Annotated in this window: 413 protein-coding genes, 2 tRNA genes and 2 riboswitches (2 of these 417 running past the window's edge); of the genes, 203 read left to right on the top strand and 212 right to left on the bottom strand. The window is 61.6% G+C overall.

The genetic code is table 11. From position 1 onward, the window contains the following. Positions 1–651, top strand: the 3' portion of a protein-coding gene (hemW, locus tag AC0J1C_RS02275; protein ID WP_473046490.1) for a radical SAM family heme chaperone HemW. 489 nt of this gene lie to the left of the window's left edge; only the last 651 of its 1140 coding nucleotides appear in the window; its start codon lies beyond the left edge, outside the window; its stop codon occupies positions 649–651. Beyond that, positions 651–1184, top strand: coding sequence for a hypothetical protein (locus tag AC0J1C_RS02270; RefSeq protein WP_473045451.1), 534 nt, complete (start codon positions 651–653; stop codon positions 1182–1184). The genes hemW and AC0J1C_RS02270 overlap by 1 nt, the downstream gene beginning before the upstream one ends. Positions 1185–1236: 52 nt before the next feature. On the opposite strand, the gene trmB is transcribed toward AC0J1C_RS02270, so the two are convergent. The 3 genes from trmB to AC0J1C_RS02255 all read right to left on the bottom strand — a co-directional run bounded on the left by trmB (position 1237) and on the right by AC0J1C_RS02255 (position 3885). Next, positions 1237–1971: a tRNA (guanosine(46)-N7)-methyltransferase TrmB gene (gene trmB / locus AC0J1C_RS02265; RefSeq protein ID WP_091990413.1), complete on the bottom strand. Its 735-nt coding sequence runs from the start codon at positions 1969–1971 to the stop codon at positions 1237–1239. A gap of 72 nt (positions 1972–2043) precedes the next feature. Further along, complete coding sequence (locus AC0J1C_RS02260; RefSeq protein ID WP_473045450.1) at positions 2044–3570, bottom strand: YifB family Mg chelatase-like AAA ATPase; 1527 nt, start codon at positions 3568–3570, stop codon at positions 2044–2046. A gap of 60 nt (positions 3571–3630) precedes the next feature. Beyond that, positions 3631–3885: an accessory factor UbiK family protein gene (locus AC0J1C_RS02255; protein ID WP_473045449.1), complete on the bottom strand. Its 255-nt coding sequence runs from the start codon at positions 3883–3885 to the stop codon at positions 3631–3633. A 395-nt stretch (positions 3886–4280) separates the two neighbouring features. On the opposite strand from AC0J1C_RS02255, the gene glnK reads away from it, so the two are divergent. Together glnK and AC0J1C_RS02245 are read left to right on the top strand one after the other, a co-directional pair. Beyond that, a complete protein-coding gene (gene glnK / locus AC0J1C_RS02250; protein ID WP_004578958.1) occupies positions 4281–4619 on the top strand; it encodes a P-II family nitrogen regulator in 339 nt (112 codons plus the stop codon). Positions 4620–4689: 70 nt separating this feature from the next. Next, positions 4690–5961 (top strand): ammonium transporter, encoded by a 1272-nt coding sequence (locus AC0J1C_RS02245; protein WP_091990403.1) that lies wholly within the window; start codon positions 4690–4692, stop codon positions 5959–5961. A 102-nt stretch (positions 5962–6063) separates the two neighbouring features. On the opposite strand, the gene speE is transcribed toward AC0J1C_RS02245, so the two are convergent. Then, on the bottom strand, positions 6064–6945 hold the full coding sequence (gene speE, locus AC0J1C_RS02240; protein ID WP_473045448.1) for a polyamine aminopropyltransferase: 882 nt from the start codon (positions 6943–6945) through the stop codon (positions 6064–6066). Between the two features lie 208 nt (positions 6946–7153). Between speE and speA the strand changes: the two genes are divergently transcribed. Beyond that, positions 7154–9064 (top strand): biosynthetic arginine decarboxylase, encoded by a 1911-nt coding sequence (speA, locus tag AC0J1C_RS02235; RefSeq protein ID WP_473045447.1) that lies wholly within the window; start codon positions 7154–7156, stop codon positions 9062–9064. Between the two features lie 6 nt (positions 9065–9070). Here speA and AC0J1C_RS02230 read toward each other — a convergent pair whose 3' ends face one another. Beyond that, a complete protein-coding gene (locus AC0J1C_RS02230; RefSeq protein WP_473045446.1) occupies positions 9071–10108 on the bottom strand; it encodes an AraC family transcriptional regulator in 1038 nt (345 codons plus the stop codon). A 253-nt stretch (positions 10109–10361) separates the two neighbouring features. On the opposite strand from AC0J1C_RS02230, the gene AC0J1C_RS02225 reads away from it, so the two are divergent. The 3 genes from AC0J1C_RS02225 (at position 10362) to AC0J1C_RS02215 (ending at position 12726) form a co-directional block, all read left to right on the top strand. Next, entirely contained in the window at positions 10362–10961 is a 600-nt protein-coding gene (locus tag AC0J1C_RS02225; RefSeq protein ID WP_473045445.1) for a sigma-70 family RNA polymerase sigma factor, read from the top strand. Beyond that, entirely contained in the window at positions 10958–11605 is a 648-nt protein-coding gene (locus AC0J1C_RS02220; protein WP_473045444.1) for a ChrR family anti-sigma-E factor, read from the top strand. The genes AC0J1C_RS02225 and AC0J1C_RS02220 overlap by 4 nt, the downstream gene beginning before the upstream one ends. 176 nt (positions 11606–11781) lie before the next feature. Next, positions 11782–12726, top strand: coding sequence for a sodium-dependent bicarbonate transport family permease (locus tag AC0J1C_RS02215; protein ID WP_473045443.1), 945 nt, complete (start codon positions 11782–11784; stop codon positions 12724–12726). A 6-nt stretch (positions 12727–12732) separates the two neighbouring features. Here AC0J1C_RS02215 and AC0J1C_RS02210 read toward each other — a convergent pair whose 3' ends face one another. After that, positions 12733–13476 (bottom strand): SDR family oxidoreductase, encoded by a 744-nt coding sequence (locus AC0J1C_RS02210; RefSeq protein ID WP_473045442.1) that lies wholly within the window; start codon positions 13474–13476, stop codon positions 12733–12735. A gap of 180 nt (positions 13477–13656) precedes the next feature. Between AC0J1C_RS02210 and AC0J1C_RS02205 the strand changes: the two genes are divergently transcribed. The 3 genes from AC0J1C_RS02205 (at position 13657) to AC0J1C_RS02195 (ending at position 18444) form a co-directional block, all read left to right on the top strand. After that, a complete protein-coding gene (locus tag AC0J1C_RS02205; RefSeq protein ID WP_473045441.1) occupies positions 13657–15432 on the top strand; it encodes an acyl-CoA dehydrogenase C-terminal domain-containing protein in 1776 nt (591 codons plus the stop codon). Positions 15433–15702: 270 nt separating this feature from the next. Beyond that, a complete protein-coding gene (tcdA, locus tag AC0J1C_RS02200; protein WP_375194004.1) occupies positions 15703–16494 on the top strand; it encodes a tRNA cyclic N6-threonylcarbamoyladenosine(37) synthase TcdA in 792 nt (263 codons plus the stop codon). A gap of 36 nt (positions 16495–16530) precedes the next feature. After that, positions 16531–18444 (top strand): cation:proton antiporter, encoded by a 1914-nt coding sequence (locus AC0J1C_RS02195; protein ID WP_473045440.1) that lies wholly within the window; start codon positions 16531–16533, stop codon positions 18442–18444. Positions 18445–18450: 6 nt separating this feature from the next. Here AC0J1C_RS02195 and AC0J1C_RS02190 read toward each other — a convergent pair whose 3' ends face one another. The 4 genes from AC0J1C_RS02190 to AC0J1C_RS02175 all read right to left on the bottom strand — a co-directional run bounded on the left by AC0J1C_RS02190 (position 18451) and on the right by AC0J1C_RS02175 (position 21944). Further along, positions 18451–19434 (bottom strand): NADP-dependent oxidoreductase, encoded by a 984-nt coding sequence (locus tag AC0J1C_RS02190; protein ID WP_473045439.1) that lies wholly within the window; start codon positions 19432–19434, stop codon positions 18451–18453. 78 nt (positions 19435–19512) lie between these two features. Next, on the bottom strand, positions 19513–19974 hold the full coding sequence (locus AC0J1C_RS02185) for an acyl-CoA thioesterase (protein ID WP_473045438.1): 462 nt from the start codon (positions 19972–19974) through the stop codon (positions 19513–19515). Then, on the bottom strand, positions 19974–21059 hold the full coding sequence (locus AC0J1C_RS02180) for an SMP-30/gluconolactonase/LRE family protein (protein ID WP_473045437.1): 1086 nt from the start codon (positions 21057–21059) through the stop codon (positions 19974–19976). The genes AC0J1C_RS02185 and AC0J1C_RS02180 overlap by 1 nt, the downstream gene beginning before the upstream one ends. Before the next feature lie 87 nt (positions 21060–21146). Then, positions 21147–21944 (bottom strand): alpha/beta fold hydrolase, encoded by a 798-nt coding sequence (locus AC0J1C_RS02175; protein ID WP_473045436.1) that lies wholly within the window; start codon positions 21942–21944, stop codon positions 21147–21149. A 410-nt stretch (positions 21945–22354) separates the two neighbouring features. On the opposite strand from AC0J1C_RS02175, the gene AC0J1C_RS02170 reads away from it, so the two are divergent. The 3 genes from AC0J1C_RS02170 to AC0J1C_RS02160 all read left to right on the top strand — a co-directional run bounded on the left by AC0J1C_RS02170 (position 22355) and on the right by AC0J1C_RS02160 (position 25600). Then, positions 22355–23428, top strand: a complete 1074-nt coding sequence (locus AC0J1C_RS02170; protein WP_473045435.1) for an AraC family transcriptional regulator — start codon at positions 22355–22357, stop codon at positions 23426–23428. Beyond that, complete coding sequence (gene cls, locus AC0J1C_RS02165) at positions 23428–24858, top strand: cardiolipin synthase (RefSeq protein ID WP_375193440.1); 1431 nt, start codon at positions 23428–23430, stop codon at positions 24856–24858. Before AC0J1C_RS02170 ends, cls begins: the two co-directional genes overlap by 1 nt. A 73-nt stretch (positions 24859–24931) precedes the next feature. After that, positions 24932–25600 (top strand): GntR family transcriptional regulator, encoded by a 669-nt coding sequence (locus tag AC0J1C_RS02160; RefSeq protein ID WP_473045434.1) that lies wholly within the window; start codon positions 24932–24934, stop codon positions 25598–25600. On the opposite strand, the gene AC0J1C_RS02155 is transcribed toward AC0J1C_RS02160, so the two are convergent. Both AC0J1C_RS02155 and AC0J1C_RS02150 read right to left on the bottom strand, forming a co-directional pair. Then, positions 25581–27776 carry a patatin-like phospholipase family protein gene (locus tag AC0J1C_RS02155; RefSeq protein ID WP_473046489.1) on the bottom strand — a complete coding sequence of 732 codons (2196 nt, stop codon included), beginning with the start codon at positions 27774–27776 and terminating at the stop codon, positions 25581–25583. The genes AC0J1C_RS02160 and AC0J1C_RS02155 overlap by 20 nt on opposite strands. Before the next feature lie 46 nt (positions 27777–27822). After that, positions 27823–28419, bottom strand: a complete 597-nt coding sequence (locus AC0J1C_RS02150; protein ID WP_473045433.1) for a hypothetical protein — start codon at positions 28417–28419, stop codon at positions 27823–27825. A gap of 250 nt (positions 28420–28669) precedes the next feature. Here AC0J1C_RS02150 and AC0J1C_RS02145 point away from each other — a divergent pair, with 250 nt between their 5' ends. Continuing rightward, positions 28670–29035, top strand: a complete 366-nt coding sequence (locus AC0J1C_RS02145; RefSeq protein WP_473045432.1) for a hypothetical protein — start codon at positions 28670–28672, stop codon at positions 29033–29035. A 37-nt stretch (positions 29036–29072) separates the two neighbouring features. On the opposite strand, the gene AC0J1C_RS02140 is transcribed toward AC0J1C_RS02145, so the two are convergent. Beyond that, entirely contained in the window at positions 29073–31862 is a 2790-nt protein-coding gene (locus tag AC0J1C_RS02140) for an ATP-binding protein (protein ID WP_473045431.1), read from the bottom strand. A 96-nt stretch (positions 31863–31958) separates the two neighbouring features. On the opposite strand from AC0J1C_RS02140, the gene AC0J1C_RS02135 reads away from it, so the two are divergent. Beyond that, positions 31959–32192: a DUF2789 domain-containing protein gene (locus AC0J1C_RS02135; protein ID WP_375193434.1), complete on the top strand. Its 234-nt coding sequence runs from the start codon at positions 31959–31961 to the stop codon at positions 32190–32192. On the opposite strand, the gene AC0J1C_RS02130 is transcribed toward AC0J1C_RS02135, so the two are convergent. The 7 genes from AC0J1C_RS02130 to AC0J1C_RS02100 all read right to left on the bottom strand — a co-directional run bounded on the left by AC0J1C_RS02130 (position 32189) and on the right by AC0J1C_RS02100 (position 40758). Beyond that, entirely contained in the window at positions 32189–33658 is a 1470-nt protein-coding gene (locus AC0J1C_RS02130; protein WP_473045430.1) for a GGDEF domain-containing protein, read from the bottom strand. The genes AC0J1C_RS02135 and AC0J1C_RS02130 overlap by 4 nt on opposite strands. 60 nt (positions 33659–33718) lie before the next feature. Next, complete coding sequence (xerC, locus tag AC0J1C_RS02125) at positions 33719–34684, bottom strand: tyrosine recombinase XerC (RefSeq protein WP_473045429.1); 966 nt, start codon at positions 34682–34684, stop codon at positions 33719–33721. Between the two features lies 1 nt (position 34685). Further along, on the bottom strand, positions 34686–35432 hold the full coding sequence (locus tag AC0J1C_RS02120) for a DUF484 family protein (RefSeq protein WP_473045428.1): 747 nt from the start codon (positions 35430–35432) through the stop codon (positions 34686–34688). A 16-nt stretch (positions 35433–35448) separates the two neighbouring features. Beyond that, positions 35449–36363 carry a diaminopimelate epimerase gene (gene dapF, locus AC0J1C_RS02115; protein WP_473045427.1) on the bottom strand — a complete coding sequence of 305 codons (915 nt, stop codon included), beginning with the start codon at positions 36361–36363 and terminating at the stop codon, positions 35449–35451. A gap of 14 nt (positions 36364–36377) precedes the next feature. Then, on the bottom strand, positions 36378–37628 hold the full coding sequence (gene lysA / locus AC0J1C_RS02110) for a diaminopimelate decarboxylase (protein WP_473045426.1): 1251 nt from the start codon (positions 37626–37628) through the stop codon (positions 36378–36380). A gap of 41 nt (positions 37629–37669) precedes the next feature. Then, positions 37670–37840: an LPS translocon maturation chaperone LptM gene (gene lptM / locus AC0J1C_RS02105; protein ID WP_473045424.1), complete on the bottom strand. Its 171-nt coding sequence runs from the start codon at positions 37838–37840 to the stop codon at positions 37670–37672. A gap of 62 nt (positions 37841–37902) precedes the next feature. Continuing rightward, positions 37903–40758 (bottom strand): class I adenylate cyclase, encoded by a 2856-nt coding sequence (locus AC0J1C_RS02100; RefSeq protein ID WP_375193427.1) that lies wholly within the window; start codon positions 40756–40758, stop codon positions 37903–37905. A 109-nt stretch (positions 40759–40867) separates the two neighbouring features. Between AC0J1C_RS02100 and AC0J1C_RS02095 the strand changes: the two genes are divergently transcribed. Next, positions 40868–43312 (top strand): EAL domain-containing protein, encoded by a 2445-nt coding sequence (locus AC0J1C_RS02095; RefSeq protein WP_473045423.1) that lies wholly within the window; start codon positions 40868–40870, stop codon positions 43310–43312. A gap of 12 nt (positions 43313–43324) precedes the next feature. On the opposite strand, the gene argH is transcribed toward AC0J1C_RS02095, so the two are convergent. Next, complete coding sequence (gene argH / locus AC0J1C_RS02090) at positions 43325–44734, bottom strand: argininosuccinate lyase (protein WP_473045422.1); 1410 nt, start codon at positions 44732–44734, stop codon at positions 43325–43327. A gap of 119 nt (positions 44735–44853) precedes the next feature. Here argH and AC0J1C_RS02085 point away from each other — a divergent pair, with 119 nt between their 5' ends. The 6 genes from AC0J1C_RS02085 to AC0J1C_RS02060 all read left to right on the top strand — a co-directional run bounded on the left by AC0J1C_RS02085 (position 44854) and on the right by AC0J1C_RS02060 (position 50893). Continuing rightward, positions 44854–45948 carry a sensor histidine kinase gene (locus AC0J1C_RS02085; RefSeq protein WP_473045421.1) on the top strand — a complete coding sequence of 365 codons (1095 nt, stop codon included), beginning with the start codon at positions 44854–44856 and terminating at the stop codon, positions 45946–45948. Next, on the top strand, positions 45941–46690 hold the full coding sequence (locus tag AC0J1C_RS02080) for a LytR/AlgR family response regulator transcription factor (protein WP_473045419.1): 750 nt from the start codon (positions 45941–45943) through the stop codon (positions 46688–46690). The genes AC0J1C_RS02085 and AC0J1C_RS02080 overlap by 8 nt, the downstream gene beginning before the upstream one ends. Before the next feature lie 106 nt (positions 46691–46796). After that, a complete protein-coding gene (gene hemC, locus AC0J1C_RS02075; RefSeq protein ID WP_473045418.1) occupies positions 46797–47738 on the top strand; it encodes a hydroxymethylbilane synthase in 942 nt (313 codons plus the stop codon). After that, a complete protein-coding gene (locus AC0J1C_RS02070) occupies positions 47719–48528 on the top strand; it encodes a uroporphyrinogen-III synthase (RefSeq protein ID WP_473045417.1) in 810 nt (269 codons plus the stop codon). The genes hemC and AC0J1C_RS02070 overlap by 20 nt, the downstream gene beginning before the upstream one ends. Positions 48529–48536: 8 nt before the next feature. Beyond that, positions 48537–49655: a uroporphyrinogen-III C-methyltransferase gene (locus AC0J1C_RS02065; protein WP_473045416.1), complete on the top strand. Its 1119-nt coding sequence runs from the start codon at positions 48537–48539 to the stop codon at positions 49653–49655. Next, a complete protein-coding gene (locus tag AC0J1C_RS02060; protein WP_375193420.1) occupies positions 49652–50893 on the top strand; it encodes a heme biosynthesis HemY N-terminal domain-containing protein in 1242 nt (413 codons plus the stop codon). Before AC0J1C_RS02065 ends, AC0J1C_RS02060 begins: the two co-directional genes overlap by 4 nt. Positions 50894–50921: 28 nt before the next feature. On the opposite strand, the gene AC0J1C_RS02055 is transcribed toward AC0J1C_RS02060, so the two are convergent. The 3 genes from AC0J1C_RS02055 to rho form a co-directional block, all read right to left on the bottom strand. Further along, entirely contained in the window at positions 50922–51926 is a 1005-nt protein-coding gene (locus AC0J1C_RS02055) for a 2Fe-2S iron-sulfur cluster-binding protein (protein WP_473045415.1), read from the bottom strand. Position 51927: 1 nt separating this feature from the next. After that, positions 51928–53415: a 4-hydroxy-3-polyprenylbenzoate decarboxylase gene (gene ubiD, locus AC0J1C_RS02050; RefSeq protein ID WP_473045414.1), complete on the bottom strand. Its 1488-nt coding sequence runs from the start codon at positions 53413–53415 to the stop codon at positions 51928–51930. Positions 53416–53656: 241 nt separating this feature from the next. Next, positions 53657–54919 carry a transcription termination factor Rho gene (gene rho, locus AC0J1C_RS02045; protein ID WP_375193417.1) on the bottom strand — a complete coding sequence of 421 codons (1263 nt, stop codon included), beginning with the start codon at positions 54917–54919 and terminating at the stop codon, positions 53657–53659. Positions 54920–55322: 403 nt separating this feature from the next. Between rho and moaB the strand changes: the two genes are divergently transcribed. Genes moaB through AC0J1C_RS02025 form a run of 4 tightly spaced genes read left to right on the top strand, consistent with a single transcriptional unit; the run spans position 55323 to position 57868 of the window. After that, positions 55323–55895, top strand: coding sequence for a molybdenum cofactor biosynthesis protein B (gene moaB / locus AC0J1C_RS02040; protein WP_473045413.1), 573 nt, complete (start codon positions 55323–55325; stop codon positions 55893–55895). Between the two features lie 31 nt (positions 55896–55926). After that, positions 55927–57141 carry a molybdopterin molybdotransferase MoeA gene (locus AC0J1C_RS02035; protein ID WP_473045412.1) on the top strand — a complete coding sequence of 405 codons (1215 nt, stop codon included), beginning with the start codon at positions 55927–55929 and terminating at the stop codon, positions 57139–57141. An 18-nt stretch (positions 57142–57159) separates the two neighbouring features. Then, on the top strand, positions 57160–57420 hold the full coding sequence (gene moaD, locus AC0J1C_RS02030) for a molybdopterin converting factor subunit 1 (protein WP_375193414.1): 261 nt from the start codon (positions 57160–57162) through the stop codon (positions 57418–57420). Between the two features lies 1 nt (position 57421). Next, complete coding sequence (locus tag AC0J1C_RS02025; protein ID WP_473045411.1) at positions 57422–57868, top strand: molybdenum cofactor biosynthesis protein MoaE; 447 nt, start codon at positions 57422–57424, stop codon at positions 57866–57868. Positions 57869–57964: 96 nt separating this feature from the next. On the opposite strand, the gene trxA is transcribed toward AC0J1C_RS02025, so the two are convergent. Then, positions 57965–58291 carry a thioredoxin TrxA gene (trxA, locus tag AC0J1C_RS02020; RefSeq protein WP_008169901.1) on the bottom strand — a complete coding sequence of 109 codons (327 nt, stop codon included), beginning with the start codon at positions 58289–58291 and terminating at the stop codon, positions 57965–57967. Between the two features lie 363 nt (positions 58292–58654). Here trxA and ppx point away from each other — a divergent pair, with 363 nt between their 5' ends. Next, positions 58655–60118, top strand: coding sequence for an exopolyphosphatase (ppx, locus tag AC0J1C_RS02015; RefSeq protein ID WP_473046488.1), 1464 nt, complete (start codon positions 58655–58657; stop codon positions 60116–60118). A gap of 26 nt (positions 60119–60144) precedes the next feature. On the opposite strand, the gene abc-f is transcribed toward ppx, so the two are convergent. Beyond that, on the bottom strand, positions 60145–62097 hold the full coding sequence (gene abc-f, locus AC0J1C_RS02010; protein ID WP_473045409.1) for a ribosomal protection-like ABC-F family protein: 1953 nt from the start codon (positions 62095–62097) through the stop codon (positions 60145–60147). A gap of 45 nt (positions 62098–62142) precedes the next feature. Between abc-f and AC0J1C_RS02005 the strand changes: the two genes are divergently transcribed. The 3 genes from AC0J1C_RS02005 to AC0J1C_RS01995 all read left to right on the top strand — a co-directional run bounded on the left by AC0J1C_RS02005 (position 62143) and on the right by AC0J1C_RS01995 (position 63927). Next, positions 62143–62700 (top strand): TIGR02444 family protein, encoded by a 558-nt coding sequence (locus tag AC0J1C_RS02005; protein ID WP_473045408.1) that lies wholly within the window; start codon positions 62143–62145, stop codon positions 62698–62700. Further along, complete coding sequence (locus tag AC0J1C_RS02000; protein WP_375193409.1) at positions 62697–63083, top strand: DUF4124 domain-containing protein; 387 nt, start codon at positions 62697–62699, stop codon at positions 63081–63083. The genes AC0J1C_RS02005 and AC0J1C_RS02000 overlap by 4 nt, the downstream gene beginning before the upstream one ends. A 127-nt stretch (positions 63084–63210) precedes the next feature. Continuing rightward, positions 63211–63927, top strand: a complete 717-nt coding sequence (locus AC0J1C_RS01995; RefSeq protein ID WP_375193408.1) for an FKBP-type peptidyl-prolyl cis-trans isomerase — start codon at positions 63211–63213, stop codon at positions 63925–63927. Positions 63928–64016: 89 nt separating this feature from the next. Here the strand turns inward: AC0J1C_RS01995 and rsd are convergent, their stop codons facing one another. Continuing rightward, positions 64017–64496 carry a sigma D regulator gene (rsd, locus tag AC0J1C_RS01990; RefSeq protein ID WP_091990262.1) on the bottom strand — a complete coding sequence of 160 codons (480 nt, stop codon included), beginning with the start codon at positions 64494–64496 and terminating at the stop codon, positions 64017–64019. 100 nt (positions 64497–64596) lie between these two features. Beyond that, entirely contained in the window at positions 64597–65103 is a 507-nt protein-coding gene (locus tag AC0J1C_RS01985) for a disulfide bond formation protein B (protein ID WP_375193407.1), read from the bottom strand. Positions 65104–65226: 123 nt separating this feature from the next. Here AC0J1C_RS01985 and AC0J1C_RS01980 point away from each other — a divergent pair, with 123 nt between their 5' ends. Next, positions 65227–65673 carry a flagellar basal body-associated FliL family protein gene (locus AC0J1C_RS01980; RefSeq protein WP_375193406.1) on the top strand — a complete coding sequence of 149 codons (447 nt, stop codon included), beginning with the start codon at positions 65227–65229 and terminating at the stop codon, positions 65671–65673. 19 nt (positions 65674–65692) lie between these two features. On the opposite strand, the gene rmf is transcribed toward AC0J1C_RS01980, so the two are convergent. The 4 genes from rmf to AC0J1C_RS01960 all read right to left on the bottom strand — a co-directional run bounded on the left by rmf (position 65693) and on the right by AC0J1C_RS01960 (position 71781). Beyond that, complete coding sequence (gene rmf, locus AC0J1C_RS01975) at positions 65693–65908, bottom strand: ribosome modulation factor (RefSeq protein WP_375193405.1); 216 nt, start codon at positions 65906–65908, stop codon at positions 65693–65695. A gap of 121 nt (positions 65909–66029) precedes the next feature. After that, the gene (gene gshA / locus AC0J1C_RS01970) at positions 66030–67583 is read right to left on the bottom strand and encodes a glutamate--cysteine ligase (RefSeq protein ID WP_473045406.1); all 1554 of its coding nucleotides are present in this window, start codon (positions 67581–67583) and stop codon (positions 66030–66032) included. A 67-nt stretch (positions 67584–67650) separates the two neighbouring features. Further along, positions 67651–69993: a Tex family protein gene (locus tag AC0J1C_RS01965; RefSeq protein WP_375193403.1), complete on the bottom strand. Its 2343-nt coding sequence runs from the start codon at positions 69991–69993 to the stop codon at positions 67651–67653. A 51-nt stretch (positions 69994–70044) separates the two neighbouring features. Continuing rightward, complete coding sequence (locus AC0J1C_RS01960) at positions 70045–71781, bottom strand: putative bifunctional diguanylate cyclase/phosphodiesterase (RefSeq protein WP_473045405.1); 1737 nt, start codon at positions 71779–71781, stop codon at positions 70045–70047. 143 nt (positions 71782–71924) lie between these two features. Between AC0J1C_RS01960 and rep the strand changes: the two genes are divergently transcribed. The 3 genes from rep (at position 71925) to AC0J1C_RS01945 (ending at position 76867) form a co-directional block, all read left to right on the top strand. Next, on the top strand, positions 71925–73943 hold the full coding sequence (gene rep, locus AC0J1C_RS01955; RefSeq protein ID WP_473045404.1) for a DNA helicase Rep: 2019 nt from the start codon (positions 71925–71927) through the stop codon (positions 73941–73943). Between the two features lie 104 nt (positions 73944–74047). After that, positions 74048–76300 (top strand): galactose oxidase-like domain-containing protein, encoded by a 2253-nt coding sequence (locus AC0J1C_RS01950; RefSeq protein ID WP_473045403.1) that lies wholly within the window; start codon positions 74048–74050, stop codon positions 76298–76300. Between the two features lie 15 nt (positions 76301–76315). Continuing rightward, positions 76316–76867, top strand: a complete 552-nt coding sequence (locus AC0J1C_RS01945) for a hypothetical protein (RefSeq protein WP_473045402.1) — start codon at positions 76316–76318, stop codon at positions 76865–76867. A 96-nt stretch (positions 76868–76963) separates the two neighbouring features. Here AC0J1C_RS01945 and AC0J1C_RS01940 read toward each other — a convergent pair whose 3' ends face one another. Further along, on the bottom strand, positions 76964–77377 hold the full coding sequence (locus AC0J1C_RS01940) for a c-type cytochrome (RefSeq protein ID WP_091991089.1): 414 nt from the start codon (positions 77375–77377) through the stop codon (positions 76964–76966). Positions 77378–77579: 202 nt separating this feature from the next. Here AC0J1C_RS01940 and AC0J1C_RS01935 point away from each other — a divergent pair, with 202 nt between their 5' ends. Both AC0J1C_RS01935 and AC0J1C_RS01930 read left to right on the top strand, forming a co-directional pair. Beyond that, positions 77580–77918, top strand: a complete 339-nt coding sequence (locus tag AC0J1C_RS01935) for a hypothetical protein (protein ID WP_473045401.1) — start codon at positions 77580–77582, stop codon at positions 77916–77918. A gap of 12 nt (positions 77919–77930) precedes the next feature. Then, entirely contained in the window at positions 77931–79058 is a 1128-nt protein-coding gene (locus AC0J1C_RS01930) for a phospholipase A (protein ID WP_473045400.1), read from the top strand. 48 nt (positions 79059–79106) lie between these two features. Here AC0J1C_RS01930 and AC0J1C_RS01925 read toward each other — a convergent pair whose 3' ends face one another. The 12 genes from AC0J1C_RS01925 to AC0J1C_RS01870 all read right to left on the bottom strand — a co-directional run bounded on the left by AC0J1C_RS01925 (position 79107) and on the right by AC0J1C_RS01870 (position 90499). Then, positions 79107–80465, bottom strand: coding sequence for a phosphohexomutase domain-containing protein (locus AC0J1C_RS01925; protein ID WP_473045399.1), 1359 nt, complete (start codon positions 80463–80465; stop codon positions 79107–79109). A 9-nt stretch (positions 80466–80474) separates the two neighbouring features. After that, on the bottom strand, positions 80475–80948 hold the full coding sequence (gene bfr / locus AC0J1C_RS01920) for a bacterioferritin (protein WP_091990226.1): 474 nt from the start codon (positions 80946–80948) through the stop codon (positions 80475–80477). A gap of 108 nt (positions 80949–81056) precedes the next feature. Beyond that, complete coding sequence (locus AC0J1C_RS01915) at positions 81057–81263, bottom strand: bacterioferritin-associated ferredoxin (protein WP_091990224.1); 207 nt, start codon at positions 81261–81263, stop codon at positions 81057–81059. A 98-nt stretch (positions 81264–81361) separates the two neighbouring features. Continuing rightward, positions 81362–82657 (bottom strand): Xaa-Pro dipeptidase, encoded by a 1296-nt coding sequence (gene pepQ / locus AC0J1C_RS01910; RefSeq protein ID WP_473045398.1) that lies wholly within the window; start codon positions 82655–82657, stop codon positions 81362–81364. Further along, a complete protein-coding gene (locus AC0J1C_RS01905; protein WP_473045397.1) occupies positions 82647–83564 on the bottom strand; it encodes a LysR family transcriptional regulator in 918 nt (305 codons plus the stop codon). The genes pepQ and AC0J1C_RS01905 overlap by 11 nt, the downstream gene beginning before the upstream one ends. A gap of 75 nt (positions 83565–83639) precedes the next feature. Beyond that, positions 83640–84650, bottom strand: a complete 1011-nt coding sequence (locus tag AC0J1C_RS01900) for an ABC transporter ATP-binding protein (protein WP_473045396.1) — start codon at positions 84648–84650, stop codon at positions 83640–83642. Beyond that, positions 84647–85645, bottom strand: coding sequence for an ABC transporter ATP-binding protein (locus tag AC0J1C_RS01895; protein ID WP_473045395.1), 999 nt, complete (start codon positions 85643–85645; stop codon positions 84647–84649). Before AC0J1C_RS01895 ends, AC0J1C_RS01900 begins: the two co-directional genes overlap by 4 nt. 4 nt (positions 85646–85649) lie before the next feature. Continuing rightward, positions 85650–86582 (bottom strand): ABC transporter permease, encoded by a 933-nt coding sequence (locus tag AC0J1C_RS01890; RefSeq protein WP_473045394.1) that lies wholly within the window; start codon positions 86580–86582, stop codon positions 85650–85652. After that, positions 86579–87628, bottom strand: a complete 1050-nt coding sequence (locus AC0J1C_RS01885; protein ID WP_091990207.1) for an ABC transporter permease — start codon at positions 87626–87628, stop codon at positions 86579–86581. The genes AC0J1C_RS01890 and AC0J1C_RS01885 overlap by 4 nt, the downstream gene beginning before the upstream one ends. A 77-nt stretch (positions 87629–87705) precedes the next feature. Further along, positions 87706–89268 (bottom strand): ABC transporter substrate-binding protein, encoded by a 1563-nt coding sequence (locus tag AC0J1C_RS01880; RefSeq protein ID WP_473045393.1) that lies wholly within the window; start codon positions 89266–89268, stop codon positions 87706–87708. A gap of 156 nt (positions 89269–89424) precedes the next feature. Beyond that, positions 89425–90147, bottom strand: coding sequence for an LrgB family protein (locus AC0J1C_RS01875; protein WP_473045392.1), 723 nt, complete (start codon positions 90145–90147; stop codon positions 89425–89427). Further along, the gene (locus AC0J1C_RS01870) at positions 90140–90499 is read right to left on the bottom strand and encodes a CidA/LrgA family protein (protein ID WP_473045391.1); all 360 of its coding nucleotides are present in this window, start codon (positions 90497–90499) and stop codon (positions 90140–90142) included. Before AC0J1C_RS01870 ends, AC0J1C_RS01875 begins: the two co-directional genes overlap by 8 nt. A gap of 72 nt (positions 90500–90571) precedes the next feature. Between AC0J1C_RS01870 and AC0J1C_RS01865 the strand changes: the two genes are divergently transcribed. Both AC0J1C_RS01865 and AC0J1C_RS01860 read left to right on the top strand, forming a co-directional pair. Continuing rightward, the gene (locus AC0J1C_RS01865) at positions 90572–91117 is read left to right on the top strand and encodes a YaeQ family protein (RefSeq protein ID WP_473045390.1); all 546 of its coding nucleotides are present in this window, start codon (positions 90572–90574) and stop codon (positions 91115–91117) included. Positions 91118–91207: 90 nt separating this feature from the next. After that, positions 91208–91284, top strand: a tRNA-Arg gene (locus AC0J1C_RS01860). A 36-nt stretch (positions 91285–91320) separates the two neighbouring features. Here AC0J1C_RS01860 and AC0J1C_RS01855 read toward each other — a convergent pair. The 4 genes from AC0J1C_RS01855 to AC0J1C_RS01840 form a co-directional block, all read right to left on the bottom strand. After that, on the bottom strand, positions 91321–93870 hold the full coding sequence (locus AC0J1C_RS01855; protein ID WP_473045389.1) for a bifunctional diguanylate cyclase/phosphodiesterase: 2550 nt from the start codon (positions 93868–93870) through the stop codon (positions 91321–91323). An 11-nt stretch (positions 93871–93881) separates the two neighbouring features. Continuing rightward, positions 93882–97451 (bottom strand): sensor domain-containing protein, encoded by a 3570-nt coding sequence (locus tag AC0J1C_RS01850; protein WP_473045388.1) that lies wholly within the window; start codon positions 97449–97451, stop codon positions 93882–93884. Between the two features lie 112 nt (positions 97452–97563). Then, a complete protein-coding gene (locus AC0J1C_RS01845) occupies positions 97564–98715 on the bottom strand; it encodes a putative sulfate/molybdate transporter (RefSeq protein WP_473045386.1) in 1152 nt (383 codons plus the stop codon). Between the two features lie 40 nt (positions 98716–98755). After that, positions 98756–99640: a substrate-binding domain-containing protein gene (locus tag AC0J1C_RS01840; RefSeq protein WP_473045385.1), complete on the bottom strand. Its 885-nt coding sequence runs from the start codon at positions 99638–99640 to the stop codon at positions 98756–98758. A gap of 117 nt (positions 99641–99757) precedes the next feature. On the opposite strand from AC0J1C_RS01840, the gene AC0J1C_RS01835 reads away from it, so the two are divergent. From AC0J1C_RS01835 to AC0J1C_RS01805, 7 genes are all read left to right on the top strand, one after another. Further along, positions 99758–100459, top strand: coding sequence for an ABC transporter permease (locus tag AC0J1C_RS01835; protein ID WP_091990166.1), 702 nt, complete (start codon positions 99758–99760; stop codon positions 100457–100459). Further along, positions 100456–101199, top strand: coding sequence for an ATP-binding cassette domain-containing protein (locus AC0J1C_RS01830; RefSeq protein ID WP_473045382.1), 744 nt, complete (start codon positions 100456–100458; stop codon positions 101197–101199). Before AC0J1C_RS01835 ends, AC0J1C_RS01830 begins: the two co-directional genes overlap by 4 nt. A gap of 31 nt (positions 101200–101230) precedes the next feature. After that, positions 101231–102037: an ABC transporter substrate-binding protein gene (locus AC0J1C_RS01825; RefSeq protein WP_473045380.1), complete on the top strand. Its 807-nt coding sequence runs from the start codon at positions 101231–101233 to the stop codon at positions 102035–102037. A gap of 150 nt (positions 102038–102187) precedes the next feature. Beyond that, positions 102188–103060, top strand: coding sequence for a formate dehydrogenase accessory sulfurtransferase FdhD (locus tag AC0J1C_RS01820; RefSeq protein ID WP_473045379.1), 873 nt, complete (start codon positions 102188–102190; stop codon positions 103058–103060). A gap of 12 nt (positions 103061–103072) precedes the next feature. Beyond that, positions 103073–103660 (top strand): molybdenum cofactor guanylyltransferase MobA, encoded by a 588-nt coding sequence (mobA, locus tag AC0J1C_RS01815; protein ID WP_473045378.1) that lies wholly within the window; start codon positions 103073–103075, stop codon positions 103658–103660. Then, positions 103657–104163: a molybdopterin-guanine dinucleotide biosynthesis protein B gene (gene mobB / locus AC0J1C_RS01810; protein ID WP_473045377.1), complete on the top strand. Its 507-nt coding sequence runs from the start codon at positions 103657–103659 to the stop codon at positions 104161–104163. The genes mobA and mobB overlap by 4 nt, the downstream gene beginning before the upstream one ends. Further along, positions 104160–105407, top strand: a complete 1248-nt coding sequence (locus AC0J1C_RS01805) for a molybdopterin-binding protein (protein ID WP_473045376.1) — start codon at positions 104160–104162, stop codon at positions 105405–105407. Before mobB ends, AC0J1C_RS01805 begins: the two co-directional genes overlap by 4 nt. Here the strand turns inward: AC0J1C_RS01805 and AC0J1C_RS01800 are convergent, their stop codons facing one another. From AC0J1C_RS01800 to AC0J1C_RS01785, 4 genes are read right to left on the bottom strand one after another with little or no spacing between them, the layout of a single operon-like run. Next, positions 105408–105884: a DUF6505 family protein gene (locus tag AC0J1C_RS01800; protein WP_375183278.1), complete on the bottom strand. Its 477-nt coding sequence runs from the start codon at positions 105882–105884 to the stop codon at positions 105408–105410. 41 nt (positions 105885–105925) lie between these two features. Then, the gene (locus tag AC0J1C_RS01795) at positions 105926–106630 is read right to left on the bottom strand and encodes a biotin/lipoate--protein ligase family protein (RefSeq protein ID WP_473045375.1); all 705 of its coding nucleotides are present in this window, start codon (positions 106628–106630) and stop codon (positions 105926–105928) included. Continuing rightward, a complete protein-coding gene (locus AC0J1C_RS01790; protein WP_473045373.1) occupies positions 106627–107472 on the bottom strand; it encodes an Mrp/NBP35 family ATP-binding protein in 846 nt (281 codons plus the stop codon). The genes AC0J1C_RS01795 and AC0J1C_RS01790 overlap by 4 nt, the downstream gene beginning before the upstream one ends. 19 nt (positions 107473–107491) lie before the next feature. After that, positions 107492–109471, bottom strand: a complete 1980-nt coding sequence (locus tag AC0J1C_RS01785) for a 4Fe-4S binding protein (RefSeq protein ID WP_473045372.1) — start codon at positions 109469–109471, stop codon at positions 107492–107494. A 142-nt stretch (positions 109472–109613) separates the two neighbouring features. Here AC0J1C_RS01785 and AC0J1C_RS01780 point away from each other — a divergent pair, with 142 nt between their 5' ends. The 11 genes from AC0J1C_RS01780 to AC0J1C_RS01730 all read left to right on the top strand — a co-directional run bounded on the left by AC0J1C_RS01780 (position 109614) and on the right by AC0J1C_RS01730 (position 119470). Further along, the gene (locus AC0J1C_RS01780; RefSeq protein ID WP_375183512.1) at positions 109614–110192 is read left to right on the top strand and encodes a DUF3305 domain-containing protein; all 579 of its coding nucleotides are present in this window, start codon (positions 109614–109616) and stop codon (positions 110190–110192) included. A 13-nt stretch (positions 110193–110205) separates the two neighbouring features. Next, complete coding sequence (locus AC0J1C_RS01775) at positions 110206–110847, top strand: DUF3306 domain-containing protein (RefSeq protein WP_473045371.1); 642 nt, start codon at positions 110206–110208, stop codon at positions 110845–110847. Between the two features lie 109 nt (positions 110848–110956). After that, positions 110957–111568, top strand: coding sequence for a TorD/DmsD family molecular chaperone (locus tag AC0J1C_RS01770; protein ID WP_091990131.1), 612 nt, complete (start codon positions 110957–110959; stop codon positions 111566–111568). Between the two features lie 39 nt (positions 111569–111607). Next, positions 111608–111799 carry a twin-arginine translocation signal domain-containing protein gene (locus AC0J1C_RS01765; RefSeq protein WP_375191489.1) on the top strand — a complete coding sequence of 64 codons (192 nt, stop codon included), beginning with the start codon at positions 111608–111610 and terminating at the stop codon, positions 111797–111799. A gap of 91 nt (positions 111800–111890) precedes the next feature. Then, positions 111891–114776: a formate dehydrogenase subunit alpha gene (locus AC0J1C_RS01760; RefSeq protein ID WP_473045370.1), complete on the top strand. Its 2886-nt coding sequence runs from the start codon at positions 111891–111893 to the stop codon at positions 114774–114776. 15 nt (positions 114777–114791) lie between these two features. Then, positions 114792–115400 (top strand): formate dehydrogenase FDH3 subunit beta, encoded by a 609-nt coding sequence (gene fdh3B, locus AC0J1C_RS01755; protein WP_091990122.1) that lies wholly within the window; start codon positions 114792–114794, stop codon positions 115398–115400. Between the two features lie 88 nt (positions 115401–115488). After that, on the top strand, positions 115489–116664 hold the full coding sequence (locus AC0J1C_RS01750; protein ID WP_473045368.1) for a formate dehydrogenase subunit gamma: 1176 nt from the start codon (positions 115489–115491) through the stop codon (positions 116662–116664). Then, positions 116661–116786: a hypothetical protein gene (locus AC0J1C_RS01745; RefSeq protein ID WP_375191485.1), complete on the top strand. Its 126-nt coding sequence runs from the start codon at positions 116661–116663 to the stop codon at positions 116784–116786. Before AC0J1C_RS01750 ends, AC0J1C_RS01745 begins: the two co-directional genes overlap by 4 nt. Next, positions 116779–117018 carry a sulfurtransferase TusA family protein gene (locus AC0J1C_RS01740; protein WP_473045367.1) on the top strand — a complete coding sequence of 80 codons (240 nt, stop codon included), beginning with the start codon at positions 116779–116781 and terminating at the stop codon, positions 117016–117018. Before AC0J1C_RS01745 ends, AC0J1C_RS01740 begins: the two co-directional genes overlap by 8 nt. Positions 117019–117112: 94 nt before the next feature. Next, complete coding sequence (locus AC0J1C_RS01735; protein WP_473045366.1) at positions 117113–117358, top strand: hypothetical protein; 246 nt, start codon at positions 117113–117115, stop codon at positions 117356–117358. 186 nt (positions 117359–117544) lie between these two features. Further along, a complete protein-coding gene (locus AC0J1C_RS01730; protein WP_473045365.1) occupies positions 117545–119470 on the top strand; it encodes a methyl-accepting chemotaxis protein in 1926 nt (641 codons plus the stop codon). Here the strand turns inward: AC0J1C_RS01730 and AC0J1C_RS01725 are convergent. Beyond that, positions 119458–120147, bottom strand: coding sequence for a hypothetical protein (locus AC0J1C_RS01725; protein WP_473045364.1), 690 nt, complete (start codon positions 120145–120147; stop codon positions 119458–119460). The genes AC0J1C_RS01730 and AC0J1C_RS01725 overlap by 13 nt on opposite strands. A gap of 276 nt (positions 120148–120423) precedes the next feature. Between AC0J1C_RS01725 and AC0J1C_RS01720 the strand changes: the two genes are divergently transcribed. Genes AC0J1C_RS01720 through AC0J1C_RS01710 form a run of 3 tightly spaced genes read left to right on the top strand, consistent with a single transcriptional unit; the run spans position 120424 to position 125331 of the window. Continuing rightward, complete coding sequence (locus AC0J1C_RS01720; protein WP_473045363.1) at positions 120424–121998, top strand: NADH-quinone oxidoreductase subunit L; 1575 nt, start codon at positions 120424–120426, stop codon at positions 121996–121998. Continuing rightward, on the top strand, positions 121998–124349 hold the full coding sequence (locus tag AC0J1C_RS01715) for a YbcC family protein (protein ID WP_473045362.1): 2352 nt from the start codon (positions 121998–122000) through the stop codon (positions 124347–124349). Before AC0J1C_RS01720 ends, AC0J1C_RS01715 begins: the two co-directional genes overlap by 1 nt. Then, positions 124342–125331: an L-threonylcarbamoyladenylate synthase gene (locus AC0J1C_RS01710; protein ID WP_473045361.1), complete on the top strand. Its 990-nt coding sequence runs from the start codon at positions 124342–124344 to the stop codon at positions 125329–125331. Before AC0J1C_RS01715 ends, AC0J1C_RS01710 begins: the two co-directional genes overlap by 8 nt. Here AC0J1C_RS01710 and nei read toward each other — a convergent pair. From nei to AC0J1C_RS01695, 3 genes are all read right to left on the bottom strand, one after another. Next, complete coding sequence (nei, locus tag AC0J1C_RS01705; RefSeq protein ID WP_473045360.1) at positions 125328–126170, bottom strand: endonuclease VIII; 843 nt, start codon at positions 126168–126170, stop codon at positions 125328–125330. The two genes, AC0J1C_RS01710 and nei, sit on opposite strands and share 4 nt — an antisense overlap. Before the next feature lie 108 nt (positions 126171–126278). Continuing rightward, complete coding sequence (locus AC0J1C_RS01700) at positions 126279–126566, bottom strand: hypothetical protein (protein WP_375191476.1); 288 nt, start codon at positions 126564–126566, stop codon at positions 126279–126281. Positions 126567–126689: 123 nt separating this feature from the next. After that, positions 126690–127328 (bottom strand): hypothetical protein, encoded by a 639-nt coding sequence (locus AC0J1C_RS01695; RefSeq protein WP_473045358.1) that lies wholly within the window; start codon positions 127326–127328, stop codon positions 126690–126692. Between the two features lie 158 nt (positions 127329–127486). Between AC0J1C_RS01695 and AC0J1C_RS01690 the strand changes: the two genes are divergently transcribed. Beyond that, a complete protein-coding gene (locus AC0J1C_RS01690) occupies positions 127487–127807 on the top strand; it encodes a hypothetical protein (RefSeq protein WP_473045357.1) in 321 nt (106 codons plus the stop codon). 34 nt (positions 127808–127841) lie between these two features. On the opposite strand, the gene AC0J1C_RS01685 is transcribed toward AC0J1C_RS01690, so the two are convergent. Continuing rightward, a complete protein-coding gene (locus tag AC0J1C_RS01685) occupies positions 127842–129050 on the bottom strand; it encodes a GGDEF domain-containing protein (protein ID WP_473045356.1) in 1209 nt (402 codons plus the stop codon). Between the two features lie 123 nt (positions 129051–129173). Here AC0J1C_RS01685 and nfsA point away from each other — a divergent pair, with 123 nt between their 5' ends. Next, complete coding sequence (gene nfsA, locus AC0J1C_RS01680) at positions 129174–129911, top strand: oxygen-insensitive NADPH nitroreductase (protein WP_473045354.1); 738 nt, start codon at positions 129174–129176, stop codon at positions 129909–129911. 13 nt (positions 129912–129924) lie between these two features. Here nfsA and AC0J1C_RS01675 read toward each other — a convergent pair whose 3' ends face one another. Continuing rightward, positions 129925–130686 (bottom strand): putative 4-mercaptohistidine N1-methyltransferase, encoded by a 762-nt coding sequence (locus tag AC0J1C_RS01675; RefSeq protein ID WP_473045353.1) that lies wholly within the window; start codon positions 130684–130686, stop codon positions 129925–129927. Between the two features lie 122 nt (positions 130687–130808). Next, complete coding sequence (locus AC0J1C_RS01670) at positions 130809–131681, bottom strand: Nmad3 family putative nucleotide modification protein (protein ID WP_473045352.1); 873 nt, start codon at positions 131679–131681, stop codon at positions 130809–130811. 107 nt (positions 131682–131788) lie between these two features. Between AC0J1C_RS01670 and AC0J1C_RS01665 the strand changes: the two genes are divergently transcribed. Next, positions 131789–132418: a metallophosphatase domain-containing protein gene (locus tag AC0J1C_RS01665; protein ID WP_473045351.1), complete on the top strand. Its 630-nt coding sequence runs from the start codon at positions 131789–131791 to the stop codon at positions 132416–132418. Between the two features lie 93 nt (positions 132419–132511). Next, positions 132512–133522 carry an LLM class flavin-dependent oxidoreductase gene (locus AC0J1C_RS01660; RefSeq protein ID WP_473045349.1) on the top strand — a complete coding sequence of 337 codons (1011 nt, stop codon included), beginning with the start codon at positions 132512–132514 and terminating at the stop codon, positions 133520–133522. Between the two features lie 28 nt (positions 133523–133550). Here the strand turns inward: AC0J1C_RS01660 and AC0J1C_RS01655 are convergent, their stop codons facing one another. Continuing rightward, complete coding sequence (locus AC0J1C_RS01655) at positions 133551–134102, bottom strand: glutathione peroxidase (protein ID WP_473045347.1); 552 nt, start codon at positions 134100–134102, stop codon at positions 133551–133553. A gap of 146 nt (positions 134103–134248) precedes the next feature. Here AC0J1C_RS01655 and AC0J1C_RS01650 point away from each other — a divergent pair, with 146 nt between their 5' ends. From AC0J1C_RS01650 to AC0J1C_RS01630, 5 genes are all read left to right on the top strand, one after another. Continuing rightward, positions 134249–134788 (top strand): YqiA/YcfP family alpha/beta fold hydrolase, encoded by a 540-nt coding sequence (locus AC0J1C_RS01650; protein WP_473045345.1) that lies wholly within the window; start codon positions 134249–134251, stop codon positions 134786–134788. A gap of 141 nt (positions 134789–134929) precedes the next feature. After that, positions 134930–135958 (top strand): TRAP transporter substrate-binding protein, encoded by a 1029-nt coding sequence (locus AC0J1C_RS01645; protein WP_473045343.1) that lies wholly within the window; start codon positions 134930–134932, stop codon positions 135956–135958. A gap of 108 nt (positions 135959–136066) precedes the next feature. Continuing rightward, positions 136067–136660, top strand: coding sequence for a TRAP transporter small permease (locus AC0J1C_RS01640; protein ID WP_375191466.1), 594 nt, complete (start codon positions 136067–136069; stop codon positions 136658–136660). Between the two features lie 35 nt (positions 136661–136695). Then, positions 136696–137982, top strand: coding sequence for a TRAP transporter large permease (locus AC0J1C_RS01635; RefSeq protein WP_473045341.1), 1287 nt, complete (start codon positions 136696–136698; stop codon positions 137980–137982). A 31-nt stretch (positions 137983–138013) separates the two neighbouring features. After that, positions 138014–138454, top strand: a complete 441-nt coding sequence (locus tag AC0J1C_RS01630) for a universal stress protein (protein ID WP_375191464.1) — start codon at positions 138014–138016, stop codon at positions 138452–138454. Positions 138455–138457: 3 nt separating this feature from the next. On the opposite strand, the gene AC0J1C_RS01625 is transcribed toward AC0J1C_RS01630, so the two are convergent. From AC0J1C_RS01625 to AC0J1C_RS01585, 9 genes are all read right to left on the bottom strand, one after another. Continuing rightward, a complete protein-coding gene (locus AC0J1C_RS01625; protein ID WP_473045339.1) occupies positions 138458–140719 on the bottom strand; it encodes a GGDEF domain-containing protein in 2262 nt (753 codons plus the stop codon). Positions 140720–140794: 75 nt separating this feature from the next. After that, a complete protein-coding gene (locus AC0J1C_RS01620; RefSeq protein ID WP_091990050.1) occupies positions 140795–141169 on the bottom strand; it encodes a thiol-disulfide oxidoreductase DCC family protein in 375 nt (124 codons plus the stop codon). After that, positions 141166–141474, bottom strand: a complete 309-nt coding sequence (locus AC0J1C_RS01615; RefSeq protein ID WP_091990047.1) for an antibiotic biosynthesis monooxygenase family protein — start codon at positions 141472–141474, stop codon at positions 141166–141168. Before AC0J1C_RS01615 ends, AC0J1C_RS01620 begins: the two co-directional genes overlap by 4 nt. A gap of 138 nt (positions 141475–141612) precedes the next feature. Beyond that, positions 141613–142653 carry an extracellular solute-binding protein gene (locus tag AC0J1C_RS01610; protein ID WP_473045337.1) on the bottom strand — a complete coding sequence of 347 codons (1041 nt, stop codon included), beginning with the start codon at positions 142651–142653 and terminating at the stop codon, positions 141613–141615. Further along, positions 142650–143420 (bottom strand): spermidine/putrescine ABC transporter permease PotC, encoded by a 771-nt coding sequence (gene potC / locus AC0J1C_RS01605; protein ID WP_473045336.1) that lies wholly within the window; start codon positions 143418–143420, stop codon positions 142650–142652. The genes AC0J1C_RS01610 and potC overlap by 4 nt, the downstream gene beginning before the upstream one ends. Continuing rightward, positions 143417–144277 carry a spermidine/putrescine ABC transporter permease PotB gene (potB, locus tag AC0J1C_RS01600; RefSeq protein ID WP_473045335.1) on the bottom strand — a complete coding sequence of 287 codons (861 nt, stop codon included), beginning with the start codon at positions 144275–144277 and terminating at the stop codon, positions 143417–143419. Before potB ends, potC begins: the two co-directional genes overlap by 4 nt. Continuing rightward, on the bottom strand, positions 144270–145394 hold the full coding sequence (potA, locus tag AC0J1C_RS01595; protein WP_473045333.1) for a spermidine/putrescine ABC transporter ATP-binding protein PotA: 1125 nt from the start codon (positions 145392–145394) through the stop codon (positions 144270–144272). Before potA ends, potB begins: the two co-directional genes overlap by 8 nt. Positions 145395–145513: 119 nt before the next feature. Next, entirely contained in the window at positions 145514–146584 is a 1071-nt protein-coding gene (locus tag AC0J1C_RS01590) for a TRAP transporter substrate-binding protein (RefSeq protein ID WP_473045332.1), read from the bottom strand. 127 nt (positions 146585–146711) lie between these two features. Then, complete coding sequence (locus AC0J1C_RS01585) at positions 146712–148388, bottom strand: methyl-accepting chemotaxis protein (protein WP_473045331.1); 1677 nt, start codon at positions 148386–148388, stop codon at positions 146712–146714. Positions 148389–148507: 119 nt separating this feature from the next. Here AC0J1C_RS01585 and AC0J1C_RS01580 point away from each other — a divergent pair, with 119 nt between their 5' ends. Further along, positions 148508–148879, top strand: coding sequence for a thiol-disulfide oxidoreductase DCC family protein (locus tag AC0J1C_RS01580; RefSeq protein ID WP_473045330.1), 372 nt, complete (start codon positions 148508–148510; stop codon positions 148877–148879). Here the strand turns inward: AC0J1C_RS01580 and AC0J1C_RS01575 are convergent. Both AC0J1C_RS01575 and AC0J1C_RS01570 read right to left on the bottom strand, forming a co-directional pair. Further along, positions 148876–149097, bottom strand: coding sequence for a DUF3565 domain-containing protein (locus tag AC0J1C_RS01575; protein WP_473045329.1), 222 nt, complete (start codon positions 149095–149097; stop codon positions 148876–148878). The genes AC0J1C_RS01580 and AC0J1C_RS01575 overlap by 4 nt on opposite strands. Positions 149098–149132: 35 nt before the next feature. Beyond that, positions 149133–149591, bottom strand: coding sequence for a YchJ family protein (locus AC0J1C_RS01570; RefSeq protein WP_473045328.1), 459 nt, complete (start codon positions 149589–149591; stop codon positions 149133–149135). A gap of 98 nt (positions 149592–149689) precedes the next feature. On the opposite strand from AC0J1C_RS01570, the gene AC0J1C_RS01565 reads away from it, so the two are divergent. Then, positions 149690–150421 carry a sulfite exporter TauE/SafE family protein gene (locus AC0J1C_RS01565; RefSeq protein WP_473045327.1) on the top strand — a complete coding sequence of 244 codons (732 nt, stop codon included), beginning with the start codon at positions 149690–149692 and terminating at the stop codon, positions 150419–150421. Positions 150422–150429: 8 nt separating this feature from the next. On the opposite strand, the gene AC0J1C_RS01560 is transcribed toward AC0J1C_RS01565, so the two are convergent. Next, positions 150430–151104, bottom strand: a complete 675-nt coding sequence (locus AC0J1C_RS01560) for a hypothetical protein (RefSeq protein ID WP_473045326.1) — start codon at positions 151102–151104, stop codon at positions 150430–150432. A 152-nt stretch (positions 151105–151256) separates the two neighbouring features. On the opposite strand from AC0J1C_RS01560, the gene AC0J1C_RS01555 reads away from it, so the two are divergent. The 8 genes from AC0J1C_RS01555 (at position 151257) to pelG (ending at position 164457) form a co-directional block, all read left to right on the top strand. Continuing rightward, the gene (locus tag AC0J1C_RS01555) at positions 151257–152621 is read left to right on the top strand and encodes an HD-GYP domain-containing protein (protein ID WP_473045325.1); all 1365 of its coding nucleotides are present in this window, start codon (positions 151257–151259) and stop codon (positions 152619–152621) included. Positions 152622–152720: 99 nt separating this feature from the next. Continuing rightward, the gene (locus AC0J1C_RS01550) at positions 152721–155480 is read left to right on the top strand and encodes a bifunctional glycoside hydrolase/polysaccharide deacetylase family protein (protein WP_473045324.1); all 2760 of its coding nucleotides are present in this window, start codon (positions 152721–152723) and stop codon (positions 155478–155480) included. Positions 155481–155483: 3 nt separating this feature from the next. Continuing rightward, a complete protein-coding gene (locus AC0J1C_RS01545) occupies positions 155484–158657 on the top strand; it encodes a tetratricopeptide repeat protein (RefSeq protein ID WP_473045323.1) in 3174 nt (1057 codons plus the stop codon). A 12-nt stretch (positions 158658–158669) separates the two neighbouring features. Next, entirely contained in the window at positions 158670–159245 is a 576-nt protein-coding gene (locus tag AC0J1C_RS01540; RefSeq protein WP_473045322.1) for a hypothetical protein, read from the top strand. 4 nt (positions 159246–159249) lie between these two features. Then, positions 159250–160593, top strand: coding sequence for a PelD GGDEF domain-containing protein (locus AC0J1C_RS01535; RefSeq protein ID WP_473045321.1), 1344 nt, complete (start codon positions 159250–159252; stop codon positions 160591–160593). After that, positions 160590–161576 (top strand): HEAT repeat domain-containing protein, encoded by a 987-nt coding sequence (locus AC0J1C_RS01530; protein WP_473045320.1) that lies wholly within the window; start codon positions 160590–160592, stop codon positions 161574–161576. The genes AC0J1C_RS01535 and AC0J1C_RS01530 overlap by 4 nt, the downstream gene beginning before the upstream one ends. Then, entirely contained in the window at positions 161573–163081 is a 1509-nt protein-coding gene (pelF, locus tag AC0J1C_RS01525) for a GT4 family glycosyltransferase PelF (RefSeq protein ID WP_473045318.1), read from the top strand. The genes AC0J1C_RS01530 and pelF overlap by 4 nt, the downstream gene beginning before the upstream one ends. Beyond that, positions 163081–164457: an exopolysaccharide Pel transporter PelG gene (gene pelG, locus AC0J1C_RS01520; RefSeq protein ID WP_473045316.1), complete on the top strand. Its 1377-nt coding sequence runs from the start codon at positions 163081–163083 to the stop codon at positions 164455–164457. Before pelF ends, pelG begins: the two co-directional genes overlap by 1 nt. Positions 164458–164467: 10 nt before the next feature. Here pelG and AC0J1C_RS01515 read toward each other — a convergent pair whose 3' ends face one another. The 4 genes from AC0J1C_RS01515 to AC0J1C_RS01500 all read right to left on the bottom strand — a co-directional run bounded on the left by AC0J1C_RS01515 (position 164468) and on the right by AC0J1C_RS01500 (position 169406). Continuing rightward, entirely contained in the window at positions 164468–164893 is a 426-nt protein-coding gene (locus AC0J1C_RS01515) for a hotdog fold thioesterase (protein WP_473045315.1), read from the bottom strand. Positions 164894–164963: 70 nt separating this feature from the next. Next, positions 164964–167180: a putative bifunctional diguanylate cyclase/phosphodiesterase gene (locus AC0J1C_RS01510; RefSeq protein ID WP_473045313.1), complete on the bottom strand. Its 2217-nt coding sequence runs from the start codon at positions 167178–167180 to the stop codon at positions 164964–164966. 94 nt (positions 167181–167274) lie between these two features. Then, positions 167275–168657 carry a ribonuclease J gene (locus AC0J1C_RS01505; protein WP_473045312.1) on the bottom strand — a complete coding sequence of 461 codons (1383 nt, stop codon included), beginning with the start codon at positions 168655–168657 and terminating at the stop codon, positions 167275–167277. Next, a complete protein-coding gene (locus AC0J1C_RS01500; RefSeq protein ID WP_473045310.1) occupies positions 168654–169406 on the bottom strand; it encodes a substrate-binding periplasmic protein in 753 nt (250 codons plus the stop codon). The genes AC0J1C_RS01505 and AC0J1C_RS01500 overlap by 4 nt, the downstream gene beginning before the upstream one ends. A gap of 191 nt (positions 169407–169597) precedes the next feature. On the opposite strand from AC0J1C_RS01500, the gene AC0J1C_RS01495 reads away from it, so the two are divergent. The 3 genes from AC0J1C_RS01495 to AC0J1C_RS01485 all read left to right on the top strand — a co-directional run bounded on the left by AC0J1C_RS01495 (position 169598) and on the right by AC0J1C_RS01485 (position 172213). Further along, entirely contained in the window at positions 169598–170281 is a 684-nt protein-coding gene (locus tag AC0J1C_RS01495; protein ID WP_473045309.1) for a type 1 glutamine amidotransferase domain-containing protein, read from the top strand. Between the two features lie 181 nt (positions 170282–170462). Beyond that, entirely contained in the window at positions 170463–171191 is a 729-nt protein-coding gene (locus AC0J1C_RS01490) for a MotA/TolQ/ExbB proton channel family protein (protein WP_375191445.1), read from the top strand. Continuing rightward, complete coding sequence (locus tag AC0J1C_RS01485; protein WP_473045308.1) at positions 171188–172213, top strand: peptidoglycan -binding protein; 1026 nt, start codon at positions 171188–171190, stop codon at positions 172211–172213. The genes AC0J1C_RS01490 and AC0J1C_RS01485 overlap by 4 nt, the downstream gene beginning before the upstream one ends. A gap of 28 nt (positions 172214–172241) precedes the next feature. Here the strand turns inward: AC0J1C_RS01485 and AC0J1C_RS01480 are convergent, their stop codons facing one another. Beyond that, the gene (locus AC0J1C_RS01480) at positions 172242–173354 is read right to left on the bottom strand and encodes an S-(hydroxymethyl)glutathione dehydrogenase/class III alcohol dehydrogenase (RefSeq protein WP_473045307.1); all 1113 of its coding nucleotides are present in this window, start codon (positions 173352–173354) and stop codon (positions 172242–172244) included. A gap of 164 nt (positions 173355–173518) precedes the next feature. Between AC0J1C_RS01480 and AC0J1C_RS01475 the strand changes: the two genes are divergently transcribed. The 9 genes from AC0J1C_RS01475 (at position 173519) to AC0J1C_RS01435 (ending at position 181651) form a co-directional block, all read left to right on the top strand. Beyond that, positions 173519–174841 (top strand): DASH family cryptochrome, encoded by a 1323-nt coding sequence (locus tag AC0J1C_RS01475; protein WP_473045305.1) that lies wholly within the window; start codon positions 173519–173521, stop codon positions 174839–174841. 27 nt (positions 174842–174868) lie between these two features. Beyond that, positions 174869–175366 (top strand): DUF6231 family protein, encoded by a 498-nt coding sequence (locus AC0J1C_RS01470; protein WP_473045304.1) that lies wholly within the window; start codon positions 174869–174871, stop codon positions 175364–175366. Continuing rightward, positions 175366–177027, top strand: a complete 1662-nt coding sequence (locus AC0J1C_RS01465; protein WP_473045303.1) for a phytoene desaturase family protein — start codon at positions 175366–175368, stop codon at positions 177025–177027. Before AC0J1C_RS01470 ends, AC0J1C_RS01465 begins: the two co-directional genes overlap by 1 nt. 6 nt (positions 177028–177033) lie before the next feature. Continuing rightward, the gene (locus AC0J1C_RS01460) at positions 177034–177627 is read left to right on the top strand and encodes a tRNA-uridine aminocarboxypropyltransferase (protein ID WP_473045301.1); all 594 of its coding nucleotides are present in this window, start codon (positions 177034–177036) and stop codon (positions 177625–177627) included. Between the two features lie 69 nt (positions 177628–177696). Then, positions 177697–177954, top strand: coding sequence for a TIGR03643 family protein (locus AC0J1C_RS01455; protein ID WP_473045300.1), 258 nt, complete (start codon positions 177697–177699; stop codon positions 177952–177954). An 87-nt stretch (positions 177955–178041) separates the two neighbouring features. After that, complete coding sequence (locus tag AC0J1C_RS01450) at positions 178042–178461, top strand: YkvA family protein (RefSeq protein WP_473045299.1); 420 nt, start codon at positions 178042–178044, stop codon at positions 178459–178461. 67 nt (positions 178462–178528) lie between these two features. Further along, entirely contained in the window at positions 178529–179305 is a 777-nt protein-coding gene (pomA, locus tag AC0J1C_RS01445) for a flagellar motor protein PomA (RefSeq protein WP_091989967.1), read from the top strand. 2 nt (positions 179306–179307) lie between these two features. Next, positions 179308–180222 (top strand): flagellar motor protein MotB, encoded by a 915-nt coding sequence (locus tag AC0J1C_RS01440; RefSeq protein WP_473045298.1) that lies wholly within the window; start codon positions 179308–179310, stop codon positions 180220–180222. A 220-nt stretch (positions 180223–180442) separates the two neighbouring features. Then, positions 180443–181651 (top strand): ammonium transporter, encoded by a 1209-nt coding sequence (locus AC0J1C_RS01435; protein ID WP_473045297.1) that lies wholly within the window; start codon positions 180443–180445, stop codon positions 181649–181651. A 12-nt stretch (positions 181652–181663) separates the two neighbouring features. Here the strand turns inward: AC0J1C_RS01435 and AC0J1C_RS01430 are convergent, their stop codons facing one another. Genes AC0J1C_RS01430 through AC0J1C_RS01410 form a run of 5 tightly spaced genes read right to left on the bottom strand, consistent with a single transcriptional unit; the run spans position 181664 to position 190097 of the window. Further along, entirely contained in the window at positions 181664–182755 is a 1092-nt protein-coding gene (locus AC0J1C_RS01430; RefSeq protein WP_473045296.1) for a lipocalin-like domain-containing protein, read from the bottom strand. Beyond that, positions 182752–185016 (bottom strand): FtsX-like permease family protein, encoded by a 2265-nt coding sequence (locus tag AC0J1C_RS01425; RefSeq protein ID WP_473045295.1) that lies wholly within the window; start codon positions 185014–185016, stop codon positions 182752–182754. The genes AC0J1C_RS01430 and AC0J1C_RS01425 overlap by 4 nt, the downstream gene beginning before the upstream one ends. Before the next feature lie 7 nt (positions 185017–185023). Next, positions 185024–185704: an ABC transporter ATP-binding protein gene (locus tag AC0J1C_RS01420; RefSeq protein WP_473045294.1), complete on the bottom strand. Its 681-nt coding sequence runs from the start codon at positions 185702–185704 to the stop codon at positions 185024–185026. Then, positions 185701–188862, bottom strand: a complete 3162-nt coding sequence (locus AC0J1C_RS01415; protein ID WP_473045293.1) for an efflux RND transporter permease subunit — start codon at positions 188860–188862, stop codon at positions 185701–185703. Before AC0J1C_RS01415 ends, AC0J1C_RS01420 begins: the two co-directional genes overlap by 4 nt. Then, positions 188859–190097, bottom strand: a complete 1239-nt coding sequence (locus tag AC0J1C_RS01410) for an efflux RND transporter periplasmic adaptor subunit (RefSeq protein WP_473045292.1) — start codon at positions 190095–190097, stop codon at positions 188859–188861. Before AC0J1C_RS01410 ends, AC0J1C_RS01415 begins: the two co-directional genes overlap by 4 nt. 176 nt (positions 190098–190273) lie before the next feature. Here AC0J1C_RS01410 and AC0J1C_RS01405 point away from each other — a divergent pair, with 176 nt between their 5' ends. Further along, positions 190274–190699, top strand: a complete 426-nt coding sequence (locus tag AC0J1C_RS01405) for a potassium channel family protein (protein WP_473046487.1) — start codon at positions 190274–190276, stop codon at positions 190697–190699. A gap of 272 nt (positions 190700–190971) precedes the next feature. On the opposite strand, the gene AC0J1C_RS01400 is transcribed toward AC0J1C_RS01405, so the two are convergent. From AC0J1C_RS01400 to AC0J1C_RS01365, 8 genes are all read right to left on the bottom strand, one after another. After that, positions 190972–191631, bottom strand: coding sequence for an energy-coupling factor ABC transporter permease (locus tag AC0J1C_RS01400; RefSeq protein ID WP_091989949.1), 660 nt, complete (start codon positions 191629–191631; stop codon positions 190972–190974). An 81-nt stretch (positions 191632–191712) separates the two neighbouring features. Then, the gene (locus AC0J1C_RS01395; protein ID WP_473045291.1) at positions 191713–193446 is read right to left on the bottom strand and encodes a SulP family inorganic anion transporter; all 1734 of its coding nucleotides are present in this window, start codon (positions 193444–193446) and stop codon (positions 191713–191715) included. Positions 193447–193454: 8 nt separating this feature from the next. Then, a complete protein-coding gene (locus AC0J1C_RS01390) occupies positions 193455–194321 on the bottom strand; it encodes an MBL fold metallo-hydrolase (RefSeq protein ID WP_473045290.1) in 867 nt (288 codons plus the stop codon). Between the two features lie 91 nt (positions 194322–194412). Continuing rightward, positions 194413–195891 (bottom strand): sensor domain-containing diguanylate cyclase, encoded by a 1479-nt coding sequence (locus tag AC0J1C_RS01385; RefSeq protein WP_473045288.1) that lies wholly within the window; start codon positions 195889–195891, stop codon positions 194413–194415. Positions 195892–196021: 130 nt separating this feature from the next. Continuing rightward, positions 196022–196513, bottom strand: a complete 492-nt coding sequence (locus AC0J1C_RS01380; protein WP_473045287.1) for a tetratricopeptide repeat protein — start codon at positions 196511–196513, stop codon at positions 196022–196024. Further along, positions 196510–197292, bottom strand: a complete 783-nt coding sequence (locus AC0J1C_RS01375; protein WP_473045286.1) for an SDR family oxidoreductase — start codon at positions 197290–197292, stop codon at positions 196510–196512. The genes AC0J1C_RS01380 and AC0J1C_RS01375 overlap by 4 nt, the downstream gene beginning before the upstream one ends. Then, on the bottom strand, positions 197279–199453 hold the full coding sequence (locus tag AC0J1C_RS01370) for an AMP-binding protein (protein WP_473045285.1): 2175 nt from the start codon (positions 199451–199453) through the stop codon (positions 197279–197281). Before AC0J1C_RS01370 ends, AC0J1C_RS01375 begins: the two co-directional genes overlap by 14 nt. Next, positions 199437–200144 (bottom strand): thermostable hemolysin, encoded by a 708-nt coding sequence (locus AC0J1C_RS01365; protein ID WP_473045284.1) that lies wholly within the window; start codon positions 200142–200144, stop codon positions 199437–199439. Before AC0J1C_RS01365 ends, AC0J1C_RS01370 begins: the two co-directional genes overlap by 17 nt. Positions 200145–200396: 252 nt before the next feature. Between AC0J1C_RS01365 and AC0J1C_RS01360 the strand changes: the two genes are divergently transcribed. The 8 genes from AC0J1C_RS01360 to AC0J1C_RS01325 all read left to right on the top strand — a co-directional run bounded on the left by AC0J1C_RS01360 (position 200397) and on the right by AC0J1C_RS01325 (position 208699). Next, positions 200397–200810, top strand: a complete 414-nt coding sequence (locus AC0J1C_RS01360; RefSeq protein ID WP_473045283.1) for a GtrA family protein — start codon at positions 200397–200399, stop codon at positions 200808–200810. Next, entirely contained in the window at positions 200782–201789 is a 1008-nt protein-coding gene (locus AC0J1C_RS01355) for a glycosyltransferase family 2 protein (RefSeq protein ID WP_473045282.1), read from the top strand. Before AC0J1C_RS01360 ends, AC0J1C_RS01355 begins: the two co-directional genes overlap by 29 nt. Further along, on the top strand, positions 201773–203323 hold the full coding sequence (locus tag AC0J1C_RS01350; RefSeq protein WP_473045281.1) for an ArnT family glycosyltransferase: 1551 nt from the start codon (positions 201773–201775) through the stop codon (positions 203321–203323). Before AC0J1C_RS01355 ends, AC0J1C_RS01350 begins: the two co-directional genes overlap by 17 nt. Before the next feature lie 19 nt (positions 203324–203342). Further along, positions 203343–204026 carry a response regulator transcription factor gene (locus AC0J1C_RS01345; RefSeq protein ID WP_473045280.1) on the top strand — a complete coding sequence of 228 codons (684 nt, stop codon included), beginning with the start codon at positions 203343–203345 and terminating at the stop codon, positions 204024–204026. Then, positions 204023–205435 (top strand): ATP-binding protein, encoded by a 1413-nt coding sequence (locus AC0J1C_RS01340; RefSeq protein ID WP_473045278.1) that lies wholly within the window; start codon positions 204023–204025, stop codon positions 205433–205435. Before AC0J1C_RS01345 ends, AC0J1C_RS01340 begins: the two co-directional genes overlap by 4 nt. Before the next feature lie 68 nt (positions 205436–205503). After that, on the top strand, positions 205504–206271 hold the full coding sequence (locus tag AC0J1C_RS01335) for a glycosyltransferase family 2 protein (RefSeq protein WP_473045277.1): 768 nt from the start codon (positions 205504–205506) through the stop codon (positions 206269–206271). A gap of 1 nt (position 206272) precedes the next feature. Next, on the top strand, positions 206273–206941 hold the full coding sequence (locus tag AC0J1C_RS01330) for a TVP38/TMEM64 family protein (protein ID WP_473045276.1): 669 nt from the start codon (positions 206273–206275) through the stop codon (positions 206939–206941). A gap of 9 nt (positions 206942–206950) precedes the next feature. Beyond that, positions 206951–208699: an ArnT family glycosyltransferase gene (locus tag AC0J1C_RS01325; protein ID WP_473045275.1), complete on the top strand. Its 1749-nt coding sequence runs from the start codon at positions 206951–206953 to the stop codon at positions 208697–208699. Positions 208700–208728: 29 nt separating this feature from the next. On the opposite strand, the gene AC0J1C_RS01320 is transcribed toward AC0J1C_RS01325, so the two are convergent. The 5 genes from AC0J1C_RS01320 to AC0J1C_RS01300 form a co-directional block, all read right to left on the bottom strand. Beyond that, positions 208729–209469 carry a substrate-binding periplasmic protein gene (locus tag AC0J1C_RS01320; protein ID WP_473045274.1) on the bottom strand — a complete coding sequence of 247 codons (741 nt, stop codon included), beginning with the start codon at positions 209467–209469 and terminating at the stop codon, positions 208729–208731. Between the two features lie 221 nt (positions 209470–209690). Beyond that, positions 209691–210455, bottom strand: a complete 765-nt coding sequence (locus tag AC0J1C_RS01315) for an ABC transporter ATP-binding protein (protein WP_091989912.1) — start codon at positions 210453–210455, stop codon at positions 209691–209693. Beyond that, a complete protein-coding gene (locus AC0J1C_RS01310; protein WP_091989909.1) occupies positions 210455–211429 on the bottom strand; it encodes a FecCD family ABC transporter permease in 975 nt (324 codons plus the stop codon). The genes AC0J1C_RS01315 and AC0J1C_RS01310 overlap by 1 nt, the downstream gene beginning before the upstream one ends. Continuing rightward, complete coding sequence (locus AC0J1C_RS01305; RefSeq protein WP_473045273.1) at positions 211416–212294, bottom strand: cobalamin-binding protein; 879 nt, start codon at positions 212292–212294, stop codon at positions 211416–211418. Before AC0J1C_RS01305 ends, AC0J1C_RS01310 begins: the two co-directional genes overlap by 14 nt. 30 nt (positions 212295–212324) lie before the next feature. After that, complete coding sequence (locus tag AC0J1C_RS01300) at positions 212325–214154, bottom strand: TonB-dependent receptor plug domain-containing protein (protein ID WP_473045272.1); 1830 nt, start codon at positions 214152–214154, stop codon at positions 212325–212327. A gap of 146 nt (positions 214155–214300) precedes the next feature. Next, a riboswitch (cobalamin riboswitch) is annotated at positions 214301–214523 on the bottom strand. Positions 214524–214643: 120 nt separating this feature from the next. Here AC0J1C_RS01300 and AC0J1C_RS01295 point away from each other — a divergent pair. Further along, positions 214644–216518, top strand: coding sequence for a putative nucleotidyltransferase substrate binding domain-containing protein (locus AC0J1C_RS01295; RefSeq protein ID WP_473045271.1), 1875 nt, complete (start codon positions 214644–214646; stop codon positions 216516–216518). Next, complete coding sequence (locus AC0J1C_RS01290) at positions 216511–217254, top strand: 3'-5' exonuclease (RefSeq protein WP_473045270.1); 744 nt, start codon at positions 216511–216513, stop codon at positions 217252–217254. The genes AC0J1C_RS01295 and AC0J1C_RS01290 overlap by 8 nt, the downstream gene beginning before the upstream one ends. A 13-nt stretch (positions 217255–217267) precedes the next feature. Here AC0J1C_RS01290 and msrB read toward each other — a convergent pair whose 3' ends face one another. From msrB to AC0J1C_RS01275, 3 genes are all read right to left on the bottom strand, one after another. Further along, complete coding sequence (gene msrB, locus AC0J1C_RS01285; protein WP_473045269.1) at positions 217268–218503, bottom strand: peptide-methionine (R)-S-oxide reductase MsrB; 1236 nt, start codon at positions 218501–218503, stop codon at positions 217268–217270. A gap of 79 nt (positions 218504–218582) precedes the next feature. After that, a complete protein-coding gene (locus tag AC0J1C_RS01280; protein WP_375191427.1) occupies positions 218583–220082 on the bottom strand; it encodes a sensor histidine kinase in 1500 nt (499 codons plus the stop codon). Between the two features lie 2 nt (positions 220083–220084). Further along, complete coding sequence (locus AC0J1C_RS01275; RefSeq protein ID WP_473045268.1) at positions 220085–220786, bottom strand: response regulator transcription factor; 702 nt, start codon at positions 220784–220786, stop codon at positions 220085–220087. A gap of 168 nt (positions 220787–220954) precedes the next feature. Between AC0J1C_RS01275 and AC0J1C_RS01270 the strand changes: the two genes are divergently transcribed. After that, complete coding sequence (locus tag AC0J1C_RS01270) at positions 220955–221536, top strand: QsdR family transcriptional regulator (protein ID WP_375191425.1); 582 nt, start codon at positions 220955–220957, stop codon at positions 221534–221536. Between the two features lie 79 nt (positions 221537–221615). Here AC0J1C_RS01270 and AC0J1C_RS01265 read toward each other — a convergent pair whose 3' ends face one another. The 3 genes from AC0J1C_RS01265 to AC0J1C_RS01255 form a co-directional block, all read right to left on the bottom strand. After that, positions 221616–222800, bottom strand: a complete 1185-nt coding sequence (locus AC0J1C_RS01265) for an acetyl-CoA C-acyltransferase (protein WP_473045266.1) — start codon at positions 222798–222800, stop codon at positions 221616–221618. 12 nt (positions 222801–222812) lie between these two features. Then, on the bottom strand, positions 222813–224906 hold the full coding sequence (locus tag AC0J1C_RS01260; RefSeq protein WP_473045264.1) for a 3-hydroxyacyl-CoA dehydrogenase NAD-binding domain-containing protein: 2094 nt from the start codon (positions 224904–224906) through the stop codon (positions 222813–222815). Between the two features lie 196 nt (positions 224907–225102). Further along, positions 225103–225927, bottom strand: coding sequence for an IclR family transcriptional regulator (locus AC0J1C_RS01255; protein ID WP_375191422.1), 825 nt, complete (start codon positions 225925–225927; stop codon positions 225103–225105). A 276-nt stretch (positions 225928–226203) separates the two neighbouring features. Between AC0J1C_RS01255 and AC0J1C_RS01250 the strand changes: the two genes are divergently transcribed. Beyond that, positions 226204–227133: a 2-hydroxyacid dehydrogenase gene (locus AC0J1C_RS01250; RefSeq protein ID WP_473045263.1), complete on the top strand. Its 930-nt coding sequence runs from the start codon at positions 226204–226206 to the stop codon at positions 227131–227133. Here AC0J1C_RS01250 and AC0J1C_RS01245 read toward each other — a convergent pair. Further along, the gene (locus AC0J1C_RS01245) at positions 227127–228476 is read right to left on the bottom strand and encodes a hypothetical protein (RefSeq protein WP_473045262.1); all 1350 of its coding nucleotides are present in this window, start codon (positions 228474–228476) and stop codon (positions 227127–227129) included. The two genes, AC0J1C_RS01250 and AC0J1C_RS01245, sit on opposite strands and share 7 nt — an antisense overlap. 192 nt (positions 228477–228668) lie before the next feature. On the opposite strand from AC0J1C_RS01245, the gene AC0J1C_RS01240 reads away from it, so the two are divergent. From AC0J1C_RS01240 to AC0J1C_RS01220, 5 genes are all read left to right on the top strand, one after another. Beyond that, positions 228669–229838, top strand: coding sequence for an acyl-CoA dehydrogenase (locus tag AC0J1C_RS01240; protein WP_473045260.1), 1170 nt, complete (start codon positions 228669–228671; stop codon positions 229836–229838). A gap of 30 nt (positions 229839–229868) precedes the next feature. After that, entirely contained in the window at positions 229869–231065 is a 1197-nt protein-coding gene (locus AC0J1C_RS01235) for an acyl-CoA dehydrogenase family protein (protein ID WP_473045259.1), read from the top strand. 10 nt (positions 231066–231075) lie between these two features. After that, positions 231076–232218: an acyl-CoA dehydrogenase family protein gene (locus AC0J1C_RS01230; protein ID WP_473045258.1), complete on the top strand. Its 1143-nt coding sequence runs from the start codon at positions 231076–231078 to the stop codon at positions 232216–232218. Between the two features lie 100 nt (positions 232219–232318). Beyond that, entirely contained in the window at positions 232319–233080 is a 762-nt protein-coding gene (locus AC0J1C_RS01225) for a class II aldolase/adducin family protein (RefSeq protein WP_473045257.1), read from the top strand. Between the two features lie 9 nt (positions 233081–233089). Continuing rightward, a complete protein-coding gene (locus tag AC0J1C_RS01220) occupies positions 233090–233545 on the top strand; it encodes a MaoC family dehydratase (RefSeq protein ID WP_473045256.1) in 456 nt (151 codons plus the stop codon). Between the two features lie 48 nt (positions 233546–233593). On the opposite strand, the gene AC0J1C_RS01215 is transcribed toward AC0J1C_RS01220, so the two are convergent. Genes AC0J1C_RS01215 through AC0J1C_RS01200 form a run of 4 tightly spaced genes read right to left on the bottom strand, consistent with a single transcriptional unit; the run spans position 233594 to position 238383 of the window. Then, positions 233594–235258 (bottom strand): long-chain fatty acid--CoA ligase, encoded by a 1665-nt coding sequence (locus AC0J1C_RS01215; RefSeq protein ID WP_473045255.1) that lies wholly within the window; start codon positions 235256–235258, stop codon positions 233594–233596. Positions 235259–235312: 54 nt separating this feature from the next. After that, on the bottom strand, positions 235313–236371 hold the full coding sequence (locus AC0J1C_RS01210) for a phosphotransferase (RefSeq protein ID WP_473045254.1): 1059 nt from the start codon (positions 236369–236371) through the stop codon (positions 235313–235315). 19 nt (positions 236372–236390) lie between these two features. After that, complete coding sequence (locus AC0J1C_RS01205) at positions 236391–237158, bottom strand: SDR family NAD(P)-dependent oxidoreductase (RefSeq protein ID WP_473045253.1); 768 nt, start codon at positions 237156–237158, stop codon at positions 236391–236393. 22 nt (positions 237159–237180) lie between these two features. After that, complete coding sequence (locus tag AC0J1C_RS01200; RefSeq protein WP_473045252.1) at positions 237181–238383, bottom strand: acyl-CoA dehydrogenase family protein; 1203 nt, start codon at positions 238381–238383, stop codon at positions 237181–237183. Between the two features lie 523 nt (positions 238384–238906). On the opposite strand from AC0J1C_RS01200, the gene dctP reads away from it, so the two are divergent. The 3 genes from dctP (at position 238907) to AC0J1C_RS01185 (ending at position 241894) form a co-directional block, all read left to right on the top strand. Continuing rightward, positions 238907–239953 carry a TRAP transporter substrate-binding protein DctP gene (gene dctP / locus AC0J1C_RS01195; protein ID WP_473045251.1) on the top strand — a complete coding sequence of 349 codons (1047 nt, stop codon included), beginning with the start codon at positions 238907–238909 and terminating at the stop codon, positions 239951–239953. Between the two features lie 94 nt (positions 239954–240047). Beyond that, complete coding sequence (locus tag AC0J1C_RS01190; RefSeq protein WP_375191511.1) at positions 240048–240587, top strand: TRAP transporter small permease subunit; 540 nt, start codon at positions 240048–240050, stop codon at positions 240585–240587. Next, positions 240584–241894 (top strand): TRAP transporter large permease, encoded by a 1311-nt coding sequence (locus tag AC0J1C_RS01185; RefSeq protein ID WP_473045250.1) that lies wholly within the window; start codon positions 240584–240586, stop codon positions 241892–241894. Before AC0J1C_RS01190 ends, AC0J1C_RS01185 begins: the two co-directional genes overlap by 4 nt. Here AC0J1C_RS01185 and AC0J1C_RS01180 read toward each other — a convergent pair. The 4 genes from AC0J1C_RS01180 to AC0J1C_RS01165 all read right to left on the bottom strand — a co-directional run bounded on the left by AC0J1C_RS01180 (position 241891) and on the right by AC0J1C_RS01165 (position 248681). Beyond that, positions 241891–242217 carry a hypothetical protein gene (locus AC0J1C_RS01180; protein WP_473045249.1) on the bottom strand — a complete coding sequence of 109 codons (327 nt, stop codon included), beginning with the start codon at positions 242215–242217 and terminating at the stop codon, positions 241891–241893. The genes AC0J1C_RS01185 and AC0J1C_RS01180 overlap by 4 nt on opposite strands. Before the next feature lie 71 nt (positions 242218–242288). Then, the gene (locus AC0J1C_RS01175) at positions 242289–243650 is read right to left on the bottom strand and encodes a DUF1329 domain-containing protein (RefSeq protein ID WP_473045248.1); all 1362 of its coding nucleotides are present in this window, start codon (positions 243648–243650) and stop codon (positions 242289–242291) included. Positions 243651–243682: 32 nt separating this feature from the next. Further along, a complete protein-coding gene (locus AC0J1C_RS01170; protein WP_473045246.1) occupies positions 243683–245584 on the bottom strand; it encodes a DUF1302 domain-containing protein in 1902 nt (633 codons plus the stop codon). Between the two features lie 118 nt (positions 245585–245702). Beyond that, positions 245703–248681, bottom strand: a complete 2979-nt coding sequence (locus tag AC0J1C_RS01165; protein ID WP_473045245.1) for a hypothetical protein — start codon at positions 248679–248681, stop codon at positions 245703–245705. A 278-nt stretch (positions 248682–248959) separates the two neighbouring features. On the opposite strand from AC0J1C_RS01165, the gene AC0J1C_RS01160 reads away from it, so the two are divergent. From AC0J1C_RS01160 to AC0J1C_RS01145, 4 genes are all read left to right on the top strand, one after another. Further along, positions 248960–249547, top strand: a complete 588-nt coding sequence (locus AC0J1C_RS01160; protein ID WP_473045244.1) for an RNA polymerase sigma factor — start codon at positions 248960–248962, stop codon at positions 249545–249547. Positions 249548–249557: 10 nt separating this feature from the next. Next, on the top strand, positions 249558–250220 hold the full coding sequence (locus tag AC0J1C_RS01155; RefSeq protein ID WP_473045243.1) for a zf-HC2 domain-containing protein: 663 nt from the start codon (positions 249558–249560) through the stop codon (positions 250218–250220). Next, positions 250217–250669 (top strand): hypothetical protein, encoded by a 453-nt coding sequence (locus AC0J1C_RS01150; protein WP_473045242.1) that lies wholly within the window; start codon positions 250217–250219, stop codon positions 250667–250669. The genes AC0J1C_RS01155 and AC0J1C_RS01150 overlap by 4 nt, the downstream gene beginning before the upstream one ends. Before the next feature lie 223 nt (positions 250670–250892). Continuing rightward, on the top strand, positions 250893–252188 hold the full coding sequence (locus AC0J1C_RS01145; RefSeq protein ID WP_473045241.1) for a hypothetical protein: 1296 nt from the start codon (positions 250893–250895) through the stop codon (positions 252186–252188). Between the two features lie 18 nt (positions 252189–252206). Here AC0J1C_RS01145 and oadA read toward each other — a convergent pair whose 3' ends face one another. The 5 genes from oadA to AC0J1C_RS01120 all read right to left on the bottom strand — a co-directional run bounded on the left by oadA (position 252207) and on the right by AC0J1C_RS01120 (position 256983). Further along, positions 252207–254006: a sodium-extruding oxaloacetate decarboxylase subunit alpha gene (gene oadA, locus AC0J1C_RS01140; RefSeq protein ID WP_473045240.1), complete on the bottom strand. Its 1800-nt coding sequence runs from the start codon at positions 254004–254006 to the stop codon at positions 252207–252209. Positions 254007–254027: 21 nt separating this feature from the next. Then, the gene (locus tag AC0J1C_RS01135; RefSeq protein WP_473045238.1) at positions 254028–255449 is read right to left on the bottom strand and encodes an acetyl-CoA carboxylase biotin carboxylase subunit; all 1422 of its coding nucleotides are present in this window, start codon (positions 255447–255449) and stop codon (positions 254028–254030) included. A gap of 81 nt (positions 255450–255530) precedes the next feature. Continuing rightward, on the bottom strand, positions 255531–255842 hold the full coding sequence (locus AC0J1C_RS01130) for a hypothetical protein (RefSeq protein ID WP_473045237.1): 312 nt from the start codon (positions 255840–255842) through the stop codon (positions 255531–255533). 143 nt (positions 255843–255985) lie between these two features. Beyond that, positions 255986–256585, bottom strand: coding sequence for a CBS domain-containing protein (locus AC0J1C_RS01125; protein WP_473045236.1), 600 nt, complete (start codon positions 256583–256585; stop codon positions 255986–255988). 71 nt (positions 256586–256656) lie between these two features. After that, positions 256657–256983 (bottom strand): hypothetical protein, encoded by a 327-nt coding sequence (locus tag AC0J1C_RS01120; RefSeq protein WP_473045235.1) that lies wholly within the window; start codon positions 256981–256983, stop codon positions 256657–256659. Positions 256984–257440: 457 nt separating this feature from the next. Here AC0J1C_RS01120 and AC0J1C_RS01115 point away from each other — a divergent pair, with 457 nt between their 5' ends. The 3 genes from AC0J1C_RS01115 (at position 257441) to AC0J1C_RS01105 (ending at position 260927) form a co-directional block, all read left to right on the top strand. Beyond that, complete coding sequence (locus AC0J1C_RS01115; RefSeq protein ID WP_473045234.1) at positions 257441–258460, top strand: methyl-accepting chemotaxis protein; 1020 nt, start codon at positions 257441–257443, stop codon at positions 258458–258460. 212 nt (positions 258461–258672) lie between these two features. Beyond that, on the top strand, positions 258673–260247 hold the full coding sequence (locus tag AC0J1C_RS01110) for a methyl-accepting chemotaxis protein (protein WP_473045233.1): 1575 nt from the start codon (positions 258673–258675) through the stop codon (positions 260245–260247). A gap of 86 nt (positions 260248–260333) precedes the next feature. After that, the gene (locus AC0J1C_RS01105) at positions 260334–260927 is read left to right on the top strand and encodes a hypothetical protein (RefSeq protein ID WP_473045232.1); all 594 of its coding nucleotides are present in this window, start codon (positions 260334–260336) and stop codon (positions 260925–260927) included. 81 nt (positions 260928–261008) lie between these two features. Here the strand turns inward: AC0J1C_RS01105 and AC0J1C_RS01100 are convergent, their stop codons facing one another. The 3 genes from AC0J1C_RS01100 to AC0J1C_RS01090 all read right to left on the bottom strand — a co-directional run bounded on the left by AC0J1C_RS01100 (position 261009) and on the right by AC0J1C_RS01090 (position 265184). Next, complete coding sequence (locus AC0J1C_RS01100) at positions 261009–262406, bottom strand: sodium-dependent transporter (protein ID WP_473045230.1); 1398 nt, start codon at positions 262404–262406, stop codon at positions 261009–261011. Positions 262407–262588: 182 nt separating this feature from the next. Continuing rightward, entirely contained in the window at positions 262589–264163 is a 1575-nt protein-coding gene (locus AC0J1C_RS01095; protein ID WP_473045229.1) for a methyl-accepting chemotaxis protein, read from the bottom strand. Positions 264164–264311: 148 nt separating this feature from the next. Beyond that, a complete protein-coding gene (locus AC0J1C_RS01090) occupies positions 264312–265184 on the bottom strand; it encodes a carboxylate/amino acid/amine transporter (RefSeq protein WP_473045228.1) in 873 nt (290 codons plus the stop codon). 88 nt (positions 265185–265272) lie between these two features. Between AC0J1C_RS01090 and AC0J1C_RS01085 the strand changes: the two genes are divergently transcribed. Next, positions 265273–266667, top strand: a complete 1395-nt coding sequence (locus AC0J1C_RS01085) for an MATE family efflux transporter (RefSeq protein ID WP_473045226.1) — start codon at positions 265273–265275, stop codon at positions 266665–266667. Here the strand turns inward: AC0J1C_RS01085 and AC0J1C_RS01080 are convergent. Next, positions 266655–267665 (bottom strand): GGDEF domain-containing protein, encoded by a 1011-nt coding sequence (locus AC0J1C_RS01080; RefSeq protein WP_473045225.1) that lies wholly within the window; start codon positions 267663–267665, stop codon positions 266655–266657. The two genes, AC0J1C_RS01085 and AC0J1C_RS01080, sit on opposite strands and share 13 nt — an antisense overlap. Before the next feature lie 271 nt (positions 267666–267936). Here AC0J1C_RS01080 and AC0J1C_RS01075 point away from each other — a divergent pair, with 271 nt between their 5' ends. Next, positions 267937–269061 carry an HD-GYP domain-containing protein gene (locus AC0J1C_RS01075; RefSeq protein ID WP_473045223.1) on the top strand — a complete coding sequence of 375 codons (1125 nt, stop codon included), beginning with the start codon at positions 267937–267939 and terminating at the stop codon, positions 269059–269061. Positions 269062–269069: 8 nt separating this feature from the next. Here the strand turns inward: AC0J1C_RS01075 and fghA are convergent, their stop codons facing one another. After that, positions 269070–269912: an S-formylglutathione hydrolase gene (gene fghA / locus AC0J1C_RS01070; protein ID WP_473045222.1), complete on the bottom strand. Its 843-nt coding sequence runs from the start codon at positions 269910–269912 to the stop codon at positions 269070–269072. 30 nt (positions 269913–269942) lie between these two features. Beyond that, on the bottom strand, positions 269943–270374 hold the full coding sequence (locus AC0J1C_RS01065; RefSeq protein ID WP_473045221.1) for a CBS domain-containing protein: 432 nt from the start codon (positions 270372–270374) through the stop codon (positions 269943–269945). Between the two features lie 204 nt (positions 270375–270578). Here AC0J1C_RS01065 and AC0J1C_RS01060 point away from each other — a divergent pair, with 204 nt between their 5' ends. Continuing rightward, the gene (locus AC0J1C_RS01060; protein WP_473045219.1) at positions 270579–271940 is read left to right on the top strand and encodes an alanine/glycine:cation symporter family protein; all 1362 of its coding nucleotides are present in this window, start codon (positions 270579–270581) and stop codon (positions 271938–271940) included. Positions 271941–272090: 150 nt separating this feature from the next. After that, a complete protein-coding gene (locus AC0J1C_RS01055; protein WP_091989771.1) occupies positions 272091–272744 on the top strand; it encodes a peroxiredoxin in 654 nt (217 codons plus the stop codon). An 84-nt stretch (positions 272745–272828) separates the two neighbouring features. On the opposite strand, the gene AC0J1C_RS01050 is transcribed toward AC0J1C_RS01055, so the two are convergent. The 3 genes from AC0J1C_RS01050 to AC0J1C_RS01040 all read right to left on the bottom strand — a co-directional run bounded on the left by AC0J1C_RS01050 (position 272829) and on the right by AC0J1C_RS01040 (position 275348). Beyond that, positions 272829–273611: a MetQ/NlpA family ABC transporter substrate-binding protein gene (locus AC0J1C_RS01050; protein ID WP_473045218.1), complete on the bottom strand. Its 783-nt coding sequence runs from the start codon at positions 273609–273611 to the stop codon at positions 272829–272831. Positions 273612–273675: 64 nt separating this feature from the next. After that, positions 273676–274341 carry a methionine ABC transporter permease gene (locus AC0J1C_RS01045; RefSeq protein WP_091989766.1) on the bottom strand — a complete coding sequence of 222 codons (666 nt, stop codon included), beginning with the start codon at positions 274339–274341 and terminating at the stop codon, positions 273676–273678. Beyond that, the gene (locus tag AC0J1C_RS01040) at positions 274341–275348 is read right to left on the bottom strand and encodes a methionine ABC transporter ATP-binding protein (protein ID WP_091989763.1); all 1008 of its coding nucleotides are present in this window, start codon (positions 275346–275348) and stop codon (positions 274341–274343) included. Before AC0J1C_RS01040 ends, AC0J1C_RS01045 begins: the two co-directional genes overlap by 1 nt. A gap of 202 nt (positions 275349–275550) precedes the next feature. Here AC0J1C_RS01040 and AC0J1C_RS01035 point away from each other — a divergent pair, with 202 nt between their 5' ends. Further along, positions 275551–276972: an HDOD domain-containing protein gene (locus tag AC0J1C_RS01035; RefSeq protein ID WP_091989760.1), complete on the top strand. Its 1422-nt coding sequence runs from the start codon at positions 275551–275553 to the stop codon at positions 276970–276972. Between the two features lie 271 nt (positions 276973–277243). Here the strand turns inward: AC0J1C_RS01035 and AC0J1C_RS01030 are convergent, their stop codons facing one another. After that, entirely contained in the window at positions 277244–277945 is a 702-nt protein-coding gene (locus tag AC0J1C_RS01030; RefSeq protein WP_473045215.1) for an anti-sigma factor, read from the bottom strand. After that, positions 277942–278499, bottom strand: a complete 558-nt coding sequence (locus AC0J1C_RS01025) for a sigma-70 family RNA polymerase sigma factor (protein WP_473045213.1) — start codon at positions 278497–278499, stop codon at positions 277942–277944. The genes AC0J1C_RS01030 and AC0J1C_RS01025 overlap by 4 nt, the downstream gene beginning before the upstream one ends. Positions 278500–278659: 160 nt before the next feature. Between AC0J1C_RS01025 and AC0J1C_RS01020 the strand changes: the two genes are divergently transcribed. The 4 genes from AC0J1C_RS01020 to AC0J1C_RS01005 all read left to right on the top strand — a co-directional run bounded on the left by AC0J1C_RS01020 (position 278660) and on the right by AC0J1C_RS01005 (position 282736). Beyond that, complete coding sequence (locus tag AC0J1C_RS01020) at positions 278660–280162, top strand: DUF4331 domain-containing protein (RefSeq protein ID WP_473045211.1); 1503 nt, start codon at positions 278660–278662, stop codon at positions 280160–280162. Between the two features lie 15 nt (positions 280163–280177). After that, a complete protein-coding gene (locus AC0J1C_RS01015; RefSeq protein WP_473045209.1) occupies positions 280178–280411 on the top strand; it encodes a hypothetical protein in 234 nt (77 codons plus the stop codon). A gap of 100 nt (positions 280412–280511) precedes the next feature. Next, positions 280512–281606, top strand: a complete 1095-nt coding sequence (locus tag AC0J1C_RS01010; protein WP_473045208.1) for a tetratricopeptide repeat protein — start codon at positions 280512–280514, stop codon at positions 281604–281606. Beyond that, positions 281603–282736: a HupE/UreJ family protein gene (locus tag AC0J1C_RS01005; protein WP_473045206.1), complete on the top strand. Its 1134-nt coding sequence runs from the start codon at positions 281603–281605 to the stop codon at positions 282734–282736. The genes AC0J1C_RS01010 and AC0J1C_RS01005 overlap by 4 nt, the downstream gene beginning before the upstream one ends. 17 nt (positions 282737–282753) lie before the next feature. Here AC0J1C_RS01005 and AC0J1C_RS01000 read toward each other — a convergent pair whose 3' ends face one another. Continuing rightward, positions 282754–283362, bottom strand: coding sequence for a hypothetical protein (locus tag AC0J1C_RS01000; RefSeq protein WP_091989746.1), 609 nt, complete (start codon positions 283360–283362; stop codon positions 282754–282756). Positions 283363–283496: 134 nt separating this feature from the next. Next, on the bottom strand, positions 283497–284984 hold the full coding sequence (locus AC0J1C_RS00995) for an amidase (RefSeq protein WP_473045204.1): 1488 nt from the start codon (positions 284982–284984) through the stop codon (positions 283497–283499). A 53-nt stretch (positions 284985–285037) separates the two neighbouring features. Here AC0J1C_RS00995 and AC0J1C_RS00990 point away from each other — a divergent pair, with 53 nt between their 5' ends. Both AC0J1C_RS00990 and AC0J1C_RS00985 read left to right on the top strand, forming a co-directional pair. Then, positions 285038–286165 carry a transglycosylase SLT domain-containing protein gene (locus tag AC0J1C_RS00990; RefSeq protein ID WP_473045202.1) on the top strand — a complete coding sequence of 376 codons (1128 nt, stop codon included), beginning with the start codon at positions 285038–285040 and terminating at the stop codon, positions 286163–286165. Next, entirely contained in the window at positions 286156–286935 is a 780-nt protein-coding gene (locus AC0J1C_RS00985) for a sulfite exporter TauE/SafE family protein (RefSeq protein ID WP_091989737.1), read from the top strand. Before AC0J1C_RS00990 ends, AC0J1C_RS00985 begins: the two co-directional genes overlap by 10 nt. Here the strand turns inward: AC0J1C_RS00985 and AC0J1C_RS00980 are convergent. Continuing rightward, on the bottom strand, positions 286918–289266 hold the full coding sequence (locus AC0J1C_RS00980) for a sensor domain-containing diguanylate cyclase (protein WP_473045199.1): 2349 nt from the start codon (positions 289264–289266) through the stop codon (positions 286918–286920). The genes AC0J1C_RS00985 and AC0J1C_RS00980 overlap by 18 nt on opposite strands. Before the next feature lie 192 nt (positions 289267–289458). Here AC0J1C_RS00980 and AC0J1C_RS00975 point away from each other — a divergent pair, with 192 nt between their 5' ends. The 8 genes from AC0J1C_RS00975 to AC0J1C_RS00940 all read left to right on the top strand — a co-directional run bounded on the left by AC0J1C_RS00975 (position 289459) and on the right by AC0J1C_RS00940 (position 296320). Beyond that, positions 289459–290268, top strand: coding sequence for a MotA/TolQ/ExbB proton channel family protein (locus AC0J1C_RS00975; protein ID WP_473045197.1), 810 nt, complete (start codon positions 289459–289461; stop codon positions 290266–290268). Beyond that, a complete protein-coding gene (locus tag AC0J1C_RS00970; RefSeq protein ID WP_091989729.1) occupies positions 290255–290650 on the top strand; it encodes an ExbD/TolR family protein in 396 nt (131 codons plus the stop codon). Before AC0J1C_RS00975 ends, AC0J1C_RS00970 begins: the two co-directional genes overlap by 14 nt. Further along, positions 290647–291057, top strand: a complete 411-nt coding sequence (locus AC0J1C_RS00965; protein ID WP_473045195.1) for an ExbD/TolR family protein — start codon at positions 290647–290649, stop codon at positions 291055–291057. The genes AC0J1C_RS00970 and AC0J1C_RS00965 overlap by 4 nt, the downstream gene beginning before the upstream one ends. Further along, positions 291054–291803, top strand: coding sequence for an energy transducer TonB (locus tag AC0J1C_RS00960; RefSeq protein ID WP_091989724.1), 750 nt, complete (start codon positions 291054–291056; stop codon positions 291801–291803). The genes AC0J1C_RS00965 and AC0J1C_RS00960 overlap by 4 nt, the downstream gene beginning before the upstream one ends. A 335-nt stretch (positions 291804–292138) precedes the next feature. Further along, on the top strand, positions 292139–292987 hold the full coding sequence (locus AC0J1C_RS00955) for a formate/nitrite transporter family protein (protein WP_091989721.1): 849 nt from the start codon (positions 292139–292141) through the stop codon (positions 292985–292987). A gap of 70 nt (positions 292988–293057) precedes the next feature. Then, positions 293058–294782 carry a bifunctional protein-serine/threonine kinase/phosphatase gene (locus AC0J1C_RS00950; protein WP_473046486.1) on the top strand — a complete coding sequence of 575 codons (1725 nt, stop codon included), beginning with the start codon at positions 293058–293060 and terminating at the stop codon, positions 294780–294782. A 211-nt stretch (positions 294783–294993) separates the two neighbouring features. Further along, positions 294994–295512 carry an Hcp family type VI secretion system effector gene (locus tag AC0J1C_RS00945; protein WP_091989719.1) on the top strand — a complete coding sequence of 173 codons (519 nt, stop codon included), beginning with the start codon at positions 294994–294996 and terminating at the stop codon, positions 295510–295512. 106 nt (positions 295513–295618) lie between these two features. Beyond that, the gene (locus AC0J1C_RS00940) at positions 295619–296320 is read left to right on the top strand and encodes a hypothetical protein (RefSeq protein ID WP_473045192.1); all 702 of its coding nucleotides are present in this window, start codon (positions 295619–295621) and stop codon (positions 296318–296320) included. On the opposite strand, the gene AC0J1C_RS00935 is transcribed toward AC0J1C_RS00940, so the two are convergent. Beyond that, on the bottom strand, positions 296304–298961 hold the full coding sequence (locus AC0J1C_RS00935) for a nitrate reductase (protein ID WP_473045190.1): 2658 nt from the start codon (positions 298959–298961) through the stop codon (positions 296304–296306). The genes AC0J1C_RS00940 and AC0J1C_RS00935 overlap by 17 nt on opposite strands. 481 nt (positions 298962–299442) lie before the next feature. Here AC0J1C_RS00935 and AC0J1C_RS00930 point away from each other — a divergent pair, with 481 nt between their 5' ends. The 3 genes from AC0J1C_RS00930 (at position 299443) to AC0J1C_RS00920 (ending at position 302920) form a co-directional block, all read left to right on the top strand. After that, positions 299443–300825, top strand: coding sequence for a CmpA/NrtA family ABC transporter substrate-binding protein (locus AC0J1C_RS00930; RefSeq protein ID WP_473045189.1), 1383 nt, complete (start codon positions 299443–299445; stop codon positions 300823–300825). Positions 300826–300851: 26 nt separating this feature from the next. Beyond that, entirely contained in the window at positions 300852–301859 is a 1008-nt protein-coding gene (locus AC0J1C_RS00925; RefSeq protein WP_473045187.1) for an ABC transporter permease, read from the top strand. Between the two features lie 188 nt (positions 301860–302047). Continuing rightward, on the top strand, positions 302048–302920 hold the full coding sequence (locus AC0J1C_RS00920) for an ABC transporter ATP-binding protein (RefSeq protein WP_473045185.1): 873 nt from the start codon (positions 302048–302050) through the stop codon (positions 302918–302920). Positions 302921–302958: 38 nt separating this feature from the next. Here AC0J1C_RS00920 and AC0J1C_RS00915 read toward each other — a convergent pair whose 3' ends face one another. Then, positions 302959–304263 carry a nitrate- and nitrite sensing domain-containing protein gene (locus tag AC0J1C_RS00915; RefSeq protein ID WP_091989697.1) on the bottom strand — a complete coding sequence of 435 codons (1305 nt, stop codon included), beginning with the start codon at positions 304261–304263 and terminating at the stop codon, positions 302959–302961. Between the two features lie 398 nt (positions 304264–304661). On the opposite strand from AC0J1C_RS00915, the gene AC0J1C_RS00910 reads away from it, so the two are divergent. The 4 genes from AC0J1C_RS00910 to AC0J1C_RS00895 all read left to right on the top strand — a co-directional run bounded on the left by AC0J1C_RS00910 (position 304662) and on the right by AC0J1C_RS00895 (position 310555). After that, a complete protein-coding gene (locus AC0J1C_RS00910; RefSeq protein WP_473045183.1) occupies positions 304662–305915 on the top strand; it encodes an NAD(P)/FAD-dependent oxidoreductase in 1254 nt (417 codons plus the stop codon). 51 nt (positions 305916–305966) lie between these two features. Further along, complete coding sequence (gene nirB, locus AC0J1C_RS00905) at positions 305967–308480, top strand: nitrite reductase large subunit NirB (RefSeq protein WP_091989694.1); 2514 nt, start codon at positions 305967–305969, stop codon at positions 308478–308480. 225 nt (positions 308481–308705) lie between these two features. Continuing rightward, positions 308706–309074: a nitrite reductase small subunit NirD gene (nirD, locus tag AC0J1C_RS00900; protein WP_473045181.1), complete on the top strand. Its 369-nt coding sequence runs from the start codon at positions 308706–308708 to the stop codon at positions 309072–309074. Between the two features lie 113 nt (positions 309075–309187). Beyond that, complete coding sequence (locus AC0J1C_RS00895) at positions 309188–310555, top strand: WS/DGAT/MGAT family O-acyltransferase (RefSeq protein WP_473045179.1); 1368 nt, start codon at positions 309188–309190, stop codon at positions 310553–310555. 10 nt (positions 310556–310565) lie between these two features. On the opposite strand, the gene AC0J1C_RS00890 is transcribed toward AC0J1C_RS00895, so the two are convergent. Together AC0J1C_RS00890 and AC0J1C_RS00885 are read right to left on the bottom strand one after the other, a co-directional pair. Next, positions 310566–310973, bottom strand: coding sequence for an NINE protein (locus AC0J1C_RS00890; RefSeq protein ID WP_091989683.1), 408 nt, complete (start codon positions 310971–310973; stop codon positions 310566–310568). A gap of 263 nt (positions 310974–311236) precedes the next feature. Then, entirely contained in the window at positions 311237–312343 is a 1107-nt protein-coding gene (locus tag AC0J1C_RS00885; protein WP_473045177.1) for a helix-turn-helix domain-containing protein, read from the bottom strand. Positions 312344–312583: 240 nt separating this feature from the next. Here AC0J1C_RS00885 and AC0J1C_RS00880 point away from each other — a divergent pair, with 240 nt between their 5' ends. Next, a complete protein-coding gene (locus AC0J1C_RS00880; protein ID WP_473045174.1) occupies positions 312584–313489 on the top strand; it encodes a metal-dependent hydrolase in 906 nt (301 codons plus the stop codon). A gap of 149 nt (positions 313490–313638) precedes the next feature. Here the strand turns inward: AC0J1C_RS00880 and AC0J1C_RS00875 are convergent, their stop codons facing one another. From AC0J1C_RS00875 to yfbR, 4 genes are all read right to left on the bottom strand, one after another. Then, positions 313639–314418, bottom strand: a complete 780-nt coding sequence (locus tag AC0J1C_RS00875; protein WP_473045172.1) for a class II glutamine amidotransferase — start codon at positions 314416–314418, stop codon at positions 313639–313641. 47 nt (positions 314419–314465) lie between these two features. Beyond that, positions 314466–315566, bottom strand: coding sequence for a GGDEF domain-containing protein (locus tag AC0J1C_RS00870; protein ID WP_473045170.1), 1101 nt, complete (start codon positions 315564–315566; stop codon positions 314466–314468). A 106-nt stretch (positions 315567–315672) separates the two neighbouring features. Further along, positions 315673–316488, bottom strand: a complete 816-nt coding sequence (locus AC0J1C_RS00865) for an SDR family NAD(P)-dependent oxidoreductase (RefSeq protein ID WP_091989667.1) — start codon at positions 316486–316488, stop codon at positions 315673–315675. A 114-nt stretch (positions 316489–316602) separates the two neighbouring features. Continuing rightward, positions 316603–317232, bottom strand: coding sequence for a 5'-deoxynucleotidase (yfbR, locus tag AC0J1C_RS00860; protein WP_473045168.1), 630 nt, complete (start codon positions 317230–317232; stop codon positions 316603–316605). A 134-nt stretch (positions 317233–317366) separates the two neighbouring features. Between yfbR and AC0J1C_RS00855 the strand changes: the two genes are divergently transcribed. Continuing rightward, positions 317367–318134 carry a substrate-binding periplasmic protein gene (locus AC0J1C_RS00855; RefSeq protein ID WP_473045166.1) on the top strand — a complete coding sequence of 256 codons (768 nt, stop codon included), beginning with the start codon at positions 317367–317369 and terminating at the stop codon, positions 318132–318134. Here the strand turns inward: AC0J1C_RS00855 and AC0J1C_RS00850 are convergent, their stop codons facing one another. Further along, the gene (locus AC0J1C_RS00850) at positions 318135–320963 is read right to left on the bottom strand and encodes a DUF748 domain-containing protein (protein ID WP_473046485.1); all 2829 of its coding nucleotides are present in this window, start codon (positions 320961–320963) and stop codon (positions 318135–318137) included. Positions 320964–321042: 79 nt separating this feature from the next. Continuing rightward, a complete protein-coding gene (locus tag AC0J1C_RS00845) occupies positions 321043–322326 on the bottom strand; it encodes an MHYT domain-containing protein (protein WP_473046484.1) in 1284 nt (427 codons plus the stop codon). Positions 322327–322556: 230 nt separating this feature from the next. Here AC0J1C_RS00845 and pdxH point away from each other — a divergent pair, with 230 nt between their 5' ends. Genes pdxH through AC0J1C_RS00820 form a run of 5 tightly spaced genes read left to right on the top strand, consistent with a single transcriptional unit; the run spans position 322557 to position 325331 of the window. After that, positions 322557–323192: a pyridoxamine 5'-phosphate oxidase gene (gene pdxH, locus AC0J1C_RS00840; protein WP_091989654.1), complete on the top strand. Its 636-nt coding sequence runs from the start codon at positions 322557–322559 to the stop codon at positions 323190–323192. Continuing rightward, complete coding sequence (locus tag AC0J1C_RS00835; RefSeq protein WP_473045163.1) at positions 323161–323916, top strand: 4'-phosphopantetheinyl transferase family protein; 756 nt, start codon at positions 323161–323163, stop codon at positions 323914–323916. The genes pdxH and AC0J1C_RS00835 overlap by 32 nt, the downstream gene beginning before the upstream one ends. Before the next feature lie 19 nt (positions 323917–323935). After that, positions 323936–324517: a DNA-3-methyladenine glycosylase I gene (locus AC0J1C_RS00830; RefSeq protein WP_473045162.1), complete on the top strand. Its 582-nt coding sequence runs from the start codon at positions 323936–323938 to the stop codon at positions 324515–324517. Positions 324518–324573: 56 nt separating this feature from the next. Next, entirely contained in the window at positions 324574–324879 is a 306-nt protein-coding gene (locus tag AC0J1C_RS00825) for a DUF6482 family protein (RefSeq protein WP_091989644.1), read from the top strand. Further along, positions 324876–325331: a DUF3429 domain-containing protein gene (locus tag AC0J1C_RS00820; RefSeq protein WP_091989641.1), complete on the top strand. Its 456-nt coding sequence runs from the start codon at positions 324876–324878 to the stop codon at positions 325329–325331. The genes AC0J1C_RS00825 and AC0J1C_RS00820 overlap by 4 nt, the downstream gene beginning before the upstream one ends. A gap of 7 nt (positions 325332–325338) precedes the next feature. Here the strand turns inward: AC0J1C_RS00820 and AC0J1C_RS00815 are convergent, their stop codons facing one another. The 8 genes from AC0J1C_RS00815 to AC0J1C_RS00780 form a co-directional block, all read right to left on the bottom strand. Next, positions 325339–326337 carry a sigma-70 family RNA polymerase sigma factor gene (locus AC0J1C_RS00815; RefSeq protein ID WP_473045158.1) on the bottom strand — a complete coding sequence of 333 codons (999 nt, stop codon included), beginning with the start codon at positions 326335–326337 and terminating at the stop codon, positions 325339–325341. A 157-nt stretch (positions 326338–326494) separates the two neighbouring features. Then, complete coding sequence (locus tag AC0J1C_RS00810) at positions 326495–327937, bottom strand: aspartate kinase (RefSeq protein ID WP_091989635.1); 1443 nt, start codon at positions 327935–327937, stop codon at positions 326495–326497. 54 nt (positions 327938–327991) lie between these two features. Continuing rightward, entirely contained in the window at positions 327992–329260 is a 1269-nt protein-coding gene (gene ectB, locus AC0J1C_RS00805; protein WP_091989632.1) for a diaminobutyrate--2-oxoglutarate transaminase, read from the bottom strand. Between the two features lie 222 nt (positions 329261–329482). Further along, positions 329483–329998, bottom strand: a complete 516-nt coding sequence (ectA, locus tag AC0J1C_RS00800; protein WP_473045157.1) for a diaminobutyrate acetyltransferase — start codon at positions 329996–329998, stop codon at positions 329483–329485. Between the two features lie 149 nt (positions 329999–330147). Beyond that, positions 330148–331098: a metallophosphoesterase family protein gene (locus AC0J1C_RS00795; protein WP_473045155.1), complete on the bottom strand. Its 951-nt coding sequence runs from the start codon at positions 331096–331098 to the stop codon at positions 330148–330150. Between the two features lie 3 nt (positions 331099–331101). Further along, a complete protein-coding gene (locus AC0J1C_RS00790) occupies positions 331102–332505 on the bottom strand; it encodes a sodium:solute symporter family transporter (RefSeq protein WP_473045154.1) in 1404 nt (467 codons plus the stop codon). Between the two features lie 436 nt (positions 332506–332941). Continuing rightward, positions 332942–333913, bottom strand: a complete 972-nt coding sequence (locus tag AC0J1C_RS00785) for a radical SAM protein (protein ID WP_473045153.1) — start codon at positions 333911–333913, stop codon at positions 332942–332944. Positions 333914–333992: 79 nt separating this feature from the next. Continuing rightward, entirely contained in the window at positions 333993–336188 is a 2196-nt protein-coding gene (locus AC0J1C_RS00780) for an FAD-dependent oxidoreductase (protein ID WP_473045151.1), read from the bottom strand. Between the two features lie 415 nt (positions 336189–336603). Between AC0J1C_RS00780 and AC0J1C_RS00775 the strand changes: the two genes are divergently transcribed. The 11 genes from AC0J1C_RS00775 to AC0J1C_RS00725 all read left to right on the top strand — a co-directional run bounded on the left by AC0J1C_RS00775 (position 336604) and on the right by AC0J1C_RS00725 (position 350705). Then, positions 336604–337389, top strand: coding sequence for an HpcH/HpaI aldolase family protein (locus AC0J1C_RS00775; protein WP_473045150.1), 786 nt, complete (start codon positions 336604–336606; stop codon positions 337387–337389). 38 nt (positions 337390–337427) lie between these two features. Further along, positions 337428–338639: an ATP-grasp domain-containing protein gene (locus tag AC0J1C_RS00770; protein ID WP_473045149.1), complete on the top strand. Its 1212-nt coding sequence runs from the start codon at positions 337428–337430 to the stop codon at positions 338637–338639. Further along, positions 338639–340435: an IucA/IucC family protein gene (locus tag AC0J1C_RS00765; RefSeq protein WP_473045147.1), complete on the top strand. Its 1797-nt coding sequence runs from the start codon at positions 338639–338641 to the stop codon at positions 340433–340435. Before AC0J1C_RS00770 ends, AC0J1C_RS00765 begins: the two co-directional genes overlap by 1 nt. Continuing rightward, positions 340432–341625, top strand: a complete 1194-nt coding sequence (locus AC0J1C_RS00760) for an MFS transporter (RefSeq protein ID WP_473045146.1) — start codon at positions 340432–340434, stop codon at positions 341623–341625. The genes AC0J1C_RS00765 and AC0J1C_RS00760 overlap by 4 nt, the downstream gene beginning before the upstream one ends. Then, positions 341616–343466: an IucA/IucC family protein gene (locus AC0J1C_RS00755; protein ID WP_473045145.1), complete on the top strand. Its 1851-nt coding sequence runs from the start codon at positions 341616–341618 to the stop codon at positions 343464–343466. Before AC0J1C_RS00760 ends, AC0J1C_RS00755 begins: the two co-directional genes overlap by 10 nt. Then, positions 343459–344655 carry a type III PLP-dependent enzyme gene (locus tag AC0J1C_RS00750; protein ID WP_473045144.1) on the top strand — a complete coding sequence of 399 codons (1197 nt, stop codon included), beginning with the start codon at positions 343459–343461 and terminating at the stop codon, positions 344653–344655. Before AC0J1C_RS00755 ends, AC0J1C_RS00750 begins: the two co-directional genes overlap by 8 nt. Positions 344656–344755: 100 nt before the next feature. Further along, complete coding sequence (locus tag AC0J1C_RS00745; RefSeq protein WP_473045143.1) at positions 344756–346867, top strand: TonB-dependent receptor family protein; 2112 nt, start codon at positions 344756–344758, stop codon at positions 346865–346867. After that, positions 346867–347790 (top strand): ABC transporter substrate-binding protein, encoded by a 924-nt coding sequence (locus AC0J1C_RS00740; RefSeq protein WP_473045142.1) that lies wholly within the window; start codon positions 346867–346869, stop codon positions 347788–347790. Before AC0J1C_RS00745 ends, AC0J1C_RS00740 begins: the two co-directional genes overlap by 1 nt. After that, a complete protein-coding gene (locus AC0J1C_RS00735) occupies positions 347787–348791 on the top strand; it encodes a FecCD family ABC transporter permease (RefSeq protein WP_473045141.1) in 1005 nt (334 codons plus the stop codon). Before AC0J1C_RS00740 ends, AC0J1C_RS00735 begins: the two co-directional genes overlap by 4 nt. A 1-nt stretch (position 348792) precedes the next feature. Continuing rightward, the gene (locus AC0J1C_RS00730) at positions 348793–349869 is read left to right on the top strand and encodes a FecCD family ABC transporter permease (protein WP_473045139.1); all 1077 of its coding nucleotides are present in this window, start codon (positions 348793–348795) and stop codon (positions 349867–349869) included. A gap of 17 nt (positions 349870–349886) precedes the next feature. After that, positions 349887–350705, top strand: a complete 819-nt coding sequence (locus AC0J1C_RS00725) for an ABC transporter ATP-binding protein (RefSeq protein WP_473045138.1) — start codon at positions 349887–349889, stop codon at positions 350703–350705. 1 nt (position 350706) lies between these two features. Here AC0J1C_RS00725 and AC0J1C_RS00720 read toward each other — a convergent pair whose 3' ends face one another. Beyond that, positions 350707–351381 carry an FAD-binding oxidoreductase gene (locus AC0J1C_RS00720; RefSeq protein WP_473045137.1) on the bottom strand — a complete coding sequence of 225 codons (675 nt, stop codon included), beginning with the start codon at positions 351379–351381 and terminating at the stop codon, positions 350707–350709. A 191-nt stretch (positions 351382–351572) separates the two neighbouring features. Between AC0J1C_RS00720 and AC0J1C_RS00715 the strand changes: the two genes are divergently transcribed. Further along, entirely contained in the window at positions 351573–352748 is a 1176-nt protein-coding gene (locus tag AC0J1C_RS00715; protein WP_473045135.1) for an ADP-ribosylglycohydrolase family protein, read from the top strand. 17 nt (positions 352749–352765) lie between these two features. Here the strand turns inward: AC0J1C_RS00715 and AC0J1C_RS00710 are convergent, their stop codons facing one another. From AC0J1C_RS00710 to AC0J1C_RS00700, 3 genes are all read right to left on the bottom strand, one after another. Next, on the bottom strand, positions 352766–353464 hold the full coding sequence (locus AC0J1C_RS00710) for an SDR family NAD(P)-dependent oxidoreductase (RefSeq protein WP_473045134.1): 699 nt from the start codon (positions 353462–353464) through the stop codon (positions 352766–352768). A 139-nt stretch (positions 353465–353603) separates the two neighbouring features. Then, on the bottom strand, positions 353604–354455 hold the full coding sequence (locus AC0J1C_RS00705) for a UDP-2,3-diacylglucosamine diphosphatase (protein WP_473045133.1): 852 nt from the start codon (positions 354453–354455) through the stop codon (positions 353604–353606). Between the two features lie 131 nt (positions 354456–354586). Beyond that, positions 354587–355210 (bottom strand): YbhB/YbcL family Raf kinase inhibitor-like protein, encoded by a 624-nt coding sequence (locus AC0J1C_RS00700; protein WP_091989584.1) that lies wholly within the window; start codon positions 355208–355210, stop codon positions 354587–354589. 133 nt (positions 355211–355343) lie between these two features. On the opposite strand from AC0J1C_RS00700, the gene AC0J1C_RS00695 reads away from it, so the two are divergent. The 3 genes from AC0J1C_RS00695 to AC0J1C_RS00685 all read left to right on the top strand — a co-directional run bounded on the left by AC0J1C_RS00695 (position 355344) and on the right by AC0J1C_RS00685 (position 356716). Next, positions 355344–355676: an ankyrin repeat domain-containing protein gene (locus AC0J1C_RS00695; RefSeq protein WP_091989581.1), complete on the top strand. Its 333-nt coding sequence runs from the start codon at positions 355344–355346 to the stop codon at positions 355674–355676. 6 nt (positions 355677–355682) lie between these two features. Further along, complete coding sequence (locus AC0J1C_RS00690) at positions 355683–356426, top strand: spermidine synthase (RefSeq protein WP_473045131.1); 744 nt, start codon at positions 355683–355685, stop codon at positions 356424–356426. A gap of 113 nt (positions 356427–356539) precedes the next feature. Further along, a complete protein-coding gene (locus AC0J1C_RS00685) occupies positions 356540–356716 on the top strand; it encodes a hypothetical protein (RefSeq protein ID WP_167363232.1) in 177 nt (58 codons plus the stop codon). A 27-nt stretch (positions 356717–356743) separates the two neighbouring features. On the opposite strand, the gene AC0J1C_RS00680 is transcribed toward AC0J1C_RS00685, so the two are convergent. Both AC0J1C_RS00680 and yghU read right to left on the bottom strand, forming a co-directional pair. Further along, positions 356744–357304: an LOG family protein gene (locus AC0J1C_RS00680; RefSeq protein WP_091989576.1), complete on the bottom strand. Its 561-nt coding sequence runs from the start codon at positions 357302–357304 to the stop codon at positions 356744–356746. Further along, positions 357301–358173, bottom strand: coding sequence for a glutathione-dependent disulfide-bond oxidoreductase (yghU, locus tag AC0J1C_RS00675; protein ID WP_473045130.1), 873 nt, complete (start codon positions 358171–358173; stop codon positions 357301–357303). Before yghU ends, AC0J1C_RS00680 begins: the two co-directional genes overlap by 4 nt. A 109-nt stretch (positions 358174–358282) precedes the next feature. On the opposite strand from yghU, the gene AC0J1C_RS00670 reads away from it, so the two are divergent. The 3 genes from AC0J1C_RS00670 (at position 358283) to AC0J1C_RS00660 (ending at position 362621) form a co-directional block, all read left to right on the top strand. After that, entirely contained in the window at positions 358283–360403 is a 2121-nt protein-coding gene (locus tag AC0J1C_RS00670; protein ID WP_473045129.1) for a 4Fe-4S binding protein, read from the top strand. A gap of 102 nt (positions 360404–360505) precedes the next feature. Next, positions 360506–361111, top strand: coding sequence for a TetR/AcrR family transcriptional regulator (locus AC0J1C_RS00665; RefSeq protein WP_473045128.1), 606 nt, complete (start codon positions 360506–360508; stop codon positions 361109–361111). A gap of 199 nt (positions 361112–361310) precedes the next feature. Beyond that, a complete protein-coding gene (locus tag AC0J1C_RS00660) occupies positions 361311–362621 on the top strand; it encodes an NAD(P)/FAD-dependent oxidoreductase (RefSeq protein WP_473045127.1) in 1311 nt (436 codons plus the stop codon). On the opposite strand, the gene nuoN is transcribed toward AC0J1C_RS00660, so the two are convergent. From nuoN to AC0J1C_RS00590, 14 genes are all read right to left on the bottom strand, one after another. Further along, complete coding sequence (gene nuoN, locus AC0J1C_RS00655; RefSeq protein WP_473045126.1) at positions 362618–364045, bottom strand: NADH-quinone oxidoreductase subunit NuoN; 1428 nt, start codon at positions 364043–364045, stop codon at positions 362618–362620. The two genes, AC0J1C_RS00660 and nuoN, sit on opposite strands and share 4 nt — an antisense overlap. Further along, entirely contained in the window at positions 364045–365577 is a 1533-nt protein-coding gene (nuoM, locus tag AC0J1C_RS00650) for an NADH-quinone oxidoreductase subunit M (RefSeq protein WP_473045124.1), read from the bottom strand. The genes nuoN and nuoM overlap by 1 nt, the downstream gene beginning before the upstream one ends. Beyond that, positions 365574–367439: an NADH-quinone oxidoreductase subunit L gene (gene nuoL / locus AC0J1C_RS00645; protein ID WP_473045122.1), complete on the bottom strand. Its 1866-nt coding sequence runs from the start codon at positions 367437–367439 to the stop codon at positions 365574–365576. Before nuoL ends, nuoM begins: the two co-directional genes overlap by 4 nt. Continuing rightward, entirely contained in the window at positions 367436–367744 is a 309-nt protein-coding gene (gene nuoK, locus AC0J1C_RS00640; RefSeq protein WP_473045121.1) for an NADH-quinone oxidoreductase subunit NuoK, read from the bottom strand. The genes nuoL and nuoK overlap by 4 nt, the downstream gene beginning before the upstream one ends. Beyond that, on the bottom strand, positions 367744–368271 hold the full coding sequence (gene nuoJ / locus AC0J1C_RS00635) for an NADH-quinone oxidoreductase subunit J (RefSeq protein WP_473045120.1): 528 nt from the start codon (positions 368269–368271) through the stop codon (positions 367744–367746). Before nuoJ ends, nuoK begins: the two co-directional genes overlap by 1 nt. An 18-nt stretch (positions 368272–368289) precedes the next feature. After that, positions 368290–368859 (bottom strand): NADH-quinone oxidoreductase subunit NuoI, encoded by a 570-nt coding sequence (gene nuoI, locus AC0J1C_RS00630; protein ID WP_091991025.1) that lies wholly within the window; start codon positions 368857–368859, stop codon positions 368290–368292. Positions 368860–368896: 37 nt separating this feature from the next. Continuing rightward, positions 368897–369874 carry an NADH-quinone oxidoreductase subunit NuoH gene (nuoH, locus tag AC0J1C_RS00625; RefSeq protein ID WP_091989551.1) on the bottom strand — a complete coding sequence of 326 codons (978 nt, stop codon included), beginning with the start codon at positions 369872–369874 and terminating at the stop codon, positions 368897–368899. Beyond that, positions 369871–372624, bottom strand: a complete 2754-nt coding sequence (gene nuoG / locus AC0J1C_RS00620; RefSeq protein ID WP_473045119.1) for an NADH-quinone oxidoreductase subunit NuoG — start codon at positions 372622–372624, stop codon at positions 369871–369873. The genes nuoH and nuoG overlap by 4 nt, the downstream gene beginning before the upstream one ends. A gap of 38 nt (positions 372625–372662) precedes the next feature. Then, positions 372663–374033 carry an NADH-quinone oxidoreductase subunit NuoF gene (nuoF, locus tag AC0J1C_RS00615; RefSeq protein ID WP_473045118.1) on the bottom strand — a complete coding sequence of 457 codons (1371 nt, stop codon included), beginning with the start codon at positions 374031–374033 and terminating at the stop codon, positions 372663–372665. Beyond that, a complete protein-coding gene (nuoE, locus tag AC0J1C_RS00610; RefSeq protein ID WP_473045117.1) occupies positions 374030–374557 on the bottom strand; it encodes an NADH-quinone oxidoreductase subunit NuoE in 528 nt (175 codons plus the stop codon). The genes nuoF and nuoE overlap by 4 nt, the downstream gene beginning before the upstream one ends. Then, positions 374557–376317, bottom strand: a complete 1761-nt coding sequence (gene nuoC, locus AC0J1C_RS00605) for an NADH-quinone oxidoreductase subunit C/D (protein WP_473045116.1) — start codon at positions 376315–376317, stop codon at positions 374557–374559. Before nuoC ends, nuoE begins: the two co-directional genes overlap by 1 nt. Positions 376318–376367: 50 nt before the next feature. Then, positions 376368–377045, bottom strand: coding sequence for a NuoB/complex I 20 kDa subunit family protein (locus tag AC0J1C_RS00600; protein WP_473045115.1), 678 nt, complete (start codon positions 377043–377045; stop codon positions 376368–376370). Positions 377046–377119: 74 nt separating this feature from the next. Further along, positions 377120–377530, bottom strand: coding sequence for an NADH-quinone oxidoreductase subunit A (gene ndhC, locus AC0J1C_RS00595; RefSeq protein ID WP_473045114.1), 411 nt, complete (start codon positions 377528–377530; stop codon positions 377120–377122). A 166-nt stretch (positions 377531–377696) separates the two neighbouring features. Next, positions 377697–377770 (bottom strand) — tRNA-Gly (locus AC0J1C_RS00590). A gap of 71 nt (positions 377771–377841) precedes the next feature. On the opposite strand from AC0J1C_RS00590, the gene AC0J1C_RS00585 reads away from it, so the two are divergent. The 3 genes from AC0J1C_RS00585 (at position 377842) to AC0J1C_RS00575 (ending at position 380725) form a co-directional block, all read left to right on the top strand. Beyond that, positions 377842–379566: a potassium/proton antiporter gene (locus AC0J1C_RS00585; RefSeq protein ID WP_473045113.1), complete on the top strand. Its 1725-nt coding sequence runs from the start codon at positions 377842–377844 to the stop codon at positions 379564–379566. Between the two features lie 107 nt (positions 379567–379673). Next, positions 379674–380237, top strand: coding sequence for a L,D-transpeptidase family protein (locus AC0J1C_RS00580; protein ID WP_091989523.1), 564 nt, complete (start codon positions 379674–379676; stop codon positions 380235–380237). A gap of 206 nt (positions 380238–380443) precedes the next feature. Beyond that, positions 380444–380725, top strand: a complete 282-nt coding sequence (locus AC0J1C_RS00575) for an Lpp/OprI family alanine-zipper lipoprotein (RefSeq protein ID WP_091989520.1) — start codon at positions 380444–380446, stop codon at positions 380723–380725. Positions 380726–380765: 40 nt separating this feature from the next. On the opposite strand, the gene AC0J1C_RS00570 is transcribed toward AC0J1C_RS00575, so the two are convergent. The 7 genes from AC0J1C_RS00570 to AC0J1C_RS00540 all read right to left on the bottom strand — a co-directional run bounded on the left by AC0J1C_RS00570 (position 380766) and on the right by AC0J1C_RS00540 (position 388249). Then, positions 380766–381569 carry a slipin family protein gene (locus tag AC0J1C_RS00570; RefSeq protein WP_375191603.1) on the bottom strand — a complete coding sequence of 268 codons (804 nt, stop codon included), beginning with the start codon at positions 381567–381569 and terminating at the stop codon, positions 380766–380768. Positions 381570–381608: 39 nt separating this feature from the next. Further along, the gene (locus AC0J1C_RS00565) at positions 381609–383105 is read right to left on the bottom strand and encodes an NfeD family protein (protein ID WP_473045111.1); all 1497 of its coding nucleotides are present in this window, start codon (positions 383103–383105) and stop codon (positions 381609–381611) included. After that, complete coding sequence (locus tag AC0J1C_RS00560; protein ID WP_375191636.1) at positions 383077–384063, bottom strand: L,D-transpeptidase family protein; 987 nt, start codon at positions 384061–384063, stop codon at positions 383077–383079. The genes AC0J1C_RS00565 and AC0J1C_RS00560 overlap by 29 nt, the downstream gene beginning before the upstream one ends. A 115-nt stretch (positions 384064–384178) precedes the next feature. Beyond that, a complete protein-coding gene (locus AC0J1C_RS00555) occupies positions 384179–384748 on the bottom strand; it encodes a TMEM165/GDT1 family protein (protein ID WP_375191605.1) in 570 nt (189 codons plus the stop codon). Between the two features lie 6 nt (positions 384749–384754). Then, a riboswitch (yybP-ykoY riboswitch) is annotated at positions 384755–384941 on the bottom strand. A gap of 51 nt (positions 384942–384992) precedes the next feature. Then, positions 384993–386384: a DHA2 family efflux MFS transporter permease subunit gene (locus tag AC0J1C_RS00550; RefSeq protein WP_473045110.1), complete on the bottom strand. Its 1392-nt coding sequence runs from the start codon at positions 386382–386384 to the stop codon at positions 384993–384995. 3 nt (positions 386385–386387) lie between these two features. Beyond that, complete coding sequence (locus AC0J1C_RS00545) at positions 386388–386813, bottom strand: MarR family transcriptional regulator (protein WP_091989504.1); 426 nt, start codon at positions 386811–386813, stop codon at positions 386388–386390. A gap of 152 nt (positions 386814–386965) precedes the next feature. Continuing rightward, positions 386966–388249: an MFS transporter gene (locus AC0J1C_RS00540; protein WP_375191607.1), complete on the bottom strand. Its 1284-nt coding sequence runs from the start codon at positions 388247–388249 to the stop codon at positions 386966–386968. Between the two features lie 272 nt (positions 388250–388521). On the opposite strand from AC0J1C_RS00540, the gene AC0J1C_RS00535 reads away from it, so the two are divergent. The 4 genes from AC0J1C_RS00535 to AC0J1C_RS00520 all read left to right on the top strand — a co-directional run bounded on the left by AC0J1C_RS00535 (position 388522) and on the right by AC0J1C_RS00520 (position 393423). After that, positions 388522–389424: a helix-turn-helix transcriptional regulator gene (locus AC0J1C_RS00535; protein WP_375191608.1), complete on the top strand. Its 903-nt coding sequence runs from the start codon at positions 388522–388524 to the stop codon at positions 389422–389424. A gap of 23 nt (positions 389425–389447) precedes the next feature. Next, positions 389448–391211 (top strand): ExeM/NucH family extracellular endonuclease, encoded by a 1764-nt coding sequence (locus AC0J1C_RS00530; protein WP_375191609.1) that lies wholly within the window; start codon positions 389448–389450, stop codon positions 391209–391211. A 111-nt stretch (positions 391212–391322) separates the two neighbouring features. Continuing rightward, on the top strand, positions 391323–392210 hold the full coding sequence (locus tag AC0J1C_RS00525) for an alpha/beta fold hydrolase (protein ID WP_375191610.1): 888 nt from the start codon (positions 391323–391325) through the stop codon (positions 392208–392210). Between the two features lie 148 nt (positions 392211–392358). Then, the gene (locus tag AC0J1C_RS00520; protein ID WP_375191611.1) at positions 392359–393423 is read left to right on the top strand and encodes an AraC family transcriptional regulator; all 1065 of its coding nucleotides are present in this window, start codon (positions 392359–392361) and stop codon (positions 393421–393423) included. 3 nt (positions 393424–393426) lie between these two features. Here the strand turns inward: AC0J1C_RS00520 and queE are convergent, their stop codons facing one another. Next, positions 393427–394083 carry a 7-carboxy-7-deazaguanine synthase gene (queE, locus tag AC0J1C_RS00515; protein ID WP_375191612.1) on the bottom strand — a complete coding sequence of 219 codons (657 nt, stop codon included), beginning with the start codon at positions 394081–394083 and terminating at the stop codon, positions 393427–393429. Then, positions 394083–394751, bottom strand: coding sequence for a 7-cyano-7-deazaguanine synthase QueC (gene queC, locus AC0J1C_RS00510; protein ID WP_375191613.1), 669 nt, complete (start codon positions 394749–394751; stop codon positions 394083–394085). The genes queE and queC overlap by 1 nt, the downstream gene beginning before the upstream one ends. Before the next feature lie 186 nt (positions 394752–394937). On the opposite strand from queC, the gene AC0J1C_RS00505 reads away from it, so the two are divergent. Continuing rightward, entirely contained in the window at positions 394938–395471 is a 534-nt protein-coding gene (locus tag AC0J1C_RS00505; protein ID WP_375191614.1) for a hypothetical protein, read from the top strand. A 20-nt stretch (positions 395472–395491) separates the two neighbouring features. Here the strand turns inward: AC0J1C_RS00505 and AC0J1C_RS00500 are convergent, their stop codons facing one another. Then, the gene (locus tag AC0J1C_RS00500) at positions 395492–395731 is read right to left on the bottom strand and encodes a hypothetical protein (protein ID WP_375191615.1); all 240 of its coding nucleotides are present in this window, start codon (positions 395729–395731) and stop codon (positions 395492–395494) included. A gap of 542 nt (positions 395732–396273) precedes the next feature. On the opposite strand from AC0J1C_RS00500, the gene AC0J1C_RS00495 reads away from it, so the two are divergent. Continuing rightward, positions 396274–396546, top strand: a complete 273-nt coding sequence (locus AC0J1C_RS00495) for a hypothetical protein (protein WP_375191616.1) — start codon at positions 396274–396276, stop codon at positions 396544–396546. A 33-nt stretch (positions 396547–396579) separates the two neighbouring features. On the opposite strand, the gene AC0J1C_RS00490 is transcribed toward AC0J1C_RS00495, so the two are convergent. Genes AC0J1C_RS00490 through AC0J1C_RS00480 form a run of 3 tightly spaced genes read right to left on the bottom strand, consistent with a single transcriptional unit; the run spans position 396580 to position 401062 of the window. Continuing rightward, entirely contained in the window at positions 396580–396993 is a 414-nt protein-coding gene (locus AC0J1C_RS00490; protein WP_473045108.1) for a response regulator, read from the bottom strand. 13 nt (positions 396994–397006) lie between these two features. Next, complete coding sequence (locus AC0J1C_RS00485; protein ID WP_375191618.1) at positions 397007–397564, bottom strand: hypothetical protein; 558 nt, start codon at positions 397562–397564, stop codon at positions 397007–397009. A 30-nt stretch (positions 397565–397594) separates the two neighbouring features. Next, entirely contained in the window at positions 397595–401062 is a 3468-nt protein-coding gene (locus tag AC0J1C_RS00480) for a response regulator (protein ID WP_473046585.1), read from the bottom strand. 201 nt (positions 401063–401263) lie between these two features. Between AC0J1C_RS00480 and AC0J1C_RS00475 the strand changes: the two genes are divergently transcribed. Next, positions 401264–402334 carry a hypothetical protein gene (locus tag AC0J1C_RS00475; RefSeq protein ID WP_473045107.1) on the top strand — a complete coding sequence of 357 codons (1071 nt, stop codon included), beginning with the start codon at positions 401264–401266 and terminating at the stop codon, positions 402332–402334. Here the strand turns inward: AC0J1C_RS00475 and AC0J1C_RS00470 are convergent. Continuing rightward, positions 402331–402588: a hypothetical protein gene (locus AC0J1C_RS00470; protein WP_375191620.1), complete on the bottom strand. Its 258-nt coding sequence runs from the start codon at positions 402586–402588 to the stop codon at positions 402331–402333. The genes AC0J1C_RS00475 and AC0J1C_RS00470 overlap by 4 nt on opposite strands. Before the next feature lie 197 nt (positions 402589–402785). Between AC0J1C_RS00470 and AC0J1C_RS00465 the strand changes: the two genes are divergently transcribed. Then, entirely contained in the window at positions 402786–403130 is a 345-nt protein-coding gene (locus tag AC0J1C_RS00465) for a hypothetical protein (RefSeq protein ID WP_091989469.1), read from the top strand. Positions 403131–403140: 10 nt separating this feature from the next. Here AC0J1C_RS00465 and AC0J1C_RS00460 read toward each other — a convergent pair whose 3' ends face one another. Together AC0J1C_RS00460 and AC0J1C_RS00455 are read right to left on the bottom strand one after the other, a co-directional pair. Beyond that, positions 403141–404427: a serine hydrolase domain-containing protein gene (locus AC0J1C_RS00460; protein ID WP_473045106.1), complete on the bottom strand. Its 1287-nt coding sequence runs from the start codon at positions 404425–404427 to the stop codon at positions 403141–403143. Between the two features lie 120 nt (positions 404428–404547). Then, on the bottom strand, positions 404548–405738 hold the full coding sequence (locus AC0J1C_RS00455) for a GGDEF domain-containing protein (protein WP_473045105.1): 1191 nt from the start codon (positions 405736–405738) through the stop codon (positions 404548–404550). A 177-nt stretch (positions 405739–405915) separates the two neighbouring features. Between AC0J1C_RS00455 and ybaK the strand changes: the two genes are divergently transcribed. After that, on the top strand, positions 405916–406386 hold the full coding sequence (gene ybaK / locus AC0J1C_RS00450; protein ID WP_473045104.1) for a Cys-tRNA(Pro) deacylase: 471 nt from the start codon (positions 405916–405918) through the stop codon (positions 406384–406386). 90 nt (positions 406387–406476) lie between these two features. Here the strand turns inward: ybaK and AC0J1C_RS00445 are convergent, their stop codons facing one another. From AC0J1C_RS00445 to AC0J1C_RS00410, 8 genes are all read right to left on the bottom strand, one after another. Continuing rightward, positions 406477–408720, bottom strand: coding sequence for an NADP-dependent isocitrate dehydrogenase (locus AC0J1C_RS00445; protein WP_473045102.1), 2244 nt, complete (start codon positions 408718–408720; stop codon positions 406477–406479). A 485-nt stretch (positions 408721–409205) separates the two neighbouring features. After that, positions 409206–411194: an acetoacetate--CoA ligase gene (locus AC0J1C_RS00440; RefSeq protein ID WP_473045101.1), complete on the bottom strand. Its 1989-nt coding sequence runs from the start codon at positions 411192–411194 to the stop codon at positions 409206–409208. Between the two features lie 16 nt (positions 411195–411210). Beyond that, complete coding sequence (locus tag AC0J1C_RS00435) at positions 411211–411990, bottom strand: 3-hydroxybutyrate dehydrogenase (RefSeq protein WP_375191626.1); 780 nt, start codon at positions 411988–411990, stop codon at positions 411211–411213. An 11-nt stretch (positions 411991–412001) separates the two neighbouring features. Further along, a complete protein-coding gene (locus AC0J1C_RS00430; RefSeq protein ID WP_473045100.1) occupies positions 412002–413366 on the bottom strand; it encodes a TRAP transporter large permease in 1365 nt (454 codons plus the stop codon). Continuing rightward, positions 413366–414004 (bottom strand): TRAP transporter small permease subunit, encoded by a 639-nt coding sequence (locus AC0J1C_RS00425; protein WP_375191628.1) that lies wholly within the window; start codon positions 414002–414004, stop codon positions 413366–413368. Before AC0J1C_RS00425 ends, AC0J1C_RS00430 begins: the two co-directional genes overlap by 1 nt. 115 nt (positions 414005–414119) lie before the next feature. Further along, positions 414120–415172, bottom strand: a complete 1053-nt coding sequence (locus AC0J1C_RS00420) for a TRAP transporter substrate-binding protein (protein ID WP_473045098.1) — start codon at positions 415170–415172, stop codon at positions 414120–414122. A 324-nt stretch (positions 415173–415496) separates the two neighbouring features. After that, on the bottom strand, positions 415497–416909 hold the full coding sequence (locus AC0J1C_RS00415; RefSeq protein WP_375191638.1) for a sigma-54 interaction domain-containing protein: 1413 nt from the start codon (positions 416907–416909) through the stop codon (positions 415497–415499). A gap of 147 nt (positions 416910–417056) precedes the next feature. Next, positions 417057–419156, bottom strand: a complete 2100-nt coding sequence (locus tag AC0J1C_RS00410) for a 3-hydroxybutyrate oligomer hydrolase family protein (protein WP_473045096.1) — start codon at positions 419154–419156, stop codon at positions 417057–417059. A 352-nt stretch (positions 419157–419508) separates the two neighbouring features. Here AC0J1C_RS00410 and AC0J1C_RS00405 point away from each other — a divergent pair, with 352 nt between their 5' ends. Beyond that, the gene (locus tag AC0J1C_RS00405; RefSeq protein WP_473045095.1) at positions 419509–420471 is read left to right on the top strand and encodes an alpha/beta hydrolase fold domain-containing protein; all 963 of its coding nucleotides are present in this window, start codon (positions 419509–419511) and stop codon (positions 420469–420471) included. Here AC0J1C_RS00405 and AC0J1C_RS00400 read toward each other — a convergent pair. Continuing rightward, entirely contained in the window at positions 420431–420793 is a 363-nt protein-coding gene (locus AC0J1C_RS00400; protein WP_375183306.1) for a DUF6164 family protein, read from the bottom strand. The genes AC0J1C_RS00405 and AC0J1C_RS00400 overlap by 41 nt on opposite strands. Positions 420794–420875: 82 nt before the next feature. On the opposite strand from AC0J1C_RS00400, the gene AC0J1C_RS00395 reads away from it, so the two are divergent. From AC0J1C_RS00395 to AC0J1C_RS00380, 4 genes are all read left to right on the top strand, one after another. Next, entirely contained in the window at positions 420876–422282 is a 1407-nt protein-coding gene (locus AC0J1C_RS00395) for a DUF2868 domain-containing protein (RefSeq protein WP_473045094.1), read from the top strand. Further along, the gene (locus tag AC0J1C_RS00390) at positions 422279–423709 is read left to right on the top strand and encodes a GTPase/DUF3482 domain-containing protein (protein WP_473045093.1); all 1431 of its coding nucleotides are present in this window, start codon (positions 422279–422281) and stop codon (positions 423707–423709) included. Before AC0J1C_RS00395 ends, AC0J1C_RS00390 begins: the two co-directional genes overlap by 4 nt. 50 nt (positions 423710–423759) lie before the next feature. Next, a complete protein-coding gene (locus AC0J1C_RS00385) occupies positions 423760–424155 on the top strand; it encodes an ectoine synthase (RefSeq protein ID WP_091989434.1) in 396 nt (131 codons plus the stop codon). Positions 424156–424220: 65 nt separating this feature from the next. Next, positions 424221–425369 (top strand): CynX/NimT family MFS transporter, encoded by a 1149-nt coding sequence (locus AC0J1C_RS00380; RefSeq protein WP_375191632.1) that lies wholly within the window; start codon positions 424221–424223, stop codon positions 425367–425369. Positions 425370–425560: 191 nt separating this feature from the next. On the opposite strand, the gene AC0J1C_RS00375 is transcribed toward AC0J1C_RS00380, so the two are convergent. Together AC0J1C_RS00375 and AC0J1C_RS00370 are read right to left on the bottom strand one after the other, a co-directional pair. Beyond that, positions 425561–426736, bottom strand: a complete 1176-nt coding sequence (locus tag AC0J1C_RS00375; protein WP_091989428.1) for a type III PLP-dependent enzyme — start codon at positions 426734–426736, stop codon at positions 425561–425563. A gap of 180 nt (positions 426737–426916) precedes the next feature. Continuing rightward, complete coding sequence (locus AC0J1C_RS00370) at positions 426917–427735, bottom strand: ATP-grasp domain-containing protein (RefSeq protein ID WP_473045092.1); 819 nt, start codon at positions 427733–427735, stop codon at positions 426917–426919. A gap of 175 nt (positions 427736–427910) precedes the next feature. Between AC0J1C_RS00370 and AC0J1C_RS00365 the strand changes: the two genes are divergently transcribed. Then, positions 427911–428765: an eIF2B alpha/beta/delta subunit family protein gene (locus tag AC0J1C_RS00365; RefSeq protein WP_473045091.1), complete on the top strand. Its 855-nt coding sequence runs from the start codon at positions 427911–427913 to the stop codon at positions 428763–428765. Here AC0J1C_RS00365 and hrpB read toward each other — a convergent pair. From hrpB to AC0J1C_RS00335, 6 genes are all read right to left on the bottom strand, one after another. Next, positions 428719–431199 carry an ATP-dependent helicase HrpB gene (hrpB, locus tag AC0J1C_RS00360; protein WP_473045090.1) on the bottom strand — a complete coding sequence of 827 codons (2481 nt, stop codon included), beginning with the start codon at positions 431197–431199 and terminating at the stop codon, positions 428719–428721. The two genes, AC0J1C_RS00365 and hrpB, sit on opposite strands and share 47 nt — an antisense overlap. Positions 431200–431221: 22 nt before the next feature. Next, positions 431222–431893, bottom strand: a complete 672-nt coding sequence (locus tag AC0J1C_RS00355; protein ID WP_473045088.1) for an SCO family protein — start codon at positions 431891–431893, stop codon at positions 431222–431224. Between the two features lie 147 nt (positions 431894–432040). Next, complete coding sequence (gene cyoE / locus AC0J1C_RS00350) at positions 432041–432961, bottom strand: heme o synthase (RefSeq protein ID WP_375193550.1); 921 nt, start codon at positions 432959–432961, stop codon at positions 432041–432043. Continuing rightward, positions 432958–434019: a COX15/CtaA family protein gene (locus tag AC0J1C_RS00345; RefSeq protein ID WP_473045087.1), complete on the bottom strand. Its 1062-nt coding sequence runs from the start codon at positions 434017–434019 to the stop codon at positions 432958–432960. Before AC0J1C_RS00345 ends, cyoE begins: the two co-directional genes overlap by 4 nt. 94 nt (positions 434020–434113) lie before the next feature. Continuing rightward, on the bottom strand, positions 434114–434764 hold the full coding sequence (locus AC0J1C_RS00340) for a hypothetical protein (protein WP_473045086.1): 651 nt from the start codon (positions 434762–434764) through the stop codon (positions 434114–434116). Beyond that, positions 434764–435498 (bottom strand): SURF1 family protein, encoded by a 735-nt coding sequence (locus AC0J1C_RS00335; RefSeq protein WP_473045084.1) that lies wholly within the window; start codon positions 435496–435498, stop codon positions 434764–434766. Before AC0J1C_RS00335 ends, AC0J1C_RS00340 begins: the two co-directional genes overlap by 1 nt. A 77-nt stretch (positions 435499–435575) precedes the next feature. Here AC0J1C_RS00335 and AC0J1C_RS00330 point away from each other — a divergent pair, with 77 nt between their 5' ends. Beyond that, positions 435576–435779, top strand: a complete 204-nt coding sequence (locus AC0J1C_RS00330) for a twin transmembrane helix small protein (protein ID WP_091989407.1) — start codon at positions 435576–435578, stop codon at positions 435777–435779. Between the two features lie 10 nt (positions 435780–435789). Here the strand turns inward: AC0J1C_RS00330 and AC0J1C_RS00325 are convergent, their stop codons facing one another. From AC0J1C_RS00325 to coxB, 4 genes are read right to left on the bottom strand one after another with little or no spacing between them, the layout of a single operon-like run. Further along, entirely contained in the window at positions 435790–436677 is an 888-nt protein-coding gene (locus AC0J1C_RS00325) for a cytochrome c oxidase subunit 3 (protein WP_091989404.1), read from the bottom strand. Between the two features lie 16 nt (positions 436678–436693). Continuing rightward, a complete protein-coding gene (locus AC0J1C_RS00320; RefSeq protein WP_091989401.1) occupies positions 436694–437287 on the bottom strand; it encodes a cytochrome c oxidase assembly protein in 594 nt (197 codons plus the stop codon). 15 nt (positions 437288–437302) lie between these two features. After that, a complete protein-coding gene (gene ctaD, locus AC0J1C_RS00315) occupies positions 437303–438886 on the bottom strand; it encodes a cytochrome c oxidase subunit I (protein ID WP_091991005.1) in 1584 nt (527 codons plus the stop codon). Positions 438887–438943: 57 nt separating this feature from the next. Continuing rightward, on the bottom strand, positions 438944–440068 hold the full coding sequence (coxB, locus tag AC0J1C_RS00310) for a cytochrome c oxidase subunit II (RefSeq protein ID WP_375193545.1): 1125 nt from the start codon (positions 440066–440068) through the stop codon (positions 438944–438946). Positions 440069–440270: 202 nt separating this feature from the next. On the opposite strand from coxB, the gene AC0J1C_RS00305 reads away from it, so the two are divergent. The 7 genes from AC0J1C_RS00305 (at position 440271) to AC0J1C_RS00275 (ending at position 447223) form a co-directional block, all read left to right on the top strand. Next, the gene (locus AC0J1C_RS00305) at positions 440271–441599 is read left to right on the top strand and encodes an MATE family efflux transporter (protein ID WP_473045081.1); all 1329 of its coding nucleotides are present in this window, start codon (positions 440271–440273) and stop codon (positions 441597–441599) included. 207 nt (positions 441600–441806) lie between these two features. Continuing rightward, positions 441807–442457: a hypothetical protein gene (locus AC0J1C_RS00300; RefSeq protein ID WP_375193543.1), complete on the top strand. Its 651-nt coding sequence runs from the start codon at positions 441807–441809 to the stop codon at positions 442455–442457. Between the two features lie 13 nt (positions 442458–442470). Next, positions 442471–443136: a methylamine utilization protein gene (locus AC0J1C_RS00295; protein WP_473045080.1), complete on the top strand. Its 666-nt coding sequence runs from the start codon at positions 442471–442473 to the stop codon at positions 443134–443136. Further along, the gene (locus AC0J1C_RS00290) at positions 443136–445511 is read left to right on the top strand and encodes a putative bifunctional diguanylate cyclase/phosphodiesterase (protein ID WP_473045078.1); all 2376 of its coding nucleotides are present in this window, start codon (positions 443136–443138) and stop codon (positions 445509–445511) included. The genes AC0J1C_RS00295 and AC0J1C_RS00290 overlap by 1 nt, the downstream gene beginning before the upstream one ends. Positions 445512–445513: 2 nt before the next feature. Continuing rightward, complete coding sequence (locus AC0J1C_RS00285) at positions 445514–446386, top strand: DUF3034 family protein (protein WP_473046584.1); 873 nt, start codon at positions 445514–445516, stop codon at positions 446384–446386. Next, complete coding sequence (locus AC0J1C_RS00280; RefSeq protein WP_473045077.1) at positions 446386–446814, top strand: group I truncated hemoglobin; 429 nt, start codon at positions 446386–446388, stop codon at positions 446812–446814. Before AC0J1C_RS00285 ends, AC0J1C_RS00280 begins: the two co-directional genes overlap by 1 nt. A 22-nt stretch (positions 446815–446836) precedes the next feature. Continuing rightward, complete coding sequence (locus tag AC0J1C_RS00275) at positions 446837–447223, top strand: DoxX family protein (RefSeq protein ID WP_091989380.1); 387 nt, start codon at positions 446837–446839, stop codon at positions 447221–447223. Here AC0J1C_RS00275 and AC0J1C_RS00270 read toward each other — a convergent pair. Next, on the bottom strand, positions 447213–449009 hold the full coding sequence (locus tag AC0J1C_RS00270; protein ID WP_473045075.1) for a sensor domain-containing diguanylate cyclase: 1797 nt from the start codon (positions 449007–449009) through the stop codon (positions 447213–447215). The two genes, AC0J1C_RS00275 and AC0J1C_RS00270, sit on opposite strands and share 11 nt — an antisense overlap. A gap of 158 nt (positions 449010–449167) precedes the next feature. Here AC0J1C_RS00270 and AC0J1C_RS00265 point away from each other — a divergent pair, with 158 nt between their 5' ends. Then, positions 449168–449398 (top strand): DUF1653 domain-containing protein, encoded by a 231-nt coding sequence (locus AC0J1C_RS00265; protein WP_375193538.1) that lies wholly within the window; start codon positions 449168–449170, stop codon positions 449396–449398. A gap of 115 nt (positions 449399–449513) precedes the next feature. Continuing rightward, entirely contained in the window at positions 449514–450836 is a 1323-nt protein-coding gene (locus AC0J1C_RS00260; RefSeq protein WP_473045074.1) for a Na+/H+ antiporter family protein, read from the top strand. 368 nt (positions 450837–451204) lie between these two features. Here the strand turns inward: AC0J1C_RS00260 and AC0J1C_RS00255 are convergent, their stop codons facing one another. Both AC0J1C_RS00255 and prlC read right to left on the bottom strand, forming a co-directional pair. After that, the gene (locus AC0J1C_RS00255; protein WP_375193536.1) at positions 451205–451462 is read right to left on the bottom strand and encodes a YheV family putative zinc ribbon protein; all 258 of its coding nucleotides are present in this window, start codon (positions 451460–451462) and stop codon (positions 451205–451207) included. 136 nt (positions 451463–451598) lie between these two features. Continuing rightward, on the bottom strand, positions 451599–453644 hold the full coding sequence (gene prlC / locus AC0J1C_RS00250; protein WP_473045073.1) for an oligopeptidase A: 2046 nt from the start codon (positions 453642–453644) through the stop codon (positions 451599–451601). A gap of 225 nt (positions 453645–453869) precedes the next feature. On the opposite strand from prlC, the gene AC0J1C_RS00245 reads away from it, so the two are divergent. The 5 genes from AC0J1C_RS00245 to AC0J1C_RS00225 all read left to right on the top strand — a co-directional run bounded on the left by AC0J1C_RS00245 (position 453870) and on the right by AC0J1C_RS00225 (position 459058). Next, positions 453870–454406 carry a gamma carbonic anhydrase family protein gene (locus tag AC0J1C_RS00245; RefSeq protein WP_375193534.1) on the top strand — a complete coding sequence of 179 codons (537 nt, stop codon included), beginning with the start codon at positions 453870–453872 and terminating at the stop codon, positions 454404–454406. Between the two features lie 160 nt (positions 454407–454566). Continuing rightward, positions 454567–454797, top strand: a complete 231-nt coding sequence (locus tag AC0J1C_RS00240) for a hypothetical protein (RefSeq protein ID WP_473045072.1) — start codon at positions 454567–454569, stop codon at positions 454795–454797. Beyond that, on the top strand, positions 454794–456860 hold the full coding sequence (gene mdoH / locus AC0J1C_RS00235) for a glucans biosynthesis glucosyltransferase MdoH (RefSeq protein ID WP_473045071.1): 2067 nt from the start codon (positions 454794–454796) through the stop codon (positions 456858–456860). Before AC0J1C_RS00240 ends, mdoH begins: the two co-directional genes overlap by 4 nt. Beyond that, positions 456839–458395, top strand: coding sequence for an LTA synthase family protein (locus AC0J1C_RS00230; RefSeq protein ID WP_473045070.1), 1557 nt, complete (start codon positions 456839–456841; stop codon positions 458393–458395). Before mdoH ends, AC0J1C_RS00230 begins: the two co-directional genes overlap by 22 nt. A 210-nt stretch (positions 458396–458605) precedes the next feature. Next, positions 458606–459058 (top strand): Hsp20/alpha crystallin family protein, encoded by a 453-nt coding sequence (locus AC0J1C_RS00225; protein ID WP_473045068.1) that lies wholly within the window; start codon positions 458606–458608, stop codon positions 459056–459058. Positions 459059–459104: 46 nt separating this feature from the next. Here the strand turns inward: AC0J1C_RS00225 and AC0J1C_RS00220 are convergent, their stop codons facing one another. The 4 genes from AC0J1C_RS00220 to aroE form a co-directional block, all read right to left on the bottom strand. Next, a complete protein-coding gene (locus AC0J1C_RS00220) occupies positions 459105–459422 on the bottom strand; it encodes a PA4642 family protein (RefSeq protein ID WP_473045067.1) in 318 nt (105 codons plus the stop codon). 111 nt (positions 459423–459533) lie between these two features. Further along, on the bottom strand, positions 459534–460367 hold the full coding sequence (locus AC0J1C_RS00215) for a flagellar motor protein MotB (protein ID WP_473045066.1): 834 nt from the start codon (positions 460365–460367) through the stop codon (positions 459534–459536). A 4-nt stretch (positions 460368–460371) separates the two neighbouring features. Beyond that, positions 460372–461145: a motility protein A gene (locus tag AC0J1C_RS00210; protein ID WP_091989343.1), complete on the bottom strand. Its 774-nt coding sequence runs from the start codon at positions 461143–461145 to the stop codon at positions 460372–460374. 55 nt (positions 461146–461200) lie between these two features. After that, positions 461201–461373: the end of a shikimate dehydrogenase gene (gene aroE / locus AC0J1C_RS00205; protein ID WP_473045065.1), read on the bottom strand. Its footprint extends 655 nt past the window's final position; 173 of the gene's 828 nt are visible here — the last part of the coding sequence; the start codon falls outside the window, past its right edge; the stop codon is at positions 461201–461203.

Here is a 461373-nt window from a genome sequence, read left to right as displayed (position 1 = left end):
AACATTGACCTGATGCACGGTTTGCCCGGCCAGACACCGGAGCAGGCGGTCCGCGACCTGCAAACCGCCCTGGCCTACGAGCCGCCTCATCTGTCCTGGTACCAGCTGACGCTCGAGCCGAACACCGAGTTCTACAGCCGCCCCCCAAGTCTGCCCGACGACGATCGCCTGTGGGATATCTACCAGCAGGGCGCCCGGTTCCTCCGGTCGCACGGCTATCGCGACTACGAAGTCTCAGCCTGGTGCCGTAACAATGGCGCCTCACGTCACAACCTTAATTACTGGACCTTCGGCGACTACCTGGCGCTGGGTGCCGGCGCCCACGGCAAGGTCAGTTTTGCCGACGGCCGCATCCAGCGCTACTGGAAAACCCGGCAACCCGAGGCTTATCTCAATCGCATTGGTAGCCGCACCGCCGGCACTGCCGAGATTGAGCCCGAGGAACGACCGCTGGAGTTTCTGATGAATGCCCTGCGGCTGAGTGAAGGTGTGGATGAGACGCTTTTTTTACAGCGCACGGGTTTACCCCTGGCAACAGTTGGGGTAAAACTTGATCAATTGAGAAAGGAAGGATTGCTGGAAAAAGATCGGCTGCAAGCCACAGACCTTGGCCAGCGATATCTGAACAGCCTGTTGGAGCGTTTTCTGTAATGGACCCCGCACACGCAGCGCCAGCCCTGCCCACAGGCCTGAAGGCAAGCCTGTGCGTTTCCGCTGTCCTGCTGCTGGCGCTGCTGCTGATCAACCAGCCCCTGCAGACGGCCTCAGCACCGCAGGGCATCGTCAGCTTTCAGCTGGCCGGCAGTGCCGATCACGCCGAGGCCATTATCACCAGTTGGCAAACCGACGGGATCGGCTGGGCGAGGATCTCCCTGTGGGTGGATTTCCTCTTTATTCCCGCTTACATGCTGGCGCTGATCTACCTCACCCGCCACTTTACCCGGGACCGCCCAGGCGTTCGTGAGCGCATGAGTGCCCGATGGGTACGCGCCCTGTTCACCACCGCGGGCCTGAGTGATGCGACCGAAAACATCCTGTTGCTGAACAACCTGAACCTGCCCACAGACGCCATGACCCTGTCGGCGACGCTTTGCGCGCTGATCAAGTTTACCGCCCTGACCCTGGGTATAGCCGGGCTGGTGATCATCCGGGCGTCCCGACGCCACCCCCTCGCCCACCACTGACTGGCACACCAATGAGGTGTGCCCCCGCCAGGGCATGCTGCCAAGCCAAGGATCAGTTGGTGCGATAGAACAGCAGATCCCAGACCCCGTGGCCCAGGTTTTCACCGCGCTTCTCGAACTTGGTCATGGGACGGTCGTCCGGACGAGGTGAGTAGCCGCCGGATTCCTGGGTGTTCGCGAATCCCTCCGACTCGTTCATCACCTCCATCATATGTTCGGCATAGTTTTCCCAGTCCGTTGCCAGGTGGAGTATGCCCCCGACCCGAAGCTTGTGACGGACGCGCTGGACGAACTCGTGCTGGATCAGCCGGCGCTTGTGGTGACGCTTCTTGTGCCAGGGGTCCGGGAAGAACACCATCACCCTGTCCAGGCAGGCGTCGGGCAGGCACAGATCAATAACGTCGTTGGCGTCGATGCTGTAGATCCGGACGTTCTCCAGGCCCCGGTCCTCGATCTCCTTGAGCAGTGCGCCGACGCCGGGCTGGTGTACTTCAACGCCGATAAAGTCCTGCTCCGGGGAGGCCTCGGCCATGTCCGCCAGTGATTTCCCCATGCCAAACCCGATTTCGAGGTTGAGCATGTTATCGCGGCCAAATACCTCGCGAGGGTCGATCATGCCGTGCTCACGGGTCAGACCATATTTGGGCCAGCTACGCTCAAAGGCTTTTTTCTGACCTTCGGTCATCCGGCCCTGGCGCAGCACAAAGCTTCGCACACCGCGACGCGTGGTAACCGGCGATTCCGCGGCCGTGTCTTTCGGATCTTGCGGGTTGTTCTGGTCAGTCATCTGCAATCCTTAACCGCAGGCAGCGGGAGTTGTTCATCAAAATTTACCACCAGTTTACCAGAGTGGTGCGCTTCAGGCGGAGACCACGGACTGCCCGCCCTGTTGCCGGTCCAGATTACGATAGCCAAGGGCCTCGACCAGATGGCTGTGCGCCAGCTCGTCACAGCCCTCCAGGTCGGCAAGCGTTCTGGCAACCCTGAGAATTCGGTGCAGGGCCCTGGCCGAGAGACCCAACCGCTCCATGGCTCCGGACAACAGCTGCTCCCCTCTGGTATCAAGCCGACAGGCTGCCTGGAGATCACGACCGGCCAGGTTTGCGTTCAGGCAGCCCCGCTGCGTCTGACGCTGCCGAGCCGCCGAAACGCGCTCGCGCACGGAGGCACTGCTCTCGCCGTCGCATCCCTGAGACATCAGCACACTGCCACCCTGCACCGGCACCTCAACATGGAGGTCGAAGCGATCCAGCAGCGGGCCGGAAATTTTCGAGCGATAGCGCATGACCTGCTGAGGGGTACACTGGCACTCGATGCTGGGATGACCGCTGTAGCCACAGGGGCAGGGATTCATGGCGCCCACCACCTGGAATCGGGCGGGGAACCGGACCTGCCGCGCTGCGCGACTGATGGCAATCTCTCCGGTCTCCATCGGCTCCCGGAGCACCTCCAGCACCCGACGCTCGAACTCCGGCAGCTCGTCAAGAAACAATACGCCCCGGTGGGCCAGCGAGATTTCCCCGGGTCGAGGGCTGCTGCCACCACCCACCAGGGCAACGGCAGAGGCGGTGTGATGGGGCGAGCGGAATGGCGGCTCACGCCAACGCCCCTCACGCACTGGCAACCCGGCGACAGAATGAACGCTTGCCACTTCCATGGCCGCAGCGTCGTCCAGCGCTGGCAGAATACCCGGCAGTCGACTGGCAAGCATGCTCTTGCCGGTCCCTGGCGGCCCGAAAAACAGCAGATTGTGGCCCCCGGCAGCCGCCACTTCCAGTGCCCGCCGAGGTACCCGCTGCCCCCGGACCTCTGAAAGGTCCGGCCCGTCCGACGGCGCTTCCCGGGCCAGCGAACAACTGGCCACAGGCACCAGTCGGGCCCGACCACCGAGGTGTTCACACACCGCCAGCAGATGTCCGGCGGCCAGTACATCATCCCGGCTGGCGAGGGACGCCTCACCGGCGTTGGCTTTCGGCACCAGCAGCGCCCGCTCATCGTCTCGTGCTGCCAACACCGCAGGCAGCACGCCCTTGACCGGTCGCAGGGCACCGTCCAGGGACAGTTCACCGATAAACTCACAGCCGGTCAGACTCTCGGCCGGTATCTGACCGGAGGCCGCCAGAATGCCCAGGGCAATGGGCAGGTCGAAACGGCCGCCCTCCTTGGGCAGATCAGCGGGGGCCAGGTTAATGGTGATGCGTCGGGCCGGGAACTCGAAACCGGCGTTGAGCAGGGCGCTTCGCACCCGCTCCTTGCTTTCCCGGACGCCGGTTTCCGGAAGCCCGACGATAGACAGCGCGGGCAGGCCTCCGGAGAGGTGGACTTCTACGGTAACCGCAGGCGCGGACACGCCGATGATGGCGCGCGAATGGACAATCGCTAACATGACAACCTTCCCTGGTCGGTAATTCAATAACTGGCCCGGCGTCCTGCCGGGCCCTGTAACTCAGTTTTCGGCCCGGGACTTCTCCAGTTCCGCCACCCGCTTTTCTAGGGCTTCGACCTTCTCGCGGGTTTTCATCAGTACCGCCTGCTGGGCGTCAAATTCTTCGCGGGTTACCAGCTCCAGGCGTGAGAGCACGGCCATGACAGCGGCACGGGCCTGGGTTTCAAAATCCTCCCGGGCGGCGCGGGCCATGTCGGGAACAAACTGGCCGAACTGGCCCTGCAGCTGGGCAAAAATATCTTGTGGACCTTTCACTTGTAACCTCGCTTAATTCCCCTGTGTGCCGTTCCACGCTGGCCCGGATTTCACCGGATGGGACGACGATTGACCGAACGGTGGGAGTGTATCACACCGCAGCTACTGCCATACTGTAGCCGGTCGGCGGTATACTGCGCACCGACCGGGCGAAGCCTGCTCTAATTTGGCTCACGCCCGGGAGTCGCGCTTCATTTTGGTGCACAACTTTGCGCCATTCTGGGACAGCCGCGAACCATATTGTTGTTTTTAATGAATTTTTTTGCGTTGGCATACCCGATGCTAAAGCTCTCGTACGCAATCCGCACAATTGGTGTGCGAGGTGGCAGCATCCCGAACTCAACAAACGGCCGACGGGCCCTCAATGTTGGGACGGCTTTACCAAGGAGAAAGCAATGAAACTTGTGACAGCGATCATCAAGCCTTTCAAATTGGATGATGTCCGTGAGGCACTATCCGAGATTGGCGTGCAAGGCGTAACCGTCACTGAAGTCAAAGGCTTCGGTCGGCAGAAAGGCCACACAGAACTCTATCGTGGCGCGGAATACGTGGTGGACTTCCTGCCCAAGGTCAAGGTGGAGGTTGCCATCGGCGACAACCTGCTCGACCAGGTCATCGAATCCATTACCAAGGCGGCCAACACCGGCAAGATCGGTGACGGCAAGATCTTTGTAACCGAACTGGAACAGGCCATCCGGATCCGGACGGGCGAAACCGGCGAAGAAGCGGTGTGAACCAGTTCTGACGCAGAACAGCCAACGCAAAAAATTCTAAACCTGAAAAGCCTCGTGCGGAGGGCTTCAAATGGAAAGCAATATCTTTCACCTGCAGTACGCTATAGATACCTTTTATTTTCTGGTGTGCGGCGCATTAGTCATGTGGATGGCAGCTGGCTTTGCCATGCTCGAATCCGGCCTGGTGCGTGCCAAGAACACCACGGAAATCCTGACCAAGAACGTGGCCCTGTTTGCCATTTCCTGCATCATGTACCTGGTGTGCGGCTACGCCATCATGTACGGCGGTAATATCTTCCTGTCCGGCATTGCCGACGTAGATACCGCTGCGGTGCTGGGCGACTTCGCCGGCCGTGAAGACGGCTTTGAGGGTGGTTCCATCTACTCCGGCGCTTCTGACTTCTTCTTCCAGGTCGTGTTCGTTGCCACCGCCATGTCCATCGTGTCCGGTGCCGTGGCCGAGCGTATGAAACTGTGGGCCTTCCTGGTGTTCGCTGTCTTCATGACAGGCTTCATCTACCCGCTGGAAGGTGCCTGGACCTGGGGCGGTGCCTCTGTGTTCGGCATGTACACCCTTGGCGACCTTGGCTTCAGTGACTTTGCCGGCTCCGGTATCGTGCACATGGCCGGTGCTGCGGCTGCTCTTGCCGGTGTACTCCTGCTCGGCGCCCGTAAGGGCAAGTATGGCCCCAACGGCGAAATCCGTGCCTTCCCGGGCGCCAACCTGCCGCTGGCCACCCTGGGTACCTTCATCCTGTGGATGGGCTGGTTCGGCTTCAACGGCGGTTCCGTCCTGAAACTGGGCGACATCGCCAGCGCCAACTCCGTCGCCATGGTGTTCCTGAACACCAACACCGCCGCTGCCGGTGGTGCCGTCGCCGCCCTGATCACCGCCCGCCTGATGTTCGGCAAGGCCGACCTGACCATGCTGCTTAACGGCGCCCTGGCTGGCCTGGTGACCATCACCGCCGAGCCGTCCACCCCGAGTGCGCTGACCGCCACTCTGTTCGGTGCCATCGGCGGCGTACTTGTGGTCCTGAGCATCGTGACCATGGACAAGCTGCGGATCGACGACCCGGTCGGTGCCATCTCGGTACACGGTGTCTGTGGTCTGCTGGGCCTGCTGCTGGTGCCGCTCACCAACGGCGACGTCACCTTCACCGGCCAGATTGTTGGCGCCATCACCATCTTCGTCTGGGTATTCGTTGCCAGCCTCGTAGTCTGGGGCATCCTGAAGGCTGTCATGGGCCTGCGGGTAAGCGAAGAGGACGAGTACGAAGGCGTGGATCTGTCCGAGTGTGGTATGGAAGCCTATCCGGAGTTTGTCAGCGGCAAGCAGTAAGCGCTGACTCCACAACGAAAAAAGGGGCGCCATCCGGCGCCCCTTTTTTGTCTTCACGGAACTGGCTGGCCAGTTCCGGCTGATCATTCTCTGGGCGTTTGATCAGCCCTCTTCCGGGCGAACCTCGTCTTCGAGGGCATCCACCATGAACTGCGGCATGGCCAGCGCACCCCGGTGCACACCGGCGTTGTAATAACGGGTCACGAAAGGCCGGTTGTTGGCATCCTCCTCGCGAAAATAGCGCAGCGGATTTTCCTTGCTGGCCATGGTGCAGCTCCACCAGCCGGTGGGATAGACCGGCTGCGGGAACGGCAGGGTCTGTACGTGTTCGAACCCGGCCCTGCGCATGTCCTTGTGGATATCCTTGATAATGGTGTCCGTATGCAGCAGCGGCGATTCGCTCTGCTGAACAATGATGCCGCCCTCACGCAGCGCCAGCATCGCGTCCCGGTAGAAATCCAGGGCGAACAGGCCTTCGGCCGGGCCCACCGGATCGGTGCTGTCGATGATGATCAGGTCGACACTGTTCGGCTCGATGTCCCGCATCCACTGGATGCCGTCACCGAAGAAAAAGTTGGCCCGGGGATCGCCGTTGGCCTCGCACAACTCGGGAAAGTACTTCTCCGACATGCGGGTGACCCTTTCGTCGATTTCCACCTGCCAGGCTTCCTCCACACCGGGATGTTTGAGCACCTCTTTCAGGGTGCCGCAATCGCCACCGCCAACAATCACCACCTTCTTCGGGTTCCGATGGGTGAACAGTGCCGGATGGGTCATCATCTCGTGATAGAGGAAATTGTCCCGGGTGGTGAGCATCACACAGCCGTCGAGCACCATCAGGTTGCCAAACGTCTCGGTTTCGTAGATCTCCAGTTTCTGGAACGGGGTCTGCTCCTCGTGCAGTTTCCGTTTCACCTGCAGGGAAAACGCCGTGCCCTGGTCCTGGAATACCTCGGTAAACCAGCCATCGTTCAGTGCTGCCATGTTTTGCCTCCCGCTGTCGGCCGTGGGCTGAGTCAAAAGGGCGTATTGTAGGGCCGGCCCGCGCTGAGCTAAAGCGCAAATCGTCAGAGCGGCTGGATATTTTCCGGCCCTGGTTCTTTTAGCCCGGGGCCGGAATCCATACAATGACCGCCAGAGGCCGCCGGCTCCAACGCCCCGCCGGCCAGTGTTTCCAGACAGGATAGCAAGCATGAGCAAAGCCAGCGCTACCCCGGCCCACCAGGTCTACAACATTGCCCACTGGAGCGACGGCTACATCGACGTCAACGCCCGTGGGGAAGTCCTGATCCGCCCCGACCGGGGCCAGACTCCGGCGGGCATCAACCTTCCAGAGCTGACCCGTACACTCACCGGCTCCGGCGTACAGTTACCGGTACTGGTGCGCTTTGTCGATATCCTGCACGACCGGGTCAACAAGCTCTGCAACGCCTTTAACCGGGTTGCCAGTGAGCAGGCCTACCAGGGCCGGTATACCGCGGTTTACCCCATCAAGGTCAACCAGCAGCGCCGGGTGGTGGAGGAACTGCTGGCGACTGAGCCGGCGGCATCCAATGGCCAGATCGGGCTTGAGGCCGGCAGCAAGCCCGAGCTGATGGCGGTGCTGGCGATGTCGCAGCAGAAGGGCTCGGTGATTGTCTGCAACGGCTACAAAGACCGGGAGTACGTTCGCCTGGCCCTGATCGGCCAGGCCCTGGGCCACCGGGTGTTCATTGTGGTGGAGAAGAAATCCGAGCTGCCGCTGATCCTGGAGGAATCCCGTGCCCTGGGCGTTTCACCACTGATTGGCGTACGCGCACGTCTTGCCACCATTGGCAAGGGCAACTGGCAGAACACCGGTGGCGAGAAATCCAAGTTCGGCCTGTCGGCCAGCCAGGTGCTGGACGTGGTCGATACCCTCAGGGAGGCCGGAGCCCTGGACACGCTGCAACTGCTGCACTTCCACCTGGGTTCCCAGATTGCCAATATCCGCGACATCCAGACCGGCCTGCGCGAGTGCGCGCGCTTCTACAGCGAGCTTCGCCAGATGGGCGCGCCCATAGGCACGGTCGACATTGGTGGCGGCCTGGGTGTCGATTACGAGGGCACCCGCTCCCGCAGCAGTTGTTCCATGAACTACAGCGTCTATGAATACGCCTACAACGTGATTCACGTGCTGCAGGCCGAATGCGACCGGCAGGGCATCCCGCACCCGGACCTGATCAGCGAATCCGGCCGGGCCCTGACCGCTCACCATTCGGTACTGGTGACCAACGTCATCGACCGGGAAGCCCCGGAAAACCGCCACGCTCTCCGGCCTGATGAAGACGCACCAGCACCCCTGCACGATCTGTGGCGCGACCTGGAAAGCTTGCAGGACGCAAACACGCCGCGTTCCCTCGCAGAGATATACCACGACGTGTTGCACGCCATGGCCGATGTGCACGGGCAATTTGCCCACGGGGTTCTGAACCTGCGGGAGCGGGCCGACGCCGAGATCCTGTATACGGGGTGTTGTCGGCTGCTGCGTGAGCAGCTGAACGGCAGCAATCGCGCCCATCGGGAAATCATCGACGAGCTCAATGAAAAGCTGGCCGAGAAGCTGTTCGTAAACTTTTCGCTGTTTCAGTCACTGCCCGATGTCTGGGGCATTGACCAGATCTTCCCGGTCATGCCCATCAATGGCCTGGACCGGCCACTCACCCGCAGAGCGGTGATTCAGGACATAACCTGCGACTCCGATGGCCGGATTGACCGATACGTGGATGGCCAGGGCACGGAAACCACGCTGCCCCTACCCGAGGAGAAAGCCGGCGAACCGCTGCTCATGGGATTTTTCATGACCGGCGCCTATCAGGAAATCCTGGGCGACATGCACAACCTGTTTGGCGACACCCATTCGGTTGATGTCCGCCTGACCACAGAGGGCGGCTACGAGATCAGCGAGCCGATTACCGGCGACACCGTGGCCAAGGTACTCCGGTACGTGAATTTTGAACCCCAGACCCTTCTGGAGGCCTACCGTCGCAAGTTTTCGGATTCCGGGCTGCCGGCCGACACCCAGTCAGCCCTGCTCGGAGAGCTGGCCGCGGGGCTGGATGGTTACACCTACCTGGAAGAGTAGGCAGCCTCAGGCCTTGCCATGTGCCCGGCGCCAGGCGCTGGGCGCAAGCCTCTCCCACTTGCGGAACGCCCGCCCGAAATTGGAGGGGTCACTGTAGCCGAGCAGATCGGCGATCTCGTCGATGGACAACTCCGGGCGGCGCAGCAGTTCCATCGCCCGCCGGTGACGCAGGGCATCCTGGAGTTGCTGGAAGCGCACCCCCTCGCCGGCCAATTGCCGGCGCAGGGTTCGTGCCGACACCTGCAGGCGACTGGCGACCTCTTCCAGGGTAGGCAACTGCGGGCTGCGCCCGGCCTCGAGCAATCGAGTCACCCGTTCGGCCACGGATGTACCCCCCTCGATGAAACGCATTTCCTCCTGGCACTGGGCTTCGGCAATACGGCGAGTCACCGGATTGGACAGTGACATAGGCGACGTGAGGAAATCCCGCCGGAAACGCAGCTGATTGGCGCCACCACCGAACCGGATCTGATCGCCGAACAGCTGACGGTAGGGTGCGACATCCTCGGGTTCGGGCAGATCGAGCCGGCAGTGGCCACCCTCAAACAGGCGGCGGCCAAACAGCAGCAGGTTGACATCCATCAGCGACGCCATCACCACGTCCACATTGAAGCGATACAGCGCCTCCACCGAGTGATTGAGGTCCAGCTGAATCACCGCCTCGGCGTCTTCTACGAAGAACGACAGGCGCATGTAGACAAACCGGATCTGGAAATACTTGATCAGCACTGACAGCGCCTGCTCCAGGGTGTCGCAGCTGATGGCGGCCTGGGCCAGAGAGCCGTGGGTGGTGAATTTCAGGCGTTTGCCGTATTCCAGCCCCAGCGCGGGATCGTCGCTGCGTTGAAGCACCTCAAGACAGAGCTGGCTGAACTGATCCACGGTAATGAAGTTGTCCGGGTGGCCCAGCATGGAAGGACGAATGCCAGCCGCCGCCAGCAGCCCCGGACGCGGCAGCCCGCGATCCTCGGCCAGCTGGCAGAGAATATCCGCATAATGCGCCCGGATAACGGGCAGGTGTCCGGTAAAGCCGGGAGCATTCATGGGTCAGGCGTTCTTCCGGTCTGGTTGGTCTTCCGGTCTTGTTATTACGTCCAGACTAGACCGCCGTGAGGCTTCCGGCAATTACCCTGGGGCCGCATTGCGGGCGGCTCTGCTGCCAGCTCAGAATTTTTTCCCGAGAGACTGATCCGCCCATCCGGGCAAACCGTAAACCATAACACTGACAAACCCGGGACGAGTGCATAGAATGATGACCAGAACAAGCTCAAATCATGCGACTGTCAAGGAGCGTCCGGTGACCACACTGGATCAGAAGCCAGCCAGTTCCGAGGGCCGGAAAGACCCCTGGAGCCAGATGCTGCAGAAAGTGGGTAAAAGCCAGGATCGCGAAGCGTATCGCGCGCTGTTCGAGCATTTTGGCCCACAAATCAAGTATTACGCCATGGCGAACGGCCTGGCCAGCCACGCAGAGGAGCTGGTCCAGGAAGTGTTTGTTTCCATCTGGCGTCGCTCCTGTCTGTACGATTGGCGGAAAGCGGCCGCGTCCACCTGGATTTTCACCATTGCCCGTAACCAGCGCATCGATATGTTGCGGAAAATGCAGCGCACCAGCGCCGAGATGCCTGTTGAGACCGAGGATCTATGGCAGATTCCGGGCGAAAATGAAAACGAGCCGGTGACGTCGCTGCACCGTCTCATGTCGGAAAGAAGGATTCGCGATTCCCTGAGTCATCTCCCGGAGGAGCAGATCACGGTCATCGCGAAGGTTTACATGGAGAATAAGTCCCATCAGATGGTGGCAGACGAACTCGATATTCCCCTGGGAACCGTGAAGAGCCGGGTTCGCCTGGCATTGAACAAACTGAAAGTGATCTTGCAGGACCAGAACGTATGACACGGCACCATCCCGACAGCCTGAGCTTGATGGAATACAGCGCAGGCAACCTGAGCGAGCCCCATGCCCTGTGCATCCGGCTCCACCTGGACAAGTGTCCGCACTGTCGTAGCCGTGTGGACACCCTGGACAGTCTGGGCGCTGTCATGATGGAACAGCAGCCTAAGGTGAGTGTCTCGGAGAACATGTTCGACAGCATCATGGCCCAGATTGAGGTTGGCGGGGATTCAGACAACGATACCGCACCGGAACACCGTGCGCCCCGGATAGGTGCACTTCAGAAACTGCTGGGTGACGATCTGAACAGCCTGCCCTGGAAGCGCCAACTGGGGGATGTGAGCGTTCTTGATATCACGGATCGCTTCCCCGGCCAGAAAGAACAGGTGGTGCTGCAGAAACTGGCGGCCGGAGGCAAGGCGCCGGCACACACCCACCGGGGTGAAGAGACAACGATTGTGCTGCAGGGCGCATTTGCCGATCAGAAAGGTGTGTTCAACCAGTGGGATTTTGTTGTGCTGAACGACGAGGATGAGCACAAACCGGTAGCGGTCGGGTGCGAGGATTGCATCACGCTGTCGGTGCTGAGCGCGCCGGTCAAGCTGACCGGCACCTTCACCAGGATGCTCAACCCGTTCATCCGGTAAATTCAGTACTCAGGTAGTCGGGAAACGGGGGCCAATGGCCCCCGTTTTTTTGGCTAACCGAAACACCCGGCCCCGGCAATGCCTTGATGGTTGAATTGACCTCTGTGCCTGCAACCCTACACTTGAAGACAACACTGGCTTATTCCTGACCATCAAAAAAGCGCGCCGACCGACCCATGCCCGACATTATCGTGATGTTCTTCCTGCTGGGCCTCGTGGCGGGAACCGTCAAATCCGACCTGTCGATTCCCCGCGAAGCCTACGACATCCTCAGCCTGCTGCTGATGCTGACCATCGGCCTGAAAGGCGGCATGGCACTCTATGGCAATCTCTCGCCGGATTTGCTGCTGGAAATGGTGGCGGTTGCCGGTCTGGGCTTTACCCTGCCCCTGCTGATGATCCCGATCCTGCGTTACGGCGTCGGCCTGTCGATCGCCGACACTGCCAGTTTCGCCGCCCACTACGGGTCTGTCAGCGCCGGGACCTTTGCCGTGGCGCTGGCCTGGGTCGAAACCCGCGGTCTCGATGCCGGCGGCCAGGTTACTCTCTATCTCGTACTGCTGGAGCTGCCCGCCATCATGGTCGGGCTCTGGTTCTACCGGCGTTTTGGCCAACGCACCGGCAACACCGAGGGAGCGCCGCTTTGGCAGGAAACCCTGACCAATCGCAGCGTTATCCTGCTGGTCGGCGGGGTGGTGATTGGCGCCCTGTATGGCCCGGGCCAAGGCACCGGTGTGACTGCGCCGCTTACCAGTGCCTTTTCCGTAATCCTGTCGCTGTTCCTGCTGGAAATGGGGCTGGTGGCGGCCGAAACCCTGCGCAACCTGAAGTTGCGACACTGGCGGGTGGTGTTGTTCGGGCTGGCCATGCCGCCGGTGCTTTCGGTCGCGGGCCTTACAGTGGGCACCCTGCTGGGGCTTGGCACCGGCTCCACCGTGATTCTCGCCACCCTGACCGCCAGTGCGTCCTACATCGCCGCTCCGGTAGCCGTCCGCCACGCCGTGCCTGACGCCGACATTGGTCTGGCCATGCTGGCCTCGCTGGGCGTGACCTTCCCGTTCAACGTGCTGGTCGGAATCGGCCTCTACTACAATTTGCTCAGCTGGGCGGTACCGGTCTAGTGCCCCCTACCACGGCAGTTCCGAGCCATCCCAACTGAAGAACCGGCCGTTGCTTTCGTCCCCCAGCCCCTCCAGCACCCGGATCAGGTTATCCGCCGTTTGCGCCGGCGTGTGCACCTTCAGTTTGGCCAGCGACTGGCTGAACGGCTCACTGAGCGCTGATTCCGTCGTGCCCGGATGCAGGGCCACGCAAGCAATGGGTTTGCACCTACGCGGCAGTTCGATAGACAGATTGCGCACCAGCATATTCAGCGCCGCCTTCGAGCTGCGATAGGCATACCAGCCGCCAAACCCGTTGTCGGTGATCGACCCGACCTTGGCCGAGATTGCCGCTACCCGCTTGAACTCCCGATGTCGCAGCCAGGGCAGCAGCGCCTGGGAAAGCAGACCAAACCCGGTAGCGTTGACGGCAAACGCCCGGGCAAGATTGGCCGGTTCCAGATCTTCCAGCCGCTTTTCCGGAAACATGCCCTGGCCGTGCAGCAGACCGGCCGCGTAAATGAAGGTGTCAATGCCGCCGTCTCGATCCAGGACTGGCTCCAGGGCCTCGGCAACCGCCCGGGGTGACCCTGAGTCCTCGGCGTCCCAGGGCAACAGGGTACAGCGTTCATCCGTCCGCAAGGACTCTGGCGCAACGTTCGGGTTCCGACACAGGCCAATCACCCGGGAATCCGGGTCCCGCTGCAACATTTGCTTGGCAAGCGCCCCACCGATAGCGCCGTTAACTCCGGCGATCACAACTCGTTTCATGACGTTCCTCCTGGCTTACCCCATAGATACGAATATTCCACCGCACGGACCGCCACGCGCAGTGAACCGCAAAATTAAAACGACCGTATTAAACCAGTGTTCACATTCTTGCTCAGAGTTCTTTACAGGTTGCGCCAGAACGGCGTGACCCCTGGTAAAAGCGCACCAAGGAGACTATCCATGCAATATCAGGCACCGGCGAACGATCTTCGCTTTCTGTTGTTCGATGTATTGGGTGTAGACCGGCTGCACGAGCTGGAAAAATACGCCGATGCGACACCGGATCTGATTTCAGCAGTAATCGACGAGGCGGGCAAGCTGGCGGCCGAGGTCATTCAGCCCACCAACCAGGCGGGTGATCGCGAGGGCTGCCATTACGATCCGGAATCCCGGTCGGTGAAAACACCCGAGGGCTTCAAGGAAGCCTATCGGAAATTCGTCGAGGGCGGCTGGACCGCGCTAGACGCGCCCCTGGAGTTCGGCGGCCAGGGCTTGCCCCATACCCTGAAGTTTGTAGTGGACGAGATGGTCTGCTCCACCAATCTGTCACTGGGCATGTACCCCGGCCTGACCCACGGTGCCATCAGCGCCCTCTATGCGCACGGTTCGGACGAACTCAAGCAGACCTATCTGGAAAAGCTGATCTCGGGCGAATGGACTGGCACCATGTGCCTGACCGAGCCCCAGTGCGGCACCGACCTGGGCATGATCCGCACCCGGGCCACACCCAACGACGATGGCAGCTACGCCATCGAGGGCACCAAGATCTGGATCACCGGCGGTGAACACGACCTGGTGGATAACATCGTGCACCTGGTGCTGGCCAAGCTGCCGGGCGCGCCAGACACCACCAAGGGTATCTCCCTGTTCGTGGTACCCAAGTTCCTGCCGGACTCCGGAGAGCGCAACCCCGCTTTCTGTGGCGGCCTTGAGCACAAGATGGGCATCAAGGGCTCGGCCACCTGCGTGATGAACTTTGAGGGCGCCAAAGGCTGGCTGGTGGGCGAGCCCAATGACGGCATGCGCGCCATGTTCACCATGATGAACGAGGCCCGCCTGATGGTGGGCATGCAGGGCCTGGGCCTGGCCGAAATGGCCTATCAGGAAAGTCTGGGCTTCGCCCGTGAGCGCCTGCAGAGCCGCTCCCTGAGTGGCCCCAAGAACCCGGACGGCCCCGCCGACCCGATCATTGTGCACCCGGATGTGCGCCGGATGCTGATGCGCCAGAAGGTGCTGAATGAGGGCATGCGTGCCCTGGCCCTGTTTACCGGCCACCAGCTGGATCTGTCAGCTGCCCACCCGGACGAAGCGGTGCGCGAATCCGCCGACGATCTGGTCCAGCTGCTGACGCCGGTGGTGAAGGCGTTCCTCACTGACGAAGGCTTCAACAACGCCAACACCGGTTTGCAGGTTCTGGGCGGTTCCGGCTTCACCACCGACTGGCCACTGGAGCAACTGGTTCGGGACGGCCGGATTGCCCGGATCTACGAGGGTACCAATGGCATCCAGGCGATGGATCTGGTGGGCCGCAAGCTGGGCCTGAAAGGCGGACAGCTGGTACGCGGCCTGTTCGGCGTGCTTGGCGGCTATCTCAAGGACAACCCCGACGCGCCGCACGGTGAGGAGCTCAAAGGCGCCATCAAGGCCCTGGAAAGCGCCACCATGTGGCTCGCCTCCAACGCGCCCAAAGATCCGGAACAGGCCGGCGCTGCGGCCACACCCTATCTGCGCCTGATGGCCCTGACGGTTATCGGCTACCTGTGGTCCCGGATGGCCAACGTGGCCAACCAGCAACTGGCCGCCGGCGAGGGCAACAAGCCGCTGCTGGAGAGCAAGGTGGTCTCGGCCCGCTTCTACTTCCAGAAGCTGCTGCCCGAGGTGCACTGGCTGCTGGAGGACATCCAGAGTGGCAAGGACAGCCTGATGGCGTTCGAGGACGATCACTGGGCGGCGTAAAGCGGTCATCGGTCAGGGCATGACTGCCCTGGCCGGAAATGACCGGCATCTGGCAGCTTCTGACCTTCAGCAAGGCAGTACTGCAATCGATAATGGACACGTTGATTAGTGTCTCTGAACTAGTCCTGCCCAGTTCTCCGTCGGATTGGGCAATTTTAAAGCCACGCCCCGCGTGGCTTTTTTTATGGGCATTTTTTGTCGGTGCAAGCGCTGGGTTACAATGGCGCCCTTTGGTTCTGGCGGATATTTCGCCTCGCTCACGGGGACACCATGAAAGCCAACGACTACGCGTTCCGCTTTGGCGGTATTGAACGACTATACGGCCGCAGGGCCCTGGCTGCATTCCGGGATGCCCATATAGCCATTGTCGGCCTGGGTGGCGTTGGCTCCTGGGCGGCCGAATCCCTGGCACGCAGCGGCATTGGCACCCTGACCCTGATCGATATGGACGACGTCTGCGTGTCCAACACCAACCGTCAGCTCCATGCCCTTGAGGGCCAGTACGGGCGCACCAAGACCGATGCCATGGCAGACCGGCTCAGGGCGATCAACCCCGAGGCCGATATCCGCGTGCATTTCGGTTTCCTGACCACCAAAAATGTGACCGATCTGATTACCGAAGATATGACCGGCGTGGTAGATGCCATCGACAGCGTCAAGGCCAAGGCGGCCCTCATTGCCCACTGCCAGCGCCGCAAGATCCCTCTGGTGTGCGCCGGTGGTGCCGGCGGGCAGATGGACCCGACCCAGATCCAGGTGGCGGATCTCAGCAAGACCACCCAGGACCCATTGCTGGCCAAGGTCCGTAACCTGCTCAGACGGGAATACGGTTTTTCCCGCAACCCCAAGCGCCGCTTTGGCATTGAGGCCGTATACTCCCTCGAGCAGCTGACGTATCCTGCCGGAGACGGCGAAGTCTGCCTGCAGAAACCGGCCACTGACGGCCCGGTTCGCCTCGACTGCGCCTCCGGCTTTGGCGCCGCCAGCCCGGTGACCGCCAGTTTCGGTTTTTTCGCGGCGTCCCGGATTCTGAACCGGATTGCCCGACGCGCCAGCTCGTAGCTCCATCATTCACCGATCAAGGGACCTGAATTCATTATGCCTGTCAGTACTGTCCTGCTTCTTGCCAGCATTGGCGTCCTATCCCTGTTCTGCCAGTGGCTTGCCTGGCGGGTCCGGATGCCGGCCATCCTGTTCCTGTTGGCGGGGGGCATCGCGGCAGGCCCGGTTCTGGGCTTCCTGGCACCAGAGGTGGTGTTCGGAGATCTGCTATTCCCGGTCATTTCCCTGGCGGTTGCCATTATCCTGTTCGAGGGCAGCCTGACCCTGCGCTACGAGGAGATCCGCGGCCACGGCAAGATGGTCCGCAATCTGATTCCGGTGGGGTCCATTGTTACCTGCATCATCGGCACCCTGGCTGCCCGCTGGATTCTCGAGGTCTCCTGGGCGGTGGCCCTGCTGTTTGGCGCCATTTCGATTGTCACCGGACCGACGGTGATTGCGCCGCTGCTGCGTTCGGTACGCCCGGACGCCAAGCTGGCCAACATACTGCGCTGGGAAGGCATCATCATTGATCCGGTGGGGGCGCTGCTGGCCGTTCTGGTGTTCGAGGGCATCGTATCCTGGGGTCAGGGCAACGTATTCGGCCACTCCCTGTACATCTTCGGCAAGACCCTGATCGTGGGTTTCGCCATCGGAGCCATTGCCGGTTACCTGAACGGCATTGTGCTTCGCAAGCACTGGATCCCCCAGTACCTGCATAACGCCGGCACCCTGACCTTCATGCTCGGGGTTTACGCCATATCCAATGAGCTGGCCCACGAGTCGGGCCTGCTGACCGTAACGGTCATGGGGATCTGGATGGCGAACATGAAGCAGGTGCCGATCGACAGCATTCTGGAATTCAAGGAATCCCTGAGCGTGCTGCTGATCTCCGCCCTGTTCATTATTCTGGCAGCCCGGGTGGAATTCTCGGCCATTGCCGAGCTGGGCTGGGGCCTGGTGGCCGTGCTGGCGTTACTGATGCTGGTGGCTCGCCCCCTGAGTATCTTCCTGTCCGCCATTGGCACCAGCCTGAACTGGCGGGAAAAACTGTTCCTCAGCTGGATAGCCCCCCGGGGCATCGTGGCCGCGGCGGTGTCGGCACTGTTTGCGTTCCAGCTGCAGAAGCTCGGCTACGAGAGCGCCGCCGCCCTGGTGCCTCTGGTGTTCATGCTGATCATCGCCACCGTCACCATCCAGAGTCTCACAGCCCGGCCGGTGGCGCGACTGCTGAAAGTCGCCGAGCCCGCGGAGTACGGCTTCCTGATCCTCGGCGCCAACCCGGTGGCGCGGATGATCGGCAAGGCCCTCAAGAAATACGAGGTGCCGGTCACCCTGGCAGACACCAACTGGGAGAACGTGCGCCAGGCGCGCATGGATAACCTGCAGGTGTATTTCGGAAACCCGGTGTCCGAGCATGCGTCCACACACCTGGATCTGACCGGCATCGGCAACCTGCTGGTGATCTCGCCCTACAAGCACATGAACTCCCTGGCCACCTACCACTTTCTGGACTGGTTCGGTAACAAGTGCGTGTTCAGTCTGGCCGAGGGTGACCAGGACCAGAAGGCCAGGCACCAGACCGCCGAGAAAATTCAGATGACCCGGGGACTGTTCGACGGCGTGAGTTACGCCAAGCTCGCCAGCCTGGTGAGCCAGGGCTACACCGTGAAAACCACCCAGCTCAGCGAAGAGTTCGGGTACGAGGACTTCCGGAAAAAATACCAGAACCAGGCTCTGGTCCTGTTCACCTTCGACAGCAAGGAGCGGGTGGCCCCGGTACGGAGCATGGACGAGCTGAAACCCGAGGACGACTGGGTGCTGATCAGCCTGGTGCCGCCCCAGGCCAGAAAAGAACGCAAGGACAAGGACGGCGGGGAGGAGCCTTCAGCGGGTAAAGAGCCTTCAGCGGGTAAAGAGCCTTCAGCCGGTACAGAGCCATCAGCCAGCAAGGAGCCATCAGCGGGTTAAGAACCCTCAGCGGCAGTCTAGCACCAGCTTCCCGCGCACGTGCCCGTCCTCAAGCATCTCGTGGGCCTGGGCCACGTCCTCGAGAGGGAAGGCTTTTTCAATGTGGACACGAACATCGCCGTCCTCGATCAGCTCGGCGATCTCGTCCAGATGAAAGACATCCGGCCGCACGGTCATACCGTGGGCCCGCAGCCCCATGGCTTCCGCCTCGCTGATGATCTCGTCGGCGGTAACGGTGGGTATGGTCACCAATACGCCCTGCTCGCCCAGGGTGTGCAGGGAGCGCTTGCCGGTGTCGCCACCGATCAGGTCCAGCACCACATCCAGACCATAGCACTCCTCGACAATGTCGGTAGTGCGGTAGTCAATCACCTCATGCACGCCCAACTCGGCCAGGAAATCGCGATTACCGGCTGAGGCTGTAGCAATTACGTGGGCGCCGCGCTCCCGGGCAAACTGCACGGCAAAATGGCCAACACCGCCTGCGCCGGCATGGATCAGGATCTTCTGGCCCGCTTCGAGTTTGGCCACCTCAAACAGTCCCTGCCAGGCTGTCAGGGCTGCCAGCGGCAACCCGCCCGCGGTTACCAGGTCCAGCTCTTCCGGCACAATGGCAAGCTCGTCGGCCTGGGCCAGCGCGTATTCCGAATAGGCGCCGCCCAGGGCCGGGAAACCGACCATACCCATGACTCGATCGCCGGGCGCGAGGGTGGTGACCTGCTCACCAACGGACACCACTTCGCCGGCAATGTCATAACCCGGTGTCCAGGGCAATGAATTTTCGATCTGCCGGGCCGCGAATCCCAGCCCTTTTCGGGTTTTCCAGTCGATGGGATTCAGTCCAGCGCCGTGCACCCTTACCAGCACCTGCCCCTCGGCGGCTGTCGGCAGGTCCGACCGGACCACCTGCAGGACATCACGCTCGCCAAAGCGATCGTAAATCACATGGCGCATGCTGGATTCGGCATTCTGGTCAGCAGTCGTTGGCATCGGGATCTCCGGACAGCGGGTTTACGGGATTGGTCTGCGGAAAGCTAGTTGAAGTAAAGCACAAACAGGCAGGAAAGCCTAAAGCCCACGCCCACCGGGTACCACGGCGCCACCCAGAATGGTGGCAAACTCTGCCGGCGCGCGGGACGGTCTCTGGGTGTTCAGGTCGACACAGGCGTGCGTGGAAACGGCCCGAACCAGCACCCGGCCATCGGCCGGTCGCACCAACTGGAACTGCCGGGAGGAGCGGAACCGCCCATCGAAGCCAGTCAGCCAGGTACCCAGCACCAGTTCGTCACCGGCGTTGGCGGCGGACAGATAATCAATCTCGGTACGCGTAATGGCCATGGCCTTGCCGGTTTCCTCGTGCAGCGCCCAGGTCATGCCCAGACTCTCGATATGAGCCCAGCTGACCTCCTCCAGCCAACGCACGTACACCACGTTGTTGGCATGGCCCAGGCGGTCGGTGTCCTCCGCCCGTACGGTAATGTCCATGGTGAACGGACCCGGCAGGTCCCAGGCAATGTCGGATGCAGGCATTACGGTTGGTCTCCAAGGCCACTGATGGCTGAAAAAGGTAGCCGGCCAATCCGGTCGTTGTGAAGTGAACCAAAGTATAGGTAGTCACCGTGAGGGTTAACCGAGGTAATTTCCTGAAGATGCTGGCCGCGGGGGTCATGGAGGCTGGTCAGCACCTGCCCGTCCCGGTCAAACGCCAGCACCAGTCCGTACTCCTGGGGCACGGGCTTGAGGCTGTCCGGGAGCTTGGCCACCAGTTCTTTCAGCCATGGCAGGGGGTGCAGTGTATCAATGGTGGCGTTGCGAAGAGTGGGGAAAGCCACCCAGTAACGACCGCGCGCGTCAAGGGCCAGGTTGTCTGGAAAGCCCGGCAGGTTGTCGGCAAACACTTCCGTCTGCCCCGCCCTCGGCCCTTTGATCCAGTGCCTCAGAATGCGATATTTCCAGGTCTCGTTAACCAGTACGGCGTCGGAATCCGGTGACACCGCCACACCGTTGGCGAAGTACAGATTGCGCAGCACCACTTCGGTCTTGCCGGTTTTCGGCGAGTAGCGCAGCAGGCGCCCGTGGGGTCGCGTTTCCAGCAGATCAAGCCGGTAGTCCGGTTGCCGGAACCTGGAACTGGCATCGGTGAAATAGATGGTGCCGTCGTCCGCGATGTCCACGTCATCAGTAAAACGGAAGGGTGTTCCCTCGGCCTCCCGGCTCAGGATGGTGACTTTCCCCTGGGGACTCACCGACAGCAAGCCCAGCCAGGCATCGGCAACAATCAGATTGCCGGTACGATCGAACACCATGCCCAGCGGTCGACCGCCGGTGTCTATCCACTTTTCCACCCGGCCGTCGGGAAACACACGCACGATGTAGCCGTCCTGGGTGCCGGTGTAAAGCACTCCGTCTTCACTGACGGTGGTATCTTCCGGTCCATAGACCTTGCCAAGCGCCAGCAGGTCGGCCTGCTGCAGGAGGGTATTGGGCGCCAGGGGCCCATCAAGCCCGGGAGGCGGCGGTGGATTCCAGGCCTTGCTGTCGACCGGTGACGGCGTCAGCAGAAACCCACCCAACAGCAGGAAAATGACCAGCACTCCCAGCATCAGCCATTTCATACGCTCGTTCCGCCCTCTTTTGCCCGTTCTTCTGGTTATTCGCGACGAAACAACCTTAACAGACAGTCTGTGCGACAGGGAAACCGGTCACTGCCCGGATGTCAGAAAACGGCGGCACAGGGCGGCGAAGGTATCGGCTTTCTCTGCGTGCAGCCAGTGGCCGGTGTCCTGAATGATCCGGAGTGTGGCGGCGGGAAACAGCTGTTCAATACTCGCGCGGTGTTTCTCCTGGATGTAGGCTGAATCGGCCCCTTTGAGAAACAGGACCGGCCCCTCGAACGGGCCCTCTCCTTCAGGCGCAAGGGTCAGCTTGCCGTAGCAGGCATCAATCACGGAGAGGTTCAGGCGCCAGCGGAAAACCGGGCCGCCCTCTTTCTGCTCATCCGCCGGGATGCGCTCCAGGTTTTTCAGGAGAAACTGCCGCACACCGGGGGTCTCCACGAAATCGGAGAGCAGGCGGTCGGCGTCCTGGCGGGAACGGACATCCGCCAGGTGAATCCCGGTCAGCCCCTCGATGATGGCGTCGTGACGCGCGTGGTAATCCACAGGAGCAATGTCCGCGACAATCAGTTTTTCCACTCTCTCTGGCGCCTTCAGGGCCACTTGCATAGCCACCTTGCCGCCCATGGAGTGGCCAAGAAAACTGGCCTTTTGAAGCCCCTGCGCATCCATATAGGCAATCACATCGCCAGCCATAGCCGGGTAGTCCATGGTGTCGGTATGGGGTGAGGCGCCATGGTTGCGCTCGTCGAGGGCATGGATCTGCCACTGGTCCTCAAGTCGGCGGGCAATGCCGCCCAGGTTGTCCAACGACCCGAACAGACCATGCAGCAGGATCAGGGGTGGGCCTTCGCCAGTGATGCGATGATTGAGGGCAACGCTCATGGGGGAGAATCTCCGGTATCGGTCTGGAATAAGAGAGTCGATACATTACCAGCTCTGTGCTTGCGGGCAAGATCGGTGGGGTACGGAACGGGAGGGTAAGGCCGCCTGAGACAAAAAAGCCGGGCAGAGCCCGGCATGAAGGTCATAGACGTTTCGTCTGAGGATCAGCAGTAAAAGATGCTGTTCAGATATTCGGCCAGTTCAAGCACGTTTCTGCGCTCGAGCTCGGTATGCGGTACAAAGATTTCCTGTTCCATAAAACAAACACCTCCTGAATGCCTGTCCATTGCTTCAACCTGTTACCCTAATGTTATCGTTAGGGCAGGCGCAGACCGTTGACAGACCGTTGCAGCGGCTTGACATTTTGTATCAGCTTCCATGAAAGGTCGTTAATCATAGGACCCGACAAGGTGATAACAGCGCAAGTGGACACTCCCGAATCCCCCATGGTGGCGGCCTCCAGCACGCTTGCGCTGGTGCACTATCTGGAACAGCAGGGTGTGTTACATCAGTCCCGGGTAGAGCAGCTCACGGGCCTCGCCCTCTCCGAACTCTCAGACCCCGATCGCCGGGTTCCGGCCGACGCCCATTACCGACTCTGGGCCCACGCCGAACAGGTGACCGGCGATCCCGGGGTCGGCCTTCACGCCGGACAGGTGGTGGACCCGGAACGGATGGGTCTGGTGGGGCACGTGTTTTTCAACTGCGACACCCTGGGCGAGGCGGTCACCCAGTACGTCCGCCTGCATCGACTGATCAACGAGTCGGTGTTCCTCAGCTTCGAACAGACGGCAGACCAGGCCATTCTGTGCTGGCAACCGGATTCCCCGAACCACTACTGCCGTCAGGACATGGACCGGACGCTGGCGGCCGCAATCACGCGCACCCGGCACTTTATCCATTCGGGTATCCGTGCCGAATGGGTGGAACTTGCCCATGCCAGGCCATCCTACGCCGCCGAATACGAAAAACTCCTGGGCGGGCCGGTAACCTTCGACAACGGCCTGACCCGGCTTGCCTTCAGCAGCCGGCATCTGGGACACCCCATTCCACGACGCAACCCCTACGTCTATTCCGCCGTGCTCAAACAGGTCAATTCGCTGCTGGCACGGCTGCAGACCCGACGCTCTTTCGGGCGCAAGATCCGACGACTGATTTCCCGGCAAATGGCCACCGAACGCATCGACGCCGACAGCCTCGCCCGGCAGTGCCACATGAGCCGCCAGACCCTGTACCGGAAACTGAAAAAGGAAGGCCTGAGCTTCCAGGGGCTGGTAGAACAGGTGCGTCAGGACAAGGCACTCCGCTATGTGGCCACCGACCACTATTCCCTTGGCGAAATTGCCTTCCTGCTCGGCTTCTCGGAACTGAGCGCCTTCAGCCGCGCCTTCAAACGATGGACGGGAGTCTCTCCTGCCGAATACCGGGCCCGCAGCCTCGGCGATACCGGTAACGCGCCGCTGACCAGCCTCGGGGACCGCTGATGCCTGATTCCTCCCTGCTCGCCGTCGCCGTTGGCCTGATCTATCTGGGGGCATTGGCCTGCATTTATCGAATCCTGCTGAGCTATCGGACCACCCAGGGCGCCATCGCCTGGATCATCGCCCTGGTGGGTCTTCCCTACGTGGCGGTCCCCATGTTCGTGCTGTTCGGGCGCCACCGCTTTGGGGGTTATGTCCGGGCCCGGCGGCTCGGCGACGAATCGCTCACCAGCCTGCTGAACCGGTTTGAACAGCAAACCACATCGATTGCCCCGCCGGCTGCCGACCGTTTCACCGATGAGCTTCAGGTTCTGTGCCGGCTGGGGCGCCAGCCCTTTACCGACGGCAACCGCTGCACCCTGTTGCGCGATGGCGAGGCCACCTTTGAAGCCCTGTTCGAGGCCATGGAGGACGCCACCCGCTACATCCTGCTGGAGTTCTATATTGTGCGCTCGGACCGGGTTGGCCGGCGGATCAAGTCGATCCTCGAGCGCAAGCTTGCCCAGGGCGTGGAGGTCTGGTTTCTGTACGACGACATCGGCAGCGTCTTCCTACCGAGCAAGTACCTGAAACAGCTGGCGGCGGCCGGCGCCCGGGTGGCGTCGTTCGGCGATGGTAATGTGCGCCGGCGGCGCTTCCAGATCAACTTTCGCAACCACCGGAAGCTGCTGGTGTGTGACGGCCGGATCGGTTTTGTAGGTGGCATCAACCTGGGGGACGAATATCTGGGCACGGCCATGGACCAGGAACCCTGGCGCGACACCCACTGCCGGATCGAGGGGCCGGCGGTCACCGGGCTGCAACTGGCCTGGCTGGAGGACTGGAACTGGGCCAGCAACGAATTCCCCAGGCTCGACTGGGCACCGCGGGATAACCAGCCCGGGAACGATGAGGTGCTGATTTTGCCGACGGGCCCGGCGGACACCTGGGAAACCTGCACTCTGTTCTTCCTGAACTGCATCAACAATGCCCGCCAGCGACTGTGGATTGCCTCGCCCTATTTTGTGCCCGATTTCCAGATCATGAACGCGCTGCAGCTGGCCGCTCTCCGGGGTGTGGATGTGCGCATACTGATCCCGGAAAAGTCCGACAGTCGCCTGATCGGCCTGGCCGCCTATTCCTATCTGGTTCAGGCCTGCCAGACCGGCATCGGCATCTACCGCTACCAGCCAGGCTTCATGCATCAGAAGGTCATTCTGGTGGACGACCGGTACGCGGCGGTAGGCACCGCAAACCTGGACAACCGGTCCATGCGGCTGAATTTCGAGATCAGCGCCATCACCACCGCCCGGCACTTTATCGACAGCGTGGAGTCCATGCTCGAACAGGATCTGGAAAGCTCGCGACGAATGACGGAAAGTGACTACCGTGAGCGCTCTATCCTGTTCCGCCTGGGCATCAGGGCCGTTCGACTGCTGGCGCCACTGCTCTGACTGGCCCCGGCATGGCCGATGTGCGACTATGCCCTCTCCGAATTGTCAGTATCCGGTAGCGACAGATCATTACATGAACGCGTTCAAGCCCAGAGAAACCCTGACCGAACAGGTCGCCCGTCATATCGAGAACCTCATCGCCTTTGGCCAGCTCAGATCCGGCGAACGGATCTATGAAGGTGCCATGGCCAAGCAGATGGACGTCAGCCACGGCTCCATACGGGAAGGCTTGCTGTTGCTTGAGAAACGGCACCTCGTGCGGAACGTGCCCCGCAAGGGCGCATTCGTAACGCCGCTGGATGAGTTCTTCGTTCGCAGCCTGTACGAAACCCTCGAGCTCTACCTTACCCATACCGGCCGCAAGCTGGTGCGCAACCAGCAGCCCGAGGACATCGAGCGCCTGGAGAGCCTGTACGACCGGATGCAGGCCTGCTTCCAGAGAAACGACCTGATGGCGTTTCTGGAGCTGGGTATCGAATACACCCAGGCGTCACTGGCCTACGCCGACAACTACTTCATCGTCGCGGCCATTGATGACCTCTGGCCATCCGCCAAGCGCTGTGCGTTTGTTGCCTTTCAGGAAGGCGGGAACCGTGTGCTGGAGGACAACCTGCTGCACATGAGCCAGTCCATCAGTGCCATCCGCGACCGGGACGAGGAGCGCCTCGCCGAGATCCTGCACCGGTTTGCCCTGCAGCAATGCCAGCAGGTGCTGGACGCCATCAATAAAAGAGCTGGGTAAAGGAAAAGCCGATATTGAGGTAGGCCGTCCAGTTGTCCTTGTTGTTGTAGGCAGCGGCCAGCTGGACCGGCCCCAGGAACGTATCGACGCCGGTGTACACGCTGGTGGATTTCACCGAGCTGTCCCAACTGGCCTCGTCCAGCGAAGGCCAGGCGTTACCCGCCTCCAGGCCGACACCGACGAACCAGGGCACCAGTGGACCGCCAAAGGACTGACTGGCGTAAACCGCCGCCATCAGGGCATGATCGCCCGTGATTTCCCCCGGCGCATAGGCGGACAGTCGCCGGAATCCGCCCAGGCGCACGGCATTCTCGATGCCCGGTGTACCACGGGTTATCGCCCGGCCATAAGCCAGCCCGGTAAGGGTCAGGCCCCGCCAGCTCTGGGTGCCCAGCAGCAGGCTGGTCAGGGAATCAAACTCCCGCTCAGAACCCAGCCCTTCGCGCTCCAGATGGCCACGTATGCCAGCAAAAGCCCCGGCACGAGGGTAGAACGTATCATCAAGGGAGTCGTGCACCAGCTGCAATGAAACACCGCCCTGGTGAATGGCACCCTCCGGTGCCACCGCCTGGCCAATCTGCTCGTCCACCGTCGCGTAACCGCGGGCGTAGGACAGGCGAACCTCGGCGTTACCGCCAAGCTCCATGCCCAGTGCCAGGTCCGCCTGTCGGAACGTCACATCCACTTCGGCCACCCGCACGCCGGCCGTATCGAACTGGCTGAAGGTGTCCCGGGAGTAGGTGCCCCCCAGAACCATGAACCGTTCATACCCGTAGTCCAGGGGCTGGTACCACTGGCTCCGAACCCAGGGATCAGTACCCAGTTGCACACCGGTCTGCCATTCTCCCCCCAGCCGGTTCAACTCGGTCATTCGCAGGGCGGAGGCAATATTGAAGCGCGTCTCACCATCGAAGTTGTCTTCGTAATTGAGCCCGAATGAGAGGTAGTTGGGACCCCAGCTTTTCTCCTGCACGCGGATGACCAGTACAGCTCCCTCGGAAGCGGTGGAGCGCGCCACGGAGTAGGACACGATCTCGTAGTAGCCCAGCCCGTAGATTCGCTTCAGGTCGGCCTCCAGCTGGGAACGGTCGAGCGGCTCTCCGGTCTTCTGGCGAATGCGTTCACGCAGGAAATCCCGGGCCAGACGGCTACTGCCCTCGATATCGATGCGCGCGATGGGTTCGGATACCGGATCGGGACCTCGGACGGCCGCACGCCAGGCCTGCCAGCGCTCCCTGGATACCGCCAGAGGGCGCAGCTCGACACCGTGCTCGCGGGCCGCCGAGGCGCCCAGCTCGAACAGTATCGGTGCATCGTAGAAATCGGCGGAGGTATAGCCCTCGAGATCCGGGCGGATCAGCACATCCCGCTCTGAGAGCAGCGCCAGTTGCTGTTCGGTGTTACGGCGGGTCATGATGGTGGTCAGCTGGCCCACCACCGAGAACGCCTCCCGCAGCTGCTCGGTCTCCATCAGGCTGTCGGTGATATCGACGGCGATGATCACGTCTGCGCCCAGCTCACGGGCGACACTGACCGGCAGGTTATTGGCAACGCCGCCGTCGACCAGCAGCCTGCCGTTTCGCTGTGCTGGAGCGTAGACGCCGGGAATACTCATGCTGGCACGGATGGCCTCGGACAGATTGCCGTCGTCAATGACCACCTGTTCGCCGGTCTCGAGGTCCGTGGCAACGGCCCGGAAGCGAATAGGCAGGCGATCGAAATCCTCAACCAGGGCGGCGCTGCGAGTCAGTTCATTGAGGATGAAACCAAGGTTCTGGCCGGCAATCAGACCGCCCCCGACATGCAGCCCGTCAGAACGCACCCCGATGCCCGGGACCACCGGGAAGCGCCAGTCATCCTGCTTGCGCCGGACCGGCTTGTAGACCCGTCCAGGATCGTCGCGGAAGCTCGACAGCCAGTCGAGCTCGATCAACCGGTTCTCGATGTCCCTGATCGGCATACCGCTGGCGTACAGCGCACCGACGGCCGAGCCGGCACTGGTGCCCACAATCAGGTCTACCGGAATGCGCATCTCCTCGAGCACCCGGAGCACGCCGACATGGGCCATGCCCTTGGCGCCACCGCCGCTGAGCACAAGGCCAACCTTCGGGCGTTCCGGCGCCTGCCCGGGTTGGTCGGCCAGCAACGCCGGGTGCCAAAGCCCCGGCAACAGCAGCAACAGCGCGAACCAATGCCGTCGTCGGTCTCGGATCACGACCGCCTCATTTCCGGTCCGGAGCGTCGTCGTCCGCCAGAGACAGGTGGGACACGTCGGGCACCATGGGCGGGGGCAAGTCGCGCTTGACGCCAAGGTCGCTGCCTGCCGGCGCCAGGCTCCATTCATCCAGGTGCTGGAACATGGGCGCTTCCACCTCGGTCTGCTCAGCCAGCGTGACACCCACCGGATCCAGACTGAGCCCCGAACCCGAAAGGATGTCATCCACTTTCTCGCCGGCAACCGGGAGTCGATCCCCCGGTTCACGTTCCGGGACCTGGCGGGTCGCCGCCGGCGTCGGCTCGGGCCTGGTCGCGGGCGCCGGTTGCGATGGCTGCGTTGATTCCGGTGACGACCGCCAGCCACCGGGCGCTGGCGCCTCGGCCATGGGCTGCACGTAGGCCACCATGCCGTGCTTTTTCAGCACCGCGCGATACTTTTCCGCCTGCACCTCTTCTAGCTTGTTGCGGATGACCACGGGCTGCCCGCTGAACATGCGATCCACCTGCTCAAGCGAAGCCTTGAACAGGTTTCGGGCATTACTCCGGGCGGTTTCGAGATCCGTTCCGGGAACGCACTCGCCTTTGAAAACAAGCTGAAACATGGGGTCTTCCTCCTGGCGTTCGTCTGAATTCCATCATAGTTGATACGGCAGCCCACCGGGAGGTCTGACCGGCGCTTTGGCCGTCCACCAACAACCTCAGGATTGCCCGAGTGCAAAACCAGAGTGCAAAACATTGAAAAATTAATGTCACATATCACGCAAAATGCGACAGACTCTGCAATAATGCACCGTAACCAACCGTAACATTTGGTTACATAGTAATCGGATTGTCACCAGGGAGTGGCCTCCAATGACCATCGCATCCACACTCCGGATCGCTGCTGCCACGCTGCTGCTGTCAGCCTCGCAGGCCCAGGCCGAAAACATCGATGTTTTGATGAGCCAGGTCTTCCCCGCCGGCCAGGCCACCTACATCGGTTATGAAAGCGTCGAACGCCAGGACATTCCGGTGTCCGCCGCTGTGGAACGCAAATACCTGATTGTCGACTTCCGCCTTGCCTCCGGCCAGATGGCCTCGGACCAGCTCCAGGCGAGCGTTCACAAGGTCTGCATGACCCTGCTGAAAGACCGCGACCTGATCCGCCAGTTGTCCGACTCCGGCTACGATATGGTTTCGGTCGCCTTCGACCGTAACTCACAGTTCGACTGTCTGTAGTTTCGGCTGGAGTTCCAGCCAAAGCACCGACTGGCCCTTACTCTTCCCTGCCAAGCAGTTTCGGAAACGCCTCCAGGGCACTGTTCACCGCATCCAGGTTGAACGCTTCCACGTCCGCCAGCAGTTTTTCACCGTACCGGGTCACTGACCGGGAGCGAAAACGGTGCCCCCAGGCCAGCAGGCGACGGGCGAAATCCTTCATCTGTTCAGGGTCACCGCTTTCCCGGACCGTCTGCCATTCGTCACCGAAGTCTGCCGCCAGCTGCTCCCGCAGCCAGCCTCGCTCCTGCATGCTGAGCGTCTGGGCGAGCAGACGGTCGGATTCCTTGGGCTCGCCTTCGTCTTCCGCCTGCTGCACCGTGGCTTCGACCCTGGGCAAGGTTACCGTGAATACCGAACCTGCTCCCGGCTCACTTTCCACATCGAGCTCTCCGCCCATCATGCGGGCAAGCTTGCGGCTGATGGCCAGGCCCAGACCGGTGCCGCCATAGCGCCGGGTATTCTGCCCTTCTTGCTGCTCGAAGGCGTCGAAGATGCGCTCCACCTGGTCCTGGGGAATGCCGATGCCGGTGTCGCTGACGGTCACCACCAGCTTGTAATACTGGCGTTCGACAGACTCGGGATCCGCCTCTGTCTTGCGGGGTTTCAGGGGCCGGGCGGTGGCCCGTACCGTTACACCACCGTCGTGGGTAAACTTGATGGCGTTGCCCACCAGGTTGAACAACACCTGTCGCAGACGGGTCTCGTCGAGCATCATGGCGGCCGGCATGCCGGAGTCGACGCTCACTTCCAGGGTAATACCCTGCTCGCGCGCCCGCAGGTCGAAGATGTGACGCACGTCGTCCAGCAACCGACGCACAGACACGGCCGAATAGTCCAGGCGCATCTTGCCGGCCTCAATACGCGACAGATCCAGAATGTCGTTGATCAGCATCAGCAAGCTGCGGCTGCCGGCCCGAATCGAATCCAGGTAGTTGCGCTGCTGGGGATCCGTCACGCTGTTGCTCAACAGATCGCTGTAGCCGATGACAGCGTTCATGGGGGTCCGGATCTCGTGGGACATGTTGGCCAGAAACTCGCTTTTCGCCAGGCTCGCCGCCTCCGCCTCACGGGCAAGCCGTTCGGCTTCCAGCTTGGCCGCCCGCAATTCATCCTCACTCCGGCGCAGGGCGTTCTCCGAGCGGATGCGCTCGTCCACTTCCCGTGACAGCTTGCGGTTCCAGTACAGGAAAATCAGCACCACCAGAATGGCGATCATCACCACTCGCCGGACCACGGTGTAGTCGGCCTCCTGCTCGATATCCAGGTGAATCCAGCGGTTGTAGATGGCCTCGGTTTCACTGGCCTCAAGACTGCCCAGCGCCTTGTTCAGGATACGATGCAGTTCAACGTCGTCCTTGCGCACCGCCAGCCGAAGGTCGTACTGGTAGGGCGTGATGCTGGTGATGCGAAGGTTGGACAAACCCAGGCGCGCCACGGTGTAACTCACCGCGGGTATGTGGGTGACCATGACGTCCAGGTCGCCGTTGGATAGCGCCAGCAACCCCTCTTCCACGGTCTGCACCGGGTACAGGTCGAGGTTGGGATGGTTGATCAGCAGGTAGTCGTGGGCGGCCTGCCGGTTAACCACGCCTACCCGTTCACTGCGCAGCTCCCGAAGATCACCGATGAAGCGACCGTCATCCCGGATGGCCAGGGCAATGGGAACGGTCAGATAGGCCCTCGTGAAGAGAAAGGCATCCTCGGTGCGCGGCGTCCGGGAAAGGCCCGGCAGAATATCCACCTCACCGGAACGCAGTTGCTCCTCCACCGCCATGCGCCCGCCCGCCAGGGTACGGGTAAAGCGCACGTTGAGCTGGCTTTCCAGCCGGCTGACCAGATCCGGCACCAGACCGGTAGGCCGGCCATCCTGGGCAAACTCGAAGGGCGGCCAGTCCGAGCGGAAGGCCACCTTCAGATTCGGATGACGCTCAAGCCAGTCGATATCCGATGCGGACAGCTCCACCCCGGTTCGCTGTACCGGCGGCTGGTCCGACTGCAGCCAGGACTGGCGGATCACCCGATGCTCACTGTGACTGATGGCCGCCACCGCTTTGTTGAGCACCTGGTACAGGCGTTCGTTGTCGGTGTCTACCTGCAACACCACATCCACTGGTCGGGTGTCGAGCAGTACGGCGAGACCGATACCGTTGACCATGGCGGACTGCAGGTAATCCGAAACCACCGGCACGGGTGCCAGAAAGGCATCCGCCTTCCCCGAGAGCACCCGCCCAACCGCTTCGCTGACCCCGGCAACCGGTACGGGGGTGAATTTCTCCACCGGGTCCAGCAACGGATACTGATTCGGATCACCGGTGATCACCGCGATGCGAGCCCCCTCCAGGTCAGCGATGGAGCGAATGGCTGCATCTCCGGAGCTGACGAACAGCCCGTAGGTGAGAGACATCAGCGGATCTGTGAACCGCTTGCCCGGCACCACCGGCATACCCGGCATTCGGGTTGTGAGCACCGCATCTGTGGCTGGCTCAGCCGTTACCGGTCCCGCGTCACGCCCCAGCAGAACAGGCTCGATGGCGACAGCCAGCTTCTCCGAGAGACGGGCCAGGTAGTCGATGTAGGTGCCCGCCAAGACCCCATTGCCGGTGTCGAACACCAGCGGCACCTGATCGCCCCGGATACCCACGCGGAACTGCTCCTGCCCTGCCAGCCACACCAGTTCTTCCTTACCCAGAACCGGCGCCGGCGACAATTGCGGGGGCTCTGCCCGCAAGGGGGCTTGAAACAGCACAAGCAGGCAGCACAGTAAGACGGTAAGGGTAACCTTCACTGGATATCCTTGGGGGTTCCACTACATTTCAGGGAACAATACCTGCAAACGTCGTTGATTTCATTCAGGCGAACAGCTAACCGGAGATGAACGCTCATGGACACCAGCAAACACAACCTCAGTACGCTGTTTGAACAGTTGGGCCTGGCGTCCGACGAGAAAAGCATCGAGACCTTCGTGGCCCGTCATTCACCGCTGCCGCCCGACATCGCGCTGCAGGATGCGCCTTTCTGGTCCGAAGCCCAGTCCCATTTCCTGGAGGAGGGCCTGGAGGACGACAGCGACTGGGCCGAGGTCATTGACGAGCTGGACGCCCTGATGCGCCACTAATGCCCGGCATCCGTACCGTCGTCACCACTGACGGCTACCCGGTTTCGGCCGTTGTCCTTGGCCTGGTAGAGGGCCCGGTCGGCGCGATCGAACACCGACTCCTCCGTGTCTCCCGACACCAGCCCGGCCAGACCGGCGGAGAATGTCACGGTGACCGGCTCACCGCGAAAATGGAACGGCAGGCGGCCGACGTGTGCCCTGAGCTCATCCAGTGCACGCCGGGCGTCGTCTGGCCAGGTCTCCGGGAACAGCAGCACGAATTCCTCTCCCCCGAAACGGGCGACGAAGTCAGTATTGCGAAGACGCTCCCGGAATTCCCGGGCCACCAGCTGTAATACCCGGTCGCCCGCCTTGTGGCCGTAGCTGTCGTTCACCCGCTTGAACAGATCGATATCCAGCACCCCCACCGTCAGCGGATGGCCGTAGCGCTGCCAGCGGTTGTATTCAAACGCCAGGCGCTCTTGCCAGGCCTCCCGGTTGGGCAGCTCGGTGAGCAGATCGGTCATCGCCCGCAGACGTTCCCTGCGCACCTGCTCCTGCATTTGCTCGGAATTGGCTTCCATGGCGGCAACCCGCTGCTGCATGGTCTCCAACTGTTCCGAAAGCATGCGCTCACGTTCTGTTTCCTGGCTGCGAAAACGGCTTACGGCCTCGCCAATGGATTCCAGATGACGGGTAACGGAATGCTTCAGATCGGCCAGGTCATCGCTTTCAGACAGTTTCTGGCCCACTCTCTCGATCTCTTCACGAATCTCACGGTCAAGATGTTCGGAGGCCTCGAGCCTGCCGGTCTGGGCCGAGGACTGGGTGGCGAAATGCTCCCGCAGCACGTTGAGCCGTTCATCCAGTCGCTTCAGGAAAGCCTCGAATTCGCGCTTGCTCCGGGTGACAGCGGCGATCACCAGCTCGGCAACATGGTTGAGCCCCTCCCGCAACTCGTCCCAGTCATTGCTGACCAGAAGGGACTGCTGCAAGGCCCGCGCCCGCGCCTCGGCAGCCGGCTCCAGAGCCACCTGCGTCAGCATCTGGCCGAGCAGCTGACCCACTCGCCGGGCAATGCGCAAGCGCTGAATGTTGTCCTCGATGTCCTGGCCGTCAACGGACGCTGATGCTGGAGGTGCTTCCTGCGGTGTCGGTGCCGCCGGTTCTGGAGCCGGTGGCCGGCGTGAAAACAGCGAACGTCGCACCTGCTCGGCCGACTGTCGCTCATCGAGCAGGGCCACCTGCCGGTCAATCTGGTCCTGCAGTTCCTTCCAGGCGTCCACATCCACCCGCCCTTTCCGGAGATCCTTGCGTACCCGGGCCAGCAATTTGTCCAGTTCCGGCGTCTGGCCCTCGGAGGCCAGGCTGGTTCTGACCAGCATACGCTCGAGGGTATTACGCTCCGCCTTCCATTGTTTTTCCCGATGGTCTGCCGATTCGAGTTCCTGGAGGTATTTTTCCTTCCAGGACGGATCCGTTGTCATGGAGCGCTCCCGTCAATCCCTGTGGTTCAAATCTCGATATTGAAGCCTCGCCGCGACCGGCTAGCGGCCTGGGCTGTCATCTTCGGAGGTATTGCCATGATACCTGCCTCGCCGGGCCCTGGGGTGACTCTGGTCATAAACCCGCGCCAAATGCTGAAAATCCAGGTGGGTATACACCTGGGTCGTGGCAATATCGGCATGCCCCAGTAACTCTTGTACGGCTCGAAGGTCACCACTGGATTCCAGCATGTGGCTGGCAAAAGAATGTCGAAGCAGGTGCGGGTGCAGCCTCTGGTCCGCGCCATGAACGATGCCCCACCGGTTCAATCGCGCCTGGATACTGCGGTGACTGAGCCTTTGCCCGCGCTGGCTGACAAACAGTGCCGGCTCGCCATCACCGGCCAAGGATGCCCGATGCGGCAGCCAGGCTCGCAGAGCGGCCAGCGCCCTGGAACCCACCGGCAGCAAGCGCTCCTTGCTGCCCTTGCCCAGCACACGGACTTCGCCACCCTTGAGGTCAATACGATCCAGGTCAAGGCCGGCCAGCTCCGCCAGTCGCAGCCCCGAGGAATACATGAGCTCAAACATGCACAGATCGCGGATTTCGAGGGGATCATCCGGCTGGCTATCGAGCAGATGGTTGAGCTGATCCACATCGGCCACCTTTGGCAGGGGCCGGCCGCTTTTCGGCGCACGGATATCCAGGGCTGGATTGTCAGAGGCGAGCTTCTCGCGCAGCAGAAACTGATAGAAGCGGCGGGTGGCGGACAGGTGACGGGCGATGCTTCGACCGGCGAGCCCGTCCCGGCTCAGGGTCGCTACGTAGCGGCGGAGCTCGTGGTTGGTCAGTCCCTGCCAGCGGTCAAGATCCCGCTCGGACATCCAGGCGGCCAAACGCAGCAGGTCCCGCTGGTAACCGTCGCAGGTTCTCGGGGAATGGCGTTTTTCCGACGCCAGATGCCGGATAAACGCGGCTATCGGTTCTGACAGCGCATCGGGCAGAGGGGCTGCCGGGCTGTCAGACACCTCAGCGAGACTCCGTTACCATCTCGGTGACCGGAGCCGCGGCAGTATGGCGCTGAACCATGGGGGGCAGCAGCCGACTGAGGGTATCGCTGATGTAACTCAGGAACAGAGACCCCATGCTCTGGTCAAAATAGCCCGTCTGGCAACTGCCAACGGCAAACACACCCACCAGGGTGTCGTGACGCAGGGGCACCAGGGCAACAGACGCGATCGGCTCTTCGCGGTCGGGAAACAGGAACTGGCGCTCGCTCTCACGGAACTGACCACACACGGCACGCTCACCGTCCAGCAGGCTGCCCAGACGCTCCCTGGCAACGGCCGGACTGACCACGTGCAGCGCCCCCTGGGAAGCTTCCGGCAGCTCGTTGTCAGTGAACAACAGTACCGAGGCCGCATCCAGACCAAAATCCCCGCGAATGCTGTCATCGATGGCCGCGGCCATGTCGTTCAGGGTTCGGGCCTCGATCACCTGCATCAGCAGGCGCTTGCTCTTTTCAAACAACCGGTCGTTGTGGCGGGCGATAGACACCAGCTCCACCAGCTCCCGACGCAGGGTGTCCCGCTGTTCCCGGAACAGGTGCACCTGGCGTTCCACCAGTGAAATCGCGCGCCCGCTGTCGTGGGGCAAGGTCAGGCTGCGCAGAAGCTCGTCCTGGTCAACAAAGAAATCGGGGTTGGCGCGCAGGTAGTCAGCCACTTCTTCCCGGCTGAGCTCACCGGCCTTCTTGCGGGCCGTTTGTTCTGTCATCGTGTACTCCTGGCTGTCAGGACCGTTGTTTATGGGGGCGGCCGCTCTTCCGGCGGCGGCCACCAGAGTCACCCGGCAGCCTTAACTGCCCTTCAAAGACGCTGGTTGCAGGCCCTTCCATCATAACAGGGGACCCCTCACCCTGCCATTCGATCACCAGCTTGCCGCCACGCAGCTCCACTTCCACGCGGGCATCCAGCAACCCTCTCACGCAGCCGACGACCACCGCCGCACAGGCGCCGCTGCCACAGGCCAGGGTCTCGCCGGAACCGCGTTCGAACACCCGAAGCCGGGCATGGGAGCGATCCAGGATCTGCAGGAAGCCGATGTTCGCGCGGGCCGGGAAACGCGGGTGCTTTTCCAGCAGGGGCCCCAGGGTTTCCACCGGAGCGGTATCCACGTTATCCACCAGCAGCACGCCGTGCGGGTTACCCATGGAGACTGCGCTGAGCTCCACGGTCTGGCCGTCCACGTCCACGGTGTAGACGTCCTTGCGGCGATCGGCGGCAAACGGAATGGCCGGCGGATTGAACTCAGGAACCCCCATGTTCACGGTGACCATGCCTTCCCGGCCGACCCGCAGTTCGATCACGCCTTTGGCAGTCTGGACCCGGATCACCTTCTTGTTGGTCAGGCGCTGGTCGCGGACAAAGCGAGCGAAACATCGGGCTCCGTTGCCGCACTGTTCCACTTCCGAGCCGTCGGCGTTGAAGATCCGGTAGCGAAAATCCACATCGGGCAGGCCCGGGGGCTCTACCACCAGCAACTGGTCAAAACCAATGCCGAAATTCCGGTTGGCCAGTTCGCGAATCATCTCCGGGCGCAGGCGGAACGGCTGGCTGATGGCGTCCACCACCATGAAATCGTTGCCCAGACCGTGCATCTTGGTGAAACGCAGTGTCGGGCCCTGGCTGCGGCGTTGCTGGCTCATGTCCTCATTCCCGCTCATTCCGGCAGACAGCTCTCGGGGCCGAGCTGATCCTCGAGGGTTTCACGACGACGCACCACGTGCACCTGATCACCATCCACCATCAGTTCCGGGGGCCGGTTCCGGGTGTTGTAGTTGGAACTCATCACAAAGCCATAGGCGCCGGCTGACCGCACCGCAAGAAGATCCCCTGCCTTCAGGCGCAGGCGCCGGTCCTTGCCCAGGAAATCGCCCGTTTCGCAGACAGGGCCCACCAGGTCCCAGGCTCTCTCGTCACCGTCCTGGTGCGGGCGCACCGGGATGATGGCCTGCCAGGCGCTGTACAGGGCCGGCCGGATCAGGTCGTTCATGGCGGCATCAATGATGGCGAAGTTGCGGTGGTCAGTGCACTTCAGGAATTCGACCCGGGTCACCAGGATGCCGGCATTGGCGGCAATAGAGCGACCAGGCTCGAGAATCAGCTCGAGGGAACGGTCACCCAGGCGCTCAGACAGGGCCCGGACATAGTCGGAGGGTTGCGGTGGCTGCTCCTGGTTGTAGGTCACGCCAAGACCACCCCCCATGTCCAGGTGGCGTATCTTGATGCCGCGAGCCGCCAGGTCGTCAATCAGGGCCAACACCCGGTCCAGGGCATCCAGGAACGGCGACACGCTAGTGAGCTGGGAGCCGATATGGCAATCCACACCCTTGACCTCCAGATTGGGCAGGCCGGCCGCTCGGGCATACACCTCCGGCGCCTCCGCGATGTCGATGCCGAACTTGTTCTCCTTCAAACCGGTGGAAATATAGGGGTGGGTGCCCGCGTCCACGTCCGGATTCACCCGCAACGACACAGGGGCCTTCACGCCAAGCTCGCCGGCCACGGCATTCAGACGATCCAGCTCGGTGTCGGATTCCACGTTGAAGCAACGCACCCCGACCTCAAGGGCCCGTCGCATTTCCCATTCCTGCTTGCCAACGCCCGAGAACACGACCTTGCCGGGGTCGCCACCGGCGCGGAGGACCCGCTCCAGCTCGCCGGCCGAGACAATATCGAACCCGGATCCCAGACGGGCCAGCACGTTGAGCACCGCCAGGTTGCTGTTGGCCTTGACCGCATAACACACCAGGTGGGGACGATCCTTCAGGGCCTCGTCGTAGGCGCGATAGTGTCGCTCCAGGGTGGCACGGGAATAGACATAGGCCGGCGTGCCAAACTGTCGGGCAATGTCGGAGACAGGGACGTCTTCGGCGAACAGCTCACCGTCACGGTAATTGAAATGATCCATGGGTTTCCTGGTTGGTCTTGCGGAGTAACGGGTCGGTACCACTAATCGCTGGCATTCGCGCCGTCGCCGTCTTGCTGCCGATCATCAACGGTTTCGGCCCGGGTTGGGGCCTCAACACCGGAGGCCTCCCGGTAAAGCGGCCCTTTCTGGCCACACCCGCTGAGCAAAACCGCCAGCACCAGCAGTACGATCGGCAGAGTCGACATGCGCATTCCTGCTACCCCTGAGTTCGTTATGCCGGCAGTATACCTGACACCGACCCTGCCCGGCGAGATCAGAGGCGCTCCAGGTGACGGTTGAGGGCGTCCTCGAGAAACGACCGGTAATACAGATACTGACTGGTCTGGATGTCCTGTTGGTACACCCGAGGGTCCAGATCGTGGGGCAGGTGAACGTCGGTGAGGTACACCGGGTAGTGCTCGTCGCTGCGCCGTAGCGATCGGATGTAGTGGGCGACGGCGGGAATCAGCTGGTCACCGTATTCCTGTACCGTAAACTCCTGGGCACCACAGAAGATGTCGAATCTAAGTCGGCTGTCACCTTCCTGGATGCCCACCGCCTGAACCTCCAGGCCCGGCAGGGGCGCACCGGAATCGGACTCATTGCGGCGCTCGGCGCGCCAGCCGTCCTCGCGCCGCACGAGCTCATAGCACTGGACGCCGGCAATCACGCCGGTGGAATCCGTTTGCCGCAGCATCCGTCGCTCTATCAGGTTGTCCAGGAACCGGAGCACCGGTACCAGCAGGTGGCGTCGGCTATTCATCGGCTGCTCCCAGCTGAACACCGAGCCCAGTTCATCCACCACCCAGAACCGGGTCCGTTCACCGGACACCCGGAAAAAGACCTGAATTGTGTCCGGCTCACTGGCCTGGCACACCGCCCGCAGGGCTGGTTCCTCAAGCAGGGCATGGCGATCAAACACCACGGGCAGGTAACGCTCCTGGGGCAGAGCGAGGTGCGCCATCAACGCGGCCAGGCTGTCCAAAACAATGAACCCCGGCTCCTGCCCGTTGAACTGCAACACAAAAAAGCGTCGGTCCATTTCGATCACATAGCGCAGGGGATGCGGACCCGCGCCACCGGCAAAGAACGGGCGGAGCACGTCGGCAAACAGTTCCTGAACCCGCCGGGCAATGGCCGGGCCGTGCCCACGGTTGTGACAGTGCACCTGAACCTCCGGCAGCTCGGCCGGGTTTGCTGCCGCTGACGCCAGCACATTCTTCAGGCACTGGACCAGCGTGTCGCCGGCTGCATAGTGTTGCAGGCTCACCTCGTGCCAGCTGTTGAAGGTGATCTGATCAATGCTGACCACCAGATTTTCACGGCCGCCGCTGAAACCCAGGGAATCGTGGCGGGCGCTGAGTTTGTGCAAGCCTTTTTCGGTGAGGTGCGCCTGCGGGTCGATGCCGACATTAACCAGCAGCAGGTGGCGCATCGGGCGCACGCCCCGCGACAGCGCGTCCCGATCGGCCGGAGCAATCGGGAACGACAGAAAGCCGGCAAGGGCGTCCAGCATTTCCCGCAGCTCACTCACCGAAGCCACGGTAGGGCCGGCGCGAACGTTCAGCCGGGTCGCCCGGTTCAGCAGACCATTGCAGTAGCACCACACCATCAGTTCGGCCAGGTTGCCGGAGCGACGAATCACCGGTTTCCAGAAGGCATCGGCCGGATCTTCCAGATCCCGGTAGAGCAGCCACCCCTCGCCGGCCCCACCCTGCTCCGACTGGTGATGAAAAGCCAGATTCTCTTCCGCCAGGGAAGGCGCCAGTCCGGGATTGATCTGCTCGATCTTGCCGGCCTTGCGCTGGAAGGCAGCGTACAGCTTGCGCCCCAGCAAATTGATATCACTGTCACTGATCGCGGCACGCTGACCGTGGTTTCGGGCCATCTTCGACAACAACCGGTAGCTGTGGGTCAGTTCGGCAACCACCGTACGGCGAAGCGCGGTGACCTGCTCGGCACGCCAGCGCTGGCGCTCGTCCAGCTCCAGCAGCTGATCTTCGGTCCAGCCCCACTCGGCCACCAGGCGCCTCAGCAGACCGGCCCGCCACTGGTCCGGCGATCCCTCCGCCCGGGTCAGGGGCAGACCGGCTTTCAGGTACAGGCTCCGGCGAACCAGATCGATGCGCGCGCCCGACTCCGGGCCCGACAGCCAGCCCGCCAGCCGGTCGTAGAGCATGACGTAGGGATCCAGCCGGTCGGCGTGGGTTTCCCCCCGGTAAATGGCCCGCTTGAATTCAGCCGACAACAGCGGCTGATCAACGGTTCGCGCATAGCACTCGATCAGCAGCAGCTTCAGAATCGACTTCCAGGGCGCATCGATGCCCTTGTACAGCTGCCAGACCCCGGCGCCAAGAAACTCGGCCTCGGGGATCGCCGGCACTGGCCCGAAATCGATGTACTCGGAGGCCTTCACAAACCGGTAATCCACCAGGGTGCGCAGACACTGCTGGTAGTTGGCCTCCTGCTCCGCCGGCACCAGCCACCACATGGGCCAGGCACCGGCCAGGTGAATGCCGGTACGATAGAACTCGTCCAGCAAGAGGTAGTGCTGGGCGCTTCCGCAATTTTCACCAGTTACTTCCACACGCTCCCGACCGGCCCGCCAGTCGGCGGCGCAGAAGACGAAGACGTGCAGCTCCACACCCAGCGACTCAGCCCAGCGGGACAGTCGTTCTGCCTTGCGCTCAAGACAACGGATGCCCCGCTCCGGCAAATCGCTGCGGTGACACAGCCAGACATCGAGGTCACTGGCCACCGAGTGGCCGAGCGTGCCGGGGCTCCCCATCAGGAACATGGCGTCGAGGTCGGGCCGACGCTTGCCTTCATCTTTCAGACTGAACGTCCGGGCCAGCCGGCGTGCGGCATGGAGTGTGGCCGCCGACGGCGTGTAGTTCACCAGACCGTAGGGGCAATCGCCGTCCAGATAGCCGGGCAGCGCCGGGTGATTGAGGTGAAACACCAGCGGCAGGATTTCCAGAACACTCTGCTGGCGGTAGGACAGCGCCGAATGGGCGCGATTCCAGCGCTGCTGATTGACCAGAAGGAACCGGTCCCTCAGACGACGCAGGGTCTTGCGATCTATTCCCTCCTCGAAGTCGAGGGAAATCGGGGCGGCGTGGGCGGTCAAGATGGCTCCGGCGAGAGGTTCCTTTCGCAATCAGTATGCGTATGATGTGGGCATCGTTGCAAAACCCGAAGAAAAATAAAAGTTACTGAACCCCCGAGGCTCGCCGCTCGTGAAAGAGTTCATCATTCGCCGGTATCGGCCGGATTCTTCCCCGACTGCTGAACGCAGCACTGTTCTTCGCATTGACGACGAAGGCAGGATCCTGTTCGCAGACCACCACGCTGAGGCGATCCTCGGTTATGACAGCGGCGAACTGGAAGGCCAGTCAGTGCACCGGATCCTGGCGTCCCGCGAAGATGACCCGTTCGCGCCCGCCAACCGCCACCGGATCGAGCGTGGCCAGACGGTTCTGGTCACCTTCCGTCACAAAGAGGGTTTTTTCTACACCGCCAGCCTCAATCTCCGGCTGGAAATGCGTGATGCCGACAACGCGGCCAGCGCCACCATCGCCCTTAGTGACACCCCCGGCCGGGACGCGCGACTGCTCCGGGCGGCGGAATCCGGCGCCGGCTTCGGGCTCTGGGAGCTCGACACCGAGACCAATCAGATGACCTGGTCCGAAGGGATGTTCCATCTTCTGGAGTTGCGCCCGGGCACCGGAATCACCCCGGAGCAGGCGCTGTTCTACTGCCAGACCGGGCAGGCAAGAGTGCGGGCCCTGTTTCGTCGATGCATCCGGACCGGCCAGGGATTTTCCCTCGATCTCGACATCCTGACATCCCGCCAGAACCCGCGTCGCGTCAGCCTGAGCTGCCGAGCCCTCAAAGCCAGCGGCCGCACGACCCGGTTGGGTGGCACTCTGGTAGACAAGACCGCGCGGATGCAGCTGGACCGAGTCCGCCGGCAGGCAGACCGGATACTGTCGGCCATCAGCAGCGCAAGCCGGGACCTGGTGGTTGCGGTGGACGCTGTGTTCAACCTGACTCATTTCAATTCCGCCTGGGCCACACAGTTCCAGGAAACCTTTGGCGTGGAACCCACTCTGGGCGCCAATCTCAGCCATCTGCTGGAGTCTTTTCCGAACGAACGCAGAATGATGGAGCGGCTCTGGCATCGAGCCTTCGAGCGGGAAAGCTTTGTCCTGGAGATGCCCATGGCCCAGCAAGCACGGCCATTGCCGGTGTACGAATTTCACTACCAGCGACTGCTTGGCGACCACGGGGAAATCACCGGCGCGGTTCACGTGGCCCGACCAGTGGAGCCGCGCGCCAACCAGGGGGCCAGCGACGACTACCGCCTCCGTCATGATCCGGTAACCGGTCTGATGAACCGGCGGGAACTGGTGGCGCGGTTGCTCAGAACCCTCGAGCAGAAAGCGCACCGGGCATCGTGTGACAGCCTTCTGTACCTGGATCTGGATAATTTCGAGCGCTTCAACGAGCAGGCCGGCAGCGGCACCTGTGACCGGTATCTGCGTGAGCTGGCTGGTAATCTGGGTGTTCGGGTCCGGCAACGTGATGCCCTGGCGCGCCTCGCCGGCGACACCTTCGCGTTGCTCATTGAGAACTGCCCCGAACCCCGGGCGCGGGCGATCGCCGAGGAGACCCTGGAGCTGATTGGCGACTTCGTTTTCGACTGGCAGGGCCACAAGCTCAGCACAACTGCCTCGGGCGGACTGCTGATCATGGATCAGGATGTACCCACAGACCCGGAACAGCTGCTCGCCCAGGCGGCAGATCTGTGCCATACCGCCAAGACCTCTGGCCGAAACCGGGTGCACACAGCCAGAGCCCTGGCCCACCAGACCAACGACGCCGTTGCCAATGAGCGGGTGGCACAGATGCGAGAAGCTCTGGACAGCCAAAACCTGATCCTGGAATACCAGGCGATGCGCCCCGTGGCCAGCCCGACCTGGGGTGACCACATCGAGATCCTGTGCAGGATACCGGCCGCCAGCGATACCGATGAGGTGCTCATGCCCCAGGATTTCCTCCCGGTTGCCGAGCGTTTCGATCTCGCCAAACGCCTCGACCGGCAGGTCATTCGCCAGACCCTGGAGTGGCTTGGCTGCCAGCCGCTGCTGGAGCCGAGGCTCAAATACTGTGGCTTCAACCTGTCGCTGGCCAGCGTACTGGATGACACCTTTGCCGAGTTCATGGCCGGCGCCCTGAGTGGATCGGCGTTCGCACCCGACTGTTTCTGCCTGGAAATCCGCGAGGCCCACGCCACCCAGTATCCCGATGACGTGGCGGTACTGTGCGATGCCTTGCACAAGGCGGGCTTCCGGGTAGCGCTGGACGGCGCGGGTGCGTCGGTCGAGAGCTACAGCCTGGCCGCCCGGTTGCCTGTGGACATCATCAAACTGGACCGGCGCATGGTTCAGCACCTGGAGGACGACCCCGTGCAGCAGGTGATGCTCGAAGCCCTGCACCGGATTGCCGAGGCCGCAGGCAAGGTGACGGTGGCCACTTTTATCGAGAGCGACGACGCCCTGCGCAAGGTACGGACCCTGGGCATCCACTACGGCCAGGGTTACCGGCTGTGTCACCCGCAGCCCCTGGCAGAGCTGACCCCGGCGGCGGTAGACCTCGCCACCGGGCGGATAGGCGGGTAAATCCCGGGCTGGTCAGCCCAGCTGGCTGCGAGCCCGGGCAATGGCAGCGCGCACCTGCTCCGGTGCAGTGCCACCGAGGTGGTTCCGGGCCTGGACCGACCCTTCAAGGGTCAGCACATCGAAGACGTCTTCGCGGATGTGGTCGGAGAACTGCTGCAGCTCTTCCAGGGTCATGTCGGACAGATCCCGGCCTTCGGCTACCCCGAACGCCACGGACTTGCCGACAATCTCGTGGGCATCCCGGAACGGCACGCCTTTCTTGACCAGATAATCCGCCAGGTCGGTGGCGGTGGAGAAGCCGCGTTTTGCCGCCACCCGCATGTTGTCGGCCTTGGAACGGATGGCCGGAATCATGTCGGCGTAGGCCTTGAGGCACCCCTTGACGGTATCCACGGTATCGAACAGCGGTTCCTTGTCTTCCTGGTTGTCCTTGTTATAAGCCAGCGGCTGGCTCTTCATCAGGGTCAGCAGGCTGATCAGGTGGCCGTTCACGCGGCCGGTCTTGCCGCGCACCAGCTCCGGCACGTCCGGGTTCTTTTTCTGGGGCATGATCGACGAGCCGGTGCAGAAGCGGTCCGGCAGATCGATGAAATCGAACTGGGCCGAGGTCCAGAGCACCAGCTCCTCACTGAATCGGGAGAGGTGCGTCATCAGCAGCGCGGCAAAGCTGCAGAACTCGATGGCAAAGTCACGGTCGCTGACCGAATCCAGGCTGTTTTCGGTCGGTCGATCAAAACCGAGCAGTTGCGCGGTCATTTCACGATCAATCGGGTAGGTGGTGCCGGCCAGGGCAGCGGCGCCCAGGGGCATCACATTGACCCGCTTGCGACAGTCCTGCAGGCGCTCGGCGTCGCGCACCAGCATTTCGTACCAGGCCAGCAGGTGGTGTCCGAAGGTCACCGGCTGGGCGGTCTGAAGGTGGGTAAAACCGGGCATGATGGTGTCCGCTTCGCGCTCGGCCAGGTCCAGCAGGCCCGCCTTGAGGCGCCGAAGCTCCTCGGCAATCACGTCGATCTCGTCGCGCAGGTACAGGCGGATGTCGGTGGCCACCTGGTCATTGCGGCTGCGGCCGGTGTGCAGTTTCTTGCCGGTAATACCGATGCGGTCTGTAAGACGTGCTTCGATGTTCATGTGCACGTCTTCCAGACTCACCGACCACTGGAAGTTGCCGGATTCGATGTCCGCCTTGACGCCCTTCAGGCCCTCAATAATCTGGTCCCGCTCCGCGTTGGTGAGCACCCCTACCTCGGCCAGCATAGTGGCGTGGGCGATGGATCCGGTGATGTCGTGGTGGTACAGACGCTGATCAAAACCGACCGATGCGGTGAATTTCTCAACAAAGGCATCGGTGGGCTCGCTGAAGCGCCCGCCCCAGGGTTTTTCAGAGCTTGTGGTCTGGTCAGACTTTTTCTGATCCGTCATGGTCTATCTTTCCTGCTGACAGCCCGGCATCATCTGGCGGGAACTGGGTACATTGAACGTGGCGGGAGTATACCATTCTGACCCCGGTTAAGGAGACATCCCGTAACAGGGACAACAGCGTGACCACGAGCGACTTCTTCGTGCCGGATCTATGCCGGGTGCGGGCCGTCTTCCTGTTGCTGGTCACCAGCGAACTGCTGGTGCTGGTGCTGTCGATTGTGCAGGCGGAGCGCGGCTGGATCGACTGGAACTACTTCGGCCTGTTGTCCCTGTTCGTGCAATGGACCACGCTGACCAGCGCCGCGCTGATCTGCCTGCTCCGGGCACGGCTGGCGCGCATGCGGGTGTCCTGGGCCACCGCTACCATCGTGGCGATCGTGCTACTGGATGTGCTGGCCTTCAGCCTGTTTGCCGACAGAGTGCTGCATCCGGTGGGCGGTGTGGCCGCCTGGCAGGGTGTGGCCAAGAAACTCCTGCTGGCGCTGCTGATCGTGCTGATGGTGTTGCGTTACTTCTACCTGCAGCACCAATGGCAGCAACAACGAGAGGCCGAGATGCAGGCCAACCTGGCTGCCCTCCAGGCCCGCATACAACCCCACTTCCTGTTCAACAGTATGAACACCATCGCCAGCCTGATCGCCGTCAACCCGGAACGGGCGGAAGACGCCGTACTGGATCTCTCGGAGCTGTTCCGCGCCAGCCTCCGCAGCGTCGATCAACTGATTCCCCTGTCACAGGAGCTGGAGCTTTGCCATCGTTACCTCGACATCGAAAGCTTGCGACTGGATGACCGGCTCCGGCTGGAATGGCAGGTCGAAGCTGGCCTGGAGCAGCAGGCAATTCCGCCCCTGACCCTGCAGCCGCTGGTGGAAAATGCCATCTATCATGGCATCCAGCCGCGGCCGGAAGGCGGTACCGTGCGCATTGAAGTCCAGAGCAAGGGCAATTTTATCTACCTTCTGGTACAGAACCCCAAGCCGGACCACGGCAACCGACAGCACCAGGGCAACCGCATGGCTCTGACCAACATCCAGGCCCGTCTCCAGGCCTTATTTGGCGAACCAGCAGTGTTGAAACATAGCCACCATGACGGTATTTACACCGTAACCCTGCGTTTGCCGCGCCAGAAAATCAGCGCACCGCCGCCAGCAAAGGCGGACTGGCGCAACCAGCGCACCACGGACACAACGAAGAGCGAGCCCTGCGATGACTGAGCCCCGCAGCGTCCTGATCGCCGATGACGAACCCCTCGCCCGGGAGCGGATCCGCCGGCTGGTGGACGCCATCCCCGGGTACCGTGTCTGCGGCGAGGCCGCCGATGGCGATAGCACACTCCGGCAGGTCGCCGAACTGGAGCCCGACATCCTGTTGCTGGACATCCGCATGCCGGGCATGGACGGCATGGAAGCGGCCAACCGCCTGAGCCAACTGCCCAATCCCCCGGCCCTGATCTTCTGCACCGCCTACGACCATTACGCCATCCAGGCGTTCGATGTGCAGGCATCCGCCTACCTGCTGAAGCCGGTTCGCCGGGAAGCCCTGGCCGACGCCCTGGCGCGGGCCGGCAGGGTCAACCGGGTCCAGCTGCAGACCCTGAATGGCCAGTCCGGCAACCAGGCGGAGCAACTGGCTGTACGCACCCACCGCGGCACCGTTCTGATCGACCTCTCGGAGATTCTCTACTGCGAGGCCGACCAGAAATACGTCACCATCCACCATACCCGTGGCGACACGGTGTGTGATTACACGCTCAAGGAACTGGAGAACAGTTACCCGGAATTTCTGCTTCGGACCCACCGGCACACCCTGGTGGGCGTGCGTTTTATCGAGGGGCTTCGACGGACGCCGGACGGCCACAACCTGATCCACCTGAAGGATAACCGGGGCGAACTGCCAGTGAGCCGCCGCCACGCCAGCAGCGTGCGCCAGTGGCTCCAGGAACATCAGCCGGGCTGATTACGCGGAGCGGGCCGGTTTGCCGCCGGGCGCGGCTTCGCCACGGGACATTTGGACCGCCACAAGGTAACCTTGGCGGACATTTTCCGAACCGACTGTGAGTGTGATGTCCAAACGTACCCTACGCATTGCAACCCGCAGCAGCGCGCTGGCGCTGTGGCAGGCGGAGTTCATCAAGGCAGAACTGGAAAGACTGCACGACAACGTCAGCGTGGAGCTGGTCAAAATCAAGACCCAGGGCGACAAGATCCTGGACGTTCCCCTGGCCAAGATTGGCGGCAAGGGCCTGTTCGTGAAGGAGCTGGAAGAAGCCATGCTCGACGGTCGGGCCGACCTGGCGGTGCACTCAATGAAGGATGTGCCCATGGAGTTCCCGGAGGGGCTCGGCCTGGTTGCCATCTGCGAGCGGGAAGATCCCACTGACGCGTTTGTCAGCAACCGGTTCGATAACGTCGACGCCCTGCCCGAGGGTGCCGTGGTTGGCACCGCCAGCCTGCGCCGGGAGGCACAGCTCCGGGCCTATCGACCAGACCTCCAGATTCGCGTGCTGCGTGGCAACGTCAACACCCGCCTGGCCAAGCTGGACGCCGGCGAGTACGACGCCATCGTACTTGCAAGCTCGGGCCTGAAACGCCTGGGCTTTCACGACCGCATCCGCTACTGCCTGCCGGATACTGTATCGCTGCCCGCCGTTGGCCAGGGCGCCCTGGGCATCGAATGCCGGGTGAGTGACCACGAACTGCTGGCCATGCTTGAGCCGTTGAACCACAAGGACACCTCCGATCGGGTCAAGGCCGAACGGGCCCTGAACCGGCGACTGGAAGGCGGCTGCCAGGTGCCCATTGCGGCCTATGCCCTGCTCGAGGATAACGATACGATCTGGCTGCGGGGCTTGGTCGGGGCCGTGGATGGAAGCCAGATTTTCCGCGTTGAAGGCCGCGCACCGCGGGCCGAAGGCGAGCGCCTGGGCCGGGAGCTGGCAGAGGACCTGCTGGCACTGGGCGCCGACAAGGTGCTGGCAGAAATCTATGGCCACACGCCCACCTGAGCCGGACCTGAGCGGCCGGCGGATCCTGGTTTGCCGGCCCGAACCGGAGGCGTCACGCCTGGCGCGCCGGTTCCGCGATGTTGGCGCAGAGGTTCAGGTACTGCCGATGATCGACCGGCAGCCGCTGCCGGAAACACCCGAGCGCCGCACGCTCATCCTCAGTCTCGATGAGTTTTCCCACGTCATCGCCGTCAGTCCTTATGCCGCTCGCCTGCTACTGGACGCCATCGACACCTGGTGGCCCCAGATACCGGTCGGCATCCGCTGGTACGGCGTGGGTGCTGGGACCGCTGCAGTTCTGGCCGAGCACGGGCTAAACCCACGTCTCCCTCCCAAGGGCTGGACCAGCGAAGCCCTGCTTGCCCTGCCCTCCCTGAATCACCTGGACGGAGAAAAGGTCCTGCTGGCGCGGGGCGACACCGGCCGTGAACTGATACGCGAGACCCTGCAGGCACGGGGCGCCCGGGTGACCGTGCTGCCACTTTATCGACGCCTTCCGGCGGAGCACTCCCCCGAGCTTCTGCGCGCAACTCTGAAAGACTTTGCCCCGGAGGCCATCGTTGCCCTGTCGGGCGAAACCTTGAACAATCTCATCGCACTGTGTGCGAATTACGGCCATAATCTATACGATAGGTTATTGATTGTTCCCGCAGATCGGGTCGCCGAACAGGCTCGTGCGGCGGGATTCCAGAACCCGTGTATACCAGGAAGCCTTGCCGATAACGACATCGTGGCCACGGTTGCAGCGCAACTTGCCGGCCGGGACGGTGGCTCCGGAAAAGCCAAGTAAGGACGCCCGTGACAGAGACAACGAACCAACTGCCCGTACCCGTTTCCAAGGAAACGCCGGCCCGTCAGAAACTCTGGCCCCTATGGCTGGTCGCCCTGATATCCCTGATCATCGCTGTCGCCCTGGCATTATGGAGCTGGCAGCAGTGGAACAATCACCAGGCGGTGATGCAGACCCTGCAGGATCTGCGACAGGACACGGCCCAGCTGGAGGATTTGTACGGCGACCGTGGCAGCCAGCAAAGCCAGCGCCTGCAGGCCCTGGAAGAGAAGCTGGCCAGCCAGCGCGAACTGATTGCCACACAGCAGCGCCAGATTGACCACAACGCCCGCGAATTGCTGGAAGCCGGTAACCGCACCCGCACCGACTGGCTGCTGGCCGAGGCAGAGTACCTGCTGCGTATTGCCAACCAGCGTCTGATGATCGAAAAGGATATTCGTGGTGCGCTGTCAGCCCTGCAGGCTGCCGATGAGGTACTGGCGGAGTCGGACGACATCGGCGTTTACCCCGTGCGCCAGCAGCTGGCAAAGGAAATTCTCGCGCTCAAAGGCATTGCCGGTGTTGACCGGACCGGCCTGTACCTGCAGCTGGAAGCGGCGATCGACAGCATTCACCAACTGACGGACCAGGCCCTGATCAGCGAGAACGCGCCCGGTTTCCTGACCGGCAATCAGAGTGGCGAATCCGGTAACGATGGCGCAGGTAACCCGCTGACCGAAGCCTGGCGCGAAGTTAAATCCACGCTCCAGCAGGTAGTGGTGGTCCGCCGGCTTGATGAGAAGGTCAAGCCGCTGCTGTCGCCAGACCAGAGCGCCTATGCTCGCCTCAACCTCCAACTGATGCTGGAGGAAGCGGAACTGGCCGTGCTTCGCGGCAACCAGGCGCTGTATGAGCGGGCCCTGGCGAAGGCGCGCTCGGCGATCGACGAATGGTACGACGCCAGCCATCCGCGGGTGGCGGCGCTTTCACAGTCCCTGGCCGAACTGGCCGCCAAGAACGTCGACCCGGAGCTGCCGGACATCAGCCAGTCTCTTGACCTGCTCAAGGAGCGACTGGCCGGACGCCTGAATGCCGGGTCGGAAGACGGCACCAGCAACGCCAACGGTCAGGGGGGCGATGAGTCATGATCCGCCTGCTGCTGATAGTCCTGCTGGCACTGCTGATCGGCACCGGCCTCTCGCTCGGTCTGCAGTACGATCTTGGCTACATCCGCATCAGCCTGGGCCACTACCTCATCGAAACCAACTTCTGGGTCGGGCTGGGGCTGCTGATCGCCCTGGTGGTGCTGTCCGTCCTGCTGGTCAACCTGATTCGCCGGCTGAGGGCCAGCACAGGGCTGGTGGCGGGCTGGATCGCCCGGAGCAATGAACGCCGGGCGCGCCGCCGAACCACCCAGGGCCTGCTGGCACTGGCCGAGGGTAACTGGCCACGGGCGCGCAAACTGCTGACTTCCTCCGCGAGTCACGCCGATACCCCGCTGATTAATTACTTGGCCGCGGCCCAGGCGGCGTTCGAGGCTGGCGATCACGACGCGGTGGATGAGTTACTGCGCAAGGCGTTCGACAGCACCCCCGGCTCCGATCTTGCCGTGGGCATCACCCAGGCCCAGCTGCAACTGGCGGGCAATCGCCTGGAACAGGCCCTGGCTACGCTGGTTCGCCTGCGCAAACAGTCCCCACACCACCCATTCGTACTGAAGCTGCTGAAAAACACCTATCTGCGCCTGGAAGACTGGCGGGAACTGTCGAAGCTACTGCCGGAGCTGCGCAAGCGCAACGTCCTGCCCGAAGACGAACTGAACAGCCTCGAACGGCAGGTGTGGCACAATCTGCTGGAGCGGGCCGCCGAGGATTGCCGGCGTCGGCAGCAACAGGACCCCGACGCCTCGCTGGAACCCCTGACCCGGCTATGGGATGAGCTCCCGGGTTTCCTGCGCCGCGACGAGTACACCATTCGGGATTACGCCCGCCTGCTGGCCAGCCTGGGCGACGAAGTGCAAACCGAAACCCTGCTGCGCAAGGTGCTGCGTAATCACTGGAGCGACGAGCTGATTAATCTCTACGGACGGGTTCAGGGCCAGAAGCCTGATGAGCAGCTGCTGCTGGCCGAGCAGTGGCTGAAAGACCGACCCAACAATCCGGAGCTGCTACTGGCACTGGGCCGCCTGAGCCTGCGTAATGAGCTCTGGGGCAAGGCGAAGGAATACTTCGAAACCAGCCTTCGGCTGAAGCGCACACGGGAGGCACTGGCCGAGCTGAGTCGGCTGAACGCCCACATGGGTGAAGAGGAAACCAGCATCAAGCTGATGATGCAGGGCCTGGCCAGGGACAATGGCCTGCCTGAACTGCCGATGCCCCGGGCCTGATCCCCGGGGCCTTTAGCCCCGGCCGGGCTCAGCCCCGGGGCGCGTATTCCAGAACGTCCGAGAAGAAGGCCTGCTCGGGCAGGCCGGCCTCCACCAGCGCATCCAGCAGGGTGTAGACCATGGTGGGGGAACCGCTGGCGTGCACCTCAACGTTGTTCCAGTCCATTCCTGAGGCCAATACGGCACGCACCAGCTGGTCGTGGTGTCCGCCCCAGTCGTTATCCTCGTCGTCGCCTACCACCGGCAGGAAGCTGAATGGAGGCCACTCGTCCTGCCACTGCTGGGCCAGCGCGCGCAGATACATATCCTCATGCCGGCGCACACCCCAGTAAAGCTTGACCGGCTGGTTGAACGAGGTCTCCCGGAGGTAGTCCACCAGACTCTTCATCTGGGCAAAGCCCGTCCCCGCGGCCACCAGCAGCATGGGCTTGGCCGGCACCGACGCCAGACAGGCCTTGCCGTGGGGCAGCTCCACTGTCACTTCGCCACCCGACGTGAGGGCATCGATGACTTTCTGGGCCGAGATCCACTCCGGCGTGGCCTGAATGTGCAGTTCGATGTTCTGGGCCGACGGGCTGCTGGCAATGGAAAAATAGCAGGGGTCGGCATCCGGCAGGTTCACCGAGAGATACTGCCCGGCATGAAACGACAACTCCCGGCGGCGCGGAAGCTGCAGTTCAACCCGATAGACATCGTGACTGATGGATCGCACATCCACCACTTTTGCCTGATACTTGCCAGGCTTGTTGTTTCCAGCTGCCATAACGGCGGAAATCTCCAGTTCCAGATCCGTGAGCGCGACGGTTCGGCACATCATCAAACGCTCACCGGTCGCAAAGGTCTTTTGGTTTCGGGTATTGTGCGCCCGGCCAGCCAGCAGGCGGGCCTCGCAGATCTCACACACCCCGTTTCGACAGGCCGCCGGCACCTTGATGCCGGCACTGGCGGCGGCGCTGAGCAGATCAGATCCCGCCTCCGCCACGAAGGACAGACCTGAAGGCTGCAGACGGACGCGCCGGCTTGTTCTGGTCATATCACTCGGGGCGGCGAGGCGGAGTTTCAATACCCAGCGAATCCCAGAGGCTGTCCACCCGCTGTTTGACCTCCTCGGTCATGGTAATCGGCTCGCCCCACTCCCGGCTGGTCTCGCCCGGCCATTTGTTGGTGGCGTCCATACCCATCTTGGAGCCAAGGCCGGACACCGGCGAGGCGAAATCCAGATAGTCGATGGGCGTATTCTCCACCATCGTGGTGTCGCGCACCGGGTCCATGCGGGTGGTGATGGCCCAGATCACGTCTTCCCAGTTGCGGGCATCCACGTCGTCATCGGTAACAATCACGAATTTGGTGTACATGAACTGCCGCAGGAAAGACCATACCCCCATCATCACCCGCTTGGCATGGCCCGGGTACTGTTTCTTCATGGTCACCACTGCAAGGCGATAGGAACAGCCTTCTGGCGGCAGGTAGAAGTCGACAATTTCCGGGAACTGCTTCTGCAGGATGGGGATGAACACCTCGTTCAGGGCCACGCCGAGGATCGCCGGCTCATCCGGCGGCCTGCCGGTATAGGTACTATGGTAGATCGGATCCTTCCGGTGGGTAATCCGCTCCACGGTAAACACCGGGAAATGGTCCACCTCGTTGTAATAACCGGTGTGATCCCCAAAGGGCCCCTCGGGCGCCACATCGTCCGGGTAGATAAAGCCCTCCAGAACAATCTCGGCGCTGGCCGGCACATGCAGGTCACTGAGACCACACTGCACCAGCTCGGTACGGCCACCCCGCAGCAAACCGGCAAACGCATACTCCGACAGGGTGTCCGGCACGGGCGTAACGGCGCCGAGAATCGTGGCCGGATCCGCTCCCAGGGCAACCGCCACCGGATACGGCTTGCCGGGATTGGCTTTTTGGAATTCCTGGAAATCCAGCGCCCCACCCCGATGACTGAGCCAGCGCATGATCAGTCGATTGCGCCCGATCACCTGCTGCCGATATATACCGAGGTTCTGACGTTCCTTGTTCGGCCCCCGGGTAATCACCAGCGGCCAGGTCACCAACGGCCCGGCATCCCCCGGCCAACAGTGCTGAACCGGAATCTGGTACAGATCCACCTGATCTTTTTCGATCACCACGTCCTGGCACGGCGCGGAACGCAGTACCTTCGGGCTCATCCGCATCACCTGCCGGAACAGAGGCAGCTTCTCAATGGCGTCGCGGAACCCCTTGGGAGGATCCGGCTCCTTCAGAAAGGCCAGCAACTTGCCAATGTCCCGCAGCGCCGTGACATTCTCCTGTCCCATGCCCAGCGCCACCCGCTTGGGCGTACCGAACAGGTTGGCCAACACCGGCATGTCGTAGCCCTTGGGATTTTCAAACAACAACGCGGGGCCGCCTGCGCGCAGGGTGCGGTCGCAGATTTCGGTCATTTCCAGATGGGGGTCGACTTCAACGCGGATGCGTTTGAGCTCACCAAGCTTTTCCAGCTGGTTGATGAAGTCCCGCAGGTCGTTGTATTTCATCGGTTACTCCGTTCAGATATGCCAGTACTACGGAGATCGCTGTTCGCTGGACCGCTTTCAGTCGCTCAGAACAAGGTGCGCGCACAGGGTATGAAGGCGGAGCCGGGGGTCGCCTCCCCGGACCGTGCATTGCCAGGGATGGCAATGCCGAGCCCCCAGGGATGGGTTTACGGCGTGTCCGGGGAGGCGACCCCCGGTTCTGCCCACCCCCAAACCCGGAGGCGCTGTTGCTAAAGCAGCATCAACGACGCTTCATCGACTGGAAGAACTCGTCGTTGGTCTTGGTGTCCTTGAGCTTGTCGAGCAGGAACTCCAGCGCCGCGGTGTCGTCTTCCATGGAGTGCAGAAGCTTGCGCAGGATCCAGACGCGCTGGATATCCGCCTCGGACATCAGCAGGTCCTCGCGGCGGGTGCCGGAGCTGCGAATGTTGATGGCCGGGTACACCCGCTTTTCCGCAATCTTGCGGTCCAGGTGCACTTCCATGTTACCGGTACCCTTGAACTCCTCGTAAATCACCTCGTCCATCTTGGAGCCCGTGTTCACCAGAGCCGTGGCCAGAATGGTCAGGCTACCGCCCTCTTCCACGTTACGGGCCGCACCGAAGAAGCGCTTGGGCTTTTCCAGGGCGTGGGCATCGACACCACCAGTGAGCACCTTGCCGGAGGACGGGATAACCGTATTGTAGGCCCGGGCCAGACGGGTGATGGAGTCCAGCAGAATGACAACGTCCTTCTTGTGTTCCACCAGGCGCTTGGCCTTCTCGATCACCATTTCCGCCACCTGGACGTGACGGGCCGGCGGCTCGTCGAAGGTGGAGGCAATGACTTCGCCGCGCACCGTGCGCTGCATCTCGGTCACTTCCTCCGGCCGCTCATCAATCAGCAGCACCATCACATGGCACTCCGGATTGTTGCGGGTGATGGACTGGGCAATGCCCTGCATCAACAGGGTCTTACCGGCCTTGGGCGGGGACACGATCAGGCCACGCTGGCCCTTGCCGATGGGCGCCACGAGATCCAGCACGCGGGATGAGAGATCCTCGGTACTGCCGTTACCCGCTTCCAGGGTCAGCCGCTCTTCCGGGAACAGCGGTGTGAGGTTTTCAAACAGGATCTTGCTTTTCGCGTTGTCCGGCTTGTCAAAATTGATTTCGTTGACTTTCAGCAGGGCGAAGTAGCGTTCGCCGTCTTTCGGCGGACGGATCTTGCCAGCAACCGTGTCACCGGTGCGCAGATTGAATCGCCGGATCTGGCTGGGCGAAACGTAAATGTCGTCCGGACCGGCCAGGTAGGAGGCATCGGCGGAACGGAGGAAGCCGAAACCATCCTGCAGAATTTCCAGTACGCCGTCACCGTAGATGTCTTCGCCGCTTTTCGCATGCTTCTTCAGAATGGTGAAGATCACATCCTGCTTGCGCGAACGAGCCAGGTTATCGAGGCCCATTTCTTGCGCAATATCGAGCAATTCGGGCACGGATTTCTGCTTGAGTTCAGTAAGATTCATAGTTTGTTGGATTTTCAGGAATGGAAGTAAACGAATATTGGAATGACAGGGGCGCCCCTGAACGAATTGATCGAATAAACGCTGAACTTGGTGCTGGCCAGTGGGAGCAACCGGTGAAGATGGAGTCCGGATTTAGGGTACTGGAGCCAGAGAGTGGGAACAACCGTTCGCCGGGCATGACGGATCATCGACCACCTGACTGGCGAATGTCAAGTGCACTGACCAAATTAACGCCAATTTTGTCCCGAGCTGCGCACTGCGGGCCCGGCCTCCCCCTGATGGGTTACTCCCTTCCATTAAAAGCCCGGGATGGCGATACTGGCGTATAACCATGTTTCTGACAAACCCTTGTTCTGAGCAACCTTGTTTCCGAAAACCAAAGCCCCATTCAGGAGTGCCCTTCATGAGCAGTGAACCGAGCAGCCAGCTGACCCCTCTTAATATTGCCCTGTTGACCGTGTCCGACACCCGTGGCCCGGAGCAGGACACCTCCGGGCAGTTTCTCGAGGACAGCGTGATCGAGGCGGGCCATCGGCTGGTGGCGCGTCGCATCCTGCCAGACGACGTATACCTGATGCGGGCGCTGATCGCCGGCTGGATTGCCGACCCCGGTGTGCAGGTGGTGGTGATCACCGGCGGTACCGGGCTGATGGAAAGGGACAGCACCCCCGAGGCCCTTATGCCGCTGTTTGATAAAGCCATCGAGGGCTTTGGCGAGGAGTTCCGTCGGCTGTCAGCCCAGGAAATCGGCTCTTCTACGGTTCAGTCCCGGGCATTCGCAGGCATGGCCAACAACACGGTGATTTTCTGCCTGCCCGGCTCTACCGGCGCCTGCCGCACGGGCTGGAACGGCATTCTCAGCAGCCAGCTGGACAGCCGCCATACTCCCTGCAACTTTGCCGGACTGGTGCTGCGCAAGCCCGACAAGCCGATGCACCGCCTTGGTGAGGTTATCGGCCAGCGCGCCGAACGCTGATTCCGGGAAAACAGGACGGAGTGCAAGATTGATGTCGAACCCTCAGTTAGCCTCGCTGGAAGACGCCCTGGCGCACGTGCTGTCACTGGCGAAGGCACCGGATCGTGTGGAAACGGTCCCGCTCGCCGAGACCCTGGGCCGGGTACTGGCCGAAGACCAGTCCGTACCCTGCGATGTCCCACCCGCAGACAACAGTGCTGTTGACGGCTACGCGGTACGCCAGGCGGACGTGCGCGACGGGCAGGCCATTCCGGTGTCGGCCCGTTATCCCGCCGGTGAAGCCACGCGGCCGCTGGCCCCGGGCACCGCTGCCCGAATCTTCACCGGCTCAGAGATCCCTGCCGGTGCCGATTCCGTGGTCATGCAGGAGCGGGTCGAGGTAACGGAAGCGGGCATTGTCGTTCACGCCGACGTTACCGAAGGCCAGAACATTCGCCGAAGAGGCCAGGACCTCGCCGTCGGTGAACGCGCCCTGGCGAGAGGCACCCACATACGCCCCCAGGAAATGGGCCTGCTGGCGTCCATAGGCGTCGCCCGGGTTCCCGTTTTCGAGCGCCTGAAAGTCGCCGTTCTGTCCACTGGCGACGAACTGGTCGACCCGGGCACCCCCCTGGCCCCAGGACAGATCTATAACAGCAATCGCTACACCCTGATGGGAATGCTCACTCAGGCGGGGTGCCAGGTGGTGCTCGCCGAGACGCTCCGGGACCAACGCGATGCCACCCGGGAAACACTGCTCAGGGCAGCGAAATCGTCGGACCTGATCATCACCAGCGGCGGTGTGTCCGTGGGCGAAGAAGACCATGTGCGGGCGGTACTGGAGGAGTCTGGCACGCTGTCCCTCTGGCGGATGGCGATCAAACCCGGAAAACCCCTGGCCTTTGGCAGCATCGGCGGAACCCCGGTGCTGGGCCTGCCCGGCAATCCCGTCTCCGTGCTGGTCACCTTCCTTGTGGTGGGCATGCCCTATATCCGTAAATGCCAGGGCCGACTCCGGACCAGCCCGGTCGGTGAGCAAGTGGCCGCTGGTTTCTCCGTAGACACACCGTCCTTCCGCCGGGAGTTCGTGAGAGCCAGGAAAGAGGCCGGGGGCTCCGGACTGTCCCTCGCCGCATTCGGTAACCAGAGTTCCGGCGTGATGAGTTCCGCCTGCTGGGCAGAGGGCCTGGCGGTGGTGCCGGAAGACACCACGGTATCCCCGGGTGACCTGTTAACCTATTATTCCTTCTCGGAACTTTTGAACTGACGAGTTAACGAGCTGAGTATGAGTGACAACACAATTCACGTTCGCTTTTTTGCCCGCCTGCGGGAAGAGTTGAACACGGACACCCTGACTGTAGAAGCCGAGCCCGGACTGACCGCCGGTGACATACTCGCCAGGCTGTCTGCCAAAGGCGGTCCCTGGGCCCAGCTTAAGGGTGATCAGCCGGTCATGATTGCGATCAATCAGGCCATGGCCAAGCCGGGTTCCGCGGTCCAGGCCGGCGATGAGCTGGCCTTCTTTCCACCGGTCACCGGAGGTTGAGATGATTTCGGTACAGCGTGAGGACTTCGATCCGGCCGCGGAGTATAGTGCCCTGCGCGACAGCGGCGCTGGGACCGGCGCCATTGCCACGTTTACCGGTCTGGTGCGGGACAGCGGCGACCTGCAGGGTGTAACGGGACTGTTCCTCGAGCACTACCCGGGCATGACCGAGCAGGTGATTCAGGGCCTGATTGACCAGGCCTCCGAACGCTGGGATGTGCGCAAGGCCCGGGTGATCCATCGGGTAGGCCGCCTGGCCCTGGCCGACCAGATCGTCTTCGTTGGTGTGTGCAGCGCGCACAGGGGCGATGCCTTTGCCGCCTGCGAATTCATTATGGACGCTCTGAAGACCACCGCCCAGTTCTGGAAGAAGGAAATCACCGGCGATTCCGAGCACTGGGTCGAGCAGAAGGAGTCCGATCTCGACCGGTCCAGGGGCTGGCAGTAACCGCCGCCCGCAAGCTCACCAACACTCCGGAAACAGGCACAAAAAAACCGTCCGTGAACTCGGTTCAGGGACGGTTTTTTTTCAGCCTGAAGACAATCAGAGATTGCTGTCGAGGAAGGCTGCCAGCTGGGACTTGGAGAGCGCGCCGACCTTGGTGGCGTCCACATTGCCGTTCTTGAACAGCATCAGGGTCGGAATGCCACGGATGTTGAACTTCGGCGGAGTCTGCTCGTTTTCGTCAATGTTGAGCTTGCACACCTTCAGCTTGCCATCGTATTCATCGGCAATCTCTTCAAGCACCGGCGCAATCATTTTGCAGGGGCCACACCACTCGGCCCAATAGTCCACCAGTACCGGAACATCAGACTGGAGTACGTCCTGCTCAAAAGACGCATCGGTTACATTTACGATATTTCCGCTCATTACCTTTTCCTGATTCGTGCACCTCTGGGAATTCACCGGACCGCTCCCATGGAGCTGAAACCGGCGCAGGTGCTGTTGACTGTCGCTGAAAACCGTTCCGGACGTCCGGGCGGCTTTCACCCAAATCACGGTAGCCATTACTTTACGCGATTGATCAACCGGATGTGAAGCAGTAGATCCTTCTCAGTCGAGGTAACACCGCCTTGCGGTAGCCAAATCGCTCAACCACCGGTTGCTGACAGGCCTGAGGGATTTCGCTTATAGTACCGGGCAAGTTCACCTCAAAAGGATTTCGACCACGTGACGGCCGCATCCACCGCCGACAATGCCGTTTCCCCGCCGGAGGTGCTCGCGGCCATCGATATGGGCTCGAACAGTTTCCATATGGTGGTTGCCCGGCTGGTGCATGGTGAAATCCGCACGCTCGAGAAAATGGGAGAAAAGGTCCAGCTCGGCGCTGGTCTCGACCCGCACAACCGCCTGACTGAAGACGCCCAGGAGCGGGCCCTGGCCTGCCTGGGCCGGTTCGCCCAGCGACTCAAGGGCATGCCGCCGGAGGCGGTGCAGATCGTCGGCACCAATGCCCTGAGAGTGGCCCGTAACGCCCACCAGTTCATGAACCGCGCGGAAGAAGTACTGGGCTACCCGGTGGAGATCATTGCCGGTCGCGAAGAGGCTCGACTGATTTACCTGGGCGTGGCCCACACCCTCTCGGACGACTCCGGTCGCCGGCTGGTCATCGATATTGGTGGCGGGAGCACGGAATTCATCATCGGCCAGCGCTTTGAACCCCTGGAGCTGGAAAGCCTGCACATGGGCTGCGTGTCGTTCCGCAACCGCTATTTTGCCGATGGAAAGATTACCCGCCGGCAGATGGACCGGGCCGTGACCCACGCCGAGCAGGAAATGCTCAACATCCGGCAGCACTATCGAAGCGTTGGCTGGCAGAGCAGCGTGGGTTCCTCAGGCTCTATCAAGGCCATCGCCAGTGTCCTGGCCAACCTGAAGATTACCGATGGCACCATCACCCTGACCGGATTGCAGGAGCTGCGCAAGCGCCTGGTGGATATGGGCAAGACCGAGCGACTCGGGGATCTCGGGGTACGGTCGGATCGACAGAGCATCTTCCCGGCCGGCTTTGCCATTCTGATGGGCGCCTTCCAGTCTCTGGGCATCTCCGAAATGGCCTTCGCCGACGGCGCACTGCGAGAAGGCCTGCTGTACGACATTGCCGGGCGGATTCAGCACGAGGACGTTCGGGAGCGCACGATCTCTGCCCTGCAGGAGCGCTACCATGTGGATCAGGAACACGGTGCCGCGGTGGAACAGACCGCCATCGCGGCCTGGAGGCAGGTGGCCCGCGACTGGGGATTGAACACCCCGGCAGACGAGGAAGTGCTGCGCTGGGCCTGCAGGCTGCACGAGATCGGGCTGACCATTTCCCATAGCCAGTACCACAAACACGGCGCCTACCTGCTGCGTTACTCGGACCTGCCCGGCTTTACCCAGCAGTTCCAGAAAGACCTGGCGACCCTGGTACGCGGCCACCGGCGCAAATTCAGCCCGGCCATTTTCGAGGGTGTCGAACCCGAAGACATTCCCAGACTGCGCTACCTGTGCGTTCTGGTGCGCCTGGCGGTGCTGTTGCAGCACCCCCGAAACCTGGAGGCACCGCCGGAATTCACGCTGACGGCCAAGCAGGACGCCCTGGTCCTGACCTTCCCCGATGGCTGGCTGGACGACCGCCCACTGACCCTGGCCGATCTGGAAAACGAACGCGACTACCTTGCCAAACAGGACTTCACTCTGGAGCTGAACGGAGGCTGACCTCTCCCTCAATCCCGGGCAGCGCCTCAGCTGGCCAGCTCGGCCTCCATGGATTCCACCGTTTCGCTGACCTCAAGCCACTGCATTTCCGCCTCTTCCAGCCGGGTATTCGCAGCCGCCTGCTCTGCCAGTAACTCCTTCAGGCGCCCTTTGCCGCTGTCTTCGTAGAGAGACGTGTCTGCCAGGGCTTCCTCCAGACCGGCGAGGGTTTTCTGCAGCTTTTCCATTTCCGTCTCCAGGGCAGCCTGCTGCTTGCGATACGGGCTCAGCTTCTGGCGCAGGGCCGCCTCCGCACGCTTTCGGGCCTTGCGGTCCTCGGCGCTTTCGGCAGCATTGGCATCAGCACTCGCCACGGCATTGGAGCCGGTGCTATCCGCAGGTGTCCGTCTGGGGGCCTCGGCCTCATCCTTTCTACGATCGGCCAGCCAGCGCTCATAGTCTTCCAGGTCGCCCTGGTATTCCGTCACCCGGCCCTCGTTCACCAGCCAGAATTCATCAACGGTATTTCGCAGCAGGTGGCGATCGTGGGAGACCACGACAATGGCCCCTTCGAAATTCTGCAACGCCATGGTCAGGGCCTGGCGCATTTCCAGGTCGAGATGGTTGGTAGGCTCATCCAGCAGCAACAGATTGGGACGCTGCCAGGCAATGGTCGCCAGGGCCACCCGCGCCTTCTCGCCACCGGAAAACGACCGGATCGGGCTCAGGGCTTCATCGCCGTGGAAATCAAACCCGCCCAGGAAGTTGCGTATGCTCTGTTCCGAGGCTTTTGGAGTCAGCCGCTGCAGGTGCAGGAAGGGACTGGCGTCCAGATCCAGCGATTCCAGCTGGTGCTGGGCGAAATAACCAATGGCCAGGTGCTCGCCGCAGGTGCGTTCACCGGCCAGCAGGGTGGCCTGCCCCCGAAGGGCGTCCATCAGGGTGGATTTTCCGGCACCATTGGGTCCGAGCAGGCCGATGCGGCTGCCGGGCAACAGCGTCAGATTGATACCCTCAAGCACGGTGGTCTGGCCATGACCAGCTCGACCGTTACGAATCGACAGCAGCGGATTGGAGACCTTTTCGGCCACCGGAAACTCGAAGCCGAACGGCGAATCAATGTGGGCAGGAGCAATCCGCTCCATCCGTTCGAGGGCCTTGACCCGGCTCTGGGCCTGACGGGCCTTGGTGGCCTTGGCCTTGAACCGGTCGATAAAGCGCTGGATTTCCGCAATCCGGGCCTGCTGGCGCTCGTAGCCGGCCTGCTGTTGAGCAAGCCGTTCACTACGCTGGCCCTCGAAGGCCGAGTAGTTACCCGTATAGAGTTCCAGCTTGCGCTGATCGAAGTGCACGACATGAGTGGCCACCCGGTCCATGAAATCCCGGTCGTGGGAGATGAACAGCAGTGTTCCCGTGTAGCGGCGTAGCCAGTTCTCCAGCCAGAGGCAGGCATCCAGATCCAGATGGTTGGTCGGCTCATCCAGCAGCAACAGGTCCGAAGGGCGCATGAGCGCCTGCGCCAGATTCAGCCGAATCCGCCAACCACCTGAAAACGCCGATACCGGTCGATCAGCATCGGAATCCGAGAAACCCAGACCACGCAGCAAGGCCTCGGCGCGCCGGCCTGCCGACCAGGCTTCGTGGACATCCAGCTCGCCATGGATTCGGGCCATGGCATGGTCGTCACCGGCGGACTCGGCCGCCGCCAGCGCCCGCTCCAGCCTGCGCAGGTCGATGTCCCCATCCAGCACGAAATCGCGGGCGCTACGGCCCGACGCTTCGACCTCCTGCGCCATGTGGGCGATCCGGCAGCCACCAGGCAGCGAGGCACTGCCCTGCTCGGCGCTGAGCTGGCCCAACAAGAGCTGGAACAGGCTGGATTTTCCGGCACCATTGGCGCCCACAATGGCAACGCGTTGGCCCGGCTGGATGGTCAGATTGACGGATTCTAGCAACCAGACGCCACCACGTTGTAAACTGAGATCGGTTATCGTTAACATGGTTTAACTTTTTCAACGTATGTAATCAGGTAAGGCTCAGCGCTTATGTCGAGCAGCTCGGCGACAGCCCCGGATCCATCGACTCTGCCGCTGGAACTTCCGGTCGACCTGGAGGCCGACAATCCGCTCTGGCAGTTTGCCCTGATGCTCTGGCAGCAGCCAAAGGTTGAGGCCAGCTGCCTGGCGTTGCAGGCCCAGGGTTGGAGTGTTACCCGGCTTCTGTGCGCTGCCTGGCTGTCGGTTCGAGGCAGGACCTTCACCGGCGCCGAGGACGCTACGGTAACAGAGTGGCGGCGCCGTGTAACCGGCGCTCTGCGCTCTGCCCGCAAAACGCTGCCGACCGACCTGGCGCCCTATCACAAGCTTCGCTCCGGCCTTGCCGCGCTGGAACTGGAAGCCGAACAGATTGAACTGGCTCTGGCGTGGAAAACGCTCATGACCGACAACCCGGACCATGCTGACATGCAGGGAAGCGACACACTGATCCATACCAATCTCGCGGCGGCGGCGCCAGGCTCAAGCGTTGAACAACGCGCGCTGCCGCTGATCCATGCACTGGCCGGAGCTCTGGCCCAACTTCCCATGGGAGACCACAAGCCATGATGATGAGATGGCTCATACGGCTCTCGTTTCCGGCCCTCGGTTTACTGCTGCTACTGATTTTCTTCGGCCTCAGCGATCCCGGGCAACTGTCAAAACCGGTGGCAAGCGAGGAACAACCGGAGATACCTGCCTTCGAGGGGCTGGTGCCGTCTCCCGTCCCGACCGATGGCCCGGAAATCGTGTTCAAGTGGCAAGATACGGACGGCAACTGGCACTATGCCGATCAGCCACCTGCGCAGGGTCCCTGGAACACTCTGGCGATCGAGAGGCGCGACAAGGTCTTTCCGCCCAGTCGCTCTCCCGAGCCCGAGACCGACTGGCGGTCCCCCTACAATGCTCCGTTCTCCCTCGGGCCACCATCCGCAGGCAGCAACGGCAGCTAGACCGACACGTCGGCTTGGTTAACACATGTTCAGTGGCATCTCGGCACAGAACCCGTTACCTTCTCCGTTCTGATCAACACTTCACGGGGCGCCGCCCCGTAAACCGACGTTAGATAAGGAAGATGCAATGAAGAAGATTCTCCTTGCAGTGGCGGTGACCGGCCTGATGGCAGGCTGCTCCACGCCACCGGAAGCGCCCGAGCAACCCAAGCTGGACACCACCGACCAGAAGGTGAGTTACGGCATGGGCCTGGTACTGGGCGAGCGGATGAGCAATGACCTTCCTGAACTGCAGATGGACCAGTTCCTCCAGGGTATCCAGCATGGCCATTCCGACGACGACAAGGTCCGGCGGATGAGCCGTGAGGAAATCCAGCAGGCGCTGATGGCCTACCAGCAGGAGATGCAGCAGGAACAGGCCAAGCAGATGGAAGAACTCGCCCAGAAAAACAAGGAAGCCGGCGAGGCATTCCTGGCGGAGAACGCAGAGCGCGAAGGCGTGAAGACCACTGAGTCTGGCCTCCAGTACGAAGTTCTGGAAGCAGGCGAAGGCGAAAAGCCCTCCGAGACCGATACCGTTGAGGTGCATTACACCGGCGAATTGCTGTCCGGAGAAGTCTTCGACAGCTCCCGCGAGCGGGGCGAGCCGGTCACCTTTGCACTGAACCAGGTGATTCCGGGCTGGACCGAAGGCCTTCAGCTGATGAGCGAAGGCGCCCGCTACAAGCTCTACATTCCCGCTGACCTGGCCTATGGCCCGGGCGGCAACCGCTCCATCGGACCGAACGAAACCCTGGTCTTCGACGTGGAGCTGCTGGATATCAATCCGGGCGCCGAAGAGTAAGCACCCTTCAGGGCCAGGTGGCAACCGCCCGGCCATGAAAAAACCCCGGTCAGCGAGGCTGTACCGGGGTTTTTTGTGTCAGCAACCGGTCAGGCGGACGCCACCTTGCCGGCATGGGCGTTGTGCAGGTGCTCAATCAGGAAATCTTCCATCTCGAAACGGCTTTCAAGCGTCTCACCCAGCTTCGACAACTCGCTGAACAGTTCGCGGACCTCCGCCTCAGTGAGTTCCCGGCCGTCCAGTCGATCGTTGAAGTTGAGCGCCACCTCGGTGGTCTCCTGAATCCGGGGGTACAGTTTACCCGCCAGCTCCAGCCCCCCGTCGTTGAACTCACGGGCTTCACGAACCAGTTGTTCGTAGATTTCGAAGTGTCCAGTGGAGACATAATCCACCAGCACCTCACAGAGGCGCACGAACTTCTCTTTCAGCGCTTCTGTCTGTGAGAAGTCATTCTCGCCGGACAGTTCACAATACTGGACCAGCAGCTCCTGGCGTTCCTTGAGCCAGCGATCGATCAGATCGCTGACGCCACCCCAACGCTCCCTGGCATTCCGGCAATTCTCCAACATGACACCTGTTCTCCACTCGCTGTTGCGATGCTTTTCCCGGTTTCGACTTGCTTCAGGTTTTGATCAAGTTACCCCATGGTCGCGGTCAACCGCAACCGTTTCAGCCGCGGATCCATTCCCGGGGTTTTTGCCGGCGAAACAGCAGAACCAGCCCGGTGATCACCAGCAGAGTGAAGAACACCGCCGTCCATCCGGGAATGCTCAGCCCCAGGAAACGCCAGACGACTTCCGCGCAGTCACCGGTGCCCCGAAGCGCCGTGGAAAGCACTTCGAACCAGGGCAGAACCTCCAGCATGTAGTCCACAGAGGGCCCACAGGCGGGCACCTGGTCCGCCGGCAGGCTCTGCAGCCAAAGCTGCCGACCGGCGACGCCCAGACCGGCGCCGGCAGTGATCACCAGCAGCAGCCCGTAGATCCGGACACCGAACCCGGTAGGACCGTGCAGCAGCGCGAGAAAGCTGACCAGCCCGGCTCCCATGAAGCCAAAACGCTGAAGCCAGCACAGCGGGCAGGGCTCGAGGCCCATGACATGCTCCATGTAGAAGGCCACACCCAGCAACGCCGCACACAGAAGGAAGATGAAACCGAAAACCCATCTGCTGGTCAAAAGAATACCCCTGATCTTTAATGGAAACTGCAACCCCGCGCCGGTCCTGTTATGCTCCGAATTACCGGCGATGTTTGTATCTGATCTGCCACTTAACCCTAAACCACGAACAACTTCAAGCTTATGACACACCAGCCAAAATTCGTTCTGATGATCCTGTTCATGCTGTTCGCCATGGCGTCCTCACCGGTGTTTTCCCAGGAGGAGGAAGCCGCGGAAGAAGAAACGGTCGAAGAAGGAGGCGTCACTGATTACATTGGCATGGAACCCGCCTTCGTAACCCACGTGGGCACGCCGGGCAATAAGCCTACCTACCTGAAAGCGGCGGTGAGTCTGAGAGCAGGCAGCACCTCAACCCGACCGGCGGTGGAGGCCCATATGCCACGCCTGCGGCATGAACTGGTGATGCTGTTCGGCGAGCAAACCGATGTTAACCGGCTGACTTCTCTGGAAGGGCAACAGGCCCTGCGGGAGGAGGCAACACGCCGGATTAACGCGGTTCTGGAGGAACAGCAGACCGGCGAACAGATCGTCGGCGTGCTGTTTACGGAATTCGTGGTGCAGAAATAGGCCGGTACCGAAAGCCGACTCAGGCAATCCGGGAGAACAGATCGTCGCCGGGGTCGGTCTGGGCCCTCACTGCCTGTTCGGCATCGTCCCAACCCGCTTCCCAGGCGGCAATAACCACTTCGCCCCGGTAGGGACAACGGCTTTTGTCCATACCCATGGAGGCGGCCATATACCCCTGCCGGTAGGCCTTGTTCAGCGCCTCCACGTCCCAGCCAAGTCTGATATCCCGTGCCATGGTACTTCCCCTCGATCCTTGTGTTACAGAAATTAACAGTCTGACCAGGGGGTGACAAATCTTTGTTCGTTTTCTGTGCGGCAGGTCCACACCGGACCGAGACCCGGTTACGGTGAAGGCATCAGGAGCGAAGATACTGCGCCAGGAAGTCACCGAAAGGCAGGGTGTCTGCCTGCTCCATCTGGCGTTGCTCCTCCAGGGACGACGATGTCATCGCCTCGAAAGCCTGCAGGGTTTCGGGGTCAAGGCCCTCCTGCTTCAGCTGGCTCTGGTGCTGAAGTGCCATTTCCATGACCCAGTCCCGATGCCCGAGCCCCGATGAGCGCATGGTCTCCAGAACCCGGGCCGACGTCACGATCGCATCGCCATCAAGCACCCCGCGCTGAGCGGCCAGGGCCTCGCGGTAGGTGCTGCCACCCTGCCAGCTGTCCAGCAGCTCCGCCAGCGGCTCCAACTGCCCGAGAAGCTCGGTGGCAGCGTCGGTAACCCGGGTTCGCTGCCCGCCGCGGCACAGGGTCAACTCCCGATAACGACCGTTGGCCACCACGTCCTTGTAATTGTCATCCAGACGTTCGCATTCGGCATCGCCAATGCGCGGCGAATCCGACAGCAGGCAATCGAGCAGGAACAGGTCCAGGAAATCGATCTGCGCCTGGCTCACGCCCACCGGCGAGAACGGGTCCAGATCCAGGCATCGGACTTCGATGTATTCAACGCCGCGAGCCTCCAGCGCCTGGATGGGCTTCTCTTCCCGCTGCGTGGTGCGCTTGGGGCGAACCGCACTGTAGTACTCGTTCTCGATCTGCAGCACGCTGGTGTTGATCTGGATGAACTCATCGCCTCGACGGGTGCCGATGGCCTCGTAAGCCGGCCAGGTGGTGTGGATGGCGCGATCCAGGGTCTGGGTGTAAGTGCTCAGTTCGTTAAAACAGATGTTCAGGGAGGCCTGGGCGTTGTTGTGGTAGCCGAGATCGCCCATGCGCAGGGAGGTGGCGTATTCACCATACCAGGTGCGGTCGTCAAACCGCTCAAGGTCGTGGCTGACGCCGTCCACGAAGCTGGCGTCCAGGGCCGGGGAGGCACCAAACAGCAGCATCAGCAGCCAGCTGCGCCGGCGGAAATTGCGGATCAGCCAGAAATACTGGTCGGATTTGAAATCCTTGAGACTCTGCTCGTTACCCAGCAGGGCCTGCCATTTCTGCCAGAAACGGTCGGGGAAAGAGACATTGTAGTGGGCGCCGGCAATGCTCTGCATCATGCGCCCGTAACGAACCGCCAGTCCCTGCCGGTACACATGCTTGAGCCGACCGATATTGGAGCTGCCGTATTCGGCGATGGGAATGCTCGGGTCACCGTTGAGCTCGCAGGGCATGCTCGCGGGCCAGAACACCTCGTCGCCCAGGTTCTGCTGCACAAACACATGGATATCCCGCAGGGATTTCAGCATGGCCCGGGTGTTGTCGAACACCGGAGTGATCAGCTCGAGCAGGGCTTCCGAGTAGTCAGTAGTGATACGTGGGTGGGTCAGTGCCGAACCCAGTGCCTCCGGGTGGGGCGTCTGGGCGATAAAGCCATTGCGGTCCACCCGCAACCCCTCTTTTTCCACACCCTTGAGAAACCCGTCCCAGTCGCTGGCCGCGAACTGGCGAAAAACGGAATGGCGGGATTCAGCCATGGTTGACTCCTGCTACGGCGGGTGGCGGATTGACCAGCCACCGGCCCATGAAAATAGTGTAAACCCGTTAACGGCTGTCCTTGCGTGCCGAAGCCAACGCCTGGGCCAGGGCACCGGCCATGGCGCCCTGGGGCGATTTCTGGCCCGTTCCTGCGCTGCCAGCGTTCCTGCCTCCGCCCTTGCGACCGGCGCCGGCCCGGTTGGCGGACATCGGCTTGCCTTCGTTCTTTTCGCCGGGCTGGTCATCCATACGCATACTCAGGGCAATCCGCTTGCGGGGAATGTCCACGTCCATGACCTTTACCTTGACGATATCCCCTGCCTTGACCACTTCCCTCGGGTCTTTCACAAACGTGTGGGACAGAGCCGAGATATGCACCAGCCCATCCTGGTGAACGCCGATGTCCACGAAGGCACCGAAGTTGGTCACGTTGGTGACCGAACCTTCCAGCACCATGCCCGGCTTCAGGTCGCTGAGGGTTTCCACACCCTCCTCGAAACTGGCGAACCGGAACTCCGGCCGCGGATCCCGGCCAGGTTTCTCCAGTTCCGAGATAATGTCCTTGATGGTTGGCAATCCGAACTGTTCTGTTACGTAATCCTGCGGATTCAGACCACGCAGGAACGCGGAATCGCCAATAATATCGTCCACCTTGCGATTGTTGCGCTTTGCGATCGCTTCCACCACGCCGTAGGCCTCCGGGTGCACCGAGGAGCGGTCCAGCGGGTTCTCGCCACCGGCAATGCGCAAAAAGCCCGCCGCCTGCTCGAAGGTCCGGTCGCCCAAACGGGTAACCTTGAGCAGTTGCTTGCGGTTTCGGAACAGGCCGTTCTGGTTGCGATACTCGATGATGTTCTGGGCGATGGTCTGGTTCAGGCCGGACACCCGCGCCAGCAGCGGCGCGGAGGCGGTGTTCAGGTCCACGCCCACGCCGTTTACACAGTCTTCCACCACCGCATCCAGGCTGCGGGACAGCTGCACCTGGGACACATCGTGCTGGTACTGCCCCACCCCGATGGACTTGGGTTCGATTTTCACCAGCTCAGCCAATGGATCCTGCAGCCGCCGGGCAATCGAGACGGCGCCGCGGATGGTCACGTCCAGGTCCGGCAGTTCCCGGGAGGCAAATTCTGAGGCGGAGTAAACCGACGCGCCGGACTCGCTGACCACAATCCGCGCCAGCTTCAGCTCCGGGTAGCGCTTGCACAGATCGGCCACCAGTTTCTCGGTTTCCCGGGAGGCGGTGCCGTTACCAATGGCCACCAGCTCGATCTTGTACTCCCGGCACCAGGCCGCCAGTTGCTCGATGGAGCGGTCCCACTGGTTCTGGGGCGCATGCGGGAAGATGGCGCCGTGGCCCTGAACCTGGCCGGTGCCGTCAATCACCGCCACCTTGACGCCGGTGCGCAACCCCGGGTCCAGGCCCAGGGTGGGGCGCGGGCCCGCCGGTGCCAGCAGCAGGAGATCCTTCAGGTTGGCGGCAAACACATTGATAGCCTCGGTCTCGGCCGCTTCGCGCACCTGCGCCATCAGGTCGGTTTCAATCTGGGTGGAGAGCTTCACGCGCCAGGTCCAGCGCACCACCTCTGACAGCCATTTGTCAGCGGCGCGACCGTTGTCCCGGATATTCCAGCGCGCGGCAATGCGCTGCTCGGCCGGATGCGGTGCCCGGCGGTCATCTTCGACATCACCGACCACTATCGAGTAGGCCAGGATACCCTCATTACGCCCCCGCAGGATGGCCAGGGCCCGGTGCGAAGGCACCTTTTTCAGGGGTTCAACGTGGTCGAAGTAGTCCCGGAACTTGGCGCCCTCGTTCTCCTTGCCTTCCACTACGGAAACCTTGAGTTGCCCTTCCTGCCAGATGAAATCCCGCAGGCTGCCCAGCAGTTCGGCATCCTCCGCAAAACGCTCCATCAGGATGTAGCGGGCGCCATCCAGGGCGGCCTTGGTGTCGTCCACGCCGGCCTCCTTGTTGAGATAGGCTTCGGCGGTGGCTTCAGGATCCTGGGTCGGGTCGTCGTAGAGTGCGTCCGCCAGGGGCTCCAGGCCGGCTTCCCGGGCAATCTGGGCCTTGGTGCGGCGCTTGGGCTTGTAGGGCAGGTACAGGTCTTCCAGACGGTTCTTGGTGTCGGCCTCGTTGATGCTGGCCTTGAGTTCGTCGGTCAGCTTGCCCTGCTCCTCAATACTCTTGAGGATGGTGGCACGGCGATCGTCCAGCTCCCGCAGGTAGCGCAGGCGCTCTTCGAGGTTCCGCAACTGGCTGTCATCCAGCGAGCCGGTGATCTCTTTCCGGTACCGGGCTATGAACGGAACGGTGGCGCCCTCATCCAGCAGCGCGACGGTGGCGTTGACCTGCTGTTCGCGAATTCCGAGTTCGTCGGCGATGCGCCTGGAGATACTGTTCATGAAACCTCTGTTCTTGATGCTTTGCCAATAAAGCAGCAAAGGTACAGCGGCTTACTGTTGCAGGCAAGCGGCCTCGCCCCGCTTGTTCAGGAATTGCACAAGATCGGTCCAGGGCATGGGGCGGGCGTAGTAAAAGCCCTGGATTTCATCGCAGTGCTGCTGACGCAGGAACTCCAGTTGCCCTTCGGTTTCCACGCCCTCGGCCACCACGCTGATCTGCAGGCTGTGGGCGAGACTGATGATGGCCCGGATGATGTGCTCTGCATCCGCCGATTGCCCCAGGGCCTGGACAAAGGACTTGTCGATTTTCACCAGTGAGATGGGCAGGTGCTGCAGGTTGCTCAGGGAGGAAAAGCCGGTACCGAAGTCGTCCAGCGCGAAGCTGATGCCAAGCTGGTTAAGCTCCCGTAGGCAGCGCTGGGCGTAATCCGGGTCGTGCATCATCGCACTTTCGGTCAGTTCCAGTTCAAGCAGGCTGGTATCGACGTTGGCATTGAAGATGATCCGGAAGATGGTCTCGGTCATTTTCCGGTCATGGAACTGGCGAAACGACAGGTTGACCGCAAACACCAGGCCAGGAAAGCCAAGCTCGGCGGATTCCTGCAGACGCTTGCAGGCTTGCTCGATGACCCAATACCCAATGGGGACAATCAGGCCGCTGCGCTCCGCCACAGGTATGAACTCATCGGGACCCACCAGCCCGCGCTCCGGATGGTTCCAGCGCAGCAGGCATTCCACCCCCCGAACCTCTTCGGTGGCCAGGTCGATTCGAGGCTGATAGTAGACTTCCAGCTCTTGGCCCCGGAGGGCGTTTCGCAGATCGGCCTCGAGCCTGAGCTGATAGCCGGCAGAAATGTGCAACTGGCGGTCGTAGAAGCGGTAGCTGGTGCCCGGATCCCGCTTGGCCTCAAACATGGCGCGATTGGCGCGCCGCATGAGGTTTTCGGCGTTGTCGCCCGCCTCCGGGTAGGTTGCAACACCAAGGCTGGCACTCACCATCAAGGTGTGCCCGTCAACCGTGATCGGTTCATCAAGCGCGGAAACCACCTTTCGGATGATCTGGGTAATATCGAGCGAGTCCTCCACCTTCTCAACAATAATTGCCAGCTCGTCACCACCGATACGCATCAGGGAATCCACCCGGCGCAACGCCTGCCTGAGCCGTCCGGCCAGCTTGATCATCAACTGGTCGCTTTTCTGGTAACCAAAGGATTCGTTGATACTGCGGAAGTCGTCGATGTTCAGGTGGAGCAAGGCCAGCCGGTGCCCCGCCCGTTCAGCCCGCAACAGGGCCTGCTGAAGCCGGTCGAAGAACAGATCCCGATTGATAAAACCGGTCGCGACCTCCCGGCCCAACTGGCCGTGGGCCGATTCGGCCAGTTGCTCCCGGTACCAAAGGCATTTCACCGCACGCCGGAAGTTCCAGTGATCGAGAGTCTGGCGGCTAAGGTAGTCGGCGGCTCCGGAGGCCAGCAGCTCAGGCGCCCGACCACCAGGAAGCTCGGCACTGATGGCCAGCACCGGTTTCTCATTGCTGGCCACAGCCAGGTATTGCAGGAAGGCGGCCTCGGAGCCGCCGTGGAACGTACAATCCCAGACAATGACATCAAAGCTGGCGTTGCGGATCAGATCATCACAGTCCACCAGGTCGGGACACCAGGTTGCGTCCGCGTTGACCTCGACGTCACCCGCCAGGAGCGCATTCAGCCAGAGAAAATCAGCGTAGTGCGGAGTCAGAACGAGTAGGCGCAACTGTCCTGGCCTCATGGTTTCCAGTGGCAATGTCATCAAGCAGGATCCATTTGTGCATGAACATCCGAGTCCGTTCCTCCAATGATAGTCGATAGTTCCGCAAGGTACAGGAACTCCGGCTGGTGTAGAATAACCCGACGCTCGTGATCTCCGTTTCGTTCCACCCTGGCCGACTATTTGTGAACAAGCTCAATCCCAGACAAAGTGAAGCAGTTCGCTACGCCGACGGCCCGTTGCTGGTGCTCGCCGGCGCAGGCAGCGGCAAAACCAGTGTGATCACCCGCAAGATTGCCTATCTGATCGAGCAGCTGGGCATTCCGGGAAGGCACATTGCTGCGGTGACCTTTACCAACAAGGCCGCCCGGGAAATGAAAGAACGCGTGGGCCGGATTGTCGACCGGAAGCTGACCCGGGGGCTGATTGTCTCCACCTTTCACAACCTCGGCCTGAACATGATCCGGGAGGAACATGCCCACCTCGGCTACCACCCGGGCTTTTCAATCTTTGACGCCGAAGACGCCAAGGCCCTGCTGCAGGACCTGATGCTCCGGGAAGCGAGCGCGGAGGCCGGCGACGAGCTCAACGACATCCAGATGACCATTTCCTCCTGGAAGAACGCCATGCGCGGGCCCGCCGAGGCCCTGAGCAAGGCCTCCGACGAGCGGGAACAACGCATCGCCATCATCTACAAGAAGTACAACGAGTACCTGAAGGCCTACAACGCGGTGGATTTCGACGATTTGATCCTGCTGCCGGTGATGCTGTTCCGCTCGCACCCGGACGTGCTGGCCAAATGGCGTCGAAAGATTCGCTACATGCTGGTGGACGAGTACCAGGACACCAACGTGTGCCAATACGAGCTGGTGAAACAGCTGGTAGCGGAGCGGGCCGCCTTTACCGTGGTCGGTGATGATGACCAGTCCATCTACGCCTGGCGCGGCGCGCGGCCGGAAAACCTGGCCCAGCTCAAGGAGGACTTCCCCAGCCTGAAGATCGTCAAGCTGGAGCAGAACTACCGGTCGACGGCCAGGATCCTGCGCAGTGCCAACACCGTGATCGCCAACAACCCGCACGTGTTCGAGAAGGCGCTGTGGAGTGACCACACCATTGGCGAGGAAATCCGGATTGTGCGCTGCCGTAACGAAGACGCCGAGACCGAGCGGGTGGCCACCGAGATTCTCGATCAGAAACTCAAGAAAGGCCTCGATTTCCGGGATTTCGCGGTGCTCTACCGGGGCAACCACCAGGCGCGCCTGCTGGAGATGAAGCTGCAGGCCTACCAGATTCCCTACCGGATCTCCGGCGGCCAGTCGTTCTTCTCCAAGAACGAGATCAAGGACGCGATGTCTTACCTGCGCCTGCTGATCAACCCGGACGACGATGCCGCGTTCCTGCGGGTGGTGAACGTGCCACGTCGGGAAATCGGCCCGCGCACCCTCGAGCAGCTCAGCCACTATGCCCGCGCCCGCAACGTCAGCCTGTTCAAGGCTCTGGGTGACATGGGTGCCGAAACCCACGTGGCGGAGAAAGGCCTGGACCGGCTGCGCCGGTTTGCTCACTGGGTGGACGCCACCTGTGAGCGGCTGCACCGGGAAGATCCGGTGCCGGTCATCAAGCAGCTGTTCACCGACATCGAATACGAGGAGTGGCTGCACCAGCACTCGGGCACGCCGAAACAGGCGGAGCGCCGGATGGAGAACATCTGGTACCTGGTGGAATCGATCCAGCGCATGCTGGATGACGGCAAGGGCACCGCCGATGAACTTGGCATCGAGGATGCCATCACCAAGCTCATCCTGCGGGACATGATGGAGCAGCGGGAGGAAGAGGACGACAGCGACAAGGTGCAGCTGCTCACCCTGCACGCATCCAAAGGCCTGGAATTCCCCCACGTCTTTATCATGGGCCTTGAGGAAGAGATCCTGCCGCACCGCAGCAGCATCGAGGAAGGCAACATTGAGGAAGAACGGCGACTGATGTACGTGGGCATCACCCGGGCCCGGGAGACCCTCACGCTCACCTATGCCGCCACCCGCAAACAGTACGGCGAGAAGCTGGAAACCATCCCCAGCCGGTTTCTGGACGAACTGCCGGAGGACGACCTGAAGTGGGAAGGCCTGGGCGATCTGGACGCCGAAGCCAACCAGAAAAAAGGCAAGGCCACACTGAGCGCCCTGCTTGGTGACCTCGGGCTCTGATTTCACTTTTTTTCACAAAGCCTGAAACTTTCAGCCCCCCTGATCCGTTCCTGCTGAAGGGATGCTTCATCCCTCTTCAACAACAACAAGATCAGGAGGACTCCATGTCCAGTTTTTCCCATCGATTTTGTCAGTTCACCGGTTCACTATTGCTGCTTTCCGCCGGGGTCTCGCCAGCCAGCGCAGATCTTCTGGGAGGGCTTATCGGAAGCTCAACCGACGAGGCAACCACCCAGGCCGATCAGACCAGCGACCGTCCCCTGGGTTTCTTCAGCGAGCCGTTCGCCGAACCCACCATCATTGTTGACGGACAGACCGTGGAAACGGATGAAAAGTGCCTTACCCGCGCAGACGGCTCGGTTGAGTGCAAGCCGGCGGCCGGCACCATGGCCCTGCTCAGGGACGGCCGGCTGCTTTACCTGAACGCTCTGGAGGGCACTGAAAACGTGGAGCTCTCCATCGTGGCTGAGTTCGGTGAAGTCTCGGTAAACGACCAGACCCGGGTGCTGGCGCTGGATGCCAACGACAACCCCTCCTGGCTCAAACCATCACCGCTGGATGCCGGTGCCAACCCGGACGGGAATGACAGCGAAACCCTGCTCAGCGGAACCGAACTGGACGGACTGCTGGATACAGCTGACAACACCAGCAAGAATGACGGCGCCCTGTTCTGCTCCGACGTGGTTGGTCTGGCCAACGGCGATGTGATGGCGGTCGGCGGCACCGATTACTATTCCGAGCCGGGAATCGACGGCCTGCCGCTCGGCGTTGCCGAACTGGAGGGCATCAAGAATTCCCGGATTTTTGACGAGGCCACCAACACCTGGCGCCAGAGTGGCGACATGACCTACGGTCGCTGGTATCCCTCCCTGGTTACCCTCGGCAACGGCGATGTCTTCGTTGCCAGCGGCGTTACCAAACTGCTGAAACCGGTCTACCCGGACGAGCCCGTGAACAGCGGCCGCAATGTGGTACAGACCGAAACCTACAACCCCTGTGCCGGCACCTGGACAGAGAACCCGGCCACCGCCGACCGGTCCCTGCCGCTGTACCCGCGCATGCACCTGTTGCCGAACGGCCACGTGCTCTACAACGCCGGTGGTCAGGCCTTCAACCCGTTTGGCCAGGGCTACGACCAGGCCCTGTGGAATATTGTGGCCAGTTACAACCCCCGCACCCAGAGCTGGACAGACATCGGTTATGCCGGACTGCCGCTGCGACTGGATGAAGCCGGCCTCGGTCACCTGAGCAGTACCCTGAACCTCACTAACCTTTCGCTTGACCAGCTGGGCTCCCTGCTTGGAGATGTTCTGGAATCACCCACGGATCTGCTCCAGAGCGGCGCCGAGCTCGGCGTGTCGGAGGACGAGCTGAGAACAGCCATTGCCGGTGGTATGCGGGGTTCTACCTCGTCCACCATGCTGCCACTGAAGCCCGACGCCAACGGCGAATACCATGAGGTGGAGCTGTTGACCGCCGGAGGCGTGCCCAGCTATGCCCTGCTGACCAACCCCGGCGGTTACCTGCCCACCGACCAGAGCCGGATCGACCGCATTACCACCAACGGTGACGAGATTGGCTACGAATCGCGCCTGACCGGCCCCCTGAACCAGCCACGCTGGTACGGCACCAACGTACTCATGGCGGACGGCAGTGTGATGGTGTTCAGCGGCGGAAACCGCGATGGCGTGGTGGCACCGGGTCTGGAAGGCCCGATACGCACCGCCGAACGCTTCGACCCGGAAACCGGTACCTGGACGGAAATGGCCATGGCCAATCGCCCTCGCACCTACCACAACACGGCGGTGCTCATGGAGGATGGCCGGGTGATGATTGCCGGGCATTCCCCCATCAACACCGCCTACCTGACCTTTGTTGATCTGCAGGACTTCGGCCTGGCCCCCTACGACGGCCGGGACCCGAGCTTCGAGATCTACACGCCGCCCTACGCCTTGCGCGATGATCGGCCGGCAATCAAGCGTGCACCGCGCAACCTGACCGTTGGCGATCGCTTCAACATCACGGTTGACCAGGCCGACCAGATCGACCGGGCCCTGTTGATCCGCAGAACCGTGATGACCCATGTGATCGACGGCGACCAGCGTGCCATTGAGCTGGTTCTGGAAAAGAACGCCGGTAACACGCTGACCCTGCAGATGCCGGACAACCACAACGTGGTGCCAGCCGGGGAGTACATGCTGTTCGTAAGCAAGAACACTCCCGAGGGCCGGGTGCCGTCGGTTTCAGCGCCTATAACGGTGGTCAATCAGGATCTGGAGTGCATGGCGCCGACCCAGGTGGCCGGCGATACCACCACCGAAGACGGCATCATCGAATCCGCCATCGAGATTCTCTGATACGGGAGCAGACCCATGACACCAGAACCTGGCCAAACCGGCATGGTGCGACGGGTTCTGTTCGGGCTGGTCTCTCTGTCGGTCGCAGGACTGGCAGAGGGCCACGGCGCGCCCACCGTTGACGGCGCGCCGCCGGACATTATCGAGGCACGCATCACCCATCAGCCAGCGCTGCCCGGATTCCGGGCTATGATCCTTGAAGGACCGAGGCCCGGCATCCTGATGCGCTACCAGGGCAACCAGCCTGTGACCGTACTGGGCACCGGGGGCGAGCCCTTCCTCCGGTTCACTGGCAGGTCGGTGATGGCCAACCCGAACAGCCCCGACTGGCAGGCGCTGCCGAACAGACCGGCACGGCAAGCAAACGAGAAGGCGGGTGAGCATGACAAGGACTGGGTGGAGCTATCACGCTCTGGCAGTTTTGGCTGGCTCGACCCGCGCCTCTACCCTTCGCACCGGTCTTTCAACAGCACTGAAGAGCCGCTGAACTGGTCAATCACCCTGCGAACCGCCAGCGGAGACATCGAGACCATTGCCGGAGAGCTGACACGACGGCCACTGCCCTAGGCAGAAACCGGACGAAACATTCAGGAAACCAAAGAGGAAACCCCGAAAACAAAAAGCCCCCGAAAATCGGGGGCTTTTACGTGCGAGTGCAGCCGGTTACTGGCTTTCTTCGACCATGTACTCAACGGCCGCCTGAATTTCTTCATCCGGGCAGTTTGCGCAACCGCCCTTGGCCGGCATGGCGTTGAAGCCGTTGATGGCATGGCTGACCAGGGTTTCCAGGCCTTTGTCGACGCGCGGAGCCCAGGCTGCGGTGTCTCCAATCTTGGGCGCACCGGCGGCTCCCGTGGAGTGGCACGCCATGCAGACCGCGTCGTAGACTTCGCTGCCTGAACGGGGACCCGCACTGGCGGTTTCGGTGGGTGCCGCGGCACTGCCACATTCCTCGCCCTGCAGGCACACTTCACCAACCGGCGCGATACGGGCACGGATTTCGTCTTCGACACTTGCCATTACGGCGCCGGCTGTCAGGCCCGACAGGACCAGCACAGCAGCCAGGACTCTCTTCATCATCGCAATGCACCTCGCATTTGAGCGTTATAATCGTCGGTCGCCGCATTATAGCGATTGAAACCTGGCAAAAAAACCAAACCGCAAAATCATCGGCCGGTTTTCAGCCGATTTGATTGCGATTTCGTAAGTGAAGGAGTGTTTCCAGGGCAATCCGGTTACCATGGGGTTTGCCGATTTCACACTATTCAGGAACCGTGTCATGAACCATCCGGACCCCGCGTCGCCCCATCCTTTGCGAAAGCCCCTGTTGATTGCTGAATTCTCGGCTCTGGCGATTCTGCTGGCCTCCATGGGCTGGTTCTCAAGCCAGACCAGCGACGGCCAGACCATCAGTGCCGCGTGGTTGCTGGTGCCCGCACTGGCCAGCCTGGGGGTGTTCCTCAGTTTCATCGGGCTGATGTACCTGCGCTGGGTGGCCGCGGCGGACAGCGCCAACCGCTTCAAACACAAACTGATTTTTTCTCTTCTAGCCGTGACCCTGATCGGGGTCTGGATCTACGGCGTTGCCAATACCTGGTTCAGCCTTACCGACGCCTAGGAGACCCGGACCATGAAGCGACCACCCATGCGGGCCGGATCCGTGGGACACCTCGCGATGGCAGCGGCCATGGCCGTCCCGGCCGTCGGCCTGGCGCAGGAAACTCCGGGCACGGCGATACACACCCCCGAGCAGTGCGCCCTGATTGAAGACGGCATTCAGCGACTCGCCTGTTTCGACAGCCTTTACCCGCCGGAGGATCGCCAGGCCGAGGCGCCCGAGCAGGTTCGTGAGGCCGTAGAACGTCGGGCCGAGCAACTGGCGCCCAACGGGCGCGACCTTGAAGACACCACAAACGGGACACCATCGGACGATCCCGACGCCGGCGTAATGGCGGCCCTGATGGAACAGTACGTGGCCGCCGAAAAGGCGGTATTCTCGTTTTCCGGCAGCTTTGTGGGGCACCGGCCCACCTATATTCTGCCGGCCACCTGGGTGAAGGAGCCCAACCCCAATCCATCCAGCCCACGGCTCGGTACCACGGGCTACGACTACGACCTGGAGCGGGAAGAGGCAAAATACCAGATCAGTTTCAAGGTACCCTTGCTGACCGGTCTGCTGGATGACCGGACAACCCTCTGGTTTGGCTACACCCAGACCTCCTTCTGGCAGGTCTACAACCAGGACGATTCCGCGCCTTTCCGGGAAACCAACTACGAGCCGGAAGTGTTCCTGCGCTACCAGGCCGACTGGGACGTGGGCCCCGGGCGGCTTAACGGGGTGACCATCGGTTTCAATCACCAGTCCAACGGCCAGTCCGAACCTCGCTCGCGCAGCTGGAACCGGATTGTCGGCACCGCTGCCTACAGCTATGACCGGTGGCTGCTCATGGTACAGCCCTGGTACCGGATTCCGGAAAACAGCAGTGACGATAACTCGGATATTGATCGGTATCTGGGCTACGCCAACTACCATGCGGTCTACAAGCTCACCGAAGACCGGACATTCTCCCTGCGACTGATGAACAACCTGCGCTCAGACGACAACAAGACGTCGGTGGAGTTCGGGTACAGCTTTCCGATGGGGGATACCGTCAAGGGGTTCTTCCAGTATTACAACGGCTATGGGGAGAGCCTGATTGACTATAACCACCGGATTCAGCGGTTCGGTATCGGCATTATGCTGAACGATTGGCTCTGACATGGCGCCTCGGCGCAAGACCGCTCGGCACGGTCCCGAGCTTCAGTGCTAGCCCTCTTCGTTCAGCCTCTGCATTTCAGCCAACAGCTCTTCCGTCTTCTCTTCCATCAACGGAATATTCGCCCTTGATTCAACATTCAGGCGCACAACCGGTTCGGTATTGGACATCCGGAGATTGAAGCGCCAGTCGTCGAATTCGATGCTCACGCCGTCCACGTGGCTGACGCTCTTGGCGCCAACGCTGTACTTGGCCTCGATCGCCGCGATGACCTTGGGCGGATTGTCGATGGTGCGGTTGATTTCACCACTGGCCGGGTAGGCATCGATTCTGGCGTCGATCAGTGACGACAGGGTCTGGCCGGACTGGCACAGGCGTTCGGCAACCAGCAACCAGGGAATCATGCCGCTGTCGCAGTAGGCAAAGTCCCGGAAGTAATGGTGGGCACTCATTTCGCCACCATAGACGGCGTCTTCGTCGCGCATGCGCTGCTTGATGAAGGCGTGGCCAGTTTTGCTTTCGATGGCCTGGCCACCGGCGGCCCGGACCAGGTCAATGGTGTTCCAGGTCAACCTGGGGTCGTGGATGACCTTGCCACCGCCGGTCTTGCGCAGGAACTGGTCCGCCAGCAGGCCGACAATGTAGTAGCCCTCGATGAAGCGACCGTTTTCGTCGAAGAAGAAGCAGCGGTCGTAATCGCCATCCCAGGCGATTCCCATGGCCGCGCCCTGTTCGATCACCGCATCGGCCGTGGCCGCCCGGTTTTCCGGAAGGATGGGGTTGGGTACACCGTTGGGGAAATGGCCGTCTGGCTGATGGTGCACTTTCACGAATTCAAAGGGCAGGTGCTGCTCAAGCTCGTCGATCACCAGGCCGGCACCGCCGTTACCGGCGTTGCAGACGATGGTCATGGGGCTGAGAGCGGCAGCATCAATGTAGCCCAGGAGATGATCCACGTAGGCGCTCATCACCTCCAGCGGCTCATACCGGCCCTGCTCAGGGGCATCGGCGAAGGGCTCCAATACCCGATCCCGGATATCGTTCAGGCCGTTGTCGGAACTGATGGGGCGCGATTCGGGCCCGACCATTTTCATGCCGTTGTGGTCTTTCGGGTTGTGGCTGGCCGTGACCATGATGCCACCGTCCATCTGGTAGTGGCTGGTGGCAAAGTACACCTGCTCGGTACCACACAGGCCAATGTCGAAGACGTCGGCACCGGCGGCCATCAGGCCAGAGCTGAGCGCCTCGGCAATGTCCGGGCTGGAGAGACGGATGTCGTAACCGACAATGACTTTTCTGGCGCCGGTGATTTCGACGTAGGCGCGGCCGATTTTCTCGGCAAGAACGGGGTTGAGCTGATCAGGCACACGACCGCGAAGGTCGTATGCCTTGAAGCAGGACAGGTCCATTGTCTGGGCTTACTCCGCGGCGGACTGGAGCTGGATGTAGTTCTGGATACCCATTTGAGAGATCATTTCCAGCTGGGTTTCCAGCCAGTCGATGTGCTCTTCTTCGCTCTCGAGGATGCGGCGGAACAGCTCCCGCGACGCGTAATCCTTCACTTCATCGCAGTAGGCAACCGCTTCCACGTAATCGGCGTGACCGGCCAGTTCCAGCTTCAGATCGCACTGGAGCATCTCTTCCACGTTCTCACCGATCAGCAGCTTGTTCAGGTCCTGCAGGTTGGGCAGACCCTCGAGGAACAGGATGCGCTCGATGAGCTCGTCAGCGTGCTTCATCTCATCGATGGATTCTTCGTATTCCTTGTCGGCGAGCTTGGTGATGCCCCAGTCCTTGTACATTCTGGAATGCAGGAAATACTGGTTGATGGCAGTCAGCTCGTTGGCAAGAGCCCGATTGAGGTACTGGATGACTTTTTTATCGCCTTTCATAACCGTTTTCCTTGTGTGTTAGCTACCTGAAATTACAAGGATAGACGGTTACGGGCAGATAAAAAACCGCGCCTGTAAAAAGGTCGCAATTGGTAATGGGGATGACTATCAGGCGGGTTGGGCCAGCAGGTTGGCGAGTGCCAGATAATCCGTGGAACGGCTCTCGCGAAGGATCTCCCTCGCGGTGCAGGCGCAGCGACCGCATTGGGTGCCCACACCCAGCTCCTTACCCAGCTGGCGCATGGAGGACACGCCGTTTTCAGCCGCTTCGCGAATTTCCCGGTCGGTAACCCCGTGGCAAAGGCAGACGTACATAAAATTGACTCACCAACGCTGTAATAGTTAGTAAGAATTATTGTTATTCACATCTGGAATTGCAAGCCCTTTGTATCAATTTTGTGCAACGGAGTGTTTCAGTCCGTTGTCTGTTCCCTGGTGAGATTACGTCGTCCGGCGTCGGTCACAACCACATTGTCCTCAATCCGGATACCGCCACAGCCCCGGAGCCGGTCAATCAGCTCCAGATTCAGGAATCGGCCCAACTCACCCTCTATCAGGGGATCAAGCAGCGAGGGAATGAAGTACAGACCCGGTTCGATGGTCACCACCATCCCCGGCTCCAGTCGGCGGGTCAGGCGTAGAAACGGTGCGTCCGCAGGCGCGGGCGTTGGCTTGCCGGCCACATCGTGTACCTGAACACCCAGAAAATGCCCGACTCCATGGGGAAAGAAGGCCCGGGTGATGCCCCGGTCAACGATGTCCTGATCGGCTATCCCGTTTACCAGCCCGGCTGACGAAATCAGCGCGGCAATTCCCTGGTGGGCCTTCCGATGGATATCGATGTAATCGACCCCGGGAGCCACCATGTCGCAAAGCCGGGTCTGAAGTTGCTCCAGCCCCTGAATCAGAACCGCAAAATGCGGCTCGGCAGGCCCTGCCGTGGTGCGCGTGATGTCGGAGCAATAGCCACGGAAACGGACCCCGGCATCGATCAGCAGGCTGCGGGGCTGAGCGGGCGGCCGGGTATCGTAGTACTGGTAATGCAGGGTACCGGCATGTTCATTCAGGCCGATGATACTGTGATAAGGCGCCTCAACCTCCCGCTGGAGGGTGACGCGCTGGTAAGCCAGGCTGATATCAAACTCGCTTTCGCCGGCGAGGAAGGCTTCCCGGGCGGCGGCGTGGCCCGCCAGTGCCCGAATGTTCGCCTCTGCCAGACATTCAATTTCGTAGCCGGTCTTGCGCACCCGGGTTTCGTCCAGGTCCCGCAACAGTCCTTCCGGGTTGGCGTCTCCGGGCAGGCCGGCAACCAGGGCCGGGTCGCCGATCACCGCCAGGCTGCCGGGATCATCCAGCACCGGCGCCTCGGGCGAGGCGCTGCTCCGCACCTCGATGAAATCCTGCCAGGGTTCTTCCGAAAGCGTTGGGTTCGCGTGCCAGAAGTCGACCGGCTCAAACAGCCAGAGTATCGGTTTGTGGCCGACCCGAACCCAAAGCCAGCAGTGCTCGCGCCCGGCCAGCCCCGTCCAGTGCAGAAACGGCCCGAAGCCCTGGAAATGCCAGGCCTGGTCATCGCCATAGCGGTAGGGCGCGGCACCGGAAGCGATCAGCAGGCTGTCGTAGCCGTGGTCTGCCAGTGCCGACTCGTACCGGCTCTGCAGTTCACGCAGGTGATCGTTTTGCAGTGACAACAGCGCTTCATGAGACATAGACATCTTCCAGTGTTTTCCAGAGCGCCCGCAGATCCTCGGAGCGGGGTTCCTGCAGACGGATCAGACGGATTTCCAGGGGCACGTCCCAGCGTTCATCACCGGCACGCACCAGACTGCCAAACTGCTCGCTTTTCTCGGTCATGCGCCGTGGCAGCCAGCCCATGCCAAATCCCTGTTTGACCAGCGCCTTGATACTGGCGGACTGGGTATTTTCGTTCAGGGGCAGCAGATTGGCGCTCAGTCCACGACGGGCAAGATGGCCCTCAATGGCCGACTGCAGGAAACCACGCCTGTGGTACGCAATCAGCGGCACCGGCTGGTCCGGAAGGCCCGGCAAGGCAAAGCGGGGCTGGCCGAGATCATCTGCCACGCTGACCGGCACCAGCGATTCGCGCGCCAGTACCAGCCATTGATAGGTGTCTGCGGTCAGCCGTCCGCCCCAGGGCAGGTCCGGGTGCCAGTAACACAGCACCAGATCGCATTCGCCACCGTCGAGGGCTTCGAGGAACTGCTCGCCCACCCAGCTGGTGGCGTTCAGATTCAGCTGCAGCCGCTCGGCAATGCCCGCATCTTTTGCCCAGCCCTGGTAAAAGTGCGAAAACAGGCCCTGGGTAGAGCCAACGCTGATCCTGGCGGAGACTTCCGCCTCCAGGGCCGAAATTCGATCACGGGTGTCGCGGACATCCCGGGTAATCCGCTCACACAGCTCCCGGAAAATTTCTCCCGCCGGCGTGAGCGAGAGCGGCAGTGTCTGACGGTTGACCAGCGTACTGCCCATGGATTCTTCCAGCAGCTTGATCCGGCGACTGAACGTCGGCTGGCTCACGTGCTGCAGCTCGGCGGCACGTGAGAAATGGCGCGTGCGGGCCAGCGCCAGAAAATCTTCCAACCAGCGTACTTCCATGGGTTTACCTGAGGAGGTGTCGTCGTATTGATGCCAGAGCAGTTGCTGGCATCATAGCCTATCGCGGCAGCGCCTTTACAACCTGCCCTCGTCTACCGCATGGCAGGCAACCTGGGTACCGGCATCGGTGGTGATCAGTTGGGGCACCTCCTGCCGGCAGCGCTCATTGGCGTAGGGGCAACGCCCGTGGAACACGCAGCCTGACGGCAGATTGACCGGCGTGGGCACCTCCCCTTTCAGGCGGATGTGGTTGGGGCGGTCGTCCTCCAGTTTCGGAATCGCGGACAGCAGCGCCTGGGTGTAGGGATGCCGGGGCGCGGAAAACAGCGTTTTCGTGTCCGCCAGCTCACACACCCGCCCCAGGTACATCACCGCCACCCGGGTGCCAAAGTGCTCCACCACCGCCAGATCGTGGGTGATAAACAGGTAGGTGAGCCCCCGGCTTTCCTGGGCGTCCATGAGCAGGTTCAGCACCTGGGCCTGAATCGACACGTCCAGGGCCGAGATGGGCTCATCCGCCACGATAAACTCCGGATCCACCGCCAGCGCCCGGGCAATGGCAATCCGCTGGCGCTGGCCGCCGGAAAACTCGTGGCCGAAGCGGCTACCCCAGTCCGGATCAATACCCACCGAATGCATCACTTCGTGGATCTTGTCGCGCACCTGGGCCGGCGACCAGTCCGGGTGATGGAACCGGATCGGCTCCTCCAGGGTCTGCTGGATGGTCATTCGCGGGTTCAGGGAGGCGTACGGATTCTGGAAGATCATCTGCATCTTGCGCCGGTAAGGCAGTGAATCCTTGCGCTCGAGATGGTCGATACGCTGGCCGTCGTAGTGGATCTCGCCGGCGCTGGGCGAGAGCAGGCCCATCACGGTGCGGGCCACCGTGGACTTACCACAGCCGGATTCGCCCACCACGCACAGGGCTTCGCCCTTCTGCACGTCCAGATCCACGCCGTTGATGGCATGAACCGCTTCCTGTTTGCGACGGAAACGCCCACCCTCGAAAGTGATCTGCTCCAGCAGGCTGCCAGACAGGTCAAAGCGTTTCTCAAGACCGCGAATACTTACCAGGGGGGAGGTCATGATTCGGCCTCCTGCATGCGTTTCTCCTGCTCAATCAGGTTGGCAACTTCGTAACAGGCCACGTTCACGTTGCCCGAACGGACATACTCCGGCATCGCCTGCTTGCACTGCTCGGTGGCGAACTTGCAGCGGGGGTGGAACGGACAGCCCGAAGGCACGTTCTTCAGGGACGGCATGGAGCCGGGAATCTGGAACAGCCGCTCGCCGGGCTCGCCCATCTGGGGCAGTGCGTTGATCAGCCCCTGGGTGTAGGGGTGCTGGGCATCGTTGATGATTTCCCGGGTGGGGCCCTGCTCGATGATGCGTCCGGAGTACATGACCAGCATCCGCTGGGTCACCTGGGAGACCACACCCAGATCGTGTGTGATCAGCATCAGCGCCACATTCTCCTGCTCGCACAGGTTCAGCAGCAGATCCATGATCTCGGCCTGGATGGTGACATCCAGGGCCGTGGTCGGTTCATCCGCGATGATGATTTCCGGGTCCAGTAGCAGGGCGATGGCAATGATCACCCGCTGGCGCATACCGCCAGACAGCTCATGGGGGTACTGGTCCAGACGCTTTTCCGGCGAGGGAATCTGCACTTTCTGCAGCCGGTCCAGGGCAATGGCCCGGGCCTCTTTCTTGCTGATCTTCCGATGGGCAAGAATGGCTTCCACCATCTGGGTGCCGATGGTGAGCACCGGGTTCAGGGTCATCATCGGGTCCTGGAAGATCATGGTAATGCGGTTGCCGCGGATTTTGCGCAGTTCCCACTCGCTCATGGCGGCCAGGTCCCGGCCTTCGAACAGGATCTGGCCGCCGGCGATGTAGCCCGGTTTGGCGATCAGGTTGAGAATCGAGAACGCCGCCACCGATTTACCGGCACCGGACTCGCCCACCAGGCCCAGCCGCTCGCCCTTGTCCAGGGTGAAGCTGATACCGCGCAGCGCGGTCAGGTCACCACCACGCACCGCAAAGCGCACATCCAGATCTTTTACTTCCAACAGTGCCATGGTGTTACCCCTTGTACAGCCGTGGGTTCATCACATCCCGTAACCAGTCACCCAACAGGTTGATGACCAGCACGAGCACCACCAGCACCAGGCCCGGGATCAGGGTGATCCACCAGGAACCGCTCTGGATGTAATCAAAGCCGGACTTGATCAGCGACCCCAGCGACGGCTGGGTCTCCGGCATACCAAGACCCAGGAACGACAGCGCCGCCTCGGAAATGATGGCGTTAGCGATCTGCACAGTGGCAATAACGAAAATCGGCGACAGGGTATTGGGCAGGATATGCCGGAACATGATCCGGCGGGTGCCGAAGCCCATCACCTTGGCCGCATCCACATACTCTTTCTTCTTCTCCGCCAGCACCGAAGCCCGAACGGTGCGGGCAATCTGCGGCCATTCGGCCACACCGATAATGAAGATCAGCATGTAGATGGCAATCTCGCCGAACATCAGGTTGCCGAAACTGGCCTTGAACACCGCGCCCACGATGATGGCAACCATCAGGGTGGAGAACGACAGCTGAACATCGGCAATGCGCATCAGCACCGCATCCACCTTGCCGCCCAGGTAGCCCGCCAGCAGGCCAAAGAGAATGCCCAGAAACGCCTGCAGGACCACCGCCCCGAAGCCGATCATCAACGACACCCGGGTTCCGTACAGAATCGTGGACAGCAGATCCCGACCCTGGGCATCGGTGCCCAGAGGGAAGGCCGGATCCGCACCGCTCATGCCCACCGGAGGCAGTTCGGAGTTCATGATGTTGATCTGCGCCAGATCGTAGGGGTCGGTGGGGGCCAGCAGCGGGGCAAACACAGCGGCCAGCACCGTCAGCAGCAACACCGCAAAGCTGGCAATGGCTACCTTGTCGCGCTTGAAGCTGTACCAGAAAAAGGACTCGCGGAAGCGGTCCCAGCGGGAAACCGTTGCCGTTGTCATGCTTTCTTACCTGTCAGTTTGACGGTGGGGTTCACCAGACCGTAGATCAGGTCCACCAGGGTGTTGGTAATCACGAAGATGAGGCCCACCACCATCAGGTAAGCCACGATCAGCGGGATGTCGCTGCGGGTGATGGCCTCCAGGAACATCAACCCCACGCCCGGCCACTGGAACACGGTTTCCGTGAGAATGGTGTAGGCCACCATGATGCCGATCTGCACGCCGCCGACGGTGATCACCGGCAGCATGGTGTTCTTGAGCGCGTGCAGGAAGTTGATGCGACCAGCGCTGAGACCCTTGGCCCGGGCATAGCGGATGTAATCGCTCTGCAGCACTTCCATCATCTCCGCACGGATCAGACGGATGAACAGGGGCAGCATGATTGAGGCCAGGGAAACCGATGGCAACACCAGATGCATCAGCCCGCCGCTTGAGAAAAACCCGGATTCCCAGGTGCCGAACAGATGGGTGAGCTCATCACCCCGCCCGTAGGACGGCAACCCGCCCTCGGTGGAAAAGAAGTCGTTCAGCCATTGCCCCCAGCCGGTATCCGACGGAAACCAGTTCACCGTCACACCGATGGAGAACAGCTGAATCAACACAATGGCCGTCAGGAACACCGGGATGGATATCCCCACGGTGCTGACACCCATAAAGAATTTGGAGAGCCATGCCTGGGGCCGGATTGCGGCATAGACACCGATAGGCACGGACAGAAACACGATAATGAGGCTGGCACCAATCACCAGCTCCAGTGTCGCCGGAAGATGTTCGGCGATCACCTCCAGGGTCGGCTTGCTGTAGAAATAGGAGTTGCCCAGGTCGCCCTGCAGCGCATTGCCCGCAAATCGCAGGTATTGCACCAGCATAGGGTCGTTCAGACCGAGTTCCTCTCGAATGGCTTCCCGCTCCTCCTCGGAGACGGACATACCCACCATCTCCTGAAGCGGGTCCCCGAGGCCGTCCTGAATGGCAAAGGCGATCACGCTGATCACGAACATGACCAGAACCGCCTGGGAAATCCGCTGTACCAAAAACGCTAGCATGGAAAGTGTCCGGATAAGGCTTGCAAACAAACGGCCGGCGCCGGATCACTCCAGCGCCGGCCGGCCATCAAAGACAATTACTCAATGACGAGGTCACCCAGGTAGGGGAAGTTCATGACGTTGAGCACCGGCTCAATGTTCACGTTCTTCTTGGACGCCCAGGCCAGGTCCTGCCAGTGCAGCGGAATGAAAGCCGCATCCTCGTAAAGGCGCTGTTCCACTTCCTTGAGCATGGCCGCCCGCTTCTCCAGATCGGTCTCGACGTTGGCCTTGTTCACCAGCGCGTCGATTTCCGGGTTGCAGTAGTTGCCAGCGTTGTACTGGCCGGCACCGGTTTCGGCATTCGGGCAGAAGGTCAGGAACTCGAAGAAGTTGGCGGAATCCTCGGTGTCGGCGTGCCAGCCGATCATCATCATGTCCGCAGCGCGGTTGTCATACTCCGGCCAGTACTGGGCCTTCGGCAGTGTTTTCAGGTCCACCTTGATGTTGATGCGAGCCAGCATGGCCGCGACCGCCTGGGCGATCTTGTCGTCGTTCACGTAGCGGTTGTTGGGCGCCATCATGGTGATGGTGAAGCCGTCTTCATAGCCGGCTTCTTTCATCAGCTGCTGGGCCTTGGCCACATCAAAGCGTGGTGTCAGGGACGCGTTGTGGCCCTGGTAGCCTTCCGGTGACATCTGCGCCGCCGGGGTGGCGAAGCCTTTCATGATCTTGGCGGCAATGCCTTCCTGGTTGATGGCGTAGGCAATGGCCTGGCGAACCTTGGGGTTCTTGAACGCTTCCACCCGATCCTGGTTCATGTGGAACAGAATGATCCGGGTACCGCTCATGGTGACCAGGTTGACGTTCTTGTCCTTGCGAATCCGCTCCAGATCATTGGGCGGCACCGGGGCAATGAAGTCCACACCGCCAGAGAGCAGCGCCGACACGCGGGTGGCGTTCTCCTTGATTGGTGTCAGGGTGATGGTGCCAACGTTGCCCGGAGATTCGGTATCCCAGTAATCGTCAAAACGCTCGAATTCCACCCGAACGCCCTGTTGACGGTCGGTGATGACATAGGGACCAGTACCGGAGAGATTTTCCGAGGCGAAGGAGTTACCGTGTTTAACAATGGCGCTCTTGTCCTTGCCGCCCTCGGTTTTGCCGGTGTAGAACTCGCTGTCCATCGGGAAGATGTAGGTGGCGGTGTTCAGCAAGAGGGGGTAGGGCTCTTTAGTGACCAGCTCGAAGGTGTAGTCGTCGATTACCTTGAGCTCGCTGAACGGTTGGAAAATCGCCTTGTAATCGGGGCTCTGCTTGAGACGCTCAAAAGTGAACTTCACGTCCTTGGCGGTCAGCTCATTGCCGGAATGGAATTTCACGCCTTCCCTGAGCTTGAAACGCATGGTGTTCTCATCGATGCGTTCCCAGCTCTTGGCCAGGCGCGGCTCGAACTGCAGATCCGAGGTCCAGCGAATCAGCGGATCGAAGGTCATGTGGCTGAGCTGCAGCATACCGCCAGACAGCTGCTCATGAATATCAAGGGTCACGGGGTCGGCGTCGTACGCCATCTTCAGTTCCTTGGTTGCCTCGGCAGACAGGGCTACCGGCGCCGTTGCCAGGGCCATGGAACCGACAAATGCTGCTATCAGTTTTTTCATCGCGTTTTCCGTCGCTGTTTTAAGAATTTTCACGGAACATCGGCGCAGAACGGCGCCGAATGCCTGGCCAACAAGCTAGTCTCGGAAACCACGTAGGGCAATCGAAATTACGACAAGGGCCTATACGCCAGGTGAATGACCCGATTTGGCGCAGGGTTATAGCCTGAAAACGAGAGGCAGAATCAGGGCGGTGAACACCCCGGTGAGGCCCATGCCCAGTGACGCAAAGGCGCCAGCGGCAGGGCTGATTTCAAACGCGCGCGCCGTCCCGATGGCATGGCCATTGAGGCCCAGGGCGAAGCCCAGAATCCGTTCATCTTTCACCGGCAACAGTCGGGCAAACAGGTCAACGAAGAGGGTTGCCACCACGCCGGTGATCAACAGGCCACCCATCATCAGCGGCACCGAACCACCCAGCTGCTCGGTAATGCCAATGGCAATGGGTGCCGTTACCGACTTGGGCGCCAGCGACGCCAGCACCTCCGGCGTAGCGCCCAGTGCCCAGCCGATGACAAGGGCGTAGACGGCAGCCATGGTAGCGGCGACCGGCAGAGTGACCAGAATCGGGCGCCACATGGCACGGATATGGTGCATTTGCTGGTACAGCGGAATGCCCAGGGCCACGGTGGCAGGCCCCAGCAAAACGGTGAGCCACCGGGCGCCCTGCCGGTAATCGCGATAATCAATCGCCAGAACGGCAATCACACCCGCCAGCAGGCAGGCCGCGAGCACCACAGGCGGCAGCCACAGCGGCCTGCCAAAGCGGTTGAACAGCCAGTTACCGGCAAAGAACGCGCCGAGGGTCAGGCCGATGGCCAGAACAGGAGTTACGGCCAGCACATCCAGTAGCGCCTGGCAGCGCGCAAGAAGCTCACTCACGTTCCGTCACTCCCCGGGCCGTTACCCACTTCATCAGTAACAGGGTCGTCAGCACGCTGAGCAGGGTCCCCAGCAACAGCGCCGCGGCCACCGCCAGCCACTGCCCGGAGAACTGACTGGCGGTAAAGAACACCCCCACCACCCCCGGCATGATCAGCAGCACCAGCACCGAAATCAGCCCCTGGCTGGCCGTTGCCAGCGCATCGCTCACGCTGCCCTTCACCATCAGAGTAAAGGTAATCAGCACCATCCCGAGCACGCCACCACTGACCGGGAGCGCCAGCAGCAGGCGCACGGACTCACCGAGTATGAAAAACAGCACCAGAACCAGAAAACCACGTAACAGCGGCATGCACTTACATCCAACGGAAAGAATTGCATTACACTAGCCAAACTCCCACCACGATACCATCGCAGGAAGCCCATGGCGCTCAAAGCAACCGTTCTGAAAGCGACCCTCAACATCGCCGACATGGACCGCCACTACTACGCCGACCACCATCTGACCCTGGCCCAGCACCCGTCGGAAACCGACCAGCGAATGATGCTGCGACTGCTGGCCTTCGCCCTGAACGCCAGCGACACCCTGGAATTCACCCGTGGCCTGAGCACCGATGACGAACCGGAACTCTGGCAGAAGGACCTGACCGGAGAGATTGAACTCTGGATCGAGCTAGGGTTACCCGAAGAAGACCGGTTGCGGAAAGCCTGCAACAAGGCGGCGCAGGTGATCCTCTACACTTACGGCGACCGCGCCTTTACGGTGTGGTGGGACAAACATCATGGCAAGCTGGAGCGCTTCGACAACCTCCGCGTTGTGCACCTCCCTGGGGAAGGCACCGAAGCGCTTACGGCCCTTGCCGGGCGCTCCATGGCGTTTCAGGTGACCATCCAGGACGGCGAAGTGACTTTCAGCAACGACACCAGCCTGGCCTCAATCACACCCGAACCACAGCTGCATGAAACCTGAGCCGGCGACTTGCCCGCGGGGGCTGGACAGCGGCGAGCTTCGCACGTAAGATTGCGCACTCGAAATCGGCGAGCCCTCGCCGTGCTCGAAGCGCCCGTAGCTCAGCTGGATAGAGCGTTGCCCTCCGGAGGCAAAGGTCATAGGTTCGAATCCTATCGGGCGCGCCATTATTCGAAAGGCCTGCGTGAGAGCGCGGGCCTTTTTTATCGGCCCACGATTGCCTCAGCCCGCCCCCGCGCAAAAGCATCAACATCCACTGGCCGGCCGAAATAAAACCCCTGAAACCGATCGCAGCCCAGTTCGCTCAGGAGCCGGTGCTGCTCGGCCGTTTCCACGCCCTCGGCCACCACTTTCATGCCCAGCTTGTGGGACAGGGTGATGATGGTTTCTATGATCACCCATTCGCTCCGGGCAACGTCGTACTCCGCCTTCTGTACGAAGGCCTTGTCGATCTTGACTTCATCGAACGGCAGGCTGGACAGATAAGCCATGGAAGAGTAGCCGGTACCAAAATCATCCATGGCGATCCGGATGCCGGTTTCCCTCAGCGCTGTCATTTTCACCAGGGCATCATCCAGATCGTCCAGAACCATGGATTCGGTCACTTCCAGGCACAGGCGGGCTGGATTGATGCCATGCCGCCCGACCGTTTCCATGACCCGCACAACAAAGTCGGGTTCGTGGAACTGTTTTGAGCTGACATTCACCGAAAGTATCAGGGAGCCAAGCTCGGGATCCTCGGACCAACGGGCAAGCTGGGCACAGGCTGCGTCAATCACCCACTGTCCCAGAGGCAGAATCAGGCCGTTTGCTTCGGCAATCGGGATAAAATCGGACGGCGGTATGTATCCGAGCTCGGGATGGTGCCAGCGCAGCAGCGCTTCCACTCCCTCACACTGCCCTGCCAGCCCCACCTGCGTCTGGTAGACCAGCGTAAGCTCCTGTCTTTCAATGGCACGCCGGAGCTCAATTTCCAGGCGAAAACGGGATTCCAGTATCGACTGAACGCCCGGGTCGTGAAACCGCACCGTGCTCCGACCTACCGACTTGGCCTCATACATGGCGGCGTCGGCCCTTTTGAGCAACTCCTCCCGGGACAGACCGTCGCCCTTGAAGAGAACAATGCCCATGCTCGCCCCACACCGGTATTCATAACCGCCCAGATTGACCGGCTCGCCGAGGATTCTGAGCAGGGTTTCTGCAAGCTTTTCCGCATTCCGGGCTGCACTCTCTTCAGTGGTGCCCAGCTCGTTGGCAATGATCACGAACTCGTCACCGCCGAGTCGGGCGACCGTGTCGCATTCGCGGAGATTCTCGGTCAACAGTCGCGCCAGGCCGATCAGCAGTCTATCGCCAAAGGAGTGACCGAGACTGTCATTGAGCGTCTTGAAGTCGTCCAGATCAATGTAGAGCAACGCGCCAAACTGCCCGTGCCTGGCGGAGGCAGCCAGGGCGCAATCGATGCGATCCTCAAATAATCGGCGATTCGGCAAGCCGGTGAGCTCGTCGTAGAAAGCCAGCTGGTGTATTCGCTCTTCCGATCGCTTCTGTTCCGTGATGTCGGTGATGAACCCGCTCCAGACGATACTGCCATTGTGTTGTCGATCGGGGATCGAGTTACCCAGAAGCCAACGCTCCTCACCCTGGAGTCGAACCCGGAACTCGTGTCGCCAGACGGTCAGATTCTCTGCCGACTGCTGAATGGAAGCCCGCAAGCCTTCAATATCGTCAGGGTGAACACGCCTGAAAACCACATTTACATCCGGCTGCACATCGGTAGCTCTGACTCCCAACACCGATTCAATCGCGTCGCTGGCATAGGGGAAGTGGGCGTGGCCGTCCGCGTCTATCTGGAACTCGTAAACCATACCCGGCAATCGACCAACCAGCTTCCGGAACCGGTCGTCCAGGCGTTGTGCCTCCTGTTCCGAGCGCGCGGCCAGCGCATCCGAGGCCAGGATTCGATGCCGCAAAATGACCGTGATAGTGGAGACCACAAGGATGAAAACACTGGCGATTACCGCAAACACCGCGATTAGGGTCTGGTCGATAATCTCTCCGGACGGGACGCCCGAGACAACGCGATCAGCAGGGATGAAAACGGTGGCAGCCATCGCCACATAATGCAGGCTCGAAATGGCCAGACCCATAAAAATCGCCGTTGCGGTTTTGAAGACGACGCCAGACGCCTGGATCGGCAACCGTTGCCTCAGCTTGCGGATCATCCTGGGCACACTGAGTGCGAGGCTTGCCATCACGACAGCAACCAGAATAGACGCCAGGAACAACGTCGGTCGGTACACCATCTGGGCGTCAACCAGCATTCCACCCATGCCGATGTAGTGCATCACACCAATGCCCGCGCCCATCAGGGCGCCACCCAGAAGAATGGAGCCCAGCTTCGGTTCCGAGCGCTGTAACACACTCAGCCCGATGTAACCGGAAAATACGGCAGGAACAATCGAGGCGAGAGTCAACAGGGGATCGAAGTAGACCGTCATGGGCAGGCGGAACGCAACCATGCCGACAAAGTGCATGGTCCATACCCCCAGCCCCATGGCGATCGCGCCGAACACATGCCAACGACGCATGGCGCCGCGAGAACCTGAGGCTCTGATAAGATCCACGTGGCTGACGCTTGCAAAGGCGGCAAGCACGGCAACCAGGACAGAAACAACTACCAGCGGCACCGAATACTGACCGACAACGGCGTATTCTAGAGACGTACTGGTATCAGCGAACTGGAACTGCATGGATAGCCGCGTTATTTCGGTGCATTGGTGCCCACTATAGCTGGAACTGAGTCTGCCTGCTGCAGCCCATCGGGAAAATTCTCCCGCCATTGCCCGGCCCACTGCTGCACCTGGTCTCCGGGCATCGGTTTGGCAATGCCGTAACCCTGGCCATAGAGACACCCGATCTCCATCAACCTGGCGCTGTGGTCCGGCGTCTCGACTCCCTCCGCAATAACGTCAAGGCCGAACGAGTCGGCAAGACCCAGTATGCCCTGCACAATGGCAAAATCGTTCGGATCCCGCAGCATGTCACGCACGAAGCTCATGTCTATCTTGAGCTTTTCAACCGGCAGACGCCGCAGGTAGGAAAGCGATGAGTACCCGGTGCCGAAGTCATCCAGTGAAAACACAACGCCCAGCGACCGACATTCGTGGATCAGCTCGGAGACGGTTTCGAGGTCTTCCAGTGCCGACGTCTCGACAATCTCCAGCTCCAGCTCTCCGGCAGGCACCGAGGGGTATCGTTCCAGGATGTCCTTCAGGCGACATGCAAAGGGTTTCTGCCGGAGGTGGAAGGAGTTGATGTTCACGCTGACCGGGACCTCAAAACCCTGATCCCGCCACTCGGCCATTTGCCGCAAAGCCGCCTCAAGAACCCACTCGCCCACTCTGACACTCAGTGCGTGATGTTCAATCAAAGGCAGAAACTCACCAGGGGCCACCAGCCCCCGTGCGGGATGCTGCCAGCGAATCAGGGCTTCCAGCCCGATGACGGCCCCGGTTCTCATATTTACCTTGGGCTGGTAAAAGAGCACAAACTCCCCGTTCTGCAGGGCCGCACTTACCTGGCCCACGGATTCGTGGAACTCCCGAACCGCCTTGTCGTTCTCGGTATCAAAGTACTGGTAGCCGTTGCGGCCCTGCTGCTTGGCGGCGTACATGGCCTGGTCTGCCTGGCGCAGTAGCTGGTCGGCGTCCAGGTCGTCCTTCTGGGGATAGAAGGTCAGTCCTATGCTCGCCGTTATGTCCACCTGCCGACCGGACAAGAGTACGTGTCTTGCCACCGCTGCGAGAATCCGTCTGACCACGTCATCGGCGGTTTCCTGCTTCTCCAGTTCTGGTAATACGATGACAAACTCATCGCCACCGAAACGAGAGAAGGTATCGCTGTCTCGTAGCTCTTCGGAAATCCGATGGGTGATGATCCGTAGCAACTGGTCGCCGCTTTCATGGCCCAGGGTGTCGTTCACCTGCTTGAACCCGTCCAGATCAAGAAACAGCACGGCCAGGCGCTTGCGATTGCGCTCGGCCTGGCGCATGGCCTGGTCGAGCCGGTCGCCCAGAAGTACCCGGTTGGGCAGCCCGGTGAGTGCGTCATACCTGGCCATGCTTTCGAGCTGGCGCTGGTAGGTTTTCAACTCGGTGATGTCGCTGATCAGGAAGATGTAGCGCCGCACCGCGCCGCGCTCCCCCCTGATTGCGCTGATTTTCAGAACCAGTTCGACGGCATCGCCCCGCTTGTTGGTCAGCGCGGTTTCGCCCTGCCACTGGCCAAACTGGTCCAGCGCAACGAGCACCGCCTGGCTCAGAAATGCCGTGCCCTGATCGGGAAATAGCGACTCCACTTTGCAGCCCGCGGCCTCGTCGATCGGGCAGCCGGTTATCTGGCTGAAGGCGGCATTCACAACCACAATCACGAAGTCCGGGTCGGTCAGGAAAATGCCCTCGTCCACGTGGCGGAACACGCTGGCAGTAGTCTCCTGAAGTTTCCGGTCTGACCAGAAGCGCTCCGTGGCAATCGAGATTACCTGGCAGGCGCGATTGATAACATCTACTTCCCAGGGCGTTTGCGGGCCACCAACCAGCCGCAGAATCCGAAGACTGCCCAGCAGAAGCCCCTGGGAATCCCGAACAGGCACCACCTGCCAGGGTCTGCTCGCCAGGGCTGCAATACTCCCTTTACCCACCAGAAGGTAGGAAGCAGGCGGGAAGTAAGTGTTTGCTTCGCAGTCAGGCCCGCCCAGTTCAATCACACAGCGTACCCGGATCATGGATTCAAGGTTGGCCAGGACCGTACGATAGACCTCTTCCAGCGCCCCCCGCCTGGCCAGCTTTTCCAGTGCCTCTCGCCCAAACAGCTCGAGCTCGGACATCCTTCTCTGTTCTGTCACCTCGGTTTCCACCGCAATAAAGCCGGTAATGCCGCCATTCTCCGCACGCAAGGGCTCACAGTTGATGCGAACCCAGTAGGGCAACCCATCCTTTCCGCGATTGGTTACTTCTTCTTCAAAACTGCGCCTGTCTGCCAGCGCCCGGCGAATTCGTGTTACCGCCTCCTCGTCCGCACCCGCGTTCGCCAGAACGGGGGCGAGCTTGCGGCCCTTCATATCCTCAATTCCGTATCCGGAAATGCGGGTAAACCCCTCGTTAAGCCACTCCACCCGGCCTTCCAGATCGGTAATCACGATGCCGTTGGTTGAACTGTTCAAAGCGGTCGAGAGTCGCCAGATCGGCGCCGTGAGCACCCGACTGAGGATCTGGGAGGCGAGGATGCCCAGAAGCAGCAGCACGCCGAGCAGTACCACCAGTTTGAAGGCTGCACCCGCGAGTTGTGCGGCAACAGGGCCCGAGGGTGCCTGAACCACCACCGTGAGTGGCTCACCGTTGTTTACCGACTGGACCATCTGGTAGCGACCCTGACGTAACGCCTGAACGAACGAGAGATTGCCGGGTGGTTCCAGAAAGCGCAGCTCGCCGTCTGTCATGGGCGCAGAGGTTGGCCGAAGCTGGTCTGTCCAGGGCCCACCGTTGCTTGCGACGACCGTTCCGAAGGGATCGAGTATCGCGAAGGCCAGGGAGGAATCGATTCTTGGCCGGGCCACAAAATCCGCAAGAACCTCATCCGCCGGTCGCTCGGACAACTCCACATCGGTGGCGAGGTGGTTCAGCAAGCCCGACAGACGGGCCACCAGAAGATTCTCCGTGTTTCGCTCATCGTGCTTGCTCGACTGGATGATAGGCAGAGTGCCCGCACCGAGGATGAGCGCCACCAGCGAGTGAAACAGTATGTTCTTGATCTGCTGGCGCCCCAGATAAAACCGGGAAAAACGCCCAAGCCCTATATTGATCAGCAAGACGGCAAGACTGGCCACCAGCACATTGAAAACGGCGTTGATGAACTGCTTCAGGGTAATCAGCCAGGAAGACTCGAACGGCAGGGCAATGATCTGCGTGAGGTACAGCAGGGTGATGGGCATGCCTGCCACAACCCAGAACAGGATATCCGCACTGAGCAGCGACTTGCCTCTGCGGCGGCTCAATCCAAAGACAATCGCCGCTTCCAGAGCGAAGACCAGGCCTGCGTAGGGATGCCCCCACATAAACCAGGTGACCGCTCCACACGCGCCGGCCACCGCCAGTGCCGCGGGCAGGCTCAGAAAAGCGACGGCAATAAAGACAAAAATCGGACCGAAAATGAGATCAACACCGAAGGCCAGGCTCACCGAAAAGATATTGCCCAAACCGGCCAGAAGCGCCAGCACAGGCGCAGCGGCAAAGGTGGCAAGCCGGGCAGAAAACAAACGATTCGCACCGTTCATTGTCCATTACCTCGGTGGGCGGGCATCATCGGCGGGAAGGCTGGAGCAATCGGTTTTCCCGGCTTCTCAATTCATTGTAGTTGACTGGTCAGGAGTTGACGGATTATGCGCCTCAGCCCCTGGAATCCCCGGATTCCCGGGCCTCTGACCCAAGCCCCCGCAGCCACGCCGCGCGGAACGTCTCGGCGGCCACACCGGCGATCAATCCAAAGAACGGATCCGCCCAGAAAGTGACCAGAGCCGTTACGCCAATGACTGGCCAGCAGGACGGTTTGGCAACCCTGAGCCTGCGGGAAAAACCAAGCTCCACCGCTGCAACCAGCAGCAGGGCACCCAGCCCGGCTGCCGGAACCGCAGCAATGAAGGACAGGCCGCCGGGCACCAGCGCTACCAATAACAGACAAGAACCGAGGACCACCGGTGCCAGACCGGAGCGGGCGCCAAAGCGGTAATGGGCTGCAACGCCGCCCGCACCGTGGCACATGGGCAAGGCGCCGAAAGGCGCCAGGCACAGGTTGGCCAGGCCGGTGGTCACGGACAGCCGCGCCGGTGTGGCCCGGTGGCCCTGCTCACCGAAGTAGTCGCCCACCACCAGCGCCGTCAGCACGATGGCATTGGTAACGGTCAGCGCCAGTTGTGGCAGTACGAGCATGGAGAAGCCCTGCTGCCACTCATCCACGGACGGCAGTTGGGGCAGCGGGAAGGGCTGCGAAGACGCCTCAGGCAGCGGCAATCCCGGGGCACCGATCAAAACCCCGATTCCCAGGGCCACGGCGAGCCCAACGAGCGCTGCGGGCCAGGCTGGCAAGAGCCTGAGCATAAGGATCAGGACCATCAGAGTCACCAGACCCGCCATGGGGGAGGTGACGATCAATCCGACGCTCATCCAGGCCAGCAGCAGCCCGAGCCCCAGTTGCAGCCCGCTGAGCACAGAGCCGGGCACCAGCCGTGCGGCCCGGTTGATCCAGCCGGTCGAACCCAGCACCAGCAGAATCGCACCAATGAGCACACCGCCGGCAATCAGGCTGCCGGCACTCATCTGGGTGGTAAGAAGAAGCGCCGCCACGGCTTTCATGGGCTGTACCGGCACGGGCAAACGGTAATACAGCCCTGTGGCAATGTAGAACAGGGCAAAACCCAGCAGTACGGGCACTGGCGCCAGCCCGGCAACGCCAATGGCCCCGAGCGTCAACGGCAGCAGCGTACCTATGTCCCCCAGCGCGCCGCTGATCTCGGTGATCAGATTCTTTTTGGTCAACCCCATCAGAGGGCTCCTGCCGTAACGGTCTTTTTATTGTTGTCGTTCAAGCGTTGTACACAACTTTGCCAAGCTCACTTATATCATACCCCCCTAACGCCTCGGCGCGCTGAACAAATCGTTCGCAGCGCACAAACCCCAGCAGGCGCTGCATGGCCGGCTCAAAGTAATGGCGCCGGCGCATGGCCAGATCAAAATGCTCCTGTTGCAGGGGAATGAACGCCAATCCCTGGCGCCGGGCCGCCGCCTCAATACCTATTCCCACATCGGCTTCGCCCTGGCGGATGGCCAGGGCAAGGTCGTCTTCGCTGAGCGATGGATGCACTGCCCAATCCAGTTGCCGGGCATCAATCCGGTGGCGCGCAAGCAGCCCCTGCAGCAAATGGCTCACGCCGGCGTCGGGCTGGCGGTGAGCCAGCCGGATACCGGGGCGGGCAAGGTCTTCTATCCGGGCCAGCCCGTGGGGGTTGTCCGCCGCCAACAACAGCCCCTGCTGGCGCCTGGCCCAACGAATCAGCACCAGGTCCCGCATACCACTCAGGCCCAGGGTGGCAGGATCGTTGTAGCTCTGGCTGTCCGCGTGCCAGATATGCACGCCCGCCAGCATCGCCCGGCCATCCACCAGCCGCTGGACACCGTCGCCACTGCCCTGGCATAGCAGCGCCAGCTCGGCGCCGCTCTCTTTCACCGCCCACTCCAGCAGTGGATCCTGGCTGCCCGCCAGCACCTGCGGGGTTGGCGAGCTCACGGCGTCGTCGCCCTCCAGGTGGTTCATCAGCCACAGGTCTATACGCTGGCGAGGGAACAACAGCTTACCGGTTACCCGCACGCACGGAATCACGCCCTGGCTGACCAGATCGTACACCTTGCGCTCCTTCAGACGGAGGTACTCGGCGGCTTCAGCCGTGGTGAGGTAGGCGGGAAGGGGCATGGGCTTCTCCTGGGGCCTGCGATAGGCGTATGACTGTTTTTAACTGCATTAATTCCACAACGCTGTGCAAAGCGTAGTGAAAAGCGCCAGGATGCTCAACGGTGAGGAGACGCGGTTGTGGACAATAATAATGCGTTTTATGTAGCACTCTCGCTACTGTTGAATCTAGATTCGTCACTGCTCCAGATTGTGGGACTGTCTTTGCAGGTCTCGCTGATGGCCGTCGTGATTGCAGCTGTGCTGGGGTTTCCCCTGGGCGCGGCCGTGGCGCTTTGGCGATTTCCGGGGCGCGGCGGCGTTGTGGTGGTGCTCAACGCCCTGATGGGTTTGCCGCCAGTCGTTGCCGGCCTGATGGTGTACCTGCTGCTGTCCCGGGCCGGGCCACTGGGCGAGTTCGGACTGCTGTTCACACCCGGCGCCATGGTCATCGCCCAGGTGGTGCTGGTACTACCCATTCTGGCTGCCCTCTCCCGACAGAAAGTGGAAGAGCTTCTGGGAGAATACCGGGAGCAACTGGTGTCTCTTGGCATGTCACGCCTGCGCATGATGCCGACCCTGCTCTGGGATGCCCGCTTCGCCCTGCTGACCATCCTGCTGGCCGGGTTCGGGCGTGCCAGTGCCGAGGTAGGCGCCGTCATGATGGTGGGCGGCAACATCGACGGCATTACCCGGGTGATGACCACCGCCATCGTACTGGAGACCGGCAAGGGCAACCTGCCCCTGGCCCTGGGGCTGGGCATTGTCCTGCTGACACTGGTGATGCTGATCAACGCCACCGTCTATCTGGTGGGAGAGACGGCAAGGCGGCGCGCAGGATGACCTCTCTCAACGGGCTTTTCACCGCGGCCACGGTGCTTTCCCCAGCGCCCGCCCTGCACTTTAACCAGGTAACCTTCAGCCACCAGGAAAAAACGCTTCTGGGCCCCTGCTCGTTTGCGCTCGACGGCACCGGCCCCACCCTGGTCATGGGCCCCAACGGCGCCGGCAAAAGCCTCCTGCTCCGATTGGCCCACGGCCTGCTCACCCCCACCGAGGGTCAGGTGTCCTGGTCTACCGGCACCCGCCCAAGGCAGGCCATGGTGTTCCAGCATCCGGTGCTGCTGCGCCGTTCGGCCATGGCCAATCTGGTGCACGCCCTGGCGGTAAACAACGTGGCGCGCAGAACTCGCACAAAGCTGGTGGCGGAGGCCCTCGAGCGGTTCGGTCTCACCGCCCGCGCCCATACCCCGGCACGAGTGCTTTCCGGTGGCGAGCAGCAACGGCTTGCCCTGGCCCGCGCCTGGGTGCTCCGCCCGCAGGTCCTGTTCCTGGACGAGCCCACCTCCGCTCTGGATCCGGCGGCCATCAAGGCCGTTGAGGCATCGGTACGGGAATTTCACAACCAGGGTACCCGCATCGTGATGACCACCCACGACCTTCACCAGGCACGACGACTTGCCAGCGATGTGCTGTTCCTGTCCGGCGGACAGGTCCGCGAACACACACCCGCAGAGACGTTTTTTCAATCGCCTGCCTCCCGCGAAGGGCGGGCCTACCTTTCCGGAGAACTGGTTGACTAGTTCCTTCAAACCGACGACGGGAGAATAAAAGATGCAGAAAACCCTGAACCTGATACTTGCAGGCGTAACGACCCTGGGTTTCGCCATGAGCGCCCAGGCGGAGGAATACATCACCCTGGCCTCGACCACCTCCACCCAGAATTCGGGGCTGTTTGACGCCATCATCCCCAAATTCAAGGAAGCTACCGGCATTGATGTGCGGGTAGTGGCCGTCGGCACCGGCCAAGCGTTCGAAATCGCGCGGCGGGGCGATGCCGACAGCCTGCTGGTTCACGACACCGCTGGCGAAAAGCGATTTGTCGAGAACGGTTACGCCACGGAGCGCGCAGACGTCATGTACAACGATTTCGTACTGATCGGTCCGTCTGAGGATCCCGCCGGCATCAGCGACGCACAGAGTGCCGCCGAGGCCTTCGCGGCCATCGCCGAGGCAGAAGCGCCCTTTGCTTCCCGCGGTGATGACAGCGGCACCAACCGGGCCGAACTGCGGCTGTGGGAGAATGCCGGCGTGGAACCGGGCGGCGACTGGTACCGTGAATTGGGCAGCGGCATGGGCGCCACCCTTAACACGGCCGCCGCCATGAATGCCTACGTGATGTCTGACAGAGCCACCTGGGTGGCCTTCAAGAATCCGCAGAACCTTGAGCTGCTCTATTCCGGCGATCCGGCCATGTTTAACCAGTACGGCAGCCTCCTTCTGTCAAAGGAAAAGCACCCGGGACTCAAGCACGATCTGGCGGAACAATGGCACAACTGGCTGATTTCCGAGGCCGGCCAGCAGGCCATCGCCGGCTTCAAGGTGAACGGACAGCAGTTGTTCTTCCCGAACGCTAAGTAACCATCCCGCCTCGACGAGAGCCCGGCCCCAGCCGGGTTTTTTTATGCTTGATCACCCGCTGTTTTTCCCAAACGCCAAATAGGCTAATCTCTGGCAATCTGCGTAGATAACCCACGCTCAAAGACTTCCAGAAATGGCCGCAAAAAAACAATGACGATTGACCCCATACTCCCAGACCCGAAAGACCCTCGCCTGTCACGCGCGGTGGAGGGTGTCGACGAAACCGGACAGCCCAAAGCGATCAACGTGATCGAAGAGCGCCCCCTGACCATCTACCTGAACAGCCAGGAAATCGTGACCGCCATGACCATCGGCGACCACCCGGAATACCTGGCACTTGGGTTTCTCCTGAACCAGGGCATGCTCACTGCAAGGGATAAGGTGACCGGCATCGACTACGACGAGGAGCTGGAAGTGGCGGTTGTCAGAACCGCCGGCACCACCAACGTCGAGGACAAGCTGGAGAAGAAAACACGCACCTCCGGCTGTGCCGTGGGCACGGTGTTTGGTGACATGATGGCCGGCCTTGAGGGGCTGGAACTGCCGGATACTCCGGTGCACACCAGCACCTTTTACGATCTGTCGTTCCAGATCAACCACACCCCTAGCCTGTACATGGAGACCGGTGCCATCCACGGCACCGCACTCTGCCAGGGCCGGAAGATCCTGGCCTACATGGAGGATGTCGGGCGCCACAACGCGGTGGACAAGATTGCCGGCTGGATGCACCAGAACGACATTTCGGCCGAAGACAAAGTGCTTTACACCACCGGCCGCCTGACCTCGGAAATGGTGATCAAGACCTCCCTGATGGGCATCCCCACCCTGATCAGCCGCTCGGGGTTCACCGCCTGGGGCGTGGACATTGCCCGCCAGGTGGGGCTGACCCTGATCGGGCGCATGCGTGGCCGGAAGTTCACCTGCCTCAGTGGCCAGCACCGGCTGGTGTACGACCAGGACCTGTCACAGGTGCCCGAAGAGGACAAAAAAATGCGCCGCAAGGGCGCCCGGGACGACGACTGAGGGAGGCGACCTATGACGCAATGCGCGGTGATTCTGGCCGGCGGGCAGGCGACCCGCATGGGCGGTGGCGACAAGGGCCGCCTGATGCTGGGGGACCAGTCGCTGATCGAGCGGGTCATAGCCCGGATCACGCCCCAGGTGGACGCCGTGGTGCTGAACGCCAACGGCGATCTGGCAAGGTTCAGCGACCTGGGATTGCCTGTGGTGCCCGACTCGATCGGGGATTTTCCCGGCCCCCTGGCCGGCGTACTGGCCGGCATGGACTGGGCAGCCGAACAGGGCTATGAGTGGCTGATCAGCGTGGCCGCCGATACGCCCTCGTTTCCGCTGGACCTGGTTGAACGCCTCAGCCAGGTCGACACACCCATCGCGCTGGCCGCAACGCCCGATCCGGACCGTGGCCGTTTGCCCCAGCCTACGTTTGGCCGCTGGCCGGTGGCGCTGCGCCATGATCTGCGGGCGGCCCTGAATGACGGCGTGCGCAAGATCCGCCAGTGGACTCAGGCCAAGGGCGAAACCCTGGTCATTTTCGACGACAACGACTTTTTCAACATCAACACCCCGGACGATCTCGCCTGGGCGGAGCAGAACCTGACGTGAACATCATCGGCATTGTGGGCTGGAAAAATTCCGGCAAGACGACCCTGGCCAGCGCACTCATCCGCGAGCTCACCCACCGTGGCCTGAAGGTCAGCTCGATCAAACACGCCCATCACCAGGTGGACATCGACCAGCCCGGCACCGACAGTTACAAGCACCGGGAAGCCGGCGCCCGCGAGGTCATCCTCGCTGGTGGTCAGCGCTTTGCCATCATGCACGAGCTTCGGGAGGCCGCCGAGCCCTCTCTGGAGGAACTACTGGCCAGGCTGTCACCCTGCGACTGGGTGGTGGTGGAAGGATACAAAACCCACGACCACCCGAAGATCGAAGTCCACAGAAAGGACACCGCGCGCGCCCCGCTGTACCGGGAAGATGCCAACATTATCGCCGTGGCCTCCGATTACGATGCGGATTTCCAGGGACCGTTGTTCGATGTCAATGACATCACCGGCATGGCCGACTTTATTATCGAGAACGTTCCGCCATCAGCGAGAGAGTCATGAAGCCCCTTCGCAACGACTGCTTTGCCTTGCCCCCCGGGGTGAACTGGACACCGGTTGAAGAAGCGCTGGAGCGCTTGCACTCGCGCCTGCATCCGGTGGTGGATGTCGACCGCGCTGTGCCCCTTTCCGAGGTGAATGGCCGCATTCTGGCGAGTGACGTGTTAGCGCCTCGGGCGCATCCTCCCAGCACCAACTCCGCCGTTGACGGCTACGCCCTGGCCGGACCACTGACCAACGTACCCTGCACCCTGCCACTGGTGGATGGCCGCAGTGCCGCCGGCGAGCCCTACCAGGGCACGGTTCCGCAAGGCCACGCCATTCGCATTCTCACTGGCGCGGTCATGCCGGCAGGCACGGATACCGTGGTTCTGGAGGAGGACTGCGAAGTGGTGGATGGCCAGCTGCAACTGAACGGCACCCTGAAGCAGGGCGCCAATGCGCGGAAGGCTGGTGAGGACATACAGGCGGAAGAGTGCGTCCTTACCGCAGGCACCCGGCTGACGCCGACACAGATTTCGGTGCTGGCCAGCGTTGGCGTGGCCTCGGTGGATGTATTCCAGCGCCTGCGCGTGGGCGTGCTGTCCACTGGTGATGAAGTCAAACCGGTCGGCGCCGAGGTAACCGACTGGCAGATCTACGATGCCAATCGCCCCATGCTGAGCGCCCTGGTTACCCGGCTGGGCTATGAGCTGATCGATCTGGGCCATGTGCTGGACCGGGCGGAAGACGTCAAGGCGGCGCTGGAGCGCGGCGCCGAGCAATGCGACCTGATCCTGACCAGCGGCGGTGTCTCCGCCGGCGACGAAGATCACGTCTCGAAAACCCTCAAAGCCCATGGCGAGATCAGCAACTGGCGCATCGCCATCAAGCCGGGACGGCCGCTGGCGCTGGCGATGTTCAAGGGCACCCCGGTGGTGGGCCTGCCCGGCAACCCGGTGGCCGCCTGGGTCTGCGCCCTGCGTTTCGCGGCCCCGGCCATGGCGCTGCTGGCCGGGGGCGAATGGTTTGAACCCCAGGCCTACGTACTGCCCGCCAACTTCTCGAAAAACAAAAAACCCGGGCGCAGCGAAATGTTACGGGCCCGGGTTCGGGATGGCCAGGTAGAGGTGTTTGGCTCGGAAGGCTCCGGCCGGGTAACTGGTCTGGCCTGGTCCGAAGGCCTGGTGGAGCTGGACGAAAGCGCCCGGCAGATCGAGCAGGGCACCCCCGTGCGCTTCATTCCCTACGGCAGCTTTGGCCTGTAATCAGTCCACGCTGCCGTGCACCGCAAAGGCTTCCAGTGAAGCGTCCTGCGGCGCCCGGGAACGATAGGTCTCCTCAACCCCCAGGTCGGTCAGGGTACGGCTGACCATGAGCAGGGTATTGTCCTCGAAGTCCTCACACATGCTGCGCATCTGGTCGATTTCTTCGCAGGCCACCGGGTAGGCGGCCTCGATGTCCGGGGCGCCGTAGATCTCCACGAAGGTCTGCGCCAGGGTGTGGCGCAGCCGCTCCAGCTCCGGCTCGGTGATATCGCACACGCCAACAAAGCTGGCGCGACCACCGGATTCAATGCTGTACCAGCCATTGGTGAACGCCTGGCGCGCCTTGCCTTTCAGATCGGCTTCGGTCCAGTTGGAAAACTCGAAGCCGCCGGAAATGGCCCACTCACCGCTTGGGGCCGGCCGCTCGAAGACGTTCTCATCGGAAATATCCAGTCGCAGGGTTCGGGCCAGTTTCATACGCTTTCTCTCAAGAGGTGTTTTTGCGAACAGCTGTTCGTTCACAAGTGCTCTGCAAATTCAATCAGACTCACTGTTTCGGTCATCACATCCTGGCGCACCAGCATACGTCCCTTCTCATCCAGCCCCACAAACAGGCCTATTCTGGGCTGTTCGATGCGTTTGCCGATGGCGTCACAGCGTGGGCGCCATTCGTTGTGCACCCGCTCAAATCCGCTGTCCAGAAAATAGGTCAGCCACAGAAGCGTGTGCTTGGACCAGCTCTCCAGCAGCGCCATCGGCGTTATCTCGACGCAGCCCTCCTCGTACAGGCAGGTCTGATCGGGTGTTTCGCCAGGCTCCCCGCCCGGGTGGGTGAAGGGCACAGCAATGCCGATCACCAGCCAGTTGGGCGTGGCTTTGGGGTCAGACACATCGGCCGCGAACCGGACACTGCCGCACAGCGCCCCGTTCACCTTGATGCGGTCGGGCCATTCAAACTGCACCGGCACTTCCGGCGGCGCCAGGGCGCCGAGGCTTTCCGCCAGACCAATCTGGGCCACATACACGGCCTGAATGGCCTCTTCCAGAGGAGTCTCGGGCGCCAGCACCAGGGCGGCGCGCAGGGTATCCACCGCCTCGGAATAAAACACCGTACCGGAATCCACGCCGGCAATGGCGCGGCTGACAGCCTTGTCGAACGGATCCGTGTGCGGCGGCACCACTTCTCCGGTCAGTAACGGGGGGAAACGGGGTGACTCGATCATCGGATGGCCTGGGCGTAGAGTTCAGAACCAACGATTTCATCGGCCAGTCGCTGGAACGCCTGCGCCTGTGGGCTCTCGGGCTTGGACACCACGATGGGCACGCCACCGTCGGAGCCTATCCGGATGTCCAGATCCAGCGGAATCTCACCGAGGAACGGCGCTCCCAGTTTTTCTGCCTCGGCCCGGGCCCCGCCATGGCCGAACGGGTGATGCTCCTTGCCGCAGCCGTCGCAGATAAACGACGCCATGTTCTCCACCAGACCAAACAGCGGCACGTCCATGCGCTTGAACATGTCGATACCCTTGCGCGCGTCCATCAGGGCGATGTCCTGGGGCGTGGACACCACCACGGCACCGGCCACGAAGAACTTCTGGCTCAGGGTCATCTGCACGTCACCGGTGCCCGGCGGCAGATCGACCAGCAGTACGTCCAGTCGCCCCCAATCCACCTGGTTCATCATCTGCTGCAGGGCGCCCATCAGCATGGGCCCACGCCAGACGATGGCCTCCTCTTCCGAGGTCATCAAACCAAGCGACATCAGGGTAACCCCGTGGTTTCGCAGCGGCAGGATGGTGTGGCCATCCGGGCTCGACGGCCGGCCGGACACGCCCAGCATCCTGGGCTGACTGGGCCCATAAACGTCTGCGTCCAGCAGCCCCACTTTCAGCCCCTTGGACGCCATCGCCACCGCCAGGTTGGAGGAGACGGTGGACTTGCCAACGCCGCCCTTGCCCGAGGCGATGGCGATGATGCGGTCAACGCCCTTCGGGTTCTTGTCCTGAGGCCGGGGCGCATCGGTGCCAATCAGGTTACTTTTTCCTACTTCGGTGTACTGGACCATGGAAATTCCTGTCTATCAATCAATTGTCCCGGTAGTCATCACTGGTGCGAACCTTGGGTCTTGCGGCGCCAGCCATGGGCGCTGAGTCGCCATGGAACTGTGCCTTCACCCGGCAGTCGTCGCACATCTTGATGAGCTGGACATTATCAGATTTGGTGTACATCCAGTGCTGGTTTTCCAGCTTGGCAACAATCCGGTTGATGGTGCTGGCCACCCCGAAAGGCTTGCCACACTGAATGCATTCGAACGGTTCTTCTGCGTGCAGGGCTCGAGCGCTGAGTGCCGCCTTGGACAGATCCAGCTGTGGTTTGAGCGTAATGGCTGTTTCCGGACACGTGCTTTCGCAGATACCGCACTGCACGCAAGCGTTCTCGGTGAACTGCACCTCCGGCCGGTCCGGGTGATCACCCAGGGCGCCGGTGGGGCACAGGGACACACAGGCCAGGCAAAGGGTGCACTTGTCAGAGTCGATCTCAATGGCGCCATAGGGCGCGCCCTTGGGCAGAGGAATCGGCTCATCAACCTTCTCAGCCATGGCAGTGGCGGTCACCCGGGTGATATCGCGACGACCGCCAACCAGCAACACCGGTTCGCTGACCCGTCCGGCGTTGTCTCCCGGCGCGGAAAGCTCGATGGCGTCAATCACCCGTACCCGGCTGGGCGAGTTATGGGTGCCGGTCAGCATTGCCTGAGCCAGTTGCACTTCCGCCGCCAGCGCCCGCTTGTCCAGCTCATTGTCCGCCAGAATCAGAACCTCCGCGTAGCCGGCCCCGAACGCCGCCATTATCTCGGCGTGACCAATCCGGTCCACATGCTCGAGGCCAAGCGGAATCAGGTCATCGGCCAGGCCGTCGTCGTAACGGGCCAGGTAGGTGATGGCCTCGGCGCCCGCTTCCAGAGTGTGAAACACAAGGCGCGGCGATTCGTGAGTGTGCTCGCGATAGGTCTTTGCCATCACGTCCATCACCTTCACCAACGCCTCGTAGGGCGTTTCGTTCATGGTGACGGCGGATGTGGGGCACACGGCCGCGCAGGAACCACAGCCGGCGCAGATATCGGAATCGATCTGGATGTGATCCCCGGCGGAAAAAATCGCCTCCGTGGGGCACACATCGAGGCAGCGTGTGCAGCCGGGTTTGTTTGCCCGGGAATGCGCGCACAGGGACTCCTCAAGCCGGAAGTACACGGTCTTCTCGAACTCGCCGACCATTTCCCGCGCCGTCAGGGCAATGCGCTCCAGTTCCCCGGATTTGGCAGGATCTGCCCAGAAATAGCCGTTGCGTTTCTCATGGCTCGGGAACGCCGGTGCGCCTCCGCGCAGGTCGATAAACACATCGCATTCGCTGCGGGCCGTGGCCTGGGCCGGTGAGTAACCCAGCTCGCCGCGACCGGCCGGGTGCAGCGTCTGCAGACCGGCAAACTCCAACTTGAAGTTACCCAGGGCGCCGTAGGCGCTGGTCAACTTCCCCTTGGCCACATCGTAAGCTGCGGAAGGCAACTGGATGGGCCCGGCGTCGTTGACCACACAGGTCACGCCCAGCTCATCCTGCACCAGCCCGGCCATGCGGATGGCCTGCTCAGTGGGACCGACAATGCAGCAGACGCCGCTGGACTGGATGGTTTTCGCCGGCGCCGACGGCCCGGGCAACTGGGCCGCTGCCACCAGCGCCGCCTGCTTGGCTTCCAGTCGTTTTGGATTGGCGTTGGCGGAACTCCACCCGGCCCGATCCCGGATATCAATGGTGCTCAGTGGCGCCACATGCTGAATCTCGGCGTGGACGTCTTCCGCCAACCGCTCGAACAGCGCCGCCTGCTGGCCGCAGGCAATGAGCACGTCGTTGCGGGCCCCCAGATGCTCGGCTGCGGTCTTCATATCCTTGCCGCACAACTGGTCTACCGCAACCACCTGCTCGGCACCGGCAACCGCCTGAAGAACCTCGGAATTGAAGGTCTGGCTCTTGTCACAGGTGCACAACAATAGGGATTTTTTTTGGCTCATCAGGAACTTTACTCTGTTCGTTGTTGTTATACGTATACGTATCACTCTCTCACTTCGAGCATGCCATAGCCATCGACTTTCGAACAATTGGATAATTGTTGGAGCCCTGCTAGTTTCTAGCTATAACAAGAAGAGATCCATCATGAGCAGTAGAACCGATCACTGGAAACGCACACTACAGGTTGGCGCCGTTGTTCGCCGGTCTCCCGGAGTAACCCGCTGGGCCAAAGAAATCTGGAAACCTGTCGCTGTCATCCCTGGGGCACCCGACGCCTTCTGGAAAGAACTGGTCCACGACGGCGAGGTGGTTGACTACCACGCCGGCACGGTCACCATGGAGCTGTTTCGAGCGGACGTTGAGGGCTATCTGGTATCCCTCAACATGAGCGTGCCGTCTGCCTGGGTCATCCTCGATCGGGACGTCACCGGTCAGTCTCCTTCAGGCTGGATGCTCAGCACCATCACCGCCAATGCCCACGAGGCCCTGGACTCCCTGGACAGTGGCGAGAGTATCGTCGAGTCTGTTCCCATCCCCGAGTCCCTGGCAGCCTGGATCAAGGAATTTATCGACATGCACTACATCGAGGAGCCGTTCAAGAAGCGGCGCCGGGACGAGGTGCGTGTGGATGCGGTGGAAGACGCCAAGGGCGACCCGCGCATCCGACAGGAAAGCGACGTGTTCCGGGCGCCCAACAACATCAAGAAACCCAAAGTGCATTAACGAGGGTGTAGCAATGGTTGAATCCCGTTGGCAGCGCTGGTCCCGTAAAAAGGCCGAAGCCAATCGAAAGGTTGGGCCTACCCCCGCGCCGGCACAGGAACCGGAACCGTCAGCCCCCGCCCCGGAGCCGGAGCAGCAGGAGCTGGCCATTAACGAGACGCTGTCGGAACAGGAACTGCTCGATAAATACGGGCTGCCTGATCCGGCGTCCATTGAAATCGGCACGGACATCACCGGGTTCATGCGCCGGGAGATTCCCGAGTTTCTGCGTCGCAAGGCATTGCGGAGCCTCTGGAAATCCAATCCGGTGCTGGCCGTATTGGACGGGCTGAACGACTATGACGAGGATTACACGCTGGCTTCCACGGCCGGACAGACCGTTAGTTCGCTTTATCGGGTCGGTGAAGGCATGGTCGAGAAAGCCAAGAAGGCAGCCGATGTCGTGGATGAACCGGTCAGCAGTCTGGCGCAACCGTCAGACGTCGAGTCCGAACCCGTCAGCGACCAGCGCCCGGAAGCCCAGACCGCACTGGAGGCCGACGATGCCCCGGAGCCGCAAGTTCCTGGCAACCTCCGGGTCACACAGGCGGAACCTGAAGAGACCGAAGAGGCGCCGGAACCCCGGTTCCGGCCTCGCATGCGTTTTGACTATTAGTGAAATACGATTCAGCTATTGGTAAATGTATCGTTGCTTGCTCCACTATTTGCCGATGTGTACTAAGCTAGTGTGAGAGTGCGCACATAATAATTAGAAGGAAACCGACTTGACTGACACGGCGGAAATCCAGTGCCCTCGTTCGATCACCGAAGAAGATCGCGCCAGGGCTCAAATCTATCAGTTGCTGGGCGTGCTGCTGGCCAACCCGCCCACGGCGGAATTGTTGCAGGGTCTGTCATCCCTCCAGGGTGACGACACGCCTCTGGGCCAGGCCTCGAAAAACCTGGCCGCACTGGCCGAGCGCACCAACCCTCACGATGTCGAGCGGGAGTTCAACAACCTGTTTGTTGGCCTCGGTCGTGGCGAACTCCTGCCCTACGCCAGCTATTACCTCACCGGCTTCCTGAACGAGAAGCCCCTGGCGGAACTGCGAACCGACCTGATGTCCCGCGGCATCAAGGCGCGCAGCGACGTAAAAGAACCCGAAGACCACATCTGCACGCTCTGTGAAATCATGGCCGGCATCATCACCGGCGCCTTTCCCTGTGACAGCGATGTGGCCTCTCAGAAAGCCTTTTTCGACGCTCACCTTGCCAAGTGGGCGGAACTGTTTTTTACCGACTTGGAAGAAGCGCAAAGCGCTGTCTTCTACGCGCCGGTTGGCTCGCTTGGGCGGGCTTTCATGGCGGTGGAAGCGGAGGCCTTTGCAATTCAGTAACCGGGATCGAAGATCCCTTAACCCAGGGGGAGGTGTCCAATGGACAACCCGAAGCGTGAAAACAGCCGTCGCCATTTTCTGAAAATGGCCGCCGTTGCAGCTCCAGCTGCCGTGGCAATGACGGTTGCACCGAACGCCGCAGCCGAGGTGGTCAGGAAAGACGCGCCGAAAAGCCGCGGATTACGTGATACCGAACACACACGTAAGTATTTCGAATCGGCTCGCTTTTAACGGGGGTTTGAGTTGATCAAGGTTGCGAAAGGCCCTTGAGAGACTGAGCTTTCCGGAAAAACGAGAATAATAAAAGAGAGAGGTATGAGACATGTTAAGGAAGAAGACCAACGGGGTAGCGAAAGGCCCCCGTGCAGGCTCCTTGCTTTCTTCACTCGCTGCCAAGACTCTGGACCGTCGTCAGTTCCTGACAACCTCCGGTGTAGCGGTGGGTGGCCTTGCAGCGCTGTCGCTGACATCCGGACGGGTTGAGGCTGCCGCCCCGACCACCGGTGGTGGCGAAGTGGTTGTCAAGAAATCCGTCTGTACACACTGCTCGGTCGGCTGCACGGTAGAAGCCGAAGTCCAGAACGGTGTGTGGACCGGCCAGGAACCCGGCTGGGACAGCCCCTTCAATATGGGCGCCCACTGTGCCAAGGGCGCGTCGGTACGGGAGCACGCCCACGGCGAGCGTCGTCTGAAAACCCCCATGAAGATGGTCAACGGCCAGTGGCAGAAGATTTCCTGGGACACCGCCATCAACGAAATCGGCGACAAGATGATGCAGATCCGCGAGGAAAGCGGTCCCGATTCCGTGTACTGGCTGGGCAGCGCCAAGTTCAACAACGAACAGGCCTACCTGTTCCGCAAGTTTGCTGCCTACTGGGGTACCAACAACGTCGACCACCAGGCGCGGATCTGTCACTCGACAACCGTTGCCGGCGTAGCCAACACCTGGGGCTACGGTGCGATGACCAACTCGTACAACGACATCCACAATTCCAAGGCCATCTTCCTGATTGGCGGTAACCCGGCAGAAGCCCACCCGGTCTCCCTGCTGCACGTACTGAAGGCCAAGGAAGAAAACAACGCGCCGCTGATCGTCTGCGACCCGCGCTTCACCCGTACCGCTGCCCACGCTGACGAATTCGTCCGCTTCCGTCCGGGCACCGACGTGGCCCTGGTCTGGGGTATTCTCTGGCACATCTTCGAGAACGGCTGGGAAGACAAGGAATTCATTCGCACACGCGTTTACGGCATGGAAGATATCCGCGCCGAAGTCGCCAAGTGGACTCCGGAAGAGGTAGAGCGAGTCACCGGCGCGCCGGGTGCGCAGCTTGAGCGCGTTGCCCGCACTATGGTCAACAACCGCCCCGGCACCGTGATCTGGTGTATGGGTGGTACCCAGCACACCAACGGTAACAACAACACCCGCGCCTACTGCGTACTGCAGCTGGCCCTGGGCAACATGGGCGTCGCCGGTGGCGGCACCAACATCTTCCGTGGTCACGACAACGTACAGGGTGCCACCGATCTGGGCGTGCTCGCCGACACCCTGCCTGGCTACTACGGCCTGGCGGCTGGCTCCTGGGCCCACTGGGCGCGCGTCTGGGAAGAGGATCTCGACTGGCTGAAAGGCCGCTTTGCGGTATGGGACAAGGATGGCAAATCCCGGGCCATGATGAACGAGAAGGGCATCCCGGTATCACGCTGGATCGACGGCGTGCTGGAAGCCAAGGAAAACCTGGAACAGCCGGACAATACCCGGGCCATGGTGCTGTGGGGCCACGCGCCCAACTCCCAGACCCGGATGACGGAAATGAAGGAAGCCATGGAGAAGCTCGACCTGCTGGTCGTTGTGGATCCCTTCCCCACCGTTTCCGCCGTGCTGCATGATCGTAAAGAGGGCGCGTACCTGCTGCCCACCACGACCCAGTTCGAGACCTACGGTTCCGTGACCGCCTCCAACCGTTCACTGCAGTGGCGGGAGAAAGTGGTGGAGCCGCTGTTCGACTCCAAGGTCGACCACGAGATCATGAAGCTGTTCGCGGACAAGTTCGGCTTTACCGATCGCATGTTCCGCAACATTGCCATCAACGGCGATGAACCGTCGATCGAAGACATCACCCGCGAGTTCAACCGCGGTATGTGGACCATCGGTTACACCGGCCAGTCGCCGGAGCGTCTGAAGAAGCACATGCAGTACCAGCATCACTTCGACAAGACCACCCTGCGCGCTGTCGGCGGTCCCTGTGACGGTGATTTCTACGGCCTACCATGGCCGTGCTGGGGTACCCCGGAAATGAACCACCCGGGCACCGCCAACCTGTACGATATGTCGCTGCCAGTCTCCCAAGGCGGTCTGACCTTCCGTGCACGCTTTGGTGTTGAACACAACGGCCAGAACATTCTGGCAGACGGTGTGTACTCCAAGAACTCCGAGATCAAGGACGGCTACCCCGAGTTCACCATGCAGATGCTGATGGACCTGGGTTGGGATGGCGATCTGACAGCCGAGGAGCGTGCAGCCATTGACGCCGTGGCAGGTCCGGAAACCAACTGGAAAACCGACCTGTCCGGTGGCATCCAGCGTGTGGCAATCAAGCACGAATGTGCGCCGTTTGGTAACGCCAAGGCACGGGCCATCGTCTGGAACTTCCCGGATCCTGTGCCGCTGCACCGCGAGCCGCTGTACACGCCGCGTCGCGATCTCGTGGCCGACTACCCGACCTACGAGGACAAGACCTTCTGGCGAGTACCAACGCTGTATGAAACCATCCAGCAGAAGGACTTCAGCAAGGAGTTCCCGATCATCCTCACCTCCGGCCGTCTGGTCGAATACGAGGGTGGCGGTGACGAAACCCGTTCGAACCCCTGGCTGGCAGAACTTCAGCAGGAGATGTTCATTGAAGTGAATCCTCGTGATGCCAACAACCTGAACATCCGTGACGGTCACGATGTCTGGGTCCATGGCCCCGAGGGAGCGAAGATCAAGGTCAAGGCCATGATCACGGAACGTGTAGGAGAAGGCGTAGCCTTTATGCCCTTCCACTTCGGCGGGCACTACCAGGGCAAGGACCTGCGGGACAAGTACCCCAAGGGCGCTGACCCCATCGTTCTGGGTGAATCCACCAACACCGTTCAAACATACGGGTACGACTCGGTCACGCAGATGCAAGAGACCAAGGCAACCCTATGTTCGATCATGCCGGCATAAAGAGAGGTGTAGACCATGGCACTTGAAGGACAAGCAAGAGCAAAATTCCTTTGCGACGCCGAGCGCTGCATCGAATGTAATGCCTGCGTGACGGCCTGTAAGAATGAGCACGAAGTTCCCTGGGGTATCAACCGCCGCCGGGTAGTCACCATCGAGGATGGCAAACCCGGTGAACGTTCGATCTCGGTAGCCTGCATGCACTGTTCAGATGCGCCCTGTATGGCCGTCTGCCCGGTGGACTGCTTCTACCAGACCGAAGACGGCATCGTGCTGCACTCCAAGGATCTGTGTATCGGTTGTGGCTATTGCTTCTACGCTTGCCCGTTCGGTGCGCCGCAGTTCCCGCAAGCGGGCAACTTCGGCAGCCGGGGCAAGATGGACAAGTGCACGTTCTGTGCAGGCGGTCCGGAAGAAGACAACTCCACGGTTGAGTTCCAGAAGTACGGACGCAACCGTATTGCCGAAGGCAAACTGCCGATCTGTGCGGAAATGTGCTCTACCAAAGCCCTGTTGGCCGGTGACGGCGACGAGGTGGCGGACATCTATCGCCAGCGCGTGGTGAACCGCGGATTCGGTTCCGGCGCCTGGGGATGGGGCACAGCCTACGAGAAGAAGGGCGCATAAACTGGCCCGACCGATTCGGGGCCCTTCGGGGCCCCGTTGTCGGTTACGGCAACAATTTCTTCTTGTTGATTCCGCTGGAGTGCTCTAGATGAACAAAAAACTATTAGGTGTCGTCGGCCTGTTGCTTGCGATGCTGATGTTAAACCCTGTGTGGGCGCAGGACATTCCGGAACCGGAACGAAGCGCGACCGGCGGGGCTCAAACCCTCGAAGATATCCTGCGACGCCAAAAACAGCTGGAAGTCGACGACAGTTTCCGCTCCCAGAACCTCGGTAACCCCGAAAACGCTCCGCCAATCTCGGCACCCCTGGGGACCCGGGGCGGCGTCTCTGATTCGGAAAACTGGCGAGCTATCCGCTACAACGAGATCGACCCCAGCACGCAGGTCCGTGGCCCTGCCGCTGACGTTCTGATTCAGGACGGCGGCATGCCCTGGTACAAGCTCCGTGAGGGTCCGGTTATTACCTACGGTGGTGGCGCACTGCTTGCGATCATCGCTCTGCTGGTGGTGTTCTATTTCGTCCGTGGCCGGATCATGATTGATGGCGGGCCTGCGGGCACAACCATCGAACGGTTCAAGGCCATCGAACGATTCGGCCACTGGCTGCTCGCCGGTTCCTTCATCGCATTGGGCCTCACCGGCCTGATCACGCTGATGGGCCGCAGCTTCCTGATTCCGGTCCTGGGGCCCGACGCTTTCGCAACCCTGGCTGCCGGTTCCAAGTGGCTGCACAACAACGTGGCCTGGGCGTTCATGCTGGGCCTGGTCATGACGTTCGTGATGTGGGTATCCCACAACATCCCCAACAAGCTGGACTGGCAGTGGTTGAAGGCAGGCGGCGGTATCATTGGCAGCGGCCATCACCCCTCGGCGAAGAAGTTCAATGCCGGACAGAAGATTGTGTTCTGGACCGTCATGATTCTCGGCTTCTCCGTATCACTGTCCGGACTGTCACTGCTGTTCCCGTTCCAGATGCCCATGTTTGCTGACACCTTCGGCGTCATCAACAGCATTCTTGGAACCAGCTTCCCGACCGACCTGGCGCCCCATGAAGAGATGCAGTACGCCAACATCTGGCACTCGATCGTCGCCTTCATCATGATGGTGGCCATCATCGCGCACATCTACATCGGCTCTGTCGGAATGGAGGGTGCGTTTGATGCCATGGGCAACGGCCAGGTGGATCTGGAATGGGCCCGCCAGCACCATGACCTGTGGGTGGCTGAGGTTGAGGCCAAACAGGGCAAGGGAGGATCATCATGAAAGTCATGATTTCCGCGTTTGTCGCAGCGCTGGTCATAGCGTTCGCAGCTCCGCCAGTGCTGAACCAGTTCGGTTGGTCTTCCGCCGAGCAGACCAGCACCGAGAGTGTCCGTCTTGACTGAGCAAACCAGGGTATACCAGATCGACGCAGTCGGTCTGGTATGCCCACTCCCCATACTGCGTTTCAAGAAGCGCACCCAGGGTCTTCCCAGCGGTACCGAGGTCGATTTCCTGGCCGACGATCCCAGCGGTCGTAAAGACCTGCAGGCACTGTGCGAGATCACCGGCCACCGGATTGAATGGATCGAGGAAGAAGAAGCCGGGGTAACCCGATACCGAATCCGCCTGGCCTGATTATCAAATCCTATCGTTCTTTTTGAGATCCATAGCAATAAAGCGATCGTACTTCGCCCCTCTCGATTCAATCACCTCGACACGGAGCTGTAGTATGAGGGACGGAAAACAACCGGTGTTTTTGACCACCGACCAGATTGCCACGCTGCAGGACATGATTCTGGAAAAACAGTATCAGCTCGCCGCAGCTCAGGCTGAAAACCTTCAGTCAACCGATTACGCGAAGCTCAGTGAGAAGATGAGCCACACCACGGACCTTCTCATGACTCTTTCGAATGCGCTCCCGGAGCCCGGAGAATCCGACCCCGCCCCCCTGCAAGAACTCCGGGAGAGCGCCTGAGCCCGTCAGTGGCCACCTTGGGGACGTTTTCGAGCATCCGGAGGGGTCCTCGGCCACAACCCGACAATCTCACTCTTTGGTCGAACAGCACCCATTTTCTTCTCACGCTTTTCCAAAACAGGTCGTTAATAGAACAAAAGTCATCGCCATCGGTGGCAGCAAGGACTTGTTACGGGGGAAGAAAACATGTCCATCAGGAAACTGTTTATTGTCTGGATATCGGTTGTACTGCTGGCAATCGCCCTGATTGTCAGTGGTTTGATTGCATTCCGAACCCAGCAAACCATCACTTCGGACGTCGTCGATCGCAAAAACGATCTGGTTGAGGAAATCACCGGAATGCTCACTATTACCGATGAGCTGATGTCCAAACGGGTGCAGAACTCCCTGAACCTCATGATCGAGCGTGGAAACCAGCTGGGTGAAGCTCGGGTTCAGGGCACCGAGGTGGTGGCCGGGCAACCCAGGCCAGCGCTGTATCTGGGCGACACGCTGATCAACAACAACTTTGAACTGGTGGATGGCATCACCAAAGTGATGGGCGGCACGGCGACGCTGTTTGTTCGTGACGGTCAGGACTTCGTGAGGGTGTCGACCAATGTGAAAAAGGACGACGGCTCCCGGGCGATCGGCACCACCCTCAACATGGCTGGTGCGGCTGGTCGCGCCATCAGCCGAGGCGAGGCTTACTTTGGCCAGGTGGATATCCTCGGCAACCCTTACCTCACCGCCTACAGCCCGATACGCAACGCGGCCAATCAGGTTGTCGGTATCTGGTACGTTGGCTACTCCGCCGACCTTAAAGAACTGGAACAGGCGATCACGTCCTCAAGCCTCCTTGAAAATGGCTTTGTGGCACTGGTCGACGACAAAGACCGGCTCAGGATGCACTCGGACACTATCGCTTCCGAGCAACTGCAGGGCATTCTCGAACAAGGCTCTGATGGCTGGCAGCTTGACCGCATCGTATTCGAACCCTGGGGCTATCAGATTGTCACCGGATACTCAGAGGCGGAAGTCTCTGCCATGGTGCGCAACCAGACGGTAAGCGCGATTGTCGCCATTCTGGTAGGAGGTCTCATTCTAATCGGTGTGCTGAGTGCGCTGGCACAGCTGGTTGTCGCACGGCCTTTGCAGAACATGATCGCCGCAATTGATGATATTGCCAGCGGCGGTGGCGACCTGACGGTCCGTTTCAACCCGAAAGGTAAGAGCGAACTGGATGCCATGGCGCGAGGATTCGATCGTCTGCTGGAGCGACTCCAGGCAACCATTTCCGAAACCAAGGAGTCCTCGGAAAGCCTGGTGGACGCGTCCACCAGGCTACGCGGCATTTCCGCAGACTCGGCGACGGTAGTATACCGGCAGACCGGCGAGACGGCACAGGTCGCCACAGCCATGAACGAGATGACTGCAACGGCCCAGAACGTGGCGGAGAGTGCCTCCAGAGCGGAGAGTATTGCCCGGGAAGCCGATGGCCTCGCGGAGAGCGGCCAGTCACTGATCAAGCAGACCACGGCGAAAATTCAGAATCAGCTCGACAACAATGAGCGCTCCACCCAGACCAGTGCTTCCCTCAAGGAAGCCTCGGACAACATTGGCAGCATACTCGCCGTGATCGAGAACATTTCAGAACAGACCAATCTGCTGGCCCTGAACGCCGCTATCGAAGCCGCGCGCGCCGGAGAACACGGGCGAGGCTTCGCGGTGGTTTCCGATGAAGTACGAAACCTCGCCCGCCGCACCCAGGAGTCCATCAAGGAAATTCAGGCCCAGATCAACCACCTTCAGGAAGGTGTGGCCAGTGTGACAGATGTTATTGAGGTGGGCAGTCGGTTGGCCAACGAAACCAGCGGAATGATCCGTGAAACCGGCAACGCAATCGATGCCCTTCGAGAGAGCGTCCTGGCCATTCGCGACACCAACATCGAAATGGCAGGAGCCGCCGAACAACAAAGCAGAGTGTCAGAGGACATCAACCAACGTCTCGAACACATTCGGGAAATGGCCGCAAACAGCGAGCAAAATGCGACATCAACCAATGAAGCGGCGGAGAGCCTCGAGCGTCTTGCAGAGACACTGAAAACCCGGTTGGGATCCTATCGGACCTGAGAAACGGACTGCTCGGGTAGCTGACGGCAGCGGTCACTGGCCTGGTTGAGAGACCGGGCCAGTTCGGGGAGCGTGTTGCGGACATAGTAGGCGACGTCCAGATCGCGAACTTTCTCGGCGGTCAGGTCGCCCTGCTTCGATTCCGCCAGGGTACCGTAGGTTTTTTCAGTAATGAGCACATAGTCGGCACGTCCCAGCCGGAGCATGGCGATGGCCTGCTGCCACTCGCTGACCTCGAATGTCGGCCCCTCAAGATCCCGTAACAGGGCCTTGCCGGCAAATCCGCGAACATAGACATAGCGGGCCTTGTCCTCATGAGGCCTGGCCTTGTTGGCCGACAGAGAGATTCGCAGATAGCTGGACTTAACAACGGTATCCCCGAACACCGCAAACCGGTCACGGGCGGGGTCCTGAACCAGCGGCAGCCCCACGTCAATGCGCCCCAGCTCAAGTTCATGGACCAGCCTGGCCAGAGGCAGCGTCACGAAATCATATCGGTAGCCTGCGCCATCCAGAATACAGCGGTAGGCCCCGGCTATCGGCCCGTAGAGGCCATTTTCGCCAACAGCGACGACGTTACTGAACTCCTGCCCGACCCCAACCCGGTAGCTTCTGTTTTCTCCATGCGCCGGGAGGAGCGTGCACAACATGGCAGCCAACGCCAACAGCCTACCCATCAATTTCAGCTCCGTTACTTGTTATCGACTGCGCACACGATCACTTGCTGCCAGAATCGCATGTAGCACCACTATAAGCCTTTGGCTCTCCCGAGGTACATACAGGGGCTGTACAGATTGGGTAACCGGTACTGCAAAAAGGTTACAGAAACACCCGAAATGACAGATCGCTTGTTCGTTAATTTAGAACGTTTCGTCCGGATATATATATTTTTATTCACGTAAAAAGCCCGGGATACTACGCCTACTCACTTATCGCTGATTACGGGGTCCTTCATGTTCGATATCCAGCACATCGAACCCTTGCTCTTGCTCCTGGTACCGCTGTCGTACGGCATCGGCGCTTTCGCTACCGCGAGATCAGGCCAGAGGGCGAGTGTGCTGATACGGTCGGCCGTCTTCAGACTGGCGTTCGCCTTCGCGCTGGTTGCGGCCATCGGCAGCGTTTGGTGGCCGGTATCGGCAACCTGGCTGAGCCAGGCTCCCCTGGCCTTCATCATGTTGCTGCTGATCACCCTGCTGGGTATGGTGCTCGGGCAGTTTTCCGAAAGGTACCTGGCGGGGGATCCCGGGCAGCGCCGCTTCATGGTCTGGCTCCAGGTGATTCTCGCAAGCGTCTCTGTGATTGCCATCACCAACCATCTGGTGATGTTTCTTGTCAGCTGGGTCGCCATCAGTGTGAGCCTGCACCAGTTGCTGATGTTCTTTCCGGATCGCCCCCGTGCCGCCCTGGCCGCCCACAAGAAATTCATCTTCGCGAGACTCGCCGAGCTGTGCCTCGGCATCGCCTTCGTTCTGCTCTACATCCAGTACGATACGCTGCTGGTCGATCAGATTCTGGCCCGGGTTTCCGCAGACGCGGACGTTTCCCCGGGAACGCAGGCCGCGGCCATTCTTATGGCGGTGGCCGCCCTGCTCAAATGTGCCCAGATACCGTTCCATGGCTGGCTTATCCAAGTGGTGGAATCACCCACTCCGGTGTCTGCTCTGCTGCATGCGGGCGTGGTCAACCTTGGCGGGTTCCTGATGATCCTGATGGCACCGCTGATTTCCCAGGTCAGCGCGGCCCAGTGGCTGCTCCTTCTGGTGGCCGGCCCCACCGCGGTGTTTGCCAGCCTGGTGATGATGACGCGTATTTCCATCAAGGTCCGACTGGCCTGGTCCACCTGCTCCCAGATGGGCTGGATGCTCGTGGAGTGCGCGCTGGGCCTCTACGAGCTGGCGCTGCTGCACCTGGTGGCTCACTCCGCCTACAAGGCGCACACCTTCCTCAACGCCGGGAATACCGTGGAGCTGTCGATGAAAAAGCGCCTGGTTACGGTAAACCAACCGGATGGCAAAAAGTGGCTGGCGGCGACCTGCCTGGCAGGACTGTTTGTTGTGCCAACGATGCTCCTCTCCCCCGGATCGGGTGCCGCTCATCATTTCTCCTGGCTTGTTCCGGGGATCGCGCTGGTCATTCTGTTCTCGGAATTCTTCTCCGCCGGCGGTGGTGTTCTTAACAAGGCGAGAGGGCTCTTCATCGGCGCCGCCTTCTGGGCTCTCTACTGGCTCCAGAAAACCTTTTTCAACCTGATGCTGGCACCGCCGAAAAACCCGACCAGCGTGCTTGAGCTTGTCTTTGTCGGCGTGCTCTTCGGGGTTCTCGTACTCGGCTACTACCAGATCCGCTATCACCGTTTCTCTCCAGCCGGTGCACGGCTCTACCGGTTCCTCTTCGCGGCCGGTTACCTGGATGAGTGGTCCACTCGCCTGACCCTGAAAATCTGGCCGGCCAAACTGCCTGACGTGGTGCGGCCAAGGCCCGTTGTCACCGTCTCTTCACCCTCTGGTTCCAGGGAGTCTGCCTGATGCTTACCACCCAAACGACTGAGTCTTCTGAGCAACACAGCAGCACCCCGGACTGGTATGCTGCGGTCACTGAAGCCTGCGACCGCATCTCGCCGTCCTGGCCCCTGGATCAGATGATCGCGGTCAATCCCCTCTGGGAAATGCGCGACCAGCCGTTTGCCGGGGTTGCCTCGCGCATGGCGGCGCTGAATGGCACCTGCTGCCAGAATCATGCGGCGCTCCACAGCCTGGGCGACACCCCGGCGTCGGCCGAGACCGCCCACATGCCCGAGCACTGGCAGAACCTCAGTGCCCAGCTGGATCGCAATCGTGACACCGCGCACCAGGTCGGCTGGCAGGATGAGGTGGTGCACCAGATCAGCCAGTTCTGCGGCGACTACTTCCAGCGCCTCGACGCCGGTGACTTCCAGGCCGATGCCCAGGATCTTTATTACAGCTGGCTGCAGATGACGCGGGCGGATCGGGGCATTGCCATTGTTATGGGGGAGCCCTCACTGCCCTCGCAGTTCCAGGTTCTGCCCGATCGGTATGAAAAACTGATCACCGATGGCTTCAACGCCCTGGCCGCACAGCCCGACCACGCCCCGGACTACGCCCATGCCCTGCTGCTGGACATCAACGGCTGGTCCTCCTGGGCCGCCTATCTGCGCTGGCAGGCCAGGCTCCGTGGCAGCGAGGAAGACCTCATGCCGGGACTGCTGGCCATCCGCCTCGCCTGGGAGCTGGCGATCTGGCGACACGTTCAGCATGGTGGCGGCGCGATCTTCGCCGAGCTGAAACGTCACTGGCTCAGGCAATGGCAAGAGTGGCCAGAAATGCTGCATACCCATGAGCAGTCCCAGATTGCCGGCTGGCACCATCAGACCGAGGCGGAAGCAGCGTACCAGTCACGACTGGCGGAAAAGCTGCTGTCCGGGACTGCCCGTGAAGGCGTCCCGGATGATCAGCCCCTGAAGCTGCAGGCTGCCTTCTGCATCGACGTACGCTCGGAAATTTTTCGCCGAGCGCTTGAGGCACAGGACAAAGCCATCCAGACTCTCGGCTTTGCCGGTTTCTTCGGGCTGCCCATTTCCTACCGACCCAAGGGCACCGGATTCTCCCGGCCCCAGTTGCCCGGCCTGCTTGCTCCGGCGCTGGAAGTCTCGGAAGTCGAGGCGTCGTCCAGCTTCCGACAGCAGTCGCTGGCCAACCACGTTCACTGGTCGCAGTTCTCCAACGCCGGGCCGGCGAGTTTCAGCTTTATCGAAAGCATGGGGCTGGCGGGTCTCGCGCGCATGGTCCGCAAAACCTTTTTCGGCAAAGCCTCGGAAAACCCGGTCGACAAGCTACACAGGGACCAGACCGAGTTCGAAATCCGAAAGGATGGCACTTTGCTGGGCGCCGAGGAAAAGGCGGAACTGGCGGAGGGAATTCTCCGCGCCATGACGCTGACGGACCGGTTTGCCCCCATCGTACTGCTGGTCGGACACGGCAGCAGCACACGTAACAACCCCCACGCCGCCGGCCTTGACTGCGGTGCCTGTGGTGGCCAGACGGGCTCGGTCAATGTCCGGGTTCTTGCCGGCATTCTGAACGACCCGGACGTACGCGCGGCCCTGGCCGAGCGCGGGCTGAGCATTCCCTCCGGGACGCGTTTCGTAGGGGCACTGCACAACACCACCACGGACGAAGTGGAGTGCACCGGTGAGGTGCCTGGCGAGATCGCGGACTTCCTCGCCCGTGCCGGGGCCCAGGCACGCCGCGAGCGGGCGACCCGTCTGGGCATCGCCAACGAGCAGGATGTCGACAGCGCCATCCGAAAGCGCAGCCAGGACTGGTCAGAGGTACGGCCCGAGTGGGGCCTGGCCGGCAACGCGAGCTTCATCGTGGCTCCCCGCTCAGCGACCCGGGGCCTGGATCTGGAGGGGCGAAGCTTCCTGCACGACTACCATTGGCGCGACGATGAAGGCTTCAAAACCCTTGAGCTGATCATGACCGCGCCCATGGTGGTTACCCATTGGATCAATCTGCAGTACTTCATGTCGGTCACCGATAACCTGCATTACGGCAGCGGCAACAAGGTGCTGCATAATGTGGTGGGTGGCCACATCGGGGTGTTCGAGGGCAACGGCGGCGACCTGCGGATCGGCTTACCCCTGCAGTCGGTGCATGATGGCGAACACTGGGTGCACGAACCTCTGCGCCTGAGCGTATATCTGGCAGCTCCGAAAGAAGCGATTGCGGAGATCGCCCGGAAGCATCCGGTGGTGCAGCAGCTGATCGATAACGACTGGCTGTACCTGTTCCGGATAAACGACGAGCAGACCTCCATTGAACGATATTACCAAGACGAGTGGCTGACCCATGCCTGACACCCTCACGCTGGATGCAACGCGCTCCGCCGACCTGGACCAAGCCGCCAGCCTGCTCCGCAACGGGCACCTGGTGGCAATGCCGACCGAAACGGTATACGGCCTCGCGGCCGATGCCAGCAACGAGCAGGCGGTGCGTAAGGTCTTCGAAGCCAAGCAGCGGCCCATCGGGCACCCACTGATCGTGCACGTTCCGGCGCCGGAACGGATCAGGCTCTGGGTTGAGCACCTGCCAGACACCGCCATTCGGCTTATGGAGGCTTTCTGGCCCGGGCCGCTCACTTTGTTGCTGCCAAAACGGCACGGCGTCAGCGACTTCATTACCGGCGGCAATCCCGGTGTGGCGGTCAGGATGCCGGCCCATCCGGCAACGCTGGCAACCATGGAACGGCTGGGCCGCGATCTCGTTGCCCCTTCCGCCAACCCCTATGGCAGGATCAGCCCGACCTCCGCGGACCACGTGCTCGCTGGTCTTGCCGGAAAGATCGCGGCGGTGCTGGATGGCGGCGACTGTTCCGTCGGCATCGAGTCCACCATCATCGATCTGACCGGCGACACGCCGGTTATTGCCCGGCCCGGGCAGATCTCACAAAATGATATAGAACAATGCCTGGGCCTCACGCTCGCGCCGGGCAAGAGCGCCAGCCAGGCCGTGCCGGGCAGCGTCAAACGGCACTACCAGCCGGTGACGCCTACCGTTGGCGTAGCCACCGAACGTTTTGCCGACCGTCTGCACGCGTTTGCGAGGGCCGGAGGCAGGACCGGTGTGATCTGGTGGCAGACCGCACCGGGAGACAGTGCGTCAGAAGCCATCCGGCTCGGCGCCGATCCGAAAGACTATGCCCGCATGCTCTACACCGCGATGCACGCAATGGACCGGGCCAAGGTCGACCGGATTGTCATCGAGCTTCCGCCCGCGCAGAACCAGTGGCTGGCGGTGCACGATCGCCTCGCCAGGGCCTGTACCGAGCAGACCCGCTAAGCTTCCACGCCCTGACAAACAGGACAGTAGTACAGTCGGCGACTGGCCATAAGAGTTCTGACCAGCGGCGAAGCGCAATCGTGGCAGCGCTCGCCATCGCGGTTGAACACCATGTGCCGCCGCTGGCCAAAAGTCCATCCGGCACGCTTCAGCCGCTCCGCCCGTTCCGGCGGATTGGTGATGCCTTTCAGGCGATAGGTCCGCTGGACCAGGTTAAGAATGGCCGCGACCAGGGCTTTGCGCTGTTGAGTATCCAGGTCCCGGGGTTTCGCCCAGGGCGAGAGCCGGGCTTCGAACAGAATTTCCGAGCGCAGGTAATTGCCAATGCCAGCCACAAACCCCTGGTCGAGCAACAGCCCGCCGAGGTTTCGCCCCCGGAAACGCGGGTCGTCAAACACCGTTAAAAGCTGTTCTGCACTGACTGTCTGGTTGAGCGGGTCCGGCCCAAGCCGGGCAAGGTAAGGTACCTCGGTTAGCTGATCCGGGCGGACCAGCTGAATGTCGGAGGCGCTGTAGAGCCGGGCGGCTTTTTTTGATCCGTAGATCGCAAACCGGAGCTGACGGCTGGTTTTGGGCTCCCGGTCCGGCCGGCCGATTCGCCATTTCCCGTAAAGCTGGTTATGGCTGTATACGCACCAGGGACCGTCCTCGTCGGTGCCTTCGAAGAACACCAACACCGCTTTGCTCCGGGCTTCCACCCGTTCCACTCGTCGGCCACGCAGGGCAGTTTCAAATGCCTTTAAATGATCAAAGGCAAAGAATACAGCCTCTGCCGTTGCGCCGCCGACGGCATTCTCTATGTCGTCCACCATGCGGCGGATTTCGGGACCTTCGGGCATACTCGTTTGCGCTCCACGCCAGTCATCATGCGATTGCAGTCGAGTAATGCCCTACGTTATCCGGATCAAATCGGAGTTGTCCGGTCCCTAAGTTTTTTGCAAGCGTTGTTAGCGCTTGTCGTCTGGCCCGATCAGGTCCGACAGCTGCTTGCGGACCGATTCGATGTTGTCTTCACCGCTTTCCTTGAGCTCATCCAGCTTTTTGCGACCGTCGGAGATCTTGTCCTCCACCGAACGCAAAGCATCTGACGCGCTCTGCTGAATATCGGCGCTGGCCTTTTCGTTTTCCGCTTCGGCCTCTTTCGCCTTGGCATTGGCTTTCAGGGAATCGGCCTGCTTTTCCCACTCTTCCAGCTGCGTTTCGGCTTTTCTGATCAGTTCGTCTTTCAATGACATAGACTGCCTCCTCTGCGGAATGAATAACTCAGAGGAACCCATCCTCAGGAATGAAACCGGAAAACGCAAGTGCAATGGCCGCCACGGGCCTGAACAGACAGTGAGCCACCACCACGGATATCGCTACTGTGACTGATCGGAGCTGTCCGATTCCGAGCGTCCGCGCCGCTCCGGTTGAAGCTCCTGTTCGATCCAGTGGCGCACTTCGTGGCGGTCCCGCCGACGGATCAGCTGTTCGCTGTGAATGTTGTGGGGGAAGATTTCCGGGCCGCCCTCGTGGCGCAGGGTGAAGCTTCGACGCACGCCCACCGGGTACTTGCTGGGACCGTGAATCACCGCCGCCCGCAGTTCCACATCAGTGATATCCTCGAACAGGTAATCGCTGTCGCTGTCTTCGCTCCGGCGCCCCAGGATGATGTTGCGAAACGATCCCAGTACCAGATAGCCGCCCGGCTGCAGCGGGCCCTGCCGCAACACCTGGTGCACGTTGACGTCGTCGGCGCTTACCCGCCGGTACTCGGTGACGGTCATGGTCTTTTCTTCACCGGCCCGGGTGTGAAGCACCGCCTGCACACACTGGACATGCACGGTTTCCTTGCCCATGTTCACCAGCAGACACAGGGCATCGGGATTCTCATTCTGGGCGTGGTGAATCACCAGGTAGGGCCGGTTGTTCCGTTTGTACTGCAGAAAAAACAGCTGGAAATAAACAATCCAGACCAGGGCCATGACCGCGCTGCTGATCGGAGCGACGTATTCCATCCACTCACCCTCCCTTTAACCTGAGTCTTCAGAAGGTTAGCACGATGTCTGCGGTTCGCACGCCCGGGCGGGTCAAGCGTCAATCTGGAAAAAGCGGGGCAGATCGGAGATAATTTCGCCACTTTTATCGCCGCAGTGTTACGTACAAGTCTCTGCTTATGACCATTTACAGCGTTTTACAGCTACTGATCTTTTCCATCCTGCTGCTGAACACCGTGCACCTGATGCCGGCGTTCAATCGGCTTCTGAAGGGGGCAGACTCTGCTTTCCGATCCGGCGGCCTGTGCGCCATCCTGACCTTGCGCCTGGCCCGCAATATCCTCGGGCTGATCCTGGTGACGGCCTCCACCGCTCCCAATCCCGAGATTCATGCTCTGGTTCCCAAGGGTATCCTGCTGTTCCTGGTCCTGGCGCTGCTCAATGCCGGGCTGACCCAGTATCTGGAGCGCAACCGGCTGGGAGAAGACGCGGGCGTCTGAGCGTAACCCCCGCGCGGCTGGAAGCGCTTTGATCTCAGGCCCTGGCCCCCATCGGCGAGGGCACGAATTCAGCGCGGTTGCGGCCATTGTGCTTGGCCCGATAAAGCGCCCTGTCGGCACTAACCAGCACATCCTGGAAGCAATCGTGGTCGGAAGTCAGGGTAGCCCCTCCGATACTCGCCGACAGCTGCACCGGCACGTTGTTGATTTCCCGGCCTGCCTCCGAAATACGCTGGAGCAGGCGTGCAGCAACGGACTCAACGGCCTCGCGGTTATTGTTGCGTAGCACGGCGGCAAACTCCTCACCGCCCACCCGGCCGATGACATCATCATCCCGCAACTCCGCCGTGAGAAGGTCGGCCACGGTTCTCAGCACCTCATCCCCGGTAGCATGCCCCCAACGGTCGTTGATCTGTTTGAAGTGATCAAGATCGATCATCAACACGGTAATCAGATTTCTCCCCTGCCGTGCCTGCTTGAAAGCCAGCTCCCCCTCCCGATGAAAGGCGCGGCGGTTCAGAAGCTGGGTCAGTCCGTCCTGCTCTGCCAATGCAACCAGAATCTGCTCGGTCCGGGTAAACGCCAGTAACGGCAGCGCCATGGCCGTTGCACTGACCAGCAGCAGGTGATTAACGAGGATGAGCTTGAGCAGGGTTTCCACGTCCAGTTGTCCGCCAAGCACAGGGGCCAACCCGATCACCAGCACCTGGGCCATCATCAGGGTGCCGTGAATGGCAAAAAGCGTTTGCAGGATTCCGAGGGGCAGGCGGGGCTTGCGTTCAATGGCGCCCAAGCGATAGATCGCCAGACTGAACAGGAGCGCTGAATACAACGCGGTCAGAAACCGGGCAACGTGAGGGTCCAGGCCCGCGCCCACCGCCAGCCCCAAAAGGTAGATCACAGAGGCCAGGTACAGGATCCTGGCCGAACCGCGTGTTCCCGCCGGGGGCAGATCCATTAGCAGGTGGATACCCGCCAACAGCAGCAACGGCGAGAGGCCCAGCAGGAGATGGGTGACAAAACTGGTACCGACTGGCAAGTCGGTCAGGCGCTCCGCGACCGCGATTGCGGTGCCTGCGACAAAGGTGAGACAGGCGACGGCCCAATACAGGAAACAGCGCTCCCGACGCCTCAGATGGTACATGGCCCAAAGCATGCCGCCGATCAGGAGGTTGATCATGACCGAGGTGACCAGCAAGGTTGGCAGGTGCATCGTCAGGCTCATGGCGGTGGGGCAGTCCATGCAGAAGTTATCATTACCAGCAGGCTATCAGCCCCAGCCGGCCCCTTGCGCCCCTGAACTGTAGCGTTTGGTATGATATTTGTGACAGACATCACGCATTCCACGAAGGTGACCCGAAACCCCATGAACCCAACCATCGAACTGCTCAAATCCCACCGCTCGATCCGTAAATTCACCGACCAGAAAATTCCCCCGGAGCTGCTGCGAGAACTGATCCGGGCCGGTCAGTGCGCCGCCAGCTCCAATCATGTGCAGGCTTATTCCGTGATCCACATGATTGATCCGGAAAACCGCCGGAGAATCGCGGAGCTGGCCGGTGGCCAGGATTACATTGCCGAATGCGCGGATTTTCTGGTGTTCTGCGCCGACATGCGCCGGTCCACGGACGCCGCCGAGCGGGCCGGGGCCCAGGTGACCCGGGGCATGACCGAACAGTTACTGGTGGCTACCATCGACGTCAGCCTGATGGCGCAGAACGTGGCCATCGCAGCCGAGTCCGAGGGCCTTGGCCTGTGCTACATCGGAGGCATCCGAAACAACCCGGCCGAGGTCAGCGAAATTCTGAGGTTACCGGAGCACGTGTACCCGGTGTTCGGCATGTGCCTCGGCTACCCGGACCAGACACCGGAGATAAAACCCCGCTTACCCGTGGAAGCCATCCTCCGGCAGGACTACTACGCCAACGCCCGGGACGAAGAACTGGTGGCGGGATTCGACCGGACCATGAACGAGTACTACCGGGTCCGCACCGGCGGCAACAAGGACACAACCTGGTCGGAACAGCTCAAGCCGTTGTTCACCGCCAAATTGCGACCGCACATGCGTGAATTCCTGCGCAAATGCGGCTTTGAAATGAAATAGTCCCGGATGGGCCTCAGTTCCGGTCGCTCAGCTTTTCCCAGACGGTCAGCTCGGAGAAGCTGTGCTGGAACTTGTTGCGGGTCTCGCGGATGACAAACGGCAGGCTCCAGGGCTCGAACAACAGCCGGAAATGCGGCGCCAGCATGGCCTTCAGGCCATCAAACGTGGACACTTCCTCGCCGTCTTGCAGGAAACCGCCCACCCAGTGCTCCCTCGGCGTGTATTCCTCAAGCCAGGTGTAGGGCGAGGCAATCACGAGCAAACCCAACTCGTTGATCCGTTCGTGGATGGATTCCAGGAACAGCGACGGCTGGTAGAGTCGGTCGATCAGGTTGCCCGCCAGCACCAGATCGTAGCCGGTAAACTCCGGCTTCAGATCGCAGGCGTCGCCTTGATGGAATGAAACCCGTTCAGCGCTCGACTCCAGCCCAAGTGAGGCAAGGGTGCGGTGCTGGTAACTGACCAGTTCGCCCTCCTCCGGCCGGGCGTAGCGTACCTCCCTGTCCCGGGCCACTTCCCGGCACTTTTCCACGAACGCATTGGAATAATCGATGCCGTCCACGTGCCGGAAATGCCGGGCCAGCTCGAAGCTGGTCCGGCCGCAGGCGCAGCCAATGTCCAGCGCTCGTTCAAGGGGACGACCGTCCATGGCCGACAGGGCCGCGTCGGCCAGCGCCTTGGGAAAATTGGCCTCGCCGTGCCAGCGCTCACCGAAATGGAACTCAAGGTACTGGGCCAGTGCCGTGTCTTTCTCATAGAAGTCGCTCTGCTGCACGGTATGTCTCCTCGGGGGCGGGGCTGGAATCAGTCAACTGGTTGGTCTGGCGACCTCAGGCTCTACTATTCTAGGCGAATAACCACAGGAAAAACCAAGAACAGAACCTGGCGCTCGCCGATTCACCGAGGCTGCTGGCCGCCACGGCCAGTTCTGAGCAGGCCGGTGAGCCAGTCTGTCAGTTCCGGGTAGGCGCCCAGGTCCAGAACAAATTCCTGCCCCCGGGCAGCGGAGGTCAGGTAACACCAGGGCGGCGCCAGCAGCCAGCGGTCGGCCCGGCTGTGGTAGCTCAGGGGCGGGCGGTCTCCGCGCGGGAAGAACGCCGTCGGCAGTCGCCAGCGGGTGGGCAGGCGACTGTCGGGATCTGTCAGAACCAGCGCCTCCTGCAGTTCTGGAAAAACCCCACTGCCGGGCAGGGCCTCAGTCCCATTCGGCCATCGAAAGGAAGACGACGACACGTAGAGGGTGTTGCCAGGATCGGGCCGACCGTGACGGTGAGGATGGTAGTCTGCCCATGGCAGCGCACTGGTCGGCAGTTCGTCCACGGCGTGCACCTCGGCAACATGCAGCCAACCCCAGATAGCGTGAAACGGTCGCGATCCGGGTACAAAACGCCACCGTCTCTGGTGGATCTCGGCGTTGCGAAAAACGCCGAAGAACAGGAACAGGTCCCCGGCCCTGACACCCTGATTACGGAGATGCCCCTGGGCAGCGCCGGTCTGGCCGAGTAACGGACGCCAGCCATCGGCCCGGGGGTAAGCACTGGCAATCAGGTCCGGATCCAGGTGAGCGCCATGACTGCCCCGAATGCGGCCGCCGGTCAGATCCCGCACCAGCCGGTCCAGGCGGCGCTGCTGGAACATCACGTCCCGGTAACGGATCCGGGAAGCCTGGTCCGGGATGGGCAACACGCACAGGGAGCCATCCGGCAGAACCGGATTGGGACAACCGCCGGCGGATGAGTCAAAGCCCTTACGGCTCAGGATCAGTCGCATGGCCTCTCTCGAAAAGCGTGGGGATGTAAGGGGATGTAGCCAGCGGTCAATGCTATCGTAGAAACAACAACAATGCGCAATCAACACACACCGGGCCGGCCTGCACCATGAGAATTGTCTGTATTTCCGACACCCACAGCATGCATCGTCAGATAGAGGTACCCGACGGCGATCTGCTGATCCATGCCGGTGACTGCCTCGGGGTGGGAACACTGGAAGAGCTGGAAGACCTCGACCAGTGGTTCTCCGAGCTGCCGCACCGGTACAAGATTCTGATTGCCGGCAACCACGACTGGTGTTTTCAGGATGAGCCGGCAGACGCCAGGGCGCGAGTGCGCCACGCCCATTATCTGCAGGACAGCCCGCTGGAGGTGGCGGGCCTGAGATTCTGGGGCAGCCCCTGGACACCGGTGTTCTTCAACTGGGCGTTCAACCGGGAGCGGGGCGACGCCATTGCAGAACGCTGGGCGAAGATTCCGGATGACACCGACGTTCTGATTACCCATGGCCCGCCAGCGGGCATCCTCGACCGGATTGAATCGCCCTCGGGCAGTATTCATCCTGGCTGTGAAGCGCTGGCTGAACGCGTGGCCAACCTCCCCCTGAAACTGCATGTGTTTGGTCACATCCACGAAGGCCACGGCCAGCACAGGATCGGTGACTGCCTGTACGTAAACGCCAGCAGTTGCAATGGCCGGTTCCAGCCCGAGAACCCTGCCATCGTGATCGACCTCTAGCCCGACCCCGGCAAACGCCCCAGGCCTTGAAACCGGCGCCAGTGAACGCCATGTTTGCTTCTTGCCAACAATCATTCCTGCCCGGAGAGTCCTATGTCCCGCTCGGAGAGCCCGATACCCAAAAGTCCCGACTACTCGCTGCTGGAGCTGGCTTCGGTGCGGGAGGGGGATTCCGTGGGCAGCACCCTGGCCAACAGTGTCGCCTATGCGCATCGAGGGGAACAGCTCGGCTTCAAGCGCTTCTGGCTGGCAGAACATCACAACATGGAAGGCATCAGCAGCTCCGCGACCGCTGTTCTGGTAGGCCACATTGCAGGCCAAACGAGGACTATCCGGGTTGGGTCGGGCGGGGTCATGCTGCCCAACCACCCGCCGCTGGTGATTGCCGAACAGTTCGGCACTCTGGAAAGCCTGTATCCCGGCCGCATCGACCTGGGTTTGGGCCGCGCGCCCGGCACTGACCCGGTCACCGCACGCGCGCTACGACGCGACGGCCTCGGCGCGGAGCAGTTTCCGGAGGACGTTGCCCGCCTGCAGACCCTGCTTGGGCCATTGCGGCCCGGTCAACCGGTAAAGGCCATCCCCGGTGCCGGCACGGAAGTTCCCATCTGGCTGCTGGGCTCCAGCCTTTATAGCGCCCAGCTGGCTGCCATGCGCGGACTGCCTTACGCCTTCGCCGGCCACTTTGCGCCAAGGCTCTATCGCGAAGCGCTGAAAGTCTATCGGGACAATTTCCAGCCATCCGAACGCCTGGAACGCCCATACGCCATGCTGGCCATTCCCGCCATTCCGGCAGACTCTGTGGAGGAAGCCGAATACCTGGCTACCACCAGCTACCAGCGTATCCTGGCGCTGTTCCGGGGTCAGCCACTGTGGATGAAACCTCCGGTTGCCTCCATGGACGGGCTCTGGAACGCCGGCGAAAAGGCAAGCGTGCAGGACTTCCTGAGCCTCCAGGTACTGGGCGATGCCGACAGCCTGCGCAAGCAGCTCAAGGCCCTTCTGGCGTCAGTGGAGGTGGAAGAGCTGATGTTCACCGTCGACATCCACGACCCGGAAAAGCGTCGCCACGCGCTGGATATCTTGGCCGCTACCCGGGATTGAGCGCGCCGTCAGCCGGGCTCAACCCCGCTCAGAGTACCGATTCAATCGCACTGATCAACTCAGGGTCCTCAGGCCGCACGCGGCTCGGGAAGGTTTCCACCACCTTGCCTTCCCGGTTCAGCACGTACTTGGTGAAGTTCCAGCGCGGCGGCTGGCTCTGGCGGTTAATCTCCGCAAACACCGGGTTGGCCGCCTGGCCGGTTACTGCACCGGGGGCAATCATGGTGAAGGTCACTCCGAAGTTCTTGTAGCAAACCCTGGCGGCCTCCGCCTCGGTGTCCGCCTCCTGTCGGAAATCGTCGCTGGCGAAGCCCACAACCACCAGCCCGCGCCCCGCATACTCCTTGTGCAGGGCCTCCAGCCCTGCAAACTGGCCGGTGTAGCCACACTGACTCGCGGTGTTAACCACCAGCATGGGCTTGCCCGCGGCGATGTCGCAAAGGTTCACCGACTCGCTGGAATGCAGCCTTCGCTGCTCGTGATCCAGAAACGCCGGACACGCGTCGGCCAGCACGGATGGCGCACCAAGGCCGCCCCCTATAACAACCGTGATAAAAAGAAAGAAGGATCGTAGAGCCATGGTCATGCTTCCTGTCATTCTGTCCTGTCTGTGTACGAGCGAGGCTCCCTGCTGGCTCACGTGTGCTGGACAAGCCTGGCTTCGCCAACCCATGATCGGTAACCCATGATCAGGAACCGCCCGACAACCGACCGGAGACACCAGGCATGACCGACCCGACCACCCATATTTTCCTGTCCCACGGCCTCGAAAGCGGGCCAGGCAGCACCAAGAACCAGGCCATGAAGGCCGAGGCCGAACGCTTTGAGAATGTCCGTGCCCACGCCGTTGACCACCGATCCACAAAGGATCCGGCCACCCGCCTCGCCCAGATGCGTGAGGCCATGGCCAGCGTTGGCGCGGCACCCGAGCGCACCGTGCTGGCCGGCTCCAGCATGGGGGGCTGGGTGTGCGCCCAGACCAGCTCTGAGACCCCGGTGCTGGGCTGCTTCCTGCTGGCACCGGCCCTGGCCATGGCCCGCTATCCGCAATCCAGCCCGGTGATCCGGGCCCGCTACTGCCAGATCATTCACGGCTGGGACGACGACGTGGTGCCGGTGGGTCCGGTGCTTGATCTGGCATGTCGCCAACGGCTCCCGATTCTGGCTTTACCCGATGGCCACCGACTTGAAAACAGCCTGAACCGGGTGGTCAGTGAGTTCCGCCTGTTCCTCGAAACCTGTCTTCTGGATACGAAAAATCGGTGAATTCATGAACTTGCGAATCGGCAAATTTGTCGGCGCCGGAATGGATTGATTTGGCCATTTTCTTGCGAAAACCACTTTGTTTTGCCAGTCTTTATTAATGTAACAATAAATTTCAGCAAAAAAACGAACGGAGAAAACCCGATGAGCAGCATCAGCAAGTTCAAGAAACTGGCCGGAATTTCAGCGTTCGCATTCGCGGCCATGACCGCAGCAAACTCCGTGAATGCCGCCAACTGGCGGTACGCTCACGAGGAGTATGAAGGCGACGTACAGGATGTGTTCGCATACGACTTCAAGGAATACATCGAGGAGAACTCGGACCACACCATCCAGGTATACCGCTTCGGCGAGCTGGGCGAATCCGACGACATCATGGAGCAGACCCAGGCCGGCATCCTGAATTTCGTGAACCAGTCTCCCGGTTTCACCGGTGCCCTGATTCCTGAGGCCCAGATCTTCTTTATCCCCTACCTCATGCCGACCGACATGGACACGGTGATCGAGTTCTTCCGGGAAAGTGAAGCCATCAATCAAATGTTCCCGAAACTTTACGCCAAGAACGGTCTGGAACTGTTGAAGATGTACCCGGAAGGTGAAATGGTAGTGACCGCCAACGAGCCGATCACCAGCCCCTCCGATTTCAACAACAAGAAGATTCGGGTAATGACCAACCCGCTTCTGTCCGAAACCTACGATGCCTTCGGTGCAACACCGACTCCCCTGCCCTGGGGCGAGGTTTATGGCGCGCTGCAGACCAACATGATCCAGGGTCAGGAAAACCCGATCTTCTGGATCGAGTCCGGTGGTCTGTACGAAGTATCTCCGCACCTGACCTTTACCAAGCACGGCTGGTTTACCACCGCCATGATGGCCAACAAGGACTTCTATGACGGCCTGTCCGGTGAAGACCAGAAGCTGATTCAGGACGCGGCGGATTATGCCTTTGAAGAAATCATCAAGCATATCCAGGGCCTGTCCGAGCGCTCGCTTGAGAAGATCAAGAAGGCCAGTGATGAAGTCACTGTTACCCGCCTGAACGACGAACAGATCGAAGCCTTCAAGGCCCGCGCGCCGCAGGTGGAAGAGAAGTTCATCGAGATGACCGGTGACAGCGGCAAGGAACTGCTGAACCAGTTCAAGGAAGACCTGAAAGAAGTTCAGAACGACTGAACCAAGCAGAAACAATCCCGCCGGCGCAAGCCGGCGGGACGCTGTGCTTAACCCCGCCCCGCCGGGGCTTTCCACCGGTCGGGAGCGACATGCTCTGGAGCAGACCCCATGTCCGAGAATTCCCCGGAAATAGAAGACGATACCGGTACCTTTGAGTCCGGCCTGCCCGGGTTTCTGGGAACCATTGATGTCCTGATCAGCAAGATAGAGGCGGTCATGCTGGCCATGGGCGTAATTCTCATGGCGATCAACACCTGCGTTAACGTTATTGCCCGATACGTGTTTGGCGAAGGATTGTTTTTCTCCGGTGAGATCAACCGGATCCTGATCATCCTGATCACCTTTGCGGGCATCGGCTATGCAGCCCGGCACGGTCGACACATCCGGATGTCGGCAGTGTACGACGCCATCCCTACCAAGGGACGCAGGGTGCTGATGATCGTTATCGCGCTGTTCACGTCTCTGATAATGTTCTTCCTCTGCTACCACTCCTACGAATACATCCAGACCCTCTACAGTCGAGGCCGAATCCTTCCGGCACTGGGTTTTGAGATCTGGTGGATTTACATCTGGGCGCCTGTCGGTTTCGCCATCACCGGCATCCAGTACTTTCTGACTGCGATCAAGAATTTCACCAGCAAAGACGTGTATCTCTCGACCGGGGTGGTCGACGGCTATGCCGATACCGAGAAAGAAGTCTGAACCCTGCTGCAGACCTTAAGGAAGGATAGAAACCCATGGGCACTATAATGATGATAATCATGATCGGGTTGCTGCTGCTGGGCTTCCCGATGATGGTTCCGCTGATCACCGGCGCGGTGGTCGGCTTTGTGATGATGTTTGACGGCTTCGGCCAGATGGGGACGTTTATCCAGCAAATGATGGGGGGCATCCGGCCCGCTTCCCTGATTGCCGTTCCCATGTTCATTCTGGCAGCGGACATCATGACCCGCGGCCAGTCAGCTGACCGGCTGATCAATATGGTCATGGCGTTTATCGGCCACGTTAAAGGCGGCCTGGCCATCAGTACCGCCACATCCTGCACGCTGTTTGGCGCTGTCTCCGGCTCAACCCAGGCTACCGTGGTTGCGGTGGGCTCCCCGCTTCGCCCGAAAATGCTGAAAGCCGGTTATTCCGACCCCTTCACACTGGCACTGATTATCAACGCGAGTGATATCGCGTTCCTGATTCCGCCGAGCATCGGCATGATCATCTACGGGGTCATTTCGGAAACCTCCATCGCCGAACTGTTCATCGCCGGCATCGGGCCCGGCATCATGATCCTGTTCATGTTCTCGATCTACTGCCTGATTTACGCCTACAGAAACAACGTGCCCACCGAGGAAAAATCCAGCTGGGGACAGCGGGCCATTTCTGTGCGCGATGCACTCTGGCCTTTGATGTTCCCGGTGATTATCGTCGGCGGTATCTACGGCGGCATCTTCAGCCCCACCGAAGCCGCGGCCGTTTGCGTTCTGTACGCATTTTTCCTGGAATTTGGCGTGTTCCGTTCCCTGAAGCTGGGTGATGTCTACAAGATTGCCAAGTCCACCGGTCTTATTACCGCCGTCGTGTTCATCCTGGTGGCCGTTGGCAACGGTTTTTCCTGGATCATCTCGTTTGCCCAGATTCCCCAGTCGATCCTCGAATCGGTGGGTATCAGCAACATGGGTCCCGTGGGTGTGATGGTCACCATCTGTGTCGCCTTCTTCATAGCCTGCATGTTCGTGGACCCGATCGTGGTCATCCTGGTGCTGACCCCGATTTTCGCGCCGGCTATTGAGGCAACGGGCCTGGACCCGGTGCTGATCGGTGTACTGATTACCCTTCAGGTCGCCATCGGGTCGGCGACGCCGCCGTTTGGCTGTGACATATTCACCGCGATTGCGATCTTCAAACGGCCGTACATGGAGGTGATCCGGGGCACACCGCCGTTCATTCTGATACTGGTTGCGGCGGCCGGCCTGATCATCGCATTCCCGGATATCGCCCTGTTCCTGCGTGATGTGGCTTTCAGGGACTGACAAAACGGACCGGAATCTTAAGGAGAGAAGCATGTTCAAGAGGATCCTGGTAGCCGTTGACGGTTCCAAGACATCGCTAAGGGCTCTGGACAAGGCCATCGAACTGCAGAAACTGACCGACGCAGAGATCTACATTATCTGCGTCTACAAGCATCACAGCCTGTTTGAGGCCTCGCTGTCCATTGGACGACCACAGGAGATGGATATCCCGGACAAGGTTCTCTCGGAATACGCCAAGGAGGTGGTCAACCACGCCAAGGAACTGGCCAAGGAACACGGGGCCACCAAGCTGCGGGGATTTGTGAAAGGTGGCCGGCCGTCGAAGGTGATCGTCAAGTTCGCTCAGGACAAGGAGGCAGACCTTATTGTCGTTGGCACACGTGGTACCCACAGTGACAAGGACGGCATGATCCTGGGCAGTGTCTCCCACCGGGTGGCTTCACACGCGAAATGCCCGGTACTGGTGGTCTGAGGCCTATCGGGCCACTTCCACGCGGTTGCGGCCGGCTTTTTTCGCACGATACAGGGCCTGGTCTGCCAGATTCAGGAGGCTGGCAGGTTCCTGGCCGAGATCGGGCCAGTTGGCCACCCCCACGGACACGGTGACGGCTCCGAGGTCCGTGTTCCGGTATTTGATGACACTGGCCCTGACCGCCGCACAGAGCTCCTCAGCCTTCTCGGTTGCCGCCGCCGTGGTCGCCCCGGGCATGACGGCCACGAACTCCTCGCCGCCATACCTGCAAACGATGTCGCTTTCCCGGAACAGCTGCTCCAGCACACGACCGACGGTCTGCAACGCCAGATCCCCGGCCTCATGGCCATGGCTGTCGTTAAAGCGCTTAAAATGGTCGATGTCGACGATCAGCAGCGAAAGCGGCAGATTATTTCGTTGCGCGACGGCGCTCTCGTGCTCGAAGAGCTGGTCGAAGTAACGTCTGTTCTTCAGCCCCGTGAGTGAGTCCTCGTAGGAGAATTTCTGCAGTTCTTCACGCAGGGCGATGCTCGAGAGCGTGATACCAATTCGCTGGATCGACTGGTCAAGCGCTGCAAACAGGCGCGCTGCGCCGTATTCCCCGCTCGACCGGCCAAAAATGCCTTCGCTGGCCAGTAACAAAACCCCTTCTATCACGGTGCCCGCGCTGGCGGATTCGACCGGCAGCCAGAAGCATAGCCGGGAGGGCCCTGTCGCCGATGCGCCGTCTGCGGTTTCGTGCCAGTGCCGGACCTCCGGCAGGGCCGAGGGTTCGGGCAGCTCCTCGCCACCGTCCAGAACAGCGGGAAACGATTCATCCCCTCTGCCACCCCAGATCGCCACCCGCGGATACCGGTCGTCGGCCCCGCGCAGGTAAAAAGCGCCTTGCAAAGGGCTGCAAATTTCCGGCATTACCCGCGCCAGCAGGTCAAGGGCCTGTCTCAGCTCGATGCAGTCCTGCAGTTGGGCGATAACACGGGTCACAACCCGGCTTTTCTGGTTTTCAAAGGTGAGCAGCCGCACCCTCGCCTGCTCCCGGCGGGCGAGCCCTTCAGCGCGGGCGGTCCGCTCGGCCACCTGTTCTTCCAGAGACAGGTTCAGGCGCTTGAGCGCCTGCTGGGTGCCGGCGTAATGCCAGAGCGCAATCATAACGACGGCCAGCGAGAACAGAAGCATACCCCAGCTGACCGGCACCCGACTCCAGGGCAGTACGCCATGGGCCACCGCCATGTCGAGGATCAGCAGGGCACAGAACACCCCGAACGCCAGCAACAGGATCTGCTGTTCCCGCAGCATCACCCGGATCCGGCGCAGCACCACCGCCACAATCACGCTAATCGACACCAGGAACAGGGCATCGAATACAGGGAAGGTCGAGGACAGGTTGAACAGGCCCAGCAGGGCCCCTCCAATTGCGCCAATCAGATACGCCAGATGGATCTTCCAGATCCGGTTGATGAGCCTGGGGCGATGGTTGATCAGCCACTGCTCCAGCAACAGCGCCAGGGCCACCGGCAACATGAAGTAGGAACCGGCGGCCAGGTAATCCCACATCAGGGGCCGATAGGCGATCAACAGGCTGGCCTGGCTTTCCGAGACCAGCATCAGGGCGGACGCCAGGGTGAACAGTGAAATACTGGCGAAGGTCTTCTTCTCCGACTGCAGCAGAGAAAAAATCAGCGCCAGTATGCCGATCAACAGGGTGAAGCCGGCAATCACCAGCGCTTCGAGGGAATTGCTGAGGATGTAAAGCACCAGATCCTGGTGGTCCATGATGGCAACCTCGCCCCACAGACCAATGTCGGTATAGTTCGAAAAAATGCGGAAATAGACGGGTTTGCCCTCGTACCCCGACGGCAGGAGAACCTCATGCCAGGGCCAGCCCTCGAAGCGGCCGCGGCCCTGGGCGTCGAAGGTTCCGTACTGGTAGATCTTCTCACCTTCCGCCCACACCTGGACAATCAGATCGACACTGAAGATGTAGAGCACCGGCGCCTGCCATTCGCCTTCCGGCAGGGTTACCCGGAACCAGACATTCTCCCGCCCGTTGCGGTCTGGCGGGTTGGACGGGAAACCAATACGGTGCCATTGGTCAGGGGCATCCTCCAGCACCCATTCCGGGACACCCTCGGTGTTGAACGGTGAATCGCCCCAGCGATACTCCCAACCTTCGGCAACCGCCTGGGAGGCGGCATGGCCAGATCCCGGAAAGATCAGCCCCGTAAGCAGCAGCAAACAACAGCGTAGCAGGTGAGAATCGAACATCGGCTAAGGCGAACCTGCGCAAAGGGGCGGAATGCTCTGAGTATAGCGCAGGAGCATCGTTTTCAAGAGCTCTGCTCAGGGCATCCGGCCGGTTTTCTGCAGCCGTTTCATGACCATACGATGATAGATCCGGCTTAACACCGATCGGATAATGGGCAGGCCGATCAACCAGGCCAGCGGTTTCAGCAGTGGAACCCGGGACATCAAGAGAATATAGGCATCCAGTTCGCTGTGGATACGGCCTTGCGGATCCTCCACGTGAAGCTCCTTAAGCGCCATTGCCGGGTCGATGCCCCGGGCCTTGAGTTCTTCGTCCCGGCCCGTGATATCAACCCACTCCACCTGATCGGCCGCGCGACCCGCGAGCTTCTCATACTGGCGCCGGTCTCGACGGCAGCTGGGGCAGGCGCCGTCGTAGAACACCCGGATAGTGCCTTCAGATCCGGTCATTGCGGCTTCACCACCCATTCCGGATCCTCAAACTCCCCGATGGGTGTAATCTCCACGTAGGGCGCCGCGCTGCGGATGATGGCGGCCACCTCGGGATTGTGCTGCCCTTCCATGGCGTCCCGGTGTTCCTTGCTTTCCCAGGAAGCGATGGCAATGAGGGTATTGGGGTCGCCGATCTTGCGATGCAGCTCGGTGCCCCGGGCGCCGGGTGCCTGCTGGATAATCTCGCTCGCCCGCAGCCAGGCGTCGGCGTACTCTTCCGCGGTATGGCCCTCGCGGACATGCACTTCAAACAGGTATTTCATGAAAGCTCCCTGCCAACGATTCGGTGACGATGACCTCTGACTTGAGGTTAGAAGCGTAGACAGCGACTGTAAAATGACAACAGGCCCGCCTCCGGAAACGGAGCGTGGGCCTGATGTTGGAGGCGGATCAGGCCGGTCTTACTGACCGGACTTCAGCATTTCCCAGTACTTCGCGTAGATCTGCAGAGCATCGTCGCCGATATCGGTCTGGAACTCGGCGTTGATCATGTCCGTAGCGTTGGGGTAGCTGGCCCGGTTGTTGGCCACCTCATCAGGCAGCAGTTCCCGGGCCTCGAGATTGGGCGTGGCGTAGCCGATTTCCTCGCTGATCAGGGCAGAAATCTCGGGCTGCAGCACAAAGCTGATGAACTTGTGGGCCGCTTCCGGATTCTTGGCGTTCTTCGGAATCACGAAGCTATCCAGCCAGGCAATGATGCCCTCCTCGGGGTAGACGTACTTCAGGCTTTCCATGGTGTCCTGACCCATGACGGCCTCGCCGTTCCAGATCATGCCAACATCGGTCTCGCCTTCCAGATACGGCATGCGCGGCGCATCGGAATTGAAGGTACGCACCGACGGCATTAGCTCGGACAGCTTCTCGTACGCGGCCTCGATTTCCTCGGGGTTGGTGCTGTTGCCAGAGTAGCCCAGTACCCGGAGGCCCACATGGAAAACCTCGCGCATGTCGTTGGTGAGCATCACCCGACCCTCGAAGCGCTCGTCCCAGAGGTCTGCCCAGGCGTCAACCGGCTCGCCCTCCACATCGGCGGTATCCACCGCCAGGCCGGTGGTGCCCCAGAGGTAGGGAACGGAAAACTTGTTGTCCGGGTCGATGTCCAGGTTAACCAGCTCCGGATCCAGCGCATCGAAGCCCTCAATCTTGCTGCGGTCGATGGGCATCAGCAGGTCTTCCTGGCGCATCTTGCTGACGTAATAGGTGGAGGGCACCGCCAGGTCGTATGCGGCACTGTCGTCCAGCAGCTTCAGGCGCGCATACATGGCCTCGTTGCTGTCATAGGTGGTGTACACCACCGGTATGCCGGTTTCCTCGGTAAACCGGTCCAGGACTTCCTGGGGCATGTATTCGGACCAGTTGTACAGGTTGAGTACCTGGGGCTCTTCCGAGCTGCATCCGGTCAGTCCCACCGCCAGCATGCCGGCCAGTGCCAGTTTCTTCATCGTTTGCTCCTTATCAGAATCCATTGGGACAACATCAGCATAACCAGTGAAAACACCAGCAACAGTGTACCCAGGGCATTCACCTCGGGCTTCAGGCCCACCCGCACCATGGAATAGATGCGCAGGGGCAGAATTTCATAGCTCGGGCCACTCACGAAGGTGCTCACCACCACATCATCGAGAGACAGTGTAAACCCTAGCAGCCAGCCCGCCAGTAAAGCCGGCATGATCACCGGCAGCAGCACGGTGCGGGTCATGGCGAAATCGGAAGCCCCGAGATCCCGGGCGGCCTCCGGCAGGCTCTCGTCGAAACCGCTCAGCCGGGCCATCACGGTGATCACCACAAACGGCAGGCAGAAGGTCACGTGGGCCAGCAACAGGGACACATAGCCCAGCTGCACGCCCACCAGCAGGAACAGCGCCAGCAGGGAAATGGCCAAAACAATCTCCGGGGACATCATCACCACGAACAGCATGCCGTTGAGCAGCTTCTTGCCACGGAACCGGTACCGATGCAGGGCCAGAGCCGTAAGAGCACCGATCACCGTGGACACGGTGGCCGCGGACAGCGCCAGCCAAAGGGAATTCCACATGGCCGTCACCATGGCCCGGTTATTGAACAGGGCCTCGTACCAGCGCAGGCTGAGCCCGCCCCAGGCATAGCCGGTGCGGGATTCGTTGAAGGAAAACACCACCAACACCAGAATGGGCACGTACAGCAGCACGTATACCAGGCCGAGATAAGTGCGCGGCAACCAACGCGTCATTCGCTGCCCTCCTCGCCCAGACGCCGTTTGCTCAAACGATGGGCGAACATCAGGAACGCCATGGTGAGGGTGAGCACGATGCTGGCGGCAGCACCAAACGGCCAGTTGCGGGCATCGAGAAACTGGTTCTTGATCACATTACCCACCAGCAGGTTGCGGGAGCCGCCCAGAATATCCGGCACAAAGAACAGCCCCATGGCCGGGAGCAACACCAGCATGACACCGGCCACCACCCCGGGCAGTGTCAGCGGAACAATCACGTGGACAAAGGTGGCAAACCGGCCCGCGCCCAGATCCCGGGACGCCAGCAGCAGCTCTTCTCTTAAGTCCTCGAACACCGAGTAGAGCGGCAGGATCATGAACGGCAGGAGCAGATAAACCAGGCCGATGATCACCGCGCCCTCTGTGTAGAGCAAGCGCAACGGCTCTTCGATCACGCCCAGTGACATCAGGGCATTGTTCAGCAAACCGTTAGTGGCGAGGATCAGCTTCAGGGCGTAGGTGCGCACCAGGGAATTGGTCCAGAAAGGCACGATCAGCAGGAAGATAAGAATCAGCTGCCGCTGCTTGCCTACCCGGGACAGGGCCCATGCAAAGGGATAGCCGATCAGAAGGCACACGAGGGTGGTCATCACCGCCATGTACAGGGAGTGCAGGAACACCTCCAGGTACAGCGGATCGAAGAGCTGGCGATAGGCGTCGAGGTTCAGGGGCAGGGACAGGAACGAGACCGGATCCCGGGTCATCACACTGGCGCCCACCACCAGCAGGTTGGGCGCCAGCACCAGGAACAGCAGCCAGCCCCAGACCAGGGTCAGCACCGCGGTTTTGAACGGCTGCTGTCTCACACTATGCATCGGCCGGAAGGTCCTCTTCGGTGCCAACCTGTGCGTCTTCTTCGGGCAGCAGCCACTCCCAGCCCTCGACCCAACTCACCCGCACCGGTTCCCCAAGCCGGTAGTCGAAGGCCGGGTCGTCTTCGTCAAAGAACTCGCTGGCCAGCACTTCGGTGCCGTCGTCCAGATGAATCACCGAGTCCAGGGTGCTGCCCTTGTAGTTGCGCTCGACAATGCGGCCGGCAACTCCCTGCTGGTCCGAGGGCGCCAGCACCCGGATATCCTCCGGTCGCAGCAGAACGTGCAGACGCTGACCGGCATGCACGGGAAAATCCGGCCGACGGAGGTTCCGATTGAACCCGAGCACATCCACGGCAATGGCGTCTTCGCCAACCGACTCCACGGTGCCAGGAAAGAAATTGGTCTCACCCACAAAGCGTGCGGTAAAAAGGTTGGCAGGCCGCTCGTAGACCTCCCGGGGTGTGCCCAGCTGCTGCACCTGACCATCCCTTAGCACCACCACCCGGTCTGACATCGAGAGGGCTTCCTCCTGATCGTGGGTAACGAACACGAAGGTAATGCCAAGCTCCCGTTGCAGGCGCTTCAGCTCCACCTGCATGGTGCGACGCAGCTTGTAATCCAGGGCGGACAGCGGCTCATCAAGCAACAACAGTCGTGGCCGTTTGACCACTGCCCGGGCAATGGCCACCCGCTGCTGCTGACCGCCGGACAGCTGACGCGGCTTGCGCCGGGCGTAGTCCTGCAACTGAACCATCGCCAACGCTTCGTCGACCCGCTGGCGAATCTCGTCTTTCGGACGTTTCTCCATCTTCAGGCCATAGGCCACGTTATCGAACACCGACATGTGCGGAAACAGCGCGTAGTGCTGGAATACCGTATTCAGCGGCCGGTGTTCCGGCGCCGTGTGGGTGAGATCTTCCCCGGACAGACGGATGTGGCCCGTATCGGGGTGTTCGAAGCCGGCCATCAAACGAAGCAGGGTTGTTTTACCGCAACCGGACGGTCCCAGGAGGGTGATGAACTCGCCGTCGTAGATCTCCAGATCCAGTCCGTCGAGCACAATCCTGTCACCAAATTGTTTGGAGAGATTGCTCAGGGATAGCAGTGTCTGTTTCATCGGCGCTGCCCAAAGAATGAGCGGCCTATTTTTCCAGAAAGCTCCCCAAACAGAAAGGGGCAGCCGGGGAGGGAGCCGCGGTTTCCGGCCTCGACAGACCGGAAGCCGCGTATCAGGGATCAGTCTTCGGCGACGCTCTCGAGGTACGCCTTGTCAGAAATATTGGTCCACTGACGAACCTGCTGGAGGTAGTCGCGCTGGGAGTCAATGATTTCCTTGGCCAGCGGATCCTTCTCCGCCGCTTCGGCCAGCAGACGGTTGGTGGTTTTGCGCAAGGCGTCGATCACTTCTGGCGGGAAGACCTTGTGGGTAACGTCCGGATAATCCTCTTTCATCCGGTCCCAGGCAACACCGCTTGCGTGGGTGCTCTGGATATACATGTCGTAGGCCGCAGTGCGCATGGCAATTCTCAGGATTTCCTGAAGGTCTTTGGGCAGATTGTTCCAGCTTTTCTGGTTGATCAGAAACTGAACCTCGGCACCCGGCTCCTGCCAGCCGGAATAGTAGTACTTGGCGATCTGATGAAAGCCCATCTGGAAATCCAGGGCCGGACCAACCCACTCGACGGCATCAATGGTGCCCCGCTCGAGCGAGCTGTACAGCTCACCCGGTGGAATGTTAGTTACGGCAACACCCAGCTCAGCCATGACCTCACCGGCAAAGCCCGGCGTCCGCATCTTGAGACCTTTCAGGTCTTCCAGGGAGTTGATCTCCTTGCGGAACCACCCGCCCATCTGGTTACCGGTATTGCCGCCCGGGAACGACAACAAGCCATATGGCTCGTACACCTGCTGCATCAGCTCCATGCCGCCACCATGGTAGAACCAGGCGTACTGCTCCGGCGCGATCATGCCAAACGGCACCGTGGTGAAGTACATGGCATTGGGAATGGTGCCCTTGTAGTAATAGGACGCGGTGTGCCCCATGTCGTACTGGCCATTACGCACCAGATCGAAAATGCCAAAAGGCGCCTTGTGCTTGTTGGACGGATCAATCCGGATCTGCAGTCGACCATCGGACATGGCTTCGGCCATGTCGGCCATGTGCTCCACAGTTTCACCCAGAATCGGGGAATTGGGGCCCCAGGTCTGCGCAAGGCGCAGGGTGAAGGTTTCCTCGGCGACCGTGGACGCGCTGAAGGCGGTGGCGGCGGCCGCGACAGCCGCCATCAGGGTTTTTCGGATAGTCATGGTGTTGGCTTCCATTATTGTTGGTTTTTCAACAGTTCTTCCCGTTGCTGTCCCATCATAGCCTGCCAACGCGGAGGCGCCAATCGGCGCCAGGACGTCGCGACATGCCTGAGGGACGGTGCGACCCTCAGACCTTGAACTGCCCCACCAGCTCCCGCAGGCTCTCGCCCAGTCTTGCCAGTTCATGACTGGCTTCGTTGGTCTGGTTGACGCCCGTGTCACTGCGCTGGGCGGCATCAACAATCCGGATCACGTTCTGGTTGATTTCCTCGGCCACCTGGCTCTGCTGCTCGGCGGCGGTAGCAATCTGGGTGACCTGATCGTGGATCTGGCCCACCGAGGTTTCAATGGTGCGCAGGGCGTCCGTGGCGTGGTTGATCCGCTCAACCGTGGCGTCGGAGCTCTTGCGAGAGTTATTCATACGATCGACCGCCGAACGGGATTCAGACACAAAGCCGTTGATCATTTCGCGGATCTGGTCCGCGGATTCGGCACTGCGCTTGGCCAGTTGGCGAACCTCGTCGGCCACCACCGAGAAGCCGCGACCATGTTCGCCCGCACGCGCCGCCTCAATGGCCGCATTCAGAGCCAGCAGGTTGGTCTGCTCGGTGACCGCGTGAATCACATCCAGCACCTGCTGTATGTCGTCCGATTTCTCTGCCAGCGCGTCGATACTTCGAGCGGTATCTTTGATCTCCCCGGACAGCTGGTTAACGGCACCCTGGGCACTGCCGATGGTTTCGCCCCCTTCCCGGGCCATGCGATCTGCGTCCGAGGCTGCACTTTCCACTTCGTTGGCGTTGCCGGAAATCTGTTGGATGGTGGCCGCCATTTCGTTGATGGCCGAGGCAATCTGATCGGTCTCCGAGCCCTGCTCCTGTACTGACGCGCGGGTTTCATTTGCCACCCGGCTCAGTTCCTCCGCCGCGGAAGCCACCTGATCGGTGGTGGCTCCCACCTCACGGATGGTGTTCTGGATCTTGATGACAAAGGCGTTGAATCGCTTGCCCATTTCCGAGAGTTCATCGGTACCCTCATCCGGCAGGCGCTGGCGCAGATCGCCCTCGCCTTCAGCGATCTCCCGCATCATGGCACTCACATTCTTCAGAGGCACGGTCACGCTGCGCCCGACGAGCACACCAATCACCAGTGCAATCGCCACGACGACACAGGTCACCAGCAGGATGAAGCCGAGCGTCTTGGCCATGCTGCTTTCCAGCTTTTCCCTGGCGGCAGCCACTTGTCGGTCGATGTCGGTGATGTAAACCCCGGCACCAATCATCCAGTCCCAGTCCGGGATGAGAGTGGAGTAAGAAAGTTTGGGCTCCTCGTTGCCCGAGGCCGGATTCATCCAGGTATACCCATAGAAACCGTCGTTTTCTGCCGCGGCAAACAAGTCGCCCACCAGGCGCTTCAGCGTCGGATTGTTAGTGGGACCTTCCTTGGACGGATCGGGAGCGTAAGCTAGATTGTAGACATCGCGGGTGTAGGCAAACACGTAGTTGGTGTCATCAAAGCGGATCGACCGTAAGCGCTCGGCTGCGGCTTCCTTGGCTTCGGCCTCGCTCAGTGACGGATCGTTCTTGGCCTCGAGGACGACCGCCCGAGCCGCATCAATCAGGTTTTGAAGACCGGCCTTGCGCGCTTCCAGAAGACTGCTCTCAAGACGATGCAGCTCTTCTTCGCCGTTGGCCCGAATCTGGCTACCGGTAATCCATGCCAGGGTAGCTGCCGTAATGACTACTGGCACAATCACCGCTAATAGAAGGCGTGTGCGTATTTTCAGGTTGTTGAGAAGATTCATCGGCCGTGGCTCCTGGAGATTTTCTAATGCCGCGAATTATCCACATACACGCCAGGCCGATCAGTTCCAGATTGTTAACAAATATTTCAGTCGAAGCTTTTACCGCCACGGAGACCCCCATGGAACCCCGGTATGACACCCTGTTCTACGATGGTCAGTGCCCCCTGTGCGCCAGGGAAATCCGGACACTAAGAAAGCTACAGCGGGGTCACCTGATCTTTGCTGACATTCACGAACAGCGTGATGGAATCAGCACGCTGCCCAGTCATGAGAAGCTCCTCCGGCGGCTGCACCTGATGACCTGGACGGGGGAGTGGGTCATCGGTCTACAAGCCAATGTTCGCGCGTGGTCCCATACGCCCTTCGGGTTTCTGTTCCGACCGCTGCTCTGGCCCGGCATCCATGCAGTTGCATCGCGAATCTACGAGAACTGGGCAGACAGGCGATACGAGCGCAAATACGCCTGCGCCATCGGCCGGAAGGCAGCCTAGAGCCCGGGGGACGGCCGATCGTCCATCGGCGCGCCCTCGTCGCATTTGCGGCAATCCAGTTCATAACCCAGCATGGATTCGCGCCCCTGCACCGTCGTCACCCAGGGCCGGTTCACCCAGGGTGGCGTATGCCGCACATGCTGGTTGTGGCCACAGGCCAACTGCGCCACCCAATGGTTTTCGTGATCCCTGTGATAGCCGGTAATCGGTTGTTTCATAGACTTTGCATTCATTAAAACATCAGACTGGCAGATCAAAGGCAGCAGGCCTTGTATTTCCGGCCGCTGCCACAAGGGCAGGGATCGTTCCTTCCGGGCTTCCACTGACCCTCGCGGGTTTCGCCTCGCAGGTAGTACCAGCGACCGTCCTCCCGGGTAAAAAGGGATTCTTCTTCCAGGAAACCCCAGCCCTGGCCAAGGCGATAGACAGCCCGAAAATGCACCGTTCCGGTGTCATCGTTTTCACCGGAGCTCAGGATGTTCAGGGTGGTCCAGTGCGGGCTGCTGTCGAGCGAGAGGTCCGCAGGGCGGGTACTGTCGTGCCAGGTGTCCCGCAGATAATCCGGTAGACCCAGCACAAACGCCGAATACCGGGAGCGCATCAGTGCCTCGGGCGAGGGTGCAGGCTTGCCATGATGTAATGGCTGACAGCATTCTTTGTAGGCTTTGCCACTGCCACAGGGGCAGAGCCGGGTGTCTGAGTTCTGGGTCATCACGCCTCGGCGGGTTTCAGCTATGCTCGTTGCGGGCAGTGTATCAAGATCAAACCGGCGGCGCTCAAACCCCCTCTTCCAACCCACTGGTGATGCTGTTGACAGATATAACGCTGATACAGATTGTGCTGGCCAACCTGGCGCTGATGGCAGGTTCCTGCCTTCAAGGGGTTGCCGGCTATGGCATCGGCACCCTGGCCGCGCCCCTGCTGTTCCTGATCAGCCCGGTCCTGATTCCGGCGCCACTGGTTCTGAACGCCACCCTGCTGACAGTGTTCATGCTGGTGCGCAATCGCAGCGCACTGCAGATTCGGCAGGTGCGCTTCGCCATTGGCGGGGGCGTCGGCGGCGCCATCCTGGCGGCATTGACGTTATTGGTCATTTCCACCCGGGGCTTCGATGTGATTTTCGGGGGTCTGATTCTCCTGGCGGTGGCCCTGAGCATCGGGGGACGGAAACCAACCCTGAATGCCCGCAACAGCATCCTCGCCGGCGCCGCCTCCACCTACATGGGCACCATCACCGCGGTGGGAGGACCGCCAATCGCGCTGATCTACCAGAACGAGAAAGGGCCACTGGTGCGGGCCAACATGTCCGCCTTCTTTCTGGCCGCCAGTTTCCTCAGCCTGTCTGCACTCCTTACCTCCGGTTACCTGGGGAGGACAGAGCTTATGCTGTTTGTCGCCACATTCCCGGGGGTACTGATCGGTTTCTGGTTATCCGGCAAGCTGGTCAACCGCATGCCGTTCGAGGGGTTACGCCCGGTCATCCTGGGCGTGGCCGCAGTCGCCGGGCTGGCAGCGCTGGTCCGGGGCCTGCTCGCCCTCTGACAGGCGCCTTACCCGGCCCAGAGACGAACCCGGAAGCGGCTTTTGCGCCACAGCAAGGCTAACCACAGGGCGTGGGCGTTGATCAGGAAAGCGAGAATCCATTCGAAAGCATCATCCTTGCGGCTGTAAAACTCCGGCACCACGCCATTTAGAATCACCGAGAGGATGCCCACAGCCAGGGTCAACTGGCAAAGGTTCAATAACCGCGAACCCGGATTCGACCAGCGCGGATGACCGCGAAGCGCAGCGCTCACCAGCAACTCACAGATGAAGGTCAGGGAAAAATACAGGACCACACCCACCCGGCGGATCAGATTGAAACCGTCACCGGCGTGCCCCAGTGCCAGGGTGTATGCGGCCAGTGAAACACAGGCAATCAGACCCAGCCATGGAATCCAGACAACTCCGGCGGAATGGATGCCCAGCTGTCTCAGCCAGCGCCCGTTCAGCCACCAGAACAGGATGCCAAGCAGTGCCGCTGGCAGCATGGTGCCCTTGAAGATGAAATAGGAGGTGCCGTGCCGACCGGTCCGGCTGATACTGGTGCAGCTATCCCAGTAGGGTACACACAGCTCAACGTGGCCCTCGAGCACCGAGACCAGAAACGTGGTATGTATGGTCAAAAGTGGTATCAGGGCGGCGGCCAGCGCCAGCCACCAGAGATGGAAAAAACGATAATCCATCAGTCGTTAACCCCCTGAACAACATTGGCACGCAGGGGCGATCGAGCGCCCGCTATCCGAATGAACAACATTTGACCAGATTTTGCAATTGAGTCCATCCTGATCGGTGTATTTTGCACCAGAATGGTGTGGCAGGGCGCACGGGTGAGGATATGAGCGAACCCCATAAGGAAATCATAGAAAGCCAGATTGACGTGGCGGAGCTTGCCATTGGCATGCACGTTATCCGTCTCGACCGACCGTGGGAGGATACCGACTTTCTCCTTCAGGGCTTTGTGATCCGGGACCAGACCGAGATCGACGCGCTGCGAGCTCAGTGTGATTTTGTGGTCATCGAGGGGCGGGTCACCGGCTCGCGACGACCCGAACAGGAGCGGATCAAACCACCCCGACGCTCCGGCTTCATGGATCTGTTCCGCAAGAAAGCTCGCGCCACCCTCAATCCCACCCAGAGCCAGCCGGAGTCTTCGTTGCCCCGTAAACGGGTGACCTACATCAACAAGGTGGATGTTGGCCAGGAAATGGAAACCGCGGTACTCCGGTTTGAGGACGCTCAGCAAACCGCCAAAGCCATCATGTCCGGGCTGCGAGTCGGTCGGGCGCTGGATCTGAACAACGCACGCACCGTGGTCAACCAGTGCGTGGAGAGCGTACTGAGAAACGAGAATGCACTCCTGCTGCTGACCAAGATCAAACACCAGGACGAGTACACGGCCGAGCACTGCATCAATGTTTCAATTCTGGCGGCAGCCTTTGGCAAACATCTGGGCCTGCTTGAGGGCGAGATCCGGACCCTCGCCCTTTGCGGTCTGTTGCACGATGTGGGCAAAACCCGGATACCCGACAAGGTACTGAACAAACCGGGAGCGCTGACGCCGCAGGAGTTCGACGTGATGCGGCATCACACTACCCACGGCCGGGATATCCTGATGGCCACCGGGCGCTCGCTCAGTGCCGCCGTGGACGTTGCGTTCAGTCATCACGAGAGAATGGACGGGTCCGGCTACCCACGGGGCCTGAAGGCCCAGCAGATCCCCTACTTTGCCAAGATCATCGGTCTGGTGGATACCTACGACGCCATCACCAGCAACCGGGTCTACGACATGGGCCGGGCCTCCATGCAGGCGCTGGACATTATCCACAAACATCGGGGCGCCCAGTTCGATGAAGAGCTGGCCAACGCCTTCATTCAGATGATTGGCATCTACCCACCCGGCTCAATTGTTGAAATGTTGAATGGCGAGGTCGGCATCGTGGTCCAGAGCCACCCGAAGCACAAACTCAAGCCCAGAGTGCTGATGATCCGGGAGCCGGACAAGTCCCCAAAATCATCCTTTCAGGTTCTGGATCTGCAGTCCGGCCCGGTCGATAACGCCGGAACCACCTATCAAATTGCACGGGAAGTGCCGGATGGCACCTACGGCATCGTGCTGCAAGAATTCGTCGAGCAGGGCTTGATCGTATCGTCACCCGCCGAACCGGATAGCGACGATCCGGATTCCGAATCCGCGCCCTGACGAAACTTTCCGGGCGAAACTTCCGTAAACGTCTATACTTGCGGAGCCGTCGTCGTCCGACCTGGCCGGCTTGTTCCATTTACAGCATCGTCCCGGTAAATGATTCGAATCCACCTGCTGATCGTCGCCCTGCTTCTCAGTTTTCACGTAGTTCCGGCCCAAGCGTCCGCACCTGACAATGTTGCCTTTTACTACGGCCACGAAGCGCCCATCGGGGCCCTGTACGCCTACGACTGGGTGGTTTTGCAGCAGGGCCAGGCGTCCGATGCCCGCATCCAGCTCCTCAGGCAGGGCGGCACCCGACCGCTGAGCTACATCAGCGTGGGCGAGATCGCCCGCTCCCACCGCCTGTTCAAAACGGTTCCGGAGCATTGGATCCTGGGCCGCAATGCCGCCTGGAAAAGCTCAGTGCTGGATCTGCGCCTGCCGGAGGTCCGCCAGTTCATTCTTGAGCAGTTGATCGCACCTGCCATGGCCCGTGGGTTTCAGGGCCTGTTCCTGGACACCCTCGACAGCCATCTGCTCACCGAGCCGGGAAGAGCCGATGAAGCCGCCTTTGCCGAGGGGCAGGTCAGGCTTCTGGAGCGCATTCGTGCCCGCTGGCCAGAATCAACCATCGCGATCAATCGCGGATTTCATTTGCCGCCAGCCAGCCACCAGCTGGTGGACGCGGTGGCCTTCGAGTCCTGGCGGGGCGGCTACGACGCTGCCAAAAATCGTTACACCCGGCTCTCCGACGCCGACCGTGACTGGCTTCGCGAACAGCTCAACCGGTTCCAGCTCAGCCGCCCTGACCTGCCGCTGATTGCCATCGATTACCTGCCGGACGGCGCCCCGGCTGACGACCATGCCCGGCAGCTACGGTCCGAGGGTTTCATTCCCTACATTTCCAATGGCGACCTGACCCGGCTTGGGCCGGCGAGTCCCGGCGTCGTCAAACGGCATGTTCTGGTGGTTCACGACCTGGCGCCTGCCGATATGGCCCAGAGCGCTGCCCACCGGCGGCTCGGCATTGTGCTGGAACGCCTGGGTCTGGTGCCGGTATACCGCTCGGCCCAGGCGCCGCCGCCCACAGAACCACTGGATGACCGCTACGCCGGCGTGGTGATCTGGTGGGAAACCGGCACCCGCCAGCCAGGCTTCTGCCAATGGCTCCAGGGCCGCCAATCGGAAACCCTGCCAGTGGTCACCTTCGGATTGCCGCCGGTGCAGCAGGCGTGTCAGGCCCTGCTGGCAACCCGGACCATGGCTGTCCCTGAGCCACCGCTCGCCTTTGGTGAACGGCACGCGTCTGTCGGCAAATACGAGGGCGGTCGTCTGCCTCTGGCGCCCCTGAACCCGCTGCCCACGATGACCAACGGCACCGCCTGGCTGACCGCCAGCAGCAATGGCCACCAATACCACCCCATTTACACCTTTGCCGGCGGCGGTGCCGCGCTCGCGCCTTTCGTGCTGGAGACTGGCCCGGATGACGAAGCCTTCTGGCTGTTCAACCCGTTCGAGTTCCTGAGGGAAGCGCTGAGCCTTGATCACTTTCCGGCAGCCGACAGCACCACGGAGGCCGGTCGACGAATCCTCACCGCTCACATTGATGGCGACGGCCTGGTCTCACGGGCCGAACTGCCGGGCAGCCCATTGAGTGCCGAGGTGATCCTGAATCGCATAATCGCCCGCTACAACGTTCCGCACACGGTATCGGTGATTGAGGCAGAAACCGCCCCTGAGGGGCTCTATCCGGCCATCAGTGGAGAAGCCGAGGCACTGGCACGGCGTCTGTTCCGGCAGGGCAATGTGGAGATTGCCTCCCACACCTACAGCCATCCGTTTTTCTGGTCTGCCATCGACGGTGGCAAAGCGCCCAGAGCGGAAAACACACTGTATGGCTATGCCCTCGACATCCCGGGCTACACGCCGTCACTTGAGCGCGAGATTGTCGGGTCCGTTGCCTATGTGGACCGCAGGCTTGCACCGCCGGACAAGCCGGTTTCCGTTTTCCTCTGGACCGGTGACGCCCGGCCTGGGGAAAAGGCCCTGGCCATGGTCCGGGAACTGGGGCTGGTCAATGTCAACGGCGGCGACACCCATCCCATGCCCTACGAATCGGGACTGGCCGGTACCTGGCCCGACGCACGACCTGTCGGCGACGAGCTCCAGATTTACGCGCCCGTGATGAACGAGAACGTCTATACCAACCTGTGGACGGGCCCCTTCTATGGCTTCCGCAACGTGATCGACACGTTTGAAATACTGGAAGCCCGGGGCCGACTCAAGCCCGTGGGGATCTATTACCACTTCTATTCCGGAACCAAGCCCGAGGCCATCTCCACGCTTGAGGAGATCTACCGCTACGCCCTGGATCAACCGGTCACGCCGCTGTTCCTGAGCGATTATGCCCACCGCGTGCAGGCGCAGTACTATTCAGCGCTCACCGTTGGCGACGACGGCGGCTTCGCATGGCGCGGCCTGCAGGTACCCCGGACGGTGCGACTGACCGGCAACCTCTATCCGGACCTCAAGCGCAGCGTCGGTGTGGCGGGCTATAACGACGTGTCCGGGCAGCGCTTTGTGCACCTGTCAGGCCCTGAGGCCCGGCTCTACCTGACGCCCTCGCCAGCCGCCGGACCCTATCTGCAGAGCGCAAACGCCACGATCGACTATTGGCAACGCCGCCGCGAAGGCAACGCCTGGCGTTTGAGCGGGCAGTTTACCGGTCATCGCCCCCTGGAGCTGATCGTGGCCGGCACCGCGCAATGCCGGATAATCGGTAGCCCGGGTATGGCCCAGAAGAGCGCATCCGGAACCGTGACCCTGACCACCAAAACAGCGACAGCCGGCCAGGTTGAGCTGGAGTGCCGGTAACCGATGCAGCAACGTCGACCGTCCTTTTTCAGTCTGCCTGCCCTGTTGGTGATGGGGGTGTTGCTGGCCCTGGTGCTGTACATTCTGTTTCCCAGGCAGGCAGCCTTTGATGACCTGCGTTACCTGGAAAATCCGGACGCGGTTTCCATTGCGTACCTGGAAACCCTGCTGAAATCCGATCAGGACAACACCCCCCTTCGCATCAACCTTGGCCGCATGCAGCGCCAGGCCGGGCAGCTGGACAAGGCCAGGAAGACGCTTGCGCCCTTGCTTGATGAGGCTCGGGTGCCCTCGAGAGCCATGGAGACCTACCTGGAACTGCTCGTTGACCAATACAACGCGGCATCCGGAGAAGAGCTCCGTGAAGAGGTGCGCAACGAACTCGAGCGGGCCCTGCAACGGCTGGTCGAATCCGATTACCCGTTGGAACGAAAGCTGTCGCTGGCAGAACGCCCGTTGACACTACTGGCGGCCGGGCAACAACTGGCTATCCGGGAACGGCTGTTCGAGCAGGCCACGGGCAAGAACCGCGTGGCCCTGGCCCAGGAGCTGGCGCAGCTGTACGAAAGCATGGGCGAGCCGGCACGGGCCGTTGCCATCCTCGAATCGGTACTTGGCCAGGTGCCTGCCGCGCAGCAGGACCGGTTTGCCGACAATCTTATACGTCTGGAACTCGCCGCCGGCCGACCCGGCCGGGCCCTGGACCTGTTCCGTCAGCGTTTCCCCTCAGGCCCCACGACCTCCGAACAGTTGCGGGAAGGTATCCGGCTGGCGAACCTGGCCGGCGACGACAATCTCAGCCGTCAGTGGCTTGGCGCACTAGCCCGCGCCGAGCCCGGTGACCTCGAGGTTCAACGCCGGTGGCTGCGTACCCAGCTCGGCACCGGCGACATCAAGGGGGCACTGGCAACACTTCGGGTCATGGAGCGTCAGCCCAACCAGCTGACCACCGAAGACCGGGTTCTGGCGGCCCAGATTCTCGAGTGGAACGGCAAACCCACCGAGGCTCTGGCCTACTGGCGCGACGTCTATCGCACCAGCGGTTCTGACCAGGCGTTTGCCCGAGCCACCGCGCTGGCCCGGGAGCTCTTCCTGTGGGAGCCGCTGGTATCGATTCTCGAGCTCGCCCGTGAACGCAGGCAACTGGGCGCCGACGGATACCGGCAGCTGGCCGATAGCCTGGTGCGGCTGGGTCAGCTGGACCTGGCCGAGGCCCGTCTGCGGGAGGGCATGGCCCGTTACAGGGGAGACCAACCCTTACGAGAGCGCCTGCTGGCCCTGCTGATCAACCGCCGCAAACTGCCAGAGGCCATCAGCCTGATGGAATCGGCGCCCTCGCTTTCGCCCCGGGAGCAGGTGGAACTGGCCAGACTCTACTGGCGAACCCGCGACCCGGAAAGCGCATTCGAACGGCTGCGCTCGCTGGAAACGGACGACCCGGAACTGCAAGCCGAGGCGGCGACCCTGCGCCTTGAGCTGGCCACGCTTCTTGGCCGAACCGACTTCCTGCAGGCCGAATACCGCCGGCTCGCCAATCTGCCGGTAGCGTCGCTGGCGCCCGCTCAGCAGGAGCAGCTGCTGAACCTTGCGGTAATGTTCAACGACTACCCTGAAGCCCTGCGGCTGGCCCGCGGGCGCTTCGAATCCACCGGCGAGCCGCGCTATCTGGCAGCCATAGCGGAATATCAGTTCGCGCTTGGCGACTGGGACGGCCTGGCAGACACCCTTGAGCGCTGGCAACAGCGCCAGGGCGCCGCCAGCAATCCCCGCTACTGGACCCTGAAGGCGCTGCTGCACCAGGAGCGCAATGAAGACGATGCCGCCGCAGCCGCGTTCGAGACGGCGGCGACACTGGCTCCGGAGAACACCGAGGCGTTGATCAGTTGGGGCTGGTTCCTTGCCGGGCATCCGGAGCGCCAGCCCGGGGCACTGCCAGACCTGCTGGCCCGGCTCTCAAACAACCCCTCACCCGAGGCTTACGGCCTGCTGGCCTGGGGCTATCAGGCTCTGGGTGATGAAAAACGCGCCCTGGCCTGGCTGGGCCGGGGCAGGGATGCCCACGGCAACAACGGCGAATGGCTGCTGGCGATGGCGCCCCTTGCCGAACAGAACGGAGCCATGGCCGAAGGCAGCGCGATGCGACGGCAGGCGGTTGCCCTGGGTGAATACCCCAGGAAACGCTCTGCCACCGACATTCTGTACCCGCCCCCCTCGCCGACGGGGGAGGTCTTAGGGCCTCTCTATCGCTTCAACAACCGGGCCGTACAGGCCGGCATCTCGGCCCGGGACCTTGGCAACTTCTCGGTCCACGGTACCGGTGTTCGGGGGCAGTTCAGCCACGACCGGCTGCGTTGGCTGTTCAGCGCCGAAAGCCTGAAAGCAAGGAACCGGGGTTTGCTGAGGGCCGCGCCGAACACCGGCCAGGATGTCCGGCTTCAGGTGCAGAACAACAACGCCAATACGCTGCTGACCTTCAGCCTTGCCCAGCTCACCGGTTATGGCGGCACCCGTACTGCTGGCAGTGCCGAGATCACCGGCCAGCCCGGGGACCGGTTCTCCCTGAGCGCCGGCGTGGCCGTGGCCGAACGCGCCTACGACAGCGCCGAAGCCTGGTGGCTGAGCAACCGGGATGCCCTGTATGCAGGCTTGCAGTATCGTCCCTTTCCCCGGCTGGAACTGACTGGCCGGCTTGAGCAGCTCGGGTATCAAAGCAATACCGGCGGCTCTCTGGGCGCGGGCCTGGGATTTGATGCCACCGGCACCTATACGCTGTTTCATCAGGATCCGGCCTGGCAGGTTTCGCTGGGCTATCGGCGCCAGACCCTCGACCTTGCCAGCGAACTGGATGCCCGAACCGCCGACGCCTTTTCCGGGCCAGCGTCGCCCGGCACTCTTCTGGCCGAGGACTACGAGCGCATCGGCCTGACGACAAGATGGCAGCATGGCGAGCCCGGCGCCCTCTACCGGACAACGCCGGAGCCGCGATATTTTGTCGGACTGGGCGCCGGTTATGTACTATCCACCTCGAGTCCCGATTTTGGCATCGACATCGGAGTCGGCTGGCGAGTGGTGGGTGACGACGATCTGGCGCTCTCGCTCGGTTACACCTCGGACGGTCTGGACGGCAACAGCCGGACGGATCTCAACCTCACTTACACTCTGTACTTCGGTCGCTGAAGGAGACCCGTGATGACCCCTCGACTCGCTCTGAATCTTCCACTCACCGGTCGTTGCACCCGCCTGGCACTGGTATCGCTGCTGGCCCTGGTGTGGCTCTCGGGCTGCTCGGTCATGCACAGCCAGCAGGGCACCGCGCCGATTGAACTGGACAGCCAGTTTGCAGTGATTCCCCTCACCAACCTCTCCCAGACACCCCAGGCCGGCGACCAGGCGGCCAGCATCCTGAGCGCGCTGCTGCGGGCCCGCGGGGCATCAGAGGTGGAACTGTACCTGCCAGCGGACGAGAACCCGCTGGCCTATGACAACCGTGCACGCCAGCAGCAGGCCACAGCACAGGCACTGGAAAGTGGCGCCGACCTGATCGTGGTCGGCACGGTGGACGAGTGGCGTTACAAGAACGGCCTGGACGGGGAACCGGCGGTGAGCATCACCCTGGAAATCCGAGATCCAGCAGACAGTACCGTGGTCTGGTCGGGCACCGCGGCCCGCACCGGCTGGGGCCGCGAGGGCCTGGGTGTGGCCGGTCACAAAGTACTCCAGTCGCTGATCGAAGCAGCACCGTTTACCGCTGGCGCCGGGCAGTAAACCCATGAGCGAAGTGCCGGCGAACCAGTATGAGCCAGAGGATAGCCAGAGCCAGCCGGCGCCGGCATGGCTGCGCTGGCTTGAAACGCTGGCAGTCACCTCACTGTTTCTGGGCCTGGGGGCCTGGAACCGGCCGGAAGATCCTTTTTACCTGACCGGCAATTTCCCCTGGCCTGCCCTGGCACCGGTGCTGGCCGGCCTGCGCTACGGCTTTTTCACTGCCCTGGTGTCGGCCCTTCTGGTGCTCGGTGCCCTGGGCATGAGTTACCGGATGGGGCTGGTCCCCGTTGCCGACTTCCCCTACGTCTGGTGCATCGGCGTGCTGGCCTTCAGCCTGCTGGCGGGTGAATTCCGGGATTTCTGGGGACGGCGGCTCGAGAAGCTCGAGGCCAGCAACCGTTACCGGGAGGTGCGCCTCGAGGAATTCACCCGCAACTTCTACCTGCTCAAGGTCTCCCATGACCGCCTCGAGCAGCAGATTGCCGGCAGCACCGGCAGTCTTCGGGAAGCGTTGCGGAGGCTGTACCAGGAAACGGCCTACGCCCGGGGCGCCGGGCTCACCCAGGAAACCGGTGAGCTGCTCCTGAACATGCTGATCCGCTACGGCCAGTTGCAGAGCGCGGCAATCTATCCGGTGGTTGGCCCAGGACTGGCAGACACCCCGATTGCCCACATCGGCGCCTTTCACGACGTTCGGCCAGACGACCCGCTGCTCATGCACGCGGTGGAAGAGAAGAAGCTGGTATCGATACAGACCGAATACCGTGACAAGCTGTCGGATCTGGACACCGATCTTCTTCTGGCGCTGCCGCTGATAGATTCCCGCCAGACCCTGATCGGCATGGTCGCGATCAAGGCGATGCCGTTCTTCAATTTCCAGCCTCGCACACTCCGGCTGCTGGCCATCCTGACAGGACACATGGCCGACATGATTCAGGAGCAGCAACAGCAACCGGATGCCGCCACCGCCGAATGGCGTCATTTCCTGTTCCAGTTGAGCCGGTCCAGCCACGATGTCGCCCAACACGGCCTCCCCGCGTCGCTGATTCGCCTGGGCTTTGCTCAGGATGGCCCGTTTGAGCGGGTCGCTGAACGGGTACAACGGCTTCGCAGGGGGCTGGATGTAATCGCCGAGCTGCCCGCAGAGCTCGGTAAAGGCCTCGCCCTGCTGCTGCCGCTGACCGACGAACTTGGACAGGCGGCCTATCTGCAGCGACTGGACGAGGATCTCCGGGAGCACACCGGCCAGACTCTCGCCGAGCAGGCCGAGGTGCGCACCGGCATGGTCAGCGGCAACCCCGATGGCAACGCCTGGCTGACGGCCGCCAGGGGGGTGGACGCACCGTGACCAGCACCTGGCTCACCCTGCTGGCGCTGGCCCTCGAAGCCGGCGGCATAGCCGCACTGGCCTCGGCGTTACCGGCGACTCCGGCACTGGCCGGTTACCTGTTCGCCCACGCCCTGGCCTGCGGCCTGCTGACCCTGGTTCTTCTGCCGCTCCTGCCGCCACGGTATCGGGGCCGGGTTCTCAGGCCGGCCCTGTTCCTGTTCACCCTGCAGTTTGCCATTCCGTTTATCGGCAGCCTTGGCGTGTTCACCGGTGTTCTGATGGCCCTGTATCTGCCCCGCGTTGAACGGGACGTGCCCTGGCAGAAACTGGCGATACCCGAGCTACCGTTTCAGCCGGTCAACATGGATCAGCAGGTCATATACAGTGAAGGCGGGCTGCGCCAGATCCTCCGGGAGGCGGGCAGTATCGACAAACGCCTCAAGGCCCTGCTGGCAACGCGGCAAATGGCGGAGCGGGACGCCGTGGAACTGCTGCGCGAAGCCCTGAAAGACCCGGCGGATGACGTCCGGCTGCTGGCCTACTCGATGCTGGAACAGAAAGAAAAGGCCCTGGCCAGCCAGGCACGCCGGCTGCAACTGGAACTGGAATCGCCCGAGATGGACGAGGAACCCAGACTGAAACGCCGGCTCGCCCAGGTGTGGTGGGAAATGGCCTACCTCGGGCTCGCCCAGGGAAGCCTGCGAAGCTATTACCTGACCAGCGCCCGCCGCCTGCTGCAGGAGTTGACCGACCGATTCTCCATGCACAACGACTGGCGGCTTCTTGGACGTATTGAGCTGGATATGGGCAACATCATTGCCGCCAAACGCGCCTTCGACTTCGCGGTGGAGAAAGGCGCACCCCAGGAACTGATTCTCCCGTACCTGGCAGAAGTGGCCTTTCTGGAGCGAGACTTCCAGAGGGTTCGTTACTTTCTCGCCAGCCTGGCACGCCATCGTCCACACCCGAGGCTCCGGACGCTGATCGAGGGCTGGCTATGAAGACGAACATTACCCTGCTGCTGGAAGGTACCTACCCGTTCATTCGGGGTGGTGTGTCGTCCTGGGTTCACCAGATCATTACCGGATTGCCCGACTACAGTTTCTCACTGGTTTTTCTCGGCGGCGACCCGGCCCACTACGGCGAGCAGCAGTACCGCTTGCCCGAGAACGTAAAGCACCTGGAATGCCACTACCTCATGGATACCCGGGCGCCACACAAGCCCACCGCCCGCCGTGGCAATGCCGAGGCGTTTCGCCACCAGCGCGCGCTCCATGAGCAGTTCCGGGCGGGCACGCCGGTGCCGCCGGATGTCCTGCACGAGGTGTTCCGAAGCCTCGGCACCCGCAAGGGCATCAGCCACGAGGACTTCCTGTACAGCGAAGAAAGCTGGGCAATGATTGGTGACAGTTACCAGAAATTCTGCACCGAACCCTCGTTCGTCGATTACTTCTGGACCATCCGGATCATGCATTCGCCGCTGTTCCAGCTGGCTGACATTGCCCGCAAACTGCCCGACACCGGCATGGTGCACAGCATATCCACCGGCTACGCCGGGCTTCTGGGAGCCATGGTCAGCGAGCAGCGGAGCATTCCTTTCGCACTGAGCGAACATGGCATCTACACCAAGGAGCGCAAGATTGACCTGTCGCAGGCCGAGTGGATTCGCGACCCCAGCGACCAGGTCAGTGCCAACATCAACGACCAGCTCGGCTACATACGCCGACTCTGGATCCGGTTTTTCGAGGCCCTGGGCCGACTCACCTATCAGCAGGCAGACCCGATTGTGTCTCTCTACCGGGGCAATCGCGACCGCCAGCTGGCCGACGGCGCGCAACGGGAGCGCACCCGGATCATCCCCAACGGTATTGACCCCACGCGTTTCGCGGCCGCCCGGGCCGCGCGCCCCGAGGCCATCCCGAAGGTTCTCGGACTAGTGGGCCGGGTGGTGCCGATCAAGGACATCAAGACCTTCATCCGGGCCATGCGCTCCGTGTGCGAGGTGGTGCCGGATGCCGAGGGCTGGATTGTCGGACCTGAGGACGAGGACCCGGTGTACGTGTCCGAATGCCGGGAGCTGGTCGAAAGCCTGGGCCTTGAAGGGCAGGTGCGGTTTCTGGGGTTCCAGAACGTCAACGACATCCTGCCAAAGCTGGGCCTGATGGTACTGACGTCGATTTCCGAGGCACTGCCGCTGGTGATCCTGGAAGCCCATGCCGCCGGCCTGCCCTGCCTGGCCACCGACGTAGGCGCATGCCGCGAACTGTTGGAAGGCATGTCACCGGAAGATCAGGCCCTGGGCCGCAGCGGCTCGGTGGTGCCGATTGCCGACCCCGAGGCCACCGCCCGGGAAGCCATCCGCCTGCTGCTGGATGAACGGCTCTGGTACCAGGCCCAGAAGGCCGGCCTGGAACGGGTGCAGCGTTACTACACCCTGGAGAGTATGTTTGGCGCCTACCGGGAGGTTTATGACGAGGCACTTCGGGCAATGGAGGATCGTCGCTGATGGCGGGCATTGGCTTTGAGCTGCGCCGGATCCTCAAGCGCGACAGCTTTACCGGACTGCTCGGCGCCTATGGCCTGGCTGGCGTGATCAGCTCGGGACCCTGGGTGCTGTCGGTGCTGGGCGTCATGCTCATCGGTATCGTCAGCTTCAATCTGGCGGTGGCCGGATCCGATGTAGTGCAGTTCCTGGTCTCGGTGACCTATCTGATGGCGGTGTCGCTGACGCTGTCGGGCCTGTTCCAGCATGTCTTCACCCGCTGGGTGGCAGACCGGCTCTATGAACAGAACCGGGGGCAGATCCTGCCCAACCTGATGGGCGTCATCTGGGTGTCGACATTGCTTGCGCTGGCCGTGGGCCTACCGGCGGTACTGTTGCTTTTCCCCGGCACCAGCAGCCTGTACAAACTGCTGATGCTCGCCAACTTCGTGGTGCTCTGTAACCTGTGGCCGGTGACCATCTTCCTCTCGAGCATGAAGTCTTACCGCCGGATCGTGGTGATTTTCGCGCTGGGCTACGCCACCGCCATCACCGCGTCGCTACTGTTTGCCCGGTTTGGCCTGGAAGGTCTGCTGGCGGGGCTGCTGCTGGGCCACAGCCTGCTGTTCTTCAGCTTTTTCTACACCATTATCCGCCAGTACCCCGGCGACGAACTGATCCGCTTTGATTTCACCCGCCGCCGGCAGATCTTTCCCACGCTGATCTTCACCGGCCTGCTGTTCAATGCCGCCGTCTGGGCGGACAAGTTCATTTTCTGGTTTCATCCGGACACCTCCCAGCCGATCATCGGCGCCCTGCGCGCCTCGGTCATCTACGACCTGCCCATCTTTCTCGCCTACCTGGCCATTATTCCGGGCATGGCGGTGTTTCTGGTGCGCATGGAAACGGACTTTTCGGAAGCCTACGACCGCTTCTACAACGCCGTTCGGGACGGCGACACCCTGGCGCGGATCAGCGGTTTTCGCAATGACATGGTACTGGTGGCACGCAACGGGATTTACGAGATCTGCAAGGTTCAGGGGCTGACGGTGATCATCCTGTTCCTCTGGGGCGAACAGCTCCTCGCCGCCATCGGCATTTCCACGCTCTATCTGCCGCTGTTCTACATCGACCTGGTGGCGGTGAGCATCCAGCTCATCCTGCTGGCCATACAGAACGTGCTGTTCTACCTGGATGCCCGGGGCATCAACGTCAGCCTCTGCGTGCTGTTTTTTGCCACCAACATCCTGTTCACCTTCACCACCATAGAACTGGGGGCGGCCTTCTACGGCTACGGCTACGCCGGCGCAACTCTGGTGTCCGCGCTCGCAGGCCTGGCGCTGCTATCCCGAAAGTTCGACCGACTGGAGTACGAGACCTTCATGCTTCAGGGCCGTTAAGGCTCCCGCCTCAGGGCCGCTTGGTAACTGCCATGGTGAGGCGGGAAATGCAGGTGGTCTTGCCGGCTTCGTTTTCCAGCAGGATTTCCCAGACCTGGGTGGCGCTGCCAATGTGGATGGGCCTGGCGGTGCCGTACACCCAGCCTTTCGTCACCGGCCGGATGTGGTTGGCGTTGATATCCAGACCGACGGCGACCGTCTCCGGATCTTTCAGGCAGCAGTTAGCGGCCATACTGCCCAGGGTTTCGGCGAGCAACACCGAGGCGCCACCGTGCAGGATGCCAAAGGGTTGCACCGTTCGCTCATCCACCGGCATGCGGCCCTTCACGAAGTCGTCGCCGATCTCGAGATACTCGATGCCCAGGTGGCTGACGGCGGTGTTCTCGCTGGCTTTCACCAGTTGCTCCAGGTTCGGGGTTCGGGTCCAGATCGCCATTCAGAAGCTGCCTCATTGTTGGTTGAAACCGACGCTGTCTGTTGGCGAGTGTATACAGGTAGGATGCGAACTAACAAGACTTTTTCTGTCGCGCAGACGCCGCTTTTGTTACCTGCTGCTCGAACTCCTGGGCCGGCACTGGCCTGCCGAAAAAATACCCCTGGAAGTGCCGACAGCCCATGGCCACCAGTCGGTCAAGCTGCCCCCGCGTCTCGACCCCCTCGGCGACCGCCGACAGCTTCAGCGCGGATGCCAGGGCAAGGATGGTTTCAGCAATGGCGGCGTCGTTGGGATCATCCAGGATATCGCGGACAAACCCCTGGTCTATTTTCAGCTCGTCCAGCGACAGGCGTTTGAGATAGCCCAGCGAGGAATAGCCGGTACCAAAATCGTCCAGGGATATCCGCAGCCCCATGCTCCGGAGCGTTCTCAGCGTCTGCTCCACCAGCTCGAGGTCGTAGGCCAGGGCGCTCTCGGTGATCTCTATCTTCAACCTGCGCGGTGATGCACCGGTTTTACGGAGCAGCCCCATCACCGTTGTGCAGAAGGAAGGAAGATGAAACTGCCGGGCGCTGACATTGATGGACACCTGCATACGGGCGAAGGGCTCGCCGAGGGCCTGCCAGCGGGCAACCTGGGCCATCACCCGCTCCATCACCCAATAGCCGAGTGGTTCGATCAGCCCGGTTTCCTCGGCTAAAGGAATGAATTCGGCGGGGGACACCATGCCCTTGCCGGGTCGCTTCCAGCGAAGCAGCGCTTCAGCACCTTCGGGTACGCCATCGCGATCGACCAGTAACTGGTAGTAAACGTCCAACTGGTCTTTGCGGATGGCGGCACGGAGATCCGACTCCATCGCCAGTCGTTCCGCCACCTTTTTCTGCATCATGCTGTCATAGAACCGGATACGGTCCCGACCATCCGCCTTGGCCCGGAACATGGCCATATCCGCCTGGCTCAGCAACTCTTCCAGGGAGGTGTCGTGGTTGAAAAACAGCGTCACCCCCATGCTGGCAGAGCCGGTGTAGTCGCATCCATCAAGCCGGTAGGGTTGGCTCAGAACGTCCCGGACCTTCTCGCAGACCTTCTCCACTTTGGTGGCTGCGTCGGCCGGGTCTTCGGAAAAGCCCTTCAGGATGAGCACGAACTCGTCACCGCCCAGGCGGGCAACGGTATCCCACTCCCGTACCACGCCTTCCAGGCGCCGGGCCACCTGCACCAGCAGTCCGTCGCCCACCTGGTGTCCGGCGGTGTCGTTGATGTCCTTGAAATTGTCCAGATCAATGAACACCAGCGCGCCGTGCTCGCTGTCCCGGTTACTGCCCGAGAGCGCCTGGGCCAGCCGGTCCCGCAGCAGCCGGCGGTTGGGCAAGTTGGTCAAGGGGTCATAGAAGGCCAACTGCTCGATCTCGGTTTCCGAGCGCTTGCGGTCGGTTACGTCGTAGAAATAGCCGTGCCAGACGATGCTCTGATCCGCCAGCATCGCCGGAACGGAGCGGGCCTCGATCCAGGCCACGCTGCCGTCCTTCTTGATGGCGCGGAAATCCGTCTCGAACGGGCTCATGTCCCGGCAGGAATGCTGCACCTGCGTGAAGAAGTCCGGCTTGTCGTCGTCAGCGATCAATTCCAGCAAGGCCCGGGCATCCGGACGCAGGGTTTCCACCGACAGGCCAAACATGTCCTCCACCTTGCGGCTGATGAAGGGAAAACACACCCGGCCATCCGGGTACATGCGGAACTGGAAGATCACTCCGGGGAACTGGCCGGAGTATCGGTACAGACTGTGCTCGAAGCGCTCATTCCTGTGCGCCAGGATCTGCCTGTGCAGGGAGGCGCCGAGCACTGCCACCAGCGATTCGAGTATGGCGTGGTCTTCCTTCCTGAGTACCGGCTGGCCGGCATCCAGGTAATCCAGGCCCAGAACCGCGGCCAGTTTGCCTTCCAGAACGATAGCCACTCGTACCAGCGTATTCGACGCTACGGAATCCTCGCCTCGACTGTCTCCCGGGCTACTGACGAAACCATCAGGCATGCCGGTGGAGACAATGTTCCGGGCTTCGAGGGCCTGCCACAGCGGCTCAAATTCGTCCCAGGGGCGGTTGCGGACGCTGTCGCCAAGGGAGGCGATGCCCTCTCCGAAGACTTCATGGGTGACCGACACCGTCTGGCTGGCATCGTCCAGCACCAGCAGAAAACCGCGATCAGCAAGGAAGTCCCTGGTGATCTCACCGACAATCTGATCGAACGCTGGGCCCAGTTTTTCTGTGGGTGCCTGCGCTAAGCTCACTGCCGTCCGGCAAACAAGATCAGATCGATTTGCTTTTCGGTGTACCATGCCTTCGGACTCCTTCCGCAAGTGCTGTCCTTATTAATACTGAGGGCTAGTCAACTCGTATCAGTTCTTCTTTTTGCCAACCGAGCCGGCCAGTCTCGACGACCTGCCGCCGGATACCCGGCACCGGGCGGATCATGAACAGGTCGCCGTTGCGACCGACCATGGCACGGGGCACACCCTGGGATCGGGCAATGTCCGCGTGTGCCTCCATGTGCTCGGCTTCACCATGAACCGGAATGGCAATGCGCGGCTCAATCCACTGGTACATTAACGCCAGTTCCGCCTGCGCGGGGTGACCGGATGCATGGATGGGCCTCTCGGCGTGTTCCGCGGCAATGACGTTCACACCCAGGGCGTTCAGGTTGCTGATCAGGGCCTCGATCGATTCCTCGTTACCGGGAATGGCCCGGGCGCTGAAGATGACGGTGTCGCCCGCTTCAAGCTCAAAATCCGGATGATTGCCTGCGGCCAGCCGACGCAGTGCGGTTCTCGGCTCACCCTGGCTGCCTGTGGCGACGGCCAGCACCCCATGTCGGGGCAGATAGCCCAGGTGCGAGGGCTGGATCAGCTGGTCTGAGCTGTCCCAAAGTCCCGCCGCCCGAGCCGCGCTGGTCATGTTGACCAGCGAGCGGCCGAGCAGCCCCATGTAGCGCCCGGTCTGCCGGGCAATCCGTGCAAGCGTGTGCAACCGGGCAATGTTGCTGCCAAAGCAGGTGACCACCACCCGGCCCTCCGCCCCGGAGACCGCCTCCAAAAGGCCCCGGTGCAAGGTCGCCTCGGAGACCGAGTGGCCTGGCACCGTGGCATTGGTGGAATCACACACCATGGCGGCCACACCCTCGCGGGCCAGCGCCGTGAAGGTGTCTGGAGAATACCCGTGGCCCACCAGGGGCTCGTCGTCGAGTTTCCAGTCTCCGCTGTGGAAGATGTTCCCCTGCCCTGTGCGAATCATCAGGGCATTGGGATCGGGAATGGAGTGGGTCAGGGCCAGCCACTGCACATTGAAAGGGCCGATCTGGCGGCACTCGCCGGTGTCCACTTCAATGATGGGCACGCGGTGCAGAAGATCAAACTCGGCCAGTTTCCGTTTGAGGATCTCGGCTGTGAATCGGCTGGTATATATGGGACATTGCAACAGCGGCCAGAGGTATGGCACCGCACCCACATGATCTTCATGACCGTGCGTGATGATCAGCCCCGCCAGGCGGTCGCGGCGATCCGCGATGAACGCCGGATCGGCCATCTGTACGGGCGGCTCACCCCGGTGGTGGACGGTGCCATCCGCCGCGACGCGACCCGGTTTCGGAAAGGTGACGCCGCAGTCCACCATCAGCCAGGCTCCGTCGTGGCCATACAGATTGAGATTCATGCCAATTTCGCCGGTACCCCCTAACGGCAGGAACCAGAGATCTGCTTGTTCCGGAGTCATTTGATCGGGTTTTCCAGGTATTTCAGCACCAGATCTTCGTGGATGCCTTCCATTTCGATGAGTTTCAGAGCGGCCCGGATATCGTCCGCATAACGGAGGGCCGGTGAGGTCCGGCTCACCGCGATGTAGGAACGCTCGCCCGGTACAAAGAAAGGCGAGACGCTCACCTCCATGCCAAGCTTCTGGACGGTGTAAAGACCCACGAGTTCGGGCGCAATCACCACGTCCACCCGGCCCTTCTGCATCATGAGCATGAGGTTTTCGTAGCGGGGTGCCGACTCCTTGAGCAGCTGCGGATCATCGTCAAAACGCGGAAAATAGGAAGCGCCCTCCAGCACACCAATCGCACGGCCATAGAGATCCGAGTAGCCATCGATACGGTGACGCTCATCCATATAGAAGAACAGTCTTCTCTCGGGTGGGAAGGCCGGTGCCACAAACTCCATCATTTGGGTCCGATCCTCGGTTTCCAGCGGGCCCAGCATGATATCCACCTGGCCCTGCTGGACCATCCGAAGGACACGACGGAACGGCGCCTCCCGGTAGTTGACGTCCCAGCCCAGGCGATCTGCGATTTCCTCGAAGATATCGATGTACAGACCGGTGGCCTTGCCGCCATCCAGGATACGATACGGAGGGGCATGGTTGGCACCCACGGTGACTGTCAGCGCCTCCACGGTTTCCGTACCCTGCTGGGCCCATCCCGGCAGGCCCAGAGCAAAGATCAGGGCACCCATTAACACTCGCATGCACGCCATCCTTGTTCGAGCTCTTAGTGTATTGTTCGCAAGACCGACCCGACGCCACAAGTATAGACGCTCCAAGATCCGTCGCCTCAGGATTTACGTAACCACGGTTGAATTCAGTCACCGGTGACACAAGGTTTCTCTCATCAAGAGCCGTGCAAGTCATCCACTGTTTAGCCAAGAGGACGGAACACATGAAGATTCTGATGGTTCTCACTTCCCACGACCAGATGGGCGATACCGGCCACAAAACCGGCTTCTGGCTTGAGGAATTCACGTCTCCCTATTACGTGTTCAGGGACGCGGGTGCCGACATCACCATCGCCAGCCCGAAGGGCGGTCAACCACCGGTGGATCCGAACAGCGAGGCGGACGACGCGCTGACCGAATCGACCCGCCGGTTCCAGAAAGACGCCCACGCGAAAGAATCCCTCGCCAGCACCAAAAAACTGGCGGACGTGGACATGAACGATTTTGACGCCATCTTCTACCCCGGCGGCCACGGCCCGCTCTGGGATCTGGCGAACGACCAGAAATCCATTGCCCTGATCAGGACCGCCTACGAGCAGGACAAGGTGATCGGCGCTGTGTGCCACGCCCCCGCCGTGTTCAAGAATGTGGAGGTGAAGCCCGGCCAGAACATCGTGGGAGGCCGCGAAGTCACCGGCTTCAGCAACAGCGAGGAAGAAGCCGTGGGCCTCGACAAGGTGGTGCCTTTCCTGCTGGAAGATATGCTCAAGCAGAACACCGCCACCTATACACGGGGCGATGACTGGGCACCGCACATTGTGGTGGACGGCAAGCTGATTACCGGGCAGAACCCGGCCTCATCCGAGGGCACAGCGAAAGCCGTCGTTCAGGCTCTCCAAGGCGCCTGATGCCGGCCTGAGACTGCCCTTAACCAGGGACAGACCGATGCATCGGTCTGTCCCCGCCTCAGTTTTGCCTCCTTTAAAAAAGACGCCCGCCTTCTGCAATTAAACTTCCGTTACTGCCCCGACGACCCGTGGTATCTGTGCTAACGTTTTGAGGAACCTCTCAAAAAAACAGGCCACAGGCATGAGCAACCCCAAACATACCCTGTTCTGGATGACACTGTTTCTGGGCGTCGTCGTGGTTGTCGGCGCGCTGATTCACAAGCCGTTGATTGAGGCCTTCATGGCCAACTGGGTGTTCAATCTGCTGATCGTGTGCGTGCTGATCGTGGGAATCGCCCTCACCTACCGGCAGGTGTTTGTCTTGTTCCCCGAACTCAAATGGATTGCCCAGTTCCGCACTGGGCACGCCGGCCTCTCAGTGGTTCAGGAACCCCGACTGCTCAAGCCCCTGGCCCGCCAGCTGGGCGAAGACGCCAAGCGGGATCGCTTTACGCTCTCCACCCTATCGTTGCGCACCGTGCTCGACGGCATTCACTCGCGCATGGACGAGCAACGGGAGATCACCCGCTATTTCATCAGTCTGCTGGTGTTCCTGGGCCTGCTGGGCACCTTCTGGGGCCTGCTGGGAACCATCAACTCCGTGGGCCAGGTGATCACCGGCCTGGACATGAGCCAGGAAGATTTCGGCAAGGTGTTCGCCGAGCTCCAGCAAGGGTTGCTGACCCCTCTGCAGGGCATGGGCACGGCCTTCAGCTCCTCTCTGCTGGGCCTCGGAGGTTCGCTGATTCTTGGCTTTCTGGATATCCAGGCCGGCCACGCCCAGAACCGCTTCTATGATGGCCTGGAGGAGTGGCTGACCGGCGTTACTAACCTGGTCGACCGCGTCGACACAGAGAAAGACCTGTCATGATCGGATCCCGGCGCCGCTCCCGCAGCACCACCAACGTCTGGCCGGGGTATGTGGATGCCCTCTCGGCCCTGCTGATGCTGGTGATCTTCATGCTGCTGGTGTACGTGGTCAGCCAGCTATACCTGTCACAGACCCTGTCCGATCGGGACACCCAGCTGGCACGGCTGAACGCCCAGCTCGATGAGCTTTCCGAGCTGCTGGGTCTGGAGGAAAACCGGAGCGAGGCGCTGGAGGATCAGTTAACCAGCCTGCAGGAGCGCAACAGCAGCCTGGTGAATCAATTGGAATCCACCCGCGAACAGCTGATGCGCCAGACCGCCATGGCTGATGCCCAATCCGAGCGCATCGCCAGCATGGAAGAGTCCATGGATGAGCAGGACGAGATGTCGGCCAGCCAGCAGGCGATGATCCTGAGGTTATCGAACCAGATTGCGTCACTGCGGGAACAGCTGCGCCAGATCACGTCCGCGCTCAAGCTGCAGGAGCAGATGACCGCCGATAAAGAGCAGGAACTGGAGCAGGTGAGCCGGCGCCTGAACACGCTGCTGGCCGAGCGGGTCAACCAGCTGGAGAAATACCAGTCCGAATTCTTTGCCCGCCTGCGAGACATCCTTGCCGGCAACGAGAACGTGCGGATCGTCGGCGACCGCTTCCTGCTGCCCTCGGAACTGCTGTTTGCCTCCGGCTCTGCCGAGCTGGGCGAGGCAGGCCGACGCGAGCTGGACAAACTGGCGGACATCCTGCTCGACGTAGCTGACCGGATTCCCGACGACGTGGACTGGATTCTCCGGATCGACGGCCACACCGACATCCTGCCCATCAACACACCCCGATTCCCGTCAAACTGGGAGCTGTCCACGGCCCGCGCCGTGGCTGTGGTGCGCTACTTGGCGGCCCAGGGCGTGCCGGAGCGACGCATGGTGGCCGCCGGCTTTGGGGAATTTTTCCCGGTCGCCGAGGGCACCTCGCCGGAGGCGCTGCAGCGGAACCGGCGGATTGAGTTGAAGTTGACGGATAGGTAGGGGCCCGGCTTCTGGGCCCCTCTGGCCATCAGAAATGAATAACCGACCGAATGCTCTTACCCTCATGCATCAGATCAAATGCCTTGTTGATGTCTTCCAGGGGCATTTCATGGGTAATGAACACATCCAGAGGAATCTCGCCTTTCTCGGCTTTTTCCACATAGCCCGGCAGCTCGGTACGGCCTTTCACGCCACCAAAGGCTGAGCCTTTCCAGACCCGACCGGTCACCAGCTGGAACGGGCGGGTGCTGATTTCCTCGCCGGCACCGGCCACGCCGATGATGATGGACTCACCCCAGCCTTTATGGCAGCACTCAAGCGCGGCGCGCATCACCTTCACGTTGCCGATGCACTCGAAGGAGTAGTCCACGCCGCCGTCGGTCATCTCGATGATCACCTCCTGGATCGGCTTGTCGTAGTCGTTCGGGTTAACCACGTCGGTGGCGCCCAGCTGTTTGGCGATGTCGAACTTGCCAGGGTTGATATCAATGGCAATGATCCGGCCGGCCTTGGCCATAGTGGCGCCAATGATCGCCGCCAGGCCGATACCACCCAGACCGAAGATCGCGACAGTTGCGCCCTCTTCCACCTTGGCCGTGTTCATCACCGCACCGATGCCGGTGGTCACGCCGCAACCTAGCAGACACACTTTCTCAAGGGGCGCTTCCTTGGGAATCTTGGCCAGGGAGATCTCGGGCAACACGGTGTACTCGGAGAAGGTGGAGCAACCCATGTAGTGGTAAAGCGGTTTGCCCTGGTAGGAGAATCGAGAGGTGCCGTCCGGCATCACGCCCTTGCCCTGGGTAGCCCGAACCGCGCCGCACAGGTTGGTCTTGCCGGAGGTGCAGAACTTGCACTCGCCACACTCGGCGGTGTAGAGCGGAATCACGTGGTCGCCCACTTCCAGGTTTTTCACGCCCGGGCCCACGGCCTCGACAATGCCGCCGCCCTCATGGCCGAGGATGGTCGGGAACAGGCCCTCCGGGTCGGCACCGGAGAGGGTGTAGGCGTCGGTATGGCACACGCCGGTGGCAACGATGCGCACCAGGACCTCGCCTTCCTTGGGAGGGGCGACATCCACTTCGACGATTTCCAGCGGTTTGTTGGCTTCAAACGCCACCGCAGCACGGGATTTGATCACGGTCGGACTCCTGTTGAATTTGGGCCTGTGTTTTCGGGTTTAGTGCCTTACTGGCTCGGCTGTTCGTCCATTCTAGACGAACTGACCGGCGCGTGGGCGCCGAAATCTTTTCCGGAACCGGCACGTATGATTGGTTAGACGAGTTTACGAAAGGAGCCTTTACGTTGCGTTCGCTTTACTGGTTTACGCGCGACCTGCGCCTGCACGACAACGCCGCCCTGATGGCCGCCTCCAAATCCGACATGCTGCTGTGCGCGTTTGTCGTGGACCCGCGCTGGTTCGCCCCCGGACCGCTACAGAGCCGGGCCATGGGCGATCACCGCTGGCGTTTCCTGTGGCAAAGCCTGATGGCGCTGGAACGCAGCCTCCGCCCCCTGGGCCAGCGGCTGCACATTGCGTTTGGTGAGCCCGAGCGGGTAATTCCGGAGCTGGTGCAGGCACACCGGATCCAGCGGGTGATTCGCTCCCGTTTGCCCGGCACCCAGGAAGCCCGCCAGTGGCAGACCATCAAGGAGCGCCTGCCGGATACCCTGTTCCAGCAGTTCGAGACCCTCAGCCTGTTTACCGAGCAGTCCCTGCCCATGGCTCTGCACGATTTGCCCGACACCTTTTCCCAGTTCCGGAAACAGGTGGAGAAGGCGGGCGAGCGTTGTTCCGAGCGGCTGCGGATCCGAACCCTGACAGCGTTACCTCCGCCGCCCGGCTTTCCCGAGGACAACCGGGGCGACTGCCCGGCCATCGCCGAACCGGTGCACCCCCTGCAGTTCATGGGCGGGGAGGCCGCTGGCCTGGAGCGGTTGCAGCAGTTCACCTTCGAGAGCCACTGCATCGATCGCTACAAGGAAACCCGCAACGCGCTGGACACCTGGGATGCGTCCTCCAAGTTCTCGCCCTGGCTGGCCAACGGCTGCCTGTCGGTGCGGGAGGTGGCGGAAACCATCACAGAGTACGAGGCCAGGGAGACGAAAAACGAGTCCACCTACTGGCTCTGGTTCGAGCTGCTGTGGCGCGAATATTTCTATTGGTACGCGCTACGGCACGGCGCCAACCTGTTCCGCCGGGACGGCGTGCAGCGAAAACGCCGCCACGGCACCTTCTACGGCCATCGTTTCAAAGCCTGGTGCCAGGGCAACACCGAATACCCCCTCGTGAACGCTGCCATGAATCAGCTTCGGGAAACCGGTTACATGAGCAACCGCGCCCGCCAACTGGTGGCCAGCTGTTTTGTGAATGAGCTTGGCCTGGACTGGCGGTATGGCGCCGCATGGTTTGAAGAGCAATTGATCGACTATGATGTAGCAAGCAACTACGGCAACTGGCAGTACCTGGCCGGCGTGGGTGCCGACCCGAGGGGCCTTCGGCAGTTCAACCTGGAAAAGCAGGCGCAACAGTACGATCCCGCAGGCAGGTTTGTGGACCGGTGGGGCGGGCATTCGGAACAGCCCGTTGGCCTGCACACCGTGGACGCCGCCGACTGGCCCCTCTAAACCGATCAGCAGAATGGAACGATCGTTATGGTGGAAACCGAATCAGTCCCCACGGCACGGGAGACCCTTGCCCGCATCATTGACACCTGCGCACCGGGCGCGGTGCTGAGCTGCGGCTGGCTGGCCAACGAGGTAGCGAGCGTATGGCAGGATCACCGCCCGGACGTGCGACGGCACACCCTCGATAGCCACGATCCGAACGCCCATCTGCCCCTGCCGCACGTGGTCGATCTGGCTCTGATTACCGGAACCCTGGAACACCTGCCCCACGACGAAGGGGCCCTGCTCCTGGGTCAGCTCAGGAACTACGGCACCCACCAGATCGCCGTGCTGGTGGCGGAAACGCCGGACTGGGCCTTTACCGACTTTATTGGCCTGGGCTTCCGGCGCCATGCGGAACTGGACAACGATCACGGACCGCTGACGCTCTACACCTATAATCTGGATTCCTACAACCACAAGCGGGCCTGGAACAACCCCGAGAACTGGGCCAACCCGGAAATGTGGGGCAAGGCCTGGTGGTAATGAGCGAGATGAACGAAAACAGCGTGGCGACAAGACCGAAAACCCTGAAACCCAGCACCCTTCGCATTGGCACCCGCTATCGGGCCAACCGCCTCAAAGGCCCCTACGACGCCATTGTGATCGGCTCTGGCATTGGCGGCCTCACCACCGCCGCCTGCCTGGCCAAAGCGGGTAAGAAGGTGCTGGTACTGGAACAGCACTACACCGCCGGCGGCTATACCCACAGCTACGCTCGTAACGGCTACGAGTGGGACGTGGGCGTTCACTACATTGGCGACATGGGCTCGCCCCACACCCTGGGCCGCCGCCTGTTCGACTACATCACAGACGGCAAGCTCGAATGGGCGCCCATGGACGAGAATTACGACCGGTTTTTCCTGGGGGAGAAAGTGGTCAACCTGCGTGCCGGTAAAGAAGGCCTGAGGCATTCGCTGATTTCGGCCTTCCCCGAGGAGCGGGAGGCCATCAATCAGTACCTGGCTTTGCTGGGCAAGGTGGCCGATGGCATGCAATGGTATACCCTCTCGAAGCTGACACCCGGGATCCTGAGCCCGGTGGTCCACAAGGGGCTGGACCTGGCCCTGCCGGATTGCTTCAACAAAACCACCTGGGACGTGCTGAGCGAACTCACCGATAATGAGGAGCTGATTGGCGCGATCACCGGCCAGTGGGGCGACTGCGGGGTAACACCGAAGCAGTCCAGCTTCATGGTGCACGCACTGATCGCCAAGCACTACCTCTACGGCGGCTTTTACCCGGTGGGCGGTGCCTCGGAAATCGCCAGCACCATCATTCCGGTGATCCAGAAGCCCGGCGGCGAGGTGTTCACCTACGCCGATGTCACCGACATCCTGGTCGAAGACGGCCGGGCCACCGGCGTGCGCATGGCCGACGGCGAGGAGATCCGGGCCCCGCTGGTAATCAGCAACGCCGGGGTGATCAACACCTTTGAAAATCTGCTGCCCGCAGACGTGGCGGCGCAGGCTGGCTACAAAGAGAAGCGCCGGCACATCGTTCCATCCATGCCGCACATTGGTCTGTACATCGGGCTGGAGGGGACTCCGGAGCAGCTGGGGCTGCCCCGAACCAATTTCTGGATCTACCCCAGCGCCGACCACGACGGCAACGTACAGCGCTTTCTCGCCGACCCGCACCACACAGAGTTCCCCGTGGTGTATATCTCCTTTCCGGCCGCCAAGGATCCGGACTACCAGAACCGCTGGCCCGGCACCTCCACCATCGAGATTGTGGCACCCACCACCTGGGAGATGTTCGAGCCCTGGCAGGGCACCACCTGGGGCAAGCGGGGTGACGATTATGAGGCGCTGAAAGAGACCATCACCAACCAGCTCCTGGAAGTCATGTACCAGAAGCTGCCCCAGCTGCGGGGCAAGGTGGATTACGTGGAAACCTCCACCCCTCTTTCCACCGCCTGGTTCTGTCGTTACGGCCGGGGCGAACTCTACGGCCTGGACCACAACCCCGAGCGCTTCGAGCAGGACTGGCTGAGGCCAAAAACCGACATCCCCGGCCTCTACCTGACCGGCCAGGACGTGCTCACCTGCGGTGTGGTGGGCGCGATGATCGGTGGCCTGGTGACCACCCTGGCAATCCGGGGCTGGCGCGGCGCTGGTCTGGCCAAACGCATTTTCGTGGGGTAGTCGGCCTTGCCACGACCGATCTGTCCCTGCTGCGGCGTACATGCGGCGATCTGTGTCTGCGCCGATTGCGCGCTGATTGCCAACAGGACAGAGCTCACCGTGCTGCAACATCCGTCCGAAGTTGCTCACGCCAAGGGCACCGTGCGCATACTCACGCAATGCCTGAGCCGCCTGGGGGTGTTTGTGGGCGAAACGTCGGACGACTTCCTCCAGGCGGGGTTTGATCCGCTCAATGACACGCGTGCCTCGGCGCTGCTGTTCCCCGGCCCCGATAGCCAGGAACTGGAAACGGCCGATATCGGCGATATCCGGCACTGGATCCTGCTCGATGGCACCTGGCGTAAGGCCGCCAGAATCCTTTACCAGAATCCGGCGCTGGCAGCGCTGCCCCGTTTCCACTTCGCCAACCCGCCCAGCTCCGTATATGCAATCCGGAAGGCCCCCGGCGAAGGTCATCTGGCCACGGCCGAAGCCGCCGCCTACCTGCTCAAACGGGTGGAGCCCGATCTGGACACCGGCCCTGTATCCCGGGCAATGGGGGCACTTGTCGACCGTCAGCTGGCGCAGATTCCGGCACGACTGCACAAGCACTATCGATAACCCCTGGCCGGTGAGACGACCGCCCGGTTACGGCGTAAAAGCCCACGAGTAATACACGGGGACCAGCCGATGACCACAGACTTTGACCCTGCCGAGCTCTCCCGCATCATTGAAATGGCCTGGGAGGACCGGACGCCGTTCGAGGCGATCGAGCAGGAATACGGTTTACGGGAAAAGGCGGTCATTCACCTTATGCGGCGGGAGCTCAAGCCATCCAGCTTCCGGCTCTGGCGTAAGCGGGTGACCGGCCGTTCCACCAAGCACAGGCAGCTGCGCCCGGCAGGGGTCAGTCGCGGCTATTGCCCCACCCAGTACAAGCACCGCTAGCGTCTCGCTGTTGGCAAATGCTGCGCCAGTGCGCGATCATTGCCATTCGTATCCGCTGGCCACGAGAAAGAGAGGGAACCTTCATCTATGGCACTGTTCAGCCGAAAGAACGCCGAAAAGCAGCTCAAGGCAGAAGCCGACCGGGTGCACCGGCAGGATCTGGAAAAACTGCTGGAACGTCAGAGGGCCATCGAAGAGAAAGTGAAGGGCAGCGGCAAGCTCAAACGCTTCGGGGCCGACATCCGACTCATGTTCTCGATGATCCGGGATTACTGGCAAGGTAACTACCGAAGCGTGCCGTGGAAAACCATCGCGGCGGTGGCAGGTGCACTGTTGTATGTCCTGAATCCTCTGGATTTCATTCCCGACCTGATTCTTGGATTCGGCTTTATCGACGATGCCGGCGTGGTGGCACTGTGCCTGAAGCTTGTGGAATCGGATCTGCACCGATACGCGGCCTGGAAAGAGCATCAGGAAGAACCGAGGCCGGTGGCCAGCACAGATTGATTAATTTCTGAACTGGCGGTAATCTCAGCCGCCTCACCGAAACCCCCGTTCAGCCCCTGGAGTTCCTGTGGACTTTGCCACTCTCATAGGCCTTGTCGGCGCCATTCTGATCATCGCATCGGCGGTTATTCTCGGCACGTCTCCGTCCGTGTTTATCAATCCGCCCTCGCTGCTGATCGTGGTCGGTGGCACGCTGCTGGTGGTTCTCGCCAAGTTCAGCTTTGCCCAGTTTTTCGGCGCTTTCAAAGCGGCTGCCAGGGCCTTCAAATTCAAACTTCCGGAAACCCAGGCCAGCATCGAGGAACTGGTGGACGTGGCGCAGGTCGCCCGCAAACAGGGCGTGCTCGGGCTTGAAGGTCGGGAAGTCAGTACACCGTTCCTGGGCCAGGGCATCCAGATGCTGGTGGACGGCCAGACGGGCAAAACCATCAAGCAGTTGTTGAGCAAAGAGCGGCTGATGACCCTCGACCACAACCGATCCGGCGCCAAGGTATTCCAGGCCATGGCCGACGTGGCTCCGGCCATGGGCATGATCGGCACACTGGTCGGCCTGGTGCAGATGCTGTCGAACATGGAAGACCCGAAGTCCATCGGCCCGGCCATGGCCGTTGCCCTGTTGACCACCCTCTACGGCGCCATGATCGCTACCATGATCGCCACACCGATCGCCGACAAACTGTCCCTGCGCATGACCGAGGAAGCGCGACTGCAGTCCCTGTACATCGACGCCCTCGTGGCCATCCAGGAAGGCACCAACCCCCGAATCATCGAACAGATGCTCTCCAGCTATCTGCCGCCCAAAGAGAGGGAGAAAAACGGAGAGGCGGAAACCGCCAGCGGCTAGCCATGGACGAACTGCCAGAAGAGGAAAAACCGGGCATACCGGCCTGGGTGGTCACCTTTGCAGACCTTATGTCGCTGCTGATGTGCTTCTTCGTGCTGCTGCTCTCCTTCTCGGAGATCGACGCCCAGAAGTTCAAGCAGATTGCCGGCGAGCTGTCCAAGGCGTTTGGCGTGCAGCGCGATGTGCCTGCTTTGGAAATCCCCAAGGGCACCAGCCCCATCTTCGATAAATTCTCGCCGGCGCCGCCCGAACCGACCGTGGTGAACGAAGTCAAACAGACCACCACCGAGGAAGCCCCTGAACTGCAGACCCTGAAAAGCCCCACCGATGTTGCGGTAGAGGCGGCCATGGACGAGCAGATGCAGGAAACCATGGATGACATTCTCCAGGTGCTGGAGCCAGCCATTGCCGATGGTCGTATCAACGTCAGCGAGGATCAGCGCCGAATCGTGATTCGGGTCGAGGAAAAAGGCTCTTTCCCGTCGGGCTCCGCTGAGCTGACCTGGGAATTCGAAGGCCTGCTGCTGGACATGGCGGAAGTCATCGAGGGCATTCCGGGGGACCTGACCATCGAGGGCCACACCGACAACGTGCCGATCCGCACCGACCGGTTCTACAGCAACTGGGATCTATCGGCCGCCCGCGCAGCTGCGGTCGCCAACGTCCTCGTGGCCCGGGATCAGGTTGAACCCACCCGGCTGAAGGTGACTGGCCTGGCTGATACCGAGCCCCGGGTGCCCAACACCTCACCGGATAATCGCGCCAAGAACCGGCGAGTGGAGATCATCATCGACCTGTCCGGCCCGCTCCAGGAACGGGAAATTCAGCTACGCGAATTGATTGATGCCGAATCGACCAACGGGTCGTCCGAGATTCGAATTGAGTCGGCGCCGGCCTCCGGCGACATCAACTGGTAAAACCGACCATTTTGGTGCGCACTGACCCGGTACGCACTTGTTTAGTGCAAAAAAACCACAGAAACCGCCCCGGCAACCTCCACCATTTCCTCCAAGGCCCTTTCCGCTCTTGAAATGCATTGTTTTGGAACAGCTCTTGCTTTGCATGCCCTCCAACAATGCACAACCCCATCAAAAGGCCCGAAAGAGGCCGAAAACACAACATCAGGAGCGAAAACCCGTGGACATCACGAGTGCAGTACATACCCTGACCGAAAGCGCCAACACGCTGTTCATCCTCATCGGCGCCATCATGGTGCTGGCCATGCATGCCGGCTTTGCCTTCCTGGAAGTGGGCACTGTCCGTCACAAGAACCAGGTCAATGCCCTGGTGAAGATCATGACCGACTTTGGCGTTTCCGCCGTGGCCTACTTCTTCATTGGCTACTACATTGCCTACGGCAGCCATTTCATGACAGGAGCGGCCGAACTCACCGCATCGAACGGCTATGAACTGGTCAAGTTCTTCTTCCTCATGACGTTTGCGGCGGCCATCCCGGCCATCGTCTCCGGCGGTATCGCCGAACGTGCCAAGTTCTACCCCATGCTGATTGCCTCCGGACTGATCGTGGCCTTCGTGTACCCGTTCTTTGAAGGTCTGATCTGGAATGGCAACTACGGTTTCCAGTCATGGCTGGAGAACCAGTTTGGTGCATCCTTCCACGACTTTGCCGGCTCTGTTGTGGTGCACGCCGTCGGTGGTTGGATTGCCCTGGCCGCGGTGCTCATGCTGGGCGCTCGAAATGGCCGTTACCGGAATGGCCGGGTGGTGGCGTTTGCGCCCTCCAATATCCCGTTCCTGGCCCTCGGCGCCTGGATTCTCACGATCGGCTGGTTCGGCTTCAACGTGATGTCCGCGCAAACCCTCGACGGCATCAGCGGACTGGTGGCGGTCAACAGCCTGATGGCGATGGTCGGCGGCATACTGGTATCCATGCTGCTGGGCCGCAAGGACCCGGGCTTTATCCACAACGGTCCCCTGGCCGGTCTGGTGGCGGTCTGTGCCGGCTCCGATCTGATGCACCCGGTCGGTGCGCTGATCACCGGCGGCGTGGCCGGCGCCATCTTCGTGTACCTGTTTGAATGGGCCCAGGCCAAAATCGAACGCCTGGACGACGTGCTCGGTGTGTGGCCACTCCACGGTGTCTGCGGCGTCTGGGGCGCCATCGCCTGCGGTATCTTCGGTCAGGAAGCCCTGGGCGGTCTTGGCGGGGTCAGCCTGATGTCCCAGATCGTCGGCTCCATTGCCGGTGTGCTGGTGGCCTTCGTGGGAGGTCTGATCGTGTACGGCGTGATCAGCGCAATCTCTGGCCTGCGCCTGACCGAAGAGGAAGAGTTCAACGGTGCCGATCTGAGCATTCACCGCATTGGTGCCAATGCCGTCGAGTAAGCAGTCATCCAGTCAGTCACGGTAACCGGTGAGTTCCATATAACCGACACCTGCGTGGCTGCCCGTGACGCTCACCGGGCTCTCCCAGTAGGGATAGAGCCCGGTGTTCATATAATTACCCCCGGGCGCCGACACAGTCAGTTGCACGCCCAGGTCCAGCACCTCCAGGCGCCATCGACGGGGCACGCCCTTTGGGTTCGGATCCATTGGCGCGATTCTCAGTTGATCAGCCCGCAGCGCCACGGGCTCACCCTCCGCCGGAACCCAGGTGCCCGCCTGAAAAGCGCCATCGTCCTGCCTCAACCGGAAGGCCATCAGCTTGTCACCCGAATCCAGGTGCAGGGCAAACCAGTCCCAGCCCTGCTGGCCGGCCTTGAGAAACTGACTGCTCCATTCCCGGTCGAACCAGCCCTGGCCGGATACCTCGAAGACCTGGTCCCCCAGCCTTACCCGGCCCTCGATGGCCAGATCCACCAGGCTGAAATACATGGAGCCTTCGCCACTGTCGGATTTGGCACTGAATCCCTGATTACCGTGGGCCACCGGCGCCCGGTTCTGGTTGAGCGTGAGGTCGTACGACCATTTCCCCGCGTCCACCTGCAGTCGCCAGCGCTTGTCGTCGAGGGTGGTCAACTGCCAGTCATCCAGCCACACGGACATTGGCGCTGCCCGGGCGCCGGCCTGGCCGATATCGCCCCGAGCCAGTTTTTCGGCGAACACATGGTTACCGGAGTAACTCACCGCTGCGTGAGCCATCCAGGCGGAGTGAAGGGGCCAATCGGTGGCCGGTGGCGGTTCGGCGCCGGCGGGCCGGGGTCGCAGGGCCTGGCGGAACTGCGTCCATTGCAACCCCAGCGGCTCACCGTCTGCCGTTTTCAGGTTGGCGGTGAGATACCACCACTCGATCCGGTGCTGGGGGTGCGGGCCGAAATCCCGCGGAAAGCTCAGGCGTTCCCCCGGCCCCGGCTGCAGGAACGGCACCTCGTGCTCCGACTCCGCAACGCCGGCCAGTCCGGCGAAGCCTTCGGACTCCGGGCGCTCTGAGCAGCCTGCGAGCACCCAGGCCAACGCGCCGAAAACAAGGCACAGGTAGGCGTGATTCATCGTTCACCTCCGGTCAACGCATTGACACGGGATGGCGCCGAGATTCCATGCTGCAGTTGCCGGCGCATGAGCCATGCGATGCTCAGGCCAATGGCCAGGCTCAGCACCCCCAGCTCCAGCCAGAAGCCGGGGTACACCGCCATTGGCAGAGACCAGCCAAAGGCCAGCGGGTTGATGCGGTGGACCAGCACCCAGGTCAGCCATACGCCCAGCGGCAGCGCCAGCAGCGCAACGAGGCCGGTCAGGGTAACGGACAGCCGGGTGAGTTGGCGCGCGGCCTGGCCACGGGACATGCCCCACACCACCAGCAGCCGGAAATACCCGGCCCGGGTGGAGAAGAACACCCAGCCCATCAGAAGAAGGGCCGTAGCGGCGAGAATCAATGTGAGTAACGTCATCGCCCGGGTGAGCAGGAAGGTCTGGTCGAAGATCGCGGTCGCCAGTGACTGGATCGAGCGATTGTCCCGAACCGTCAGCTGTTCCTGTTGCCAGATATCACGCAGCCGGCCAGTAACGGTGTCCATGGACAGCGAACCTGGCGACACCGACAGGCTGCGAAACGTTGCTGGAAACTCCGTTGGCAAGGTGGCGGCACTGAGCAACAGCTCGCCCGCAGGCCGACCGTAATCCGGATAGATCGCCAGTATCGGCAACTCGACCGTCTGCCCCGCAAGCACCACCGTCAAGCTCTGTCCGATATCCAGCGCCTGTCGCCGGGCCAGTTGCTCGTTCACCATCAGACCGTCGCCAGCCGCCAGTTGCTGCCAGGCGTTACCGGTGGCTTCGAGCAATCGCCAGTCAGTCAACAGCGGCCCCACAGGAGCGATTGCCAGCACGTCCACCTGAGTATCGGAACTCTCCGTATCACCGGCCAGGGTGGCGGTGCCACGAATCACCCTGTGCCATTCGCCGCCGGCTTCCGGCATCCGTTCGGCCAGCCAGGCGCCGGCCGGGTCGATATCCGCCTGTGGTGGCACCTCGATGTAGAAATCCGCCGCCAGCCGCTGGTCCAGCCAACGATCGAAGGTACTTTCGAAGGTGGTAACAAGGGCCTGCACCGCCAACACCATGGCCATGGCAAACTGCAAGGCCACCAGCGGCAAGGCCAGGCGCCGTACCAGCACCGCGAGTTCCCGGTATCGCCAGCGAGCGAGGGGGTCCCGGGTGCGCCCGGCCCACGCCTCGCCCAAACCGCCAACCAACCCAGGGAGCCACAACCCCACGGCCACAAACACCAGCGCCACCCCGAGGAAAAGCACCGGTAGGGAATCAACGAGCATCGACAGCCCAAGGCCTGCGCCCAGCAGTGCCGGCGGCCACCAGCGCCGATCTTTCTCATGGGGCAACAGAACACGCAGCATCGGGCCGAGAAAGCCCACCAGGCAGGCCGCCAGCACCACCCCCAGCATGATGCCTACGGGCACCAGCCAGCCACCGCCCTGCCCGGCATAGAGGGGCGCGTCGAACAGCCCTTCCAGCGCCCGGCCAAAGCCATCACCGAGCACGGCGGCCAGGAGCCGGCCCAGCCATACGCCCGGAAGAATGCACACCAGTGCCAGCAGCGATAGCTCCAGCACCAGTAACCGCCGGATACGCCCGGGGGGAACACCAAAACGCCGCAACAGCGCCAGGCTGTCCCGACGTTGTGCCAGCCCGAGCAGGTACACGCTGCGCACGAGCAGCGCGGTGATCAGCAGTACAAGAACCCCGAGGGCATCAAGGTTCAGCAGGAAGCTTTCACCCAGCTCACCGGTATCCGGCCCGACGGAGAAGGGCGCTGTCCGGTAACCCGCGGGCAGCGGCTCAGCCGATTCGGACCGATCAATCAGTAGGGAAAGCGAGGCCTGGTCGTCGGCACGCCCCGCGGCCTCGCTGATGTCCACAAAGGGCTGGCCATTCAGTTCCCCCTGCCAGGGCGCCTCGGTGCCAGTGTCAGTAACAAAGCAGGCCGCCGCCAGGGGATCAATGCCAACGACCCGCCCGGTGTCCGGCCCCGAGACTTCAAGCCAGGGCATGACACACAGACCTTCACGCCGCAGGTAGGCAAAGTCAGCGACGGAAACCGGCTGGCCATCGGCCCGCACCACCTGCAGGCGCTCGGCCACCGCGGCCTCGCTCCGGTCCAGGCTGGCCCGGGCCTGGCTGGTCAGGTGATGCACGCCGGTCCAGAGCATGGTGGCCAGCAGGATCATCACAGCCAGCGCCAGTAATTGAAGGGGGTGGCGTCGATAGTGGCTGGTGAGGGCGGAAAAAACCGTCATGGCAGACTCACCGGGCCTGGCGATGGCCAAGATCCAGGGTCCGGTCGCAGCGGTCGGCCAGCTCGGTATCGTGGGTGGCCAGAATCAGGCCGCAGCCATGGCGGGACTGGAGATTGAACAGCACCTCGGCTACGTCCTCGGCGGTGCGCCGATCGAGGCTGCCAGTGGGCTCATCGGCGAGAATCAGGTCCGGCTGCATGGCGAACACCATGGCCAGGGCGGCCCTCTGCCTCTGGCCACCAGACACCTGGTCCGGATAGCGATCGGCCAGATCGCCAATGCCCAGGCGTTCGAGCCAGTCCCGGCAGGGCGCTTCGTCCCTGCTGGCAAGTCGGGAGCGCAGACGAACGTTATCAAGCAACGACAGCGCCGGCATCAGGTTGGCTTCCTGGAACACCACGCCCACACGGCGCCGCCGGAGTTCGCCCCAGCGTGTTTCAGCCCGCCCCAGGGGCCGCGATTGTGCTTCGAACGACTCGCCGAGTATCCGGAGGCTGCCGGCATCCGGCCACTCCAGACCGCACAGCACATTCAGCAGGGTGCTCTTGCCCGAGCCCGAGCGGCCAATCAACGCGAGGGACTCGCCCCGGCCAAGATCCAGCGACAGCCCGTCGAAAACAGTGACCGGCTCGTTGCCGCTTCTGAATTGTTTGCGCAGGCCTTGGGCCGAGATCAACAGATCACTCATTCCGATGCTCCCAGGGGCTCTGCGGCCGAGCCATGACGCTGCGCCCGCCACTCGCGGAACTGCTCGAGCCAGGATAACAGGGCCGGTATCACCACCAGCACAAGGAGGGTCGACAGTCCCAATCCGAAGGCAATGGACGTTGCCATGGGAATCAGGAACTGGGCCTGCAGCGAGGTCTCGAACATCAGGGGCAAAAGGCCACCAATGGTGGTCAGGGAGGTGAGCAGCACCGCGCGAACCCGCTGAACCGCTGCCTCATTGAGGGCATCGGTAATACCCAGACCCTTCTTCCGCTGCTGGTTGTAGAAGGCTACGAGGATAATCGCGTTATTGACCACAATGCCGGACAGCCCGAAAAGGCCAAACAGCGACAGGATGGTCAGTTGCAGCCCCATCACCCAGTGGCCAAGCAACGCCCCCACCAGCGCAAACGGAATGATCGCCATCACGATCAACGGCAGGCTCCAGGAGGCGAACACCCAGGCCAGCACCACATACATCAGACCCAGCCCGATCACCAGACCGGTCTGCATGTCACCCAGGGTTTCCCGCTGGTCGGCCGCCCGGCCCTCGAAGCTGTAGCGCACGTTGTAGCGGCTGGCGATGTCCGGCAGGGCCTCGGCCTGCAGGCTTTCCAGGATCTGGTCGGTGGTGCTCACCCGGGTGTTCAGGCCTGATGTCACTTCCACCGCCAGCTTGCCGTCGGCGTGACGCAGGGCCTGGAAGCCCTGCCGGTGGTCCAGGTTCATCACCTGGGTCAGGGGCACGAAACGGCCATCCGGCACCCGGACGGTCACCCTCGACAGTATGGAAAGCCGTTCACGCTGATCCTTCGGCAACTGCACCCGCACCTCGATTTCATCCCGACCGTCCTGGTAGATCTGGGCAATCCGGCCGTCAAACGCCGCCCGCAGTTGTCGCCCCAGGTCGGCCGTGGTCAGCCCCAGGGCCTGGCCGTGGGCGCTCACCTGGTAGATCAGCTGTTCACGCCCCCAGGGCATATCGTCCTCAACATCCAGCACGCCCGGCAGGGTCGACAGGGCCTGGCTGAGTTCGTCTGCCGCCCGCTTGAGCTGTTCGGCGTCCTCTCCGGTCAGGCGCACATTCACATCGCGGCCCGGCGGTCCGGCCTGGCGCTCGGAAATGGTCAGATTATCCAGACCCGCTGGCAACGCCAGGCGCTCGCGCCACTCGGTGATGAACTCCGGGTTGCGCACCGAGCGCCGGTCCGAGGGCACCAGTTCAATCATCATGGATCCCAGCTCATCCCCGCTCCGTGAGCTGCCCTCTGCACCCTGGGTGGCGCCGACGGTGGTGACCGCATGCAGGATGAAATCGCCACCCAGGGCCTGCTCGGTCTCGTTCAGCGTTCGCTGCATCTGATGCAGAAAATCCTCCACGGTGCCCCGGTCGGTGCCGGCCACAAAACTGGCGTTGGCGTAGAACACCGAAGGCTCCGGCGTTGGGAAGAAATTGAACCCGAGCCGGCCACCGGCCAGCAGGCCTACCGTGACGATGGCCAGTGCCACGGCACCGGCTACGGTCGCGCCCCGGTGCTGCAGACTGTAGCGGGAGAACCGCCGGAACGGGCCCTCGCGGAAACGGTCGAAGCGCTGCTCAAAGCCCTGACGGAAGCGCTCCACCCGTCCGGGCCGGGCGGGCTCTGCAACGGCACGCCGGCTATTCCGGCGGGGTACGAAGGCATGGCGCAAATGGGCCGGCAGCACGATAAAGCACTCCAGTAGGGAGGCCACCAGCACGCAGATCATCACCAGAGGAATGTCCCCCAGGATATTGCCGATTACGCCGCCCACCACCAGCAACGGCATGAACGCGGCCACCGTGGTCAGGGACGAGGCCAGTACCGGCCACACCATGCGTTTGGCGGCGCCCTCGGAGGCGTATATGGATTCCTCACCCATGCGGGCATGGGCGTCGGCGTCCTCACCCACCACGATGGCGTCGTCGACAATCACCCCCAGGGCCATGATCAGGGCAAACAGGGAAATCATGTTGATGGAGCCGCCGATCAGCCAGAGCACCGCCATGGCCGCCAGGAAAGCGGTGGGAATGCCTATGGCCACCCACAGCGCCACCCGCCCGGGCAGGAACAGGTACAGCAGACAGATCACCAGCACCAGGCCGCCGAGGCCGTTGTTCACCAGCAGCGAAATCCGGTCGTCCAGCAGCTGCCAGGTTTCATCGTATACCTCCAGCTGCACCGTCGGCGGCAGGGTTGGTCGGGTGTCCGCCAGCCAGCGCTCCAGCACCCGGGCGGCGGCCAGGGAATTACCGTTCTCCGCTCGCTGCAACTGCATTTCCACCGCCGGCTGACCGTCCTTTTCCAGGGTCACCTGGCTCTCACGGGCCTGCTGCCGAATGATGGCAACGTCACCCAGGTTGAGCTGAATGCGCTCACCACTGAGCACCGGAATGTTCTCGAACGCCTGGGGACTGCGCCGCTGCTCCACCGCCCGCAGTTCGCGGGTGGCGTCCTGCTGGGCCATCATGCCGGCGGGCAGATCCCGGGAAATGGCCGCCACCCGCTCGGCGATCTGCTCCAGGGACAGCCCGAGGGTCTCCAGGCGCTCCACCGGCACGTCAATGCTGATCTGCTGTTCAGGCAGCCCCCGAATGGAGACCCGGTCTATGCCCCGCTGCAGCAGCTCGTCTTCGAACCGGTACGCCAGCTGTCGCAGCTCATCCCGCGCCACCGGGCCCGACACCAGCAGGCGCGCAACTGGCTCATAGCGCTCCACCCGGGTTACCTGGGGTTCTTCCGCCTCGGCCGGGAAATTGGTGAACTCGTCCACCTGCTGCTGCACATCGTCCAGGGCCTGGATCGGATTGGTGCCCTCCTCGAACTCCAGAGTGATGGACGACACCCCCTGGGCGGAGGTGGACGTCATCTTCTTGAGGCCATCAATGCTGCGCAGCCTCTGCTCCAGCGGGTTGGTGATACCCTGCTCGATGTCCTCGGCAGAGGCGCCGCTCCAGACCACCCGAACGCTGACAATGTCCAGGGCAAAGGTGGGGAAGAACTGGATATTCATCCGGGTCAGCGCCAGCACACCGCCCAGCAACATCACCAGCATCACCAGGTTGGCCGCCACCCGATGATGGACGAAGAAGCCGATCACGCCCTTGTTGCGTCTCATTGGGCCGGGGCCTCCGTGCCGGCCACATCCACCTTGAGACCGGTAAGCGCATTGGGCAGATGGGTGGTGATCAACCGGGCGCCGGAGACCAGGGCATCACCCGACACGAGCAGGCGGCGCTCCCCGTCATCGGCTCGTGCCTCGCCAATCCGGTTCACACTGACCTGCCGCATGCGGCCTTCATCCGTCATCAGGTACACGCGATCGGCGCCGTACAGAGCACTGAACGGAATGGCCACGGTCTGTTCCCTGGGCGCGCGCTCCAGGGTTACCGGCAGCAGACCACCGGGCCGCAGCCCGCCCGGATCGCCCGCCAGCCGCAATATGGCCTCGGTACCCGAGGCATCGCTGGTGCCGGCAAAGCGCACCAGACGGAAGCTGTGCTGGCCGTCAGCGCTGGTGGCGGTCAGGGTCTCGCCGCGGGCCAGGGAGTCGAGCAGCTCGGCCCGGAACATTTCGGGCACACGGGCCCGGAGTTCAAGGCCCTGGGCAGGGTATAGTGACAGCAGCACCTGGTTAGGGCTGACCTGGTCGCCTTTGGCTACCCGGATATCGGTCACCACGCCGTCGAAGGGCGCCACCATGCGTGCTCGTTCGGCGTTCCGCTCGGTGTTGGCCAGGCTGGCCTGCGCCTGGGCCAGTTTTGCTTCCAGGCTTTGCAGCCGCGACGGGTGTTCATCGATCGAGCGTTGCCGTGCGCTGACCGTCAGTTCTGCGCGGGCTGCCGCATCGTTTGCCGCTTCCAGGGCTTCACGGGCGGCCAGGTTGCGGTCCACCAGTGAGCGCGTGCGCTCAAGCTGTCGCCGGGCATTCTCGAGAATGGTTTTTTCGCTCTCCAGGGCCGCCTGGTCGTTGCGATAGCGCACCTGCTCAGACCGGATCTGCGCTTCCAGATCCCGAACCTGGGCCCGGGCCTGGGCGAGGGCAGGTTCTATGTCCGCCTCAGACAGCGCCACCAGCAGGTCACCGGCGTTCACCCGCTCGCCCTCGGTCACCGGCCGCGCACCGATCCGCCCGGGCAATGTGGCGGTCACCGTCACCTGTTCCGGCGCCACCAGTTCGCCATAAAGAGGCAGCACGGGTGTGTGGGTGCCAGGCTCCAGGGTCTGCACCTGAACGCGCCAGCTCCGTTCGGTGGCGGTTACTTCGGCGGGTTCCGGGCGGGTCATTTTCAGGAACGCAAAGCCGGCAATACCGATGGCAATGATGACGGCGGGTATCAATCGTTTAAGCATAGAGTCCGGGCCAACCAGGTCTTGGGGTGCCTTTCAGGCAGTGAAAATCCTACTACTATACAATCTACGGCAAATTTCGGATCCGGAACCGCCCGGTCACGGTGACAGAACCGGCAGCCGGCGCTCCAATATCTCTCATCACAGGGAACCATAGAGCAGTGGAACACCTCCTGCACATCCTGAACGCCAGCATCATCAACATAATCCTTGTGGTGGTCGTCGTGGTGCTGCATAACGAGGTACTGGTGCGCCTCAGTGGCCTGCTGGGCCGAATGCGCCAGAGCCACCATTTCCGGTTGATTGTCGGTGTTCTGGGCGTGCTGGCCACCCATACCCTGCAGGTGTGGATTTTTGCCACGGCCTATTATGTGATGCTCAGGACCGAAGGCTGGGGTGCACTCACCGGTAACACCTCGGGCAGCTTTTTGGACTGCGTCTACTTTTCCTTCACCACCTTTACCACCCTGGGCTACGGCGACATCGAGGCCCTGGGTGTGATGCGATTCCTGACCGGCATCGAAGCATTGACAGGCCTTGTACTGATTACCTGGAGTGCGTCGTTCCTGTATGTGGAGATGCAGCGTTACTGGCCCAGCCGGTAACGCATCTTATGAGAGGAACAATGGGCGATCCAGGGTTCGGCGACATAAAAAAGCCCCGGGTGGAGGAGTTGGATCCACCCGGGGCAGAATGTCACCCGCTGGCTATGGGACGCGGGTAACCGCCATGCACTTAAACTCTGGCAGCGAGCGCGGCACGCAGGGTCCGACCAGAGTCACCGAGGGATACGACTCCCGCCAGAAACGGATCACCCGGAAGTGCAGTACTCGCCCATCACGGACGGGGTCTTTTGAGCAGGGAGACAAACCTGAGGTCAGCGGTACCGACGCTGATCGAGGGTAGTGAGGCGGTCCGGATGGAACACCATCAGGCCAGTGACGAAGGTGCCGTTCACAAAGCCTTCGGGAATCATGAAAAGTGGCAGGTAGCGGAGGTATTCGTGCACCAGTTCGTCAAAGGTGTAGACCCCGCTGCTCCAGAGCATCAGGCACATGACGATGCCAGCCGCGGCTACCGCAAGACCCGCTCCAAAAAAGCCGCAGAAGAAGATATACGCGAAAAAATTCCGGAAATTGCGCCGCCGCTCCCACAGCATGATGCCGTGGCTCACCATGGCCGGCACCATAACCGTGATCAGGCCATTGGCGGCAAACATGACCAGGGGTTCGCGGCCGGTGATCACGGTAATCACCAGCGCCAGCAGCCCTGCCATCACCGCCAGTGCCCAGCCCAGCATGAGCGTGATCACGGTGATGCCGAACACATGAATGGCCAGGCCGGGAGACAGCCCGGCGCGCAGCTGCCAGACAAACCCCAATACAACCGCTGCGCCAAAAAAGGAGTGCTGCAACGCGTTGTCCTTACGGAACCCCTGCCAGTCGATGGTCCGGGCCGCACGAACGAGAATGGCCAGAAAAATCACCAGGGTGAGAATCCACTGGCTGGTCGATAACAGGTTTTCGGTCATGCCCATGGGGAATCTACCGGAACGATCGCGTCAAGGAGACCATCATATAGGCTTGCCCCACCCGGAGCGCAAGCCGGCATGCCACGCTTAGGCGGGTTGGCGGTCGAGCCGGCTCCGGTCGGTCAGGCGCTGCCAGGCTTCGTAAGTGCTCAGGAACACCTGCCCGCCCAGGTGCGACAGCAGTTCAGTGTCCTGCAGGCGATCCATCACCGGCCCTTTCACTTCCGACAGGTGCAACCGAACGCCCGCGTCTTTCATACGTTCGTTGATGGCTTCCAGGCTTTCCAGGGCGGACGCATCCACCAGGTTCACCGCCGGGCACACCAGCACCAGATCCTGCAGTTCCGGCTGCCGGGTCACCAGATCCATTACCGTTTCTTCCAGGAACCGGGCGTTGGCGAAGTACAGGCTTTCGTCTACCCGCAGGAAAGTCACCCGTGGGCACAGCTCCACCTTGTGGCGAAGCACATTGCGGAAGTGCTCGGTGCCCGGAACGCGACCCACCACGGCACTGTGGGGCCGGCTGGTGCGGTACAGGAACAGGCCGATCGACAGCGCCACCCCGGCAACGATGCCCGCTTCCACGCTGTGCACCAGGGTCAGCACGATGGTGGCGAGCATGGCACCGAAATCCGGGCGGGAATAGCGCCAGGTGCGCCCCAACGCGGGCAGGTCAATCAGCGTAGACACCGCCACGATGATGGTGGCTGCCAGAGTGGCCTGGGGCAGATAGGCGATGGCCGGCGTCAGGAACATCGTCGCCAGGGCAATACCCACAGCGGCATAGGCGCCGGCCGCCGGTGTTTCCGCACCCGCATCGAAGTTCACAACCGACCGGGAAAATCCACCGGTCACCGGCAGCCCCCCGGACAGGCCGGCGCTCAGGTTGGCGGTGCCCAGTCCGATCAGCTCCTGGTCCGGGTCAATGGTCTGGCGGCGCTTGGCTGCGAGGGTCTGCCCCACCGACACCGATTCCACAAAACCGACAACGCCAATCAGCAGGGCGCTGACTGCCAGCTGCTGCCACAACCCGGGATCCAGACTCGGCAAGGTCAGCTCCGGCAACCCCCGAGGCACCTCGCCCACCAGCCTCACGCCGGCGCTTTCCAGGTCCAGTTGCCAGGCCAGCAGGGTGGTGACCACCACCGCCACAATGGGGGCGGTCCGGCCCAGGATATCCGCCACTCTGGGCGCCAAACCGAGGGTCACCAGCAAGGGCTTGAGGCCCTTGCGAGCGAAAACCAGGAACACCAGGGTTCCCGCGCCCAACAGCAGGGTCACGCCATTGAACTGACCGATCGTGAGCCACAGGGAGCGGCCGATCTCCAGCAGGTTGTGGCCGGAGGCCTGGACACCGAACAGATGCTTGACCTGGCTGGCAGCGATCACCAGGCCTGAGGCCGTGATAAACCCGGAAATCACCGGGTGGCTGAGAAAGTTGGCCAGAAAGCCCAGCCGCAGGATGCCCATCACCGTCAGCATCAGGCCGGACATCACCGCCAGCAGCACGGCGCCAGCAAGGTACTCCGGGCTGCCCACCTCTGCCAGCGGCGCCAGGGCAGCCGCGGTCATCAGCGAGGCCACCGCCACCGGGCCCACCGACAGGGTGCGGCTGGTGCCGAAAACCGCGTACACCATCAGCGGCAGGATGCTGGCGTACAGCCCCACGTAGGCCGGCAGCCCCGCGAGCAGCGCGTAGGCAAGCGACTGGGGAATCAGCATCACGGTCACGATGGTTGCGGCCACCAGATCGCTGGTGGCCTGGTCCCGGCCATATCCGGGCGCCCACTGCAGAATGGGCAGGTAACGTTTGAGGCTCATGGTCGGCGTCAGAACCGGTTGATCGGCACTTTCAGGTACACCTGGCCGTTGCTCTCCGCCGGCGGCATGTGCCCGGCACGCATGTTGACCTGGACCGAGGGAATGATCAGGCGCGGCATGCCCAGGGTGGCGTCGCGCTCGGTGCGCATCTTCACAAACGCATCCTCGGAGATGCCCTCGTGCACGTGGACATTGCCCCGCCGCTGCTCGGCCACGGTGGTCATGCACTGGTATTCCTCACGGTCCGGCCCCTTGTAGTCGTGACACAGGAACAGGCGGGTCTCCGGCGGCAGCGCCAGCACTTTGCCGATGGACCGGTACAGGGTTCGGGCATCGCCGCCGGGGAAGTCGCAGCGGGCAGTACCATAATCGGGCATAAACAGGGTGTCGCCCACGAAGGCGGCGTCACCGATCACGTAGGTGAGGCACGCTGGCGTGTGTCCGGGCGTGTGCAGCACCCGTGCGGTCAAACCGCCGATATTGAAGCTGTCGCCCTCCTCGAACAGCCGGTCAAACTGGCTGCCATCGCGCTGGAACTCGGTGCCTGCATTGAAGGCCTTGCCAAAGATTTCCTGAACATCGCGGATATGGGCACCAATGCCGGTTTTACCACCCAGTTGCTCATGCAGGTAAGGCGCCGCAGACAGGTGATCGGCATGGACGTGGGTTTCCAGAATCCACTCGACCTTCAGGTCGTTGCGTTGAACAAACTCGATGATGGCATCGGCCGAGCGCACGTCGGTTCGACCGGCGGCGTAATCGAAGTCCAGCACGGAATCGAGGATGGCGCAGGAGTGACTGTCCGGATCGCGCACCACGTAGCTGAAGGTGTTGGTCGGTTCATCAAAGAACGGCTGCACGGTGGGATTGCTCATGACGTTCACCTCTCTGAATCTGTTGCAAAGCCAGAATTACTTTCGATCTAAGGATATATCATTAAGTAATATGAGGTGAAATCATCTTTTTTCATATGCGCACTGTCCCTGATGCATCCACCAGGCAGTTCCGACCGTTCTCCTTGGCCAGGTAGAGCCGATGGTCCGCCAGGCCTATCAGCGCCTCCGGGGTGGCCGGCGTGGCCGTAAACTCATCAATGCCGGCAACGCCGGCGCTCAGCGTTACCGGCACCGACCTGCGTTCAAACACGAACTGCTCATCACGCACCGATTGCAGAACCCGCATCACCAGCTGCGGCACGTCGGTCTGTTCCAGGGCATTGAACACCACCAGGAACTCTTCCCCGCCGAAGCGTGCAATTACGTCCATGGTGCGGGTCTGGCTGGTCAGGATCGCCGCAATCCTCTGGAGTATGTAATCGCCCCCCAGATGCCCGATGGAGTCGTTGATGGACTTGAAGTGGTCAACATCGAACATCGCCAGGGCAAATTTCTCGCCCCGACGGTTGCTGCGCCCCAGGAGTTCCTCAAGGCGGGGCATGAGGTAACGGCGGTTATGCAGGCCCGTCAGCGGATCACGGATGGACTGGTTAAGCAATTCTTCTTCCAGTCGATGCCTCTCCAGGGCGCCGGACAACAGGCCCGACACAATAATCAGCAAGTCCGCCTGATCCTGGCGCCAGGATCGTCGCCGCAGGGAATCCACACCAAAAAAGCCGGTTACCCGGCCCCGCACGCGAATGGGCACGGAAAACATGGAAGACACGCCCTGTTCCTGCAGCAGGGCCCTCTCGGCGGCCGCCGCCGCGGGCAACCGGTCGACATCCTCGATAAACACCACGCGGCTGGCACTGACCATGCCCTCAATCTGCTCCTGCCACCAGTGGAAGTGCTCGATGACCACGTCCTGCTGGCTGTCTTTCAGGGCGGGCACTCCCGCACGACACCACTCGTGGGTGTTGGTCATCCGCTGGTAATCGTCCGAAAAGCCATAGACGTAGGCACGGTCCACTTCGAAAAACTCACCGATAGACCGGAGCAGCTCATCGATACACTGGTCAATGGTGCCGAACCCGAGGTTGATAAATTCCGTGGACAGGCGGGCAATCAGCCGCTGGAAGCCGGCCTGGAAGGAGAATTCCGCCTCGCTCTCCCGGAGATGGTGTTCCAGCTCTTTATAAGGTTGGATGTTGTGAAACTGTCCGTACCAGAGAGTACTGCCGTCGGCCTGTCGCTCTGGCACCGAGTGCGCCTCAAACCATTGGTACTGGCCATCCGCGAGCCGAAGTCGGGCCCGATAGCGCCAGGGTTTACCCGTGGTGGCGGACTGCTGGATGCTCGCGGTGATCGCGTCAGCGTCTTCCGGGTGGATCACCGAGAACACGGCGTCTGCGTTTTCATTGAGCGCGGCGGGGTCGAGGCCAAACAGGGTCTGTACCTGGTGACTGACGAACGGGTATCGATGGGACTGGCCGTCGGCGCTGAGCCAGTAGGTGAACAGGACGCCTGGAACACCGGAAGCCAGTTTCTGAAAAAAATGGGCTGGCATCGCAGTCGCCTGCCCATCGTCGGACCTGCTCACCATGGACTAACTGTCTCCCTGACTGAAGGACCTACCCTCACTATATTAGGGAGTGTAGCTCACCCGGTCGCGCCAGCCAGGGAAGAACATGAGCCTCTTACAGGGTTTCCAGACGCTGCCTGGCTTCGGCACGGCGTCCAGCATCAGCCACTTCCCGGCCGGGCCGTCCCGGTGCTTCGAGCACCTTCTGTAGATAGGCGCGGGCCCGCTCCGGTTCACCCTGATCGAGCAGGAAATCACCGAAGAAGAAATTCGCATCCAGACCCTCAGGATTGATAGCCAGTGCGGCCTCCAGCGACTTGCGGGCATCCTTGACCGGACCCAGGGCACCAAGACCACCCTTGGCACCGGCATAGGTGCTGAGCACGATACCCTGCCAGATCAGGGGTTCGGCGCGGTCCGGGTAATGCGCCACAAAGTCTTCTGCCTCGCCGGCCAGGGCCTCGAAGGCCTTTTCCTTCTGGTCGTCAGGCATCTGATACTGGATCTCCGCCCAGCGATGCTGGATGGCCGACAGCTCGGTTTCCAGGTCCGCGGACCAGACGGGCTGTGCGAGAAGGACAAGAAATGCCAATAGTACAGATCTCATGACAGGGCCCTCGAATCAAGGAACCGCCGGATCACCGGCAGCTGTTTGAGCATCGCCTTGTCGACCAGTCGAGGCAGGATGCCATTGATCACCACGAACAGACGTTCTGGCCAACCGAGGAAGCGCCGGCGCTGATCGTTTTCCATGGCCCGGAGTATCTCCGAGGCCACCTTTTCCGGCGGATCCATGGTATTGCCCAGCGCCTGGTTGAGCTGGTTCACCGCTTCGGGATTCATCGCCGTGGCGGTTGCCCGTGGCGCCACATACACCACCTGCACCGGCGTATCTGCCAGCTCCCGTCGCAGCGACTCGGTAAAGCCGCGAAGCCCGAACTTGCTGGCGCAGTAGGCGGTGTAGCCGGGAAAGCCGATGCTGCCGAACGTGGAGCCCACGAACACCAACGCGCCCTGGCCGGCTTTCTCGAATCTTGGCGCAAAATGCCGTGCCACCAGCAACGCCGAACGCAGGTTAACCATCAACTGGGCATCCAGCTCGGCCACCGGCATCCTGCCAAGACTGGCAAACCGGTTCTGGCCGGCGCAGTGAATCACGCCGTCGATGTCGGGGTAGGCCTCGTTCAGGCGCACCAGCTGCTGGTCGAGATCCGCCGCTGCCAGGTCGAGATACACCGGCGACACCCCTTCGCGGTGTTCCAGGCGCTCCGGGTGCCGAGAGGCCACAATCACCCGGGCGCCGGCGTGGACCAGCGGCGCAATCAGGGCCTTGCCAATACCACCGGAGCCGCCCAGAAGCAGAAACACCCGATCATGCAATCGCATGGCTTTGCTCCTTGCGTCGGGCGGGCAGCGGGATGCTGTGCAGCATGTCGCCGTAAAGGCGGTAAACCATGCGCGCGGCCTCGATGATGGCCTGCTGGTCGTCCGGATCGGTGATGCTGTCCATCAGGTTGCGGAAGAACTCGAAATGCTCCTGGTCCAGGGCACCGTGGGAGTATAGATAGCTGAAGGCCTGGTTGGGCAGCTTCAGCTGCTTCTGGATGGCTTCACCCAGCGGTGTCGCCAGCTCGATGGAGGTGCCCTCAAGCACCTGGACCATGCCGAAGAAGGCAGCCGGGTTGCCCCGGTTGATCCGGTCGTACAGGTAGGCAACCATCAGCTCGATGGAGGTGTCCGGTGTGCCGTGTCGAATGGCTTCCTTGTCCTCGCCGCAGGCGGCAAGATCGTCCAGAATCCACTCATGATGGCCGTACTCCTCCTCAATGTATTCCACCAGTGCCTTGCGCACGAATTCCAGGCGCTCGGGCAATCGGCCGCCACAGGCCATCATCAAGGGAACCGTGTGTTTGACATGGTGGTAGGCCTGGGTCAGGAACCAGGTGTAGCCATCAAGATCAAAACGACCCTCGCGAATGGCGCTGATAACGGGCGCGCCGGTGACGTGGGCGCGGGCCTCGGCAGTCTCGGACTGCAGTCGATCGAAAAATGCCATGAAAGATCCTCCTGGCGGGTGTGAAGAATGGTCAGGGTCAACAGTGATTGAGTGGGCGCCGCCCACCAGTGTCGGCAGGTCTGCCTGAATGCGCTGTCGCATGGGGCGCCCGTTGGCGGTCAGGTAGCCATCGGCGTGGGTAAGCGGCTGGCGCCGGACATGCACCCGGGCGAGCCGTGCGTAATCCGGCAGGCGTTCATTGAGGGACGCAAGCTGCGCCTCCAGAGCGTCTGTCGAGCGATCATCCTGCACCACCAGCAAGGCCGAGGGATGCGGGTCGCCGTCGCCATACACCACAGCCTGACGCGCGCCCAGGGCCTGAATCAGCTCACTCTCCAGCCACTCGGGGCTGATGTTGCGACCAAAGCTGGTGATCAGCAGGTTCTTGGCGCGGCCGTTGACCGACAGGAACCCGTCGGCAAGACTGGCGCCGAGATCTCCGGTATCCAGCCACCCATCCTCGACGGCGCGGTCGCCCAGATAGCCCAGGTGGGTGTTATCGGCAACCCGGATGTGGCCGCGGTCATCCACCCGAACGCGCACGTGACCCAGCGGCTGGCCAACGGAGCCCTCTCGCTCGGCGCCGGGCACGTTCAGGGCCACCACGGAACCGCACTCCGACAGGCCGTAGCCTTCGTAAAGCGGAAGCCCGACGGCACGCCCCCTGGCCAGCAGATCGGAAGACACCCGTCCGCCGCCCACCGCCAGGAACCGGAAGCCATCACCGCTCAGTTGCTGCTGCTCGGCCGCGGCCACCAAGGCCTGCGCCAGTTCCGGAACCAGTATCAGCGAGTGGGGCCGATGGTGATGAATAGCCTCTACCAGCCGTTTGACGTCCAGGCCGCTGCTGCCCGTCATACCCAGGCGGTGCAGGGGTGCCACGGTGACCGTGCCGCCCATCAACAGGGGCAGATAAACACCGGCGATGTTCTCCAGCAGGGTGGCCAGGGGCAGAATGCACAGGTGATGCTCCAGGGATACACCGGCCAAACGCTCTTTCAGGGCCAGGGTGGTCGCGGTCATCTGGGCGATGGACAGGCACACACCCTTGGGGGTGCCCGTGCTGCCCGAGGTGAAGGTGATTTTTGCCGTCTGCTCGTGCATCCATGCCTCGCCGCGGGCTTCGGGCAATCGCGTCAACCAGACGCCATGCCCCAGATGCTCGCCGCCGTCTGACGCCTCCGCCGACAGCAGGCAATCCAGGCCCGCGCGTTCGGTGAGGTGGGCGGTTTGCGATGGTGAGAAAAACACCGGTACCGGCACACACACCACCCCGGACAGCAGGCACGCCAGATCGGCCAGAACCCAGGCCATGGTGTTGTCGCCACACAGCCCGGCCCTGCGCACACCCGAACGGGTCAGTTGATCGGCCAGGGCCTGCGCCGCCTGCATCATCTGGGCGTAGGTAAAGGCAGCCTCCGGCCCCTGCAAAGCCGTTCGCGACGGATGCGTGCCAGCCTGGCGTGCCAGCAGGTCAGGCAATGTGGCCATAGGAACCTCCGGCTGCGGTGCCGTCTGCACAATCGGGGTCGACGGATTGAATCAGGCGCAGAAGGCCTGCGCTGCGAAGGGCGGACATGCCATCCGCCACCCGAATGGCCATGACCACCGGGTGATGATCGTAATAACGGCCCCAGCCGGCGCCAGCATCGGGCAAGCGGGCCGGATCGGCGTCACCCAGGACGTCGGTCGCAATACCGAGACGATGAAAGCTGTTGCGCAACTGGTCGGTGCCGGTACAGACCACCCAGTCGTATCCGGCACCATCGAGCCACACCGACAGCGACGCAAACAGGAACCGGCTGACGCCGGCTTCCACACCGGCCAGATGGGCAATCTCGGCAATCCGGTGACGCTCAACGCCCGGCTCCGGCAGCACCGATTCCACCGGCACCGACAGATAGTCCTCCAGAAACAGTCTCTCCAGCGCGGCATTGCGTACCCCCACGGCGGCCAGCAGGCTGCCCTGGGCAGTGGTCAGCGCCAGCAGCGCCGGTATACGCAGGGTGGGCTCGGCACCGTAGGCATGGAGGAAGCGACGGCGGATGAAACCCGCGACGGTTCCGGCCATGGCGGTCTCGGGGCGGATTTCGTTAAACCAGCGACCGGCACAACGGAAGACCGGAACCACCTCCCCGGAATCCGGGGGACAATACGTGGACATCATCAGCGGGTCTGTCATCTGGGCTCTCCTGGTTTGCGCCTCGCCAGCACTTTCATCATGGAAGCCAGATTAGGAAGGAAGCCTTAAAGCAGCCTTAACACCCTGCCCCTGAAACCTTAAGCCGCCCTTAAGGTTTTGCCACTGAGACGGTTAAGGCTCGCTTAAGAATGACTGCGTAGAGTGCCTCGCCATGGAGAGTGCCCGGCGATGGAGAGTGCCCGGCCATATCGGGAATTCTTTGAAAACGCTCGGTGTTTTAAGTGAGGCTGTATGAAACTCCCGTTGTCACGAGCAACAGCCCGGGGAAGCATACCCAGGTTTCTGATGGCCGGCGGCCTGGCCACGCTGTGCCACTGGCTCGTTATGCTGTGCCTCCTTCGCCTGGGCCTTAACGCAATGCTCGCCACCGGGGTTGGCGCCACCGCAGGACTGTTGGTGAACTACCTGCTCCAGCACCGCTACGCGTTCCGATCCGACCTGCCACACCCGGTTGCCTTCCCACGCTACCTTCTCGGATCAGGGCTGGGCTGGGTCTTGAACCTCGCCGGGTTTTCGCTACTGCTGATGGCAGGAGCAGGCATTGCACCGTCTCAGTTTAGTGCGACCGGCCTGGTGGCCCTCGCCAACTATCTCTTCGCCAAGAGGTTTGTTTTTCATGAAGCGCCGACAGCCAATGCTCAGTAATCCGATGCTCAGCCTGATTATTCCGGTTCACAACGAGGCGGAGGTGATTCCTGCCCTTCTCAAGCGGCTCAACCGGGTATGCCGGCAGATCCCCGGTTCGGTGGAACTGCTATTCGTTGACGATGGCAGCCATGACGATTCGGTGGCGCTGCTGTTGCGTGCCAGAAACCATGAGTCTGGAATCCGCGTGGTACAGCTGTCCCGGAACTTCGGCAAGGAAGCCGCCGTCACGGCAGGCCTGGAGCACGCCCGCGGCGAGGCCGTTGTCTTGATCGACGCCGATCTCCAGGACCCTCCAGAGCTAATTCCGGCCATGGTCCGGGAATGGCAGAGGGGCGCCGATGTGGTTCTGATGAAGCGCCGGTCGCGGGCCGGGGAGAGCTGGCTGAAACGAACCACCGCAAGGCTTTTCTATCGGGTAATCAACCGCCTGAGCGACGCCCCCATACCGGTGGACACGGGCGACTTCCGACTCATTAGCCGCCGCACGGTGGATGCCTTGAACCGGTTACCGGAGCGCAACCGCTACCTGAAGGGAATGTTCGCCTGGGTCGGCATGCCGACTGTGACGCTGGAATTCGACCGGGATGCGAGGGCGGCCGGATCCACCAAATGGAACTACCTCAGGCTGCTGCATCTGGCCATGGAGGGCATCACGTCGTTCTCGACCCGCCCCCTGCGACTGGCCCTGGTTCTTGGCCTGCTGGCCGCCGGTGCCGGTGGCCTGTTCGGCACCTGGGAAGTTCTCCGGGCTCTGGTGTTCGGCATATCCACCCCCGGTTATGCCTCGATGATCGCCATAATCACCTTCCTTTCCGGCGTTCAGCTGCTCTGCGTCGGACTGCTGGGGGAATACGTGGGTCGTATTTACATGGAAACCAAGCAACGTCCTGTCTATATCGTTTCCGAAGACAGCGATGACCCCTCCCGAACTGTCCTTCCGCAACTGCGAGTCGCCGGAAATGACCAGAAACATTAACACCCTGTTGTGGCTGCTGTTTGGCGTATTGGCCTTCCGACTGGGACTGACCGCCATACTGCCGTTCGCCGACACCACCGAACCCCGCTACGCCGAAATCGCCCGGATCATGGCCGAAACCGGCGACTGGATTACGCCCTGGTTCGATTACAACGTGCCCTTCTGGGGCAAACCGCCGCTCTCCTTCTGGACTCAGGCGCTGGCATTCAAGCTGCTGGGGGTGTCAGAGTTTGCCGGCAGGCTGCCATCATGGCTGGCCAACCTGGCCATCGTGTATCTGGTATTCACCGCGCGCCGATACCTGCACCCCGAGCGTAACAGCGAGGCGGCCATCGCTGCCGGGCTGTGGGCCGCCCTGATTTACGCCACCACGGCGCTGGGATTCCTGACCGCGGGCACGGTGATGACCGATTCCTTCCTGGCCCTTGGTTCAACCCTGACGCTGGTGGGTCTTATTGTGCGTCTTCAGGGAGGCCCAGAACGGTGGGGCTGGCTATTCTTCGCAGGTCTGGCGATTGGCTTGCTTGCCAAGGGTCCGCTGGTACTGGTTTTGACCGGGTTGCCGGTGCTGCTCTGGGTCGCCGTCACCGGGAACTGGCTGACGCTATGGCGGGCGCTGCCCTGGCTCAGGGGCACCCTGCTAATGCTGGCGCTGTCCGTGCCCTGGTATGTCGTGGCCGAATTCAAAACACCGGGGTTTCTGGACTACTTCCTTGTGGGCGAGCACTTCAAGCGCTTTGTGGTCAGCAGCTGGCAGGGCGACCTCTACGGTAACGCTCATGAATTCCCGCGAGGCACCATCTGGCTGTATCTGGTGGCAGCGAGTTTTCCCTGGGGCGTGATTGCACTGGTGCTGCTGGCAAAACGGCTCTGGCGCGGCGAGTCACTGCGGCCGGGATGGACACCCCAGTTCGCCGGTGTCGACGGACTGGTTCTGGCCGCCACGCTGAGCCCGGCCCTCTTTTTTACGCTGGCAGGCAACATTCTCTGGACGTACGTGCTGCCAGGCCTGCCTTTCCTCGCCGTGCTGGCCTCAAGCCTCTGGTCAGCGTCGCTTACCGGTACGGCCTATCGCTGGGCTCGTTTAGCGGTGGTTCTGGTGCCCGTTCTGGGCACGGCGGCAGGCGGATGGTTTGCCGTTTATCCCGGACAACTGAAAACCGAACGGGACCTGGTCGCCAGGGTTGACAAGATCCCCGGACTCGACGCCAGCAACCTGTTTTACCTCGACCAACCGCCCTTCTCAGCCCGCTTTTACAGCCGCGGCAAGGCCCAGGGCATCGACGATGAGAGCGTTCTCCGTCTGCTCGAGGCCAACAGTCTGCCACAGCCCATGGCGCTGGCCGTCGAGAAAGGCAATGCCGCCATGCAACGCCGTCTGGACAACATTGCCCGTCCGATCGCGGAGGACCGACGCTATCGGCTGTTTCTGCTGTCGCCCGTATCCGCCAGCACCGCTGATGTACCGGATGGCAACGGCAAACGCCGCGCAATCGATTACACTTCACAGACACACCGTCCGTTGGGCTCATGAACATTCACCGGATTGCCGCATGCGAATATTACTCGTAGAAGACGATCACCCCCTGGCCAACACAATGCTGGGCATGCTTCGCGACGGGCAGAACACCGTTGACTGGCTGGACGATGGTCAGCAGGCGCTGAACGCCCTGCTCAACGACAGCTTTGACCTGGCCATCCTTGACCTGACCCTGCCACGGGTGGACGGGCTGGATATCGTCAACAGGGTACGTAAAGAAGGCATTGACACGCCCGTGATCATCCTGACTGCCCGCAGCGATCTGAATGAAAAACTGCAGGGGCTGAACGCCGGTGCCGATGATTACCTGACCAAACCCTTCGCAATGGCGGAACTTAAGGCGAGGATTCGTGCCGTCACGCGGCGCGGCGCGGGGGTCCGGTGTGGCGGCCTGCAAGTGGGCCGGCTGATCCTGGATCCGGACTCCGGCCAGCTCCAGGTTGGCAGTGAATCGGCAGCGCTCCCACGCAGTGAATTCCAGATCCTGCATTACCTGATGCGGCATCCCGACCAGGTGGCGACCCGGCGCCGGCTCGAGGAACAGCTCTATGGCTGGGAGCACGGCGCGGAGAGCAACTCGCTGGAGGTCCATGTCCATCATCTTCGGCGTCGGGTGGGCAAACAAACCATTCGCACGGTCCGTGGGGTGGGTTACATGCTCGACAGCAAGGCCGCCGCCGAGGTTATTGCGGAATGAGCCTGACTCGAAAGCTGACCCTTCTGGTCACCAGCACCGTCTTTTTCATCACCCTGATCGCCGCGGGCTGGGGTTTCTACGTGAGCGACCATCAGCTGGAAGAGCTCTTCGATGCCGAGCTGGCCCAGAGCACCCGCATCGTACAGGGACTGGTGGAGCACCTGTCATCCACCCAGTCCATGGCACAGATTACCCACACGCTGGAGAAAACCCTCCAACTGCCGGGCAGCGCCTATCAGGGAGATGAGGAGGAAGATGAAATTCTGCCCGGTGGCGCGGGACACAAGTACGAACGCAAGATTGCGTTCGAAGTCTGGTCGCCAGACCGGGAGCCCATTCTCGATACCCTTCGGGCCAATGACGACCATGGTCTTGAGCGCGGCTTTAGCTGGCAGGAAGTGGCGGGTTACCAATGGCGCACCTTTACTCTGCAGGATCCGGCAACGGGGTTCTGGATCCGAACCGCACAGAGGGAGGATGTCCGCGACGAACTCAGCCAGGAAATCGCCATGGGCAATGTGTTGCCCTTCCTGATCGTGCTTCCTCTGCTCGCGCTTTCGGTGCTGCTTTCGATACAGGTGGGCTTTCAGCCCCTGCGAAAGCTCGAAAAACCCGTCCGCAACATGGCCCCGGAAAACATCCACCCACTGGACGACCGGCAGGCACCAAGGGAGGTGGCCGGCCTGGTGCAGGCGGTGAATGGCCTGCTGCGGCGACTGAACCAGGCCCTGGAGCGGGAGCGTCGGTTCTCGGCAGACGCAGCGCATGAATTGCGTACCCCGCTGACCGCACTGCGCCTGAACCTTGAAAAGATCTGCGAGACCAACCCGGGGGAATACGAAGACCTTATCCAGTCCGTTGATCGCATGGTGTACCTGGTGGAACAGATGCTGCTGCTCAACCGGGTGGATTCGGGCGCCGACTTTACGCCCGAGTACCACAACCTGTCAGCAATTGTGGAGCAGAGCATTGCCGACGTGGCACCCCTGGCCCTGAAAAAGCACATCGACCCGGTGCTTGAGGATCATACCGGCCAGGCCCTGGTGTGCTGTCACAGCGCCCTGATCAATACCCTGATGCGGTCCCTGCTGGCCAACGCCATCCAGTACAGCCCGGAGCACACCACCATCGAGACCCGGCTGACTCCCTCGGGAGAGGGTTACCTTATCACCGTCTGCGACCAGGGGCCGGGCATTCCCGCAAACGAACGGGAACGGGCCCTGAGCCGGTTCGTGCGCCTGGATCAGCGCCTGGGAGGCGGCGCCGGCCTGGGCCTTGCCATCGCCCGGCGTATTGCCGAGCTTCATGGCGGCCAGCTTACCCTCGCCGACCGGCCCGACAGTCAGAGGGGCCTGTGTGCCACCATCTGGCTTCCCGCCCGCCCATCCTCAAAGCGTAAGCGCGCTTAAGGTTGGTTTAAGGTTCAAGGCGGATACTCGCCCCCATCGCCAACTCCCTTTTCTAAGGATGATGCTTGATGGGCCAGGAACGAACTCTCTCACTGGTTATCCCAGCCAAGGACGAAGCGGCCAACATTGCCAGCCTGCTCACCGAGGCCTTCGGTGTGATGCGGGACTACCATGGCTTCGAAGTGGTACTGGTGGACGACGGCAGCACCGACAACACCCTCGATACCGCAATCCGGACCGCCCGGGCCCTCGGGGGACGACTGGTCACGGTTCGCCACGACCAGAGCATTGGCCAGAGCGGTGCACTGGCCTCCGGCATTCGTCGGGCCCGCAGCCGGTTGATCGTCACCATGGACGGCGACGGCCAGAATGACCCGGCTGACATTCCCGCGCTGCTGCAGAAAGCCAACACGCTGACCAATCCGGATTTCTGCATCGCCGGCTATCGTAAGAACCGCAAGGACACGGCATGGAAGCGATTCCAGTCGAAGCTGGCCAACCGCGTTCGCGACGCCCTGCTCCATGACGGGGTACCCGATACCGGCTGCGGCCTGAAGCTGTTTCCGCGGGACACCTTCCTGAAGCTGCCCTGGTTCGACCATGGCCACCGCTTTATCCCGGCGCTGGTGCGCGGCATCGGTGGCGAGATTGCAGTGGTGGAGGTCAATCACCGCCCGAGAACCGCTGGCACCTCCAAATACAATGCCTGGAATCGTGCCTGGGCGGGGATCGTTGATCTGCTGGGTGTCCTCTGGCTGTTACGTCGCACCCGGGTACCGGTGATTCGCGAGCTCGACCATGCCGGCGCTCACGCATCCATGGCGGAGCGTACCTGAGATGCCAGACGGCTCCCGATGGCTTGCTTTCTCGGCGCTGGTGCTGGTTGGCTATCTGGCCATCCACTATGGCTGGCTGGACTTCATGACCAGTCAGACGGCGGTGGCCAGTTACCTGCAGAGTCATGGCGTTGTGGGCCTGGCGGCGCTCGTGTTAGCCGGCGCCGTATTCACCGGCCTGGGTGCGCCCAGGCAGATACTCGCTTTCGTGTTCGGGTTTGCCCTGGGCGGCGTTAACGGCACCCTGGTGTCCACCCTGGCCACGGTGCTGGGCGCCACCGGCTGTTTTCTGGCGGCCCGATGGCTTCTGCGAATCCCCCTTAGCCGCAGGTTCAGCAAACGCATGCAGACCTTCGACCGTCTGTTTCGCGAACAGACCCTGTTGAAAGTGCTGATGGTCCGTCTGCTGCCGGTCGGCAGCAACCTGCTGACCAACCTCGTCGCCGGCTGTTCGGGGATTCGTTTCGCGCCATTCCTGGCCGGCAGCACACTGGGGTACCTGCCACAGATGCTGGTGTTTGCCCTGGCGGGCGGCGGCATCGGCAATGCCAACGCCTATCAGCTTGCCCTGAGTATCGGCTTTTTCATTCTGGCCTCGGCCATTGGCGCCATTCTGTTTTACAACCAGAGGGCCAGAACGCTGGCCGATTCCGTTTCCGACACGCTTTAAGACCTGACCATGCCTGCATCGCCTTTCGTCCGGCACTTACCGGACACCCTGCTCAGCCTCTCCCGCCACCGACTGCTGCTGGTGTTGCTGGCTCTGGCGGCCGTTGTCATCTTTTCCGGCATTGGCCTGCGTTCACCCTGGCCAGCGGACGAGCCCAGATTTGCGGAAGTGGCCCGCGAAATGGTGGCCTCGGGGCAATGGCTGATCCCCATGCGCGGCGGTGAGTTCTACCCGGACAAACCCCCGGTGTTCATGTGGAGCATTGCCCTGTTCTATTGGCTGACCGGCAACCTCAAGATCGCCTTCCTGCTGCCCAACGCCCTGTGCAGCCTGCTGACACTGGGCCTGGTCTTCGATCTGGGCACCCGTCTGTGGAACCAGCGCACCGGCGCCATTGCGGTAATGCTGCTGATGCTGGCGCCGCAGTTTCTGATCCAGGCGCAAAAGGCCCAGATTGATGCCATGGTGGCCTGCTGGATCACGGTGGCCTGCTACGGCCTGATCCGGCACTTTTTCCTGGGGCCGGCCTGGGCCTGGTACTTCGTTGGCTGGGCGTTCATGGGGCTCGGAATCATTACCAAGGGGGTCGGGTTTCTGCCGGCACTGATGCTCCTGCCCATACTGGCGATGAAATATCGGGACCGGTCGCTGTTTGCCGGCACCCTGCAGTGGCGCTGCGCCCTGGGCCCACTGGTGATGCTGGCAGTGGTTGCTGCCTGGCTGATTCCCATGGTGCTGTACGTGAACCACCTCGGCACCGAGGAGGCCCTGGCCTACCGGAACAATATCCTGTTCAAGCAGACCGGCGAGCGCTACGCCGACTCCTGGGGTCATATCCAGCCCTGGTACTACTACCTCACCAACGTGATCCCCGCGCTCTGGTTTCCTCTTCCCCTGTTGCTGCTGGCCCTGCTCCGGCCTCTGTCGGAAACCGCCCGTTACCGGCCCATCATTCCGGTGCTTCTGGTCTGGATCCTGCTGGTCCTTGTATTTTTCAGCCTCAGTCCCGGCAAGCGCGGTGTCTATCTGCTGCCGGCGCTGCCCATGCTGGCCCTGGTGCTGGCACCGATTGTCAGCAGCCAGCGGCCGGCACGCTGGTTCCCGCCGGTGTTGACCGGCCTGCACCTCCTGATTGGCGCGGCGCTGCTGACCGTGGGCGTTCTGGCCTGGAACGATCACCCACGACTGGTCGACAAGGTGAGCGACTACACCAGCGACCCGGCACGACTCCACGAGGCCGGCACCCTGGTCTTTACCATGGGTTCGGTGTGGCTGCTCAGTCTGTTCGGATTCTGGCGCTCGCGCCCGCTGGGACGGCTGTTCGCGGCCATGATGGTGAGCTGGCTGCTGCTGTCCACCTGGGGCTACCGGATTCTTGAGCCGCTGCGAACGCCGAAGAATATCCTGGCAGCCGCCGAACAGACTATTCCGCCCGGCGGGCAGCTTGGCATGATCGACTTCCGTGAGCAGTTCCTGCTGTTCTCAAAACGCGACTTTACCCATTTCAGCTTCTTTACCAGCCGGGAACAGGAAAACCGGAATGCCTGGCTGTGGATGAGCGACACTGCCGACAGCTACCTCCTCGTCGCCGAGCAGATCGAATTGCCCTGCTTCACCAAAGAGGGCGCCATTCCCCTGGGCACCGCCCACCGTGACAACTATCTTCTATTGTCCGATGAACAGATGACCCCGAGCTGTGCGACTCCGGACCGGATAAGACGCTTTACCACGTCCAATCCCGGAGATTGGCTGGACTGAGGCGAGGGGCTTGAAGTTTGCCAGTTGCCCTACTGGACGGGATGGATGGAGATCTTCTCATCAGGAGGCGGCAGCCCGGGAAGCAGGGCCTCCACATCAATCCTGTAGTCGGCAAAAAACGCTTCCGCCGCCTGAATCAAAGCGGTCTCGGTTTTGAGGATACCCAGGAAGATCGGCCACTCCGCGTCGACCAGTTCGGTGCTGTACTCGTCAGGATTGATTGCCAGCAGCTGAGCCAGAAACCGGAATTCCATGTCATTCATGACGATGTAATCGCACCGTTTTTGCAGAAAGATGTTCAGCATCTGCTGCGCATCATACCCGTCGATGCGAACAAGATTGGCACCGAGGCGCCGCTCAAGCTGGTCACTGTAGACAAACCATCGTCGCAGGCAGACGCTGCCCTGGAGATCATCGAAGGAAAGGGGTTTTTGGCCAGGTTGCGCGAACACTCGGTCCCGCCAGGTTAACACCGGTCCTACGGCGTGCATGCGGTCCGGCAGCGGCATCCACAGTGGGTTGGCGAAAACCGCGTTGGCGTGTCCGTTTTCCATGGCCCAGGCCTGCCGTTTACGAGGCATGGGGCGGAACTCGGCTGCGATACCGGTCTCCCCGCTGAACTCCTGCATTACCTCTACCAGAATGCCCTTGTCCAGGCTGTGACCGTAATAGAACGGGAGAAAACCCTCGCCGGAGCCCATGATCTGGAGCGTTTGAGATGAAACCGGAGCGAACCAGAATGCTGCCAGAATCAGCAGGCCTACTCTCATCAAGTGATTCTCTCAGTGATCGAGTGGTTCAGGCCACACAGTCTCCGTTGGAGTGCGCCCAACACATCCCCAGCGTAGCACAGGGGTACATAGTTAAATGACGTGAACCATCACTTTTATCACAACCACAGGATCACGCCTTAGCGCTTGACTACATTTAACATTTGCAGGGGTGGAGTCGCCCGGCTGCCGCCGGGGTTGGGGCCTGGCCAGGCGGGATATCAGCCCGGTACAAACACTGGGAAGCCGTCCAGTTCCGCAGAGAGCAAGCGCTGGCCGAACAGGCTTTCAAGTGCCGAGGTCACCAGCATGTCCCGGGCCGGGCCCCAGCAGGCCTGGCCGTCTGGGTACAGCAGAAGGATCTGGTCGCACCATCGCGCAGCCAGGTTGAGGTCGTGGAGGCACATAAAGACCGCCCGATCGCATTTTGCCTGGTGGCGCAGCAGGGTCATGACGGCGGTCTGGTGCTGTAGATCCAGGTGATTGGTCGGCTCGTCCAGAAGCCAGATCTCCGGGCTTTGGGTCATCAGGGTGGCAATGGCCACCCGCTGGCGTTCGCCACCGGAGAGGGTATTGATCAGACGATCTTTCAGGTGAATGACATCAAGGGTTTCGAGGGCTCGCTCTGCAATCGCCAGGTCATCACCACTCTCCATCTGCCAGGCGGACAACCAGGGATGTCGACCGATCAAGGCGGTTTCCAGAACCGTTGCCGGGAATCCATCCTGCCGGTCCTGAAATACGAGGCCGATCCGTTGCGAGAGGGTTTTGCGGCCGATGTCACGCAGCGGGGTTCCATCAAGTCGCAGGTCTCCGCTTCTGAGCTCCCGCAACCCCGCTAGCGTATGCAACAGGGTGGTTTTGCCCACGCCATTGGGACCCAACACCCCCCACACCTGCCCCGGCTCGATGGCCAGATCCAGCGGCGCACCGGAAGCACGCCCCGGAATATCGATGATCAGCGATTCTGTGGTCAGGCGCGTCATCATCGACTCCGGTACAACAGATACAGGAACGTGGGAACACCGAGCAGCGCAGTAATCACGCCCACCGGCAACTGCTCCGGCGCAATCACCACCCGCGCCAGGGTATCCGCCATTACCAGCAAAGTGCCCCCGGCCAGGGCGCACGCTGGCAGCACCAGTCGCTGGTCGTTACCCAGGACCAGCCGCAGCATATGGGGCACCACCAGGCCCACAAACCCCACCGAGCCGGCCATGGTCACCGCCGTGGCCGTCAGCAGACTGGCCATGAGGTAGATGGACCACTCCAGAGGCCGCACCGACACACCGAGTGCCGCCGCCTGCAGGGAGCCCCTGGCCAGAACATTCAAAGCCCGACCCAGGGGGAAGACCAGTACACACACCAGCACCAGGATGATCAGGCCGGGCCAGGGCGTGGCGGCGTGGGACAGATCACCCATCAGCCAGTACAGCATGCCAGGCAGCCGACTGGCCGGCGTCATCGACAGGATCAGGGTGATGATAGCGCCCCAGCCTGCGGCCACTACCACACCTGTCAGTAACAGCCGCGATGGCGTCCAGCTGCCACTGCCATGGGCCAGGCCGAACACCAGCAGAGTCGCCAGCAGGGCACCGGCAAAAGCCGAACCGGACACCAGGAAGCCGGCGGCACCGCCCAGCATGGCCAGCAGGGCGCCCACGGCGGCACCGCCGGATAGCCCAAGCACATAGGGATCGGCCAGCGGATTGCGCAGCAGCACCTGCATCAGGGCGCCGGCTACCGCCAGCAGCCCACCGGTGGCGAAGGCACTCAGGGTGCGCGGCAGTCGAAGCTCCAGAATCAGGGTCTGTTGTAGAGCGCTGCCGCCACCGGTAACCACGCGCAGCGTGTCCTCGATGCCAATGGAGGTACTACCGACACTCACCGACAGCAGTGCCGCCGCCAGGGCGGCTAGCAGCAGCACAATCAGGGGTCTGGAGTAACTAGAGATTGGCACGGGCCTGCTCCAGGGTCTGGCACAGGTGGCGCGCACCTTCGGCAAAGCGGAGGGTGGGTCGCGCCAGCAGATCCGGCGGTTCCAGGAACAGGTTGCCGGCTGACACGGCGGTCAGCTCCGGGTACTGTTGCCAAATCCCCAGCCAGTTATCCTTGTCCGCTTCGCCGGCGGTAACGATGGCTTGCGGATTGGCCGCCAGCACCGCCTCAATGCTGAGCCGTGGCACCAGTCGCGGCAGGTGGCCGAACACGTTGACCCCACCACACAGCTCGATGGCCTTGCTGATCAGCTCTTCCCGGTTGACGGTCATCAGCGGCTGGTCCCAGATCTGGAAGAACACCCGCACCGGGCCGGCGCCGTCGTAGCGCGCCTGAAGTTCAGCGATATCCGCCCGGAAGGCGTCTGCGCGACGCTTCCCGGTAGCCGAATTGCCCGTCAACAGTGCCAGATTTTCAACGGCGACGGCGATGTCGTCAAAGGTACGCGGGGCCAGCCAGAAGACGGTGATGCCGAGGTCCGCGAGCCGCTCCAGCTGGCTCCGGGAATTGCCATCGACCCAGGCCACCACCAGCTCCGGCGCCAGGGACACAATGGCTTCCAGATCCAGGCGATTGCTGTCGCCCACTTGTGGCAGGTTGGCGGCTTCTGCCGGGTAATCGCTCCAGGCACTCACCGCCACCACCCGGTCGCCGGCGCCGGCCGAAAACAAAAGCTCGGTGGCACCGGGAGACAGGGAAACCACTCGCCTCGCCGGCGCCTCCAGGCACACCTGCCTGCCCAGCGCATCCCCGGCGCACATCGCCTGCGCCGGGGATGGCATCAGAACAAGGCAGGCGACAAGCAGAACGAATCCGCGCTGGATCATGGCGCTGGCATCATGGGTCAGTGAATGGGACTACTGGCGGAAATCATAGCGTATGGACGCCAGGTACGTCCGGCCCGCGGCCAGGTAATCGAAAGGCGCGGTGCCGAAGCCCTGGCTGGTGGTGTACCGGCGATCCAGCACGTTATCCACCTTGAACTGCGCGGACCACCCCGGCAGGAAATTCCAGGCGGCGCGCAGGTCCAGGGTTCCGTAACCCGGAAGCCGGCTATTATTGGCGGCATCGTTGTAACGGTCACTTTCGGCAATCACGCTGGCGCCCACGGACCACTGGTCGAACAGACGGTCCACGTCCAGCCGCACATTGCGCTCCGACCGGCGAGGCAGACGCGCTCCGGTATCCCGGTTCTCGGTGTCGGACAGGGTAATGGCCGCATTCACATCCCAGTTCACCGTTTCGAAACCCGAGGACAGTTCAATACCGCGAATCCTCGCGGATTCGACGTTTTCCACGGTCCCTTCAAACGTTACGGGGTCGGACACAAAGGTTATCAGATCGTCCACATCGTTCTGATACACGGCCACATCCCAGAACCAATGGCTGTAACGGCCACTTACCCCAATTTCCACCATCTGACCCTCTTCCGGATCAACGTCGGGGTTGCCGGTGTAAAAGGGCACCTGCAGGTAAAGATCATTGAAGGTGGGCGCTCGAAAAGAGGTGGCATAGCTCACCCGTGCCCGGTGGGCCTGATCGAACTGGTGACCGAGGGCGAGGCCGCCGGTTTCTTCCTTACCGTAGGCTTCGTTGTCATCCAGACGTGCACTGGCCATCACATCGGTGGGGCCGAAATTCAGGCGGGCCTGGCCAAAGACGGCGGTGTTGGTGCGGCTGTCTTCGCTGAACTGGCTGGTGCCTTCCACCTCATCCACAGTTGCCTCGGTGCCGACCACGAACTCGTGCACGCCCGCGGTGAGGGTGTTTTCCCAACGGGCCGACCGATGCAGGGTATCGAACACGCTGGGGAAGGAGCCGAAGGTATCCTGCTCGTCACGGGACTCGGAAAACTGGATCCGGGTACGCCAGTAATCGCTGGCCACGGCCTCCAGATACAGGCCCATGGCGCGAACCAGAAAGTCCGTATCGCCACCCTCAAACTCGGTATTGCCTTCGGACTGAAACACCGTGACACCGGCCCCACCGCCCTGGTCGAACCGGTGGCTCACCTTGGCCAGTCCGCCGGCATTGCGAAAGCCCTTGTCCTCGCCACCAGCCCGGAGGTTGGTTCCGTCGGTATCCGAATACACGCCACCGGCAAGAAAGCCGGTGCGACCTTCGCGCCCGGCCACGCCAGCGGTGGATTCCAGCAGGCTGTGGGAGCCGCCAGACAGTTCCACCCAGCCCTGCCGGGCCGCTTCCGGCTCAAGCGTAAAGGCCTGCACCACGCCACCAACGGCATCCGCCCCGTAAAGGGAGCTCTTGGCGCCGCGCACCAGCTCAACCCGCTCGATCAGCTCGGGCGGGAGAAACTGCCAGGGGGGGATGCCCGCCGAGGCAGAGCGCAGGCGGATGCCATCCAGCAGCAACACCGTGCCAGCACTGCCTGCGCCACGCAGAAATACGCTGGTGGTCTTGCCATAACTGCCGTCCGATACCACATTCACACCCGGCTGCGCGTGCAGCAGGTCCCGGAACTCGGCCGGCTGCTGGCGGCGAATGTCGTCTTTTTCGATTACTGTGACGGAAGACAGGCTCTCGCCCACGGTTTGTGGCCCGAGGGTTGCGGTCACCACGATGGGATCAAGCGCATCGGCCTGGGTGTCAGACTGGGCCATTACGGCCAGCGGCAGGGCGGCGAGGGACACGCCCGCCAATACAACAGGAAAGGATTTTGAGGACATCAGCTTTGCTCCGCACTCCGCGCGCACCCGCACGGGATTCTGGGTTTTGTTGCGGAACAGGCAGGAGGGCAGGCGGCAGGTCAGGCAGGCCACGGGAAAGCGGCAGACGGCCCTGGTATTTCGCCCACCTGCGTCGCCCACCGCAACACCGGGTGTTTTTCCAGGCCGGTCTCCGGGCTGGCAGGCGGAACCGACGGTTCCCGGGCAATCACCTTCCCATGTCACGCGACACAGTGGCGCATCAGATTGCCGTTATCCTGCTTACCGTTGCGGGGGCAGCATCGGACTTGCGCTGGCCAGGCCAGGCTCACCGATTTCCCGTTTCACCCGTCGCGCTTCGCGACGGACACCTGAAAAAGTGCGGCAAGGCTAGCAACAAGGGCCTGAGCGGTCAATGAGATCCGTCAAAGGTCGACATGGCCGCTGGCCGGCGCCGCTGCTATATTGCTGTACTGACAACGACTTTTCTTCATCAGCCCTGGGAGTCTTATGCAGGCCGAGCTCATCGACATCCGCAATCACATGGCCCAGTACCCGCCGTTTGACGAGATGCCCGATAAGCTGCTCGACCAGGTGGTCGGTGGCATTGAGGTGGTCTATTTCCGGGCCGGCACGCAGATTCTCGAGTTTGGCGAATCCAATAACTGGCTGTTCTATGTGCGCAGCGGCGCGGTTGAGATCTACCGGCGTTCCGGGGAACTGTACAACCGTATCAGCGAGGGGGAAATCTTTGGGCAGTTCGGTCTGCTGATGAACAAGCGGGTGCGGTTTCCGGCCAGGGCGCTGGAAGACACCCTGATTTACAAGATTCCTGGCGAGATCTTCCAGTTGCTCTGGGAAAGTGACGACAACTTTGCCGATTTTGTCGAGATTGAGGACCGCAGTCGCCTGCGCTCCGCGCTCTCCCGGCGGGAGAAATCCAATGAGCTGATGACCTCCAAGGTGACCCGGCTGATCTCCCGCAAGCCGGTATCGGCGCCCCACACGGTACGCCTCCAGGAGGCGGCGCGAATCATGACCGAGCAGGGCGTGTCGGCCCTGCTATTGATGGATGAAGAGGGCGAGAAACCACTCCTGCGGGGCATCATCACGGACCGCGACCTGCGCACCCGCGCACTCAGCGAGGCGTTGCCCTCGGAGACGCCGATCAGCGAGATCATGTCCGAAGACCTCATCACCATCGGCTCCTCCGTGTTCATCTTCGAAGCCATGCTCACCATGCTGCACAACAACGTACACCACCTGCCGGTGATGGAAGGCGACGAGGTGCGTGGCGTCATTGCCCTGTCGGACATCGTGAAGTACGAGAGCCAGAGCAGTCTCTATCTGGTCAGCAACATTTATCACCAGAAGGATGTCAGGGGCCTCAAAGCGATCAGCCAGAACGTGCGCGACAGCTTTGTCCGCATGGTCAACGAAGACGCCAACTCCCACATGATCGGCAGCGCCATGGCTGGTATCGGCCGCAGCTTTACCCAGCGGCTGCTGGAACTTGGCGAGGAAAAACTGGGGCCACCCCCCATCCCCTACTGTTTTATGGCCCTGGGCTCCATGGCCCGGGATGAGCAACTGGTGGTCACCGACCAGGACAACGCCATGATCCTGGACGACAGTTTTGTGCCGGAGGAGCACGATGAATACTTCCTCGCGCTGGCCAAATTTGTCTCCGATGGCCTCGCGGAGTGCGGCTACAGTTACTGCACCGGCGATATCATGGCCACCAACCGGAAATGGCGGCAGCCGCTGAAGGTCTGGAAGGACTACTTCACCGACTGGATTGAGAACCCCAAGGCGGAAGCGCTGCTGAACAGCAACATCTTCTTCGATCTGGACGGCATCTACGGCCAGACCGACTTCGCCGAACAACTGAAAACCCTGGTGGCAAACAAGGCGGCCAACAGCCCCCGGTTCCTGGCCATGCTGGCGCGCAACGCCCTGAACCGGACCCCGCCCATTGGCTTCTTCCGGACGTTTGTCCTGGAGGAGGACGGCAAACAGCAGAAGACCTTCAACCTGAAACGCCGGGGCACCGCGCCGCTGTCGGACCTGATCCGGGTGCATGCGCTGGCCTGCGGCTCCCGCGCCCAGAACTCTTTCGAACGCCTCAAGGCCATCGGCAACACCAAACTGCTGCTGGACGACGACCTGGGCAACCTGCGCGATGCCCTGGAGTTCATTTCCATTGTGCGGATACGACACCAGGCCCTGGCGATCGAGGCGGGAAGGGAGCCCGACAACAACGTTCGCCCCGAGGACCTCTCGCCCTTCGAGCGCAGCCACCTCAAGGATGCCTTCCAGGTGGTGAGTAACGCCCAGAAATTCCTGCGCTTCCGCTACAACGCCCAGGTGGTCCGCAATGTCTGAGCGCTCCCCTACCGAGCCCAACCAGACAGACCCGGAAGTAACGCGGCTACCCTGGCCAGAGCAGTACCAGGCCCTGGCAGAACGCAGCCAGTCGCCTCTGCTCAAGGCTTTCTATGAAAGCGGATGCGTCTCTGCCGACACCCCGCTCCGGGATGTCCCGATGGTAGCGCTGGACTTTGAAACTACCGGCCTGGATGCCAGCCAGCATTCGATTGTCAGCGTGGGGCTTGTGCCACTCACGCTCGACGGGGTGCAGCTGGCACAAGCGCGGCATTGGATAGTCCGGCCCCGCCTGCCCCTGCACCAGACCTCAATCACGGTGCACGGCATCACCCACAGCGACATTGATGAGGCGCCGGATCTTGAGGACATTCTGGAGGAGCTGTTTGCCTGCCTGAACGGCCGGCTGCCGGTGGTGCATTACCGGAACATCGAGCGGCCTTTCCTGGATATTGCCCTGCGCTGGCGCCTGGGCGAAGGCATCCGGTTTCCGGTCCTGGACACCATGGCCATTGAGGCGCACCTGTACCCGAACCGCAATCCCTCTGGCTGGCGACGCCTGATCGGCCAGAAACCGGTTTCAATTCGCCTGGCCGACAGTAGGCAGCGCTACGGCCTGCCCCATTACGCCGCCCACAACGCGCTGATCGACGCCCTTGCCACCGCCGAGCTGCTGCAGGCCCAGGTCTGGCACCACTTCAGCCCCGAGACGGCGGTGGGGGATCTCTGGTTGTAAGGCGCCGGCACCGTTACTGGCCGGCCACCTCAGCCTTCGGTTTCACCTCGTCGATCCATTGGCCGTAGCCGGCCTGCTCCATCTTGTCGAGCGGGATGAAGTCCAGCGCCGCTGAGTTCATGCAGTACCGGAGTCCGGTGGGCTGCGGACCGTCGTTGAACACGTGCCCCAGATGGGAGTCCGCGTAACGGCTGCGGATCTCCGTGCGGGTCATGAACAGCGAGTTGTCTTCCCGTTCCACCACCGCATCCGGCGTGATGGGCCGGGTAAAGCTGGGCCAGCCGGTGCCGGACTTGTACTTGTCCCGGGAGGAGAACAGCGGCTCGCCAGAGACGATGTCCACATACAGGCCGGGTTGCTTGTTGTCCCAGTACTTGTTGTTGAACGCCGGCTCGGTGCCGTCTTCCTGGGTGACCTCATACTGCATGTCGGTCAGGCGCTTTTTCAGGATCTGCTGGCCTGGCATCTCGAAGGTCTTGGGGTTAAAGCCCTTGCCGCCCGCGTTATCGGTGGAGGCCGTCTTCCCACTGCCGGACACCAGATCATCGCTGGCGTCCAAGGTGGCGTTCTCCTGGAACCGGCTGTAGTCCAGCTCATAATCCTCGCCATACACCTTTTCAATGAACTGGTAACGCCCGGAATTGAAGGTATAGAAGTTGTAGCGCACCGGGTTCTTCTTGTAATAGTCCTGGTGGTATTCCTCGGCGGCGTAGAAGTTCTCCAGCGGCACGATCTCGATGACCACCGGTTTGTCATACACGCCGGAGGCCTCCAGTTCCGCCACCGCTTGCTCGGCCAGACGCTTCTGGGCCTCGTTGTGGTAGAAAATGGCCGGCCGGTACTGCTGGCCGCGATCCACGAACTGACCCTGATTATCGGTGGGATCCATCATCCGCCAGAGCGCCTGCAGCAGGCCTTCATAGGTCATTTCTTCCGGATCGTAGTACACCTGCACAGCTTCGGTGTGGCCGGTCTTGCCCGAGGACACCTGCTGGTAGGTCGGGTTGGCCTGATCACCGCCGGCATAGCCAGACACGGCTTCCACTACGCCCGGCACCCGCTTCTCGTAGCCCGCCTCCACGCACCAGAAGCAGCCACCGGCAAAGGTAGCCACCGCCAGCCCGGGCTGGTCAGGGGCGAATCGGGTGTCTTTGTTCTGGTGCTTGTCTGCGGTGGCCTGGGCCGTAAACAGGCCGCCGGCAGTCACCAGCGCCAGGGCGATCAAAGTGCCTGCAATTGTACGTTTCATAAGACATCTCCTCTGGATGATTCGATGGCTCTACCCTAAGGCTGCGGATTCACGAAAACGTTCAGTGTTTGTTACGAATTCATAAAGCTGTGGATTGTTCCCCGTCGCCACCGGCTGATTGCCCCGCCAGTGGCAACCAGACACCGAATACCGCCCCGTTGGCGTTGGTTGCCCTGAGCCGCCCGTGCTGAAGCGCCACCATGCGCTGGGCAATCGCCAGCCCCAGGCCCGCGTGTCCGGCGCGGGACGCGCCCGACGCCTGGTAGAAGGGTTCAAACAGGTGGTCCAGGTCGTCGGGATCAATGCCGGGGCCCTCGTCGGCCACCGATATCTCGACCCCGTCATCCTCGGCCGCCACGCTGAGGGTGACCGTACTGCCCTCGGGCGCGTGGTCGATGGCGTTGCCGATCAGGTTATCCAGTACCCGTTCGGTCATGGCGATATCCGCCAGCACCTGCGCCGGCGCCACTTCGGTTACTGCCAGGGTTACGCCTGCACGCTCCGCTCTGGGCCGATGCTTGTGGGCCACATCGTGCAGCAACTCCGCCACCGTAAAGGGCTCCGGCACCGGCTGTTTCTCCCGGGCGTCCAGGGCCGCCAGTTCGAACAATTCCTCCACCAGTCGCCCTAGCCGATGGGTTTCGGCCAGGGCAATGCCCAGGAAGCGGGAGCGCTCATCCGCCTCGAGCGAGTCCTGCTTCAACCGCAGGGCCTCCAGATAGCCCTGGATGGATGCCAGCGGCGTGCGAAGGTCGTGGGACACCTGGGCCACCAGTTGCCGGCGCTGGGCGTCCTTGTCCTTGAGCAGGTCCAGTTGGGCTTCGATGCGCCTGGCCATCTGATCAAAGCGGGCGGACAGGTAATCGAGATCGTCGCCAGCGGTGGCCACGTCCGGCGCCTGGTCCACCGACATGCCCTGATTGAAGGCCTCCACCCGGTCGGTCAGTCGCGACAGCCGCCGGGTCAGCAACCGGAAGAATACCAGGCCCGCCAACAGCCCCACGGCCAGGCTGACGGCCAGGGCGCCTGCCCCCATCTGCAGCAGGCGGTCGCTGTGCACCATGCTCTCGGCCAGATCGTACTCCTCGCCCCGGAGCACCACGTACAGGTAACCGGTCGGGTTGTCGGCATCCGGCACCGGTGTCACCGAGAACACCTTGCGACGGTCATGGCTGCGCGGATCGTCGCCGGGCAGCGGGTAAGCGTCCGGGTTGTCCAGCAGCGTTATGATCGGCTTGAGCGACACCCGGTTGCGTTTGATCTTTTCGGGGTCGGCCGAGTAAGAGAGGATCTTGCCCTGACGGTCCAGCAGGTAGATTTCAATGCTGGGGTTGATGGTCATGTACAGCTCGAACAGCTGCTTGAGGGCATCGCGATTGAGCTGGCCGTCGGTCACCAGATTGCGGTCGGCCACCAGGTTGCGGGCCAGGTCTCGGTTGAGCTGCTGATTGATCGCCGCCGAGTACTCCCGCACCGACGAGAGGCTCAAAAAGGTGAACAGACCGCCCACCACCAGCAGCAACAGGAACAGACCGATGGCCAGGCGTGCGTACAGGGTGCGGAACAGGGGCGGCGCCATGATCAGTCCATGAACCGGTAGCCCACACCCCAAACGGTCTGGACGTAGTGCGGGTCGGCCGGGTCGGCTTCAATCTTGTTGCGCAGGCGATTGATGTGGGTGTTCACCGTGTGCTCGTAGCCCTCGTGGTTGTAACCCCACACCGCGTCCAGCAACTGCGACCGGCTGAACACCCGTCCCCGGTGGGAGGCAAAATGCCAGAGCAGGTCGAACTCCCGGGCGGTCAGCTCCACCGGCTGGTTATCCACCGACACGCGTCGACGCACCGGGTCGATTCGCAACCGGTCCACCTCGATTTCACTGGCATCGTCGCCGGTAGAGGCGCTTTTCGAGAAAGCGTCCACCCTTCGGAACAGGGCCTTGATCCGGGCCGACAGCTCCAACACGCTGAAGGGCTTGGTGAGGTAATCGTCCGCGCCCATCTCGAGCCCCAGCACCCGGTCAAGCTCGGTGCTTTTCGCCGTCAGCATCAGTACCGGCACATAGCCGGGGCCGGACCGGATTTCCCGGCACACGGCCAGGCCATCGAGGCCCGGCAGCATCAGGTCCAGGATCACCAGGTCAATGCCACCCTCGCGGAACCGCTCCAGCCCGGTATCGCCCCGATCCACCAGCACCGGCTCCATACCCAGATCCGACACCTGCATGCGCACAAGTTCTCCGATACCCGGGTTGTCCTCGATGATCAATACGGTTCTCGTCATGGTGACCATGGCTCCTGCACTTGGCCGTCGTGGGGAACTTTAAGGACAGCCACGTTGGCAGTGTAGGCCGAAAACTTCACAAAACCATCACAGCCCCGAGCCCGGCTGCGCGTGGCGGGTTTGTGGTTTAGTGGTTAGAATGAACCGAAATTCCGGCATGAGGTGGCAGTGACAGACAGAACCGTTCCCAGGGCAACACCCGCGGAGGCTTTCAAACGGGCCCGTCGCATGTGGCTCAAGGGCGAGCGTATCCACCTGGCACCCCTGTCGGAAGAACTCGGCATTGGCCGCGCCACCCTGTTCCGCTGGGTTGGCAACCGGGATCTGCTGATCGGCGAGATACTCTGGTCGCTGTACGAACCCCTCTGGCGGCAGGCCATGGCGGAAACACCAGGCGCAGGTATCGACTACATCGTGGGCGTGTATCGACGCACCAATTCCACCATCCTGCATTTTGAACCCCTGCGACGGTTCATCCACCAGGACCCGGAATACGCCCTGAAAATACTTACCTCATCGCAGTCGATCCTGCACACCCGCACCGTGGAAACCAACACCCGGATGCTGAAGGATCAGGTGGCCGCCGGGCACATCAAGCCACCCATGAATATTTTCAGCCTGTCTTACTTCATGATCCGGCTTGCCGAATCCTGCCTGTACAGCGACATTATCGCCGGGCGTGAGCCTAGAGAAGCGGAGCTGGAAGATGCCTGCACGGCTGTGCGGATTCTGCTGGGAGGAAAGGCGTAGGACGAATCTCCCAGAACCCGCTCAGGTCGGGGGGTCAGACGAAAGCTTTCATCTGGCCCCTCGTTCATTCAGATTGAAATCAGACCACTTCAAACAGGCCTGCGGCGCCCTGGCCGCCACCAATGCACATGGTAATCACCACATACCTGGCGCCACGACGCTTGCCTTCAATCAGGGCGTGGCCCGTCATTCGGGCGCCAGTCATACCGAAGGGGTGACCAATAGAAATGGAACCGCCGTTGACGTTCAGTTTTTCCATGGGAATACCGAGGCGGTCACGGCAATAAATGACCTGGGACGCGAAGGCTTCGTTCAGCTCCCAGAGATCAATGTCGTCCATGGTCAGCCCGTTCCGCTCAAGCAGGCGCGGAATTGCATACACCGGACCGATGCCCATTTCGTCTGGTTCACAGCCGGCGACGGCAAGGCCCCTGAAGATCCCCATGGGTTCGATATTGTGCTTCTCGGCGTAGGTGCTGTTCATGACGGTGCATACGGAGGCTCCGTCAGACAGTTGGCTGGCATTACCTGCTGTGATGAACTGCTCCGGACCACGGACCGGCTCCAGGCCCGCCAGGCCCTCCAGCGTCGTGTTCGGTCGATTGCATTCGTCTGCGGTGAGGGTCACATGCTTCTCACTGACCTCTCCGGTTTCTTTGTCCTTGACCAGCATGGTAGTTTCGAACGGCACAATCTCATCGTCAAACCTGCCGGCCTGCTGGGCCGCTGCCGTGCGCTGCTGGGAAATCAGGGCATACTCATCCTGGGCTTCCCGGCTGACGTTGTAGCGCCTGGCAACAATATCTGCCGTCTCGATCATCGAGAGGTACAGCTCCGGTTTGTTCTTCATCAGCCACTCATTGGTGGCATGGAAGCTGTTCATCTTCTCGTTTTGCACGAGGGAAATGGACTCGACCCCGCCAGCCACCATAGCGGGAACCTTCTCGGAAACAACCCGCTGGGCGGCGAGGGCAATGGACTGCAGACCGGAGCTGCAGAACCGGTTGATGGAAAACCCGGCGGTGGTTACCGGGAGTCCGGCGCGTATCGCTGCCAGACGGGCAATGTTCCGGCCCTGGGTGCCTTCCTGGTAAGCGGCACCCATGATCACGTCCTCAACGATAGACGGATCAATGCCTGCGCGCTCAACAGCGTGTTTGATGACATGGCCTGCCATATCCACGCTGTGCGTATTATTCAAAGAGCCCCGGTAGGATTTGGCAAGACCGGTCCGGGCGGTGGAAACGATGACTGCATCAGACATAACACTACTCCTTTAAAGATCGCCGAATTTCTTGCCTTCGCGCACCAGTCTTTCAAGTAAGGCCGCCGGCTCCCATTGCTCACCACCAACGGTATCCTGGTACTTTTTCACCGCCGAGAGAATGGTGTCGAGGCCTTCCTGATCGGCCCAGAACATGGGGCCACCGCGATAGGCCGGGAAGCCGTAGCCGTAAATCCAGACAATGTCGATATCGAGCGGACGGTCGGCGATGCCTTCCTCCAGGATCTTCGCGCCTTCATTGACCATGACATACACGCAGCGCTCAAGGATTTCCTGGTCGGTAATCTCCCGGGGCGTAATGCCCTGTTCCTTGCGGAACTGCTCGATCAGCTGCTCGACCTCCGGATCCGGGATCGGCTTTCGGCTGCCTTCCTCGTACTTGTAGACACCCGCCTGGGTCTTCTGGCCAAGGCGGCCCTGTTCTGCGAGTTTGTCCATCCAGCTTGCAGGGATGTCCTCACCCGACTTGCGACGCTCCTCTCGTATGCGGTAACCCACATCAATCCCGGCCAGATCGGACATGGCAAACTGCCCCATGGGGAAGCCGAGGTCGGTCAGCACCTTGTCGACCTGCTGCGGTGTGGCGCCCTCATCTACAAGCGACATGGCTTCGGTGCCGCGCTTGTGGAGCATCCGATTGCCGACAAAGCCATAGCAGTTGCCCACCATGACACCGACTTTCCCGATCTTCCTGGCAACCGCCATCACCGTGGCTTTGACCTCATCGGAGGTTTTGCTGCCACGCACGTTCTCCAGCAGCTTCATCACGTTGGCCGGGCTGAAGAAGTGCATACCCACCACGTCTTCCGGGCGACTGGTGGCAGAGGCAATTTCGTCGATATCCAGGGTTGAGGTATTGGACGCCAGAATCGCACCCGGCTTGCAGACCTCATCGAGCCTGGCAAAGATTTCCTTCTTGATGGCCATGTTCTCGAACACCGCCTCGATCACCAGGTCAACGTCCCGGAAATCGTCGTAGGTCAGGCTCGGGGTGATCAGGGCCATCCGCTGTTCCACCTGCTCCTGGGTCAGCTTGCCCTTCTTCGCGGAGTTCTCATAGTTGCGACGAATGATGGCCAGGCCTTTGTCCAGAGCCTCCTGCTTTACCTCGACGATGGTGACCGGGATACCCACGTTCGCAAAGTTCATGGCGATACCACCACCCATGGTGCCGGCACCGATGATGCCAACAGTGTTCACGTCGCGAACCGGCGTATCCTTGGGCAGTCCCTTCACCTTGGAGACTTCCCGCTCGCCGAAGAACGAATGGATCAGCCCTGCACGCTGGGGCGATTCCATACACTCCGTGAACAGTGCCCGCTCACGCTTCAGGCCTTCTTCAAAGGGCAGGTTGAACGCAGCTTCCACCGCATCAACACATTTGAATGGCGAGAACAGGCCCCGGGCCCGCTTCTTCAGCTCATCACGGAACTGGTCAAAGACATCGCTGCCCTTGTCCGCCTCGATCTTGTCGTTCATATCGCGAACACGACGCACCGGCTTTTTGTCGTCGATCACCTTCTGTGCGTAGGCCATACCGACAGCACGGATATCATCGCCTTCCTCCACGGCATCAAGAATACCGAGGGCGAGCGCATCGTTGGCGCCGATGAACTCAGCCGTGGTAATCATTTCAAGCGCTTTGCGGGCGCCGGTCAGGCGGGGCAGGCGCTGGGTGCCGCCAGCGCCGGGTAGCAGACCCAGCTTCACTTCCGGCAGCCCAACCTTCGCGTTGCTCAGCGCAACCCGGTAATGACAGCCCAGCGCGGTTTCCAGACCGCCCCCCAGAGCAGTCCCATGGATTGCAGCAATCAGCGGTTTGTCGCTGTTCTCCAGGGCATTGACGAGGGTCGGCAGCAGGGGCTCCTGAATGGGTTTACCGAATTCGCGAATGTCGGCGCCGGCGATGAAGGTGCGCCCCTCGCAAACCAACAGGATTGCCCTGGCCTCAGCATCGTTCTGGCCCTGCTCGAGCGCTGCGAGCAGACCGGAACGGACAGCATGGCCGAGGGCGTTTACCGGCGGGTAGTTCACAGTAATAACGCCGATGCTGCCTTCCCGGTTATAGCTAACGACCTCAGACATGTTTTCTCCTCGCACGTGTTCTGAAATATGATTTTAACTAGCGAAACATGCGTACGATTTAATACAAGTTCGGCGGTGTTTTCAACCATCCGGCTAACAGCGGGCACAAAAAAACCGCAGAGGTGTCTCTGCGGTTTTTTGCCTTGGAGTTTGTCGGGAGGCGGCGCCGCCTCCCTTCGCTACTTAGGAGTTAGTCTCAGACGCCCAAGGATTCAATATCGCTCGCCAGCATCGCCAGCTGGTGAGCAATGGAACCACGGAGCTTTTCCGCTGGCACCAGATAAGACGGGGCGGCACAGGTCAGAGCCATGATGGTGCCATCCTGCAGGTGGATTGGCACGCCGGCGGAGTTGATGTTCCGATCCCACTCGCCAGTGGACAGGCAGAAACCGTGTTCCTTGTAATCCTTCATGGCCTGGTCCAGGCCAGCTTTCTTCTCGGGCCAGTCTTTGCCGTATTTGGCCGCCATGGCGTCGTCAATCACCAGGCGGGCCTTGTCGCTGATGGCGCAGTAATAGGCGCGCCCGGCAGAAGTCGTGGCCATGGGCAGTTTGAGGCCGATATCCATGCGAAGCAGTGAGGCCTCCGGTGGCAGACGATTCTCCACGTAGATCATGTGCAACCGGTCGCGGCAGGTCAGGCCTATCGACATGTTGGTCTGGCGGGCAAACTCGTCCATGTAGGGCTTGGCGAGCTGGCGCACCTTGAGATTGGATACGTAGGCGTAACCGAGCGCCAGTACTCCGGAGCTGAGCTGGTATTTCTCCAGCTGGGTGTTATAGCTGAGATACCCCAGCTTGGTAAGCGTGTAGGTCATCCGCGACACGGTTGGCTTCGGCAGCCCGGTGATGCGTGCGATGTCCTGGTTGCCGAGGATAACAGGACCCTGGCTGAAGGCACGAAGTACGTCCAGCCCCCGGGACAGGGCCTCGACAAACTTACGGTCTTTCTCCGGCTTCACGGGCTCACCGTCAGTGGATGCCACTGTCAGTTCCGGTGAGATCTTTTTTCTTCCTGCCATAATGGGACGTCCTCCAACCGCGTCGCCCGCTCTTGTAACCGGTGTATTAATTTGGTGAATGACCAGCGATGCGCCATTTTAATCGCTGCAGAAATCAAGTACCAGAAAGTCTTTTCAAAACTCTCGCCAAATATGAAACACTTGCTGAAGATGTCTCAAACCCGAAACCGCATGGCGGTATTTCATACCATGATTTATTGCCCGTGCCGTTTTCATATTCTGCATTGCAAAACAAACTAGCAGTCAACGAACCCTGTGACGACCCCCGGAGGCAAAATGAAGATTCTTTTCGTGGCAGGCGATCCGAAACCCGAGCGCTGGACAGTGCCCATTAAAGAATGCCTGCCGGACGCCGAGGTTTATGTCTGGGATCCGCACGGGCCCGCTGTTGGTGCGGATTACGCCATCGTCTGGAAACCGCCCGAGGCCCTTTTCGAGCGGGAAACCCATCTGAAGGCCGTATTCAACCTGGGGGCCGGTATCGACGGCTTGCTCAAGGTTGCCAACCTGCCGAAAAATCTCACGATTGTGCGCCTGGAAGACGCGGGCATGTCGGTGCAGATGGCGGAGTACGTCCTGCACCAGCTGCTGGAAGCCAGTCGCGGGATGGAAACCTACCGGGAGCAGCAGCGCCAGAGCCTCTGGAAAATTCATCGCCCCATCAAACGCAGCGAGTGGCCGGTGGGCGTTATGGGGCTCGGTCATATCGGCAAGCGAGTGGCCCGCACGTTGGCCAATCTGGATTATCAGGTCAGCGGCTGGGCCCGCGGAGAACACAGCCTGGAAGGCGTCAGCACCTACGCCGGCCCCGGCCAGCTGGGCGACTTTCTGCAAGCTACCCGTGTCCTGGTCAATACCCTGCCCCTGACCGACGAGACCCGGGACATCATCAATTATGAGCTGCTGAGCCAGCTCCGGCCCGATGCCGTTTTAATCAACGTTGGCCGGGGTGAACACCTGGTTGAGGACGACCTGCTCAGGGCCCTGGACGACGGTACCTTGCTGCGCGCGTCCCTCGATGTGTTCCGCAAAGAACCCCTTCCAGAGGGGCACCCATTCTGGCAACGGCAGGAGATCACCATTACACCGCACATCTCGGCCCGGACCCTTCGGGACGCCACCATTGAACAGATCACCGGCAAGATCCGGGATCACGCCGCCGGGCGTGCCATTTCCGGGATTGTGGATACCAACCGGGGTTACTGACCCGGCACCAGCCAGGCGACCAGCGCTGTCAGCACCAGAAGAGCTGGCAGCGCTATCAATGCAAACAAACCATTCCACCGAAACGCCACGACCCAGCGGGAAATCTGCCCGAAACGGGACAGCAGCATGACCGATGGACCAAAAGGCGACAGCATCATGGCCAGGGAGAAGCCAATTACCAGAGCCACGGAAACCGGTAGCAGATCCATCCCTTCCGCCACCAGCTGGGGCAACAAACCGGCCTGAACACTCAGGACCGTGATGGGAATGATGCCGATCATGGAGAATATTGGCAGCATCAGCATGCCAACGACAGCCACCAGGAAAATCCCGCTGCCAGTGGCGACCAGCCCCGCCAGGGCATCTGCCGGGATGACCGCGGACAGGGCAACACCGAGGATGGCGGAAGCGGCGAAGATGGCCATTTCGTTCTGCATGGCCCATATCTGACCCGCACCTTCCTGCAGAACGGAGGTCAGTCCCCGCTCCTGCCAGAGCATATAGAGCAGCGTCACGGTCGGCACCGACAACATGGCTGCCACCGACACCTTGAAACCGGTTATGACCACCAGGCCCGCCATCACCGTGAACACCAGCAGGATAAGAAACAGGAGGCGACCGGTACCCGGGAGCCAACCTTCAATAGCGACACGCTCGCTGCTGACCTTGCGGAACCGGCGCTGCTCGAGCACCCAGCCAATCAACACCATTACCAGCGCCGCGACCATACCGAAGGGTAACAGTTGCGACCAGCTCAGCTGCGGTAACTCCCTGGTAAGAATGGCAACAGCGACGCTGGTGGGCGCCACCAACGGCACCAGGGCAAATCCCCTCAGGGCACTGATCAGAACACTCCGCAACCACTGCAGGCGGGATTCACCGCCGATGCCGCGCTCCCGGAGGGTGTCAGAAAGGCTTCCGCACAGCAGGTTCATCATGCCGAAACTCAGAACCGTAGCAACGCCACAGCTGACCAGGGCGTACTTGGGATAGAGCAGTATGGGCTTCCCACCCAGCAGGACATCGTGGATCCGGCGCAATACTTCGAACCGGCGCACGAGGCACTGCATCAGGCCCAGGCTGCCCAAAAACGCGGAATAGAACGCGGCATCAGATGCCGCCTTCAACACCTGCCCCCCGTTCAGCGACCCGCGCCAGGCAAGCCCTCCCAGAACCAGAAGGGCGATAACCAGTAACATCCGGGCGTACCCCTGCAGGCGCCCGGCCCCTGCCAGAAAGGCAGCGACAAACGCCACGCCCGCCAGCGCACTGAGCTCCTGGCGATCAAGACAGATAGCCAGGAGCTCAGTGACCAACGCCAGGGACACCAACCATCGAAGCATTCCGCTCAGCACAGAGGCACCTCGTCAGCCTTGAACACTGCTTGCATTTCCATAACACCCGGATTAGTCTTTCACGAGTCATTTACAAAACTGTGTTTCGCTTAATGAAACAACATTGATACAAAGATAGCATAAATCGCTCCCCCGCCCCTAATGCTGGGCTTTCGATATTCGCTTTCAGGAGAGAACACAATGGATTCCGCACCCTGGAATGATCTTCTCGGTTTTGATGGCCAACTGGACGAAACCGAGCGTCAGGTCCGTGACAGCATCCACAGCTTCTGTGATGAGCAGCTCATGCCTGGCATCACCGAGGCCAACCGGCACGAGAAGTTCGACCGCACCATTTTCAACCAGATGGGCGAACTCGGCATGCTGGGGGCGACCCTGCCGGAAGAATACGGCGGTCCAGGGCTGAACCATGTCTGCTACGGCCTGATAGCGCGGGAAGTGGAACGGGTGGATTCAGCCTATCGCTCGGCTCTGAGCGTCCAGTCCTCTCTGGTCATGTATCCGATCTATTCCTATGGCAAGGAAGCGATGAAAAAACGCATCCTGCCCAAGCTGGCCTCCGGCGAGTACGTCGGCTGTTTCGGCCTGACCGAGCCCAATCACGGGTCCGACCCCGGTGGCATGGAAACCCGGGCCAGGAAAGTGGACGGCGGCTACCTGTTGAGTGGTTCGAAAACCTGGATTACCAACTCACCGATTGCCGATGTCTTTGTGGTCTGGGCCAAGCTGGACGGAAAGGTGAACGGCTTTGTGATTGAGCGCGAAGACGCCAAGGGGCTGGACACACCAAAGATCCAGGGCAAGTTTTCCCTGCGGGCGTCGGAAACCGGCTCCATCTTTATGGACGAGGTGTTCGTGCCGGAGGAAAACCACCTTGAGGTGGAGGGATTGAAAGGTCCGTTCAGCTGCCTCAACAAGGCCCGTTTCGGCATTAGCTGGGGTTCACTGGGTGCGGCTGAATTCTGCTGGCACGCGGCCCGGAACTACACCCTGGAGCGCGTGCAGTTCGGCAAACCCCTGGCCGCCAACCAGCTGATCCAGAAAAAGCTGGTGGATATGCAGACCGAGATCACCATCGGCCTTCAGTCGGTGCTGCAACTCGGCCGCATGATGGATGCCGGCACGGCAACGCCGGATGCCATTTCACTGCTCAAGCGCAACAACTGCGGCAAGGCTCTGGACATTGCCCGGGTTGCCCGGGACATGCACGGCGGCAACGGCATTTCAGATGAGTACCACGTTATCCGCCACGTCATGAACCTTGAGGCTGTAAACACCTATGAGGGCACACACGATGTCCACGCCCTTATCCTGGGCCGTGGCCAGACCGGCATCCAGGCCTTCAGCTGATTTACAGATCAACGCGACAGAGGTTTTCCCATGAACTTGAATTACACCACTGAGGAACTCGCCTTCCGTGATGAGGTCCGCGCATTCCTGGATGAAAAGCTGCCCGGGGATATTGCTGCCAAGGTGAAAGGCTTCCGCCGGCTATCCAGGGAAGACCACCAGCGCTGGCAGAAGATACTCAGCGAACAGGGCTGGTACGCCACTCACTGGCCAGAAGAATACGGCGGCGTGAACTGGAGCCCGGTTCAGAAGCACATCTGGGATGAGGAGTCCTCTCGCTATGGGGCTCCCCGTTCTGTGCCATTCGGTGTCAACATGGTGGCGCCGGTGATTATCAAGTTTGGTACCGAAGAGCAGAAGCAAAGATACCTGCCAAGAATCCTCAGCGGCGAAGACTGGTGGTGCCAGGGCTATTCCGAGCCGGGCGCCGGTTCAGACCTCGCCTCTCTCAAGACCCGGGCCGTCCGCGACGGCGATCACTATATTGTGAATGGCCAGAAAACCTGGACCACCCTTGGCCAGCACGCCAACATGATTTTCTGCCTGGTGCGCACCAATACCGAGGTAAAGGCCCAGGAGGGCATCTCCTTCCTGCTGATCGACATGAACACACCGGGCATTACGGTGCGTCCGATCATTACCCTCGATGGTGAGCATGAAGTCAACGAAGTGTTCTTCGAGGATGTGAAAGTCCCCGCCGAGAACCTGGTAGGCGAGGAAGACAAGGGCTGGACCTACGCCAAGTACCTGCTCACCTATGAGCGCACCGGTCTGGCCGGCATTGGCATTTCCAAGGCCGCACTCCAGCACCTGAAAGAACTTGCCTCCCGCCGTACCAAGAATGGTCGTCCGCTGATCGAAGACCCGTCGTTCGCCCGGCGCATCGCCCAGGTTGAGATCGATCTGATGGCCGCCGCCATCAGCAATCTGCGCATCATCGCCTCAGTCGAGGGCGGCGGCATGCCGGGCGCGGAAAGTTCCATGCTGAAAGTCCGCGGCACCGAGATTCGCCAGACCATCAACGATCTGGCACGCCGGGCGATTGGTCCCTACGCCATTCCCTTCGTGGAAGAGGAACTGGATCTGGATTACAGCGGTGAATTCCTGTCGGACGAAAATGCCGCACCACTGGCTGCCCAGTACTTCAACAACCGCAAGCTGTCCATTTTCGGCGGATCAAACGAGATCCAGAAGAACATTGTGTCGAAAATGATTCTCGGGCTCTAAGGAGGCGACCATGGATTTCCGACTGAATGAAGAGCAGCAGATGCTGCAGGACACCGTGGCCCGTCTGGTGCGCGGTGAATACAGTTTTGAAAAGCGTCTGGAATACAGCGAAACCGAGCTGGGGTTCAGCGCCAATTTCTGGAAACAGCTGGGTGAGCTGGGTCTTACAGCCGTGCCCTTCCCGGAAGAACTCGGCGGATTTGGCGGCAGCGGCGTGGAAGTGCAGAGCGTGATGACCGAGCTTGGTCGCGGCCTTTGCCTGGAGCCCTACCTGCAGTCGGTCGTTCTCGGAGGCGGGCTTATCAGCCAGGCTGGCAACAGCGAGCAACAGGAACAGTGGCTCAGCGGCATTGCCAGCGGCGAGGTTCGCGCGGCTGCCGGGCTCGAGGAGCCGCAGAGCTTCTATAACCTGAACCATGTCGAAACCCGCGCCGAAAAGTCCGGTGACTGCTACGTTTTGAACGGTCGCAAGGCAGTCGTAATCGGGGGGCATTGTGCCGACGTGCTGGTGGTGTCTGCCCGCACGTCCGGTGACAGCCGCGATGCCGATGGCATCAGCCTGTTTCTGGTAAACCCGGACGCCGAAGGCCTCGAACGCCGCACCTACCCGACCATTGACGGCTCCAAAGGCTGCGACCTGTTCCTGAACAACGTCAAGCTGGGGCCCGATGCCCTGCTCGGCGAGGAAGGCAAGGCGTCTGACGTGATCGAGTACCAGGCAGGACGCGCCATTTCCGCACTCTGCGGTGAAGCCGTGGGTGCGATGGAAGTGGCCTGTGACCTGACCCTGGACTACCTTAAACAGCGCAAGCAGTTCGGTGTTCCCATCGGCAGGTTCCAGGTGCTGCAGCACCGGATGGTGGACATGATGTCGGAGCTTGAACAGGCCCGTTCCATGGCCATTCTGGCCGCCAGCATGGCCGACGAGCCCCAGAGCGACGAACGCCGGCGAGTTCTTGCAGCCGCGAAGAACGTGATTGGCCGCAGCGGCCAATTCATCTCCGAGCAGGGCATCCAGTCCCACGGTGGTATTGGCATGACCTGGGAGTATAACTTCGCCCACTATGCCAAGCGGCTGATCATGATCAATCATCAGCTTGGCGACGACGACTTCCAGCTGGAGACTTACGCCAACCTTTTACAGGCAAGCTAGAATCCCCTCATCAGTGAGCCTGGAAGCTTCTGTTGTTCAGAAGCCTTTTTCGGGGGTGGTCGCCAAGCCACCCCTTTTTCGAATCCGGAGGTGAACAACAATGACAAAAACTGAAGCAATACCGGACGCCGACAACCGCCAGACTGGCGAGTGGCAGGTCCGAACCGAGCTCGCCGCGGCCTATCGTCTGGTCGCTCTGTTTGGCTGGGACGATCTGGTTTTTACCCATCTTTCGGCCCGGGTGCCGGGGCCTGAGCACCACTTCCTGATCAATCCCTATGGCCTGCTGTTCCATGAAATCACCGCGTCCTCACTGGTCAAGGTGGATCAGGACGGCCAGGTGGTGCAGGCCGGCGGGCTCGGACGGGTCAATCCGGCCGGCTTCACCATTCACAGCGCCGTGCATATGGGACGGGAAGATGCGGGCGCGGTCATGCACCTGCACGCCGCGGACGGCGTGGCCGTCTCGGCTCATCGGGACGGCCTGCTGCCCCTCAGCCAGACCGCCATGCTCTGTCTCGATCACCTGAGCTACCACGATTACGAAGGCGTGGCCCTGAACCTCGACGAGCGCGAGCGGCTGATCCGGGACCTGGGCGACAAATCCATGATGCTACTGCGTAACCACGGCGTGCTGACCGCCGGGAAGGATGTTCCCGAGACCTTTACCTACCTGTATTTCCTGATGAAGGCCTGTGAAATCCAGGTCAAGGCCCAGAGCTGCGGTCCCACCCACCTGCCCTCGGAACAGGCCATTCGCACCACCGCCGAGCAGTCGCAACAGCTGGGCATGGCCGCGAAGCTGACCTGGCCAGCTCTGTTACGACTGCTGGACAGCAAGAACCCGGGCTACAGCGTCTAGGGGGTAGGAATGAAAGAAGTACAGCTTTCAGAACTTACCGACATGGCAGGAGAACTGACGTGCCACAGCCCCTGGCTCACCATCACCCAGGACATGGTCATTGCCTTTGCCGACGTGACCGGTGATCACCAATGGATTCATGTGGATGTCGAGCGGGCCAAGCGCGAGTCGCCCTGGAAAAGCCCGATTGCCCATGGCTATCTCACGGTCGCGCTCATATCGAGATTGAATCCTCAGGCGCTCCGGGTGATCGGGCCGACCGCGACCATCAACTACGGTCTGAACCGGCTTCGATTCCCGTCTGCTGTAAAAGTCGGCTCAAGCATCCGCACCCGGCTGGAGCTGCTGTCGATTGATCAGGTGGATGATCACCGACAGCTTGCCACCTATAAAACCACCATCGAGATCCAGGGCGAGGACAAGCCGGCCTGTGTGGCGGAGAATCTGATCATGTATGTTGCGTGACGAGCCCTTATCGACGGGAAATCGAAAAGGGCTCGGCTCGCTGCCATGTCAGGCATTCTGCTTCCATTCCTCTTCCTGCAGGGCCCGCCACATCAGCTTGCCGGTGGGGGATTTTGGCAGCGCCTCCACAAACTCCACTATGGTTGGTATCTTGTAGGCCGCCATCTGCTCACGGCACCAGTTGATGATGTCTTCTGCTGCGGTTTTACCTTCCGCCTCGGGCGTCAGGACAATGCAGGCCTTGACCGTTTCACCCCGTTTCGGATCCGGCGCGGAGATGATACAGACTTCGTGGATGGCCGGGTGCCGGTACATCAGACCCTCCACCTCGGAGGGCCAGACCTTGAAACCGGACGCGTTGATCATGCGCTTGACCCGATCCACCATGAAGAAATAGCCGTCCTCGTCGTAGTAGCCGAGGTCCCCGGTACGGAAGAAGCGCTTGCCGTCGATCTCCACGAACGCGGCTTCGGTTTCCGCCGGCCGGTTCCAGTACCCGATGGTGACCTGTGGGCCGGACGATACAATTTCACCGGTTTCACCGGGGCCCTTTTCCTCCAGGGAATCCACATCGATGATCCGGCTGTCCACATCGAAAACAGGGATACCCAGGCACTGGGCCTTGGGTTGCTTGACCGGGTTAATATGCGTGGCCGCCATGGTCTCGGACAGGCCATAGCCCTCGATATAATCGAGACCCGTCATGGTTTTCAGTTTTTCCGCCACCGCCGCCGGCATGGCCGCCCCTCCCCCGCCGATGGTATTCAGGCTGCTGAGGTCGTACTGGCCGATGTCCGGATTCGACAGGAAGTCCACCGCCATGGTCACGATATTGGTCCAGCCCGTGACCCGGTAACGCTCGATGAGACGGGCCGCCGTGGTGCGGTCCCAGCGAGTCATGATCACCGACGTCGAACCGCTGTAGATGGGACTGTTCATGGAGCCAGTCATGCCGGTTACATGGAAGAACGGCAGTGTGGACAGTTGCACCGTATCCGGTGTGCTCAGGTTCCAGAAGGCACGGTGCATCGCCGTTGCCATGACCGAGCGATGGGTGTGCATACAGCCCTTGGGCGCACCGGTCGTACCCGAGCTGTAGGGGATGACGGCCAGATCGGCAGGTCCAGCCGTGTGGGCTGACGGCTCGTATCCAGCTGCAAGGGCAGCCTCCCAGGTCACCACACCCCGTACACCCCGAGACCAGACCGGGGCCGCAACTTCCGCCGGCAGATCGAGATCGGTATCCGGTTTGATGTAGCTGCTGTAGGAGGCGACCACCACCTGTTTCAGATCCGTTTCCGGCAGCAGTGGAATGATGAAGTCTGCCAGCTCCTGGCCGGCCAGGCAGATCGATGCTTCCGTGTCGGCAATAAAATGCTCGAGCTCCGCTGCACGGTTCATCGGATTGACCGGAATCACCACGGCGTCCGCCCTCAGGATGGCGTAGTAGGCGATCACATACTGCGGTGAGTTCTGCATGTAGAGCAGTACCCTATCTCCCTTTGAGACGCCCTGTGACTGGAGATAGCCCGCCATGGCTTCCACTTCTGACAAAAGACGCCGGTAGGTGAGGGGCGCATCGTAGAAGATGATCGCGTTGTGATCCGGGTAGCGCAGCGCGGATATTTCCAGGTTCCTGAAAACACTGGTTTCCGGCAGGGTCATGGTCTTGGGCAGTTCCCGGGGCCAGACCTTGAAATGGCGTGTGAACATGCGTGTTGCTCTCCAGGGTTCAGTCAGTCGGCCACAGGTGCAGCCAGCTATTATTCATTCGTGCCCGCTGGCAATCTGCCAGCCGATGTCCGCCAACAGGCTGGCCCGCTTGCCGACATTCAGCGCGTTGGCATTGGCGGCGTTACCGTCCAGCGCCCGCTTGTAGACCCCCTGCAGGATGGCAGCCAGCCGAAACAGGGAAAACGCCAGGAACACGTGCCAGTCCTCAATACCGTCGCGCCCGGTCTGCGTGCAGTAACGGGCGATGGTCGACTGTTCATCGGGAATACCCAGTGCCTCCAGATCCTCTCCCTGCAAACCGCGCATGCCTTCCATATCGGAGGGCAGATAGTACGGCAGGCAGAAATAGGCCAGGTCCGCCAGCGGATGGCCCAGCGTCGACAGCTCCCAATCGAGGATCCCGATCACCTCGGGCTTGTCCGGCGCCAGCATGAGGTTGCCGAACCGGTAGTCGCCGTGGGCGATGGCGGTTTCGTCCGCGGCAGGAATATTCTCCGGCAACCAGGCCATGAGCTTGTCCATTGCGGGCAGCTCGTCCGTCTTCGACGCCAGGTACTGCTTGCTCCAGCGCGCCACCTGTCGCGCCACATAACCTTCCGGGCGGCCGTAATCTCCGAGGCCGATCGTGTTCACATCCACCGAGTGCAGGGCCGCCAGGGTATCGATGGCCGATTGGTGCGCAAGCAGGCGATCCTCCCGGCCCAGCTCCGGCAGCGCCGAATGACTGAGAATCCGGCCGTCCAGAAAGTCCATGACATAGAACGGTGTCCCGATAACGGCGCTTTCTTCGCACAGCACCCTCACCCTGGGAACCGGTACCCCGGTGTGGTCTGCCAGGGCCTTCATAACCCGGTATTCGCGCTCCACCATATGGGCCGAGGGCAGGGTTTTTCCGGGCGGCTTCTTGCGCAGGACGTATTGCCCACCATCGGCACCCAGCAGGAACGTCGGGTTGGACTGTCCACCCTGGAACTGCCGAACGTCCAGGCTTTCACCCACCTCGGGCAGTTCTGCCTGAAGCCAGGCCAGCAGCCGCTCCTCGTCAAACCTGTGTGCCGGCAGAACGTCCACCAGCTCGGGTGCTGTCGTCATAGCGTCTCTGTAGCGTCCGTTAGCAAATGGTCTCGCCACCGTCGGCAACGATGACCTGGCCGGTGATGTAGGCACTCGCCCTGGTGGACAGGAACACGGCCAGACCGGCGATATCCACCGGATCACCGATCCGGCGCAGCGGGGTCTTGTCCTCCGCCCGCTTCACCCGAACCGGATCTTCCCAAAGGGCCTTGGCGAAGTCGGTCTTGATCAGGCCCGGGGCGATGCTGTTAACGCGAATTCCTTTTGGCCCCCACTCCACGGCCAGGTTGCGGGCCAGGGCCGCCTCGGCAGCTTTCGATACGCCATAGGTCCCGATGGTGGTGTTGCCCCGAAGGCCGGCAATGCTGGACAGCAGAACCACTGCCCCTTCCCCCTTCTCCGCCATCTGGGGCAGGACCATGTTGGTGAGCCAGAAGGTGCCCTTGACGTTGGTGTCCATGATCTTGTCCCAGGCCTCGTCGGTCATCTCGGCGGTGGTGCCATAGACCGGGTTGGTGGCCGCATTGCACACCAGCACGTCGATCGGGCCCCAGGCTTGGTTGGTCCGGTCCACCAGATTCTGCAAATCGTCTTTGCGGCCCACATGGCAGGGCACGGCCATGGCTTCGAAGTCCTGCGCTTTCAGCTCGTTAGCCACCTGCTCGCAGGCGTCCGCCTTGCGGCTGGAAATCACCACCCGGGCACCAAGACGGGCCATTTCCTCGGCGATGGCGCGGCCAATGCCCTTGGTGGAGCCGGTTATGACAGCGACCTTGCCGGTCATATCAAACAGCGTGTTGGTCATGGTTGGTCCTCAATCCGGTGGGTTAGCGATACTGACGGAGTTCCATTTTGGCCACGGAGTCCAGGTGCACCTCATCCGGACCGTCCGCCAGTCGCAGCGTCCGTACCTTGGCCCAGGCGGACGCCAGGAAGGTGTCCTGGCTGACACCGGCACCGCCGTGAACCTGGATCGCCCGATCAAGCACCTTCAGCGCCATGCTGGGTGCGATCACCTTGATCATGGCGATCTCCTGGCGGGCCACCTTGTTGCCCACGGTGTCCATCATGTGCGCCGCCTTGAGGGTCATCAGGCGCGCCTGCTCAATCTCGATACGGCTGCGGGCGATGTCCTTGCGGATGGAGTCGAAGCTCGACAACGGTTTGCCGAAGGCTTCGCGCTCGCCGGCACGCCGGCACATCAACTCCAGGGCCCGTTCGGCCACACCGATGGTGCGCATGCAGTGGTGGATCCGGCCCGGCCCGAGCCTGCCCTGTGCGATCTCGAAACCACGGCCTTCGCCGAGCAGTATGTTACTGGCCGGTACACGTACGTTGTCGTAGTGAATCTCGGCGTGGCCATGGGGCGCGTGGTCGTAGCCAAACACGGTCAGCGGCCGGATCATCTTCACACCCGGCGTATCCAGGGGCACCAGAATCATCGACTGCTGCTTGTGTTTCTCGGCGGTGGGGTCGGTCTTACCCATAACGATGGCAATTTTCGAGGTGGTGGTCATCGCGCCGGAGGACCACCACTTCCGGCCATTGATCACATACTCATCGCCCTCGCGGCGGATCTCACAGGCGATGTTGGTGGCATCGGAGGAAGCCACGTCAGGCTCGGTCATCGAGAAACAGGAACGGATCTCCCCGGCCAGTAGCGGTTTCAGCCACCGGTCCTGCTGTTCTGCGTTACCAAAGCGGGCAATGGTTTCCATGTTGCCGGTGTCGGGCGCGGAACAGTTGAACACTTCCGGCGCCATCTCCGAGCGGCCCATGATTTCGCACAGGTGGGCGTATTCGAAATTACTCAGCCCGGCACCGTAGTCGCTCTCGGGGAGAAAGAGGTTCCAGAGGCCCTCGGCTTTGGCTTTTTCTTTCAGTTCTTCGATGATCGGAACCGGAGCCCAGCGGTTCTCGGCCTGCGCGATCTGCTCGTGATGCAGGTGCTCGTTGGGATAGATGTGCTCATCCATGAAGGCCCTGAGCTGGGACTGCAGCGCTTTGGCTTTGTCAGACAGATCGAACATGTCCGCTTCCTCTTTTTGTTATTAATTCTGTTACCACCCGGCTGCGGGAGAGCCGCTAGATGGAAGCACCGTCTGGCTTGCAGTTGCCAGCAAGGACGTGCTGTGGTTTTCACCTGCGTAATAATTTGTCACGCATTATGGCTTTCAGTCAATATATTCGGAAACCAGTTTCACTAGACAAAACAAAGCAGCTTCCACATTGCTGAAAATGAAAAGCGATCCGGGTGAAACAGCGCTTTCGGCGACGGCATACCAGGATGACACCCTGCCAGCACCGGAGCGAGGCTGTTATTTCCACCGAGTTCAGGGACTATCCGCACCGGCCCACAAAAAGCGAGGCCAAGAAACAGGCGCTTCACAAGCCCTACCAAGAGGTAAGAAAACATCCTGTTGCAAAACCCGGATCTTGTGTTAGATTCAGATGATAGTAATTCACCCTGCAGTTATCAGTTCTGCAGAGTGAAACTGAAACAAGAGCACACTGATCACGGTAACTCATTACAACAAAGAACGAGGCCCTGTCATGAATCTCCTTGGAAATGCCCGTAAAGCGCTCACCGTCTATGCGTCTGCCCTGACCATCGGGCTATCTGCGACTCTGGCTGCCGGTACTGCGACCGCTCAGGAAACCGTCACCTGGAAGGTCCAGTCACACTGGCCCGGCTCCAGCAGTTCCTACACGGACAGTCTCGGCCGCATCAAACGAGTGCTCGAAGAACGCACGGATGGCCGCCTGAAGCTCCAGCTCTATGAAGCCGGTGCGCTGTTCAAGGCCAAGGACACCTTCAACGCCGTCAGCCGTGGCATCCTGGAAATGGGCACCATTTCCCCATCCTATGCCCAGGACAAGATTTCCCTCGCAGGCATTGCTTCCGGTCTGCCGTTCGCCTTCCGAAATGTCTGGGAGGCTGCCTACTTCCACCAGAACCTGGGGTTCGAGCAGATGCTCCGGGACGAAGCGGCAGAGCATGGCGTCTACTGGGCCACGGACAAAGTCTATCCGACCGAGATGGTGGTCAAGCAGCCGATTGAAAGCGTGGAAGACTTCAACAGCCTGAAAATCCGTTCCTCCGGCGCCCTGCAAACCTTCCTGACCGAAGCTGGCGCCGCCGCCTCCTACATCCCCGGCAGCGAACTCTACTCAGCTCTGGATTCCGGCATCGTGGACGGTGCCCACTGGGGGGCGGCTCAGGGGGCCTACAGCATGGGCCTGTATGAAGTCGCCAAGTACCATGTGCAGCCGGCCCTGAACATTGCCGGTACCGACGTCATCATTGTCAGCCAGAAGGCTCTGGACAAGCTGCCTGAAGACATGCAGAAAATCGTCAAGGACGCGCTGAACGAGCAGTTCTGGATCCGCACCAACGAGTACCAGTACAAGGAGCGGATCACCCTGGCCAAGGCCATCGAAGAGCAGGGCGTGCAGCTCAATGTCCTCCCGGACCCGGTTCAGGAAAAGCTGGTCGCCACCGCCCAGGCCATGTGGGATGAAGAGGGCAAGCGCAGCGAGAACGCCAAGAAGGCCCTCGACATGCTGAAAAGCTACCTGACCGATCTCGGTTACCTCTGATCAGCCATTGTTCTGTCGCAGGCCGGGGTTTCTGATCCCGGCCTTTCTGTAAACGTACCCGAACCGTATGCCGTGGGAGTTGAACGTGAGTGTGATGATCGCCGCATTCATGAGAGGGGTCACCCGTCTCAATGATCTTATCGGTCGGTGGGTAGCCCTCCTGATCTTCGCAATGTTCGCGTTTCTGCTGCTGGAAGTGGGCTTCCGCTACCTGTTCAACTCCCCCACGGTATGGACCAACGAGCTGACCCAGATGTTGTTTGGTATCTACGCGGTAATGTCGGGCGGCTACATCATGGCCCATCGCGGCCACGTCAACGTTGATCTTCTGCATTCACATCTCAAACCACGGAAACGGGCAGCTCTGGACATTGTCACCTCTTCGGTCTTTTTCATTTTTACTCTGGCGCTGCTGTGGTTTGGCATCGATATGGCCCAGGAGTCCATGGCCAGCTGGGAAACGTCTTACTCGGCATGGAATCCGCCGATCTGGCCGGTAAAACTTGCCATACCCATCGGCACCGCTCTGTTGGTTCTTCAGGGATTGGTCAAACTGCTTGAAGACATCGCCGTGGCGTTCAACCTGAGTTACTACACGCCGGAAGAGTCCAGATCTGAAGGAGATCAGCTGTGAGCATCGAAGCCCTGACTCTCCTGTTCTTTGGCGCGCTGCTGTTTTTCCTGCTGCTGGGCCTGCCACTGGCGTTTGTTCTTGGTGGCGTCTCGGTGGTGTTTCTGTACTTCACCTGGGGCTTTGATTCCTTCTACATGGTGGCCTCGCAGATCTGGGGCACCATGGAGAGCTTCACCCTGGTCGCCATTCCTCTGTTTGTCTTCATGGCGATGATTCTGGAGCGCACAGGTGTGGCCCGGGACCTGTACCGGATGATGCACTTGTGGTGTGGCGGCCTGCGAGGTGGTCTGGCCCTGGGCACCCTCGGCATCTGTGCGGTGTTTGCCGCGATGGTGGGCATCAGTGGTGCCGCGGTGGTCGCCATGGGCACGATCGCCTTGCCCTCCATGCTGGAACGGGGCTATGACAAAAACATGGCCCTGGGCGTGATCAATACCGGCGGAGGCTGGGGCATCCTGATTCCGCCAAGCATCCTGATGATCCTGTACGCACTGATCACCGGCGTTTCCGTCGGTCAGATGTTCGCCGCCGGCATCATGCCGGGCATCCTGCTGATGGTTCTTACCGCCGTTTACATTCTTGTGCGCTGCCACCTGCAACCCGAGCTTGCGCCGGCGCTGCCGAAAGAAGAACGGGGCACCTGGCCTGAGAAGTTCCGGGCGCTGAGAGCCGTGCTTCTGCCGATTGGCGTGGTGGTCATGGTATTGGGTTCCATCATCGGAGGTATCACAACGCCGACCGAAGCTGCTGCCATGGGCGTTCTGGGTGCACTGATTTCCGCGGCTGTTTACAGGGAGCTAAAGTGGAGCATTCTTAAAGAGGCGGCCATCCGCACCTTCAAGCTCACCGGCATGATCATGTGGATTCTGTTTGCCGCCCATGCCTTCAGCGCGGCCTACCAGAGCATGGGCGCCCAGGAGCTGATTGAAGGCCTGATGAACATGGTGCCAGGAGGGCCATGGGGCATCATTATCGCGATGATGGTGATTGTTTTCCTGCTGGCCATGGTGCTGGACCCCGTGGGTATCATGCTGATCACCCTGCCGGTATTCATGCCGATCGTGGAGTCTCTGGGTTTCGACCCGATCTGGTTCGGCATCCTGTTCGTGATCAACATGGAAATCGGCTACATGACACCCCCCTTCGGCTTCAACCTGTTCTATCTGAAAGGCATCGTGCCGCCGTCGATCACCATGAAGGACATTTACAAGTCGATCATTCCTTTCGTGATTGTTGAAATCGTGGGCATCATCCTGATCATGATTTTCCCCGAGATTGCGACCTGGCTGCCGGATCTGCTCTTCTAGTGTCCAATGGAAGAAAACCGGTCGGACGGTGGCCGGCCCGGCCCTGGCGTCATCGCTGACAGGGCGGAGCAAAGAGTACACTCTGATTTCCGGCATTCCGCAGTATTGTGGCGGACAAACTCCCGGGCCAGACCGGGTTCTGCCGTACGCAGCTGACCGGTACAGATGGCAACGTGCCGGTACAGCGCCTCAATCGCCTCGGGGCGGGAATAGTAAGGCCCGAGTTCCGATATTTCCCTCGTTCGAACCAGCCATTTGCCGCTTTTGAAAATCAGCCGCTTGTCGATGTCGTACAGCGGTGCCGTATTCAGAATCTCGAACATGGTTTTGAGTCCCCTTGAAATGGGCCGACCGGGGCAACGGCTCCCGGTCGGCTGCAGGTAGAACCCGGTTCTTAGCGGACCCCGGCCCGGCGCAGTGCGGCCGGCGTGTACTCACGTGAGCTCCGCTCGGTGTCGTACTCGTAGGGCGTCTCTTCTTCGTTGGTCAGCCCCATCACCAGGTAGCGGCCAGACAGAAGGTCGTACAGGGTTTCAAAGGCGTAGGCCGGGATGTTGGCGTCGTAGATCTGCATGGCATGCGCCTCGGCAACGCGCCAGAGATTGCCCCGTCCGTCGTAGTGGTCAACCAGCGCGATCTGCCAGGTGTCCTCGTCGATATAGAAATCGCGCACTTCGTACACGTGACGCTCGCCGTCCTTGAGCGTTGCCTTCACGTGCCACACCCGGTGCAGCTCGTAGCGGGCCAGGCTCTGGTCGATGTGGCCGGGCTGGATGATGTCTTCATAGCTCAGGTCGGCACTGGCCAGACGGTACGCGTTGTAGGGAATGTACATCTCCTTCTTGCCCACCAGTTCCCAGTTGTATTTGTCCGGGGCGCCGTTGTAGAGGTCCAGGTTGTCCGAGGTACGCTGACCGTCAGCCGCCGTACCCGGTCCGTCGTAGGCCACGTTCGGAGCCCGGCGCACGCGACGCTGACCGGAGTTGTACAGCCAGGCGCGGCGCGGCTCCTTGACCTGGTTGATGGTCTCGTGAACCAGCAGAACGTTACCGGCCAGACGGGAAGGAGCGGTGATCGCCTGCTTGAAGTAGAACATCACGTTGGGGTCTTCGGCGGGATCGTAATCCTCCAGGGCCACACGCTCGGTGAAGTATTCGGTGAACTTCACCGGGCTGAAATCGCCGTTGGGCTGAGGCGTTACCTGGGCCACGTTCCGGGTGAAGGAACCACCGCGGTACCGGGTAATGTGGTTGAAAATGGCTTCCAGACCGTTCTGGGGAATGGGGAACGGTGTGGCGGTCTGGTAATTCTTGAGACCGTTGCCGCTTTCCACCAGCTCCACCTTGGTGGCGTTCTCGATGGTCTGCTTTTCCACCTTGTCCGGGTAGCTCGCGGTGCGGCGGGTCTGATAGACGGGGATGAAATAGTCCTCGTACTTCTCGATCATGGCCACCTGGCCCGGGCTCAGGTTCTCGGCGTACTGGTCGACGTTGCTCTGGTCAATCCGGAACAGTTCCTTGTCTTCCGGGAACGGGTTCACGTAGCGGCCATCGCCCTTGTAGTCGGCCGGCGGCTGGTCCAGCCCGCCGTCCCAGGCGGGAATCTCGTCGCCATTACCCGCCTTGACGGCACCCATGGGAGTCAGGGTGTCGCCCAGTTTTGCCGCTTCCTGCTGGGACACGGCGGCCAGGGCCTGGCCCGAGGTCAGCAGAGTCCCGGCAATGGCGCCGTACAGTATGGTTCGCATCATGGTCATTGGAGTGAACTCCTCTCTAGGTGGTGTCTTATTCAGAATGAGTAGGAAACGGAAGCGGCGATGAAATCACGGTCACTGATCTCGTTGTATTCGCCACCGAAGTAGTTGGTGTAACTGATCGACGCCTTGTAGGCGTTCTGATAGGTGGCGTCGAGGCCCAGCCCGATGGACTTGTTGCCTTCCTTGAAGTTGCCACCGGGATCCGGCGCATAGCCCTGCACGTCATGGCTCAGGAAGAGCTTTGGCAGCAGGTTCACACCGGCAAAGGCGCTCGGGTAATCCCAGGCAAACAGCGCCCGGTAGCCCCAGGAAAACGAGGTGGTAAAGCCATCACCGCCGCAGTTGGTGGGGTTGATGTTCAGGCGTTTGGTCGGGTCATTGGGGTCCGGGCTTTGGCTGCAGAAGTCACCGGTGAAGCTCTCGCCCTCCAGAGGAACCGGACCGACACCGTAGATACCGGAGCGTCCATAGCGGGCTTCGGATTTGCCGGGCAGGTCGTGCACGTAGGTGGCGCCAACCTCGGCCACGATGATGAAGCGGGCAGCGCCCATCACCCGGTCGATGAAGTGAATCGCCGTGGCCTGGGCCTGGGAAACCCCGTAGCGGTCGTAACCTTCAACCGCCGTACCCGCATAGGTACCGCCTTTCTCCGCGCGACGCTGTTCAAGCTTCGAGACAATCTGGCCATCCGGTCCGCGCTGCTGCAGGCCGCCGTAGATCAGCTCGAAAGTGTTCCACTGGATCGGCAGGTTCGGCCGGTAGCTGTACTCGGCCCCGAGGGAGGTGCCGGTCGGCAGCGTGGTGTTGATGCTGATGCCGTACAGATCGATGCCCTTCGGATACTCGATGAAGTAGCTCGGGAAGCGCGCATCCGGCTTGCTCGGGTCGTACTGCTGGGTTTCGTCGGCATCCGAGGGGTTGTTCACTACGCCGCTGATGTAGGGCAGGCGGCTGTGGTAACGGGTATAGAAGAAGCCGAGTTCGGCGTCGAGTTCGGTCACGAACCAGCGCGCCGCCACACCAAACTGGTCGCGATCACCCGGTTCCTTGTCTCCCTGTCTTGGCGCGATGAAGCCCTCTTCGAACGCCTGGGAGTCCGGCACCTGGCCCGCCAGCAATACCGGGCCGCAGCCATCAGCAGCGACATCGGCGGTAGAGAAGAAGGTGCCGCAGTCATCGATTCGGAACGGCTCCCAATCGGTCTGGACGAACGCTTCCACATTGATCTCAGGCGTTATGCCCACCGAGGTGTAGAGCATTTCCACCGGCAGCAGCACGTCCTTGAGTTCCGCGCCGGGGGCACGGAAAGCCGGCACGTCGATCGGATTGACCGCGTTGATACCACCGAGAATAAAGGTGCTCTCGCCCCAGTTGACCACCTGGCGTCCGTAACGCACCGACACCGGCGTGTCGCCGAAGTACCAGTCGGTGAACACATAGGCGTCCAGCAGATCGACGCCGGACGCGTTGTCTTTCGCCTGGGGGTTCAGTTCCCGCTGCTGACCCACCGGATCGACCGCGCGCGGGTTATCCTTGAGCTCGTAATCGTAGTAATAGGTGCCACGAACCAGCGCGCCCACCCGGGTCAGCGTATCGCTGTCGGGCGCGTAGTCCAGGAACAGCTCGGTCCGTCCCCGCACAATCTGGGAATAGGGATCGTTTTTCTCGAAGTTCAGGTTACCGTCATCGAAGTTGTTGGACGATGCGCCAACGTTGCTATAGGCAAACTCCGGGCCCAGGTTGCCCTGGGTGATGAGGGATTTGTCCTGGTCTTCAAGACGGACGCCGATGCCCGCCGTGAGCGTTGTGCTCAGGGACGCATCAATCTCGTAGACGCTGAAGTTGAAGGCGCCGGCAGTCGGTGCCAGACAGGCCAGCTGAACCGCCAGGGCCAGACGGACCGGTTTTGCCAGGGCAGTATTTATTGTTTTCATTGCGTTCACTCCGCAAGTTCTGGGCAAAGCCTCCCCCTACGGCGAGGCAGAGCCGTTATTTTTCTATCGTGGAAGGGCGTGGTGCGTTGGCCTGGCCGTCCAGGCCAACGCTTCTGGATCAGATGCCGAAGATGTCGCCGATGATGTCGCCGGTTCCGCCATCACCGCCGTCGCCGCCATCCCCACCGGAGCCGCCGCCGGAGCTGCCGTCACCGGCATCGGTGTTGCCTTCGGCCGAGCAGTCAGTACCGTCGGTGTTGGCGTTCTTCACGACGCAGGGATTACTGACCGATACCGTGCCGTCGGTGAACAGCTCCAGCATCTGCGCGGTCATCTCCGTGAACACGGCACTGGAAGAGAAGCTGTCTGCTTCCTTCTGGCCCGCGGAAATCGGATTACCGTGGGAGCCTTCCAGGTAGCGGGTAATGAACGGCAAGCCAGTACCCAGGGGCGTGGATTCGGCGTTCATGGCCGCAGCCAGGGGATCCGTACCGGCAATCGGCATGTTCTCGCCCTCGATCACAAAGCCGGTTTCCGGAATGGTGGTCGACAGCGGCCCCAGCAGGTAACGGTCGGCATCCGCGGCGTTCGGAATGGTGTCGTCGGTCGGACGGTCGGGATCGTTCGGCACGCCAACAATCTCCGTCAGCAGCAGCGGCTGGTCCTTGTACAGGGGCGCGAAGGCGGTCGGGTCCGCAGAGTCCAGAAGACCCTGGAAGACATTGAAGTAGATGTTCAGCTCGGTGCGTCCCTGGGTCAGGAGGCCGTCCGACGCCGCATCCAATCCCGGCAGCACACGGGGCGCAACCGACTGGGAGTTCTCGACCAGGCGCGTGAAGCCACCGCCGGTGTTGAGGAAGTTGGAGGCGGAGATGTTGAACAGGTTCGGGTTATCGGCGGCCGCCGTGTTGGTCACGTAGGGCACCGCAGCGCCACCCATGCCGCTGAGCGAGTGCGTCAGGAAGTACACCCGGCTAGTGTTGATCTGCAGATCATTGGTGCAGGAACCGCAGGCGTTTACCGCATCCTCAATGGCTTGCAGGGAAGCATTGACGTTCAGCAGGTCCAGGGCGCCCTGGCGCATGTTGTCGCGGGTATTCGCGTAATTGGCGAAGTTGAGGAACAGGGTGCCCGATTCCGGCGATTCCAGCTCGCCCGCCGGCACCGGATTCAGGTTGGCGTCAGCGGCAAAGCCGAAGTGTCGCTCGGTGGCGTCTGCCGACGCCCCGGCCTGGGCGGTAATCGGCGACAGTCCGACGATACCGGTGTCGAAGATACCGTGGAGCGGCTGATCAATGCCGATGGTCACGAAGCAGTCCTTGGTGTTATCGGCCAGGCAGGTGAGACCTGCGGCTGTTGCCAGCGGCAGGATTGCCGAACGATCGGTGGTCGCCGCATGCTGGTAGATGATCACCGGATAGCCACCGGTCGGTGGTACGGATGTGGTTGACGGCCCGGTAACCACAAGAGGCACAGTGGTATCGGCAACCTTCCGGGCAAACGGGAAACGGTAGGAGATGCGGCTTGAGGGCGCGGCATCCAGCTGATCGTTGCCGCTGAAGTCGGCGGGCTGCCAGCTGGAAGTAGTCAGCGCGGTGCCACTGCCTTCCTCGGGCAGCGCCTGGAAATAAGGCAGAGTAATCTCGCCCTCGTAGACGCGGATGTCGATATCGGTACCAAGACCGCCGATCTCGATTCGCTGTCGCAGCGCCGGGTTTACATCGCCACCTTCTTTCTCACTGAACACGCTCACCGTGCGCGGCTTGGGGGTATCGACCAGCGGCGCAGCGGCCGAGGCCAGGGCCTGGGCGCGGGTTTCGGTATCAATGTTCTCGTCCGTGGCCTCAGCGGTGGCCACCTGGATGGCGTGGGCCATGCGGCGATCCGCCTCCAGGTCAGCAACTACATCGCTATACAGAACCACGGTGCCACTGGCGTTCGCATCGGTCAGGATGCTTGCCAGGCCCTGGTCGTACAGCCGGAAGGCCGGATCGGTGAGCTTGGTGTAGATCGCCGTGTTGACGCTGGACTCTTCCGCGCTGGCCTCGCCTTCGAGGGGCTGGTTGCTGAGGTTATAGAAACCGGCCACAAGCTTACCCAGTTCCTGCTGACGCTGAGACACCTGCAGCGTCTCCCGGAAGTGGGTGACCGGAGCGGCATTGGCCAGCAGCACATCCTCAACCGCAGTGGTGGTGATGGCGGTGGCATAGGTCACATCGTCAAAGGTGGCGGCGAAGCCGGCCGCTGCCGGATACTCGCGCTTGAAGTCGAAGTAGTCGGCCGCCAGTTGACGCGCTGGCAGCATCGCTTCGCGGAACGGCTGGAAGGCCGCGTTGGACAGCACCTTGTCGGGATCGGCGACCGACTGATACGTGGGTGAGCCCACCAGAGGTTCGCCGTTGGCATCGACAATATCGTTGGTCAACGCCAGCACGTACTGGGTCTTGGACGCCAGTGGCGTAAGCGGCAGAATGCGGATCAGGTTGTTCTGGCCACCGTCGATATCCAGCAGCTCAACCCGGAGCTTTTCAGTAATCAGGTCGCTGAAAATGACGTCCGCTTCGGCGGTGTTGCCCTGCTCCCTGAGTTTCAGCGCTTCACGGTAACGTGCTGCCGGCGTCAGCCCCGGAGCTTCGAGATCCTCCGGGAATACCGCATCGCCACCGGCGTATTCAACGGGAATCAGGAAGACATTCTGATCCGGGTTCGGCACCACCTCGCCCTCAACCTCGACAAACCCCCTGGCATCGAGAATCTGCTGGCTATCCAGGCTGGCACTGATCTTGACGTCAATGGGTGCGAGGACCGACGCACCGTCCAGGAAGCCGATACCCTGGGTGACCGGGTTGGCCGGATCGGTGCCGTTGAGCATGGTGCCATCGTCCACCTCGCTCAGGTAGAACAGGGCGTCGCTGGGGATGACGAATTCGGTTTCCAGCGGATCAAACAGCGGATGGGTACCACGTTCGATGCCACTGCCACTGATCTGGTAATCGGGGTTGGCATTCCTGCTGGTCTGGCCGCCGCTTTCGAGACAGCCGGTCAGGCCGAGTGTGGCCGCCGAGACGGCGACAAACAATGCGTTGCGGATAAGCATACTCTGTTACCTTTGGTCTTTTTGTAGTTGAGCGATTCCGTCGCTTCTGACCGCCTACCACGTAGGTCTAATTGCAAAGGTTCCAGAACAACGTGAGATTTTTTTGCGAGACCACCCCTAGCAGAACCCAAATATCTGATTCCGAGCAGATTTTTGGCGTTCTTTTTTTTACACTATCGCCATACCCCCAGCCAGCGCGGGCTGATAGACTGACCCCTGCATGAATTTGACTCGCCCGCACAGAGTGTTGCCGGCAACGTATCGATCAGGGGTGTCCATTGGCCTTGCTGCCATTCCGCCAGTCCAAGTCAAAGCGCTTTGAGGCTCTCATACGCCCTCACCTCCGGGCGCTGCACGGTTTTGCCTATCGATTGACGGGCAACCAGCACGACGCGGAGGACCTGGTGCAGGATGTGGTCACCAAGCTGGTTTCCAAAGTGGACGAACTGGAGCAGGTCGACGACCTCAAACCCTGGCTGCACCGGGTCACCTACCGGCAGTTCATCGACACCATTCGAAAACGTCCCGCAGGGCGTGAGACCTCTGCCAGCGCCCTGGACACTCGCGAGGATCAGACGCCGTTTCTGGAAACCCTGCCAGACCTGGAGGCCGACCCGGCCCTGCGAACCGAGCACCAGCGAAACGCGGACACCCTTCGCCGACTGGTGAGTGAGCTCAAACCCGATCAACGCACGCTTTTGCTGATGCACGACTCCGACGGCTGGCGCCTGGAGGAGATTGCCGAGGTTCTCGACGTACCCCTGGGCACCATAAAATCCCGCCTGCATCGAGTCAGGGCACTGCTTCGAACAAAACTGGAAGCGGAAATGGAACCTTTTGGAGAGCAACAACGTGGCTGCCAATGAGGTGAAGACAATGAACTGCAGCGAATTCAGACAAAACGTGGATGCCCTGGCGACCGGAGAACTTCCGGAGATCGCCGATCGCGCCATGCGTGAGCACGCCGCGGGCTGCAAGGATTGTTCTGCAACGCTCGCAACGGCCACCTTTATTGCCCGGGAAATCGCCCGGGATCATGCCCCGGAGCCGGACCCTGATTTTGAGTCCCGTATTCTTGGCCGTGCCCTGGCTGACAGCGCCAACAACCAGCCCAGGCGCTGGTCCACGCCCTTGTGGAGTGGCGCCGTGGCGGCAGCGCTGGTGGTCGGCGTGTTCCTGGGCGGGCAATGGAATCAATCTCCGGAACCACAGCCCGCTGTCGTGGCGGAATCGGTGGTGTCTCCGGCTCAGCCCGGCGAGGGCCAGCAAAAGGTGGTCCGGCTGGCCTTCACGTCCACGGAAGCTGTTGAGAATGTCACCCTGACGCTGGAACTGCCACCGAACATGGAGCTGACACCGTTCCCCGGAAGGCATCGGGTGAGCTGGAAAGTCAGCCTCAAGCCCGGCGACAACCTTCTGGCTCTGCCGGTGAACATTCTGTTCCCCGGCGAAGGCAGCCTGGTAGCCCACCTTGGTGAAGGCGACAAGAGAAAAACCTTCAGAACTGACATTGGCAAGTTAACGGAGCCATCGTCATGACACGCACTAGCAATCACAGAATACGGTGGATGGCCGCCCTGCTGTTGGGGTGCCTGAGCCTGTCGTTCCAGGCCGCGGCGGAGACGGATTACGACGTCACCATGCGCATGGTGGAAGACGAAGAGGCGCTGGATTCGTCCTTCGTGCAGGAGATGCAGATTCCCGAGTCGATCAACGAGCTGGAATACGACGCGCCGCTGGAGCCGCTCGATTCAACCGACATTGCCAATGACGCGAGGGAGAGTTTCGACAATCTGTCCTCCCAGGCGAGAGAAACCCGGGATGCCCTGGATTCCGAACTCCCCGGAGAAGAAATCCTGGACAACCCCCTCGATGGCATAACGGACCCGGATCTGTCGGATCCGGATCTGACCGATCCGCTACCCGACACCGGGCTGGATCTTGTCGACGATCCGGAATCCACCATCAATGACACCCTGAACCAGTAACCACCAACGACGGGCTCTGCCAGCAAGGTTCCGGACGAAAAACTGATGAATACGATTTCAGCTTTTTGCTCCTGAGGAACGTTATTGGATGAATTCCACCGTCAGTCTGGGTTAAGCTCCCCCTGTAATGCAGGTTCGGGCGCGTTTTTTTGCGTCTGCGGATTGTTCGGCTCTCAGGGGATCGCGTTTGCTGTCTCGATCGCTCCTTCTATTTGTCCCGTTGGTGGCATTTGTCCTGTTGGTGGGTACCAGCCTCAATGGCATGGCTGGCGAACACTCTGAGGAACGCTATCGACAGGACTTCAAGGCGGGCATCGCAGCCTTCCGGAACAACAATCTCGAGGAAGCCCGGCAGCGCCTGGAGTCCGCCGCCACCGGACTGGAATCCCGTGCGCTTACCTACAACCTGGGCGTACTCTATTACCGGCTCAAAGAATTCGATCTGGCCGAGCAGCAGTTTCGCAAACTGCTTGATACCGCGCAGCGCGCCCTCGCCTTTTATAATCTCGGCCTGATTGCCCTGGCCCGTGAAGACCAGACCGCGGCGAGGGAAGCCTTCCACAGCGCCGCAAGCGAAACCACCGAAGAAAACCTCGCCAGGCTGGCCCGGGCCAAACTGCGAGAGCTTAAGGCTCCTCTGCCTGCCCGGGACTGGCAGGCGCTCGCGTCCATTGCCGCCGGTTATGAGAACAACATTGGCCTGTTCCCGGATTCGGCACCCAGCGCCATCGACGGCAGCTTCACAGAAACCATCGCCGCACTGTCCGGCACGCCGCTGGAAGAGGGCAAGGATGCCCTGAAAACAACGCTTCAGCTCTATGGCCGGGATTACATGGGCAACGACCGCTTCAATGCGCACCTGGTGAGGGGGCTGGCAGCCTGGCAACGGACCCTGGAGGGGAGCCGGTTCGAACTGGGTCTGGGGGCGGATCAGGTGTGGCTCGGCAACCGCAGCCGGGAACAGCGGGCCCGGCTTGCCGGAAAATGGACTACGAGAGGCTGCGCCCTGGGGTCGGAGAGCGCCCTGTGCAGTCTGGCGCTGAACGCCGAGCAGGTGTTCGCCGCACCCCGGTATAACGCCTACGACGGCCAGCATTACCAGGCGGAGGCCCGCTACCGGGCCCGACAGGGCAAGTGGCTGGGCCAGGCGCAGTACCGCCTCGAATACGACGATCGGGAAAACTTCGATACCGGCCGGGAGTTTTTCAGTGTTTCTCCCATCGCGCACACCCTGAAGCTGGGCCTGGATTATGCGCTGACACCGTCGTTCGATCTCGGCGCTTCCGTCGGTTACCGGTTCAGCCACTACCGAAGCGCCCACCGGTTACTGGTGCCCGAGGGGCTGCTCTCCATACAACGACAGGACAACCGCGTGCAGGTGGCCCTGGAAGGAGAATATCAGGCCACTGAGCGGGTTTCGGTGCTGCTCAAGCTGCAGTCTACGGACAACAACAGCAACATTGCCCGCTACGACTACAATCGGCAAACCGCCACGCTGGGCGTGGCGGTCCGGCTTTGATAGCCGGTAGCCAATCGGTTACTCGATCTCGACCAGCACCTCGCCCGGCACCACCCGGTCACCCTTCTTGATGGCAACGCTGGCCACGGTTCCGGCAATGGTGGCTTTCACCTCCGTCTCCATCTTCATGGCCTCGATGATCAGAACAGGATCGCCTGCCTGAACCTGATCGCCCTCACTGACCAGCACATCCACGATGTTACCGGGCATGCTCGTGGTCACGTGCCCTTCCTTGGTCGCGGTGGCACGCCCCCCACTGGAGCGCGCACCGGCACCGTCTTCGCCCAGGGAAGCCAGGTGGATCTCCTCGGGCACGCCGTCCACGGTCATATAGAAGCGGCGCTCGTTCTCCCCGGTCGGGTTGGCACCGGTCACATGGATGTCGTAACTCTCGCCATGCACGGTGATCTTGAACTTGGTCGACACGCCGCCTCCCGAGGAGCCGGTGGGGATGGGCTCCAGCGGCTCGGGCTGGAGGGTCCCGTCGCGGCGCTGTTCCAGATAGGTCTTCGCCTGGTCCGGGAACATGGCGTAGGTGAGCACATCTTCCTCACTGGTCGCCAGGTCACCGACCTGCTTGCGCAGCTCGTCCAGCTCCCGGGGAATCAGGTTGGCAGGGCGCTCTTCAATCAGGTCCTCCTTGCCCACGGCCCGCTGCTGGAGCGCTGTGTCGACGTCTGCGGGCGCCTTGCCGTACCAGCCCTGAAGGTATTTCTTGACCTCATTGGTAATGGACTCGTAGCGCTTGCCCGCCAGCACGTTGATCACCGCCTGGGTACCGACAATCTGTGAGGTCGGCGTGACCAGCGGCGGGTAGCCCAGATCCTTGCGCACCCGGGGTATCTCCTCGAACACCTCCTGGATGCGATCCAGTGCCCCCTGCTCCTTCAGCTGGTTGGCCAGGTTGGACATCATGCCGCCCGGCACCTGGGACAGCAGCACGGAAGTATCCACGCCGTTGTAAGCGCTCTCGAACTGATGGTATTTCTTGCGCACTTCCCGGAAATAGCGGGTGGCTTCGTCCAGCAGTTCCAGATTAAGACCGGTTTCCAGGCCGGCATCGTGCAACGCCGCCACCAGGGATTCCGTGGGCGGATGGCTGGTGCCGCCGGCAAACGCCGACAGGGCGGTGTCTATGTGGTCCACGCCCGCTTCCATGGCGGCCCACTGGCACATGGGGGCCATGCCGGACGTAGCATGGGAATGCAGGAAAACAGGCAGATCCAGGGTCTTCTTGAGCTTGCTGACCAGCTCGGCGGTCACGGCCGGGGTCAACAGGCCTGCCATATCCTTTATGGCAATACTGTCGGCGCCCATCTCGGCCATGGTCTTGGCCTGCTCGAGGTAAGCGTCGGTGGTGTGTACCGGGCTGACGGTGTAGCAGATGGTGCCCTGGGCGTGTTTGCCGGCTTTTTTCACCGCCTTGATGCTGGTTTCCAGGTTGCGCACGTCGTTGAGCGCATCAAAGATGCGGAACACGTCCATGCCGTTCTCGGCCGCCTTGGCCACGAAGGCTTCCACCACGTCGTCGCCGTAGTGACGGTAACCCAGCAGGTTCTGGCCCCGCAGCAGCATCTGCAGACGGGTGTTGGGCAGGGCCTGGCGAAGAGTGCGCAGGCGCTCCCAGGGGTCTTCCTTCAGGAAGCGCACGCAGGCATCAAAGGTAGCCCCGCCCCAGCACTCCAGGGACCAGTAGCCCGCCTGGTCCAGCCATTCGCAGGCCGGCAGCATGTCCTCGGTCCGCAGGCGGGTAGCGATCAGGGATTGATGGGCGTCCCTGAGAATAACGTCGGTAATGTGGATCTTGCGCTTGGTCATTGGGATGTCTCCGATGTTCTTTTACAGGCCCGCCTGGGCTGCGATGGCGGCAGCGATGGCTGTGGCGATGGATTCAGGGCGGGTCTTGGTGCTGTACTCGAGCAGCTGCGGATTGCGCTCCACAAAGCCGGTATTGAAGTTCGCGGCCTGGAAATCCGGATGCTCGAGAATCTGCTTGTAGTAGGGAATGGTGGTCTGCACGCCGTAAATGCCCATGTCGCCAAGGGCGCGGCGGGACCGGGCAATCAGCTCCTCCCAGTCCATGGCCCAGACAATCAGCTTCGCGCACATGGAGTCGTAATAAGGCGGAATCTCGTAGCCGGTGTACATGTTGGCGTCGGTGCGCACACCGGGACCACCCGCGGAGTAATACCGGCTGATGCGTCCGAAGCTGGGCAGAAAGCCATTCTTCGGGTCTTCCGCGTTGATGCGGAACTGCGCCGCGAAACCGCGGTAGGAGATGTCTTCCTGTCTGATTCCCAGCGGTTCTCCGGCAGCGATGCGAATCTGGGCCTTGATGATATCCACGCCCGTGATTTCCTCGGTGATGGTGTGCTCCACCTGCACCCGGGTGTTCATTTCCATGAAGTAGAAGCTGCCATCGTGATCCAGCAGAAACTCCACGGTGCCAGCGTTCACATACCCGCACTGCCTGGCCACGCGTTTGGCAAGATCGCCAATGTACTCGCGCTGGCTTTCCTCAAGCTGGGGTGACGGCGCCAGTTCGATCAGTTTCTGGTTCCGGCGCTGGATGGAGCAGTCCCGTTCATAGAGGTGAACCACATTGCCGTGAGTGTCGGCGAGGATCTGAACCTCAATGTGCCGGGGCTCGATGATGCACTTTTCGAGGAACACCTCGGCGCTGCCGAAGGCTTTGGTGGCCTCGGAGATCACCCGCTCGTAATTCTGCCGCAGCTCCTTTTCGTTATCGCAGCGCCGGATACCCCGGCCGCCACCGCCGGAGGTGGCCTTCAGCATCACCGGGTAGCCAATGTCCGCCGCCTGGGCCACGGCATCCTCGACGTTCTCAAGGTTGCCCTCGGAACCGGGGGTCACAGGCACACCCGCCGCCACCGCCGTCTGCCGGGCCTGGGTCTTGTCGCCCATGGACGAAATGGCGCTGGCCGACGGCCCCACGAAGGTGATGCCCCGTTGCTCGCAAATGGCCGCAAGCTCGGCATTCTCGGACAGGAAACCGTAACCGGGATGCAGGGCATCGCAGCCGGTTTCCACCGCCATGTTTACAATGTGGTGGGGGTTCAGGTACCCGGACAGCGGGTCCTTGCTGATCTGATAGGCCTCGTCGGCTTTCTTGACGTGCAGTGAATACTCGTCAGCCTCGGAATGAATGGCGACCGAGCGTATGCCCAGTTCGCTGCAGGCCCGGGCAATTCTGACCGCAATCTCTCCGCGATTGGCGATCAGCAGCTTCCGTATAGCCATGGATGATCCTCCAGGTGATGGAAGTCGTGGTATTGAAAGGGGTGATTGTGCCTCAGCTTGCGCCGTAGGCGTGGTCGGTAATCAGGACCGGGGCGGCGCCTGGGGCAACACCGGAAAACTGGCGCTGGACACCGGCCCACGATAGCCGCCAAGGGGCATGGGGTCCGACGTCTTCGCGCCGGCGGAACGTGGCAGAACGCTGCACCTGGGAGCACCGCCCTCCAGGCCGCCATCGCCCAGGGCATCCGACACAACCAGACCGCTACTCGGGTCGGCCGTCAGGGATGTCAGGGACAGTTCGGCGGATTGGGCGGGTAAACACACCAGACCAGTGGCCAGAATCAGAATGAGTCCAAAGACACGACTCCGGCAATTCGGGTGGGCGTCCTGCATGGGCGTCCTTCAGGGGTGACGAAAGTCGTACGTAGTTTTACGTGGTTAGCTCATCGATTCAATACGTCTTTTTAGGACAGATAGATCGATTTTTTCGATGTTGAATCACTCCGGCACACTTGGTGCCGGAGTAACCTTCGACGTCAGAAGCCGCCGTTCACCACATGGACAATTTCATAGAACTTGGTCGCTCGATGCTCCAGATCGATGGTCAGGTCCAGTCTCTGCAATAGCTCACGGGCCGAAACCAGGCCCCGGAGATAGGAACGGGACGGCTGTTGCCTGTCGTCATCCAGCACCAGCAGGAACTCCTCATGAACTTCCCGGAAGGTGTTGACCAGATCGCCGACCGTGGCCACTCGCAGGTCCCGGTAGTGAATCGCGGGCAAGGCGCTCACCGGGCGCATAATGTCACGCACCCGAAGATCCTTCAGGGCCACTCCCTGCCGGTGCGCAAGGCTCATGGGCTTTTCGCCGCTGACATCTTCAATGGCAAGAATCCCAAGGCAGTCACCGGCCTGGTTTTCGACAATCTTGAAGGAAGTGTCGGCGAGCTTCAGCCAGAGCCTGGCCTCGGAGACGGACATATCGGAGTTGAGCACAGAGCGTTTCTGCTCGGCAAAATCATTGAGCAAATGGACGGCGGAATCCTCGCTGCCAATCTGTGACAGGGGTTTGGCAGTCGGAAGGGCGCCCGTGCGGGCCAGTTCCTGCACAGGCAATGCGTTGAATGCAGTGTTCATGGAAAACCTCGTGATTCTGAATGTGGGTGGGATCCTCTGCGAACGCGCAGAGCAATCCGGTAATGTCGGAATCAGACGAGGTGGGGCGGTGCCTGGGGCAGCAGCGGGTAGCTCAGTAACCTCAGCGGTGGCTGGATAAAACCCAGGCTCGAGGAATAGAACGCCCGGAACTCACCCGCGGGAAAGCGCAGAAGCGACGAGGCCGAAGCCGGCGTATCAGGCGAAGACGAATCACCGGATTCGCCAACAAACACCAGAACTGGCGAGTGATGTTCATCAAGCTGTGGATCGAGGGCCGCGTGTGAAGGGCTGCTCAAAAACACCACGAGCAAGCCCGAGAACAGCATCACCAGGAGACTGATCTTGAGGGTGCGACCGTTGATGAACCAGCTCGGCATAGGAAAATCTGCGGTTAGTTTCCAAACGACTTGTCACCTATCAACATATAGGGTTTCCAGGCCAATGCAAGGTCAGGAAGAGATTAAATCGGAGTAAGTCCGCCCTAAGACGGACCGGCACCCACCATTACTGGCCCAACCCCATGGCCGTTTACGAGCAGGCAACAAAAGAATCCTGGCACACCACTTTTGCTTATTGGCTTATTAGCGTTTACAACAATGAACGACCCATAAAAGTAATAAGAGCAAGTTTAAAAGGCACTCTTTTATGTGCCCGAAAAACACACTGGCATGCAAATAAGTGCAACCAAAGAAAAAATCGCACCACCTTTAAATTCAACCGATTAGACACATCTAAATACGCCCTCTACCGTCCTTGAGTAGCGCTGAAAAAATAACGCCCCGCAGACCATTCGCCAGTGGTTCTAAATAACTAAAAAACCGGACGGTAGAGAGCATGACGCAGTTCCTGTTAAACGCATCGGTTAAAACCAAACTTTTATCCGCCTTCGCACTTATTCTTCTCCTGTTAATCACCAGTTCCATTATTTCCTACTCAGCTGTGAATGAGCTTTTCGAGAAAAATGATCAGACCCGCGCGGTCTCCAGGCTCAACAATCTGGTTGACCAGGCCCGGCTGAACGAGAAGAACTTCTTTCTCCGTAACGATCCCAGGTACGCGGAAAGCACCCTGAGCACCATCGAGGAGGCCATCGAGCTTGCCGAATACGAGCGTGGTGTTCTTCAAACACCGGAAGAAAAAGAGGCCATGGCAATCATCGCCAAGGATCTGACCGAGTATCGCGAAGCGTTCGAACGAATGGTGTCACAGCAGGCCGACCCCGTGGATGCTTCGTCACGGGAGAGCACCACCACGACAATGGCGCAGGACGAGGCCAGGGTGATTGAACTGGCGCGGGACGCCCGTGCTCAGGCCGATGCCGCCCTGGCCTTGGGGCGCGCCCAGACGGAGCAGACCCGGGACACAACCACGCTGATTCTGCTGGTGACCGGGATCATTGCCGTGATTGTGGGGAGTGCCTCGGCACTGCTGATCACCCGCTCCATTGTCCGCCCGCTGGATCAGCTCTCGGAGCATGCCGCCCGGGTTGCCGACGGCGACCTGACCCAGAACCTGCACGCCAACCGCAAGGACGATCTGGGCCGTCTGATGGAGGCCATGCAGGTAATGACCGAAAACCTCCGGCATATGGTGCGTGAGGTCACCGACGGCATTGCCCAGGTTGCCAGCTCTGCCGAGGAGCTGTCGGCCGTCACCGAGCAAAGCAGCGCCGGCGCAACCCAACAGCGGGACCAGACCGACCAGGTGGCCACCGCCATGAACCAGATGACCGCCACCATCCAGGACGTGGCCCGCAACGCCGAGGAAGCCGGCAACGCCGAACCGGTCGAGGCGTCCACACCATCGGCGCCGCCAGCGCCGCATCTCTCCGGACCAGAAGAAACGCCTAACTGATCATCGCTCTGGCCCCTCCTCGGCCATCCGCTCCCGCCATCACGAAAGAATACCGATGCTACCATGCGCACCCACCCTGACACCGAAATTTGCAATCCGGCCCAATCTATTCTTCATTTCCTACTCAAGCCTGATCAAACGCAGCCGATAAAAGATTCATAAAAAGTGCCGATTCCGGCGCATCCAATAGATTCCTTTTCAAGGAAACCAACATGTCGTTAGCCAACACCATGAACAATATTTCCGTCGGCAAGAAGTTGGCCGGAGGCTTTGCCGCGCTGGTTGTACTCGCCCTCGTGATCGCCGCGCTCAGCATTCAAACCCTGAGCCAGTATAACGAGCGCTCGCTGATTGTTGCCGCAGCGAGCAGGGTTGAGGCCAATCTCCTTAACGCCCGGATCGAGGAGATTCTGTTTCTGCTTCGTAAACAGCCCGAGAAAATCAGCCAGTCCAAGGAACTGGCGCAGAAAGCCAGCGACATTGCGGCGCCCCTGAAAGACGTTCTTGTGGTACCGGCAGACGATGAGCGCATTGACCGTATAGTTGCCGGCGTGCGGAAGTTCAATTCGCTTCTGGACCGCCTGGTGGCTTCCATGGATGGCCAGCCCGATCAGTTGAGCCGGATTGAGAACGACATCCGGACCACTGCCATCGAGATCGTCGAGATTGCCAATGAGCTACGCAGGATCCAGGTTGAGCGGATGGAAGAGCAGTACCAGACGGCCGTCACCACCCTGATCGTGATCACAGCCATCGCGGTACTGCTGGCGATTTTCATTGCCTGGTCCATGACCCGTGCCATCCTGAAACCGGTAACCGAATCGGTGGAAATCGCCAACAAGGTTGCCTCCGGTGATCTCACGGTTGAAGTCCGCAGCAATCGAGGCGACGAGTTCGGTCAGCTGCTTTCGGCCTTCGGGACCATGGTGACCAGCCTGCGGGAGCTGATCCGCGAAATCGACACCGGTGCCAGCAGCATTGCCTCCTCATCCGAGGAACTGTCCACCGTGACCAACCAGACCAGCAAAGGTGTGGCGGAGCAGCAGACCCAGACCGACCAGGTGGCCACGGCCATGAACGAGATGGTGGCCACCGTGAATGACGTGGCGAAAAGTGCCGAGGCGGCGTTCCAGGCCGCCAATCATGCCAGTGAGAAATCCGGCAGCGGCGAGAAGGCGGTGAAGGAAACCCTGGAATTCGTCACCGAGCTCAACAAACAGAGCAGCAACGTGATGAAGCAGCTGAACAGCCTGCAAGCTGAAACCCAGAACATCGGCACTGTTCTGGACGTCATCAAGTCGGTAGCCGAGCAGACCAATCTGCTGGCCTTGAACGCCGCCATCGAAGCGGCACGGGCCGGCGAGCAAGGGCGCGGCTTTGCCGTGGTGGCAGACGAGGTGCGTTCACTGGCCCAGCGCACCCAGAGCTCCGCGACGGAAATCGACACCCTGATCAGCAATCTGGTGAGCAGTGCCGAGACCTCGGTCAACAGCATGGAAACCGGTAACAAGCTGTCCCAGCAGACGCTTGAGCGAGCGGAGCTGGCCGGCAATACCATTCGGGAAATGGCCGAAGCGGTTGAGGAAATCCGGCAGTACAACAGCCAGATCGCCACGGCGGCAGAGCAGCAGAGCTCCGTGGCCGAGGACATCAACCAGAACATCACCCAGATTCGTGATGTGGGTGATCAGTCCGCCGCCTCCACCGAGCAGGTATCGGCCGCCAGTGATGAACTGGCCAGGCTGGCCGAGGGACTCAGCAACCAGATCGCCCGCTTCCGCGTCTGAAGTTGATTGCCAAGGTCACGGTGCAACGCTAATCTCGTGGGACTTCCGGACAAAGGAACCGGAAGTCCACACAAGGAGATCAGCCGATGCGTCACCTGCAATCAAAATCAGCTCCGTTGTTCAAGAGTTTCGTTGTCTCGACCCTGCTGTTCCTGCTCCCGCTGCTGCCGGCGCTAAGCCAGGCCGACACCCTCTCCGACCAGCGAGTCGCCTCGTTTATTGACAGCGTCAGGGCTGCAGAAAGGCTGGCGCCGGAATTCGAGGAGCTGGACCGTCAGATGGAAAACCAGAGCGACGGCACCATGCCCGACTTCTCCCGGATCGTGTCCGAGTCTGTAGAACAGATGAAGGGTCACGAAGCCTACGACCGCCTGGAAGATGTGGTGCAGGACCACGGCTTCGACAACCTGGAGGAATGGGGTAGCACGGGTGACCGGGTATTCCAGGCCTGGATGGCCATCGAAATGGCAGAGCAGAACCCGACCGCCAGGAGAGAGATGGAGGCGGCCATGGCGGAGATGGAGAACAGCCCGCATATGACCGCGGAACAGAAAGCCCAGATGCGCGCCATGATGGAAGGTGCCATGGGCGCGATGCAGAGCGCCAGCAACGCACCGGAAGCCGATATTGAGGCTGTACGCCCCCATCTGGAAGCACTCAGGCAGTTAGGCGAGGAATAACACCTGCTCCCTGAAAAACACAAAGCCCGGCAAGTCACCTTGCCGGGCTTTTTCATACACGCCTTCTGGCAATATCCGTGGCTATGCCATCAGGTTGTAGACAAATACGATGGCCACGGCAATAGGCGTGACAAACCGGATCAGGTTATACCACAGGGTAAAGGCGCCGCCCTGTAAGGCGAGATCGGTTTTCAGAGACTCCTTCGCCACAAACCAGCCCACAAAGACCGCGGTCAGCAGTCCGGACAGCGGCAGCAGGACGTTGGCCGTGAAGAAATCGAGCAGATCGAAGATGGTCTTGCCCTCGAAGCGTTCGAACATGGCCAGCGGAGCGATGTCTGACCAGAGGTTCAGCGACAGGATTGAGGCAATGCCCAGGGCCCAGCACAGCACGCCCACAAGGACAGCACTTCCGGTTCGGGCCATGCTGGTTTTTTCCTCAACCCACTCCACCACCGGCTCCAGCAGGGAGATGCCCGACGTCCAGGCGGCGAACAGCAGCAGAATAAAGAACAGGGTGCCGAACAGCGACCCCATCGGCATGTTCCCAAACGCCAGGGGCAGAGTCTGGAAGATCAGCCCGGGGCCGGCCCCGGCTTCGAGGCCGTTGGCGAACACCACCGGGAAGATGGCAAGACCCGCCAGCAGGGCGACGACGGTATCCATGATGGCCACGCTGACAGCAGTTCGACCAATAGAAATATCGCGCCCAAGGTAGGAGCCGTAGGCCATCATGATGGCCATACCCAGGCTCAGGGTGAAGAAGGCATGGCCCAGGGCAATCAGGACACCGTTGATGGACAGCGCCCCGAAATTGGGCGTGAACAGGAAGCTGACCGCTTCTCCGAAGTGTCCGGTGGTCATGGCATAGCCCACCGCCACCAGCAGGAGAATAAACAGGGCCGGCATCAGGATGGTGACTGCCCGCTCAAGACCGCCTTTCAGACCACGGGAAACGACCAGAATCACCAGTGCCATGAACACGGTGTGCCACAGCAACAGCTGGCCCGGACTGGCCAGCAGACCACCGAACAGCTCGCCAATGGAGTCGGCGGTACCGCCAGTAAAATCGCCCATGGCGGCGTGCCCGACGTAAGAGGCAGCCCAGCCACCAATCACAGAATAGAACGACAGAATCACGAAGGCCGCAATCATGCCGATAATCGCGGATACTCGCCAGGCGGGCGCACTCAGGTTGCGCTCGGCCACCAGGCGCATGCTGGTAATGGGGTTGTGGCGGCCGTTCCGACCAATGAATACCTCTGCCATCATGATGGGAATACCGATCACCGCGATACACAGCAGGTAAACCAAAACAAAGGCGCCACCGCCGTTCTCACCGGTTACATAGGGAAATTTCCAGATGTTACCGAGACCGACGGCCGAACCGGTGGCCGCCAGAATAAACGCCAATCTGGAAGACCAGAGACCGCGAGCGGCCCCGTTTCCGTTACCCGAAACCGAGTTGGACTGAGTCATGTTGTGTTCCTGTGCTTTTGGCTGAGGAATGGACATTCACAAAAAGCGAGCGCCACGGACCTGCCGTGGCGATTGGGGCGGGATTCTGCCAGCAGTGGCGGGCTGATGCCAGTGCGACTGCCCCGCCGGCAGCTGAGCCACTGGCGGGGTTATCGGGCAAGTAATCGATAGTGTGTGGCTAACTAGCCGTTTTTGCTGATAAACCTGGAGACGAGATCCTTCAGGCCGCGTGACATGGTGCTGAGGCGATCACTGCTCTGCTTCGCCGAGTCTGCCTGGCTGTCGCTGTGGTCCGCCAGCTCGGCGATGTTGGTGATCTGCCGATTGATCTCGTCAGACACCTGGCTCTGCTCCTCGAACGCCGCCGACATGCTGATGAAGCTGTCGGAAATGGTCTGGATGGAGGTCACGATGTCCCGCAGGGAATTTTCTGCCTCACGCACCTTGTCCAGACCCTGGCCGGCAACCGCTTCGCCATCGCGGGTTGCCTGAACGGCAGAATCCACCTGCTTGCGGAAATCGTCGATTACGTCCTGGATCCGAACCGTGGACTCCCGGGTACGGCGGGCCAGGGAGCGCACCTCATCAGCCACCACCGCAAAGCCCCGGCCCTGCTCGCCGGCCCGGGCCGCTTCGATGGCGGCGTTCAATGCCAGCAGATTGGTCTGTTCGGCAATCTCCGAAATGAGATTGGCCGCCTCCCCGATGCTGTTGGTGGACTCGCCCAGTTTGCCAATGGTAGTGCCGATGCCGTTAACACGGGTCACCAGCTGTTCAATCGCGACCAGTGCCTCGGCGCTGCGGTCGCTGCCCACGCCCGCCAGCCGGTTGGCCTCTTCCGCCTCCCGGGCATTGGCGGTCACCGATTCAGTCACTTCCTGGATCGAGGCGGTCATCTCATTGATGGCGGACGCCGTCTGGTCGGTCTCAGCCCTCTGACGGGCAATGGCAGAGGCACCCTCGTTGATGTAGTCATAGGAAGCCCGGGCCTGCTCATACAGCAGCTCTGCCTGGTCCTCGATCCGTGCCAGAGCGGTGCGAATTCTCGCCTGCTCGCTGAGCAGGGCCATGGCCACTTCGGAGAAGGCCCCGCTTTCATCACTGTAGGTACGGGCAACGATCGGATCCCGGAAGGCATCGGGGCACAGCGCCAGCAACCCGCCGAGACGGGCCCGGACGGAGCGGAGCACCAGGCCGGCGCCGATCACATGACCGGCCACCACCAGGCCCGCGGCCAGCCAGGTCTGGTCAAAACGCAGCGCCACCAGGCTCAGAACCAGGGACACAATGAAAGGCCAGCCGGATCTCAGGATGGACCGGATCTGGCCGCCCACACTCATGAGATCCTTGCCGGCGGAAATGCGACCGTACAGCTGCTCGGCCCGCGCCACCTGTTCCCGGGTAGGCTCCACCCGCACCGACTCGTAACCCACCATCTGGCCATTCTCACGAATGGGCGTGACATAGGCACTAACCCAATAGTGGTCGCCGCTCTTGGCCCTGTTCTTCACCACCCCCATCCAGGCCTTACCGGCCTTGAGATAGTCCCACATGTCCTTGAACACAGCCTGGGGCATATCCGGGTGGCGAATGATGTTGTGGGCCTGGCCGACCAGTTCGTCCCGGGAAAAGCCGCTGATCTCCACAAATTCTTCGTTGCAGTAGGTGATCACGCCTTTCAGGTCCGTCGTGGTGATCAGACGGCCTCCCTTACGCATTTTGATTTCACGCTGGGTAACGGGCAGATTCTTGCGCATAAACGGGCCTTACTGATTCGGCGGAACACGGAGACGGATGAATTGGGGAGGGCAAACGCCATTGCCGACGCTTGATATTGGTCAACGGTTACCCTGCCCGGCACAGGGTAACGGCCGGGGGTGCCAGAACCTTAGTCCGTGATAGCCCTTACGAGGCTGTGGCCAGCCGGGCCCGGGGATGAAAGCGGGCGTTGACCCACAACGAGAAGGCGATCACAGCGCCGCCCAGCGCCAGTCGCAGGAGATCGGCATCCCGGTTCCAGATCAGCAGATTGACGATCAACCCTGCCGGCACCAGGGCGTTGTTCATGATCGCCAGGGTGCCGGCGTCCACCACACAGGCGCCCCGGTTCCACAGGAACAGGCCCAGGCCGGACGCAGCCAGGCCGAGCCAGGCCAGAATGCCCCATTGCACCGACGTGGTGGGCAGCCGGTCGGGGTTGCCGAAGATCAGGAACGACGGCAGCGCAATGATCAGCGCACCAAAGAAGAAATATCCGAACGTGCGGTAGGCCGGCACATCAATGGGGTAGTGCTGCATCACATGCTTGTAGCCCACCTGTCCGGCGGCGAACGTGAAGTTGGCCACCTGCAGTAGCAGAAAACCGGTAATGAAGTCCTCACTCAGGCCATCGTAGCGTATGATACCGGCGCCAACCGTGGCGATGGCGGCGGCCAGCAGCGCCACCGGAGAGAACCGGCGATACAGGCCGTCGTCGATGAGCGTGACGTACAGGGGCGTAAAAATGGTGAACAGCAGCACCTCGGGTACCGTGAGGTAGCTGAAGGAACGGTACAGACACAGATAGGTAATACCGAACTGCAGCATGCCGGTGGCCAGCACCCCGAGCTTGAGACCGGAGGGTACGCCGCGCCACCGGGTAAAGGGCAGAAACACCAGAGCGCCCAGCAGCACCCGGCTGAGCACCGCGAAATCGCTGTCTACCTGGCCGGCCAGAAATTCGCCGATCAGGCTGAACGAGAATGCCCACAGAACGGTAACAAAAACCAGAAGTCCCATTGCCACTGCCATCGGTTGTGATTGAGGCGCGTACTTTACCGGTTTTAAGTCAAATTTTCAGTGCAGGAACACAGCGGGATAACACCCTATGGATGAAGTCCACCAGCCATTGCCAGAGGCCCGGCAGCCCCTGCTGGCCCGTACCCTGGCCGAATGGCGCACACTGGCCATTCTCGGTGGTCCCATTCTGGTTGCCCAGCTCGCCCAGATGGCCAATGGCGTGATTGACACCGTCATGGCAGGCCACGCCAGCGCCGAGGATCTGGCGGCCGTGGGCATTGGTACCAGCCTGTGGATGCCACTGTTCCTGTTCTTAATGGGCATGCTCGGCGCGCTGCAACCGATCATTTCCGGCTACAACGGTGCCAGGACCATCGAGAAGATCATGCCGGCCACCTGGCAGGGGCTGTATCTGGCCGCCATCGGATCAGTGACCATGACCGGATTGCTGACCAACGTGCACCCTGTGCTGGCACTTCTGGATCTGGACGTTCACACCGCCCGCATTACCCAGGGTTACCTGGATGCCTTCGCCTGGGGTATTCCCGCCCTGCTGTTGATTACGGCATTACGGGGGCTCACCGATGGCCTCGGCCACACCCGGGTGATCATGGCGTTCTCGGTGCTCAGCACCCTGGTGAACCTGCCCATGAACTACATCTTCATCTACGGCAAGCTGGGGCTGCCTGCCATGGGCGGCGTCGGCTGCGGCTGGGCCACCGCCATCTCGAATGGTATTGCGGCCCTCGGACTGTTGCTTTACCTGAACCGAAGCCGCGCCTACCGGCAATTCCATCTTATTTCAGACTGGGTAAAGCCCGACATCGCAGGCCTCCGCTACGTTCTGGCAATCGGCATTCCCATTGGATTCACAATCTTCGTGGAAGCCAGCATGTTCTCGGTGATTGCCCTGTTCCTGGCCCCCCTGGGGCCGGTGGTGGTTGCCGGGCACCAGATTGCCCTGAACGTGGTGTCGCTGTTGTTCATGCTGCCGCTCAGCATTGGTATGGCGCTTACCCTGCGGGTCAGCTTTCTGATGGGCGCTGGGGCGCCAGACACGGCCAGGTTGATCGCCCGCAGTTCGCTGATCCTGGCCACGGGCACCGCCCTGGTGTTCGCGCTGATGTTGCTGGTATTTTCCCGGGAAATCGCAGCACTTTACACCTCTGATCAGGCCGTGCAGGCGGTAACCGTGCGCCTGCTGATGTTCGCGGCCTTCTTCCAGATAGCCGACGTTATTCAGGTCACCTGCATCAGCGCTCTTCGCGGTTACAAGGACACCCGCATTCCGATGTTCATCATGCTGTTTTCGTTCTGGGGCGTGGGCCTGCCGCTGGGGTATCTGCTGACATTTACCAACTGGCTGATTCCCGCCATGGGGGCGGCAGGGTTCTGGGTGGGGCTGACCGGCGGGCTGGCCTCGGCGGGCCTTCTGCTTGGCTGGCGTCTGTTTCTGTTCCGCCCCGCTGATCAGGCGGTTTGAGCTGCAGGCTCTGGGGTTTCCGGCTCATCCGAGAAGACAATGCGGTCACGCCCGGTTTCCTTGGCCTGGTAGAGGGCAGCGTCTGCACGCGCCAACCAGCTGTCGACACTTTCGCCCGGCTTGAGCAGGGCCACACCGAAGGAGGCAGTGACCGTGCCTCCCGGGTGCTTCATGTACTTGCGCAGCACCTGCTGCAGGTTATTCATTACGGCTTTGAGGCCAATCCCATCCACCCCGGGCAGCAGAAGCACGAACTCCTCACCACCAAACCGGAAAAGCTGATCCGATTTCCGCGTGTTCTGGGCCAGCAAGGCAACCAGATCGATCAGCACATCGTCGCCGACACCGTGACCATGCTCGTCGTTGATCTTCTTGAAATGATCAATGTCCAACAGCACCAGGGCATAGGGCAAACTGGTGCGCGCCGAGTTGGCAACCGCCAGCTCGAGTTCCTCATCCATGGAACGGCGATTCTTGATGCCGGTCAGGGGATCAACCGTGGCCAGGTGCTCCAACCGCTCCCGCTGGTTGTGATTCCTGTAGGCGAACACGTAGGCGCAGGCGCTGACCACCAGAGCGGTGGCGACAAAGGTCCACAGGTGCACCTCAGACCGGAAGGCCCCGCCATGGATTACCAGAGCGACCACCGAGGCAATATTCAGAACCACCGCAATGCGCGGATTGGTCAGGAAGAAGGTTGTCACCAGGCACGGGTACAGCCAGAACAGCCCGGGCTCACCAACCACGGCACCCACCGTTACCGCTCCGCCGCAGGCAACCAGGGCGCAGACCAGACCGCTTCTGCGGGTATCGCCGGTCATCCATGCATAGACGACAGAACCCGTGATCCCCAGCAGAATCACGGTATCAACAATGCCGGCTACCACATTGCCCTGCAGGAATCGCATAACGGCAAACGGCGTGATGCCCAGTACCGCACTGGCACCGAGCAGGGTGATAATCGACAACCTGAAATCCGTTCTCAGTCGATAGAGCATCCAGGCGCTCGTCCTTTAAAATTTATTACAAATCCAAGAATAGACCAGAAGAAAAGCTCGGTCCGTGTCGGGCAACCATTCTTTACAGTTTTAACGCGCAGTCACGAAAATGTGAATCATCGCTCATCTTTTTAGGCCATGTCTCCCCGGAAGCTGTGAAATTCGGTTAAAACTGTCCTCGAAACACACAGATGCAATCCTGCCCGAGTGGAGAGCCAAGGGCAATCAGGGTTACACTGAGACCAATCTAACCTGTAGCTGAGACACTCGTTTGACCGACCTCGTCCGAATTGCTCCTGGCGCGCTCACCATCGGCCGCCCCCTGCCCTGGACCGTCTACGATACCGACGGCAACGTGCTGTTGCGCCAGGGTTATGTGATTCAGACCAACTCCCAGTTGGAGCAGCTGTTCGAGCGGGGCCGTTTCAAGCCCCGGAAAATTGAGCGGCCCCAGGAGGAGGTGTTCGAGGACAACCGGGAACGCAATCCCTTTGCCGACTACCCGGATCTGCTCCAGGCACTGGAAACGACACTGAACGCCATTACCGAAGGCGATCCCTCCGCCCAGAATCGGCTGCTAGGTCTGGCCCGGATGGTAGAACGCACCTGCACCGAATCGCCGGAGGCCACCCTGGCCCTGGTGCACCTCTACTCCATCGGGCCGGTGATCTACGAACAGATCCTGTTCTATGCCATTCTGTGCCAGTTTGTCGGTCGCCAGTTCGGGCTCGAGGAAAAACGCATCAGTGTGCTGACGGCCGCCGCATTAACGGCCAACCTGGCACTGGTGCCCATTGCCGACAAGCTCAACGCGTCCAACACCATTCTCAACGAAGAACAGCGCGGGGTGATCCGTCGGCATCCTCACCGCAGCATCCAGGCCCTGCGGGATGCGGGCATCGACAACAAGCTGTTGCTGACCATCATCGCCCAGCATCACGAACAGGCCGACGGCAGCGGCTATCCCAAGGGCCTGAGCGGTACCGAGATCCGTCCGGAAGCAGAGATTCTTGCCCTGGCCGAGCGCTACGTGGCCATGATCACCAAGCGGGCCTACCGCAACCGGATGAACATCGCCCAGGCCCGAAAACTGATCGCCAACCTTGCCGACGGCAAGTTCCGCCCGGCTATCCCGAAGGCGCTTCTGCAGGTGCTGGGGGAGTATCCGCCCGGCGTTCTGGTGCGGCTGGAAAACAACGAGGTGGGCGTGGTCACAAAACGACCGGTGCGGGCCCGTGGCCCCTTCGTCAAAGCCATCTTCGGCCCTCGCGGAAATCGCTACACCGGTACCTTTGAGCGCGACACCAGCCTGCTGGAGTTCAATATCCGGGCCCTGGAAGAGCCCGAGATCATGCCGTCCATGGACTTCAGCCTGGTATGGGGCTTCCGTTCCTGACGTCGCCGCTACAACCCCAACGCCCGGGCATGATGCTCCAGATGATCGTCGATGAACGACGCGATGAAGAAGTAGCTGTGATCATACCCCCGGTGCATGCGCAGGTTGATGTGATGGTGAAATTTCTCGCAGACATCCGCCAGGGCGTCCGGGTTTAACTGGCTGTCGAGGAACTCGTCGGCCGTGCCCTGATCCACCAGCAGCGGCAGTCGCTCACGGGCGGTGGGGATCAGCAGCGTGGCATCCCATTCCTCCCAGCTTCGCGGGTTGTCGCCCAGGTATCCCTTGAACGCCTTCTGGCCCCACGGACACGCGGTGGGGTTGGCAATCGGCGCGAACGCCGACACCGACGCATAACGCCCCGGATTCTTGAGGGCACAGATCAGCGCCCCGTGACCACCCATGGAATGCCCGCTGATGGCGCGCTGATCGGTCACCGGCAGCTCGTTCTCGATCAGCTGGGGCAGCTCCTTGACCACATAGTCGTACATCCGGTAGTGGGGCGCCCATGGCTGTTGCGTGGCGTTGATGTAGAACCCGGCACCGGTTCCGAAATCATAGCTTTCGTCTTCTCCGGGCAGGTTCAGGCCCCGGGGGCTGGTGTCCGGGCACACAATGGCCAGGCCCAGCTCGGCCGCCTTTTTCTGGGCACCGGCTTTCTGCATGAAATTCTGGTCTGTGCAGGTCAGGCCCGAAAGCCAGTACAGCACCGGTACCGGTCGGGCACCGGCGCCCACCGCACCGGGCGGCAGGTACACCGCAAACTCCATGTCGCATTCGAGGGTCGCGGAGGTGTGGCGGTAACGCCGGTGCTCACCATCGAAACAGACGTTGGTGGATAGAAGTTCCATAGTGTCCTCAGTCGGTGAATGGGAAGTGGATCAATCCTCGGCACTGGCGTACTTGGGCAACTCCAGGCCACAACCGGTGCGCGCCAGTTCCGACAGGATAGCGGTACGAGTGACAATGCCCACCAGTTTGCCGTGATCCACCACGGGATACACTTTCGGTTTGCCCGCCCCCAGGTTCTGGGCCAGATCCACCACCGCCATCTCCGGAGAGATGGTCAGCGGTTTCCGGAACATGACGTCGTCAACAATCGGGTCGCCCTCGCTGTGGTAACTGCTGACCAGCAATGAGTGAATGCAGTCCTGTTCGGAGACAAACCCCAGCACCTGCCGTTTGTCGTCCACCACCGGCAAGCCGGTCACGTGGTTGTGCAGCAGGGTTTTAACCACGGAGGTCAGCGGGGTACCGCACCGGATCGGCTCGATGTGGTTCCACATGACATCAGAGACCTTGAGCGAACGCATGGGCAGAGTCCCTCCCATCGATGAATGTTGCTGCGGCCGGAATCTTCCCGACCGCCTTTGCTATAAACATAGGCAATCCTCCGCTGATACACCACTTTTCGCCGACTGTCAGTTTACAAGGCAGATTATCTAATTAAACTCAAAGGGTTATCCCCAACAGGGGCTCACTATCAAACCCATCCATGGCACATTCAGGGAGACCCCATGGAAGCGATATCCGCATTTGTAGGCGAAATAAACGGACTGGTCTGGGGCCCGCCCATGCTGGTCATGATTCTGGGCGTTGGCCTGTTCCTGAGCATTGGCCTGAAATTGATGCCCATCCTCAAACTGGGCGCCGGTTTCCGGCTGATGTGGAGCGGCCGGGCGCGGGGCGATGCCTCCGAGGGGGAAATCCCCCCGTTCCAGGCCCTGATGACGGCCCTCTCGGCCACGGTGGGCACCGGTAACATCGCAGGTGTTGCCACCGCGGTGTTCCTGGGCGGACCTGGCGCCCTGTTCTGGATGTGGTTGACCGCCCTCGTGGGCATGGCCACCAAGTATTCCGAGGCCGTCCTGGCCGTGCGGTTCCGGGAGGTGGACGAACGCGGCGCCCACGTAGGCGGCCCCATGTACTACATCCGCAATGGCCTCGGCAGCAAGTGGGCCTGGCTGGGGATCCTGTTTGCGGTGTTTGCCTCGGTGGCGGCCTTCGGCATTGGCAACACGGTGCAAGCCAACTCGGTGGCGGATGTGCTGGAAACCAACTTCGGCCTTCCCCACTGGCTGACCGGGCTGATCCTCATGGTGCTGGTGGGCATGGTGCTGATTGGCGGCATCCGGCGTATCGGTCAGGTAGCCAGTGCGCTGGTACCGTTCATGGCGGTGTCCTATGTGTTCGTGGGCCTGGTGGTTCTGGCCATCAATGCCCATGACATACCAGACGCCTTCGGGATGGTATTCACCCACGCCTTCAGCCCAATCGCCGCCCAGGGTGGCTTCGCGGGCGCTGCCGTGTGGGCTGCTATCCGGTTTGGCGTGGCCCGGGGCATTTTCTCGAACGAGGCCGGCCTGGGCTCGGCGCCCATCGCCCACGCGGCGGCCCAGACCAACAACCCGGTCAAGCAGGGCATGGTGGCCATGCTCGGTACCTTTATCGACACCATCATCGTGTGCAGCATTACCGGCCTGGTTATCATTACCTCCGGCGCCTGGACCTCCGGTGAAACCGGCGCGGCGCTCACCTCCCTGGCCTTTGAACAGGGCCTGCCGGGCTTCGGCAACTACCTGGTGGCCATCGCCCTGGCAATCTTCGCGTTTACCACCATTATCGGCTGGTCCTTCTACGGCGAGCGCTGTATCGAATTCCTGTTCGGGGTGAAGGCCATCGTGCCCTACCGGGTACTGTGGATACTGGCCATTCCGGTAGGCGCAACGGTAAATCTGGGCTTCATATGGCTGGTGGCGGACACCCTGAACGCCATGATGGCTCTGCCGAACCTGATTGCGCTGCTGTTGCTGAGCCCGGTGGTATTCAGGCTGACCAGGGACTACTTTGATAAAGAGAAAACTCTTGGCGTTAAATGACCGCCCGATTAGAGCGTCTGTTCATAAGGATGTGAGCAGACAATCGAATGATTGAGGTTGGGGAGGCTTGTTTTATCGGCCTTCCGCACCAAGGTTTTACGTATGCAACACCGTGTCTAAGTTAACCTGACAAAGGAAAGGAGAGCATCAATGACTCTGCGTCTTGGAGATACCGCACCGGATTTTGAGCAGGATTCCAGCGAAGGCAAGATTTCCTTCTACGACTGGTTGGGCGACAGCTGGGGCATTCTTTTCTCACACCCGGCAGATTTCACACCGGTGTGCACCACCGAACTCGGCCTGACCGCCAAACTCAAGGACGAATTCGCCAAGCGCAATGTGAAGGCCATTGCCCTGAGTGTCGACCCGGTGGATTCCCATCGGGAGTGGATCAAGGACATCAACGAAACCCAGGGCTGCTCGGTGAACTTCCCGATCATTGCCGACCAGGATCGCAAGGTTTCCCAGCTTTACGACATGATCCACCCGAATGCAGACAGCAGCCTGACCGTGCGCTCACTGTTCGTAATTGATCCGAACAAAAAAGTGCGCCTGATCATCACCTATCCGGCCAGCACCGGTCGCAACTTCAACGAGGTGCTGCGCGTGGTCGACTCCCTGCAACTGACCGACAACCACAAGGTGGCCACCCCCGGTAACTGGGAGCGTGGCGGCGACGTGGTGATCGTGCCGTCCCTGCAGGATGAGGATGAGATCAAGGAGCGTTTCCCGAAGGGCTACAAGGCGGTGAAATCCTACCTGCGGATGACACCCGACCCGAAGGCCAACTGGAGCGGTGAGTAACTCTTGTCGCTTCAAGGCCCTGAAAACGCAAAAAGGCCGGGCAGCGTGGCTGCCCGGCCTTTTTATTGTCCGACTGCCCTGCGATCAGAACGCAGGAACAACTGCACCTTCGTACTGCTTCTTGATGAAGTCACGAACGGCATCAGAGGTCAGGGCATCCGCCAGCTTCTGCATGGCCTCGCTGTCCTTGTTGTCGGGACGTGCCACCAGGATGTTCACATAGGGTGAATCGGAGCCTTCAATCACCAGCGCATCCTCGGTGGGGTTTAGCCCAGCTTCCAGAGCATAGTTGGTGTTGATCAGGGCCAGGTCCACCTGGCTCAGGATACGCGGCAGAGTCGCAGCTTCCAGTTCCTTGAAGTCCAGATCTTTCGGGTTCTCTGCAATATCCCGCGGTGTCGCAGTGATCTTGCTCTCATCCTTCAGGGTAATCAGACCCGCTTTCTGCAGCAGCAGCAGGGCACGGCCGCCGTTGGTAGGGTCGTTCGGGATGGCCACTACCGCGCCTTCTTTGAGCTCGTCCAGTGAGTCGATCTTGCTGGAGTAGGCGCCGAAGGGCTCAACGTGGACTCCGGTAACGGTCACCAGATCGGTGCCACGGCCAGCGTTGAACTCATCCAGGTACGGCTTGTGCTGGAAGAAGTTGGCGTCCATCCGCTTCTGGTCCACCTGGATGTTCGGCTGGATATAGTCGGTGAATACCTTCACATCCAGCTCAACGCCCTGCTCGGCCAACTGGGGCTTCACGAATTCCAGGATTTCGGCGTGGGGTACCGGCGTGGCCGCTACGGAGAGTTCCTCGGCAGCAACCGCACCGGAGAAAGTAGCTGCGGCAGCCAGTGCCACGAAAGTTTTCTTCAGATTCATAGATAGATTCTCCTGTTGGACATCGTGAACGAATGAATTCGGGTTGGGAGTACGGCCCGCTTTTCTATTTTCTGCTGAAGTACAGGACCAGGCGGTCGCCAACCATCTGCAGGACCTGTACGAAGATGACCAGTAAGGCGACTGTAATCACCATCACATCCGTCTGGAATCGTTGATATCCGAAGCGGATGGCCAGGTCACCGAGGCCGCCACCGCCGATAACACCGGACATGGCAGCATAGGACACCAGGGTGATAGCCGTTACCGTGATACCGGCGATGATGCCGGGAAGGGCTTCCGGGAGCAGGGCACCGAAAATGATCTGGCGCACGCTGGCGCCCATGGCCTGGGTGGCTTCGATGATGCCCCGGTCTACCTCCCGCAGGGAGGTTTCCACCAGCCGGGCGAAGAACGGGGCGCCTCCCGCCACCAGAGGCGGAATGGCCCCGGCAACGCCGAGTGAGGTACCAATGAGCATGACCGTGAACGGAATCATCACGATCAGCAGAATGATGAACGGCACCGAACGCAGTACGTTCACCACGAACGACAGCACCGCATAGGCCACCGGCTGTTCCAACAACTGGCGCTTGCCGAACAGAAAAAGCAGCACGCCGATGGGCAGGCCGATCAGAACGCTGAACAGCAGGGACATCCCCACCATCACCAGGGTGTCCCAGCTGGCCCAGCCAATCTCGGTCCAGTCCACGTTACTCAGCAAGGCTTCCATCAGCGCAACACCTCCACGTGTACATCGGCAGCCTCGAAGGCCTGCATGGCCACGTTCAGGTCACCGCCCACCAGGGACAGGGTCAACTGCCCGTAAGGGATGTCCTTGATGTGATCAATGCGGCCTGAAAGGATGCTGAAATCGACACCGCTCTGCCGGGCCACGCTGCCCAGCAGTGGCTTGTAGGTGGACTCGCCCTTGAAGGTCAGCCGCAGGATACGACCGTCCGCCTTGCTCAGGTCTTCCTGCAGCTCGTCGCGGTCTATGCTCTCACTCTCGAACACAAAATCCCGGGTGGTCTGGTGTTTGGGGTGCAGGAACACCTCGCTCACCGGGCCCATTTCCACCACTTTCCCCGCGTCCATCACCGCCACCCGGTCGCAGACCCGGCGCACAACGTCCATTTCATGGGTAATCAGAACAATGGTCAGGCCCAGCTCCCGGTTGATGTCCGCCAGCAGTTTCAGCACAGACTGGGTGGTTTGCGGGTCAAGGGCACTGGTGGCTTCGTCGCAGAGCAGAATGGTGGGCCGGCAGGCGAGGGCGCGGGCAATACCCACCCGCTGCTTCTGGCCGCCGGAAAGCTGGGAGGGGTACTTGTTGGCGTGATCGCTGAGGCTGACCCGCGCCAGCAGTTCCTCAACCCGGTTGCGAATCTCGGCCTTGGAATAAATGCCGGCGAGCTTCATTGGAAAGGCAATGTTGTCCGCCACTGTTTTGGACGACAGCAGATTGAAGTGCTGGAAAATCATGCCAACCTTGCGGCGGAACGCTCTCAGCTCGGCGGCATCGTAGCCGGTGATGTCCTCGTCATCGATCAGGATGCGACCGCCGGTGGGCGGCTCCAGCAGATTGATCAATCGCACCAGGGTCGACTTGCCCGCCCCGGAATGGCCAACAATGCCGAACACCTCGCCGGTTTCAATGGTCATATCGGTGGGATGAAGCGCGGGGATCGCCCGGCCGCCCACCTGATACGATTTCTGTACCTGGTCAAATACAATCACGGTCAGCGCCTTGTGGGTGCAGCGTTAAAACCGGCGATTATAGCCCATCCGACCGGTAAACCCGAATTCGGGCACTGCCGCCCTTGTGGGTAGTTGTCCCTACACAAACCGTTACCTGACACTGTTCACCCGCTGGATTAAACTTGGATCGGAAAGGAACCTTCATTTTCTCCAGAGGCGCCAGCCCCAGAGGCTCACAACCGTGACCACCGAAAAACCAATCGCTCCCGCAAGGATGAACTCCACCCAGGCCTGGGTGACCTATCTCAGCAAAGTCGAGCTACCGGTACTGGCCAACACCCTCCGGCGCATCAACGAGCTGACCGACAGCCGCAACAGCACCGTCAACGAGCTGGCCAACGTGATTCTCAACGACGCCCAGCTCACCTCCCAGGTGTTGCGACTGTCCAACACGGTGTTCTACAACCAGACCCGGACCCAGGTCAGCACCGTCAGCCGGGCCATTACCCTGATCGGTTTCGATGCCGTCAAATCCATGGCCATCTCCTCGCTGATTGTCGATACCCTGCTCAAGCGCAATGATCGCCCCCATTTGCTGCGCTGCCTCGCCAGGGCCATTCATGCCGCGGTCCAGGCCCGATGCCTGATGCCCAAGCGCAACGAGACCGCCCTTGAGGAGGTGTTCATCGGGGCCTTGCTGATGAACATCGGCGAGCTGGCGTTCTGGTCCTGCGAAACCGAGCAGGCAACGGAACTGGAGGAGCGCATGCGTCTGGATGAGCCTCCCGTCGAGGCGCAAAAAGCGGTGCTGCATACCACCTTTACCGAGATCACCCGCGGACTGGTGGAGGCCTGGTCCCTGGGCCCTTTCATCAAGGATGTGGTGTCACCGGGGCAGGCCAATTCTCTGGGTTCCAGCCTGGTTCGCAACTGCGTCGATATGGCCCGGCTGTCCGAGCAGGGCTGGAGCGGGCCGCATATGGACAAGGCACTGGAGCGGTTGGGCAAGGACATTGGCGAGAGCCCGGCGGTGGTTCGGGACCAACTCAAGGTGAACGCCTCAGAAGCGATGCGAGTTGCCGTTTCTCTGGGCATTCCGCAGGTTACCGCATTGATGCCGGGAGCCTCGGGCGCTTCGGCGGAAGCGGTCCCGGAAGCACCGAACATGGATCCGGAACTGCAACTGGAAATCTTGCGTGAATTGAGCCAATGCCTGGCCGAAAAACCCGACATCAACGAGGTCTGTCAACTGGTAATTGAAGGCATCCACAGGGCCATTGGCATGCAAAGGGTGGCGCTGCTGATGGCCGACCGAGCGGGGGACAAGCTGGTACCAAGGAAGCTTGGTGGCCGGGGAACCGAGGAGTGGCGGCAGCATTTTCTTATCCATAAGGATGGCACAGGGCCTCTGGGCGGACTGCTTCCCCATGCCCATGCGAGCATCTACCAGCCCAAACCAAACGCCGAAGGGGTACCCTACGACCGATGGCTGGGCAAAGTCCCTGCCCTTATCGGCCCCATCAAGGCTAATGGGCGGCTGGTCGGCTTGTTCTATGCCGACAATGCGGGGGGCGGCTATGTGCCCTCGAATGAGCAGCTGTCCGCCTTCGGCCACTTCCTCCAGAACGCCCAGCTTTGCCTGACCCTGATTTCTGGGCGGTAACCGGCCTAGTGTCCCGTCTGGCTAATTCCTTAACCTACTGAGTTTCTGAAAAGCCGAAGAGCTAGGCGTGCTGGTGAAGGTTTGGTGGTTCCAAATCGAGCCAGCAGAACGACGCTTTTCGGCTTTTCAGAAGCTCCCGAAGGGCTTGCCTCTGGGGACTCTGAGCCGGTGTTGCCAGTCCTTAATGTGGAACCACCACATCTGCAAACTGGCGCCTTGGTCAGAGTCCCCAGAGGCAAGCAGTAGATTAAGGAATTAGCCAGACGGGACACTAGAGATCGTAGAGTTTGGCCACGTGGAGTATCGGACCGCTTGGAGCGCCGGTTGGCGAACCGCCTGAGGGTTCGAGGCTGATGGCCAACGTCCTGCTACGAACAAGCTCCCTCATGGCCTGATCGGACAAGCGGATCCGGTGTGTGCCGCCAACCGGCACCACCCCGAGGGACAAAGGCGCTCCGTTCTCCGGCACGACCCACAGTTCATAGTCTTTGCTGGCACCGGCCGCTGTTGCCGAGACCGGTCTCAATCTGAGCAGGTTATCGCGACCTGCTTCGCTAATCAGCCACAGGGGCGCATCGCTGCCAGACTGGACAATGGCCCCCGCCAGCTGCTGTTGATCAACATCGGGTAAGGGCCGCTGAACCAACAATACCGCAAGCACCAGTGCAGCCGCAGTCGCCAGCAATCCCCATCCGGGCCAGAGCCAGTGTGTTCGGCTCCGGCGCTCTGCCGCCTTCGGTGCCTCTTCGGGCCACAACCGCCGGGTCAGGGCCGACCAGACCTCCACAGGCGGCTGCTCCGGTTTGGCGGAATTCGACAGCGGCCCCAGGGTCTGCTCCCAGAACCAGACCTCCTGACGAACACGACCAGACTCCATCATCCAGCCTTCGAAACGCCGGCGTGCCGGGCCCTGCAAGGAGCCCAGCACGTATTCCGCCGCCAGTTGCTCAATGCGCTCAGCAGATTTTTTCATGGTTCCAGACACCGTTTCAGAGCGGCGAGCCCACGCCTTACCCAGCTCTTGACCGTACCGATGGGTTTGCTGAGGGCCGCCGACAGCTCGTCATGGGTAAAGCCCCGGTAATACACCAGCAGGATGCTGTCACGCTGTACGTCGCTCAGCTGCTCGAGGCAGCCGGTGAGCTGGTTCGCACCATCGCGGCGAAGGGACTCATCGAGAGGGCCGTGCCGGGCGTCCTCTAGTTGGGTAAGCTGATCATCGCTGTCAGACAGCCTCGCTCTGCGTGAACGGATCAGATCCAGGGTTCGGTAGCGCGCAATGGTCATCATCCAGGCCAGTGGTGCCCCGCGGTCGCTGTGATATTCACCCGCGTGATGCCATATCTGGATAAAGCTTTCCTGAAGCGCCTCTTCGGCCAATTCCCGTTGGTTGGCAAGCTTCAAGCACAACCCGAACATGCGCGCCGCAACCTGCCCGTAAAGTGCCTCGAAGGCCTGCCGATCCCTCGCCGCGACCCGTCTCAACAAACGCATCAGCTCGTCCTGGTTCACGCTCCCGTCTGACATACCCTCTCCCGAATAACAGAGCTCTCTCTGCAGTACGGTCGACGGACAGGAAAGGTTGCAGCTCGACAGTCAACTTTCTTTCACCACGGCTGCATCTTTATGCAAACCCGATTCGTTCCCTCCAGTGCAACATCTCAGACCTTCATGAAAGGAGTTTGGTATGAACACGATTTTCAACCGCGCCGGTCTGGCTGCAGCCGTGGCGGGAGCCTGCCTGACGGCGGGCCTTGCCCATGCATCAAGTCACCGGGAGGCGCCGTTTATCACGGAGATGCCGAAAGTCGACGGCACCGATTTCTACATGTTTCGCAGTTACGAGAGCGGTCGGGAGGGCTTTGTCACACTCATTGCCAACTATTTCCCTCTGCAGGACGCCTACGGCGGCCCCAACTACTTTGATCTGGATGAAGATGCAATTTACGAGATCCATATCGACAACACCGGGGATGCGGTCGAGGACCTGACCTTCCAGTTCCAGTTCTCCCCCGTCGAGAATCCGATCGTGCTGAACGTCGGCCCGGCTGGCGACCAGAAAGCGGTGGCCGTCCCGTTGAAAGGCGCCTCGGCTGGCGTTGGCACCACCCCTGAAGAGGGCGACAAGTTCCAGGTCAGCCAGGAGTATGAGCTGACAGTGATCTCCGGCGACCGCCGCACTGGCACCCGGCAAGCGGCCATGAATGTCACGACCGGCCAGGCGACCTTCCGGAAGCCCATCGACAATATCGGCTCGAAAACCTTCAGTGATTACCAGGCTTATGCCAACAGTCATATTTATGATGTGGCTCTGCCGGGCTGTTCCACCAACGGCCGTGTGTTTGTCGGCCAGCGAAAGGAAGCTTTTGCCGTCAACCTGGGCGAAGTCTTTGACCTGGTGAACACGGACCCGATTGCCGAAACCGAGTTGGAGCGGAACGACGAACGTAACGATCTGGCGGATAAAAACGTCACAAGTTTCGCGCTGGAAGTACCCACTGCCTGTCTGACAGGGTCGGCCATGACCGGAACAGGTGACCCGGTGATTGGTGCGTGGACCACTGCCAGTGTGCGCCAGGCCCGCGTCATCAATCCTGCTCCCAAAGCCAACGGAAAGGGAGCGAGTATTGAGGGTGGTGCCTATACGCAGGTCTCCCGCCTTGGCATGCCGCTGGTCAACGAGGTGGTGATCGGCCTGCCGGACAAGGATGCCTTCAACGCCAGCGAACCGAAGGACGATGGCCAGTTCGCCACCTACGTCACCAATCCGACATTGCCGGAGCTGCTGGAAATTCTGTTCAGTTCAGCCGGTGCGGAAGCCCCGAACAATTTCCCCCGCAACGACCTTGTTTCCGCCTTCCTGACCGGTCTGACAGGCCTCAACCAGCCCAGCGGCGTTACCGCCTCTGAAATGTTGCGGCTCAACCCTGCCATTCCGGCGGTTGCTGAGAGCAGTCAGGATGATCTGGGCGCCCTCGCAGGCGACAACGCCGGCTTCCCGAACGGACGCCGTCCCGTCGACGACGTGGTGGACATCGCGCTTCGGGTTGCCATGGGAGCATTGACCACGGATGCGCCGAACCGGAACGTGCCCTTCACCGACGGTGTACGCGTAGACCCCCTGAACCTTCAGGAGAGCTTCCCATACCTGGCAACACCGATTGCCGGTTCACCGAACGGTACGCCCTAAGCGCGGGAGGACACCATGAAAACCACCATCCACGTTCTGGCATCTGCGCTGGCCATCCTGGCGCTGGCCGGCTGTTCGGACAACAGCAGCGCGCCCAGGGAGGCCTTGCCGGTCGACTTTACCTCGTTCGTGAAGACCGAAGTGCAGAAACAGGCGGTCGACCTGCAGCCGGTTAACATCAACCCGTTGGAGTTCACCTTCAATGACCAGAGCAATGAACAGGCCTACGACGAGCTGTTCTTGCAATGAAGACCACCGGCGGCACTTGCGTTTGGCAACTGCCGCTGACGATACCCCTGCCCCCTCGGGCAGGGGCGTTCGTTGTGGTCTCCTATTGCTAATCGGTTTGATGAATATCGGAGCTGGCGTCAACGCGGCGCCGGCCCCAATTGACACCCGCTTTGCTGACAGTGAGGTGCTGATAGCACTGCCGGATGCCGCCCTGACCACCGGCGACCTGCCATCAAATCCGGAACAACTGGCCGATCGAGTCAGGCAACAGATCGATGAGGCCAGAGCCACGGGCGATCCCCGCTTCTACGGCTATGCCACCCGCGCACTGCAGCAGTGGCAAGGGCCCATGACCGATCGTCTGCTGGTACTCAGGGCCACGGTTCAGCAGAGCCTTCATAACTTCGACAATGCCCGCCGTGACCTATCCACCGTCATCAGCCGGGCTGCCAGCGCACGCCAAACCGCGCAGGCCATACTGTTACTGGCAAACCTTGAGACCGTCCAGGGCAATTACGGACGCGCCCGACAACACTGCGAAGACCTGCAAAACCGCATGCCTGGCCTGATTGCCGCGAGTTGTCTCGCCCAGGTTGACGCACGCACAGGCAATGCGCCCGGCGCCTACCGGGCTTTGGCCGGATACATGGTAACGGTGCCGTCCGACCGCACATCGCAGCTCTGGGCTGAAGGAAATCTGGGGGAAATAGCGGCGCAGCTGGGTATGCCGGAAGCCGTGGAACACTGGCAAAACGTACTGGAGGCTGACCCGGACGACCTGTACACAAGGGCTCAGTTGGTCGACTGGCTGATCCGTCAGCAACAGTTTGATCAGGCATTGGCGCTCACCAGCAAGTACGAGCAAGTGGATGCATTGGCAGTGTTACGGATCATTGCCATGCGCCAGTCCGGTCATCCGGAAGCAGACGACCTGACAGCCAGTCTGGACGAACGCTTCGCCGAAGCTCGCTGGCGAGGGAATTTGCTCCATGCCAGGGACATCGCGCGGTTCGAGCTCGACGTCAAGGGCAACGCCCAGGCCGCCGTTGCCCTGGCACTGGACAACTGGCAGGACCAGCGCGAACCGGCGGACACTCGCCTGTTGCTTCGCGCGGCAGAGGCCGCAGGCAGCCCATCCTCCGCACGTTTGGCGAGGGCCTGGCTGGCAAAGCAACACCAGGCCGACGTTCGTTATCCGGAGGAACAGCCATGAGAGGCTTCTCGCAGGTACTGCGCTTTATGGCCGTCGGACTGTTACTGTCGCTAATCGCCAGCCTGGCCTACGGGCATAAGGCCAGCGACAGCTTCGTATACTACGATCAGGACGAATCGACCCTGCGTGTCGACGTGGCATTACGTGATCTGGCCCTGGTGCTTCCGCTGGATCGGAACCACGATCAACTGCTCAGTGGCGCTGAATTGCGGGCGAGCCGAGGGGAGATCACGGGCTGGACTGAACAGGGCCTCCGGCTATCGAATGACAGCGGTGTCTGTCGCCTGAAAGGCCAGCAATGGGGGCTCTCCAGCCACAGTGACGGGCCCTACGCGGCTGCCCTTTACCAGGTAATCTGCCCAGACAACGGGACGCCCACCACGCTTCAGTACAATCTTCTTTTTGAACAGGACCCCTTGCACCGCGGCTTGCTCAGTATCGATACCGGAGCGGCAACAACACTCAAGGTGGCGACTCCGGATCAGAAAACTGTCGCACTTGCCGTCAACGGAGACGGCACAGCCCTGGCCCTGTTTGGCACGTTCCTGTACGAGGGGGTTCTGCACCTGCTGATCGGGCTCGACCACATCCTGTTCCTGCTGGTTCTGATCCTCCCGGCAACCCTCCGGAAAGGCAACGGATTTCCGGGGAGCAGACCAGGCGACACATTCCGCTCGCGGCTCTGGAGCCTCGCGGGTATTGTCACGGCCTTCACGGTGGCCCACTCGATTACCCTGGGCCTCGCCGCATTCAATGTGGTTGCACTGCCGATTGCCTGGGTAGAAACCTTCATTGCCCTGTCCATCGCGCTGGCAGCCCTGAACGTGGTGTGGCCCGTGCTCGGCCGGAAGACCTGGAAGCTGGCTTTTGGTTTCGGCCTCGTACACGGCTTCGGATTTGCGAGCGTTCTCGGCGACCTGACGAATGGTGTGAGTGACCTGGCGCTGGCTCTCGCCGGCTTCAATATCGGTGTCGAGCTGGGGCAACTGGCCCTGCTGGTGGTGGCGTTCCCGGCACTTTACCTGCTGGCCAGTCACCGGGTGTATGAGAGGGCAGTCGTGCCTGTGCTCCTCGTCGCCACCGGTGCCCTCAGTCTGCTCTGGGTGGTGGAGCGTGCGCCCGTTTTCTGAGCGCACGCTGTCCCAGGTTAATGCAGCGCCCGCATCTGCCGTGGGTAGAGTGCGGCACTGACCTCGGGTTCCTCCAGAAGATTGGCCAGTTCCTGATCAACCTCGGTCTCGGCACCTTCCTCCGGCAGTGGCTCGAACAGGGTACTGAGCCAGGACGCTACGGATGGCGCTTCGTCGCGCTTGTAATCCGTAGACAGCGCCTTGATCCGGCGGAAGCCGATGATGCGCTGGTGCTTGGGATCACGTATCTGTTCAAACCCGCGCCAGTAGACGTGGTCCCGGGTGTGCAGCTGTACGAACAGGGTATCGATGGGACCGTCCGCACCCTCGCTATCCTCCTGTGGGTCTTCCTGGGCAGCCTCGACTTCGAGATCGGGCTTCTTGTGGCGAATGGTGGTCCAGGCGGGGTAGAGCACCGCCACGGCGTCTGCTTCCACATGCTCGCGGGCGGCGCGGAGGATCAAACCCCAGCGGGCCTTGTCGGCATCGGTTTCAAGGGAATTGATGGGCAAGTCGTAGCTTTGTTCGCTGGACAGTACGATCGCCATCATCGGGGCATCAAGCTCCCCCATGGCCTCGGCCTGTGCTACTGATACCAGATCGTCGATTGCCATCGGTTGGTTCATAATACGCTCGCCTCCTCGATGCCATCAGGGTCTGTCAGGAAGAATGGGTCTTCCTGACTCACAGCATAGCCTGTTCCCGCTACAAAGATAAACGTGGAGTTTCGCCCGCCGGATCACAACCCCGGGATGGATTGTCAAAAGGCGTTGTCGAGTTTCTCGTACTGGCCGAACCAGGGACTGGCCTCTTCCAGCTGCGCCGCCAGTTGCAGCAACCGGGCCTCGCCACCATGGGGCGCGCCAAACTGCACACCCACCGGCAGCCCCGCTTCGGTCCAGTGCATGGGTACCGACATGGCTGGGGTCCCGGTCAGGTTGGCCAGCTGGGTGAAAGGCGTGCGCGCCAGGCTCTCGAGCGCCATCTGATCTACCTGGCCAGTGCGATGCACCAGCCTGCCGGCCTTCAGTTTGAGCATGATGCTGGCGGCAAACTTCAGGTGGGCCGGTGTTTCCAGTTGTCCGATGGCAGCTGGTAACTGGCCGGTGGTCGGGCACAGGTACAGATCGTACTGGCCAAAGTACGCGCCCAGGGCTCGGGCAAAATCGTTCCACTGCTGCCGGCGGCGTACGTAATCAGCCAGGGGCATGGTGTCACCCAGCATGCCGATCAGCCGGGTATCCAGCTCAAAGTCCTGGTCGCTGGCCCCGAACTGCGCCCGGGCCCGAGCCATGAGCGCAGACACTTCACCGAAATAGAGCCCCAGGTAGCAGCGGGCCAGGGCCATACCGTCGAACTCCGGCGCCGCGTATTCCACAGTATGGCCAAGGCTCTCCAGAACGCGGGCGGTTTCATCCACGGCCGCTACACACTCGGGCGCCACCTCGGTGCCGTAGGGTGACGAGGTGAACACGCCGATGCGCAGATTGCCGGGCGCCTGCTGCATGAGATCGGCGTACGCCGCCACCGGCTCGGGGATCACAAACGGATCGCCAGGCGCCGCGCCCTGGAGCACGTCCAGCATGGCCGCACTGTCCCTCACCGTCCGGCTGACTACATGATCCGTGGAGGCCCCGGTCCAGGCTTCGCCCACCAGGGGGCCAGAAGAAATGCGGCCGCGCGAGGGCTTTAGCCCGAACAGTCCGTTGTACGCCGCCGGTATGCGAATGGAGCCGCCGCCATCGTTAGCCCCGGCCATAGGGACAATGCCCGCCGCCACGGCCGCGCCGGATCCGCCGCTGGAGCCGCCGGGAGTGAGCTCGGTGTTCCATGGGTTCAGAGTGGGTCCCCAGAGTACCGATTCGGTGACCGCTTTCAGACCGAACTCGGGGGTGGCGGTACGGCCCAGGAAAACCAGCCCCCCGTTCCTGGCCCGGCGCACAAACTCCGAATCCCGGGTCGCAACGTTCTGCTTCAAACCACGACTGCCATAGGTACAGGGGTGCCCGGCCTGTTCCTGGGCCAGATCCTTCAGCAGCAGGGGGACACCGGCAAAGGGAGCCTGCTGCGGGTACTCCTGGCTCAGGGCCTCGGAGAACTGTGGGTGGCAGATGGCGTTCAGGGTGCCGTTTACGCGGGTTGCCCGCTCCACGGCGGCTTCACAGACTTCCCGGGAACTCACTTCGCCGCGACGGATCAGGTCGGCCAGGGCAGTGGCGTCGTATCGAAGGTATTCGGATTGCTTCATGGCGGGTTCCAATTTGTTATTCTGGTTTGGCAAACGTCACGGGTATAACGTTTATGGTCCGATTTCTCAAGCGCTTACACTGGCTGGTTCTGTTCCTTGGCCTCAGTTGCCCCATTCTGGCCTCCGGGGAAGGGCAACCAACCGGAAGCCAGGCCAGAAACGACTGGACCGATATCGTTCGTACGTCCCCCTACTGGGTCAGCCAGGGCGTCTTCGAGAACATTCTTACCATACGTCGTTGGGTGCTCAAGGAGACCGGCTACTGTGCCGAGAGCGACCGCCATGTGCTCTTTGACATGCGTGGGCGGTTTCTGGCCTGGATCAGCGACGGCCTGACCCGGGAGATCACCCAGCGCCGCCTGAACGAGACACGGCAATCACTACAGGAGCGGGGCGAAGTGGATCACTGGGTGCCCGGCGACACCGGCCAGACCGGCTACCCTTTCGCCCTGGCCTGTGATCAGCCCCACGTGAACCTTGATGAAGCGGTTGCCCGCTACCTGGGCACCCTGCCACCGGATCGGATCTGGGGCGCCTGGGATGACCTGGTGTTTGCCTCCAGCGACGCGCCCGGCGCCCTGCACGAGGCGATGATGTATGTGGTGGCCCGGCGCAACAGCCAGAACCGGCTGACACTGCCCGAAGCCCTGCCCCGGTATCTGGCCGGCCAGATCCTGATTGAGAGCGGTGGCCAGGCCCGCGCCCACTCCAGGGCCAACGCCCGCGGCATACTGCAACTGTCGCCCTCAGCTCTCGCCGATTGCCAGATTGCACCGGACAACTACTGGCACCGCCTGGCCCAGATAGATTGCGCCCTGCGCCTGATGAATCAGAACGCCCGCAACCTGCAACCGGTGTTCAACCAGCGATTCGGCCACCTGCCAGAGGACAAGCGCAATCGACTGTTCACTCTGCTGCTGATTCAGGCGTATCATGGCGGCGCCGGTCGGGTGCAGGCGCTGCTTGAGGATCCGCTGCTGTCGAAACCAGCCGAATATTTCGCCGACAACCACGAGCGCTTCAGCGCCGGTGACATTGCCTTCGGCCTGATCTTCCACAATCTGGGGCGCGACCGGCTGGGGCTGGCCTCCCTGTACTACGTGGCCGATGTGCAGCTGGCCACCGAAGCCCTGTGTCGCACCGCCCGACTCAAATCAACGGAATTCTGTGAATGGAGCTAGCCCTCACGCCCGCAGCCTTTCTACCGGAAAGTCTGAGCCTCCCCGTTGCACTTTTCCTGCTGGCCTGTTCCACCATCACATCCATGATTACCGCCAGCCTGGGCGCAGGAGGCGGCGTGCTGCTTCTGGTTCTGATGGCGTCCTGGATGCCGCCGGCGGCGATCATTCCGGTCCATGGTATGATTCAGCTGGGTTCCAATGTCGGACGGGCGGCCCTGACCTGGCGGCATGTGGACTGGCGGGTGATTGCAGCCTTTGCTCCCGGTGTTCTGGTGGGCGCAGCAGTGGGCGCCTGGCTACTGGTGAACCTGCCCGCCCACATCTGGCAGCTGACCATCGCGCTGTTCGTACTCTACCTGTGCTGGGGGCCGCCTTTGCCCAAGGCGGCACTCGGCACCCCCGGGGTCTTTGTGGCATCGGCGCTGACCAGTTTCATCAGCCTGTTTGTGGGCGCCACCGGGCCACTGGTCGCCGCGTTTATCAAACAGATTCACGGGGACCGGTTCCGCACCGTGGCAACGTTCGCCACCGCCATGACGCTCCAACACGCCCCGAAGGCTCTGGTTTTCGGGGCGGCCGGTTTCCTGTTCTTTGAATGGCTGCCCTTTATCCTGGCAATGATTGCGTGCGGCTTTGCCGGTACCTGGCTCGGACTGCATGTGCTCAGGTCTCTGAGCAATCGGCGTTTTACTCTGATTTTCAATATCGTCCTGACGGCCATGGCGATCCGTCTGCTATGGCAGGCCAGTGCCTCAGCCAGCTGGTGGTGAAGACACAACCACCACCGCATTCCGGCCACGGGATTTGGCAATGTAGGAGCCCTCATCCGCCCGGGAAATAACCTCCCGGGGACCGCTGTCTTCGGTCGTCAGCTCGGTGAGACCAATACTCGCGGTCACGCCGAACGAGCGTCCGTCGTGCTCAATGCGCAGCCCCTCCACGGCCGACCGTATACGCTCGGCCAGTGCCTCCGCCCGGGCCAGGCCACAGGCCGGCAGAATGATCCCGAACTCGTCGCCACCCAGGCGAGCCACGGTATCGGACTGGCGCACGGACTCCCGGAACAGCTCCGCCAGGCGCTTCAGGAGATCGTCCCCAACCAGGTGCCCACCCACATCGTTCACCGGCTTGAAGTGGTCAAGGTCGATAAGCATGAGCACAGAAGAGGCGTCCTGGCGAGAAGTCTCGCCCAGGCATTTGATAAGGGATGCGTTGAAGGCCCGACGGTTCAGGAGATGGGTCAGGCTGTCGTGAGTCGCCTCCCAGGACAGCCGCTCTTCCTGCCGGCGCCGGTCGCTGTCGTCCCGAAGCACGAACACCAGGCGCTCGTCCTCCCGGCCCCGACGAATGTGCAGCATGGTCAAATCGATGGCAAAGCTCTGGCCCAGTCTATTGGCCAGCGTTACGTAAAGACTGTCGAGATCTTCACCGGCCAGGAACCTGTCCCGATGCAACGGCCCCTCCTCGTTCTCGATGGAGACAAGCTCAAAGAAGTTTCTGAGCAAACACTCGCCTTCGGTACCCAGGAACCGGCAGGCTGCATCGTTCGCGTAACGGATCACGCCGGTGATATCCGCCATGAGCACCCCCTCCTGCAGCACACCAAGGATGGTCTCTGCACGTTGCTGCTCGTCGCGGAGCGCCTCCTCCACCTCCAGTTCGCGGGAGATGTCACGCACCACAGTTATGGTACCGAGGGCCTTTTCCGGCGTCTGGATCGCCGCGGTCATGACATCGCCCCAGACCACCTGATCCGGGTCGGTAGTCTCCAGCCTCAGCCGCCCGCGGAACACACTCTGGTTCCGGATGGCCAGCTTCCAGCCGGCTACCGCCTGCGACCGGTCAGCTTGATGCACCCGTTTCGACAGGTAGCTGTAGGTAAGCTCCTCGGCCGGCAAGCCGATGATGGCCTCGAACGCCGGGTTGGCAAATTCGATGCGCCCCAGAACGTCGGTCTGGACAATGCCGATCGGCGCGCTCTGGGTCAGTGAACGAAAGAAGGCTTCGCGCTCCGCCAACGAACCCAGTACCTCATCACGTTCGTCCATCACGGTGTTAAATATCTCCGCCACCTGGCGGATTTCGGTGCCACCGGAGACACTCACCGGCTCCGACCGCATACCCAGGTGACGCTCGCGGATCTGCTCACCAAGGGCCGTCAGCGGTGCCATCAGTCGACTGAAGCGCCAGAGTGCCAGAGGTGCGATCAGCAGGATAACCCCCAGCAATGTCCAGACAAACGCGTCCAGCGTTCGGGTGATGGGTGCCAGCGCTTCCCGGGCCGGCCAGGAGGCTGCCACAAACCAGGGCACCTGGCTCATCTGCTGCACCGAGAGAATCGTGCGTTCACCGTCAGCAGCCCGGGTTTCCAGGGTGCCTTCAAAGCCCCCCATGGCGTCCTGAAGCACCGGATTGGCCACCCTCACTGGCGACATGATCCGGCCATCCCGCTCATCGGCCACCACTATGCCGCTGCGCGTGGCCAGGCTCAGCCGCCCGGTCTCCCCGATGCGCAGACCGATGAACTGCTTCAGGAAATTGTCGCCTTCCAGGAGAATGGCCCCACCGATCATTCCGATGAACCGCTGCCTGTGGTCAAAAATCGGTGCCGCAATCATGACCGCCGGCTTGTTCTGGTAGTTGGAACGGTAGGGCTCGCTGATTACCGGTGTGAGCATGGACGACACTCGCTGGAAATACTCCCGATCACGAACACTCAACCCCGTCTGCCGGAATGCCTCCGGGTGTTCGGCCACCACGCGGCCGTTTTCATCCACCAGATAGATACCGTCAAAGAGATGCTGCAGGGCGGTTTGCCGTCGCACCAGAACCCGCGCACGGGTCTTGAGTACCTGGTCGGACATGGTGAGGCTCTGGGCCACGTGATTGAGGGCTTCCAGCCGGAGGGCCAGCTTGTCGTCCAGTTCCTCGGCCACCAGGGCGGCAATGGTCTGGACCTGGCTTTGCGCCTGCTGTTGAAGCTCCGCCCGACTCAACAGGGAGCCGGCCACCGTCACCAGCAGCGCCGAGAGCAGAATGCCGCCAATAACCAGCGCGACCGCCCGGTTGACCAGACTGCCAAACCAGCGATGTCTCAGCATGACAGCCGCACCTCAGGGCGGACCCGACAAACAGCGATGATCTGTTCCTCCTGACTGCAACGGCTTCTTGTGATCCTGATGATGGTCCAAGTCTATCCAGCAGGCGCTTGAATGTCAGGTCACAGGCTTGCATACTTAATGATAATCGTTATTATTAATATCCATTTCCGCATTTCGAGAGCGCGTCGAAACATGAACTCCCTTTTACCCCTGACCGACGGCCCTATTGCCCAAGTTATTGATATGGGAGGCCCTGTGATGGTGGTGCTGCTCGCACTTGCCGTGTTCGGGCTGGTGACTTTCGTGTATTTGATGCTCCTGGGCAGCTGTTACGCACCGCGTCTCTCCGGACGTCTTAAAAAAACTGTAATGAACTGGCAGAGCAATCCCGACTCGGTGTGCCCCGCCGAAGTCCGTAGCCAGGCCGGGCGCTGGGGCCGGATGAATCCGCTCCTGCACCTGGTGACCAACACCATTGAGGCCCTGCAAAATCGCCAGGACGACCGACAGATCCGCGAGACCGCAGCGCGGGATGCCCAGCACGCCCTGGAGCCCTTCGAAGCGCCCCTGAAGATTATTGAGGTGATCGCAGCGCTGGCGCCCCTGCTCGGCCTGCTGGGTACGGTGCTTGGCATGATGGAAGCATTCAGCGCCATGGCGGCCACCGATGGCCGGGCCAACGCCACCCAGCTCAGCGGCGGTATCTACGAGGCGCTCACCACGACGGCTGCGGGTCTGGTGGTTGCCATTCCGTTTGCCGCCCTGGCCGCCTGGATTGAATTCCGTCTGCGCCGGATTCACAAGACCATCAACAGCACGCTGGTTTCCATCCTGCACATTGTGCCGGAACAGACTCTGGACGCCCCGGAATCCAGCGGCAGCGCCTCAAAAAGCCGGCTTGCGGCCGAACCGGACAGCGAGCCTGCCGACAACCCTGCCGACAACCCTGCCGACAACTACGCCACAGCACAGGGTCAGCGATTCGCCCATGCAACTGGTTGAACCGCGGCCCAGCCGGCCGATTCCCATCCGCATCACGCCCCTGATTGATGTGGTGTTCATCCTGCTGGTGTTCTTCATGCTCACCACCCGCCTGCTGCCGGTGGATTATCTGGAACTGGCCAACGACACGGCCAGCCGAACCTCGGCAACCGGGGAACCTCTGCCGGAGCTGACCGTTATCGCATCGGGCGAAGTCCGCTGGCGGGAGCAGTCCTTCACACTCGATCGGTTGGTCAAGAGCCTGACAAGCGCTGGCATCGGGGAGGTTAACCTGGCAACCACCAACAACACGCCGCTGGGTACCTTCACCCGGACCCTGAGCGTCCTGAATGACGGTGGCATCGAAACCCACTGGCAAAGGACCAGGCCCCCGACACCATGAGCGATCTGGTTCCACCTCCGTTCACCTCCGGCAAGACACTGATGGAACGCGTAGAGGATGCGCTTCTGCCGTTGATCAATTTGGTGTTCCTGCTGCTGATGTTCTTCATTGTTGCCGGTCAGTTGGCCGACGCGCCCCTGCCGCCGCTGCCGGGCACCGGACAGACCGAGGACCGCAAGGCCCCCGAGGCCGACCTGATCGTGACTGCCGAGGGCAACTGGCAGGTGGGGGAAACACCGGTTGATCGGAACTCCCTGATTGCACAACTACCGCAACCCGATGGCCAGCAGCCTCTGAAGATTGCCGCCGCAGAGAACACCACCATGGCGGATCTGGAGTCGCTGTTCAGGCTGCTGGAGCGCGCCGGATACCGGGACATTCTGTTGCTCACGGAGCCCGGCCAATGATGCCGCGGCCACCTGCCTTTCGTTGGGTGCTTTTGCTACTGGCCGGGGTTATTACCGCGGCTGGCCTGGTGCTCGCTGCACCGGAAAAAACCGTGGAGCTCCACACCCTGGGTGAGTCTGCCGTGAACACCGCACCGGCTATCCGCATCAGATTGGCCGGAGAACCGGCACCGACACCGGAGCCCGAACCAGAGCCAGAGGTGCAGCCGAAGCCAGCGCCGAAACCAGAGCCTGAGCCAATGCCGGAACCTGAACCGGAGCCGAAACCCGAACCCGAGCCAAAGCCTGAACCCAAACCCGAACCGGACCCGGAACCGGTCAAACAGCCAGAGCCGGTCCAGGAAACCACACCCGAGCCTGAAGCATCCGAGCAGGCCGGTGAGGATCCGGCTGCCACGCGCACCGAAGAGCCTCCGTCCCAGGCAACGGTTCCGCTGCAGAATGCCGGCGTGCGGTCGGCGGTCGACAACTACCTTTCTAAGCTGAGCCGACACCTGTCCCGTTATTACGAGTACCCGCGGCGGGCCCGACGCCTTGGCCAGGAAGGTACGCCGGTTATCGTGTTCGAATTCCGCCGGGATGGCTCACTGATAGGCCACAGCCTGAGAACCGGCTCCGGGCACCAGCTTCTGGACGAATCCGCGCTCGCGATGCTGGAGCAGGCAGCCCCACTGCCCCCGGTGCCAGACGACATCAGCGGCCAGAAATTCCGCTACGCTCTGCCGGTTCGCTTCAGTCTCCGCTAACCGACAGGGCCATGCGCCAGCGTGCAGCAGCCGCCGCCCAGAGCGCACCAATCAGGTGCCTCGGGCCCTCGACCCCCATCTCCCCGAACTCTTTATCGGCAACCACAACTTCGGCAATCCATTGAATTAAATATACTTTCCAGGGCTGACATTGTTCTGGCATGGTCCCTGCAACCCACCAGGTATCGAAGCCACTGGCGGTTTCGTTCACAGCGACAGATACATTCAGACGACGGCGTCTACGTGCACCTGCACTTTGCAGGCAGCAGGTAGCGCCGTTTTTTTATGGCCGGATTAGACACGCGGCCAACGAACAGAAGTCAGGGGAAACCAATATGTCCTACATCGCGCCTTCGGAATTCGTCACCAAAATGGTCGACGCCGGCGAATCCAAGATCTACATGTCCACCCGCGACACACTCATCCGGGCCTTCATGGCCGGCGCCATCCTGGCCCTGGCTGCGGCCTTTGCCATCACCGTCGCCGTAGAGACGGGCGTCTTCCTGATCGGCGCCATCCTGTTCCCGATCGGGTTCATCATGCTTTACCTGATGGGCTTCGATCTGCTCACCGGGGTCTTCATGCTCACGCCGCTGGCCCTGCTGGACAAGCGGCCGGGGGTAACGCCGGCGGCCATTCTCCGCAACTGGGGCTGGGTGTTCCTGGGCAACCTGGGCGGCGCACTCACCGTGGCGGTGATGATGGCGTTCATTTTCACCTACGGTTTTAACACCGACCCGGGTGCGGTCGGCGCCAAGATCGCCAGCGTTGGCGAGGCCCGGACACTTGGTTACGCCGAGTTTGGCGCCGCCGGCTGGGCCACCATCTTTATCCGCGGCATGCTCTGTAACTGGATGGTGTCCATGGGCGTTGTCGGTGCCATGATCTCCACCAGCGTCAGCGGCAAGTTCCTGGCCATGTGGATGCCAATCATGCTGTTCTTCTTCATGGGTTTTGAGCACTCCATCGTCAACATGTTCCTGTTCCCGTCCGCCATCATCATGGGCGGCGAGTTCTCGGTGATGGACTACCTGTGGTGGAACGAGATTCCCACCGTGCTGGGTAACCTGGTGGGCGGCCTGGCATTCACCGGCCTGACGCTCTACACCACCCACGTGCGCACGGCACCCAAGCGCCAGATACCCGGCGCCTACAATGACGGGGCCCTGGCCCGCTCCAACTGAGCCAGAGCCTGACTGGACACTCCGGCGGCGCTGCCGCCGGAGTTGTCTTTTGAAGGAAACCACGCTGACCATGGCCTCAACACTGTCGATTACCACAGGCCAGCACTCCCAGGCCGGTCGAAAGCCGGTAAACCAGGATTTTCACGGGTTACTGGTGCCGGACAATCACCAGCTGGTTACCAAGGGCATTGCCGTAGCCCTGGCCGACGGCATCAGTTCCAGCAACGTCAGCCAGGTTGCCAGCGAGTCGGCGGTGGCGGGGTTTCTCACCGACTACTACTCCACCCCCGACAGCTGGTCGGTCAAGCAATCCGCCCAGCGGGTGCTACGGGCCACCAACGCCTGGCTCCATGCCCAGACCCGACAGAGCCAGTACCGTTACGACCGTGACCGGGGTTATGTCTGCACCCTCAGCGTGATGGTGCTGAAGTCCGCCACCGCGCATCTCTTTCACGTGGGCGACAGCCGTATCTATCGGGTTCACCCGGACCGGCTCGAACAGCTCACCTCGGACCACCGGCTCTGGCTGTCCCCGGAGCAAAGCTGCCTGACCCGGGCCATGGGTATCGGGCACCAGCTGGACATTGATTACCACCAGATTGGCATTGTTCCCGGCGACACCTTCCTGCTGACCACCGACGGCGTTCACGAACACCTGGAGGATCGCACCATGGCGGCCACGATCCATGCGGCGGGTGATGAGCTGGACCAGGCCGCACAGGCGCTGGTGGCACAGGCCCTGGAAAATGGCAGTGACGACAACCTGACCGCTCAGGTAATCCGGGTCGACTCGGTGGCCTCCGACACCGACAACGCCGAACTTTTTCGTGAACTCTCGGAGCGGCCCTTTGCCGATGAACTGCGCCCGGGACAGTTGCTGGACGGGTATCGGATTCTGCGGCAGATTCATGCCAGCAGCCGGAGTCATGTCTACCTGGCCGAGGATGAGGACAGCGCCGCACGCGTGGTATTGAAACTTCCATCCATGGAACAGCGGCACGACCCGGCCTATCTGGAGCAGTTTTCCACCGAGCAGTGGATTGCCCGGCGCATCAACAACCCCCACGTGGTACGCCCGTTCGAACCGGACCGGCGCGGCACGGTACTGTACCAGGCCACCAGATTCGTTGAAGGCTGCACCCTGCGCCAGTGGATGCTGGACAACCCGAAGCCCACACTGGAGAAGGTCCGGTCGCTGGTGGAGCAGATCGCCCGGGGTCTACGGGCCTTTCATCGGCTGGAAATGGTGCATCAGGACCTGAAGCCCGAAAACATCATGGTGGATGCCCACGGCACGGTGACCCTGATCGATTTCGGCGCCACCCGGGTCGCCGGTCTGGAAGAAGCGGCACCGTCGATCAATACAGGGCCCAGGGGCGCCGCGCTTTACAGTGCTCCGGAGACGCTGTTCGGCGAACCGGCCACCTGGCTGGCCGACCAGTTTTCACTGGGCGTCATCAGCTATCAGTTGCTCACGGGTAACCTGCCGTATGGTGCTGAAATCCCCAAGGCCCGGGGTACAAGCGATTTGAAGCGTCTCAGCTACCGGCCCGCACGACAGCTGCGGGACGATGTTCCCGGATGGGTGGACCATGCCATTGCCCGTGCGGTGCACCTCCAGCCTTACAAGCGCTACCCGGCGCTGTCAGAATACCTCACCGAGCTGCGCCGGCCCGGACAGGACTGGCAACAGCGTCAGCAGCAACCCCTGATGGAACGCCAGCCTGTGGTTTTCTGGCAGACCGTCTCGGCGCTCCTGCTTCTGGCCCTGCTCACGGTATTGGCCATCCGCTGACCCACCCAGCGAGCGATTTCTTGCCCAGGCAGCAACCACTTGCCCGGTTTCCGGGTACAGGATTGCCCCGCCCGTGAGCCGGACTGCCCCGAAACAACCTAGTCAACTGTTTTAACTGAATTTTCTCAACCTGGCATGGCACTTGTAGTCATCCCCGGTGTCCAGGGAGTAACCCAGGGACTTTTTTCATTCACACGTCATGGAGCAGACTATGCCAACTCCTTGTTATATCAGTATCGAAGGCCAGACCCAGGGCAACATCACTGCCGGTGCATTCACTTCCGACTCCGTCGGCAACATCTACGTGGAAGGCCACGAAGACGAAGTGCTGGTGCAGGAATTCAGCCACGTTGTCACCGTACCGACCGATCCCCAGTCCGGTCAGCCCTCCGGCCAGCGCGTGCACAAGCCGTTCAAGTTCACCTCGGCTCTGAACAAGGCCACTCCGCTGATGTACAACGCCCTGGCTTCCGGCGAAATGCTGCCGAAGGTTGAGCTGAAGTGGTACCGCACCTCCGTCGAGGGCAAGCAGGAGCACTTCTTCTCCACCATCCTCGAAGATGCCACCATCATCGACATCAACTGCAACATGCCGCACTGCCAGGACGCCAGCAACGCCGACTTCACCCAGCTGGTCACTGTGTCCCTGTCCTACCGCAAGGTCACCTGGGAGCACGCTGTTGCAGGCACCTCCGGTGCCGACGACTGGCGCTCGCCGATCGAGGCGTAAGTCGCCTGATGATCAACAACGGCCGGCACTGCCGGCCGTTGTTGCTTTTACCCCGGTTCCGTCACGGGGTATGATCGCCACAGACTTTCTCTTCACTGTGCGATCCATGGAAACCACCATCCCTCTGCTACTTGGCAAACTGATGTGCACCGTCACCCGCGACCACCTCTGGCAGCCCGCCAAAGCGTGGATTCGTGAGCGCCATCCGGGCAGCCTCCTGCACTGCCGGGTAGGCTCAGGCCAGGCTACCTATCATCGTTTCGATGCCCACACCGGGCAGCACCTGATCACCTATGGTGTCCGTATGATTGCCGCCAAGCACCGACCGGAAACTGCCAGTGGCTGGCTGTCGGGGCGGGAGATTTGCAAGCGGGGGTATTTTGACGGCGAGCTGAGCACCCTTAATCTTCTGGCCCATACCTGTTGCCATGAATTCGCCCATCTGTTGCAACAATGCGCCGGTCAGCGCTACCGGGGCTCGGTGCACAACCGGCATTTCTACACCATTCTCGATGAGCTGCACGAAAGCGGGGCAGCCCGGACCACGCGGACAGCCTTGGCGGAGCTGGCGGGCGAGCAGGGCGTGGCGCTGCCAGACACACCGTTTGCGCCCGTCGATACCCGCCAGCAACTGGCCCGCTGGCAGGTGGGCGATACCGTGCGTTTCGGCACCGGTCGCCGGGAGCTGCACGGAGAGATCGTCCGGGTCAACCGCAAGACCTGCACCGTGGACGGTATTGGCCCCTCGAAAGGGGTGCGCTACCGGGTGCCGGTGCAGATGCTGAGTCCACTTACACCGCCTCGGTAATGACCGGCAGCAAGCTCCGGATCTCCGGCAGGCAGGAGCCACAATTGGTACCACACTGCAGCGCCTGCCCGAGGTCCTCCACGCTGTCGGCGCCCTGCTCGATGGCTTTCTGTATCTGGCGATCCCCGACCTGGAAGCAACTGCAGACCAGGTTGCCCATGTCGTCGCCATCCAGGGCTCTTGCCGCCAGCAGGCCCCTGCGGGTGGTCTCATCAAGCTCTGACAGGCTGAAACACTCCGCCACCCAGTCCATGGCAGGCAGGGCGTTCGGATCCCGGTCCACCATCAGCACCGCCTCCAACTGACCGTTGCGAATCCGGGCCGCCCGGAACCGTCCCTCCCGGGCATCCTGCATCACCAGTTGCGGCGCTCCACCCAGCCAGTCTGCCACCGCCTCGGCCCAGTCCACGGTCGACTGTCCGGCCACGAACCAGCTCTCACATTGCGCGATTGGCTGGTGGGCCCAGTAATCCGCCTGCCAGCGCCTGGGCCGGTCACGACGAACCAGCAGACGACCATGCCAGCGCGCGGGCCATTCGGCGAGGGCGGCACGGCCGTGTTTGGCTTCCGGCTGACCGGACACCGGGTCCACCAGGCTGTCGGTGAGTGCGGTGGCCAGGCCCTGACCGGTGAACTGCCGGTTCCAGTGGATCGGCACAAACACTTCGCCCCGGCGCTGCTCAGGCGCCACCCGCACCCGGCCAATGAACTGACCATGGGCGCTGGTGAGTGTGGCCAGCCCGCCGGGCATCAACTGGTATGCGTGGACATCCTCCGGATGCACATCGATGAACGGCTCCGGTCGGTGAGCCAGCAAGCGTCCCGACCGGCCGGTGCGGGTCATGGTGTGCCACTGGTCGCGAATACGGCCGGTGTTGACCACCAGGGGAAACACCTCCGTGGGCGGGCGAACCGGCAGGCGAGAGCCAACCGGTATCAGTCGGGCCCGCCCGTTGCCGGTAGCAAAGCGGCCGTCCGTGAACAGCCGTTGGGCGCCAGCCCCAGCGTCTGAACCCGCGCTCCGGACCGGCCACTGGGTCGGCGCCAGCTGCTCGTACTGCCAGTCGGTGAGGTTCCCAAAACCGGAAACGTCGAAGAAGCGCCCGCCGTCATTCTCAAAACCGGAGAGTCGGGCATGTTCCCGAAAGATGTCTGCCGGGCCCTGGTAATCAAACCCCGGGCCATGGCCCAGCGCCCGGGCCACCTGGCTGACAATCCACCAGTCCGGCCTGGCCTCCCCCGGCAGCGGAAGAAACCGGCGCTGGCGCGAAATGCAGCGCTCGGAATTGGTGACCGTGCCGTCCTTCTCGCCCCAACCCGCCGCGGGCAGCAGGATATCCGCGTAGCGCGCAGTATCGGTTTCCCGCACACAGTCCGAGACAATCACAGTGGGACATCGGGCCAGCGCCTGGCGGATACGATCGGTCTCCGGCAGACTCACCGCGGGGTTTGTCGCCATGATCCACAGCACCTTGATCTCGCCCCGTTCCACCGCATCGAACAGGTCCACCGCTTTCATGCCGGGCCCGTCCGCCACGGAGTCTGTGCCCCAGAAACGGGCCACCCGGTCCCGGGCTCCCGGGCTGTCGTAGTCCATGTGAGCCGCAAGCGTGTTGGCCAGCCCGCCCACTTCGCGGCCGCCCATGGCGTTGGGCTGGCCGGTCAGGGAGAAGGGCGCCGCACCGGGCTTGCCAATCCGGCCAGTGGCCAGGTGGCAGTTAATAATGGCGTTGCCCTTGTCGGTGCCGGCCGAGGACTGGTTGATACCCTGGGAAAACGCGGTCACGGTGCGAGGGTGCTCCGAGAACCATTCATAGAAACGGTTTACCTCCTCCACCGGCAGATCACAGAGGCTGGCCACCGCGTCCACGTTGGGCGCCACGGAGCGGGCAGCGGCGAGGCTGTCCTCGTAACCGTCGCAATGAGCGTCAAGGTAGTGCTTGTCCACCACACCATGGTGCGCGAGCCAAACCAGCAGACCGTTGAACAGAATGGTGTCGGTGCCCGGCCGCAATGCCAGGTGCAGCTCCGCCAGGTCGCTGGTGGCGGTCCTGCGTGGATCAATGACCACCACTTTGCGGCCCGGACGGGCCGAGGCCTGCATGCGCTGGTATAGCACGGGATGCGCCCAGGCTGCGTTGCTGCCAGCAATCACCAGCAGGTCGGCCAGCTCAAGGTCCTCGTAGCAGCCCGGCACCAGATCGCCCCCGAAGGCGCGCTTGTGCGCAGCCACGGCCGATGACATGCACAGGCGGGAGTTGGTGTCCACGTGCGGGGTGCGGATAAAGCCCTTCGCCAGCTTGTTGGCCACATAGTAGTCCTCGGTCAGCAACTGACCGGACAAATAGAAAGCCACCGATCCCGGCCCGTGCTGGTCCACCGACTCCCGGATCGCTCCTGCCACCTCGTTAATGGCGGTGGACCAGTCGGTGTCGCGCCCCCGGACAGACGGCTTTAACAGGCGCCCCTCCGGCGTCAGGGTTTCATGCAGAGCGGAACCTTTGACGCACAGCCGACCGCGATTCGCAGGATGGGTCTGATCGCCCTCGGTACCGGTGGCTTTGGCGTTTACTCCGCAGCCCACACCACAGTAGGGGCAGGTGGTCTTGACGGTTGCGGACGAATGATCGGTGCTGGTCACGGCGCTTCCTCATGCATCAGACACAAAAAAGCCCGCCGGATTCAGGCCGTGGGGGCCATCATGGGCGGGCTTCTTTGCCAGTGGAATCAAATTGTCTTGAACGTATTCAGAAGTACCTGCAATAACAGGGCCACCCGGCAATGTTGGCACTCCTGGCCAGCCGGGCGCGCCCGACAAGGGTTGTCCTTCGGCGCGACCCTGGCGCCGGGGTGCGCCCTGGTTTCAAATTGGTGCAAATTTACGCAACGCCGCACTAAAACAACCCGGGTCTTTGCCCGCGCTCTCCACCTGCCCTACCTCGTGATTTTATAGGTTGCTGTTTTAAATGACCTTTTAAATATGGCACAGCACGTGCAGTGTCATACACAGAGACGCGCGTTCACGATTTAACAGACAACTGATTCCCAGGCACAGGCGCCTGCTTTCCGGAGACGGAGGGCAGGCGTTTTTGCGTTTGGGCCAAACAGAATGAGGTATCGCCATGTACACACTCATATACCGAACCGCTAGAAGGCTCTGCAGTCTGCTGCTGCTGACATCGCTCTGGGGCACCACTGCCCTGGTGCACGCTGAGGTGGGGCCGGCGGAAAAGCCGGACCTCAAGCTGGGCTTTATCAAATTGACCGACATGGCCCCGCTGGCTGTCGCCTGGGAACAGGGCTTCTTTATGGACGAGGGCCTGTTCGTGGAGCTGGAAGCCCAGGCCAACTGGAAAGTGCTGCTGGACCGGGTGATTACCGGGGAACTGGACGGGGCCCACATGCTCGCGGGTCAGCCTCTGGGTGCTTCCATTGGCTATGGCACCCGGGCGGACATCATCACCGCCTTCAGCATGGACCTTAATGGCAACGCCATCACCGTGTCCAATGAGGTCTGGGAGACCATGCGCAAGCAGATCCCGGCCAACGCCGAAGGCAAGCCGCAGCACCCGATCAGCGCCAGTGCCCTGAAGCCGGTGGTAGACGCCGCCCGGGAAAAGGGCGAGCGGTTCCGGATGGGCATGGTCTTCCCGGTGTCCACCCACAACTACGAGCTGCGCTACTGGCTGGCGGCCGGCGGCCTGAACCCGGGTTTCTACGCGCCACAGCGCGGTGACACCAGCGGTACCCTGGAGGCCGACGTACACCTGTCGGTCACACCGCCGCCGCAGATGCCGGCTACCATGGAGGCCGGCACCATTCAGGGCTACTGCGTGGGCGAGCCCTGGAACCAGCAGGCGGTATTCATGGGCATCGGCGTGCCGGTGATCACCGATTACGAGATCTGGCCGAACAACCCGGAAAAGGTCTTCGGCGTGACCCGGCAATGGGCCGAGGATTACCCCAACACCCACCTGCGACTGCTGCGGGCCCTGATCCGCGCCGCCCACTGGTTGGATGAGAACAACAACGCCAATCGCGAGGAGGCTGTGAGCATCCTGGCCCGGCCCAGCTACGTCGGCGCCGATGAGGCCGTCATCGCCAATTCCATGACCGGCACCTTCGAGTACGAGAAAGGCGATGTTCGAAAGGTCCCGGATTTCAACGTGTTCTTCCGTTACAACGCCACCTATCCGTACCCGTCAGACGCCATCTGGTACCTCTCGCAGATGCGCCGCTGGGGTCAGATTCCCGAGGCCAAGCCGGACAGCTGGTACATGGAAACCGCCGCGCGCGTGTATCGGGCGGACATCTACGAGCAGGCGGCGCGCTCTCTGATCGCCGACGGCACCCTCAAGGCATCGGATTTCCCGGATTTCGAGGCCGAGAACTTCCAGCGCCCGCACCAGGGTGAGCTGATCGACGGGGTGGCCTTCACCCCGCGCACGCCCAACGCCTACATCGACAGTTTCGAGATTGGCCTGAAAGGAAGCCAGACCCCGTAACTGGGCTGGCAAGGAGGAGACGTCCCATGACCACCATCACTTCCGCCACACCGGGCGCCGAAACGCCTCGCTGGCTCAAACGCAAACTCCAGGCCCTGGGCGAGGCGTTATCGCCCGCCGGCCTGGCGGCCACAGGCCGTCAGATGCTGCTGCCCGTTATCGGTATCCTGCTGTTTGTCGGCTTCTGGCACCTGGCGGCGCCCCAGGTGGACACCTCGCTGGGCAGTTTTCCGGGGCCCGCCCAGGTCTGGGAACAATCCGGCCAGCTCTGGCAGGAACACGTCAACCAGCGCGAGCGGGCGGACAAGTTCATTGCCATGCAGGAAGAACGAAACGCCCGAATTCTGGCCGACAACCCGGAAGCGGACGTGAAGATTCGGCCCTACCCCGGAGCGCCCACCTTTCCGGACCAGATCGTGACCAGTCTGTTCACGGTGCTGGCAGGCTTCGTGCTGGCTACGGCCATCGCGGTGCCGCTGGGGATCGTGGTGGGGCTGAACCGGCACTTCCAGGCCGCGGTGAACCCGTTGATCCAGGTGTTCAAGCCGGTGTCGCCGCTGGCCTGGCTGCCCCTGGTGACCATGGTGGTGTCTGCCACTTACGTCAGCGACGATCCAATGTTCGAGAAGTCGTTCATCACCTCGATGATTACGGTCACCCTGTGCAGTCTGTGGCCCACATTGATCAATACCAGCGTTGGCGTGGCGGCGGTCAATCCGGACCTGCTGAATGTGTCCCGGGTACTGCGGCTGTCGTTCTGGACCCATGTGCGCAAGGTGGTGCTGCCGTCCTCGGTGCCGATGATCTTCACCGGGCTCCGGGTGTCGCTGGGCATTGCCTGGATGGTGCTGATTGCTGCGGAGATGCTGGCCCAGAGTCCGGGGCTGGGCAAGTTCGTATGGGATGAGTTTCAGAACGGCAGCAGCCAGTCCCTGAGCCGGATTATGGTGGCGGTGCTGGCCATCGGGTTTATCGGGTTTGTGCTGGATCGGGTGATGCTGCTGATTCAGCGCAGGGTTGCCTGGAATGAATAACCAACCTTTATCGGACTGTTTCTCTCCGACAGTTTTCTTTTACCACGGAGCATGCCGCACCGGGTGGGTCACGCCTCCCGAAACACGCGGCGAGTACATCCCTGTACGCTCCGCAAAAACATCCATGTTTTTGAGGGTTTCGGGAGGCGTGACCCACCCGGTGCTCCGATTACTGAGAGGTGCTTTCCATGGCTAAGTCTCATCTTGAATTAACCGGTGTTGAAATGGCGTTTGATACGCCCAAAGGCCCCTTCGTGGCCCTGGACAACGTCAATCTGAAGATCCAGAAGGGCGAGTTTGTGTCCCTGATCGGGCATTCCGGTTGTGGCAAATCGACCGTATTGAACATCGTCGCCGGTTTGTTACAGGCCACCAAGGGTGGCTGTGTGCTGGACGGCCATGAGGTGAATTCGCCCGGGCCGGAGCGGGCGGTGGTGTTTCAGAACCATGCGCTGATGCCCTGGCTGACGGTGTATGAGAACGTGGAACTGGCGGTGCAGCAGGTGTTTCGCAAGTCCATGGGCAAGCAGGAGCGGCGCGACTGGATTCATCACAACCTGGCGTTGGTGAATATGGCCCACGCGGCCGACAAGCGGCCGGGAGAGGTTTCCGGAGGTATGGCCCAGCGGGTGGGGATTGCCCGGGCGCTGGCCATGAAGCCCAGTGTGCTGTTGATGGACGAGCCGTTCGGGGCGCTGGATGCGCTGACCCGGGCTCATCTCCAGGATTCGCTGATGGAGATCCAGCAGGAGCTGAACAACACGGTGATCATGATTACCCACGATGTCGACGAGGCGGTGCTGCTGTCGGACCGGATTATCATGATGACCAATGGCCCGGCCGCCACCGTGGGCGAGGATCTGCGCATTGAGCTGCCCCGGCCCCGCAATCGGGTGACCCTGGCGGATAACCCGGAATACGTTCATTACCGGCAGGAGGTGTTGCGCTTCCTGTACGAGAAGCAGCGCAAGCTGGAGCATCTGTCGCCCCGCCGGTCCGGAACCAAAGGGACCAGCGAGCCTGAGGAGGACAAGACCCAAACGCGCGTCGCCCGGGCCTGAGCCGGGCGGTTCAGCACCGGAGGGTCACTGGAGCACCATCACTTCAGAACGTCCGCCATGGATACCAGGGCCCGGGCAACCTCGGGCAATTTTCGGCCCTGGTCCATGGCCAGTTTGCGCAGCACCCGATGCGCCTCGTCGTTGCTGATCTTGCGGTGTTCCATTAGCAGCAGCACGGCTTTTTCCTGGGTCTTGCGGTCTTCCAGGGCCTCCCGGGCGCTCTGCAGTTCGTCGGTCATTTGTTGCAGGCGCCGAGTCTGTTCCTGCACCAGGTCAAAGATGGAGCGTCCGAATTGCTGGCCAACCCCGTCGCTCTCCCAGGCGTCACCGCCTGGTTGCTCACCGCCGGAGTCGCACAGTACCAGAAGCGGCCTGGAGGCCGGTTCCCGAGCATCGCGGGCATCGAGGGAAGCGATCAGGGTTTCCTGATGCGCGAGGGAGTTTCGGGCGTCGGCGAAGCGCTCGGTACAACGTGCGTGAAAGCAGCCCTCCACCGAATCCTCCACCGTCTTCAGCTCGTCCATCCGCTCGGTCATCAGGCGGAACCACTCATCGGCCAGGGCCGGGTCCAGATCCTTGAAGCGGCCAATGGCGGTGCCCCGTTGCCGGAGTTTTTCGATGTCGCTCTCGCGAGGGTTCTGGCGCAGCTTTTCCCACAGGGCCAGGGAATCGTCATCGGCGAAGCTGGTAAACACCTCGAAACAGCGCTCCTGCGCCTCAATCAGGTGCATCATGCGCTCTGACAGTGCACGATCAAACCGTCCGCTGGAGAATCCGGCCGAACCCACGGCCCGTTCCTGGCCGCAAAATTCCTTGCCATTCATCAGATGCACCATCGCCACCAGCAGTCCGGCAATGGTGGGGTCCACGGCGGTATCGGCCGCCTCGAACACCACCGCAATCAAATTGTGGATCAGGCTGCTGTAGTCTTCGGTGGCCGAGGCGGCCGTCACCTTCCGGGCAAGGACGCAACGGCGCAGCTCCGTCAGGCCGTCCAGGCCGTGCAGGGCGCTGGCCAGCTGGTTAAGCAGCCGGCTGCTGACCGGATGAGCCGTCAGCTCCCGGTGGATTTCGGTCAACGCCTGGTAGAAATCCGCCAGCAACCGGTCGGATTCAGCCACCATGCTCTCGCGCTCATTGGCGAACCGCTCACCACCGGAGCCCAGGAAGACGTTGGACGCCCCGCGCTCGCACTGGAGCGAATGCACCAGGTTGCTGATGCACTGCACCAATCTGCCCATCTGCAAAAAGTACTGGAGGTTCATCAGCTCACAGCTTTTGGACGCGATCAGATAATCGCCGGCGGTGGGTGCTTTCGCGGCAGGCGCTCGTTTGGCATTCATCACAGACTCCGGAGGCCGGAGGGCCTCAATTCCAGTGTTCGTTGGCGGTTCCGGGGCCTGGCCCCGCGTCTGAATCTTCCGCCTCTGGTCAGACCACAGCAATTACCGGGCCACCGCCCTGGCCCCAAAGCCGTGCAATCTGCCCTGTTGCAGGGCAGCAATCGCAGGTACAAATCGAACATCACCGGACTACCTAACGCCAAGTTACTGTTTTTAAAAGCCTGAAAAACCTGGCACGAAGATCGCTAATTCAAAATCATGGACGAATGTCCCGGCCAAGGATCAGGCCGGACCATCAGATCATTGTTGTTGGCATTGGCGCCGGACCATCGACTTCCCTCGGGAATAGATGCTCCGGCTTTTTTTGTTGGCCAGAAAACAGTCGGGTGCAGTGGGAAATGAGCGCAATGAAGGAACAACGGGAATCGGTACTGGTGATCTGCGGCCACGGCATGGTGTCCCAGCGGCTGCTGGAGTCACTTTGTCGCGGTCAGGACCGACCCTTCGACCGCATTGTGGTGTTCAACGGTGAACGGGCGGACGCCTACAACCGCATCCAGCTGTCTGTACTGCTGGCGGGTGACACCGACGAGGCGGCCATGACCCTGCAGTCCGAGAACTGGTTTCGGGACCGGGGCATTACCGTTTGCAACGGCGAATCGGTGGTCGCAATTGACCGCCAGTCCCGCACCGTGACCACCGCCACCGGTCGTGTCCAGCACTACAGCCACCTGGTCCTGGCCACCGGCGCCGAGCCGGCAAAGCCGCAGCTTCCGGGCGCCGACCTGCGGGGGGTAATGACTTTCCGGGACCTGGACGACGCCCGGTCCCTGATCGATACCGCCCGCTACCAGCGCCGGGCCGTGGTCATCGGCGGTGGCTTCCTGGGACTGGAAACCGCCGATGGCCTTCGCCAGCGGGGCATGGCGGTCACCCTGCTGCACCGCAGCGACCACCTGCTGAACCGGCAACTGGATCCGGTCGGTGGCGCGTTGCTGCAACAGCACATGGAGGCCCGTGGCATCAATGTGCTCACCGGAACCTCACCCAAAGCCCTGCTCGGACGCTCGCGGGTACGCGCTGTTCAGCTCGATAACGACACGTTGATCAGCACCGACCTGGTGGTGTTCGCCACCGGCATTACCCCCCGCGCGCAGCTCGCCCGGGAAGCGGGGCTGGCCTGCGACCGGGGTATTTTGGTGGATTCCCAGCTGCGCACCAGCGACCCCTTCATCCGGGCCCTGGGCGAGTGCTGCCAGTTGGAGGATGTCACCTTCGGACTGGTCGAACCCGGCTACCAGCAGGCGGACGTACTGGCCGAGGTCCTTGCTTCGACCGCGGAGGGCCGGGACTGCAGTGCTGCCTACACGCCGTTGGATACCCCGACCCGCCTGAAAATCAGCGGTGTTCCGATCTTTTCCTGCGGGCAAATCAGCGCGGACCAAGATACCGAATCGGTGATCTGGCAAGACCATGAACACAACCACTACTGCCGGCTGCTGATCCGCAACCAGCGGCTTGCCGGCGCGGTGCTGCTTGGTGATACCCGGGACGGCCCCTGGTACAGCCAGCGCATCCAGCAACAGGACGACATCTCCCGATACCGGGACCACATAGCTTTTGGCAAGCACTACTGCGAGGCGGCGGCATAAAGCCTGAGCCATCCGCTCGGAGCGCCCTTCGCCCGGAAAGAGGAAAGACCCATGACTAAGAAAACCCTGATCGTTGTCGGCAACGGTATGGTTGGCCACCACTTCCTGGAGCAGTTCTGCGCCAGCCCGGCGGCCGCCGATTTCGAGATCATCGTGTTTGGTGAGGAAAAGCAGCTGGCCTACGACCGGGTTCACCTGTCGGAGTACTTCGGCGGCTCCACCCATGCCGACCTGGCCATGGGCACCCTGGAGTGGTACACCGAGCAAGGCATTCAGCTGCACCTCAATGAGCAGGTCACCGGCATCAACCGGGAGAACCGCACCCTGGAAACGCCCCGGGGCGAGTACCGGTACGATGAACTGGTGCTGGCCACCGGCTCCTATCCGTTCGTGCCGCCGATCGAGGGCAATGACCGCCCCCACTGCCTGGTTTACCGCACCCTGGAAGACCTGGACGCCATTCGCGCCAGCGCCGAGGGCGCCCGCGCCGGTGTCGTGGTTGGCGGCGGCCTGCTGGGCCTGGAGGCGGCTAATGCCCTCAAGAGCCTGGGCCTGGAGGCCCATGTGGTGGAATTCGCGCCCCGGCTGATGCCGGTACAGCTGGACGCCGACGGCGGCGCCCTGCTGCGCAGGAAGATCGAGGAGCTGGGCGTGCAGGTGCACACCGAGAAAGCCACCACGGCGATTGTCGAAGGCCAGGACGCCCGACTGCGCATGAATTTCAGCGACGAATCTTTCCTGGAAACCGACCTGATCGTGTTCTCCGCCGGCATCCGGCCCCAGGACGCCCTGGCCCGGGCCAGCGGTCTGGAAATCGGCGAGCGCGGTGGCATCGTGATCAACAACCAGTGCACCACCTCGGATCCCCACGTTCACGCCATTGGCGAGTGCGCGCTCTGGGAGCAGAAAATCTTCGGCCTGGTGGCGCCCGGTTACACCATGGCCCGTACCCTCTCGGCCGCCCTCAACAGCGACCGGGAAGCTGCGTTCACCGGCGCCGACATGAGCACCAAGCTGAAACTGCTGGGTGTCGACGTGGGTTCCATCGGTGATGCCCACGGCCAGACTCCGGGTGCCCGCAACATCCGCTTCAACGACGAGCAGGCCGGCCACTACCGTCGCATGGTGATCAGCGAGGACGGCAAGACCCTGCTCGGGGCCATCCTGGTGGGCGACAACAGCCATTACGATACCCTGCTGCAGTACGCGCTGAACGGCATCACCCTACCGGAGAATCCGGAAACCCTGATACTGCCGGAAAGCCAGGGCGGCGCACCCACCCTGGGCCCGGATGCGCTGCCGGAAACCGCGTCCATCTGTTCCTGCCACAACGTCACCAAGGGCGACATCTGCAGTGCCATTGATGCTGGCTGCGCCGACCTGGGTAGCGTGAAAGCGGAAACCAAGGCCAGCACCGGCTGCGGCGGCTGTACCGCGCTGCTCAAGAACGTGGTGGACAGCGAGCTGGAAAAACGCGGCGTCGAGGTCAGCAAGGACCTGTGCGAGCACTTCCCCTACAGCCGCCAGGAGCTGTTCCATATTGTGAAGGTGAACGGCATCCGCACCTTCCGCACCCTGATCAGCCAGCACGGCAAGGGCCACGGCTGCGATATCTGCAAGCCGGCAGTGGCCTCGATCCTGGCCACCTGCTGGAACGAGCACATCCTGGCCACCGATCACGTGCCCCTGCAGGATACCAACGACACCTTCATGGCCAACATGCAGAAGAACGGTACCTACTCGATTGTGCCGCGCATCCCGGGTGGTGAGATCACACCGGACAAGCTCATTGTCTTGGGTGAGGTGGCCAAGGAGTATGACCTGTACACCAAGATCACCGGCGGCCAGCGGGTGGACCTGTTCGGCGCCACCCTGAGCCAGTTGCCGGAGATCTGGGAAAAGCTGATTGCCGCCGGTTTCGAGACCGGCCACGCCTACGGCAAGTCCCTGCGCACGGTGAAATCCTGTGTGGGCAGCACCTGGTGCCGCTACGGCGTGCAGGACAGCGTGGGCATGGCGATCCTGCTGGAGAACCGCTACAAGGGCCTGCGCGCGCCCCATAAAGTGAAGATGGCGGTGTCTGGCTGCACCCGGGAGTGTGCCGAGGCCCAGAGCAAGGACTTTGGCGTGATTGCTACCGACAAGGGCTGGAACCTCTACGTGTGCGGCAACGGCGGCATGAGACCCCGGCACGCCGACCTCTTTGCCACCGACCTGTCCGACGAGGAGCTGATCCGCACCATTGACCGGGTGGTGATGTTCTACGTGCGCACCGCCGACCGGCTGCAGCGCACCAGCGTGTGGATGGAGAACCTGGAGGGCGGCCTGGACTACCTGAAAGAGGTGGTGCTGGAGGACAGCCTGGGGATCTGCGCCGAGCTGGAGGAGCACATGGAGGGCATTGTCAGCACCTACCAGTGCGAGTGGAAATCCGCCGTGGAGGATCCGGAGAAGCGCAAGCGCTTCCGTGAGTTTGTGAATGCGCCTTCGCAGAGTGATCCGGTGCAGGAATGGACCGTGGAGCGGGGGCAGCGGCGGCCTGTTTTGGAGACTGAGTCCGCGTAGCCTGAGGGTTGAGGGGCGGAGTGCAGGGGTCGGTACCTTTCCCCTCGGGAAAAAGAACTCGCTTCGCTCAGACAGCTTTTTCCTGTCGGGGAAAGATACCGACCCCCACGCTCACCAGGCCAACAGTTAACGCCTGAGTGCAACAAGCCAGAATTTTTTGAGACGAATCGGCGTGAACAGCTAGAAACGATTCGACTCATCTTAATAGCGACATTGGAGGAACATATGAAACCACGCACTCGTTGGGAAGCGGTTTGCACGGTAGACGACCTGGTGCCGGAATCCGGCGTCGCGGTCTGGACAGACGAAGGACCGGTGGCGGTGTTTTACCTGCCGCACAGGCTGCCGGCCCTGTTTGCCATCAGCCATACCGATCCGTTCAGCGGCGCCAATGTGCTGGCCCGGGGGATTACCGGGGATCTGAAGGGGGAGCCGGTGGTGGCCTCGCCCCTGTACAAGCAGCATTTCAGTCTGCGCACCGGGGTTTGTCTGGAAGATGACTCCGTGCGGGTGAAAACCTATCCGGTGCTGCTGGATGGCAACCAGATCCGTCTGGAGGTGCGTGCCAGCCAGCGGAGCTCCGTCGCAGCCTGATTGGGCAGTGTGCCGGCGAAAGCCGGCGTATGGCGAATAGGTCAATCCGGGCAATGCGGTTGTGCGTTACCATGAGCTTGTTACTCAGCAAACTCTTGACACAAGGACGCCCCGTGAAGCCCCTCAGTCCCACCGATCAGTTGTTCCTGTGGTTGGAAAAACGCCAACAACCCATGCACGTAGGGGGGCTGCAGTTATTTTCCTTTCCTGAAAATGCCCCGGATGACTACGTTGCCCAATTGGCCGATCGGCTGCGCCAGTACACCCGGGTCACGCCGCCGTTCAACCAGCGGCTGGATTACCGGTTTGGTCAGCCGGTATGGGTGGAAGACGAGCACCTGGACCTGGAACATCATTTCCGGTTCCAGGCCCTGCCCACGCCCGGTCGGGTCCGGGAGCTGCTGTCCTTTGTCTCCGCGGAACATTCCCACCTGATGGACCGGGAACGGCCGCTGTGGGAGTTCCACCTGATTGAAGGTCTGGGGGAGCGGCAGTTTGCGGTGTACACCAAAGTGCACCACGCCCTGGTGGATGGCGTCTCGGCCATGCGCATGGCCACCCGGATGCTGTGCCAGGACACCGGCGAACGGGACATGCCACCGATCTGGGCCATGCCGCCGCGCCAGTCAGGCAAACAAGAGGAGAGCGCTTCTTCCCTGTGGCGCAGCGTCGGCCACCTGCTGGGGGAATCCGGAAAACAGCTGGGAACGGTGCCAACGGTCGCCCGGGAACTTCTGCGCACCATCAACAACGCCCGCAAGGACCCGGCCTATTCGTCCATTTTCCATGCCCCCCGCAGCCTGCTGAACCAGAAGATCACCGGTTCCCGACGCTTCGCCGCCCAGTCCTACGACCTTGCACGAATCAAGGCAGTAGGCGCGGCCTACGGAGCCACCGTAAACGATGTGGTGATGGCCATGTGCGCCAGCGCCCTGAGAAGCTACCTGATGAACCAGGACGCGCTGCCGGAGAAACCATTGATCGCCATGGTGCCGGTATCCCTGCGCAAGGACGACAGCTCCGGCGGAAACCAGGTGGGGGTGATCCTCGCCTCGTTGCACACCGATGTACCGAGCCCGGTCACCCGGCTGATGCAGATCCACGAGGATGTCAAAGTAGCCAAGGAGCGCTATGCCCACATGAGCGCCGAGGAAATCATCAACTACACCGCCCTGACCCTGGCTCCGGCGGCGTTTCATCTGCTCACCGGCATGGCCCCCAAGTGGCAGACTTTCAATGTGGTGATTTCCAACGTACCGGGGCCAAAGGAGACCTGCTACTGGAACGGTGCCAAGCTGGACGGCATGTACCCGGTGTCCATCGCCATGGACCGCCTGGCCCTGAATATGACACTGCTCAGCTACGGCGACCAGGTGGAGTTCGGCCTGATCGGCTGCCGCCGCACGCTACCGAGCCTGCAGCGGATGCTGGACTACCTGGAGGAGGGCCTGGCGGACCTGGAGGCCGCCGCAGGCCTGTGAGCGCGGGCGCTCAGCCGAAACGGCGTTCTTCGTTGCGGATGGAGATCTGGTTGTTCAGTGTCCAGAAATCGTAGAGCACACCGATCAGGAACAGGCCGCCGGTGAGCAGGTAGATAATCCCGGTAATCCACTTGCCCATGTACATGCGGTGAATGCCGAACACGCCGAGGAAAGTCAGCAGGATCCAGCCGATGTTGTAGCTCACCTCGCCTTCGTTGAACCGGAGGTCTGCTTCCCGGTCCATGGCCGGAATCAGGAACAGGTCGATGATCCAGCCGATGAACAGCAGGCCCAGGGTGAAGAACCAGATGGTGCCGGTGACCGGCTTGCCGTAGTAGAACCGGTGGGAGCCCAGGAATCCGAAGATCCAGAGCAGGTAGCCGATCAGCTTGCTGTGGGTGTCTGGGCGGTCTGTCATATCTGTTCTCATCCTTCTGGAATCGTCACCGATTTGAGCCCCGGCCCCAGCCTTCGGGTGCTGGGGGCTGGCCGGGGGGGAAGGAATATTTTCCCTCGGGAAAAACAACTCGCTTCGCTCAGACATCTTTTTCCTGTCGGGAAAATATTCCTTCCCCCCGTCCGTCCTCACATTGTGGCATAGGAGAGAAAAGACAAGTTAAGACAGGGCAATAAAAAAACAGGACGGCATTCTGAGCAGTAAGCAGGGTGTGGGGTGGGGTCTCAGGGCCCCACCTCAGGCGCCGGATCCGGACCACCCTCGCGAAATTCGCTGGCCGATTTGCCGGTCCATTTTCGGAACGCCCGGCTGAAGTTGGACAGGTCGGCGTAGCCGAGCTCGTAGGCAATCTCGCTGACCGACTGGTTAGTGTACCGAAGCAGCTGGATGGCCCGGTCTTTCAGCACCGACTCGAGGATTTCCCGGTAGCTGGTGTCGCGGTCGGCCAGGCGGCGCTTGAGGGTTCGGGACGACACGCAGAAGCGTTCGGCCATGGCCTCCAGCGACGGCAGCGGCCCCGGCATCATGCGCAGCATGTTGCGGATCGCCAGCACGATGTCGCCCTGCTCCTTGAGCGCCTTCTGCAACTCGAACTCGCACTGGTCCCGGGCCATGCGGGAGGCTTCGGCGTCGGCCAGGCGCATGCGCACTTTTAGCAGATCCTTCGGGAACACCATCATTTCGTCCTGCTGACCGTATTCGAACCGCACTGGCAGCTGGTGGGCGAATTGCCGGTACCAGGGCGGCTCCGGTGCGCTCAGGCAGACCGTGACGCCAGACAATTTGCCGTCTTCCAGGGCAAAGCCGTGTCTGGCGGCGTCGTCGCGGTCGAGCAGTTGTTCAGTCAGCAGGATCAGGGTGGCGCAGACGGTTTCGGCCAGGAAGGGGTAGAGTCCGGGCACTTCGAACTCGGTGCAGAGTTTGACCAGCACCTGGTCCCCGGCCTCGGACTGGCTCATGCCCAGAAACGGCACACGAAGGTGCAAATACCGACGCACGGAGTCCAGTGCATCGGCGAAAGTGGGACTGGTAAGGGCAGCGAAGCCCAGGGTGCCGTGAATGGTGAGTCGCAGTTCCCGCGCCAGCAAGAAGCTCAGGCCGTCCTTGCCGGCAAGCTCGAGTGCCCGTTGCGCCATGACAATGGCATCAGTAACGAACACCCGGCTGTCGTTGGTTTTCAGGTCCTCGGGGGTAAAATCGAGGCCCTCATACAGCGACCGGTCGTTGTAACCGAGCTGGCGAACCGTATCGGCCAGCACCCGCATGTATACACCGGGCACCAGGAACAATCCCAGCATCTGCCGCTCTCTGTCTGGTCCGCTTGCGCTCATTGCTGATCCTTGTTGTTGTGCTGGCCCTGACCCATGGACGGACTTTATCAGATGGCCCGGGCGGCTACAGTGGGGCCAGACGCACCACGTGGTCCGTCAGCTTAGCCAATCCTTCTCCGGGCGTTGTCGGGCTCCGGGCTGTCCCATTCTGATAGATCCCAGTCCTCTTTGCGCATTCCCGCCCGGCGTTGACTTCCCCACACTGGAGCCATGACATCCCCCAGAGTGAGGAGTACACACATGCTGAGTAACAAAACAGCAGAAAGCCGCAAGGCCCCGGCAACGCGGGCCTCGAACACGCCGGAGCAGGTCACCATCAAGCCCCAGCGTATGGGCTTTGAGTTCGGCGAACAGGTGCCGCAGTACTGGCTCGACAACAGTTATTTCCTGAGCCACATGATGAATGCCCTGTCGGTCCTGTTTCCGCAGGGTGAGCAGTTCTTCGTGGATTCTGTGCGCGCCTATCGCGACCAGATTTCCGACCCCAAGCTGAAGGCCGAGGTGCGCGGGTTTATTGGTCAGGAAGCCATGCATTCCCTTGAACACGTGGCCATGAACCAGCACGTGCGGGATCAGGGTATGCCGGTGGAAGAGCTGGAGAAGCACCTGGAGGTGGTGCTGGGCATTGCCAAAAAGCTGCCCAAGCGCCACCAGCTGGCCATAACCTGTGCCCTCGAACACATGACCGCGATGATGGCCGACATGCTGCTGGAGCGCAGCGACGTGCGCGAGGACATGGACGAGTCCATGCGGCCGCTGTGGGTCTGGCACGCCATCGAGGAAACCGAGCACAAGGCGGTGACCTACGATGTGTTCCAGCAGGTGGGCGGCACTTACGCAGAGCGCGCTTTTTACCAGGTGTTCAGTACTGCGGCCCTGGGCGTGATGGCCAGCTATTTCACCGGTCGCATGATGCTCAATGACCGCAAGAATTTCTCGTTGAAGGACAGCGCCAGGGGCCTGTGGCGAATGTGGGGCAGGAACGGCACGTTTTCGAGCCTGATTCCGACCTGGCTGGAATACTTCAAGCCCGGTTTTCACCCCTGGGATCACGACAACAGCGAGCTGATTGCGCGGTTCAAGGCCGAGATCCAGGCGCACATTGCGCCTCAGTACCAGAATGGCAATCGGCGAACGCTTCAGTAATAAACATTAGTAACCCTCAGGCTCCGCGGGCAGGCCCGAACAGCCTTCCGGAATACGCTGTGGATACGTCCATGTACGCTCGGCTCCGCCATCCATGGCTCCGCACGATTCCGGAAGGCCGTTCGCGCCCACCCGCTACGAGTCCGGCCTCAAACTACTGACTTACCGGAACGCACCACCACTCCCTTGCGCCACAAACGCCATTCCCCCGGCTGGTAGATATCCCACCGCTCATCGCTGGTGAGCGGTTCGGTCACGATCACGCTGACGATGTCGTTGGGGGTGGTTTCCGATTCAAAATCCACAGTGACATCCGCGTCTTTCAAACGGGCCGGGCCAAACGGGGCGCGGCGGGTGATGCTGGCCATTTTGGTGGTGCAGTAGGTGAACAGCCAGTCACCGTTGCTGAGCAGGAGGTTGAACACGCCCTGGCTGGCATAGGCCTGCGACAGGCGCACCAGGCGTTCGACGATGTCGTCGGTGCCGGTGTTGCGGTCGCAGTGGCTGCGCAGGTGATTAAGGATGTCGCAGAACAGCGCTTCGCTGTCGGTGCTGCCTACCGGTTCGTAAAAGCCCGGTTGCGGGCGGAAGCCGGACAGCTGGCCGTTGTGGGCGAAGACCCAGTAGCGGCCCCAGAGCTCGCGCATGAACGGGTGGGTGTTGGCCAGGCAGATTTCGCCGACGTTGGCCTGGCGGATGTGGCAGATGGCCACTTCGCTCTTGATCGGGTGGGTCTGGACTACTTCGGCGATGCGGGAACTGGCGCTGGCGTCGGCGTCGTGGAAGGCACGCACACCCTTGCCTTCGTAAAAGGCAACACCCCAGCCATCCTTGTGGGGGCCGGTGGCACCGCCTCGGCGAGTCAGACCGGTAAAGCTGAAGCACAGGTCGGTGGGGGTGTTGGCACTCATGGCCAGCAGTTCACACATGGTTCGGATCAGTCTTGCAGTGGCATGGCCTTACCAGAGTACCGCAATTATCCGGTCTCGCCAGCCAGAATCTCCATCTGCCGCGGATTGGATCCGGCACCGGCCACCCGGTTGCGGCCCGCCCGTTTGCCGTTGTAAAGACAGCGATCAGCCACCCGCATCAGGCTTTCGGCCTGACGGCCGTGGTCTGGCCATTGGGCAATCCCGAAGGAGGCGGTCACCCGTATTCGGGCCTCGCCATAGGCCAGTTCGTTGTTGGAAATACGCTGGCGCAGTTCGTCCATGAGTTCGAAGGCATCGGCCGGTTTCACATCGCGCAGGATCAGGCCGAACTCCTCGCCCCCAAGCCGGCCGACAAAGTCGGTCCCTCGGAGGCGCTCGGTCAGGCAGCGGCTGATATTTTTCAGTACGTAGTCGCCCGCTTCATGGCCGAGCGTGTCGTTAACCACCTTGAAGTGGTCAATGTCCATCACCACCAGCGCAAACCCGGTACCACTGCGCTCGCACTCGGCAATGGTCCGGTTCAGTGTTCCCTGGAAGTTGCTGCGGTTGGCCAGGCCGGTGAGGGCATCGGTCTGGGCCATGTCCACCAGCCGCTGCTCGGCTTCCTCGCGGCGAACTTCGTACAAATGCACGAACACCAGCATCAGGGCACCACACAGAACCATGTTGAGCAGGTCGATGAGCGCGTGAGGGGTGGCGACATCCTCGAGGTACAGGTAATAGAGAATGCCGCCGGCAATCATGAACGGCACACTGAGGATCAAACCTTCACGCTTACCCAGCAGCAGGTAGGCCAGCACCGGCATCATCAGGACCCACACGAAAGCCGCCACCGAGGCGTTTGGCAACACGATGATGACCAGGAAGAAGCTGAACAGCGTCAGCAGGTAGGCGTAGATACAGGCCTGAAGGTGGCGGGTGGTTTTCAGGCGCCAGGTGCCCACAAACAGGACGGCACTGGCCGCCAGCTCCCCCAGACCGAGCCACAGGAAGCCGTTGAGAATCTGAAGGCATGCGAAAACCACCAGTGCGGAGCCGGTGGCCACAAAAAGCAGCCGCATCAGCGAGCGGCGATGGTTATCGCGCAGACCGGAGCGACTCTGTTCCAGTGTTGCTCCAAGGTCCGCGTGGTGAGACGTTTTCATGCTGACACTTCCCTGAATCAGCCTTCGAGTATAGCCCTGAATACCTGTTTGTAAAATGTACAGGAGAGGCCAATATCCGGGCCGCTCCTGCCATGTGATTCAAGCGTTATACGTACAGATTCTTGCGGGAGAAGCGCTCCACCAGGGGCTGGTAGGCGGCGCCCAGGAGGCGATTGATGGCCTCGATGCCCCAGGCGTCCGGCCCTACAAGAATGCGGGATTCGTCCTTCAAAATGCCCTTCACGATGGTTTCCGCAGCCTTTTCCGGCGTGGTCATGGCAAGCTTGTCAAACCCCTTGCGCTGGGCCTCTGCGTTTTCAGACTTGCCCATGCGCGCGGCGTTGGCGATGTTGGTGCGGATGCCGCCCGGGTGCACGCAGCTGACCGCCACCGGCTGGTTTTCCAGTTTCATTTCCTGGCGCAGGGATTCAGTAAAGCCGCGAACCGCGAATTTCGCGGCGTTGTAGGCGCTCTGCTTGGGTACGCCAATCAGGCCGAACACACTGGATATATTCACTACGTGGCCGTCGCCGGAGGCAATCAGGTGAGGCAAAAAAGCCCGGGTGCCGTGGGCCACGCCCCAGAAGTCGATATCCATCACCCATTGGAAATCCTCATCGGTCATTTCCCGCACCGAGGCCGACAACGCCACGCCAGCATTGTTGATGATGAGATTGACCTGACCGAAGTCGCTGGCAACCTGCTCGGCATGGGCGTAGATGGCGTCGCGGTCGGCCACGTCCAGACGGTAGGTTTTTACCTCGACGCCCTTGAGGCTGCTGGCTGTCTCGGCGAGACCGGGTTCGTTCACATCGGAGAGCGCCAGGCGGCAGCCGCGCGCGGCAAGCGCCTGGGCCAGGGCCCGGCCGATACCGGAGCCGGCACCGGTCACTACAGCAACTTTGTCCTTCAGGTTCTTCATGTCACAGGCCTCTTGTTATCTGCTCTGTCAATTAAAGCAGATACTCTAACAGTTGGCTGTGAACCGGATATGGCTCTCGGGCGCGCCCGCACCGGGCGCTCCGGCCACCCACGGTCAGGACTCGCCGAGCAGATTATCAAGGGGTTGATCGTAACTCGGGGCAAACACCCGGAGAAAATAATCCACCTCAGGCAGCTCGTCTTCCTCAAGGCGGCGGCGAATCTGCGAGGCGGCCGGTCCGAACTCCTGGTTGCCGGCCCGAATCTCGGCCTGGCATTTAAGCCAAGCGGACAGGCGGTCGGCCGCCTTGATCAATTCCTTTTCCGCCGCCGGCAATCCGGATTCCCGCACATAGGGCGCAAAATCCTCCCGGAGATCCTCCGGCAACAGGGCCAGCAGTTCACCCGCCGCCTTGTGTTCAATGTCGCCGAATGCCTCCCGCATTACCCGCGAGTGGTACTTGACCGGCGTTGGCATGTCACCGGTGATCACTTCGGTAGCATCGTGATACAGGGCGGCGGCGGCAATGCGGTCAGCGTTTACCTGGCCCTCGAAATGCCGGTTACGGATCAGTGCCAGGGCGTGGGCCAGGGTGGCCACCTCCCAGGAATGGGTCGCCACGTTTTCCTCAATCGCATTGCGCATCAGACCCCACCGCTTGATCCAGCGAAGGCGGGATACGTAGGCAAAAAAATGGCTGGCAACGGCGCCCAAAGTCACTGTTCCTGTTCTGCAGAAGTTCATGATCTTTTGCTTCAGGTGCCCGAAACGCCCGTGGTATCCTGAATGCGTATTCAATTATTACACAACCGGTGAACACGGTGCCCGCTGGAAGAACTGTCCGAACGATTCTGGTTACGCTGCTTGCCTGTTTCTTGTTGGCAAACACGTCCGCCAGGGCGGAACAGACCGAGATTACGCTCGGCGTCTACCATTTCCCGCCCATTGCCAGTGTTGACGAGGGCGGAAAAGCCGAAGGTTTGCTGGGCGACCTGCTACAGGCGCTGGAAAAAACCCATTCCGGACTTTCCTTCCGGATCTTTTACACCTCACCAAAACGCCGCCACCTGGATTTTGATTCTGGCTTGTATGACGTTATCTTCTTCGAAAGCCCCCAGTGGGGCTGGTCAGACAGACCTGTCGAGGTCACCGTCCCGATCCTTGAAGACGAGGAACTGTACGTCGCCCTGAACAAGCCGGGACGAGATGCCTCCTTTTTCACGGATCTGCACAACCGGACCATTGTTGCCATTTCTGGCTACCATTATCGCCTGACCGGCTACGAGACAGACAACGCGGTGCTGGAGGAGAAATTCGACATTGAATTTTCCGACAGCCACAGTCGCAACCTGAAGCTGATCATGGCCGACCGGCCCTCGGTGGCAGAAGTGGCCATCGTGAGCCAATCCTATCTGCAGCGGCACCTGTCAGAACATCCCGACGATCGGGCCAAACTGCTGATTTCCGACGAACCCGACCAGCGCTATCAGCTCAGCATCATCGCCCGGGCCAACGCCCCTGTCACCGCCCGCGATATGCTTCAGCTACTCGCCCCGCTGGTGCAAAGCGGGCAGTATCAACGCCTCGTGGATAAATGGAACCTGGAGGCACCACCGACATTGCAGGAACACCTTGCCAGGCGGTGATCACCGGACATCCAGGGTGAATGCCACTACCACGTTTCCGTCACTGCCAAGGTCCGCGGTGCGGGCGGGGTCGAGGAGAAACAGCTGGTCTGCCGGCACGCCGTGGGTCTCCCGCAGCAGCTTGCGAATGGCAACACCCCGGGCTGACGCCAGGTTGCTCAACGCCTCCGGCGCCAGGGACCGCTCGCCGGCAAGATAAGCCTCCCGCGCCGCCTGCCAGGTTTCATCGGAAAGCGTCTTGGCACCTCCGTTGGTCAGTTCTTCGCGAAGCAACGCCAGGCCGTCGGTCTCGGGGGCCACGCTGCCACGGATATTGAGAAGCAGGTCGGGACGTTCCAGCAGCGCATCAGCCAATGCGGCAAGCTTTTCTGCCTCGCCCTCTGCCAGTCGGACACTGCCCGGTTCAAACGCCACCTTGCCAAGCTCCTCGCCACTCAGGCCCGCCAGCTCGGCGATGGAGCCCAGCATGCTGAACGGTGAGGCGGCCGCCTTGGCCAGAAGATTGACAAACGCCCGCATGACCACCTTGCCGACACTGAAATCCGGATTGGCCAGATCACCGCTGATGGGCAGGTCCACTTCGATCACCCCCTTGCGATCCCGCAGAAGGGCCAGACCGAGCTTGACCGGCGCGTTGACCGCCTGATCACTGGGTACCGCTGAGCCCAGCTCCAGTTGGTCCATCACCACGAGGTTGGAAGCGTCGATGCGGGTGCCGGCAACTTCGTAATCAAGGTTCAGGTCCAGTTGGCCACTGTCGACACCGTAGCCGAGGTAGCGGCCAAAATAAGGGGACAGCACTGGCAGGGACAGATTGTCGATCAGCAGTTTCAGATCACTGACATCCTCAGTGCCCAGGGTACCGATGGTGCCCTGGAAATCGAGGTCGGCCACGCCACCAACCCGACCGCGCATGGATACCTTACCCTGTTGCGGCGAGATGTTGCTCAACCCGGTTACGGTTCCACTCAGGGATTCGAAACGGGTCGTAAACGCTGGCTGCAGGGTGCGGTCGGTGTAGGCCAGCTCTCCGTCCTCGAGCAGCAATTCACTGATCCGGAAAATGAATTCTGGCTCTTCGCCAGACGCCTGCGAGGCCCCGTCCGCCGGCCCGCCATCGCTCTTCGGGCCGGATTTACGGGCGATGCGCTCCACGTTGTGGACGCTGTCGGCGTTGCGAACCAGGTTGAAGAAGGGTTCAACCAGGGTCACCGTGCCGATTTCCAGCCGGGCCGGGTGCACGTTGTACTCGATTGGGGCCAGACGCAGGGTTTGCCAGGCCATTAACGGCTCCGGCGTCCCGGGTAGTTTCAGATCAAGCCCGGCCACCTCGGCGGTGCCGCTGAAGGTGCCGGTGAGCGGGTCCTGCTGGCCATCCAGATCGAGATTGCCATCCACAGAGAGGGTACCACTGGTAACGGCGAGGTTGGCGCCTTCGCGAAGGTAGGGCTCGAAAGCCGCGAGCGTCACTCCCGAGCCGGCAATCGCCGCTTCCAGGGTGAAGGGCGCCGGTGTCACCTGGCCTGTCAGAGACAGTTGCCCGCCACTGGCCAGAGTGCCTTTCAGCTCGTAGGTCACCGGCTCATCCAGCTGGTGGCTGATGCGCCCGGTCGACAGCGCGAGTGACGCCAGCTCAATCTCTGCCTCGGTTTCGGGCACTCTGTCCTGCCACAGCACCCGACCATTGGCGACGGACACGCCGGCCAGAGACCACCGGAAGGGTTCACCCTCCGATGGAGTTTCTTCGGCAGTGTCGGCGCCGCCGGTATCGCCCTCTTCGGTGAACGGCGTCAGCCAGTCAATCTGCCCTTCCGGCCCCCGGGCCAGCGCAACATCCAGATCCTCCAGCGCTACCTGACCCACCCGGAACTCACGGGCATTGAGATCAAACGTTATTCCATCAACCGTGAGCGCACCGTTGCTCAGACGCGCCTCTTCGGCCTCCGGGCTCGGGGCAACGGCGAGGTCTTTGAGAGTCAGCTCGCCGTTGCTGGTTTCCAGCCGGAACACCTCCCCGGCCTGTATCGCGTAGTCAGAGCTCAGGCTCACGCTCCCGCCCCGCAAATCGTAGGGCAACCAGGGCGCCAGGAAGTGCGCGAGGGTCTGGTGATCCACCGCGGAAATCCGTACAGAGCCGGTGGAATACAGCGGAGCGACACTCAGATCGCCCTGCCATTCAATGACCTGGCTGCCCAAAGCTGCCTGCAGTGAATAATCGCTGTCCTCGCCCTCCCGTCGCCAGGTGGCCAGATCGTTGAGGGTCAGGTCGAGCGGGGTGATCCGGAATTCCGCCATTTGCGGCTGGGTGAAGTCCCGGAACAGGAGCTCGCCGCCATTGACATCAATGCCGCCGAAGTAGAGTCGAGGCGGATCCCCGGCTTCAGCCTCTGGCTGCGACTTCGCCGCATCTGCAGGCTCAGGATTGGCCCGCTGCCAGTCCCGGGCAAAATTGATGTTGTAATCCTCCAGCAGGTCGAGCCGGATGAAGGGTTCCTCAAGGGCAATCTTCTCGAAGCCTACGATTCCCCGCACCAGCTGGAAAAAATTCAGGTCGACGAGCAGGCGGTCGAAACCCAGCACCTGTTCTCCGCCACTGTCAGCAGCGGACAGCGCGCCAGCTTCGACGGTAAGGGTGAAGGGATTGGTTCGAATATCGCCAACCTCAGCCTGCCAGCCCATTCGCTGCTCAAGCTGATCCGGCAAGGTTCGTTCCAGCCACCAGGGCAGCAACAGGAAACCGGCGAAGGCATAGAGAACGAGGACGGCCAGCAATGCGACCAGCAGATTCCGGGATTTGTGACTGGGTTGACGGCTCCGGGCCACGGACATCTCCTTGTAAACAAAGGGCAACGGCGAGCTTTTCGCCCGCCGTCCTGATCACAAGTGTAGTCGGGCTGAAGAAGGCTTGTCAGCTAAACTGCTGCTGATTGGGCAACACCAGCTCTGGATCAGCTGCCATGTTGTCAAATCTTCCAATATCAGACAGGTCGCGAGGAACCATAGCCGCCTTGATCAGTTTGCGTGTAGAGTTTCCGGTCACCGGAAAGGCCGACTGACCTACCCGCCAGGCGATCGGCACGGCGTCGGTACCGATCAGTTTGTCCAGCTGCCGCAAGCGTTTGTACATGAACTTATGGCGCGCATCTTCATGATCCAGCACCACGATAAAGAAAGTGCCGGCAGCGTAGCGAGCAAGAATTGCGTCGTCAGAAAGCTGTTCCCGCAGGGATGCGCTGACCTCCGACACCACTGACTTCAGGGAAGCGTCTCCCATCTGATTGGATAATTCCCGAAAATTGGCAATATCGAGATGTATCAGCGCGAAAGGATGTTTGCGAGCGTCCTTTCTGGCCAGAATATCAAGCAATGTCTGTTCGAGACCGGAGCGGTTCGGCAAACCTGTGACCGAATCAATAAAGGCAAGTTCGGCCACTCGCTGTTCCTCCTGCTCCCGTGCCTCTTCGCGTTTGCGCTGCTGTTTGACGTCGAGGGCCGTTACACCGAGCGCCGAGGCCAACAGCGCGGTGCAGAAGATCGCAAGCGGGACGCCCATCCAGTCACCTCGCAAGAGGTTGTCGGCGGCCGGTACCGCGCCTTCCGGAAAAGTCATCGCCATCATTCCGCTGTAGTGCATTCCGCAGATGGCTGTGGCCATCACCAGAGCCGCGACGAATTGCAGGAACAGAGCCTGCTGACCTTCGGCCTTCTGCACGACCCGACAGATGGCTAGCGCGCCGGCGGACGCGCCCAAAGCGATGGCCACCGAAACGGCCAGAAAGCCGGTGTGGAATACCGGAGGTTCGGACATCTGCAGCGCGTACATACCCAGGTAATGCATGACCACAATACTGGCACCCATGGCAACCGCAGCACCGGCGAACAGGCCTGCGCCAAGACGATCTCGACCTATCATATGCAGTGCCACACCCGACGCCACAACCGCCGCCAGCCAGGATACCGCAGTCAAGCCCGCATCGAAGGCGAGGGGGACGTTGGAGGGCATGGCGCGCATGCCAACGAAGTGCATGCTCCAGATGCCTGTCCCCATCAGCAGGGCGCCGGCACCAAGCCAGCGCCAGCGAGCGTCGTCACCTGAGCGATTGAGACGTGCGCCAAAAAACAGGGCCGCGTACGCGGCCATCACCGCAACCACAAACGAGGCGGCTATCAACAATGGATCGTAGTTATTCATCGTCACTTGAACCCTTTTACTGAGAATTTTCGGAGGCCAGAAGCCCGCTCACTTCTCATGGAGCTCCTTGGGTGACGGTAAATACGTATGAAAAAGGGACAGGAGGCTTTCGATTTGTTGTGATTCTGTAAACCGGCACGACAGAAAGCTCGCTGACAGTCAGGCCTGAACCCGATATGCTTCCACCACGTAAAACCCGTGTCGTTTCCGCGCGAGTATGAGGACGGTATATGGATATCGGCGATATGCGTCGAGATTTCGAAAGCGAAGGCCTGGATCGTGAATCACTGGATGACAACCCCATCCGGCAGTTTGAGCAATGGTTCGGCGATGCCAGAGAGGCCGGGATTCTCGAGCCCAATGCCATGTCCCTGGCGACCACTGGCCACGATGGTATGCCGGATCTGAGAACCGTGCTGTTGAAGTATTTTGATGACAGCGGTTTTGTCTTCTACACCAATTACGGCAGCCGCAAGGCCAAAGAACTGGCGGAAAACCCGCGGGCAGCGCTGCTGTTTCCATGGATCGGTTTGAACCGGCAGGTGCGCATCCAGGGCACGGTGGAGAAAGTGAGCAAAACCGAGTCCCTTCGCTACTTTGCTTCACGCCCCAGGGGCAGCCAGATTGGCGCCTGGGTGTCCGAGCAGAGCCAGGTGATCAACTCTCGGGGACTGCTCGAACAGAAGGTGGCCGAAATCAAACGCAAGTTCGGTGACGGTGACGTGCCGCTGCCCAGTTTCTGGGGTGGTTACCGCGTGGTGCCTGAGCGCATCGAATTCTGGCAGGGCAGACCCAGCCGACTCCATGATCGATTCGAGTACGTTAAGGACAGTGATGGCTGGCTCATCCAACGACTTCAGCCCTGAGCACAAGCCCTCGGTCTGGCTCTGCCACCAGACGGAGGGTGTCGAGGAGCCCGAGCCGCCCTGGCTCACCGACTATGAACGTGCCACTGTCAGCAAGTTCAGCGGTCCGCGACGCCGGGAATATCTCTCGAGCCGGTGGCTGATTCGCCAGGCCATTGCCGGGGCGTCGGGCCAGAGTCCGTCCGGCTGTCGGCCCGTGGACGGGCGCCCGGTGGCTTCCGGCGAGCCCGGGGGCTGGCACCTGTCGCTCAGCCACAGCCACGGACTGTCCGCCTGCGCCACCCTGGCCGGTTCGCCCGTCGGTCTTGATCTGGAGCCCTGCCAGCGTCATCCTCAGTGGCACAAAGTGGCCCGCCGCTGGTTTTCGGCGGTGGAACAGGAGTGGCTGTTCCGGGAAGACGATGCCAACAGCTTTCTGAAGGTCTGGACATTGAAAGAAGCCTGGCTGAAAGCCACCGGCCGGGGTATCGCCGGCAACCTGCAAACCCTGGAAGTGCGCAGGAACTTCGAGATGTATGGCGATCGGCCGGAAGAGGACTGGCAGGCCTCCTGCTGCTACATTGAAGGGTTCCTGGTCACCGTTGTGTTCCGGGGTTCCCGGCCGCTCTGGCCGGACTTTTCCCTGCTGGAGCCGCCGCCTCCGGCCTTTGCTCTGGTGCAAGCAGACACCCTCGAAAGCTCCTGGGAGCCCTTGTTCCAGCGGACCATTCGCCCCAAACGCTGACCCCGTGGGAGGACTAGACATGGCAGACGCCGGCCGCTGCCCCTGGTGTGGCAACGATCCACTGTACGTGCACTACCACGATACCGTTTGGGGACGCCCCGAGTACGACAACCTGGCGCTGTTCGAAAAGCTGTGCCTCGACGGCCAGCAGGCGGGCCTGAGCTGGATCACCATTCTTCGCAAACAGGATTCCTATCGGGCGGCCTATGCCCATTTCGATCCCGAAAAGATTGCCCGGTTCGATGACGCAAAGGTGGACGAGCTGATGCAGGATCCGGGCATCATCCGCAACCGCCTGAAGGTTCACTCCGTCATCAAGAATGCACGAGCCTACCTCGCCCTGCGGGAACAAGGCATTGGTTTCAGCGAGTTCCTGTGGTCATTCGTAGACCATCAGCCGGTCCAGAACCACTGGCAGTCCCTGGAGGAAGTCCCGGTCGCCACCGACGCCTCCGAGGCCATGTCGCGGGCGCTGAAAAAGGCCGGGTTCACCTTTGTCGGGCCGGTGATTGTCTATGCCTTCATGCAGGCGACCGGCATGGTGAATGATCATCTGGTGCAATGCCCCCAACATCGGGCCTGTTATTTACTGAGTCAATGATCTCAATAGCCAAGGGGGTCGTACGTTCAGGTGAGCAATAAATCCTGGAGAACATCGTGCGTATCACTCTCGACCAGCTCCGAAGCCTTCAAAACCCGGTTATCGACCTGCTTGAGATATTGTCCCTCGAAGGTCAGCATTACATGGCCCGTCTAAGCCTGGACGGTGAGCTGTTTCTTCTTTCAGACAGACAGGGCACAACCAGTCTGTTCCGAAGTGCCTGGCAGATCCAGGACACACTGGCCTCGTTTACCGTCCGGGAAACACAGGTCGTGCACCCATCCGCCTACCATGAAATGGTGGGCATGGAACCGGCGGCGATTGAGCCCTTGCGAATCCGGGTGCAGAGGCAGAAAACGTGATTTCCGTTTCCAGACTTGCCATTCTCGTTGGCCTCGCCGGTCTTGTTCCCTTTCTTGCGGGCATCTTCGGTCTTTTCCTCGCACCCCAGCACAGCGTGGCATTACTGGGGTACTTCTACCTTTACAGCGCAGGAATTCTGGCCTTCATGGCAGGGGTCTACTGGCCCATCGCCATGCAACTGGACAACTGTTCCTATCCGTTGTCCCCGCTTATTACCATGCTGCTAAGCCAGGTGTTTTTCGTCTCTGCGGGCATCGGGCTTTTACTGCCGGTCACCGGACAGATCGTGCTGTACACAGTCGCCTATCTGGGACTGTATCTGGTGGATGCGCGCTGGATGCGAATCTACTGGCCGCAGTGGTACCTTCGTCTCCGGCTGTTGCTGACTTCGGTCGTACTGGTGTGCCAGGTGATCGCGGCGGCCTGGTTCCTGCTGTTACACGGCGCCTGACCACCGGTCAGGCGCCGAGAGCGTCCTCGGGGTTGTCATACCGGCTCTGCAACTTTCGCAGTGCCGTTTTCTCAATCTGCCTGACCCGTTCCCTGCTGATCCCCAGGTCATCGGAAATCACCTGAAGCGTCTCCGGTTCGGGTAATCCCAGGCCATAGCGGCGCGAGAGAATGTCTTTTTCCCGATCGCTCAGCTCACTCAACATCGAACTGAGGGTACGTCGGCGATCACGGTCCTTCATGGAATGGTCCGGCGCCACTGCATCGCCGGCATCCAGGCTGTCGGCGAGCGTAACTGAGCCGTCCTCCACCAGAGGCACATCCGTGGACACTTCCCGCGTGGCCAGGGCCCTGAGTTCACCAATGCGAGACGGGGTCGCTTCCATTTCCCGGGCCAGCTCCGTTTGTGAGGGGGTTCGGCCCAGGCTCTGGTGGAGTCGCAACGACACTTTCTGCATCTGGCGAATCTCATCCACCACGTTCTCCGGTGTATGCACCAGGCGGGTGCCCCGCTGCAAACAGCGCTTCACTTCCTCGCTGATCCACCAGTAGGCGTAGGTGGAAAACCGGAAGCCCTTGGTCGGGTCAAACCGCTCCACCGCCTTGATCAGGCCCACGTTCGCATCCTGGATCAGGTCCGACATGGGTATGCCGTGCTGGCCGTAGCGACGGGCAATGTGCACCGCCAGACGCAGATTGCTCTGGATCAGCTTGCGGCGACAGGCGGTGGCAAGATGAAACGCCCGGCGACATCGGGATGAAAACGCGCACGCGTCCCCCAGGCTGCCAATCACCTCCCGGAAGGTCTGCGGCGTCTCTGGCGGCAGGGCCAGTTCGTCGCTGATGATCTGGTAGCAGCGAGTGAGTTTACGGGAGAGGCGGCGTTCGGCCTCGTCCGTCAGCAGTTCATACCGGGACGCATCCCTGAAGTACAGCCCGACCAGGGAATCCCTTTCACCATCGTTGGGCGTTGTCGGAGACGGTCCCAGCCTGTCGATGTTAGGCATGGCCAAGGTACCGGTCAGAAAATGTACCAGAAGGTACGAGCGGTGGATGCCGATGGATTTACCGGCGGAGGTCCGTAAAAACGCGCAGGAAAGAGGAAAAAACGCGAAGCGGCGCCGGGGCGCCGCTTCGGTTATCGGGGTTCGGCAGGGGTGCCGATCAGGCGGCCACGATGGCGTATTCGTGATTGTGGGGCTCGATCAGGACGCCGTGCAGTGCCACGATGGCCTTCTCGTAGTTGTCCTCATCCACCACAAACTGGATGTCCACCTGGCGCATGCACTGGTGCAGGGCCAGCACGCTGATTTCTTCGTCGGCCAGGGCCTTGACCGAGCGGGCCAGGATACCCGGCACTTTCATGTCGCTGCCAATGGCTGACACCACCGCCACCTTGCGGGTGCTAATCTCGGCGTTGGGGAACTCTTCCTTCAACGCCTTGACCACACGCTTGACGTGCTTGAGCGTGCTGCCCACGTAGTGGGTGATGGTGTTGGCGTTGGTATCCTTGGACAGGAAACGCACCTTGAAGCGGGCCAGCACGTCCAGAATCCGACGATCAGACCCCGGCTCACCCTGCATGTCCTGGTCGAACACTTCCACCGCGAATACGCCCTTGGCGCCGGCGATGATCTCCACCTGGGGCTTCTCACTGACGTAATCGCCGGTGATCAGGGTACCGGTGTGCTCCGGCTCGAAGGTGTTCATGACCCGCAGCGGAATTTCGTTCTGGCGCATACCCTTGCCAGCGCGGGGGTGAATCGCCTCCATGCCGAGGTTAGCCAGCTGGTCTGCCACGTCGTAGTTGGTGCGGCCCAGCGGCACCACCTTGTCGGCCCCCACGATGTTGGGGTCGGCGGAGCTCAGGTGGTATTCCTTGTGGATGATCGCTTCCCGGGCGTTGGTGATCACTGCCACCCGGCTGAAGGTCATTTCGCTGTAGCCCCGGTCGAAGGTGCGCATCAGGCCTTCCTTGCACTGGGCGTAACCGGTCACGATCGGCAGCTCCCGGGACAGGTCCACAGCGTCGAAGGCCTGCTTGAGCTTTTCGTCCAGCGGCAGCAGCTCGTTGTCGCGCCAGCCGGTCAGGTCCACAAACCGGGCGTTGACACCCTCCTGCTGAAGCTTGAGGGCCGTATTGAAGGCGCTGTGGGCTTCGCCGATACCGGCGAGCATTTCGCGCACGGTGAGCAGGTGTTCCTCGAGCTGGAACTGGCCATAGGAGCACAGGCGCTGAAGGTCTATGAGACAGCCGCGAACACCTTCGATACGGTCGGTGATGAACTGGTCCGCCTGCTGCTTGAGCATCGGGTCCTCGAACAGCTCACCGTTGATGTCGGTCAGGAACTTGACCAGCTTGGTGAGGTCGTCGCCCCAGGCCCAATCCGATTCCGAATCGGCAAACAGGGCGTAGACACCGGGCTCTCCGGTCTTCTTGTGCTCCAGCAGTTCGTTGGTGACACCACCGTAGGCGGACACCACGAAAATGCGCTGGTACAGGTCGTCTTTCTTGCGATTCCCGATGATGATGTTATCGCGGACGGCCTCGTAGTTACTCATCGACGTACCGCCGATTTTTTCAACGGTATGTTGTTGGCTAGTCATAGGTTTGCCTTTGCTATCCTGCAGCATGAATGTCCAGCGGAGGGACAGCGGGCCTCACGAGGCCTCGCTGAGCCCCTCCTGCATGATTTCGTCGACACTTTGCGCCAGCAGGGCAGCCCCTTTCTTCAGGTCTTCCTCGCTGGTCGTCAGCGGCATCAGGCACTTGATGACTTCATCATTCGGACCACTGGTCTCGATGATCAGGCCGTGCTCGAAGGCACGCTTGGTAATCGGGCCTGTAATGTCCGCGTGGGTTGCTTCGATACCACGCATCAAACCGCGCCCTTTCATTTTGAACTGACCCGGGTACTTGTCGCAAATCGCCTGCAGGGCGTCGCCCAGCACCTTGGTCTTGGCCTTCACTTCGTTGGCGAAAGCGTCGTCTTTCCAGTAGGTTTCCACGGCGGTACGGGCGGTAATGAAGGCCATGTTGTTGCCACGGAAGGTACCGTTGTGCTCACCCGGATCCCACACATCCAGCTCCGGACGGAACAGCACCAGCGCCATGGGCAGGCCGTAGCCGCTCAGGGACTTGGACACGGTGACAATGTCCGGCTTGATCCCGGCAAACTCAAAGCTGAAGAACTCGCCAGTACGACCGTTGCCGGCCTGGATGTCGTCCAGGATCAGCAGGATATCGTGTTTCTTGCACAGCTCGGACAGGCCCTTGAGCCACTCGGCGCGACAGGCGTTCAGGCCGCCCTCGCCCTGGACCGCCTCAACGATCACGGCGGCCGGCAGCTCGAAACCGGAAGAGCCGTCGCTCAGCAGCTTGTCCATGATCTCCAGAGTGTCCACGTCCTCACCCAGGTAGCCGTCGTAGAACATGAAATCGACGTTGCCCAGCGGTGTACCCACACCACCACGGTGGTGTTTGTTGCCGGTGGTGGCCACCGCGCCCATGGTGACGCCGTGGAAGCCGTTGGTGAAGGAGATAATGCCGTTACGACCCTTTACCTTGCGGGCCAGCTTGAGTGCGGCTTCCACACAATTGGTGCCGGTGGGGCCGGTGAACTGCATTTTGTAATCCAGACCACGCGGTTCAAGGATGTACTTCTTGTACGACTCCATGAAGTCGTGCTTGGCCTTGGTGAACATGTCCAGGCCCTGGCTCACGCCGTCGGCCTCAATGTATTCCAGCAGGGCTTTCTTCAGAATGTCGTTGTTGTGGCCATAGTTCAGGGAGCCGGCCCCGGCGAGGAAATCCAGGTATTCCTTACCGTCCTCGGTGTACAGGTGCGCGTTCTTGGCACGGTTGAAAATCACCGGGAAGGCACGGCTGTACACGCGTACTTCGGATTCAGTCGACTTGAAAATTTCCATGATCTTGCCTCTTAGCATGTCAGGTTCGAGGTAGGTGCGTGGCGGCCTGTCACAGTCATACGGTGTCGGTGTCGATCAGGCCCACCGCGCGTTGATTGAAGCCGTCTGGCAGGCCTACCTCAGTAGCCTGCCGGCTGGTTCAGATAACTACTTCAGATATCAACTCGGTCACAACGCTTCGCTAACAGCGTTCGGTAAAACGCCAGCACAGCGAAAGGCGTCTCAGGCTGGCTTGGTGAAGGGCCCGATGCGGAGCAGGAATTCAGAGTCGTGCTCGCCGCCGAAGTGAGTGCCTTTCTCGAAGTGCTCGTGGTAGGTGAGCTCGGCACCCATATCACGGGCAAACGACCGGAACAGCGCCCAGGAGGCTTCGTTGTCCTCGGTGATGGTCGTTTCCATGTGGGTCACGCCCTTGCAGGCGTCACGGCCAACGATCGCTTTCAGCATGCGCTTGGCAAGGCCTTCTCCACGACCTTTCTCGTGGACGGCCACCTGCCAGACAAACACGGTATCGGGCTGTTGGGGAGGAATGTATCCGGAGATAAAGCCGACCAGGTCGCCGTCCTTCTCCGCGGCCACGCCAGTTTCGGCAAAGTGGCTGCACTGCAACAGGTTGCAGTAAATCGAGTTGGGGTCGAGCGGCGGGCATTCCGCCACCAGCTGGTGAAGCCTGAAGCCATCGTCCTTCACCGGTTTGCGAAGCGAGATGGCGGTTGTATTCGATCCTTCTGTTGTCATGGCGAGTTCAATTCGTGGCAAAAAGTTAGTGTTGAATTATATAGACCACAAAATATATTTCAAGTGAGCCGGAAATCGCGCCCACGACAGGGCGCTGGCCCCTTTTCTCAGAATAGACCGATTAACTTCATTCGCCAGTGACAATCTGGTTAATTTGTCGACGAGAAGACAATATCATCCGGCACCAGGGAGGTGCCGTGAACGAGCCGGTTACGGTAGGAAACGGCCGCCGGCGAACCCGCAGGCCAGAGCCGATCGAATTCAGGGAGCCACTGCTCGAGGCGATAATCCACTGGCATCAGCGACACATGAAGCCCTCCCTGCTCGGCACCGGCAACCGGCTCGGTGACAGGGCTGGTGATGGCAATGCGGGTGATCAGCCCTCGCGAATCAGCGCGCAGGTTGCCCATGCCGGCCGAGCCATTATTGACCACCAGGCGGGCCCGCTCATCCACGCGGCCCGTCCAGAGCACAGGCAGGCAGGTGTGGGTTGAGGCGATGACATCGGCACCGGTTGCCCGGAACCAGTCCGAGAGTCTCTCCCCGCTGCCAGAAGCAAAAGCTTCGTGAGCCAGGCCCCAGCCGGCCAGGGACTCCGGATCACCGTGCACCACCAAAACCTTTAGGCCTCCAAATATCAGGCAGCGATAGCGCGGCAACAACGACAAACGCCGCTGGATATCCGGATGCTCACAGGCCACCGCCTGCAAACGCTCCATGATCCGGTTGGAGCGCTCTACCACCCCGTGATCGACAAAATCCGGATAGGCGCAACCACAGCCGGCACCAGCGCTGGGCAGGGCCAGTTCGTGATCGACATTGCCCAGACTGACCAGATGGTCCAGCACCCGGTTGTTGATCGACCGGAACAGACTGTCACTGGCGTTGAACCAGTTGAAATCGCCGTTAAACACCAGCTTCACCCGATGTCCCCGACGCTCCTCGGCCAGCGCCATCTGCTCGATCTCATCCAGGGCCCAGGGATTACCATAGAGACCGCCGATAATATAGAGCACGTCCTCCGATACCGTCTGGGGCTCCTGGCACAGGGCCTCAGGTGAGTAACGGTACGCCAGCGGACAGCTGCGGCCCTCGGTCATGGCTCAGGCCTCGCCAGCCGCCAGCGAGCGACCGGCCAGCCGGCGCAGCACCAGCGGGACGAAGAAACCCGCGGTGCAGATCAGGAAGCCGTAGGCGTTCACGCCCAGCAACATGGCGTACTTACCATCGCCAATAGCCCAGCTTGCCGGAATCAGCCCGACCGCCAGCAACACGCCCAGCCCCAGACCAGTCCAGAAGCTCAGGTGGAAGCTCCAGGGCGACCACCGGGTGAACCCGTAAAACAGGAACACCGGCGCCAGCCCCATCACCATGGTGCCGGAGATGGTCGTGGCCTTGAGGATATCGGTGCCGGCGAACATGGGCAGGTTGCCCAGGAACGCGAAGATCACCATCACCACCGCGCCCACACGCATGCTGGGCAGCTTGTCCGATGCGCGGCGGGCCAGCCTTGGAAGATCCACTGCCAGGGACTTGGCCAGGGAGGTAAAGGTGGAATCCAGGGTGGAGCCGGCTGACGTCATCATCACCACGCTCATGAAGAACAGCGCCGCCAGCCCCAGGGACTGCCCCACGGCCGCGGGCGCGTTGCCCATGGCATCGATGCCGTTAAGCCGGGCATGCACGCCCACCAGGCTGAAGACAAACACCGCCACAAAGCCCAGCAGTCCGGCCACCACAAAGCTCTTGAGCATGGTTTTTTCCTTGTTCACGAAGCCCCGGTCGGTGAGCACCGGATCATGAAACGGATAGCTGAACAATTGCAGCAAGGCTACCAGCAACAGATCAAAGCCGGCATTGAGCCGGAACTCGCCGTTGGTCAGCAGGGCACTGGTGTCGTTGGCGGGAATGATCAGGAACAGCACCGCACCCACGAAGAACACGAACACAAACGCCTGGATCACATCGGTGAAGATCGATGACCGCAGCCCGCCTTTGAGGCTGTAGGCGAGAGTGAACACGGTAAACAGCATCGCCGCCGCGTAGTACTCCCATTCGCCGGGCAACCCGAAATAGCCCCCCACCACAGCGGTGTTGCTCCAGACCTCGTTGTACAGCCGGATCAGGATGGCTGCGGCGAATGCCAGCGCCGCCAGCCGCCCGAACCGGGAAGTAAGAAAATCCTGCAGGCTGCGGGCGCCGGTCTGGGTCCGGATCAGGTAAATGATGTAGCCGGCCACCGGAATCGACAGCCAGTAACTGGCATACGCCAGCCCACCGACCACCCCATAGGCCGCCCCCAGGTTGGCGGCGTTGGTCACCGATTTGGCGAAAATCCAGCTGATAAAGATACTCGCCGTGAGTGACCACTGACCTACCGGATTGCCCTGATCGTCCGCGCCCTTGTAAAACGAATTCGCGTTCTTGCTCTTGGGCGACAGCGCGTACATCACCACGCCGTAGACCAGCAGGAATCCCCAGAACAGGGCGGCCTCTGTGAAGTTCATGTTTTTCTTTCCTTTGTTCTTGGTTCCGGGGCTTTTCCCGGGGGTTCTGGTTTTGGTGCTTTCCGGGTCAGGCCGGTAGAGGGTTCAAAAAAACGCCCGTGAATACATCCCTGTAGGGCTTGGTCGCGCCATCCCTGGCGCTCCACATTTTTTGAACCCTCTACCGGCCTGCCCCTTGTTCAACCTCGGTATCGGCATCCCCGACAACGGAAGTGGGCTCCAACCAGCTCTGACGGGCCTTTCTTTCGGACCTTTCTTTTCTTCCCACTCAGCAACCGAATAGCAAAGTCCTATCCGCGGTCTGGGGGGTGACGTTATTTTCCCGCCAGGAAAAAGATGTCTGAGCGAAGCGAGTTGTTTTTCCCAAGGGAAAATAACGTCACCCCCCAGGCCGCCAATGACCAGCCATCAGTCCTGAGACAACAAACACCCGAACCTAAGCAGGCGCCGAACAACTGGCCCCAAACCGATAACAGGAGAAACACCGGTGGTGCCGCAACATAATCCGCTCATCCATGCTCTCGGCCAGGGTCCCACCCAGGTCGTACTGCGGGTCATCGTCCACCAGCGTGCAGGCATACACCCGCACCTGATCGCCCTTCTTCACCAGCATCCGCGTATAGGTGCACATAAAGTGCGACCGGGACTCCTTCGTCGGATACTTCTCCATGCACGTCTCGGTGATCTCCGGGCTGCCGTCTTCCGAGCCCGGGGTACCCAGGTCCGGGAAGGCCGTGAACGCCAGATTCTCCGGAATGCCCCGTTCCCGGAAGATCTCACGGAAGGCGGCTTCCACCTCGGACGGAATCTCCTCCGGGTCGGTCTGGCGGGCGACGGACACCTTGAAACCCTGCTCGATCAGCCAGCGGATGCCCTCGAGGGCTTCGTCAAAACTGCCCTCGCCGCGATCCTTGTCGTGGCGGGCGCGGTCCGGAAAATCCAGGCTGACCCGGAAATGTATCGGGTAAGGGTTGTCCAGTAGAGGCAGAACCTGATGCTGGCGCTTGTGCAGCGGTTCGGTGGCGTTGGTCAGCACGAAGCAGGGGCGGTGCTGGCTGGCATAGTCCAGGATGTTGACGAAATCCCGGATCACGAACGGCTCACCGCCGGTGAAGGAAAACTGCTCCACGCCCATCTCCAGGGCTTCGTGAATAAACGGTTTTACGTCGCTCAGTTTCATGCCCGGAATGCGGCCGTCGCCCGGGTGAGAGCCCTCGAGGCAGAAGGGACAGGCCAGGTTGCAGGCGGTGCCGGTGTGGATCCAGAGTTCCTTGAGCCGGTCGGCGTCGATGTAGCCGCGGGGGTCGCCGTTGCGGGTATGGGTCCAGCTGTCGCGGGCCCTGGGCTCCAGGATCTCCACAGCCGGAATGCGATTTTTTCGGGCCGCTCTGGCTTCGATCACGGGCATGACTGCTCCTCAATACTTCAGTGTTCAGGGACCACAGACAGGGGCAGAAGCCAAAGGGTTCACGCCCCGTGCCATTCCGTCAGCCTGTGGTCACGTCGTTGTGCTTCAGGGGCGGCCGCCTTTCCTTGCCCCGGCGCCAGCCATGGAGCTTCTCCAACAGCTTCAGAACGCCTTCGGGCGCGTGGGCCCGTTTCCATTCACCGGCCGCGTACTTGGCCGACTCGTTCCAGGTCGGGTAGGGGTGAATGGTGCCAAGAATCTTGTTCAGTCCCAGGCCATGCTTCATGGCCAGGGTGAACTCGGCCAGGATTTCCCCGGCATGGGCGCCCACCACCACAGCGCCCAGGATCTTGTCCTTGCCCGGCGGAGTCAGCACCTTGATGAATCCGTGGTCCTCGCTTTCGGCGATGGCCCGGTCCAGATCGTCCAGCCCATACCGGGTCACTTCGTAGGCCACCCCCTGGGCCTTAGCTTCGGCCTCACTGAGCCCCACCCGGGCCACTTCCGGTGAGGTGAACGTCACCCAGGGCATCACCCGGTAGTCGACCCGGAAGCGCTTGAACTGGCCGAACAACCCGTTTACTGCCGCGTACCAGGCCTGGTGCGAGGCCGCGTGGGTAAACTGGTAGGGCCCGGCCACATCGCCGCAGGCAAACACGTTCGGATAACGCAGGCTCATGTCCTCTTCCACCGGCACAGTGCCGTTGGGCAGGGTGTCCACGCCGATGCGCTCCAGATTCAGGCCGGCGGTATTGGCCGCGCGGCCCACGGCCACCAGCACCTCGTCGAAGGGAATTCGCACCCGCTCACCCTCGTGCTCGCAATAGGCCACCTTCTCACCATCCTCAATACGGAACTCGGCCGCGGAATGTTTCAACCGGACATCAATGCCGTCTGACTGGAACTGCTTCAACACCAGCTCAGAAACGTCGGTATCCTCTTTGGCCAACAGGCGATCACCCATCTCCACCTGTGTCACCTTGCTGCCAAGACGGGCAAAGGCATGGGCCAGCTCGGAGCCGATCGGGCCGCCGCCCAGCACCAGCAGGCGCTCCGGTTGCTCTTCCAGATGCCAGAGGTTGTCCGAGGTCAGCGGCTCCATGTCCTTCAGGCCCGCAATGGGCGGCACCGCCGGCTTGCCGCCCGTGGCCACCACGATGCTACGGGCAGTGAGCCGTTCGGTGCGGCCATCGTTATGGCGCACTTCCAGCTCCCAGGGCGACACGAAGCTGCCTTCGCCGGCAATGCAGTCCACGCCCAGCTTGCGGTAGCGCTCCGGAGAGTCGTGGGGTTCCACTTTGGCGATCACATCCTTGACCCGGCTCATGATGTTTTTGAAAGAGCCTGTCACCGGCACCGACTCCAGCCCGTAGCGGTTGGCATGGCGCAGGGTGTCCGCCGCTTTGGCACTGCGGATCAGAGCCTTGGAAGGCACGCAGCCGGTGTTGAGACAGTCACCGCCCATTTTGTCCTTCTCGATCAGTGCCACCTTGGCCTTTACGGCCGCGGCGATGTACGCAGAAACCAGACCGGCCGAACCACCGCCGATCACCAGCAGGTTGTAATCAAAATGCGCGGGCTTTTGCCAACCGGCGTATACCTTGCGGCGGCGAAGAAAACCCACGACAAACTTGGCAATCAGCGGGAACAGACCCAACAGGGCGAAGGACAGCAGCAGATCCGCCGAGACGATGTCACCGGTGGACTCGATCTGGCCCAGCTGCGTGCCGGCATTCACATACACAAAGGTACCCGGCAGCATCGCCGCCCAGCTGACCAGCGCGTAGGTGCGCAGCTTCATGGCCGTCAGGCCCATGGCCAGGTTGATCAGGAAGAAGGGGAACACCGGCACCAGGCGCAGGGTGGCGAGGTAGAAGGCGCCGTCCTTCTCGATGCCCCGGTCCATTTTGGCGACGGTCTGGCTGTAGCGCTTGCGCAGCGTGTCCCGCATCAGGAACCGGGCCACCAGAAATGCCAGGGAGGCCCCGATGGTTGAGGCCACCGATACCGCGGCCAGCCCGTACAGGTTCCCGAAGAAGGCGCCACCGGCCAGGGTCATGATGGCAGCTCCGGGCAGGGACAGCGCAGTTACTACCACATAGACAGCCACAAAACCCAGCACCGCCAGCCCCAGATTCTGATCGATCCACTGCCCGATGGCCTGCTGGTTGGCCTTCAGATTGTCGAGCGTCAGAAGCTCGGTACCGCCGGCGGAGACAAATCCGGTGACAACCGCGGCAATCACGGCGATCAGGATCCATTTCTTGAACGTCATGCAAAAGTCCTTTCTGATTCAGAGCCACGGGCAAAATGACACCCGACCGCGGGGGTTTTAAAGCACAGCCCTGCCGTGCGTATCCAGGCGATATTGCAGTTGTACGTCAGGTAAACCGCCATTGTGTCAACGAATGCTCATGAATATCTAACATTTCGGTTACACCCACCGTGTTCACAGCCGATACGTCGCTATTCGGCAGCCTGAAAGACACATTCCCATTCTTGAACAATCGCTCACTAAAAGAAACAGCGATAGCCGATATTGCCAGCGTCTCTACCTACTTTTTGAGCCCGACAACGCCCTGGGAAACAACGGGCGCTGATACATGGAACGCAGGGCTACGGTTGTCAGAAAATGCAAAATAATATCTAATGTTGTTGATAATCATTCTCGTTAATCAGGATTGCCGCCAATGCTGACCAATAACCGCACGCGCCAATTGATCACCGATGGCTTACCCGCCTTTGGACTCCTGAACGCAGTGCCAACGCCCTGGATGATCGAGATGATCGGCCATGCCGGCTATGACTTTGTCATCCTGGACACGGAACACATGTCCACCAATCCAGAGTCCCTGGAACATATGATCCGCGCCGCCGAGTGCGCCTCCGTCACCCCTCTGGTGCGAGTGCCAGGGGTTGATCGTGCTGCGATTAGCCGGGCTCTGGACAGTGGTGCTCAGGGAATTGTTGTTCCCCGTATCCGTAATGCCGAAGAGGCGCGCGACGTTGTTCAGATGGCGCGGTACGCGCCTGCGGGGCAACGTGGAATTACCGGCGGCAGGACAACAGGTTTCGGAACCCTCCCGCTGAAAGACTACCTCAGGCAGGCCAACCAGGAAGTCCTCATTGTGCTCATGATTGAAGACCAGGAAGGCATCGACAACCGTGAAGCCATCCTGGGTGTTCCCGGTGTTGACTGGGTGCTTCCGGGAGCGGTTGATCTGTCGCAATCACTCGGCTGCCCTGGTGACCCGTTCCATTCGTCTGTCAATCACGCCATCGCGGAACTGGCAGCGAGTTGCCGCGGGCGTTCTGTGGAATTTTGCGCCTTGCCACGAAGTCCTGACCAATTGACGGAATGGCAGGAGTGGGGAGCAAGAGCCTTTCTCCTGGGAGAAGACCGCAGTCTGCTCTTTAAATACCTCAAGTCTCACCTTGCGACCTGCCGTGCCGAGTCGAGCCCGCCGTCTCCCTGAGGCGGCCATTCTTCTTCAAGTCTGACAAGAGTTCTCCAATGCGCGATACCGTACTTTTTCTTGCTCATGTTCCAATGGAAGCCCTGAATCGGGGATTCCTGCCTGCAGCCCAGTCGATGGGGCTGAAAGTGATCCTGCTGACAGACCAGGCGGCGACTCATCACCACTATTTCAGTCAACCGGACCTTCCCGCCTATCCGGAACAGATTCTCCAGTGTGATGTATTTAATCCGTTGTCTGTTCTCGATCTTCTCTCAGAACTCCCGGCCCCCGTGGGCGTGTTTTCCAACAGCGATCACCTGCAGACGGTGACCGCTCTGGCCGCAGCCTACCTGAATCTGCCGGGCAAAGACTGGCAAACCTGTTACCGGGCAAAAAACAAGGCCGCCATGCGCCAGTACCTGAAAGCGATCGATGATGGCGCATGCTGGTTCAGGGCTGTGAATGATCAGACATCCCTGGGGAAAGTGATCGACGACGTTCCCTTCCCGTGTATTGCCAAGCCCCGGGAGGGGGTTGCCAGCCTCAACGTCAGGCGCCTGGACAACACTGCGCAACTGCAATCGTTCTGTGATCAGTTCTGGCAGGAACAACCCGGGCAACCCTTGCTGCTGGAAGAGTTTCTGTCAGGCCCTGTTCACACTCTGGAGACCATTGGGGACGGAAACAGCCTGATTGCACTCGGAGGATTTGAAGTGCGGCTTTCCGAGCCTCCCCATTTTGTCGAACTTGAAGCGTCGTGGGTGCCCTACCAGCCGGACAGTCCTCACCTGCAGGAGATGTTCAGGCAGGTACGGCGCTTCGGTGTGGGCCTTGGCGCCTGCCATTCCGAATTTGTGATAACCGACAATGGGCCGAGACTTATCGAGATCAATTACCGTACGGTGGGGGATGGCCGCGAATTCCTGCTTGACCGCATGACAAATCATGGGCTGTTCCATGCCATCCTTCAGGCCCATGTTGGCAACCCTCTTGAATTATCCCCTCCCACGCAGGCGGCGCAGATACGCTATCTCAGTGCTTCTACCAGCGGGCGGGTTCGCCGTTCAGCTCCTGAGCGCAGGGAGCCGTGCGGTGACGGCATTGCCGAGTTTGAGCCTTTGAGGAAAGTGGGTGATGACGTCCGACTGACTCATTCAAACAAGGACTACCTGGGCGTGTTGCGGTTGTTTTCGAGCGATCCCTCTCGTGTGAAGGATACGTTGGCCGAATGGACCACCGATCTTGAAGCAGAGTGGGAGATAGGCTGATGACCCGGAACACCGCTCTGTCTTCAACAGACCCCGGGCAGTATCTGACCCGGAGGCTGGTCGATGCCCTGATCCGCGAAGACGTGGCCGGCTGCCAGAGTGATTCTCAGGCAGTTGGGGTGGACGGCGTGCCCGGCTCTCCAGGAACGCCGGCGACCTGGTTACGGTGGACGCTGGCGCAGGGCATCCTGTGGTTGCCGGTCCATCCGGCAACCTTCATGCAGCGTTGGCAGTGGAGTGGCGACGCGCTCATCTGGCAGCCCGCAGGCCAGGTCGGAAGCGTGTCGGAAGTGAATCACTACGAACAGGTTCTGGCCTGCCTCACCGCGGAGGAACACGACGACTCTGGGGAGCAGTTGGAGATCTATGCCGATGAGTGCAGAACCGCGGAGGCACACGACACCCTCTGTCTGGCGGAGCGGTCCAGGTGGTTTGACGACATCCGCCATCAGGGGCAAAGCTGGAAGGATTTTCCCCGGTTATCCGAACGCATACTTCATTTCGATCGTCTCGCGGCCTTCCTCGATCATCCGTTTTATCCCAGTGCCCGCGCCAAGAGTGGTTTTGATAAGGCAGCACTGGTGGCCTACGCGCCTGAATTTGCCCCGCGTTTTCAGTTAAGGTGGCTTGCCGTCCCCGGCTCGGAAGTCACTTCGATGGGGGAGCTCCCAGGTTGCTGGCCGGATTTCAGCGAGGTAGGGCTGGATAACCGGCTTGCCGACAGCTACCAGCTCTTGCCGGTGCACCCTCATTTCTGGGACACCGCGCTGAGTGAGTATCTGTCGACCACAGACATCGGTGCCAGGGTTATCCGTGCGCCAGCGCCTGCGCTTTGGGTTCAGCCAACACTGTCGGTACGAACCCTCCAGCTTGAGGCAGCGCCGGAGGTCCACGTGAAAGTCCCTTTGACCATTCGCACACTGGGCAACCGGAACATTCGAACGGTCAAACCGAGCACACTTTATGATGGTCATACGGTTCAGAAAATCCTGCAGGAGATAGCCGGCAAGGACCCGGTCCTTAAAGGGACCTTTTCTGTAACCGACGAATCCTCAGGCCTGCACGTTGGCGATCTGCCCTGGCTGGGCTGTATTGTGCGCCGGTTTTGCGGGTTTTCCGACCAGCAGCAGATTGTGCCCGTTGCCTCCCTGTTAGCCGACAGCCCGGACGGTCGCTGCGTTGCCCAAATGATGGCGGACGAGTTTAATCGTGGCGACCTGACAGAGTGGGTGCGCCAGTACGTTGCCTTGACGCTGACGGTGCACCTGCGACTGTGGCTTGTCTACGGCATTGCACTGGAATCCAACCAGCAGAACTCCATGGTGGTGCTCACGCCGGGGCAGCCACCGCAGCTGCTTTTCAAGGACAACGACGCCCCCAGGCTGTGGCCAGACAGGCTATGCGGACAGTTGACGTCCATCGAGTCAAAAGTGGCGCAACTCCGGGATCAACGCATCCTGGTCAATGATGAAACACCCCTGGCGCAGATGTTTACCACCATCACCCTGCAACTGAACCTGGCGGTTATTCTTGAGGGCCTGTCCGCACGAGGGCTCGGATCAAGGGCCCACTGGTATAAGGTGCTTCGTGAGGAGGTGATCAACGTCCTCGATCAGCTTGACGACCTCGGCGTCAATACTCAGCCAGCGCGCAAGGTGCTGCTGGAGGATCGCCAGCTTTACACCAAGTATCTTCTCAGGGCTGGCAGCCTGGAAAGCAAGTCCCGCACCGGCGCCGCTGACATCAATAAATTCTACGGCAAGCTGGCCCCGAACTTTCTCAGGAACGGATCATGAGCCAGTCTGTTCTGCCGGTGGTCCTGCTCAGCCACTTTACCGCGGCCTTGGTGGCACTGGGGATGCCACCATTTTTTGGGCTGATCCTGACCGACACATTTGCGGTTGAACACACCGTCTGGGTGGGCTGGTTCTATATTATCCCGACGGTTTTCACGGCGCTGGCGGCGCCGTTCTGGGGGAGGGTGGCGGACCGTTTCGGCCGCCGCTGGTCGCTGCTGCGGGCCCAGATTGGCCTGGCCTTGGCCTTCGTAATCGCCGGATTGGCGCCGAGCGTAGTTACCTTTGCCATGGCACTGATGGTTCAGGGCTTTCTGGGCGGAACCTTTGCCGCATCGAGCGCGTACCTCTCCACCGTTGCTCGCGGTCAAAACCTGACCCAGTCACTGAACTGGATGCAGGGCTCGGCCAGGTCGGCCATGATACTGGCGCCCATCCTTTTCGGTTTTTTCATGACCTGGGTGCCAGCCCAGCGTCTGTACCTCTACATGGCCATCCTGCCGCTTCTGTCGGCACTGCTGGTATGGAAGCTTGCTCCGCCAGATCCGGTTTCAGGTGGGCCTGGTGGCCAGAAACATTCACGTGAAAGGGTTTCGGCATCCGCTAGTTGGCTGCGATTGCGGTTACTTTACTTCGGTTTCAATTTCGCACTGGTGACCAGTTTTCCCTACTTCATTCCCTGGACCCAGGAACGAACGGGCAGTACCGCCACTATGGCCGGAGTTCTCTACAGCCTCCCTCATGCCATCTACCTGATTATTCTGGTTAGCCCACTGCGACGACGCGTGTTTTTCGGTAACCCGTGGACCTTGCCCGCAGGCCTGTCACTGTTCGTACTGTCCTACGTTATTCAGGCGACTGCCGGAACAACAGCCGCCATTCTCGCCGGACGATTGGTCATGGGGCTGGGCATGACGACCTGTCTTTTTGCCCTTAATGCCGAAACCGCACGCCTCACACGGATAGAAAACGCTGGCCAGAGCTTTGGCGCCCTCGACAGTGCGGGCAAATGGGCCGGTGTCGCCGCGGGGGTTCTCGCGGGTGTTGCCACAGGGATGAGCAATCAGACGGCGCCGTTCTGGCTGGGCGCCGGGGTAACACTTCTTACTATCACTCTGAGCGTCTACCGATCCCGCTCTCCCGCCACTGAACCAAGAACACCTAAACAAGGAGTAAAGCCATGGCAATGACAGCCTCGCATCATTATTTCAGAGATCAGCACTGCGACTTTCAGGCCGATCAAGCCAGCATGGAGGCCCTGCTGAACTGCTACTGTCGGGATCTGGCCCAACCCTCCGGAGAACTGGCGGTTCATCGTGGTGAAGGCAGCCGATCCTGGCCGCAGGGACTCCGTGTCCGCCTGGCTCTGGAACCGGTGAGCGTGCTACAGATTGCATTCCCGGAATCCGAAGATCTTCTGCTGGTTCTGGTGGCGGGAGACTCGCAGACCTGCAACTACCGCTACCTGTCCGCGCCGTATCACAAATCCGCGCTCAGGGGCTGGCGGGTCCTGGGGCTGGAGCAATTGGGCCGGATCCTGCTCCATCAAATGGCACGGCGCTTCAATGAACCCTTCAACGGCGAGCTCTACCGACAGATTCTTCTCAGCCGGAACGTCATGCGGAGTATTCTCGAATACACCCGCGTTCCCGCGGATTGGGGGCAGGGGCTGGAGGCTTTCCGCTGGTCAGAGCAATCCCTGAGTTTCGGGCACCGTTACCACCCGGCACCAAAATCCAGGGAAGGGTTCGACCCGGAAGATATCCTGCAATATTCCCCGGAGATGGGCGCGGGCTTCGCTCTCTCGTATTTCGCTGTTCATCCGGACGATCTTCGCACCCGGGGTGACATTGCCGGGCCAGCTTCAGCCTCCGGTCCGGACATCGGGCTGGATCTGCCCGATGGTTGGGTTGCGGTTCCTGTGCACCCCTGGCAGGCACGCTACCTTATGCGCCTCCCCGTCATCCGCAGCGCTATCCGTTCCGGGCGCATCCTGCCCCTGGGCCAGGTCGGTCAACGATTCTACCCGACCGCATCGGTTCGCACGCTGTACCAGCCCGGCAGCCCCTACTTCCTCAAATTTTCAACCCACGTCCGACTGACCAACTGCATCCGGAAAAACGCGGTCTACGAATTGGAGAGTGCTGTAGCCCTCTCCGCCGCACTCAAGACCTACCTTGCCCCGTCACTGGCCCGTTGGCGGGGGTTCAGGCTGCTGTATGAGCCCGGCTACCAGACGGTTGATTTTATCGATCACCCAGAGCCTGATCGCCGCACCATAGCAGAGGGATTCGGCGTCATTATGCGAGACAGTATCGAATCGTACCTCGAACCTGGTGTCACACCATTGCTGGCCGCAGCGCTCTTCAGCGAAGACCGTTTCGGTCGCTGCCCGGCCACCGAAGCTGCCGATACCCTGGGAGTTGCAGAACGGCTCACCGTTTTGGAGGCCAGACTGGCGTGGTTCGAGCAGTACCTCGCCTTGCTGATCCCACCGATCTTCGAGTCGCTGTTCCATCATGGCGTGGTCTTTGAACCACATCTTCAAAACGTGGTTGTGGGCATTCGGGAGGGGTATCCCGTCCAGGTGTTTGTTCGTGACCTGGAGGGAACGAAGCTCGTGCCCGGCCGCTGGTCGGGACAACTGCCGGATACCCTCGATGAACAAACACTGGCGTCGGTTCATTACAGTCAGGACAAAGCCTGGAAACGGATCGCATACTGCCTGTTGGTCAATCACCTGTTCCAGGCCGTAGCCTGCCTCTGCGGGGGAGACAAGTCTATTGAACGCCGGTTATGGCAGGCACTCGCCGGAGTCGTGCGCGACTGGCTGGAAGAGACCGACGACCCATGGGCCACGGATGTTCTCGGCAGGCTTCTGGAGGGCGACCCGATTCCCAACAAAAGTAACCTGATGACTCGACTTTTCAAGCGCCGGGACCGTGAGTCACAGTACACCCGGGTACCCAACCCGCTGGCGCTGACGATGCCTTTCACCGTGGAGACCATGGAGGAGCTGTGCCATGCCTGACGTACCTGCCTCCGTTCAGCAGGCCATCCACGCGCTCAAGCGCGGTGAAAGCGACCCGCTGTGCGCCTATGTGTATGACCTGCCCGGACTCCGCAACCGGATAAGGGGCATAGTCGAGTGCTTGCCGGCCGGCTGTGACATGTTTTATGCCGCCAAGGCGAATCCGGCATGGCCGGTGCTCGGCGCCTTGGCCCCCTTTGTACGGGGCTTTGAAGTCGCGTCGGGTGGAGAACTGGACTGGGTGCGTCGTCATTTCCCGACCACGCCGGTAATTTTTGGCGGCCCCGGCAAACTGGCATCGGACCTCGAAAAGGCTATTGATCAGAAGGTTGAACGGATCCATGTGGAAAGCCTGCTGGAATTACGGCGCCTGTGTGACATCGCCGACCGAAAACAGACCCATCAGGACATTCTGCTGCGCATCAATCTCGAACTGGCCGAAACACCCTCCACACGGCTTACCATGGGCGGCGTGCCCACGCCGTTCGGCATGGAGGAAGCCTGTATACCAGAAGCACTGGCGTTGCTGGCGAAGCAGAACCGGGTCAGGCTGCGTGGCTTTCACTTTCACCTGATGTCACACCAGCTCGACGAGAAACGTCATCTTGCGTTGATAAGGCACTACCTGGAGTCGGTTCGCGCCTGGGAAACGACGTACGACCTGAACCTTGCCGAGATCAATGTCGGTGGAGGAATCGGGATTAACTATACACAGCCCGATCAGCAATTTGACTGGCCAGGGTTTTGTGCCGGCCTCGACGAGCTGCTTCAAGCTCACTCGGATCGGGCCTGGAACATCCGTTTCGAATGTGGCCGTTTCATCACCGCCCCCTGCGGCTTCTATGTTGGCGAAGTCCTGGATGTCAAACGCTGTGGCGACGAATGGTTTGCGATTTGCCGGGGTGGGACACACCACTTCCGGACCCCTGTTGCGCAGTCGCACAATCATCCATTTGAGGTATTGCCTGCCTCCGAGACAACCTTCGAATCACCCGGCGTCAAAGGCAACCCTGTCACCCTGGTTGGCCAGCTGTGCACACCCAAAGATGTCTTTGCCCGCCGGGTTGAGGTCGACTCGCTCGGGATTGGCGATCTGGTGGTCTTCCACTACGCAGGGGCCTACGCCTGGAATATTTCACATCAGGCCTTTCTGATGCATCCCCACCCAAACGAAGTTTTCATCGAGTAACCGGACAGCCGATTGACCCGTGGGATAATCTGACGCGATTGTAATGCGAATTATTATCAGTACAATGCGCACTAAAATTTAACGCGTGCTGGAGAACACAATGTCGAAGTCTGAAGTTTCAACGCCACTTAAGCGCCACCCTTTGTCTGTAGCCATCGCCATGCTCCCCGTTTCACTTCTGGCCATGGGCATCGCACCCGGCGCCGTGGCACAGGAGCGGGCTGAGGCTGCTGCCCTGCTTCCGGGACTGAACGTCACCGCAGACTGGCTGGGGCCGCCGACGGAGGTGTCCGAAAGAACCTACACGGGGGCGCGCACGGTGGTGGAGGAAGAGGAGCTTCAGGATACCGGCGCTCTGAACCTGGAGGACGCCCTGCGCCCGGTTCCCGGTGTTACAGTGCTTGATGAAACCGGCACGGGCATTCTCCCCAATATCGGTGTGCGTGGCCTGAACCCGCTGCGCAGTGAACGACTTCAGATTCTGCTGGACGGTTACCCGATTGCCATCGGCCCCTACAGCAACGTCGGCGTGTCGCTCTTCCCCGTTACCCTTCCGAGCCTGGAAGTCGTGGATATTGTCCGGGGCGGCGCCTCGGTTCATTACGGGCCTAACAACGTGGGTGGCGTGGTGAACTTCGTTACCAAGCCAATTCCGGCGGAAACCTCCCAGACCCTTCGCGAACGGGTAACCATTGCGGAGGAGACCGGCAACGTCTTTACCGACACCTACTACCGGGTCGGCGGCCGGGCCACTGACAAGCTCGACCTGCAGTTCCAGGCCAATGTCCAGCGCGGCGACGGCTTTCGTGACCACTCCGATACCGAAGTGGACAACTTGATCCTGGATGCCCGTTATTACCTGAACGACCAGCATGAACTGGCGTCGCAGCTGCAGTACTACCGTGTCGATGCCGAACTTCCGGGTGCCCTGACACCACAGGCCTATGAGCAGGACCGTACCCAGAGCCAGCGTCCCTACGATGGCTACGAAGCCGATATGAGCCGCGCCACTTTCACCTGGACTTACACGCCGGCGGACAACGTGGAATTCCAGTGGCGCAACTTCGTACACGATGCCGACCGCACCTTCTTCTTCGGCCAGAACCTCAGCGGCAACGGCCACTGGGCGGACCCGGGGCTGGATTCGACTCACGTCGCGGATTCACCACGTTTGTTCACCGTACTGGGCACCGAGCCCCGGCTCGCGATTCGCCATGGCCGCCATGACATTACCCTGGGCGCGCGATTTGTCAGCGAGGATGTGGAGTTCGACGTCAACCGCCTGGAACTGTCCTCCGGTAACCGTTCCGTGGCACGTGACTGGCACCTGGACACCCGGGCCGCGGCCTTCTACGTCAGCGATACCGTGTCCTTCCTGGATGACCGCCTGACAGTAACACCGGGCCTGCGTTACGAAGACGTCGATATGGATTTCCGCGACAACCTCAGTGGCAACACCGAGGAAAACAACGCGGAGGAGCTGCTGCCGGGCCTGACCGTGGGCTACCAGGCGTCTGATGATCTGTTTGTCTTTGCGAACAGCCAGCGTTCCCTGGTGCCGGTCCAGATTGCCCAGACCACCCGTGAAGGTGCCGTAGCCAATGAAACCGCCTGGAACCATGAGCTGGGCGCACGCCTGCAGGTAACACCGGACCTGTTCTCTTCCGCCACACTGTTCCGCATCGACTACGAGGATCAGATTCAGTTCAACCGTTCGACCAGTCGTTTCGAGAACCTGGGCGAAACCCGCCATCAGGGTATCGAACTGGCAAACCGCTGGAACCTCAACAGCCAGTGGGAACTGGGCCTGGGTTACACCTTCCTGGATACCGAACAGCTGTCCGGCGATAACGAAGGCGACGAGCTGCCCAACGCGCCCACCCACAAGGTCAGCGCCGATGCGGTCTACACCTACCAGGCCTGGAACGCCAGCATGAACTGGGTGTACGTGAGCGAAAGCTACAGCGATGCCAACAACACGGAAGAGGAAACCAGCAATGGCAGTGCCGGCGAGTTGCCGGATTACCACCTGGTGACTGCCCGGGTCGGTCGCGACTTCGCGTTAGGCGGTGATCGTGTGCTGAACCTCGGCCTGGCGGTCAACAACCTGCTGGATGAGGATTACTACTTCCGGGGCGTAGACGTCAGCCCGGTCGGCCGGGTACCTCAGCCGGGCCGAAGCTTCATCCTCGAGGCCCAGCTGGACTTCTGATGGCCGCACTAAGGAAACGGATTGAAACGAGCCTGCTGGTTGTCCTGCTTTCGCCTGTATCGGGCTGGGCAGACAACCACAGCATCCGGTTGACGGACGACCGCGGGGAAACCCTGCGGTTGTCCGCTGCGGCAACCCGGCCTGCGGCGATTTCGACCTTCGGTGCCGATGTCGCACTGGCGCTGGGAACAGCGCCGGTCGCGGTCACCGACTACGGACTCCAGGGGGTGCCTGACTACCTGGCGCCACAGTTAAGCGGTGTTCGGGGTCTCGGACCGCGACACCAGCCCAATCTGGAAGTGCTGTCGTCGGTCCGGCCGGACCTCGTGATCGCCATCCGCCGCTATACCGAGAAGGACGGTGATCAGATCGAAGCCATCGCTCCGCTCCTGGCCCTGGACCTGATAACGGTCGAGGATAGCCTGCGGGCGGTGGAGTTGGCAGGCCAGGCGCTGGGTAAGCCGGCCAAAGCGGACGCACTCAATGATCGATTCCTCGAACGGGTTCAATCGCTCGCGGAGCGCAATAATGGCAAGCCCACGGGGACCTTGGCGCTGCTGACCAGCGGCAGTGAAACGCCCTTCATCTACTACGACCACTTTCTGCCCACTGTAGTGCTTGAACAGCTGGGCTTCGACAATGTTGGTGGCAAGCCACCCAATCCCGAGAGCGGCATCCCCCTGGGCTACCGGATCAGCCTTGAGGCCCTGCTGAAACTCAATCCAGACACCATTCTCCTGTTACCCACCAGTCGTCAGCGGGCGTTCACAATGAATCCGATCTGGCCCTATCTCAAGGCCGTAAGCACCGGCCAGGTCTACGAAGTACCGCATTACTGGAAAGAGGGCGCCGGACCCATCGCCCGGGAGCGCATCCTCGATGACATTCAGCGTCTGTTGCTGGCCCCGGACTCCGGCACATGACCGGTAGCGCTTCGACAGCACGCCCCTCCAATATCTATGTGGTAACACTGCTGTTCCTGGTGCTGCTGTTTTTCCTTGGTCTGATGGCCGGTTCCCAGTGGGTGTCGCCACTCCAGCTGCTGTCAGCCATTGATGGCACCAGCGACCTGCTGACCCGCATTACCGTGCTGGAATTGCGACTTCCCCGCAACCTGCTCGGCATTCTTGGCGGGGCCGCGCTTGGGGTTGCCGGGGCCGTCATGCAAGGCGTTACCCGGAACTCCCTGGCATCGCCCGGCCTGACCGGCGTGATTGCGTCCGCCGCCCTGGCGGTGGTGTCACTTCGAACCCTGAGTTCACCTGGCGCAATGTGGCTGCCGCTGATGGCACTGGGCGGGGGCCTGCTCGGGGGTGCTCTGACCTTCGCCATCGCCGGTCGAAGGAGACTCCAGCCGGAGCGCGTGGTACTCGCCGGCATCGCCGTCACCTCGCTGGCAACGGCACTGACTACCGGCCTTTTGCTGGTATCCGGGGCGGAGGCGGCAGAACTCTACTATTGGCTGGCGGGCAGCCTGATGGGAAGAGGCTGGCTCCAGCTCCAGATGGTGCTGCCCTGGCTGCTCCTGCCACTCGGTGCCCTGTTGGCCATGCAGCGCCCCTTTCGTGTGTTGCAGTTGGACGACGATCTGGCGCTGGCCATGGGCCTGGCCGTCGGACGCTGGCGCCTGACTTTCCTGTTACTGGCATTGCTGCTGGCTGCCGCGCTGGTCGCCTTCACCGGTCCAATCGTGTTTATTGGCCTGGTGGCGCCACACATCGCCCGGCGGCTCGCAGGCGATCAGATTCAGCACTGGCTACCATTGAGCGCTCTGCTCGGAGGGCTGTTGCTGCTGGCCGCCGATATCCTGGCACGGCAACTGGCCTTCCCCCAGGAATTACCCGTCGGTATGCTGACCGCCCTTATTGGAGCCCCATGGCTGATCTACCTGCTCAATTCGCGAACCTCACCCCGGAGCGCATAACGTGACCAGTCCGGCAACAACACCAACCCGGGCAAGCCGCGCTGGCAGTCGGCCTTCGGGTGCCAGACCTATCGCCAGGCTGTTTCTGGCCGGCGGGCTCAGCCTGGTTGTTGTCATCATCGCTGGCGTTCAGCTGGGGGCTGTGGACCTGACCTGGGCCCAGGTTTGGGCTGGGCTCACCGGAGACAGCTCGCAACACGTACAGAGAGTCGTCTTCGAACTGCGGCTGCCCCGCACCCTGACCGGCGCTCTTATCGGTATTCACTTCGCCCTGTCGGGATGGCTGTTGCAGTTGCTCAGCCGCAATCCCCTGGCCGAAGCCGGCATTCTCGGCATCTCCGCCGGCGCAAGCCTGGTGGCCGTTATCGCCTTCATCGTCGGTGACTGGCTGGTCTCCAGTGAGAACCCCTACAGCAATACCTCCTTTGCCCTTCAATACCTGCCACTGTTTGCGATGGCCGGGGGACTGGTGACGGCGCTTGCGGTGTTTTGCCTTGGCATGCGCCATGGCCAGCTGTCGCCGGTGAAAATGACGCTGACCGGCGCTGTCATTGCCGGCATGCTTCACGCGCTGACCACCGGTGCCCTGGCGTTCTGGGGCCACGCCCATACCGAGCTGGTGGCCCAATGGCTGGCCGGCTCGCTGTATGGTAGCGAGTGGCAACACCTGCACACGTTGCTTCCATGGACACTCATTGGGCTGATCGGAGTGGCTCTGCTCATGCGCCCACTGAATGTGATGCAACTCGACGACCAACACTCACGTACGCTGGGCCTGGGCCTGAACCGCTGGCGTACCTTTGCTCTGCTGATTGCCACCCTGTTGGCGGCCAGCGCGGTCGGCGTGGTGGGCCCCGTTGGTTTCATTGGCCTGCTAATCCCACACATCAGCCGCCGGCTAGCCGGCGCCAACCTTCCGGTGCAGCTGGTGTTGTGTGTACTATTGGGCGCGGTGCTGGCAGTACTGGCGGATTTACTGGGCCGAACGCTGTTCACACCCTATGAAGTGCCCGTGGGCGTCGTTTCCGCCGTCCTTGGCGTACCTTTCTTTCTGTATCTGTTATCGCGTCAACCCTGAAGCCGGACCCCTTCACCATGTTACGAACCGAGTCTCTCTCGCTGGCTTATGGCGACAAAACGGTTGTAGACAACGTCTCGCTGATTATTCCCGAGGGTGGCATTACCTGTCTGCTGGGCCCCAACGGGTCCGGTAAGAGTACCTTGCTGAAAAGTTTTGCGGGCCTGCTGCCGGCCCGCTCCGGCCAGGTCTACCTGGACGACCAACCGGTTGCACAATGGGAACGGGGCAAGCTGGCCCTCAGGCTTGCCATGCTGCCCCAGAAACCGATTGTGCCGGAGGGTATCCTGGTCCGGGATCTGGTGGCGCTGGGTCGATTCCCGCATCGTCGATGGTGGCAGCGGAACCTCACCACTGACGAAAACGCAATCCAAGACGCCATGGCGATGACGGGCGTCTCGGATCTCGCTGAACGCCCGGTCGAAGCGCTTTCGGGCGGGCAACAGCAGCGGGTATGGATTGCCATGGCCCTGGCTCAGGAAACCGATATCCTACTGCTGGACGAGCCAACCACGTTTCTGGACTGGGGCTATCAGTTGGAAGTGCTGGAGCTTTTATCCAATTTGAATCGCGATCACGGCCTCACGGTGGTGATGTCATTGCATGATCTGAACCAGGCCGCACAGTTTGCCGATCGGATTGCGATACTGGCGGACGGCCAGCTCGAAACCATCGGCAGTCCCGGAGAGGTCATCACTGAGAACCTTATCAGCCGTGTGTTTGGCGTAACAACGGCAGTCACGGTCGGGCGGGACAACCGCCCATTCTGTTGCGGCTTTGCCGGGTCTATCAGAACTGACCGTGGTGCAAGTAATCGGCGCCTTTCAGTGACCTGACCTACTTCTCGAAAACCAGCGCGTCCGGCTTGGCGCCCAGCTCTTTCAACGCAGACATAATGCCCTTGTTGAACGGGTCGGGGCCGCACACATAGAACGCCTGATCAAAATTCTCTATGTGTGACTCCAGAAACGACTTGTCGATGACCCCATCCAGAAAGAGGTGATCACCCCTGGGCTTTTCATCGGTGATGACGTTAATGAACTGATCACCCAGGATCGTCTCGAACTCGTCCCTGAGGATGATGTCCCGTTCACTCTTGTTGGAAAACAGCAGCTGGTTGTTGCCGATCTCACCCTTGCGATGCAGGTCTCTCAGAATGGCGATAAACGGGGTTACACCCGCACCGCCCGCCAGGAACACACCCTCGCCCTTGTATTCGATGGTTCCCCAAGGGTCACCGATGATCAGGTGATCACCCTTGCTGAGCTTTCCGATCTGGTCGGTCACGCCCTCGTGGTCCGGGTAGATCTTGATGGTGAACTCCAGATAAGGGTCGGAATCGAGCGAGGTAAAGGTAAAGGGCCGGCCTTCGTCCCGCCAGCCTTCGCGATCAACCGACACTTCGGTAGCCTGGCCGGGCGTAAACGTGTAACCCTGAGGCTTCTCCAGGCGAATCTGCCTGACATCGTGGGTCACATTCTGAATATCCTGAATTTTCAGTGTATGACTCATAGACACCTCCTCCCTTAACCCTAGAAGCCGCCCGCCGGAGCGTCAACGCCGGTTTCCGGTACGCACCCATCGGGTAGTGGTGACAACTCAGGCAAAGCCCTAGGATGGAGGGGCCAGGGCACATTGGTCCGGCCTCAGGCAACGGCTCGTATTTTCCGACAAGGCTCTGCATCCCAACCAAGGAGGCCTCAATGACCGACACACAACCCGGACAACGAACCCCCGCCATGATTGCGGCCCTTGCCGGCGGGTGGGTCGCCGATGCCGCAAGCCTGGGACTCCATTGGCTCTACAGCAGCGACCGCATCGCCGAAGTCGGGGGCGGGGCTCCGGAGTTTCTTCCTCCCAGAGCGGAGTACTACACCCGGGGTTTTGGCTACTTCGCCCACGACGGCAAGGAGGCCGGGGATATCAGCCACTATGGCGCTGCCACCCACGTGCTGATGGAAAGTCTGCTTGCCAGTCAGGGCACACTGGACATTCGCGACTACCAGCGCCGTTTTCGGTCGTTTTTCGGGCCGGGCGGGCAATGGCGTGGATTCATCGACAATCCCACACGCATCACGCTCGAGAACTTTGACGCCATTGAGCGCAACGCAGTGGAAAAGGCACTGGCCGACATGCCGGCCAGACTCACCGCCGAGCAGAAGCGCATCCTGGTACAAAAGGTCATGCCCTACACACGCCGGCTGACCGGCAGCCAGCTGGCCCGGCCAGTGCGCGAGGCCATTAACCTGACCTACCCAGACTCCGAAATCCAGGACGCCGGTGTCCGCCTGGCAGAGACCATTGATCGACATCGCGTGGCCGAGAGCGGCGCTGATGACACCCAGCTGCCAGCCGTCTCAAAACTGGCACCTCTGGTGGCGGTGTACTGTGGTCACCCGGACCTTCCGCAGGTTACAGAAGCAGCGGTGCGGGTAACCAACCACAACGACACAGCGGTGGCCTGGGCACGCTGCGCCATGAGGCTGCTGGATCTTCTGTTCCGGGGCGAGTCACTCTCGACGGCCCTCGACAGCGCCGCCGGGGAGTCACCGGCCCCGGAAACTCTGAAAAAGGCGCGCGCGGGCAGGCGGATCGACGGGCCCGGCGCTGGCGACACCTTTGGTCGTACCTGTTACCTTCACGAAGCCATGCCAGTGATCTTCCATGTCCTGAGCCATGCCAGCAGCTACGCGGAGGCGGTTCGCGCCAACATCCAGTGCGGAGGCGATTCCTGCGGCCGGGCCTGGTTGATCGGGCCGGCGATGGCGGCTATCCATGGCCTCGGCGGTGAGCGCGGGATTCCCCTGAGCTGGCTGGCACGGGTAAACCATGCGGCCAGCATCTTCTCGGATATCGAACGACTGGTAACATCCCGTTAAACACTGGGGCACACCGGCTACCAGGTCTCCCCGAACGGCCGGATATCGAGCTCATGGGTCCAGGCGGATGGATCCTGCTGGCACAGATGCCAGACTGCATCCGCCACCGCCGAGGGCTGCACGAAAAAGTCATCGGGCTTGTCCGGCAACATATTGCGGGTACGGGGCAGATCCACCACACCGTCAATCACCACATTGGCCACGTGAATCTTCGCGGGCCCCAATTGTCGCGCCAGCGACTGGGCTAGGCTGCGCTGCGCCGCCTTGGCCGAGGCAAAGGGCGCGGTGTTGGCCCGGCCCCGGGTGGCCGCGGAGGCACTGGTTACAACGATACTCGCCGACGGGTGTTGCCTGAGCTGCGGCAATGCTGCCTTGGTGGCGGCCACCAGGCCCTGAACGTTGATTCGCCAGTTGGCTTCGAAATCTTCCAGGCTGGCGTCTTCAACGCTTTTGAACGCGCCACCGCCAGCGTTATAGAGCATCACGGAAACCGGCCCGAGCCTGCGTTCTATCGCCGTCATTACCGAGGCAATCTGTGCCGGCTCCATCAGATCACAGGGAAAGGCATGGGCACCCGTCAGCGAGGCCTCCAACTCCAGCAGGTAGTCCGTGCTCCGGGCCAGCATCGCCACCTGGAATCCTTCCTGGCAGAAGCGCCTGACCAGCGCCTCACCATTGCCGGCGCCGACCCCCAGCACCACACAGACTCTGCTCATGGCAGGCCTCCTGTTGTTTCTGCGCATATCGGTCAGATGCGTCACCTGTTAGTGACGGACTGACCTCAGCATAGCAGACTCATCCGATTACTCTGGCTCTCGGAGGCACCCGTAGCCTTGAGCTAACCGGCCTGATGGTTCAGTGGGCCAGCCGGTTCACCTGCTCGACAAATCCCGCGGGTACCACATCCAGGACCGGTCTTGCCTCACCACACACATCCGGATGCGGGGCCTCGGGTTCTGTCGCCAGTATCCTCGGGCTTTCCGACCAGTGCAGCAGTTCCAGCCGACCGTCCTGCCGTTCCACCAACGCCGTGCAGTGCTCCACCCAGTCTCCGTCGTTGCAGTAAAGCCCGTCTTCACTGCGCAGAAAACCAGCGGAGTGGATATGGCCACAGATAAAACCGTCGTAGTGGCCCTTCTCGGCAACGGTGAGGGCGGCCAGCTCGAACCGGCGGATAAAGGTGCGGGCCCGGCCAATTCGGCTTTTCACCCAGGCCGCGAGCGACCAGTAAGGCTTGCCCCGGAACCGGCGCCAGGCGTTGAACCAGCGGTTCAGTCTCAGCAGCAGGCCGTGGGCCCGATCGCCCACAATCAGCATCAACGGGCTGCAGCGTACCACCTGGTCGAACTGGTCGCCGTGGCAGACCATGAACCGCCGGCCATCGGCGGTGGTGTGCTCGGCTTTGAGGCGCAGCTCGACACTGGCAATGGTCTGGCCGCAGAAGCGACGCAGGAAATCGTCGTGATTGCCGGGTATGTAGATCACCCGGGTACCACTCCCCGCCAGCTCCATGAGTTTGTGGATGACCGCGCGGTGGGCATCGGGAAAGTGTACCCGTCGCTGCATGGCGATCAGGTCGATAATGTCACCCACCAGGTACAGGGTCTGGCACTGCACCTGGTTGAGAAAATCCAGCAGGTAGTCGGCCTGGCAATCGGCCGTACCCAGGTGTACATCGGATATGAAAACACTCCGGTAGCGCCGCATGTGGTCTCCCGTCTCTCAGCCAGTCCGGATGCCTAAACCCTGACAGCCTCGGGTGACGGGGAGGTGACAACACAAAGACAGTTCAATGACGGCCAGGGTGTTGCCACACTCGTTGCAGCGCTTTCGCGGGGTCAGCGCAAGTCCGGGTTGAGGGTGTAGGTGCCGGTCACCCGGGCGCTGGCCAGCACGTGCCCGGCCATGGCCTCGCGCACGTCGTTGCCGTCGAACTCGCCCTCGAGGGCCAGAGTGTCGACATCCAGCGCGTGTACTTCGAAGTGGTAGTGATGGATGATTTCATCGTTCCAGGGCGGGCACGGACCGTCGTAGCCGGCGTAGGTGCCGTTCATGTCCGGATTGCCGGCCAGGAACTGGGTGTAATTGTTCACACCGCGAATGCCAATGGGGCCGGGGCCGGGTTCCTTGCCCTTGGGGATGACACCGTCACTGTCCTCGCCTTCAGGAATGCGGCTGATGTTGGCGGGAATGTCCACCAGCAGCCAGTGGAAAAAGTCCACCCGTTCCAGGTCTTTTGACACGGTCTTGCCTTCCTGGTTGACGTCATCCGCCACACTGGGCACGTCCGGGTCGAACATGATGATCGCAAAGCTTTTGGTGCCCTCCGGTGCGCCTTCCCAGACGATTTCGGGGTTCCGGTTGGGACCAAAACTCATGTGGTCTTCCTCGCTGTAGACCCCGAACGCGAATTTCTCCGGAATCGGTTGGCCTTCCTCGATGCCTCGAACCTCTAGTTTCACGGCGTTGCCTCCTCTTGTCTGGGCGGTTTGGCGTTTGGGCCAGGAGCTCATTGACTGTGACTGGGACAGCCAGGTTCTGTGATAATACGTACGGTTTTAACACAAAATCGATTGACCTGACCACGGAGCCCCGATGCCCAATAACAGACACGGCAAGCCGCAGAAGCCCGCCAGCCAGAAAGACGAAGACGCCGTTGCCTTCGCCCAGGGCATTTTCGAGCTGGCCCGCAATGGCGGTGCCGGACCGCTCAGAGTGATGCTGAGCGCCGGCGTTCCGGCCAACATGCGCACCAGTGACGGCGAAACCCTGCTGCTGCTGGCGAGCCGCAACGGCCACACGGATACGGTGCGCCTGCTGCTGGAGCAAGGTGCCAGTGCCGATGTGCAGGACAACCACGGCAATACCGCCCGGTCGGTGGCGGCCACAGACGAGGTCCGACGACTGCTGGACGACCACGGCCAGTAACCCGGCATGTTCAACAAAGGCGAGATTATCCATCACACCCGGGATGCCCTGGGCAGCATTCTGGTGATCGACTACCGCAAGCACCGGGTGCTGACCTTCAACACGGTGTTCGAGCAGAGCAAGATTGACCGCCGCTACCCGTACCTGCCCGTGCACGAATACAACCGGGCCATGATGCTGCCCTCGCTGTTCGCCAACCCCGGGCATGTCACGCTCCTGGGCCTTGGCGGGGGCGTTATGGCAAACGCGTTCCACCATCTGTTTCCGGAGTGTCGGATCCACGCCATCGAGTTGCGGGAAGCGGTGCTGGAAACGGCACGGGAGTTTTTCGAGCTGCCCGACAGCGAGCGGCTTGAGGTCACCATTGCCGATGCCCGCAGCGCCCTGGAGAAGGCGCCGCCGGGAAGCACCGACATGATCCTGGCCGACCTGTACACTGCCGACCGGATGAGCCCTGCCCAGGCCCAGCGGCAGTTTGTGGACCAGTGCGCGCGGGTGCTGGCCGAAGACGGCTGGCTGGTGCTGAACTATCACCGGACACCGGACATCGACGGCCCCTATTTCCGGCGGCTGAAGCGCTATTTCGCAGTGCTGCTGACGTTCCGTAGCAAGAGCAACAACACCGTGGTGTACGCCAGCAAACACCACTTCCAGTCTGTGCATCCCAGGGACCCGATACTGGACGACTTCGAGGCCCGGCTGCCCATCGACTGGCGGCGCCTGATGGCCAAGGTCACGCGGATGGAATAGGCCGGCACGGGTTCTCGCCGCGGACTTTCGCCCGGGAATGGGCCTTGATGAATGGGAACTATGCTCCATAGTTACAGGTAAGGAAGCCCACATTCTCAGGAGGACTCGGAATCATGAGCGAGGACGACTACAAAAAGCTTCACCCGGTACTCAGTGAAGTCACCCGGACCTACGTGGACCTGTACACCAACCGGCCAAACGAGAAAAACCGTGAGAAGCTGATCAAGCTTGAGGCCCTGCTGCACGAAAAACTGGAAGCGATCCGTAAAGCAAAGGAAGGCGGGGAATAAGGCCCGGCATGGCCGGGCCACAGGGCCTCAGGTCCACTTTTCTCCCGGGCCCTGGTAATCCTCAAAAGCCCGGTGCAAAGACTCGGGCTGGTCGGTCTGTACCAGCATGTCGATGTATTGCTGGCTGAGGAAACCGGCCTGCTCCATGGTGCTGACCATGGCCAGTAGCGGATCAAAGAAACCGTTGACGTTATAGATGGCGCAGGGCTTGCGGTGCAGCCCCAACTGGCCCCAGGTCCAGGCCTCGAACAGTTCTTCCAGGGTGCCGATGCCACCGGGCAGTGCCACGAAGCCGTCCGCCAGGTCCGCCATCAGGGCCTTGCGCTCGTGCATGTTCTTCACCACATGCAGTTCTGTCAGCCCGCCGTGGGCCAGCTCCCGGTCCCGCAGATGCTCGGGGATAACCCCGTGCACCCGGCCGCCAGCGGCAAGCACGGCATCGGCCACCACGCCCATAAGGCCGACATGGCCGCCTCCGAACACCAGCTCAATGCCGTTCCGGCCGAAATAGTCACCGAGTTCCCGGGCCTTGTCGGCGAAGACCGGATCGTTGCCGGTCCGGGAGCCGCAGTAGACGGCGATTTTCATTCGCCATCCCCGATCTTGTCCTGGGTCCGCAGCTCGAAATCGCTGGCGTCGTGGCGTTCGTGCAGCTGGCTTTCGGGCTCACCCCAGGCGCGGTTCACCATACGGCCCCGCTTCACCGCCGGGCGCTTGGCAATCTCATCGGCCCAGCGAATCACGTGGGTGTAGGTGTGGGCTTCCAGGAATTCCGCCGCCTCATACACCTTGTTCTTCACCAGAGCGCCGTACCAGGGCCAGATGGCCATGTCGGCGATGGTGTATTCGTCGCCGGCAATGTAGCGGTGGGTTGCCAGCTGACGGTTCAGCACATCCAGCTGACGCTTCACTTCCATGGTGTAGCGGTTGATCGGGTACTCGTAGTACTCGGGCGCGTAGGCGTAGAAATGCCCGAAGCCACCACCCAGCATGGGCGCGCTGCCCATCTGCCAGAACAGCCAGTTCAGGGTTTCGGCCCGGCCGGCGGTGTCTTTCGGAAGGAAGGCACCGAATTTCTCCGCCAGGTACAGCAGGATGGAGCCCGATTCGAACAGGCGCAGGGGCGGGTTCACGCTGTGGTCCATCATGGCCGGGATCTTGGAGTTCGGGTTCACTTCCACAAAGCCACTGCCGAACTGCTCCCCTTCGGTAATCCGGATCAACCAGGCGTCGTACTCGGCCTCCTTGATGCCAAGCTCCAGGAGCTCCTCGAGCATCACCGTCACCTTTACCCCGTTGGGTGTGGCCAGGGAATACAACTGCAGCGGGTGCTTGCCCACCGGGAGTTCCTTGTCGTGGGTCGGGCCGGCGATCGGCCGATTGATACTGGCGAACCGACCCCCGCTCTCGGAGTCCCATTTCCAGACTTTTGGTGGTGTGTAGGTCGCGTCGCTCATGGTCTTTCTCCTCACAAAGTAGCAGTCAGCTGGCTCCGAGGTCGCATTGAGCCCGGGGCCGAAAACTCTAGCATGGAAGATCAAACAAAAAGAACCACAGGAGTACCCCATGCCAGGGCGCCTTGTGCTCCTTGTTGCCTGTCTGTTGGTATTGCCTCCGGTCCAGGCCGAGCTGTCAGACAGCCGGCGGGCGCTGATCCAGGAGCTGTTTCCGTCGGCAACCGTCATTGAAGACAAGCTGCCGGATTTTCCCGTGTACCCCGTTTACCAGCTCCAGGAGTTGCTCGGCTATGCCTACGAAAGCATCGACCACAGCCGACTCCAGGGCTTCGCAGGAAAACCTGTAAGCCTGCTGATCGGCCTGGATACCCGGGGACGCTTTACCGGGGTGAGGGTACTGAACCATCACGAACCGGTGTTTCTCCACGGCCTTGGCGAAGAACCGCTGTTTGCCTTCGTGGATCAATACGAAGGCCGCTCCCTGAAAGAGCAGATCATTGTCAGTACCTCCAACTCTAGCCGTAGCGGTCGCAGTGCCGACGGTAACGTGGTGCACTTCGACGGCGTCAGCAAGGCCACGGTCTCGGTACTGATCATCAACGACACTGTGCTGTCCTCGGCCCTGAAAGTCGCCCGCACAAAGCTCGAGGGTTTTGCCCAGAGCGCACCTACCCGGGCCAAACCGGATTTCTACGAGCCGCTGTCCTGGCAGCAGCTGGTGGATCGCGGCTATATAGGGCGCTGGCAGATTACTGCCAATACCGTCGAATCGGCGCTGGGCCGGCCCCTGGCCGACTACCCGCAGAGCGTTGAACCACCGCCCGGCGACCCCTTCGCCGAGCTGTTTTTCGGCTATATCAATTCACCCATGGTCGGGCGAAACCTGTTCGGCGATGAAGGCTACGAGCGCCTGATGCAGCGACTCGACGCCAACGCCCAGGTCCTTGTTCTCATGTCCCGGGGGGCGTTTCCCCATGTTTCCGGTGACTTTGTTCCCGGCAGCTCCCCGGACCGGGTCGGCCTGACCCAGAACAACCTTGCGGTGGAAATGCGGGACCTGAACCTGCTGGATCAGAGCCTCGACTTCCGCGCCGAGGGCATGCCCTCGTTCGAGGTAAGCCACCTGTTTCGAGTAGGCGGCAACGCTGGCTTCAATCCGGGAGCCGAGGCCACCCTGAAGCTCAACGTGGAACTGGCTCGCAACCACCTCGTGGTCGACCGGGCCACCCTGGATTTCCCGGTGAAATTTAACAGCGACCTGTTCGAGGCCGTCGAGCGGGCGCCGGATCCGGGCGCATCCCGGCAACCGGTCTGGGTTGGCCTCTGGCAGGAGCGCTGGTGGCAGATCACCCTGCTCGTCCTGGGACTGACCGTGCTGACCGTCTTCTTCGCCAGGCAGAAAACCCTGAGTCGGAACCCCGCACTGGTACACCGGTTCCGCTGGGGATTCCTGCTGTTCACCCTGTTGTTCATCGGTTTCTATGCCCAGGGCCAGTTGTCGGTGGTGAACATTTACACCCTGTTCCTGGCCATCTGGGACGGCTTCTCACTGGATGTCTTCCTGCTCGACCCGGTTATTTTCATCCTCTGGACCTATACCTTCATCACCCTGTTCATCTGGGGCCGGGGCCTGTTCTGTGGTTGGCTCTGCCCGTTCGGGGCCCTGCAGGAAATGGCGGCCTGGCTTGGCGAAAAACTGAAGTTCCGGCAAATCACGGTGTCAGAGCGCTGGCACAGGCGCCTGATCCTTCTGAAATATCCAATACTGGTCGGCCTGGTGGGCACCGCATTCTACTCGCTGACCATCGCCGAGAAGCTCGCGGAAGTGGAGCCGTTCAAGACCAGTATTACCCTGTTCTTCGTGCGTTCCTGGCCATTCGTGCTCTACGCCGTGGGCCTGTTACTGATTGGCATGTTCATCCACAAGTTTTACTGTCGCTACCTGTGCCCGCTGGGCGCGGGCCTGGCGGTGCTCGGCCGCCTCCGCCTGTTCAGCTGGCTCGACCGGGTGGAGCTTTGCGGCAACCCCTGCCAGCACTGCAAGAACGAATGCGGCATCAACGCCATTCGCAAGGACGGGCGCATCGACTACGACGAATGCATTCAGTGCCTGGAATGCGTGGTGATTCTCAAGGACGAAGACCAGTGTGTGGACAAACGCCTGCGCAACAAACAGCGGGCAAAGCAGCCCGTCATCCTGGCCACTGATGCCGCAGCAGTATCTTCCTGATCTACCCTCTAGCGGGCTCAGCTTGCGTCACCGCTATTATTGAGTGTTCGTTCAAGTTAAAATTGAATGGTCGCTCAGATCCGGAAGCGGGTAAAGTGAATTATGGCCAGACACCCACGCTACGACCGAAAAATCGCCCTGGAAAAGGCCGTTGGCCTGTTCTGGGAGAAGGGCTATCACGGCAGCTCCATGAAACAGATCGAGCAGACTCTGGATATGCGCCCTGGCAGCATCTACGCCACCTTCGGCAGCAAAGACGGCCTGTTCTCCGAGGCGCTTGCCAGCTATGCCGAGCAGGGCGGTCGGGAACTGGCGGAGCACATGAGTCGGTTTGATTCTGTGATCGAGGGCCTGCAGGCCTATCTGCGGGCCATTGCAATCGGCTGCGGCCAGGACGATGCGCCCCCGTCCCGCGCCTGCATGATCGTGAAAACCCTGCTCGAAGCCAGCAACACCAACCCGGCCCTGGCGGATCAAGCTAACGGCATCCTGTCCGCCATCGAACACTCCTTCGAGGAACTGCTGGACCGGGCAAAGGCCCGGGGCGAGCTGGTTGCCTCCGCCGACAGTGGCCGTCTGGCGCGCCTGCTGCAGGCCCAGATCATGGGACTCCGGGCCATGGCCGAGCGGAATCCCGAGCCGACGGCGCTGCAGGACCTGGGCAACGACATGGCCAGCCTTCTGGACGCTTACCGCAGCCACCATTAGTGTTCCATCCGGCTGACGCAAAACCGCCACTTCCGTAGAATTGTGCCCGCCGGCGCCGCCGCGTTACCATTAGCGCCCGCTGCGGACCCCACCCAGGCATTCGAGCCAGCCCCGGCTGCACGACTGCTCCCCAGTGAGGACAGCCAAGCGTTCTTGCCCCAAGTGCGCTTGGCTCTCTTCACTTACAGGTCTGATCGTTATGGAAAACCTTCATCACATTGTCGTGGTCGGCGGTGGCGCCGGCGGACTGGAACTGGTTACCCGGCTGGGCAACAAACTGGGCAAAAAGCGAAAAGCCCGAATCACCCTGGTGGACGCCGGTCTGACCCATGTTTGGAAACCCCTGCTCCACGAAGTTGCCTCCGGCTCGCTGGATGCCAGCGCCAATGAAATCAACTATCGCGCCCACGCCCGCAAGCACCACTACGAATTCCAGCTGGGACGCATGAGTGGCCTGGATCGCCAGAACAAACAGGTGGTGATTGCGCCGTTCCACGACATCGACGGCACCGAGGTGGTCCCGGAGCGCCAGATTCCCTACGACACCCTGGTGATTGCCGTGGGCAGCACCGCCAACGATTTCGGCACCCCCGGCGCCCAGGACCACTGCCTGTTCCTGGACAGCCTCAAACAGGCCCGGCGGTTCCACAACCTGCTGCTCAATGCCTTCCTCAGGAAAAACCACGAGGCCTTCCAGGGATCGGAGCACACCCTGAGCATCAGCATCATTGGCGCCGGTGCCACCGGTGTGGAGCTGGCCGCCGAACTGCGCCTGGCGTCCCGTGAGCTGCCGGTGTATGGCATGAATCACCTGCAGCCCTCGGACGTTTCAATTACCGTGATCGAGGCTGCCGATCGCATCCTGCCGGCCCTGCCCGGTCGGATATCGGCGGCCGCCACCCGGGAGTTGGAGCATCAGCGAGTCATGGTGCTCACCGGTCAGCCGGTGAGCGAGGTACGATCCGATTCCGTGGTGATGAAAGACGGCACCGAGCTGCCCTCGGAGATGACCATCTGGGCGGCGGGCATCAAGGCGCCCGGGTTCCTTGCGGAGCTGGACGGACTGGAAGTGAACCGCAGCAATCAGTTGGTGGTCGAGCAGACCCTGCAGACCACCCAGGATGTCGACGTGTTTGCCTTTGGCGACTGTGCCGCCTGCCCCCAGCCAGATTCCGAGCGACCGGTGCCACCCCGGGCCCAGGCCGCACACCAGCAGGCCGACACCCTGTTCAAGACTCTCTGCAACCGGCTGGAAGGTGAGGAGGCTGTGCCGTTCGTCTACAACGACCACGGTTCACTGATCAACTTCAGTCGCTACACCACTGTCGGTAACCTCATGGGCAATCTCTCCGGTCGCAGCATGTACATCGAGGGCAAGGTGGCGCGCATGTTCTACCTGTCCCTGTACCGCATGCACCAGGTGGCCCTGCACGGCCCTGTCCGCACCGGCGTAATCTGGCTGATGGACCGCATCAGCCGGGCAATGCATCCCAGGCTGAAACTCCACTAACCGATACTCAGCCCCTGCACCCAGTCGATCATCGGGGCGGGGTAGATGCCGAGCACGAGGATGGTCACCGCCAGCGCCATCAGGGTGATGCCCCCCAGCCGGCTGCCCCAGTCGTTGCTGACATCCCGGCGGCGCATGCCCGGCTCGGGCAGGTACAGGGTCACCATCACCCGCAGGTAGTAGTACAGGCCAATGGCACTGCCCGCCACGATACCGCCCACCAGCCACCAGCGGCCCTCGGCCACGCCCAGGGCAATCACATAGAACTTGCCGATGAACCCGGCCGTCAGAGGAATGCCCGCCAGCGACAGGAAGCTTACCGTCATCACCGCCGCCAGGTAGGGCCGGCGCCAGAACAGGCCCCGGTAAACCGGCAGGCCATCGGCGTCCTCACCACCGAACGGGCTGGACAGCAACGTAACCACACCGAAGGCGGTCAGGGTGGTGACCAGGTAGGTGATCAGGTAGACGCCGGTGGTCTCCGTGGCCAAAGCGTTTCCGGCAACAATCACTACCAGCAGGTAGCCAAAGTGGGCAATGGACGAATACCCCAGCAGCCGCTTGAGGTTGGCCTGGAACAGCGCCAGCAGGTTGCCGCCAAGCATGGTCAGCAGGGCCAGCACGGTAATCAGTGTCTGTAACCACTCACTGTGGAACACCGGCGCCGCCAGCACCAGGCGCAGTAACACTACGAAGACCGCCAGTTTGCTGACCGTGGCCAGGAAGATGGTGGCTGGCGCCGGCCCACCCTGATAGACGTCCGGCGTCCACAAGTGGAATGGCACCACCGACAGTTTGAACCCCAGGCCCACAAGCATCAGCGCAGCGCCGGCCAGCATCCAGACATCCGCCTCTCCCGACAGGGCGCCTGCAACGCCGTCCAGATCGAGAAAACCGGTGCGCGCGTAGATCAGCGCCATGCCGAACAGCAGGAATGCGGTGGCCGCGGCGGAGAGCACCAGGTACTTGATGCCCGCCTCCAGGGACTTTTCCGCCCGGAAGCTGTAGGCCAGCATGCCGTACAGGGGCATGGAGAGCAGTTCCAGGCTGATGAACAGCATGGCCAGGTGATCGCTGGCCACCAGCCCGAGGGCACCGGCGGTGGCGCACAGCAGCAACAGATAGAACTCTTCCTTGGGACCGATGTAGCCGGTCAGGTAGTGGTGGCTGAGGATCACCGTCACCAATGCCGACAGCAGCACCAGGGTGCCTGCCATCAGGGCCAGCCCGTCCACCGCCATCAGCGGTGGCGCGCCGCCGGGCACCAGAGGCAGCGCCACCAGGGCCAGCAGCAGGCCGGCCCCGGACAGCACGGCGGTGAGTCCGTGGCGACGCCGCCAGGCAATGGCCAGCATGGCCAACACCGCCGTGGAGCCCACGATGATCAGCGGTAGTAGTGTCAGCAGGTCGGCAGCGGTCAGCATCAGTTTACCTCCCCGAGGACCGACGCGAGCCCGTCACCGCCACCGAAGAGAACAGCGACCGCATGAGAGAGACTTTCCGTGGTATCCAACAGCGGCTGGGGGTACAGGCCTACCAGAATCACCAGTGCCACCAGGCTCAGCATCATCAGATACTCCCGCGGGGTTGGTCCGGGCAAGGCACCGGTGCGATACACCGGGCCGAAATGCACCCGTTGCATGAGAATCAGGGAATAGACGGCCGCCAACACCAGACCGGTGCTAGCGATCACCACCACCACCGGCGCTGCGGGAAAGGTGCCAAACAGGATCATGAACTCACCAACGAAGTTGGCGGTGGCCGGCATGCCCAGGGAGGCCGCCACGAAACACAGGGTAAACCCCGGCAAAACCGGTATCCGGCCCCAGAGGCCGCCCATGATCCGCATGTCCCGGGTGTGGATACGTTCGTAAAGCTGTCCGCTGAGAATGAACAGGCCGGCTGAGGAGAACGCATGCGCCACCATCAAAATCACCGCTCCCTGGATCGCCAGCTGGGAGCCGGAATAGATGGCAATGAGCACAAATCCCATGTGGGAAATACTGGTGTAGGCGATCAGCCGCTTGATGTCCTGCTGGCCACAGGCCACCACGGCGCCGTACACGATGCCCACCAGGCCCAGGGTCATGGCCACAGGCGCAAAGGCCGCCGACTCCGCAGGGAACAGTGGCAGCGCAAAACGCAGCATGCCGTAGGCGGCGGTTTTCAGCAGGATACCGGCCAGGTCCACGCTGCCGGCCGTCGGCGCCTGGGCGTGGGCATCCGGAAGCCAGCCGTGGAAGGGCACCACCGGCAACTTGACGGCAAACGCCACGAAAAATCCGAGCATCAGCCAGGGCGCCAGCGCTTCGGGCACTTCGGTGGTCAGCAGCACTTCGTAGCTGAACGACAGCTGGCCGGTGTTGTCAAAATGGATGAACACCAGCGCCAGAATGGCCACCAGCATCAGCAGGCCGCTGGCCTGGGTGTAGATGAAGAACCGGGTGGCCGCACGGATGCGGGTCTGGCCGGCCGACCCGCTGTGGCCCCAGAGCGCGATCAGGAAGTACATGGGCACCAGCATCATTTCCCAGAACAGGAAAAACAGGAACAGGTCCAGGGCCAGGAACACGCCCACCACGCCGCCGAGAATCCACAACAGGTTCAGGTGGAAAAAGCCGATACGGTGGCCAATTTCATGCCAGGAGCACAGTACGGCGAGAGCGCCCAGGAACCCGGTCAGTGCCACCAGGATGAGGGACAGGCCGTCCATGGCCAGGTGAATCTCGATGCCGAAACGGGGGATCCAGTCCGCCCGCCATTCGATCAGCCAGGAGGCGTGGCCGGGACCGTCCAGAACAAAATCGCCGGCCATCCACAGCCAGAGACTGATCACCAGCACAAACAGCATGGTGCCCAGAGCAATCCAGCGAGGTGCCTGCTCACCCCAGCGATCCGCCTGCCAGCACAGCAGACCGCCCAGGAACGGAATCACGATCAGCCAGACGAGGATCACGGAGCACCTCCCGGCACCATGACCAGCGCCAGCAGGATCACCGTTGCGCCCAGGATCATGGCGGTGGCGTAGCCCCGCACCCGCCCGGTCTGGGCCCGCACCAGGGCGCCGTTGAACAGCCGCGCCAGCACCGCCACCAGGTTGACGGTGAGGTTAATCAGATCATAGCGCAACAGTCGGACCAGCAACTGCCAGGGACGGACCAGCAACCGGTCATAGAGCGCGTCAAAGCCCCAGGCCCGATGCCAGAGCGTCCACAGGAAAGCGCCCGGCCCGCCGGCGGTCTGTTGGCGCAGCCAGTCCGCCTGTTTCAGGAACAGCCAGAGCGCCAGCGCCAGGCCGGCAATGACCGTACCGGTGGCCAGCAACTGCAGCAAAGTATGGCCAGTCTCCGTCCGCTCTCCGGGGGCCACCGGGAACAGGTGGCCCAGGTGGGGATACAGCCAGGTGCCGACCACCGTGGACAGCACTGCCAGTATTGCCAGTGGCAGGTGGTGAGTAAGCCAGGCGGTACCCGGCTCGGCATTCCGGGCGTTGGCGCTGCGGCTGGGCCCATGGAAAGTGCCCAGAACCAGCCGCACCGTGTACAGGCAGGTCAACAGAGCACCGAGGAGGCCGGCTAGCAGCAGTCCGTTCTGGTCTGCCGCCATGGCCTGCCAGAGAATCTCATCCTTGCTGTAGAATCCGGCGGTCACCAGCGGCAGCGCCACGAGGGCCGCCCCGCCCACCAGGAAGCCGGTGTAGGCCACTGGCAGGCGCTTCCTGAGACCGCCCAGATTCGCCATATCCTGTTCGTGATGGCAACTGGTGATGACCGACCCGGCAGACAGGAACAGCAGTGCCTTGAAGAAAGCATGGGTGACCAGGTGGAAGATGGCGGCGTCAAAGGCACCCACGCCAAGCGCCATGAACATGTAGCCGATCTGGCTCATGGTGGAATACGCCAGAACTCTTTTGATGTCGGTCTGGGCCAGGGCCGCGAACGCCGCCAGCAGCAGTGACACCGCCCCGATCACGCCCACAAGCCACAAAACCTCGGGCGCCATGAGAAACACGCCATTAAGCCGAGCAATCAGGTACACCCCGGCGGTGACCATGGTGGCGGCGTGGATCAGAGCCGAGACGGGGGTCGGGCCCGCCATGGCGTCCGGCAGCCAGGTGTGCAACGGTACCTGGGCGGACTTGCCGAGGGCACCACCCAGCACCAGGAGCGCCACCAGGGTGGCCGTGGGATCACCCACCGACCAGACCTCCGAGGCTCGCACCATCACCTGCTGGATATCCAGGGTGCCCAGGTCCCGGAAGATCAGGAACAGGCCCAGGGCCAGGAACACATCGCCGATCCGGGTAACCACGAACGCCTTGAAGGCGGCCCGGCCATTAGCACTGTCCTGGTAGTAGTAGCCAATCAGCAGGTAACTGCACAGACCAACGCCTTCCCAGCCCAGGAAGAGCAGCAGCAGATTGTCGCCGAGCACCAGCATCAGCATGCTGAACACGAACAGGTTCATCCAGGCGTAGAAGCGGGTCACCCCGGCCTCACCGGTCATGTACCAGGCGGCGAACAGGTGGATGAAGAAGCCCACACCGGTAATCACCGCCATCATCACCAGGGCCAGGCCATCCACCGCCAGGCCGATGGTGGGCTGGAAAGTGCCCACCTGAATCCAGGTCCAGAGCGTGAACCTGACCGGGCCGTCATAGAGTGCAATAGCCCAGGCCGTCGCCAGGGCGGCTAGGCCGACACTGGTGACGCCTACAAACGCACCAAAACGCACCCCGAGACGGCCGCCGGAAAGTGCAAGTATCAAAGTACCCATCAGGGGCAGGACAAACGACAGGGTGACCGCCAGTTCCATCATCCACGCATCCTGCTTGCCAGATCGAGGTTCAGGGACTTGAAGCGCTGGAAAAGCTGGATCATCAGCGCCAGCCCCACGGCCGCTTCAGCGGCTGCCAGAGTAATCACCAGCAGGAACATGGCCTGGCCATCCGGCTGATCCCACGCGGTGGCGCCCACCACGAACGCCAGCGCCGCAGCGTTCAGCATCACCTCCAGGCTCATCAGGACAAACAGCATGTTGCGGCGCAGCATCAGGCCCACCAGGCCCAGCACAAACAGAACGGCTGCCAGAATCAGACCGTGTTCCATGGGAATGCCTGCCATCACGGTGCCCTCCCCGGTCGCCGCTGGCGCAGCGGGTTTGACCGGCGCCCCACGTGCGAGGCGGCCACCAGCGCGCCCAGCAACAGCAGGCCGGCCAGCTCCACCACCATCAGCCAGGGGCCGAACAGGGTGAGCCCGACCGCTCGAGCCGTGAGCAGTTCGCCGTCAATGACCCGGGCCATGTCGCCGCCGGCGATCAGGTAACTCAGTACCGCCAGCAGCACCGCCGCAAGCACAGACGGGCCCAGCCAGTGCCTCGGGTGGCGCCAGGCGGCTTCGTCGCCGTCCTGGTCCGGGCCCAGGTTGAGCATCATCACCACGAACACGAACAGCACCATGATGGCGCCGGCGTAGACGATGATTTCGAGGGCGCCGGCAAACGGGGCGCCCAGGGCAAAGAACACCAGTGCCACCGCAATCAGCGAGACAATCAGGTACACCACCGCGTGCACCGGATTCCTGCCGGTGATCACGCCGAAGGTGGCCAGCACTGCCACCAGGCCACTGAGATAAAAGGCCAGTTCCATGGGGCTCATCCTCCGTTTCTAGGGCAGCAGGGAACGGACATCCACCGGTTCCTCCTCGTTGAGGGCTTGGCCCTTGTCCTTGCCGCCGATGGCCATGCCGGCCACCTTGTAAAAGTGGTAGTCGTGATCCTTGCCGGGCCCATTGATCAGCAGATCCTCTTTTTCGTACACCAACTGCTGACGGTCGTACTCACCCATCTCGAAATCCGGCGTCAGCTGGATGGCGGAGGTGGGGCAGGCCTCCTCGCACATGCCGCAGAAGATGCACCGGGAGAAGTTGATCCGGAAAAACTCCGGGTACCAGCGGCCGTCCTCCTGCTCACCCTTTTGCAGGGAAATGCAGTCCACCGGGCAGGCCACCGCGCACAGGTTGCAGGCCACGCAACGCTCCTCGCCGTCCGGATCCCGGGTCAGCACAATCCGGCCCCGGTATCGGGGCGGCAGGTCCACGGGTTGGTCCGGGTAGTTCACGGTTTCCCGCTTGCGAAAGCTGTGCATGAACACCATGCCCAGGGTGCGCAGCTGGCTCCAGGTGGCCGGCACCAGCCAGAGCACGGATCTGATGAAAGGGACCTTGTCTTGTTCCATATCCGGGTCTCGTTCCATATCCGGGTCCTCCCAGGCGTCAGGGGCCAACCAGCAGCATCACCGCGCCGGTGGCCAGAAGATTGATCAGAGTCAGTGGCAGACAGACCTTCCAGCCGAAGCTCATCACCCGGTCGTAGCGGGGCCTGGGCAACGAGGCCCGCAGCAGGATGAACAACACCAGGAAGGCGCCGGTCTTGAGGGCAAACCAGAGCACCGGCGGCAGCCAGGGGCCCTGCCAGCCGCCGAAGAACAGGGTCACGATCAGCGCCGAAACCAGCACCATGCCCACGTACTCGCCAATGAAGAACAGCCCGAACTTCATCCCCGAGTACTCAATGTGGTAACCGTCCGCCAGCTCCTGCTCCGCCTCCGGCTGGTCGAACGGGTGGCGGTGGGTCACGGCAATCCCGGCAATCAGGAAGGTGCAGAAGCCGAAGAACTGGGGCACCACAAACCAGAGGCCTTCCTGGGCTGTCACAATGTCCCGCAGGTTGAAGGAGCCGGCCAGGGCCACTACACCCATCAGCGACAGGCCCATGAAGACCTCGTAGGAGAGGGTCTGGGCGGAAGAGCGCATGGCGCCGAGCAGGGCGTATTTATTGCCGCTGGCCCAGCCGCCGAGCAGCACCGCGTACACGTTGATGCCCGCCATCGCCAGGAAGAACAGCAGCCCGATGTGCAGGTCGGCAATGCCCCAGCCGGGCGTGATGGGAATGATGATGAACGACAGCAGCAGGGAGGCGAAGGCGATCACCGGCGCCAGCACAAACAGCGGTCGATCGGCGAAAGGTGGAATCCAGTCTTCCTTGAAGAAAATCTTGATCATGTCCGCCACCAGCTGCAGCAGGCCGAAGGGGCCAACCCGGTTGGGGCCGTATCGATCCTGCCAGAGCCCCAGCAGGCGCCGCTCGACAATGGTCAGGGCGGCGCCCAGCAGAACCGCCCCAAGCAGGATCACGAGAGCCTGGAACATGGCCCAGAGAATGGCCTGCCATTCCGGGTTCAGCCAGCTCATGGCCGCACCTCGCAGCGGGCGCCCGGAGTGGAACCCGGGCCCGCGGTCAGGGTGACATCGCCGTCCACCCCCCAGGGCACGCTGCCGGCCGGCAAGCCAACAAGTCCCCGGGGCCAGTCCGACTGCACCCGCACCGGTAGGGTGACACAGGTGTGTTCCCCCGATACCGTCACCAGGCCGCCCAGCTCGGCGCCCAGGGCAGTGGCATCGGCCTCGCTCAGCACCAAAGCAGGGTGGTCCATACGCTGCTGGATGGGCCCGGCCAGCGCCGAGGTTTCCTCGCCTCCGAACAGCCGCGGCAAAACCACGGCCCGGTGGCGCTCACCGGTTGGCTGCCCGGCGGCCGGGATGTCGCGGTCATAGTCGTAATGGCCCGGCACCGGACCGGCGAGACGGATACCCGGGTCGCCGCCGCGCAGATGACCACCCACCTCATCGGTGAACTTGTTCCAGGCCTGGGGCGAATTCCAGCCCGGTGCCCAGGCAAAGGGCACCTGCTGGTGCGGGTGCCGATAACCGCTGTAACCCTCCATGGAATAGGCGAAGGCGGTATCCGGATCCTGCGGTACCCTGGGCTCGCTGACGCTTCGATTGGCCCGCATGGAGGTGCGGCCACTGTAGCGGTGGGGCTCCCGGGCAAGACGCAGACCCTCGATCCGGAAGCCGGCATCGGGCGCGGCGGCGGTGATCATCTCAAGGCCCGGGCAGGCCTGGCTGCAGGCCGCGGTTACCTGGTCCAGTGTTATGTCCGCCGGCGCGTCACCATGCACTTTCGCCGCCAGCCCGTGCAGCCAACGCCAGCTCTCGTGAATACGGGCCTCCGGGCGGAGGTAGCCCGGCTCAAACACCTGGAAGAAACGCTGAGCCCGGCCCTCAAGGCTCACCAGGGTGCCATCGCCTTCGGCAAAGCTGGCCGCCGGCAGGGAGAAGGTGGCACGCTCGAGTGTCGGGGTACGCTGGTGGTCCAGCACCACCAGCGTCCGGGCACTGTCGAGGGCTGTATCAACCCTTGCCGCAGGCAGACGCTGGTACAGATCGTTCTCCAGGATCACCGCGGCATCGGCATGTCCACTGGCGAGCTGCTCCAGGGCCCATTCCAGGGGCTGGCCGCCAAGCAGCGACAGGCCCGTGCTGTTGACTTCCCGGCGCACGAACATGAGCCCGCCCCGGCTGGCGCGGCGGGCCAGCGCCCGGGCGATGTTGCCGGCGGCCCGGATGATGGCCGGGTGCGCCAAGGTGCCACCGCTGACCACCAGGGGCTTCTCGGCAGCCACGAGTGAATCGGCAATGGTTTCCGCACGGGCCTGGAGTGTCGGTTCCAGATCGGCCACCGCCGGTGCCGACGAATCAATGGCGTGGGCCACCGCATAGCCAAGGCGCGCAATGTCCTCCGGCGCCAATGGCAGCCGGTCACGGGCAATGCCATCAAGCTCGGTGGCCGTCGGGTAGGCAATGAACAGTGGCTGGCGATGGTCCTGGGCCAGGGTCTTGAGCGCTTCGGCATTCCAGTAGGGAATCCCCACCCGTGCCGCCTGTTCCGAGGGTGGGGTGGTAATGGCCTGACGAATGGCCAGCCCCAGCCGGGCCGCACTCTCCATGGGGTCTTCCCCCAGCAGCAGCACGGCGTCGTGCTCCTCCACCTCCCGCAGGGTTGGCGCCGGCAGTCCGCAGCTGCGCCCGAGTTCCTGCATCAGCGCCAGACAGTCCTGCTCCCTGGCATGAATACCCGTGGAAAAGTTGGCTGCACCCACCAGTTCCCGCAGTTGGTGGTTGCTTTCCAGGCTCGCCCGGGGCGAGCCAATGCCAATGACCCGTTCGGCATGGCGTAGGGCATCGGCAATGCGGGCCAGGGCAGCATCGGTTTCCAGCGGCTCCCGGTCCTTTCCCGGCCCTGGGAGAAACTCGGGCATCCGCGGTCGATCGGCCCGGTTCACGTAGCCGTAGCCAAATCGGCCAAGATCGCACAGGAAGAAGCCGTTGACCTCGCCGTGGTAGCGGTTTTCGATGCGCCGGATATCGCCATAGCGCTCGCCCGGGCTGATGTTGCAGCCCATGGCGCACTGGTGGCAGATGCTGGGCGCAAACTGCAGGTCCCATTTGCGGGTGTAGTGCTCGGAGTGGCTCTGGTCGGTAAACACGCCGGTCGGGCAGACTTCGGTGAGGTTACCGGCGAACCGGCTTTCCAGGGTGCCCTCCTGATGGCGGCCAAAGTAGATGTTGTCCTTGGCGCCGAAAGCGCCCAGATCCGTGCCGCCGGCGTAATCGTTGTAGAAGCGTACGCAGCGGTAGCAGGTAATACAGCGATTCATCTCGTGGGCGATGAACGGGCCCAGATACTGGTTGCGGCGGGTGCGTTTGCGGAACCGGTAACGGCGCCGGTCGTGGCCGGTCATCACCGTCATATCCTGCAGGTGGCAGTGCCCGCCCTCCTCGCACACCGGGCAGTCGTGAGGATGGTTAATCATCAGCCACTCCACCACGCTGGCCCGGAAGGCGCGGGCCTCTTCGTCCTCGATATCAATGCGGGTGCCGTCCGTCGCCGGTGTCATGCAGGACATCACCAGCATACCCCGGTCATCGTCCCGGTCCTTGTACTGGCGCACCGCGCACTGTCGGCAGGCACCCACGCTGCCCATGGCCGGGTGCCAGCAGAAGTAGGGAATGTCCAGGCCCAGGGACAGGCAGGCCTGGAGCAGATTGTCTGCCCCGTCCACCTCGTAGCTCTGGCCGTCCACATGAATGGTTGCCATGGTGCCGGATTACTCCCCGTTGCCGGTGAATGGTCGGTTCATGGATCCCCCGCCGGTATCGCGTCAGCGGGGGCCTTACCCCTGGCGTGGCGCACGCCCTGCTCGAATTCGTGTCGGAAATGCCGCAACGCGGTCTGCAGGGGCATGGCCGCGCCCGGAGCGTGGGCACAGAAGGTCAGGCCCGGGCCACAGTCAGCGGCCAGTTTGTCGAGCAGCTCAATGTCCCCCGCTTCCCCTTCGCCCTGTTCCAGCGCTTGCAACAGCTTCACCGTCCAGGGCAGCCCGTCCCGACAGGGCGTGCACCAACCGCAGGATTCGCGGGCGAAGAACTCCTCGAGATTGCGCATGAGTGAGACCATGCTCTGGTCCTCAGTTACCACCGTAAGCAGCCCGGTGCCCAGACGACTGCCTTCCTTGCCCACCGTGTCGAAGTCCAGAGGCAGGTCCAGATGTTCCGGCAGCAGAAAGCCGGTGCTGGCGCCGCCGGGCAGCCAGGCCTTGAGCGCCCGGCCGTTGCGCAGCCCGCCAGCGCGCTCGAGGATCTCGCGGCCGGTGACCCCCATGGGCATCTCCCACAACCCCGGCCGGTTGACCAACCCGGAAGCACCGTACAGCTTGGTGCCCCCGTCTTTGGTGCGATCGCCCGACAACCGCTGGTACCAGTCGGCGCCCCTGAGCATCACCGCTGGCACGTTGCACAAGGTCTCCACATTGTTCACCACGGTGGGTTTGCCCCAGGCTCCGGACTGGCCCGGGAAGGGCGGCTTGGCCCGGGGATTGGCGCGCTTGCCTTCCAGGGAATTGAGCAGGGCCGTTTCCTCGCCGCAGATATAGCGGCCGGCGCCGGTGTGGAGGGCAATGTCGAAATCAAAGCCGGAGCCGGCAACGTCCGGCCCCAGCCAGCCGGCATCCCGCGCCTCGGCCAGGGCCTGCGCCAGCACCCGGGCTGACTCCACATACTCGCCGCGCAGGAAGATGTAGCCGTAGCGGGCGTTGTTGGCATAGCCCGCCAGCACCATGCCCTCGATCAGCAGGTGCGGCTGCTGCTCCATGAGCAGGCGGTCCTTGAAGGTGCCGGGTTCCATCTCGTCGGCATTGCAAACGATGTAGCCCCGGGGCATGTCGCCGCCCTGCATGGTCAGGCTCCATTTCAGGCCCGCCGAAAAGCCGGCACCGCCACGACCCCGTACATTGGCCTCTTTCAGGGTGGTGATCACCGCCCGGGGGTCGCCGGCCTCGAGCACCTGGCGGAGCGCGCGATAGCCCTCTTTGGCCTGGTAATCCTCAAGGTCCACCACCTGGCCGTCGTCGCGCAGCCGCCAGGTCAGCGGATGGGTCTCCGGCCCCCGTTCCGAGGCCGATTGCTGCAACCGGCTGCGATACACGGGAGACTGGCGCTGGCTGGTCATGGGTAGCCCTCCAGGATGGCCGGCAGTTCGTCGGCCGCCACCGGACCGTAGACATCGTCGCCCACCATCATCGCCGGGCCGCCGTCACAGGCGCCGAGGCAGCACACGGGCAGCAGGGTAAAGCGGCCATCGGCCGTGGTTTCACCCAGCCCGATGCGGAGATGGCCGGTCAGGGCCTGCCGCAGTTGATCGAAGCCGGTGAGAAAGCAGGAGCTGCTGTCGCAGACCAGAATCACGTGGCGCCCCACCGGCTGGCGAAAGATCAGGCTGTAGAAGGTGGCCACGCCCTCAACGCTCGCCGGCCCCACGCCCAGCACCCGGGCAATAGCCGGTATGGCCTCATCCGGCACCCAGCCGTGGCGGCGCTGGACGATTTTCAGGGCCTCGATGCAGGCGGCCTGGGGCTGTTCGTAGTGGCCCACCTCCGTACGCATGGCGGCCTCATCCTCCGGATGCAGCCGGAAACCATCGGTGGCGATGGTGGCCGGGTCCGGCGTTTGTGGGTTCGGTGTCGGTTCCATCATCAGCGGTCCACGTCGGCCATGACAAAATCAATACTGCCCAGGTGCGCGATCAGGTCCGGCACGAAGCCGCCGCGCATCACACTGGGTATCTGCTGCAGGTGCGGAAAGCTGGGCGTTCGTATCCGGGTGCGGTAACTCATGGTGTTGCCATCGCTGGTCAGGTAGTAGCTGTTGATGCCCTTGGTGGCCTCCACCATCTGCATCGATTCCTGGGGTTTGAGCACCGGCCCCCAGGACACCTGCAGGAAATGGGTGATCAGGGTTTCAATGTGCTTGAGCATGCGCTCCCGGGGCGGCGGGGTGGTCAGCGGATGATCCGCCTTGAACTCGCCGGCCGGCATGTGGTCCACGCACTGCTGGATGATCCGCAGGCTCTGGCGCATTTCCTCAATGCGCACCTGGCCCCGGTCAAAGACGTCGCCCTTATCACCGAGGGGCACCTCGAACTCGAAGTTGTCGTAACCGGAATAGGGCCGTTGCTTGCGCAAGTCGAAGTTGCAGCCGGTGGCCCGCAGATTGGGGCCGGTGACGCCCCAGGCCAGGGCCTGGTCGGTATCAAACGCGGCGACATGGCGGGTGCGCTCGCGCACCAGAGTGTTTTCCATCATCGCCCGCTCGTACTCGCGCAGCCGGGGCGGCATCCAGTCCAGGAACTCCTGCACCAGTTTCTCCCAGCCCTGGGGCAAGTCCTGCATCAGCCCGCCAATGCGGTACCAGGCCGGGTGCATGCGAAACCCGGTGATGCCCTCGATCACCTTGTACCCGCGCTGCCGGTCACTGAAAGTGAAGAACACGGGCGTCATGGCGCCCAGGTCCTGCAGGTAGGTGCCAAGGAACAGCAGATGGCTGGTGATTCGGAACATCTCGGCCATCATCACCCGGATGGTCTTCACCCGGTCGGGCACCTCGATGCCGGCCAGCTTCTCCACCGCCAGCACGTAGGGCAGGTTATTCATCACCCCGCCGGTGTAGTCGATACGGTCGGTGTAGGGAATAAAGCTGTGCCAGGACTGGCGCTCGGCCATTTTTTCCGCGCCCCGGTGGTGGTAGCCGATGTCCGGCACGCAGTCGACGATTTCCTCGCCGTCCAGCTGCAGCACAATGCGAAAGGCGCCGTGGGCGGAGGGGTGATTGGGCCCGAGATTCAGGAACATGAATTCCGCGCCGTCCCGCTCCCGCGCCATACCCCAGTGCTCGGGCTGGAACTGCAGGGCTTCCTGCTCGGTGTTCTGGCCCTCCACCGTCAGGGTATAGGGATCGAATTCCGTGGCCCGGGCCGGGTAGTCCTTGCGCAAGGGGTGGCCGGTCCAGGTGGGCGGCATGAGAATGCGCTCCAGGTGGGGGTGGCCGGAGAAGCTGATACCGAACATGTCCCAGACTTCCCGCTCGTACCAGTTGGCGGAAGGGAACACCCCCGTAGCGCTGGGCATGCTCAGATCGTCGCCGGTGAGCGCGACCTTGAGCATGATGTCGCGATTACCGGCCACGGACATCAACTGGTAGAACACCGTGAAGTCCGAATCCGGCAGGCCCCGGCGGTGGTCCCGCAGACGCTCGTCCACCGCCGACAGGTCGAACAGCAGGTTGTAGGCCGGAGACAGCCGTTTCAGATAGCCAAGCAGGTCGGTCAGGGCCTCGCGCTGCACCCAGAGCACGGGCATGCCGGTGAAGGTCTGCTGCTCGCAGCGCACAGCCTCGCCAAAGTCCCGGTGCAGGGCCTTGATCAGGTCTTGGTCGGTGCTCTCGGTGCGGCTGCTCATGCTCTTGGTTTGCCTCCTGGCATTCCGTGGTAAACAACGGCAAGCGCGTTCTAAAGCTTGTCGGGGGTCCTCAACTCGGTGGCCTGGATACGCCGGTCGCGCCATTTCTCCCGCTGCGACGGCATCTCAGCCCGGTAGACGCCCTGGTCGCCCACCACCCAGGACAACGGGCGACGCTCCTCCTGGATGGAGTCCTGCAGTAGTTGCAGCCCCTGGAGAAACGCTTCGGGACGGGGCGGACAGCCCGGCACATAAACGTCCACCGGCAGGAACTTGTCGACGCCCTGCACCACGGAATAGATGTCGTACATGCCGCCGGAATTGGCGCAGGAGCCCATGGATATTACCCATTTCGGCTCCAGCATCTGGTCGTAAAGCTGCTGGATCACAGGCGCCATCTTGATGAAACAGGTGCCGGCAATGACCATGAAATCCGCCTGCCGGGGGGACGCCCGGATGACCTCGGAGCCAAAGCGGGCGATATCGTGGGGCGAGGTAAAGGCCGTGGTCATTTCCACGTAACAGCAGGACAGCCCGAAGTTATAGGGCCAGAGGGAGTTCTTGCGGCCCCAGTTCACCGCAGAATTGAGCACCTCGCTCAACTTGCCAGTAAACACATTGCGTTCCAGCTGCTGCTTGACCGGATCTTCGACCCGCTCGCGCCGATCCACCGGATAGCGGGTATTGCTGCCCGCAGACCCTTCCGCCCGTGTCAGGGTGTAGGCCATGACAACCTCCCATGATGGTCACATCGCGGCCTTCCGCCCGATCCCGAAGAATCCGGAGGGCCGGGAATGCGTTGCTAAGCGCCGCGCTTGCGTGCCGGACTCTGTTCAGGCGCCCAGTCAAGGGCCCCACTGCGGCTGTCGTAGATAAGCCCGGCCAGAAGAATGAAGATAAAAACCGCCGCGCCCCAGAACCCGGTCCAGCCCACGTCGTGGATGACAATGGCCCAGGCAAACAGGAACACCGCTTCTATGTCGAAGATGACGAACAGCATCGCCACCAGGTAAAACTGCGCGGAAAAACGCTGGCGGGCGCTGCCGGCACCAACAATGCCCGATTCGAAAGGAAGTGACCGGCTGACCCCGTGGCTGCGACCGCCCAGCAGGCTGGACGCCCCCACCATGAACGCGCACAGCCCCAACACCGCAAGGATGAAAAAGCCGGTGGCCCAGTTCTGGACCACGCCGCTGGCCGCGCTTTCGAGCATGCCCTTCCCCCGTACAGCCTCACAGCTGCCGATTTGGATACCTGACTTAAAAGCTAGCAACGGCCCGGGGATTGCGCAAACCGGTGGGCAGTGTGGCTGGCCACTGCGCAAGCATTTGATGTAAAAGATAGGACCGACAAGGCAGGGGAATGTGAGAAGATGGGCGTGGAGCGGGTGAAGGGAATCGAACCCTCGTATGCAGCTTGGGAAGCTGCCGTTCTACCATTGAACTACACCCGCGTATGCGACCTCTGCGAGAGCAATATAAGCGCTCTGCCCGGCCCGGGGCAAGCGTTCTGTCTGGAGCACTGATGGACCCCACGCTGACCCTGATTGGCGCCCTGATGCTGGTGATCAGCATCGTTCTCAGCCCGCTTTCAAGCCGGGTGGGCATGCCCGTTCTGCTGATCTTCCTGGTGGTCGGCATGATGATGGGCGAGGACGGTCCCGGCGGCATCGAGTTCGACGACTTCGAGCTGGCCTTCCTGATTGCCAACCTGGCCCTTGGCGTCATCCTGCTGGACGGCGGCATGCGCACCCGGGCCGAGACCTTCCGGGTGGGCCTGAAGCCGGCGCTGATTCTGGCCACACTCGGCGTTGGACTGACCGCGGCCGGCGCTGCCGTCGTGGCCTGGTGGGTGTTCGAGCTGCACTGGCTGACCGCCCTGCTGGTGGGCGCCATTATTTCCTCTACCGATGCAGCGGCCGTGTTCTCGCTGTTGCAGGGGCGGGGCCTGCACCTTAACGAACGGGTGAGCGCTACCCTGGAGATCGAGTCGGGCAGCAACGACCCGATGGCCATTTTCCTGACCCTCATGCTGGTCACCCTGATCGGCAACCATGGCGAACACGCCGGCTGGGCCGCCTTGACCATGCTCGTGCAGCAGTTTGGCGTTGGGGCCGTCGCCGGCATCCTCGGCGGCTTTGCCGTGGTGGAGCTCGCCAACCGGATCCGCCTGACGCCCTCGCTGTATCCTTTGCTAGTGGCAGCTGCGGGCATTGCTGTGTTCTCCGCCACCAACGCCATTGGCGGCAGTGGCTTTCTGGCTATCTACCTGACCGGTGTGGTGATCGGCAACCGCCACGTCCGGATGATGCCGATGATTCTGCAGGTGCACGACGGCCTGGCCTGGCTGGCCCAGCTGTGTCTGTTCCTGATGCTGGGTTTGCTGGTGACGCCGTCCGACCTGATTCCGTTGGCCGGGGGTGGCCTGATACTGGCCCTGTCGCTGATTTTCATCATCCGCCCGCTGACCGTGGCACTCACGCTCTGGCCCTTCGCCTTCAACCGCCGCGAGCTGGGGTTCATCAGCTGGGTAGGGCTGCGGGGCGCCGTGCCGATCGTGCTGGCGCTGTTCCCGATCATCGCGGGTCTGCCCGAGGCGCAGCTGGTGTTTCACGCGGCCTTCTTCATCGTCCTGGTGTCGCTGCTGGTCCAGGGCACCACCATGGCGCCCCTGGCCCGTAAGCTGCGTCTGGAGGTTCCGGCCGGCGAAGACCCCTATCGGCGTTTGCCACTGGATGCCCCCGCCGCCGGCGACCACGAGCTGATGCTGTTTCCCCTGCGCGGAGAGACATGGGAAACGCCCCGCCGGCTGGGCCAGTTGCGCTTCCCGGAAAACACGGCGGTGGCCGGGGTATTCCGAAACCGGGTCTGCCTGCAGCCAAAAGAAGACCTGGAGGTCTCCAGTGGTGACATGGTGGCCATGTTCGCCACCCCGAATGTGCTGCCGGAACTGGGCAAGGCGCTCAGCGGCCGACACGCCCCACGGTATCTGGCCGAGCGGGCGTTTTTCGGTGATTTTGTGCTCAATGGTGATGCCCTGCTGGGCGATGTGGAACAGGTGTACGGTATCGAATTCGACGACCTGCCGCCGGAGCTGTCCCTGGCCGAGTGCTTTGCCAGGCGCACCAAGGGGCATCCGGTGGTTGGCGATGTGGTTACGCTCGGCCCGGTGACCCTGGTGGCCCGGGCCACCAGTGCCGACCAGGTGACCAAGGTAGGCCTGAAGATGGACAGTTCACAAAATGGCTGATCACGGAACCAGATAGCCAAAAAAGTTAACAAAACCCCTTAACAGACGACCCACCGCCTGTGGTATAAAACGCCTGTGCAAAGATTAACCATTGGTAAGTTAAGGACATGAGCATCCCTCGCAGCCTGCTGACAGTCATTGCCCTGATCAGTCTTTCATTGCCCCCCACGCTCAGCGCCGACGAGCTGCTGGCCCGCGCCGATGCCCGGATTCCGATGCCGGGCGCCTACTCCGAGGCGACCATTCCGACCATCAGCGAGGTCGTTGTTCGAAAGAGCGAACGTCGACTGTACCTGATGAACGGCGACGCGGTGGTAAGCAGCTACCGCATTTCCCTGGGCGACAATCCCGAAGGGCACAAGCTGTACGAGGGCGACGAACGCACTCCCGAGGGTAACTACACGCTCGACTGGCGTAACGCCGAGAGTGATTTCTACAAATCCATCCACATTTCCTATCCCAGCGAACGGGATCGCGAGCTGGCCTCCGCGTGGGGCCTGGATCCGGGCGGCAGCATCATGATCCACGGCCTGCCCAACGACGCCGGCGATATGGCGTTTGCCTACGCTGGCCTCGACTGGACCGACGGCTGCATTGCCGTGACCAACGAGGAGATGGACGAAATCTGGGAACTGGTCTCCAACGGCACCCCGATCAGCATCCTGCCCTGAGTCGAGTCTGACAACAGTATTAAGTTGTTGTCATATGCATAGGAAATTTACCTATCTCCAGTTAACATTCTTCGTGAGAGTGTTTTACACTGTTTCACGACTCCGGTAGTCAACGCCTGAATATTGTTCGGGCGCAGGTTGACAGGAAGTCGTCTATACTGACTTCCGGATCACAGGAAATAACTCGACCAATAAGGGGATTTACAATGCGTAAACTGACGATCGCCGGGTTTGCACTGGCTACAGCTCTGACAGCAGGTTGTGCCACCACTGATCAGGGCGCTATCGACGAAGCAAATGCAACTGCCAGCTCCGCTGAGCAGACTGCAGAGAATGCACTGAACACCGCTAACAGCGCTGCCAGCACTGCCCGCACTGCCCAGCAGACCGCGGAAGAAGCACTGGCCGCTGCTCGTGCAGCCCAGAAAGCTGCCGACGAAGCCAACGAGCGTGCCAAGCGTATGCTCCAGCGTGCCAGCCAGAAATAAGGCTGATACGTGACGAAAAGGCCGGCACTGCCGGCCTTTTTTATGCCTCCGGTTCGGGGGTTTCCGACCCGGACCCGGTTGTGCCTTTCGGTTTGTTGTCCTTCAGGAACGTGGTCATCAGCTCCATCGGCAGCGGGAAAACAATGGTGGAGGAATTGGTGTTACTCATGTCCGCCAGTGTCTGCAGGTAGCGTAGCTGCATGGAGCCCGAGTTGGTGGCCATCACATCGGCAGCCTCAACCAGTTTCCTGGACGCCTGCAGCTCGCCTTCCGCGTGAATGACCTTGGCCCGGCGCTCCCGTTCCGCTTCCGCCTGGCGGGCAATAGCCCGGATCATCGACTCGTTCAGATCCACGTGTTTGATTTCCACGTTGGCGACCTTGATGCCCCACTCCTCGGTCTGGGCGTCGATGATCTCCTGGATGTCGGAGTTCAGCTTGTCGCGCTCGGACAGCATTTCATCCAGATCATGTTTGCCAAGCACCGATCGAAGAGTGGTCTGTGCCAACTGGCTGGTGGCGGAGTTGTAGTCCTCGACCCGGATAATAGCCCTTTCGGGGTCAACCACCCGGAAGTACAGAACGGCGTTAACCCGCACGGTAACGTTATCGCGGGAGATCACGTCCTGGCTCGGGACATCCAGCGTGATCACCCGGAGATCCACCCGCACGATCTGCTGGATACCGGGGATGACGATGATCAGGCCCGGGCCTTTCACGCCCTGGAACCGGCCCAGGAAGAACACAACACCACGCTCGTATTCGGGCAGTATCTTGATCGCCGAACCGAGAATGAGCAATAGCACCACGGTGGGCGCCAGATAGGGAATCAGATCGCCAATCATACGGCCTCCTTGTCTTGCCGTTGGTTTCTGTCGGTCCGGTCAGCGCTGGTCCGAAACGACCCTGACGGTGACCGTCAGGCCTTCGATAGCAGTAACTCGCACCCGGTCGCCCTCGTGAACAGGGCTGTCGCTGACCGCGTTCCAGCGTTCACCGCTGAGACGGATATGGCCCCGATAGTGCCCCTGGTCCCCCGGGAAATCTTCCAGCGCCACGGCTTCCTCGTGGGTGATCTGCTCGGGCCCGCTCACCGGGTGCTGGCGACGAAGACCGATAAAACGGGTCACGGTCCAGAGGATAAAGCCGGCCGCCACTACGGCGGTGCCACCAATGGTTGGCAACGAGATGTCCCGGTGGCTGCCATCCATGAGGATCACCGAGCCGGTCACGAAGGCGACAATACCCCCCACCCCGAGGATGCCGAAGCTGGGCACAAAGGCCTCGCCCACGATAAACGCCAGCCCAAGGAGGATCAGTGCCAGTCCGGCATAGTTCACCGACAGCACCTGGAAGGCAAACAGCGCGAGGATCAGACAGATGGCGCCAATAACACCCGGCACCACTGCGCCGGGGTTGGCCAGCTCGAAGATAATCCCGTAGAAGCCGATGATCATCAGGAAATAGGCAACGTTGGGATCGGTAATCACCGACAGCAGGCGGGTACGCCAGTCCGGACCGGAACGGACAATCTCCAGATCGGCGGTTTGCAGGATGCGGTCCCCGGACGCCATGCGCACCGTTCGGCCATCAATCTGCTGCAGCAGGTCCCGGATGTTGGGAGAGACCACGTCAATGACGTTCCTGTTCAGGGCTTCGTCGGCGCCAAGATTCACCGCTTCACGGACCGCCTGCTCCGCCCAGTCGGCGTTACGTCCGTGGCGTTGGGCCAGTCCCCGGATGTAACTGACGGCATCTTCCAATACCTTGCGTTCCATGGCGGTGCCGCCACGACGCTTGCTGTCGCTGTCTTCCGTCTTTGGCGCGTCGTCCGGTGCCTCGGTTGCCGATTCGTCGCCGCTGCCGCTCTTGGGGTCGCCGGAATTCGGATCGTCCGCCGGCTCCGGACTGCCCGGCAAGCCGCCCATCTGCACCGGCGTTGCCGAGCCCAGGTTGGTGGCAGGCGCCATGGCGGCGATGTGACTGCCGTAGAGGATGTAGGTCCCGGCACTGGCGGCCCTTGCGCCCTGGGGTGACACGTAAGTGGCAACAGGCACGTCCGAGGCGAGGATCGCCTTGATGATATCCCGCATGGAATCCATCAGACCGCCCGGAGTATCCATTTCAATGATCACCAGGCCGTGACCCTCAGACTCCGCCCTGCGGATACCCCGGGTGACATAGTCCATGGTAGCAGGGCCAATCGCACCCTCGACAGTGAGCACCAGGGCGGTATCCGAAGAGGGTTGCTGGGCCAGGACGCGATGCGCCAGGGAAGCGAAGGCCATTACTGAACCGGCCAGAAGCACAAGTGCCCACAGCTTCAGGCGGCGGGTGTTCGGGCGTCTGCCGTCAGAAATACAGCCGCTGCTCCGGCTCATTTACCTTCTCCGGTGTTTTCTCCTCAACCGTCTTGTCGGCGGCCATCTGAGTAATGCGCTCACCGATCATGGTCGGCAGCCCATCGGCCTGGTCCACGGCAATCTCGATGGCCCCGCGCTTGACCTCAACCCCGGGGTGACGTTTCCGGAACGCTTCCACCTCTGCAAACACCTGCCGCCAGAGCCGGTCCCGGTCCTCACGGGGGTATTCTTCATGGGGGCGGTGTACCTCCAGCCAGACTTCGCCGTCGGAAAAGCCGATCTTGACCGGATCGTGCACCACCTGAACCGGCGTGCCCTTTTCAACCTGATAAACAAACCGGGAAATATCCTCGTTGTACATCCGGAAACAGCCGTGACTGACCGGCATGCCGACTCCGAACTGTTTGTTGGTGCCGTGGATCAGGTAGCCCTTCTCGCTGAGCAACAACGCGTGCGTGCCCAGGGGATTACCGGGGCCGGGCGGGATCATTCGGGGCAGGTATTCCCCGGCCGCCTCATACTCCGCACGTATGCTCGCCGGCGGGTACCAGGCCGGTGATTCCAGGGGCATGGTGACCTTGGCATCGGTCAGCGGCGAGGGGTTCTCGGCGGTGCCCACGCCCACCGGGTAGACCTGCACACCCTGGTCCGTGAAGTAATAAAGTCGGTATTCCGCAAGATTGATCACGATACCCTCACGCCGGGCATCGGGCAGAACGTACTGCCGCGGCAGGGTAATGGTGGTGCCCTCGCCAGGCAGCCAGGGATCCACCCCCGGGTTGGCTTTCACCAGCTCGAGATAACCCAGGGCCAGGCGATTGCCGATACCGGCAAAGGTATCCTCATAGCTGGTTTCGAAGACCCCCAGCTGGCCGGCCAGATCGCCGTCAATCGCAAAGGTGGGCACGCGCGGGCTACGGTCCGGCTGCTCTGGAGTGGCCTTGTCACCGGCGCCATTGGCCGACGGCTCCGCCATGCCGGTGCCAGCGAACACCAGAGCATGGGCCATGAAAAACAACGCTAGGATTCTGAACGACATAGCACACTTTCCGAAAACATCAGGTACCCGGGTACAGAGACAGGCATCCGTCTCAGGAGTTCATGTAAGTTGCCACCAGGGTCACAATGGCAAGCGCCACGAACAGCAGACTTGCGCCAATTCGCGCCATCGCCAGGGGCATCCGCTCCATCAGCCAGCGCCCAGCCATGATAACCGGTATATTGGCCAGTAGCATCCCCACGGTGGTGCCCAGTACCACCCAGAATGTCTCGGTAAACCGGGCAGCCAGTACCACAGTGGCAACCTGGGTCTTGTCGCCGATTTCGGCCAGGAAAAACATCACGGTGGTGGCCATGAACGCACCCATGCCCAGGAACCGGGAGTCGTCGCTGTCATCCTTGTCGGGGATCAGCAGCCACAGGGCAATGGCGACAAAACTGATGGCCAGGATCCATGGCAGCCAGGTATCCGGTATGAACGACGCAATCCAGGCACCCAGCCAGGCTGACAGCGCGTGGTTGAGAATGGTCGCAACCAGGATACCGAGAATGATCGGAAGGCGGGCGGCGTAACGGGCCACCAGGAACAGTGAGAGAAGTTGGGTCTTGTCGCCGATTTCCGCTATTGCAACGGCAACCGTTGAGGCGAGGAAAGCATCCATCAAGAAAACTCCAGGGCGGAAATCCAGACATGAGACAGCCCACCTTCCGCCCTACGGAGGTGCAGCCGCCTCAGGTCTTGCCAACTCCACCCAGTTGCCGGTGAAGCACGATAGCCATGGGGATTTGGCCCCAAGTATGTTGACTACCATCCGGCCGCAGTGACGATCCGGAGGCTACTCCCCTGAAGAGTGGTTCGCATGTTAATGAATTCGCCGCCCGCTCGCAAGCACCTGCCGGGCCGGGCTAGGCCCGCATGCGCCACACAGGGACCACCGCAAGGGACACGAACACCGCCACCAGCCACCAGGCCGAATGGAAGGCATTGATCGTTGGCAGGCCCGAGCTGTGCTCACCGAACTCAATGGTCAGGGCCACCAGATTCACCCCGAAGGCACCGCCGAGCTGACGCATGAAGTTGAGGGTACTCGAGCCGGCACCCAGCTCGCTGGATTCAAGCGGGTTCAGTGCGCCGGTCGACAGCGCCGGCAACATGAAGCCGATACCAATACGACCCAGCACGGTCCAGAACGCCAGCCACAGAAAGCCCAGCTCGAGGTCCGACAGGGCAAACAGCACTGCCGAGAGCGCAAACACGCCAATGCCAAAGGTCACGAGCATACGCGCGCTGTGTTTGTCCGCAAGGCGGCCCGCCAGCGGAAACACCATGCCCAGCACAATCCCGGCCGGCAGCATCATCAGACCGGCTTCCATGGCAGTAAAGCCCAGGGCGGTCTGCACGAACAGGGGCACCAGGTAGGTGGATCCGAACAGCGCCAGACCCAGGGCCATGGCCCCGAGACAGGCGCAAAGGAAGGCCGGTTTACGAAGCAGATTCAGATTGACCAGCGGGTGTGGGGTGAGGCGCTCACGCAGCACAAACAGCGTGAAGGACACCAGCACCAGCAAAGCCTCCACGGCAATACGGACTTCCTGGCCGCTGGCCGCCTGGAGCCGGTTAAGGGCGTCAAGGGCCAGCCCGATGGTGAGGCCCAGCAGCACCAGCCCCGGCAGGTCGAAGCGGTAAGGCGCTGGTCTGGACACCGGCAACGGCAGGAAGCGCCAGGCCATGGCTACGCCAATCAGGGTCACCGGCGCCGGTGCGAACATCACGTAACGCCAGTCCAGCTGGTCCACCAGAAAACCGCCCAGTACCGGACCCAGTGCCGGCGCCAGTATCACGCCCATGCCATAGATGCCCATGGCCTGGCCGCGTCGGTTCCGGGGGAAAATCCGGAAAACCAGGTACATCCCCATGGGCTGCATCAGCCCGGCCATGGCGCCCTGGCCAATACGAGCCAAAATCAGCTGCTCAGGGGTCGCGGCAAAACCGCCCACGATCGAGATCAGGGTGAACACCGCCATGGCCGAGGCCAGCGTCTTGCGAACGCCGAAATGATCCAGCAGCCAGGAAGAGGCGAGCATGGTGGTGGTCATGGCAGCAATGAACCCGGTAGCCAGCCAGTGCACCTGGCCCTGACGGATACCGAATTCCACCATGATGTCGTGCAGCGCCACGTTGACCACCGTGGCACTGAGCACCGTTGCCATGGTGCCGGTCATCACGGTGATCACCGCCAGCCAGCGCCAGCGCTCTCCGTAACGGGCCCTCAGGCCTTCGACCGAGTTATCCGCCAAGGGTTACTTCTGCTTTTCCGCGTTTTCCAGAATCTTGTTGAAGACCTTCACGGTGCATTCGATGTCCTTGTCGCTGATGCCTTCGAGCATTTCTTCCCGAAGCCGCTCTGCGCGCTCTGACAGCTCATCCATGAAATTCCGTCCGGCCTTGGTCAGGTGCAGGCGCCGGGCCCGGCGGTCGTTCGGACAGGGTCGGCGCTCAATCAGCCCCTGCTGTTCGAGACTGTCCAGCAGTCGCACCAGGGTCGGGTTCTCGATGGCCATCAGACTGGCAAGTTCCCGCTGGGTCAGGCCTTCACCGCCTTTCTCCAGATACACCATGGTGCTCCAGCGGGCCTGGGTGACGCCCAGATCCTTCAGGCGCTCATCAAGCATTTTTCTCCAGCGACGGGTGACTCGCGCCACCGCAAAAGGGAACTGGTCTCTCATGGTTCTCTGCTCCTGAAACAGGCCGCTTCCGGCGCTTGGGCGCTACGTGTGGGCCATTAACTCACATTATCGGAAAGTTACCAATAGTATGCTAACCATTGAAATAAAAACAGATGTGGAAGTAAATACAAATCGGGAAAAACCGAAGTGCGTCAGCTGGCCTGACGCAGCTCCTCCTCGAGTTCCACTGCCTCGGTTGCTGCGTGGAACTCGTTGTTGCGGGGATCGATCTCGGTAAGCACCGGCGAGGTCTCCGGCATGGCGGGTACAAAGTGCTCCTGATCCTCCACCGCAACATCGTCGGTATGGCTGATCCGGTAACTGGTAATCAGGGCCAGCAGTACCAGGAATCCGGCATTGCCCACAAACAGCCCCTTGGGTCCCAGGAGATTGATCAGCTCGGCCATGGCCACCGGTCCAATCACGCTGCCAACACCATAGCTGAGCAGCAGGGTGGCACTGGCGGCCACAATACGGCTGCTCTCCATGCGGTCGTTGGTAATTGCCACGGCAATTGGATACAAGGTCGCGGACAGGCCCGTGAACAAACCCACCAGCAGGGTGAGCATCCACAGATTGGCAGCGCCCAGCACCGCCACCGCGCCCGCGGCACTGGCCGCAAACGCCGCCACCCAGAACATCACCCGGCGCCGGTCAAAGCGGTCACACAGGCGCCCCAGGGGCCAGGCCAGAATCATGGCGGCGACAATGGCACTGGCCATGAAGGTCGAGGTACGGGCCACATCCAGCCCCACCAGGGTCGCGTACACCGGACCCAGCGCATAGAACCCACCGATCATGATGCCGCAGATGAGCGATCCGGCCACGCCGGTGAAGGACTCCCTGGCCAGGGTGAAAATTGAAATGCGCTGGACCTGCTCGATCACCGGCGCTTCCATTCGGGTCAGCGACAGGGGTACCAGAGCCAGCACCAGCAGGATGGCGGCAATGGAGAAAGGCATGAAGTTGGCAGGGTCGCCAATATTCACGATCAGCTGCCCACCGGCCGCCGAGGTGTAGAACACAATCTGGTAGACGGCGAACAGGGCGCCGCGATTGGCGTTGGTGGCGCGGCTGGAAAACCAGCTTTCAATCACCACCAGCACACCGGCAATACTGAAACCGGAAATGACCCGCAGCGCCGCCCAGAAAATTTCCGAAACAGCCATCGGGTACAGCAGGGACGCTACCGCCGCCATGGCGGCAAACGCGGCAAAAGCACGGATGTGGCCAACACGGCCGATAATCCGGTGAACGTACAGCGTGCCCAGCACAAAGCCGATGGAATAGCACACCAGAATCCAGCCAATGATATCGGGCGAGACTGCCTCGATACTCAGACGGATACCGAGCAGGGTCATCAGAAAAGCGTTGCCACTCACCAGCAGAACAATGCTGAGAATCAGGGCAGACAGGGAAGTGACCATTCGGGTCATTGCAAGCAACTCCGGGCAGTACGGAACGGGTTTCGGACGATGACAGACACAATAGCAGCAAGCACCGGACTTTGCCGCGCGGTATTAGACCAGCCCGCGGCCCGCAAGCCACTAGGCACTTCCCGAAACCCGTTAACCACGTCACAAAAACTCTCGAAGGCTGTCGTAGAGCGGTTTGACAGGGTTTTACATTAATGTGCCGTAACAGACCCTGCGTGCTGGAGCAGGTAACATAATCCGCGAGCTATTCATTGGACCGTGAGCGCCTGGTTATGAAAAAAACGGACTGGCCCATCCGCTGGGATCTCCTGCTTCGCTATCGACTGATCGAAACCGTTGCCCTGTGGGAAGGTCGACTGACCACCAATCACATCTGCCACAGCTTCGGGATTGGCCGGCAGCAGGCGTCCAAGGACATCAACACCTATCTTCGGGAGCTGGCTCCCGGCAACCTGGTCTACGACCGGCATCTCAAAGGCTACGTTCCGGCTGCCAAATTCCGGCCGGTGGTCACGCGGGGGCTGGTCAATGAATACCTGGACCTGCTTGCCCGCCAACAGAACCTGAGCAACACCTTCGAGTCTCTCAACATCGGCCTGCCGGACAGCACCGTGGTTCAGGGACCAAACCGGGTGATTGCACCGGAAACCATGCGGGCAGTCGTAACGGCCACCCGTTACGGCCGGCAACTGCGGGCCAGCTACGCTTCCCTGAGCCGCCCGGAAGCGGTTGAGAGCATCCTCGAGCCCCACACCCTGGTATGCGCCGGAAACGCCTGGCACCTGAGGGCCTGGTGTGAATCCAACCGCGAGTTCCGGGATTTTGCCCTGAGTCGGTTCCGCACGTCACCGGAGGCCCTCAGGCAGCGGGCAAGACACACCCGGCAACAGGACGACGACTGGAATCGGGAAGTCACCCTGGTGATCCTGCCCGATCAGCGCCTCACCGAGGCACAGCAGGATATCATCGCCCGGGACTACGGCATGGAGCGTGGCCGCCTGGAAATCGACACCCGCGCTGCCCTGGCGCCCTATGTGCTGTCCCGGCTGGGCATCACCTTTGACAACCAGCATCCGGACCCGTTGATCCAGCAGCTGGAGCTGGCCAACCCCGATCAGCTGGGCTTCGGCAGCAAGCGCGAACGAGCACTCAAAGCCGTAGCCGGCCTGTCCTGATTGGCCTGCCCCAGTCGACCGATGTGATCTCACCGATCCTCCTTTTCCGCGCAGCGCTCGCCCTGGCCACAGGGCTGCTGCCGTCGGTGGGGCTGGCGGAACCCACCTGCGGGCGCCCAGCTACTCCCATAGCCACTGTCCAGGGCCATGGCCCCGCCTCACCCATGGTCGGTCAGACCGTTACCGTGGAGGGCATTATTACGCTGGATTCGCGAATCGAGGGCGGCTTCGGAGGTTTTTACCTGCAACAGTCGGATTCCGAGGCAGATCAGGATCCACGGACCTCCGAAGCCCTGTTCGTCTACACCAGGCGCAAGGCGGGAAAGCCCGGCAACCGGCTCCGGGTGACCGGCACGGTGAAGGAATTTCACGGCCTGACCGAGCTGGTGTCGACAAAGGAAGTGGCAGTCTGCGGCCCGGCACCCATGCCTGAGCCAATCGTGGTGACCCTGCCCTGGAGCCAGCCGCCAGAGCAGCTCGAAAATATGCGGGTACGCTTTGCCGAGCCCCTCACCATCGTCGACAACTACAATCTGACCCGCTACGGAGAGCTGACTCTGGCCGCAACCGATCAGGTTCAGCCCACCGAACTCCACCCGCCCGGCCCGGCAGCCCTGGCGCTTTCCGAGCAGCAGAAGCGACACCGGGTGCACCTGGACGATAACCGGGCACTGCGCAATCCCCGACCCGTACCCTGGCCCCCGGAGGGCCTGTCCTTTGCCACGACCGTGCGCGCCGGTGATCGCATCCGGAATCTGGCGGGCGTGCTCGACTTCCGCTTCGACGCCTGGCGGGTACAGCCCGAGTCGCCACCGGTCTTCGTCAATGCCAATCCCCGGCCGGCGGTCCCTGAACGCCCGCCCGAGGCAACCGTACGGATCATGGCCCTGAACCTGGCCAACTACTTCAATGGCGACGGCCGTGGGCAGGGCTTCCCGACCCCCAGGGGCGCAGACACCGAAGCTGCCTTTCGCCAGCAGCAGGGGCGACTGGTCAGGGCCCTTCTGGCCCCCGACCCCGACATCCTGGCGGTGACTGAACTGGAAAACGACGGCTATGGTGCAGACAGCGCAATCGCCGGCCTGGCAAAGGCCCTGGGAGAGCCGTGGCAGTTTGTACGCACCCCCGGCGGCGACGGCGATGACGCCATCCGCACCGCCCTGCTGTTCCGGGCAGACCGTGTACGCACCCTTGGCCCGGCCCAACGCCTGGCCCGCGGCCCGTTCCAGTCCAGAGGTCGGCCACCCCTCACCCAGGTGTTCCGGCCTTCCGGGGGTGACGCCAGTTTCCGGGTGATTGTGCCCCATCTGAAATCGAAATCCTGTCGGGGCGCCCGGGGCGCTAACCAGGATCAGGCCGACGGTCAGGGCTGTTACGCGCAGCGACGGGCAGAAGAAGCCCGGGCCCTGGCCGACTGGGCAGCGACACTCCCCGTTCCGCAGGGCTCGGCAGGCACACTGATTGCCGGCGATCTCAACAGCTACGCCCGGGAATGGCCACTTGCCATCCTGGAAGACGCCGGCTTCGCCAGCGCGGTCCATAGCCAACACGGCTGTACCGCCAGCGAATGCCCGCATTACAGCTATCGATACCGGGGAGCCAAAGGCAGCCTCGACTATGCTCTGATTTCCCGGTCACTGAGCAACCGCATGGTCAGGGCCCAAACCTGGCTGATCAACGCTGATGAACCACCAGCCCTCGGATACCGGGGTGACCTGGCAGGCAGCGGCGACGCACCCTGGCGCTCCTCCGACCACAACCCCGTTATACTCGATCTTCAACTGTAAGCGCCGGGACGCTCGCTCTGATGCCGATCCCGGACTGGCATTGGGGCCAACGTACCTCGCCACTGCAAAGGTAAACTGGCCGGACGACCCATAACTTCTGGTGGTTTTCCTATGCAGATTCCCGCACCCAACCTATGGCCCGCTGCCCGCACAGGCCAACGCCTGCTGGTCGGCGCCCGCCGTCGCGAAACCACAGTAGATGGTCACCGACTGGTGTTCCTTGAACGGGGCAAGCCCGGCGACGGCGTACCCACCGTTGTTCTGGTTCATGGTTTTGCTGCCATGAAGGAGAACTGGGCCCTTTGGCTCCAGACGTTGCCCAGGCACTGGCACCTGTTGGTTCCCGACCTGCCCGGCTTCGGCGAGAGCAGTTACCACAGCGACGCCAGCTACCGGTATGAGACCCAGGCCAGCCGCCTGCAGCAGTGGCTGGCGCGAGTGCCAACGGACAACCTGCACCTGGCCGGCAGCTCCATGGGTGGCGCCATTGTGGCGGTTCTTGCCCACCGGCTGGCTCCGGCGCCCCGATCCGTCACCCTGCTGAACAGTGCCGGCATCCCCGAGCACGCTGACGTGGATGTGACGGCGCCGGTGCAATCCGACCGGGACGACATCCTGATCCCCCGGGACTGGAAAGGCGTCTACCGGATGTTCAACAGCGTCGGTACGGGCAAGCCCTCGCTGTCCGCCCTTGCCATGGCCGGCCTGCTTGGCCCGGATCTTCTGGACCGAACGCCGGCCCTGCGGCACATATTCAACGACATGCTGGCAGACGGGTTCGCACCCGTGCGCTACCTGGGTCCAAAGACCTCGCCACTTCAGGTGCAGTGGGGCGATCGCGATGTGATCACACCCACCCGTTGCGTGGACTGGTTCCAGTCGGCAACCCCCCATGCCGAAATCCATATGTTCCGGGGCATCGGGCACCTGCCCATGCTGGAAACGCCCTGGCGCTCGGCCGCCGTTCTCAAACGCTTTGTTCAGTATCACAGCCGGTAGGTCAAGCGCCCGGGCCCTATGGTAATTGGCCTTTCGGGCCATTCGCTCCGTCAACCCGGTCATGGGGGAAACGCACCGAACAGGCCATAATCCTCAGAACTACGCCGTTGGCGACATAACAAGAACAGAACCAGACGAGGAATTCCCCATGCGCGCCTCCGTTTCAACCGCACAGGACCTGGGCATGCCGGCCATCTACCTGCATCTGCTGGCCGAGCTGCTCCGCAGTATCGGCGTGGACGAGCAGGACCTTCTGCTCCGGGTCGGCCTGGATCCGGCCAGGCTGGAGTCCACCGATCTTCGGGTGAGCCAGCCCCAGGCCAGTGAATTCGTCACCCGGGCCATTATCGAGAGTGGCGAGCCGGGCCTCGGCATTCTGCTGGCGAAGGAGCTGAAGCTGCCACTGCACGGCGCCCTTGGCACCGCCGTCATGAGCAGCCGCACGCTGGGCGATGCCCTGGAACTGATGACCCGCTACCTGACCCTGCGAGTGCCACACCTGCAGGTTCGCAAGCGGGAAAACGCCGGCCTGGCCTGCTACCAGGTTACCTGCGACGTGGACCTTGGCCCCCTGCACGGATTCATCATGGACGCCATGCTGTTCGGCTGCGTGTCCATGGGCGCCCAGCTCACCGGTTCGGTGGTGGACGGCCTGAAGATACTCCGCCGCGGTCCTGAGCCGGCCTATTTCCGCCGGTTCCGTTCACAGATCCCGGTGCCGGTGGAATTTGACGCGACCGAGAATGCGCTGGTTGTGCCCGCTGCACGCCTGGCGCTGCCAGTCCGGTTCACCGACGACCAGCTGGCCGCGTCTTCCCGGGCACAATGCGAGGAAGCCCTGCGACAGCTGACCGAGGACGCCGGCTTTTCCTGCCGGGTCAGGCGTGTGATCGAGACCAGCCACCCGTTCCCGCCCAAGCTGGCGAGGGTCGCCGGCACCCTGTTTGTCTCCGAGCGCACCCTGAAGCGGCGGCTGCAGGAAGAGCAGGCCAGTTTTCAGCAACTGGTGGACGAGGTAAGACTGGAGCGAGCCGGGGACCTGCTTCGTAACTCGGGCCTGAACCTGAGCCAGATTGCCGATGCCCTCGGCTATGCCGACGCCGCCAACTTTACCCGGGCCTTCAAGCGCTGGACCGGCACCAGTCCGAGCCAGTACCGGACTCAGGCCGACCGATCCGAAGCGCCGGCTCAACAGGCACTGGCGGCGGATTAGCGATCAATCGATACCGACAATCTTGTGCATCTGCAGGGTCAGGCGCCACTGTGGATGCGCCAGGCAGTAGTCGGTGGCCAGGCGGGTGTTGCTCTGTTTGATTTCGTCCCGACCAGACGCCGGTACCGACGGCGATGCCATGGGTGACAGAAAATAGTGCCGGGCCCGAATCGACAGGAACCGCTCGGGCGGGGCCAGCGGTTGCGGGTAGACCAGCTTGAGTTCGTCGCAATCGTGGATCACCACCTCGGCATCGGCCTTGGGGCTGACACACAGCCAGTCAATGCCTTCGGGGGCGGGCAGAGTGCCGTTGGTCTCAACCCCCACCTCCAGACCCTGGCGGTGGAAGGCATCAATCAGCGCCCCGTCGAGTTGCAGCAGCGGTTCACCACCGGTACAGACCACGTAGGGGCGACCATCGGCTTCCGGCCACAGGCCCCGGATGTGGCGCGCCAGGGCCTCGGCCGTTTCAAAACGACCACCGTTCTGGCCATCGGTGCCAACAAAATCGGTATCACAGAAGTTGCACACAGCCCCGGCACGGTCCTTTTCACGACCGGTCCACAGGTTGCACTTGCTGAAACGGCAGAACACCGCCGCACGGCCTGCCTGGGCACCCTCGCCCTGGAGCGTGTAGAAGGCTTCCTTGACCCGGTACATCAGTGCGCCACCTCGTAGTCCAGTGGATCCGTCACCCCGTTGGCGGCGAAGGCCTCCAGGCGCTCAACGCAGGAGCCGCAGCGGCCGCAGGCCTGCTCGCGGCCGTTGTAGCAGGTCCAGGTGTGGCGGTAATCAAGCCCGAGGCGGAGCCCTTCCGCCAGTATCTGCCCCTTGTCCATGGCCATGAACGGCGCCTCGATGGCCACCGCTTCGTAATTGGCGATGCGACAGACCGCATCCATTTTCGCCACGAATTCCGGACGGCAGTCCGGATAGATGGCATGGTCCCCGCCATGGGCCCCGTACCAGACGGCACTGGCACCCACGGTTACCGCGTAGCCGGTGGCCAGGGACAGCAGGATCATGTTGCGGTTGGGCACCACGGTGGCCTTCATGCTGTCTTCCTGATAATGCCCTTCGGGCACCTTCAGATCCGACGTCAGTGACGATCCGGCCATGACCACCTCGCTCATGGCGCGAATGTCGATGGTCTGGTGGGGAATGCCATGGGCCTCGCACACCGACCGGGCGCAATCGAGTTCGCGCACGTGGCGCTGGCCGTAATTGAAGGACAGGGCATGTACCTGATAGCCCCGGCTGCGAGCCAGGTGCAGCAAGGTGTAGGAGTCCATACCTCCGGAATAGATTACAACCACGGTGTCAGTCATTCGGGCTCCCCGTATGGTGCGCTTGGGTTCTGGGTGGTTTACTGTCGCGTCCCGTGTCGGACGCTGTCATCGGGCTTTTACATCGAGTGGACATATTGTAACAGTGCACGCACAGGTTCGGTTCGCGTCTCGGGTTCGGGGCGGGTAAACTCGGCTAAAAAACAACGGATCAACTACACTGGCGCCATGACCACGACACGCCCGGCATTCATCGACTTCGAGGCCTCCAGCCTCGACCTGATCGCGAGCTATCCGATTGAGGTAGGCATCTGCATGCCGGACGGAACCCTGCACAGCTGGCTGATCTGCCCCCACGTGCTCTGGCAGGACTGGTCGGACAGTGCCGAACAGATCCACGGCATTACCCGGGAAACTCTTGAGGCAGAGGGTACGCCGGTCAGCGAAGTGGCGCAGGCGCTCAATGAGCTGCTGCCCGACCAGGTGTTCTGCGACGCCTGGACGTTTGACAGCTTCTGGCTGCACCGACTGTTCCGGGCGGCCCGCATTCGCCCTCAGTTCCAGCTGGAATCCATCTCGGTGTTACTCAACGCACGCCAGGTCCGGCAATGGTCGGCCATGCGTCAACAGGTCATCGGCGAGCTGGGCTTGCCGGTACACCGCGCAGCCAATGACGCCCTGATCCTGCACAAAACCTGGGAGCGGATGACCATCGAGGGGGAATCCGTCGCGTCAGTGGCGGGTCAGGACCGTCAGGCCTGACCTGCATCCAGCGCAGCCCCTCAATGCCGGGCGCGCCGCACCCGCAGGGCGAGCACTTCCAGACCATCCCGCAGGGTGTTGAGCGTCCAGTAGCTCACCAGGGCCATCAATCCCGCGCCAATCACGGTAAACGCCAGGTTTTCGCCGACGACCTGCTCCCGGGCAATCAGCAGGTACACGCCCAGGGCTAATACCAGGGCAACTTCGACGAGGGCATGGGAATGAAATTTTCTGCGTGCTAATCCGGGGTCTTCGGACATGATGTTCGGTTTCAACCTCTGAGCTTGGCGATTCAAAATGCTTAGGGTGCGAATTATCGCCCGAACAGAGCCGGAACGCAGTACGAAGTACCGGCTACGAGGTTTCCACTACGCAAAAAAAAACGCAGCCCAATGGGCTGCGTAGAAAGGAGAGATCCATCAACTGCCTGGCGCGGCAGGCAGTCGGGATTGCACAACGTAAAACACGTGACGCTGCAAATTATGGCAAGCCGTCCGAACACCGTCTGTAGGGGATTGCCGAAGAGCGCGGCCTATTGCAAAAGGTCAGAGAGCCTATACACTGAGAGTCGAACCGAAACACCAGAGCCGATATGACCAGAATGATTCCACAGAGCATTGTTTACGCCACAGCAGGCCGCCGCGCAGCGCAGTCTGTTCGTGCCATGGTGAAAGACATCTAACGGCTTTCGGTCAGTCCCGGGAGCCTTCGCAGCGACCGGGCCAGCTTCTCCGCGAAACCCCGGTTGCCTTCGGCTCCGGGGTTTTTGTTTTTGCAGCCGCAAAACGACAAGGAGAACATCATGAGAAGACATCCGACCACTCGCGCAGCGAACCAGCCCATGACCAACCGCCAGGGCCCGATCAAGCGTCCGGAAAAGCTGCCGCTGCTGGATGCGATCTGCAAGAAACTCAATCAACGCGTCAATCTGGATGACGAGCAGCGGGTGCTGGGCGTGTACGAGCGGGGCTGGATTTTCAAAGGGGTACTGGGCAACCTGAACGACTCGGAAGCGCGGTATGTCCGGGCCCTGGCCACCCGTTACAACTCCTGGATTGCCAAACAGGTCGCCTGACGCTTTCGCTCAGGCATCAAGAGTCTGAACCGGTCAGTGGCGCCGGTTCAGGCCCTGCATCAGCGCCATGTCTCCGCCGTGCACCATGGCGTAATTGTTGACCACATCGTGAATTTTCTCCTGGGAATAGGGTTTCACCACGTAGCCGTTGGCGCCGGCACTGATCGCCCGCTGGATACTTTCGATGGAATCGTCGGCCGTCACCAGCACGATGTGCTGCTGTTCCCGGGCAGCCTTGAATTCCCCCATCAACTCATGACCATCACCGTCCGGAAGACCCAGATCCAGCAGAATAATGTGGTATTCACCGGCAGCAAAAGCCGCCCTGGCCGAAGCCGCATCCACGCATTCCTTCACCCGGGTGGCGCCGGCCTCATAAAGCATCCTCACCAGCCGCTCCCGCATCAACGGTTCGTCTTCCACAACCAGTACACTCAAATCTGTCATTGAGTCACTCCTGTCAAACTGTTGGGTCATTGCCCGTGCGGCGCGGCAGGTCGAGCGGCACCGGGCGATTCCGGCCTGCATTCGTCTGATCCCGCTCGGACTCTGGCTCGTCGGAGTCGGCAGCGGTGGCATGATCACCGAAGCGAGTCAGCAGATTACTGATACTCACGGCCGTGGTATAGAGGGAGATGGCAATGATCAGCAGGACCGGCTGGACGAAGGTGACGAATCCCGGCACGTCCGTGCTTCCCAGAATACTGAGGATCAGAATAATGGCCGGGCCCAGCACCAGGAACAGGGTGAGGGCAATGAAGAAAACAATCCGTTCCTTGTATCGGCCCAGATCACGATTGGTGACCAGGCCCAGAACAAACTTGCCGATGGCCAGGCCGGCGAGAATGGCCGCCGCGATGCTCAGGTCCGGTCGCAACAGGGCCTCGTAGAGACGGCCTTCCCACAGGCGCTGCATCCCGATCACCAGGAACGGGAAAAGCACGAACAGGATGTCCGCGTAGGTTCCGTACATCATGCTCAGGGACTGGTGTTCTTTACGTTCCGGCAGATCACTCATGGGCTGGTTCCTTGGTTTTCCTGGCGCCTGTCAGTTTCGGGTCTCGGCCGCCGCCAGGGCACGGTCTATCATTTCACCAAGTCCGGCAAGTTCGCTGCGAACCCGGTCCCAGTCTGGCTCGGTGGCTTTCAGCAGCCCTTCAAGCTGGCCCGCCTGGCGGGTCATCAGCGGATAGCCCATGGCGCCAGCTGTACCCTTGATCTGGTGGGCCTCGGTTTTCAGGGTATCCCGGTCGCCCCGGGCCAGCGCCCGTTCCATGGTGGCACGGCGCTCCGAGAGACCGTCCAGAAAACGGGCGATCAGGTCCGCAATTTCCGCGTCTTCGTCGCTGGCGTCCGACGCATCCAGCATGGCACCCAACAGACGATCGAGCAACGAGGTGAGATGGGCCTGGTCGATCGGCTTGTTCAATACACCGTCACAACCGGCCTCCAGCAGGGCATCGATCTCCTGCTGGTCACCTGCGGTAAAGGCGATGACGGGCCGCCGAAAACCCGCCTGGCGCAACAACCCGGTGGCGGCAACGCCGTCCATGCCCGGCATATGCCGGTCCATGAGCACCAGATGCACGGTATCCGAGAGGGCCGTTCGAACCGCCTCCTCGCCGCTGGTAACCGAGACCACTTCCAGGCCCTGCCGGCGAAGCATGCGTTCCACCAGCTGCCGGTTATCGTCATTGTCCTCGGCCACCAGAACCCTGCCCTGGTAACGCTTGGGCGCCGCTGAGGGGCTCTCGGGGCTGACCGTCAGGTACCTTGCCAGGGTCTCGTAGAAGCGCTGTTTATCAATCGGCTTGGCCAGGTGTTCATTGCAGCCGGCCAGACGGTAATCGGCAATGTCCTCCGACATCACATTGGCGGTGAGAGCAATCACCGGCGTGTTCACGCCGGCCTCGCGCAGCGCCGCGGTCGCATCCCGGCCATTCATGACCGGCATCTGGATATCCATCAGGATCAGGTCGAAACGCTCACGAATGGCCAGCTCGAGGGCTTCGGCACCATTGCTCGCGTGCACCAGTTCCGCGCCGGTGCGGGCCACCAGCAGGGAAACCAGGCGCCGATTCACCTCGTTGTCCTCGGCACAGAGGATTCGGCCGGACAGCGCCGGCGCCACCACCATGGGAATGGCCCGCCGCCGCTGGCTCAGCTCCGACGCGTCGCGCAGGAAGTGCACGCCGTCCAGAGCACCGGTCCGGATCGACAGCTCGAACTCGCTGCCCTCGCCGTAGGTGCTGTCGACCCGGATACTGCCACCCAGCAGTTCCGCCAGCCGTCGCGAAATGCTCAGGCCCAGGCCGGTGCCGCCATACTGGCGGGAAATGGCGGCGCTGCCCTGGGCGAAGGGGTCGAACAGCCTCTGCAGCTGTTCGGGCTTCATCCCGATGCCCGTGTCCACTACCCGGGCCACCAGCCGCTGCTGGTCACGATCGCATCGTACAGCCAGGGAGATCGACCCTTTTTCAGTGAATTTCAGGGCATTTCCGCACAGATTGATAATAATCTGTCGTAATCGCGTGGGATCGGTCTGAATCCGTTCCGGCAGCGGATACTCGCAGACAATGCTGAAATCCAGCCCCTTCTCCCGGGCCCTCGGGGCGAAGAAGGCGCGGATCTCGTCCAGCAGTTCCGGCAGGTTGACCGAGACGATGTCCACGTCCAGTTTGTTGGCGTCGATCTTGGAGTGGTCGAGGATGTCGTTGACCAGGTCCAGCAGGTGGCGACCACTTCGCACCACCGTTTCGGCGCTGCTGCGCTTTTCCGGTTCGGTCAGATCCGGGTCCAGCAGGGTTTCACCGTAGCCGATGATCGCCGCCAGCGGCGTCCGGATCTCGTGGCTCATATTGGCCAGGAACTGACTCTTGGCCTCGGCCGAGTTGCGGGCCAGCTCCTTCTCCAACCGCTCCTGTTCACGCTCACGCTCGATCTTCTGCCGGTTGTGGCTCTCGGTGGCATCGATGCAGGTGCCTTCCAGATGGGTCGGCTCGCCGTCGGCGTCGTACACCGTGTGCAGGGAGATGGTGGCCCAGCGCTCGTCGCCGCTGCGGGTGCGGTAACGGGCCTCAATGCCCTTGACGGTTCCCCGGGCTTCCAGTTGCTCCACCACCAGCCGGCGTAGGCGCTCGTCGGCAATGCAGGTTTCCAGCACATCGGGATTATGCCGGAGCAGCTCGCCGCTACTGCTATAACCGAGCAGTCGTGCCATGGCCGGATTGGCCGTGACAAAACGACGCTCCGGGGACATCTGGAACACCCCTTCGATGGCGTTGTCGAAAAGGGACTGGTAGCGCTGCAGGTTCGACAGGGCCCGCTGGCTCCAGCCCAGGGCTTCCGCCTGCACCTGCTTGATCCGGTCGGCCAGAGCAAAGGAGAACAGGATGATCTGTCCGGTCAGACCGAACTGCGGTGAATAGTTGGTGAATGTGTTCAGTGGCAGCACGCCCATCACCGTAAGCGCGTAAATACCAAAGCCCACCAGAGCCAGGGTCCAGGCAAAAAAGTAGGATCGGGCCGCCGGATTGTAGTACCGCCAGGACAGGTAGCTGACAACGATCATGATCATACTGAGCAGAATGGAACCAACGACGATCCACTCCATGGCCACGTGATAAGGCAGGAACAGGGAGAGCACGAAGGTGACCACCACCGAATACAGGCACAGGCGGATCACCTGGTCCAGATCGTTGGAACGCTCCCGGGTTTCCAGCAGCGACCTCGCCATCAACAGGCCCCAGAACCAGGTCAGGATGATCTGGAAATGCAGGTATTGTTTGTCGAACAGGGCGGGTCGGTTCTCCAGCAACTGGATGCCATGGACCTGCTCGGTGAAGATGAACACGGTTGCCGACACCAGATAGAGCACGTAGTAGATGTTGCTGCGCTCACGAACCGACACCGCCACAAACAGGTTGTAGGCCAGGATGGCCAGCACGGCGCCCAGGAGGATGCCGCGCACCAGTTCGTCCACGGATACTTTTTCGATGTAGCTGTCTGGATGCCAGAGACTGATGGGAAGACGGAAGGTATTGGTGTTGGTCACGCGCAAGTAGAGCCGGTTCAGCGTTCCGGGCGAGACGTCCAGCCGGAACGTGGGGTTGGGCACCGCCAGATCGCGGTCGGCCCAGTTGTCCTCGTAACCGGCGCGGCGAACCTCAACCAGGCTGCTATCCCGCACCATGTACAGCGCCACTTCGTCAACCAGGGGCAGGGCCAGCTCCAGAATCCAGTCGTGCTGGTCGAGGCCATTGGCAGCCCTCAGATCCACGCGCACCCAGTAAGCGGATTCCGTGTATCCGAAATTGAGCACCCCACCCTGGTGAAGGGTAAATGCCTGCTCGCCCAGACTGCGCACCTCATCGAGGGTCAGGGTCTGAGCCGGATCCTCCAGATACCAGATGCATCCCCCCAGATTGCGGATGCTCCCGACCCCGTCGTCCAGCACCACCTCGCCCTCGCGACAGGTGTCGGCGGCGCCCGCCGGGATGGGCGCCAGTGTCGTCATCAGGAGCACAAGGGCCAGCAGCCAGTGGCTGGCCGCCGTGGGTGCCCACTCAAACCGTTGCCGCAAAATGTGATCTCCGCGAGGGTAGATGGCGGTTTTTTATTTTACTCTCTCAAGCCACCGGTGGCCGAGAACAGGATTCCAGCCCCGGAGATCACTTTAGCCTGTTACACCTGTTTTCGCATCCCGGGGCCTTACGAAATGAGACATTCCTGCACGTTCGCCGCTGTTTACGCCTCCCTGGTTGCTCTGAGCGGATGCGGTCTCGAGGATACCGGGCCATCCGCATTCAATCCCGCCACCGATGTGGACCTCACCTTTTCCAGTTTCGACCTGGAAAACACCGACACCGCGCCAGACAACCTGGCCAACACCCGCTTCTGGCATTTCTACCGGGGTATAGAGCCAGCCGACGACAACGCCGACGACCGTGAGACCGCACGGGAAATCCGCCGCCATATCGACATCTTCATCGGAGCCACGCCCAGCGAATCTGGCGCCAGCTACGTTCGGGTGCGCAACCCGCTGGATCTGATGAACCAGGTGCTGGCCTCCGGCGAAGTGACCAATTTCCAGGAAGGCAAACGCTACATTCGCCAGCGGATTGCCGACGGCGCCGGGGGCACCTACAACACCCGCGGTAACGGTGCCCAGATCCGCTTCACCGACCAGAACGCCGCGCTGGCGAACCAGCCCCTCAACGACCAGCTCTGGATCTACCCGACCCTGGACTGGCGGTACCTGCCCGAAGGACCAGAAGGCTCGGACCTGGACAACAAGGTATACCGCACCATCCAGTACGTCAGCCGCAGCGTTCCCGAAGAGCAGAAAGCCGAGCAGCCGGAACTGGTGAGCGTGCTGGCCGGTAGCCGGTTCGCCGCCAACCAGTTTGTGGAGCTGGGCTACAGCCCGGCGGAATTTGCCACGGCGGATTACCTGAGCCGCAGTTTCGGCAGTATTGAATTGCGGCAGGATTTCATTGCCGATAATACCGACACCCTGTTTATCAAGAGCGGAGACGCAGAGGTGATCGGTCTTGACCGCTACCCGGGCTACAGCGGGGCAGACAACAGCCCGGACTGCCTGAGGGTGGAACTGGACTACAACATGGAGCGGGTACGGATATTCGCCTCGGACGGGGAGCCGGCCCGCATCGACGACCCTGACTCTTCGGACGACCAGGACACCATCGCCAACCCTGATAACTGCACCAACCAGGAAGACGCCGATGCGGTAACAGACTGGGCCACCGTTGCCGTCACCGGACGCTAGTCGGCACCGCCGTTAAGATCCCAGTTCTGCAGGAAGCCTTTCTTCCGGTCGATCAACCGTTCGTAGGTGGAGATCATGATCGCCGCGTGCGGGGACTTGACCAGACGCAGGGTCTCGATACGGCGTTCCAGGCGTTCAACCTCGGAGCGGACCTGCTGGTGTACGTGATGGCGAACGCTGTCGTGGTGGTCCAGCTTGACTTCGCGATGTGCGCCAGGCTGTTCTGGCTGGGGGGGTGCTTGGGGCTTGTCCATTCGGCTTCTCGTCCATTGAGTCGTGATAGATCCCTTTCCCGTTTCGCCAGTCTGCACAACTGCCTGACAGACTGCAATAAAAATGAATAGAGTTTCACTTTTATTTCTGCGCCGGTACCGGTCTTTCTGTAATCCACACGTTCGCAGCCCTGCTATAGTTCCGTCTGGATCCAATTTTTTACCAGACAGGAGCTCCCATGACCCAGACCTCCGTGGCGGATACGCTCCGTGAATATTCGTCGCTGCTGGAACTGCTCGACGACGCCTACTGGGAGGCCAGTAGCATTCACCACAAGGACATGCTGTACGACATCATCAGCATCTTCAGCCAGGAAGTGGCGGAGATCAACAAACTGAGCATCCAGGATCACCACTACCCCTATGAGGTGATCACCGAAGGCATACGCCGCGTGGTTCCGAAACTGGAGCGGCTCGATGAAAACCGCGAGGACGTTATCCAGCGGACCCAGACCCTGACCGATTTCCGCGACATCCTGTCGTCGGTGCTGGGCATTCTGGAGGCCCAGCTGCGAACCCTGTGAGCCGCCCCTCTCAGGCGGCCACCAGGGGGCGCTGGTGTTCCGGAATCAGGGGAAACTGTTTGCCCACGGTGTAGACAAATTTCGCCAGCGCCGGCAAATGGTGCCCAACAATCGGAAAGCCGGTGTTGAGCAGGCTGACCGAGATGTCCCGGGCTGCATCTGCCCAGCACAGTTTGTTGATCAGCCCGACATGGCCGAAGGCAAACCGGCTCTGAGGGCCCCATAGGCCCACCGGGTTACCGCCAAGCATCATGCCCGCGCTGAAGCGCATGGGGATCATCATGGTGCGATCAATCTGCAGGGACCCGAACTGCTGGATGGCCCGTCGCACGGTGATCTCGCTACATACCCGTCGACCGTTCCAGACCCCGCCGTTGAGCATCATCTGGAAGAACCGGCCCATTTCCTCGGCGGTCCCGCACAGGTTTCCGGCCGGGATGATCGCCTCCTGGAACCGGGGATCGTTGGTCACTGCTTCCACAGTACGAATGTCGCCGCCAAGGGCCCGGTTAACCACCCAGGATACCGGAAAGCGCGGCCTGGGCCCCGTGGCGTAATTGCTGGCCAGGTCGCCGAGATGCTCCGGGGCAATGCCATAGGTAAACCACTTCATACCCATGGGCTGGCGGAGGTGGCGATCCAGATAGTTCTCGATGCTGTCGCCGGTGACGCTCTCCAGCACCCGCTGGAGCACGAAGCCGCCGGTAATGGCGTGGTAGGCAACCTTGGCACCGTCCACCTCCACCGGCCGCGCGGCGCACAACAGCCGCCAGATCTCATCGCGGTTCCAGAGCACATCGATCGGGGTTTCCCGGGGAATGGCTGGGATACCGCCTCGATGGGACAGTATCTGATGGACGGTGATGGTGCGCTTGCCATTACTGGCAAATTCCGGGCAATAGTAGGACACCGGATCCATCAGATTGACCAGGCCCTGTTCCGCCAGCATGTGCATGAGCAACGCCGTGACCGCCTTGGATGCGGAGAAATAGCAGATGGGCGTGTCCGTGGTCATCGGCACCGGGACCGCATTGGCCGGGTCGTCGGGCCCATTGCCACTGGCGTGGCCAATGGCGCGGTGCAGCACCTGCTCTCCCCGGTGGCGGATCGAGATCTGGATGCCCGGATGGACACCGGTGCGGTACAGGCTCTGCACGCTGCGCCAAAGTGCCTCAACCGTTTGCCCACTGACACCCACCGCCTCCGGATGCTCGCCGGCCGTGTCCCGGAAGGTCACGGCCTCGAGGTCGTCGGGCACACGGCAGGTGTGTAGTGCGTAGCGGGCAAGTCGATTCATGGGCAAGACCTTTTATTGGACGGATGTTTTCAGCCTATCTTTCATCTTACCGCCAAACTCTGCATTGGCCGAATCACAGGCACACGGGTGTCAGGGCTTCCACCGGGCAGCGTATCCGCATCAAGGTGCGTTTCTGAGCTGTTGATGCAAGTGGGCAAGGGCAACGCAATTCCGCCCCCGATCCTTGGCCAGGTACATGGCCTTGTCTGCGGCGGCGCACAGGGCCGGTACCGAGACGCCGTGATCCGGATAGACGGCAACTCCCACACTGATCGTGAGGGGCACCGACTCACCGTCACCCAGGGGCTGGGCTGAGGACGACACCCGCTTACGGAGCCGCTCCGCGGTCTCCCGGGCCTCTTCCAGATCCATCTCCGGCAGCACGATGACAAACTCCTCACCGCCAAACCGGCCGATGGAATCCACGCTCCGGACACTGCGCTCGAGCAGGCGGCTCACTGACCGGAGCACCGAGTCGCCGGCGGCGTGGCCGTAGGTGTCGTTGATATCCTTGAAGTGATCGAAATCTATCCAGAGCAGGGCCATCGGACGTTGATAGCGACGGGCCCGCTCGAGCTCTTCTTCCATCACGCGTGATAGCTCCCGGCGGTTGTAGAGCCCGGTCAGCGGGTCCCGTGTCGCCAGTTCCGACAGCTCACTTTCCAGGGCCTTCCGGTCGGAGATATCCAGCACGATACCCTCCAGAATCACCGTGCCATTGTCCTCTTCCACGCCCCGGCCCCGTTCCCAGACCCAGATCCGGCTGCCATCCCGTCGGGTAAGGCCGTATTCCAGCGAGAAGGATTCACCACTGGCAACAGCGGCCTGCACGTCCGCGACCAGTTGCTCGTTATCCTCGGCATTGATAAGGCTGGCGTAACTGACCACGCGGTTCTCCACCAGGTCCTCCGGCTGATAGCCGGTGAGCCTCGCACAGCCTTGCGACACAAACAGCATGGTCCACTGGGGATCGAACCGGCAGCGATACGCCATGCCCGGCAGGTTGTCCATGAGAACCTGGAGCTGCCGTTCACGTTTACGCAGTGCCTCACGCTGTTTGTGCTGGAGGGTCAGCAGCGACCGATCCTTGACCAGCTGACGCAACAGGACCACGAACAGAACCGCACCGGTGGCCAGCACGAAAAAGAAGCCCTTCCAGGTCTGGATCAGGGAGAGGGTTTCCGGGTCGGGAAACCAGGCCTCGACGGCACGATCGGAAAACGCAATCCACGCCAGGCCCGCCACCAAGTAGAGCAGCGCCGCCCATGTTGCCCTGCGGATGGGGGTCTGGTTATCGGTCAATCTGGTCATTCCCTGAGAGTTTTGCCGGGACGGCTCCATGAACGCACAGCCATCGGTGTTTGGAAGTTGGTGATGCACAAAAAATAGTCATAACGCCACACCAAGTCGAGGAACAAATTGCCAAATGTTGTTGAAGGACGGCGCACCTGTTTTAATTTTCAGTTTCCATCCTGCAAGGAGCCAGGCATGACCCCCGGTATCAATGCCGCCCGCAAGGCGGGCATTCACCACACCATTCATGAGTATGAGCACGATCCGGCCAGCGACAGCTACGGCCTGGAGGCCGCAGAAAAAACCGGCGTGGAGCCGGCCCGTGTCTTCAAGACCCTGGTCGTCGCCATCGACGGCAAGGATCTGGTGGTTGGCATAGTGCCGGTTACCGGACTGCTGAGCATGAAGCTGATCGCCCGCGCCGCCGGGGGCAAGAAAGCCGCCATGGCGGATAAAGCGCTGGTGGAGCGCGCCACCGGGTACGTGCTGGGCGGTGTCAGCCCCCTGGGACAGAAAAAAAGGCTGAAAACCTTTATCGATGACTCAGCCCTGAACTTCGACACCATTTTTGTCAGCGCCGGGCGTCGGGGCCTGGAAATCGAGCTGGCGCCCCGGGACCTGGCAAAACTGGTTGGCGGCGGCTTTTTTCCACTCCATCAGGAGTAGATCTGCGGCACAAAAAAACCGGACAACCGCCATGGCCGTCCGGTTCTTCTGCCAGCCACCGGGACGTGACCCGGCGGCGTTGGCGAGAGATTACTTCACGGATGCGCGGGCATCCGAAAGAATCTTGTTGAAGGTCTCGCTCGGCTGCATCACCTTGCAGACTTTCTCCATCGGCGGGTGGTAATAGCCACCGATATCCGCCGGATGGCCCTGGACCACGGTCATCTCTTCCAGAATCTTGTCCTTGTTGTCTTCCAGCTGCCTGGACAGCTTGGCAAAGAACTCCTTCAGATCCTTGTCGTCGTCCTGCTTGGCCAGCTCTTCCGCCCAGTAACGGGCCAGATGGAAGTGGGAGCCCCGGTTGTCCAGCTCGCCGGTGACCCGGGAGGGGGACTGGTTATTCTCCAGCAGGCGTTCGGTGGCCTTGTCCAGGGTCTGGCCCAGCAGGCGGGCGCGCTCGTTGTTCTGCTTCTCGCCCAGCTCGTCCAGGGACACGGCCGTGGCCAGGAACTCACCCAGGGAATCCCAGCGCAGGTGGTTCTCCTGGATCAGCTGCTGCACGTGCTTGGGCGCGGAACCGCCGGCGCCGGTCTCGTACAGACCACCGCCGTTAAGCAGCGGCACGATGGACAGCATCTTGGCGCTGGTGCCCAGCTCCAGAATCGGGAACAGGTCGGTGAGGTAGTCACGCAGCACGTTGCCGGTAACGGAAATAGTGTCGAGACCCCGGATCAGACGCTCCATGGTCCAGCGGATAGCGCGGACCGGCGACATGATGCGGATGTCCAGGCCTTCGGTATCGTGATCCTTCAGGTAGGTTTCCACCTTCTTGATCAGCTGGGCATCGTGGGCTCGCTCGTCGTCGAGCCAGAATACCGCCGGCATGCCGGTGGCGCGGGCACGGTTGACGGCCAGTTTGACCCAGTCACGGATCGGCAGGTCCTTGGTCTGGCAGGCGCGCCAGATGTCGCCTTGCTCGACCTTGTGCTCGGTGAGCACGGTGCCGTCCTCGGCCACGATGCGAACAACACCGTCTTCCTTGATTTCAAAGGTCTTGTCGTGGGAGCCGTACTCTTCAGCTTTCTGGGCCATCAGGCCCACGTTCGGCACGGTACCCATGGTGGTGGGATCAAAGGCGCCGTGGGTCTTACAGAAGTTGATCACTTCCTGGTAAATGGTGGCGTAGGTGGACTCCGGCATCACTGCCTTGGTGTCCTTGAGCTTGTTGTCCCGGGCCCACATCTTGCCGGAGTTACGGATCATCGCCGGCATGGAGGCATCAACGATCACGTCGCTGGGCACGTGCAGGTTGGTGATACCCTTCACCGAGTCCACCATGGCGATTTCCGGGCGGTGCTCATAGCAGGCGTGCAGGGCTTCCTGGATTTCTTCCTGCTTGGATTCCGGCAGTTGCTTGATCTTCTCGACCACGCTCGACAGGCCGTTGTTCGGGTTCACACCGATTTCGTCGAACAGCTCGCCGTATTTCTCGAACAGGTCCTTGTAGAAAACCTTCACCGCGTGACCAAACACGATCGGGTGGGAGATTTTCATCATGGTGGCCTTCACGTGCAGCGAGAACATCACACCGGTGTTCTCGCAATCGGCGATGGCGTCCTCGAAGAACTTCACCAGGGCCTTCTTGCTCATGAACATGCCGTCGAGTACTTCGCCTTCCTGCAGCGGCAGGTCGGACTTCAGGACGGTCTGCTCGCCCTTCTTGTTCTCGAACACGATGCGGGCGTTGGTGGCCTTGTCGAGGGTGACGGACTGCTCGCTGGAGTAGAAATCGCCGCCGCGCATGTGGGCAACGTGGGTGCGGGAAGCCGGGCTCCACTCACCCATGGAATGGGGGTATTTGCGGGCGAATGCCTTGACGGCCGCGGGCGCGCGACGGTCGGAATTGCCCTCACGCAGCACCGGGTTGACGGCACTGCCCAGCACCTTGGCATAGCGGGACTGGATTTCTTTCTCTTCGTCGGTCTTCGGATGCTCTAGGTACTCGGGCACCTTGTAGCCCTGCTTGTTCAGCTCCTTGATGGCGGCACGGAGCTGGGGAATGGACGCAGAGATGTTCGGAAGCTTGATGATGTTGGCATCAGGATCTTTGGTGTACTCGCCCAGTTCGGCCAGGGCATCCGGAACCCGCTGATCTTCTTCAAGATAATCCGGGAAGTTCGCCAGAATACGCGCCGCGAGAGAAATGTCGCTGGTCTCGAATTCAATACCAGCCGGCTTGGCGTAGGTTTCCAGGATGGGAAGAAGCGACCGAGTCGCGAGGGCTGGGGCCTCGTCGGTCAGCGTGTAGACAATCTTGGCTTTGGATGATGTCATTTTCGTCCTCAGGCTAATGGGTGGGTTCAGGACGGTCATGGCGGGGTCTGACGTCTTTTGAACGTCCGACCTGAGCAATGACTGATTGGGAACTTTTGATAGACCTACTAAGATACCATTTTTTCGTTAATTTTGGTTACGATCTTAGTATAAGAACGGACTAAAAATGCCGGATCTTCGGTTACAAGACGATGAAATGGCGGGAATTTACGAAACTTTCTAACATCGGACATTCGGGTAGAGCGACAGAGGAACCCCTTTCCAAAACACGCTCCTTGCGGCACATCCATGTGACGCTTGGGCTCCGCCATCCCTGGCTCCGCACAGTTTTGGAAAGGGGTCCCTCTGCCGCTCACCGGGCTTCTCGGTATGCCTCCGCGCATTCAATCGCAGCTGCTTTCGGATGCATTTTGTCGACAAAACCGGAAGAGTAGACTGGATCAGCCGTCCGCGTAATCCGGCAACCACCCTCCCATTCCAGACCTTCAAGCGGGCAACAGCCCGGCCTCAGCCAACCGCTCCCGGATATGATCCAGCGCCTCCGGATTGCCCAGGGCATCCCGGTTGTCCGCCTTTTTCGAACCGTTGATTAACCGGGCCACGGCCAATTCCACCTTTTTGCCGCTGCGGGTGTACGGGATATCGTTCACCTGCACGATGTGCCGGGGCACGTGGCGGGGGCTTGCGCCTTCGCGGATGCGGGTCTTGAGCTGCTTGAGCAGGTCGTCGGTGATGGCCTGGCCGTCGGCCGGCACCACCAGCAGCACCACTTCCACGTCGCCGTCGATCTGGCGACCCACCACCAGGCTGTCTTTGACCTCGGCCACGGTTTCCACCTGGCGGTAGATTTCCGCGGTACCGATGCGCACGCCGCCTGGATTCAGAGTGGCGTCAGAGCGGCCATAGATGATGGCGCCGCCGTGTTCGGTGAACTCGATGAAATCACCGTGGGCCCAGACGCCCGGGAAGGTGTTGAAGTAGGCGTCTCGGTAACGCTCGCCATTCGGGTCTTGCCAGAAGCTGACCGGCATGGAGGGCAGCGGCTGGCGGCACACCAGTTCCCCGCGGCCTTCGCTGACCGGCTGGCCGTCGTCGCCATAGGCGACGGCATCCACGCCCAGGAACCGGCACTGGATTTCGCCGCGCCGCACCGGCAGCAGCGGTGTGGAGCCGACAAAGCAGCCGCAGATGTCGGTGCCGCCGGCGATGGAGCCGAGCAGGGCATTCGGGGCGCCGTCGCTGTAGATCCAGTCATAGTCTTCCGGCAACAGCGGCGAGCCGGTGGAGAACACCACGCGCAGAGCGCTCTGGTCCAACGTTTTCGCTGGCTGCAGTTCCGCCTTGCGGCAGCCGGCGATGAAGCGGGCGCTGGTGCCGAAATGGGTGACCTTTTCTTCAGCCACGGTGTCCCAGAGAAAACTCAGGCCGGGATAGCCCGGGGAGCCGTCGACGGTAATAACGGCGGCACCGGTCAGCAGGGCAGAGGCCTGCCAGTTCCACATCATCCAGCCACAGGTGGTGAAATACAGGAAGCGGTCTTCGGGGCCCACGTCGCCGTGCAGCATCAGTTCCTTGGCGTGATTGACCAGCAGGCCGGCGGTGCCATGCACAATGCACTTGGGTTTGCCGGTGGTGCCGGAGGAGTAGAGGATGTACACCGGGTGGTCCGGATCCACCGGGGTGAATGAAGGGGCCTGGCCGTGGCCGGCTGCCAGGGCGTCGTCCCAGGTGGTGACCAGGTCACCGGGGACCGGCGCGTCATCGGGCAACTGCGCGATACTGACCACGGTCTTCAGGGACGGCAGGCCGGCAATCAGCTCGGCAAAGTCGCTCTGGCGGGCGAAGACCTTGCCGCCATAGCCATAGCCGTTGACCACGATCAGTGCCGAAGGCTCAATCTGACCAAAGCGGTCGTTGATGGCGCCGATCCCGAAATCCGGCGAGGCGGAACTCCAGATTGCGCCCAGGCTGGTGGCCGCCAGCATGCCGACAAGCGCTTCGTAGCCGTTGGTGACGACACCCGCCACCCGGTCGCCCTTCTGGATGCCCTTGCTTCGCAGGAAGGCCTCCAGAGCTCCGGCATCGGCTTTAAGTTCAGCGTAGGTCTTGCGCAGGACCGGCCGGGTTTCGCAGTAGGCCACCACCGCTTCGCGGTTGGCGTGGTCGCCATCGGCCAGCCGCAGCAGGTTGGCGGCAAAGTTCAGCTTCATGCCGGGAAACCACTCGGCTCCCGGCATTTCCCGCTTGCCCAGCACTTGCCGGGCAGGGGTGTCACAAACCAGGCCACAGTAGTCCCAGACCTTCTGCCAGAAGGTGTCGAGGTCGCTGATCGACCACTGATGCAGGGCGTGGTAGTCGGCAAACGGGCCGTATCCCTGCCGCTCCAGCCAGGCCTTGAAGCGGCCCATGCGGGATTGCGTCAGGGTGGCCTCCGAGGGCGACCAGACCACCGGTGACTGTTGTTGATTACTCATCCGTCTCTCCTGAAGTTTACTGCATATGCCAGCCATGACTGACCACAATGGACTGGCCAGTCAGGGCAGCGGACGGAAACGCCGCCAGGTGAACGGCGAGTTCGGCGACGTCTTCCAGGGTCGTGAATTCCCCGTCCACTGTATTCTTGAGCATGACTTTGCTGATCACTTCCTCTTCGGAAATGCCCAGCTCCCTGGCCTGTTCCGGGATCTGCTTGTCCACCAGGGGCGTGCGTACGAACCCGGGGCAGATGATGTTGCTCCGCACGCCGTGTTCTGCCCCCTCCTTAGCCACCGCCCGGCACAGGCCGAGCATGCCGTGCTTGGCGGCCACGTAGGGCGCCTTCAACGGTGAGGCTTCCAGGGAATGCACCGAGCCCATGTACAACATGGTGCCGCCACCACTTTGATACATGTGCTTGAGAGCGGCCCGGGTGACCAGGAAGGCACCGTCCAGATGCACGCTCATGACCTTGCTCCAGTCGGAGAAGGCAAGCTTGTGCACCGGGTCGATATGCTGGACGCCGGCATTGGCCAGGGCAATGTCCAGACCACCCCACTGTTTAACCACATAGTTTACGTTTACGTCAACTGCTTCTTCGTTGGTGACATCCATTTCCAGGGCCATGGCGGTACCACCCGCCTGCTCGATGGCATCGACTGTGTCCTGCGCCGCGGCCATGGTCAGGTCCGCCACGGCGACCTTGGCGCCCTCCCGACCATAAGCCTCGGCAATGGCACGACCAATGCCACGACCGGCCCCGGTAATCAGGGCAATCCGATTTTCCAGACGCATTGTTGTTCTCCTTAATCGTAAGCCACGCTGGGCAGCCAGGTCGCGATTTCCGGTACCACGAACACGATAGCCAGTGCTGCCAGCTGAATGATGATGAACGGCACCACGCCGCGGTAGATGTCGGTTACCTTGATCTCGGGCGGCGCCACGCCCTTGATGTAGAACAGGGCAAAGCCCACCGGCGGCGTCAGGAAGGAGGTCTGCAGGCACATGGCGAACAGAATGGTGAACCACACAAGATCAAACCCAAGGCTTTGCACAACCGGGGCAACGAGGGGAAGGATGATCAGCGTGATTTCCACCCAGTCGAGGAAGAAGCCCAGCAGGAAAACGGCAAACAGGATGGTGAGCACCACGCCATAGGGACCAAACGGCAGCCCCAGCAGCGCTTCCTCGATGACTCTGTCACCACCCAGGCCCCTCAATACTACCGAGAAGGCCGTCGCGCCCAGGAAAATGGCGAATATGAAAGCCGCCGTGCGGGTTGTCTGTTGCATGGAAGCATTCAGGACCTTCAGGTTCAGTCGTCGCGCCATCAGGGCCAACAGCAACGCACCCAGGGCGCCCACGCCTGACGCCTCGGTCGGCGTGGCGATGCCGGCAAAAATGGAACCCAGCACCCCCAGAATCAATGCGGCCGTGGGCACCACAGCCTTGGCCACTTCCCAGACAATGGCCCAGGTGACTTTCTCCGTGCCCTCCGGCACGGGCGCAATATGGGGCTGCAGCATGGGGCGGATGATGGCGTAGGCCACGTACATGGCGCCTAACATCAAGCCGGGGAAGAAAGCCCCCATGAACAGGTCGCCTACCGAGGCCTCGGGAACCGCCAGTCGATCGGCCATCAGTACCAGCATGATTGAGGGAGGAATCAGGATACCGAGGGTTCCCGTCGCACAGGCGGTACCCACGGCGAACCCCTTGTTGTACTTGCTCTCCATCATGACCGGCAGCGACAGCATGCCCAACAGGACCACCGAGGCACCAATGATGCCAGTGGTAGCCGCCAACAAAACGCCGATCACGATGACGGTCACTGCGTAACCGCCTCGAACCGCACCAAACAGCTTGACCATGCTGTTCATCAGTCGCTCGGCAACGCCGGACTGATCAAGCATGATGCCCATGAAAATAAACATGGGCAGTGCCACCAGGGTTTCGCTGTTGACCACGTTCCATATCCGCTCGGGGACCAGGCCCATAGAGGATGCATAGTCGAACCACAGATTGGCGCCGAAATTTTCAACAGCGATGACACCCACAACCGTCCAGATGACTGCGGTACCACCCAACACCCAGGCGACCGGATAACCGGTCATCAGCAATGCCCCGAAGGTGAGGAACATGCCGATTACGAAAAGGGTTTCAAGCTCCATCAGGACGCGTCCTCTTTCTTGTTATCAGCAGACTTGATCGGAATCGGCCTGGGAAAGCCGAACAGCAGGGCAGTCACTTTCAATAACCGCGACAGGGCGGCGATGATCAGAAGCACGAAAGAGAGGGCCAGAATGCTCTTGAGAATCCAGCGGTGTGGCAGCCCGGCCGGCGCCTGACTGGTTTCACCCTGCTCCCACGAGCTGTAGGCGTAGGGGATCATTTCCTGGACGGCCAGCACGAGAAACGGCAACAGCAGCAACAAGATACCGAGAAGCTCCACCCACGCCTGGCCTTTCAGCGACAGACGCTCATGGAGCACGTCGACCCGCACGTGATCATCGGTCACCAGGGTGTAACCGAGGCCCAGCAGCCAGCCGGCGCCCGCCAGGTGCCACTGCACTTCCTCCAGGGTGACCGACCCCATGCCGAAGGCATAGCGACCGATGACGGCGTAGATGATCACACCGGTCACCACCAGCCAGAGCCAGGATGCACTCTTGCCGATAGCCGAGATAACGCCGTCCAGAAACTGGCTGAAGCGGGTGGTGGGAAACTCCGTGTGATGATGAATGAATTGACCGGCGTCCGACGCCGACGGGTGCACGTCGGGCGGTGAGCCTTTATCAGATACGGCCATACAACAGTTCCTCGCTCAGAAAGCCTGCCGTGAAACAAGGATGGCCCCGCAGGGCCATCCAGACTCGATAGGAAAGCACCGGCGTTGCCCCCGGTGCCTGGGTCAGCCCAGTGCCTTAGAGGTCCGCCGGGACATAAGCGCGGGTATCCCACACCTCGTAGGTGTCCATGAACTCCTGCTGGCTTTCGTAAACACGCTTGAAGTCGGCATCCTTGGCGGCTTCTTCTTCAAGCACTTCCTGGGTAACCTGCTTCAGCTTGAGCAGAACGTCGCGCGGGATCTGGTCAGCCTGAACGCCTTTGTCCTGGAACTCGGCCAGAACCTTGCCGTTCTTGTACTCACCCTCGGCCAGGCCACGGGTGGTAGCCGCAGTACAGGACGCCTCGACCAGTGCCTTCTGCGCCTCTGTGGCCTTGTTCCACTCATCCTGGTTTATCAGCATGTACTGGGCGGTGAACTGCTGGTGCCAGCCCGGGAACAGGTTGTACTTGACCACCTGATTGAAACCGAGGATCTGGTCGATGGCAGGCATGGAGAATTCGGTGGCATCAATGGTGCCTTTTTCCAGGGCCTGATAGAGCTCACCGCCAGGCATCATGGTGACGGAAGCGCCCAGTTTTTCCAGAACCTTGCCGCCCAGGCCGGCGAAGCGGATCTTCAGGCCCTTGTAGTCTTCCAGGGTTTCGATGGGCTCAGCATACCAGCCTGCTGTTTCCGGCCCGATGATGCCGCACAGCTGGGCGTGAACGTTGAAGCCCTTGTTCGCGTAGGTCTCCTGAAGCATTTCATGGCCGCCACCGAAGTAATACCAGCCGATGTAGGCGGGAGGCTTCATGCCGAAGGGCACGGCGGCAAACAGGGGAATCGCAGGCACCTTGCCCTGGTCATAGCCAATCCAGGTGTAACCGGCCGCCACCTTGCCGTCGGAGACGGACTGGAGAATATCGAAGGGCGGAACCAGCTTGCCCGGCTCGTAAACGCGGACCTGGATGCTGCCGTCAGAGGCGGTGGTGAGGTTGTCGGCAACCCAGGCGGAGGGGGAGCCGAGGCCTGGAAGGTTGGTTGCGAAAGCAACCGGCATCTTCCAGCGCAGATCTTCTGCAAACGCGGAACCCGTAGTGAGTGCGATCGCACCGGCCACTCCGGTGAGAGCCTTGAGAAGTTTCATTGGCAAGTCTCCTAGCATTGTTATTGTAGCTGGCCCGGTGATCTCAGCCCGGGACCTTATTCGAGTATAGCCAGAGAACGCAGGAACAGACGGACATGGTTAGTTTGGGTCCAACGGTTTGGCGCCAGTCTTGTTCTCTGCCTTCTTCTGACGTCCTGCATCCCGGAGACAGCAGGGTCTGTGCCAGATTAGCTTTTTTATTTAAAAACAATGGGTTGAATTCAAGCAGGAGAGGTCAGGCGAGCAGAGGATGTCCGAATTTCCAGACAGATATAGACATCAGTCGTAGGCAGTTGTACGGATAACAGGACAAGCGTCCGGGTTTCAGGACAACCTGGAAAGCTTCTCGTAGAGAACGGATCGGGAGATGCCCAGCAGCTTGGCGGCACGGGTTCGGTTACCACGGCTGGCCACCAGCGCCTCTTCAATGGCGTGGGCCTCCGCCTCGGCGAGGGTCTGTGCCAGCGGTCGGACCGGTTGCGGCGCCAGGGATGACGCCGGTCGGTTGCCAGTGCGGGGCAGCACCTTGAAAATGGCGTCGGCATCCAGCAGACCGCCTTCCTCGCCCATGGTCAGGGCACGCTCCAGCACGTTCCGCAGTTCGCGGATATTGCCCGGCCAGTCGTAACTGCCCAGGGCCGAAACCCCGGCATCGGTCATCTCCACCCGCAGTCCCTGATCCTCGCAGATGTCCTCCAATAAGGCTTCACACAGCACGCCCAGATCCGCCAGCCGGTCCCGCAGGGGCGGGATGGGGATCTCAAGCACGTTCAGGCGATAGTAGAGGTCGGAGCGGAACTGGCCCTCGGCGATCATCACCTCCAGATTACGGCTGGTGGCGGCAATCACCCGAACGTCCACCGACACCACCTTATTGGAGCCCAGCGGTTCGATCTCGCCTTCCTGCAGGGCCCGTAGCAGCTTGGCCTGCAGCGGAAGGGGCATATCGCCGACTTCGTCCAGGAACAGGGTGCCGCCGTTGGCGAGCTGGAACTTGCCGTCCCGGGTACGGCGGTCGGCACCGGTGTAGGCACCCGGGGCCACCCCGAAAAACTCCGCCTCCAGCAGATTGTCGGGTATGGCGGCCACGTTGACACCCACGAAGGGTTTGTCGGCACGGCCCGACACTGCATGAATCGCCTGGGCCAGCACTTCCTTGCCAGTGCCGGTTTCGCCCAGCAGGAGTACCGGCATGTCGCGGCCTGCGGCCAGGCGGGCCCGCCGTTTGACTTCCAGCGCCGCCGGGCTGGCGCCGACGAAGTCGCCCAGGCTATAGCGTGTACCCCGCGCCTTCTTCGCCAGCGCCTTGCGAGCCGCCGCCAGATCCTGATGTAAACGGCGATACTTCGACACCAGCGGGGTCAGTGGTTCCAGATCGTCGTACAGCACGAAAGCCACCGCACCGACAATCCGACCCTGGTCGTCGTAATAGGGCAAGCGGGTCACCACCAGCTGCTGCTGGTTGTGTTCCATGATGTCGAGGAGCAGCGGCTTGCCGGTTTCCACCACCTCCGGCATGCGGGTTTGCGGAATCACCTGGCGAACCGGCTGGCCGATAACGGCGGAGGGGTCCCCGAGGCCCAGCAAATGCGAGTAGCTGCTGTTGATCCAGGTAATGCGGGCGCTGCGGTCTACCGCAATGGCACCGGCACTGGCCTCCTCGAACATCGGGAACAGGGCCTCGATCAGGTCCCGGGTCAGGCCACTCTTGTTGTTATCGGAAAACAGCTCTGTCATGTACCGCGTACCAACGGGTCGAATCTCGTTCATGGTAGAAAACCTGGCACCCGGCGGGCCGGGTGCAATCACGGAAGTATATGAGGGCCCCGAAGCCGGGGCAAACAAACTCCGCCCGGCGCTCCGCCGGGCGGCTCAACGGTCGGATTACTCCGGTATCCGCAGCTGGTTGTCCACAAAGACAATCCGGTCGCCTTCCGCCGGCTCAGGCGCAATGGCCGGCAGGTTGGCCTCGGTCAGCGGCGTTGCGATCGTGCCGCGGGGCACCGTGCGCACAACCTGACTGGGCGGCAATGGCTGCTTGTCGGTAAGCCTTGCCCAGACCAGATCCAGGGCCTGGAAATAGTAGTGGTGCAAAGGCACGTAGCGGTCGGCAATGCCGGGGAAGCCGTTCAGCACATCAAGGTGATGGGCATTGAGAATCTCGTAGTAACGCAGATTGCTCTTCTTGCCTTCCATGTGCTGGTTCAGCCCGACATAAGGCCGGGACGTGTGATTAATCGGCAGGATGGCATCGGCCCGACCGGTCACAAACACGGTCGGCTTGCCCTGCAGGTCCCCTGTGGCCCTGACCTGCGAGATACCGCCGGCGATGGCGGTCGCCAGTTCGTCCTGCGCGCCTTCCAGCGGCGCGCCGGTTGCCACGTTACGGCCCAGGGCCAGGCTGCGCAGACACAAGAGCGCATCCAGACCGTAATCCGGCTGGTTGCTGCTCGGGGAAGCGCTGGCCGCGAGGTTGGTGGGCTGACCGTCGGCGTTGTCGAAGACAATGCTCACGCCCCCGGTGGGCGGTATGCCGTTGCTGGTGGCAAAGAGCGCGGCCTCGGCAGCAGGCGCCAGCTGGGTTACCGCACCGGCGGCACCGGTGGCGGCCAGGCTCAGCTCGCACACCCGGTCCTCAACCCCGGCGCGGCCATAGGCATTGGCGTAGGTCATGGAGATACTCTGGGCCACCGCCAGGCCGAAATGCACCGGCGCCAGCAGGTTCTGCTCCGGCTGGATGCCAATCTCCTCATTGAGGATACGCAGGGCGTCGGTGGCCCGGTCATCCAGGGTAGCGCCGGTCACCAGTCCCTTGTTGGCCAGGGAATTACAGATGTTTTCACCGACCACCGGCGAGTTGAACACAGCGTTCAGGGGCGCGGTATCGCGAACCGCCGGCGCCAGGTTGGCGCAGCCCTGGTAAACCGCCAGTGCCGTGGTGTAATCCAGCAGGCTCCGGCTGTGTTCGGTGATCACCGGCCCACTGCCCTGGCGAATGGTGAAGCTGCGATCCACCTCGGGATTAACGTTCGGCTCCGACACCGCCACCCCGTCGATCAGGCCTTCGGTGTCCAGCTCGGCAGCCCGAACCGAGGAGCCGCCTCCGTTGGAAACACTGGAGGCGATGACCACCGTGTTTTTGGGGTGGATGGTCCGTAGCGTGGCGCCATTACCCAGCTCTTTGCCGAATTTTTCGTTAAGCACGTAGAAACCAAATTCGATGGACTGCAGCACGTGTCGACCCCAGTCGGCTTCCGGGTTGGCTTTCGAGTGGGCGTGCTTCCAGGCGAAGCGATCGGGCCAGTCCGCATTGAAGGAAGCCCTCTCCTCCTCGTTCAGATCGGCCCGGAACTGCACGGGCCCGGCGGCATCGGTCAGGGTGCCATCGATGCGCTGGGCGGTGTTGGTTGCCAGCTTATGAGCGCCGGTACCGGTGCCCTTGTCGGTGTAGACAACGGCACAGCCCTTTTTCAGGCCCCACTCACCGGCCGTGCCAATGGCCCCGTAGATGCCACGGGAGCCGGACGAGGGTGCCGTGACCATGCACGGTTGTTCAGGATCAAAGCTGTCGGGCACCTGGGCCATGACCGTCACCGGCACCTCGGTGCCCGGAACCGACATGAAGGCAATGTACTCATCGCCGGGAATCAGGCCTTCGCCGCCAACACCTACCTGCGGACCGAAGAAAGTGCCAAAACCACCGCCAGGGACCGTATCCACCAGCGCGCGGTAGTTGTTGTAGATGGCCAGGCGACGCAGCTCGGCGGGTTCCGGGTTGAGCGGGTCCACGAACGCGGGTGCGGGGGTACTGGCAAGACCGCTGGCACCAAGCCCGGCGGTCAGCAGGTCGTCGGTCACACCATCGTATCGGGTGTGCTGGATATCGCCCCGAACGAACTCGGGGAGGTCGTTGAACGGTTGTTTGCAGGCACTGAGGGTCAAACCGGCAGCGCCAACAAAGGCGCAGAGCAGTATTCGTTTCATGATCGTTCCTTGTTTGTTGTTGTAAACGAACGGGCCAGACCTCAAACAGGCCCGGCCCTATGCCATGCGCATCCTGTGCCAATGCTCTACATCACTGTTTTAGCGGGATTTTCTGAAATTTTCGGCGGCGCAATGGTCGAACAATCCGGAATTCCGGACACCCACAGCCTCACCCGGCTGCCCGCAGCGCCCGCTGGCAGAGCCCGATCACCCGCCATCCGGAATTTCGGACACTGTCAGGAAATCCGGACAACCGTCGCCCGAACCCCTGGTAACAGGGCATCCGGGCGCGCCGAATGGCCGTACAAGGAAGGAACAAAACGGGGATATCCAGAACGAGGAGGTCAATACGGTGATCCGCTTTCCGCCGCCCGCGGGTAAAGCCGTGAGTCTGGGGCTGCTGGTGATAGTGCTGGCCACCACCGGCTGCGCCACTCACCACAACGGGCCCTCGGCGACGGTAGTGCCCGCCGAGCGTCCGTTCCGGGTGGAACCGGGCCTGAGGTATTCGCCGCCGGACTGGCCGGAAGCCCTTTACGCCGATCTCTATCTGCCCGAGGACCTTGCCGACGATAGCGCCCGGCCGGTGGTGTTGATGGTGCATGGTGGCGGCTGGCGCCGCCGGTCACGGGAAGATATGACGTGGATCGCCGAGGACGTGGCCAGCCATGGCTTCGCGGTGCTGAACATCGACTACCGCTTCGCGCCAACCCACACCTTTCCAGCCCAGCTCCACGACCTGCAGATTGCCCGGCAGTGGCTGAACCGCAACGCCGACCAGTATCAGCTGGACCACGCACAGGTCAGCGGTTTTGGATTCTCCTCCGGCGCCCATCTGGTCGCCCTGCTGGGAGTGGTTGCCAGTTCCGACAGCGAGCTCAACCAGCCCTACGGTGGCCCCGGGACCACCCTGGATGCGGTTGTTGCCGGGGGACTACCCTCCGACCTTCCGGCCTTTGGCTCGGGCAAGCTGATCCAGCAGTTCCTTGGGGGAGAACAGCGGGACATGCCGGAAACCTATCGCAAGGCCTCGCCAATCACCCACGTTACCGACCAGTCACCGCCCTTCTTCCTGTTCCACGGCGCCATGGACGCACTGGTGCCGTTCAGCCAGGCACAGCGTTTCCATGCGGAGCTCCAGCGCCACGGGGTGTACAGCGAGCTGTACGAGATGCACCTGCGCGGCCACATCACCAGCTTCCTCACTGCCGGCAATGCCGTGGACGAAGCCATCGGGTTTCTCAGCCGCCAACAACAGCGGGAACGGCGCGTGGTTAGCCGATCCGCACAAACGGCAGCAGGCTCAACCCCATGATCACCAGGATAGCGAGGCAGGCGGCGAGCGTGCGCACCGGACGCCGGCGCAGCATCGACCAGACACCAACGGACTCGCCTCCGGCCAGCCGCTCTTCGTAGGCCTGGCGCTGACGCTCGAACCGCTGACGCTGATAGTCATCCAGCAGGGCCCGGGCCCGGGCCGCCTCGGCATCATCGTGTACCCAGAAGCCACCCATGCTGATCCCCCAGCGGCTTGGCGGCGTTTCGTAATAGGCCACGTCATGGGCGTCGAACAGGGCCCGGATTTCATCGGCCTCGTCGTCGGGTACGTGACGCAGGTTCATCAGGTGGTGGGGCATGGGCGCTCTTGGTCTGGTATCGGATGCCACTATATCCTAGCATCGAAGACGAATTGACCGAATTCGACACCCGGACCATTGAATGACCGAACGCCCCCTCCGGCTGCTGCTGGACTTTGACTATCAGGCCCAGCGGGACCGATCTCAGCCGCCGGCCTTCCTGCATCGCCGGGACCGGAAATTCGCGCTGCTGTGCCGCGAACGGGGGGTGGTTCCCGATGCCACCCGCTGGCTGTCGCATCTGCAGCGGCTGAGCGGGCGGGAAGCAGCGCCAACCCCCGCCGAACAAACCCTGTCTTCCTGGCGCCGGATCACCGGCGGTTTCTCCGCGGCCGGCGCCATTACCGGCATCCTTACCATGTCCGGGTTGCTGTTCTATGAGGGCGGCCAACGCATCAATATCACCGTGCTGTTGGCCTTTGTTCTGCTGCATCTGGCACTGGCGCTGGCGACCACGGTGCAGGCCATGGCCGGCTGGCAGCCCTGGCGCCGGCTGCTTAGCCGTGTTGGAAAGACCGCCGGTGAGGGCGCCTTCCGGGAACTGCAACCGCTACTGATGGCCCGGGCCGCACACCTGGGCGGTCTCTGTTTCGCCCTGACCGGGCTGGCGACCCTGCTGACCCTCGTGGTCATACAGGACCTGGCCTTTGGCTGGAGCACTACCCTGGATACCGCCGCCACCGGCTATCACCGGCTGGTTCTGGCCTTTGCAGCCCCGTGGGCCTGGCTCTGGCCGGCGGCGGTGCCCGACCTGGCCCTGGTGGAAGCCACCCGGTTTTTCCGGGCCGGCGAAGGCAATGGCACCCAGCCGGGGCTCTGGGGCCAGTGGTGGCCGTTTGTCACCATGCTCTGGAGCACCTGGGTGGTGTTGCCCCGGTTACTGCTCTGGCTGCTGATGAGTCATCAGCTCCAGCGCCGGGCACGGGGCTCGCTGGCCAGCCACCCGGCGATGCACACGCTGCGTTACCGCATGGAAACCGCTACCCTTGAAACCGGCAATGCCCACAACGATGCCCACGACCTGCCGGATACCCGCACCCGCAGTAACCTGTTGCCACTGCCAGACAGTGATGTCCTGCTGTGCTGGGCCGGTGCTGGCGAGCCGGAACTGCCCGACGCCCTCCGTGCCGGCAAGGGCCTGGTGGTGCGGGCCGGCGGTCGGTCAAGCCTGGCCGGGGACGAAGCAGCCCTGCGTGCCATCGAAGGCCAGCTGGACGGCCATGCCGATGCGGTCATCCTGGTGGTTCGCAGCTGGGAACCACCCACCGGCGAACTGGAGGACCTTCTGGAAAGCGCCCGGCGGATCTGGCCAGACGGCACCTCGGTTGCCCTGGTACCCCTGGCCGCAGACCCCAACCGTGAACCGGCCCCCCATCAGATTCAGCCGTGGTTACGGTTTGCCGAAAAGATCGGTGGCGACTTCCTGCGGGTTTCCCTGCCCCCGATGTCCCAACCGTCACCTTACGCCGGCAAGGATCGGGCGTTATGAGTAAGACACCGGTTTTCGCCGTGGTGGGGCACCCCAACAAGGGCAAATCCAGCGTGGTAGCCACCCTCTCCCAGAACGATGCCATCGCGATCGCCCTGGAGCCAGGCACCACCCGCAGGCGCCAGGCCTACCCCCTGAAAGTCGACGGCCAGATTCTGTACACACTGGTGGACACGCCCGGCTTCCAACGTCCGCGCCGGGTACTGGAGTGGCTTGAGGCCCACAGCGTCTCCGCGTCCGACCATGCCGATACCGTCCGGGCGTTCGTTACCCAGCATCAGGACGACGGCCGATTCATCGACGAATGCGAGCTGCTGACGCCGCTGATTGAGGGCGCGGGCATCATTTACGTGGTGGACGGCTCGGTTCCCTACAGTCCCGAACACGAGGCGGAAATGACCATCCTGCGCTGGACCGGTCGGCCGAGCCTGGCGCTGATCAACAGCATCGGCACCGACGATTTCAGCGACAGCTGGCAGGCGGCGCTGGGCCAGTTCTTTCAGGTTGTGCGCCGATTCGATGCCGTTCGCGCCCCGTTCGAGCAACATCTCGGGCTTTTAAGGGCGTTCGGCCAACTGGAGCCGGACTGGGAAATGCGCCTGGAGCAGGCCACGCACCATCTTTCCGAACAGCGCAGGCAGCGACGCCACCAGGCTGCCCGCCTGATTGCCGGAGCCCTGGAGGACATGATGTCGTTCCAGGAAAAGCGCACCCTGACCGCCGGCCAGGCCGCCGGAATCAGTGACGAGACCCTGGCCGACCAGCTGCGAGGCCAGTGGTATCGACACCAGCGCAAACGGGAACAGACGCTCCGGCTGGACGTCGAGCATCTGTACCAGCACCAGCAAATCCGCCGGCAGGAAGCCGAGCTGGAGTGGCACAGCGAACATGATCTGTTTTCCGAGGACAGCCGCAAAACCTGGGCCGTCAGCCGCCGCTACCTGGCCACGGCGGGGTTCGGCGCCGGTGCGGTTGGCGGCGCGGGCCTCGATGCCATCACCTTCGGCTCTTCCCTGGGTACCGGCGCCCTGATTGGCGGGTTGATCGGCGCCGCCGGCAGCTACTTCTACGGCGACCGGCTGGCGCTGCCGGCTCTCAACATCGGGGCACTCCGGGACGGCCTGAAAACCGCCACCTTCGGACCTGTACAGGACACCCAGTTCGGCTATGTTGTATTAGGGCGCGCCGTGGATCACTGGTGGCACATCAGCCAGCGCAACCACGCCGGGCGCGACCTCCTGGAGCTGGAGCCGGCCGACCATCACTGGCTGGAGCGCCTGGACCGGACCAGCCGACAGGAGATTCAGAAAGCCCTCGAGAAGGGCCGGAAACAACGACCATTGGACGACCGCCACCGTGAAAAGCTGGTGGCCGCCCTGGAACAGGCCATGGCCGCCTACGACGATTGGCGGTTGAACCGCACCTGAAAGGGATGTTTATACTAAGAGGCTGTTCCATCACAAAATGGGGAATGCGAATGAAAATCGTACGAGTGCAAGACATCATCGGTACCGAACGCGAAGTGCACGGCCCGGGCTGGACCAGCCGCCGCATGCTCCTGAAGAAGGACGGCATGGGCTTTTCCTTCCATGAAACCATCATCCCTGCCGGTGCCGAGCTGAACCTCTGGTACAAACACCACCTCGAGGCGGTGTACTGCGTGGCCGGCAATGGCAAGATCCTGGACAAGGCCACCGGCGAGACCCACGAGATCACCGACGGCACCCTGTATGCACTCGACAAGCACGACCAGCATACGTTGTATGGTGGCACTGAAGACATGCGCCTGATCTGCGCCTTCAACCCGCCGGTGACCGGCCGTGAAGTGCACGACGAGGACGGCGCCTACCTGCCCGACACCAGCGGGGACTGATTGTTCTGAGCGTCGCTGATCCATCAGCCGCACCTGTACCGCCACCGCCAGCCCGTCTGCTGCCGGTGGCGGTACTGCTTTGGCTGGCCGGTGTGTATCTGCGCATCCCGGTATTGGTGGCGCCACCCCTGGCCCCCTTCATCGGTGAGGAGCTGGCCCTCAGCCAGGCCCTGACCGGCGCCCTGACCACACTCCCGATCCTGATGCTGGCCATCGGCGCCATGCCCGGCTCCCTCGCCATTGCCCGCATCGGCCCAAGAAACACCCTGGCCCTGGCCATGGTGATCATGGTGATCGGCTCCGCTGGCCGGGGCCTGGTTCCGGACACGCTCACCCTCATGCTGGCCAGCGCCGTGATGGGCCTGGGCGTGGCCATGATGCAACCGGCACTGCCGGCCCTGCTACCCCGTTGGCTCGAACCTCATCACCTGGCCCTGGGCACGGCCATCTACATGAACGGCATGCTGATGGGGGAATTCATCGGCGCCGGTATGACCCTGCCGGTGCTCATGCCGCTGCTGGACAACAGCTGGCGCGCCACGCTACTGGCCTGGTCGCTGCCGGCCCTGCTGGTGGCCGCCGCCCTCTACCTGCCCAGGCGCGACCTTGAAAAGCCGGCAGGGCCGGGTGCCTGGCTGCCGGACTGGCGCAACCCCCTGACCCTCAGGATTGGCCTGCTCCTTGGCCTGTCGGGTTCCATGTTCTTCGGCCTCAACGCCTACATGGGCAACCTGCTGGAGCAGCAGGGCGAATTCGACAAACTCGCCGATGCCCTGTTCTGGTACAACATCGCCCAGGTGTTCGCCTCGCTGATCATGCTCAAAATGGCCCGCAGCTGGGTGGGACGCCGCTCGGTCATCATCGTGACCGCCAGCCTGAGCATCGCTGGCACCCTGGGCGCTATCACCCTGACCGGCTGGTGGTCCATCGCCAGCGCCACACTGATGAGCCTCACCGCCGGCATCCTGCTCATCCTGCTGGTCGCCCTGCCACCACTGGTGGCGAGAAAGGGAGAGACCGGCCGCCTGTCTGCCGGCACCTTCCTGGTGGGTTACACCCTGGCCTTCTCGGTGCCCATGCTCGGCGGCCTCATTGCCGACGCAACCGGCGACGCCCGCCACGCCATCCTTGCCATCATCGCCTACAGCGCCCTGGTCCTCCCCCTGGCCTTCACCCTGGACCTGAAACGAAAAAAGGACCAGCCCGAAAGCTGATCCTTTTCATCAAATCTCACCCTCACACAGTCTCTACTAGTGCCCGGACTACCCGAATGAGGCCAGAGGGCCGTGGGGCGGAGTGCCTTTTCCGCCGGGAAAAAGATGTCTGAGCGAAGCGAGTTGTTTTTCCCAGAGGAAAAGGCACCCCGCCCCGCGGCCAGACTCCAGCCCGGCTCCGGACTCCCGTCCTAGATGTAATAGTCCTTCAAGGGAGGAAACCCGTTAAACTCGATGGCACTGTAAGTCGTGGTATAAGCCCCCGTAGACAGCCAGTACATCCGGTCCCCGATGGCCAGATTCAAAGGCAGCGGGTACTTGTGGTGCTCGTACATGATATCGGCACTGTCACAGGTCGGCCCGGCAATCACGCAGTCCTCGCCTTCGCCCACCTTCTCGGTCCAGATCGGAAACTTGATGGCTTCATCCAGCGTCTCGATCAGACCGGAAAACTTGCCCACATCGGTGAACACCCAGCGGTGCAGCGCGGTGCGGGATTTCCGGGAAATCAGCACCACCTCGCTCACCAGAACGCCGGCATTGGAAATCAGCGACCGACCCGGCTCAATGATGATCTCCGGCAGATCGGCGCCAAAATCCTCGTGCAGGAAGCGGGCAATCTCCTCGGCGTATACCTTGAGCTCGTTGGTGCGGGTAATGTAGTTGGCCGGGAAGCCACCCCCCATGTTGATCATCTTCAGCTCGATACCGTCTTCTTCCTTCAGGCGCTCGAAAATGACCTTCACCTTGTTCAGAGCTGCATCCCAGGCACCGATTTCGCGCTGCTGGGAGCCCACGTGGAAGGACACGCCGTAGGGCTCCAGGCCCAGATCACGGGCCAGGATCAGCAGGTCCATGGCCATGTCGGTCTGGCAGCCGAACTTCCGGGACAGCGGCCAGTCGGCGGTCAGGGTGCCTTCCGTGAGGATGCGCACGTACACCTTTGAACCCGGAGCCGCCTTGGCGATGTTGCGCAGGTCGGCTTCCGAATCGGTGGCGAACAGCCGCACACCCTTCTCGTAGAAAGTGCGAATGTCCCGCGCCTTCTTGATGGTGTTGCCGTAGCTGATCCGATCGCCGGTCACACCCAGAGACATCACCTTGTCCAGTTCGTATACCGAGGCAATATCGAAGCAGGCGCCTTTGTCACGCAACATGGTCAGGATCTGCGGCGCCGGGTTGGCTTTTACCGCGTAGTAAACCTTGGCGTAGGGAAAACCCTCCACCAGTTCCTCGTACTGACGGTCAATGGTGCCGGTATCGATGACAACGAACGGGGTTTCCTTGCCGTCGGCAAAGTCCTTGATGCGCTTGAACGTCTCGGCATCGTAGTAGTCGGCAATGTTGGCGTTGGCGGCTTCGGTCATGGGTGGTGTGGCCCTCCACAGGGTATACGGACAAAAAAAGAGGTGCCCCAGCAGCGCTGCGGCACCCGTGAGTTGGCGCGATCATCGGGCATTTATCGGGGACCGCCTATGAGCATATCTACCCATAAGGTCCCGCCCGAAGATTGGCCGGCAGCTATGGAAAAACTAGACGATAATTGGTCAGACCGCCACCGGCCAGAGCGGGGTAGGCTCTACTGGCCCGTCCGGGTCTTCCGGCGCGGTTTTCGCACGAAGATAACCGAGGATGGCGTCCTGGAGGTCCGAGCCCTGGCCCAGCCCCTGGTTACCAAACAGACGGTTGAATTCCAGTACGTAGGGGTAGCCCTCCACCAGGGCAATATCGAAACCGGCGTGGTCGACTTCCAGCTCCCGGGCAAGGCGCAATGCCAGGTCGGTCATGATAGCCGGCACCGGACTGGTGTCGATGCGACCGCCACGGGCCACATTGTTGTAGAAGCCCTGATCGGCCTGCATGCGCCAGTAGGCCGTCACCACGCGGTCACCCACCACGACAATCCGGGCGTCCCGATCCAGCGGCAGGTATTCCTGGGCGTAGAGTACGTCGGTACGTTCGCAGTATCGGCGCCAGTCCTCGCGGGTTTCAATCAGCCACACGCCTTCGCCCATGCTGGCCCGTGGCAGTTTGGCCACGAACGGATGCGGCAGGGTGTCCCAGATCATCTCCCGCTCCACCGGGCCGTTGGCTTCGATCAGCGTCCAGGGGGTGTGCTCCGGCGCCACCGCCTGGAATGCCCGGGTCATCTCGACCTTGTCATGGCCAATGCGATAACTGGCAACGCTGGGGAACACCCGGCATTTCAGACCGTGCACCAGGGCGTTGAGCTGCCAGTACTCCGGGAAAAGCACCCAGTCGGCCTCCCGCAGGAGTTCCTTGTGGCGCAGAAACTGGTCCGGCTTGAGCACCGTGGTGTTGGGAAAGCCCAGGGTCCGGAAAATATCAAAGGAAACAAGGTGCATGGGTAGCGCGCACTCGGGCGTGAAATTGCGCGTATTTTATACAGGACCGGGATACTGGCAAGCGCTATTTGTACCCTGCGGGCATAAGCACAAACCCCGGGTGTCATGCCTGAATCCGGGCTACCCTTGAATCAGGCACCAAACCCAACCCCAAACCCGGGAGAGTATTGGCGACATGCAGCAACTCGATGCGCGGGCACAGTCCATCGTCGCGGAACTGCGGGAAGACCTTCAGTCAGGCGCCACCGAACTGGCGCGAAAAACGCTCGATCAGGTATTGGCCTATCTGGACCATGAACAGCCGGATACCGGAACCCTTCGGACACTCCTGGCCGAGCTGCGACAAGCCCGCCCCAGCATGATCGTGATTGGCAACGCCCTGGCCAGGATCGAACAGCGAGGATCGGCAGAGCCGCACGCCGCACGTGAGGCCATACTCGAGATCCGGGCCCAGCTGAGTGATGCCACCTCGGCCATGGCCCGCCACGCCCGACAGGCGCTGCCGGACACGCCAGTGATCATGACTCACAGCGCCAGTTCCGCGGTTCTGGCCCTGTTCCGGAGCCTGGCCATAGACAAGAAGCGTTTCAGTGTGATCTGTACCCAGAGCAGTCCCGGTTTCGAGGGCCATACCCTGGCCAGAACCCTGGACGGGTTGTCAGTACCGGTCACCCTGATTACCGACGCCCAGATGGCCCTGTTTGTTGGGCAGGCGGATGTGGTGGTCACCGGATGCGACACCTGGTTTACCGACGGCTGGTTCATCAATAAAAGTGGCACCCACCTGCTGGCCCTGGCGGCCCGCGCCTCGGGCACGCCCTTCTGGGTGCTGGCCGACAGTTTCCGGAACAGCGACGCCAATCCGGCAAATGTGATTCTCGAGGAGATGTCAGGGGATGAACTCCGGGCGCCTTCGGGGCGCTGGATAACGCCCCGCAATGTCTATTTCGAATTGATACCACGGGGCCTTGTGAGCCGCCGAATCAGCGAGCAGGGCGTTTCTTCGTGCCCTGCTGGGCCTCGGCCGTGAACGGATCCTCGGGCCAGGGGTGCTTCGGGTATCGGCCGCGCATGTCCTTGCGTACCTCGGGATAGACGTTGCGCCAGAAACTGGCCAGATCGGCGGTGACCGCCAGCGGGCGTTGGGCCGGCGACAGCAGGTGCAGCAGTACCGGAACCCGGCCGGTGGCCACGGTGGGGGTCTCTGTCCAGCCAAACAGGGCCTGGAGTTTGGCCGCCAATACCGGGCCGTTTTCAGCGGTGTAGTCCAGGCGCACCCGCTGGCCGGTGGGAATGGTGAGGTGGGTGGGCGCCAGGGATGGCAGCCGTTGCTGATCGGGGTATTCGAGCAGGCTGGTCAGGGCGGCCATCAGGTCCAGGCCAGCCAGATCGGACCAGCGGTTTATCCCAGGGAGAAAAGGCCCCAGCCACTGTTCCAGCGTTGCCAGCAGCGTATCGTCGCTGGTATCGGGCCAGCCTTCCTCCGGGAAGGTAGCAGCAAGCAACCGGACACGGGCCCGCCACTGGCGGCTCTCCTCGTTCCAGGCCAGGCTGGCCAGGCCCTTTTTCCGCACTGCCGCCATCAATCCACGTTGCACCAGCTCGGGGGCGACATAGCTCAGCCGCTTTTCGGCCAGGACAAGTTCGCCGAGTTTTCGCACTCGCCGGGCGATCACCGTGCCTTTGTCGTCGTCCCAGATCGCCTCCTCGGTTTCGCGGATGTGGCCGGCAAGATCCTGCTCCAGCACCGGCATCTCCACCGGCGCCGCCAGATAGATGGTGGCCTCCCGGGCCCGGCCATCCAGCTCGGGCGCTACCAGCCAGTCGTGCCGGGCCAGTGGGTCATCGGCTCGCAGGGCAGCGCCCCTGCCGTTGCTGAGCCGGTATCTCGGCGCGTTGCCGGGGCGACGCCGGGCAACCCGGTCGGGGTAGGCCAGCGCCAGCAGCCGGCCAACCTCGGTTTCCGGGGGCACCGGGTCGCCCGCCGTTGGCGACTCGCCAAGCCTGTCCGCCGCCTTGCGAACCGCCTTGATGCGCGCCGCATCCACCATGCCGTCCCGTCGCTCCCCGTAAAATACCCTGATCCGCTCGTGCATATCTGCCCCGGCACCCGGGCCCAGCAGATCACGATCTTCCAGAAGCGCGGCCAGGGCAGCCGCCGGGCCGCCCAGCCCGAGCGCGCGTCCGGTCAGTACCATGTGCGCCAGGCGGGGGTGGCTGCCAAGGTTCCTGGCGGCTTTGCCGTGAGCGGTAATCGCACCGTCTACACCCAGCATGTCGAGCCACTGCAGCAACGCCACCGCCTGGCGCCAATGGGCCGGTGGTGGCGGGTCAATCCAGGACAGGTCGGCGGGATCTCGGGCGCCCCACTGGGCCAGCTCCAGCACCAGTGGCGCCAGATCCGCCTCCAGGATTTCCGGGGGCGTGTAGTCCGCCAGCCCGTATTGTTCCGATTCACTCCACAGGCGGTAACACACGCCCGGCTCGACCCGACCGGCCCGACCCTTGCGCTGTTCGGCCGAGGCCTTTGACAGCCGACCGGTCACCAACCGGGTCATGCCGCTGTTGGGGTCGAACACCGCCCGCCGCTGCTGGCCTGCGTCAATCACCACCCGGATCCCCTCGATGGTGAGACTGGTTTCGGCAATGGCGGTGGCCAGCACCACCTTGCGCTGGCCCTCCGGTGCCGGGGTTATGGCCTGGTCCTGTTGTTCTGTTCTCAGGTTGCCGTAGAGCGGCGTGACCAGCACCCGGTCGCCCAGGGCGCCTCGCAACTGCCGTTCGACCCGGCGGATTTCACCGGCGCCGGGCAGGAACACCAGCAGGGAACCGTCCTGGTCACGCAGCGCCTCCTGAATCACCGACACCACCTGATCCACCAGCCAGGCGTTGCGCGGCAGCGGCCGATAACAGACCTCTACCGGGAATGCCCGACCCTCGCTGGTAATCACCGGAACTTCCCCCAGCACCCGGGCGATGGGCCCGGCGTCCAGCGTCGCGGACATCACCAGCAAACGCAGATCCTCGCGCAACGCCTGCTGGGATTCCCGCACCAGGGCCAGACCCAGATCGGCCTGGAGCGAGCGTTCGTGAAACTCGTCGAAGATGACCGCGGCGTAGTCTTCCAGCATCGGATCGGTCTGGATCAGCCGGGTCAGGATGCCCTCGGTTACCACCTCGATGCGGGTGGTAGCGGACACCCGGGTATCCAGGCGGGTGCGGTAACCCACCGTTTGGCCGGGTTTTTCACCAAGCTGTGCGGCCATGTAACGGGCCGCAGAGCGTGCCGCCAGCCGGCGCGGTTCCAGCATCAGGATTTTTCCGCTTCCGCGCCAGGGCGCGTCGAGGAGGGCGAGGGGCACACGGGTGGTTTTGCCGGCGCCAGGTGGCGCCTGCAGAAGTGCGGTCCGGGTCTGTTCCAGAACGGCTTTCAGTTCCGGGAGAATGGCATCAATGGGAAGCATCGGATTTCGGGTTGCGACAGCGTCAGGAGCTCACCCGGTCACGATTGGCCTTCGCCCACTGGTAGATCCGCTTGAAGGCCTCGGCCAGGTTGTGCGGATTATGAGGCGGCTGCATCACCGCGGCAAGCTCGCCATCCGGGTTCAGCAGCGCAAAATGGCCACTGTGGTCCACCATCAGTTCCCCGTTCACTTCCCGATGAACGAAGACGGCACTCAGACTCTTGGCAAGAGCCCGGAGGGTATCCAGGTCGCCGGTCAGTCCATGGAAATTCTCGCCAAAGAACCCCGTGTAGGCTTCAAGCTTTTCCGGGGTATCGTGCTCCGGGTCGGCACTGACCAGGAGGTACTCCGGCTGCGGCAATTCGCTGGACAGCAGCTGGTCGGTCTGGCGCAGGTTTGCCATGGCCGCCGGGCAAATATCCGGGCAGTTGGTGTAACCCACGAAGGCAAAGGTCCAGCGGCCCTTCAGACTCTCCCTTGTGACGGTCTCGCCGGCTTCGTTGGTCAGGGTGAATTCGGTGAGTGGCCTGGGGTCGTCATACACATAGGTATTGAAATCCCGCAGGTCCGGCGCCGGAATCGGCTCCTGGTTGCCCACCAGAAAAACCTGCCGGCCGACCACCAGCCCGAAGATCAGAACAACAACCAATAAAAGGCAGAACAGCGTAAGGCGAATAGAGCTGGAGGTTTTCATGTAAAGTCCGATTCATCCCTGGGGAAGCGGCCGGGGAGGGCAATCCGAAACACGCTGTGAATACATCCATGTACGCTCGGCTCCGCCATCCATGGCTCCGCACGGTTTCGGATTGCCCTCCCCGGCCGCTCAGCCAGAGTCGTAGGTTCAGAAAAATACAAAATGATCCACAAGCAATACCACAAACAGGGCCATGAGGTAAGTGATGGAATACTTGAAGGTATTCAGGGCCACCCGCCGGTCGTCGCCCTTCAGCAGACGCACCGCGTACTGCAGGAAACGCAGCCCCAGGGCCAGGGCGCCCACCAGGTAAATGCCACCTGACATGCCGGTGACAAACGGCAGCAGGCTGACGGCCAGCAGCATCAGGGTATAGAGCAGGATATGCAGCTCTGTGAACTTGTTGCCATGGGTGACCGGCAGCATGGGAATACCGGCCTTGGCGTACTCCTCCTTGCGATGGATGGCCAGGGCCCAGAAATGGGGGGGCGTCCAGGCGAAGATGATCAGCACCAGCAGCAACGCGTGGCCTTCCACCTGGCCGGTCACCGCTGTCCAGCCGAGCAGCGGCGGCATGGCCCCCGCAAGACCGCCGATGGTGATGTTCTGGGGCGTGGCCCGTTTCAGGAACAGGGTGTAGACGCCGGCGTAGCCCACCAGAGACGCCAGGGTAAGCCAGGCGGTCAGATGGTTCACCTGCCACATGAGGACCGCCATGCCCACGCACGCCAGCAGGGTTGCGAAGACAATGGCATCCACCGGCGCAATCTTGCCCGTGGCAACCGGGCGCTTACGGGTGCGGGCCATAACCGTATCGATCTTCTGGTCTACCACGTGATTCACCACGGCCGCCGCACCGGCCAGCAGGGCAATGCCCAGATTGCCCCACACCAGAACGCCCCAGCCCGGTACGCCGGGGGCCGCCAGCAACATGCCGATCACCGAGGTAAGAATCATCAGCGCAACCACCCGGGGCTTGGTCAGCTCCAGATAATCACGCCAGGAAATGGATGTTCGGGAATCGCTCGCAATTGCCTGGGTCGGCAGTACTTCCACTTGCTCGCTCATGCCGGGACCTCCTGGTTCATAGTTGTAGTATTGGGTGCAGTGGCGTTCCTGGTGTGGGGCAGCAGCTGGTGGCGCCAGACAAGATGAATGATGGCCAGAAGCAGCCCCGCTCCCATCGCGTTGTGGGCAACCGCGATGGACAGGGGAATATGGAAGATCACGTTGGCCAGGCCAAGCACGATCTGGGCGACGAGGACCACCGCCGCCAGGCCGATGGCCGAACCGAGACCGGAATCACCGCGCCGGCGCCATATCAGCGCCAGCAACGTGGCCCAGTACACCAGCACCACCATGGCGCCTATCCGGTGGGTTACGTGAATCGCCACCCGGCCATCCGCCGTCAGCTGGCCACCCAGATAGTTTGGGCCCACGTGCTGGGTGACATCAAAACCATGCCGGAAATCCATGCCCTCCGGCCACCATTGGCCCTGGCAGGTGGGCAGGTCAGTGCAGGCGACGGCGGCATAGTTGGCCGCTGTCCAGGCGCCGAGCGCAATCTGCAGAATGACCAGCAGCAGACCACCATAGAGCCATGGTCGAAAGCCCGTGAGTGACCTGGTGGCGGGCGGTTCGGCACCAGTGCCGGCCCGGGCCCTGCGGCGCAATCGCAGGGTGAGCAGGGTCAGCAGGCTGAGAGTGGTGAAGCCACCAAGCAGGTGCATGGCGACGACCTGGGGCCAGAGTTTCAGAGTGACCGTCCACATGCCGAACGCCCCTTGCAGGACAATGAAACCGGCGATGAGCAGCGGCAGTTTCACCGGTACGCCTTGGCGCCGATGGCGAACGGCGTAGGCCGCCAGACCGAACACCACCAGGCCCAGGGTGCCAGCGGCGTAACGATGGATCATTTCCGGCCAGCCCTTTTCTACGTCCACCGGAGTATCCGGGAAGCGGGCGTTGGCAATGGCAATATGGGTGTCGCTCTGGGGCACGGTCAGAAAGCCGTAGCAGCCCGGCCAGTCCGGACAACCCAGACCGGCGTGGACCAACCGGGTCCAGGCACCGAGCATAATGACGACGACCGCCAGCAACACCGCCAGCGTCGCCCACCTGGCCATGATTCTGGCCGCGTCAGGCTGCGCCGGGGACGGGCCAGCTCGGCCGGATGAAGCAAACAGGGGTTGATTCAAGACTGACACTCCGCTCTGGCCACTACCCGATCTGAGACAGTTTGAGCAGATGCTTGAGGTCCTCAAGCATCTCCTTGCCCGTGTGCTCCGGCCCGTAATGCATCATCACGTTGCCGAAGGGGTCTACCAGCAGAATCCGGGGCGTCTGTGCCGGGTTGATGCCCTCCGGCCAGGCGGGTGTCCGACCGGAGGCCGGTACCAGGCGTTCCATGGAGCTGTATTCTTCAGGCCAGCGGGCCTGGAGATCCGCGGGAATGCTGCCCAGCACTGCCGCGCGGCCGACGCGATTGGCGTTCTTGCCAAGGGCGATGTTGACCTGGCGGGCAAGATAGAGCAGTTCTTCACAGCTGCTGCCGCAGGCACCCGCGGACACCAGCATCAGCCACTGGGCGTCCGGTTTATCAGGGCCGAAGCGTTCCGCCAGCGGCTCGCCAGTGGTGGTTTCAAGATTCAGTTGGGCAACCGGCACCGGGGGCTGGATCAGCACGCCGTTGTTGGTGTGCCCCGCAGGGTTCAACCAGCCGGTGTAGAACATGAGGGTGGCCACGATCATCGGGCCAAAACCCAGAGCGAACAGCAAAAAGGCTGTCCGGCGACCGCGCCGCACCTGTTCCGGGGTAGGGCCTTCGCTGTGTTCCTCGTTGGACATCCGGTCAGCCATTGTCATTGTCATTATTGGCTCCTGTCTTTCGGTAACTCGCTTCTTCGGTAACTCGCCACTACTGTCAATATAGTCAGGGCCACGGCCAGCGCAAACCATTGGGTGGCATAGCCGTAATGGGTTTGCGGCCCCATCATGTCCGGCTCCCAGTCTGCCCGGAAGGCGCCCGGCTGACGCTGCCCCGACAGGCGGAGAATGCCGCCCGGCAGACCCGGAATTTCCGCTCGAGCGGTTGCCTCCGGGAGGCTCTGGACCCGTCTTGGCCAGCGCTCGACCGGCTCGGCGGGCTCAGCCAGCACCGGCGGCACCGGGTACTCACCAACCCGCCCCTGCAGACTGTAGACGCCGTCCGGCGCGTCCACCTCAGGCAGCCGGTCCCGGGTACGGGGCGCCGGGACCCAGCCCCGGTTTACGATCACCGGCGGGCCCTCCAGCGGATAAAACCCGGTGAGTACCTCGTAGCCCGGCACGCCATCCCGGGTACGGTTATCCAGCAACCAGGTTCGGTGACCATAGCGCCCCGTCAGTGTCACCGGGCGGCCAGGGGTCAAACCCTGCTCAGCCATCTGCGGCCAGGGCAACGTTTCGGCCTCCTGCTGCCAACGGTCCAGCAGGGTCTGCTTCTCTTCCGCCCGATTCAACTGCCAGACACCAAGACTCAGGAGCACTGGCAGAAACACGCCACTGAAGACAAGCAACCGCCAATCGAGATGCCACCGGCGGGCAGTGCGCTGCGAATCACCCATGCTCTGCTATAGTGACCTCAGCGAGTCCGCAGGCGTTACCGGATCGTACATTCGCAAAACCTACAACAGGAAGTCCCATGCTTAAGGCCGTAATCGTAATTCTGCTGTTGGCCGTTCTGGTGAGCCTTTTCAGTGGTCTGTTCTTTCTGATCAGGGATGGCGGTAAAACCAATCGGGTTCTGAATTCCCTGGCGTTAAGGGTCACCCTCAGCATAGTTCTCCTGGCAGTGATTCTGATTGCGTTATGGCAGGGTGCCCTGACGCTCAATCCGACACCCTGATCACCCTCGCTCAAAGAATGTAGACGAACACGAACAGGCCAAGCCAGACCACGTCCACGAAGTGCCAGTACCAGGCCGCCGCCTCGAATCCGAAGTGGTTATCGGCGGTAAAGTGACCCTTGTTCAGCCGCATCAGCATGATGAACAACATCAGCGAGCCCAGAATCACGTGGGCACCGTGAAACCCGGTCAGCATGAAGAAGGTACTGCCGTAGATCCCGGACTGCAGCGTCAGATCGAGATCCTGATAAGCGTGCATGTACTCGTAGCCCTGCACAAAGACAAACACCAGAGCCAGCGCGATGGTCAGGGTCAGCCACAGCTTGGTTTTGGCCCGGTTGCCGGCCTTGAGGGCATGGTGGGCGACCGTCACGGTGAACGACGAGGTCACCAGCAGGATGGTGTTGATCAGCGGCAGCCCCCAGGGCCCGATAACTTCCTTGGGACCGGGATAGAGCTCGGGATTGGGGTTGTTGACCAGTGGCCACGAGGACTGGAAGCCCTCCCATAGCATGTTGGAGGTTCCCCGATCACCCTCGCCGCCCAGCCAGGGCACCGCAAACACCCGCACGTAGAACAGCGCACCAAAGAAGGCCGCGAAGAACATGACCTCGGAGAAGATGAACCAGCTCATGCCCCAGCGGAAGGAGCGGTCCATCTGCGGGCTGTACAAGCCCTTGCGGCTTTCCTCAATGACGTTCCCGAACCAGCCAAACAGCATGTACGCCATGATCAGTGCGCCAATGAAGAACATGATCCAGGCGCCGGTGGTACTTTCCCCCTGCTTGCCGTTGACCATGATCGCGGCCACCCCGTAGAGGGTGACGCCCAGGCCAACGGTGGCAATGATGGGCCATTTACTCTGTTCCGGAACGTAATAGGTCTGGTTTTCCGCCATGACAGTCTCCAATGGCTTATCCGTTATCGGTTGTTGTTGTGGCTTTCCGGGAATTCGTTGTTACGGCCGGCTGCTTGCCCTGATCGTACAGCGTGTACGACAGCGTGAGCTTGGTAATGTGAGCCGGCAGGTCCTTGTCGACAATGAAGATCAGCGGCATTTCGGTGCTCTCTCCGGCGCCCAGGGGCTGCTGGTTGAAGCAGAAACACTCGGTCTTGTGAAAGTACAGCGTGCCCTCGGAAGGCGACAGGCTCGGAACCGCCTGACCGACCATGGCTTCGGTGGTCGGATTCTCGGCATAGAAGTTAACCGTGGTGGGTTCGCCCGGGTGCACCTCCACAGAACGAACCACCGGCCGGAAAGTCCAGCTCATGCCAGGGCCGTTGGAGGCGAGAAACTGCACCGTCACCGTGCGGCTCTGGTCGGCCTCCGCCACCTCCGTCACCTCGTAACGCCCGGCGGTCTTGCCGTTAATGCCTGTGATTTCGCAGAACACGTCATACAGGGGCACCATGGCAAATCCGAAGGCAAACATGCCAACGACTCCGGCCAGACACCAGCCCACCACCCGGGTGTTGCTGCGGCCTGACTGCACTTGCCGGTCTGCCATGGCGCGGCCCTCTGCTTACTTCACTTCCGGAGGCGTGGCAAAGGTGTGGTATGGAGCCGGTGACGGCACCGTCCATTCCAGACCTTCCGCGCCATCCCAGGGCTTGGCGGGTGCTTTCTTGCCACCCCGGATGCACTTGACCACGATCAGCAGGAACAGCAGCTGAGTGGCGCCGAACATGAAGGCACCAATGCTCGACACCATGTTGAAGTCGGCAAACTGCAGCGCGTAATCCGGAATCCGCCGCGGCATGCCGGCCAGACCCAGGAAGTGCATCGGGAAGAACGCCAGGTTCATGCCGATGAACGACAGCCAGAAGTGGGTCTTGGCCAGGGTCTCGTCGTACATGTGCCCGGTCCACTTGGGCAGCCAGAAATAGGCGGAGGCAAAGATCCCGAAGATGGCGCCCGGCACCAGCACGTAGTGGAAATGGGCCACGACGAAGTAGGTGTCGTGGTACTGGAAGTCCGCCGGAGCGATGGCCAGCATCAGACCCGAGAAACCGCCGATGGTGAACAGGATGACAAAGGCCACCGCGAACAGCATGGGCGCCTCAAAGCTGAGGGAGCCCCGGAACATGGTTGCCACCCAGTTGAATACCTTCACCCCGGTGGGCACGGCAATCAGCATGGTGGCGTACATGAAGAACAGCTGGCCCACGATGGGAATGCCGACCGTGAACATGTGGTGCGCCCAGACCACGAACGACAGCAGCGCGATGGCGCCCACCGCATACACCATGGAGGCATAGCCGAACAGGGGCTTGCGGGAGAACGCCGGAATGATGTGCGACACCGCCCCGAACGCGGGCAGGATCATGATGTACACCTCGGGATGGCCGAAGAACCAGAACACGTGCTGGAACAGCACCGGATCACCGCCGCCGGAGGCGTCAAAGAAACTGGTACCGAAGTTGATGTCCATCAGCATCATGGTGACCACGCCCGCCAGTACCGGCATCACCGCGATGAGCAGGAACGCGGTGATCAGCCAGGTCCAGACGAACAGCGGCATTTTCATCAGGGTCATGCCCGGCGCCCGCAGGTTCAGGATGGTGGCGATCACGTTGATGGCGCCCATGATCGACGAGATCCCCATGATGTGCACCGCGAAGATGAAGAACGTGGTGCTCGGCGGCCCGTAGGTGGTCGACAGCGGCGCATAGAAAGTCCAGCCGAAGTTGGGCGCGCCGCCTTCCATGAACAGGGTGGATACCAGAATCAGGAAAGCGCAGGGCAGCAGCCAGAAGCTCCAGTTGTTCATCCGGGGCAGGGCCATGTCCGGCGCACCGATCATCAGTGGCAGCATCCAGTTGGCCAGCCCGACAAAGGCCGGCATGACCGCGCCAAACACCATGATCAAACCGTGCATGGTGGTCATCTGGTTGAAGAATTCCGGCTGCACAATCTGCAGCCCGGGCTGGAACAGTTCAGCCCGGATAACCATGGCCATGGTTCCGCCGAGCAGGAACATGGCGAAACTGAATATCAGGTACATTGTCCCGATATCTTTGTGGTTGGTGGTCAGCAGCCAGCGGCTGAAGCCTTTGGCCGGGCCGTGATGATGATCCTGGGCGTGGGTATCTGCAACCGCACTCATGAAAACCCCCGTTACCGCCATTTCTTGTGGCTGGTGATATCTGTTATCTGGCGTCGATTACTGTTGGTTCTTGTAATCAAAGATTTCTTTCGGCGTGACCATTTCACCGGTGTTGTTACCCCAGGCGTTCCGCTCGTAGGTAATCACCGCGGCCAGGTCCACTTCGCTGAGCTGGTTACCGAAGGCCTGCATGGCCGTGCCCGCCTTGCCGTTGACAACAATGTCGATGTGCGCGGCCATATCCTCGGTGGCGATCGGGCTGCCCTTGAGCGCCGGGAATGCGGGCGGGGCACCGCTACCGTCAGCCTGGTGACAGGCGGCACAGGCCGTCTGGTAGGCTTTCTCGCCACGCTCCATCAACTCGGCCATGGTCCAGTCTTTCTGGGTCAGCTGGCGCTCACGCTCGGCGGCTTCCTTCTTTTCCGCCACCCAGGCGTTGTATTCCTCTTCAGGCACGGCTTCCACCACAACCGGCATGAACCCGTGGTCCTTGCCGCAGAGCTCGGTACACTGGCCACGATAGATGCCGGGTTTGTCGACCCGCGTCCAGGTTTCATTGATGAAGCCCGGAATGGCGTCTTTCTTCACGCCGAAGTCCGGCACCCACCAGGAATGGATCACGTCGTTTGCGGTCAGCAGGAAGCGCACCTTCTTGCCCACGGGGATAACCAGGGGATTGTCCACCTCAAGCAGATAGTTATCCCCCTTGGCCTGACGGTTCTCGATCTGGGCACGGGGCGTGGCCAGGTTGGAGAAGTAACCGAAGTCCTCGTTGATATACTCGTACTGCCATTTCCACTGATAACCGGTGACCTTGATGTCCACGTCCGATTCGGTCGTATCGTACATGTCGACCAGGGTGGCGGTGGCGGGAATGGCCATAACAACCAGGATGGCGAAGGGTATGATGGTCCAGAGCACTTCCACCAGTGTGTTCTCATGGAAGTTGGCCGGTTTCGCGCCCTGGGATTTCCGGTGCGCAAAAATGGACCAGAACATGACCCCGAAGACCACGACGCCGATCACGACGCAGATCCACAGAATGGTCATGTGAAGGCTGAATATCTCGTTACTGGTGCCGGTCACCCCCGGGGTCATGTTCAGTGTCCAGTCCGCCATGGACCAGGCGGGGAACATCAGACCGCCTAAGAGGGCACCCGCCCGCTGAGCGTGCACGCGCATACTGTGTCTCCACAGAGTGTTATTCTTGTCGGATTTTGCGTAATCCCCCCGACACCACCGGCGCTCGCATACACCGGACGTTCAGGGTGGAAGCCTGCTTACGGATACATCGAAATTGAGTATAGACACAGATCAAGAAAAGACTAAAAAATCGGCTAAATCCAAAAAATCTAACCAGTAATTTTTAATAATTGTATCGAATATGACTTTTAACCTGCCGGCCACCGACCGGCGCCTCTGGGCCCTGGCCTGGCCCCTGATGCTCACCAACCTCACCGTCCCCCTGCTGGGACTGGTGGATACCGCCGTGCTCGGCCACCTGGAGAGCCCGGAGTACCTGGGCGCCGTGGCGGTGGGCGCCAACCTGTTCAGCATTCTTTACTGGACCTTCGGTTTCATGCGGATGGGTACCACGGGCCTGGCTGCCCAGGCCTGGGGCAAACGGGACCGGTTTGGCCAGGTGGCACTGCTGCTACGCTCGGTCCTGCTGGCCTCGGGGATCGGCCTCCTGCTTATACTGTTCCACCGGCCGCTGATCGAGATTGGGCTTGCCCTGATGAACCCGAGCGAAACCGTCACGGAACTGGCGGCCGAGTACGCGGCTATCCGCATCTGGAGCGCCCCGGCGGTGCTCTGCCAGTACACACTGGTGGGCTGGCTGATCGGCACCCAGTACGCCCGCGGCCCCATGCTCATGCTGATCGCCGCCAACGGGCTCAACATTGTGCTGGATGTCCTGTTCGTCACGGTGCTGGGCTGGAACAGCCGGGGCGTGGCCATTGCCACGGTGATCGCCGAGTACGGCGCCGCCAGTCTCGGTTTCCTGATCGTGCTGCAACGCATGCCGGAGGGCCAGCGGCTGACCCGGGCCCTGTTCGGCAGCCTGGCCGACTATCTGAAGATACTTCGGGTGAATCGATACATTATGGTGCGCACCATTATCCTGTTGCTGGTGCTGGCCTTCTTTACCGCCCAGGGCGCCCGCCAGGGCGACGTGATTCTGGCCGCCAATGCCGTCCTGATTACCTTCCTGCTGCTGATCTCCAATGCCCTGGACGGCTTTGCCAACGCCGCCGAAGCACTGATTGGCGAAGCCATTGGCCGGGGCAGTCGGCGCCGGTTCCGGGTGGTGTTCCGAAGCGCCCTGCGCTGGTCGCTCTGGGGCGCACTGCTGCTCACCGTTGTGTTCGTGGCCGGCGGTCACTGGCTGATCGCGTTGCTCACCGGTGTCGAGGAAGTCCGGAACACCGCCTGGCGTTTCCTGCCCTGGCTCTGGCTGCTGCCCTTTGCAGCCGTCTGGGGCTTCCTTCTGGACGGCGTGTTTATCGGCGCCACCCGCACCCGGGATATGCAGAACACCATGCTGTTTTCGGCACTGGGGGTATTTGCACCGACCTGGTGGCTCACCACCGACTGGGGCAACCACGGTCTCTGGTTTGCCCTGATTGCCCTGATGCTTGCCCGGGCCGCCAGCATGGGGTGGCTGTGCTGGTCACACACCCGAAGCGAGCGCTGGTTCCAGACCGATTGACACGGATCGGGCTTGCTTACATTACAGCTGCGCATTTTCACCGCGTCAGAAAAGCAGTCCGGAAAATCTCGGCTACACTTGTCAGAAAAGGCAGGCGCGACGTGGTAGCCAGCCCCCTTCTCCTGCCGGGTAACTCGTTGTTTAACGTTTCTTGCAACGGGAGGCGCCTTGCGACCTCAATTCGTTCAGACATTGGCATCTCCTGAAATGACACCACAGGTAGTCCTCGAAATTATTGACCAGGCACGGCGCAAGGAAGCCCGTTCAGGCGCTTTCCTCCGGCAGCTCCATGAAAAGGCTGCCGCGCTGCCCTCGTCGGTGACCATTGAGGGCTACCAGCCCGCCACCTGTCTGTTCCAGTTCGTGGTCGAATATATCGAGATGGCACCGCGCCTGATCGAATGTGTGGAAGCCTGCGCCCGCGAAGCCGGCAAGGCCGAGCTGTTCGCCCCCTTCGTCAAGGCGGCCATTCGCTACTTCACGCAGCCTTCGGCATTACTGGTAAGATACGATGGCCTCGATGGCCTGCTGATCAGGGCCTATCTCTGCCACCGGTTGATGGAGGAGATGCACGAGAACAATCGCTTTACCCGCGCCAGCGAGCTGGTGGACCTGGAAGCGACTCGTGCCAATCTGCTGGCACATCAGTTGATCGGCGAACCCTTCGCCAATGAACTGGACGATTCCATCACCGTCACCGTGCTGCAGATCGCCGGCACACCGGATTATTACGAGCTGAACCTCGATCCCTTCGTGGAACAGGTCAACAACGCCGCCTGGGACTGGATGCGGCATTACTGGGAAAACCTGCTGGAACGGAACCACATCCGCTTTTCCCTCGGCCCTCGTATGTCCTGAAGTGCCCAATAGTATGAAGAAAGTATCAGCCGCTGGATTGCCAGCAATCCTGTTTCTAACGGCGTGTCCCGTTTTCGTCGTCGCCCTTGAATTGCCGGTAACGGTGACCCTCGAGGGCACGGGTGAGCCCGTTGCCGGCGCCGTGGTGTCTGTCAATACAGGGAGCACCCCGGTTCCGGACACAGCGGAGATCTATCAGAAGAACCGGGCATTCCACCCGCAGGTTCTGGTGGTCCCGGTGGGCTCGAGCGTGGATTTTCCGAACCGGGACAACACCCAGCACCACGTTTATTCGTTCTCTCCGGCCAAGACCTTCAACATCGAGCTATACGCAGGCCGGCCAGAGGCTCCCATCGTGTTCGACCAGCCCGGAGTGGTGGAACTCGGCTGCAACATTCACGATCAGATGCAGGGCTTTGTCGTGGTGTCCGACACCCCCGCGGTCGGCACGACCAACGACGCCGGCCAGGTGACTCTGTCCCTGGAACCCTCGCCGAATTCCGAGAGTCCCGGACGGATCCGGCTTGAGATCTGGCACCCCAGGCTGCCGGACAATACCCGGCCAATCACCCGCGAGGTAACCACCGACGCGCCGGCATCGATTTCCCTGTCGCTGGTACCGGAAGCTCCGGCGGAAAGCTCCCTGGATCTGCTCCAGCAACGTTTCCGGGAGCTTTGATGAGGATTGTGTCCCGGCTTGGCTTCCGTGGGCGACTGATCGCCGCCATGATCACGCTGGTGGCGCTGGTGAGCCTGGTGGTGATCGCCATGCTCATGGTGTACCTGTTCGAGGATGAGAAAAACCGGGCACTGAACCAGTTGGCCATCGGCGAACGTCTGACCCGGGAAGTGATCGACCGGCGCACGGAGCTTGAGCTGTCCCGGCTGAGCGTGCTGGTTCGTGACTTCGGTTTCCGTTCCGCGGTGGCCAGCCGGGACCCGGCCACCATCGCCAGCGCCCTTGAAAACCACAGCGCCCGTGTCGGCGCCGGCTTTGCCCTGATTCTGGACACCGAGGGTGTACCCCTGGCAACCACCGGAATCCACCCCCTGCCCGAAATTCCACCAGGCCAACTGGCAAAGGCCCGCCAGGACGGATTTGCCCGCTCGATCCGGGCCATCGACGGGCAGGGCTATGAGGTCCTGGTGATTCCTGTTGAGGCCCCAGGCCTGCGGGCCTGGCTGGTCATCGGCTTTGCCATGGACCAGGCGCTGGCCGAGGTGATCGCCCGCCTGAGCGATACCTCCGTGATCTTCCGCGCCCACTCGCAGCAGAATGGCCAGTACCAGCGGTTTGCCGCCACCACCAGCATTGACCAGACGCTGACCCGGGAACTGGCACGAGCCGCCGGATCCGGTAGCCTGATTGAAAGCTCGGGCTATTTTACCCGCATCATCAACCTCGGAGACGGCAATGGTGAGGGCAATACAGAAAGCAATCCCGCACCGGTACAGACCATCCTGCTGATCAGCCGCGACGCCACCCTGCAGAGCTACTACCAGCGCGCCATCGAAATCGCCTTGCTGGTGTCCGCCATTCTGGTCTTCGCCATTCTGCTGGCGCTGATCATCGCCCGGACCCTTGGCCACCCGGTGCTTCAGCTGGCCAGCTACGCCCGCGCCATTGGCAATGGCGAATCGCCCGAACCACCGGCCATCCGGGCCGGTGGCGAGCTGACCCAGCTGCGCAATGCCCTGCGGGACATGCTGAAAAGCCTCCGGGAGAGGGAAGCCCAGATCCGCTATGCCGCCAGCCACGATGACGTGACCGGTCTGGGCAACCGCAATGCGCTGATGGACGTGGCGCGGGACCTTTTCGAACGGGCCGGGGCCTGCACCCTGGTCGGCATTCGCCTGAACGATCTGTCCGACATCAACGACACCTTGGGCCTGGAATTTGGCGACAAGGTGCTGGCGGAGACCTCCCGGCGCCTGCAGGATGCCCTGCCCGACGCCCACATCGTTGCCCGCACCGGCGGTGGCGAGTTTCTTGCCCTGATTCCGCCCATGGCACCGGAAGAGCGGGATCACCGGGTCAGCGAACTGCACGACCTCATCGAATCGCCGCTCCAGATCGACCAGACACCGTTTTCGCTGCGAGTCACGGTGGTGACCATGGAGTTGCCCGAGGATGCCGCCGACACCAATGCCCTGCGCCGCCGGCTCAACCTCACCTTCGAGCAGGCGGAAGCGCATCCGGAACCCTTCACCCGTTACCAGCCCGGTCGCGACGAAAGTCACCTCCGCGAACTGAAACTGATCACCGACCTGCATACCGCCATCCTGAACAACGGTTTGCACATGAACTACCAGCCCAAGCTGGACAGCCGCACCGGCCAACTGGTGCAGGTGGAAGCCCTGGTGCGCTGGATCCACCCCGAACTCGGATTTGTCTCGCCGGAGGAGTTCATCTTTCTTGCCGAACAGTCCGGCCAGATCCACGAGCTCACCGCGCACATTCTGCAACGGGTGGCCAGCGACGCCCGCCAGTGGCACCGGGAAGGGATTGACACCGGCATTGCCATCAACCTGTCTGCCATGGACCTGACCTGGCACTCGCTGATCCAGCACATTGCCGACAGTTTCAGCAACTGGCACCACACCCTGGACCGTATCACCCTGGAAGTTACCGAAAGCGCGCTGATGGAAGACCCGGAAGAAGCGCTGGCAACACTCAGGCGGCTCCGGGATCTGGGAGTGACCCTGTCGGTGGACGATTTTGGTACCGGTTATTCCTCGCTGTCGCAGTTACGCACACTGCCCGTACAGGAACTGAAAATCGACAAGTCGTTCGTGCTGAAGCTGGATTCCGAACCCCAGGACCAGCTGATTGTCCGTTCCACCATCGAGATGGCCCATGGTCTGGGGCTGAAAGTAGTGGCGGAAGGCATTGAAAACCATAATACGTGGCAGCTCCTGCAGCGTTGGGGCTGTAACCTCGGACAGGGCTTTTACCTGAGTCGGCCCGTAGCAGCAGCCGATCTGCCGGAGACCGTCAGAAAGCTGGCCGAACGTGAACCGGAATTGAGCGAAACAAAACGGGAGTACACCTGATGATGATCCGACCCCTCGTCGTGCTAACGCTGGCGCTTTGGGTGGCTCCGTCGGCCTTTGCCGACATAGGCAGCCGGATCTGGGCCACCGGCGGTGTCACAACCATCGAGGGCGCCGCCGGTGGCGGCCTGGTGCCCTGGGCCCTGCTCGGCAGTTACGCCAGCGACCGGGAGTGGGGCGGCACGCTTACCCTCAGCCGGGCCGAGGTGGATGATTACAGCCTGTCGGTCACCGGGGCCGGCCTGAACTGGAACAACCGGATTGAGGTAACGGTGGCCCGCCAGACCCTGGATCTGGACAGCCTGGTGTTCACCCTCAAGAACGGCTTCGGGCTGGAACAGGACGAACTGAACCAGGATATTTTCGGGGCCAAGGTGAGGCTGTTCGGAGATGTTCTTTATAGCCCGTGGGGGCAGTGGTCTGCGGGCATCCAGCACAAGCGCCAGCGTGACTTCACGATACCCTCGGCCATCGGCGCCCGGGACGACAGCGGCACCGATGTCTACTTCGGCGGCAGCAAGCTGTTCTTCGCCGCGGTGCTGAACCGCAACCTGCTGGTCAACCTGACCACCCGTGGCACCCGCGCGAACCAGGGCGGTCTGCTGGGGTTTGGTGGTGATCGCAACAACAGCTATGAGTGGATGCTGGAAGGCAGCGTGGGGCTGTTTCTCAACCGCCAGTGGCTGGTGGGCGGGGAATACCGGCAAAAACCCGACAACCTGGGGTTTGCCGTCGAAGACGACTGGTGGGATGTGTTTGTGGCCTGGGTGCCAGACCGGCGCCTGGCCGTGACCGCGGCGCTGGTGAACCTGGGTGACGTGGCCACTCTGGAGGACCAGCAAGGGTTTTACCTGTCTCTGCAGGGGAGTTTCTGATGATGACCCGATTCACCGTACTGGCGGCAGCTCTGGTGCTCGCCGGCTGTCAGGCCCTGCAGGGCACACCCGAACCCACCCTCTACCAGCAGCTGGGGGAACGGCAGGGTATTGCCCGGATTGTCGAGGATCTGCTGTACCGGATTGTGGAAGACGACCGCATCAACCATCAGTTTAAAGGCATGAATGTGGCCCAGTTCCACCGCAACCTGACCGACCAGGTATGTGAGCTTAGCGGCGGCCCCTGCACCTACACCGGCCGCGAAATGCGGGAACTGCACGCGGACATGGCCATCACCGATACCCAGTTCAATGCCCTGGCGGAGAACCTGATCTTGGCCATGGAGGAAAACAACGTGCCCACGGGTGCCCAGAACCGGATGATCAAGCGCCTGGTTCCCCTGTATCCTGACATCCGCAACCTTTAACACCTGACACGGAGACCGGACCTTGCTCGAAAACGCTGACGTTGGAAAACTGATCATCCGCCTGACCCTGGGTGGCCTCATGCTGTTTCACGGCATTGCCAAACTGCTCAACGGCATCGGCTTTATCGAGGGTGAACTGGCCAGTCATGGCCTGCCAACGGTGCTGGCCTATGGCGTTTACGTCGGCGAAGTGCTGGCGCCGCTGATGGTCATTCTCGGCTACCAGACCCGCATTGGTGCCCTGATCATCGTCTTCAACATGCTGTTTGCCATTGCCCTGGTACACGCCCACCAACTGCTGAGCCTCGGCGGCAACGGGGGCTGGGCACTGGAGCTTCAGGGCTTCTTCCTGTTCACGGCGGTGGCGGTCATTTTCCTCGGCCCGGGCCGCTACAAGCTCAAGAACTAGGCGCCACCGCCGCCCGAAAGCCCCGCGCCACCATCACGCGGTTGCGGCCCGCCGCCTTGGCAGCATACAGGGCCTCATCCGCCTGACGAATCAGCTCCTGGGGCTCGAGATCCGCGGTGGGAATGAGCGTCGCTACCCCGACGCTGATGGTCAGGTGGACCGGCGCCATGTGCTCTCCGGAATAAACCGGAGACCGGGCCACCGCCAGCCGCACCCGCTCCGCAACGCGAACGGCGCCATCCTCGGGTGTAGCCGGTAGCAGGATGCTGAACTCCTCGCCGCCGTATCGGGCCAGCAGATCCCCGGACCGCTGCACTTCTTCGGCGCACAGGCTGGCCACCTCTGTCAGGCAGTCATCGCCCACCAGATGGCCATGGTCATCGTTGACCCGCTTGAAATGGTCGATATCGATCAGGAGCAGACTCAACGGGTGGCCCTGTCGCAGGGCCCGCTTCCACTCGTCGTCCAGCTTCTGGTCAAACCGGCGACGGTTGGCCACGTGGGTCAGACCATCGGTCAGACTGATGGCCCTGAGCTGATCGTTGACCCGCTCCAGTTCCTCGGTACGCTCCTGCACCCGCATCTCCAGGGTCTGGTTGGCCTGCTGCTGTATCACCAGCGCCTGCTCCTGGGCTTCCTGGCGCCGGCGACGTTCCAGGTTGATCCGATAGGCCATGGCAAAGGACAGCAGGATCACCTCCAGTGCCACCCCTACCTGGGGCACGAATTCGGTGAGAAAACTGCGGGGCATCACTCCGAGCTTGCTGACCGCCAGGATCAGATGGCCGATGAGCAGAGGCGTCCAGGCGAGCACGTAGAAGCCGCCAAGCACCTGACCGTTCCGCCAGACCACCACCCCGATCAGCCAGGCGGCCAGTGTCATCACGGCGGCGAACACGCTGACCAGCACGATGCCCGATTGATAGGGGCCGAACAGGCCATACACGAAGCAGACAATGGCGATAAACCAGGCCACCTGAATGAAACGGTAGCTCGGCGTGCTGTACAGGCGCACGTTCAGGAACCGAAGAGTGAAATTGATGGCAAAGAACAGCGCCGCGCTGATCGCCGGCACCGTGAAAGACTGGTTCAGGGACGGCAGGTTGGGCCAGAGCCACTGGAACAGCAGGCCATGGAAATTGAGCTGCACCAACCCGGTGGCAACCACGAACAGCACGTACCAGAGGTAGGTGGAATGCCGCACGATCACGAACAGGAACAGGTTGTACAGCGCCATCGCCAGGATGATGCCGAGGAACACCGTTTGCCAGCCGTAGGAGAGCTGTTCGTTGGCCAGGAACTGCGCCGACGGCGTGATCTCCACCGGAATCTGGACCGCGCCCAGAGTACTCACCCGGAGAAACGCCGTGGTCGGCTCGGTGTTGGAGGGCACCAGGAACACAAAATTGCGGTGGTAGATGGGTCGGCTTTCGAAGGGCAGGGTGTCACCGGTCTGGTGACGCTCGACCACCTCCCCGTTGAGCACCCAGTACACCGATACTTCGTCCAGCAGGGGGTAGCCGACCTCAAGCACCCGGTTGACCGGTTCCGGCGGCACCTCGACCTTCAGCCAGAAGCTGCCGTCGCTGAAACCGCGATTGAAGATCTCATCGGCGCTGGTTGTCTGCCAGGCCGCCGGCGGCAACGCCCGCACCTCCTGCAATGACAGCTCCCGGGCCGGGGCCTCCAGCCACTGGAATGCCACAGGCTCGGCCCACGCCGGCCCGGACAACGGCAGTACAAGCGAAACTGTCAGAAGAAAGATGCAGAAAACCTGCCGCATCATAGCCGATTCCGGTTTCCGGGCCCGTCCGGTTGTTCTACACTTTCAGGCCCTGACTCAGTCGTTTGCATCCCTGCGGTTTTTTTCCAGTGTAGACGGTTGCGCGCCGCACGTCCTCCATACTGCAGCGCCAGCATAACCCGAACCCCTCGAGGCCCCGAATGACAGAACGCAAGAATGACATCCGCCCCGGCCGCTACCGACATTACAAGGGCAAGGATTACGAGGTGCTTGGCATCGCCCGGCACAGCGAAACCGAGGAGCAGATGGTGGTGTACCGGTGCCTGTACGGCGATTACAGCCTCTGGGTGCGGCCCCTCACCATGTTCCGGGAAACCGTGGAGGTGGCCGGTGAGCAGGTACCCCGCTTCGCCCGCCTCGACCAAGACTGACCGTTACACAACCGCTTTGACTACCGCAGTCGTTTCCGGCACATTACCGCGCTTTTCATGATGCAGGTCCCCAAAAGGGACCGGATCGTCCTCAATTCCTACCCGGAGTTTTGCCATGAATGCCGTTGTCGCCGCGGTCGCGATCATGCTCGCCCTGAGCCTGTGCCGCATCCACGTAGTTGTTGCCCTGATCATCGGTGCCGTTTCCGGCGGTCTGATTGCCGGGCTGTCCCTGGAAGCCACCATCGAAGCCTTCAATAACGGTCTGGGCGGCGGAGCCACCGTCGCTCTGTCCTACGCGACTCTCGGCGCCTTCGCCGTGGCCATCGGCAAGTCCGGCCTGGCCCACGCCCTCGCCGACAAGGCCCTGGCCCTGGTGGGCCGCCAGGACGAGGGCAGCGCCGGCAAAGGCGTGCGCTTTATGATCATCGGCCTGCTGCTGGCCATCGCCATCTCGTCCCAGAACGTCCTGCCGATCCACATTGCCTTCATTCCCCTGGTGGTGCCACCGTTGCTGTACGTGATGGCCAGACTGAACATGGATCGCCGCCTGGTGGCCTGCGTACTCACCTTCGGGCTGATTACCCCGTACATGTTCCTGCCCGTGGGCTTTGGTGGTATCTACCTGAACGAAATCCTGCTGGCCAAGGTCGGCGCCAACGGCGTCGATGCCGCCGGCCTGAACGTCATGAAAGCCATGGCCCTGCCGGCGCTGGGCATGCTGTGCGGGTTACTGATTGCGGTGTTCTTCAGCTACCGGAATGGTCGAAGCTATAACCTGGAGACCATCACCAAAGCGGAGCGGGTGGACGCCCGCTACAGCCCACGCACCCTGGTGATGGCGCTGGTCGCCATCGTGACCGCGTTCGTGGTACAGCTCTGGCTGGGCTCCATGATTCTGGGCGCGCTGGCCGGTTTCGTGCTGTTCAACCTCTCCGGCGTGGTGCGCTGGAAAGAGGCCGACGACCTGTTTACCGAAGGCATGAAGATGCTCGCCATGATCGGCTTCATCATGATCGCCGCCTCGGGCTTTGCCGAAGTGATGCGGGAAACCGGCGAGATCGCCAGTCTGGTGGACAGTTCGGTGGCGGCCATCGGCGAGAACAAGGCCATGGCGGCCCTGCTGATGCTGGTAGTCGGCCTGCTGATCACCATGGGTATCGGCTCCTCGTTCTCCACCATCCCGATCATCGCCGCCCTGTATGTGCCCCTGGCCCTGCAACTGGGTTTCAGTCCCCTGGCCATCGTAGCCCTGGTGGGCACCGCCGGCGCCCTGGGCGATGCCGGCTCCCCGGCCTCCGACTCCACCCTGGGCCCGACCGCCGGCCTGAACGCCGACGGCCAGCACAACCACATCTGGGATACCGTGGTGCCCACGTTCCTGCACTACAACCTGCCGCTGCTCGCCTTTGGGTGGGTTGCGGCCATGGTTCTCTAGTTCGGAGGTTGCTGTTCCTCGTAGCCTTCTTGCTGTGGGGGCTGCGAGGGGGTTGGGGGTCTTTTCCCCTTGGAAATGGAACTCGCTTCGCTCAGACATCCATTTCTGGCGGGGAAAAGACCCCCAACCCCCTCACGTCAGAACAAAACGATATTTCCAGGGATAAAGAATGAAAAACGGCTCTAGTCTCAAGCCGTTTTTCCTTGGAGGGTCTTTCTGGAAATCACTGGACAGTCCGGTCGAGAGGGTATGGGTGTGCTTTTCTGCCGGGAAAAAGATGTCTGAGCGAAGCGAGTTGTTTTTCCCAGAAGAAAAGCATGCCCATGGCCTCTCCGCCCCCAAAGCCTGCAGGCTAGAAACCGAACAGCCTACTCCTGATCATCGGCAGCAGACTTGAAAAACACCACCTGCTTGACCGTGTGATCATCCTCGTTCTTGCGCTTGTTCACCCGCGTCTCGAGCTCCGGATTGGCCGGCTGCTCGGCGTCAGACATGGCATCGGTGAAGCCGCAGGCCACGCACTCGCGCACCTGCTCATCGTCGTCAGTGGTGAACATCATGATCTTGTCCATCTCCGCACAGCGGGGACAGACGGCACCGGCGATAAAACGTTTTGGACTCGCCATAAAAACTCCCGTAGATCTAGGCAGTGGTTGTCGGGTTACGGCCGTGGGCCTAACCCGACCTACATGTTGCTGCCATGCTTGGCTCGAAACGTCATGTAGGTCGGATTAGCAACGCGTAATCCGACACCACCCGGTTTCAGGCCGCCTCGTCCGTGATGCCGGTCTGTTTGAGCAGCGCATCCACTTGGGGTTCCCGACCGCGGAAGGCCTTGAACAGTTCCATGGGTTCCTGGGAACCGCCTTTTTCCAGGATATTGTGGAGGAAGGCCTTGCCGGTTTCCGGGTCGAAGATGCCTTTTTCCTCGAACAATGAGAAGGCATCCGCTGCCAGTACTTCCGCCCACTTGTAGCTGTAGTAGCCCGCCGCGTAACCGCCGGCGAAGATGTGGGAGAACGCGTTCGGGAAGCGGTTGAACTCAGGGGCTTCCACCACCGCAATCTCGCTGCGCACCTTGCGGTGCATGTCCAGCGGGTTGGTGGGGGCCTCGTCGGTGAATTCCGCGTGCAGGCGGAAGTCGAACAGGGAAAACTCCAGCTGACGCACCATGGCCATGCCGGACTGGAAGTTCTTCGCTGCCAGCAGTTTCTGCAGCAGATCCTCCGGCAGCGGCTCCCCGGTTTCGTGATGGGAGGCAATCAGCGACAGGGATTCCGGGTTCCAGCACCAGTTTTCCAGGAACTGGCTGGGCAGCTCCACCGCATCCCAGGCCACGCCGTTGATGCCGGACACGTCCAGCACGTCCACCTGGGTGAGCATGTGGTGCAGGCCGTGGCCGAATTCGTGGAACAGGGTGGTGACCTCGTCGTGGGTCAGCAGCGACGGCTTGCCGTTCACCGGTGGGGTGAAGTTGCAGGTGAGGAAGGCCACCGGCAACTGCACCTGGCCGCGCAGGTTGCGCCAGCGCACCCGGCAGTCGGCCATCCAGGCACCGCCGCGCTTGCCCTGGCGGGCAAACAGGTCCAGGTAGAACCAGGCCAGGGGCTCGCCGTTTCGGCTGATGCAATACGCCGTGGCATCCTCGTGCCAGGTTTCCACTTCCGGTTTCGCCTCGATCTGTACGTCGAACAGCTTCTCCGCCACCCGGAACAGGCCGGGCACCACCTTGTTCACCGGGAACCAGGGGCGCAGGGTTTCCGGGGAGATGTCGTACCGGGCCTGGCGAAGCTTCTCGCTGTAGTAGCCCACGTCCCAGGCCTGCAGATCGTCGACCCCGTACTCGTCCTTGGCAAACGCCTTGAGTTCGGCGAACTCTTTTTCGGCCTGGGGTTTGGATTTGGCCGCCAGCTGGTTCAGGAAGTCGAGCACTTCGTCGCTGCTGCGGGCCATCTTGGTGGCCAGGGAGCGCTCGGCGTAGTTGTCGAAGCCCAGGAGTTTGGCCTGGGCGTGGCGGCGCTTGAGGATTTCGGCCATTACCGGGGTATTGTCCCACTGGCCGGCATCCGGGCCCTGGTCGGAGGCGCGGGTTACGAAGGCTTCGTAGACTTCACGGCGCAGGTCCCGGTTGTCGCAATAGGTCATCACCGGGTAGAAGCTCGGGAAGTCCAGGGTGATCACGTAGCCGTCCAGCTCTTTCTGCCTAGCCGCCTGTTTGGCGCTCTCGATGGCGGTCTCGGGCAGCCCGGCCAGCTGGTCGACATCGGTAATGTGTTTGTACCAGTGCTGGGTAGCATCCAGTACGTTGTCACTGAACTTGTTGGACAGCTCGGAGAGCTCCCGGGACAATTCGGCGTACTGTTTTTTCTTGTCCGCGGGCAGGTCCACGCCGCCCAGGTGGAAATCCCTCAGGGTGTTTTCCACGGCCTTGCGCTGGGCTTCTGTAAGATCCTTGAAATCCGGCCGGTCGGCCAGTTTCTTCCAGGCGTTGCACAGGGTTTCGTTCTGGCTGACTTCAGTGCTGTATTCGGTCAGCTTTTCCAGGCAACGCTTATAGACCTGGCGCAAGTCGTCGTTGTTCATCACGCCATTGAGATGTGAGATTACCGACCAGGCGCGGCTGAGTTTGTCGTCCAGGGCCTGTACCGGCTGGGCCAGGGTTTCCCAAGTGGGGTCGTCCTGTTCGGCCAGTTGGCTGATCTTCATCCGGTTTTCACTGAGAATCTGGTCGATGGCCGTTTCCATGTGCTCGGTGCGGACATGGTCAAACTTCGGCAACAGGTCGTCAGTCAGTAACGGGTTATTCATAGGTCCCCTTCTCAGCTTGCAAGATCTTAGGTAGTTTCGATTTATAAACGTTCGGGGCTGGCACCTGTGGGAGAGATCCTTCCAAAACACGCTCCTGGCGGCACGTCCATGTGACGCTTGACTGTCGCCTTCCCTGGCGACAGACAGTTTTGGAAGGATCTCTCCCACAGGCGCCCCGGGCCTCCGGGTACACGCGTTCAATTTCACTCGTACAGGTACTATGTAATGACGAATATACGCGCGCACAAGGGCACTACGCCATATTTTGGGGAACGGGCCTGGGTGGATCCAAGTGCCGTGGTGATTGGCAATGTTAAAACCGGTGATGATGTTTCCATATGGCCAATGACCGTGGTGCGGGGCGATATGCATGAAATTCGCATTGGCCATCGTTGCAGCATCCAGGACGGCTCGGTGCTGCACATCACCCATGCCAGTGACTACAACCCCGGCGGCTATCCGCTCACCCTCGGTGACGACGTGACCGTGGGCCACAAGGCGCTGCTGCATGGCTGCACCATTGGTAGCCGGGTACTGGTGGGCATGGGCTGCATCATCATGGACGGGGCCGTGGTGGAGGACGAGGTGATCGTCGCCGCCGGTTGCCTGGTGCCACCGGGGAAAACCCTGGAGTCCGGGCATCTCTATGTCGGCTCGCCGTGCAGGAAGGCGAGGGCGCTGACAGAGAAGGAGCGGAGCTTTTTTACCTACACCGCCGCTAACTACGTCCGGCTGAAGGATGAATATCTTAACGATCAGTAAACCAGTGGTCTGAAGCCGGTCTCCACGGCGTATCAGGGTTTACGCCCGAGTCTTCCCTGACACGCCGGTTTTCGCTGACCGCATTTCGGACAGCTGCAAGGCACATGGTCGGGAATCTGGCTCGTAATCTGGCTTGAAATCTTGAGAGCGGGAGACCTACGTGGATACGCCAGACCAGCCCTATTTGCGCGCACTGCTGTACTTGCAGGCGGCCGGTCATGAGACTGGCCCGGGAATGCGCGTACAGTTGCAACGGCTGCTCACCGAGAACGCAGCACGGCAGGCAGCAAAGCCGCTGGAACAGCTACCCGATACCCTCGGCCTGTCGCCCCCTCCCCGCAGTCAGCGCTTGCCCCCGATTGCACGGTCCAGCATGGGCTATCCCGAATGAGCCGCAGCGCTTGCTGGCGGCCGGTGGCTTTTCGCCGGCGCCTGCTACTGGCAACGCTGGTGGCTGGCCAGACGGCAACAGGGCTGTGGCTGTTCGAAGGCACTCTGCCAGACCCCGCCCAGGGCTGGGCTGCGCCTGCACTGATGGCGGTGTTTGGCGTTCTATTTGCCTGGATTGGCCTGGGTTTCTGGACCGCCGTCTTTGGCTTTGTTGCGCTGCGCCGGGGCGGGGATCCCTGGAGTCTGGCCCGGGCCACGCCCCCACCGCATTCGCAAGCCGGCTCACTGCCAGCCACGGCACTGGTGATGCCAATCTGCCACGAGCCGGTACAGCGAACCCTCGCCGGGCTGCGCGCCATTTACCAGGATATGCAGTCCCACGGCGAAATTATGGACTGCTATGTGCTGTCCGACAGTCAGGACCCGGAAATCTGGCTGGAGGAACAGGCCGCCTGCGCCCGGCTCTGCGATGAGCTGGAGGCCCATGGCCGGCTGTTCTACCGGCGTCGTACCCTCAACCTGAACCACAAGAGCGGCAATATCGCCGATTTCCTGCGGCGCTGGGGGCGCCTGTACCGCTACATGATCGTGCTGGACGCCGACAGCCTGCTCACGGGCGATTGTATCCGGCGGCTGGTGCATCTGATGGAATCCCGGCCCCAGGCAGGCATCATCCAGACCGCGCCCCGCCTGGCCCGGGCCGATACCCGCTTCGCCCGTTTGCAGCAGTTCGCCAACCGCTGCTACGGCCGGCTCTTCGCCGCCGGCCTTGGGGCCATTCAGCTGGGGGATGCCGCCTATTGGGGCCACAACGCGATTATCCGGGTGGCCCCGTTCATACGGTATTGCGGCCTGCGCCGTCTCCGGGGGCCCGGGCTCTTCCGGGGCTCTGTGCTCAGTCACGATTTCGTGGAAGCGGCACTGATGGGCCGGGCCGGCTATGAAGTCTGGCTTGAGCCGGCCATTGGCGGCAGTTATGAAGAGTCGCCGCCCACGCTGGCCGACGATCTGCGGCGGGACCGCCGCTGGTGCCGTGGCAACCTTCAGCATCTCTGGCTGCTTGCCACCCTTGGGCGTCTGAGGTTCGCACACCGCATGGCCCTGGCCACCGGCATTCTCTCGTTTCTGGCCTCGCCTCTGTGGCTGTTGTTCCTGGCCCTTTCCGGCTACGTCGCCTCCATGCCCCTCGCCCCGTCTCCGGCGCTGCCCGGCATACTGGTCGGTGGCAGTACGGGGTCGGCCGGAGGGCTGGTGCTGATTGCGATGACAGCGCTGCTTCTGTTCGGGCCCCGCATCCTGGCGGTCGTGGACCAACTGCTGGCAGGCCGGGCCGCCCGTTTCGGCGGAACCGTGCGTCTGTGGATGAACACGCTGGTCGAAACCACACTGGCACTGGCGCTGGCGCCGGCACGCATGCTCTGCCACAGCGGCCACGTACTCGGCGCGTTGATGAACCTGAAGGTGGCCTGGCAGGGCCAGAATCGAGCGGGCCACACCCGATTGGGATTCGGCCTGCGCCAGGTTGTTCTGCCCCTGGTTGCAGCTGCCGGAGTGCTGGTACTGATACAGTTGCACGCACCGGGCCTGACACCCTGGGCCCTGCCGGTCGTGGCGCCGGTGCTGGTGATGCCCTGCCTGGCCAGGTGGCTGAGCCGCCCGGCTGCTCCCGGTCTCTGGCTCCGGGTGCCGGAAGACACCGCCACCTCAAGCCTGCTGGAAGCCGCCGACTCATCGCTACCACTGACCCGTCGCTGGCGGGACCTGAGCTGGTTTGAACAGGCGGTACTGACCCCGCACCAGCCACGGTTCACTCCGCCGCGTCAGGCCGACATGACCGGCCGCAAGAGAGCCGCTTTGCAGGCTCTGATTGATCGCTGCGTCCTCGGGGGTGCGGCTGCCCTCGACAACAGCGAGCGCGGCCGGATCTGCGATCATCCCGGGGCCCTGGCGGAACTCCACCGGCGTGCCTGGTCGGCAGCGCCCGGCACACCCTGGCGGGAAACTCTGCATCGCCTGGCCCGGGCAATCCGCGAGCAACCGCTATGTCTCGACGCCGCCTCCTGATCAGCCTGGTGCTGCTCAACGGGCTGCTGCTGGTTCCGGCCCTGGCCCTGCCCGGCAACAACCCGGTGCTTGCCGTGGAGGCACTCGTGATCTGGGCGGCCCTGTGCGGGCTGACGCAACACCGCCAGCGATTGAGTTCGGTGCTGGCAACCGTCTATGCCCTGCTGATCTTACTGGTGCTGGCGGACGCCCTGATCCGGCAGAGTCTCGGCCGGGGCCTGAACCTGTACCTGGAAATCGGGCTACTGGACGCCACCTGGAACCTGCTGACTACCAACCTGGGCCCGGCACTGGCCGTGGCTGGGCTGCTGTTCCTGGGTGCAGCGCTGGTGGCGCTCGGCTGGCTGTTCCGGTGCCTGCTCGGCCAGGTGGGCCTGCACGCACCCCGGCAAATGAGCAAGCCCCTGTGGCTGATGGCCGGGCTGGCTGTTGCCGGCTCCATCACACCCTGGATCGGCAGCCCTGCATGGGCGCTGGTTGCCCATCAGGCCTCGCTGGTCCATCAGACCCATAACACCCAGCAGGCGTTTGCCAGCGAGCTGGGTACGGGTTCCGGGGAGCTGCGCCAGGCCAGCCCTCTGGCGCAGCTCGCCGGCCGGGACGTTATCTTCGGTTTCGTGGAATCCTATGGCATCTCGGCGCTCGCCGATGACCGATACCGGCCACTGACCCAGCCTGCCCTCGACACGCTCGAGCGGGAACTGAAAACCGCCGGGCTGACCGTGGCCTCCGGGCGGCTGCAATCGCCGATCCAGGGGGGCCAATCCTGGCTGGGCCACACCTCGGTACTCAGTGGTCTCTGGATTGCCAACCAGCTTGCCTACGAAACGCTCCTGAGTAGTGGCTACAGCACCCTGATTGACGATTTTCGCAGCACCGGGCATCGCACCCTGGCCATCATGCCCGCTATCACCCAGCCCTGGCCGGAGGGTCGCCTGCTCGGCTACAGCCAGATCTACGACCATGACGACCTCGGCTACCTGGGCCCGGCCTTCAACTGGGTCACCATGCCCGACCAGTACACCTGGTACCGGTTCCAGCAGCTTCGCCAGGGCAGTGACCGGCCGGTATTCGCCGAGCTGGCGCTGATCAGCAGTCACGCGCCCTGGGTGCCTATCCTGCCGGTGCTGGAGGACTGGGAGGCCATCGGTCGCGGTGAGATCTTCCAGCGCTGGCAGGGGGTGGGCGAAGCCCCGGTGTCTCTTTGGCGGGACCCGGACAGGGTTCGACTGCACTATGGCCAGGCCATTGCCTACGCCCTGGCCACCGCCGGCGGGTTTGCCGGCCGTTACCTGGGCGATAACGCCCTGTTGATCCTGCTCGGAGACCACCAGCCCGCGCCACTGATCACCGGCGAGGGTGCGAGCCGCGATGTAGTGGTTCACGTGATCAGCGCCGACCCGGATCTGGTGGCGCCGTTTCTGTCCGGCCAGTTGCCCGGATTCCGGCCGGGCGTATGGCCGGATCTGCGCACCGCAGGCGCCCCGATGAGCCGTTTCCGCGCCTTCCTGCACAAGCAGTTCGGCGACTCCTGAAGGCTGGATTGCACGCCTCGCCCGATGGTTTGACGGGGATCAAAATTCCACCAGCTAGCCCCTTGAAAACCTCCAGGCTGTACTTAAATTGCACAATAGCAGAGGTTCACGGATATCCGGTCGGCTGGCGCCACCGACAGGGAGCAGTTCCGCGATCGAAGCTGATGTTCAACCATTCAGATTCGTTTCGTTGAAAAGGAGGGATGCATTATGAGCACTCTTACACGCTGGAATCCGGTCAATGAGTTTGAAGACCTGATGAACCGCTACAACCGAATGTTCGGCCTGACCCGCCCCGCTGAGCGGGAAGGCAAGGATCTGTTCAGTCGCAGCGACTGGGCGCCGGCGGTCGACATCAAGGAGACCCCGGAAGCCTTCACCATTGAGGCCGAGTTGCCGGGTATGTCGAAGGACGATGTGAAAGTCACCGTGCACGAGGGCGTTCTCAGTATTCAGGGTGAGCGCCGGAACGAAGAGGAAAGCAAGGACAAGAAGCACCATCGCATCGAGCGCTTCTACGGCAGCTTCCTGCGCCGCTTCACGTTGCCGGACAACGTGGACGAAAACAGCGTGAAGGCCAGCTTCAAGGACGGCATGCTGACCCTGACACTGCAGAAGGCCGAACCGAAAGAGCCCAAGGCGATTGAGGTCGACGTCCACTGAGGGACCGCGACCTCACGCCTGAGACCCTCACCGGGCCGCGCCGGAGTCAGTCTCCGGCGGCGGCCGTTTTTTGTGCACCGGCCTGTTCCAGGGCGCGGGCGTAATCAACGCTCCGTCGATGTTCGGAAATCAGGTCCAGAATGGTGCCGCCCTGCGGCCCCACCGCGTTCAGATCACGGCCAGCGGCCACAAAGAAACCGATAAAGCGCTCGAAATCCTCGGCCCGCATGGCCTGATAGGCTCTCAACAGGGCGTGATAGTCGGCATTGATGGCACGATCCCACGGCTGGAGGTCCAGAAAGCTCCTGACCCGCTCATCGCTCCATTCCTCGCCAATGACCTTGGGTTTGTCTGGTCCACTCATATGCTGCTTTGCTCCGCTGTGCCTGTGAATAATCGGGCGCACAGTATAAGGCCCTGAAAGCACTTCAGTTATATGGATTGCGCATGAGCAACTGCCGGCCCGGCATAAGGCTCAGGGCCTGATCTCCACCGGCAATTCCCCCGCCGGAAGCTGATCGCTGCACTCGGGATTTCGAATGGCAATTTCCACCCGGCGGTTCAACGCGCGGTTTTCCGGCGAGTCGTTGGGCGCAAGCGGATTGGTCTCCGCCCGGCCAGCCGCCACCACCCGTTCGGCCGAGACCTGCCGGTTCATGACCAGCTCGTGGACCACCGACACGGCCCGGGCAGCCGAGAGGTCCCAGTTGGAACGGTAGCGTTCGCTGGAAATTGGTCGGTCGTCTGTGTACCCGGACACCAGGATGTCTCCCTCACAGGCGGACAACACCTCCACCACCCGTTCTATGATCGGAATCATCTCCGGCTTGATTGCCGCCTCCCCAGAGCGGAACGTGGCTTCCTCGGAGAAACGGATGACCACCTGGCTTTGATCATAGTTGACACTCAGGGCCTTGGACGCCACCTCCGATTCCAGTTCACGGATCATCCTGCTGGCCAGGTCAATCACCCCGCCGGGCACCTGCGTGGGGGCACTGCCGTCGGCGCGTTCGTCGATGAATTCCGGTTCCCTGGCCTGGGATTCGACCGGCTCGGGCAGCGATACGGTCTCGGACTCGATCATGGTCAGGGGCGAGCCACCGATGTCCTCCGCCAGCACGTTGCTGGAACCGAAGGCCACCGCCATGGAATTGGCCATGGCCCGGTATTTTTCCACGTCCATTTCAGCAAAGGACAGCAGCAGGATGAAGAAGGTCAGCAGCAGGGTGGCCAGATCGGCAAAGGTGACAATCCAGGCCGGCGTCTGGCTTTGCAGACGTTTCCTGTTGCGCTTCTGCACCAGTTCCAAGGGCTCAGGCCTCCCGCTCTGGCGCCAGGCCGGTGCGCTGCTCGGGCACCACGAACGACGACAGCAGCTCGGTCATGACCCTCGGGTTTTCGCCGCGCATGATGTTCTTGATCGAAGTGATGATCAGCATCTGGTTGCGGGCTTCGTCCTCCGCCTTCAGCTGCAGCTTGTCGGCCAGGGGCAGGGCAATGAGCTGGGCGATGAAGGCGCCGTACAGGGTGGTCAGCAGGGCAATGGCCATGGCCGGACCAATCGAGGAGGGGTCATCGAGGGTGTTGAGCATCTGCACCAGCCCCACCAGGGTTCCCAGCATGCCGATGGCCGGCGCCGACTCTCCGATGCCCCGGAACACCCGCTCCGCGACTTCGTAACGCTCCGCGGTCTGCTGGGTTTCCTGCGCCAGTGCTTCCTCCACCAGCTCCGGGGGATGGCCGTCCACGCACAGGTTGATCGCCTTCTGCAGAAATTCGTTGTTGGTCTGGTGATTCTCCAGGCCCAGGATGCCCTCCTTCCGAACAACCTGGGCAAGTACGCCGACCTCCCGGATGAGCTCGGTGGGCCGGGGCATCCGGTCGGTGAAGGCCGCCGACATGGCCAGGCGGAAGGCACTCATCACCGACGCCATGCGGAATTTAACCAGGGTCACCGCAAAGGTGCCGCCCAGCACAATGGCCAGCCCCGGCAGGTTCAGGAAGGTAAGGAAGGACGCGTTGGCAAGCATGGCCAGAAGGACAATCAGAACGCCTGCCACCAGCCCCACAAGGGTAAGAATATCCATGGACAATCCCTACGGAAGGTTGACCCTGAGCATAGCCCATTCCCGGCCGTGAGGCTCAGTCATTGCGCAGCTGCTCGACCACGGGCAGGGTAGCCGGGCTCACGCCCCGCCAGATCCGGAACGATTCCGCCGCCTGCTCCACCAGCATACCAAGCCCGTCGTGAACGATCTGTGCTCCCTGTTCCAGCGCCCACTGGTTGAACGTGGTGGTCTGCAGGGAATACATCA

The sequence above is a fragment of the Marinobacter sp. E2 genome (assembly GCF_055755345.1).
The sequence above is the reverse complement of the archived record's forward strand: the minus strand, read 5'-3'. Positions and strand labels throughout refer to the sequence as shown.

Bases quoted from the DNA above. Each gene is read 5' to 3' on its own strand.
- AC0J1C_RS02270 (WP_473045451.1), top strand. From the start codon at position 651: ATGGACCCCGCACACGCAGCGCCAGCCCTGCCCACAGGCCTGAAGGCA.
- trmB (WP_091990413.1), bottom strand. From the start codon at position 1,971: ATGACTGACCAGAACAACCCGCAAGATCCGAAAGACACGGCCGCGGAA.
- AC0J1C_RS02260 (WP_473045450.1), bottom strand. From the start codon at position 3,570: ATGTTAGCGATTGTCCATTCGCGCGCCATCATCGGCGTGTCCGCGCCT.
- glnK (WP_004578958.1), top strand. From the start codon at position 4,281: ATGAAACTTGTGACAGCGATCATCAAGCCTTTCAAATTGGATGATGTC.
- AC0J1C_RS02245 (WP_091990403.1), top strand. From the start codon at position 4,690: ATGGAAAGCAATATCTTTCACCTGCAGTACGCTATAGATACCTTTTAT.
- speE (WP_473045448.1), bottom strand. From the start codon at position 6,945: ATGGCAGCACTGAACGATGGCTGGTTTACCGAGGTATTCCAGGACCAG.
- speA (WP_473045447.1), top strand. From the start codon at position 7,154: ATGAGCAAAGCCAGCGCTACCCCGGCCCACCAGGTCTACAACATTGCC.
- AC0J1C_RS02230 (WP_473045446.1), bottom strand. From the start codon at position 10,108: ATGAATGCTCCCGGCTTTACCGGACACCTGCCCGTTATCCGGGCGCAT.
- AC0J1C_RS02220 (WP_473045444.1), top strand. From the start codon at position 10,958: ATGACACGGCACCATCCCGACAGCCTGAGCTTGATGGAATACAGCGCA.
- AC0J1C_RS02215 (WP_473045443.1), top strand. From the start codon at position 11,782: ATGCCCGACATTATCGTGATGTTCTTCCTGCTGGGCCTCGTGGCGGGA.
- AC0J1C_RS02210 (WP_473045442.1), bottom strand. From the start codon at position 13,476: ATGAAACGAGTTGTGATCGCCGGAGTTAACGGCGCTATCGGTGGGGCG.
- AC0J1C_RS02205 (WP_473045441.1), top strand. From the start codon at position 13,657: ATGCAATATCAGGCACCGGCGAACGATCTTCGCTTTCTGTTGTTCGAT.
- tcdA (WP_375194004.1), top strand. From the start codon at position 15,703: ATGAAAGCCAACGACTACGCGTTCCGCTTTGGCGGTATTGAACGACTA.
- AC0J1C_RS02195 (WP_473045440.1), top strand. From the start codon at position 16,531: ATGCCTGTCAGTACTGTCCTGCTTCTTGCCAGCATTGGCGTCCTATCC.
- AC0J1C_RS02190 (WP_473045439.1), bottom strand. From the start codon at position 19,434: ATGCCAACGACTGCTGACCAGAATGCCGAATCCAGCATGCGCCATGTG.
- AC0J1C_RS02185 (WP_473045438.1), bottom strand. From the start codon at position 19,974: ATGCCTGCATCCGACATTGCCTGGGACCTGCCGGGTCCGTTCACCATG.
- AC0J1C_RS02180 (WP_473045437.1), bottom strand. From the start codon at position 21,059: ATGAAATGGCTGATGCTGGGAGTGCTGGTCATTTTCCTGCTGTTGGGT.
- AC0J1C_RS02175 (WP_473045436.1), bottom strand. From the start codon at position 21,944: ATGAGCGTTGCCCTCAATCATCGCATCACTGGCGAAGGCCCACCCCTG.
- cls (WP_375193440.1), top strand. From the start codon at position 23,428: ATGCCTGATTCCTCCCTGCTCGCCGTCGCCGTTGGCCTGATCTATCTG.
- AC0J1C_RS02160 (WP_473045434.1), top strand. From the start codon at position 24,932: ATGAACGCGTTCAAGCCCAGAGAAACCCTGACCGAACAGGTCGCCCGT.
- AC0J1C_RS02150 (WP_473045433.1), bottom strand. From the start codon at position 28,419: ATGTTTCAGCTTGTTTTCAAAGGCGAGTGCGTTCCCGGAACGGATCTC.
- AC0J1C_RS02145 (WP_473045432.1), top strand. From the start codon at position 28,670: ATGACCATCGCATCCACACTCCGGATCGCTGCTGCCACGCTGCTGCTG.
- AC0J1C_RS02135 (WP_375193434.1), top strand. From the start codon at position 31,959: ATGGACACCAGCAAACACAACCTCAGTACGCTGTTTGAACAGTTGGGC.
- AC0J1C_RS02130 (WP_473045430.1), bottom strand. From the start codon at position 33,658: ATGACAACGGATCCGTCCTGGAAGGAAAAATACCTCCAGGAACTCGAA.
- AC0J1C_RS02120 (WP_473045428.1), bottom strand. From the start codon at position 35,432: ATGACAGAACAAACGGCCCGCAAGAAGGCCGGTGAGCTCAGCCGGGAA.
- dapF (WP_473045427.1), bottom strand. From the start codon at position 36,363: ATGAGCCAGCAACGCCGCAGCCAGGGCCCGACACTGCGTTTCACCAAG.
- lysA (WP_473045426.1), bottom strand. From the start codon at position 37,628: ATGGATCATTTCAATTACCGTGACGGTGAGCTGTTCGCCGAAGACGTC.
- lptM (WP_473045424.1), bottom strand. From the start codon at position 37,840: ATGCGCATGTCGACTCTGCCGATCGTACTGCTGGTGCTGGCGGTTTTG.
- argH (WP_473045422.1), bottom strand. From the start codon at position 44,734: ATGACGGATCAGAAAAAGTCTGACCAGACCACAAGCTCTGAAAAACCC.
- AC0J1C_RS02080 (WP_473045419.1), top strand. From the start codon at position 45,941: ATGACTGAGCCCCGCAGCGTCCTGATCGCCGATGACGAACCCCTCGCC.
- hemC (WP_473045418.1), top strand. From the start codon at position 46,797: ATGTCCAAACGTACCCTACGCATTGCAACCCGCAGCAGCGCGCTGGCG.
- AC0J1C_RS02070 (WP_473045417.1), top strand. From the start codon at position 47,719: ATGGCCACACGCCCACCTGAGCCGGACCTGAGCGGCCGGCGGATCCTG.
- AC0J1C_RS02060 (WP_375193420.1), top strand. From the start codon at position 49,652: ATGATCCGCCTGCTGCTGATAGTCCTGCTGGCACTGCTGATCGGCACC.
- AC0J1C_RS02055 (WP_473045415.1), bottom strand. From the start codon at position 51,926: ATGACCAGAACAAGCCGGCGCGTCCGTCTGCAGCCTTCAGGTCTGTCC.
- ubiD (WP_473045414.1), bottom strand. From the start codon at position 53,415: ATGAAATACAACGACCTGCGGGACTTCATCAACCAGCTGGAAAAGCTT.
- rho (WP_375193417.1), bottom strand. From the start codon at position 54,919: ATGAATCTTACTGAACTCAAGCAGAAATCCGTGCCCGAATTGCTCGAT.
- moaB (WP_473045413.1), top strand. From the start codon at position 55,323: ATGAGCAGTGAACCGAGCAGCCAGCTGACCCCTCTTAATATTGCCCTG.
- AC0J1C_RS02035 (WP_473045412.1), top strand. From the start codon at position 55,927: ATGTCGAACCCTCAGTTAGCCTCGCTGGAAGACGCCCTGGCGCACGTG.
- moaD (WP_375193414.1), top strand. From the start codon at position 57,160: ATGAGTGACAACACAATTCACGTTCGCTTTTTTGCCCGCCTGCGGGAA.
- AC0J1C_RS02025 (WP_473045411.1), top strand. From the start codon at position 57,422: ATGATTTCGGTACAGCGTGAGGACTTCGATCCGGCCGCGGAGTATAGT.
- trxA (WP_008169901.1), bottom strand. From the start codon at position 58,291: ATGAGCGGAAATATCGTAAATGTAACCGATGCGTCTTTTGAGCAGGAC.
- ppx (WP_473046488.1), top strand. From the start codon at position 58,655: ATGGGCTCGAACAGTTTCCATATGGTGGTTGCCCGGCTGGTGCATGGT.
- abc-f (WP_473045409.1), bottom strand. From the start codon at position 62,097: ATGTTAACGATAACCGATCTCAGTTTACAACGTGGTGGCGTCTGGTTG.
- AC0J1C_RS02005 (WP_473045408.1), top strand. From the start codon at position 62,143: ATGTCGAGCAGCTCGGCGACAGCCCCGGATCCATCGACTCTGCCGCTG.
- AC0J1C_RS02000 (WP_375193409.1), top strand. From the start codon at position 62,697: ATGATGATGAGATGGCTCATACGGCTCTCGTTTCCGGCCCTCGGTTTA.
- AC0J1C_RS01995 (WP_375193408.1), top strand. From the start codon at position 63,211: ATGAAGAAGATTCTCCTTGCAGTGGCGGTGACCGGCCTGATGGCAGGC.
- rsd (WP_091990262.1), bottom strand. From the start codon at position 64,496: ATGTTGGAGAATTGCCGGAATGCCAGGGAGCGTTGGGGTGGCGTCAGC.
- AC0J1C_RS01980 (WP_375193406.1), top strand. From the start codon at position 65,227: ATGACACACCAGCCAAAATTCGTTCTGATGATCCTGTTCATGCTGTTC.
- rmf (WP_375193405.1), bottom strand. From the start codon at position 65,908: ATGGCACGGGATATCAGACTTGGCTGGGACGTGGAGGCGCTGAACAAG.
- gshA (WP_473045406.1), bottom strand. From the start codon at position 67,583: ATGGCTGAATCCCGCCATTCCGTTTTTCGCCAGTTCGCGGCCAGCGAC.
- AC0J1C_RS01965 (WP_375193403.1), bottom strand. From the start codon at position 69,993: ATGAACAGTATCTCCAGGCGCATCGCCGACGAACTCGGAATTCGCGAA.
- AC0J1C_RS01960 (WP_473045405.1), bottom strand. From the start codon at position 71,781: ATGACATTGCCACTGGAAACCATGAGGCCAGGACAGTTGCGCCTACTC.
- AC0J1C_RS01950 (WP_473045403.1), top strand. From the start codon at position 74,048: ATGTCCAGTTTTTCCCATCGATTTTGTCAGTTCACCGGTTCACTATTG.
- AC0J1C_RS01945 (WP_473045402.1), top strand. From the start codon at position 76,316: ATGACACCAGAACCTGGCCAAACCGGCATGGTGCGACGGGTTCTGTTC.
- AC0J1C_RS01940 (WP_091991089.1), bottom strand. From the start codon at position 77,377: ATGAAGAGAGTCCTGGCTGCTGTGCTGGTCCTGTCGGGCCTGACAGCC.
- AC0J1C_RS01935 (WP_473045401.1), top strand. From the start codon at position 77,580: ATGAACCATCCGGACCCCGCGTCGCCCCATCCTTTGCGAAAGCCCCTG.
- AC0J1C_RS01930 (WP_473045400.1), top strand. From the start codon at position 77,931: ATGAAGCGACCACCCATGCGGGCCGGATCCGTGGGACACCTCGCGATG.
- AC0J1C_RS01925 (WP_473045399.1), bottom strand. From the start codon at position 80,465: ATGGACCTGTCCTGCTTCAAGGCATACGACCTTCGCGGTCGTGTGCCT.
- bfr (WP_091990226.1), bottom strand. From the start codon at position 80,948: ATGAAAGGCGATAAAAAAGTCATCCAGTACCTCAATCGGGCTCTTGCC.
- AC0J1C_RS01915 (WP_091990224.1), bottom strand. From the start codon at position 81,263: ATGTACGTCTGCCTTTGCCACGGGGTTACCGACCGGGAAATTCGCGAA.
- pepQ (WP_473045398.1), bottom strand. From the start codon at position 82,657: ATGTCTCATGAAGCGCTGTTGTCACTGCAAAACGATCACCTGCGTGAA.
- AC0J1C_RS01905 (WP_473045397.1), bottom strand. From the start codon at position 83,564: ATGGAAGTACGCTGGTTGGAAGATTTTCTGGCGCTGGCCCGCACGCGC.
- AC0J1C_RS01900 (WP_473045396.1), bottom strand. From the start codon at position 84,650: ATGACCTCCCCCCTGGTAAGTATTCGCGGTCTTGAGAAACGCTTTGAC.
- AC0J1C_RS01895 (WP_473045395.1), bottom strand. From the start codon at position 85,645: ATGGCACTGTTGGAAGTAAAAGATCTGGATGTGCGCTTTGCGGTGCGT.
- AC0J1C_RS01890 (WP_473045394.1), bottom strand. From the start codon at position 86,582: ATGACAACGGCAACGGTTTCCCGCTGGGACCGCTTCCGCGAGTCCTTT.
- AC0J1C_RS01885 (WP_091990207.1), bottom strand. From the start codon at position 87,628: ATGCTAGCGTTTTTGGTACAGCGGATTTCCCAGGCGGTTCTGGTCATG.
- AC0J1C_RS01880 (WP_473045393.1), bottom strand. From the start codon at position 89,268: ATGAAAAAACTGATAGCAGCATTTGTCGGTTCCATGGCCCTGGCAACG.
- AC0J1C_RS01870 (WP_473045391.1), bottom strand. From the start codon at position 90,499: ATGCCGCTGTTACGTGGTTTTCTGGTTCTGGTGCTGTTTTTCATACTC.
- AC0J1C_RS01865 (WP_473045390.1), top strand. From the start codon at position 90,572: ATGGCGCTCAAAGCAACCGTTCTGAAAGCGACCCTCAACATCGCCGAC.
- AC0J1C_RS01855 (WP_473045389.1), bottom strand. From the start codon at position 93,870: ATGCAGTTCCAGTTCGCTGATACCAGTACGTCTCTAGAATACGCCGTT.
- AC0J1C_RS01850 (WP_473045388.1), bottom strand. From the start codon at position 97,451: ATGAACGGTGCGAATCGTTTGTTTTCTGCCCGGCTTGCCACCTTTGCC.
- AC0J1C_RS01845 (WP_473045386.1), bottom strand. From the start codon at position 98,715: ATGGGGTTGACCAAAAAGAATCTGATCACCGAGATCAGCGGCGCGCTG.
- AC0J1C_RS01840 (WP_473045385.1), bottom strand. From the start codon at position 99,640: ATGCCCCTTCCCGCCTACCTCACCACGGCTGAAGCCGCCGAGTACCTC.
- AC0J1C_RS01830 (WP_473045382.1), top strand. From the start codon at position 100,456: ATGACCTCTCTCAACGGGCTTTTCACCGCGGCCACGGTGCTTTCCCCA.
- AC0J1C_RS01825 (WP_473045380.1), top strand. From the start codon at position 101,231: ATGCAGAAAACCCTGAACCTGATACTTGCAGGCGTAACGACCCTGGGT.
- AC0J1C_RS01820 (WP_473045379.1), top strand. From the start codon at position 102,188: ATGACGATTGACCCCATACTCCCAGACCCGAAAGACCCTCGCCTGTCA.
- mobA (WP_473045378.1), top strand. From the start codon at position 103,073: ATGACGCAATGCGCGGTGATTCTGGCCGGCGGGCAGGCGACCCGCATG.
- AC0J1C_RS01805 (WP_473045376.1), top strand. From the start codon at position 104,160: ATGAAGCCCCTTCGCAACGACTGCTTTGCCTTGCCCCCCGGGGTGAAC.
- AC0J1C_RS01800 (WP_375183278.1), bottom strand. From the start codon at position 105,884: ATGAAACTGGCCCGAACCCTGCGACTGGATATTTCCGATGAGAACGTC.
- AC0J1C_RS01795 (WP_473045375.1), bottom strand. From the start codon at position 106,630: ATGATCGAGTCACCCCGTTTCCCCCCGTTACTGACCGGAGAAGTGGTG.
- AC0J1C_RS01790 (WP_473045373.1), bottom strand. From the start codon at position 107,472: ATGGTCCAGTACACCGAAGTAGGAAAAAGTAACCTGATTGGCACCGAT.
- AC0J1C_RS01785 (WP_473045372.1), bottom strand. From the start codon at position 109,471: ATGAGCCAAAAAAAATCCCTATTGTTGTGCACCTGTGACAAGAGCCAG.
- AC0J1C_RS01780 (WP_375183512.1), top strand. From the start codon at position 109,614: ATGAGCAGTAGAACCGATCACTGGAAACGCACACTACAGGTTGGCGCC.
- AC0J1C_RS01775 (WP_473045371.1), top strand. From the start codon at position 110,206: ATGGTTGAATCCCGTTGGCAGCGCTGGTCCCGTAAAAAGGCCGAAGCC.
- AC0J1C_RS01765 (WP_375191489.1), top strand. From the start codon at position 111,608: ATGGACAACCCGAAGCGTGAAAACAGCCGTCGCCATTTTCTGAAAATG.
- AC0J1C_RS01760 (WP_473045370.1), top strand. From the start codon at position 111,891: ATGTTAAGGAAGAAGACCAACGGGGTAGCGAAAGGCCCCCGTGCAGGC.
- fdh3B (WP_091990122.1), top strand. From the start codon at position 114,792: ATGGCACTTGAAGGACAAGCAAGAGCAAAATTCCTTTGCGACGCCGAG.
- AC0J1C_RS01750 (WP_473045368.1), top strand. From the start codon at position 115,489: ATGAACAAAAAACTATTAGGTGTCGTCGGCCTGTTGCTTGCGATGCTG.
- AC0J1C_RS01745 (WP_375191485.1), top strand. From the start codon at position 116,661: ATGAAAGTCATGATTTCCGCGTTTGTCGCAGCGCTGGTCATAGCGTTC.
- AC0J1C_RS01735 (WP_473045366.1), top strand. From the start codon at position 117,113: ATGAGGGACGGAAAACAACCGGTGTTTTTGACCACCGACCAGATTGCC.
- AC0J1C_RS01730 (WP_473045365.1), top strand. From the start codon at position 117,545: ATGTCCATCAGGAAACTGTTTATTGTCTGGATATCGGTTGTACTGCTG.
- AC0J1C_RS01725 (WP_473045364.1), bottom strand. From the start codon at position 120,147: ATGGGTAGGCTGTTGGCGTTGGCTGCCATGTTGTGCACGCTCCTCCCG.
- AC0J1C_RS01720 (WP_473045363.1), top strand. From the start codon at position 120,424: ATGTTCGATATCCAGCACATCGAACCCTTGCTCTTGCTCCTGGTACCG.
- AC0J1C_RS01715 (WP_473045362.1), top strand. From the start codon at position 121,998: ATGCTTACCACCCAAACGACTGAGTCTTCTGAGCAACACAGCAGCACC.
- AC0J1C_RS01710 (WP_473045361.1), top strand. From the start codon at position 124,342: ATGCCTGACACCCTCACGCTGGATGCAACGCGCTCCGCCGACCTGGAC.
- nei (WP_473045360.1), bottom strand. From the start codon at position 126,170: ATGCCCGAAGGTCCCGAAATCCGCCGCATGGTGGACGACATAGAGAAT.
- AC0J1C_RS01700 (WP_375191476.1), bottom strand. From the start codon at position 126,566: ATGTCATTGAAAGACGAACTGATCAGAAAAGCCGAAACGCAGCTGGAA.
- AC0J1C_RS01695 (WP_473045358.1), bottom strand. From the start codon at position 127,328: ATGGAATACGTCGCTCCGATCAGCAGCGCGGTCATGGCCCTGGTCTGG.
- AC0J1C_RS01690 (WP_473045357.1), top strand. From the start codon at position 127,487: ATGACCATTTACAGCGTTTTACAGCTACTGATCTTTTCCATCCTGCTG.
- AC0J1C_RS01685 (WP_473045356.1), bottom strand. From the start codon at position 129,050: ATGGACTGCCCCACCGCCATGAGCCTGACGATGCACCTGCCAACCTTG.
- nfsA (WP_473045354.1), top strand. From the start codon at position 129,174: ATGAACCCAACCATCGAACTGCTCAAATCCCACCGCTCGATCCGTAAA.
- AC0J1C_RS01670 (WP_473045352.1), bottom strand. From the start codon at position 131,681: ATGCGACTGATCCTGAGCCGTAAGGGCTTTGACTCATCCGCCGGCGGT.
- AC0J1C_RS01665 (WP_473045351.1), top strand. From the start codon at position 131,789: ATGAGAATTGTCTGTATTTCCGACACCCACAGCATGCATCGTCAGATA.
- AC0J1C_RS01660 (WP_473045349.1), top strand. From the start codon at position 132,512: ATGTCCCGCTCGGAGAGCCCGATACCCAAAAGTCCCGACTACTCGCTG.
- AC0J1C_RS01655 (WP_473045347.1), bottom strand. From the start codon at position 134,102: ATGGCTCTACGATCCTTCTTTCTTTTTATCACGGTTGTTATAGGGGGC.
- AC0J1C_RS01650 (WP_473045345.1), top strand. From the start codon at position 134,249: ATGACCGACCCGACCACCCATATTTTCCTGTCCCACGGCCTCGAAAGC.
- AC0J1C_RS01645 (WP_473045343.1), top strand. From the start codon at position 134,930: ATGAGCAGCATCAGCAAGTTCAAGAAACTGGCCGGAATTTCAGCGTTC.
- AC0J1C_RS01640 (WP_375191466.1), top strand. From the start codon at position 136,067: ATGTCCGAGAATTCCCCGGAAATAGAAGACGATACCGGTACCTTTGAG.
- AC0J1C_RS01635 (WP_473045341.1), top strand. From the start codon at position 136,696: ATGGGCACTATAATGATGATAATCATGATCGGGTTGCTGCTGCTGGGC.
- AC0J1C_RS01630 (WP_375191464.1), top strand. From the start codon at position 138,014: ATGTTCAAGAGGATCCTGGTAGCCGTTGACGGTTCCAAGACATCGCTA.
- AC0J1C_RS01625 (WP_473045339.1), bottom strand. From the start codon at position 140,719: ATGTTCGATTCTCACCTGCTACGCTGTTGTTTGCTGCTGCTTACGGGG.
- AC0J1C_RS01620 (WP_091990050.1), bottom strand. From the start codon at position 141,169: ATGACCGGATCTGAAGGCACTATCCGGGTGTTCTACGACGGCGCCTGC.
- AC0J1C_RS01615 (WP_091990047.1), bottom strand. From the start codon at position 141,474: ATGAAATACCTGTTTGAAGTGCATGTCCGCGAGGGCCATACCGCGGAA.
- AC0J1C_RS01610 (WP_473045337.1), bottom strand. From the start codon at position 142,653: ATGAAGAAACTGGCACTGGCCGGCATGCTGGCGGTGGGACTGACCGGA.
- potC (WP_473045336.1), bottom strand. From the start codon at position 143,420: ATGACGCGTTGGTTGCCGCGCACTTATCTCGGCCTGGTATACGTGCTG.
- potB (WP_473045335.1), bottom strand. From the start codon at position 144,277: ATGCATAGTGTGAGACAGCAGCCGTTCAAAACCGCGGTGCTGACCCTG.
- potA (WP_473045333.1), bottom strand. From the start codon at position 145,394: ATGAAACAGACACTGCTATCCCTGAGCAATCTCTCCAAACAATTTGGT.
- AC0J1C_RS01590 (WP_473045332.1), bottom strand. From the start codon at position 146,584: ATGACTATCCGAAAAACCCTGATGGCGGCTGTCGCGGCCGCCGCCACC.
- AC0J1C_RS01585 (WP_473045331.1), bottom strand. From the start codon at position 148,388: ATGAATCTTCTCAACAACCTGAAAATACGCACACGCCTTCTATTAGCG.
- AC0J1C_RS01580 (WP_473045330.1), top strand. From the start codon at position 148,508: ATGGAACCCCGGTATGACACCCTGTTCTACGATGGTCAGTGCCCCCTG.
- AC0J1C_RS01575 (WP_473045329.1), bottom strand. From the start codon at position 149,097: ATGAAACAACCGATTACCGGCTATCACAGGGATCACGAAAACCATTGG.
- AC0J1C_RS01570 (WP_473045328.1), bottom strand. From the start codon at position 149,591: ATGACCCAGAACTCAGACACCCGGCTCTGCCCCTGTGGCAGTGGCAAA.
- AC0J1C_RS01560 (WP_473045326.1), bottom strand. From the start codon at position 151,104: ATGGATTATCGTTTTTTCCATCTCTGGTGGCTGGCGCTGGCCGCCGCC.
- AC0J1C_RS01555 (WP_473045325.1), top strand. From the start codon at position 151,257: ATGAGCGAACCCCATAAGGAAATCATAGAAAGCCAGATTGACGTGGCG.
- AC0J1C_RS01550 (WP_473045324.1), top strand. From the start codon at position 152,721: ATGATTCGAATCCACCTGCTGATCGTCGCCCTGCTTCTCAGTTTTCAC.
- AC0J1C_RS01545 (WP_473045323.1), top strand. From the start codon at position 155,484: ATGCAGCAACGTCGACCGTCCTTTTTCAGTCTGCCTGCCCTGTTGGTG.
- AC0J1C_RS01540 (WP_473045322.1), top strand. From the start codon at position 158,670: ATGACCCCTCGACTCGCTCTGAATCTTCCACTCACCGGTCGTTGCACC.
- AC0J1C_RS01535 (WP_473045321.1), top strand. From the start codon at position 159,250: ATGAGCGAAGTGCCGGCGAACCAGTATGAGCCAGAGGATAGCCAGAGC.
- pelF (WP_473045318.1), top strand. From the start codon at position 161,573: ATGAAGACGAACATTACCCTGCTGCTGGAAGGTACCTACCCGTTCATT.
- pelG (WP_473045316.1), top strand. From the start codon at position 163,081: ATGGCGGGCATTGGCTTTGAGCTGCGCCGGATCCTCAAGCGCGACAGC.
- AC0J1C_RS01515 (WP_473045315.1), bottom strand. From the start codon at position 164,893: ATGGCGATCTGGACCCGAACCCCGAACCTGGAGCAACTGGTGAAAGCC.
- AC0J1C_RS01505 (WP_473045312.1), bottom strand. From the start codon at position 168,657: ATGACTCCGGAACAAGCAGATCTCTGGTTCCTGCCGTTAGGGGGTACC.
- AC0J1C_RS01500 (WP_473045310.1), bottom strand. From the start codon at position 169,406: ATGCGAGTGTTAATGGGTGCCCTGATCTTTGCTCTGGGCCTGCCGGGA.
- AC0J1C_RS01495 (WP_473045309.1), top strand. From the start codon at position 169,598: ATGAAGATTCTGATGGTTCTCACTTCCCACGACCAGATGGGCGATACC.
- AC0J1C_RS01490 (WP_375191445.1), top strand. From the start codon at position 170,463: ATGAGCAACCCCAAACATACCCTGTTCTGGATGACACTGTTTCTGGGC.
- AC0J1C_RS01485 (WP_473045308.1), top strand. From the start codon at position 171,188: ATGATCGGATCCCGGCGCCGCTCCCGCAGCACCACCAACGTCTGGCCG.
- AC0J1C_RS01470 (WP_473045304.1), top strand. From the start codon at position 174,869: ATGGTGGAAACCGAATCAGTCCCCACGGCACGGGAGACCCTTGCCCGC.
- AC0J1C_RS01465 (WP_473045303.1), top strand. From the start codon at position 175,366: ATGAGCGAGATGAACGAAAACAGCGTGGCGACAAGACCGAAAACCCTG.
- AC0J1C_RS01455 (WP_473045300.1), top strand. From the start codon at position 177,697: ATGACCACAGACTTTGACCCTGCCGAGCTCTCCCGCATCATTGAAATG.
- AC0J1C_RS01450 (WP_473045299.1), top strand. From the start codon at position 178,042: ATGGCACTGTTCAGCCGAAAGAACGCCGAAAAGCAGCTCAAGGCAGAA.
- AC0J1C_RS01440 (WP_473045298.1), top strand. From the start codon at position 179,308: ATGGACGAACTGCCAGAAGAGGAAAAACCGGGCATACCGGCCTGGGTG.
- AC0J1C_RS01430 (WP_473045296.1), bottom strand. From the start codon at position 182,755: ATGAATCACGCCTACCTGTGCCTTGTTTTCGGCGCGTTGGCCTGGGTG.
- AC0J1C_RS01425 (WP_473045295.1), bottom strand. From the start codon at position 185,016: ATGACGGTTTTTTCCGCCCTCACCAGCCACTATCGACGCCACCCCCTT.
- AC0J1C_RS01420 (WP_473045294.1), bottom strand. From the start codon at position 185,704: ATGAGTGATCTGTTGATCTCGGCCCAAGGCCTGCGCAAACAATTCAGA.
- AC0J1C_RS01415 (WP_473045293.1), bottom strand. From the start codon at position 188,862: ATGAGACGCAACAAGGGCGTGATCGGCTTCTTCGTCCATCATCGGGTG.
- AC0J1C_RS01410 (WP_473045292.1), bottom strand. From the start codon at position 190,097: ATGCTTAAACGATTGATACCCGCCGTCATCATTGCCATCGGTATTGCC.
- AC0J1C_RS01400 (WP_091989949.1), bottom strand. From the start codon at position 191,631: ATGGGCATGACCGAAAACCTGTTATCGACCAGCCAGTGGATTCTCACC.
- AC0J1C_RS01395 (WP_473045291.1), bottom strand. From the start codon at position 193,446: ATGAGCCTCAAACGTTACCTGCCCATTCTGCAGTGGGCGCCCGGATAT.
- AC0J1C_RS01390 (WP_473045290.1), bottom strand. From the start codon at position 194,321: ATGAGCAATCCCACCGTGCAGCCGTTCTTTGATGAACCGACCAACACC.
- AC0J1C_RS01385 (WP_473045288.1), bottom strand. From the start codon at position 195,891: ATGCCAGCCCATTTTTTTCAGAAACTGGCTTCCGGTGTTCCAGGCGTC.
- AC0J1C_RS01380 (WP_473045287.1), bottom strand. From the start codon at position 196,513: ATGAGATCTGTACTATTGGCATTTCTTGTCCTTCTCGCACAGCCCGTC.
- AC0J1C_RS01375 (WP_473045286.1), bottom strand. From the start codon at position 197,292: ATGCGATTGCATGATCGGGTGTTTCTGCTTCTGGGCGGCTCCGGTGGT.
- AC0J1C_RS01370 (WP_473045285.1), bottom strand. From the start codon at position 199,453: ATGGCCACATTGCCTGACCTGCTGGCACGCCAGGCTGGCACGCATCCG.
- AC0J1C_RS01365 (WP_473045284.1), bottom strand. From the start codon at position 200,144: ATGACAGACCCGCTGATGATGTCCACGTATTGTCCCCCGGATTCCGGG.
- AC0J1C_RS01360 (WP_473045283.1), top strand. From the start codon at position 200,397: ATGAAACTCCCGTTGTCACGAGCAACAGCCCGGGGAAGCATACCCAGG.
- AC0J1C_RS01355 (WP_473045282.1), top strand. From the start codon at position 200,782: ATGAAGCGCCGACAGCCAATGCTCAGTAATCCGATGCTCAGCCTGATT.
- AC0J1C_RS01350 (WP_473045281.1), top strand. From the start codon at position 201,773: ATGACCAGAAACATTAACACCCTGTTGTGGCTGCTGTTTGGCGTATTG.
- AC0J1C_RS01345 (WP_473045280.1), top strand. From the start codon at position 203,343: ATGCGAATATTACTCGTAGAAGACGATCACCCCCTGGCCAACACAATG.
- AC0J1C_RS01340 (WP_473045278.1), top strand. From the start codon at position 204,023: ATGAGCCTGACTCGAAAGCTGACCCTTCTGGTCACCAGCACCGTCTTT.
- AC0J1C_RS01335 (WP_473045277.1), top strand. From the start codon at position 205,504: ATGGGCCAGGAACGAACTCTCTCACTGGTTATCCCAGCCAAGGACGAA.
- AC0J1C_RS01330 (WP_473045276.1), top strand. From the start codon at position 206,273: ATGCCAGACGGCTCCCGATGGCTTGCTTTCTCGGCGCTGGTGCTGGTT.
- AC0J1C_RS01325 (WP_473045275.1), top strand. From the start codon at position 206,951: ATGCCTGCATCGCCTTTCGTCCGGCACTTACCGGACACCCTGCTCAGC.
- AC0J1C_RS01320 (WP_473045274.1), bottom strand. From the start codon at position 209,469: ATGAGAGTAGGCCTGCTGATTCTGGCAGCATTCTGGTTCGCTCCGGTT.
- AC0J1C_RS01315 (WP_091989912.1), bottom strand. From the start codon at position 210,455: ATGACGCGCCTGACCACAGAATCGCTGATCATCGATATTCCGGGGCGT.
- AC0J1C_RS01305 (WP_473045273.1), bottom strand. From the start codon at position 212,294: ATGATCCAGCGCGGATTCGTTCTGCTTGTCGCCTGCCTTGTTCTGATG.
- AC0J1C_RS01300 (WP_473045272.1), bottom strand. From the start codon at position 214,154: ATGTCCTCAAAATCCTTTCCTGTTGTATTGGCGGGCGTGTCCCTCGCC.
- AC0J1C_RS01295 (WP_473045271.1), top strand. From the start codon at position 214,644: ATGCAGGCCGAGCTCATCGACATCCGCAATCACATGGCCCAGTACCCG.
- AC0J1C_RS01290 (WP_473045270.1), top strand. From the start codon at position 216,511: ATGTCTGAGCGCTCCCCTACCGAGCCCAACCAGACAGACCCGGAAGTA.
- msrB (WP_473045269.1), bottom strand. From the start codon at position 218,503: ATGAAACGTACAATTGCAGGCACTTTGATCGCCCTGGCGCTGGTGACT.
- AC0J1C_RS01280 (WP_375191427.1), bottom strand. From the start codon at position 220,082: ATGGCGCCGCCCCTGTTCCGCACCCTGTACGCACGCCTGGCCATCGGT.
- AC0J1C_RS01275 (WP_473045268.1), bottom strand. From the start codon at position 220,786: ATGACGAGAACCGTATTGATCATCGAGGACAACCCGGGTATCGGAGAA.
- AC0J1C_RS01265 (WP_473045266.1), bottom strand. From the start codon at position 222,800: ATGTCTGATGCAGTCATCGTTTCCACCGCCCGGACCGGTCTTGCCAAA.
- AC0J1C_RS01260 (WP_473045264.1), bottom strand. From the start codon at position 224,906: ATGTCTGAGGTCGTTAGCTATAACCGGGAAGGCAGCATCGGCGTTATT.
- AC0J1C_RS01255 (WP_375191422.1), bottom strand. From the start codon at position 225,927: ATGGCAGGAAGAAAAAAGATCTCACCGGAACTGACAGTGGCATCCACT.
- AC0J1C_RS01250 (WP_473045263.1), top strand. From the start codon at position 226,204: ATGAAGATTCTTTTCGTGGCAGGCGATCCGAAACCCGAGCGCTGGACA.
- AC0J1C_RS01245 (WP_473045262.1), bottom strand. From the start codon at position 228,476: ATGCTTCGATGGTTGGTGTCCCTGGCGTTGGTCACTGAGCTCCTGGCT.
- AC0J1C_RS01240 (WP_473045260.1), top strand. From the start codon at position 228,669: ATGGATTCCGCACCCTGGAATGATCTTCTCGGTTTTGATGGCCAACTG.
- AC0J1C_RS01235 (WP_473045259.1), top strand. From the start codon at position 229,869: ATGAACTTGAATTACACCACTGAGGAACTCGCCTTCCGTGATGAGGTC.
- AC0J1C_RS01230 (WP_473045258.1), top strand. From the start codon at position 231,076: ATGGATTTCCGACTGAATGAAGAGCAGCAGATGCTGCAGGACACCGTG.
- AC0J1C_RS01225 (WP_473045257.1), top strand. From the start codon at position 232,319: ATGACAAAAACTGAAGCAATACCGGACGCCGACAACCGCCAGACTGGC.
- AC0J1C_RS01220 (WP_473045256.1), top strand. From the start codon at position 233,090: ATGAAAGAAGTACAGCTTTCAGAACTTACCGACATGGCAGGAGAACTG.
- AC0J1C_RS01215 (WP_473045255.1), bottom strand. From the start codon at position 235,258: ATGTTCACACGCCATTTCAAGGTCTGGCCCCGGGAACTGCCCAAGACC.
- AC0J1C_RS01210 (WP_473045254.1), bottom strand. From the start codon at position 236,371: ATGACGACAGCACCCGAGCTGGTGGACGTTCTGCCGGCACACAGGTTT.
- AC0J1C_RS01205 (WP_473045253.1), bottom strand. From the start codon at position 237,158: ATGACCAACACGCTGTTTGATATGACCGGCAAGGTCGCTGTCATAACC.
- AC0J1C_RS01200 (WP_473045252.1), bottom strand. From the start codon at position 238,383: ATGTTCGATCTGTCTGACAAAGCCAAAGCGCTGCAGTCCCAGCTCAGG.
- dctP (WP_473045251.1), top strand. From the start codon at position 238,907: ATGAATCTCCTTGGAAATGCCCGTAAAGCGCTCACCGTCTATGCGTCT.
- AC0J1C_RS01190 (WP_375191511.1), top strand. From the start codon at position 240,048: ATGATCGCCGCATTCATGAGAGGGGTCACCCGTCTCAATGATCTTATC.
- AC0J1C_RS01180 (WP_473045249.1), bottom strand. From the start codon at position 242,217: ATGTTCGAGATTCTGAATACGGCACCGCTGTACGACATCGACAAGCGG.
- AC0J1C_RS01175 (WP_473045248.1), bottom strand. From the start codon at position 243,650: ATGACCATGATGCGAACCATACTGTACGGCGCCATTGCCGGGACTCTG.
- AC0J1C_RS01170 (WP_473045246.1), bottom strand. From the start codon at position 245,584: ATGAAAACAATAAATACTGCCCTGGCAAAACCGGTCCGTCTGGCCCTG.
- AC0J1C_RS01165 (WP_473045245.1), bottom strand. From the start codon at position 248,681: ATGCTTATCCGCAACGCATTGTTTGTCGCCGTCTCGGCGGCCACACTC.
- AC0J1C_RS01155 (WP_473045243.1), top strand. From the start codon at position 249,558: ATGAACTGCAGCGAATTCAGACAAAACGTGGATGCCCTGGCGACCGGA.
- AC0J1C_RS01150 (WP_473045242.1), top strand. From the start codon at position 250,217: ATGACACGCACTAGCAATCACAGAATACGGTGGATGGCCGCCCTGCTG.
- oadA (WP_473045240.1), bottom strand. From the start codon at position 254,006: ATGACCAAGCGCAAGATCCACATTACCGACGTTATTCTCAGGGACGCC.
- AC0J1C_RS01135 (WP_473045238.1), bottom strand. From the start codon at position 255,449: ATGGCTATACGGAAGCTGCTGATCGCCAATCGCGGAGAGATTGCGGTC.
- AC0J1C_RS01130 (WP_473045237.1), bottom strand. From the start codon at position 255,842: ATGCAGGACGCCCACCCGAATTGCCGGAGTCGTGTCTTTGGACTCATT.
- AC0J1C_RS01125 (WP_473045236.1), bottom strand. From the start codon at position 256,585: ATGAACACTGCATTCAACGCATTGCCTGTGCAGGAACTGGCCCGCACG.
- AC0J1C_RS01120 (WP_473045235.1), bottom strand. From the start codon at position 256,983: ATGCCGAGCTGGTTCATCAACGGTCGCACCCTCAAGATCAGTCTCCTG.
- AC0J1C_RS01115 (WP_473045234.1), top strand. From the start codon at position 257,441: ATGACGCAGTTCCTGTTAAACGCATCGGTTAAAACCAAACTTTTATCC.
- AC0J1C_RS01110 (WP_473045233.1), top strand. From the start codon at position 258,673: ATGTCGTTAGCCAACACCATGAACAATATTTCCGTCGGCAAGAAGTTG.
- AC0J1C_RS01105 (WP_473045232.1), top strand. From the start codon at position 260,334: ATGCGTCACCTGCAATCAAAATCAGCTCCGTTGTTCAAGAGTTTCGTT.
- AC0J1C_RS01100 (WP_473045230.1), bottom strand. From the start codon at position 262,406: ATGACTCAGTCCAACTCGGTTTCGGGTAACGGAAACGGGGCCGCTCGC.
- AC0J1C_RS01095 (WP_473045229.1), bottom strand. From the start codon at position 264,163: ATGCGCAAGAATCTGCCCGTTACCCAGCGTGAAATCAAAATGCGTAAG.
- AC0J1C_RS01090 (WP_473045228.1), bottom strand. From the start codon at position 265,184: ATGGGACTTCTGGTTTTTGTTACCGTTCTGTGGGCATTCTCGTTCAGC.
- AC0J1C_RS01085 (WP_473045226.1), top strand. From the start codon at position 265,273: ATGGATGAAGTCCACCAGCCATTGCCAGAGGCCCGGCAGCCCCTGCTG.
- AC0J1C_RS01080 (WP_473045225.1), bottom strand. From the start codon at position 267,665: ATGCTCTATCGACTGAGAACGGATTTCAGGTTGTCGATTATCACCCTG.
- fghA (WP_473045222.1), bottom strand. From the start codon at position 269,912: ATGGAACTTCTATCCACCAACGTCTGTTTCGATGGTGAGCACCGGCGT.
- AC0J1C_RS01065 (WP_473045221.1), bottom strand. From the start codon at position 270,374: ATGCGTTCGCTCAAGGTCTCTGATGTCATGTGGAACCACATCGAGCCG.
- AC0J1C_RS01060 (WP_473045219.1), top strand. From the start codon at position 270,579: ATGGAAGCGATATCCGCATTTGTAGGCGAAATAAACGGACTGGTCTGG.
- AC0J1C_RS01055 (WP_091989771.1), top strand. From the start codon at position 272,091: ATGACTCTGCGTCTTGGAGATACCGCACCGGATTTTGAGCAGGATTCC.
- AC0J1C_RS01050 (WP_473045218.1), bottom strand. From the start codon at position 273,611: ATGAATCTGAAGAAAACTTTCGTGGCACTGGCTGCCGCAGCTACTTTC.
- AC0J1C_RS01045 (WP_091989766.1), bottom strand. From the start codon at position 274,341: ATGGAAGCCTTGCTGAGTAACGTGGACTGGACCGAGATTGGCTGGGCC.
- AC0J1C_RS01030 (WP_473045215.1), bottom strand. From the start codon at position 277,945: ATGAAAAAATCTGCTGAGCGCATTGAGCAACTGGCGGCGGAATACGTG.
- AC0J1C_RS01025 (WP_473045213.1), bottom strand. From the start codon at position 278,499: ATGTCAGACGGGAGCGTGAACCAGGACGAGCTGATGCGTTTGTTGAGA.
- AC0J1C_RS01020 (WP_473045211.1), top strand. From the start codon at position 278,660: ATGAACACGATTTTCAACCGCGCCGGTCTGGCTGCAGCCGTGGCGGGA.
- AC0J1C_RS01015 (WP_473045209.1), top strand. From the start codon at position 280,178: ATGAAAACCACCATCCACGTTCTGGCATCTGCGCTGGCCATCCTGGCG.
- AC0J1C_RS01010 (WP_473045208.1), top strand. From the start codon at position 280,512: ATGAATATCGGAGCTGGCGTCAACGCGGCGCCGGCCCCAATTGACACC.
- AC0J1C_RS01005 (WP_473045206.1), top strand. From the start codon at position 281,603: ATGAGAGGCTTCTCGCAGGTACTGCGCTTTATGGCCGTCGGACTGTTA.
- AC0J1C_RS01000 (WP_091989746.1), bottom strand. From the start codon at position 283,362: ATGAACCAACCGATGGCAATCGACGATCTGGTATCAGTAGCACAGGCC.
- AC0J1C_RS00995 (WP_473045204.1), bottom strand. From the start codon at position 284,984: ATGAAGCAATCCGAATACCTTCGATACGACGCCACTGCCCTGGCCGAC.
- AC0J1C_RS00990 (WP_473045202.1), top strand. From the start codon at position 285,038: ATGGTCCGATTTCTCAAGCGCTTACACTGGCTGGTTCTGTTCCTTGGC.
- AC0J1C_RS00985 (WP_091989737.1), top strand. From the start codon at position 286,156: ATGGAGCTAGCCCTCACGCCCGCAGCCTTTCTACCGGAAAGTCTGAGC.
- AC0J1C_RS00980 (WP_473045199.1), bottom strand. From the start codon at position 289,266: ATGCTGAGACATCGCTGGTTTGGCAGTCTGGTCAACCGGGCGGTCGCG.
- AC0J1C_RS00975 (WP_473045197.1), top strand. From the start codon at position 289,459: ATGAACTCCCTTTTACCCCTGACCGACGGCCCTATTGCCCAAGTTATT.
- AC0J1C_RS00970 (WP_091989729.1), top strand. From the start codon at position 290,255: ATGCAACTGGTTGAACCGCGGCCCAGCCGGCCGATTCCCATCCGCATC.
- AC0J1C_RS00965 (WP_473045195.1), top strand. From the start codon at position 290,647: ATGAGCGATCTGGTTCCACCTCCGTTCACCTCCGGCAAGACACTGATG.
- AC0J1C_RS00960 (WP_091989724.1), top strand. From the start codon at position 291,054: ATGATGCCGCGGCCACCTGCCTTTCGTTGGGTGCTTTTGCTACTGGCC.
- AC0J1C_RS00955 (WP_091989721.1), top strand. From the start codon at position 292,139: ATGTCCTACATCGCGCCTTCGGAATTCGTCACCAAAATGGTCGACGCC.
- AC0J1C_RS00950 (WP_473046486.1), top strand. From the start codon at position 293,058: ATGGCCTCAACACTGTCGATTACCACAGGCCAGCACTCCCAGGCCGGT.
- AC0J1C_RS00945 (WP_091989719.1), top strand. From the start codon at position 294,994: ATGCCAACTCCTTGTTATATCAGTATCGAAGGCCAGACCCAGGGCAAC.
- AC0J1C_RS00940 (WP_473045192.1), top strand. From the start codon at position 295,619: ATGGAAACCACCATCCCTCTGCTACTTGGCAAACTGATGTGCACCGTC.
- AC0J1C_RS00930 (WP_473045189.1), top strand. From the start codon at position 299,443: ATGTACACACTCATATACCGAACCGCTAGAAGGCTCTGCAGTCTGCTG.
- AC0J1C_RS00925 (WP_473045187.1), top strand. From the start codon at position 300,852: ATGACCACCATCACTTCCGCCACACCGGGCGCCGAAACGCCTCGCTGG.
- AC0J1C_RS00920 (WP_473045185.1), top strand. From the start codon at position 302,048: ATGGCTAAGTCTCATCTTGAATTAACCGGTGTTGAAATGGCGTTTGAT.
- AC0J1C_RS00915 (WP_091989697.1), bottom strand. From the start codon at position 304,263: ATGAATGCCAAACGAGCGCCTGCCGCGAAAGCACCCACCGCCGGCGAT.
- AC0J1C_RS00910 (WP_473045183.1), top strand. From the start codon at position 304,662: ATGAGCGCAATGAAGGAACAACGGGAATCGGTACTGGTGATCTGCGGC.
- nirB (WP_091989694.1), top strand. From the start codon at position 305,967: ATGACTAAGAAAACCCTGATCGTTGTCGGCAACGGTATGGTTGGCCAC.
- nirD (WP_473045181.1), top strand. From the start codon at position 308,706: ATGAAACCACGCACTCGTTGGGAAGCGGTTTGCACGGTAGACGACCTG.
- AC0J1C_RS00890 (WP_091989683.1), bottom strand. From the start codon at position 310,973: ATGACAGACCGCCCAGACACCCACAGCAAGCTGATCGGCTACCTGCTC.
- AC0J1C_RS00885 (WP_473045177.1), bottom strand. From the start codon at position 312,343: ATGAGCGCAAGCGGACCAGACAGAGAGCGGCAGATGCTGGGATTGTTC.
- AC0J1C_RS00880 (WP_473045174.1), top strand. From the start codon at position 312,584: ATGCTGAGTAACAAAACAGCAGAAAGCCGCAAGGCCCCGGCAACGCGG.
- AC0J1C_RS00875 (WP_473045172.1), bottom strand. From the start codon at position 314,418: ATGTGTGAACTGCTGGCCATGAGTGCCAACACCCCCACCGACCTGTGC.
- AC0J1C_RS00870 (WP_473045170.1), bottom strand. From the start codon at position 315,566: ATGAAAACGTCTCACCACGCGGACCTTGGAGCAACACTGGAACAGAGT.
- AC0J1C_RS00865 (WP_091989667.1), bottom strand. From the start codon at position 316,488: ATGAAGAACCTGAAGGACAAAGTTGCTGTAGTGACCGGTGCCGGCTCC.
- yfbR (WP_473045168.1), bottom strand. From the start codon at position 317,232: ATGAACTTCTGCAGAACAGGAACAGTGACTTTGGGCGCCGTTGCCAGC.
- AC0J1C_RS00850 (WP_473046485.1), bottom strand. From the start codon at position 320,963: ATGTCCGTGGCCCGGAGCCGTCAACCCAGTCACAAATCCCGGAATCTG.
- AC0J1C_RS00845 (WP_473046484.1), bottom strand. From the start codon at position 322,326: ATGAATAACTACGATCCATTGTTGATAGCCGCCTCGTTTGTGGTTGCG.
- pdxH (WP_091989654.1), top strand. From the start codon at position 322,557: ATGGATATCGGCGATATGCGTCGAGATTTCGAAAGCGAAGGCCTGGAT.
- AC0J1C_RS00835 (WP_473045163.1), top strand. From the start codon at position 323,161: ATGGCTGGCTCATCCAACGACTTCAGCCCTGAGCACAAGCCCTCGGTC.
- AC0J1C_RS00830 (WP_473045162.1), top strand. From the start codon at position 323,936: ATGGCAGACGCCGGCCGCTGCCCCTGGTGTGGCAACGATCCACTGTAC.
- AC0J1C_RS00815 (WP_473045158.1), bottom strand. From the start codon at position 326,337: ATGCCTAACATCGACAGGCTGGGACCGTCTCCGACAACGCCCAACGAT.
- AC0J1C_RS00810 (WP_091989635.1), bottom strand. From the start codon at position 327,937: ATGACTAGCCAACAACATACCGTTGAAAAAATCGGCGGTACGTCGATG.
- ectB (WP_091989632.1), bottom strand. From the start codon at position 329,260: ATGGAAATTTTCAAGTCGACTGAATCCGAAGTACGCGTGTACAGCCGT.
- ectA (WP_473045157.1), bottom strand. From the start codon at position 329,998: ATGACAACAGAAGGATCGAATACAACCGCCATCTCGCTTCGCAAACCG.
- AC0J1C_RS00795 (WP_473045155.1), bottom strand. From the start codon at position 331,098: ATGACCGAGGGCCGCAGCTGTCCGCTGGCGTACCGTTACTCACCTGAG.
- AC0J1C_RS00790 (WP_473045154.1), bottom strand. From the start codon at position 332,505: ATGAACTTCACAGAGGCCGCCCTGTTCTGGGGATTCCTGCTGGTCTAC.
- AC0J1C_RS00785 (WP_473045153.1), bottom strand. From the start codon at position 333,913: ATGCCCGTGATCGAAGCCAGAGCGGCCCGAAAAAATCGCATTCCGGCT.
- AC0J1C_RS00780 (WP_473045151.1), bottom strand. From the start codon at position 336,188: ATGACGTTCAAGAAATGGATCCTGATCGCCGTGATTGCCGCGGTTGTC.
- AC0J1C_RS00775 (WP_473045150.1), top strand. From the start codon at position 336,604: ATGCTGACCAATAACCGCACGCGCCAATTGATCACCGATGGCTTACCC.
- AC0J1C_RS00770 (WP_473045149.1), top strand. From the start codon at position 337,428: ATGCGCGATACCGTACTTTTTCTTGCTCATGTTCCAATGGAAGCCCTG.
- AC0J1C_RS00765 (WP_473045147.1), top strand. From the start codon at position 338,639: ATGACCCGGAACACCGCTCTGTCTTCAACAGACCCCGGGCAGTATCTG.
- AC0J1C_RS00760 (WP_473045146.1), top strand. From the start codon at position 340,432: ATGAGCCAGTCTGTTCTGCCGGTGGTCCTGCTCAGCCACTTTACCGCG.
- AC0J1C_RS00755 (WP_473045145.1), top strand. From the start codon at position 341,616: ATGGCAATGACAGCCTCGCATCATTATTTCAGAGATCAGCACTGCGAC.
- AC0J1C_RS00750 (WP_473045144.1), top strand. From the start codon at position 343,459: ATGCCTGACGTACCTGCCTCCGTTCAGCAGGCCATCCACGCGCTCAAG.
- AC0J1C_RS00745 (WP_473045143.1), top strand. From the start codon at position 344,756: ATGTCGAAGTCTGAAGTTTCAACGCCACTTAAGCGCCACCCTTTGTCT.
- AC0J1C_RS00740 (WP_473045142.1), top strand. From the start codon at position 346,867: ATGGCCGCACTAAGGAAACGGATTGAAACGAGCCTGCTGGTTGTCCTG.
- AC0J1C_RS00735 (WP_473045141.1), top strand. From the start codon at position 347,787: ATGACCGGTAGCGCTTCGACAGCACGCCCCTCCAATATCTATGTGGTA.
- AC0J1C_RS00725 (WP_473045138.1), top strand. From the start codon at position 349,887: ATGTTACGAACCGAGTCTCTCTCGCTGGCTTATGGCGACAAAACGGTT.
- AC0J1C_RS00720 (WP_473045137.1), bottom strand. From the start codon at position 351,381: ATGAGTCATACACTGAAAATTCAGGATATTCAGAATGTGACCCACGAT.
- AC0J1C_RS00715 (WP_473045135.1), top strand. From the start codon at position 351,573: ATGACCGACACACAACCCGGACAACGAACCCCCGCCATGATTGCGGCC.
- AC0J1C_RS00710 (WP_473045134.1), bottom strand. From the start codon at position 353,464: ATGAGCAGAGTCTGTGTGGTGCTGGGGGTCGGCGCCGGCAATGGTGAG.
- AC0J1C_RS00705 (WP_473045133.1), bottom strand. From the start codon at position 354,455: ATGCGGCGCTACCGGAGTGTTTTCATATCCGATGTACACCTGGGTACG.
- AC0J1C_RS00695 (WP_091989581.1), top strand. From the start codon at position 355,344: ATGCCCAATAACAGACACGGCAAGCCGCAGAAGCCCGCCAGCCAGAAA.
- AC0J1C_RS00690 (WP_473045131.1), top strand. From the start codon at position 355,683: ATGTTCAACAAAGGCGAGATTATCCATCACACCCGGGATGCCCTGGGC.
- AC0J1C_RS00685 (WP_167363232.1), top strand. From the start codon at position 356,540: ATGAGCGAGGACGACTACAAAAAGCTTCACCCGGTACTCAGTGAAGTC.
- AC0J1C_RS00680 (WP_091989576.1), bottom strand. From the start codon at position 357,304: ATGAAAATCGCCGTCTACTGCGGCTCCCGGACCGGCAACGATCCGGTC.
- yghU (WP_473045130.1), bottom strand. From the start codon at position 358,173: ATGAGCGACGCGACCTACACACCACCAAAAGTCTGGAAATGGGACTCC.
- AC0J1C_RS00670 (WP_473045129.1), top strand. From the start codon at position 358,283: ATGCCAGGGCGCCTTGTGCTCCTTGTTGCCTGTCTGTTGGTATTGCCT.
- AC0J1C_RS00665 (WP_473045128.1), top strand. From the start codon at position 360,506: ATGGCCAGACACCCACGCTACGACCGAAAAATCGCCCTGGAAAAGGCC.
- AC0J1C_RS00660 (WP_473045127.1), top strand. From the start codon at position 361,311: ATGGAAAACCTTCATCACATTGTCGTGGTCGGCGGTGGCGCCGGCGGA.
- nuoN (WP_473045126.1), bottom strand. From the start codon at position 364,045: ATGCTGACCGCTGCCGACCTGCTGACACTACTACCGCTGATCATCGTG.
- nuoL (WP_473045122.1), bottom strand. From the start codon at position 367,439: ATGATGGAACTGGCGGTCACCCTGTCGTTTGTCCTGCCCCTGATGGGT.
- nuoK (WP_473045121.1), bottom strand. From the start codon at position 367,744: ATGGCAGGCATTCCCATGGAACACGGTCTGATTCTGGCAGCCGTTCTG.
- nuoJ (WP_473045120.1), bottom strand. From the start codon at position 368,271: ATGGAACTGGCCTTTTATCTCAGTGGCCTGGTGGCAGTGCTGGCCACC.
- nuoI (WP_091991025.1), bottom strand. From the start codon at position 368,859: ATGGAACAAGACAAGGTCCCTTTCATCAGATCCGTGCTCTGGCTGGTG.
- nuoH (WP_091989551.1), bottom strand. From the start codon at position 369,874: ATGAGCTGGCTGAACCCGGAATGGCAGGCCATTCTCTGGGCCATGTTC.
- nuoG (WP_473045119.1), bottom strand. From the start codon at position 372,624: ATGGCAACCATTCATGTGGACGGCCAGAGCTACGAGGTGGACGGGGCA.
- nuoF (WP_473045118.1), bottom strand. From the start codon at position 374,033: ATGACCAGCCAGCGCCAGTCTCCCGTGTATCGCAGCCGGTTGCAGCAA.
- nuoE (WP_473045117.1), bottom strand. From the start codon at position 374,557: ATGATGGAACCGACACCGAACCCACAAACGCCGGACCCGGCCACCATC.
- nuoC (WP_473045116.1), bottom strand. From the start codon at position 376,317: ATGAGCAGCCGCACCGAGAGCACCGACCAAGACCTGATCAAGGCCCTG.
- AC0J1C_RS00600 (WP_473045115.1), bottom strand. From the start codon at position 377,045: ATGGCCTACACCCTGACACGGGCGGAAGGGTCTGCGGGCAGCAATACC.
- ndhC (WP_473045114.1), bottom strand. From the start codon at position 377,530: ATGCTCGAAAGCGCGGCCAGCGGCGTGGTCCAGAACTGGGCCACCGGC.
- AC0J1C_RS00585 (WP_473045113.1), top strand. From the start codon at position 377,842: ATGGACCCCACGCTGACCCTGATTGGCGCCCTGATGCTGGTGATCAGC.
- AC0J1C_RS00580 (WP_091989523.1), top strand. From the start codon at position 379,674: ATGAGCATCCCTCGCAGCCTGCTGACAGTCATTGCCCTGATCAGTCTT.
- AC0J1C_RS00575 (WP_091989520.1), top strand. From the start codon at position 380,444: ATGCGTAAACTGACGATCGCCGGGTTTGCACTGGCTACAGCTCTGACA.
- AC0J1C_RS00570 (WP_375191603.1), bottom strand. From the start codon at position 381,569: ATGATTGGCGATCTGATTCCCTATCTGGCGCCCACCGTGGTGCTATTG.
- AC0J1C_RS00565 (WP_473045111.1), bottom strand. From the start codon at position 383,105: ATGAGCCGGAGCAGCGGCTGTATTTCTGACGGCAGACGCCCGAACACC.
- AC0J1C_RS00560 (WP_375191636.1), bottom strand. From the start codon at position 384,063: ATGGCGGAGCCGTCGGCCAATGGCGCCGGTGACAAGGCCACTCCAGAG.
- AC0J1C_RS00555 (WP_375191605.1), bottom strand. From the start codon at position 384,748: ATGGATGCTTTCCTCGCCTCAACGGTTGCCGTTGCAATAGCGGAAATC.
- AC0J1C_RS00545 (WP_091989504.1), bottom strand. From the start codon at position 386,813: ATGAGAGACCAGTTCCCTTTTGCGGTGGCGCGAGTCACCCGTCGCTGG.
- AC0J1C_RS00540 (WP_375191607.1), bottom strand. From the start codon at position 388,249: ATGACCCGAATGGTCACTTCCCTGTCTGCCCTGATTCTCAGCATTGTT.
- AC0J1C_RS00535 (WP_375191608.1), top strand. From the start codon at position 388,522: ATGAAAAAAACGGACTGGCCCATCCGCTGGGATCTCCTGCTTCGCTAT.
- AC0J1C_RS00525 (WP_375191610.1), top strand. From the start codon at position 391,323: ATGCAGATTCCCGCACCCAACCTATGGCCCGCTGCCCGCACAGGCCAA.
- AC0J1C_RS00520 (WP_375191611.1), top strand. From the start codon at position 392,359: ATGCGCGCCTCCGTTTCAACCGCACAGGACCTGGGCATGCCGGCCATC.
- queE (WP_375191612.1), bottom strand. From the start codon at position 394,083: ATGTACCGGGTCAAGGAAGCCTTCTACACGCTCCAGGGCGAGGGTGCC.
- queC (WP_375191613.1), bottom strand. From the start codon at position 394,751: ATGACTGACACCGTGGTTGTAATCTATTCCGGAGGTATGGACTCCTAC.
- AC0J1C_RS00505 (WP_375191614.1), top strand. From the start codon at position 394,938: ATGACCACGACACGCCCGGCATTCATCGACTTCGAGGCCTCCAGCCTC.
- AC0J1C_RS00500 (WP_375191615.1), bottom strand. From the start codon at position 395,731: ATGTCCGAAGACCCCGGATTAGCACGCAGAAAATTTCATTCCCATGCC.
- AC0J1C_RS00495 (WP_375191616.1), top strand. From the start codon at position 396,274: ATGAGAAGACATCCGACCACTCGCGCAGCGAACCAGCCCATGACCAAC.
- AC0J1C_RS00490 (WP_473045108.1), bottom strand. From the start codon at position 396,993: ATGACAGATTTGAGTGTACTGGTTGTGGAAGACGAACCGTTGATGCGG.
- AC0J1C_RS00485 (WP_375191618.1), bottom strand. From the start codon at position 397,564: ATGAGTGATCTGCCGGAACGTAAAGAACACCAGTCCCTGAGCATGATG.
- AC0J1C_RS00480 (WP_473046585.1), bottom strand. From the start codon at position 401,062: ATGACGACACTGGCGCCCATCCCGGCGGGCGCCGCCGACACCTGTCGC.
- AC0J1C_RS00475 (WP_473045107.1), top strand. From the start codon at position 401,264: ATGAGACATTCCTGCACGTTCGCCGCTGTTTACGCCTCCCTGGTTGCT.
- AC0J1C_RS00470 (WP_375191620.1), bottom strand. From the start codon at position 402,588: ATGGACAAGCCCCAAGCACCCCCCCAGCCAGAACAGCCTGGCGCACAT.
- AC0J1C_RS00465 (WP_091989469.1), top strand. From the start codon at position 402,786: ATGACCCAGACCTCCGTGGCGGATACGCTCCGTGAATATTCGTCGCTG.
- AC0J1C_RS00460 (WP_473045106.1), bottom strand. From the start codon at position 404,427: ATGAATCGACTTGCCCGCTACGCACTACACACCTGCCGTGTGCCCGAC.
- AC0J1C_RS00455 (WP_473045105.1), bottom strand. From the start codon at position 405,738: ATGACCAGATTGACCGATAACCAGACCCCCATCCGCAGGGCAACATGG.
- ybaK (WP_473045104.1), top strand. From the start codon at position 405,916: ATGACCCCCGGTATCAATGCCGCCCGCAAGGCGGGCATTCACCACACC.
- AC0J1C_RS00445 (WP_473045102.1), bottom strand. From the start codon at position 408,720: ATGACATCATCCAAAGCCAAGATTGTCTACACGCTGACCGACGAGGCC.
- AC0J1C_RS00440 (WP_473045101.1), bottom strand. From the start codon at position 411,194: ATGAGTAATCAACAACAGTCACCGGTGGTCTGGTCGCCCTCGGAGGCC.
- AC0J1C_RS00435 (WP_375191626.1), bottom strand. From the start codon at position 411,990: ATGCGTCTGGAAAATCGGATTGCCCTGATTACCGGGGCCGGTCGTGGC.
- AC0J1C_RS00430 (WP_473045100.1), bottom strand. From the start codon at position 413,366: ATGGAGCTTGAAACCCTTTTCGTAATCGGCATGTTCCTCACCTTCGGG.
- AC0J1C_RS00425 (WP_375191628.1), bottom strand. From the start codon at position 414,004: ATGGCCGTATCTGATAAAGGCTCACCGCCCGACGTGCACCCGTCGGCG.
- AC0J1C_RS00420 (WP_473045098.1), bottom strand. From the start codon at position 415,172: ATGAAACTTCTCAAGGCTCTCACCGGAGTGGCCGGTGCGATCGCACTC.
- AC0J1C_RS00415 (WP_375191638.1), bottom strand. From the start codon at position 416,909: ATGACAGAGCTGTTTTCCGATAACAACAAGAGTGGCCTGACCCGGGAC.
- AC0J1C_RS00410 (WP_473045096.1), bottom strand. From the start codon at position 419,156: ATGAAACGAATACTGCTCTGCGCCTTTGTTGGCGCTGCCGGTTTGACC.
- AC0J1C_RS00400 (WP_375183306.1), bottom strand. From the start codon at position 420,793: ATGCCCCACCACCTGATGAACCTGCGTCACGTACCCGACGACGAGGCC.
- AC0J1C_RS00395 (WP_473045094.1), top strand. From the start codon at position 420,876: ATGACCGAACGCCCCCTCCGGCTGCTGCTGGACTTTGACTATCAGGCC.
- AC0J1C_RS00390 (WP_473045093.1), top strand. From the start codon at position 422,279: ATGAGTAAGACACCGGTTTTCGCCGTGGTGGGGCACCCCAACAAGGGC.
- AC0J1C_RS00385 (WP_091989434.1), top strand. From the start codon at position 423,760: ATGAAAATCGTACGAGTGCAAGACATCATCGGTACCGAACGCGAAGTG.
- AC0J1C_RS00375 (WP_091989428.1), bottom strand. From the start codon at position 426,736: ATGACCGAAGCCGCCAACGCCAACATTGCCGACTACTACGATGCCGAG.
- AC0J1C_RS00370 (WP_473045092.1), bottom strand. From the start codon at position 427,735: ATGCACCTTGTTTCCTTTGATATTTTCCGGACCCTGGGCTTTCCCAAC.
- AC0J1C_RS00365 (WP_473045091.1), top strand. From the start codon at position 427,911: ATGCAGCAACTCGATGCGCGGGCACAGTCCATCGTCGCGGAACTGCGG.
- hrpB (WP_473045090.1), bottom strand. From the start codon at position 431,199: ATGCTTCCCATTGATGCCATTCTCCCGGAACTGAAAGCCGTTCTGGAA.
- AC0J1C_RS00355 (WP_473045088.1), bottom strand. From the start codon at position 431,893: ATGAAAACCTCCAGCTCTATTCGCCTTACGCTGTTCTGCCTTTTATTG.
- cyoE (WP_375193550.1), bottom strand. From the start codon at position 432,961: ATGAGCGAGCAAGTGGAAGTACTGCCGACCCAGGCAATTGCGAGCGAT.
- AC0J1C_RS00345 (WP_473045087.1), bottom strand. From the start codon at position 434,019: ATGGCCAGGTGGGCGACGCTGGCGGTGTTGCTGGCGGTCGTCGTCATT.
- AC0J1C_RS00340 (WP_473045086.1), bottom strand. From the start codon at position 434,764: ATGACAATGACAATGGCTGACCGGATGTCCAACGAGGAACACAGCGAA.
- AC0J1C_RS00335 (WP_473045084.1), bottom strand. From the start codon at position 435,498: ATGGGTGATTCGCAGCGCACTGCCCGCCGGTGGCATCTCGATTGGCGG.
- AC0J1C_RS00330 (WP_091989407.1), top strand. From the start codon at position 435,576: ATGCTTAAGGCCGTAATCGTAATTCTGCTGTTGGCCGTTCTGGTGAGC.
- AC0J1C_RS00325 (WP_091989404.1), bottom strand. From the start codon at position 436,677: ATGGCGGAAAACCAGACCTATTACGTTCCGGAACAGAGTAAATGGCCC.
- AC0J1C_RS00320 (WP_091989401.1), bottom strand. From the start codon at position 437,287: ATGGCAGACCGGCAAGTGCAGTCAGGCCGCAGCAACACCCGGGTGGTG.
- ctaD (WP_091991005.1), bottom strand. From the start codon at position 438,886: ATGAGTGCGGTTGCAGATACCCACGCCCAGGATCATCATCACGGCCCG.
- coxB (WP_375193545.1), bottom strand. From the start codon at position 440,068: ATGCGCGTGCACGCTCAGCGGGCGGGTGCCCTCTTAGGCGGTCTGATG.
- AC0J1C_RS00305 (WP_473045081.1), top strand. From the start codon at position 440,271: ATGACTTTTAACCTGCCGGCCACCGACCGGCGCCTCTGGGCCCTGGCC.
- AC0J1C_RS00300 (WP_375193543.1), top strand. From the start codon at position 441,807: ATGACACCACAGGTAGTCCTCGAAATTATTGACCAGGCACGGCGCAAG.
- AC0J1C_RS00295 (WP_473045080.1), top strand. From the start codon at position 442,471: ATGAAGAAAGTATCAGCCGCTGGATTGCCAGCAATCCTGTTTCTAACG.
- AC0J1C_RS00290 (WP_473045078.1), top strand. From the start codon at position 443,136: ATGAGGATTGTGTCCCGGCTTGGCTTCCGTGGGCGACTGATCGCCGCC.
- AC0J1C_RS00285 (WP_473046584.1), top strand. From the start codon at position 445,514: ATGATCCGACCCCTCGTCGTGCTAACGCTGGCGCTTTGGGTGGCTCCG.
- AC0J1C_RS00280 (WP_473045077.1), top strand. From the start codon at position 446,386: ATGATGACCCGATTCACCGTACTGGCGGCAGCTCTGGTGCTCGCCGGC.
- AC0J1C_RS00270 (WP_473045075.1), bottom strand. From the start codon at position 449,009: ATGATGCGGCAGGTTTTCTGCATCTTTCTTCTGACAGTTTCGCTTGTA.
- AC0J1C_RS00265 (WP_375193538.1), top strand. From the start codon at position 449,168: ATGACAGAACGCAAGAATGACATCCGCCCCGGCCGCTACCGACATTAC.
- AC0J1C_RS00260 (WP_473045074.1), top strand. From the start codon at position 449,514: ATGAATGCCGTTGTCGCCGCGGTCGCGATCATGCTCGCCCTGAGCCTG.
- AC0J1C_RS00255 (WP_375193536.1), bottom strand. From the start codon at position 451,462: ATGGCGAGTCCAAAACGTTTTATCGCCGGTGCCGTCTGTCCCCGCTGT.
- prlC (WP_473045073.1), bottom strand. From the start codon at position 453,644: ATGAATAACCCGTTACTGACTGACGACCTGTTGCCGAAGTTTGACCAT.
- AC0J1C_RS00245 (WP_375193534.1), top strand. From the start codon at position 453,870: ATGACGAATATACGCGCGCACAAGGGCACTACGCCATATTTTGGGGAA.
- mdoH (WP_473045071.1), top strand. From the start codon at position 454,794: ATGAGCCGCAGCGCTTGCTGGCGGCCGGTGGCTTTTCGCCGGCGCCTG.
- AC0J1C_RS00230 (WP_473045070.1), top strand. From the start codon at position 456,839: ATGTCTCGACGCCGCCTCCTGATCAGCCTGGTGCTGCTCAACGGGCTG.
- AC0J1C_RS00225 (WP_473045068.1), top strand. From the start codon at position 458,606: ATGAGCACTCTTACACGCTGGAATCCGGTCAATGAGTTTGAAGACCTG.
- AC0J1C_RS00220 (WP_473045067.1), bottom strand. From the start codon at position 459,422: ATGAGTGGACCAGACAAACCCAAGGTCATTGGCGAGGAATGGAGCGAT.
- AC0J1C_RS00210 (WP_091989343.1), bottom strand. From the start codon at position 461,145: ATGGATATTCTTACCCTTGTGGGGCTGGTGGCAGGCGTTCTGATTGTC.